The organism is Bradyrhizobium sp. STM 3557 (assembly GCF_045571465.1).
Lineage (GTDB): Bacteria > Pseudomonadota > Alphaproteobacteria > Rhizobiales > Xanthobacteraceae > Bradyrhizobium.
The window spans coordinates 2,269,640-2,729,739 of the sequence record NZ_CP120697.1 but is presented as its reverse complement, the minus strand read 5'-3'; the positions used below and the strand labels follow the sequence as shown (position 1 = coordinate 2,729,739).

Annotated in this window: 413 protein-coding genes, 3 tRNA genes and 7 pseudogenes (1 of these 423 cut by a window edge); 193 read left to right on the top strand and 230 right to left on the bottom strand. The window is 64.4% G+C overall.

All coding sequences use genetic code 11. From position 1 onward, the window contains the following. Positions 1-72: 72 nt before the first annotated feature. The 3 genes from P6U24_RS12375 to P6U24_RS12365 all read right to left on the bottom strand — a co-directional run bounded on the left by P6U24_RS12375 (position 73) and on the right by P6U24_RS12365 (position 2,588). The gene (locus tag P6U24_RS12375; RefSeq protein WP_407159396.1) at positions 73-531 is read right to left on the bottom strand and encodes a hypothetical protein; all 459 of its coding nucleotides are present in this window, start codon (positions 529-531) and stop codon (positions 73-75) included. A 61-nt stretch (positions 532-592) separates the two neighbouring features. Continuing rightward, a protein-coding gene (locus P6U24_RS12370) for an IS630 family transposase (protein WP_407159395.1) occupies positions 593-1,533 on the bottom strand; the annotation gives its coding sequence in 2 pieces (ribosomal slippage) (positions 593-1,195 and positions 1,198-1,533; 939 coding nt in all). 545 nt (positions 1,534-2,078) lie between these two features. Then, positions 2,079-2,588, bottom strand: coding sequence for a hypothetical protein (locus tag P6U24_RS12365; protein WP_407159394.1), 510 nt, complete (start codon positions 2,586-2,588; stop codon positions 2,079-2,081). Positions 2,589-2,737: 149 nt separating this feature from the next. Here P6U24_RS12365 and P6U24_RS12360 point away from each other — a divergent pair, with 149 nt between their 5' ends. Then, the gene (locus tag P6U24_RS12360) at positions 2,738-4,090 is read left to right on the top strand and encodes a transposase (protein ID WP_407154848.1); all 1,353 of its coding nucleotides are present in this window, start codon (positions 2,738-2,740) and stop codon (positions 4,088-4,090) included. Between the two features lie 78 nt (positions 4,091-4,168). On the opposite strand, the gene P6U24_RS12355 is transcribed toward P6U24_RS12360, so the two are convergent. The 3 genes from P6U24_RS12355 to P6U24_RS12345 all read right to left on the bottom strand — a co-directional run bounded on the left by P6U24_RS12355 (position 4,169) and on the right by P6U24_RS12345 (position 8,356). Then, positions 4,169-4,618: a GNAT family N-acetyltransferase gene (locus P6U24_RS12355; protein ID WP_407159393.1), complete on the bottom strand. Its 450-nt coding sequence runs from the start codon at positions 4,616-4,618 to the stop codon at positions 4,169-4,171. Between the two features lie 70 nt (positions 4,619-4,688). After that, the gene (locus P6U24_RS12350; RefSeq protein WP_407159392.1) at positions 4,689-4,946 is read right to left on the bottom strand and encodes a hypothetical protein; all 258 of its coding nucleotides are present in this window, start codon (positions 4,944-4,946) and stop codon (positions 4,689-4,691) included. 311 nt (positions 4,947-5,257) lie between these two features. Further along, positions 5,258-8,356: an AAA family ATPase gene (locus P6U24_RS12345; RefSeq protein ID WP_407159391.1), complete on the bottom strand. Its 3,099-nt coding sequence runs from the start codon at positions 8,354-8,356 to the stop codon at positions 5,258-5,260. Between the two features lie 694 nt (positions 8,357-9,050). On the opposite strand from P6U24_RS12345, the gene P6U24_RS12340 reads away from it, so the two are divergent. Next, positions 9,051-9,779, top strand: a complete 729-nt coding sequence (locus tag P6U24_RS12340; RefSeq protein WP_407159390.1) for a sulfite exporter TauE/SafE family protein — start codon at positions 9,051-9,053, stop codon at positions 9,777-9,779. 79 nt (positions 9,780-9,858) lie between these two features. Here P6U24_RS12340 and P6U24_RS12335 read toward each other — a convergent pair. Beyond that, positions 9,859-10,078: pseudogene (locus tag P6U24_RS12335) on the bottom strand (IS5/IS1182 family transposase); the annotation flags it as partial. A gap of 329 nt (positions 10,079-10,407) precedes the next feature. On the opposite strand from P6U24_RS12335, the gene P6U24_RS12330 reads away from it, so the two are divergent. Next, on the top strand, positions 10,408-10,650 hold the full coding sequence (locus P6U24_RS12330; RefSeq protein ID WP_407159389.1) for a hypothetical protein: 243 nt from the start codon (positions 10,408-10,410) through the stop codon (positions 10,648-10,650). 50 nt (positions 10,651-10,700) lie between these two features. Here P6U24_RS12330 and P6U24_RS12325 read toward each other — a convergent pair whose 3' ends face one another. After that, positions 10,701-12,044 (bottom strand): tyrosine-type recombinase/integrase, encoded by a 1,344-nt coding sequence (locus P6U24_RS12325; protein ID WP_407159388.1) that lies wholly within the window; start codon positions 12,042-12,044, stop codon positions 10,701-10,703. A gap of 223 nt (positions 12,045-12,267) precedes the next feature. Next, positions 12,268-12,342 (bottom strand) — tRNA-Gln (locus tag P6U24_RS12320). Between the two features lie 256 nt (positions 12,343-12,598). Between P6U24_RS12320 and P6U24_RS12315 the strand changes: the two genes are divergently transcribed. Together P6U24_RS12315 and P6U24_RS12310 are read left to right on the top strand one after the other, a co-directional pair. Next, positions 12,599-14,377, top strand: a complete 1,779-nt coding sequence (locus tag P6U24_RS12315) for an acyl-CoA dehydrogenase (RefSeq protein WP_407159387.1) — start codon at positions 12,599-12,601, stop codon at positions 14,375-14,377. 399 nt (positions 14,378-14,776) lie between these two features. Further along, a complete protein-coding gene (locus P6U24_RS12310) occupies positions 14,777-15,877 on the top strand; it encodes an IS4 family transposase (protein WP_407158154.1) in 1,101 nt (366 codons plus the stop codon). A gap of 834 nt (positions 15,878-16,711) precedes the next feature. Here P6U24_RS12310 and P6U24_RS12305 read toward each other — a convergent pair. Then, the gene (locus P6U24_RS12305) at positions 16,712-17,395 is read right to left on the bottom strand and encodes a hypothetical protein (RefSeq protein ID WP_407159386.1); all 684 of its coding nucleotides are present in this window, start codon (positions 17,393-17,395) and stop codon (positions 16,712-16,714) included. A gap of 464 nt (positions 17,396-17,859) precedes the next feature. Further along, the gene (locus tag P6U24_RS12300; RefSeq protein ID WP_407159385.1) at positions 17,860-18,081 is read right to left on the bottom strand and encodes a hypothetical protein; all 222 of its coding nucleotides are present in this window, start codon (positions 18,079-18,081) and stop codon (positions 17,860-17,862) included. On the opposite strand from P6U24_RS12300, the gene P6U24_RS12295 reads away from it, so the two are divergent. After that, entirely contained in the window at positions 18,059-18,256 is a 198-nt protein-coding gene (locus tag P6U24_RS12295) for a hypothetical protein (RefSeq protein WP_407159384.1), read from the top strand. The genes P6U24_RS12300 and P6U24_RS12295 overlap by 23 nt on opposite strands. Before the next feature lie 795 nt (positions 18,257-19,051). Here the strand turns inward: P6U24_RS12295 and P6U24_RS12290 are convergent. Then, on the bottom strand, positions 19,052-20,320 hold the full coding sequence (locus P6U24_RS12290) for a DUF892 family protein (protein WP_407159383.1): 1,269 nt from the start codon (positions 20,318-20,320) through the stop codon (positions 19,052-19,054). 127 nt (positions 20,321-20,447) lie between these two features. Continuing rightward, positions 20,448-21,221 (bottom strand): DUF899 domain-containing protein, encoded by a 774-nt coding sequence (locus tag P6U24_RS12285; RefSeq protein WP_407159382.1) that lies wholly within the window; start codon positions 21,219-21,221, stop codon positions 20,448-20,450. Between the two features lie 201 nt (positions 21,222-21,422). Between P6U24_RS12285 and P6U24_RS12280 the strand changes: the two genes are divergently transcribed. From P6U24_RS12280 to P6U24_RS12240, 9 genes are all read left to right on the top strand, one after another. After that, positions 21,423-21,890, top strand: a complete 468-nt coding sequence (locus P6U24_RS12280) for a hypothetical protein (protein ID WP_407159381.1) — start codon at positions 21,423-21,425, stop codon at positions 21,888-21,890. Between the two features lie 214 nt (positions 21,891-22,104). Continuing rightward, positions 22,105-22,866 (top strand): crotonase/enoyl-CoA hydratase family protein, encoded by a 762-nt coding sequence (locus tag P6U24_RS12275; RefSeq protein WP_407160436.1) that lies wholly within the window; start codon positions 22,105-22,107, stop codon positions 22,864-22,866. Positions 22,867-23,023: 157 nt separating this feature from the next. Beyond that, positions 23,024-23,956, top strand: coding sequence for a histone deacetylase family protein (locus P6U24_RS12270; protein ID WP_407159380.1), 933 nt, complete (start codon positions 23,024-23,026; stop codon positions 23,954-23,956). Between the two features lie 110 nt (positions 23,957-24,066). Beyond that, positions 24,067-24,318 carry an exodeoxyribonuclease VII small subunit gene (locus P6U24_RS12265; protein ID WP_407159379.1) on the top strand — a complete coding sequence of 84 codons (252 nt, stop codon included), beginning with the start codon at positions 24,067-24,069 and terminating at the stop codon, positions 24,316-24,318. 341 nt (positions 24,319-24,659) lie between these two features. Beyond that, positions 24,660-25,973 carry a hypothetical protein gene (locus tag P6U24_RS12260; RefSeq protein WP_407159378.1) on the top strand — a complete coding sequence of 438 codons (1,314 nt, stop codon included), beginning with the start codon at positions 24,660-24,662 and terminating at the stop codon, positions 25,971-25,973. A 393-nt stretch (positions 25,974-26,366) separates the two neighbouring features. Next, a complete protein-coding gene (gene dxs, locus P6U24_RS12255) occupies positions 26,367-28,292 on the top strand; it encodes a 1-deoxy-D-xylulose-5-phosphate synthase (RefSeq protein WP_407159377.1) in 1,926 nt (641 codons plus the stop codon). A 16-nt stretch (positions 28,293-28,308) separates the two neighbouring features. Beyond that, complete coding sequence (locus tag P6U24_RS12250; protein ID WP_407159376.1) at positions 28,309-28,866, top strand: nucleoside 2-deoxyribosyltransferase; 558 nt, start codon at positions 28,309-28,311, stop codon at positions 28,864-28,866. Between the two features lie 257 nt (positions 28,867-29,123). Continuing rightward, a complete protein-coding gene (locus tag P6U24_RS12245; RefSeq protein WP_407159375.1) occupies positions 29,124-29,861 on the top strand; it encodes a TlyA family RNA methyltransferase in 738 nt (245 codons plus the stop codon). Further along, positions 29,854-31,092 (top strand): class I SAM-dependent RNA methyltransferase, encoded by a 1,239-nt coding sequence (locus P6U24_RS12240; RefSeq protein ID WP_407160435.1) that lies wholly within the window; start codon positions 29,854-29,856, stop codon positions 31,090-31,092. Before P6U24_RS12245 ends, P6U24_RS12240 begins: the two co-directional genes overlap by 8 nt. Positions 31,093-31,260: 168 nt before the next feature. Here the strand turns inward: P6U24_RS12240 and P6U24_RS12235 are convergent, their stop codons facing one another. After that, on the bottom strand, positions 31,261-31,635 hold the full coding sequence (locus P6U24_RS12235) for a septal ring lytic transglycosylase RlpA family protein (protein WP_407159374.1): 375 nt from the start codon (positions 31,633-31,635) through the stop codon (positions 31,261-31,263). Between the two features lie 705 nt (positions 31,636-32,340). Then, a complete protein-coding gene (locus tag P6U24_RS12230) occupies positions 32,341-33,195 on the bottom strand; it encodes a DUF1194 domain-containing protein (protein WP_407159373.1) in 855 nt (284 codons plus the stop codon). A gap of 224 nt (positions 33,196-33,419) precedes the next feature. On the opposite strand from P6U24_RS12230, the gene clpS reads away from it, so the two are divergent. Next, a complete protein-coding gene (gene clpS, locus P6U24_RS12225; protein ID WP_407159372.1) occupies positions 33,420-33,737 on the top strand; it encodes an ATP-dependent Clp protease adapter ClpS in 318 nt (105 codons plus the stop codon). A 54-nt stretch (positions 33,738-33,791) separates the two neighbouring features. Here clpS and P6U24_RS12220 read toward each other — a convergent pair whose 3' ends face one another. The 4 genes from P6U24_RS12220 to fabI all read right to left on the bottom strand — a co-directional run bounded on the left by P6U24_RS12220 (position 33,792) and on the right by fabI (position 37,841). Then, on the bottom strand, positions 33,792-34,979 hold the full coding sequence (locus P6U24_RS12220) for an adenylate/guanylate cyclase domain-containing protein (RefSeq protein ID WP_407159371.1): 1,188 nt from the start codon (positions 34,977-34,979) through the stop codon (positions 33,792-33,794). Positions 34,980-35,154: 175 nt separating this feature from the next. Next, entirely contained in the window at positions 35,155-36,240 is a 1,086-nt protein-coding gene (gene aroC / locus P6U24_RS12215; RefSeq protein ID WP_407159370.1) for a chorismate synthase, read from the bottom strand. A gap of 157 nt (positions 36,241-36,397) precedes the next feature. Next, positions 36,398-36,997 (bottom strand): histidine phosphatase family protein, encoded by a 600-nt coding sequence (locus P6U24_RS12210; RefSeq protein WP_407159369.1) that lies wholly within the window; start codon positions 36,995-36,997, stop codon positions 36,398-36,400. Positions 36,998-37,010: 13 nt separating this feature from the next. After that, positions 37,011-37,841: an enoyl-ACP reductase FabI gene (gene fabI, locus P6U24_RS12205; RefSeq protein ID WP_407159368.1), complete on the bottom strand. Its 831-nt coding sequence runs from the start codon at positions 37,839-37,841 to the stop codon at positions 37,011-37,013. Between the two features lie 231 nt (positions 37,842-38,072). Between fabI and P6U24_RS12200 the strand changes: the two genes are divergently transcribed. Beyond that, the gene (locus P6U24_RS12200) at positions 38,073-38,561 is read left to right on the top strand and encodes a sigma-70 family RNA polymerase sigma factor (protein ID WP_407159367.1); all 489 of its coding nucleotides are present in this window, start codon (positions 38,073-38,075) and stop codon (positions 38,559-38,561) included. 94 nt (positions 38,562-38,655) lie between these two features. Next, positions 38,656-39,426 (top strand): anti-sigma factor family protein, encoded by a 771-nt coding sequence (locus tag P6U24_RS12195; RefSeq protein ID WP_407159366.1) that lies wholly within the window; start codon positions 38,656-38,658, stop codon positions 39,424-39,426. Between the two features lie 447 nt (positions 39,427-39,873). Here P6U24_RS12195 and P6U24_RS12190 read toward each other — a convergent pair whose 3' ends face one another. Both P6U24_RS12190 and P6U24_RS12185 read right to left on the bottom strand, forming a co-directional pair. Then, positions 39,874-40,830: a DnaJ C-terminal domain-containing protein gene (locus P6U24_RS12190; protein ID WP_407159365.1), complete on the bottom strand. Its 957-nt coding sequence runs from the start codon at positions 40,828-40,830 to the stop codon at positions 39,874-39,876. A 122-nt stretch (positions 40,831-40,952) separates the two neighbouring features. Continuing rightward, entirely contained in the window at positions 40,953-41,318 is a 366-nt protein-coding gene (locus tag P6U24_RS12185; RefSeq protein ID WP_407159364.1) for an RT0821/Lpp0805 family surface protein, read from the bottom strand. Positions 41,319-41,485: 167 nt separating this feature from the next. Between P6U24_RS12185 and pdxH the strand changes: the two genes are divergently transcribed. The 3 genes from pdxH to P6U24_RS12170 all read left to right on the top strand — a co-directional run bounded on the left by pdxH (position 41,486) and on the right by P6U24_RS12170 (position 43,682). Next, positions 41,486-42,136: a pyridoxamine 5'-phosphate oxidase gene (gene pdxH / locus P6U24_RS12180; RefSeq protein ID WP_407159363.1), complete on the top strand. Its 651-nt coding sequence runs from the start codon at positions 41,486-41,488 to the stop codon at positions 42,134-42,136. Between the two features lie 200 nt (positions 42,137-42,336). Then, positions 42,337-43,056: an SDR family NAD(P)-dependent oxidoreductase gene (locus P6U24_RS12175; protein ID WP_407160434.1), complete on the top strand. Its 720-nt coding sequence runs from the start codon at positions 42,337-42,339 to the stop codon at positions 43,054-43,056. An 89-nt stretch (positions 43,057-43,145) separates the two neighbouring features. Next, positions 43,146-43,682 (top strand): Uma2 family endonuclease, encoded by a 537-nt coding sequence (locus P6U24_RS12170; RefSeq protein ID WP_407159362.1) that lies wholly within the window; start codon positions 43,146-43,148, stop codon positions 43,680-43,682. 280 nt (positions 43,683-43,962) lie between these two features. Here the strand turns inward: P6U24_RS12170 and P6U24_RS12165 are convergent, their stop codons facing one another. From P6U24_RS12165 to P6U24_RS12155, 3 genes are all read right to left on the bottom strand, one after another. Next, a complete protein-coding gene (locus tag P6U24_RS12165) occupies positions 43,963-45,051 on the bottom strand; it encodes a helix-turn-helix transcriptional regulator (RefSeq protein WP_407159361.1) in 1,089 nt (362 codons plus the stop codon). 115 nt (positions 45,052-45,166) lie between these two features. Next, the gene (locus tag P6U24_RS12160; protein ID WP_407159360.1) at positions 45,167-46,132 is read right to left on the bottom strand and encodes a methyltransferase domain-containing protein; all 966 of its coding nucleotides are present in this window, start codon (positions 46,130-46,132) and stop codon (positions 45,167-45,169) included. 248 nt (positions 46,133-46,380) lie between these two features. After that, complete coding sequence (locus P6U24_RS12155; RefSeq protein WP_407159359.1) at positions 46,381-46,605, bottom strand: hypothetical protein; 225 nt, start codon at positions 46,603-46,605, stop codon at positions 46,381-46,383. Positions 46,606-46,663: 58 nt separating this feature from the next. Between P6U24_RS12155 and P6U24_RS12150 the strand changes: the two genes are divergently transcribed. Next, positions 46,664-46,813, top strand: a complete 150-nt coding sequence (locus P6U24_RS12150) for a hypothetical protein (protein WP_407159358.1) — start codon at positions 46,664-46,666, stop codon at positions 46,811-46,813. Positions 46,814-46,985: 172 nt separating this feature from the next. Here P6U24_RS12150 and P6U24_RS12145 read toward each other — a convergent pair whose 3' ends face one another. Beyond that, the gene (locus P6U24_RS12145; RefSeq protein WP_407159357.1) at positions 46,986-47,963 is read right to left on the bottom strand and encodes a magnesium transporter CorA family protein; all 978 of its coding nucleotides are present in this window, start codon (positions 47,961-47,963) and stop codon (positions 46,986-46,988) included. A gap of 361 nt (positions 47,964-48,324) precedes the next feature. Between P6U24_RS12145 and P6U24_RS12140 the strand changes: the two genes are divergently transcribed. Then, positions 48,325-49,008 carry a L,D-transpeptidase gene (locus P6U24_RS12140; protein WP_407159356.1) on the top strand — a complete coding sequence of 228 codons (684 nt, stop codon included), beginning with the start codon at positions 48,325-48,327 and terminating at the stop codon, positions 49,006-49,008. Between the two features lie 110 nt (positions 49,009-49,118). Here P6U24_RS12140 and P6U24_RS12135 read toward each other — a convergent pair whose 3' ends face one another. Then, positions 49,119-50,543, bottom strand: a complete 1,425-nt coding sequence (locus tag P6U24_RS12135) for an extensin family protein (protein ID WP_407159355.1) — start codon at positions 50,541-50,543, stop codon at positions 49,119-49,121. Positions 50,544-50,669: 126 nt separating this feature from the next. Here P6U24_RS12135 and P6U24_RS12130 point away from each other — a divergent pair, with 126 nt between their 5' ends. The 3 genes from P6U24_RS12130 (at position 50,670) to P6U24_RS12120 (ending at position 54,788) form a co-directional block, all read left to right on the top strand. After that, positions 50,670-52,298 carry a fatty-acid--CoA ligase gene (locus tag P6U24_RS12130; protein ID WP_407159354.1) on the top strand — a complete coding sequence of 543 codons (1,629 nt, stop codon included), beginning with the start codon at positions 50,670-50,672 and terminating at the stop codon, positions 52,296-52,298. A gap of 170 nt (positions 52,299-52,468) precedes the next feature. Continuing rightward, entirely contained in the window at positions 52,469-53,674 is a 1,206-nt protein-coding gene (locus P6U24_RS12125) for an ABC transporter substrate-binding protein (protein WP_407159353.1), read from the top strand. A 256-nt stretch (positions 53,675-53,930) separates the two neighbouring features. After that, positions 53,931-54,788: a DUF1499 domain-containing protein gene (locus tag P6U24_RS12120; RefSeq protein WP_407159352.1), complete on the top strand. Its 858-nt coding sequence runs from the start codon at positions 53,931-53,933 to the stop codon at positions 54,786-54,788. Between the two features lie 80 nt (positions 54,789-54,868). On the opposite strand, the gene P6U24_RS12115 is transcribed toward P6U24_RS12120, so the two are convergent. The 3 genes from P6U24_RS12115 to ribB all read right to left on the bottom strand — a co-directional run bounded on the left by P6U24_RS12115 (position 54,869) and on the right by ribB (position 58,341). Then, complete coding sequence (locus tag P6U24_RS12115; RefSeq protein WP_407159351.1) at positions 54,869-55,795, bottom strand: MBL fold metallo-hydrolase; 927 nt, start codon at positions 55,793-55,795, stop codon at positions 54,869-54,871. 198 nt (positions 55,796-55,993) lie between these two features. Beyond that, complete coding sequence (locus P6U24_RS12110; protein ID WP_407159350.1) at positions 55,994-57,208, bottom strand: acyl-CoA dehydrogenase; 1,215 nt, start codon at positions 57,206-57,208, stop codon at positions 55,994-55,996. A gap of 56 nt (positions 57,209-57,264) precedes the next feature. After that, a complete protein-coding gene (gene ribB / locus P6U24_RS12105) occupies positions 57,265-58,341 on the bottom strand; it encodes a 3,4-dihydroxy-2-butanone-4-phosphate synthase (protein WP_407159349.1) in 1,077 nt (358 codons plus the stop codon). Positions 58,342-58,505: 164 nt separating this feature from the next. Between ribB and P6U24_RS12100 the strand changes: the two genes are divergently transcribed. Together P6U24_RS12100 and P6U24_RS12095 are read left to right on the top strand one after the other, a co-directional pair. Continuing rightward, positions 58,506-59,744 (top strand): PLP-dependent aminotransferase family protein, encoded by a 1,239-nt coding sequence (locus P6U24_RS12100; RefSeq protein ID WP_407159348.1) that lies wholly within the window; start codon positions 58,506-58,508, stop codon positions 59,742-59,744. A 158-nt stretch (positions 59,745-59,902) separates the two neighbouring features. Continuing rightward, positions 59,903-60,106, top strand: a complete 204-nt coding sequence (locus tag P6U24_RS12095; protein ID WP_407159347.1) for a hypothetical protein — start codon at positions 59,903-59,905, stop codon at positions 60,104-60,106. A 119-nt stretch (positions 60,107-60,225) separates the two neighbouring features. Here the strand turns inward: P6U24_RS12095 and P6U24_RS12090 are convergent, their stop codons facing one another. From P6U24_RS12090 to P6U24_RS12055, 8 genes are all read right to left on the bottom strand, one after another. Beyond that, a complete protein-coding gene (locus P6U24_RS12090; protein ID WP_407159346.1) occupies positions 60,226-61,044 on the bottom strand; it encodes an aldo/keto reductase in 819 nt (272 codons plus the stop codon). Between the two features lie 196 nt (positions 61,045-61,240). Continuing rightward, positions 61,241-61,699 (bottom strand): hypothetical protein, encoded by a 459-nt coding sequence (locus P6U24_RS12085; RefSeq protein WP_407159345.1) that lies wholly within the window; start codon positions 61,697-61,699, stop codon positions 61,241-61,243. Between the two features lie 315 nt (positions 61,700-62,014). Further along, a complete protein-coding gene (locus tag P6U24_RS12080; protein WP_407159344.1) occupies positions 62,015-63,145 on the bottom strand; it encodes a mandelate racemase/muconate lactonizing enzyme family protein in 1,131 nt (376 codons plus the stop codon). Positions 63,146-63,153: 8 nt separating this feature from the next. Next, the gene (locus P6U24_RS12075; RefSeq protein ID WP_407159343.1) at positions 63,154-64,035 is read right to left on the bottom strand and encodes an aldose 1-epimerase family protein; all 882 of its coding nucleotides are present in this window, start codon (positions 64,033-64,035) and stop codon (positions 63,154-63,156) included. Further along, positions 64,032-64,823: a shikimate dehydrogenase family protein gene (locus P6U24_RS12070; protein WP_407159342.1), complete on the bottom strand. Its 792-nt coding sequence runs from the start codon at positions 64,821-64,823 to the stop codon at positions 64,032-64,034. The genes P6U24_RS12075 and P6U24_RS12070 overlap by 4 nt, the downstream gene beginning before the upstream one ends. Positions 64,824-64,827: 4 nt before the next feature. After that, a complete protein-coding gene (locus P6U24_RS12065) occupies positions 64,828-65,655 on the bottom strand; it encodes a carbohydrate ABC transporter permease (RefSeq protein ID WP_407159341.1) in 828 nt (275 codons plus the stop codon). Beyond that, entirely contained in the window at positions 65,652-66,551 is a 900-nt protein-coding gene (locus P6U24_RS12060; RefSeq protein ID WP_407159340.1) for a carbohydrate ABC transporter permease, read from the bottom strand. The genes P6U24_RS12065 and P6U24_RS12060 overlap by 4 nt, the downstream gene beginning before the upstream one ends. Next, entirely contained in the window at positions 66,548-67,912 is a 1,365-nt protein-coding gene (locus P6U24_RS12055; RefSeq protein WP_407159339.1) for an ABC transporter substrate-binding protein, read from the bottom strand. The genes P6U24_RS12060 and P6U24_RS12055 overlap by 4 nt, the downstream gene beginning before the upstream one ends. A 152-nt stretch (positions 67,913-68,064) precedes the next feature. Here P6U24_RS12055 and P6U24_RS12050 point away from each other — a divergent pair, with 152 nt between their 5' ends. From P6U24_RS12050 to P6U24_RS12035, 4 genes are all read left to right on the top strand, one after another. Further along, complete coding sequence (locus P6U24_RS12050; RefSeq protein WP_407159338.1) at positions 68,065-68,823, top strand: FadR/GntR family transcriptional regulator; 759 nt, start codon at positions 68,065-68,067, stop codon at positions 68,821-68,823. A 140-nt stretch (positions 68,824-68,963) separates the two neighbouring features. Beyond that, the gene (locus tag P6U24_RS12045) at positions 68,964-70,160 is read left to right on the top strand and encodes an amidohydrolase family protein (protein ID WP_407159337.1); all 1,197 of its coding nucleotides are present in this window, start codon (positions 68,964-68,966) and stop codon (positions 70,158-70,160) included. Between the two features lie 436 nt (positions 70,161-70,596). Further along, the gene (locus P6U24_RS12040; RefSeq protein ID WP_407159336.1) at positions 70,597-71,997 is read left to right on the top strand and encodes a selenium-binding protein SBP56-related protein; all 1,401 of its coding nucleotides are present in this window, start codon (positions 70,597-70,599) and stop codon (positions 71,995-71,997) included. Next, positions 71,997-72,659: a hypothetical protein gene (locus P6U24_RS12035; protein WP_407159335.1), complete on the top strand. Its 663-nt coding sequence runs from the start codon at positions 71,997-71,999 to the stop codon at positions 72,657-72,659. The genes P6U24_RS12040 and P6U24_RS12035 overlap by 1 nt, the downstream gene beginning before the upstream one ends. 101 nt (positions 72,660-72,760) lie before the next feature. On the opposite strand, the gene P6U24_RS12030 is transcribed toward P6U24_RS12035, so the two are convergent. The 8 genes from P6U24_RS12030 to P6U24_RS11995 form a co-directional block, all read right to left on the bottom strand. Continuing rightward, entirely contained in the window at positions 72,761-73,264 is a 504-nt protein-coding gene (locus P6U24_RS12030) for a MarR family winged helix-turn-helix transcriptional regulator (RefSeq protein ID WP_407159334.1), read from the bottom strand. A gap of 16 nt (positions 73,265-73,280) precedes the next feature. Further along, complete coding sequence (locus tag P6U24_RS12025; RefSeq protein WP_407159333.1) at positions 73,281-73,985, bottom strand: ABC transporter ATP-binding protein; 705 nt, start codon at positions 73,983-73,985, stop codon at positions 73,281-73,283. Continuing rightward, positions 73,982-74,773 carry an ABC transporter ATP-binding protein gene (locus tag P6U24_RS12020; RefSeq protein WP_407159332.1) on the bottom strand — a complete coding sequence of 264 codons (792 nt, stop codon included), beginning with the start codon at positions 74,771-74,773 and terminating at the stop codon, positions 73,982-73,984. The genes P6U24_RS12025 and P6U24_RS12020 overlap by 4 nt, the downstream gene beginning before the upstream one ends. Next, positions 74,770-76,659 (bottom strand): ABC transporter permease, encoded by a 1,890-nt coding sequence (locus P6U24_RS12015; protein WP_407159331.1) that lies wholly within the window; start codon positions 76,657-76,659, stop codon positions 74,770-74,772. The genes P6U24_RS12020 and P6U24_RS12015 overlap by 4 nt, the downstream gene beginning before the upstream one ends. Before the next feature lie 208 nt (positions 76,660-76,867). Then, a complete protein-coding gene (locus P6U24_RS12010) occupies positions 76,868-78,070 on the bottom strand; it encodes an ABC transporter substrate-binding protein (RefSeq protein WP_407159330.1) in 1,203 nt (400 codons plus the stop codon). A gap of 23 nt (positions 78,071-78,093) precedes the next feature. Beyond that, complete coding sequence (locus P6U24_RS12005; protein WP_407159329.1) at positions 78,094-78,678, bottom strand: amino acid synthesis family protein; 585 nt, start codon at positions 78,676-78,678, stop codon at positions 78,094-78,096. Between the two features lie 42 nt (positions 78,679-78,720). Further along, positions 78,721-79,608: a UPF0280 family protein gene (locus P6U24_RS12000; RefSeq protein WP_407159328.1), complete on the bottom strand. Its 888-nt coding sequence runs from the start codon at positions 79,606-79,608 to the stop codon at positions 78,721-78,723. Further along, positions 79,605-81,062, bottom strand: a complete 1,458-nt coding sequence (locus tag P6U24_RS11995) for a 6-hydroxynicotinate reductase (protein ID WP_407159327.1) — start codon at positions 81,060-81,062, stop codon at positions 79,605-79,607. The genes P6U24_RS12000 and P6U24_RS11995 overlap by 4 nt, the downstream gene beginning before the upstream one ends. A 266-nt stretch (positions 81,063-81,328) precedes the next feature. Here P6U24_RS11995 and P6U24_RS11990 point away from each other — a divergent pair, with 266 nt between their 5' ends. From P6U24_RS11990 to P6U24_RS11945, 10 genes are all read left to right on the top strand, one after another. Beyond that, entirely contained in the window at positions 81,329-81,814 is a 486-nt protein-coding gene (locus tag P6U24_RS11990; RefSeq protein ID WP_407159326.1) for a (2Fe-2S)-binding protein, read from the top strand. After that, on the top strand, positions 81,811-85,359 hold the full coding sequence (locus tag P6U24_RS11985) for a molybdopterin cofactor-binding domain-containing protein (RefSeq protein WP_407159325.1): 3,549 nt from the start codon (positions 81,811-81,813) through the stop codon (positions 85,357-85,359). Before P6U24_RS11990 ends, P6U24_RS11985 begins: the two co-directional genes overlap by 4 nt. Before the next feature lie 400 nt (positions 85,360-85,759). Beyond that, positions 85,760-86,539, top strand: coding sequence for an IclR family transcriptional regulator (locus P6U24_RS11980; RefSeq protein ID WP_407159324.1), 780 nt, complete (start codon positions 85,760-85,762; stop codon positions 86,537-86,539). Further along, a complete protein-coding gene (locus tag P6U24_RS11975) occupies positions 86,539-87,414 on the top strand; it encodes an ABC transporter permease (protein WP_407159323.1) in 876 nt (291 codons plus the stop codon). The genes P6U24_RS11980 and P6U24_RS11975 overlap by 1 nt, the downstream gene beginning before the upstream one ends. Before the next feature lie 10 nt (positions 87,415-87,424). Next, complete coding sequence (locus tag P6U24_RS11970) at positions 87,425-88,312, top strand: ABC transporter permease (protein WP_407159322.1); 888 nt, start codon at positions 87,425-87,427, stop codon at positions 88,310-88,312. 15 nt (positions 88,313-88,327) lie between these two features. Further along, positions 88,328-89,389, top strand: coding sequence for an extracellular solute-binding protein (locus P6U24_RS11965; RefSeq protein ID WP_407159321.1), 1,062 nt, complete (start codon positions 88,328-88,330; stop codon positions 89,387-89,389). After that, on the top strand, positions 89,386-90,474 hold the full coding sequence (locus P6U24_RS11960; protein WP_407159320.1) for an ABC transporter ATP-binding protein: 1,089 nt from the start codon (positions 89,386-89,388) through the stop codon (positions 90,472-90,474). The genes P6U24_RS11965 and P6U24_RS11960 overlap by 4 nt, the downstream gene beginning before the upstream one ends. Positions 90,475-90,481: 7 nt before the next feature. Continuing rightward, positions 90,482-91,168 carry an AroM family protein gene (locus P6U24_RS11955; RefSeq protein WP_407159319.1) on the top strand — a complete coding sequence of 229 codons (687 nt, stop codon included), beginning with the start codon at positions 90,482-90,484 and terminating at the stop codon, positions 91,166-91,168. Then, positions 91,165-92,259: a DUF917 domain-containing protein gene (locus P6U24_RS11950; protein WP_407159318.1), complete on the top strand. Its 1,095-nt coding sequence runs from the start codon at positions 91,165-91,167 to the stop codon at positions 92,257-92,259. The genes P6U24_RS11955 and P6U24_RS11950 overlap by 4 nt, the downstream gene beginning before the upstream one ends. 3 nt (positions 92,260-92,262) lie before the next feature. Beyond that, the gene (locus P6U24_RS11945; RefSeq protein WP_407159317.1) at positions 92,263-93,816 is read left to right on the top strand and encodes a hydantoinase/oxoprolinase N-terminal domain-containing protein; all 1,554 of its coding nucleotides are present in this window, start codon (positions 92,263-92,265) and stop codon (positions 93,814-93,816) included. A gap of 5 nt (positions 93,817-93,821) precedes the next feature. On the opposite strand, the gene pncA is transcribed toward P6U24_RS11945, so the two are convergent. Beyond that, entirely contained in the window at positions 93,822-94,448 is a 627-nt protein-coding gene (gene pncA / locus P6U24_RS11940) for a bifunctional nicotinamidase/pyrazinamidase (protein ID WP_407159316.1), read from the bottom strand. A gap of 185 nt (positions 94,449-94,633) precedes the next feature. Here pncA and P6U24_RS11935 point away from each other — a divergent pair, with 185 nt between their 5' ends. Both P6U24_RS11935 and P6U24_RS11930 read left to right on the top strand, forming a co-directional pair. Continuing rightward, on the top strand, positions 94,634-94,903 hold the full coding sequence (locus P6U24_RS11935; RefSeq protein WP_407159315.1) for a hypothetical protein: 270 nt from the start codon (positions 94,634-94,636) through the stop codon (positions 94,901-94,903). A 117-nt stretch (positions 94,904-95,020) separates the two neighbouring features. After that, positions 95,021-95,212 carry a hypothetical protein gene (locus tag P6U24_RS11930; protein ID WP_407159314.1) on the top strand — a complete coding sequence of 64 codons (192 nt, stop codon included), beginning with the start codon at positions 95,021-95,023 and terminating at the stop codon, positions 95,210-95,212. A 20-nt stretch (positions 95,213-95,232) separates the two neighbouring features. Here the strand turns inward: P6U24_RS11930 and P6U24_RS11925 are convergent, their stop codons facing one another. Together P6U24_RS11925 and P6U24_RS11920 are read right to left on the bottom strand one after the other, a co-directional pair. Continuing rightward, positions 95,233-95,430 carry a DUF3606 domain-containing protein gene (locus P6U24_RS11925; protein WP_407159313.1) on the bottom strand — a complete coding sequence of 66 codons (198 nt, stop codon included), beginning with the start codon at positions 95,428-95,430 and terminating at the stop codon, positions 95,233-95,235. 108 nt (positions 95,431-95,538) lie between these two features. Beyond that, positions 95,539-97,083, bottom strand: coding sequence for an aldehyde dehydrogenase family protein (locus P6U24_RS11920; protein ID WP_407159312.1), 1,545 nt, complete (start codon positions 97,081-97,083; stop codon positions 95,539-95,541). Between the two features lie 727 nt (positions 97,084-97,810). Here P6U24_RS11920 and P6U24_RS11915 point away from each other — a divergent pair. The 6 genes from P6U24_RS11915 (at position 97,811) to P6U24_RS11890 (ending at position 103,004) form a co-directional block, all read left to right on the top strand. Then, positions 97,811-98,281 carry a hypothetical protein gene (locus P6U24_RS11915; protein ID WP_407159311.1) on the top strand — a complete coding sequence of 157 codons (471 nt, stop codon included), beginning with the start codon at positions 97,811-97,813 and terminating at the stop codon, positions 98,279-98,281. 127 nt (positions 98,282-98,408) lie between these two features. Beyond that, on the top strand, positions 98,409-99,902 hold the full coding sequence (locus P6U24_RS11910; protein ID WP_407159310.1) for a helicase HerA domain-containing protein: 1,494 nt from the start codon (positions 98,409-98,411) through the stop codon (positions 99,900-99,902). A gap of 83 nt (positions 99,903-99,985) precedes the next feature. Then, positions 99,986-101,206, top strand: coding sequence for a helix-turn-helix domain-containing protein (locus P6U24_RS11905; protein ID WP_407159309.1), 1,221 nt, complete (start codon positions 99,986-99,988; stop codon positions 101,204-101,206). A gap of 243 nt (positions 101,207-101,449) precedes the next feature. Beyond that, complete coding sequence (locus tag P6U24_RS11900; RefSeq protein WP_407159308.1) at positions 101,450-102,082, top strand: PQQ-binding-like beta-propeller repeat protein; 633 nt, start codon at positions 101,450-101,452, stop codon at positions 102,080-102,082. 210 nt (positions 102,083-102,292) lie between these two features. After that, complete coding sequence (locus P6U24_RS11895) at positions 102,293-102,553, top strand: DUF3551 domain-containing protein (RefSeq protein ID WP_407159307.1); 261 nt, start codon at positions 102,293-102,295, stop codon at positions 102,551-102,553. Between the two features lie 205 nt (positions 102,554-102,758). Then, positions 102,759-103,004 (top strand): DUF3551 domain-containing protein, encoded by a 246-nt coding sequence (locus tag P6U24_RS11890; protein ID WP_407159306.1) that lies wholly within the window; start codon positions 102,759-102,761, stop codon positions 103,002-103,004. A 10-nt stretch (positions 103,005-103,014) separates the two neighbouring features. On the opposite strand, the gene P6U24_RS11885 is transcribed toward P6U24_RS11890, so the two are convergent. The 4 genes from P6U24_RS11885 to P6U24_RS11870 all read right to left on the bottom strand — a co-directional run bounded on the left by P6U24_RS11885 (position 103,015) and on the right by P6U24_RS11870 (position 107,847). Beyond that, positions 103,015-104,358 (bottom strand): c-type cytochrome, encoded by a 1,344-nt coding sequence (locus tag P6U24_RS11885; RefSeq protein WP_407159305.1) that lies wholly within the window; start codon positions 104,356-104,358, stop codon positions 103,015-103,017. Next, positions 104,355-106,559, bottom strand: coding sequence for a molybdopterin cofactor-binding domain-containing protein (locus tag P6U24_RS11880; RefSeq protein ID WP_407159304.1), 2,205 nt, complete (start codon positions 106,557-106,559; stop codon positions 104,355-104,357). Before P6U24_RS11880 ends, P6U24_RS11885 begins: the two co-directional genes overlap by 4 nt. A gap of 10 nt (positions 106,560-106,569) precedes the next feature. Continuing rightward, positions 106,570-107,034 (bottom strand): (2Fe-2S)-binding protein, encoded by a 465-nt coding sequence (locus P6U24_RS11875; protein ID WP_407159303.1) that lies wholly within the window; start codon positions 107,032-107,034, stop codon positions 106,570-106,572. 252 nt (positions 107,035-107,286) lie between these two features. Continuing rightward, the gene (locus tag P6U24_RS11870) at positions 107,287-107,847 is read right to left on the bottom strand and encodes a carboxymuconolactone decarboxylase family protein (protein ID WP_407159302.1); all 561 of its coding nucleotides are present in this window, start codon (positions 107,845-107,847) and stop codon (positions 107,287-107,289) included. A 338-nt stretch (positions 107,848-108,185) separates the two neighbouring features. Here P6U24_RS11870 and P6U24_RS11865 point away from each other — a divergent pair, with 338 nt between their 5' ends. From P6U24_RS11865 to P6U24_RS11840, 6 genes are all read left to right on the top strand, one after another. Next, complete coding sequence (locus P6U24_RS11865; RefSeq protein ID WP_407159301.1) at positions 108,186-110,519, top strand: TonB-dependent siderophore receptor; 2,334 nt, start codon at positions 108,186-108,188, stop codon at positions 110,517-110,519. A gap of 181 nt (positions 110,520-110,700) precedes the next feature. After that, complete coding sequence (locus tag P6U24_RS11860) at positions 110,701-111,909, top strand: PepSY-associated TM helix domain-containing protein (protein WP_407159300.1); 1,209 nt, start codon at positions 110,701-110,703, stop codon at positions 111,907-111,909. Between the two features lie 232 nt (positions 111,910-112,141). Next, entirely contained in the window at positions 112,142-113,032 is an 891-nt protein-coding gene (locus tag P6U24_RS11855; protein ID WP_407159299.1) for a hypothetical protein, read from the top strand. A 135-nt stretch (positions 113,033-113,167) separates the two neighbouring features. Beyond that, positions 113,168-113,362, top strand: coding sequence for a hypothetical protein (locus P6U24_RS11850; protein ID WP_407159298.1), 195 nt, complete (start codon positions 113,168-113,170; stop codon positions 113,360-113,362). Between the two features lie 325 nt (positions 113,363-113,687). Next, positions 113,688-115,085 (top strand): NfeD family protein, encoded by a 1,398-nt coding sequence (locus tag P6U24_RS11845; protein WP_407159297.1) that lies wholly within the window; start codon positions 113,688-113,690, stop codon positions 115,083-115,085. Beyond that, positions 115,085-115,846, top strand: a complete 762-nt coding sequence (locus P6U24_RS11840) for a slipin family protein (protein WP_407159296.1) — start codon at positions 115,085-115,087, stop codon at positions 115,844-115,846. Before P6U24_RS11845 ends, P6U24_RS11840 begins: the two co-directional genes overlap by 1 nt. Positions 115,847-115,853: 7 nt before the next feature. On the opposite strand, the gene P6U24_RS11835 is transcribed toward P6U24_RS11840, so the two are convergent. Together P6U24_RS11835 and P6U24_RS11830 are read right to left on the bottom strand one after the other, a co-directional pair. After that, positions 115,854-116,318, bottom strand: a complete 465-nt coding sequence (locus P6U24_RS11835) for a HEAT repeat domain-containing protein (protein WP_407159295.1) — start codon at positions 116,316-116,318, stop codon at positions 115,854-115,856. A gap of 13 nt (positions 116,319-116,331) precedes the next feature. After that, complete coding sequence (locus P6U24_RS11830; RefSeq protein WP_407159294.1) at positions 116,332-118,149, bottom strand: glycoside hydrolase family 15 protein; 1,818 nt, start codon at positions 118,147-118,149, stop codon at positions 116,332-116,334. A gap of 529 nt (positions 118,150-118,678) precedes the next feature. Here P6U24_RS11830 and P6U24_RS11825 point away from each other — a divergent pair. Further along, complete coding sequence (locus tag P6U24_RS11825) at positions 118,679-119,128, top strand: response regulator (protein ID WP_407159293.1); 450 nt, start codon at positions 118,679-118,681, stop codon at positions 119,126-119,128. 51 nt (positions 119,129-119,179) lie between these two features. Here the strand turns inward: P6U24_RS11825 and P6U24_RS11820 are convergent, their stop codons facing one another. Beyond that, the gene (locus P6U24_RS11820) at positions 119,180-119,482 is read right to left on the bottom strand and encodes a hypothetical protein (RefSeq protein WP_407159292.1); all 303 of its coding nucleotides are present in this window, start codon (positions 119,480-119,482) and stop codon (positions 119,180-119,182) included. Positions 119,483-119,487: 5 nt separating this feature from the next. Then, positions 119,488-119,667, bottom strand: a complete 180-nt coding sequence (locus P6U24_RS11815) for a hypothetical protein (RefSeq protein WP_407159291.1) — start codon at positions 119,665-119,667, stop codon at positions 119,488-119,490. 377 nt (positions 119,668-120,044) lie between these two features. On the opposite strand from P6U24_RS11815, the gene P6U24_RS11810 reads away from it, so the two are divergent. From P6U24_RS11810 to P6U24_RS11775, 8 genes and pseudogenes are all read left to right on the top strand, one after another. Then, positions 120,045-122,444 carry an EAL domain-containing protein gene (locus P6U24_RS11810; protein WP_407159290.1) on the top strand — a complete coding sequence of 800 codons (2,400 nt, stop codon included), beginning with the start codon at positions 120,045-120,047 and terminating at the stop codon, positions 122,442-122,444. 83 nt (positions 122,445-122,527) lie between these two features. Continuing rightward, a pseudogene (locus P6U24_RS11805) lies at positions 122,528-122,718 on the top strand (hypothetical protein); the annotation flags it as partial. Positions 122,719-124,674: 1,956 nt separating this feature from the next. Further along, positions 124,675-124,935 carry an MEDS domain-containing protein gene (locus tag P6U24_RS11800; RefSeq protein WP_407159289.1) on the top strand — a complete coding sequence of 87 codons (261 nt, stop codon included), beginning with the start codon at positions 124,675-124,677 and terminating at the stop codon, positions 124,933-124,935. Positions 124,936-125,097: 162 nt separating this feature from the next. Beyond that, entirely contained in the window at positions 125,098-125,304 is a 207-nt protein-coding gene (locus P6U24_RS11795) for an MEDS domain-containing protein (RefSeq protein ID WP_407159288.1), read from the top strand. Positions 125,305-126,156: 852 nt separating this feature from the next. Beyond that, a complete protein-coding gene (locus P6U24_RS11790) occupies positions 126,157-128,355 on the top strand; it encodes an ATP-binding protein (protein WP_407159287.1) in 2,199 nt (732 codons plus the stop codon). Between the two features lie 65 nt (positions 128,356-128,420). After that, positions 128,421-129,086: a PAS domain-containing protein gene (locus P6U24_RS11785; protein ID WP_407159286.1), complete on the top strand. Its 666-nt coding sequence runs from the start codon at positions 128,421-128,423 to the stop codon at positions 129,084-129,086. A 28-nt stretch (positions 129,087-129,114) separates the two neighbouring features. Further along, the gene (locus tag P6U24_RS11780) at positions 129,115-130,617 is read left to right on the top strand and encodes an ATPase domain-containing protein (protein WP_407159285.1); all 1,503 of its coding nucleotides are present in this window, start codon (positions 129,115-129,117) and stop codon (positions 130,615-130,617) included. Next, entirely contained in the window at positions 130,598-132,310 is a 1,713-nt protein-coding gene (locus P6U24_RS11775) for an ATP-binding protein (protein ID WP_407159284.1), read from the top strand. The genes P6U24_RS11780 and P6U24_RS11775 overlap by 20 nt, the downstream gene beginning before the upstream one ends. On the opposite strand, the gene P6U24_RS11770 is transcribed toward P6U24_RS11775, so the two are convergent. Beyond that, complete coding sequence (locus P6U24_RS11770) at positions 132,293-132,565, bottom strand: TonB-dependent receptor plug domain-containing protein (RefSeq protein WP_407159283.1); 273 nt, start codon at positions 132,563-132,565, stop codon at positions 132,293-132,295. The two genes, P6U24_RS11775 and P6U24_RS11770, sit on opposite strands and share 18 nt — an antisense overlap. 1,201 nt (positions 132,566-133,766) lie before the next feature. Here P6U24_RS11770 and P6U24_RS11765 point away from each other — a divergent pair. After that, complete coding sequence (locus tag P6U24_RS11765) at positions 133,767-134,666, top strand: alpha/beta fold hydrolase (protein ID WP_407159282.1); 900 nt, start codon at positions 133,767-133,769, stop codon at positions 134,664-134,666. A 179-nt stretch (positions 134,667-134,845) separates the two neighbouring features. Next, positions 134,846-135,256 carry a hypothetical protein gene (locus tag P6U24_RS11760; protein WP_407159281.1) on the top strand — a complete coding sequence of 137 codons (411 nt, stop codon included), beginning with the start codon at positions 134,846-134,848 and terminating at the stop codon, positions 135,254-135,256. Positions 135,257-135,381: 125 nt separating this feature from the next. Here P6U24_RS11760 and P6U24_RS11755 read toward each other — a convergent pair whose 3' ends face one another. Continuing rightward, the gene (locus tag P6U24_RS11755) at positions 135,382-135,693 is read right to left on the bottom strand and encodes a hypothetical protein (protein WP_407159280.1); all 312 of its coding nucleotides are present in this window, start codon (positions 135,691-135,693) and stop codon (positions 135,382-135,384) included. A gap of 623 nt (positions 135,694-136,316) precedes the next feature. Here P6U24_RS11755 and P6U24_RS11750 point away from each other — a divergent pair. The 4 genes from P6U24_RS11750 (at position 136,317) to P6U24_RS11735 (ending at position 140,644) form a co-directional block, all read left to right on the top strand. Further along, positions 136,317-136,868 (top strand): Cache 3/Cache 2 fusion domain-containing protein, encoded by a 552-nt coding sequence (locus P6U24_RS11750; protein WP_407159279.1) that lies wholly within the window; start codon positions 136,317-136,319, stop codon positions 136,866-136,868. A 291-nt stretch (positions 136,869-137,159) separates the two neighbouring features. After that, positions 137,160-138,512, top strand: a complete 1,353-nt coding sequence (locus P6U24_RS11745; protein WP_407154848.1) for a transposase — start codon at positions 137,160-137,162, stop codon at positions 138,510-138,512. 110 nt (positions 138,513-138,622) lie between these two features. Continuing rightward, positions 138,623-139,039, top strand: coding sequence for a hypothetical protein (locus P6U24_RS11740; RefSeq protein WP_407159278.1), 417 nt, complete (start codon positions 138,623-138,625; stop codon positions 139,037-139,039). 165 nt (positions 139,040-139,204) lie between these two features. Then, positions 139,205-140,644 (top strand): IS1182 family transposase, encoded by a 1,440-nt coding sequence (locus P6U24_RS11735; protein WP_407154639.1) that lies wholly within the window; start codon positions 139,205-139,207, stop codon positions 140,642-140,644. 354 nt (positions 140,645-140,998) lie between these two features. On the opposite strand, the gene P6U24_RS11730 is transcribed toward P6U24_RS11735, so the two are convergent. Both P6U24_RS11730 and P6U24_RS11725 read right to left on the bottom strand, forming a co-directional pair. Continuing rightward, on the bottom strand, positions 140,999-144,388 hold the full coding sequence (locus P6U24_RS11730) for an AAA family ATPase (RefSeq protein WP_407159277.1): 3,390 nt from the start codon (positions 144,386-144,388) through the stop codon (positions 140,999-141,001). Between the two features lie 1,002 nt (positions 144,389-145,390). Beyond that, positions 145,391-145,690 carry a hypothetical protein gene (locus P6U24_RS11725; protein ID WP_407159276.1) on the bottom strand — a complete coding sequence of 100 codons (300 nt, stop codon included), beginning with the start codon at positions 145,688-145,690 and terminating at the stop codon, positions 145,391-145,393. 15 nt (positions 145,691-145,705) lie between these two features. On the opposite strand from P6U24_RS11725, the pseudogene P6U24_RS11720 reads away from it, so the two are divergent. After that, positions 145,706-146,212: pseudogene (locus P6U24_RS11720) on the top strand (site-specific integrase); the annotation flags it as partial. A gap of 219 nt (positions 146,213-146,431) precedes the next feature. Here the strand turns inward: P6U24_RS11720 and P6U24_RS11715 are convergent. Further along, positions 146,432-146,508, bottom strand: a tRNA-Pro gene (locus P6U24_RS11715). A gap of 238 nt (positions 146,509-146,746) precedes the next feature. On the opposite strand from P6U24_RS11715, the gene P6U24_RS11710 reads away from it, so the two are divergent. From P6U24_RS11710 to P6U24_RS11695, 4 genes are all read left to right on the top strand, one after another. Further along, positions 146,747-147,751 carry an L-threonylcarbamoyladenylate synthase gene (locus P6U24_RS11710; RefSeq protein WP_407159275.1) on the top strand — a complete coding sequence of 335 codons (1,005 nt, stop codon included), beginning with the start codon at positions 146,747-146,749 and terminating at the stop codon, positions 147,749-147,751. A gap of 20 nt (positions 147,752-147,771) precedes the next feature. Continuing rightward, positions 147,772-149,199 (top strand): FAD-binding oxidoreductase, encoded by a 1,428-nt coding sequence (locus P6U24_RS11705; protein WP_407159274.1) that lies wholly within the window; start codon positions 147,772-147,774, stop codon positions 149,197-149,199. A gap of 85 nt (positions 149,200-149,284) precedes the next feature. After that, positions 149,285-149,731 (top strand): GNAT family acetyltransferase, encoded by a 447-nt coding sequence (locus P6U24_RS11700; protein ID WP_407159273.1) that lies wholly within the window; start codon positions 149,285-149,287, stop codon positions 149,729-149,731. Between the two features lie 16 nt (positions 149,732-149,747). Then, on the top strand, positions 149,748-150,356 hold the full coding sequence (locus tag P6U24_RS11695) for an NUDIX domain-containing protein (RefSeq protein ID WP_407159272.1): 609 nt from the start codon (positions 149,748-149,750) through the stop codon (positions 150,354-150,356). Between the two features lie 155 nt (positions 150,357-150,511). Here the strand turns inward: P6U24_RS11695 and P6U24_RS11690 are convergent, their stop codons facing one another. Then, positions 150,512-151,288, bottom strand: a complete 777-nt coding sequence (locus P6U24_RS11690) for an SOS response-associated peptidase (RefSeq protein WP_407159271.1) — start codon at positions 151,286-151,288, stop codon at positions 150,512-150,514. A gap of 87 nt (positions 151,289-151,375) precedes the next feature. Here P6U24_RS11690 and P6U24_RS11685 point away from each other — a divergent pair, with 87 nt between their 5' ends. From P6U24_RS11685 to P6U24_RS11670, 4 genes are all read left to right on the top strand, one after another. Next, positions 151,376-151,909, top strand: a complete 534-nt coding sequence (locus P6U24_RS11685; protein WP_407159270.1) for a hypothetical protein — start codon at positions 151,376-151,378, stop codon at positions 151,907-151,909. Positions 151,910-152,050: 141 nt separating this feature from the next. Further along, positions 152,051-152,479 (top strand): NUDIX hydrolase, encoded by a 429-nt coding sequence (locus P6U24_RS11680; protein ID WP_407159269.1) that lies wholly within the window; start codon positions 152,051-152,053, stop codon positions 152,477-152,479. Positions 152,480-152,536: 57 nt separating this feature from the next. After that, positions 152,537-152,914: a TIGR02301 family protein gene (locus tag P6U24_RS11675; protein WP_407159268.1), complete on the top strand. Its 378-nt coding sequence runs from the start codon at positions 152,537-152,539 to the stop codon at positions 152,912-152,914. Positions 152,915-153,074: 160 nt separating this feature from the next. Beyond that, a complete protein-coding gene (locus P6U24_RS11670) occupies positions 153,075-153,338 on the top strand; it encodes a hypothetical protein (RefSeq protein WP_407159267.1) in 264 nt (87 codons plus the stop codon). Positions 153,339-153,487: 149 nt separating this feature from the next. Here P6U24_RS11670 and bla read toward each other — a convergent pair whose 3' ends face one another. Together bla and P6U24_RS11660 are read right to left on the bottom strand one after the other, a co-directional pair. Beyond that, positions 153,488-154,369: a subclass B3 metallo-beta-lactamase gene (bla, locus tag P6U24_RS11665; protein WP_407159266.1), complete on the bottom strand. Its 882-nt coding sequence runs from the start codon at positions 154,367-154,369 to the stop codon at positions 153,488-153,490. Between the two features lie 265 nt (positions 154,370-154,634). Then, positions 154,635-155,969: a dihydroorotase gene (locus P6U24_RS11660; protein ID WP_407159265.1), complete on the bottom strand. Its 1,335-nt coding sequence runs from the start codon at positions 155,967-155,969 to the stop codon at positions 154,635-154,637. 95 nt (positions 155,970-156,064) lie between these two features. Here P6U24_RS11660 and P6U24_RS11655 point away from each other — a divergent pair, with 95 nt between their 5' ends. The 6 genes from P6U24_RS11655 (at position 156,065) to P6U24_RS11630 (ending at position 162,773) form a co-directional block, all read left to right on the top strand. Continuing rightward, the gene (locus P6U24_RS11655; RefSeq protein WP_407159264.1) at positions 156,065-156,952 is read left to right on the top strand and encodes a YgfZ/GcvT domain-containing protein; all 888 of its coding nucleotides are present in this window, start codon (positions 156,065-156,067) and stop codon (positions 156,950-156,952) included. Further along, complete coding sequence (locus P6U24_RS11650) at positions 156,949-157,590, top strand: DNA-3-methyladenine glycosylase I (RefSeq protein ID WP_407159263.1); 642 nt, start codon at positions 156,949-156,951, stop codon at positions 157,588-157,590. The genes P6U24_RS11655 and P6U24_RS11650 overlap by 4 nt, the downstream gene beginning before the upstream one ends. Then, positions 157,587-158,195: a YfbR-like 5'-deoxynucleotidase gene (locus P6U24_RS11645; protein ID WP_407159262.1), complete on the top strand. Its 609-nt coding sequence runs from the start codon at positions 157,587-157,589 to the stop codon at positions 158,193-158,195. Before P6U24_RS11650 ends, P6U24_RS11645 begins: the two co-directional genes overlap by 4 nt. Positions 158,196-158,486: 291 nt before the next feature. Next, positions 158,487-158,993, top strand: a complete 507-nt coding sequence (locus tag P6U24_RS11640) for a tyrosine phosphatase family protein (protein WP_407159261.1) — start codon at positions 158,487-158,489, stop codon at positions 158,991-158,993. Next, complete coding sequence (locus tag P6U24_RS11635; RefSeq protein WP_407159260.1) at positions 158,990-159,997, top strand: NUDIX hydrolase; 1,008 nt, start codon at positions 158,990-158,992, stop codon at positions 159,995-159,997. The genes P6U24_RS11640 and P6U24_RS11635 overlap by 4 nt, the downstream gene beginning before the upstream one ends. A 73-nt stretch (positions 159,998-160,070) precedes the next feature. Then, positions 160,071-162,773 (top strand): DUF2339 domain-containing protein, encoded by a 2,703-nt coding sequence (locus tag P6U24_RS11630; RefSeq protein ID WP_407159259.1) that lies wholly within the window; start codon positions 160,071-160,073, stop codon positions 162,771-162,773. A gap of 3 nt (positions 162,774-162,776) precedes the next feature. Here P6U24_RS11630 and P6U24_RS11625 read toward each other — a convergent pair whose 3' ends face one another. From P6U24_RS11625 to P6U24_RS11605, 5 genes are all read right to left on the bottom strand, one after another. Then, positions 162,777-164,465, bottom strand: a complete 1,689-nt coding sequence (locus tag P6U24_RS11625; RefSeq protein ID WP_407159258.1) for a methyl-accepting chemotaxis protein — start codon at positions 164,463-164,465, stop codon at positions 162,777-162,779. A 277-nt stretch (positions 164,466-164,742) separates the two neighbouring features. Then, on the bottom strand, positions 164,743-164,976 hold the full coding sequence (locus P6U24_RS11620) for a DUF6894 family protein (protein ID WP_407159257.1): 234 nt from the start codon (positions 164,974-164,976) through the stop codon (positions 164,743-164,745). 153 nt (positions 164,977-165,129) lie between these two features. Beyond that, positions 165,130-165,804 carry a hypothetical protein gene (locus P6U24_RS11615; RefSeq protein ID WP_407159256.1) on the bottom strand — a complete coding sequence of 225 codons (675 nt, stop codon included), beginning with the start codon at positions 165,802-165,804 and terminating at the stop codon, positions 165,130-165,132. Positions 165,805-165,920: 116 nt separating this feature from the next. Continuing rightward, a complete protein-coding gene (locus P6U24_RS11610) occupies positions 165,921-166,907 on the bottom strand; it encodes an MDR family oxidoreductase (RefSeq protein WP_407159255.1) in 987 nt (328 codons plus the stop codon). Between the two features lie 43 nt (positions 166,908-166,950). Continuing rightward, positions 166,951-168,204: an MFS transporter gene (locus P6U24_RS11605; protein WP_407159254.1), complete on the bottom strand. Its 1,254-nt coding sequence runs from the start codon at positions 168,202-168,204 to the stop codon at positions 166,951-166,953. A gap of 353 nt (positions 168,205-168,557) precedes the next feature. On the opposite strand from P6U24_RS11605, the gene nadA reads away from it, so the two are divergent. The 3 genes from nadA (at position 168,558) to nadC (ending at position 172,382) form a co-directional block, all read left to right on the top strand. After that, positions 168,558-169,667: a quinolinate synthase NadA gene (gene nadA / locus P6U24_RS11600; RefSeq protein ID WP_407159253.1), complete on the top strand. Its 1,110-nt coding sequence runs from the start codon at positions 168,558-168,560 to the stop codon at positions 169,665-169,667. Between the two features lie 200 nt (positions 169,668-169,867). Continuing rightward, complete coding sequence (locus tag P6U24_RS11595) at positions 169,868-171,469, top strand: L-aspartate oxidase (protein ID WP_407159252.1); 1,602 nt, start codon at positions 169,868-169,870, stop codon at positions 171,467-171,469. Positions 171,470-171,506: 37 nt separating this feature from the next. After that, positions 171,507-172,382: a carboxylating nicotinate-nucleotide diphosphorylase gene (gene nadC, locus P6U24_RS11590; protein ID WP_407159251.1), complete on the top strand. Its 876-nt coding sequence runs from the start codon at positions 171,507-171,509 to the stop codon at positions 172,380-172,382. A gap of 194 nt (positions 172,383-172,576) precedes the next feature. On the opposite strand, the gene P6U24_RS11585 is transcribed toward nadC, so the two are convergent. The 3 genes from P6U24_RS11585 to P6U24_RS11575 form a co-directional block, all read right to left on the bottom strand. After that, positions 172,577-174,082 (bottom strand): cell wall hydrolase, encoded by a 1,506-nt coding sequence (locus P6U24_RS11585; RefSeq protein ID WP_407159250.1) that lies wholly within the window; start codon positions 174,080-174,082, stop codon positions 172,577-172,579. Between the two features lie 374 nt (positions 174,083-174,456). Next, a complete protein-coding gene (gene ppdK / locus P6U24_RS11580) occupies positions 174,457-177,390 on the bottom strand; it encodes a pyruvate, phosphate dikinase (RefSeq protein WP_407159249.1) in 2,934 nt (977 codons plus the stop codon). A 116-nt stretch (positions 177,391-177,506) separates the two neighbouring features. Beyond that, entirely contained in the window at positions 177,507-177,662 is a 156-nt protein-coding gene (locus P6U24_RS11575) for a DUF3096 domain-containing protein (protein WP_407159248.1), read from the bottom strand. A 234-nt stretch (positions 177,663-177,896) separates the two neighbouring features. Between P6U24_RS11575 and P6U24_RS11570 the strand changes: the two genes are divergently transcribed. Beyond that, a complete protein-coding gene (locus tag P6U24_RS11570; protein WP_407159247.1) occupies positions 177,897-178,250 on the top strand; it encodes a DUF1236 domain-containing protein in 354 nt (117 codons plus the stop codon). 382 nt (positions 178,251-178,632) lie between these two features. On the opposite strand, the gene glyS is transcribed toward P6U24_RS11570, so the two are convergent. From glyS to P6U24_RS11535, 7 genes are all read right to left on the bottom strand, one after another. Then, the gene (gene glyS, locus P6U24_RS11565; RefSeq protein ID WP_407159246.1) at positions 178,633-180,738 is read right to left on the bottom strand and encodes a glycine--tRNA ligase subunit beta; all 2,106 of its coding nucleotides are present in this window, start codon (positions 180,736-180,738) and stop codon (positions 178,633-178,635) included. Between the two features lie 3 nt (positions 180,739-180,741). Further along, entirely contained in the window at positions 180,742-181,173 is a 432-nt protein-coding gene (locus P6U24_RS11560; protein WP_407159245.1) for an endonuclease domain-containing protein, read from the bottom strand. Positions 181,174-181,472: 299 nt separating this feature from the next. Continuing rightward, positions 181,473-182,402 (bottom strand): glycine--tRNA ligase subunit alpha, encoded by a 930-nt coding sequence (locus P6U24_RS11555; RefSeq protein WP_407159244.1) that lies wholly within the window; start codon positions 182,400-182,402, stop codon positions 181,473-181,475. Positions 182,403-182,569: 167 nt separating this feature from the next. Then, complete coding sequence (locus tag P6U24_RS11550) at positions 182,570-182,761, bottom strand: hypothetical protein (protein ID WP_407159243.1); 192 nt, start codon at positions 182,759-182,761, stop codon at positions 182,570-182,572. Between the two features lie 113 nt (positions 182,762-182,874). Further along, entirely contained in the window at positions 182,875-183,798 is a 924-nt protein-coding gene (locus P6U24_RS11545) for a S49 family peptidase (protein ID WP_407159242.1), read from the bottom strand. A 230-nt stretch (positions 183,799-184,028) separates the two neighbouring features. Beyond that, complete coding sequence (locus P6U24_RS11540) at positions 184,029-184,802, bottom strand: tRNA1(Val) (adenine(37)-N6)-methyltransferase (RefSeq protein WP_407159241.1); 774 nt, start codon at positions 184,800-184,802, stop codon at positions 184,029-184,031. After that, positions 184,795-185,022 carry a DUF2007 domain-containing protein gene (locus P6U24_RS11535; RefSeq protein ID WP_407159240.1) on the bottom strand — a complete coding sequence of 76 codons (228 nt, stop codon included), beginning with the start codon at positions 185,020-185,022 and terminating at the stop codon, positions 184,795-184,797. Before P6U24_RS11535 ends, P6U24_RS11540 begins: the two co-directional genes overlap by 8 nt. 130 nt (positions 185,023-185,152) lie before the next feature. On the opposite strand from P6U24_RS11535, the gene P6U24_RS11530 reads away from it, so the two are divergent. Then, positions 185,153-186,163, top strand: coding sequence for a polyprenyl synthetase family protein (locus tag P6U24_RS11530; RefSeq protein ID WP_407159239.1), 1,011 nt, complete (start codon positions 185,153-185,155; stop codon positions 186,161-186,163). Between the two features lie 133 nt (positions 186,164-186,296). Here P6U24_RS11530 and P6U24_RS11525 read toward each other — a convergent pair whose 3' ends face one another. The 3 genes from P6U24_RS11525 to P6U24_RS11515 form a co-directional block, all read right to left on the bottom strand. Then, positions 186,297-187,196 (bottom strand): 4-(cytidine 5'-diphospho)-2-C-methyl-D-erythritol kinase, encoded by a 900-nt coding sequence (locus P6U24_RS11525; RefSeq protein ID WP_407159238.1) that lies wholly within the window; start codon positions 187,194-187,196, stop codon positions 186,297-186,299. 30 nt (positions 187,197-187,226) lie between these two features. After that, a complete protein-coding gene (locus P6U24_RS11520; protein ID WP_407160433.1) occupies positions 187,227-189,053 on the bottom strand; it encodes a tetratricopeptide repeat protein in 1,827 nt (608 codons plus the stop codon). Positions 189,054-189,284: 231 nt separating this feature from the next. Further along, complete coding sequence (locus P6U24_RS11515; RefSeq protein ID WP_407159237.1) at positions 189,285-190,943, bottom strand: electron transfer flavoprotein-ubiquinone oxidoreductase; 1,659 nt, start codon at positions 190,941-190,943, stop codon at positions 189,285-189,287. Positions 190,944-191,078: 135 nt separating this feature from the next. Between P6U24_RS11515 and P6U24_RS11510 the strand changes: the two genes are divergently transcribed. Beyond that, positions 191,079-191,897, top strand: coding sequence for a uracil-DNA glycosylase family protein (locus P6U24_RS11510; RefSeq protein WP_407159236.1), 819 nt, complete (start codon positions 191,079-191,081; stop codon positions 191,895-191,897). Between the two features lie 146 nt (positions 191,898-192,043). Here P6U24_RS11510 and P6U24_RS11505 read toward each other — a convergent pair whose 3' ends face one another. From P6U24_RS11505 to P6U24_RS11490, 4 genes are all read right to left on the bottom strand, one after another. Then, positions 192,044-193,552, bottom strand: a complete 1,509-nt coding sequence (locus tag P6U24_RS11505) for a glycosyltransferase family 39 protein (protein WP_407159235.1) — start codon at positions 193,550-193,552, stop codon at positions 192,044-192,046. 191 nt (positions 193,553-193,743) lie between these two features. Then, positions 193,744-194,514 (bottom strand): ribonuclease HII, encoded by a 771-nt coding sequence (locus P6U24_RS11500; RefSeq protein WP_407159234.1) that lies wholly within the window; start codon positions 194,512-194,514, stop codon positions 193,744-193,746. Positions 194,515-194,685: 171 nt separating this feature from the next. Then, positions 194,686-195,135 (bottom strand): VOC family protein, encoded by a 450-nt coding sequence (locus P6U24_RS11495; RefSeq protein ID WP_407159233.1) that lies wholly within the window; start codon positions 195,133-195,135, stop codon positions 194,686-194,688. Positions 195,136-195,203: 68 nt separating this feature from the next. Next, the gene (locus P6U24_RS11490) at positions 195,204-196,376 is read right to left on the bottom strand and encodes a PA0069 family radical SAM protein (protein WP_407159232.1); all 1,173 of its coding nucleotides are present in this window, start codon (positions 196,374-196,376) and stop codon (positions 195,204-195,206) included. Positions 196,377-196,569: 193 nt separating this feature from the next. On the opposite strand from P6U24_RS11490, the gene P6U24_RS11485 reads away from it, so the two are divergent. The 3 genes from P6U24_RS11485 (at position 196,570) to P6U24_RS11475 (ending at position 200,700) form a co-directional block, all read left to right on the top strand. After that, positions 196,570-198,987: a phosphoketolase gene (locus tag P6U24_RS11485; protein WP_407159231.1), complete on the top strand. Its 2,418-nt coding sequence runs from the start codon at positions 196,570-196,572 to the stop codon at positions 198,985-198,987. Between the two features lie 134 nt (positions 198,988-199,121). Next, positions 199,122-199,691 (top strand): glycosyl transferase, encoded by a 570-nt coding sequence (locus tag P6U24_RS11480; RefSeq protein WP_407159230.1) that lies wholly within the window; start codon positions 199,122-199,124, stop codon positions 199,689-199,691. Between the two features lie 64 nt (positions 199,692-199,755). Then, positions 199,756-200,700: a GNAT family N-acetyltransferase gene (locus P6U24_RS11475; RefSeq protein ID WP_407159229.1), complete on the top strand. Its 945-nt coding sequence runs from the start codon at positions 199,756-199,758 to the stop codon at positions 200,698-200,700. Positions 200,701-200,824: 124 nt separating this feature from the next. Here the strand turns inward: P6U24_RS11475 and moaB are convergent, their stop codons facing one another. After that, positions 200,825-201,388, bottom strand: coding sequence for a molybdenum cofactor biosynthesis protein B (moaB, locus tag P6U24_RS11470; protein WP_407159228.1), 564 nt, complete (start codon positions 201,386-201,388; stop codon positions 200,825-200,827). A gap of 10 nt (positions 201,389-201,398) precedes the next feature. Then, positions 201,399-202,319, bottom strand: coding sequence for a neutral zinc metallopeptidase (locus tag P6U24_RS11465; RefSeq protein WP_407159227.1), 921 nt, complete (start codon positions 202,317-202,319; stop codon positions 201,399-201,401). A gap of 385 nt (positions 202,320-202,704) precedes the next feature. Between P6U24_RS11465 and P6U24_RS11460 the strand changes: the two genes are divergently transcribed. Further along, positions 202,705-203,838, top strand: coding sequence for a site-specific DNA-methyltransferase (locus tag P6U24_RS11460; RefSeq protein WP_407159226.1), 1,134 nt, complete (start codon positions 202,705-202,707; stop codon positions 203,836-203,838). A 17-nt stretch (positions 203,839-203,855) separates the two neighbouring features. Here P6U24_RS11460 and P6U24_RS11455 read toward each other — a convergent pair whose 3' ends face one another. After that, the gene (locus tag P6U24_RS11455; RefSeq protein WP_407159225.1) at positions 203,856-204,905 is read right to left on the bottom strand and encodes a hypothetical protein; all 1,050 of its coding nucleotides are present in this window, start codon (positions 204,903-204,905) and stop codon (positions 203,856-203,858) included. A 372-nt stretch (positions 204,906-205,277) separates the two neighbouring features. On the opposite strand from P6U24_RS11455, the gene P6U24_RS11450 reads away from it, so the two are divergent. After that, positions 205,278-205,970 (top strand): glutathione S-transferase family protein, encoded by a 693-nt coding sequence (locus P6U24_RS11450; RefSeq protein WP_407159224.1) that lies wholly within the window; start codon positions 205,278-205,280, stop codon positions 205,968-205,970. 99 nt (positions 205,971-206,069) lie between these two features. Here P6U24_RS11450 and P6U24_RS11445 read toward each other — a convergent pair whose 3' ends face one another. Both P6U24_RS11445 and P6U24_RS11440 read right to left on the bottom strand, forming a co-directional pair. Next, a complete protein-coding gene (locus tag P6U24_RS11445; RefSeq protein WP_407159223.1) occupies positions 206,070-206,504 on the bottom strand; it encodes a nuclear transport factor 2 family protein in 435 nt (144 codons plus the stop codon). Between the two features lie 16 nt (positions 206,505-206,520). Beyond that, positions 206,521-206,946 (bottom strand): nuclear transport factor 2 family protein, encoded by a 426-nt coding sequence (locus tag P6U24_RS11440; protein ID WP_407159222.1) that lies wholly within the window; start codon positions 206,944-206,946, stop codon positions 206,521-206,523. Between the two features lie 88 nt (positions 206,947-207,034). Here P6U24_RS11440 and P6U24_RS11435 point away from each other — a divergent pair, with 88 nt between their 5' ends. Then, positions 207,035-207,892 (top strand): LysR family transcriptional regulator, encoded by an 858-nt coding sequence (locus tag P6U24_RS11435; RefSeq protein ID WP_407159221.1) that lies wholly within the window; start codon positions 207,035-207,037, stop codon positions 207,890-207,892. 233 nt (positions 207,893-208,125) lie between these two features. Here the strand turns inward: P6U24_RS11435 and P6U24_RS11430 are convergent, their stop codons facing one another. The 3 genes from P6U24_RS11430 to mutY all read right to left on the bottom strand — a co-directional run bounded on the left by P6U24_RS11430 (position 208,126) and on the right by mutY (position 210,480). After that, a complete protein-coding gene (locus tag P6U24_RS11430; RefSeq protein ID WP_407159220.1) occupies positions 208,126-208,743 on the bottom strand; it encodes a glutathione S-transferase family protein in 618 nt (205 codons plus the stop codon). A 106-nt stretch (positions 208,744-208,849) separates the two neighbouring features. Further along, on the bottom strand, positions 208,850-209,269 hold the full coding sequence (locus P6U24_RS11425) for a PaaI family thioesterase (protein ID WP_407159219.1): 420 nt from the start codon (positions 209,267-209,269) through the stop codon (positions 208,850-208,852). A 104-nt stretch (positions 209,270-209,373) separates the two neighbouring features. Then, entirely contained in the window at positions 209,374-210,480 is a 1,107-nt protein-coding gene (mutY, locus tag P6U24_RS11420) for an A/G-specific adenine glycosylase (protein WP_407159218.1), read from the bottom strand. Between the two features lie 129 nt (positions 210,481-210,609). Between mutY and P6U24_RS11415 the strand changes: the two genes are divergently transcribed. From P6U24_RS11415 to P6U24_RS11375, 9 genes are all read left to right on the top strand, one after another. Further along, positions 210,610-211,089 carry a DUF721 domain-containing protein gene (locus P6U24_RS11415; protein WP_407159217.1) on the top strand — a complete coding sequence of 160 codons (480 nt, stop codon included), beginning with the start codon at positions 210,610-210,612 and terminating at the stop codon, positions 211,087-211,089. 116 nt (positions 211,090-211,205) lie between these two features. Continuing rightward, complete coding sequence (locus P6U24_RS11410; protein ID WP_407159216.1) at positions 211,206-211,862, top strand: DsbA family protein; 657 nt, start codon at positions 211,206-211,208, stop codon at positions 211,860-211,862. A 300-nt stretch (positions 211,863-212,162) separates the two neighbouring features. Beyond that, complete coding sequence (gene smc / locus P6U24_RS11405; RefSeq protein WP_407159215.1) at positions 212,163-215,627, top strand: chromosome segregation protein SMC; 3,465 nt, start codon at positions 212,163-212,165, stop codon at positions 215,625-215,627. Between the two features lie 71 nt (positions 215,628-215,698). Continuing rightward, complete coding sequence (locus P6U24_RS11400; protein ID WP_407159214.1) at positions 215,699-216,679, top strand: small ribosomal subunit Rsm22 family protein; 981 nt, start codon at positions 215,699-215,701, stop codon at positions 216,677-216,679. A gap of 177 nt (positions 216,680-216,856) precedes the next feature. Continuing rightward, positions 216,857-217,282 carry a hypothetical protein gene (locus tag P6U24_RS11395; RefSeq protein WP_407159213.1) on the top strand — a complete coding sequence of 142 codons (426 nt, stop codon included), beginning with the start codon at positions 216,857-216,859 and terminating at the stop codon, positions 217,280-217,282. A 177-nt stretch (positions 217,283-217,459) separates the two neighbouring features. Next, the gene (locus P6U24_RS11390) at positions 217,460-218,017 is read left to right on the top strand and encodes a LemA family protein (protein ID WP_407159212.1); all 558 of its coding nucleotides are present in this window, start codon (positions 217,460-217,462) and stop codon (positions 218,015-218,017) included. Between the two features lie 33 nt (positions 218,018-218,050). After that, positions 218,051-219,280 (top strand): M48 family metallopeptidase, encoded by a 1,230-nt coding sequence (locus P6U24_RS11385; protein ID WP_407159211.1) that lies wholly within the window; start codon positions 218,051-218,053, stop codon positions 219,278-219,280. Between the two features lie 237 nt (positions 219,281-219,517). Continuing rightward, positions 219,518-220,282, top strand: a complete 765-nt coding sequence (locus P6U24_RS11380) for a hypothetical protein (protein ID WP_407159210.1) — start codon at positions 219,518-219,520, stop codon at positions 220,280-220,282. A 56-nt stretch (positions 220,283-220,338) separates the two neighbouring features. Further along, positions 220,339-221,007 carry a hypothetical protein gene (locus P6U24_RS11375; protein ID WP_407159209.1) on the top strand — a complete coding sequence of 223 codons (669 nt, stop codon included), beginning with the start codon at positions 220,339-220,341 and terminating at the stop codon, positions 221,005-221,007. Between the two features lie 148 nt (positions 221,008-221,155). Here the strand turns inward: P6U24_RS11375 and P6U24_RS11370 are convergent, their stop codons facing one another. Continuing rightward, on the bottom strand, positions 221,156-221,695 hold the full coding sequence (locus P6U24_RS11370; RefSeq protein WP_407159208.1) for an adenine phosphoribosyltransferase: 540 nt from the start codon (positions 221,693-221,695) through the stop codon (positions 221,156-221,158). A 132-nt stretch (positions 221,696-221,827) separates the two neighbouring features. Next, positions 221,828-223,993 (bottom strand): anthranilate synthase component I, encoded by a 2,166-nt coding sequence (locus P6U24_RS11365; RefSeq protein ID WP_407159207.1) that lies wholly within the window; start codon positions 223,991-223,993, stop codon positions 221,828-221,830. Positions 223,994-225,220: 1,227 nt separating this feature from the next. Between P6U24_RS11365 and P6U24_RS11360 the strand changes: the two genes are divergently transcribed. Further along, entirely contained in the window at positions 225,221-226,465 is a 1,245-nt protein-coding gene (locus P6U24_RS11360; protein WP_407159206.1) for an MFS transporter, read from the top strand. A 700-nt stretch (positions 226,466-227,165) separates the two neighbouring features. On the opposite strand, the gene P6U24_RS11355 is transcribed toward P6U24_RS11360, so the two are convergent. The 4 genes from P6U24_RS11355 to petA form a co-directional block, all read right to left on the bottom strand. Further along, positions 227,166-227,840, bottom strand: a complete 675-nt coding sequence (locus P6U24_RS11355; RefSeq protein ID WP_407159205.1) for a dienelactone hydrolase family protein — start codon at positions 227,838-227,840, stop codon at positions 227,166-227,168. 249 nt (positions 227,841-228,089) lie between these two features. Further along, positions 228,090-230,291, bottom strand: coding sequence for a tetratricopeptide repeat protein (locus tag P6U24_RS11350; RefSeq protein ID WP_407159204.1), 2,202 nt, complete (start codon positions 230,289-230,291; stop codon positions 228,090-228,092). 251 nt (positions 230,292-230,542) lie between these two features. After that, entirely contained in the window at positions 230,543-232,612 is a 2,070-nt protein-coding gene (locus P6U24_RS11345) for a cytochrome c1 (protein ID WP_407159203.1), read from the bottom strand. Between the two features lie 67 nt (positions 232,613-232,679). Further along, complete coding sequence (petA, locus tag P6U24_RS11340) at positions 232,680-233,210, bottom strand: ubiquinol-cytochrome c reductase iron-sulfur subunit (RefSeq protein ID WP_407160432.1); 531 nt, start codon at positions 233,208-233,210, stop codon at positions 232,680-232,682. Between the two features lie 264 nt (positions 233,211-233,474). Between petA and P6U24_RS11335 the strand changes: the two genes are divergently transcribed. The 4 genes from P6U24_RS11335 (at position 233,475) to P6U24_RS11320 (ending at position 236,430) form a co-directional block, all read left to right on the top strand. After that, on the top strand, positions 233,475-233,945 hold the full coding sequence (locus tag P6U24_RS11335; RefSeq protein WP_407159202.1) for a tRNA (cytidine(34)-2'-O)-methyltransferase: 471 nt from the start codon (positions 233,475-233,477) through the stop codon (positions 233,943-233,945). A gap of 52 nt (positions 233,946-233,997) precedes the next feature. Next, positions 233,998-234,630 carry a 7-carboxy-7-deazaguanine synthase gene (queE, locus tag P6U24_RS11330; RefSeq protein ID WP_407159201.1) on the top strand — a complete coding sequence of 211 codons (633 nt, stop codon included), beginning with the start codon at positions 233,998-234,000 and terminating at the stop codon, positions 234,628-234,630. Positions 234,631-234,772: 142 nt separating this feature from the next. Beyond that, the gene (gene hemF / locus P6U24_RS11325) at positions 234,773-235,660 is read left to right on the top strand and encodes an oxygen-dependent coproporphyrinogen oxidase (RefSeq protein ID WP_407159200.1); all 888 of its coding nucleotides are present in this window, start codon (positions 234,773-234,775) and stop codon (positions 235,658-235,660) included. Between the two features lie 29 nt (positions 235,661-235,689). Further along, a complete protein-coding gene (locus tag P6U24_RS11320; protein WP_407160431.1) occupies positions 235,690-236,430 on the top strand; it encodes an HAD family hydrolase in 741 nt (246 codons plus the stop codon). A 57-nt stretch (positions 236,431-236,487) separates the two neighbouring features. Here the strand turns inward: P6U24_RS11320 and P6U24_RS11315 are convergent, their stop codons facing one another. Both P6U24_RS11315 and P6U24_RS11310 read right to left on the bottom strand, forming a co-directional pair. Beyond that, positions 236,488-237,435, bottom strand: a complete 948-nt coding sequence (locus tag P6U24_RS11315) for a nucleoside hydrolase (RefSeq protein WP_407159199.1) — start codon at positions 237,433-237,435, stop codon at positions 236,488-236,490. Further along, the gene (locus P6U24_RS11310) at positions 237,432-238,196 is read right to left on the bottom strand and encodes a hypothetical protein (protein WP_407159198.1); all 765 of its coding nucleotides are present in this window, start codon (positions 238,194-238,196) and stop codon (positions 237,432-237,434) included. Before P6U24_RS11310 ends, P6U24_RS11315 begins: the two co-directional genes overlap by 4 nt. 134 nt (positions 238,197-238,330) lie before the next feature. Between P6U24_RS11310 and P6U24_RS11305 the strand changes: the two genes are divergently transcribed. Together P6U24_RS11305 and P6U24_RS11300 are read left to right on the top strand one after the other, a co-directional pair. Beyond that, complete coding sequence (locus tag P6U24_RS11305; RefSeq protein ID WP_407159197.1) at positions 238,331-238,681, top strand: hypothetical protein; 351 nt, start codon at positions 238,331-238,333, stop codon at positions 238,679-238,681. Positions 238,682-238,804: 123 nt separating this feature from the next. Further along, a complete protein-coding gene (locus tag P6U24_RS11300) occupies positions 238,805-239,017 on the top strand; it encodes a hypothetical protein (protein ID WP_407159196.1) in 213 nt (70 codons plus the stop codon). A 136-nt stretch (positions 239,018-239,153) separates the two neighbouring features. On the opposite strand, the gene P6U24_RS11295 is transcribed toward P6U24_RS11300, so the two are convergent. Beyond that, a complete protein-coding gene (locus P6U24_RS11295) occupies positions 239,154-241,412 on the bottom strand; it encodes an alkaline phosphatase family protein (protein WP_407159195.1) in 2,259 nt (752 codons plus the stop codon). A gap of 474 nt (positions 241,413-241,886) precedes the next feature. Then, positions 241,887-242,696, bottom strand: a complete 810-nt coding sequence (locus P6U24_RS11290) for an alpha/beta fold hydrolase (protein ID WP_407159194.1) — start codon at positions 242,694-242,696, stop codon at positions 241,887-241,889. 128 nt (positions 242,697-242,824) lie between these two features. Here P6U24_RS11290 and P6U24_RS11285 point away from each other — a divergent pair, with 128 nt between their 5' ends. Continuing rightward, on the top strand, positions 242,825-243,763 hold the full coding sequence (locus P6U24_RS11285) for a LysR family transcriptional regulator (protein WP_407159193.1): 939 nt from the start codon (positions 242,825-242,827) through the stop codon (positions 243,761-243,763). Positions 243,764-243,864: 101 nt separating this feature from the next. Here the strand turns inward: P6U24_RS11285 and P6U24_RS11280 are convergent, their stop codons facing one another. The 3 genes from P6U24_RS11280 to P6U24_RS11270 all read right to left on the bottom strand — a co-directional run bounded on the left by P6U24_RS11280 (position 243,865) and on the right by P6U24_RS11270 (position 246,566). Then, positions 243,865-245,118, bottom strand: a complete 1,254-nt coding sequence (locus P6U24_RS11280; protein WP_407159192.1) for a CCA tRNA nucleotidyltransferase — start codon at positions 245,116-245,118, stop codon at positions 243,865-243,867. A gap of 168 nt (positions 245,119-245,286) precedes the next feature. After that, the gene (locus P6U24_RS11275) at positions 245,287-245,946 is read right to left on the bottom strand and encodes a CoA pyrophosphatase (RefSeq protein ID WP_407159191.1); all 660 of its coding nucleotides are present in this window, start codon (positions 245,944-245,946) and stop codon (positions 245,287-245,289) included. A gap of 23 nt (positions 245,947-245,969) precedes the next feature. Then, the gene (locus tag P6U24_RS11270; RefSeq protein WP_407159190.1) at positions 245,970-246,566 is read right to left on the bottom strand and encodes a DUF1285 domain-containing protein; all 597 of its coding nucleotides are present in this window, start codon (positions 246,564-246,566) and stop codon (positions 245,970-245,972) included. A gap of 349 nt (positions 246,567-246,915) precedes the next feature. Between P6U24_RS11270 and P6U24_RS11265 the strand changes: the two genes are divergently transcribed. Genes P6U24_RS11265 through P6U24_RS11250 form a run of 4 tightly spaced genes read left to right on the top strand, consistent with a single transcriptional unit; the run spans position 246,916 to position 253,751 of the window. Further along, positions 246,916-247,914, top strand: coding sequence for an AAA family ATPase (locus P6U24_RS11265; RefSeq protein ID WP_407159189.1), 999 nt, complete (start codon positions 246,916-246,918; stop codon positions 247,912-247,914). Then, positions 247,914-248,867 (top strand): DUF58 domain-containing protein, encoded by a 954-nt coding sequence (locus P6U24_RS11260; RefSeq protein ID WP_407159188.1) that lies wholly within the window; start codon positions 247,914-247,916, stop codon positions 248,865-248,867. The genes P6U24_RS11265 and P6U24_RS11260 overlap by 1 nt, the downstream gene beginning before the upstream one ends. Then, positions 248,864-251,677, top strand: a complete 2,814-nt coding sequence (locus P6U24_RS11255; protein ID WP_407159187.1) for a DUF4159 domain-containing protein — start codon at positions 248,864-248,866, stop codon at positions 251,675-251,677. The genes P6U24_RS11260 and P6U24_RS11255 overlap by 4 nt, the downstream gene beginning before the upstream one ends. 10 nt (positions 251,678-251,687) lie before the next feature. Then, a complete protein-coding gene (locus P6U24_RS11250; RefSeq protein ID WP_407159186.1) occupies positions 251,688-253,751 on the top strand; it encodes a hypothetical protein in 2,064 nt (687 codons plus the stop codon). Between the two features lie 236 nt (positions 253,752-253,987). Here the strand turns inward: P6U24_RS11250 and P6U24_RS11245 are convergent, their stop codons facing one another. The 3 genes from P6U24_RS11245 to P6U24_RS11235 form a co-directional block, all read right to left on the bottom strand. Then, complete coding sequence (locus P6U24_RS11245) at positions 253,988-254,500, bottom strand: GNAT family N-acetyltransferase (RefSeq protein ID WP_407159185.1); 513 nt, start codon at positions 254,498-254,500, stop codon at positions 253,988-253,990. Between the two features lie 83 nt (positions 254,501-254,583). Next, on the bottom strand, positions 254,584-255,516 hold the full coding sequence (locus tag P6U24_RS11240) for a glycosyltransferase family 2 protein (RefSeq protein ID WP_407159184.1): 933 nt from the start codon (positions 255,514-255,516) through the stop codon (positions 254,584-254,586). A gap of 71 nt (positions 255,517-255,587) precedes the next feature. Further along, positions 255,588-256,085 carry an NUDIX domain-containing protein gene (locus P6U24_RS11235; protein ID WP_407159183.1) on the bottom strand — a complete coding sequence of 166 codons (498 nt, stop codon included), beginning with the start codon at positions 256,083-256,085 and terminating at the stop codon, positions 255,588-255,590. A gap of 114 nt (positions 256,086-256,199) precedes the next feature. Here P6U24_RS11235 and P6U24_RS11230 point away from each other — a divergent pair, with 114 nt between their 5' ends. Further along, positions 256,200-257,090: a metallophosphoesterase family protein gene (locus tag P6U24_RS11230; protein ID WP_407159182.1), complete on the top strand. Its 891-nt coding sequence runs from the start codon at positions 256,200-256,202 to the stop codon at positions 257,088-257,090. 26 nt (positions 257,091-257,116) lie between these two features. On the opposite strand, the gene P6U24_RS11225 is transcribed toward P6U24_RS11230, so the two are convergent. The 3 genes from P6U24_RS11225 to P6U24_RS11215 form a co-directional block, all read right to left on the bottom strand. Beyond that, entirely contained in the window at positions 257,117-258,025 is a 909-nt protein-coding gene (locus P6U24_RS11225; RefSeq protein WP_407159181.1) for an alpha/beta fold hydrolase, read from the bottom strand. An 8-nt stretch (positions 258,026-258,033) separates the two neighbouring features. Continuing rightward, positions 258,034-258,966, bottom strand: coding sequence for an alpha/beta fold hydrolase (locus P6U24_RS11220; protein ID WP_407159180.1), 933 nt, complete (start codon positions 258,964-258,966; stop codon positions 258,034-258,036). A gap of 110 nt (positions 258,967-259,076) precedes the next feature. Then, entirely contained in the window at positions 259,077-259,226 is a 150-nt protein-coding gene (locus P6U24_RS11215) for a PHP-associated domain-containing protein (RefSeq protein ID WP_407159179.1), read from the bottom strand. On the opposite strand from P6U24_RS11215, the gene P6U24_RS11210 reads away from it, so the two are divergent. Continuing rightward, complete coding sequence (locus P6U24_RS11210) at positions 259,170-259,688, top strand: TetR/AcrR family transcriptional regulator (RefSeq protein WP_407159178.1); 519 nt, start codon at positions 259,170-259,172, stop codon at positions 259,686-259,688. The two genes, P6U24_RS11215 and P6U24_RS11210, sit on opposite strands and share 57 nt — an antisense overlap. Here the strand turns inward: P6U24_RS11210 and P6U24_RS11205 are convergent. The 3 genes from P6U24_RS11205 to P6U24_RS11195 form a co-directional block, all read right to left on the bottom strand. Then, on the bottom strand, positions 259,674-260,243 hold the full coding sequence (locus P6U24_RS11205; RefSeq protein ID WP_407159177.1) for a hypothetical protein: 570 nt from the start codon (positions 260,241-260,243) through the stop codon (positions 259,674-259,676). The two genes, P6U24_RS11210 and P6U24_RS11205, sit on opposite strands and share 15 nt — an antisense overlap. A gap of 215 nt (positions 260,244-260,458) precedes the next feature. Further along, the gene (locus P6U24_RS11200) at positions 260,459-260,671 is read right to left on the bottom strand and encodes a hypothetical protein (protein ID WP_407159176.1); all 213 of its coding nucleotides are present in this window, start codon (positions 260,669-260,671) and stop codon (positions 260,459-260,461) included. Between the two features lie 29 nt (positions 260,672-260,700). After that, positions 260,701-262,338: an isocitrate lyase gene (locus P6U24_RS11195; RefSeq protein ID WP_407159175.1), complete on the bottom strand. Its 1,638-nt coding sequence runs from the start codon at positions 262,336-262,338 to the stop codon at positions 260,701-260,703. A 214-nt stretch (positions 262,339-262,552) separates the two neighbouring features. Here P6U24_RS11195 and P6U24_RS11190 point away from each other — a divergent pair, with 214 nt between their 5' ends. Both P6U24_RS11190 and P6U24_RS11185 read left to right on the top strand, forming a co-directional pair. Next, positions 262,553-263,998, top strand: coding sequence for a short-chain fatty acyl-CoA regulator family protein (locus tag P6U24_RS11190; RefSeq protein ID WP_407159174.1), 1,446 nt, complete (start codon positions 262,553-262,555; stop codon positions 263,996-263,998). 1,204 nt (positions 263,999-265,202) lie between these two features. Beyond that, complete coding sequence (locus P6U24_RS11185) at positions 265,203-265,616, top strand: YybH family protein (RefSeq protein ID WP_407159173.1); 414 nt, start codon at positions 265,203-265,205, stop codon at positions 265,614-265,616. A 254-nt stretch (positions 265,617-265,870) separates the two neighbouring features. Here the strand turns inward: P6U24_RS11185 and P6U24_RS11180 are convergent, their stop codons facing one another. After that, complete coding sequence (locus tag P6U24_RS11180; protein WP_407159172.1) at positions 265,871-266,428, bottom strand: nuclear transport factor 2 family protein; 558 nt, start codon at positions 266,426-266,428, stop codon at positions 265,871-265,873. An 86-nt stretch (positions 266,429-266,514) separates the two neighbouring features. On the opposite strand from P6U24_RS11180, the pseudogene P6U24_RS11175 reads away from it, so the two are divergent. After that, positions 266,515-267,482: pseudogene (locus P6U24_RS11175) on the top strand (LysR family transcriptional regulator). A gap of 360 nt (positions 267,483-267,842) precedes the next feature. Here P6U24_RS11175 and P6U24_RS11170 read toward each other — a convergent pair. The 6 genes from P6U24_RS11170 to P6U24_RS11145 all read right to left on the bottom strand — a co-directional run bounded on the left by P6U24_RS11170 (position 267,843) and on the right by P6U24_RS11145 (position 273,511). Further along, positions 267,843-268,343, bottom strand: coding sequence for a YybH family protein (locus P6U24_RS11170; RefSeq protein WP_407159171.1), 501 nt, complete (start codon positions 268,341-268,343; stop codon positions 267,843-267,845). 466 nt (positions 268,344-268,809) lie between these two features. Continuing rightward, positions 268,810-269,226 (bottom strand): methyltransferase family protein, encoded by a 417-nt coding sequence (locus P6U24_RS11165; protein ID WP_407159170.1) that lies wholly within the window; start codon positions 269,224-269,226, stop codon positions 268,810-268,812. A 221-nt stretch (positions 269,227-269,447) separates the two neighbouring features. Continuing rightward, on the bottom strand, positions 269,448-271,214 hold the full coding sequence (locus tag P6U24_RS11160; protein WP_407159169.1) for an adenylate/guanylate cyclase domain-containing protein: 1,767 nt from the start codon (positions 271,212-271,214) through the stop codon (positions 269,448-269,450). 261 nt (positions 271,215-271,475) lie between these two features. Continuing rightward, complete coding sequence (locus P6U24_RS11155) at positions 271,476-271,868, bottom strand: DUF1330 domain-containing protein (protein ID WP_407159168.1); 393 nt, start codon at positions 271,866-271,868, stop codon at positions 271,476-271,478. A 100-nt stretch (positions 271,869-271,968) separates the two neighbouring features. Further along, positions 271,969-272,529 carry a hypothetical protein gene (locus tag P6U24_RS11150; protein WP_407159167.1) on the bottom strand — a complete coding sequence of 187 codons (561 nt, stop codon included), beginning with the start codon at positions 272,527-272,529 and terminating at the stop codon, positions 271,969-271,971. 250 nt (positions 272,530-272,779) lie between these two features. Next, entirely contained in the window at positions 272,780-273,511 is a 732-nt protein-coding gene (locus P6U24_RS11145) for a GntR family transcriptional regulator (protein WP_407159166.1), read from the bottom strand. A gap of 65 nt (positions 273,512-273,576) precedes the next feature. On the opposite strand from P6U24_RS11145, the gene P6U24_RS11140 reads away from it, so the two are divergent. After that, positions 273,577-274,917: an MFS transporter gene (locus P6U24_RS11140; RefSeq protein WP_407159165.1), complete on the top strand. Its 1,341-nt coding sequence runs from the start codon at positions 273,577-273,579 to the stop codon at positions 274,915-274,917. Between the two features lie 110 nt (positions 274,918-275,027). Next, positions 275,028-275,450, top strand: coding sequence for a hypothetical protein (locus P6U24_RS11135; RefSeq protein ID WP_407159164.1), 423 nt, complete (start codon positions 275,028-275,030; stop codon positions 275,448-275,450). Between the two features lie 26 nt (positions 275,451-275,476). Here P6U24_RS11135 and P6U24_RS11130 read toward each other — a convergent pair whose 3' ends face one another. Next, positions 275,477-276,307, bottom strand: coding sequence for a hypothetical protein (locus tag P6U24_RS11130; RefSeq protein WP_407159163.1), 831 nt, complete (start codon positions 276,305-276,307; stop codon positions 275,477-275,479). A gap of 309 nt (positions 276,308-276,616) precedes the next feature. Between P6U24_RS11130 and P6U24_RS11125 the strand changes: the two genes are divergently transcribed. Further along, entirely contained in the window at positions 276,617-277,105 is a 489-nt protein-coding gene (locus tag P6U24_RS11125) for a hypothetical protein (RefSeq protein ID WP_407159162.1), read from the top strand. A gap of 208 nt (positions 277,106-277,313) precedes the next feature. Further along, entirely contained in the window at positions 277,314-278,954 is a 1,641-nt protein-coding gene (pgm, locus tag P6U24_RS11120) for a phosphoglucomutase (alpha-D-glucose-1,6-bisphosphate-dependent) (protein ID WP_407159161.1), read from the top strand. A gap of 76 nt (positions 278,955-279,030) precedes the next feature. Here the strand turns inward: pgm and P6U24_RS11115 are convergent, their stop codons facing one another. Further along, positions 279,031-280,005 (bottom strand): calcium-binding protein, encoded by a 975-nt coding sequence (locus P6U24_RS11115; RefSeq protein WP_407159160.1) that lies wholly within the window; start codon positions 280,003-280,005, stop codon positions 279,031-279,033. A gap of 261 nt (positions 280,006-280,266) precedes the next feature. Continuing rightward, entirely contained in the window at positions 280,267-280,416 is a 150-nt protein-coding gene (locus P6U24_RS11110; protein WP_407159159.1) for a hypothetical protein, read from the bottom strand. Between the two features lie 210 nt (positions 280,417-280,626). On the opposite strand from P6U24_RS11110, the gene P6U24_RS11105 reads away from it, so the two are divergent. The 3 genes from P6U24_RS11105 (at position 280,627) to P6U24_RS11095 (ending at position 284,107) form a co-directional block, all read left to right on the top strand. Beyond that, positions 280,627-281,943 carry a lytic murein transglycosylase gene (locus tag P6U24_RS11105; protein WP_407159158.1) on the top strand — a complete coding sequence of 439 codons (1,317 nt, stop codon included), beginning with the start codon at positions 280,627-280,629 and terminating at the stop codon, positions 281,941-281,943. 289 nt (positions 281,944-282,232) lie between these two features. Next, positions 282,233-282,736 (top strand): DUF1993 family protein, encoded by a 504-nt coding sequence (locus tag P6U24_RS11100; RefSeq protein ID WP_407159157.1) that lies wholly within the window; start codon positions 282,233-282,235, stop codon positions 282,734-282,736. Positions 282,737-283,006: 270 nt separating this feature from the next. Further along, positions 283,007-284,107, top strand: a complete 1,101-nt coding sequence (locus P6U24_RS11095; RefSeq protein ID WP_407159156.1) for an alkene reductase — start codon at positions 283,007-283,009, stop codon at positions 284,105-284,107. A 272-nt stretch (positions 284,108-284,379) separates the two neighbouring features. On the opposite strand, the gene P6U24_RS11090 is transcribed toward P6U24_RS11095, so the two are convergent. The 18 genes from P6U24_RS11090 to P6U24_RS11005 form a co-directional block, all read right to left on the bottom strand. Beyond that, entirely contained in the window at positions 284,380-286,122 is a 1,743-nt protein-coding gene (locus P6U24_RS11090; protein WP_407160430.1) for an ABC transporter substrate-binding protein, read from the bottom strand. 124 nt (positions 286,123-286,246) lie between these two features. After that, the gene (locus tag P6U24_RS11085; RefSeq protein WP_407159155.1) at positions 286,247-286,576 is read right to left on the bottom strand and encodes a DUF2160 domain-containing protein; all 330 of its coding nucleotides are present in this window, start codon (positions 286,574-286,576) and stop codon (positions 286,247-286,249) included. 216 nt (positions 286,577-286,792) lie between these two features. Then, the gene (locus tag P6U24_RS11080; RefSeq protein ID WP_407159154.1) at positions 286,793-287,599 is read right to left on the bottom strand and encodes a carbohydrate ABC transporter permease; all 807 of its coding nucleotides are present in this window, start codon (positions 287,597-287,599) and stop codon (positions 286,793-286,795) included. Then, positions 287,599-288,519: a carbohydrate ABC transporter permease gene (locus P6U24_RS11075; RefSeq protein ID WP_407159153.1), complete on the bottom strand. Its 921-nt coding sequence runs from the start codon at positions 288,517-288,519 to the stop codon at positions 287,599-287,601. The genes P6U24_RS11080 and P6U24_RS11075 overlap by 1 nt, the downstream gene beginning before the upstream one ends. A 3-nt stretch (positions 288,520-288,522) precedes the next feature. Then, entirely contained in the window at positions 288,523-289,602 is a 1,080-nt protein-coding gene (locus P6U24_RS11070) for an ABC transporter ATP-binding protein (protein ID WP_407159152.1), read from the bottom strand. A 12-nt stretch (positions 289,603-289,614) separates the two neighbouring features. Further along, positions 289,615-290,700 (bottom strand): ABC transporter ATP-binding protein, encoded by a 1,086-nt coding sequence (locus tag P6U24_RS11065; RefSeq protein ID WP_407159151.1) that lies wholly within the window; start codon positions 290,698-290,700, stop codon positions 289,615-289,617. Beyond that, complete coding sequence (glpD, locus tag P6U24_RS11060) at positions 290,697-292,250, bottom strand: glycerol-3-phosphate dehydrogenase (RefSeq protein ID WP_407159150.1); 1,554 nt, start codon at positions 292,248-292,250, stop codon at positions 290,697-290,699. Before glpD ends, P6U24_RS11065 begins: the two co-directional genes overlap by 4 nt. Before the next feature lie 148 nt (positions 292,251-292,398). Next, positions 292,399-293,238, bottom strand: a complete 840-nt coding sequence (locus P6U24_RS11055; RefSeq protein ID WP_407159149.1) for a DeoR/GlpR family DNA-binding transcription regulator — start codon at positions 293,236-293,238, stop codon at positions 292,399-292,401. A gap of 196 nt (positions 293,239-293,434) precedes the next feature. After that, positions 293,435-293,626: a hypothetical protein gene (locus P6U24_RS11050; protein ID WP_407159148.1), complete on the bottom strand. Its 192-nt coding sequence runs from the start codon at positions 293,624-293,626 to the stop codon at positions 293,435-293,437. A gap of 132 nt (positions 293,627-293,758) precedes the next feature. Continuing rightward, a complete protein-coding gene (locus tag P6U24_RS11045; RefSeq protein ID WP_407159147.1) occupies positions 293,759-294,022 on the bottom strand; it encodes a hypothetical protein in 264 nt (87 codons plus the stop codon). Positions 294,023-294,251: 229 nt separating this feature from the next. Beyond that, positions 294,252-294,683: an acyl-CoA thioesterase gene (locus tag P6U24_RS11040; RefSeq protein ID WP_407159146.1), complete on the bottom strand. Its 432-nt coding sequence runs from the start codon at positions 294,681-294,683 to the stop codon at positions 294,252-294,254. Positions 294,684-294,692: 9 nt separating this feature from the next. Continuing rightward, entirely contained in the window at positions 294,693-295,316 is a 624-nt protein-coding gene (locus tag P6U24_RS11035; RefSeq protein ID WP_407159145.1) for a flavin reductase family protein, read from the bottom strand. A gap of 108 nt (positions 295,317-295,424) precedes the next feature. Continuing rightward, on the bottom strand, positions 295,425-296,033 hold the full coding sequence (locus P6U24_RS11030; protein WP_407159144.1) for a TetR/AcrR family transcriptional regulator: 609 nt from the start codon (positions 296,031-296,033) through the stop codon (positions 295,425-295,427). 16 nt (positions 296,034-296,049) lie between these two features. Beyond that, positions 296,050-299,187 (bottom strand): efflux RND transporter permease subunit, encoded by a 3,138-nt coding sequence (locus tag P6U24_RS11025; protein ID WP_407159143.1) that lies wholly within the window; start codon positions 299,185-299,187, stop codon positions 296,050-296,052. Positions 299,188-299,332: 145 nt separating this feature from the next. Then, a complete protein-coding gene (locus P6U24_RS11020) occupies positions 299,333-300,439 on the bottom strand; it encodes an efflux RND transporter periplasmic adaptor subunit (protein ID WP_407159142.1) in 1,107 nt (368 codons plus the stop codon). A gap of 368 nt (positions 300,440-300,807) precedes the next feature. Then, positions 300,808-302,142, bottom strand: coding sequence for an MFS transporter (locus P6U24_RS11015; protein WP_407159141.1), 1,335 nt, complete (start codon positions 302,140-302,142; stop codon positions 300,808-300,810). 342 nt (positions 302,143-302,484) lie between these two features. Continuing rightward, positions 302,485-303,660: a winged helix-turn-helix domain-containing protein gene (locus P6U24_RS11010; protein WP_407159140.1), complete on the bottom strand. Its 1,176-nt coding sequence runs from the start codon at positions 303,658-303,660 to the stop codon at positions 302,485-302,487. Between the two features lie 48 nt (positions 303,661-303,708). Next, on the bottom strand, positions 303,709-303,933 hold the full coding sequence (locus tag P6U24_RS11005) for a hypothetical protein (protein WP_407160429.1): 225 nt from the start codon (positions 303,931-303,933) through the stop codon (positions 303,709-303,711). Between the two features lie 381 nt (positions 303,934-304,314). On the opposite strand from P6U24_RS11005, the gene P6U24_RS11000 reads away from it, so the two are divergent. Further along, positions 304,315-304,962 (top strand): OmpA family protein, encoded by a 648-nt coding sequence (locus P6U24_RS11000; RefSeq protein ID WP_407159139.1) that lies wholly within the window; start codon positions 304,315-304,317, stop codon positions 304,960-304,962. 24 nt (positions 304,963-304,986) lie between these two features. Here the strand turns inward: P6U24_RS11000 and P6U24_RS10995 are convergent, their stop codons facing one another. Both P6U24_RS10995 and P6U24_RS10990 read right to left on the bottom strand, forming a co-directional pair. Further along, positions 304,987-306,282 carry a phospholipid carrier-dependent glycosyltransferase gene (locus P6U24_RS10995; protein WP_407159138.1) on the bottom strand — a complete coding sequence of 432 codons (1,296 nt, stop codon included), beginning with the start codon at positions 306,280-306,282 and terminating at the stop codon, positions 304,987-304,989. Then, on the bottom strand, positions 306,275-307,120 hold the full coding sequence (locus P6U24_RS10990; RefSeq protein ID WP_407160428.1) for a LysR family transcriptional regulator: 846 nt from the start codon (positions 307,118-307,120) through the stop codon (positions 306,275-306,277). The genes P6U24_RS10995 and P6U24_RS10990 overlap by 8 nt, the downstream gene beginning before the upstream one ends. Before the next feature lie 130 nt (positions 307,121-307,250). Between P6U24_RS10990 and P6U24_RS10985 the strand changes: the two genes are divergently transcribed. After that, on the top strand, positions 307,251-308,033 hold the full coding sequence (locus P6U24_RS10985; protein ID WP_407159137.1) for an MBL fold metallo-hydrolase: 783 nt from the start codon (positions 307,251-307,253) through the stop codon (positions 308,031-308,033). A gap of 183 nt (positions 308,034-308,216) precedes the next feature. Next, entirely contained in the window at positions 308,217-309,602 is a 1,386-nt protein-coding gene (locus P6U24_RS10980) for an MATE family efflux transporter (RefSeq protein ID WP_407160427.1), read from the top strand. A gap of 103 nt (positions 309,603-309,705) precedes the next feature. Here P6U24_RS10980 and P6U24_RS10975 read toward each other — a convergent pair whose 3' ends face one another. Both P6U24_RS10975 and P6U24_RS10970 read right to left on the bottom strand, forming a co-directional pair. Continuing rightward, positions 309,706-310,725 carry an alpha/beta hydrolase gene (locus tag P6U24_RS10975; protein ID WP_407159136.1) on the bottom strand — a complete coding sequence of 340 codons (1,020 nt, stop codon included), beginning with the start codon at positions 310,723-310,725 and terminating at the stop codon, positions 309,706-309,708. Positions 310,726-311,345: 620 nt separating this feature from the next. Further along, a complete protein-coding gene (locus P6U24_RS10970) occupies positions 311,346-311,858 on the bottom strand; it encodes a cupin domain-containing protein (RefSeq protein ID WP_407159135.1) in 513 nt (170 codons plus the stop codon). Positions 311,859-311,994: 136 nt separating this feature from the next. On the opposite strand from P6U24_RS10970, the gene P6U24_RS10965 reads away from it, so the two are divergent. Then, positions 311,995-312,210 carry a CsbD family protein gene (locus P6U24_RS10965; protein WP_407159134.1) on the top strand — a complete coding sequence of 72 codons (216 nt, stop codon included), beginning with the start codon at positions 311,995-311,997 and terminating at the stop codon, positions 312,208-312,210. 344 nt (positions 312,211-312,554) lie between these two features. Here P6U24_RS10965 and P6U24_RS10960 read toward each other — a convergent pair whose 3' ends face one another. The 5 genes from P6U24_RS10960 to P6U24_RS10940 all read right to left on the bottom strand — a co-directional run bounded on the left by P6U24_RS10960 (position 312,555) and on the right by P6U24_RS10940 (position 318,020). Then, positions 312,555-312,968 carry an FKBP-type peptidyl-prolyl cis-trans isomerase gene (locus P6U24_RS10960; RefSeq protein WP_407160426.1) on the bottom strand — a complete coding sequence of 138 codons (414 nt, stop codon included), beginning with the start codon at positions 312,966-312,968 and terminating at the stop codon, positions 312,555-312,557. Between the two features lie 133 nt (positions 312,969-313,101). Beyond that, entirely contained in the window at positions 313,102-315,393 is a 2,292-nt protein-coding gene (locus P6U24_RS10955; RefSeq protein WP_407159133.1) for a xanthine dehydrogenase family protein molybdopterin-binding subunit, read from the bottom strand. Between the two features lie 2 nt (positions 315,394-315,395). Then, positions 315,396-316,412, bottom strand: a complete 1,017-nt coding sequence (locus P6U24_RS10950; RefSeq protein WP_407159132.1) for an FAD binding domain-containing protein — start codon at positions 316,410-316,412, stop codon at positions 315,396-315,398. Between the two features lie 4 nt (positions 316,413-316,416). Then, positions 316,417-317,034 (bottom strand): (2Fe-2S)-binding protein, encoded by a 618-nt coding sequence (locus tag P6U24_RS10945; RefSeq protein WP_407159131.1) that lies wholly within the window; start codon positions 317,032-317,034, stop codon positions 316,417-316,419. Between the two features lie 149 nt (positions 317,035-317,183). Beyond that, positions 317,184-318,020, bottom strand: a complete 837-nt coding sequence (locus P6U24_RS10940; RefSeq protein WP_407159130.1) for an oxidoreductase — start codon at positions 318,018-318,020, stop codon at positions 317,184-317,186. A gap of 175 nt (positions 318,021-318,195) precedes the next feature. Between P6U24_RS10940 and P6U24_RS10935 the strand changes: the two genes are divergently transcribed. Further along, the gene (locus P6U24_RS10935) at positions 318,196-318,900 is read left to right on the top strand and encodes a TetR/AcrR family transcriptional regulator (protein WP_407159129.1); all 705 of its coding nucleotides are present in this window, start codon (positions 318,196-318,198) and stop codon (positions 318,898-318,900) included. A gap of 822 nt (positions 318,901-319,722) precedes the next feature. Here P6U24_RS10935 and ggt read toward each other — a convergent pair. Next, on the bottom strand, positions 319,723-321,309 hold the full coding sequence (gene ggt, locus P6U24_RS10930) for a gamma-glutamyltransferase (RefSeq protein WP_407159128.1): 1,587 nt from the start codon (positions 321,307-321,309) through the stop codon (positions 319,723-319,725). Positions 321,310-321,440: 131 nt separating this feature from the next. On the opposite strand from ggt, the gene P6U24_RS10925 reads away from it, so the two are divergent. Both P6U24_RS10925 and P6U24_RS10920 read left to right on the top strand, forming a co-directional pair. Beyond that, on the top strand, positions 321,441-322,205 hold the full coding sequence (locus P6U24_RS10925) for a rhodanese-related sulfurtransferase (protein ID WP_407159127.1): 765 nt from the start codon (positions 321,441-321,443) through the stop codon (positions 322,203-322,205). After that, positions 322,198-322,416, top strand: a complete 219-nt coding sequence (locus P6U24_RS10920; RefSeq protein WP_407159126.1) for a SlyX family protein — start codon at positions 322,198-322,200, stop codon at positions 322,414-322,416. The genes P6U24_RS10925 and P6U24_RS10920 overlap by 8 nt, the downstream gene beginning before the upstream one ends. 115 nt (positions 322,417-322,531) lie before the next feature. On the opposite strand, the gene P6U24_RS10915 is transcribed toward P6U24_RS10920, so the two are convergent. Beyond that, on the bottom strand, positions 322,532-322,783 hold the full coding sequence (locus P6U24_RS10915) for a hypothetical protein (RefSeq protein ID WP_407159125.1): 252 nt from the start codon (positions 322,781-322,783) through the stop codon (positions 322,532-322,534). A 217-nt stretch (positions 322,784-323,000) separates the two neighbouring features. Here P6U24_RS10915 and hemE point away from each other — a divergent pair, with 217 nt between their 5' ends. Continuing rightward, positions 323,001-324,032 (top strand): uroporphyrinogen decarboxylase, encoded by a 1,032-nt coding sequence (gene hemE / locus P6U24_RS10910; protein WP_407160425.1) that lies wholly within the window; start codon positions 323,001-323,003, stop codon positions 324,030-324,032. Positions 324,033-324,035: 3 nt separating this feature from the next. On the opposite strand, the gene hemC is transcribed toward hemE, so the two are convergent. From hemC to P6U24_RS10880, 6 genes are all read right to left on the bottom strand, one after another. Then, entirely contained in the window at positions 324,036-324,977 is a 942-nt protein-coding gene (gene hemC / locus P6U24_RS10905; RefSeq protein ID WP_407160424.1) for a hydroxymethylbilane synthase, read from the bottom strand. Between the two features lie 56 nt (positions 324,978-325,033). Further along, positions 325,034-326,662, bottom strand: coding sequence for a GMC family oxidoreductase (locus P6U24_RS10900; RefSeq protein ID WP_407160423.1), 1,629 nt, complete (start codon positions 326,660-326,662; stop codon positions 325,034-325,036). Between the two features lie 138 nt (positions 326,663-326,800). After that, entirely contained in the window at positions 326,801-327,985 is a 1,185-nt protein-coding gene (locus P6U24_RS10895) for an acetate/propionate family kinase (protein WP_407159124.1), read from the bottom strand. A 98-nt stretch (positions 327,986-328,083) separates the two neighbouring features. Beyond that, the gene (locus P6U24_RS10890) at positions 328,084-329,157 is read right to left on the bottom strand and encodes a DUF4340 domain-containing protein (protein WP_407159123.1); all 1,074 of its coding nucleotides are present in this window, start codon (positions 329,155-329,157) and stop codon (positions 328,084-328,086) included. Next, entirely contained in the window at positions 329,154-332,090 is a 2,937-nt protein-coding gene (locus P6U24_RS10885; protein ID WP_407159122.1) for a Gldg family protein, read from the bottom strand. Before P6U24_RS10885 ends, P6U24_RS10890 begins: the two co-directional genes overlap by 4 nt. Further along, on the bottom strand, positions 332,083-333,036 hold the full coding sequence (locus tag P6U24_RS10880) for an ABC transporter ATP-binding protein (RefSeq protein WP_407159121.1): 954 nt from the start codon (positions 333,034-333,036) through the stop codon (positions 332,083-332,085). The genes P6U24_RS10885 and P6U24_RS10880 overlap by 8 nt, the downstream gene beginning before the upstream one ends. Before the next feature lie 630 nt (positions 333,037-333,666). On the opposite strand from P6U24_RS10880, the gene P6U24_RS10875 reads away from it, so the two are divergent. From P6U24_RS10875 to P6U24_RS10840, 8 genes are read left to right on the top strand one after another with little or no spacing between them, the layout of a single operon-like run. Then, positions 333,667-334,392 (top strand): GntR family transcriptional regulator, encoded by a 726-nt coding sequence (locus tag P6U24_RS10875; RefSeq protein ID WP_407159120.1) that lies wholly within the window; start codon positions 333,667-333,669, stop codon positions 334,390-334,392. 49 nt (positions 334,393-334,441) lie between these two features. Beyond that, positions 334,442-335,410 carry an ABC transporter substrate-binding protein gene (locus P6U24_RS10870; protein WP_407159119.1) on the top strand — a complete coding sequence of 323 codons (969 nt, stop codon included), beginning with the start codon at positions 334,442-334,444 and terminating at the stop codon, positions 335,408-335,410. Next, complete coding sequence (locus tag P6U24_RS10865) at positions 335,407-336,174, top strand: ABC transporter permease (RefSeq protein ID WP_407159118.1); 768 nt, start codon at positions 335,407-335,409, stop codon at positions 336,172-336,174. The genes P6U24_RS10870 and P6U24_RS10865 overlap by 4 nt, the downstream gene beginning before the upstream one ends. After that, positions 336,153-336,959: an ABC transporter ATP-binding protein gene (locus P6U24_RS10860; RefSeq protein ID WP_407159117.1), complete on the top strand. Its 807-nt coding sequence runs from the start codon at positions 336,153-336,155 to the stop codon at positions 336,957-336,959. The genes P6U24_RS10865 and P6U24_RS10860 overlap by 22 nt, the downstream gene beginning before the upstream one ends. 7 nt (positions 336,960-336,966) lie before the next feature. After that, positions 336,967-337,758: an ABC transporter permease gene (locus P6U24_RS10855; RefSeq protein ID WP_407159116.1), complete on the top strand. Its 792-nt coding sequence runs from the start codon at positions 336,967-336,969 to the stop codon at positions 337,756-337,758. 12 nt (positions 337,759-337,770) lie between these two features. After that, positions 337,771-338,436 (top strand): polysaccharide deacetylase family protein, encoded by a 666-nt coding sequence (locus P6U24_RS10850; RefSeq protein WP_407159115.1) that lies wholly within the window; start codon positions 337,771-337,773, stop codon positions 338,434-338,436. After that, positions 338,433-339,284 (top strand): fumarylacetoacetate hydrolase family protein, encoded by an 852-nt coding sequence (locus P6U24_RS10845; RefSeq protein WP_407159114.1) that lies wholly within the window; start codon positions 338,433-338,435, stop codon positions 339,282-339,284. Before P6U24_RS10850 ends, P6U24_RS10845 begins: the two co-directional genes overlap by 4 nt. A gap of 24 nt (positions 339,285-339,308) precedes the next feature. After that, complete coding sequence (locus tag P6U24_RS10840) at positions 339,309-340,349, top strand: uroporphyrinogen decarboxylase family protein (protein ID WP_407159113.1); 1,041 nt, start codon at positions 339,309-339,311, stop codon at positions 340,347-340,349. Between the two features lie 26 nt (positions 340,350-340,375). On the opposite strand, the gene P6U24_RS10835 is transcribed toward P6U24_RS10840, so the two are convergent. Genes P6U24_RS10835 through P6U24_RS10820 form a run of 4 tightly spaced genes read right to left on the bottom strand, consistent with a single transcriptional unit; the run spans position 340,376 to position 343,836 of the window. Next, positions 340,376-341,668 carry an NAD(P)/FAD-dependent oxidoreductase gene (locus P6U24_RS10835; protein WP_407159112.1) on the bottom strand — a complete coding sequence of 431 codons (1,293 nt, stop codon included), beginning with the start codon at positions 341,666-341,668 and terminating at the stop codon, positions 340,376-340,378. Positions 341,669-341,687: 19 nt separating this feature from the next. Then, entirely contained in the window at positions 341,688-342,419 is a 732-nt protein-coding gene (locus P6U24_RS10830) for an amino acid ABC transporter ATP-binding protein (protein ID WP_407159111.1), read from the bottom strand. Continuing rightward, positions 342,416-343,069, bottom strand: coding sequence for an amino acid ABC transporter permease (locus P6U24_RS10825; RefSeq protein WP_407159110.1), 654 nt, complete (start codon positions 343,067-343,069; stop codon positions 342,416-342,418). Before P6U24_RS10825 ends, P6U24_RS10830 begins: the two co-directional genes overlap by 4 nt. Next, the gene (locus tag P6U24_RS10820; protein WP_407159109.1) at positions 343,069-343,836 is read right to left on the bottom strand and encodes an ABC transporter substrate-binding protein; all 768 of its coding nucleotides are present in this window, start codon (positions 343,834-343,836) and stop codon (positions 343,069-343,071) included. The genes P6U24_RS10825 and P6U24_RS10820 overlap by 1 nt, the downstream gene beginning before the upstream one ends. Before the next feature lie 147 nt (positions 343,837-343,983). On the opposite strand from P6U24_RS10820, the gene P6U24_RS10815 reads away from it, so the two are divergent. Then, entirely contained in the window at positions 343,984-344,604 is a 621-nt protein-coding gene (locus P6U24_RS10815; protein WP_407159108.1) for a cupin domain-containing protein, read from the top strand. 20 nt (positions 344,605-344,624) lie between these two features. Here P6U24_RS10815 and P6U24_RS10810 read toward each other — a convergent pair whose 3' ends face one another. The 6 genes from P6U24_RS10810 to P6U24_RS10785 all read right to left on the bottom strand — a co-directional run bounded on the left by P6U24_RS10810 (position 344,625) and on the right by P6U24_RS10785 (position 350,497). Then, complete coding sequence (locus P6U24_RS10810; RefSeq protein ID WP_407159107.1) at positions 344,625-345,605, bottom strand: PDR/VanB family oxidoreductase; 981 nt, start codon at positions 345,603-345,605, stop codon at positions 344,625-344,627. A 10-nt stretch (positions 345,606-345,615) separates the two neighbouring features. Continuing rightward, positions 345,616-346,371 (bottom strand): GntR family transcriptional regulator, encoded by a 756-nt coding sequence (locus P6U24_RS10805; RefSeq protein WP_407159106.1) that lies wholly within the window; start codon positions 346,369-346,371, stop codon positions 345,616-345,618. Positions 346,372-346,376: 5 nt separating this feature from the next. Next, positions 346,377-347,420 carry a Rieske 2Fe-2S domain-containing protein gene (locus P6U24_RS10800; protein ID WP_407159105.1) on the bottom strand — a complete coding sequence of 348 codons (1,044 nt, stop codon included), beginning with the start codon at positions 347,418-347,420 and terminating at the stop codon, positions 346,377-346,379. A 164-nt stretch (positions 347,421-347,584) separates the two neighbouring features. Then, positions 347,585-348,193 (bottom strand): nuclear transport factor 2 family protein, encoded by a 609-nt coding sequence (locus P6U24_RS10795; RefSeq protein WP_407159104.1) that lies wholly within the window; start codon positions 348,191-348,193, stop codon positions 347,585-347,587. Between the two features lie 864 nt (positions 348,194-349,057). Further along, positions 349,058-349,870, bottom strand: a complete 813-nt coding sequence (locus tag P6U24_RS10790) for a hypothetical protein (RefSeq protein ID WP_407159103.1) — start codon at positions 349,868-349,870, stop codon at positions 349,058-349,060. 60 nt (positions 349,871-349,930) lie between these two features. Further along, the gene (locus P6U24_RS10785; protein ID WP_407159102.1) at positions 349,931-350,497 is read right to left on the bottom strand and encodes a hypothetical protein; all 567 of its coding nucleotides are present in this window, start codon (positions 350,495-350,497) and stop codon (positions 349,931-349,933) included. A 496-nt stretch (positions 350,498-350,993) separates the two neighbouring features. Here P6U24_RS10785 and P6U24_RS10780 point away from each other — a divergent pair, with 496 nt between their 5' ends. From P6U24_RS10780 to P6U24_RS10745, 8 genes and pseudogenes are all read left to right on the top strand, one after another. Further along, a complete protein-coding gene (locus P6U24_RS10780) occupies positions 350,994-352,214 on the top strand; it encodes an NAD(P)/FAD-dependent oxidoreductase (RefSeq protein WP_407159101.1) in 1,221 nt (406 codons plus the stop codon). 151 nt (positions 352,215-352,365) lie between these two features. Beyond that, the gene (locus P6U24_RS10775; protein WP_407159100.1) at positions 352,366-352,533 is read left to right on the top strand and encodes a hypothetical protein; all 168 of its coding nucleotides are present in this window, start codon (positions 352,366-352,368) and stop codon (positions 352,531-352,533) included. A gap of 53 nt (positions 352,534-352,586) precedes the next feature. Further along, a pseudogene (locus P6U24_RS10770) lies at positions 352,587-352,790 on the top strand (hypothetical protein); the annotation flags it as partial. A gap of 301 nt (positions 352,791-353,091) precedes the next feature. Beyond that, entirely contained in the window at positions 353,092-353,319 is a 228-nt protein-coding gene (locus P6U24_RS10765; protein ID WP_407159099.1) for a hypothetical protein, read from the top strand. 55 nt (positions 353,320-353,374) lie between these two features. Beyond that, on the top strand, positions 353,375-353,563 hold the full coding sequence (locus P6U24_RS10760) for a hypothetical protein (RefSeq protein ID WP_407159098.1): 189 nt from the start codon (positions 353,375-353,377) through the stop codon (positions 353,561-353,563). 185 nt (positions 353,564-353,748) lie between these two features. Next, positions 353,749-354,159: a nuclear transport factor 2 family protein gene (locus tag P6U24_RS10755; protein WP_407159097.1), complete on the top strand. Its 411-nt coding sequence runs from the start codon at positions 353,749-353,751 to the stop codon at positions 354,157-354,159. 205 nt (positions 354,160-354,364) lie between these two features. Beyond that, on the top strand, positions 354,365-354,955 hold the full coding sequence (locus P6U24_RS10750) for a cysteine dioxygenase (protein ID WP_407159096.1): 591 nt from the start codon (positions 354,365-354,367) through the stop codon (positions 354,953-354,955). Beyond that, complete coding sequence (locus tag P6U24_RS10745; RefSeq protein ID WP_407159095.1) at positions 354,912-356,531, top strand: rhodanese-like domain-containing protein; 1,620 nt, start codon at positions 354,912-354,914, stop codon at positions 356,529-356,531. Before P6U24_RS10750 ends, P6U24_RS10745 begins: the two co-directional genes overlap by 44 nt. A gap of 202 nt (positions 356,532-356,733) precedes the next feature. Here the strand turns inward: P6U24_RS10745 and P6U24_RS10740 are convergent, their stop codons facing one another. The 17 genes from P6U24_RS10740 to P6U24_RS10660 all read right to left on the bottom strand — a co-directional run bounded on the left by P6U24_RS10740 (position 356,734) and on the right by P6U24_RS10660 (position 375,560). Beyond that, positions 356,734-356,886 carry a hypothetical protein gene (locus P6U24_RS10740; protein ID WP_407159094.1) on the bottom strand — a complete coding sequence of 51 codons (153 nt, stop codon included), beginning with the start codon at positions 356,884-356,886 and terminating at the stop codon, positions 356,734-356,736. Between the two features lie 116 nt (positions 356,887-357,002). Beyond that, positions 357,003-358,475 carry a putative sulfate exporter family transporter gene (locus P6U24_RS10735; RefSeq protein ID WP_407159093.1) on the bottom strand — a complete coding sequence of 491 codons (1,473 nt, stop codon included), beginning with the start codon at positions 358,473-358,475 and terminating at the stop codon, positions 357,003-357,005. Positions 358,476-358,863: 388 nt separating this feature from the next. Next, on the bottom strand, positions 358,864-360,054 hold the full coding sequence (mmsB, locus tag P6U24_RS10730) for a multiple monosaccharide ABC transporter permease (RefSeq protein ID WP_407159092.1): 1,191 nt from the start codon (positions 360,052-360,054) through the stop codon (positions 358,864-358,866). A gap of 2 nt (positions 360,055-360,056) precedes the next feature. After that, a complete protein-coding gene (gene mmsA / locus P6U24_RS10725) occupies positions 360,057-361,628 on the bottom strand; it encodes a multiple monosaccharide ABC transporter ATP-binding protein (protein ID WP_407159091.1) in 1,572 nt (523 codons plus the stop codon). 72 nt (positions 361,629-361,700) lie between these two features. Beyond that, positions 361,701-362,771, bottom strand: a complete 1,071-nt coding sequence (gene chvE, locus P6U24_RS10720; RefSeq protein ID WP_407159090.1) for a multiple monosaccharide ABC transporter substrate-binding protein — start codon at positions 362,769-362,771, stop codon at positions 361,701-361,703. A gap of 102 nt (positions 362,772-362,873) precedes the next feature. Beyond that, entirely contained in the window at positions 362,874-363,758 is an 885-nt protein-coding gene (locus tag P6U24_RS10715; RefSeq protein ID WP_407159089.1) for an SMP-30/gluconolactonase/LRE family protein, read from the bottom strand. Next, complete coding sequence (locus tag P6U24_RS10710) at positions 363,755-364,852, bottom strand: aldose epimerase family protein (RefSeq protein WP_407159088.1); 1,098 nt, start codon at positions 364,850-364,852, stop codon at positions 363,755-363,757. The genes P6U24_RS10715 and P6U24_RS10710 overlap by 4 nt, the downstream gene beginning before the upstream one ends. A gap of 3 nt (positions 364,853-364,855) precedes the next feature. After that, the gene (locus P6U24_RS10705; RefSeq protein WP_407159087.1) at positions 364,856-365,782 is read right to left on the bottom strand and encodes a Gfo/Idh/MocA family protein; all 927 of its coding nucleotides are present in this window, start codon (positions 365,780-365,782) and stop codon (positions 364,856-364,858) included. Between the two features lies 1 nt (position 365,783). After that, positions 365,784-366,725, bottom strand: a complete 942-nt coding sequence (locus P6U24_RS10700) for a dihydrodipicolinate synthase family protein (RefSeq protein WP_407159086.1) — start codon at positions 366,723-366,725, stop codon at positions 365,784-365,786. Positions 366,726-366,735: 10 nt separating this feature from the next. Beyond that, positions 366,736-368,472, bottom strand: a complete 1,737-nt coding sequence (locus tag P6U24_RS10695) for an IlvD/Edd family dehydratase (protein WP_407159085.1) — start codon at positions 368,470-368,472, stop codon at positions 366,736-366,738. Next, a complete protein-coding gene (locus P6U24_RS10690; RefSeq protein WP_407159084.1) occupies positions 368,469-369,209 on the bottom strand; it encodes a FadR/GntR family transcriptional regulator in 741 nt (246 codons plus the stop codon). The genes P6U24_RS10695 and P6U24_RS10690 overlap by 4 nt, the downstream gene beginning before the upstream one ends. Before the next feature lie 348 nt (positions 369,210-369,557). Then, a complete protein-coding gene (gene eda, locus P6U24_RS10685) occupies positions 369,558-370,205 on the bottom strand; it encodes a bifunctional 4-hydroxy-2-oxoglutarate aldolase/2-dehydro-3-deoxy-phosphogluconate aldolase (protein WP_407159083.1) in 648 nt (215 codons plus the stop codon). Further along, positions 370,205-371,131, bottom strand: coding sequence for a sugar kinase (locus P6U24_RS10680; protein WP_407159082.1), 927 nt, complete (start codon positions 371,129-371,131; stop codon positions 370,205-370,207). Before P6U24_RS10680 ends, eda begins: the two co-directional genes overlap by 1 nt. 8 nt (positions 371,132-371,139) lie before the next feature. Beyond that, positions 371,140-372,174, bottom strand: a complete 1,035-nt coding sequence (locus tag P6U24_RS10675; RefSeq protein WP_407159081.1) for an L-idonate 5-dehydrogenase — start codon at positions 372,172-372,174, stop codon at positions 371,140-371,142. A 23-nt stretch (positions 372,175-372,197) separates the two neighbouring features. Continuing rightward, positions 372,198-372,965, bottom strand: coding sequence for a glucose 1-dehydrogenase (locus P6U24_RS10670; RefSeq protein WP_407159080.1), 768 nt, complete (start codon positions 372,963-372,965; stop codon positions 372,198-372,200). Positions 372,966-373,050: 85 nt separating this feature from the next. Further along, positions 373,051-374,247, bottom strand: coding sequence for a mannonate dehydratase (uxuA, locus tag P6U24_RS10665; protein ID WP_407159079.1), 1,197 nt, complete (start codon positions 374,245-374,247; stop codon positions 373,051-373,053). 116 nt (positions 374,248-374,363) lie between these two features. Further along, positions 374,364-375,560, bottom strand: coding sequence for a mandelate racemase/muconate lactonizing enzyme family protein (locus P6U24_RS10660; RefSeq protein WP_407159078.1), 1,197 nt, complete (start codon positions 375,558-375,560; stop codon positions 374,364-374,366). A gap of 148 nt (positions 375,561-375,708) precedes the next feature. Here P6U24_RS10660 and P6U24_RS10655 point away from each other — a divergent pair, with 148 nt between their 5' ends. Together P6U24_RS10655 and P6U24_RS10650 are read left to right on the top strand one after the other, a co-directional pair. Then, a complete protein-coding gene (locus tag P6U24_RS10655; RefSeq protein ID WP_407159077.1) occupies positions 375,709-376,470 on the top strand; it encodes a GntR family transcriptional regulator in 762 nt (253 codons plus the stop codon). 29 nt (positions 376,471-376,499) lie between these two features. Beyond that, complete coding sequence (locus P6U24_RS10650) at positions 376,500-377,876, top strand: MFS transporter (RefSeq protein ID WP_407159076.1); 1,377 nt, start codon at positions 376,500-376,502, stop codon at positions 377,874-377,876. A 275-nt stretch (positions 377,877-378,151) separates the two neighbouring features. On the opposite strand, the gene hydA is transcribed toward P6U24_RS10650, so the two are convergent. Both hydA and P6U24_RS10640 read right to left on the bottom strand, forming a co-directional pair. Next, the gene (gene hydA / locus P6U24_RS10645) at positions 378,152-379,621 is read right to left on the bottom strand and encodes a dihydropyrimidinase (protein WP_407159075.1); all 1,470 of its coding nucleotides are present in this window, start codon (positions 379,619-379,621) and stop codon (positions 378,152-378,154) included. A gap of 249 nt (positions 379,622-379,870) precedes the next feature. Continuing rightward, positions 379,871-381,100, bottom strand: coding sequence for an amidohydrolase family protein (locus P6U24_RS10640; RefSeq protein ID WP_407159074.1), 1,230 nt, complete (start codon positions 381,098-381,100; stop codon positions 379,871-379,873). A gap of 339 nt (positions 381,101-381,439) precedes the next feature. Between P6U24_RS10640 and P6U24_RS10635 the strand changes: the two genes are divergently transcribed. The 3 genes from P6U24_RS10635 (at position 381,440) to upp (ending at position 384,697) form a co-directional block, all read left to right on the top strand. Then, positions 381,440-382,696, top strand: coding sequence for a GTP cyclohydrolase II (locus P6U24_RS10635; RefSeq protein WP_407159073.1), 1,257 nt, complete (start codon positions 381,440-381,442; stop codon positions 382,694-382,696). A 6-nt stretch (positions 382,697-382,702) separates the two neighbouring features. Continuing rightward, entirely contained in the window at positions 382,703-383,926 is a 1,224-nt protein-coding gene (locus tag P6U24_RS10630; protein ID WP_407159072.1) for a URC4/urg3 family protein, read from the top strand. A gap of 141 nt (positions 383,927-384,067) precedes the next feature. After that, on the top strand, positions 384,068-384,697 hold the full coding sequence (gene upp, locus P6U24_RS10625; protein WP_407160422.1) for a uracil phosphoribosyltransferase: 630 nt from the start codon (positions 384,068-384,070) through the stop codon (positions 384,695-384,697). Between the two features lie 32 nt (positions 384,698-384,729). Here the strand turns inward: upp and P6U24_RS10620 are convergent, their stop codons facing one another. Next, positions 384,730-385,353 carry a PadR family transcriptional regulator gene (locus P6U24_RS10620; protein ID WP_407159071.1) on the bottom strand — a complete coding sequence of 208 codons (624 nt, stop codon included), beginning with the start codon at positions 385,351-385,353 and terminating at the stop codon, positions 384,730-384,732. Positions 385,354-385,409: 56 nt separating this feature from the next. Here P6U24_RS10620 and P6U24_RS10615 point away from each other — a divergent pair, with 56 nt between their 5' ends. Then, a complete protein-coding gene (locus P6U24_RS10615; RefSeq protein WP_407159070.1) occupies positions 385,410-387,020 on the top strand; it encodes an AMP-binding protein in 1,611 nt (536 codons plus the stop codon). On the opposite strand, the gene P6U24_RS10610 is transcribed toward P6U24_RS10615, so the two are convergent. The 8 genes from P6U24_RS10610 to P6U24_RS10575 are packed head-to-tail and all read right to left on the bottom strand — an operon-like array spanning position 387,021 to position 395,080. Further along, positions 387,021-388,394: an amidohydrolase family protein gene (locus P6U24_RS10610; RefSeq protein WP_407159069.1), complete on the bottom strand. Its 1,374-nt coding sequence runs from the start codon at positions 388,392-388,394 to the stop codon at positions 387,021-387,023. It abuts the gene before it with no gap. Next, a complete protein-coding gene (locus P6U24_RS10605; protein WP_407159068.1) occupies positions 388,391-389,986 on the bottom strand; it encodes an ABC transporter substrate-binding protein in 1,596 nt (531 codons plus the stop codon). Before P6U24_RS10605 ends, P6U24_RS10610 begins: the two co-directional genes overlap by 4 nt. Positions 389,987-389,995: 9 nt before the next feature. Then, a complete protein-coding gene (locus P6U24_RS10600) occupies positions 389,996-390,883 on the bottom strand; it encodes a polysaccharide deacetylase family protein (protein WP_407159067.1) in 888 nt (295 codons plus the stop codon). After that, complete coding sequence (locus tag P6U24_RS10595) at positions 390,870-391,688, bottom strand: ABC transporter substrate-binding protein (protein ID WP_407159066.1); 819 nt, start codon at positions 391,686-391,688, stop codon at positions 390,870-390,872. The genes P6U24_RS10600 and P6U24_RS10595 overlap by 14 nt, the downstream gene beginning before the upstream one ends. A 10-nt stretch (positions 391,689-391,698) precedes the next feature. Then, on the bottom strand, positions 391,699-392,463 hold the full coding sequence (locus tag P6U24_RS10590; protein ID WP_407159065.1) for an amino acid ABC transporter ATP-binding protein: 765 nt from the start codon (positions 392,461-392,463) through the stop codon (positions 391,699-391,701). Continuing rightward, complete coding sequence (locus tag P6U24_RS10585) at positions 392,460-393,317, bottom strand: amino acid ABC transporter permease (protein ID WP_407159064.1); 858 nt, start codon at positions 393,315-393,317, stop codon at positions 392,460-392,462. The genes P6U24_RS10590 and P6U24_RS10585 overlap by 4 nt, the downstream gene beginning before the upstream one ends. Next, positions 393,314-394,138, bottom strand: a complete 825-nt coding sequence (locus P6U24_RS10580; protein WP_407159063.1) for an ABC transporter substrate-binding protein — start codon at positions 394,136-394,138, stop codon at positions 393,314-393,316. Before P6U24_RS10580 ends, P6U24_RS10585 begins: the two co-directional genes overlap by 4 nt. 24 nt (positions 394,139-394,162) lie before the next feature. After that, positions 394,163-395,080: an N-carbamoyl-D-amino-acid hydrolase gene (locus P6U24_RS10575; protein WP_407160421.1), complete on the bottom strand. Its 918-nt coding sequence runs from the start codon at positions 395,078-395,080 to the stop codon at positions 394,163-394,165. A gap of 212 nt (positions 395,081-395,292) precedes the next feature. Between P6U24_RS10575 and P6U24_RS10570 the strand changes: the two genes are divergently transcribed. After that, a complete protein-coding gene (locus tag P6U24_RS10570) occupies positions 395,293-396,225 on the top strand; it encodes a LysR family transcriptional regulator (RefSeq protein WP_407159062.1) in 933 nt (310 codons plus the stop codon). A gap of 251 nt (positions 396,226-396,476) precedes the next feature. Here P6U24_RS10570 and P6U24_RS10565 read toward each other — a convergent pair whose 3' ends face one another. Together P6U24_RS10565 and P6U24_RS10560 are read right to left on the bottom strand one after the other, a co-directional pair. Continuing rightward, the gene (locus tag P6U24_RS10565) at positions 396,477-396,689 is read right to left on the bottom strand and encodes a hypothetical protein (RefSeq protein WP_407159061.1); all 213 of its coding nucleotides are present in this window, start codon (positions 396,687-396,689) and stop codon (positions 396,477-396,479) included. A 250-nt stretch (positions 396,690-396,939) separates the two neighbouring features. Beyond that, complete coding sequence (locus P6U24_RS10560) at positions 396,940-397,716, bottom strand: creatininase family protein (protein WP_407159060.1); 777 nt, start codon at positions 397,714-397,716, stop codon at positions 396,940-396,942. 282 nt (positions 397,717-397,998) lie between these two features. Here P6U24_RS10560 and P6U24_RS10555 point away from each other — a divergent pair, with 282 nt between their 5' ends. The 5 genes from P6U24_RS10555 to P6U24_RS10535 all read left to right on the top strand — a co-directional run bounded on the left by P6U24_RS10555 (position 397,999) and on the right by P6U24_RS10535 (position 403,087). Beyond that, the gene (locus tag P6U24_RS10555) at positions 397,999-399,417 is read left to right on the top strand and encodes a M20 family metallopeptidase (protein WP_407159059.1); all 1,419 of its coding nucleotides are present in this window, start codon (positions 397,999-398,001) and stop codon (positions 399,415-399,417) included. Between the two features lie 296 nt (positions 399,418-399,713). Then, positions 399,714-400,481, top strand: a complete 768-nt coding sequence (gene modA, locus P6U24_RS10550) for a molybdate ABC transporter substrate-binding protein (protein WP_407159058.1) — start codon at positions 399,714-399,716, stop codon at positions 400,479-400,481. Positions 400,482-400,817: 336 nt separating this feature from the next. Beyond that, a complete protein-coding gene (modB, locus tag P6U24_RS10545) occupies positions 400,818-401,501 on the top strand; it encodes a molybdate ABC transporter permease subunit (protein WP_407159057.1) in 684 nt (227 codons plus the stop codon). After that, on the top strand, positions 401,498-402,598 hold the full coding sequence (modC, locus tag P6U24_RS10540; protein ID WP_407159056.1) for a molybdenum ABC transporter ATP-binding protein: 1,101 nt from the start codon (positions 401,498-401,500) through the stop codon (positions 402,596-402,598). The genes modB and modC overlap by 4 nt, the downstream gene beginning before the upstream one ends. 63 nt (positions 402,599-402,661) lie before the next feature. Then, complete coding sequence (locus P6U24_RS10535) at positions 402,662-403,087, top strand: winged helix-turn-helix domain-containing protein (protein ID WP_407159055.1); 426 nt, start codon at positions 402,662-402,664, stop codon at positions 403,085-403,087. Here P6U24_RS10535 and P6U24_RS10530 read toward each other — a convergent pair. After that, a complete protein-coding gene (locus P6U24_RS10530; RefSeq protein WP_407159054.1) occupies positions 402,996-403,475 on the bottom strand; it encodes a TOBE domain-containing protein in 480 nt (159 codons plus the stop codon). The two genes, P6U24_RS10535 and P6U24_RS10530, sit on opposite strands and share 92 nt — an antisense overlap. Before the next feature lie 81 nt (positions 403,476-403,556). Continuing rightward, positions 403,557-404,801, bottom strand: a complete 1,245-nt coding sequence (gene serA / locus P6U24_RS10525; RefSeq protein ID WP_407159053.1) for a phosphoglycerate dehydrogenase — start codon at positions 404,799-404,801, stop codon at positions 403,557-403,559. Positions 404,802-405,077: 276 nt separating this feature from the next. Here serA and P6U24_RS10520 point away from each other — a divergent pair, with 276 nt between their 5' ends. Beyond that, entirely contained in the window at positions 405,078-407,726 is a 2,649-nt protein-coding gene (locus P6U24_RS10520; protein WP_407159052.1) for a flavin-containing monooxygenase, read from the top strand. A 6-nt stretch (positions 407,727-407,732) separates the two neighbouring features. On the opposite strand, the gene P6U24_RS10515 is transcribed toward P6U24_RS10520, so the two are convergent. Together P6U24_RS10515 and P6U24_RS10510 are read right to left on the bottom strand one after the other, a co-directional pair. Further along, positions 407,733-408,377, bottom strand: a complete 645-nt coding sequence (locus tag P6U24_RS10515; RefSeq protein ID WP_407159051.1) for a 2-dehydro-3-deoxy-6-phosphogalactonate aldolase — start codon at positions 408,375-408,377, stop codon at positions 407,733-407,735. Next, positions 408,374-409,237, bottom strand: coding sequence for a 2-dehydro-3-deoxygalactonokinase (locus P6U24_RS10510; RefSeq protein ID WP_407160420.1), 864 nt, complete (start codon positions 409,235-409,237; stop codon positions 408,374-408,376). The genes P6U24_RS10515 and P6U24_RS10510 overlap by 4 nt, the downstream gene beginning before the upstream one ends. Before the next feature lie 387 nt (positions 409,238-409,624). Between P6U24_RS10510 and P6U24_RS10505 the strand changes: the two genes are divergently transcribed. Beyond that, complete coding sequence (locus P6U24_RS10505; protein ID WP_407159050.1) at positions 409,625-411,067, top strand: IS4 family transposase; 1,443 nt, start codon at positions 409,625-409,627, stop codon at positions 411,065-411,067. A gap of 1,211 nt (positions 411,068-412,278) precedes the next feature. Next, positions 412,279-413,424, top strand: coding sequence for a metallophosphoesterase family protein (locus P6U24_RS10500; protein WP_407159049.1), 1,146 nt, complete (start codon positions 412,279-412,281; stop codon positions 413,422-413,424). 200 nt (positions 413,425-413,624) lie between these two features. Here the strand turns inward: P6U24_RS10500 and P6U24_RS10495 are convergent, their stop codons facing one another. The 4 genes from P6U24_RS10495 to tcuA form a co-directional block, all read right to left on the bottom strand. After that, positions 413,625-416,783, bottom strand: coding sequence for an efflux RND transporter permease subunit (locus P6U24_RS10495; protein ID WP_407159048.1), 3,159 nt, complete (start codon positions 416,781-416,783; stop codon positions 413,625-413,627). After that, the gene (locus P6U24_RS10490) at positions 416,780-417,910 is read right to left on the bottom strand and encodes an efflux RND transporter periplasmic adaptor subunit (RefSeq protein WP_407160419.1); all 1,131 of its coding nucleotides are present in this window, start codon (positions 417,908-417,910) and stop codon (positions 416,780-416,782) included. Before P6U24_RS10490 ends, P6U24_RS10495 begins: the two co-directional genes overlap by 4 nt. 310 nt (positions 417,911-418,220) lie before the next feature. Then, entirely contained in the window at positions 418,221-419,420 is a 1,200-nt protein-coding gene (gene tcuB / locus P6U24_RS10485; RefSeq protein WP_407159047.1) for a tricarballylate utilization 4Fe-4S protein TcuB, read from the bottom strand. Then, on the bottom strand, positions 419,404-420,843 hold the full coding sequence (tcuA, locus tag P6U24_RS10480; RefSeq protein ID WP_407159046.1) for an FAD-dependent tricarballylate dehydrogenase TcuA: 1,440 nt from the start codon (positions 420,841-420,843) through the stop codon (positions 419,404-419,406). Before tcuA ends, tcuB begins: the two co-directional genes overlap by 17 nt. Positions 420,844-421,603: 760 nt before the next feature. Here tcuA and P6U24_RS10475 point away from each other — a divergent pair. Further along, positions 421,604-421,680: transfer RNA gene (locus P6U24_RS10475), tRNA-Met, on the top strand. A gap of 60 nt (positions 421,681-421,740) precedes the next feature. Here P6U24_RS10475 and P6U24_RS10470 read toward each other — a convergent pair. The 4 genes from P6U24_RS10470 to P6U24_RS10455 all read right to left on the bottom strand — a co-directional run bounded on the left by P6U24_RS10470 (position 421,741) and on the right by P6U24_RS10455 (position 424,607). Next, entirely contained in the window at positions 421,741-422,091 is a 351-nt protein-coding gene (locus P6U24_RS10470) for a hypothetical protein (RefSeq protein ID WP_407159045.1), read from the bottom strand. Between the two features lie 70 nt (positions 422,092-422,161). Continuing rightward, positions 422,162-422,797, bottom strand: coding sequence for a class I SAM-dependent methyltransferase (locus P6U24_RS10465; RefSeq protein WP_407159044.1), 636 nt, complete (start codon positions 422,795-422,797; stop codon positions 422,162-422,164). A gap of 21 nt (positions 422,798-422,818) precedes the next feature. Next, a complete protein-coding gene (mnmA, locus tag P6U24_RS10460) occupies positions 422,819-424,012 on the bottom strand; it encodes a tRNA 2-thiouridine(34) synthase MnmA (RefSeq protein WP_407159043.1) in 1,194 nt (397 codons plus the stop codon). A gap of 70 nt (positions 424,013-424,082) precedes the next feature. Further along, a complete protein-coding gene (locus P6U24_RS10455) occupies positions 424,083-424,607 on the bottom strand; it encodes a hypothetical protein (RefSeq protein ID WP_407159042.1) in 525 nt (174 codons plus the stop codon). On the opposite strand from P6U24_RS10455, the gene P6U24_RS10450 reads away from it, so the two are divergent. The 8 genes from P6U24_RS10450 to P6U24_RS10415 all read left to right on the top strand — a co-directional run bounded on the left by P6U24_RS10450 (position 424,567) and on the right by P6U24_RS10415 (position 432,739). Continuing rightward, entirely contained in the window at positions 424,567-425,949 is a 1,383-nt protein-coding gene (locus P6U24_RS10450) for a flagellar hook-length control protein FliK (RefSeq protein WP_407159041.1), read from the top strand. The two genes, P6U24_RS10455 and P6U24_RS10450, sit on opposite strands and share 41 nt — an antisense overlap. A 12-nt stretch (positions 425,950-425,961) precedes the next feature. Further along, the gene (locus P6U24_RS10445; protein ID WP_407159040.1) at positions 425,962-426,657 is read left to right on the top strand and encodes a flagellar hook assembly protein FlgD; all 696 of its coding nucleotides are present in this window, start codon (positions 425,962-425,964) and stop codon (positions 426,655-426,657) included. Positions 426,658-426,921: 264 nt separating this feature from the next. Beyond that, entirely contained in the window at positions 426,922-427,197 is a 276-nt protein-coding gene (locus P6U24_RS10440) for a DUF1153 domain-containing protein (RefSeq protein ID WP_002714638.1), read from the top strand. Positions 427,198-427,562: 365 nt separating this feature from the next. After that, positions 427,563-429,167: a flagellar basal-body MS-ring/collar protein FliF gene (gene fliF, locus P6U24_RS10435; protein ID WP_407159039.1), complete on the top strand. Its 1,605-nt coding sequence runs from the start codon at positions 427,563-427,565 to the stop codon at positions 429,165-429,167. A gap of 45 nt (positions 429,168-429,212) precedes the next feature. Then, entirely contained in the window at positions 429,213-430,301 is a 1,089-nt protein-coding gene (gene fliG / locus P6U24_RS10430; RefSeq protein ID WP_407159038.1) for a flagellar motor switch protein FliG, read from the top strand. Next, the gene (locus P6U24_RS10425; protein ID WP_407159037.1) at positions 430,301-430,942 is read left to right on the top strand and encodes a FliH/SctL family protein; all 642 of its coding nucleotides are present in this window, start codon (positions 430,301-430,303) and stop codon (positions 430,940-430,942) included. The genes fliG and P6U24_RS10425 overlap by 1 nt, the downstream gene beginning before the upstream one ends. Positions 430,943-430,945: 3 nt before the next feature. Continuing rightward, positions 430,946-431,296: a flagellar motor switch protein FliN gene (gene fliN, locus P6U24_RS10420; protein ID WP_407159036.1), complete on the top strand. Its 351-nt coding sequence runs from the start codon at positions 430,946-430,948 to the stop codon at positions 431,294-431,296. Between the two features lie 60 nt (positions 431,297-431,356). Beyond that, positions 431,357-432,739, top strand: a complete 1,383-nt coding sequence (locus P6U24_RS10415; RefSeq protein WP_407159035.1) for a sigma-54 interaction domain-containing protein — start codon at positions 431,357-431,359, stop codon at positions 432,737-432,739. Positions 432,740-432,868: 129 nt separating this feature from the next. On the opposite strand, the gene P6U24_RS10410 is transcribed toward P6U24_RS10415, so the two are convergent. From P6U24_RS10410 to P6U24_RS10385, 6 genes and pseudogenes are all read right to left on the bottom strand, one after another. Further along, the gene (locus tag P6U24_RS10410; RefSeq protein ID WP_407159034.1) at positions 432,869-433,036 is read right to left on the bottom strand and encodes a hypothetical protein; all 168 of its coding nucleotides are present in this window, start codon (positions 433,034-433,036) and stop codon (positions 432,869-432,871) included. 89 nt (positions 433,037-433,125) lie between these two features. Beyond that, positions 433,126-433,719: a flavin reductase family protein gene (locus P6U24_RS10405; RefSeq protein ID WP_407159033.1), complete on the bottom strand. Its 594-nt coding sequence runs from the start codon at positions 433,717-433,719 to the stop codon at positions 433,126-433,128. A gap of 15 nt (positions 433,720-433,734) precedes the next feature. Then, positions 433,735-434,370: pseudogene (locus P6U24_RS10400) on the bottom strand (ATP-binding cassette domain-containing protein); the annotation flags it as partial. A 260-nt stretch (positions 434,371-434,630) separates the two neighbouring features. Then, entirely contained in the window at positions 434,631-435,437 is an 807-nt protein-coding gene (locus tag P6U24_RS10395) for an ABC transporter permease subunit (RefSeq protein WP_407159032.1), read from the bottom strand. Continuing rightward, complete coding sequence (gene ssuD, locus P6U24_RS10390) at positions 435,434-436,603, bottom strand: FMNH2-dependent alkanesulfonate monooxygenase (RefSeq protein ID WP_407159031.1); 1,170 nt, start codon at positions 436,601-436,603, stop codon at positions 435,434-435,436. The genes P6U24_RS10395 and ssuD overlap by 4 nt, the downstream gene beginning before the upstream one ends. Positions 436,604-436,896: 293 nt before the next feature. Beyond that, a complete protein-coding gene (locus P6U24_RS10385; RefSeq protein ID WP_407159030.1) occupies positions 436,897-437,031 on the bottom strand; it encodes a hypothetical protein in 135 nt (44 codons plus the stop codon). A 136-nt stretch (positions 437,032-437,167) separates the two neighbouring features. Between P6U24_RS10385 and napE the strand changes: the two genes are divergently transcribed. From napE to P6U24_RS10355, 6 genes and pseudogenes are all read left to right on the top strand, one after another. Continuing rightward, complete coding sequence (gene napE / locus P6U24_RS10380) at positions 437,168-437,353, top strand: periplasmic nitrate reductase, NapE protein (protein WP_407159029.1); 186 nt, start codon at positions 437,168-437,170, stop codon at positions 437,351-437,353. Positions 437,354-437,383: 30 nt separating this feature from the next. Beyond that, positions 437,384-437,704, top strand: a complete 321-nt coding sequence (locus tag P6U24_RS10375) for a chaperone NapD (RefSeq protein ID WP_407159028.1) — start codon at positions 437,384-437,386, stop codon at positions 437,702-437,704. A gap of 25 nt (positions 437,705-437,729) precedes the next feature. Then, positions 437,730-440,230: pseudogene (napA, locus tag P6U24_RS10370) on the top strand (nitrate reductase catalytic subunit NapA). Between the two features lie 26 nt (positions 440,231-440,256). After that, entirely contained in the window at positions 440,257-440,706 is a 450-nt protein-coding gene (locus tag P6U24_RS10365) for a nitrate reductase cytochrome c-type subunit (protein ID WP_407159027.1), read from the top strand. Then, on the top strand, positions 440,703-441,359 hold the full coding sequence (locus P6U24_RS10360) for a NapC/NirT family cytochrome c (RefSeq protein ID WP_407159026.1): 657 nt from the start codon (positions 440,703-440,705) through the stop codon (positions 441,357-441,359). The genes P6U24_RS10365 and P6U24_RS10360 overlap by 4 nt, the downstream gene beginning before the upstream one ends. Before the next feature lie 271 nt (positions 441,360-441,630). Then, positions 441,631-442,740: an ATP-dependent RecD-like DNA helicase gene (locus tag P6U24_RS10355; protein WP_407159025.1), complete on the top strand. Its 1,110-nt coding sequence runs from the start codon at positions 441,631-441,633 to the stop codon at positions 442,738-442,740. A 3-nt stretch (positions 442,741-442,743) separates the two neighbouring features. Here the strand turns inward: P6U24_RS10355 and P6U24_RS10350 are convergent, their stop codons facing one another. The 3 genes from P6U24_RS10350 to P6U24_RS10340 form a co-directional block, all read right to left on the bottom strand. Next, positions 442,744-443,022, bottom strand: a complete 279-nt coding sequence (locus P6U24_RS10350; protein WP_407159024.1) for a hypothetical protein — start codon at positions 443,020-443,022, stop codon at positions 442,744-442,746. Positions 443,023-443,296: 274 nt separating this feature from the next. Further along, complete coding sequence (locus P6U24_RS10345; protein WP_407159023.1) at positions 443,297-443,557, bottom strand: hypothetical protein; 261 nt, start codon at positions 443,555-443,557, stop codon at positions 443,297-443,299. Between the two features lie 343 nt (positions 443,558-443,900). Then, positions 443,901-444,545: a glutathione S-transferase family protein gene (locus P6U24_RS10340; RefSeq protein WP_407159022.1), complete on the bottom strand. Its 645-nt coding sequence runs from the start codon at positions 444,543-444,545 to the stop codon at positions 443,901-443,903. A gap of 364 nt (positions 444,546-444,909) precedes the next feature. Here P6U24_RS10340 and msrA point away from each other — a divergent pair, with 364 nt between their 5' ends. From msrA to P6U24_RS10320, 4 genes are all read left to right on the top strand, one after another. Continuing rightward, complete coding sequence (msrA, locus tag P6U24_RS10335) at positions 444,910-445,590, top strand: peptide-methionine (S)-S-oxide reductase MsrA (protein WP_407160418.1); 681 nt, start codon at positions 444,910-444,912, stop codon at positions 445,588-445,590. Positions 445,591-445,832: 242 nt separating this feature from the next. Then, entirely contained in the window at positions 445,833-446,243 is a 411-nt protein-coding gene (msrB, locus tag P6U24_RS10330) for a peptide-methionine (R)-S-oxide reductase MsrB (protein WP_407159021.1), read from the top strand. Positions 446,244-446,353: 110 nt separating this feature from the next. Continuing rightward, complete coding sequence (locus tag P6U24_RS10325; protein ID WP_407160417.1) at positions 446,354-446,518, top strand: DUF3309 family protein; 165 nt, start codon at positions 446,354-446,356, stop codon at positions 446,516-446,518. Between the two features lie 263 nt (positions 446,519-446,781). Continuing rightward, complete coding sequence (locus P6U24_RS10320) at positions 446,782-447,069, top strand: hypothetical protein (RefSeq protein WP_407159020.1); 288 nt, start codon at positions 446,782-446,784, stop codon at positions 447,067-447,069. A gap of 85 nt (positions 447,070-447,154) precedes the next feature. On the opposite strand, the gene P6U24_RS10315 is transcribed toward P6U24_RS10320, so the two are convergent. From P6U24_RS10315 to P6U24_RS10300, 4 genes are all read right to left on the bottom strand, one after another. Then, on the bottom strand, positions 447,155-447,694 hold the full coding sequence (locus tag P6U24_RS10315) for a DUF4112 domain-containing protein (RefSeq protein ID WP_407159019.1): 540 nt from the start codon (positions 447,692-447,694) through the stop codon (positions 447,155-447,157). 113 nt (positions 447,695-447,807) lie between these two features. Beyond that, entirely contained in the window at positions 447,808-448,254 is a 447-nt protein-coding gene (locus P6U24_RS10310; RefSeq protein WP_407159018.1) for a DUF5413 family protein, read from the bottom strand. Positions 448,255-448,400: 146 nt separating this feature from the next. After that, positions 448,401-450,008: a hypothetical protein gene (locus P6U24_RS10305; protein WP_407159017.1), complete on the bottom strand. Its 1,608-nt coding sequence runs from the start codon at positions 450,006-450,008 to the stop codon at positions 448,401-448,403. A 37-nt stretch (positions 450,009-450,045) separates the two neighbouring features. Beyond that, a complete protein-coding gene (locus P6U24_RS10300) occupies positions 450,046-451,338 on the bottom strand; it encodes an adenylosuccinate synthase (protein WP_407159016.1) in 1,293 nt (430 codons plus the stop codon). A gap of 577 nt (positions 451,339-451,915) precedes the next feature. Here P6U24_RS10300 and P6U24_RS10295 point away from each other — a divergent pair. After that, complete coding sequence (locus P6U24_RS10295; protein WP_407159015.1) at positions 451,916-452,845, top strand: DMT family transporter; 930 nt, start codon at positions 451,916-451,918, stop codon at positions 452,843-452,845. Positions 452,846-452,857: 12 nt separating this feature from the next. Here P6U24_RS10295 and P6U24_RS10290 read toward each other — a convergent pair whose 3' ends face one another. Continuing rightward, complete coding sequence (locus tag P6U24_RS10290) at positions 452,858-453,652, bottom strand: sulfite exporter TauE/SafE family protein (protein WP_407159014.1); 795 nt, start codon at positions 453,650-453,652, stop codon at positions 452,858-452,860. Continuing rightward, a complete protein-coding gene (locus P6U24_RS10285) occupies positions 453,649-454,260 on the bottom strand; it encodes a TetR/AcrR family transcriptional regulator (RefSeq protein WP_407159013.1) in 612 nt (203 codons plus the stop codon). Before P6U24_RS10285 ends, P6U24_RS10290 begins: the two co-directional genes overlap by 4 nt. Before the next feature lie 321 nt (positions 454,261-454,581). Here P6U24_RS10285 and P6U24_RS10280 point away from each other — a divergent pair, with 321 nt between their 5' ends. After that, positions 454,582-455,511: a DMT family transporter gene (locus tag P6U24_RS10280; RefSeq protein WP_407159012.1), complete on the top strand. Its 930-nt coding sequence runs from the start codon at positions 454,582-454,584 to the stop codon at positions 455,509-455,511. Between the two features lie 40 nt (positions 455,512-455,551). Here P6U24_RS10280 and P6U24_RS10275 read toward each other — a convergent pair whose 3' ends face one another. After that, the gene (locus P6U24_RS10275; protein WP_407159011.1) at positions 455,552-457,246 is read right to left on the bottom strand and encodes a methyl-accepting chemotaxis protein; all 1,695 of its coding nucleotides are present in this window, start codon (positions 457,244-457,246) and stop codon (positions 455,552-455,554) included. A gap of 115 nt (positions 457,247-457,361) precedes the next feature. After that, a complete protein-coding gene (locus tag P6U24_RS10270) occupies positions 457,362-459,032 on the bottom strand; it encodes a methyl-accepting chemotaxis protein (protein WP_407160416.1) in 1,671 nt (556 codons plus the stop codon). A gap of 238 nt (positions 459,033-459,270) precedes the next feature. Here P6U24_RS10270 and P6U24_RS10265 point away from each other — a divergent pair, with 238 nt between their 5' ends. Then, positions 459,271-460,100: the 5' portion of a C-terminal binding protein gene (locus P6U24_RS10265; RefSeq protein ID WP_407159010.1), read on the top strand. The gene runs 214 nt beyond the window's last position; the window shows 830 of its 1,044 coding nt (coding positions 1-830); its start codon is at positions 459,271-459,273; its stop codon lies off the right edge, out of view.

Genomic DNA, 460,100 nt, shown 5'->3' with positions numbered 1-460,100 from the left:
AGCTGACCTCTAAGTGGCGAGTCGCCGTTTCGCTAATGGGCAAAACACTCAACGACAAACCACAGCTTGGTGTCATCCGACGATCTTCACGATGGCTATCGCCAGCATAAGCAGGACACCTGCCCCCAACAGAACCCGCCAGCGGCTCAATTTCACCCATTGATACTTTTTCTCGTTGTGCGGCTGGTTTGCCGTATCGACGTTCTGAAATTTTATCGCGAGCGGAATGAAGTAGATGAAGGACCAGACGCGGGTTGCGAAATGTACGACGAGCGCTGCGATGATCCATGGGCGTGCCTGTAATGCGGTCCAAGCCAGCCATAACGCGACCAAGAGCGTAACCTCGAAGAGCCCATGCACGGGACCCCAGAACATGCCGCGATTAATGCCGCCACGCTGCGGCTGAATCATTTCCGGCATTCGCGGCCATGAACGATCAATCAGAATCGTTTCATAAAGGCCGCCACCTAGCGCAATGGCGCCAACAATAAGAGCCCCAAGAAGAGCATAGAGCGGCGGTGCATCGATCATTGGAAATTCCCTGCCGTGGAAAATTGCGCTGATGACAAAGCCTCTTAAAAGCATGATGAGATTAGGTTCGATAGCCCGAGTTTTTGAGGTAATTGGCACATTCTTCAGAGGTGAAGGCATCGAGAACTGCGGCAATTGCGGCGCAAACAGTGTCGGCGGTTCGCGCTGCAGCCTTCCGGAGAACGTGCTTGAGCTTGGCGAAGACCTGCTCGATTGGGTTCAGGTCGGGCGAGTATTTTGGCAGGAAGAAGATCCTGGCTCCGACCGAGCGGATCAGTTGGCGGACGGCCTTGCTTTTGTGGCTACCGAGATTGTCGAGGATCACGATGTCGCCAGGACGAAGGGTCGGCAGAAGAACGTGCTCGACGTAGGTGCGAAAGCTTTCGCCGTTGATCGGCCCTTCGATGAACCATGGGGCATCAATGCGGTCGTGGCGTAATGCGGCCAGGAAGGTCATGGTTTTCCAGCACCCGTGAGGAACTTTGGCGATCAGTCGGCAGCCACGTGGGCTCCATCCTCTCAAGGGCGCCATATCTGTCCTGGTCCAGGTCTCGTCGATAAAGACAAGGCGCGCGGCGTCGACGCGATCTTGATACTTCGTCCATTGGCTTCGTCGCCGCGCCACGTCAGGACCATCGCGTTCGCCAGCCACCACGCTTTTTTTTTGAAGCTGAGCTTCTCGACGTGGACGAACTCCCACACCGAGCGGTAATCGATCTTCAACCCGCGCTCGACAAGCTCGGCCACCAGCCCTCTTAAGGTGAAGTCGCTCTCTCTGATGCGTTGTCGCAGCCAAACGGCATACTCACCCGAGATCGCCTTGGGCTTGTGGCCACCCATCTGGCCAGGTTCGACGCTGCCGGTCTCAGCCTCGAGTCTGGTCCAGTTGATCGCTGTGCTGATCGCCACCTTGAACTGTTTGGCGGCCTGATTGCGCGACATCCCACCCTTGACCGCCGCCACAACCCGCCTCCGAAGGTCCAGAGAATACGGTGCTCCCATCCATGCTGGCCTCCTTCCCAGCCAGCACGGTGAATCAGAAACATGCCGATTTGGGAATCCCAAATCGATTCAGCCTAATCTCATTCCGCTTTTAGTTAATACACCAAAGCCCTTCCGGGCTATCCCGGTTGGTATCTCCTGAACATGCACGCCGATGGTATCGAGAGTGTCGAGTGCTCGACTCGTGATGTGTTCGGGGGATGTGAACTGTTAAGCCGGCCAAACACTAAATTTTTATGGATGGGAAAAGGTCGGCGACGGCTGCGTGAAAACGCGACGTTGCTCAAAAGCAGGAGAAAAGCGTTTTCTTTGCCGCCCCTTTTGAGATTGCGGAGCGCATATTGAGCTTCAGTAACGCGGAACGTGAGAAGTACGTTCTCCACGCTTCGCCGATTTTCGTGTTTTCACACAACCAGGGTCACAAGCGGTAGCCCCTCCAGCGATCGCGCGACCTCCGCTCCGTCCCTGAAACCGGACATTCGCGGCTTCGAGGCGATCTTCGGCTATGGGCCCACAAGCCGACGAACGTCGCAAGAGGTGTTACATCAATGATCCGCGACGTCTCGGCTGATGAATCCCCAAAAATCAGCATTGGGCGGGCGAGGAAAAACGAGTTCCTTGTAGGTGATCTTCTTATGTCGATCACCCCAGATTTGCGTTTCGCTTCGCGTGATATAGCGACCGGTCAGTTGGACCGGGTTGGCATCCGTGTTTAGGAACTTGCATTTGGCGAATACAGAACCGTCCGCGGACAGCCTACCGCTGATTGCGATGTCGGGATGGTCCCCAGTTTCGGCCGCTGTGTTCTCGCCATCAGGTCTGTAGTAAGCAAGAATCTCGATTTGGCTTCCGCGAATTTGAACGTCCGCCCTACCCACCCGGGCATCCCATCTGGGCGCTGCCCTCAAATCTTTTCCGACGCGGATAAAGTCCCACAACTCGGCAGCCTGCACAGGCTCGAAATGCACCGTCGAGCCCACGGCAATGAGCAGGACTATCTGTACGCACTTTGTCACGAAACCGAACTGAGGGCGCAGTGCCAAGCCAATCGTCATCGACACGACCTTGAGGGGAATTGTCCGAAGAGAGGCCAGTACAGCCGCCGCAAGATGTCTGCAATGGGTCGATTCCGTTGAAAAAGTCGGCAGTTGCGACGCAGAGATATCGATGATTCAGTCTGTCTAATTGGGCAGGACTGAAGATCATGATGGGGCATCGGCAAGTCGAACAGGCTGCGTTGTTCTATGAGTTCTCGCTAGAAAGGCACATCCCAGCCGACCACCTCCTGCGGTCGATCGATAGGTTCGTCGACCTGGAGGACCTGCGACGGGAGTTGGCACCGTTCTACAGCAACATCGGGCGGCCCTCGATCGATCCGGAGCTGATGATCAGGATGCTCCTGATCGGCTATTGCTTCGGCATCCGATCGGAACGGCGGCTCTGTGACGAAGTCCACCTCAATCTGGCATACCGCTGGTTTTGCCGTCTGGGTCTGGACGGGACTGTCCCTGATCACTCGACGTTCTCGAAGAACAGGCACGGCCGCTTCCGTGAGAGCGATCTCTTCCGCCGCGTGTTCGAGGCCGTCTTGCGCCGGTGCATCCGGGAGCGCCTGGTCGGCGGCGAAGGATTCGCGGTCGACGCGAGCCTGATCAAGGCGGATGCCAATCGGCAGAAGGGCATCGAAGGCGACAAGGGGCTTCCACCGGAGGCTGCCAGCCGAGCGATCGATGAATATCTTGCTGTTCTTGATGATGCCGCGTTCGGCGCCGCGACGGAGGTCACGCCCAAGTTTGTGTCGCCCTCCGACCCAGCGGCACGCTGGACGGGAGCGCACGGCGGCCAAGCCTTCTTCGCCTACTCGACGAACTATCTGGTCGACGTCGAGAATGCGATCATCGTCGATGTCGAGGCGACCACGGCGATCCGCCAAGCAGAAGTGTTGGCCGCCAAGCGCATGATTGAGCGTTCACTCGAAAGGTTCGATCTTTATCCAAGCCGGCTTCTCGGCGACAGTGCCTATGGCTCCGCTGAGATGCTCGGGTGGTTGGTCTACCAGCAGGGGATCGAGCCGCACGTGACCGTCTTCGACAAGTCGGCCCGCACCGACGGGACTTTCTCGCGCGAGGCCTTCACCTACGACTATGCTGCGGACGTCTATCGCTGCCCCGATGGCAAAACCCTCACCACCACAGGGAGGCCGGTGAACGACCATAGGACGATCCTCTACCGCGCGAGCAAGCACGATTGTCAAGCATGCTCTCTGAAAAGCAGGTGTTGCCCCAACACCCCGGCCCGGAAAGTTCCACGCTCGATCTACGAGGGCGCTCGCGACATGGCGCGCGAGATCGCAAGCTCATGGGAAGGCCGCACTTCACGCCGGCTCCGCAAGAAGATCGAGATGCTGTTCGCGCATCTCAAGCGCATTCTCAAGCTGGATCGGTTGAGACTAAGAGGGCCGAACGGCGCACGTGACGAGTTCACCCTCGCGGCCACCGCTCAGAACCTTCGTAAGATGGCCAAGCTGATCCCGATGCCTGCACCGACGCCCGCGTGACCCCACCAAGCCAATTCGTCCGCGAACAGCGGACGTTCACGACGAAACTACTGCCGACTTTTTCAACGGAATCGGCCACTACCGGACTTCAGGACCTGCTAGTACCTGTGCTTCGTGCGACCATTCTTGATCTTCCACCGGTCTAAATCCTATCGCCTCCCAAAACCTGGCAGCCCCATCGTTTCCCGCGTGCACAGTCACGATGGAAACCTTACTTGTCGCTTCAAGCAGCAGCGCGCTCGCTATGGTGCGGGCAACTTCGCGCCGTCTGAATTGACGATGCACGTAAAGCCGCCGCATCCGCCACATGGTTTGCACGGTCATCGCAGGCTCGTCCGTAATTGCTCCAACCCCAGCCAATCGGCCATTCACACGACACGTGTACGTCGCGTGAAATATGGTCCGGTTAAGCGCGAACTCGGCGGCCAACCGGGTCATATGCCGATGACCATCCGCTGTTGCATCCGCCTCCAATTCGGGAAAGTCCGCAGGTAAGATAGCGGCGGTACGTTCAAGCGAAAGGGTCATCAGTTTCCCTTCACAGCAACAGCTTGAATTGTTGGCTGATATGTAGCCGGCGATTCCTTCGAAGTGAAGTCTATGAATCGCTCCGACCGCACGCCGAGCTCTGCAGCACTTCGACTGGACGGAAGCTCACCAAGTCCACCCGGTCGAGAAAGCCTGTGATTGGCTCCCACCTGGATAGAAGAGCCTTGAGAGCCGGGCCCGGGTCAGACAGGGCACCCGACAGCGTTACGTGAGGCACCCAAGCTCTCGGTCGATAATGCGCATGAACCTTAAGATCGGGAAGTGCAGTTTGGATGGCCTGATGCCGAGCAAGCAACTCAGCGGTCACGACGGGAACCGCCCATAGAACGGCGCCGTCCCGCCTTTCTCTGTCGCCTTCGGCTTCTTCGGTCGCATCGGCCCCTCCGACGCGGCCACTGAATCAGAGCTGACGATACGACGGAATCTCAATCGACAAATTGCAGGCTTCCGACCCACAGCCTTTCCAAAGCCCGCAAATCCCAAAACCGCAATTACGTGAGAAATCGCCTTCGGATCAGCGGCTTCTGCGTTCTTCATGGGCGACACTAGGGCGTTTACTTAGCGCCAGTTGGCTCCGCCTGCAGTCGATTCCCGTTTCCTCCGGTTAGCGACCAAAAGCTAACCAGCCCGCGACGGCAGGGAGGTCACCGCTTCCAGTTGCGCTGTTCGCGTTGCCAGCCCGGCGAGCAAGCTCTTGTACAGGCGATCGTCGGGTTCGAAATTTTGCGCGAGCCTTTGGATGGTCTCGACAAATCGCAAGCGGTACGTCGCGGCCCTGTCAAGGTCTCCGTACTTCGCGAAGATCTCGGCGGCGGTGCGGTACGCCCGCCAAGAAGCGATCGGGAAGTCGGCATTGTCGACGATCTCCAGCGCACGGGATACGTGCAACTGCGCCGCCGCTGAATCGCCCAAAGCAAGCGCGGTGCGCGCGAGCAGTCCGTGAGCCTGGGCCAGGTGATTGAGATCTGGCGCGGATGCCACATAGTCGTGGAGTTGGCGTGCACAGCTCTGAGCCTGCGTAAAGTCGTCAACCTGCAAGTAATATTCGCCGAGGCAATGATACACCTGGGTCGCGGCGGTAAACTCGATGTCGATGCCTTCTTCAAGCCTGCGGCGCTCAATATCGTCAAATTGCCTCCGAGCTCCCGACGGGTCGTTCAGGCCGACGCAGGCCTTCGCAAGGACGGCCCGCTTGTGGAAATACGTCGACTGATCGCCGACCAGCAGACTATCGTCGACGCTTTCGCAGAGCTCACGGGCTCCATCAAAATCCATTGCTTCGACGTGCAACCAGGCAAGCGTCAGTCGACACAATGCGCTGCTGGGGCCGTTGGCGTTCCTGACGGCCAGTTCGAGGCCGGCCGTGATTTCACGTCGCAATTCCCGCCATTTGCCCAGATGAATGAGCGCGATTGACTCAAGAACGTTGAACAGAACAAAAGTGTAAACGTCGCCAGCCAGACGCGCCAGCCGCTTTCCCTCCATGCCGGCGCGGCGGCACTCGTGGTACCGCGACCTCCAGCAATCAACGATACCGGATATTCCATAGCGCCTGATCAAGATGCCATAGTTCGTGGCACTGGCACTCAGTTCGATCGCCCTGTCGCAGAGCATGGCGTCCTGTTTGCGCCATCCGTTGAGGAATAGGTTGACGCTCGCGCTACTGCCCTGGACCAGGGCCTTGAATGTGTCGTCCGCAAGCGCCTGGCTTCGCGACAGAACATCTTCAGCGGCCTCAAGACAGGCGTGGCGATCCACGCGCAGGCAGAGACTGCTCACCGCCGTAAGGGCGTTGAGCTGTTGCTTGATTTCGCCGGCCTGTTCTGCGCAGGCAATCATTTCTCGCAGATCGCGGATCGAGCCGACGAGGTCACCGCACGAGCGAAGAGCCCAGCTTCGCTGCCGCAGAAGAGCGATGCGGGTTGATAATTTGTCGGCCGCATCGAAACGATCAAGTATGCTGAGCGCACGAGTGAGATAGCTTGCGGCTTCCGCATGGCCGAGGCGTTTCGTCGAGTTCTCTGCCGCTTCCTGGAGGTAGCGCAACGCGCTCGGAAAATCGCGACCCCGCTCAAAGTGGAGTGCGAGGACGGGTGCTATTTCACGGGTGCGGCCGGCATAGGCCTGCTCCAGCCTCTTGCCCAAGCGCTTGTGCGTCTGTGCCCGGTGCCCCGGCGGCAGATTCTGGTAAACGACGTTCTGATAGAGAATGTGACGAAAAGCGTAGGAGCCCGAATATGTTCCATCGGGCCATTCGGAAACGCCCGAACGAACGAGGATTTGATCCTTCCGGATCGACGCTTCGATATCCATTTCAACGTCGATCGCATCATCGGACAGGCCGGCTGCAACGAGAGCCGCAGAAAACTCTTCGCCGGCGACGCTGGCGACATCAAGCAGACGTCGTTCGTTATCGGTGAGGCGGTCGAGCTCATGGCCGATCATGTTCAAGAGGCTGTCCGGAATACGATCTTGAGCAAATGCCGCCTGTGAAGAGAGGTGCCATCTGCCGTCCATTTCGATGATCGACTTCTGGTCGATGTGGTGTTTGAGCAGCGAGGCAACGAACAGAGGATGCCCCAGGGTTCGCTCGAATACTGGCTTTGACAGAGCAGAAGCCAATTCCGCGTCATGGAAGCGCAGCGCGAGATAGCGCTCGAGCTCCGAGCGCGACAATCGATCGAGGCGCAACTCGCTGCAGCATCCATGAATCTCAAGATCACGATGCAGGCGACGGATCGGATGCGCGTCGGCGGCGCTGTCGGCTGGACGGTAGGAGCAAAGGGCCAGCACGCGCGCCCTACCATTCCCCCGTGCAAAACGAGACACCACGTCAATCGTAGCGAAGTCGCTCCAATGCAGATCTTCGAGAACGAGGACCCAGGGACGGCCGGCGCTCAGCGCCTCCAGCAGATCGCAGAACTCCCGCAACATCCGCTCGCGCGTCGCCCCGAATACTTCATCCTGGAAAACCGCGCGTTCCGATGCGTCGATGGCACCTGGCAAATGCAATATCCAGGCAGGCGCGTGCGCGCGAACGGCCGAAATCAGTTCCTGGCCGTTCGTCCGAAAGCGGTTCACCAGCGCATCGATGAGTGGCAGAAAGACCTCGTCCGTTCCAAACCGTTCGGTGCAGCGCCCATAGAGCAGGTCGAAGCCCTGTTCCGTCAATAGCTCGATCGCCTTGGCGATGAAGGCCGTCTTGCCAATCCCGGCTTCTCCCGTAACAAAGGCCATTTGCCGTTGACCGGACAATACGTGCCGCGTCATCTGGTCGATCCTCTCCAAGGGGGCTGTCCGGCCGACGACCAGGTTGGATACCTCGGCCTTCGGAGGTGCGGCCACGCTCTCGACCTCCCTGGCTGCTTCGCGCACCGTGCCGATAAAGCGGACGCCTTTGCGCGGCAAGGTCTTGATCAGCCGCTGCGTCTCGCCGGAATCGCCTATTCCCGTGCGGGCTGCATTGATGCGTGTGGTGAGCGCTGACTCCGAGACGATGCGACCGCCCCAAATTGCACCGATCAGATCGTCCTTGGTCACCACTCGGGCTCGGTGGCGGATCAGATATTCAAGGAGGTCGAAAACCTGAGGCTGCAAAGGAATCGGACATCCGTCGCGGCGCAACTCCCGCTGGTCGGTGTCCAGAATAAAATTTTCGAATAGGTACAGCAAAACAATGCCTTCGCAGAAGCGGCGAGGTGGATATTCAACCGGCACGCGGGCCCGAAATCAAGGACAGCCTTCAAAAATCAAGGAAACGATAAGGACAAATTGAGCTCGCGTTAAAGCGTGGGGCAGCGTCCGGTTCGATACTTCCAGCCGCATCCAGCCAATCACACACGGTGTTCCCGTAATGCAGATGGAAGAGAAGGCACGGCTTCTCACTCGCGTGTACTATGCGTTGATGTTTCACAAGATATTTCAGTCGATCGAGACATCCTTCGCACCACTATTTGACAGCAAAGCCTCACCGAGGAGTGATGCGTCGCTTTCAGCGAATTCGTTTGTCGCCTCCGAGAGTTCTTACCGAAAGGAAGGCTCGTTTGGGCGCCTCTTTCAAGCGCTGCGCGATTCGCGACGGCTGCAGGCGGAGCGCACTCTTCGCCGGTATCCTCACCTGATCGACAATAAGTGGCACCAGTTTGACTCTCAGTCAGATGTTGGAGGACGTGACAATGTCGCTCAGTGAAAAGGCGTCCGAACGCAGATTTCAGAGTTGGGCACCGAGCGAGAATAGGCTGCTGGCAACGATCGCCATCTGCTTTGTCATTCTGCACATCCTTGCGGCTATAATAATGACCTCCGCCCATCTGAGCGATACCAGGGCAGCGCCTGAGGTGCCCGGACTGTTGTCCGGGGACTAACCCCCAAATCGCTATTCCATGATTTTATCGGCCGAAAGGGTTAGCTCATGGGCGACATTGCGTCGTTTTGCCTGCTCAGTATCGCCGTGTTTTGCGGCGCCTTCGTCTCGGGCCTCGCGGGCTTTGCCTTTTCGGCGGTGGCCGGCGCGATTCTACTTCACGTTCTCCCGCCTCTCGAGGCCGTCCCGCTGATGATGGCCTGCAGCATCACAGTGCAGGCCACGAACCTTTGGGCGTTGAGAAAAAACATCCGCTGGAAGCAGAGCTCGGCACTGGTCTTCGGCGGATTGCTTGGCGTTCCGATCGCCGTGTGGTTGCTGCAGACTGCAGACGCGCGGATCTTCAGAGAGAGCTTTGGTCTCGCCATCGCCTGCTATGCAGGCTACACATTGTTCCGGCCGGTGCTTTCTCGTCGCCTGCAGATGAATGTGCGGCGCAATGCATTAATCGGCTTCGGCGGCGGCCTTTTCGGCGGGTTGACGGCAATGCCGGGCGCAATACCGACCATATGGTGTGACATCCACGGCGTGCCAAAAACTGAGCAGCGCGGGCTGGTTCAGCCTTTCATTGCTGCCATGCAGGTTTTCGCGCTCGTGCTGATGCTGTTGCAAAATGATTTGTCGTCGAAGGTCTTGGTTGAGTTCGTCGCCAGTATTCCGGCACTGCTTGCCGGCGCGGCGCTGGGCATTTTCGCTTTTCGCTGTGTCAATGAAGGATCATTCCGGCGGATCATCCTCACCATGTTGCTATTTTCTGGCGTGCTGCTGGCCTTGTAGTTATGCCAGTCTGACCGCGGTGTTCTCAACCAAATAAGGCGATGTCGCTGGGTCGCGACACGCTACGACAAATCGTCCGTTAAGAAGCCGGCTTGACGGCCGGATAGAGGACGGCTTGCCGCCAGAGAGCGATCAGGATTGAGGTCAGCAAAGCCCCCAGCCAGACGAGGACGCGGCGGAGGTTGTGTCTGACGGCGGTGAGGATGACGTTGATGGCCGCGGCTCTTGAGATGACAGCGGCCGATGTGCCCGTCGCTCTTCATGTGGCCGATGATGGGCTCGATGGTAGCTGGCGCGCCCGGAACGATTCGAACATCTGGCCCTCAGATTGGCGGCTCGCGCAGCCGGGGTTGGGCTAAACGACGTTCGGAACAATCCACCTATCTGCACGACTTAGCCGCCGATTCAACGACCTCAGCATTAACTTGTTCACCTCGGGTCAGCCCTCTGCGACCGTGATGGGTCGCCCGACCTCCGTGAGAGAGATTTTCGCTTCCAACAGGAACGGCGTTGGTTGTGGACGATGGACCCACATCGACGGGTTCAGCGAGAACGTTATCCGCTACATCTGGGAGATCGAAGCCCGCGAATGACGATAGCTGGAGCGCCGATAAAGAGGAGACGGGCCATGACGAGAATGCACAAGGTGCAACGAGAGGTGCCATCGCCAACGCAGCGGCTGTTCCTGACGCGCCGGGAGGCTGCCATCGAATTGCGGATGTCCCTGGCAAAACTGGACCGCGTGATCGCGCGCGGCGAACTGAAGGCCAAGAAGCACGGACACTCGGTGGTGGTGATGGCGAGCGAGATCACGCGCTATATCGAACAATGGCCCGACGTACAACCGCGCGCCGTTCGTGGCGCGCGGTGAAGACTAATTTTCAGCTACGAGCCTTCCATTGCGTCTCCAACGCCGCGTATTCAGGCGACCGTCTTGAGCTGCGGCCTCGGCCGCGCAAGGTGGCGCTCCCATGCGTTCATGATGCCCATGCGGGGCTTCCAGAGCCGATTGCGCCGGTAGGCGCGCCTGACCTTGTCGCCCGGATTGTGCGCCATGCAGTAGCCGATGGCATCGGGATTGAACTTCATGGTTTCGCCGTCGTCCTGCAGCTCATTTTCCGCCCACGTCTGGAAGGTGGCGCGCATGCCGTGCGGCGTCGCGTTCTTCTTCAGCGTATCCACAAGCAGATCGCGCATGGTGTTTTCCGAGATCGGCTGCTCGAACGGATTTTTGAGCTGACTGGCATCGCCCGGCCACAACAGCCCGACCGGCTGGCCAGGGAAGGTTTCTTGCAGGTACGCAATCTGCTCCTTGAGCACGGCGACGAGACGCGGCACCATCGGCAGGATGAACGGATGGCCGTCGTCATCGACCTTCATCAGGTCGTTCGGCACGGTCCATTTCGGTCCCGGCCGCAACGGATCGTCTGCATCGCCTTCCAGATCGAGATGGTCGATGTGCAGATAGCGCACCGCATTGGTGCGCAGGTTGGAGAGGATCAGCGCTTCAAGCGCGCGTGCCGACTGGCTCTTGATGGCGCGCAGCTCGACCATGAACTCAGGCATCTTCTCTGCGTTGAGCGCTTTCATGGGTCCGCGAATCCGCCCGCGCTTTTTGACGGGTTTGCCGAGCACCGCGACGATAGCCTCCACGCTTGCCGGATCGCCCATGGGACGCAGTTCTTCCCTCGCCGCCGCCTTCAGGACGCGGGCAACCAGCGCACGCACTTCCTCGGCCATCGCCGGCTTGGCGTCCCAGATCGGACGCATGACCTCGAGCACCTCGGGCGTGCCGATTTTCTCAATCGGCAGTTTGTTGATCGCCGCGCAATAGATCGGAATGATACGCTTCATCCCTGCGGCATCCTTGGCGTTCTTGCGCTTGTCAGCCCACCCTGCGACGACTTTCGTGCCATAGGTTTCGAAGGTCGGGCCGGTCTTCGGGCGGCCGACGCCTTTGGCCTCAGGATAGATGCCCTGCTTGATGTCATCCTGCAGTTTGAGATGCGCGGCCAGCGCGGCGGTGTAAGAAAAATCCTCGACGCTGCCGAGTGGCGTGAGCTTGGGCTGGCGCTTCTGGCTCTCCTTCAGCATGTGCTTGGGCTTCTCCCACTGCGAATAGAACAGACGCGAGTTGCCGGTCACGAGCAGTTTGAAGCTCCGATGGTGTTCATCGGTATAGAGCTTCTGCTTGCGCTTGCCTTTCTCGTCCAGCCCGCCGTCCGGCAGGGAGCGAAGATTATTGGCGTTGAAAAACTTGGTCATAATTTTGGGACCGAGCTCGATTGGGCGTATTGCCCACTCACCCTTCAAGGGACTATCTAATTTGATTCCGTTTTTAATTCAAGGCGCCCGAGGCGGGTGATGACAGCTGCGAATGCAAGACATGAATTGAAAACAAAAGTGCAGCACCAACAAGGTGTTGCCGTCAAACGCGCGATAGGAGGGATGAGACGGGACGAGGATTGAGGAGGCATGATAATACCGATGGCTGGGGCGGGAGGGATCGAACCTCCGAATGGCGGAATCAAAATCCGCTGCCTTACCGCTTGGCTACGCCCCATCAGGCGGACCGGATGGGCGCCCTGGCGGGCGCGCCGATTCCGGTCCGGCTGCCGTGGTCTACAGACCGCGGCCCCCCATTTCAACCGCCGCGAAGGCTGAATTTTGCTCTGCCCTTGCCTGCCTCCCACCCGGCCGGCCACCGCCAGCCGCTGCTGCGCCTTGCGGTCACGGCTGGACATGCGCGCAGCAGTTGAGGCCAGGTCGGTTTCATGGGAAGACGGCAGCCAAATCCCAGAGACTGCCGAGGAAGCGTCATGACCTATCGCGCGCCGATCAACGATATCCTGCTCGCCCTCAATCATGGCGCTGGCCTGAAGGCCGCGGTCGAGGCCGGGCATTACGGCGATTTCGATCCCGACATCACCGCCGCGGTGCTGGACGAAGCCGGCAAGATCGCCAGCGACGTGCTGGCCCCGCTCAACCGGATCGGCGACCAGAATGGCGTCAAGCTTGCGGACAGCAAGGTCACCACCGCGCCGGGCTGGCCGGAGGCCTACCGTCGCTGGATCGAGGGCGGCTGGAATGCGGTCTCCGGCCCGGAAGCGTTCGGCGGCCAGGGCCTGCCGCTCGCCATCAATGCCGCCTGCACCGAGATCTGGAGCGCGGCCAACATGGCCTTCGGCCTCTGCCCCCTGCTGACGCTTTCGGCGATCGAGGCGCTCGATGCCCATGGCAGTGACGAACTGAAGCGCATCTATCTCGCCAAGCTGATTTCCGGCGAATGGACCGGCACCATGCAGCTCACCGAGCCGCAGGCCGGCTCCGATGTCGGCGCGCTCCGCACCCGCGCCGAGCGCGCAGGAGACGGCAGCTATCGCATCAAGGGCTCCAAGATCTTCATCACCTATGGCGACCACGACATGACCGATAACATCGTGCATTTCGTGCTCGCGCGCCTGCCGGATGCGCCTCCCGGCACCAAGGGCATCTCGCTGTTCCTGATCCCCAAATTCCTGGTCAATGAAGACGGCTCGCTGGGCGCGCGCAACGACATCTATCCCTCCGGTGTCGAGCACAAGCTCGGCATCCACGCCTCCCCCACCTGCACCATGACGATGGGCGATCATGGCGGCGCGATCGGCTACCTGATCGGCGAGGAGAACGCCGGCATGCGCTGCATGTTCACGATGATGAACCAGGCGCGGCTCGGCGTCGGCCTCGAAGGCGTCGGGATCGCCGATCGCGCCTTCCAGCAGGCGCTCGCTTATGCACAAGAGCGCAAACAGGGCCGAGCGGTCGGGCGCACGAGCGGCGGACCTGATGCCATCATCAATCATCCCGACGTCAAGCGCATGCTGCTGCAGATGCGCGCGCTGACCGCGGCGTCGCGATCGATCTGCTACGCTACGGCCGTGGCGCTCGACGTCGCTGCGCGCGCCACGGATGAAAAAGTGCGCGCAGATGCCGCCGCGCGCGGCGCGCTGCTGACGCCGATCGCAAAGGCGTTCTCGACCGACATCGGCAATGAGGTCGCCTCTCTCGGCGTGCAGGTCCATGGCGGCATGGGCTTCATCGAGGAGACCGGCGCCGCGCAGCATGCGCGCGACGCCCGCATCACCGCGATCTATGAGGGCACCAACGGTATCCAGGCGATCGACCTCGTCACCCGCAAGCTGGCGGCGAGCGGCGGCGCCTCGGTGTTCAAGCTGCTCGACGAGCTCAATAATATCGTCCGCAGGGTCGAGGCCTCCAACGATCCGGCCTTCGGCACGACAGGACCCAAGCTGCGCGATGCGCTTCATAGCCTCGATCGCACCAGCCGCTGGCTGCTGGAGAAGCTCGCCTCCGCGCCGAACGATGCGCTGGCCGGCGCCACGCCCTATTTGCGGCTGTTCGGCTCCGCGCTCGGCGGCTGCATGCTTGCGAACGAGGCTCTCGCCGCGCGCGGCGAGAGCGAGGCAGATGGCGCGCGTCATGTCGCGCTCGCCAGATTTTTCGCCGAGAATTTTGCCGTGCAGGCGCTGTCTCTCGAAAAGACCATAACCGACGGCGCCGAGGCGGTGCTGGCGGCGGATGCGGTGTTGATCGGGTGAGGCAAGACGGCCGTCATCCACTCAGCCGTGATACTCCGCAAAAGCGGAGTATCCAGTACGCCGAGGCCTCTCGGTCGATCACCAACGTCTCGGCGTACTGGATCGTCCGCCTTCGCTGACGATGACCGCCGAGGGGAAGGCGCGCAGCCCACCAAATCCCCAGTCATTGCGAGCGAAAGCGAAGCAATCCAGAATCCCGCCTGGGCGACAGTCTGGATTGCTTCGTTGCGTTGCTCCTCGCAATGACGGTCTGGAGACACAGCACTACCCTCTCGCGGCGCGATCCGCACCCGAGCTTTGCGTTCACATCGCCCTTTCGAAGGTGGAGGGCGCAGGGAAGGCCGCATAGGCGTTAAGTTTAGTCTTGCGTGTTGGAATCGTTCGTGATTCGAACATGGGATGACACGAGATTCGCTTTTGAACGAAGACTGGGCGAGCGTCGTTACGCAGCTAGGTGGGGCTGCGCAGCTCGAGAGCAGCGCGCGCCAGACGAAAGCTTTCGTGCGGCAACGGCGGATCCCTGATGCGGTGGCGTTGCTTCGGCTGATGCTGGCTTATTGTCTGGGTGAAAGAGGGTTAAGATCGACGGCCGCGTGGGCTGCTTCTGTTGGCCTTGCCAATCTGAGTAGCGTGGCGCTGTTCTACCGCCTGCGTCAATGTGGCGATTGGTTTACCGTGCTTGTGGAGCGCTTGCTCGCGGCGGCGGCGCCAAAGGCGAGCCGAGGCCGTCTGATCCGTATCATCGATGCCACGACAGTGCCTCAGGCAGGGCCGGCTGCGCGCAAGAACAGCGAGCTTTGGCGCATTCATAGTGCATTTGATCTGCCATATGAGCGGTTTGGCCATTTCGAACTGACAGATCAGCAAGAGGGCGAGACGTTTGACCGCATACCAGTGGTCAAGGGTGAGATCCGTATTGCTGACCGCGCCTATCTACAACCTGATCGGATCTCGGCAGTGCTCGAAGCTGGTGCAGATGTTTTGATCCGAGCGGGCTGGAAGAACGCACGTTGGCTTGATGCCAAAGGCTGTCCGCTCGATCTGATAGCCGAATTACGGGCGGGGAACGCCCGCGGACTGATCGATCGGCCGATTTGGATCAAACGCAAGGCCGGCGCGCCTCTGGCTATGCGTCTGATCGCAGTCAAGAAGTCTGCCGATGCGGCTGCCGCGTCGCGTCGTAAAGCCCGGCGAGACGCCCAAGACGAAAACCGCACCATCTCTAAAGAAACTTTGGAAGCGGCGGATTGGGTCATCCTGGTCACCTCGCTAGCGCCGGACGAGTTCACCGTCGAAGATGTGCTTGCGCTTTACAGACTGCGATGGCGGATCGAACTCGGCTTCAAGCGATTGAAGAGTTTGATCGGCCTCAAGACACCGCCTGGAACCGATCCGCGCTCCGCCAAGCCCTACCTGCTGGCTCATCTCTTGATCATTTTGCTGCTCGAACCGCTTGTCCGCGAGTTCGAGGACTCTCCCCACTGGACGCAGGCCGCCTGACGACACCTGGCGCTTGGCGTGTCTTGCAGCAACTCATTGCGTCCTTGCTACAAGCAATCATTCCACAACCAACCATCCGCCGCCTCCATCACAGCAAACGGGTACTGGACCGGCACCTCTACGAGCCACCTCGAAAACGACGATATCAATCGATGCCCGCATTATCTTAACGCCTATGGGGAAGGCCGGGTGTTTGCCCACACCCATGGCCCGCCTGCAGAAAAAAAGCAGGCGGCAGTCACCACAGGTCCGGGCCGAACATCCGGCCTTCCCTGCGCGACGGTTTTAACGGCTTATACGCGCTCTCCCCGGGGACCGGCTCTCTTGCCCCCGTCACCGCGCGCACGTCGCTGCGCGGTTGCGACAACGCTAGCGCGTTGCGCATGGCATCAGCACCGGGATGCCAGGACCACACGATTTCGCCGTCCGCATCAGCCCGTTCGTCCGCGAAGTGATAGCTCCGCTGCGCGCTGCCGCGTCCATCGCATTCCGTTGCCCACGTCCGTGACGATCGCGATACGCCCCTCCGGCGGAACGGAACGGGCCCACCATAAATCTGATTTGGGCCAGGCGCAAAACGATTTATGTTTTTCAGAAGGAATTGACAGGGTTTTGCAGAAGCAAGGCGATTTGCCCGACGGGACGCGATCCACGTGAGCAAGTAGGGCGGCTTAGCGCAGGCGTAAGCCGCCATGCTCCTGTCAGCAACGAACAATGGCTGACTACGCTAACGCTAAATGCGCCCTACGACTCGTCCCGACACACGATCGGAAGTCCGCTGTTCAGCTCGACTATCTCATTCACACATTATGCCGCACGAAAGGGCCGCCGACCTTATCGCCAGGTACGCATGGCCGCGATGGTGCTCCACGGCTGCAGCGTCATGGGCTTGATGGCGGCGACTTTCAACATCGGACGGCCGAGCGAGTTCTCATGTGGGGAAAGCGGAGCCAGCAACATCGCATATGCCGATCCAGCATCGAAATAGCCCACGACCTGCGGAGGCCTTCCGAACTTTCCACCGATCTTCGCGGCGTGGTATTCCGATTCTACAAAGTAGTCGGACGCGTTGCCGCCTGTAACCAGGCTGACGCCCGTGAGCCCATTGACGTCGGGCTGCGTGACGAACCTTTTCCAGGCAGTCTTTGCCGCAATGGACTCCCTGCTGGTATCCGTGTTGGATGTCCCAATATGAGCAAGGTTCTGCTGGCCGAGACGCGTGTATTTGCAGAGATAGCACCCGCTCATCGGGCCCGTCAGAACGGGACCCGTCAACGGAGCAGTCGTCACAGCGCCCGCGACGTATCTCAGAAAGGTGAACGTCCATGGCGGGTTGTGAGTCACCATGGAAATGACCCCTTGCGGGTTCGGTGCCTGACCGATGTAGACCTGAACCGTTGCTGGAGTCGTCTCACGCGGCAGAAGGCCATCCACCAGGGCCCCGCCTCCGATCATCGTCCTGCCGGGATCGATCTGGTAATCAAGATACTTTTCCGCCAGATCTGCTGGATATGGCACCAAGGGTCTCCTCTTCGATTGGAAAGCCGGAGTCGTTCCGTTGTCTGACGAGACACGGTCCAACAGTTCGGCTCGGTTGGATGACTTGCGAATGCGGATGGAGACAGTTGCGAGGGACTTCAAAAGTGAGCTCGTGCGCTAGATACCTCGCTCCCCTGCCCAGTTCGTGGCGACGAAACGTCGACCGGGCCATTATTTGATTTCAGCTGAAATAGATGGCCTGAGGACACGGCATGATTTGGCCATCGTGCCCGCCTGATGCATGGCATCAGCGAGTCGGCGGTTTAGCTGAAGGCCTGGTGCGCAGCCTGCAGTCGTTGACGTAAGCGGCAGATGACGCCGACGCTAATCCGCCCCGCGACCACGATCCATCCCGACACCTCAGCCTGAAACGATCAGAAACACATCGCGGCGCCTGCTCCGACCGGCAGTCGCGTTGAAGGGGTGCGATAGCCAATCGGCGATCATCCAATTCTCAACGCGAGCCCTTCCATGTCGATCATCTCTGTCAGTTCGCTCCTCTCGCCCACAGCTGCCCAGTCGACCTCGGCCAGTTCGTCGACCTTGGCCGCCTCGCAGACCGACGCGACGTTGTCGACCTCCTCCTCGTCATCGTCCGCCGGCAGCAGCGCGAGCGGCAGCGGCTCCTCGTCGGCCAAGACCGTGGTCAGCGAGATCTCCTTCACGATCGACGGCATCACCACCACCACGATCACCTATTCCGACGGCACGACCGAAACGGAGACGAGCGGCAGCGCCAAGGGCGCGAGCGCATCGGGTAACACTCAGGGTCCGCAGACCTACAATGCGCAGGGCCTAACCAGCGGCGCGAGCAGCAGCACCAACGCGGCCTCGAGCTAATAAGCCGCAAGTTCCCAGATCGGAACCGACTTGCGCAACTATTAGTAGGTAAATACCAGTTGTCGTCGGGCAGTGGATGCCGGTGCGGCACGGATGAGCCGGGACCAACGAACTGCAAGGCGCTTGGCACGTCGCAGGTTGCTGCGCCTATTGGTGACACTGCGAAGCAACAGTGTCCTTAAGACTTCGCGGGAACAGCATTGTTAATTTGCACGAGCCGCCCGAGTCTGACCTGTTGTCCGATGCGTTTTGACGTAGCGGGGGAAGTCAATGTTGCGGAGTGTGGTTGGCGCGGGAATGCTGGTCCTGGCGATGGGCTCGGCGTTGCAGGCGAACGAGCCAGGGCCGGGAGACCGGATCTCCTGTTCGGAGGTTCGGTATTATGTGGAGAAATATACGGCGGCAGTCGCTGAAAGCTACGCGCGCAGTCAGGGTGCGACCGACGCCCAGATCAATCGGGCGCGCCGGTGCTTGATGGTCAACCATTTCCGGCGAGCCGACCGGTCGCGGATCTATAGCGAGTAACAGGCTGGGCTGTTGGAGGTCGGTCCGCGGACGCTCTAGGACGGGGCGGCTAGCGATCCCGGCGTCACCAAAGCAGGTTGCGCCGATCTTTTCTCCCCGATGATTCTGGGAGTATGGGTCCCGGGTCGGCGCCCGACCGCGCTGACGCGTTGTCGGGCTTGCCCGGGACGACCGCGGAGAATGCGGCTACGGATCGGCTCACAAAGCACGTCGATGGCCGCGCCTTCTGCGCGAAGTCGCGCTTCGCGTGGCAGCCATCACGGATGGAGCTTACGCCTGCTCGATCGCGGCGGGCATCTTGGCGACCGACATCAGCGAGCGGGCGACCTGGTTGAGCAACTGGTCGGCGTTCTCCTCCTCCGCCAGCGATTTCGACAGAAGCGCGACGATGGCGCTGTGGCGTAGCTGCTGGGCGAGATTGCGCGCTGTGGTGTAGCCCGCCATCTCGTAATGCTCGACGCGCTGCGCCGCGCCGATCAGCGCCAGATCCGCCGCGGCATCCTCCTTGTCCTCCCCCTCCTCCATGACCTCCTGGCCTTCCTCGACGAGACCCATCATGCCCTTGCAGGGCTTGGCGCGCGCGGTCTTGCCGAGCAGCTCGAAGCACTCGTTGATGCGCTCGATCTGGCTCTCGGTCTCCACCAGATGCTGCTCGAACAGCTCGCGCAGCTGATCGAAACGCGCGGCTTCCGCCATCTTCGGCAGCGCCTTGGTGAGCTGCTTCTCGGCATGAAGGAGATCGCGCAGCTCTTCGATCAAGAGATCGCTCAGGCCCGCTTCGTCTGCCGGCGGCGAGCTCTCGGCGACGATCGAGGGCGCAGCTCCGGGCTCACCGTCCTGCAGCGCCGGCGATTCGGTAAAGACCCAATCGCCGCCCTCGTTCCAGGGGCCGCGGGTGTCGATCTCGCCGTGATCGCCCGCCCCGGTGGAATCGTTGAAGAACTGGTCGACGAGGCCCGGCGTCGGCGCGATGCGGCCGATGCTGAAGGCCGGCTTCTTCATGCTTTCGAGCGCCAGCGTGAACGCCTTCATATGCGTGATCTCGCGCGTCATCAAAAACTGCAGCGCGTCCTTGGTGCCGGCATCGTCGGTGAAGTTGATCAGCCGCTCGTAAACGATCTTGGCCCGCGCCTCGGCCGCGATGTTGCTGCGCAGATCGACGTCGAGCTCGCCGGTGATCTTGAGGTAATCGGCGGTCCATGCATTGCCCTGCGAATTGAACAGGTTCACGCCGCCGCCACCGGCGATCGCGATCAGCGGATCGGCCTCGGCAGCCTCGCGGTCGAACTTCGCCGGCTTCAGGTGCATGCGCGCCAGCGTGCCGACGACCTCCAGATGGCTCAGCTCCTCGGTGCCGATGTCCATCAACAGGTCCTTGCGATCCGGGTCCTCGCAGTTGAGGCCCTGAATCGAATATTGCATCGCCGCGGCAAGCTCGCCATTCGCGCCGCCAAACTGTTCCAGCAGCATGTTGCCGAACCGCGGATCGGGTTCGTCGACGCGAACGGTGAACATCAGCTTCTTGACGTGGTGATACATGATGGCCTCGGGAGGTTGGCGGGGGTGGAGCTCGAGTCCGAACGGACGGGCCCGGGCTTTGTTCCTACCTCCGGCCGAGCAACATTCGCCTCCCCTTCAACCGAGGCCATCACGCCATCAGGCAGTACTACGAGCTCTGCTTCCGGAACGCCTTCTCGCCGGCGTCGGAGACCTCGACCCAGCGCTTGTCGGGCGCTGCCCCTTCGACATAGCTGTCGTGCCAGTTCCACCATTTGTAGGTCGGCGTCTGCGGATAGCCCGCCGGCGAATCCTCCCAGACCTCCTGACGGCCGAGCGGCGTGATATCGAGGTAGTTCCAGGTGCTGCCCATCTGCTCGTCGCCGCGGTTGTTGATGAAGTAGGTGCGGAAGATGCGGCCGCCATTGCGGAAGAACACGTTGGTGCCGTGCCACTGGTCGACGCCGAAGTCCACGTCGAACTCATCCGTGATGGTGAACCACGGCATGGTCCAGCCCATATTCGCCTTCAGCCTTGCAATGTCGGCCTGCGGTGCGCGCGAGACGAAGACGAGCGTGGTGTCACGCGCATTGAGGTGCGACAGATGCGCGACCTGGTCGGCCACCATGGAGCAGCCGCGGCAGGCATGCTCGGGCCAGCCGAACACGCCGGGCTCGAAGAAGGCGCGATAGACGATCAGCTGGCGGCGGCCGTCGAACAGATCAGCCAAGCTGGCCTTGCCCGCCGGCCCTTCAAACGCATAGGCCTTGTCCACCGCCATCCACGGCATGCGGCGGCGCTCCGCGGCAAGCGCATCGCGGGCGCGGGTATGAGCCTTTTCCTTGACGAGCAATTTCTGCCGCGCAGCTTCCCATTCTTCCGGCGAGACCACCGGCGGTGTCTGCATGGCGGCTCCACTGTTTTGCGCTGCTGATGTAGTCATGGCTCTCGAACCTCCTATGAGTGAGCTCCAGCACCACGGGCCGAGCCGCACTTGTCCGCGCCCTCGCCCTCTGCTGGCCGTGAGACAGGTTTTGGCACGCAGGCCGGAATCCGGGTGAGTAACAAGTGTGGCGCCATTCTGCCGTGTGCCGCAGGCGCATCAACTGAAGGGATTGCAGCGGTCACGGAACTTTGTTCCGCCATGGGGCTTCTCCCTTTCGCCATCACACGAGATATCAGCGGCATGACCTCATCGATGAACCCGGCGCAGCGGCAACGCGCGCGCCGCCGGACCATGATCACGCGCACAAGCCTCGCCGCCCTGCTGGTGCTGTCGCTCCCACTGCCGGCATTCGCGCAAGACACCGGCACCAGCGGCATTCCGCCTGGGCCGGCCAACGCCAACGGCCCGATCGGCTCGGTGCGCGATCCCTCGGGGATCGGCAACGCGGCACGCATGCCGCCGCTGCCGCAGCAGCCCGGCGTTCAGCGCGTGCCGGGCAACGTGCCGCTCACCTCCACCCAGCCGGCCTACACGCCGCGCGTCCGCTACCGCCACGGCTGGCGGCACCTGCCGAAGCGCGAGCGGGAGAAGCTCGAGCGCGCCGCGGTCAAGGAGAACGACCGCCTGCTGCGCCGCGGTGCCACCAGTATCTGTCGCGGCTGCTGAAGCAGCTTTCGCGCGTCGCTCAGGTGCGGCGTGCAAGCGCGCGGATCAAATTCGCAGGGATTATCAGGAGATCCCAACCGGGCCTCAACCACTGAGGTGCGTCTTGGCGACGCGCGTGGAGCGTGCTGTCGATTCCACCGCTTGGTCTTCCGCGCGGATGATGTACGCTAGGCGCGGCAGGACTCACATTGCAATGACGCGCAAGGGACTGGGCATGACCGACCACGTGATCGTCACCGAAGAGGGCGGGGCCCGCGTCATCAAGCTCCGCCGGCCGGAGAAGAAGAACGCGCTGACGCAGGCGATGTATCGCCGGATGAGCGATGCGATCGACACCGCGCAGAACAACCCGGACATCCGCTGCCTCATGATCACCGGCGGCTCCGGCGTGTTCACCTCCGGCAACGACCTCGAGGAATTCCTGCAGGCCGGCGCGCTGTCGAGCGAGGCCGCGCGCGCCTCCGACATGACCAAGTTCCTGTATTCGCTGGCGCATAACACCAAGCCGATCATCGCCGCGGTCGACGGCGTGGCGATCGGCATCGGCACCACGATGCTGTTCCATTGCGACTATGTGCTGGCCTCCACGACCGCGCTGTTCTCCACGCCCTTCATGCAGCTCGGCCTGGTGCCGGAGGGCGCCTCCAGCCTGCTGATGCCGGCCACGATGGGACACCAGCGGGCGTTCGCGATGCTGGTGATGGGCCGCACCATGACCGCCGACGAGGCGCATGTTGCCGGCTTCGTCAACGCCGTGGTGTCGCCGGGCCACACCGAGGTCGAGGCGCACAAGGTAGCGCGCGAGCTCTGCCGCCTGCCGGCGGAAGCGGTCGCGATCTCGCGCAAGCTGCTGCGGACACCGCCGGACGAGCTGACCCGCCGCATCGATCAGGAGGCGCATATCTTCGGCGAGCGCATGGGCTCGAAAGAGGCGATCGCCGCGTTCAAGGCCTTCGTCGACCGCAAGAAGCATTGAGGGCGTTCTCTCGGTCGCCGCGCGATCGCATCACGACACGCTAGCGATGCGCGAAGCGGTGGAGGAAACCCCTGATCCCGCCGTCATGGCCCTTTCCGAGCCTGTGCCGAGCGCTTAAGTTACGACCTCAACCGTAACGCGCGAGTGGCGGGCATCTATGTCAACGACGCTGTATCTCTCCCATCAGGCCTGCCTCGATCATGCGACCCCTTCCGGCCATCCCGAGCGTCCCGACCGCCTGCGCGCGGTCGAGGAGGCGATGACCGAGGAGCGCTTCGCCCTGCTCGATCGCGACGAGGCGCCGGAAGGCACGCTCGACCAGGTCCTGCTCTGCCACAACGAGCACTACGTCACCGAACTCAGGCATATCGCGCCGGACAGCGGCATCATCTATCTCGACGGCGACACCTCGATGTCGCCGGGCACCTGGGAGGCGGTGATGCGCGGCGTCGGCGGCGCGGTGAAGGCCACCGACGCCGTGATGTCGGGCAGCCACCGCAATGCCTTCGTCGCGGTGCGGCCGCCCGGCCATCACGCCGAGACCAACAAGCCGATGGGCTTCTGCTTCTTCGACAATGTCGCGATCGCCGCCCGCCACGCCCAGCGCAAATATGGCATCGCGCGCGCAGCGATCGTCGATTTCGACGTCCATCACGGCAACGGCACGCAGGACATCTTCTGGGCCGATAGAAGCGTGATGTACTGCTCGACGCACCAAATGCCGCTGTTTCCCGGCACCGGCGCGCGCGGCGAGCGCGGCGATCACGACACCATCGTCAACGCGCCGCTTTCGCCGGAGGACGGCAGCCTGGAATTCCGCTCGGCGTTCGAGAATCTGATCCTGCCGCAGCTGACGAAGTTCAGCCCCGAGCTCGTCATCATCTCGGCCGGGTTCGACGCGCATTACCGCGATCCCCTGGCGTCGCTGAATCTGCGTGCCGAGGATTTCGGCTGGGTCACGCGCAAGCTGATGGAGCTCGCCGAGAAGAGCGCGGGCGGCCGCGTGGTCTCGGTCCTGGAAGGCGGCTACGACCTGCAGGGCTTGAAGGAATCGGTGGCGGCCCATGTCGCGGCCCTGACCGGCGCCTGAGGTTCCTTAAGCTCCGGTTCCCCACCGCTGCGACGCTGCGGGGGCCTGACAGCGGCGGCCGCAATGTGTAAAAGCCGGCCGGAAGGTCGAGAGAGTCGCAGGAACATCGTATGGCGGACACCCCTGTAACCGACGTCAAGAAGCTGTCCTTCGAGCGCGCGATCGAGGAGCTGGAGACGATCGTGAAGCGACTCGAGGAAGGCAAAGTGCCGCTCGAGGAATCGGTGACCATCTACGAGCGCGGCGAGGCGCTGAAGCGTCGCTGCGAGGAGCTGTTGCGCCAAGCCGAGGCGCGGGTCGAGAAGATCACCACCGATGCCAGCGGCCAGGCCGCCGGCGTCGAGCCGCTCGACGTGCAGTAGGGCTGGAGGCGAGCTTAAGGCGCGTGGACGACAGCGCTCGCGCCTGGAAGGATGGCCCGACGACCGGGCGTCGCAACGCACGATAACGCGCAGATGCGCGATTCCTGACGTAACGCCTACGCCGATCGGCCGCAGCGCGGCGCCCGACCGTGCACAGCTGCTGAAATCTTTTGCAAATGCGGCTTGGCCTCCGCCCGCTCCTGCTATAGTCCGCATCGGGGGAGCCCGGGGTCAGAGGCTGTCACATTGTCAGGTTCTCACGAGCATCGGGCGATGGAACGGTTAAGTCTTCGCCCGCCTCGGTCTCACGGAACGCTTGGGGATCTCATAAGCGCGTGCGCGTGTCGAATCGACATATCATTTACGTGCAGGGCTACGACCCGCGAGGGCTTGCGCAATATTACCGCATGTTCCGCACCGAATTGCGCAAGTTCGCCCGGCTGTACCAGCTTTCCGCTACGATCAGCCGGCCGCACAGCAAGTCCGACGACGAGATCACATCCTGGTCGATCGAGACGAAGGCCCAGGCAAGCGGACAAGCTTGGCAGACCCGAACGACTTACGACTTTCTCCGCTTCGAGGACTTCATCCAGAACGACCTCGCCGCACCGATCTGGCGGACGGTAGCACAGGCGGTCTGGATCTATTGGCGGCTGATCTTCCGCGGCACCATCGGCCGGTTCTGGAGCGCCAATTGGCGGTTTGCGACCTTCATCACCTGGCCGCACATCATCCTCTTGCTGGAGGCGCTGGTCGCGGCCGGCGCGGGCTTCGTGTTCGGCAAGGGGCTCGACGCGCTCGGCGCGCCCCAACCTCTGAGCTGGCTCGCGGGATCGGCGATCTTCATGGTGCTGCTGTGGGGTGCGCTGCGCTATTTCGAGAACCAGACCTACGTTCTTTACCTGCTCTGCGACACCATCTGGACCTGGCAGTTCGCGCACCGCCAGCGGCCAGAATGGGACCAGCGCATCGACCGTTTCGCCCAATATCTGGCCGAGGTGGCACGCGTCAGCGATGCTGACGAGATCGTCATCGTCGGCCACAGCTCCGGCTCTTTCCTGGCCGCCGAGATGCTGGCGCGGGCCTTGAAACGCGATCCGTCGCTCGGCCGCCACGGGCCGCGCATCATGTTGCTGACGCTCGGCGGCAATTTCCCGATCGTCGGCTTCCACAGGGCGGCAGCCGACTTCCGCGATCATCTCGCCCAGCTTGCCGTCGAGCCCCAGATCGACTGGATCGACTGCCAGGCGCGCAAGGACGTGATGAACTTCTTCAAGCTCGATCCCGTGGCCTCGCATGGTATCGACGTCGGCAGCGCCAAGCGCAATCCAACCATCGTGCCGGTGCGCTTCCGGGAAATCATTCGTCCGGATCACTACAACCTGTTCCGCTGGCAGTTCTTCCGGGTGCATTTCCAGTTCGTGATGGCCAACGAACGGCCACACGCCTACGACTTCTTCATGATCGTCTGCGGACCCGTGGCCCTCCGCGAACGCATGGCTCACCCTGCCGCCGCACTCGCCGTCGTCACCACGCCCGACGGCGCGGAGCGCGAGCTGGCCTGGTCCGCACTCGCGGTATCCGGGCCCGCGCGGGTGTCCGCGGACCCCGATCTGGCCACCGCGAAGGAACAACCCGCGCGCCGCCGCGGTTGAAGCCGCGGCCTGCCGGCCGCGATCCCCGGGCTTGCCATATTCCGTTGGGTTGGCTTTAAGGCGCACTTTGGTGTAAAGCTTTCGGGAACTACGGGCTTTGGAGGCACGCGATCCGCGAGGACGCAACCGAGTTAACTGTCTGCAAAGGCTGACGAAATGACTTGGTACGTGATCCCTGCAAACAACTTGTCAAAACCCCTTGGCGAACGGCCTGGATGGGTGCCGCCAAGGGTGATTTACATCACATAGACAGACTTAAGCCGCAGTTGGCCTATCTTCTATGGCTTTGGTCCGAGCCGACGACACCTTAAATGATTAAGGTTTCGCCGCTCGTTACGATGAACCTCTCTGACGTCGGCCCTTGAACCCGACCTGCAAAATTGGAATATCGCCGTGACCACATTTAGTAAAACGCCGCTTCTCGACACCATCAAGACACCGGACGATCTGCGCCGGCTCAAGGTCGAGCAGATCCGGCAGGTCGCCGATGAGCTGCGCCAGGAGACCATCGACGCTGTCTCGGTGACGGGAGGCCATTTCGGTGCGGGTCTGGGGGTCGTGGAACTCACCACCGCCATCCATTACGTGTTCGATACCCCGCGCGACCGCCTGATCTGGGACGTCGGCCACCAGGCCTATCCGCACAAGATCCTCACTGGTCGGCGTGACCGCATCCGCACGCTGCGCACCGGCGGCGGTCTCTCCGGTTTCACCAAGCGCTCGGAGAGCGATTACGACCCGTTCGGCGCGGCACACTCCTCGACCTCGATCTCGGCCGCCCTCGGCATGGCGGTAGCTCGCGACCTCTCGGGCGGCAAGAACAATGTGATCGCCGTGATCGGCGACGGCGCAATGTCCGCCGGCATGGCCTATGAGGCCATGAACAATGCCGGCGCGATGAACTCGCGCCTGATCGTGATCCTCAACGACAACGACATGTCGATTGCGCCTCCGGTCGGCGCGATGTCGGCCTATCTGTCCCGTCTCTATTCCGGCAAGACCTACCGCACCCTGCGCGATGCGGCCAAGCAGCTCGGCCAGCATTTGCCGAAGGTGATCGCCAACCGCGCCAGCCGCGTCGAGGAATATTCCCGCGGCTTCATGATGGACGGCGGCACGCTTTTCGAGGAGCTCGGCTTCTATTACGTCGGCCCGATCGACGGTCACAACCTCGACCACCTGCTGCCGGTGCTCAAGAACGTCCGCGACATGGAGACCGGGCCGATCCTGGTCCATGTCGTCACCCAAAAGGGCAAGGGCTATCCGCCCGCGGAAGCCTCCGCCGACAAGTACCACGCCGTCGTCAAATTCGACGTCGCCACCGGCACCCAGGCCAAGGCCAAGCCGAATGCGCCTGCCTACCAGAACGTGTTCGGCCAGAGCCTGGTCAAGGAAGCCGAGAAGGACGACAAGATCGTCGGCATCACCGCCGCGATGCCATCCGGCACCGGCATCGACATCTTCAACAAGGCCTTCCCGGATCGCACCTTCGACGTCGGCATCGCCGAGCAGCACGCCGTGACCTTCGCAGCCGGCCTTGCGACCGAAGGCTACAAGCCGTTCTGCGCGATCTACTCGACCTTCCTGCAGCGCGGCTACGATCAGATCGTGCACGACGTCGCGATTCAGTCGCTGCCGGTGCGCTTCGCGATCGACCGCGCGGGCCTGGTCGGCGCCGACGGCGCCACCCATGCCGGCTCGTTCGACAATGCCTATCTCGGCTGTCTGCCCAACATGGTGATCATGGCGGCGTCCGACGAAGCCGAGCTCGTGCACATGGTGGCGACCCAGGTCGCGATCAACGATCGCCCGAGCGCGGTGCGCTATCCGCGCGGCGAAGGCCGCGGCGTCGAGATGCCGGAAGTCGGCATTCCCCTGGAGATCGGCAAGGGCCGCATGATCCGCCAAGGCAAGCAGATCGCCCTGCTCTCCTTCGGCACGCGTCTTGGCGAATGCGAGAAGGCGGCCGACGAGCTCGCCGCGCACGGCCTCTCCGCCTCGATCGCGGACGCCCGCTTCATGAAGCCGCTGGACGAGGAACTGATCCTGAAGCTGGCGCGCGATCATGAGATCCTGATCACGATCGAGGAAGGCTCGATCGGCGGTTTCGGCTCGCATGTGATGCAGTTCCTCGCCGATCAGGGCATGCTCGACGGCGGTCTCAAGATGCGCTCGATGGTCCTGCCCGACGAGTTCCTCGATCACGATACACCGGCGGCGATGTATGCGCGCGCCGGCCTGGACGCCAAGGGAATCGTCGCCAAGGTGTTCGAGACGCTCGGCAAGGATTACAAGGCCGAGGTCGTCAAGCTCGCCTGAGCCGCGGTCACGAACGATGAAGAAAGTGTATCTGGCAGGTCCTGACGTGTTCCTGCCGGATGCGCTTGAGATCGGCCGCCGCAAAGCCGCGATCTGCGCGCAATATGATCTGGGCGGGCTCTACCCGCTCGACAACACCGTCGACCTGACCTCGCGCACGGCATCGCTCGACATCTTCCGCGGCAACGAGGCGATGATGGACATGGCGGATGCGATTATCGCCAATCTGACGCCGTTCCGCGGCCCCGGCGCCGATGCCGGCACCGTTTACGAGCTCGGCTATATGGCGGGCCGCGGCAAGCTCTGCCTTGGCTATTCCAACGATCCCTCTACCTATGCCGATCGCACGCGCCGCTTCACCGCGGTACGCGCTGAGAACGGCCGGCTGATCGACGCAGAAGGCCTGACGGTGGAGGATTTCGGTCAATCCGACAATCTGATGATCATCCACGCGCTGGAGCTGCACGGCTGCCCACTGGTGACGCCGCGCGAGCCGCCGGCCGACATCTGGCATGATCTCACCGCGTTCGAGACCTGCGTGCGGTTGGCGGCGGAGAGGCTGCTGACGAAGTGAGAGGAAACTGTCGTAACCAGCGAGGCGCGTTTCCGACGCTCTGCCATTGAGCCAAACTCCGCTGTCGTCCCCGCGAAAGCGGGGACCCATAACCACAGGAAGTCGTTTGTGGCAGACGAGTGGTTAGACCTTTCGCATCAACAGCATCCTGTGGTTATGGATCCCGGGTCTGCGCCCCAACGCTCTGGGCGCGTCGGGGCTTGCCCGGGACGACATCCGGACCCAAACAAGTATGAAGAATAATTGTTGACCTGATCATGCCCCCTCCTCGCAAACGCGCCGATATCCTGCTGGTCGAACGCGGCCTGTTCGAAAGCCGCGCGCGGGCGCAGGCTGCGATCGAGGCCGGCCTCGTCATTGCCAATGACAAGCAGGTCACGAAAGCCTCCGAGACCATTCCCGTGGACGCGGTGCTGCAGGCCGAGCCGGCGCATCCCTTCGTCTCGCGCGGCGGCGTGAAGCTACAGGCCGCACTCGAGCAGTACCCGATCGACATCGAGGATCACGTCTGCCTCGACGTCGGCGCCTCGACCGGCGGCTTCACCGAGGTGCTGCTCGCGAATGGCGCGGCGCTGGTGTTCGCGGTCGATGTCGGCCGTGATCAGTTGCATCCGTCCCTGCATGGCCATCCCCGGATCGTTTCCATGGAGCAGACCGACATCCGCTCCTATGAGGGCAAGCGCCTGCCGCAGCGGCCCGACGTCGTCGTGATCGACGTCAGCTTCATCTCGCTAAAGGCCGTGCTGCCGGTCGCGCTGTCGCTCGCCGCCTCGCCGATGAGCCTGCTCGCGCTGATCAAGCCGCAATTCGAGGCGCAAGGTGCGCATGGCAAGGGCGGCATCATCAAGGACGCCGCCGTGCACAGCCAAGTCTGCGACGACATCGCAGCCTTCGCGGGCTCGCTCGGCTGCACCGAGATCAAAGTATTTCCGTCTGCAATCAAGGGCGGCGACGGCAATGCCGAGTTTTTCCTCGGAGCGCGCCGCCGTGGTTGAGCGCCTGCTGATCGATCATGTCGGCCATCGCGGCGACGGCGTCTCGTTCTCATCGGGCGAGGCGCGCTACGTGCCCTACACGCTCGGCGGCGAGACCGTCGAGGCGGCCGCGGTGCCGGGCCATCCCGATCGGCGCAAGCTGCTCGCGCTGGACGTAGCGAGCCCGGAGCGCATCGCGCCATTCTGTCCGCATTTCGGCGTCTGCGGCGGCTGCGCGATCCAGCACTGGCAGGCAGAGGGCTATCAGGACTGGAAGCGCAACATCGTGGTCGAGACGCTGCGCGCGGCCAAGATCGACTGCGAGGTGGCGCCGCTGATCGATGCGCATGGCGCCGGCCGCCGCCGCGCCACCTTTCATGCGCGCATGGGCACGCATGAGATCCTGAAAGTGGGGTTCAGCGCGGCGGCCAGCCACGACATCATTCCGATCGACCGCTGCCCGATCCTCGACCCTGGTCTCAAGGGGGCGCTTGAGGCCGCGTGGGCGCTGGCGGAAGCGCTGAAGCCGACCGGCAAGGCGCTCGACATCCAGGCGACCGCGGCCAACAACGGCCTCGATATCGACATCCGCGGCTCCGGTCCGCTGCCGCCGCAGCGCATCACCGCATTGTCCGTGATCGCCGAGCAGCACCGGTTGGCGCGGCTGACGCGCCATGGCGAGCTGGTGCTGATGCGCAGCGCGCCTGACGTCACCATCGGCGCCGCGCGCGTCGTCCTGCCGCCCGGCTCGTTCCTGCAGGCCACCGTCGCCGGAGAGGAAACGCTGGCTGCATTGGTGAACGAGCGCGTCGGTAAAGCCAAGCACGTCGCCGACCTGTTCTGCGGCGTCGGTCCCTTTGCCTTGCGCCTGGCATCGCGCGCGCGCGTCACCGCGCTCGACAGCGATGCCGGCGCCGTCGCAGCACTGCAGAAGGCGGTGGCGACCACATCGGGCCTGAAGCCGGTGAAGGCCGAAATGCGCGACCTGTTCCGCCGCCCGCTGATGCCGCAGGAAATGCGCGACTTCGACGCCATCGTGTTCGACCCGCCGCGGCAGGGCGCACAGGCGCAGGCGAAGCAGCTCGCGGCGAGCAAAGTGCCGGTCGTGATCGCGGTGTCCTGCAACGTCACCACCTTCGCGCGCGATATCAGGATGCTGATCGACGGCGGCTACAAGCTCGACGCGGTGGTGCCGGTCGACCAGTTCAGGCACACCCCGCATGTGGAGCTGGTGGCGAGGCTGGCGCGGTGAGTGCGCCTCAATCGTGATTGCCCGACGTGTGCTCATAGACGTCGTCATTGCGAGGAGCGTCAGCGACGAAGCAATCCAGACTCTCTGCTTGGCTCTGGATTGCTTCCGCCGTCGCCCTTCGGGCTATGGCGGACACGTCGTTTCGCTCGCAATGACGGACACCGCAAGCTACCGCACCACATCGACCTTCACGTCGGCGACGCCGGAATGCACCATGCCTAGCGCTTGCGCGGCCGAATACGACACGTCGACCACGCGGCCCTTCACGAACGGGCCGCGATCATTGACCCGGACCATGACCGACTTGCCGGTCGCGACATTGGTCACCTGCAGGCGCGTGCCGAAGGGCAGCGTCGGATGCGCCGCGGTCAGCTCATGCGGATCGAACCGCTCGCCACTCGCGGTCTCCTGTCCCTCGCTGTAGAAGCTGGCAACCCCGCGCGAGCCGCTTGTCGATGCAAGCGACACGCGCTTGGCCGGCTCGCCGCGCTCGGGCTCGCGCAGCCTGACCACGGAGACCGGCCTGCGCACAGGCCTAAGCACGTGCCGCGGTTCGAGCGCAGCCTCCCGGGTCGGCGCGATGTGGCTCGTGCGCTGTGAGACCACCGAGGTCTGTGCGCAGGCGCCCAGCGACGCCGCTATCAGGATAATCCCTGTCGTTCGAATGAAGGCACGACAGCCGTGTGCCGCGGCGTCCGGAGCGACACGAGCGGACTGATCCAGTCCGGTCGCGCGACGAGATGGACTAATACAGCCGATGGAACGCATGTTCTGTGCGCCTCCGCCCAAGCTGCAGCAAGCTCGCCGGGCAATGGCGGCAGAACCGTGGCACGAGCGAACTCACACGGGCCGCAACCGCTAGTTTTGCTTTGAGTGTTGTTTTGGCGCCACAGCGCTGGGCCTCGTTAACGACGTACCTGATCGTTTTCGCAGGTCTCGCGCGGTCTTCGTGATCGTGAGGCCGCGGCGTATGGGTCCCGGCTCAAGGCCAGGACGACACTGAATGTTGATCTCACAGACTGCAACATCGCGACGAGCAGATGGTCATTGAGAGCCGTCTACCGCCACGAGCTCTGCCGTCGTCCCGGCCTTGAGCCGGGACCCATAACCACCGTCGGTCATCGTTATAGCGAGATGGAGCGCCAGCTCGCTTCAACAAAGCTCAGTCGTGATGACCAGTCGTGGTCATAGGTCCCGGCAGTTCGCCGCGACGACGGTGTGCGTTATCCACTCCGATCGTGGTCGGCATCACCGTCCCCATCGGTCCTGCCAGATCTTCTCGCCCACCATGCAGGACACCCGGGGCTCCTTGGCTTCGTCCGCGACACGCACGATATGTCCCGGCGGCGTGCGGCCAGCCACCTCCATCAAGAGCTTGGTGCGAATGGCCTCCTTGAACTCATCGCGCCCCTTGATCGAGATGACAAAGGAGCCGGCGCCGCCGGTCACGCAATCCTCGTAGTACCAATCGAGATTTTCGATATCCATGGTCGAGTAGGAAGGCTCCTTCACCATGATCGGCAGGCCGTTGATGGTGATACCTTTCGAGAGCGCGGTGTCGCGCGCCATCGTGACGGGAGAGCCGCTGTTGTTGGGGCCGTCGCCGGAGATGTCGATCACGCGCCGCAGGCCGCGATAAGGATCCTCGTCGAACAGCGGCATCGCAAAGTAGATCGCGCCCGAGATCGACGTGCGCGAGGCGCGGCGGACCGGCGTCTTCATGATCTCGGCCGCGACCGCATCCGCAGTCTCCGGCCCGTCGATCAGACGCCAGGGAATGATGATCTTCTGATCGCCGGAGGCGGCCCATTCGAAATAGGTGATGGCAATGCGGCCGTTCGGGCCGTTCTTCAAAGCCTGCAGAAACTCCCTGGAGACGATCGCCTGCGCGTAGCCCTCGCGCTGGATCGCGAGCTCGTCCAGGTCCATCGAGTAGGACACGTCGACCGCGAGAATGAGCTCGACATCGACCGATGGCGAGGCTTCCTTATCGCTCATCTGTGCGGCTGTTCTGGCGGGCGGCGCGGCGGCCACACCAGCAACGTTGTCACCGGCAATCATACCGGCCAGGCACGCCGCTCCGATCGAGATCCACCAGCGCATGAGCTGCCCTCCCATCGTGTGACGTGATGGTGACATGCAATCCGGAGCAGGCAAAGCGGGAAGCGCCGCTCCCATTCACATTCAGGTTAGCCGGGCGCGAGCATCGCCCAGTGCCGCCGCGCTCCGGCTACAAAGCCGGCGACGATGCGGTTTCGCGATACGTCGCGACGCTGTATCCTGATATGGCTCCATTGCCATGGCAGGAACACGATCGGAGGAGCCGCATGAACGACTCCGTGACCAAGCCCGCGACGAAGACCAGATCCAAGGTGAAGACCCAGGTCCAGCGTCCGCGGCTGTACAAGGTGATCCTGGTCAATGACGACTACACGCCGCGCGAATTCGTCGTGATGATTTTGAAGGCGGAGTTCCGGATGACCGAGGACGAGGCCTACAAGGTGATGATCACGGCGCACCGGCGCGGCGTCTGCGTCGTCGCCGTGTTCACCCGGGATGTCGCCGAGACCAAGGCGACGCGGGCGACCGATGCCGGCCGCGCCAAGGGACATCCACTCTTGTTCACCACCGAGCCGGAGGAGTAGCGGCTTTGTTCCGACGCTTGGTCTTGAACGGTCTCCACGCCGCTTGAAAACGCTTTACCCCAATGCCGCCTCGTCGCGCAGCCCGAACACTCGCTGCTCTCCGGCAAAGCCCGCGATCGGAAACGCACCGAGATCGGCCCAGCCGCCGGCGCAGCCACGCGCGAACGCCTCGGATGCGACCACCGTGCGCTTCAGGCGGCCTGCGATCTTCTCCAGCCGCGCGGCGAGATTGACTGCCGGACCGATGCAGGTGAAGTCGAGCCGGTCGGCGCCGCCGATATTGCCGTAGAGCAACTGCCCGACATGCAGCGCCACGCCAAAGCGGAAGCGCTCGGTCTTTTCGCCGACGCGATATTCAAGCGCATCGACGCTGGCACGGGATTGCCGCGCCGCTTCCAGCGCGCGGCCGCAGATCTCGGCCGGGTCGCCCCCCTGCTCCGGGATCGGAAACACCGCGAGCAATCCGTCGCCCATGAACTTTAGCACCTCGCCGCCATGGCTTCGGATCGCTGCAACCTGGCAGTCGAAATAATGATTGAGGATCTCGACCACTATCTCGGCCGGCAGCCGATCCGACAATTGCGTGAAGCCGCGCAGATCCGACAACCAGATCGCCGCATGCATGGTGTCGGTGTGACCGCGCCGGATCTGGCCGCCGAGAATGCGCTCGCCGGCGCGATTGCCGACATAGGTGTCGAGCAGGATCGAGGCGGTGCGGCGCAGGCCGACGATCTCGGTGTAGCGAGACAATGCGGGGATCAATGACCGGATCGCCTGCAGATGGTCAGCCGTGAAGCCGCCGGGCGCCTTCGTGGTCCAGCTCGAGGCGTGCATCTGGCGGTCGAGAAAGGTGAGCGGCATCGCGACGTAATCGGTCGCTCCCTCCGCGCGTAGATCCATCAGAATCGGAAAGGGCTCGGAGGCGGCGCTGAGCGGATTGGCCCTCACCTCGACGCCATCGGTCACCACAGTCGCAAGCGGGCTCTGCGTGAACTGAGGCGAGTCCATGAAGTCGAATCCGACCGTACCCATCTCGACATCGCTGCCCGATCGCCAGACGAAACTGCGGCCGAAGATTTCCGGGTGCAGCGTGCGAACGAAAACGCCGACGCGCCAGAGCGGCACGCCCGCCTCGACCAGCCGCTCGCAGGCTTGCGCCATCATTTCAGCCGGAGTCGCCGCGGTTCGCGCACCGTCGACCAGCCATCCGGCGAGATCGCGTATTTTGGCAGTGTCCACCATGGTGCGTACTATGCCACCGGAGCGGCGGCGATCAAATCGCGAGTTTCATTTACCTGAATAGCGAAAGCGCGACCGAATTGCGGTCTCGTCATTGCGAGCGCAGCGAAGCAATCCAGAGTCCAAAAGGAAGTCTGGGTTGCTTCGGCGCTGACGCGCCTCGCAACGACGGCCTCGCCTAGCCAACCTGGCCGCGGTGGCGCAGCAGATGATCGGCCAGCACGCAGGCCATCATCGCCTCGCCGACCGGCACCGCGCGGATGCCGACACAGGGGTCGTGGCGTCCCTTGGTCAGGATCTCGGTCTCGTGTCCCTCGCGATCCACGGTCAGCCGTGGGGTGAGGATCGATGAGGTCGGCTTCACGGCGAAGCGCACCACCACCGGCTGGCCGGTGGCAATGCCGCCGAGAATGCCGCCGGCATTGTTGGACAGGAAGCGCGTGCCGTCATTGCCCGAGCGCATCTCGTCGGCATTCTCTTCGCCGGTCAGTTCGGCCGCCGCAAAGCCGGCGCCGATCTCCACGCCCTTCACCGCATTGATGCTCATCATCGCGGCCGCCAGATCGGCGTCCAGCTTGGCGTAGAGCGGCGCGCCGAGGCCGGCCGGCACGCCCTCGGCAACCACCTCGATCACGGCGCCGATCGACGAGCCGCTCTTGCGGATGCCGTCGAGATATTCCTCGAAGAACGCCGCCTTCGCCTTGTCGGGGCAGAAGAACGGATTGCTGCCGACCTCGTCCCAGTCCCAGTTGGCGCGATCGATCTTGTGCGGGCCCATCTGCACCAAGGCGCCGCGCACTTTGACGCCCGTCAGGATCTTGCGCGCGATGGCGCCGGCGGCGACGCGGGTCGCGGTCTCCCGCGCCGAGGAGCGGCCGCCGCCGCGATAGTCGCGCAGGCCGTATTTCGCCTCATAGGTGAAGTCGGCATGGCCGGGGCGAAACTTGTCCTTGATCTCGGAATAGTCCTTCGAGCGCTGGTCGGTGTTCTCGATCAGCAGCGCAATCGGCGTGCCGGTGGTGACCTGTGCGCCGCTGTCGGGATCGGCCATCACGCCGGACAGGATCTTCACCTGGTCCGGCTCCTGGCGCTGGGTCGTGAAGCGCGACTGCCCGGGGCGGCGGCGATCGAGATCGCGCTGGATGTCCTCCGCAAGCAGCGGAATCCGCGGCGGGCAGCCGTCGACCACGCAGCCGATCGCAACCCCATGGCTCTCGCCGAAGGTAGTGACGCGGAACATATGGCCGAAGGTGTTGAAGGACATGGTGCGTTTTCTACCAACCAGGAACTGTCATTTCGGGGCGCCTCGCAGCGGCGAACCTCAGATGCGCAATTGCGCATCGGGGAAATCTCAGGATTGTCGGACCCATATCGAGATTCCGGGTTCGATGCTGCGCCTCGCCCCGGAATGGCGGTGCGAATTAACTATACTTCTTCAGCCCATCCTCGCCGAACACGTAGACCGCGCCCTGCTGGATCGGCAGATCGACAGCGCTTTGCGGCGTCTCGAAGCCCAGCGCCACCATCAGCGCCCGCGCCGTGCCGCCATGGGCGACCGCAACGGTGTCTGTCGTGATCGTGTCATACCAGGCGCGGACGCGGCGCTCGACGTCAGCATAGGTCTCGCCACCTTCCGGCGCCAGCGTCCATTTCTCGGTCTGGCGGCGGGCGTAGAAGGCGGGATCGGCGGCCTGCATCTCCGGCAAGGTGGCGCCCTCCCACTTGCCGTAGCCGATCTCGCGCAGCCGGTCGTCGAGCGCGTAGCCGTCAGCGGACAGGCCCACCGTCTTGCGCACCAGCTCCATGGTCGCGCGCGCCCGCCCCAGCGGGCTCGCGACAAAGGGAAGCCGCTTGATGTCGCGACCGTCGCGCGCGACGAGCTGGCCCAGCACGCCGCCGGCATGGGTGGCCTGGACGCGGCCGAGATCATTGAGCGGAATGTCCTGCGCGCCCTGCAGGCGGCCCAGCGCGTTCCATTCCGTCTCGCCGTGGCGGATGTAGTAGATGGTCGGCGCGGGCATTGCAGTCGATGCGTCAGTCCTTGGAGGCCGAGCCGCCGAGCGCGATGTCCGGCGCGTCCGGCCGCTTCATGCCGACCACGTGATAGCCGGAATCAACATGGTGCACCTCGCCGGTGACGCCGCGCGACAGGTCGGAGAGCAGATACAGTGCGCTGTCGCCGACCTCCTCGATGGTCACGGTGCGGCGCATCGGCGCGTTGTACTCGTTCCATTTCAGAATGTAGCGGAAATCGCCGATGCCGGAGGCGGCCAGCGTCTTGATCGGTCCCGCCGAGATCGCATTGACGCGGATGTTCTTCTCGCCGAGATCGGCGGCGAGATAGCGCACGCTGGCCTCCAGCGCCGCCTTGGCGACGCCCATCACGTTGTAATGCGGCATCCACTTCTCGGCGCCGTAATAGGTCAGCGTGATGATCGAGCCGCCGTCCGTCATCAGCTTCTCGGCGCGCTGCGCGATCGCGGTCAGCGAGTAGCAGCTGATCAGCATGCTCTTGGTGAAGTTGTCCTGCGTGGTCTCGATGTAGCGGCCGTCGAGCTGGTCCTTGTCGGCAAAGGCGATGGCGTGCACGACGAAATCGATCTTGCCCCACTTCTCTTTCAGGACCTCGAACACCGCGTCGATGCTGGCGGGATCGGTGACGTCGCAATGGCCGAGCACGAGGCCGCCGAGCTCCGCGGCCAGCGGCTCGACGCGCTTCTTCAGCGCGTCGCCCTGATAGGTGAGTGCGATCTCGGCACCGGCCGCGCGCGCCGCTTTGGCAATGCCCCAGGCGATCGAGCGGTTATTGGCGACGCCGAGAACAACCCCGCGCTTGCCCTGCATCAAACCTGAATTCTGCGACATCCGCTTTCCCATCCAAGGTGTTGAGGAATGGACGTACACCACCGGTTCATTCCGGTACAGCCCCAAATGGTATGCGATTGTTCCACGCCCGCTGAACTGCCTTTGGCGGGCACGATGTTGCCCACTATGGCGCCGCGGAATAGCCCTGTACACCGTGGTGTTATGTTGGGCTCAAGGGGCGCTTCGCGCGATCGCGCCATCCGGACAAACCTGAGAGCCGAGAGGCGGCAGATGAGTGCGTTTCGCCAGAGCGTTGAAGCGATGATCCCGGCGCTGCGCCGCTATGCCCGCGCGCTCGCCCGCGACAGCGACGCTGCCGACGATCTGGTGCAGGACACGTTGGTGCGGGCGCTGCGCTCGGAGCGGCTGTTTCTGGGCGGCGATATCAGGAGCTGGCTCTACACGATCCTGACCAACCTCAACAAGAACCGCCGCCGGTCGCTGGCAAGGCGTCCGCAATTCGTGCCGCTTGCCGAGAACAATCCGGATGCCAGCGGCACCGAGGCGGAGGGACGCGACATCGAGCGGGCGCTGGCGACGCTGGTGGAGGAGCAGCGCGCGGTGCTGCTGCTGGTGATGCTGGAGGGACTGAGCTACCGCGAGGTCGCCGACATCCAGGGCGTGCCGATCGGCACCGTGATGTCCCGCCTCGCCCGCGCCCGCGCGCATGTCCGCGCCGCCCTCGAAGGCGCCCGCCCTGCACTGCGGAGAGTGAAATGAACGATGGCCAGCAACGTGATGACAATACCGCCGTGGCATGCTCGACCCGTCGCATGTCCATGCAGGGCGATCCCTGGGAAGTGAGACGACAGCAATGACACATCCGGAAATTCCCGTCACCGAGGACGAGCTGCACGCCTTTGTCGACAACGAGCTGCCGGCCGAGCGCCGCGGCGATGTCGAGGCTTGGCTGGCGGCGCATCCCGATGACGCTGCGCGCGTGCAGTCCTGGCGAGAGATGGCCGATGCCCTGCATGCGCGTTACGACGCCGTCGTCAACGAGCCGGTGCCGCAGCGGCTGGAGCTGGAGCGGCTGGTGCGGCAGCCGCGCCGCTGGATCTACGGCGCTGTCGCGGCCAGCCTCGTCGCTTTCATCGCCGGCGGCGCGGCCGGCTGGATCGCGCATGGCGTTGCTGCCGCACCGTCCCTGTTTCAGAACCTCACCAACGATGCGCTGGATGCGCATCGGCTCTATGTCGTCGAGGTGCGTCATCCCGTCGAGGTCCCCGGCGACGAGAAGACTCACCTGCAGCAATGGCTGACCCGCCGCTGCGGCCGAGCGGTGCATGCGCCCGAGCTGGAAGCTGCCGGGCTCAAGCTGGTCGGCGGCCGCCTGCTCCCCGGGCCGCGCGGCCCCGCCTCGTTCTTGATGTATGAGGGCTCATCCGGCGAGCGCTTCACCGTCTACGCAGCCAAGGCCGCCACTGACGCGACGCAGATGCGTTACACAACGGAGGGCGGTACCGGCGCACTGTTCTGGGCCGATCGCGGCGTGGGCTATGTCGTGAGCGGCGGCAATGACCGCGAGCGCCTAACACAGGTTGCGCGCCTTGTTTATGACCAGACCGAGAAGGTCGGTGGCTGACACGCGTGCGTTGCACATATCGCGCTGGGATGGCAGCCGAAGGACGCGGGCAAACCCATGATTCCAGTGCAGTTGCCGGCAAATTCATCGTCGGGGCAACTCACAGCCCCGCCGACGCGTGCTCTGCTGAGACAACACGCCGAGCGCGAATGTCCCAATTCCGTCATCGAAAATCTTCAATCAGGTCACCGGCGCGTCTCAATATCGCACCGAATGCTCACAAAAAAATGAGTAGCGTTCGATCCGCCGATCGACACGCACCGCGGCCTCGATTGGGGTTTGGTACCGCGCTGGTCCCCCTCTCGAGGCCGCACTTTTTTCATCGCTGCGCTCCCTCGTCGCTGCGTGGGAGGCGTTTCGATTGAAGCAGAGCGCATCCGCGATGTCGGTTCACCTCTCCCCGGTGGGAAGAGGTGAACCTCCGCTGCCGCCTGGGATCGGCCTCATCTACCCGAGATTGCTGCGCGGATTGTAGGGGTGGCGGTCGCGCCACTTCTGCATCAAGGCCTCGAGATCCGCGTCATTGCCATCCGGTAGAATGATGCGGGTGGTGACGAACAGATCGCCGGCACCGCCGGCCTTCGGCAGGCCCTTGCCCTTGAGGCGGAAGGTGCGGCCGCTCGAGGTGTTCTTCGGAATCGGAAATTCCACTGCACCGCTGAGCGTCGGCACCCGCACCTTGCCGCCCAGCACCGCCTCATACAGCGTGATCGGCAGATCGAGCTTGATGTCGCTGCCCTCGACCTTGAAGTAGGGATGCGGCGCGATCTGGATCGTGATCAGGACGTCCCCGGGCCGGTGGCCGGGCGCGCTCTCGCCCTGCCCTTTCAGACGGATCTGCTGGCCGGCGGTGATGCCCGCCGGGATCTTGACGTTGAGCTCCCTGCCGTTCGGCAGCCGCACCCGCTTCTCGCCGCCGGCGACCGCTTCCTCCAGCGTCACCGACATCGAGACGTTGAGATCGAGATCGAGCCCGATGCCGCCGGCATCGAAGTCGAACTGACTGCCGCCGCCCGGCCGGCCGCCGCGGGCAGCCCCGCCAAACATGCTGTTGAGGATGTCCTCGAAGCCGGTGCCGCCGAAACCTCCCGGCCCGCCGCCCGTGCGGAACGAATAGCTCTCGAAGCCGCCACCCGGCGAGGCACGGCCGCCACCGCCCCCCGGGAAGCCCTGGAAGCGCGGCTTGCCCTCGGCGTCGATCTCGCCGCGATCGAACTGCTTGCGCTTATCCTCGTCGCCGAGAATCTCGTTCGCCGAGTTGATCTCGGCGAACCTGGCCGCGGCCTTCGGGTCGTTCTTGTTGTTGTCGGGGTGGTGCTTCTTGGCAAGCTTGCGATAGGCGCTCTTGATGGCCGCAGCGCTTGCGCTCCGCGGCACCCCCAAGACCTCATAGGGGTCGCGCATCCGTCACGTCTCCTTACAGAAAGTCAGATACTAACCTAAGGGCTCCCCGCCCGCTTTGCATTTCATCTGGGGACGCCGTTGTATTTTTGCAACGGGTTCCAGACCCTCGAACGGAGCGGGATTCAGCCCTGCTTCCACGGCTTCATGATGTGAATCTCCCAATGGCCGCGGCGCGTGCGGCAGGCCGAGCCCTGGAGCCAGCGCTCGGTGCTGCCATTGACATAGGATGCCAGGAAATCGCGGCAGGAGCGGCCGCCGTCATCCGCATAGGAATTGGCGATCGGGGTCACCGAGCCATGCGCGCCGCTCTGCGGATTGTGCCAGGGCTGGCTGGAATCCTTGTCGCCGCGGGTCAGCACATCGGACGCCGCATTGCGGGCGAAGGCGAGATCAGCCTCGGTCGGCGTGGACACCGCCGGGTGCGGGGCGAGCGAGCCGGTCGCCTCGCCATCGAGCATGCTGGCAAACGAATTCTCCGAGCGGGACATGCTGCATCCCGCCCCCGACAGGGCGATCAGAATAAGTGTAAGCGCGGTGCCGGCGGGGCCGATCGCCGATAGGCCAATCCGACCCGATGCCTTATATAGGACCGGAACGGAACGGCACTGCAGCGCGCTCTTGGCCGCGGGTGAACGCAAAACCTGGACTCCCCTCCATGAACGACCCCACGACCATCAAACACCAGACAACCTTAACATCAGGTCACTCCGGCGATTTCACCGCGGCCGGGGAGCCCTTTGCACTTTTTGCCGAGTGGTTTGCGGAGGCGGCCAAGAGCGAGCCCAACGATCCCAATGCCATGGCGCTGTCGACGGTGGACGAGACCGGCCTGCCCGACGTCCGCATGGTGCTGATGAAGGGCTATGACGAGGCGGGCTTCGTGTTCTACAGCCACAAGGCCAGCCAGAAAGGCCGCGAGCTCGCCGCAAATCCCAAGGCGGCTCTACTCTTCCATTGGAAATCGCTGCGTCGGCAGGTGCGCATCCGCGGGCTGGTCGCACCGGTGACCGATGCCGAAGCCGACGCGTATTTCGCCACTCGGCCGAAACAGGCTCAGCTCGGCGCCTGGGCCAGCAAGCAATCCGAGCCGCTCGAGAGCCGGTTTGCGTTCGAGCAGGCGATCGCCAAGGTCGCTGCGCAATACATCATCGGCGAGGTGCCGCGCCCGCCGGGCTGGAGCGGCTGGCGCGTCGCGCCCTTGCGGATCGAGTTCTGGCACGACCGCCCGTTCCGCCTGCACGACCGCATCGAATTCCGCCGGGACGTGCCGGACGGCGCGTGGGAGAAAGTGCGGATGTATCCGTAAACCCGGTCATTCCGGGATGGTCCGAAGGACCGGACCACAGATGCGCAATTGCGCATCGGGAATCTCGATATTCCGGGCTCGACGCTAGCGGGTCGCCCCGGAATGAAGATGCAATCAATCAAGACGCGCTCCGGTCGGCCATGATGGAGACCGAGAGAACAAGAGAAAGTCCGATGCCCTCCAACCAGCCACGACGCACAATGATCCTGACCGGCGCCAGCCGCGGCATCGGCCACGCCACGGTGATCCGCTTCTCGTCCGCCGGCTGGCGCGTCATCACCTGCTCGCGGCACCCGTTTCCCGAGGAATGCCCCTGGGACGGCGGGCCCGAGGACCACATCCAGGTCGACCTCGCCGATCCCGACGACACGCTGCGCGCGATCGAGGAGATCAAGCGCAGGCTCGACGGCAACGCGCTGCACGCGCTGGTCAACAACGCGGCGATCTCGCCGAAGGGCCCGGGCGGCTCGCGGCTCGGCAGCGTCGATACCGATCTCGACACCTGGAATCACGTCTTCCGCGTCAACTTCTTTGCCCCGATCATGATGGCGCGCGGACTGATCGAGGAGCTGAAGGCGGTGAAAGGCTCCGTCGTCAATGTCACCTCGATCGCAGGATCGCGCGTTCACCCGTTCGCCGGTGCGGCCTACGCGACCTCCAAGGCGGCATTGGCGGCACTGACGCGGGAAATGGCATCCGATTTCGGCCGGATCGGCGTGCGCGTCAACTCGATCGCGCCCGGCGAGATCGACACCTCGATCCTCTCGCCCGGCACCGAGAAGATCGTCGCCGAGCAGATTCCGATGCACCGGCTCGGCACGCCTGACGAGGTCGCCAAGATCATCTACGTGCTGTGCACGGAGACCTCCTCTTACGTGAACGGCGCCGAGATCCACATCAATGGCGGCCAGCACGTGTGAGAGGTGAGGTGGCGGCTTGTCGATCGGGGAACCATATGTAAGGCTTCGAAGGTCGGATAAGCTCGCCTTCACGACCGCCGGAGAAGCCGATGGGCATCGAACTTGAACAGCCTGCCCAGGCCGGACGGATGTCCGGGAGGGATTTCCGTGCTTTTCAGGAAGGGCGTCCGGATCACGAGCGCTGGGAGCTGGTCGCAGGTGTCCCCATGATGATGACGCCGCCGACCCTCACGCACAATCGCATCGCGGGCAATCTAGAACGGCTGCTCAACGACGCATTGGCGGCGCAGGCGCCGGATCGCATTGCCCTGCAGCGTCCAGGCATTGAGCTCGGTTCCGGCGAATTCAGGCCTGAGCCGGACATAGCTGGAATCGATGCCGCGTTCGCGCCGGGCCAGCGATTCGTCGAGCAGGCCTACTTGCTCGCTGAGATCGTTTCGTCATCCGACGATATGCGCGTCCCCGAAACCGGCGCAAGATGGAGCGAAGTCAAGCGTTCGATCTATCTGGCGCATCCGGCATGCGAGGCGGTACTCATGATTGAGCAGGACCGGATGGAGGTCCGTGTCGATGTGAGAGCGGAGCCAGGCTGGACTACGCGGACGCTGGCCCTGCGGATGAATTGAACCTGCCGGGCTTTGGATTGCGCTGTGCGGTCGCTCGGATTTACGACGGTACGCCGTTGCAGCCGCGGCGGCATCAGTGACGGTCGACAAGACGGCTATGGTCTACAGTTTCTGCACCAACTCGATCCTGTAATTGTGGGTCCCGGATCGCGCTCGCGCGATTGATTTAGTTCTATTCAGTAGCAGACGGGAGCTTCGCCTGTCCGGGGACCACAACGGAGCTTGGTGCGAGCACCGACCGCGTCTCACCGATAAGCAAGCGGCCTATCGCGCCCTGCCCTCACAACATCCGTGACATCAGCAGCACCAGCTCGGCCTGGCGGTTGACGCCGGTCTTGCCGAAGATGCTCTTGAGCTGGTTGCGGCCGGTCTCCTTGGCGATGCCGAGACGGTCGCAGACATCGTTCAGCGCCTCGCCCGCCGCCATGCGCGCGGCGAGCCGCGCCTCGGCCTGGGTGAGCCGAAACGCTTGCCGCAGGCTGGCTTCCGGCGTCGTGACCTTTGCCCGTGAATCGACCAGCACGATCGCCGCCTGCGCCGGACCTAATGGATTTGCGCTGAGGCTCGGCAGCCTCAAGGGATAGGCCAGGATCGGCGGCTGCGCGGGGCGCGGCAGCGCGATCGCCGGCATCAGGCTTGCGCCGGTGCGAGCCCACAAGAGCTGATGCAGCGCGCGGTTCAGTGCGGTCGCCGCCGCCGGATCGACCGGAGTGAGATACCTGCCGACGATCCGGACGCCGTGCTCACGCACCAGCCGGTCCGCCGCGCGATTGGTTCTGATCACCTGCGTCTGGCGGTCGAGCAGCACGACCGCCGTGCCGCTGACGTCGAACGCCTCCAGCGTCGCGGTCGATGCCGCAAGGCCGAGCGCCCGCGCCAGCGCCGCGGCGCCGGCGAGCTTGCGCGACAGCTGCCCGAGTTGCCGCTTCTCGCCTGGCGAGAACGGCCCGCGTGCGATGCTGCGGTTGACCGAGACGCACCAGACATCATCGCCGGCCTGCATGTTGACGCCGGCGAACCAGCGCAGCCCGAGCGGTGCCAGGAACTCCTGATAGAACGGATGCCGCTCGATCTCGTCGGCCGGCACACAATCGCGGTCGTCGACGACGCCGACCTGGCGCATCTTCGGTACGCCATGGTACCGCTGGTCCTGCAGGTGCCAGCCATCGCGGAAATAGGTCTCGGTGGCCCGCGCGAGTCCTTCGGTGGCCGGGACGTTCGGCATATGACCACCGCTCACCGGCAGCAGCAGCGCGCCGGTCGAGTCGGTTTCTGCGGAAATGCAGCCGAGCGCATCGGTCCAGCGTGCCGGATCGAGGGCCGCGGCGGTGAAGGCCTCCTCGACCTTGTGCAAATTCCAATGTCTCATCAGGCGGCCGCGACCATCAAATCCGCCCATCGTCCGATGCGACGGAGGCGGCAATATCGTTTGGTCTCACACTACCGCGCGAGGTTCACCGCTTGGATATTCGACGTTAGTCGGCTCAAATCCGCTGCACCAACGCGTAGATCATGGCCTGGTTGGCGTCCGTGAACAGCCAGCGCACGGCAATCTCGTCCGTTGGCAGATCGGACCAGATCTTGGCCATCGCATCCTCGTTGCGATCGATCAACGGCCAGCCCATGAAGGTTTCCATGAAACCGTCGGTCTCGATCCCGCACACAATATTCGAGAACAGCAGCGTGCCTCCCGGTTTCAGCTTCCGGAACGCGGCCTCTGTCAGCCGCCGTGCAAAGGTCGCCTCGAGGTGGTCATAGAGCCCTGCAGCCGAGATCAGGTCGAACTGACCGAGCTTATGGTCATCCTCGATCAGGCCACAGGCGGTGCCGTCGCAGACCTCGACAACCGAACCGGCAAAACGCTTGCGAAGCAGCGCGAGGTTATCGGGATCATGGTCAAGCGCCACCCAGCGCGCGACACGATCGTTGGTCAGAGCTTGCGAGCAATCCGCCTCGCGCAGATGTCCCGCGGCCAACGACAGCACCGAGATTTTGCCGGCTGCCTTGCGCGCGACGCGATCGACGGTATCGGCAACGATATGCCGGCGCTCGCGCAGACCGACCGCGACCCTGGACCGGCTGGTGCAGGCGTAGATGGCGCGACCGAGCTCGGTCGCGGCCGCAATGTCGGCGGCAACGCACGGCCCGCCGTCGACGAAGTCGAGCAGCCTCGCGTCACCGGGGTAGCCGCGCGGCTTGCGGTAGGACCAGCTCGTCAGCGGATCTTGATGGACGATGCGGGCCAGCGGATGCTGCATCCAGTCGCTCTTCACCGCGCGCCACGCGCCCGCGCTCAGGGTCCGCCGCAATCCGTGCAGCCCCTGCACCAGCCGGGTCATCGCCTCGGACGCCGTCCGCTGCGAGAACAGATCCATCACCTCGTCGAACAACTCGGATGCATCATCGGCGCCATCGGGGCGCCCTAAAAACGGCAAAACCTGCGCGCTCATAATCCGCTTCCCCACTGCCGGTTCATGCCGTGCAGGGTAGCGATCATGCGCATCAGCGGCATGACCCAAACGGGTCAAAGCGCGCGGAAGACGCCACAATCACTTTGTAGTTGATCAGTGATCTCTCATCATCTTCACGGAGAGAGCCCGCGAGCCATCGCCTTGGAGCGGATCGCGATGATGAAGAGAAGATGAAGCGATGCAGGAAAATCAGGCGGGCGGCAACAATGGCCGCCCTGCCAGATCAATCACACCAGGCCGCGCAGGATCTGGGCGGCGCGCCAGCGCAGGCGCGCAGTGTCGACATTGAGCGCGCTGGAGCATTCCTCCTCACGCTCGTCGTCGCCGAGCTCGGCGCCGCAGTAACGGCAGGTTCGTGGCGACAACGCAAGCGCCGCAACGGCGACGCGACCGCGCTGATAGGCGGCGAGCTCGACCACGTTCTCCGATGCCGTTATGCGTTTTTCAACCATTGCTGCCTCTTGGCTAAGGCGCGGGTAGACGCGCCTTCCACTGTTGAAACGGCGACCGATGCATGAACATGGCATTGGGCCGCATTTCCTGGGCCTTATCGCAGAGAAGTTTCTTTCAAACGTTCAGCCCACCGCTCAAATTTTACTGGAGGAAATGGGGCAGCTTTGCAGCCGCATTGCATCGGAAATCATTGTTGACAAGGAATGATGGCGCAGAAGAGTCGCGTTTCGCGCACAAATAAAGCGAACATGAATCATCATCGTGAAAAACGTGACGATGAGGGGATCTACGGCGCACAAAATCGTGAATGCCGCAGAGAACCGAACGTCAGCTCAACTAACTATTCAGCTAGCCGGGACGAGGCCTGCACGCAGCCGCCTCACAACCACTTCTTCAGCTTGAAAAGATAATAGGGAACGATCGCCGCCGCGATCATCATCAACAGCGCCATCGGGTAGCCGTGGGTCCATTCGAGCTCCGGCATCACCTTGAAGTTCATGCCGTAGATCGAGGCGATCAGGGTCGGCGGCATCAGCACCACGGCCATGACCGAGAACAGCTTGATGATGTTGTTCTGCTCGAGATTGACGACGCCGAGCATCGCATCGAGCACGAAGGTGATCTTGTTGGACAGATAGGAGGCGTGATCGGTCAGCGAGGCGACGTCGCGCTGCATGGTCTTGAGCTGCTCGCGCATGTCCTTGGACCATTTCACGCCATCGACCGCGGCGGAGAGGAAGGTAACGAGCCGGCCGATCGAGACCAGGCTCTCGCGCACCTTCGAGGTCAAATCGCCCTTGCGGCCGATCGCGATCAGGATCTGGGAATATTGCTTGGCGTGGCCCTGGCGCTTGCTCTCCGGCTCGAAGATCTCATGGCTGACCTGGTCGACATCGGCACCGGCCCGCTCCAGGATGTCGGCGCAGCGGTCGATCACGGCGTCGAGCAGCTCGATCAGCACCATCTCGCCGGTGAGTCCGGCGGCACAGGCCCGCGCGAGCTTGGCCTCCACCACTGAAAACGGCTTGGGATGGTCGTAGCGCACCGTGACCAGCCGGTGCCCGGCCAGGATGAAGGTCACGGCCGTGGTCCGCGGCATGTCGGTGTCGGAGTGGCACATCAGGGTGGCCGTCATGTAGCGAGCGCCGTTCTCCAGGTAGAGCCGACTGGAGATCTCGATCTCCTGCATGTCCTCCCGGGTCGGCACCGCGATGCCGGCAAGGTTCTCGACCATCTTGTCCTCGGCCGAGGTCGGATTGAACAGGTCGATCCAGACCGCCTGATCCGGCAACCCAGCAGAGTCGCCCGGCGTGGTCTTCTTGAGCTGGGAGTCTGTAGGAACGAACACCGACAGCATGCGAAACTCCGGACGGAACGAGGCTCTTGCTGGATTTCAGCGGAGTCGAGACGCATCTTATCTGCCTCTCGCATTCGCCTTGTGACGCAGCTTTCAGGCCCGGTCCATCGGCTTTTGCCGTCCATGTCTCTGCTATGGGCATTTAGGACCGATGCGGGCGGCAGGAATGTCACAGATCACAGCGTTCTCGCTGAAAGCTTGCGGCAAAAAAGCCACAACCGCCGCGTCGCAGCACGCCGCCGGTCGGTCAGTGCTGGAATTGTGGCCGGTTTCCACGATAATGAAAGCCAACTGAATCGTAGCGCCAGGGCTGTGCTGACACGCTCCTGCAACGTAAAGCTTTCAACTGGAATTGGGTGCCATGTCGTCGCTGAAGGTGAAATTGGGACTGCTGGCCGCTGGCCTGATGTTGTCGGGCTGCATGCAGGGCACGCACTATGAGGCGACGAACGCTCAGGCCTTCAAGCCGAAGGACAAGGAACTGCTCGCCAAGATCCGCTATACCAACACGCCGGTTGCCGAGCCCTTCCGCCGCGCCATTGTCGACTACCATCGCAAGGAGGCGCCGGGCTCGATCGTGGTCGATTCCGACAACCACTACCTCTATTACGTGCTCGATAACGGCAAGGCGATCCGCTACGGCATTACCGTTGGCGAGGAAGCCATGGCTTGGTCGGGTGTAGCCAAGGTCGGCGCCATGACCGAATGGCCGGCTTGGCATCCGACCAAGGGCGAGATCGAACGGCTTGGCGTGCCGACCTATGTGGCGCCCGGTCCGGACAATCCGATGGGCTCGCGGGCGATGTATCTCTATGCCAATGGCAAGGACACGCTGTTCCGCATCCACGGCACCAACCAGCCGGAATATATCGGCGCCTCGATCTCCTCAGGCTGCATCCGCCTGACCAACGAGGACGCGATCGACCTCTACAACCGCGTCAAGATCGGCGCCATCGTCGTGGTGCTCGAGCCGCACAAGGGCGACTCGCCGTTCACGCCGCAGATGGCCCTGCAGGGCGGCGGCAACGTTGCGGCACTGCAATAATAGATACCTTCAGAGAAACGCGTCGGTCATCCTCGTCAAAGCGCCGGTCATGCCGGCGCTTTTTTGTTTGTTGGGCGCCACCTTGGCGATTCATGTTCGCGGCCTCGTCGTCAAAAGAACGCGGCGAACGGATTCCACATGCGCGTGCGGTGGCGGTGTCGCCGCGGCTTGTCGGCCGCGATTTTCTTGCGCGAGGCCTTCTCGGTCGCCTTATCGGATGTCACTCTCTCCGACGATGACTTCCCTGTCGCGGTCTTGTCTGCGGACGCTTGCGCGGCCGCGGGCTTATCGGTCGACGATTTGTCGGCAGCGGCCCGAGCCCCTGCCGTCTTGGAATCGGCAGCGGACCTGCTCTCCGGCTTGTCTTTGGCGGCGCTCTCCGAAGGCGTCTTGACCGCCGGCGCGGCACCAACTGCAGGACTTGGCGAAGTTGACGGCTCTGCGGTCGCCGCTTTGCCGCTCGGCGCTCGGGTATCCTGCCTGGCACCTCCCGGCGTCTTGTCGTTGCCAACCTTGCTCGTGGTGCCGGCGCCATCGGCCTTCGGCTCGCTGTTCGTGGCCTTGCCGTTCTTGATGGCGGCTGCTTTCGCGTCCCCGCTCTTGGCGTTCACCTGATCCCTCACCTTGTCGGCCGGGCCGGCCGCTTCGGCGACCTCGCGCGGCGGCGCTTCGCCGGGGCGCGCCTCCGGCAGCAGCGGCGCCACTTTCGGCAGGGGATCGAGCACGTCCCATTGGCAGATCCGGTAATTGCTGCGCCGCTCGATCAGGTCGAGATGGATGTGATCCTCATGATGCCAGTCGGAATCGGGACCGAGCACGGTCGGAAAGCGCGTGCAGGCCGAACGCAGCACGGCCTCGCGGAACTCGCGGGGCTGGGTGCGGTCGGTGAGTTCGATCATGCGGCCATCGGCGAGCTTGAAGCCGTGCACGTCGATCGCATTGGCCCGGCCATGTTCGGACAGGTGCGCGCTGGAGTCGCCATTGCGGCCACGGCATTCATAGGAATCGAAATTGTCCAGCGCCCTGATCTGGCTGCCGAGCTTGGCCACCTCGGGCGCGACGTCGTTGCGGATCCAGTTCACCACCGCAGTCGCCATCGTGCAGCGCATGATCCCGGCCGGCGTCAGCGCCACCCGCGACTTGTCCGGCAGCACCACCGCCTCGAGCCGCACCAAATCGTCACCGCCGCAGGCGCCCGGTCCATGGATCGATGGGATCGACGGCGCGATCGCGATCTCGTCGGTCAGCGCCAGCCGGCAGGCCGAAGGCGGCGGCGGCCCAGCCGCCTCATCCTTGGCGCTATCCTTGCCATCGCCTTTGCCCGGCGCGCTATTTGCCTCGACCAAGGAGCGTGACGGCGCCTCGGCCGGCCGCGGCTGCGGCAACGGCACCTGCGATGCGGCAGCGGCGCTCTTCGGCTTCGCAGCGGTCTTCTCGACGGGTGCCGTGTGGCTGCGATCGTGACGCGACCGGGCGGCGAGCGGCTCCGGCGCCATGATCCCGCTCAATGCAAGAACAGCCGCCGTGGTAACCATGGCCCGTGCCGCGGCATCAAGGCTTCCACAAGCCCATTTGCGCGCCGCGCGGCGCGCGCTAGAGTTATCGAAACTTTGCAAAATAGGTCGCTGCAACAAGCGATTACCGATCGGAGGAACGCCCCAATGCTGGGTTTGATGCAAGACTGGCCCCTGCTTTGTCACCGGATCATCGCGCACGCGGCGACAATCCACGGCGCGCAGGAAGTCGTGACGCGGTCGGTCGAAGGTCCGATTGTTCGCACCACTTACCGGCAAATCCACGACCGTGCCCTGCAAGTGTCACAGATGCTGACGCGCGACGGCATCCGGCTCGGCGACCGCGTCGCCACCATCGCCTGGAACACCGCGCGCCATTTCGAGGTCTGGTACGGCATCATGGGGATCGGCGCGATCTGCCACACCGTCAATCCGCGCCTGTTTCCGGAGCAGATCGCCTGGATCGTCAACCATGCGCAGGACCGCATCGTGATGACCGATCTGACCTTCGTACCGATCCTGGAGAAGATTGCCGACAAATTGCCGAGCGTCGAACGTTACGTCGTGCTCACCGATGCTGCGCATATGCCGCAGACCACGCTGAAGAACGCGGTTGCCTATGAGGAATGGATCGCGCAAGGCGACGGCGACTTCGCCTGGGGGACCTTCGACGAGAACACCGCCGCCGCCATGTGCTACACCTCGGGCACGACGGGTGATCCCAAGGGTGTGCTGTATTCGCATCGCTCCAACGTCCTGCATGCCCTGATGGCCAATTCGAGGGATTCGCTCGGTACCTCCGCCGCGGATACAATGCTGCCGGTGGTTCCGCTGTTCCACGCCAACAGCTGGGGCATCGCGTTTTCGGCGCCATCCATGGGCACCAAGCTGGTGATGCCGGGTCCGAAGCTCGACGGCGCTTCGGTCTATGAGCTCCTGAGCACCGAGAAGGTGACCTATACGGCCGGCGTGCCGACGGTGTGGCTGATGCTGCTGCAGCACATGGCGGCCAACAATCTGACGCTGCCGCACCTGAAGATGGTCGTATGCGGCGGCTCGGCGATGCCGCGCTCGATGATCAAAGCGTTCCTCGATATGGGCATCGGTGTGCGCCATGCCTGGGGCATGACCGAGATGAGCCCGATCGGCACGCTGTCCACCCTGAAGCCGCCGTTCCTCGGCGCAGAAGGCGATGCCAGGCTCGATGTGCTGCAGACGCAGGGCTATCCGCCATTCGGGGTCGAGATGAAGATCACCGATGATGCCGGCAAGGATCTGCCTTGGGACGGCAAGACCTTCGGTCGGCTCAAAGTGTCGGGTCCGGCAGTGGCAAGAGCCTATTATCGCGTCGACACTGACATTCTCGACGAGGAAGGTTTTTTCGATACCGGCGATGTCGCGACCGTCGATCCGCACGGCTACATGCGCATCACCGACCGCTCCAAGGACGTGATCAAGTCCGGCGGCGAATGGATCTCCTCGATCGATCTGGAGAATCTCGCGGTCGGCCACCCTGCCGTCGCCGAAGCCGCCGTGATCGGCGTGCATCATCCGAAATGGGACGAGCGCCCGCTCCTGATCGTGCAGCTCAAGCAGGGCCACGAGGCGAGCCGCGAGGACATCCTGAAATACATGGAAGGCAAGATCGCCAAATGGTGGATGCCCGACGACGTCGCCTTCGTCGATGGGATCCCGCACACCGCGACCGGCAAGATCCTCAAGACCGCCTTGCGCGAGCAGTTCAGCAGCTACCGGTTCCCGAACGCGGCCGCGTAAGGCGCGGGCGGGAGACCGGAGCGGCGTGCTGCCCATTGCTCAACGCGGCATCGTGATCGGATGCCGCGACCAAAGGCGTATTGGAAGTCCCTAGCCGGCTTTTTAAGGTCCGGCTGCATTCGAGAAGACGCATTCGAAAAGATGCATTCCAAGACGAGGAAACGTTCAAGATGACTCAATTGACCCGCATCCTGCCCTGGCTCGTGGGCGCCTCGCTCGCCGCAACCGCCGCGCATGCCGCCGGCAACAAGGTGGTGATCGGCGACATCGACGACATGTCAGGCCTTTATGCCGACGTCATTGGCCCGGGCGGCGTCGAGGCCGCCAAGATGGCGATCGAGGATTTCGGCGGCAGCGTGCTCGGCAACAAGATCGAGTTCATGGAGACCGACCATCAGAACAAGCCCGACGTCGGAGCGCAGAAGTTCCGCGAATGGGCCGACCGCGATGGCGTCACCATGATCCTTGGCGGCTCCAACACCGGCGTCAGCCTGGCCATGAGCAACGTGGCCAAGGAGAAGAAGGTCCCGTTCATCGCAATCGGCGCCGCCGGCGCCTCGCTGACCGGTAAGGACTGCACCCCCTACACCGTCCATTACGCCTATGACACCACCGCGCTCGCCAATGGCACCGCAAAGACCATGGTGAAGCAGGGCGGCAAGAGCTGGTTCTTCCTGACTGCCGACTACGCCTTCGGCTACCAGCTGAAGGAGGCCGCCTCCAAGGTGGTTGAGGCCGCCGGCGGCAAGGTCCTCGGCGAGGTACGCGTGCCGCTGTCGACCTCGGACTTCTCCAGCTATCTGCTGCAGGCGCAGAACTCCGGCGCGCAGGTGCTGGGTCTCGCCAACGCCGGCAACGACTTCACCAACTCGATCAAGGCGGCTGACGAGTTCGGCATCGCCAACACCATGAAGCCGGCGGCGCTGCTCGCCTTTATCTCGGACATCCACAGCCTGGGGCTCAAATCCTCTCAGGGCCTCTACCTCACCACGGGCTGGTATTGGGACCTCAACGACAAGACCCGGGCCTTCGCCAAGCGCTATTATGAAAAGACCAAGCGCGAGCCCACCATGAACCAGGCCGCCTATTACTCGGCAACGCTGACCTATCTCAACGCGGTGAAGGCGGCCGGCACCACCGAATCCGACAAGGTGATGGACGAGCTGCACAAGATGAAGATCGACGACATGTTCACCGACAATGGCAAGATCCGCGCCGACGGCCTGATGGAGCATGAGATGTACATCATGCAGGTGAAGAAGCCCGAGGAGTCCAAATATCCGTGGGACTACTACAAGCTGGTGCAGACCATGTCGGGCGAAGAGGCGTTCGGCAAGCTCTCCGACTCGGCCTGCCCGCTGGCGAAGGGGCACTGAACTCGCCCGGGCAAGCTCGCGCCTGCGACACTGATCGCGCTGCGCCACGGCCTCTCCCGCGCAAGCGGTGAGAGGCCGTGATGTTCTGGACTCCAGTTCCAGCCCAACCGCAATTGTCTCGCGACGACGCCGCGCAAGGTACGGCTGAACCGCCGCTTTCTCGCGTCGATGCCCCTTGAATTTACCGCATCGCCATGGTCAGACGGATCGAACCGGCCGCCCTCTTTCGCGGCCCAACCCGGTAGTTCCGCTCCCGATGGCCCGCAGGTTTCACGCTCCCTATCTGTCGGAGCCCGTCTCCAGCCTTGCAAGCTGGGCCCGCAATCTCGCCGTGTTCTCGGTGGTGGCGGTGCTCGTCTCGATCCTGGTGCTGCGCTTCGATTTCCTGGAGATGAAGCCGGCGCTGATGACCTTCTTCGGCGCGCTCAGCCTTTCGGTGCTGTCGATCCTGGTCGGGCTCGCCGCCTTCGTCGCGATCTGGCGCAATGGCAGCCGCGGCATGGGCCGCATCCTGCTCGCCTTCCTGATCGATGCGGCGGTGCTGGCCTATCCCGCCTATCTCGCCCTGCAATACCGCAAGCTGCCGAAGATCTACGACATCACCACAGATCCAATCGATCCGCCGCGCTTCGAGGCGCTGGCAGCGCTCCGTAACGGCGACGGCACCAACACGGCCGTCTACGCGGGGCTCTATTCGGCCGAGCAGCAGCAGAAGGCCTATCCCGATATCGAGCCGGTGCAGCTCGAGCTTCCGCCCGACCGCGCCTATGCGATCGCGCTCAAGCTGGTCAACCGGCGCAAATGGTTCATCGTCGACGAGCGCGCCCCGCAGCCGCCGCGCCGGATCGGCCGCATCGAGGCGATCGCGCGCACGCCGATCATGGGTTTCCGCGAGGACGTCTCGATCCGGGTGCAGCCCGACGGGGAGGATTCACGGGTCGATATCCGCTCCGCCTCGCGCTATTTCGATAGCGATATCGGCAGCAATGCCGCGCGCGTCAACAAATTCATCGACGATCTCAACGCCGCCGGCGAGGCTGAAGCGCAGAAGCCGGTGAAGAAGGTGGTGCCGCCGCCGCCCGCCAAGGCACAGGCCAAGACGGTGAAGAGGTAAAGGGGCGAATGGGGAGTGGCGAATAGCGAATAGCAAAGGTCGGGTCCGCGTCGTCGATAGCTCCCCCTATTCGCTACTCCCTATTCGCCATTCGCTAACCGATACCGCCCTTCGATGACCGGATCGCCGTCTGTAGCGACGATGCCGCGGGCGACAAGGTCCTCCAAATGGGCCAACACCGAATAGCCCGCGGCCCGCATCAGCCGCGGATCGATGCCGATATAGATCGCACGCACCATGGTCGGGATGTCGGCCTCGCCCTTGGCGAGGCGATGCAGGATCGAGGCCTCACGCGCCTGGCGATGGCGGATCAGGAAACGCACATAGCGCGGGCCCTCGGGGATCTCCGGACCGTGGCCGGAGAAGTACAAATCCTCGTCCCGGGCCGCCAGCCGCTCCAGCGAGGCCATGTAGTCGAGCATCGAGCCGTCCGGCGGCGCCACGATCGAGGTCGACCAGCCCATCACGTGATCGCCGACGAAGCTGAGCTTGCGCTCCGGCCAGGCGAAAGCGAGATGGTTGGCGGTGTGGCCCGGCGTCGCCACCGCCTCGAGCCGCCAGCCCTCACCTTCGATCACATCGCCATGGCCGATCCTGACGTCGGGCACGAAATTGCGGTCGGCGCCGGACTCGGGGCTATGCTTCTCGCTCTCGTAGCGCGGCCGCGAGGCGCGATGCGGCCCCTCGGCATACACGGGCGCGCCGGTCGCAGCCTTGATGCGGCCGGTGTTCGGCGAATGATCATTATGGGTATGGGTGACGAGAATATGTGTGACGGTCTCGCCGCGCACGGCGTCGAGCAGTGCTGCCGCGTGGGCCTCGTTGTCCGGGCCGGGGTCGATGATCGCGACCTTGCCGGTGCCGATGATGTAGCTCACTGTGCCCGTGAAGGTGAACGGGCTCGGATTACCGCAGAGCACGCGCCGCACGCCGGGGCGGACCTCCTCGACGACCCCCGTTTTCAGTGGAAAGTTTTTGTTAAACGGGATGTCGTCGTTCTCGGCCATCGGATGCCTCTTCTCAGCAATGGGCAAATCGGCGCCTCATTCTCCGTCGTCATCCCCCGCGAATGCGGGGGATCCAGCACGCCGTGGCGGTCGTGAGACTCGATATGCCGGTGTCTACTGGATCGTCCGCCTTCGCGGACGATGACAGCGAGGGTGGTAAGGCGCCCCCGCAATGGCCCCAAAAGAGCGGGGCAACAACTATCCGAACGCCTGGATGCCGGTGATGGCGCGGCCGAGGATCAGCGCGTGCACGTCGTGGGTGCCCTCATAGGTGTTGACGGTCTCGAGGTTCGCGGCGTGGCGCATCACCTGGTATTCGATCTGGATGCCGTTGCCACCGTGCATGTCGCGTGCGGTCCGCGCGATGTCGAGCGCCTTGCCGCAATTGTTGCGCTTGACGATCGAGATCATCTCGGGCGCCATCTTGCCCTCGTCCATTAATCGGCCGACGCGAAGCGAGGCCTGCAGGCCGAGCGCGATCTCGGTCTGCATGTCGGCGAGCTTCTTCTGCACCAGCTGGGTGGCGGCAAGCGGCTTGCCGAACTGCTTGCGGTCGAGCGTGTACTGCCGCGCGCGGTGCATGCAGTCCTCGGCCGCGCCGAGCACGCCCCAGGAGATGCCGTAGCGGGCGCGGTTGAGACAGCCGAACGGCCCCTTGAGGCCGGAGACATTGGGCAGCAGCGCGCTCTCCGGCACCACCACGCCGTCCATCACCACCTCGCCGGTGATCGAGGCGCGAAGCGAGAGCTTGCCGCCGATCTTGGGCGCCGACAGGCCCTTCATGCCCTTCTCGAGGATGAAGCCGCGGATCTGATTGTCATGCGCGGCCGACTTGGCCCAGACCACGAACACGTCGGCAATCGGCGCGTTCGAGATCCACATCTTGCTGCCGATCAGACGGTAGCCATCGGCCACCTTCTCGGCGCGGGTCTTCATGCCGGCCGGATCGGAGCCGGCGTCCGGCTCGGTCAGGCCGAAACAGCCGACCCATTCGCCGCTCGCCAGCTTGGGCAGGTATTTCTTGCGCTGGTTCTCGTCGCCATAGGCATAGATCGGATACATCACCAGCGACGATTGCACCGAGTTCATCGAGCGGTAGCCGGAATCGACCCGCTCGATCTCGCGCGCGACGAGGCCGTAGGCGACATAGCTGGCATTGGCGCAGCCATATTCCTCCGGCAAGGTGATGCCGATCAGCCCGAGTTCGCCCATCTCGTTGAAGATCTCGCGATCGGTCTTCTCTTCGAGATAGGCCTTGGTCACGCGCGGCAGCAGCTTGTCCTGCGCATAGGCGCGGGCGGTATCGCGCACCATGCGCTCATCCTCGGTGAGCTGCTCGTCGAGCATGAACGGATCGTCCCACTGGAAGCTCGCCTGGGACGGCTTGTCCTTGGCCTGAGGGCGCACGCTCATGAGAAATCCTTTCGCATCCCTAAAGTCCGCAGCGCGGCAAATTAAAACGTTGAAGATCAGCCTTCAAGGCGTTCATTGGCGACGATCTCGATGCCGAAACCGGACAGTCCCTTGTAGTCGTGCACCGACGAGGTGAGGTTTCGGATCGAGGTGATGCCAAGGTCGCGCAAGATCTGCGCGCCGACGCCGACCTCGCGCCACTGCCTGTTGCGATCGGCTTCCGCCGACCTGGCCTGCCCGACCGGCTCGACGGGAACACCCGCCGCGCCGTCGCGCAAATAGATCAGCACGCCGCGGCCCGCCTTCTTGAACTGCTGCAGCACGTCCTGCACCCGCTGCGGGCCGGTCAAAAGATCCTTGACGATGTTCGGCTTGTGCAGGCGCGTCAGCACGTTCTTGCCGTCGCCGACGCCGTTGTAGACGAAGGCCGCATGCGTGATCTCATCGAAAGGCGAGCGGTAGGCATAGCCCTGCAGCGGTCCGATCGGGCTGTCGGTTACGAATGTCGAGACGCGTTCGATCAGCTTCTCACGCGCCTGCCGATAGGCGATCAGATCGGCGATCGTGACATGCTTGAGCTTGTGCGCAGCGGCGAAGTCCGCGACCTGCTGCCCCTTCATCACGGTGCCGTCGTCGTTCATCAGCTCGGAGAGCACGCCGACCAGCGGCAGCCCCGCGAGCCGGCAGAGATCGATCGCTGCCTCGGTATGGCCGGAGCGCATGAGCACGCCGCCATCGCGGGCGATCAGCGGAAACACATGGCCTGGCCGGGAAAAATCGCTGGCGCCGGCATTGGGATTGGCCAGGGCCCGGCAGCAGGACGCGCGCTCATCGGCGGAGATGCCGGTGCCACCGTCCGGCTTGTAGTCGACCGAGACCGTGAAGGCCGTGGTGTGGCTGGAATCATTGTGCGCGACCATCGGATCGAGCCGCAGCCGCCGCGCATCCTCGGTCGTGACCGGTGCACAGACGATGCCCGAGGTATGCCGGATGATGAACGCCATCTGCTCGGAGGTGCAAAGCGAGGCGGCAACGATGAGATCACCTTCACCCTCGCGATCATCGTCGTCGGTCACGACAACGAGCTCTCCCTTGGAAAAGGCCTGCAGAACGTCCTGAATTGAATCGGCCATCAATGCTCTCGCTGGTTTTGCCGGGTGCTTTAGCCTTGTTCCGGGGCGGATGCCAATCCCCCTCGGGGCCCCTCCTTCCACGGGGCGGAACGTCAAATTCGCTGCACCAGGGCTTGGTATCTGTTTAAGATCGCCGGCAAACAAGAACAAGGGAGGCACCCATCATGGCCGCATTCGATTTCGCACCGCTCCTGCCAGCCGGATTACCGGCGCCTGCGGCCCGTTGGACCGGCCTTGCGAAATTCAGCTTCGTCGGCGGCAACAATGATGCTGATGCGGTGCCGGTGGAGGGCCTGACGGCTGCGGTGAACGCCGTGCTCAGGCGTGAAGGCAGGTCGCTCGCCACCTATGGCCTCGCCCATGGCCCGCAGGGCTACCGCCCCTTGCGCGATTTCCTCAGAACCAAGCTCGCGCGCGACGCCGGTATCACCGCTGATACCGACGACATCATGATCGTCTCCGGCTCCTTGCAGGCGCTCGACCTCGTCAACCAGGCACTACTTGCCCGCGGCGACACCGTCATCGTCGAGCAGGAAAGCTATCAGGGCGCGCTCACCCGGCTCTCCCGGCTCGGCGTCAACGTGGTCGGCATCCCGCTCGACCAGGAGGGCATGCGGATGGATGCGCTGGCCACCGCGCTCAGCGATCTCAAGGCGCGCGGCGTCAGGCCGAAATACATCTACACCATCCCGACCGTGCAAAACCCCACCGGCACCATCATGCCGGAGGCGCGCCGTGCCGAAATGCTGCGGCTCGCCGACGCCTATGGCGTGCCGATCTTCGAGGACGACTGCTATGCCGACCTGACCTGGGACGGCAAGCGGCCGCGGGCGATCCACGCCATGGCCGAGCATAGCAATGTGATCCATATCGGCTCGTTCTCGAAGTCGATCGCACCCGCGCTGCGCGTCGGCTTCGTCGTCGCGCCCTGGCAGATCATGGCGCAGATGCTGGCGCTGAAGACCGACGCCGGCTCCGGAGCGCTGGAGCAGATGGTGCTGGCGGAATATTGCCCGCCGCATTTCTCCACCCATGTGCCGGAGCTGACCCGCGGCCTGCATGCCAAGCTCGACACGCTGGTCGAGGCGCTCAACGCGCAGTTCGGCACCTCGGCCGAATTCGAGGCACCGAAGGGCGGCATCTTCTTGTGGGTGAAGCTGCCCGACAATGTCGATACGCTGAAGCTTTATCAGGCGGCGCTGAAGGACGGCGTCTCGATCAATCCGGGCCCTGAATGGTCAACCAACAAGGTCCATTCGAAAAGCCGACTGCGACTGTGCTTCGCAAGCCCGACGCATCAGCAGATCCGCGAGGGCATCGCGGTGCTTGCCGACGTCTGCCGCAAGGAATTCGGCGTGCCGCTGCGCTCGGCGAACGTGGCGAAGGCCGGCGCCGCAGAGTGATGCGTGCAACTACCACGTCCTCTTTCACGCGAACGCCGTTCGACACGCCAACGGATGCGCGAGTCTGAACATCGGTTCAGAATTCTCTTAGCTAACACTGCGGAACGTTCCTCCAGAATCCACGTTTGACTGTTACTGAGTGTCTGGAGGAGAACGACATGAAGAAGATTGGTTTTGCCCTTGCGGCGCTGAGCGCCATCGTCATTGCAGCTCCGTCGATCGCGAACGCCGAGACCGTCGTGATCAAGCGCGGTCACCACCACTGGGACGGCGCGCGTGCTGAGTACCGCATGCATCGCGACTGGCACCCCTTCCACCGTCACCACGATCGCGTGGTGATCGTGAAGCGCCACCGCTACTGATCAAGCGTGAAGAGTAATCAAGCGTGAAGAGCCGACACAGGAATGGCCCCGCAAGGGGCCATTCTCTTGTGCGTCAATCGGATGTGCGTCAATTGCGTCAATGCGACGCGGTGGCTTGATCAGTCCCAGGCCGGCGCAAAGGCGGGACTGACGAAGCGCTTGTCCTTGGGCAGGGCCGCGATCGCCTTGCGATCCTCGTCATCCAGTTGAAGTGTCAGCGCGTCCAGATTGGCCTGCTGGCTCTCTCGCCGCGATGCCTTCGGAATCGCTGCCACGTCCTTCTGATCCAGCAGCCATTTCAGCGCGACCTGCGCAGCGGTAGCGCCATGCTTGTTTGCGATCGCGATCAAGGTCTGGTCGGACGCGGCGCGGCCCTGGGCCAGCGGGCAATAGGCCACCAGCGGAATCGATTTCTCCGCCATGTAGCGCATGACCTTCGATTGATCGAGCATGACGTGATATTCGATCTGGTTGCAGGCGATCGGCGCCTTGATCTCCTCGACGGCCTGCTTGAGCAGCGCCACAGTGAAGTTGGCAACGCCGATGGCGCGGGCGCGCCCCTCCTCCTTCAGTTTCAGCATGGTTTCCAGCGCCGCCGGCAAATTCATGCCGCGGGCCGGCCAATGAATCAGATAGAGGTCGACGAAGTCGAGCTTGAGCTTCTTGATGCTGTTGTCGAACGCGCGGCGGATCGCGTCCGGTGCAAGGTTCTCCGGCCACACCTTTGAAGTGACATGCAATTCTCTGCGGGGCACGTTGGCCGCGCTCAGCGCGGCGCCGATCGCATCCTCATTGGCGTACATCTCGGCAGTATCGATGTGGCGATAGCCGAGCGCGAGCGCGCTCTCCACCGCCTCGCGGCAGATGTCGCCCTGCATGCGGAAGGTGCCGAGCCCGAGCCGCGGCAGGCTGATGCCCTGGGTTTGGAGAGGGTCCATGTAATCTCCTTAAGGAGACCTGTCTCGCCGCGCCGAGACCGATGCAGCTAGCAATGACGACAGGCTTGAAAATCAAAGGGTTGGCGGGACGAGCTTGCATCTGACTGCAGGCGCCTTGCGAGATCAAGTCAGGCGCCAGCATGCACTAACAATAAGCTTTGAGGCTGGTTCCACTCAGGGCCGCCCAGCGACTTTCTCACCGCCAGTTGCAGATACCGCCACTGCCCGGCCTGCATGGCCAGGTCTGGATCCTTGTATCCATCGCCTGTGCATCCAGCGGATTGCCATGGCGATGCGCGAGTTTCGTCCGCGCCGCGCCACGCGCGCTCTCGATCGGCCTGGCGACGTGGACGCGCGGCATCGCCATGCGGCGCGGCACATCCGGCCTGGCCTCGGGCCGGGTCGCAGCGATGGTCCGGTTAGGCTGCTTCTGATGAGCTCCGCGGTCGGCCTTCTGATCAGCCTTTTGATCGGCCTTGGCCTCGACCGGTACCGGCTCGAAATGCGAGACGGGTCCAATCGGCTTCGGTGACAGCACCGCCTTGGACAGATCGAGCGTGAAGAACTCGTCCGCGCGGTAATCCGCCGCGAGCGCCGAGGTGCCCCCTATCAGCGCCGCTCCCAGCGCGATCGGAGCAATGAACTTCCGGACCATGATAATCTCCCGACATCGCGTACCCAGCTACGCGACCCCGTCTCACGACGCCGCCCAGACGCCGTTTTCGTCCCTCAAGAAACGCCCAACAGATTCGATGGTTCGGCCATCCGCCGTCCCTTCGCTCAACGCGCAGATGTACTGTGAACGCCAACTATCCGGCGCCGGCTCAGATCACCACGCCCGACCGGCCCCTGCCCGCCATCTCATTACTAGATGGCGTCGACTACCCGCTTCATCCAGAGGCGAGACGGGCGTTGGTGCAAGTATAAATGTATGATCAGGAATGCCGTTGCTGCAGAGATCAGGCGCCGCTCACACCGTGCGATACGTCGCGATCGCGGCGAGGTCCGGCACCAGCCCGATGCCAGGCGTCTCGTCCAGCGTCACCGTGCCGTCCCTGACATCGGCAACCGCGCCTGCGAAACGGTCGCGCAGCGGGTTGTCATTGGCGTCGACCTCCAAGAGACCGCCGCCGCCGACGCCAGCCAAGAGATGTGCCGAGGCGAGCAGGCCGATGCCGCCGCCGAGATAATGCGGACAGAAGGTCTTGCCCGCCTTCAGGATATCGCGCGCGATTGCCGCGCATTGCGACAGCCCGCCCCATTTGGCAATGTCAGGCTGCACCACGCGGAGCACGTCGTCGGACATCGCCTGATCGAAGCTGGCACGGTTCGCCATGTTCTCGCCGGCGGCAAGCGGGACCTGGGCTACGCCCTTGCGCAGGGTCTTCCACTCCTCCCAGGGCCGGTCGGCGCGGATCGGCTCTTCCAGCCAGGCGAGATTAAACTCGGCGAGCTGTGGCGCGAGCTGCAGCGCCCGCTCCAGCGACCAACCCTGGTTGACGTCGGCGGCGAGCAGGCCGTTGCCGACAAGCTCGCGCAGCGCGGCGAGATTGGCGAAGTCGGACGCCGGCTCGAAGCCGATCTTCAGTTTCAGCGCACGATGGCCGCGGGCCAGCGCCGCCTCCGCGGTGTGCCGCGCGCCGGCCGGATTGATGCCGCTGGCGTAGACTTTGATGGTCGGCGCATCGCCGCCGAGCAGCCGCCACAGCGGGCTGCTTTGCCGCCGCGCGAACAGATCCCATACGGAAAGATCGATCCCGGCGATGGCTTGCGCGAACGGCCCCGCCTCACCGCTCTGCAGCGCCAGCACGCCGGTCGCCTGCGTCAGGAAATCGTAGATCTCACCTGGCAGGGTCGCAGCTCGCCCGACCAACGCCGGCGCCAGCACCTCGTTGATCAGCCGCGCCCGGTGCTCGGCGCCGGGCGCAGGGAAGTTGCACCAGACCTCGCCGAAGCCGACCAGGCCGTCCTCATCCTCTGCCCGCACGAATACCGCGGGCCGGTTCAGCATCCTGCCGAACGAGGTGACGACCGGCGTGGCCAGCGGGTAGCGATAACAGAACGCCTCAAGCTTGCGGATCTGGAAGGGAGATGCGGTCATCCCTGAGCTCACACGGCTTCGTGCACTTGGATGCGGAGTGTCAGGATCTCCGCACCACCCCGCGCGATGTGCATCAGCCCGGGCTTGTCGGTGAATTCGTCATCGAAGTGAAGCGGGCTGGCATAGCCGCGCCACGGCTCGATGCACAGGAACGGCGCCCCGCCCGGCTTCGACCAGATGCCGAGCTCGCGGAAGCCGTTCCAGCCGATCTCGATCGATGGCCCGCGCTCGCCTTCATAGCGCACCGATCGACTCTTGATGCTGTCAAGGATGACAGCATCGCCGGCAAACAAGTCTTCCGACAATGGCACCCTCGCGGCCTGAACCGGTGAGGGCTCCGGCTGCTCGCGCAGCAGCCCGCCGGAGAGGCGCCGGATCGGCGCAGGCTCGGCCTGCGGAAACACCAGGCGATACTGGCTCTTCGGTTCGCCGGGCATTAGAGGCCAGTTGAACGCCGGATGCGCGCCGAACGAGGCCGGCAACACTTCGGTGCCGGGATTAGCGATCTCGATGCTGGCCTCCAGCCTGTCCGCCGCGACGCGATAGGCGATGGTCAGGCGGAAAGCGAAGGGATAACGCGCCCGCGTGGCCTCGCCGTCGGTGAGTTGCAGCGAGCAGGACTGCGCCGTTCGCTCCAGCCATTCAAAGCGCAGATCGCGGGCAAAGCCGTGCTGCGTCATGGGATATGTCTTGCCCCGATGGCGCAGCTGATCGTCCTTAAGACGGCCGACGATCGGGAACAGCCAGGGCGCATGGCGCGGCCAGGCCGGGCCGGCCTGCCACAATAGCTCAAGTCCACCACCGGTCTTCAGCGAGCACAGCTCGGCGCCGTCGGCTTTGATGCTCGCCGTGAGGCCACCTGCGCTGAACGTATGGATATCGTTGGTCATGTCTCACCGCGCCAGAACGCCGTCTGCAGCGGTAGTTGATGGCGGATCATGGCGACGCCGTCCACCACCTGCAAGCCGCGTGCGGCCGCGGCCTGCATCAATTCGGTGCGACGCGCGGCGATGATGTCGAACACCGCGCAGTCTTCTGGCAGGAGCCTGGGGTCCATCGGCAGGGGCTGGCCTTCATGGAGGCCGAGTGAGGTGGCGTTGACGAGAAGGCCGGCATCGTCGAAGCGCGCCTCGAGGTCGATGTCGAGGTCCGGAAAGCCGTCAAGCAGCTGTCCGGCGAGCGAGGCCACCGGCTCCGGATGCTCGTTGAGAATGCGAAGCTGCGTCGCGCCGGCAGCCGCCAGAGCATGGCAGATCGCGCGGCCTGCCCCGCCAGCGCCGATGACGACGATACGCCGGCCGGGATCGAATACCCCGGCTTCGCGGGCCGCATTGAGAAAGCCACCGCCATCGAAGGATTCACCGATCAGCCGGCCATCAGGCGCGATGGCGATCGTGTTGACGACGCCCTCGAACCGGGCCGCCGGACCGACGTCGTCGCACAGTGCGAACGCGGCCGGCTTGTGCGGCATGGTAAGGTTGACGCCCGCGACGCTCCTGGATCGCGCCAGCGCCCGGATGGTGTCGGCGAGGTACGCGGGCGCGACATCGAGCGGCACCATGTGCCAGTCCAGGCCCTGAGCCTCGAAATACGGCGTGTAGTGCCGGGGCGCCCCGACATGGTCGGCCGGATGCGCCAGGATAAACACGACCTTGGACGCGCCGGTCGGAAGCTTCATCACCTTATCCCTTCACTGCGCCGGCGGTCAGCCCGCTGACGAGATAGCGGCGCACCGCCAGCGAGAAGACCAGCACCGGCGCCATCACCAGCGAGCCGCCGGCGGCGATCTTGCCCCATTCCCACCCCTCATAGTTCATGAAGTTGACGACCGCCACCGGCGCGGTGCGCGCGGCCGTGCGGGTCAGGATGAGGGCGAAAAAGAAATCGTTCCAGGCGTAGAGAAAGCAGAGGATCGCGGTTGCGGCGATGCCGGGCGCGACCATCGGCAGCATGATGCGGGTGAAGATGACGCGGGCGCTGGCGCCATCGACCAGCGCAGCCTCCTCCAGCGAGGCCGGCACCGTCTCGAAGAACGGCTGCATCATCCAGATCACCAGCGGCAGATTGAAGCTGGTGTAGACCAGCACGAGGCCGGTGACGGTATCGAGCAGCCCGATCCAGCGATAGAACAGGAAGAATGGAATGGTGAAGGCGATCGGCGGCGCCATGCGCGTCACCAGGATGGCAAAGCGCAAGCCGCCCTTGCCCCGGCCGGTCCAGCGCGACAGCGCATAGGCGCCGGGCACGCCGATCACGAGCGCGAACAAGGTCGAGAAGGACGCCGACAACAGGCTGTTGACGAAGGAGGCCGAAAAGGCGCTGTGCCAGAGCGCGCGGTAGTTCTCCAGCGTCGGCGTAAAGACCAGCGGCGGGGGGAACTGCAGGATCAGCTCGTTGGTCTTGAAGCTCATCTGCAGCAGCCACAGGAACGGCAGCAGCAGGATGAGCAGCACCAGCACGATCGCAATGCGCCGTCGCGTGCTCGCCTGCCCGCTTGGACGAATGCTCATGCCATCGCCTCGCGGCGGCGGCCCATCCAGAGGACGCCGAGGCTGACCACAGAGACCAGCAGCAGCATCACCACCGTGACCGCGCCGGAATAGCCGATCTCGTTGTTGTCGAAGGCGAGCAGATACGCGTAATAATTCGTCACCTCGGTGACGTCGCCGGGGCCGCCCTGGGTCAGCAGGAAGATCAGCGGGAATGCCTTGACGCTGTCGATCAGGCGGAACATCGCCGAGACGATCAGGATCGGCGCGATGAACGGCAGCGTGACGTAGAGGAAGATCTGCACGGGACTGGCGCCGTCGACTCTTGCCGCCTCAGCATATTCGTCCGGTATGGTCTGCAGCGCGGCCAGCACCATGAGGAAGGTGAACGGCAGCCATTCCCAGGTATCGGCGATGATGATCGACCACAGCGCGAAGCTGACGTCGGAGGTCAGCGCCGGCAGCGTCACATGCAGCAGGCTCGCCGCGTAATAGAGCGGGCTGATGTCCGGCGTATAGATCAGCTTCCAGATCACCGCGACCACGATCGGCGGCAGCACCATCGGGATCAGGAAGAAGGTGCGCGCGAACTCGACGATTCGCGATTTCACGTTCAGCAGCAGCGCCAGTCCCGTGCCCAGGATCACCTGCAGCAGCACACTCCAGAACGACAACTTGGCCTGCACCAGCAGCGAATTGACGAACCGCGGGTCGCCCGGCAGCAGCGCATAGTTACGCAGCGGCGCGCTGAAATCGCTCACCGAGCCGGGATTGGCGAGCTGGAACGGCGTCAGGCTGACGACGAGCAGATAGAGTGCCGGCAGGCCTGCGACCGCCGCCAGCACCACAAGGCTCGGTGCCAGTGCGGCGCGGTTGAAGCTGCGCCGCCCGTCCTCGATCACGTCCCCACTGCTCAAAGCGCGCTTCCGGCCCTGCGCAGGTTCGCGACCGCCTGGTCCTGCGCGGCCGTGAGCGCCGCGCTCGCGGTGAGCTGGCCCGTCACCGTCTGCTCGACTGCCTTGTTGATGACGTCGCCGACAACGGGGAATTCCTTCACCGTGCGATAGGCCATGTAGTTCTCGCCCTTGGCCGGCAGCTCCAGCACCTCGAGATACAGCGCGCCGAGATCCTGGCCGTTGACCGTGTTGAGCTTGCGATATTCCTCGCTCGTGATCACCGAACGGCGGCAGACCGAGGAATGACCGTGCTCCTTGACCAGCCGCAGCGAGATCTCGGGGCTCAGCGCCCATTTGATGAACTCCCACGCCGCCTTCTTGTTCTTGGCGTTCTTGGGAATGCCGAGGCCCTGGCTGTTGGAGGCCGGATAGTCGTGCACCGGGCCGGCCGGCATCCGCACCACGCGCGAGGTGTCCTTCACCTTGCTGTCGGGCGACAGCAGGATCGGCGTCACCCAGGCGCTGGAGTGGATGAAGATGTTGGAGCGGCCTGTGAGCAGCGCCTGCCGGGCCTGATCCTCCGTGTAGGTCAGCACGCCGCGCGGCGCGTAATTCTTCAGGAGATTGGCATAGTACTCCAGCCCCTGGATCGCCTGCGGCGTGTTCAGCGCCGGCATGATGTCCGCGGGCGGATTGCGGAAGACGTTGCCGCCAAAACCCTGGATGTACGGAGGCAGGCACCAATGATGCAGCTGGAACGAGACCAGGCCGCTGACATTGTCGGCGCCGTTGATCTCGGCACAGACCTGCTGCAGCTCGGCGAATGTGGTGGGGACCTTGAGGCCCTTCTTCTCCATCAGGTCCATCCGCGAGAGGCCCATCAGCATCGCGCCGCCTTCCCAGGAGTAACCGTAGGTACCGCCCTTCGCATCCCGGTACGGCACCTGCGCGCCATCGACGAAGTCTTTCGGATTCCACTCCGCGGGCGTCAGGTTCGGATCGGAAGTGAACTCTTCGAGATTGGCCAGCAGGCCGGCTGCGACCCAGCGTGCGGCGAGAATGAAGGTGACATTGACGACGTCGAAGGCCGAGCCGCCGGAGGACAGTTCGAGATTGGCCTGCTGGTTGTAGACCGGAAAGGCCGAGAGCTGCAGGTCGACCTTCATCCCCGCCCGTTCCTCAAACTCGGGAATGTAGCCCTGCAGCAGCGTGAAGAAGCGATGCTGGAACGAGGCAGCATGCAGGGTCACGCCCGCGAACGGCTTGGTCTGCGCGATCGCGGGCAGCGGAAAGGCCGCCATGCCGAGCGCCGCTGCGCTGCCCTTCAAGATCTTGCGGCGGCTCACCGCCGTCAGTGGATGATGCGAGCGCGCCCCTGGCATGATGTCCTCCCACGTCGTTTTGATGCGCAATATGACCGACATAAAATTGACTGTCAAAAGCCGGCACTTCCAAATAGCGCGGCCGGCTCGGGATATTTGACATCGCAGCGCAATAAAGCAGACAATATTCTTACACAGCCAAAGGATTGTGCGTGTCGTCGATCAGCCCGCCCCGCCCGTCACAGAACCACGTCGCGTGCGAGATCGCGCGCCTGATCGTGACCGGCGCCTGGCCGGAGGGACAGATCTTGCCGCGCGAGATTGAGCTTGCCGCGCATTTCGATGTCAGCCGCACCTCGATCCGAGAGTCGCTGTCGATCCTGAAAGCCAAGGGCCTGATTGCCGCCAAGCAGAAAGCCGGCACCCACGTGCGCGAGCGCGCCGACTGGAACATGCTCGACGCCGAGCTTCTGGAATGGACCTGGACACTGCGACCGGCGGCCGAATTCGCCCGCCAGCTGCTGCAGGTGCGCCGCATCATCGAGCCGGAGGCGTGCGCGATCTGCGCCGCGCGTGGGACCGACGCGGACCTCGCGCGGATCGAGCGCGCCTATCGCGAGATGGAGGCGGCCGGCAGCGATGCGCGCGCCTATACCGAGCCGGATCTGCGTTTCCATCGCGCCATCCTGACCGCGACGGCGAACGATTTCCTGGTGGCGTTCGGCGCCACCGTGCAAGCCGCACTGCGCGTGTCGTTTGCGCTTTCGACGCGCAATCCCGGGGCGCCGCGCAAGAGCCTGCCCTATCATCGCGCCGTGCTCGACGCGATCTGGGCGCGCCATCCCGAGCAAGCGCGCGCAGCGATGCACCGCTTGATGGACCTCACCGAGCGCAACATCACGACGGCGCTAGCACGGCGCAAGGACGGCGACATGCCGCGTTACATGCTAGGTGCCGACAACGCGGGCTGACGCAGCCCGTTCTTCGTGCAGCCCGCCTGCTTGCCCAAGCCTATCATTCGTGTACGAATGATCAATCCGGCTTGATGCTGCACTGCTCCTCGGCGCAGACTTCGGGCCAATCGCTTCGCGAAGACAGGAGGAACCGCCCGATGGCCCACGATGCGCCGCAAGCAACCGGCCCCAGCAAGCTGGTGATCCGCAACATCGGCTTGATGCTCTCAGGCGCGCTGGAGCGGCCCATTCTCGATGCCGATACCATCGTCGCCGAGAACGGCAAGATCACCGCGATCGGCCGCTTCAAGGACGTGGATACCTCGGACGCGACCACGATCATCGATGCGCACGGCACCACGGTGGCGCCCGGCCTGATCGACAGCCATGTGCATCCCGTCGCCGGCGACTGGACACCGCGCCAGAACCAGATCGGCTGGATCGACAGCTTCCTGCACGGCGGCGTCACCACCATGATCTCGGCCGGCGAAGTCCACATGCCCGGCCGCCCGCGCGATGTGGTGGGCTTAAAGGCGATGGCGATCTTCGCGCAGCGCGCGTTCTGGACCTTGCGTCCCGGCGGCGTGAAGGTGCATGCCGGCGCGCCCGTGATCGAATGCGAGATGGTCGAGGATGACTTCAAGGAGCTCGCCGCCGCCGGCGTCAAGCTGCTCGGCGAGGTCGGCCTCGGCGGCGTCAAGGATGGCCCGACCGCGCGCAAGATGGTCGGCTGGGCGCGCAAATACGGCATCCAGAGCACGATCCATACCGGCGGCCCGTCGATCCCCGGTTCCGGCCTGATCGACAAGGACGTGGTGCTAGAGGCCGACACCGATGTGGTCGGACACATCAATGGCGGTCACACCGCCCTGCCCGACGATCAGATCCGCTGCATCTGCGAGGGCTGCAAGCGTGGGCTCGAACTCGTGCACAACGGCAACGAGCGCTCGGCGCTGTTCACGCTGCGCACGGCCCGCGAGATGGGTGATCTCGGTCGCATCATCCTCGGCACCGACGCGCCGGCCGGCTCCGGCGTGCAACCGCTTGGCATCCTCAGAATGATCTCGATGCTGTCCTCGCTCGGCGAGGTGCCGGCCGAGATTGCGTTCTGTTTCGCCACCGGCAACACCGCGCGAATGCGCCAGCTTGATTGCGGCTTGATCGAGGTCGGCCGTTCCGCCGATTTCGTGCTCATGGACAAGGCCCAGCACTCGCCGGCCAAGACACTGCTCGACAGCGTGCAGCTCGGCGACCTGCCGGGCGTCGGCATGACCATCATCGATGGCATCGTCCGCACCCAGCGCAGCCGCAACACCCCGCCGGCAACACGGATTCCGGAGATCGTGGCGAAGTAGCTCTTCAACCGTACGCTCTGTCATTCCGGGGCGCCCGGAGGGCGAGCCACTATGCGCAATTGCGCATCGGGGAATCCATACTCACGGTCGTAGTTATGAATTCCGGGCCCATCGCTTCGCGATGTCCCGGAATGACGACGATGCGTGTAGCATCCGCGCAGTTCATCTTCGGCCACCGGAGCATCACCTCGTGCCTTTGCAACGGCCCGCATCCTCTGGCGAATTGGTGATGCCGCGTGTATCGGACGCACCCTTCTTGCGGTTTCGAGACCATGATTTACGTGATATTTTGCGACAGCCTTGATGGCGATATGACGCCGATCAAGCCCAAATGGCAGCGCCTGCAAGGGAGACGATAACACTCAAGTCAAGCCGGTTCTTCTTGCATGACGCTGAACCTCGTGCGTGCGGCTCAACAAAGCTGGGAGGCAGTTCGATGACGATCAGGCCAGATCCTACCTTTTACGCATCGCCAAAGCTGGCGATGGAAGCTCCGCCGGAGTCCTTCGCCTATACGCTGCTGCTCAGTCCCGATTTTTCAAAGCCCGATGCGCTGGCGGTGATCGACGTCAAGCCGGGCTCGCCGACCTTCAGCCAGATCGTCCACACCGTGACGATGCCCCACACCGGCGACGAGTTTCACCATTTTGGCTGGAATGCCTGCTCGTCTTCCCTCTCCCCGCTCGCCGGCCACGCCTTCCTCGAGCGACGCTACCTGATCATCCCAGGCATCCGGTCGTCCCGGATCTACATCATCGATACCAAGCCCGATCCGACCAAAGCGAAGATTCACAAGATCATCGAGCCGGAGGAGATCTTCAAAAAGACCGGCTACTCGCGGCCGCACACGGTGCATTGCGGGCCGGAAGGCATTTATGTCAGCACGCTTGGCGGCGGCGGCAAGGATGGCACCGAGGGACCACCCGGCGTGTTCATCATGGACTGCGAGACCTTCGACGTGCTCGGCCGCTGGGAGCTCGATCGCGGCCCGCAGACCCTGCACTATGATTTCTGGTGGAACCTGCCGCGCGACTACATGGTGACGAGCGAATGGGCGCTGCCGCCGCAGTTCGAGAATGGCATCGTGCCGGAGGATCTGCTCGCCAACAAATATGGCCATCGGGTTCATTTCTGGGATCTTCGCGCCCGGCGCAACGTGCAGACCATCGATCTCGGCGCCAACCACCAGATGGCGCTGGAGGTGCGTCCCGCCCATGACCCTATCAGAGAGCACGGCTTTCTCGGCGTGGTGGTCGATACCACCAACCTCGAAGGCTCGATCTGGACCTGGTGGCGCGAGGACGGCAAGTTCCACATCGAGAAGACCGCAACCATTCCGCCGGAGGGGGCGCCCAAGGAGAAATTGCCGCCGCTCCTGCAAGGCTTCGGCGCGGTGCCGCCGCTGGTGACCGACATCGACCTTTCGATGGACGACAGATATCTCTACGTCTCCTGCTGGGGCACCGGCGAGATGCGTCAATATGACGTCAGCGAGCCGCGCAAGCCCAAGCTCACCGGCTCGGTGCATATCGGCGGCATCGCTCGCCGGACGCCGCACCCGAACGGGAAGGCCTATACGGGCGGCCCGCAGATGGTGGAGATCAGCCGCGACGGCAAGCGGGTATATTGGACCAACTCGCTCTATTCGACCTGGGACGACCAGTTCTACCCGGAGGGTGTGCCGGGCGCCGAGGTCATGGCCAAGGTCGGGCCCAATGGCGGCCTTGAGCTCGAAAGGGATTATTGGGTCAGCTTCCCGGACGGCTATCGCGCGCATCAGATCCGGCTGGAGGGCGGTGACTGCTCGACGGATTCATTCTGCTATCCCTCGGTCTGATGTTCAGCGGAGCCGGCTCGACCACGGCCTGGCTCTGGCTCGCTGTGATCGCGAGCGGCGCCTATCACGGACTCAATCCGGGAATGGGATGGCCGCTCGCAGTGTCGGCCGGCCTGATGGAGAAGAGCCCGCGCGCGCTGTTTGCCGCGCTCGGGCCGCTCGCGGCCGGGCATCTGCTCGCGATGCTGCTTGTGATCCTGCCCTTCGCGCTCCTGATCCTTCTCGTTCAATGGCAGCGCGAGATTCAGGTCAGCGCCAGCCTGCTCGTGATCGGGTTCGGCCTTTTCCGCCTCATCAATCAACGTCATCCGCGCTTCATCGCGCGAATAAGACCGACGCAACTGGCGCTGTGGTCCTTCGTGGTCGCGATCGCGCATGGCGCAGGGTTGATGCTGGTGCCGATCTATCTCGGGCTCTGCGGCCCCGATCTCGACAGAGGCCACACGGCCGCGAGCATGCTGGTCAATGCCAATCTCGGCATGGCCGTCCTGGTCTCCACCGTCCATGCCGCTGCTATGATCACGGTCGGCGGATGCGCAGCGTGGCTGGTCTATCGCTATCTCGGCCTCACATTCGTCTCGCGAAGCTGGTTCAATCTGGAGACGCTCTGGGCCGTCAGTCTCGTTCTGGTGGGCGTGATCGCGTTGGTGCTGACCATCTAACGCCGGGGACCGTCATTGCGAGCGAAGCGAAGCAATCCAGAACCACGCGAGAAGTCTCGATTGCTTCGTCGCTTCGCTCCTTGCAATGACGAAGTGAAACGTCAACGCAGCTTGTTCAGCAGCATCAGCAGCGTCTCGCGTTCCTTCGCGTCGAGTGGCGCCAGTGTCTCCCTGGACACGGCGAGCGCATGCGGCGCGGTCTTCTCCGCGAGCTGCTGGCCGGCACGGGTGAGGCGGACCAGCAGCCGGCGACCGTCCTGCGGATCTTTGCTGGTCTCGGTGAGCCCGCGCGCCGTGAGACGATCGATCACGCCTTTGATGGTCGCGACATCCATCGCGGTCAGCCGCCCGAGCTGATTCTGCGAGCACGGGCCGGTTTCGACGAGCTTCGACATTGCCGCCCATTGCGTCGGTGTCAGGCCTGAGCCGATGTCGCGGGCGAAGATCATCGTGTGGCGCTGCCAGACCTGGCGCAGGATGAAGCCGATCTGATCGTCGAGAACATAGGCGCGCGGCTTGGCTGGGGCCTTCGCTTGCGTCGTCGCCGACCGCTTCAGTGTCGCGCTTCTGTTCAGCGATGCGCTCTTGGCTGCGCGTTTGGCCATCGTTCCCCTACCCGACTCAAATCGATAGATGCGCGTCGCGGATATCGGGCCGCGCGTCGAGCTCGGCCATGGTGCCTTCGAAGCAGATGCGGCCGCGCTCGATGATATAGGCGCGATCGGAGATCAGCCGCGCGAAATGCAGGTTCTGCTCGGAAACGATCATCGAGACGCCCTCCTTCTTCATGGTCAGGATGGCCTCGACCATCTGCTCGACGATCTTCGGCGACAGGCCTTCCGACGGTTCGTCGAGCAGCACCAGCGACGGATTGCCCATCAGCGTACGCGCGATCGTCAGCATCTGCTGCTCGCCGCCACTCATCCGGCCGCCGGCGCGATTTCTCATCTCGCCAAGATTGGGAAACAGCGTGAACAGCTTTTCTTGCGTCCAATGCGGCGCGCCGGCCCGCTTCGGCTGCCGGCCGACCTCGAGATTTTCCTCGACCGACAGCTCGGTGAAGATGCGCCGCTCCTCTGGCACATAGCCGAGCCCGGCGCGCACGATCTCATGGGTCGGCGCCGCCGAGATATCCCTGTCCTCGAACACGATCTGGCCTGTGCGCTGCGCGACCAGGCCGACGATCGAGCGGAACGTGGTCGACTTGCCGGCGCCGTTGCGCCCGAGCAGCGCCACCACGTCGCCCTCGCCGACCTCGAGGCCGATATCGAACAGGATATGCGCCGGCCCGTAATGACTGTTGAGATCGGACACCTTGAGCTTCATGCCGAGGCTCCCTCGCGATGACTGATGTCATAGACCAGGCCCTCGCCGAGATAGATCGCCTGCACCTCCTTGTTGGCCCGCACCTCGGCCGGAGGCCCTTGCGCGATCAGGCTGCCGCGATTGAGCACCAGGATGCGGTCGGCGTGCTCGAACACCACATCCATGTCGTGCTCAGTAAAGAGCACGCCGATCGACTGCTCGCGGGCGATCTTCGCGGTCAGCCGCATCAGCGCGATGCGCTCGCGCGGCGCCATGCCGGCGGTGGGCTCGTCCATCAAGAGCAGGCGCGGCTGGTTGGCGAGCGCGATCGCAAGCTCCAGCCGCTTCAGGTCGCCATAGGCAAGCTCGCCGCACGGACGCATCGCGAATGCGGCCATGCCGACGAGATCGAGCAGCCGGTCGGCCTCGGCGCGATCGAGCTTCGGCGTCGCCGACCAGAGGTTCGACAGCCGCCTATGATGCGACACCAGCGCCACCTGCACGTTCTCACGCACGGTCATGGTTGGAAAGGTCGCGGTGATCTGGAAGGTACGTCCGACGCCGAGCCGCCACACCTCGCGCGGCTTCCTGCCCGTGGTGTCCTCGCCGGCGACGCTGATGCGCCCGCTGTCCGGCCGGTTCTGACCGTTGAGCATGTCGAAGCAGGTGCTTTTGCCTGCACCGTTGGGGCCGATCAGCGCCAGGATCTCACCGGCCTGCAGGCTGAAGGAGACCCCGCGCACGGCATGGATGCCGCCATAGGATTTCGTCAGGCCTTCGACCGAAAGCAATGAGACCGCCATATTCATCGCGCGCTCTCCATCTCGGCCGACAGCACGGCAGGCTCGGCAGACGGCGGCCTCCTGCGGCGCGCCGTAAGCGTCTCGAACGTGCCGACGATACCCTTGGGAAACACCACGACGATCAGCACGATGAAGATGCCGAGCACGAGCTTGGACCAATCGGTCTGGCTGACCAGCCAAATGCTCAGCGCCTTGTAGACGATGGCGCCGATGATGGCGCCCGAAACGGTCTCGATACCGCCGAGCAGCACCATGACCAGCGCATCGACGGAGAGCGAAATGCCGAGACTGTCCGGAAACACGCTGCCCTTGAGATAAGCGAACAGCGCGCCGCCGATACCGGCCGCGGTGCCAGCGATCACGAAGGCCATCCACTGGATGCGCTTGCCGTCGATGCCGATCGCCTCCGAGCGCAGCGGCGAGTCGCGCATTGCCCGCAGCGCAAAGCCGAATGGCGAGAATGTGATGACGCGCAGGCTTGCAACGATGAGGGCCGTGATGCCGAGCGCCAGCCAATAGAAGTGTGCAGGCGAGCCGGCCCATTTCTCCGGCCAGACGCCGAGAATGCCGTTATCGCCGCCGGTCACACCAACCCATTGGAACGCGATCGACCAGACGATCTGCGCGAAGGCGAGCGTCAGCATCGCGAAATAGACGCCGGAGAGCTGGACCGCGAAGACGCCGAACACGATCGCGCCGATCGTGCCGAGCAGCGGCCCCAGCAAGAGGCAGGCGATCATCGGCAGCCCCGCCAGCTTGGCGAGGAAGGCGACGCCGTAGGCGCCGAGCCCGAAATAGGCCGCATGGCCGAACGAGGCGAGCCCGCCGACCGCCATCAGGAAATGCAGGCTGGCCGCGAAGATCACGAAGATCGCGATCTCGGCGCCGACCGTCAGTGCGTAATTGCCGCCGACGAAAGGCAGCAGCGCCGCAAGCGCGAGCACGACCGCCGCGCCGAGCCGCTCGAGGGACGTCAGCGCTCGCCAGGGAATGATGGTGAGACCCGGCGTGCGGCGCGCCGGCGCTTCCTTGCGCCCGAACAGTCCCCACGGCCGCACGATCAGCACCACCGCCATCACAGCGAATACCAGGATTATCGAGATGGTGGGGAAGATCAGGATGCCGAAGGCGTTGAGCTCGGAGACCAGCACCGCGGCGACGAAGGCGCCAAGGATGCTGCCAAGGCCGCCGATCACCACGACGACAAAGACGTCGACGATGATGCGCAGGTCAAGCGCATGGTGGACGGCATCGCGCGGAATCTGCAGCGCGCCGCCGAGGGCCGCCAAAAAGACGCCGAGAGCGAATACCGAAGTGAACAGCCATTTCTGATTGACGCCAAGGGCTGCCACCATGTCGCGGTCCTGCGTCGCGGCGCGCACCAGCACGCCCCAGCGCGTGCGCTGGAACAGCAGCCAAAGCGCGCCGAGCACCAGCGGCCCGAGGACGATCAGGAACAAGTCGTAGCTCGGGATCACCTGGCCGAAGAAATCCACAGCGCCCTTGAAGCCTGGCGCGCGGCGCCCGACCAGATCGCTCGGACCCCAGGTCAGCACGACAAGATCCTCGACCATCAGCGTCAGGCCGAAGGTCGCGAGCAGCTGGAACAGTTCGGGCGCGTGATAGATCCGCCGCAGCAGCACGATCTCGACGAGAACGCCGATCACCGCGACGACGAGCGAGGCCGCCACGATGCCACCCCAGAAGCCGAGCGCGCCGGACCATTGCTCGGTCAGCGTGAAGGCAATGTAGGCGCCCATCATGTAGAAGGCGCCATGCGCGAAATTCACGATCCGCGTCACGCCGAAGATGATCGACAGCCCCGAGGCGACCAGGAACAGCGATGCCGCGCTGGCAAGCCCGGTCAGGAACTGAACGATGTAGAAGGCCATGAAGCGGTCCAGTGAGATTCAAAGAAGTGCGCGCCACGAGGACGCTGTCGAGATTGTCGTCACCTCCCCCGCTTGCGGGGAGAGGTCGGAGCGCAAAGCGCTCCGGCTGAAGGGGGTACAGGTCCAACCGCTCGCACTGCCCGTGCGTCTGCCCCTCACCCCGTCCCTCTCCCCGTAAGAACGGGGCGAGGGAGCGAGGCAGCGTGCCTCAATCTTTCGGCCTGAGCTTCTCGACTTCGGCATCAGAAGGCAGATAGTCCGAGCCCTTGCGATAGGCCGCATCGACCATGATGCCCTTGCCGTCCTTCTGCGCGGTCTTGCCGACGAAGGCGCCCAGCGTCGACTGGTGGTCGATCTTGCGGAAGGTGATCTCACCGAATGGCGACGGCAGCGAAATGCCTTCGGCGGCCGCAATCATCTTCTCGACATCGGTCGAGCCGGCCTTGGCCAGGATCGCGGCTGCCGACTTGATGGTCTGGTAACCGACGATCGAGCCCAGCCGCGGATAGTCGTTGTATTTGGCCTGATAGGCCTTCAGGAACGCGTCATGCTCCGGTGTCTTGATCGAGTACCAGGGATAGCCGGTGACGATCCACCCCTCCGGCGTTTCATCCTTCAGCGGATCAAGATATTCCGGCTCGCCGGTGAGGAAACTCACCACCTGGCGTCCCTTGAACAGGCCGCGGGTGTTGCCTTCGCGCACGAGCTTGACGAGGTCGGGACCGAAGGTGACGTTGAGGATCGCCTCCGGGTTGGCGGCCGCGACCGCCTGCACCACCGGGCCCGCATCGATCTTGCCCTGCGGCGGCCATTGCTCGTCGACCCACTGGATGTCGGGACGCTTCTCGGACAAGAGCTTCTTGAACACGGCGACCGCGGACTGGCCATACTCGTAGTTCGGCGCGATCGTGGCCCAGCGCTTGGCTGGCAGCTTCGCCGCCTCTTCCACCAGCATCGCCGCCTGCATGTAGTTCGAGGGACGAAGGCGGAAGGTGTACTTGTTTCCCTTCGACCAGGTGACCGCGTCGGTCAGCGGCTCGGCGGCGAGAAAAAACACCTTCTTCTGGTTGGCGAAGTCGCTGACGGCCAGGCCGATGTTCGACAGGAAGGTGCCCGTGAGCATCGCCACGTTCTCACTCGACACCAGCTCATTGGCGGCGGTCTGCGCGTCGGCCGGCTTGCCGCCATCGTCCTTGGAGACGACGGCGATCTTCTTGCCATTGACACCGCCGGCGGCATTGATCTCCTCGACCGCGAGCTGCCAGCCCTTGCGATAGGGCTCGGTGAACGCCGGCAGCAGCGAGTAGCTGTTGATCTCGCCGATCTTGATGACGTCCTCGGCGAACGCCGTCCTTGTCATGCCGGCTGCGGCGATCGCCAAGCCCGCCGCAAGCAGATATCTCCGTCGCATCCCTTCAGCCTCCAATGAATAGATTATCGCAACCCGTCATCGCCCTTGATCTCCGCGACCGTGAGGCCGCCGACGCGCGGCAATGGCCGGCCGCTGTCAGTGACCGCGAGCGCGACCATGATCTCGCCCGCACGCGGCGCGTCATTGATCTGCACCTCCATGCCGTCGAAATGGCTGCGCACGAACGCTGCATCCTTGTGCCCGAGCGGAATGTCCAGCGTGCAGCCGACGCCGCCCCGCTTCTTGGACGACGGGATCAGAGCCGCGCCCTTGCCCAGCACTTTCCGCACCGGCGCGCCCATCTTCGGATGCAAGATCGCGGCCGCGTGCTCCAGTTCGCCATCCGCGCCCACCGCAGCCGCCTTGCCGTAGCTGTGCGCGGAAGGTCCCTCGATGCCGAGCGCGGCCACCGCCCGCTTGGCGAGCATCTCGCCAAGCTCCTCGCCGATCGCGATCAGCGGCGAGAGATCCTCGACGTAACGGCCTGCGAAGGGATTTTCGATCACCGCGACCGCCGCCGCCCGCCGCGTCGGCGGCGACACCGCCTTGCCCATCTCCGAATGGACTTCCTCGACCACAGTGACGATCTTGCGGATGTTGGCGCTCATCTCTCGCTGCCCTGCCTGTTCCCGTCCCACATGCATCAAACCCTACGCCGCTTCCGCCCGCAACAGCGGCGGCGTGGCCTTGTCGAGCTGTCGCGCGCCGACGATACGCAGAGCGCCGCGAAGCTGCAGCACGGCCCCCTCGATCAAACCCGCCGCGAGCAGCGCTTGCGCGTGCGCCTCGCCGGCCGAAAGCGCCTCCGCAATGTCAGCCTCGCAGAGCGCACCGACCTCGCGCGTAACGAGACGATCACCGAGATCGGAGTCCGGCTGGATATCGCAGGCCGGCTGGCGGATCACCGCTGGATGGCCCGGCAGGTCCACCGCGTTCGCGACGATGGTCGCGGCGGCATCGGCCTGCGCCGCCGTGCGCGCCAACACGGTGACCGCGTCGGCAATGCCGCGCGAGAAGCTGCGGCCATGGCGGCCCGAGGTGGCGACACCGCGGATCGCATCATCCGCGTGGATGGTTATCGTGCGCAGCACGCCCTGCGCATCCGGGCGATCCATCAGCCCTACGGAGAAGCTGGCGTCACTGGTCAGATGCAGCGCGATGTCGCCGCCATTGTTGACATAGGCGCGCCGCAGCGGCGCGGCCTCACGCATCGTGCCGAGAATCTCCTCCGCCACAGCGCCCGCCACCGCCGCCATTGGCGTGATAAACGTCTCGCGCGCATAAGGTGCGACGGCCCGATACATGCGCTGCGCGACGACGCCCTCCAACGCACTGGCCGCAGGATCGGCCGCCCTGCGCAGCTCCGTAAGCTCGCTGCAGAGCTCGTCCAGCAGGCCGGTGAAGCGCCGCGCTGCGGCCTGGTAGGCCGCGCGGACATGGGCCTCGGTGCCGTCTGCACCGATGATCAAATCGATCGGCCCGTCCTGCAGATGCAGCCGCCCGTCGTCGAACAACGCGATCTGCGGCGGTCGGATCATGCGCCCTGCCCCTTCAGCGGCCATGGCAGCTCGCGCATGTCGCGACTGACATCCTTGAGCGAGGACAGCGGCTGCACATAATCCATGTGGCCGCCGAGCGCCGCGTAATCCCTGAGCTTCATGGTGAACTCGATCGGCGCCACGATCGCCGGCGTCGGCACATAGCCGAAGGCGCCGGCCGGCATCTGCGTCACATCGACCATGAAGGTGATACCACCGCCGGGCCAGACATAGACCGGCGCGCCGCCGCTCGTGACCCGCGTCAGCGCGTCCTTCACCGAACGCGTCAACCGCACCGGATTGTCGGTGACCCCTGCGCGCAGAGAGCCACCGGCGCCAGCCATGAACAGCACCGTGCACAGCGCCGGCTCGCAATTCTCCTGAATGCGCTCGACCGAGAATTGCAGCTCGGCCGGCATCTCCTGGGCGATCGGCCTCAATGCCTCGTCGAGCACGTAATACCCCGCGTGCTCACCCGTCGTGGAGACCATCAACACGCTCATGCCGGGGCGCGCGGTCTTCGGGTCAAAGGGGCCAAGGATCGATAGCGGATCGGAGATGTCGGTGCCGCCCCACCCCGTTCCCGGCTGCGCCACCTGGAAATACCGGCCGGGCGTCGAACGCCGGCCCTTCATCTTGATCCCGGTAGATGGAATATCAAGCAGCTTGCCCGCCTGGTGCTCCGACAGCACGCCGGTGATGTGATCGTCGACCACGACCACCTCGTCGACCTTGCCCTGCCATTGCTTGGCAAACATGCCAATGGTGGCCGAGCCGCAGCCAACCCGCATGCGCTCTTCTTTGACGCCGTTGACGACTGGCGGCCGACCGGCCTGCACCACGACAGTGGCACCGCCCTCGATCGCAAGCTCCACCGGCTTGCAGTTGGAGAGGTCCATCAGCGCGTCGCAAGTGACGCGCCCCTCCTTCTTCGAGCCGCCGGTCAGATGATGCACGCCGCCGAGCGACAGCATCTGCGAGCCATATTCGCTGGTCGTGACGTGGCCGATCGCCTCGCCGTCGACGCGCACCGTGGCAGTCTCGGGCCCGAGATAACGATCGGTGTCGATCTTCACCTTGACGCCGCAATAGCTGAAGATGCCTTCGGTCACGACCGTGACCATGTCGACGCCATCGACATCGGAGGAGACGATGAACGGCGCGGGCTTGTAATCCGGGTAAGTGGTGCCGGCACCGATCGCGGTGACGAACAGATCGCCCTGCTGGACGATGCGGCCGTTCCAGTCGCCGCTGGCCTGGAACGGCACCAGCCTTCCGCCATGCGACACCGTGCGCTGCAGCACGATGTGCGGATCGACACGCACGAGCTGGCCGTCCTGGTTGGCATAGCGGTCGCAGGCGCCGGCCATGCCCGGCTTGATGTAGCACATCACCGGGCAGGCATCGCAGCGGATCTTGTCGCCTGCACTCTCGCTCGCGGTCTCATTCGTCATGTGCAAGCCCATGCTAGCTGATGTTGCCAGCGGATGATCGAACCGCCATGCACGGCGATATCGTTCGTATACGAATGATGAGGCTCCGCGCCCGCGACTGTCAAGCGGCGCTGCGCGAGAAACCTGCCTTTGCCGGATAAACGATCAGTTTGCCCTGCACAATGTCCAGAAATCGAGCATGCGCCGCAGCGCGAAACGTGGCACTTGCATGTTAGTATACAAACGATACGCTCCGCCTTAATGTTTGCATCACAAGCCGAGCTGGGATGACGCCGCCGACGATCCGCCTGACTGTGAACGGAGCGACGCACGAGGTCGACGCGGCGCCGGATACGCCGCTGCTTTACGTGCTGCGCAACGACTTGGCACTGAACGGACCGAAGTATGGCTGCGGCCTCGGTGAATGCGGCGCCTGCACCGTGCTGATCGATGGCAAGGCCGCGCGCTCCTGCGTCATTCCGATTCAAGGCTGCGTGGACCGCGAGATCACCACGCTCGAAGGCCTGGGCTCGCGCGCGGAACTGGACGCCGTGCAGCAGGCCTTCATCGCCGAGCAGGCCGCGCAATGCGGCTATTGCCTGAGCGGCATGATCATGACGACCAAGGCACTGCTCAACATCAACCCGCATCCATCGCTGGATGAGATCCGCGCGGCCTTGCGCTACAATTTCTGCCGCTGCGGTGCCCATATCGAGGTCCTGCGAGCGGCGATGCGCGCGGCCGGCCATTCGCTCGAGGCTGCCGGCAAATGACGGCCATGCCCTCGGAGCCCCGCCCTGTCCATCGCGGCTCGCTGTCGGTGGTGCGACCATCGGCATCGGCCGGCAACGACGGCTTCGAGACCTTCATCAGGATCACGGCCAGCGGCGAGATCACGGCGTTCAACGGCCATGTCGATCTCGGCACCGGCATCCGTACCGCGCTTGGACAAATCGTCGCGGAGGAGCTCGACGTCTCCTTTGCCCGCGTCGTCATCGTGCTCGGCGACACGGCCGTGGTTCCCAACCAGGGCGCGACCATCGCCAGTGAAACCATTCAGATCACGGCGGTGCCTCTGCGCAAGGCAGCCGCGCAGGCCCGACACCATCTGGTGGCACGGGCGGTCGAGCGACTGAGTGTCGACGCCGCCGATCTCGTCATCGAGGACGGGCTGATCCGCGGCCCCGGCAACCGCACGCTGAGTTACGGAGAGCTGATCGGCGACGACACGATCCGGCTCGTGCTCGCCGATGACGTCGCGGTCAAGGCCGTCGACAACTACAATATCGTTGGCAAATCGGTGCCACGCGTCGACCTGCCGGCCAAGGCGACCGGCGAGCTCACCTATGTGCACGACGTCCGCGTGCCCGGCATGCTGCATGGCCGCGTCATCCGCCCGCCCTATGCCGGCGTCGACGCCGGCCCCTTCGTTGGCACCAGCCTGCTCGGCGTCGACAGGGAATCGGTGCGCGACATTCCGGGACTGGTCGATGTGGTCGCGATCGGCGATTTCGTCGGCGTCATCGCCGAGCGCGAAGAGAATGCGATCAAAGCGGCCGAAAGGCTCAAGCTGATTTGGAAGCCAACGCCCGCGTTGCCCGATCTCGACGATCTCGAAACGGCCCTGCGCGCCAATCCGTCGCAGCCGCGCACGCTGCTGGAGAAAGGCAATACGGATGCTGCGATTGAGAGCGCAGCCAAGCCGATGCGGCGGACCTATACCTGGCCCTATCAGATGCACGGCTCGATCGGGCCGTCCTGCGCGGTCGCCGACTACAACGAAGGCCGCATCCGGGTCTGGTCGGGTACGCAGAACCCGCATCTCCTGCGTGCCGATCTGGCGCTGCTGATCGACCGTCCCGAGCACGAGATCGAACTGATCCGGTTGGAGGCCGCCGGCTGCTATGGTCGCAACTGCGCCGACGACGTCACTGCGGATGCGCTCCTGCTGTCGCGTGCGGTCGGCCGCCCCGTGCGCGTCCAGCTCACGCGCGCGCAGGAGCATGTCTGGGAGCCAAAGGGCGCCGCGCAGCTGATGGACGTTAATGGCGGGCTGAACGCGGACGGCTCGGTCGCCGCTTATGATTTCGCCACGCGCTATCCATCCAACGGCGCGCCAACGCTCGCATTGCTTCTCACCGGCCGCATCCCGCCTGATGCGGCCGTGTTCGAGATGGGCGATCGCACCGCGATCCCGCCCTATGACTACGACCACATGCGCGTGGTGGCGCACGACATGCCGCCGATCGTGCGCGCGTCCTGGTTTCGCGGCGTCTCCGCGCTCCCCAATACGTTCGCGCATGAATCCTATATCGACGAGATCGCGGCGGAGGCCGGCGTCGATCCCATCGAATACCGGCTGCGTTACCTGAAGGACGAGCGCGCGGTCGATCTGGTCAAGGCCGTCGCTGAGCGCGCCGGTTGGGTGCCGCGCCCGGTCAGGCAGGAGAAGACGCCCGAGAATGACGTCGTGCGCGGCCGCGGCTTCGCCTATGCGCTTTATGTGCACAGCAAGTTTCCCGGCTATGGCGCGGCGTGGTCTGCCTGGGTCGCGGATGTCGCGGTGAATACCGCCACGGGCGACGTCAGCGTCACGCGCGTGGTCGCGGGACAGGACTCTGGATTGATGATCAATCCGGATGGCGTGCGCCATCAGATCGAAGGCAACGTGATCCAATCCACCAGCCGGGCTCTGATGGAGGAAGTGCCATTCCAGCGCGGCAAGGTGGCGGCGCGTGAATGGGGCGCCTATCCGGTCATCACCTTTCCAGAGCTTCCCGAGATCGACCTGCTGATGCTGCCGCGGCCGGACCAGCCGCCGCTCGGCGTCGGGGAATCCGCCTCGGTGCCGAGCGCAGCTGCGATCGCCAATGCGATCTATGACGCCACGGGGGTCCGCTTCCGCGAGCCGCCATTCACGCCCGAACGTATTCTTGAGGGCTTGCGCGGCAAGCAGCCGCCGGCCCCCACTACCCTCGAGGCGCCGGCATCGATGCCGGGGCGCACCAAATGGATCAAGCCATTCGCGAAGCGGTCAGGACTCGTTGCGAGCGCCGTTGCGGCCTGCGCGGCGGCGATCGGCATCGCTGCCGCTGCCCTGCCCTGGCGGGCGATTGCGCCGATCTTACCGCCCGATCCATCGGTCTATTCCGCAGCGACGATCGCGCGCGGCGAGCAGCTTGCGGCGCTCGGCAATTGCGCGGTCTGCCACACGGCGGACGGCGGCCTCATCAATGCCGGCGGCCGCGCGCTGGAGACGCCGTTCGGCACCATCTACGCAACCAACATCACGCCCGACGTGACGACCGGCATCGGCGCCTGGTCGTACCCCGCCTTCGAGCGTGCGATGCGCGAGGGCGTGCATCGCAATGGGCGCCAGCTCTATCCCGCCTTTCCCTACACGCATTTTGCCAAAGTGGACGAGGCCGACCTGCAGGCGCTCTACGCCTGGCTGATGGCGCAGACGCCGGTGCGACAGGAGACGCCGGCGAACGCGTTGCGCTTCCCGTTCAACCTGCGGCCGCTGGTCGCCGGCTGGAATGCGCTGTTTCACGACGGCACCACGCTCAAGCCCGATCCTCTCAGGTCGGCGCAATGGAATCGCGGCGCCTATCTGGTGGAAGGACTCGGCCATTGCAGCGCTTGTCATTCGCCGCGCAACGCGCTCGGCGCCGAGCGCAAGGACGCCTATCTTGCCGGCGGCATCGCCGATGGCTGGGAGGCACCGGCGCTGACGTCGCTGTCGTCGGCGCCGATCCCATGGACCGAGGACGAGCTGTTCAGCTATCTGCGCTCCGGCCATTCGCGTTACCATGGCGTCGCGGCCGGTCCGATGGCGCCTGTGGTCAAGGATCTCGCCAAGCTACCGGACGCCGACATCCGCGCGATGGCGGTCTATCTCGCCTCCTTTCAGGAGACGCAGCCGGACGCCGCCACGCTGGATAAGCTGGCCGCCGCGCTGGAAACCAAGACGCAAGTCACGTCCGCAGCACCAAACGGCGCGCGCCTCTATCTCGGCGCCTGCGCCGTGTGCCATGAGGTCGGCGGCCTGCCGCTGTTCGGCAGCCGTCCGTCGCTGGCATTGAACAGCAATCTGCATAGCGTAACGCCCGACAACCTGATTCAGGTCATCCTGCACGGCATCGCCACACCCGCCACATCCGATCTCGGTTACATGCCGGCGTTCAAGGACCATTTCGGCGACGACCAGCTTGCCGAGTTGGTCGCGTATCTGCGCAAGCAGTTCGCGCCCGACAAGCCGGTATGGACGAATATCAGAGGCGCCATCGCTCGCATCCGACACGCCGGCCGCAACTAGCTAGACTGGCGTTTCCTTGAAATCGGCTGTCGGTGGATGGGTTGAGCTCTCGCCATCTCCAAGGTTGTCATGCTCCGCCACCCGGTCCGGCCTTCGGCCGGCCGGATGACAGGCTCCGGCGGAGTATCCAGTACCCCGCGGCAGAAGAGATCGAACCGAGAGGTCACGGCGTACTGGATCGTCCGCCTTCGCGGACGATGACAGCGGGGGGCCCATACATAGGCCGTGACTTTGGAAACGCTCGTTAGATCCCCTGATCTCCGAACGCATTCTGCAGGACGATATCCCAGCCTGCGCAACTCTGCGGCAGGCTGTGCCGGATATTTCCCCTTGCGGGGAGCTCTTCGCTGATCTTACAATTTGAAACTACGTTCCGTATTTTGGAACTCAAGAGGCCACCATGAGCGCGCTGAACAACGCCATCGACATCCTGCGCTGCTTTTCCAGTGCACGACCGGACCTCTCCTTCGCCGACGTGCAGGCGCTCACCGGCAAGCCGAAGAGCTCGACCTCGCGGCTGTTGCGCTCTTTGCGCGATTGCGGCCTGCTCGAGCAGGATCGGCACACGCGCCGCTACCGGCCGGGCCTGCTCACCTTCGAGCTCGGGCGCCTGCATCGCGCCCATGACGATCTGATCGCGCTGGTCGAGCGTGAGCTTCGGGAAGTGTGCGCACGGACCGGCCATACCGGCTACATCGCGGTGCTGGACGGCTATCAGCAGGTGGTGCTGCGCATCGTGCCGGGCTCGAACCCGTTGCGCGTCGTGAATCCGCCGGGGCAACGGACGCCGGCCATCATCACGTCGAACGGCCGTGCCATGCTGGCGCGCTTGTCGGATGAGGAGGTGCGCAAGCGCGTGCCGGTCGAATACCCCAAAGTGCCGCACAACTCGCCGCAGAACTTCGCCGAGCTGATCGCGCGGCTGAACGAGATCCGCCTCACTGGCGTCTCCGACGCCGCCGACGAGGCGATCGAAGGCGTCGCCTCGCAAGGCTTCGCGGTAGCGAGCGGCGAGACTGGCGAGCTGGTCGGCGTTGCCGTCTCCTATTCCGTGCACACGACGGAAGCCGAGCGCGCCCATGTCCGCCGCGAGCTCGCCGCGACGGCCGACAAGCTGCGGCGGATCACCGGTGATCCGCTTGCACAGGCAGCTGACCTGCGCACCGGGACCGCATCCTGATGAACAGCGCGACCGCGGCCCGCATCAACGGCCTGGCGCTGTTCATCCTGCCGAGTGTGCTGCTGTTCGTCCTGTTCTTCTTCCTGCCGATCGGGCTGATGGCGGTGATGAGCGTGCTGACCGGCAATCCGGTGGTGATGCCGCATGTCGCCTTCACCGGGCGCCACTATCAGCGCCTGATCGACGACAGCTATTATCTCGAGGTGATCTGGACCACGATCCGGATCGGGCTGTGGACCACGCTGATCGCGCTTCTGATCGGCTATCCGCTGGCGCATTGGATGGCGCGGATCAAGAGCCGCACCGGTCACGCGCTGCTGTTGATGGCCGTGCTGGCGCCGATGCTGACCGGCATCGTGGTGCGCACCTTCGCGTGGATGACGCTGCTCTCGGACAAGGGCGTCATCAACCAGATCCTGCTCTCGCTCGGCTTGGTCACCAAGCCGCTGCAGCTGATGTACAACGAGGCAGGCATCGTCGTCGGCCTCGTCCACATCTACGTGCCGTTCATGGTGCTGACCCTGACCGGCGTGATCGGCCGCATCGACGAGCGGCTGGAGCAGGCAGCGGAGAATCTCGGCGCCAGCCCGCTGCGCGCCTTCGTCGAGGTGACCCTGCCGCTCAGCCTGCCCGGCATCCTCGCCGGCTCGCTGCTGGTCTTCGCGCTCGCGATCAGCGCCTATGTCACGCCGATCCTGCTCGGCGGCTTCCAGATCATGACCTTGCCGATCCTGATCTATCAGCAGATCTCGGCGAACTTCAACATCGGCTTCGCTGCCGCGCTTGGGATGGTGCTGCTCGTCATTTCGTTCTCGCTCGTCATCGCCTATAATCACATGCTGGGTCTGGTCTCCGGCCAGCGCGAGCTGCAGTGAGTTCGGTGCGATGACGGTCACCTCCAGCTCCTCGTCGCAACATTTGGCCGAGACGGGCTCAGCGACGTCGCGTCCGAGCGCCGCGCGTGCTCACACGCCTCGGTCGCCGCGCCGCATCGGCCGATCGCTCTATCTGGCGGTGAACATCGCTACGCTGACCTTCATGCTGGCGCCGATCGCGATTGTGGTGGTGTTCGCTCTCAATCCCACACCGTTCATCCAGTTCCCGCCAGTCGGCATATCGCTGCGCTGGTTCGAGAAATTCTTCTCGGCGCGCGACTTCATGCATGCGCTGGCCTTCAGCCTCGAAGTCGCCGTGCTGACCACGGTCGCCGCGACCGTGCTCGGCGCGTCCGCCGCGCTGGCGATCGCCCGCGGCAATCTGCCGGGCAGCCGCCTCGTGCTCGCGACTATGCTCTCGCCCTTGATGCTGCCGGCGATCCTCACCGGCCTTGCACTGTTCCAGACCTACGTGCTGCTCGATGTCGGCCGCCCGCTCTGGGGCTTGGTTGCCGGCCACACGCTGGTGACGATTCCCTATGTGGTCCGCACCACGCTCGCGGTGCTGCACAATTTCGACCTGCGCCTGGAAGAGGCCGCACAGAATCTCGGCGCCAGCCCGACCCGCACCTTTTTCGAGGTCACGCTGCCCTTGGTGAAGCCGGGCGTGATGGCCGGCGGGATTTTCGCGTTCATCGTCTCCTTCGATCAGTTTCCAGTGTCGTTGTTCTTGGTCTCGCCAAACAGCGAGACGCTGCCGATTACGCTGTTCAACTATCTCAAATTCGATCTCGACGGCACCATCGGCGCCGCCTCCGTGGTCTCGATCCTGCTCGCCTTTCTCGTCGTCATCGCGCTCGACCGCACCGTCGGCCTGCGCACCACCGTCAAGCTGTAAACGGAGTCTCCGAATATGCCCCATTCGTCGCGCCTCCATCTCTCCCGCCGCCGCCTTCTCGCCGCCGGCGCCTCCCTCGGCGCGGGCCTGATCGCCGCGCCCTATGTTGCACGGGCCGATGAGCCGGTACTCAACGTCACCGGCTGGGGCGGCAAATGGGGCGACGTGATGAGCTCCGAGATCGGGCCGGCGTTCGAAAAGGAGTTCAAGTGCAAGCTCAACACCGACAGGGCGCTGCCATTCCTGCCGAAGCTTCAGGCGAGCTCGCGCTCGGCGCCGATCTACGACGTGCTGCACACCAATTCCAACGAGCAATGGGCCGCAGTCGAGATGGGCTTGGTCGAACCCAAGATCGATCCCAAGCTCGTGCCCAACATGGCTGACGTCTACCCCTACGCCGTCAGCGACAAGATCGTGGGCGTCTGCATCTTCACCAGTGCCATTGGGTTGGGCATGCGGACCGACAAGGGCTACAGCGGCATCAACTCGTGGAAGGAGCTGTGGGACGCAAAATATAACGGCGTGCGCGGCGGCTATGTGATCCCGGTCAACAGCCTGGGCCAAGCCTTCCTGATGATGTGCGGCACGCTTTACGGCAAGGGGCAGACCGATCTCGACGCCGCCTATGCGGCGCTGGAGAAGCTGAAGCCGATCAAGCTCGTCGATTTCACCGGCGCGATGGAGAAGATGTTCCTGTCGGGCGAAGTTTGTCTCGGTGTGATCCATGACTCCGGCATCTATCGCTATGACGGCCAGAACCAGCCGATCGATTTCATCACCCCTCACGAAGGCGTCCTGTCGCTCGAGCAGGTGCTGACCATCACACCCGGCAGCAAGGTGAAGGAACTCGCCAACGCCTACGTGAACTACATGCTGCGCCCCGACGTGCAGAAACGGCTGGCCGAGACGGTGTGGTATTCGCCGGCCAACAAGAATGTGAAGTTAGAGGCCAAATATGATGCCAAGCTGCTGACCACGCCGGAGAAGGTCGCCAAGCTGATCCAGGTCGACTGGAAGTGGTACAACGCGCAGAAGGATGCGATCGACAGCCGTGTCAACAGGATCTTCCGGGCATGAGCGCAGCGATCGAGATCGCCGAGGTCAGCAAGATCTATGACGGCGGGGTCCGCGCCGTTGATGCAGTCGCGATGGATATCAAACCGGGCGAGTTCTTCTCGCTGCTCGGCCCGTCCGGCTGCGGCAAGACCACGACCTTACGCATGATCGCCGGCTTTGACACGCCGAGCACCGGCGAGATCCGCATCGACGGCACCGACATCACCCATGTGCCCGCGCATAAGCGCGACATGGCAATGGTGTTCCAAAATTACGCGCTGTTTCCCCACCGCACCGTGGCAGAGAACGTCGCCTTCGGCCTGCGCATGCGCAAGATCGACAAGGCGACGATCGCCGCCAAGGTGAAGGCGGCGCTGGCGATGGTCGAACTGTCGGGTATGGACGAGCGTCGTCCGGCGCAACTCTCCGGTGGTCAGCAGCAGCGCGTCGCGCTCGCCCGTGCCATCGTGATCGAGCCGCGCGTCCTGCTCTGCGACGAGCCGCTCGGTGCACTCGACAAGAAACTGCGCCAGCAGATGCAGTTCGAGCTCAAGCAGTTGCAGAAGACGCTCGGCCTGACGCTCGTCTTCGTCACCCACGACCAGGAAGAGGCGCTGGCGATGTCCGACCGCATCGCCGTGATGAATGCCGGCCGCGTCGAGCAGGTCGGCACGCCGGTCGAGATCTACGACAAGCCGGAGACACGCTTCGTCGCCGACTTCATCGGCGACACCAATATCTTCCGCGGCCAGCGCGTCACGCTCGACAAGGGCGCCGGCATCGCCGTCGGCAATGGCCTGGTGCTGGCGCTGCCGCCTGGCTTCGGGATGTCCGACAACACCGCGCTCTCCGTCGCGCTGCGGCCCGAGAAGATCCGGCTGACGCCGGGCGCCGTTCGTTCCGCCATCACAGATGGCACGTCGGCCAAGGGCACGATCGAAAGCACCAACTTCCTCGGCGGCGCCGTGCTGTACCGCGTCGCCCTCGACAGCGGCCAGCACGTGCTGGCCCAGCAACCCAATGCCGGCGCAGACCGGCTCCAGGCGCCCGGCAGTACCGTGACACTCGGCTGGTCGCCATCGGACCTCGTTGTTCTGAAGGACTAAGCGTGCAATGAACAAGCCTCTACAAGTCAGGCGCATGGGCGTCGTCGTGATCGGGCAGAGCCCCCGCCCCGCGATGCAAGCCGAGATCGCGGCCGTGCTCTCGCCCGGCGTCAGCATAGAGCTGCGCGGCGCGCTCGACGGCATGAGCCGCGCCGAGATCGATGCCATCCCGCCGGTCGATGGTGCCGATGCCCTGTTCACGCTGCTCCCGAATGGCGACAACGTCCGCATCAGCAAGAAGGCGGTCGAGGGCCGCGCCAATGCGCAGCTCGCGCGCTTCAAGCAGGACGGCATCGATGTCGCGATGCTCGCCTGCACCGGCAAATTCCCCAATCTCACGCCCGATGGCTTGGTGATCCTGCCATCCGCCGTTCTGCACAAGATGGTCGAGGCCGTGCTGCCGAAGGGGCGGCTCGGGGTGTTCTCTCCGCTTGCCGAGCAGACCGCGCTGATCGCCAACAAGTGGCAGCGCGAGGGCGTCGAGGTGGTCGGCATCACGCTGCAGCCAGGCTCCGACGACACCTCGGTCGACGACGCCGCGCGCGCGATGGCGGACAAGCAGCCGGATCTCGTGGTGCTCGACTGCATGAGCTACACCAGCGCTAACAAAGCGCGCGTGCGCCAGCATTTTTCCGGCCCCGTGATCCTGTCGATCGCGGCTGCAGCCCGCGTCATCGAGGAGCTCGTATCGTGAGCGAGCTCAGGACCATCAGCCTCGACGACATCGAGGCGCTCGCGGTCGGCGCCTGGATTCTCGGCACCGGCGGCGGCGGCAGCCCCTATCTCGGCCTGCTCAACCTGCGCCGGCTTTATGCGGAAGGCCATCGCGTGCAGCTGATGTCGCCGCTCGACCTCGCCGACGACGACTGGGTCGCCGTCGTCTCCAACATGGGCGCGCCGCTGGTGGGTCAGGAGCGGCTCGCCGACAGCCGCAGCATCGCGCGCGCGGTGCGGATGCAGGAGGAAGTCAACAACATCACATTCCGCGCGGTGATGTCGGTCGAGATCGGCGGCGGCAACGGCGTGCAGGCGCTGATGGCGGCCGCGCATCTCGGCATTCCCGTCGTCGATGCCGACTGCATGGGCCGTGCCTTTCCCGAGGCGCAGATGACATCGGTCGCGATCGGCGACCTGCGTCCCTACCCCTGCACGCTGTACGATCCGCGCGGCATCGAAGCCGTCGTCACCAAGGTGCCGAGCTGGAAATGGATGGAGCGCGCCAGCCGCAAGATCTGCGTCGAGATGGGCTCGATCGCCTCGACCAGCAAGGCGCCGCGGACGGGGCGCGAGGTCAAGGACTGGGGCATCCACTTCACCACCACCAAGGCGATCGGCATCGGCCGCGCGGTGCAGGATGCCAATCGGCGCCACGAGGATCCGATCGCGGCGATCCTCAAATGCGAAGGCGGCCAAAAGCTCTTCACCGGCAAGATCGTCGATGTCGAGCGCCGCACCACCGAGGGCTTCCTGCGTGGCAGCGCCATCATCGAAGGCACCGATGGTGACCGCGGCACCCGGCTGAAGCTCTCGTTCCAGAACGAATGGATCGTGGCCTGGCGTGACGAGGAGGCGATCGCGATGTCGCCCGACCTGATCTGCGTATTGGATAGCGTCAATGGTCACGGCATCGGCACCGAGACCGTGCGCTATGGCCAGCGCGTCACCGTGGTGGCGCTGCCGGCGCCATCTGTCCTGACCAGCGAACGCGGCCTCGCTTTCGTCGGTCCCCGCGCCTTTGGCTATGACCTCGACTACCGGTCGCTGTTTGCGCCCGCAGGAGCCTGATTGATGAAGCGTATTGGTATTGATGTCGGTGGCACCAACACCGACGCCGTCCTCATTGCGGACGACAAGGTCATCCATTCCGTGAAATGCCCGACCACTGCGGACGTCACCTCCGGCATCCTCGATGCGCTGACGACGCTACGCGCTCATCCGGCGGCCGCGGTGCCGGTCGATGCGGTCGTGATCGGTACCACGCATTTCATCAATGCCGTCGTGCAGCGTCGTCACGTGCAGAAGATCGGCGCGATCCGCATCGGCATGCCGGCCTCCGCCTCGCTGCCGCCGTTCTGCGACTGGCCGGCCGATCTCGCCGCCCTCGTCAATGGCGAGATCTTCATGCTGGAAGGCGGCCATGACTATGACGGCCGCCCGTTCATGCCGCTCGACACGGATGGGCTGAGAGCCGCTGCGCGCACGATCAAGGCCAAGGGCCTGCGCTCGGTCGCAGTGAGCTCGTCGTTCTCGCCGCTCGATCCGAGCTGCGAGACCACGGCGCGGGAGATCCTCGCCGAGATCTGCCCGGATGTCGCGGTGACCCTGTCGCACGATCTGGGGCGCATTGGCCTGTTGGAGCGCGAGAATGCGGCGCTGCTGAACGCCGCGTTGCATGATCTCGCCGTCACCACGGTCGCCGCCTTCCGCAAGGCGATCGCCGATTCCGGCATCGACGCGCCGCTGTTCCTGACCCAGAACGACGGCACCGTGATGCAGGCAGAGATCGCGACCGCCTTCCCGGTCATGAGCTTCGCCTCCGGCGCCACCAATTCGATGCGGGGCGCCGCCTATCTGTCCGGCCTCGATGATGCGATGGTCGTCGATGTCGGCGGCACCACGTCCGACATCGGCCAGCTCCGCCACGGTTTTCCGCGCGAGGCCAATGCCGTGGTCGAGGTCGGCGGCGTGCGCACGCTGTTCCGCATGCCCGACCTGCTGTCGTTCGGACTCGGCGGCGGCAGCCATGTCGACAAAGGCCCGGTGCGTGTCGGACCGCTCAGCGTCGGCTATCGCCTGACCTCCGACGCCCTGGTGTTCGGCGGCAGTCGCCTGACCGCGACCGACATCGCGGTCGCGGCCGGCCTGGTCGACATCGGCGATAAGTCGCGCGTCGCTCATCTGCCCAAGAGCCTGATCGACGCGGCGCTGGCGGACGCGCACAGCCAGTTGGAGGAGGACATCGACCGCATGAAGACCGAGGCCGGCGATGTGCCGCTGCTCGCGGTCGGCGGCGGCGCTTTCCTGGTCCCCGACCGGCTGCCCGGGATCTCCGAGATCGTGCGCGTGCCGCATGGCGACTGCGCCAATGCCGTGGGCGCCGCGATCGCGCAGGTCTCCGGCGAGGCCGACCAGGTCTTCCGTGACCTTTCCCGCGACGAGGCGATCGCCGCCGCGCGTGGCATTGCCGAGGAGCGTGCGGTGCAGGCCGGCGCCGAGCGCGGCAGCCTCAAGACGGTCGACGTCGAGGACATGCCGATCGCCTATCTGCCCGGCAACGCGCTGCGCGTGCGCGTGCGGGTCGCGGGCGCGATCGCCGATCCGCAGGTCGACGCGGCGGCTTGACCCACTTACGCGAGGTCGGCGATGCGCTGCACGCCGGCTTCCGCCCACTGCGCATGCGCCGCCGCCAACGAGCCCGCAAGATCGATGGCGCGGCAGCCGGCATCGACCACGATCGCCTCGAAGCCGAGCCGCCGTGCGTCCATAGCCGAATAATGCACGCAGAAATCGGTGGCGAGGCCGACCAGGAACAGCCGCTCCAAGCCGCGCTCGCGCAAATAGCCGGCGAGCCCGGTCGGCGTTGTCAGGTCGTTCTCGAAGAACGCCGAATAGGAGTCGATCTCGCGGCGAAAGCCCTTGCGGATGATCAGCTCCGCGCGGTCGGCGACAAGCCCGGGGTGGAACGTCGCGCCCGGCGTGCCCTGCACGCAATGGTCCGGCCACAGCGTCTGCGGCCCATAGGGCATAGCGATGTTCTGGAATGGCGCGGCGGCCGGATGTTGCGAGGCGAACGAGCTGTGGCCGGCGGGATGCCAGTCCTGCGTCAGCACCAGATGGGCGAACTGCCGCGCCAGCCGATTGATCACCGGCACCACCGCGTCGCCATCGGCCACGGCCAGCGCGCCGCCCGGGCAGAAATCGTTCTGCACGTCGATGACCAGCAACACGTCTTCTTCGGCGCGCACCTGCATCATATCCCCCACACCGAGCCTGAAATCTCGATTCGAGCATGACGTCTCTGTGCGTCGACCTCAAGCCGGATCGCGGCCTTACCGTCGATCGTGCCAGCTCCCCCATTTCAGAATCCCTGACCTGTGCTAACAGCCGGGAACGGAAGGTACCCCGTGCGGATTCCCCGTGCTTGGCGGAGCAATTATTCATGCTGACCACCAGAGAGCGCCGCGATGCCATCCGCACCGTACGAGGCTGGGCCATCGCGGTGCTGATGGAGGCCGGCGCAATCCGCGAATGCGAGCACCATGGCTGGATGCAGGATCGCGCCGATCCCGATGCCCGCTCCCGGGCATTGCGCATCGGGCGCGACGATCCGCCGCCGGGCCTCTCCGCCGATGAGGCCGGCGCCGCGATCGCCGACGTGCTGGATGGAATTGGCGACACCTGTCCTGACTGCGCGGCGGAGACGGACTGAGCGATTCCGAGCCAGCGCATCCGCCACTCGGAATATTGAGCGGCGATTACTCACATAAGTGATTCCACAGTTCGGTCGCGCTCCCTTAGCCTCCAGAGCTGATGGGGAGACTTCGCCGTGACCAAACCAATCGAACCGCCGCAGCGGAAGCTCTGCCCGAGCTGCGGCAAACCGCTCATCGCCCACGAGGGGAAGGACACCCGGCCCGCTCTGTATTGCCCGGCCTGCGACGGGCCTGATCCGCTGCACTCGCCGAAGGCGATCGGCTGGACCAAGAGCTGGCTGCGCCCGCCGAAGCGGGCGCCATAGGCTTGCCGGACCCGGCAGGCTCAGCGGCCGAGCTTGCGCTCGACCTTCTTGCGGCTGTTGCCGACCTTCTTCACGGCCTTCTTGACCGCGCTGGCCGAACGGCCGCTCTTCTTTGCCTCGTAGCGCACCTCGTAGTCCTGTCCGCTTGCGACACGCGAACGATCCTGCTTCCGTCCGCGCGCGGTCTTTGCAATCGGTGCTTTCTTCTTGACTGCCATCATCGTCCTCCTTTGGCCCATGCTGATCGCGCAACGCGCGAATCAGCCGAGCAGTTCCGGCACGATGATCTTCGGCAATGAGCAAGCAGCGGGATGCCAAGTCTCGCCTCACCCGATATCGAAGGTGACGCCCTGCGCCAGCGGCAAGGTGCGGCCATGGTTCACGGTGTTAGTGGCGCGGCGCATATAGGCCTTCCACGCATCCGAGCCGGATTCGCGGCCGCCGCCGGTCTCCTTCTCGCCGCCGAACGCGCCGCCGATCTCGGCGCCGGACGGGCCGATATTGACATTGGCGATGCCGCAATCCGAGCCGCGCGCGGATAGAAACAGCTCGGCCTCGCGCAGATCGTTGGTGAAGATCGACGACGACAGGCCCTGCGGCACTGCGTTGTGCGCCTCCAGCACGGCATCAAGATCGCGATACGGCATCACGTAGAGGATCGGCGCAAAGGTCTCTTGCGCGACCACATCGCCCTGCGTGGCGATTTCCACCAGCGCCGGCCGCACGTAGTAGGCTTCGTCGTAACCGGCGACCCTGACGCGCTCGCCGCCCGAGACCTTGGCGCCCTGCTCTCGCACCGCCGCGAGCGCCTTCTGCATCGCCTCGTAGGCCTGGCCATCGATCAGCGGACCGATCAGCGTGCCGCTCTCCAGCGGATTGCCAATCGCGACCGACTGATAGGCCTGCTGCAGCCGCGGGACAAAACGGCCATAAACCTCCTCATGCACGAACAGGCGGCGCAGCGTGGTGCAGCGCTGGCCGGCAGTGCCCATGGCGGCAAACGCCACCGCGCGCAGCGTGAGATCGAGATCGGCCGACGGCGTCACGATCGCGGCATTGTTGCCGCCCAGCTCCAGGATGGCCCGCGCGAAACGCCCGGCGAGCCGGCTGCCGACCACGCGGCCCATTGCGGTCGAGCCGGTGGCGGATACCAGCGGCACCTTGGGATGATCGACCAGCACCTCGCCGACCTCGCGGCCGCCGATCAGCACCGCAGATAGTCCGTCCGGTGCGCTGCCGCCTTCGCTCCGATAGCGCTCGATCGCGCGCGCCAGGAGCGCCTGCGTCGCAAGTGCCGTCAGCGGCGTCTTCTCGGACGGCTTCCAGACGATGCTGTTGCCGCAGACCAGCGCCAGCGCCGCATTCCAGGCCCACACGGCAACGGGAAAGTTGAATGCCGAGATGATGCCGGTGACGCCCAGAGGATGCCATGTCTCCATCATCCGGTGCTCGGCCCGCTCGGTCGCGATGGTGAGCCCATAGAGCTGGCGCGACAGACCGACGGCGAAGTCGCAGATGTCGATCATCTCCTGCACCTCCCCCAGCCCTTCGGAGGTGATCTTGCCAGCCTCGATCGACACCAGGCGGCCAAGCGCCGCCTTGCTCGCGCGCAGCTCCTCGCCGAGCAGCCGGACCAGCTCGCCGCGCTTCGGTGCCGGCACCATGCGCCAGGCGAGGAATGCCGCATGCGCCTTCTCGATGTCGGCCTTCGCGGCCTCCGCGGTGCTGTCATGCAGATGCGCGATAACCTCGCCCGTGATCGGCGTGCGCGCCGCGCGCGTGCCGCCGGTGAGGCGCTCCGCGGCGACGCCGAGCGCGCTCAGCAGCTTCGTGGCTTCGGTGGGGAGATGAGACGTTGAGATCGCGGACATGGTGAAAGCTCCAGTGTCGATTCCGCCGCTGTTATCGATGCGGGCGGCAGCCTGTCGTGCGCGGTCATAGATCAAATTGGGTGTAAGCGCGACCATCACGCAGACAATTCGGCGGCCACAGGACCGCGGCCTCGCGGCGTTTCGCTCGCCCGAGCTTTGGCGATCGATGACCCTCTTCGCGAAGAGGGTGCAGGGAAGGCCGGGAGCTTGCCGCCCCATGGCCCCCGTGCGTGAAGAATGCACGGGGCAGGAACCACAGGTTCGGCCAAAACATCCCGGCCTTCCCTGCGCGATGGTTTTAACGCTTATACGCGATCTCCTCGGGGACCGGCTTGATTGCCCCCGTCGCCCACGCGCTCGTCAAAGCACGCAAGCTTGATCTCAGCACCGGGAGACCAGGACCACACGATTTCACGTCCGCGCTCGCCTGCGCTCGTCTGGCGCTGCGACCCGCGTCCACCGCTCCCCGCACTCCACGTATCGTGACGACGCGTACGCCCCTCTCGTTGAGGCGGGATGCGATAGACAAGCACGATTTCTGAAAAATAGAAGCAAGAATATTTTTCGCGCGAGGGCTGGACACGGAGATCGCATTGAAAACATGAGCGAACTTCGTGTTTTGGCGCAGGCGCTTTTTCAGCAGCTTGAGCCCGGATGAGCGCAGCGAGGTCCGGGACCGCATCCCCGCATCTCGCTTCGCTCATGCGGGCTGCTCGCTGCAATCCCGGTGATGCACATCAAGAGATTGCCGGCGCTGCGTCGCTATGCGAGTTTCGACATCATGCCCATCTTCCGTCCGCTCGACTGCGGCCTCGCCTTGAAGACCTCCTTGAGCACCTTGCAGCGTCTGGTGCTCGACGGCCGCGCGTTGCAAGCCGACTTCCTGATTCCTGAAGACACAGGCAGACGGCTGCGCGTCAGCTTCGCCGATGTCGAGATTATCAGGACGTTGGACGAGATGCCTCTCAGCACCGAGGAAACGGAGAAGTGGGTCGGTCTGCAATCCGAACATTTCGCCTATGAGGTTACCGACGCTCATTTCTGGCGCTCACAATCCGAGGCGCTGAAACTCACTATACCGGACCTGAAGCACTATTGTTTCATTACCGGATGGACCTGCCTTGACGTGATCTCGAAGCATCCGCCGATATTTTCTGTCATCCACGTCGACGAAGATTCGGATCACGGCGAATCGTGAGCGTTACGAGACGCCAAGAAGGATTCAGGAGCGCCTGTGGAACACGGGACAACCACCGCGGCGTGCTCGACGCGCCGCGCGCGGCTTGATAAGTCGCTCTCCCGCGAAGGAGCGTTCGAGCCGAGACATGACCGTTGCGATCGAGATGGGGCAGACGACCGCCGGCGCGCCTGCGGCGCTCGACCTCGAGGAACTCCTGGCGACGCGCCTGCTGGTGCAGGGCAATTCGGGTTCCGGCAAATCGCATCTGTTGCGGCGCCTGCTGGAACAGAGCGCACCCTGGGTGCAGCAGGCCATCATCGATCCCGAAGGCGACTTCGTGACCCTGGCCGAGCGATTCGGCCACCTTGTCATCGACGCCGAGGACCATACCGAGCGCGCCCTGCAGGTCGCGGGTGAGCGTGCGCGCATCCATCGCGTCTCGGCAGTGCTCAATCTCGAAGGGCTCGATGCCGAGAATCAGATGCGGCGCGCGGCCGCCTATTTGAACGGGCTGTTCGAGATCGGCCGGGATCACTGGTACCCGATGCTGGTGGTGGTCGACGAGGCGCAATTGTTCGCCCCCGCGATCGCGGGCGAGGTCTCCGACGAGGCGCGCAAGCTCTCGCTCGGCGCGATGACCAACCTGATGTGCCGCGGCCGCAAGCGCGGCCTCGCCGGCGTGATCGCCACTCAGCGGCTCGCGAAACTTGCCAAGAACGTCGCGGCCGAGGCCTCCAATTTCCTGATGGGCCGCACCTTCCTGGACATTGACATGGCGCGCGCCGCCGATCTGCTCGGCATGGAGCGGCGCCAGGCGGAGGCCTTCCGCGATCTGGAGCGTGGCCAGTTCATGGCGCTGGGCCCTGCACTGTCGCGCCGGCCGCTGGGTCTGCGCATCGGCCCGACCGAGACCAAGCCGCGCAATGCGACGCCGCGGCTGACGCCGCTGCCGGAAGCAAGCCTCGAAGACGCGCGCGCCATCATCCTGGCTGCACCGCCGCCGGAGACCACCACCCGCCCGCAGCGGCGGCCGGCACCTGATTTGCTCGAACAGCTGATGGCGGCGAAGTCCGCCGCGCTGGAGGTTCGTCCCGAAGCTGCCGAGCAGGCGCCGAGCGCCGAGGAACTCGCCGAGCGGCGCGCGCGCGTCGAGCGCGTGCTCGGCGCCCTGCTGGCGGAGCCCGATGCCGGATTCCGCGCCGTCGGCGTGCTCTATCAGGAATTCGTGGTCCGCTGCCGGATCGAGGGTCTCGGCGCCGCCGTGCCTGACCTGACCGAATTCCGCCGCATGCTGACGCGCGCCCGCGCCGGGCTCGGCTCCGACCTGGAGGACGAGGCCTGGCAAGATGTCACGCTTCGCGCCTCGCTGCTGCCCGAGGACATGCAGGGCGTGTTCATGATGATCGCACGCGCCGCCAAGGAAGGCTGGCCGTGCCCGAGCGATGCAGCGATCGCACGCGCCTATGGCTCGCATTCGCTGCGCCGAGCGCAGCGCCTGCTGACCTATATCGAGGATCAGGGCCTGATCGTCTCCCAGCTCGACGGCGCCGGCCGGCGGATCGTGACCTTGGTCGAGCTCGCTTGGGCGACTGCCCCCGGCGACCCCAACGCCGAGGAGATGCCGGCCGAGCAAGGCTGAGCGGCGATATCCTGGCCTGCCACCGCCGGATGGCGTAGGACGGCAGGTCGGCAGCAGAGAGTGACACGCGTGTCGGGAATGCCATGGATTCGTTGATCACGGCTGCGGCGCGTGCGCTTGCAGCGGGTGATCCGCTGGGCGCGCTGAACCGGATCGCCCTGCGCGACGATCCGCCGGCACTGGCGCTGCGCGGCACCGCGATGGCGCAGCTCGGCGATCTCGATCGGGCGAAGCTGCTGCTACGGCGGGCCGCGCGCGGCTTCGGTGCCGGCGAGGCGGTGGCCCGCGCGCGCTGCATCGTGGCCGACGCCGAGATCGCGCTCGCCGCCCGCGACCTCACCTGGCCTCCGGCCGCGCTCGACGCCGCGCAAGCGGTGCTCGCGCGGCACGGCGATGTGGTCAACGCCGCCTATGCACGCCACCTCGACATCCGCCGTCTGCTTTTGATCGGCCGCATCGAGGAGGCCGAGGGCAAGCTCGCCATGCTCGATCCGACGCCGTTCCCGCCGGCCACGCGCGCGCTGCACGAGCTGGTCGTGGCCGGGCTTGCCATCCGTCGTCTGCAGAGCAGGACGGCGCGGACGGCGCTCGCGCGCGCGGCGGAGGCCGCGCGTCAGGCGCGCATCCCGGCGCTGACAGTCGAGGTCGAGACCATGCGGCGGACGCTGGAGCAGCCTGCGGCGCGCCTGATCGCGCGCGGCGAGACCCGCCCGCTGCTGATCGAGGAGGTCGAAGCCCTGCAGGCGTCCAAGGCCATCGTCGTCGATGCCTGCCGCTCTGTCGTGCGCGATGCGCGCCATACGGTCGCGCTCGCCACCCGCCCGGTGCTGTTTGCGCTCGCGCGTGCGCTCGCCGAGGCCTGGCCGGGCGACGTGAGCCGGGCGACGCTGCTGGCACGCACCTTTCGTGCCAAGGCCGCGGACGAGACGCACCGGGCGCGGCTGCGCGTCGAGATCGGTCGGCTGCGCGCCAAGGTCGCGCCGCTCGCCGCAATCAACGCGACGCGCGATGGATTTGTGCTGGCGCCCCGGGGGAGGCGCGAGGTCGTGGTGCTGGCGCAGCCGCGCGACGAAGAACATGCCGAGATGCTGGCGCTGCTCGCCGATGGCGAGGCCTGGTCGAGCTCGGGCCTGGCATTGGCGCTCGATGTCAGCCAGCGCACGGTGCAGCGGGCGCTCGACGAGCTCGCAGCCGATGGCCGCGTGCAATCGTTCGGCCGCGGCCGCGCAAGGCGCTGGATGACGCCGGCGGCGCCGGGATTCACGACCGCCTTGTTACTCCCGGCGGCGCTCGCGAGCGACTAGAGTCCGAGAGTTGGATTGGCCTGGCGCATCGCAGCAGGTCCACCTCTCCCGTCCGGAGAGGTCGGATTGCATCACAAGATGCAATCCGGGTGAGGGGTTACGGTCCATCGAGAAAGCCGCGCCCCCTCACCCGCGCCTAGCGGCGCGACCTCTCCCCGATGGGGAGAGGTGGACCGAATTCGCTGCACCAGATCGCTCCAGCAGCAGCACGTTATTGCATCCAGCATCGGGCAAGATAACCACATGAAAAAGTCAGCAGCCGACATCATCAGGGAATACGGCCCGTTTCCAGGCGTCGACCAAGTCGGCGGGGTGACCTTTGACGGCGAGCAGATCTGGTTTGCTGCCGGCGGCAGCATCGAGGCGCTCGATCCCAGGACCGGCAAGCTGAACCGCCGAATCGAGACGCCAGCGCATGCCGGCACCGCATTCGATGGCCAGCACCTGTTTCAGATTGCAGAAAAGCAGATCCACAAGATCGACCCCGGCTCTGGGCGCGTGCTCGCCACCATCCCTGCGCCCGGCGACGGCGGCGATTCCGGGCTCGCCTGGGCCGAAGGCACGCTGTGGGTCGGCGTCTATCGCGAGCGCAAGATCCATCAGATCGATCCCGAGACCGGCAAGATCCTGCGCACCCTGCCCTGCAACCGCTTCGTCACCGGCGTCACCTGGGTCGATGGCGAACTATGGCACGGCACCTGGGAGAACGACGAGAGCGACTTGAGGCGCATCGATCCCGAGAGCGGCGAGGTGCTCGAGCGGCTGGAGATGCCACAAGGCATCGGCGTCTCGGGTCTGGAGTCCGACGGCAAGGACCGCTTCTTCTGCGGCGGCGGCAAGAGCGGCAAGGTGCGCGCGGTGCGCCGGCCGAGGTGAGCCCGGCCGAAGTAACAGCGTCGCCCCGTGAACGCGCGACTATGTTGAAGCGAGCCGGAGCTCCAGCCTTCACGCAACGAAGCGTGAGGGCTATGGATCCCGGCTCGCGCTCGCGCCGCTCGCTTGGCCGGGACGACAGCAGAGGGTGGATCGCAGGAACGTTCCGCATCGGGACCGCGTTCATTCGGCGACCCAACCTCGGAGCTCCCCATGCGCCATTTGATTCTCGCCGCCGCGTCTACCGCCTGCCTCCTCGCCGGCCTCAGTGCGTTTTCGCCGGCTGCAGCCGAAAGCCGCTACTGCCTGCAGGGCCGCATCTGGGGTTATCCCGGCAACTGCCAGTTCGCCACTTATGAGCAGTGCCAGGCCAGCGCGTCGGGCACCAACGCCTATTGCGGCATCAACCCACGATACGCTTACGGTCAGCAGCGCGGATATCGTCGCTACCCTGCGCCCTATCCGCGCTACTGACCCGGCGCTTTGTGCATGATCTCCGCGCAAACGCCTTTGACGTTTGTCGCGCGGGAACACCGGCCTCCACCGATCGGGATCATGCTCCGGTTGGACGCGTGCTCACGAACAATCGAACTGGCTCGCCGTCTGGTTGCGTGCGATGATCGGAACGTCTGTTGCGCGATTGCGTTCATGTCGCGTTCAATCGCTCGGGAGGTCCGCCATGCGCCATCTGATGTTCGCTGCCGCGTCCGCCGCCTGCATCCTGGCCGGCTTCGGCACGCTATCGCCGGCTGCCGGCGCAAGCCGCTACTGTCTGCAAGGCCGCCACTGGGGCTTCCCGGGCAACTGCCAGTTCGCCACCTTGGAGCAGTGCCGCGCCAGCGCCCGAGGCACCAACGCCACCTGCGGGATCAATCCGCGCTACGCGTTTGCACGGCAGCGCGGACATCGCGCTCCGCCGCGCTAATTGACGGCGCTCAGTCGGAGGCCTGTTTGCGCAGCTCCGCGACCTCCTGCGGCGTGATGCGGGAGGCGGAGGCACCGAAGCGACCGGTGACGTAGTTCGCCAGCGCCGCGATTTCGGTGTCCGAATAGGCATTGCCGAACGCGGGCATCGAGAGCGCGCCATCCGGCGTCGAGCGCCTGGTGCCTGAGATTACGATCTGCGCGACGTTGACCGCACTGGGATCGTTCACCGCGGCGGCGCCCGTGAGCGTCGCCAGCGGCGAGATCGCGCTTTCGCCGCTCCAGCCATGACAGGAGACGCAGGCGCCTTCGAACACCATCTTGCCGCGCGCATCCGCCATCACACCCTCGCGATGCGATGCGGGCGCCACCGGCGCCGGCGTCGCCGGCTGGTCGGGCGAGGCGATCGCCGGCACGCTGCGCAAGTATGCGACAATGGCCTTGATGTCCTCCGGCGCGAGATAGCGGAAGCTGTGATCGACCGCCTCCCCCATCGGACCCGATGCGGTGCCGTGACCCGGCGCATGGCCGATGGCGAGATAATCGGCGAGATCCTGATCACGCCAGCCGCCGATGCCGGTCGCCTTGTCCGAGGTGATGTTGAAGGCGCGCCAGCCCGCCGTCAGCCCGCCGGCAAACTTCTTGCGGCCATCGAGCGCGAAGGCGATGTTGCGCGGCGTGTGGCACTCGCCGCAATGCGCCAGCGCCTCTGCGAGGTACGCGCCTCTGTTCCATTCCGGCGATTGTGACGCGTTCGGCGCAAAGCGCGTGTCGCGGTTGAAGACCATCGCCCAGCCGACCATCGCCCAGCGCTGGTCGAACGGGAACGCCAGCGTGTTCGCCGGCACGGCCGCATGCACCGCAGGCTGGCTGAACAGATACGCCTTGATCGCCAGCACGTCTGCATCGCTGAGATAGCTGTAGGACGTATACGGCATCGCCGGATAGAGCCGCGCGCCGTCGCGGCGAATGCCCTGCCGAACGGCCGCGATGAACTCCGCATCGGTGTAGTTGCCGATGCCGGTGTCCTTGTCGGGCGTGATGTTGGTCGAATACAGCGTGCCGAACGGCAGCTTGAAGCCGAGTCCGCCGGCCAGCTCCTTGGCTCCGGGCGCGGTGTGGCAAGCGGTGCAGTCGGCAGCGCGCGCCAGATATTCGCCGCGCGTGACCTGGTCGGCCTGGGCGAGCGAGGCCGGCACGCCGGTCGGATTCGCACCATGATAGTCTGGTAGCGCGACGGTGCTGCCGGGTGCGAAAGCAAGGGGCGACGGGCCGCGGACGAACCACACGGCAGCCGCGACGGCGATGATGCCAACCACGACGATCGCAGCAACAATGCGCCAGAGGCTGCTCATGCCTTCCTCCCTGCGGCGATGAGACTGCGGTCGACGGGCATGCGGCGCAAGGCGACACCGGTCGCGGCATAGATCGCGTTGCGCAGCGCTGGCGTTCCTACGGTGACGGCCGCCTCGCCGATGCCGCCGGGCGCCTCGCCGCTCTTGATCAGGTGAACCTCAATCTTGGGCGCCTGGTCGATGCGCAAGATCCGGTAGTCGTTGAAGTTGGACTGCTGCACGCGGCCCTTCGCGATGGTGATCTCGCCATAGAGCGCCGCTGTCAGGCCGAAGATCAGCCCGCCCTCGATCTGCGCTATGACAGTATCCGGATTGACCGCGATGCCGGTATCGACCGTGGACACGATGCGGCGCAGATGCACCTCGCCGGCGTCATCGATCTCCGCCTCGACCACCGTGGCGATGAAGCTCGCAAAGGCCGGCGTCACGGCGACGCCGCGGCCGACGCGCGCCGGCAGCGGCTGACCCCAACCGGATTTTTCGGCGGCGAGATCCAGCGCAGCGCGCATCCGCGGATTTTTGCCGAGCATGGCGCGGCGGAACGCGACCGGGTCCTGGCCGGCCCTGCGGGCGAGCTCGTCCATGAAGCATTCGATCGCGAACACGTTGTTGTTCGGACCGACACCGCGCCAGAAGCCTGTGGTCACGCCGCGCGGCTCGGCCTGCACGAAGGCCACCTCGAGATTGGGAATGTCGTAAGGCTGGTCGACGGCGCAGTCGACGCCGTCGATGTCGATGCCCTTCTGGAAGGCGGGCGGAAACCAGCGCGCCATGACCGAGGAGCCGGCCACCTTGTACTTGAAGGCGGCGATCTTGCCGTCCGACAGTGTCGCCGCGATGGTGTCGCGATAGGCCGGGCGGTAGACGTCGTGGCGCATGTCCTCCTCGCGCGTCCACACCACCTTGAGCGGAACGCCCTGGAGTGGGCCATCGAGCTTCCCCGCGATCCTCACCGCCGCGACCGCCATATCGGGCTCGAGCTTGCGGCCGAAGCCGCCGCCGAGCAGATGATTGTTGACGATGATCTTGTCGATGGGCAGCCCGGCCGCTTGCGCGACCGCCGACTGCACGCGTGTCATCACTTGCGTGCCGGTCCAGATCTCGCAGCTGTCAGCCTTCAGATGCACCGTGCAGTTGATCGGCTCCATGGTCGCATGCGCGAGGAACGGCATCTCGTAGGACGCTTCGATCCGCTCGCCGGCCGCGAGCGCCTTGGTGACGTCGCCGGTGGACTTGGCGATAGCGCCGCCTTGCTCGCTCGCGGCGCGCAGCTCGCGCCAGATCTGCTCGGAGCTGACGGCCGCGTTGGCGCCTTCATCCCAGTCGATCTTGAGCGCATCGAGGCCCTTCTTGGCCGCCCACATGTGGTCGCCGACGACAGCGACGAGATCGTCGAGCACGACAATCTGGCGCACGCCCGCCAGCTTGCGCGCGGCCGTGTCATCGACCTTGGCGACCTTGCCGCCCTGCACCGGACAGGCGGCGAGCGTGGCGAACTTCATGCCCGGCAGCATCGCATCGATGCCATACACCGCCTTGCCATTGACCTTGTCGGGTGTATCGAGCCGCTTCAGCGGCTGGCCGATATAGACGAAGTCCTTTGGGTCCTTCAGCGCGACGTCCTTCGGCGGCGTCTCACTGCGTGCGGCATCGGCGAGCGCGCCATAGTCGATTCGCCGGCCGCTCGGCTGATGCGAGACCTCGCCTTTCGCCGTCGTGCAGCTTGCGGGCTCGACCTGCCATTGCCTGGCTGCGGCCTGCACCAGCATGGCGCGCGCGCTCGCCGCCGCCTTGCGCAGCGGCATCCACCAGGCGCGGATCGAGTTGGAATTGCCGGTCGCCTGAATGCCGAACGCCGGATTGCCGTACAGCCTGTCGCTCGGCGGCGCATGCTGAAGCGCAACCCGGGCCATATCGGCATCGAGCTCCTCGGCGAGGATCATCGCGATTGATGTGTAGACGCCCTGCCCCATCTCGACCTGCGGCATCACCAGCGTGGTGCGGCCGTGGGTGTCGATGCGGATGAAGGCGTTGGGCGCGAATTTGCCATCGGTCACATCAGGCGGCTGCACCGGCTCGTTGGCCGCGCGCACCGGCAGATGGAAGGCAAGCAGCACGCCGGCGGCAAGGCCGCCGCTGAGCAGGCTGCGGCGCGAGACGTCGGGACGCGCGAGGTCGGAAAAGGTGTCGAACAGATTCATCGCGCGCGCCTCACGATTGCCGGCCGGACGCGGCCTGCCTGATCGCGGCGCGAATCCGGACATAGGTGCCGCAGCGGCAGATGTTGCCCGCCATCGCCGCGTCGATATCGGAATCGTCGGGTGTCGGCGTCGTTGCCAGCAGCGCCGCGGCCGCCATGATCTGGCCCGACTGGCAATAGCCGCACTGGACCACCTCGAGATCGAGCCAGGCCTTCTGCACCCGGGCGCCCGCTTGGGTGGCGCCGATGCCCTCGATCGTGGTGATCGGCCGGTCGCGCGCCGCGGCGACCGGCAGCACGCAGGAGCGCACCGGCTTGCCGTCAACATGCACCGTGCAGGCGCCGCACTGCGCGATGCCGCAGCCGAACTTCGTGCCCGTGAGGCCGATGACGTCGCGCAGCACCCACAGAAGCGGCATGTCAGGCGGCGCATCGACCGAGATCTGCTCGCCATTGATCGTCAGTGTCGTCGCCATGCGTACCTCTCGAACCCCACCGCCCACAGCGTCACGCGCGATCATCCGCCATGCACGCGACCGCGCGGTCGCGCTTCATATGACATACGTCATTTCATGTCCATGACGGATGTCACCTCACGATCGGTTGATGATGGAGATAGGGTCCCGACGCGATCGATCTTCTTTCAACTTCGCACGATCTTTGCCGGAAACATATCGATGCGGGCTCGGGTGGGGCCTCCGCGAGCCCGCCGCATCACGGCATGCCGCCTATTCTGGCACCGGCACGTCGAAGGTGTTCAGCGTCACCGACACCATGCAATAGATGCCGATCAGATAGGACAATTCGGCCGCGCCATGCGCGCCGAATTGCGCGACCGCCGCCCTGTAGGTCAATTCCGGCAGCACGCCGCCACTGACCAACGCGGAAGCGAAATCATAGGCAACGGCCTCGTCCTTGGTCAGATCGACCGGCCGCTGGCCGGCGACGATGGTGGCGAGCTTCGCGTCCGAGAGGCCGCGCTGCTCGGCCACCAGGACGTGGGCGTAGAGCTCATAACCGGAGCGGAAATGCGCGCCGGTGACGAGGATCGCGACCTCGCGCACCGCCGCCGGCAGCAATGGATTGGAGGCGATCGCCTTCACCAGCTCCCAGACCGGCTTGCCGAAGCGCGGCTCGCGAATCCACGGATTCCATGGACCCAGCAACGCGCCGTCGTCGCGGATGTTGATGAAGCCCTTGAAGTGAGCCTCGATACCTTTCTTCATGTCGTCGTAGAGCGGCTTCTGCTCGTCGGTCAATTCCGTTGGGCTGACAATGGGCAGGCGCATGATCGATCTCCTGTTGCAACGAGCCGCAAGCTGGCAATCCCGGCGGGCGCGGACAAGTGAAGTTCACGTGACGGATGTACGACATTTGCCCGGCGCATCACGAACCATACTCATGTGCCAATTGACTTGGCCCGCGGCATCGCGCAGCCCGCCTGCGCGCATCGCAAGCGGCCGCATGCCTTGGCCGCAGAACTAATTCGCGCGATGATCGCGCAAGGCTCGCGCAAGCCAATCCCTTCTTAGAGGGATTCAAGTCCCATCATGTTCTCAGCATGGGCCATCGCTGATAGACGCACGGATGTGAATCTCTGCCTTCGTTTTTCTGAAAGTGCGCCGACGTGACGACCGATGCTTCCTGCCGACTCGCAACCCACACGCAACATCGAGCCGGCAGGGGTTACGCGCAGCTCTTGATCGGCGCGGCCGTGCTCCTCGGCAATACTTCTCTCTCCAGTACGATCACCTCTGCGCAATCCGCGGTCGACTTGCCGCCGGTGACGGTGGACGCGCCGGCACGCAGGAAGAAGCCGGTGCGCGCGGCAACAACTACAGCGACAAGTACACAAGCCGCCGCGCAACAGCGGTCTCGAATTGCCGCAGCATCCGTTGCTCCGACTCCGCCGGAACGCGCCGCCGCGGCAGCGGCGATCAATGAAGCCAAGCTCGCCTATCGTGCGATGCCGAGCGCCAACACCCTGCGCACCGGCGCCTCCCCGCTCGACACCTCGCAATCGGTCAACGTGGTGCCGGAGCAGGTGCTGAAGGACCAGTTGCCGCGCAATCTCGACGACGCGTTGGTCAATGTCAGCGGCATCACCCAGACCAACACGCTCGCCGGCACCCAGGACGCCATCATCCGCCGCGGCTTCGGCGACAACCGCGACGGCTCGATCATGCGGAACGGCATGCCGCTGGTGCAGGGCCGCAGCCTCGATGCCGCGGTCGAAAGCGTCGAGGTACTGAAGGGGCCAGCCTCTTTGCTCTACGGCATCATGGACCCCGGCGGCATCGTCAACACCATCAGCAAGCGCCCAGAGCTCGACCAGCACGGCTCGGTCACGCTGCTCGGCTCGACCTACGCTCATGGCAGAAGCGGCGCCGACGGCACCATCGACATCACCGGGCCGATCGGCGATGGCGGCCTCTCCTATCGGTTCATCGGCTACGGAGTCAGTGAGGACTACTGGCGCAATTTCGGCCGCCATCGCGAGATGCTGATCGCGCCGTCCCTGGCGTGGTATGGCGACACCACGACAGTCCAGCTCAATTACGAGCACCGCGAGTTCATCACCCCGTTCGACCGCGGCACGGCTTTTGTCAACGGCGCGCCGCTGGCCGTTCCACCGACCCGCCGGCTTGACGAGCCCTTCAACAATATGTGGGGCACCTCCGACCTGATGCAGGCCTCGGTCGAGCAGAAGCTGAGCGAGGACTGGAAGGTCACCGCGGCCTACAGCTATAACACCGAGAGCTACGACGCCTATCAGCTCCGCATCACCAAGATCGACACCAAGGGTAACGAGACGCGGAGCGATGACGGCACGCTCGGAGCGCTCAGCAATGTCAGCTATGGCACGTCCTATATCAATGGCAGCATCGAGCTCGGAGGAATGAAGAACGAGGTGCTGTTTGGCGGCGACGCGCAGTATCGCACCATCTACCGCCAATATCTGCTCCGTCAGCCGATCACCAGGCCGGTGTTCAATGTCTACAATCCTGTCTACGGGCTGGTGCAGCCCGGCACGACGATTGGCGACAGTGACAGCGCCCAGACCGACAAGCTCGGCACGAATGCGCTGTTCTTCCAGGACACGCTGCATCTGACCGACTGGCTAGCGCTGGTCGGCGGCGTGCGCTGGATGGAATATGAGCAACTTGCCGGCAAGGGACTGACCAATTTCGTCACCAACACCAATCTCTCCGGCAACAAGGCGCTGCCGCTCGGCGGCGTCATCTTTAAGCTCACCGACGAGGTCTCGCTCTACGCCAGCTACACGCAGTCGCTGAAGCCGACCTCAACCATAGCAGCGTTCGCCAGCGGCTTCGTCGTCGATTCCACCATCGCGCCCGAAGAAGGCACGCAATGGGAGACCGGGATCAAGTTCGACGTCAACAAGCGCCTGTCCGGCACGTTTGCTCTTTATGACATCGACAAGAAGAACGTCCTGGTGCTGCAGGACAATGGCAACGGCACCTCGACGGGGCGGGCGGCCGGCCGAGCCCGCTCGCGCGGCGTGGAATTGGACGTGACCGGCAAGCTGACCGACAATTGGAGCATGATCGGAAGTTATGGCTACACAGACGCGCGACTGGTCGACGATCCCATCGACGGCAATGCCAAGCTGCTGAACGCCGCGATGAACACCGCCTCGCTCTACCTCGTCTATGATTTCCGAGATGCCCTGCCCGGCCGTCTGCGGCTCGGCGGCGGCGCACGCTACATCGGCGACCGGCCAGGGGATGCGCACAACATGTTCTTCATGCCGGCCTACACCGTCGCCGATATCTTTGCGACTTACGAAACAAAGTACGACAAACTGCCGGTGGTCTATCAATTCAACGTCAAGAACCTGTTCGACAAGACCTATTACACATCCACCACCGGCAGCAGCCTGAACGTGGCGATCGGCGACCCCAGGCGCTTCTCGCTTTCGGCCACGGTGAAGTTCTGACGCGTGATGTTCCCCGCCAATGTAGAGCTATTACAAACTGCAGCCGCGCAGGTTGATTGGCAGAGCGTGGCGGACTTCGCTATGAGCAGCGGCAGTCAATGAACGCGTTGCGCTCCGGGCTTGAAGTGCGCGGCCGACATTGACGGGAAATTCAGTTCACCGCCCGAGATGCTCGCTTCGCATGCCCCTTCCATTCATGTTCAAGCCCGCGATCAAAGCCGCGCTGCTGCAGATCCATTCCATCATCGGCCTCGTGATCGCGCTGCTGCTGACCGTGGTCGCGCTCACCGGCGTGACCATGAGCTTCGAGGAAGAAATCCAGGCCGGCCTGAACGCCGGAATGAGCCATGTGGAGGCCCGGCAGGCGCCGCTGCTGACACCGGACGAGCTGATCGCGCGGCTACCGCCCAGCGATGGCCGGGTCGCCGCCATCATGCTGTCGAGCGACCCCACCTCTGCGGTCCGCATCCGCTTTGCTCCCAGCCATGGCGGATCGCGGCCGACCTCGGTCTTTGTCGATCCCTATGATGCGCATGTGCTGGGCACACCCCGCGGCGAGGAGTTCTTCGCCACCGTTCGCAGGCTGCATCGCTGGCTGCTGATACCGGGCGATGCCAAAGGCTATGGCCGGCAGATCACCGGGATCGCGACGATCAGCCTGCTCGTGCTGCTGATCTCGGGGCTGGTGCTGCGCTGGCCCCATCGCGCCGCCAGCGCGAAGATGTGGCTGAAGCCCAATTTCGGCCTACGCGGCCGCGGCCTGCACCGCTCGCTACATGCCGTCATCGGCACCTGGGTGCTGCCGATCTATCTGGTGATGACGCTGACCGGGCTTTGGTACTCGTTCGATTGGTACAAGAACGGTGCGGTCTGGCTGCTGTCGCGACCGCGGGCTGCCGATGCGGAGCTGGAGCCAAAAGCGCCGCGCGGTGCGCGCGCCGCCAAGAGCGATGTCCAAGCTGGCACCAAGCGGGAGAGCAGACCGCTGGCGCTCGATCGGGTCTGGGCCACGTTCCAGCAGTTGGAACGCAACCGCTTCAGGACCGTGCTGATGAACCTGCCTGCCGGCGACGCCACAATCGTGCGGGTCAGGGCATGGGCTGAGGACTCCACGGAAGGGCCTCGCGATGAATTCCGAATCGATGCGGCGAGCGGCGAACTCGTCTCCTCGGAACTTTACGCCGACAAGACCATTGGCGAGCGGATGCTGATGCGCGTCCTCGACATCCATCGCGGCAGCATATTCGGCTGGCCGGGCAAGCTGGTGTTCATGCTGGCAGCGGCGGCGATGCCGCTGTTCGCCGTCACTGGCCTGTTGCTCTATGTGTCGCGCCGACGTCACCGCCGCCTCGCGCACCAGGCCGAGATGCGTCTGGTTCCAGGCGAGTGAGACAATTTGGATAAGAGCGCTATCGGGGACTCGGACGGCACTGCAGCAAGCTGACCATGTCTATTCCCCCCGGACTGATAAGTTTGGGAACCATGAGGTCCGACGTCTCTTATCGAGGCACACAGTCTCGAGGAGGAGGAGGACAACATGGACGGACTGATTTATCTGATCGGACTCATCGTGGTCATCATGGCCATTCTCTCGTTCTTCGGCCTGCGGTGAGGCAAGGCCCATGAACATCGAAACACCTCCGGTGGAGGCAACGCCGGTGGTCAGGACGCACGCGCCTGACCCATGGACGTTGCGCTGGACACCGATCGTGGCGGGAGCCCTGACGGCCGCCGCCATTTCGTCAATCCTCATCACATTCGGCGCCACGATCGGACTCGGCGTGAGCTCGGCGGCGCCGACCTGGCGCGATGCCTCGGTGGCGCTGTGGCTGCTCTCCGGCATCTATCTCGTGCTGCAGGCGTTGATCAGCTTCGGTTGCGGCGGCTATGTCGCCGGACGCGTGCGCGCGCCCTACGGCGCCGCATCCGAGGACACCGAGCGGCGCGATGGCATGCACGGCATCGCCGCATGGGCGCTGGCGATCGTGCTCGGCATCGTGCTGTCGGCGATGATCGCATCCGCGGCCAGCCGTCAGACCGCGCTGTCGCCGCCGGCAACAACGACGGAGCCTTCGGTCCTGAGCTACGAGATCGACCATCTGTTCCGCGCCGCGCGCCGGGCGCCGACGACAGAGCTCGCGCCCGCGCGCGCCGAGGCCGGACGTATTCTGCTGACATCATCGAGCCACAGCGGCGTCAGCACGGACGACCGCGCCTATCTGGTCCAGCTGGTGACGGCCACCACGGGGCTTACAGGTGCGGACGCGGAGCGCCGTGTCGACACCGTGATCGGCGACGCCAGGACTGCGATCAAGCATGCCCGCGCCGGCACGGTCATCCTGGCGTTCTCGGTCGCAACCGCGCTGCTGCTCGGCGCCGTCGCCGCCTGGCTCGGTGCCGAGAGCGGCGGGCGACATCGCGATGGCGCGCCGCTGTCCGATTGGATGGAGCATGCGAACCGGTTCAGCCGCCGACGCGACATGTGGCGGCGATCGGCTCCATTGCCGGAATGAGAACAATGGTGATCCCTGCATTGCGCAGGGATCGCCGCGCCTGACCTTAATCGTTCCGCCATGCCGGCCGCCGGATCTCCTGCTTCTCCTGATCGCCTGCACACTCGCGGTTGGAATCACGGTTGGAAAGCGGCGATGCCCAGACCGAATGCCACGCCCTCGACGTCAACCCATGGCGGCTCCTCGCGCCGAAGCGATAAAGCACGCGAGCTGCAGCAAGCCATCGAAGATGCCGGCAAGAGCGACGGTCGCGATCGCGACCTCGAGCATGGCGAGGGCGGCACTCTGGGACTGCCGCGCAAGCCCGCCGATCTCAGCCATGACGACTGATGCTCTCGGTGCGGTTGGCGTGTCACTTCCCGATCATCGTTGCCGCCCTCGTGAGCGAGACCAACTCGCAAGATGACTGAGTATGGCCGCGACGCCGGAAGCGGTTCAGTAAACGGCGCCGCCTTTCAGAATTCTCGTCCATGGGTGCAAAGGGGCTGTCTGGTTGCTCTCCGCACGGGCGCAACTATCAAGACGCGCCGAGGCCGTCGTACGCCAGACGAGCCATCGCATTGCACAACGGTTTTCGGAACGCGCTGCCGTAATTGACGGGGGCATTGAGGTTCCGGAACGGGAACACCATGTTCTCGACAAGGGAGTTGTTGCCGTGCAGACCGTCAAGGCGGCCGTCGTTGCGGCGATCACCATCGTCGCTCTGATCGTCTCCCTCCTGCCCGGTTTGGCGGAGGAGAGCGGTCCTCTTGCGCTGACGATTTCCATCGATGGAGCGATCGGACCTGCCTCGGCCAGCTACGTGAAGGACGCCTTGGCCAAGGCAGGCGAACGACACGCCGGGATCGTCATTCTGCGTCTCAATACGCCGGGCGGCCTCAACTCCAGCATGCGCGAGATCATCGCGGATGTGCTCGCTTCGCCTGTCCCTGTCATCGGCTACGTCGCGCCCTCGGGCGCGCACGCGGCAAGCGCCGGCACCTACATCCTTTATGCGACTCATATCGCGGCGATGGCGCCGGGCACCAATATCGGCGCAGCGACGCCGGTGCAGATCGGCGGGCCGATACCGGGTCTGCCGAGCGGTGCCCCGGACAAGGACGGCAAGGACAACAAGAAGGATGGCGACCACCCAAGCGAGCCGAAGGATGCCATGACGGCGAAGGCGACAAACGATGCCGTCGCCTTCATCCGTAGCCTCGCCGAACTGCGTGGCCGTAATGCCGACTGGGCCGAGAAGGCGGTGCGTGAGGCCGCCACGCTCTCGGCCAACGGCGCGTTGCAGGCCGGTGTCATCGAGCTCATTGCACGCGATCCGGCCGAATTGCTGAGCCTGGTCGATGGGCGCACCGTCGAAGTTGCAGGTGGCAAGACGCAGCGCCTCGCGACGAAGGGCTCCGTCATCGAAGTCATCGACCCCGGATGGATCTCCCGATTCCTCGCGGTCATCACCGATCCCAACGTCGCATTCATTCTCCTGATGGTCGGCACCTACGGGCTGATCTTCGAATTCATGTCTCCCGGCGCGGTGGCCCCAGGTGTCGTCGGCACGATCTGCCTGCTGGTGGGTCTGTACGCACTCAATTTGCTGCCGATCAATTACGCCGGCCTTGCCTTGATGCTGGTCGGCATCGCGCTTCTCGCTATCGAGGCCTTCAACCCGACCGTGGTGATCGGCCTCGGAGGAGTCATCGCCTTCATCCTGGGAGCGGTGATGCTCTTCAGGGTCGAGGCGCCCGGCTACAGGCTGTCGTGGTCGGTTATCGCCATCGTCACGGCGATGTCGACCGGCTTTGTTGTTGTCGTTCTCGGCTCGATCTGGCGCGCTCGCAGCAGCCCGGCAAGAGTTGGCGCGCAAGCCATGCGCGGCCTGGCTGCAGAGGTCCTCGACTGGAACGAGAACGAAGGACACGTCTTTGCGCATGGCGAACGCTGGCAGGCGCGCAGTGTCGAAGCCTTCAAGCCCGGCGAGGTCGTCGAAGTGTCCAACATCGTCGATTTGACGCTGGTCGTACGGCGCGCACCAGCCGCCGGCAGCAAGGGAGAGAAATGATGATGATCGATTACCTGACCTATGCGGCGATTGCCCTGATCGTCATCATATTCTTCACCCAAGCTATTCGCATCCTGCGGGAATATGAGCGCGGTGTCGTCTTCACACTCGGACGCTTCACCGGTGTGAAGGGGCCGGGCCTCATCATCCTCGTTCCGGTCGTGCAGCAGCTCGTGAAGGTCGATCTCAGGGTGATGGTGCAGGTGGTGCCGCCCCAGGATGTGATTTCGCGCGACAACGTTTCGGTCAAGGTCAACGCTGTGCTCTACTTTCGGATCATCGATCCCGAACGCGCCATCATCAAGGTGAGCGATTACATGTCCGCCACCAGCCAGCTCGCGCAAACGACGCTGCGGTCCGTGCTCGGCAAGCACGAACTCGACGAGATGCTCGCGGAACGAGACAGGCTGAACGCCGACATCCAGGAGATCCTCGACAAGCAGACCGACGTCTGGGGGATCAAGGTGACCGCGATCGAAATCAAGGATGTCGACATCAACGAAACCATGGTGCGCGCGATTGCCAAGCAGGCCGAAGCGGAACGGCTGCGGCGTGCCAAGGTGATCAATGCGATGGGCGAGCAGCAGGCCGCCGAAAAGCTCGTCGAGGCCGGCCGCATCCTCGCCCAGGAGCCGCAGGCGATGCAGCTTCGCTATTTCGCGGCGCTGCATGACATCGCGGGCGAACGATCCTCGACCGTCGTGTTTCCGCTCCCGACGAATCTGCTCGACCATCTCGGCCTGCGGAGCGGATCGACGTGAGTTCAGCTCAAGGGCACAAGGATCTCAGCTCCGGCGGCGGAGCGCCCTTCCCCTCGAGCATCCCCAGTGCCAGTGCGGCCTCCACCCGCACGCTCGGATCCTCATCACGCGCCAGCTGTCGGAGCGGAAGGAGGGCTTGTTCGATCCCCGGAAAAGTCGGACCGAGGCGACCGAGGTGCCAGGCCGCCAAGCTGCGGACGAAGGCAAGCTCGTTGCCCAACTCCGCAATGAGAACGGCGACCGACTCCTCACCCGATGGCGCCACCCGGGCCAAGGCTGCCGCCGCCCAGACGCGCACGAATCCAACCGGGTCCTGGAGGGCAGCGGCGAGGTCGGACATTGCCGCACTTGCCGCGGGGCCGATCTCGCCCAGAGCATACGCACCGAGGCGGCGCTGCAGCGGATCGCTGCTCGAAAGCTCCCTCACCCAGTCTGGGACGGAAGTCCCTAGATAAGCGACCTGCACGCTCATGGCCTGATCCTGCTCAAGTCCCCACACCGAGGCGGCGGTCCAGGTTGAACGCGGCGCTTATCAACCCGATGTGAGTGAATGCCTGCGGGAAGTTGCCCAGGGCTTCGCCGCGTGGACCCGTCTCCTCGGCGTACAGGCCGAGGTGGTTGGCGTAGGTCAGCATCTTCTCGAAGATGAAGCGGGCCTCCTCCACCCGGCCGGCCCGGGCCAGCGCTTCCACCAGCCAGAACGTACACATATTGAACGTTCCCTCGCTCCCGGTGAGGCCGTCGCCGGCTCCTTTGCCGATCTCGTAGCGGTGCACAAGGCTGTCGGACACCAGCTCCGCCATGATCCGATCCAGCGTCCCGCGCATGCGGGGATCGGTCGGCGACAGGAAGAAGACGAGCGGCATGATCAGGTTGGACGCATCCACCGCGTCAGTGGCGAAGTGCTGCACGAAGGTCTGCCGCTCCGCGTCCCAGCCGCGCGTCATGATGGCCTCGTAGATACGGTCCCGCTCCGCGGCCAGGCGAGTGCGGTCCAGTGGCAGGCTCCGCTTGCGGGCAAGTCGGATGGCTCGGTCCAGCGCCACCCAGCACTGCACCTTGGAGTAGACGAACTGCTGCTGTCCACCGCGTACCTCCCAGATGCCATCGTCAGCTCGCTCCCAGTTGTTCGCCACCCAATCCAGGATCTTGCGCAGGTGGCTCCAGAAGTCATAGGCGGTCGGCGTCCCGTACTTGTCGTATAGATAGACGGCGTCCATCAGCTCGCCGTAAATGTCCAGCTGCAGCTGCTCTGCAGCAGCGTTGCCGACCCGCACGGGACGCGAGCCACGGTAGCCATCGAGGTGACCGAGAACTTCCTCGGGCAGCTCGTGCCCGCCGTCGATGCGATACATGGTCTGCAACGGGTCGCCCCGGGCGCCCTCGATGGCCCGCTGCTCCAACCAGGCCATGAACTGCTCTGCCTCCGACGTCAGCCCCAGGCGCAGAAAGGCGTAATTGGTGAAAGCGGCGTCGCGCACCCAAGTATAGCGATAATCCCAGTTGCGCACCCCGCCGATCTCTTCCGGCAAGCCGCAGGTCGGCGCCGCAACGATCGCGCCGGTCGGCGCGAACGTAAGCAGCTTCAACACCAGCGCCGAGCGGTGGACCATCTCGCGCCAGCGGCCTGAATAGTTGCATTTCCTCAGCCACTGCCGCCAAAAGGCCAGGGTCTGCGTCAGGGCCTCCGTGCCGACCAGCCGCGCCTCGAGCAGGGTGCCGTCACGAGCGCTGTCGCCATTCTCTTCCACCTGACGGAAGATGAACGTGGTCGTCTCGCCGGGGTTGAGGACGAACTCGGCAGCGACGCCGTCGCCCTGCCGGCCGAGCGGGAAGCGGCTGACCAGAGAGACTTTCATCCCTTGCGCCTCGAAGATCGCTCCCCGGCCCTCCAGGACGACCTGGTGGGGTCGGCGGGCAAAGTCGAAAGCCGGCCGACAATCGAGGCGGAAGCGGACCGACCCGCGCACCGCCCGCACCACCCGGACGATCTGGTGGATCTTTCTGACTTCGCGCGGGCCTTGAACCGGCATGAAGTCCACGACCTCACCGACGCCCTGGTCGCCGAGAAAGCGTGTGACCAGGACGTTGCTGTCAGGCAGATACATCTGCTTGTGCTGCGCCTCATAAAGACTGGCGATGCGGAATGAGCCTCCTTTCTGGTCGTCGAGGATCGCTGCGAAGACGCTCGGCGAGTCAAAGTGCGGCAGGCAACACCAGTCAATGGACCCGTCGATGCCGACGAGGGCAACGGTGTGCAGGTCGCCGATGACGCCGTAGGACTCGATCGGCTTGTAGCCCATGATCTCGTCTCCTCCGCTCGCTCGACTAGTTGGTCGAAAAACCATCGTTTGCACGAGATCAACTGGTCTGGACTTTCCATGGCTCAAATGGGCGACTGAGGTCGCCGGCCCGGATTGTGGCAGGCCCAGTGGCACGAACGTGCGAGTTTCGACGTCGATATACCACATCTTGCTTCCGTGATCGCGTCGAGGGTCTTGCGGGAGCCGGAGGCGGGCTGAGTTTCGCTGCGAGGGGCGCGCCTGGAGCGCCGCTTCAGGTCTCGGCGAGGACGGCAAAGCTCACGATGCACCACGGCAACAGCGCTCACCGTCCAAGGTCATCGTTCTCGGGGGTGGTCTTCTGCGGCTGGTGCGATGGCCCTTGTTTGCTCCGCGGCGCCAGAAGCCGATACGCGACGTTGTGTCAAGATCGGGAACCTTTTTCCCTGTGTGCACTTTGTACCGTCGTGCCAAAATTGGCTCGGGAGAAAATTGGTGGAACTTCCGACCATCCTGGTCATCGAAGACGACGACGCGGGAGGTTCAGCGGTTGGCCGATACCTGTAGGGCAAGCGACGTGAGCCAAGCATCCATACTCCTTATCGAAGACGAGGCCCTCATTCGGATGATGCTCGTCGAAATGGTCGAAGAACTCGGGCACAAGGTTGTTGCGGAGGCTGGGCGCGTCGATGACGGCTGCTCTCTTGCCGGGATCGAGCAGTACGACCTCGCAATCCTCGACATCAATTTGCAAGGCTTCAACGTGCAGCCCGTTGCCGAGATGGTTGCGGGTCGAGGGTTGCCCTTCTTTTTCCTAAGCGGCTATGGCTCGGACGGCGTTCCGAACTCATTTAAGAGCAGGCCCGTCCTCAGGAAGCCCTGCACGCCCGAAGAGCTCAAGCGCGTAATCGACTCAGTTCTGACCAGGTGCCTCCAGATCGGAGCATCTCACCAGGACGGCGCCTGTGCTGCGCCTCCAACTTTCCAATCCTCCCGCTAATACTGCGGCTCTGCATCTATGCCCCATGGCCGCTTGCAATCATCTTGGCCATCACTCCTCAGCTGTCGCGAAAAACATGCAGGAGAATGGCGCCTCCACGCGAGCCGCCTTTAGTTCGTCCAGCTCTGCATCCGTCTGGGGGTGGCTCACGCGCACCACGTAGGAAGACCGCGGAGCCCGGAATTGCTCCAGCTTGGAAACCCAGGCTTCAAGGCTCCCCTTCATCTCGCCCCCCATCTTTTCCAGGCCCTCGATGCGCGCCACAAGCTCGGACGCCTCGACAGCCTCGAAGTAGTTGTCAACGATCTTGCTAGCCTCACCTGCCTCGGTTGGCCTAAGATTCCCATCCGTCACTGCAGTCAGTACTGCGCAACCGTACTTGCCGCTTCAGCGGGAGAGGTGATCGCCGGCACCGCGAACGAAAGCGGCCGATCTTTTCGCGACGGGATGATTCGGTAAAAGCACAGCCGCAGCGCCGTCAAATCGCCAGCCTTCGCAAGATCGATTGCTTTTCGCGTGAGGGCTTCAGCCAGCGTCAAGAAGAGCCTTGGGCGGCGGAGTTGGTCGGCATGCTACCTGAGGACTCGATTTAAGGGCGCTGTGCTCCGCGAAGTCGCAGGCGAGAACCTCATGCGCGTACCATTCCGCCCGTTCTGCGGTCTTTCCACTCACCGAAGCGGCCAAATCCCGTTCAGAGCGTCGGCGAACGCACACCGATCGGTTACAGCTGCGGGACATCTTAAAGTCACCTTACCGAATAGTACGCTGTTCGGCTCCCTCTATTAAATGACGCAATTCGCAACCTTGACGCGCTCTCGGCTCGCACTAGCAGCGCGAGGGCTGCATTTACCGCATTTTACAGACTCACCCCTAAGGTTTTCGGTTAATCGCGGTAGATCCGCCTCACGGTAACAATATGCTCAAAGTCTATAGCTGCATTGCCGACGCCCACGACTTGAGACTGGTTGGTCTGGCAGCGCTCGTATGTCTGCTAGCATCATTTGCGGCGATCAATTTGCTCCACCACGCCCGCAAGTCCACCGGACGTATGCGAGCAGTTTGGCTTCTGGTATCTGCGATATCCACCGGGTTCGGTATCTGGGCGACGCATTTCATCGCAATGCTTGCGTTCACGCCGGGAATCCCCAGCGGTTATAATATTGCATTAAGCCTATTGTCGCTTGTCTTCGCCATTTTACTCACCGGCTTGGGCCTTGCAATATCACTAACCCCGGACTGGCGTTTCGGCCCGTGGACAGGTGGCGCTATCATCGCGGGTGGCATCGCCGCAATGCACTACACCGGAATGGCCGCGTTCGAGATCGCGGGCATCATTCTCTGGGATACCGCTCTCGTTGCTGCATCAATCATCCTCGGAGCGGTAGTCGGCGCCGTGGCGCTGCCTGTCGGTCTTGGCAAGGATGCAAAATGGAAGATTGGCGGTGCCGTGCTGCTGACGCTCGCGATCTGCAGCCACCACTTCACTGCAATGGGTGCCGTGTCGATCATCCCCGATCCCACCATAGAGATTTCGCAATCGGCGCTGCCGGCCGAATGGCTTGCGGCGGGGGTTGCAATCGCGAGCTGCGCCATCATCGGGCTGGCTCTCGCAGGTGTAGTGCTAGATATCCGCGACCATCGCCGTTCAGAGCTCGAGGTCGATCGGATGCGCGATCTTGCAAATGCCTCTGTTGAGGGGCTTGTTGTTTGTGACGGGGAGACTATCGTCTCTGTCAATACCAGCTTTGCTAACCTGAGCGGACTGCCGACGGCGACTCTCGTTGGCTCAAATCTCGCTGATTGCTTTCCGGACAATGTTGCGCGTGCCAAGCTGCTGTCTGAGCCAGATCATCCAGTAGAGACCAGCCTGCAACATGTTAATGATCTGATCACGCCGGTAGAGCTGATCCTGCGTCCGATCAATTTCGCCGGACGCCCACACCATGTCATCGCAGTTCGAGACCTCCGGGCGCGTAAGGAGGCCGAACGGCACATCCATTATCTCGCACATCACGATGCACTAACATCACTTCCCAATCGTAGTTACTTCAATGCGCGGATGGACCAGGAAATCGCCACCCTGGCTGAAGGCGAAAGTCTTGCGGTCCTCTGTCTGGATTTGGATAAGTTCAAGGAGGTGAACGATCTGTTCGGCCACGCAGCTGGCGACGAGGTGTTGCGAGCCGTCGCTTCGCGTGTAACTTCGGCACTGGGTGAACAGCAAATCATGGCGCGTCTTGGAGGCGACGAGTTCGCGATTCTAGTTCCTGGTTTGACTAGTCCAACCGCGGCAAGCCGCCTTGCGGAGAAAATCCTGGAAACCCTACGCATTGCAAGCGAAGCGCCGGAGGCCAGCGGTATCTCCACAAGCATTGGTATCGCGCTATGTCCAAATGATGGATTAGATCGTCAGACACTTTTGACCCACGCCGACACCGCCCTTTATCGCGCAAAGGCCGAAGGCCGTAATACCTATCGCTTCTTCGAGGCGGAGATGGGTGCTGCAGTTCGCGAACGCCGCATGCTTGAACACGATCTGCGCCTCGCGCTTCCGCGTGCCGAGCTACGACTGGAATTCCAACCTCAACGAGGCACTCAGTCTCAAGCTGTTACGGGCTTTGAGGCCTTACTGCGCTGGACGCATCCAACACGTGGCGCAATCTCACCGGCCGTGTTCATCCCCATCGCTGAGGAGACGGGCGCAATTCGGGAGATCGGTGACTGGGTGCTGAGGACAGCATGCCTCGAAGCCGCAGCATGGCCGCAGCCGCTGACCGTCGCTGTCAACGTCTCGGCCGTGCAGCTCTATAATGTCAATTTTGTACAGGAACTTCATCAAATTCTGCTGGAGACGGGTCTTGCGCCGCGCCGCCTCGAGATTGAGATCACCGAAACAGCGCTGGTCCGGGATTTCAACCGGGCACTAGCTACGCTTCGGCAGATAAAGGCCATGGGTGTTCGCATAGCAATGGACGACTTTGGGACAGGCTATTCCTCGCTCTCGAACTTACGCGCGTTTCCTTTCGACAAGATCAAGATCGACGGGTCGTTCGTCAAATCCGTTAACTCCAATGGCCAGGCCGCAACAATAGTCAAAGCGGTACTTGGGCTCGGTCGCGGGCTCGGACTTCCCGTCCTCGCCGAGGGTGTGGAGACCGAGGCCGAACTGCAATTCTTGCAGGCTGAACGCTGTGATGAGGTTCAAGGATATCTGCTCGGACGCCCCGCCGCGATCGACAGTTTCCGACAATTCACGCATGGCCAGCCCAGATCTGAGCCGACTGATATGTTTGCTGCGAAAGCGATCGGCGCCTAAGGGGAGCGGGCGAGAAAAGCGACCGTTATTTTTCGAAGCCTTGCGCAGCAGCTCATGTCAGGGACGCGCGGCGAAGCTCTGCCAACTTCCCGATGCCGCGCAACACGGCAGTGTTCGGACCGACGTTCGCGGAGAGAGCGTGATCCGATCTCCTGATATCCTCGCCGACCCGCGCTACGGCAAGATCGAACCTCATCGAGGAATGCCGCCCGGTAATGTACCGGTCCGCAGCTATCTGGCCGTTCCAGTCACCGCACGGGGTGGCGAACTGCTCGCGCTGTCGAATAGCCTTTCCGCGATTTGCTTTCTCTCCTCATGTCTGATCGCCGCCGTGGGGAAGCGATCGACACGCTTCTTCAAGCACAGCGCCAAGTTTGCCATCGTTTGGTGGTCGAGCTCTGTTTTGAATGCACAGTGCAGTAACGGGTTTATCGTCCCCATTGGGAAGCGGAGGACTTCTGCAATTCTGCCCAATTCGCCATCATAGATGCAGTCTCGGCCTGACGAACCTTCTTCAATGGTCGTCAACCGCTCGGGCCGGACGGGGAGGATGTTGCTTTACCACGCGCTTCGACCGCCAATGAAGCAAGATGGTCTCTAACGGTATTCTCTGCTTGGTATGCCGTCGTCTGTGCATGCAGCTAGTCCTCTTGCCGGAGAAACAAACCGACTCCCCCCTGCGGAACCAGGCAGAGTTTGCAATAGGGCCAGCTGCTCCCCTGCCTGGCCTGCTCGCGCAACAACTTTTGCGAAACAGCGCGTCAAAATGGGTCCATACTGAGCGATATCCGCGATCTTCTTTTCCGACATAGCCAATGATTGTCGGGTACTATTGTCCTACTATCGCCGAGTGCCGGAACCTAGAGCAGCGCCAGCTCTGTTGTCGCGGATCGAACACGAGCAACAGTTCTTGAAAGAGCTTAGAAATGGTTGTTCAAATAGTCTCGCGGCGTAGAGGGCTCTTAGTACATAGAGAAGCGACGAAGGCCTGCAGCAAAGCTGGCGGAAGTTCTAGCCCATAAGACAATACATCAATATTCCCAGGACGAACGATCGAAGGGGCCGTTGTGTGCTGAATCCTCCAGAAGATGACAAGATCGGTCGCCGTTTTTCTGAGTTCGAAGTCGTGCTGAAGAGATGCGGCCGCCACCGATGGAAGTGGTCGGTCTGTACGATCCAGGGCAAGGCCATGATGTGCGGCTTGGAGGCGAGGCGTGCCGAGGCACGCTACAAGGCCGAACGCGCTCTATTCCTGCTGCTGTGCGGTAGCGCTGCGGCCCGCCCGGACTTTGAGAAACGGTCCGATCTTTTGGATCGAACTGCGACGGCGATATCGCGAGCTCGCGCCCGTAGAAGGGAAAGCCAATCAACGATCGAAGGCATGAAAGGACCCAGGCAGGATCTTCGGGAAAATCTTGAGAGACTGCGCTCCGAGGTTGTGGCAGTCAATAACGCTGCGGTGAAGGCCAAACAGCTTTTGCGCCAAGCATCTGCGGCGTCCGCCAGAGCGGCGGCGTCCTACCAACACAGAACGCGGATCCGATCAGGCACCTCAAACCAGGCGAACTCTGACGCTCAGGGTCGATCGAACTGAAGGTGCACATCCTGGGAACGAGTTACCCTTAATACAAGTACTTCTTACCAAAGCTCCCGATATTGTCGGCTCCTGGCTTGCGCCGTAGCACTGCAGAGCGCCCAACCGTTGCAACAGCTCACGGCAGCATCTCGCCGGTCGAGTTCGATCCGCCTTGCGCCTCTCAATGATCGACGCCCTACTGGTTCGCTCTTGGCGGTCGCATTCGCTGATGTTCTCGTCGGCCGGCCATTGCAGACGTCTCTATCGTGATCGACAATCCGCGCTTGGCCCAAGCACTTGGCCAGCGATCCACGTCACAAACGAGTGGCATTATCGTCGCTGAGTTTGAGATGCTTTGCATCAAGCGCGGCTCCACGATGTGTGCAATCCGTCTATGGCCGATGACGACGTCCGACGATAAGATCGGTACGGCGGACCATGCTAAAGCGGCGATGTCGAATGTGACGAGGCACTACGAAACGCCACGGAGTAGCTTCAAGCATTGTTATGGTGATCCGATGAATCAACACGACCATTTTATCCCGGAACGCGTACGCGCTCCGCTTCTGGCACTGGGGATACCCCGCGGCAAAACATGGCGCCGATGGCCTAGCCAGCTTGTTTCCCAGTGAGTTCAACATCGGGGCGACAGGAATGAGCGCCGAAGATATAGCCAACGTTCTGATCTACCTGACCGACAAGAAGATCATCTCCGTTCCAGGAGCAACCGGGCCCACCGCCGTCAAGAAGGTGGAACCGGGCTGGCACTTCTGCCAGTTCTATCGGGACTTCGACCAGCTTCTCCGTATGGTCGCGCCCTACGTCACCGAAGGTCTGAAGAACGGTGAAGGTTGCCTATGGGTGATGCCGAAGGCGGTGACAAGAAAAGCGGCTTGCGTCGCGCTGACGCCTTAAGTGGAGGAGGACGTCGAACCTTACTTTGCCCGCGGACAGCTCGAGATGCTGTCGCATCCTGACTGGTATCTTGACACGTCGGGAGACCTCAAGTCGTTCGAGAAAATCAACGAAGCCTTGCTCGATAGGCAAGATCGAGCCTTGGCCTAAGGCTTCAAGTTCTTGCGTGCCGCCGGAGATACCGGCTGGGTTTCCGGAACGGAGCAGACCAAAAGCTTCATCGAATACGAATTGAAGATCAATGCAGCGCTGGGTGCGACAAAGGTAGCGGCGGTTTGTACCTATCTTGCTGATGTTACCGCAGATGAGTTCGTCGCTATCGTGATGGCTCACCAGGACGCCTTAGACAGACCGCACACCTGCAGTTGATCTCTGATTGCTCGTCGTTGCCGCTGGAAAGCCCATGGTCGGAAATGGGTCAAAAGCTCGATTTTGTACGCAAGTGAGTGACTTCCGCTCGGCCCTAAGCAGCAGACCATTTCGCAATCGAAACGAACTCTTTTATGGCGCCATAATTTCGAGTGCCCGTCCATTATTCTGCAAGTGTCGGCCCAGCTATCGGCATTGTGGATCGGCGCGGAGGTGAGCTTGTCATCAGGTTGTACTGAAAACGATGCAAGTTGCGGTGCTGTGCTGCTCCGCTTCGCAGGCACATCAATGCATCTCTCGGGCGGCACCGGATTTGTGAGCGCTCTCATCTGGAGCGGGAGCGCTGATCGTCGGCATAGGAGCCGATCGCGGCGCGTTGGTTTTCACGTCAATTTACTACTCGCTCATAGCGGGATAAGGTTTGCCCGCTTGTGGGGGTGGCAACGGCCAAACTGAAAGGACATGCCTATTACGTCCAGATGCCGGCCGAGATCGAGGCGGTCTACCGATGCGGCGTCGCAGTCTGCCGGCGGAGGCAGCGTTCGTCTCCGAAACGCAAAGGCTGTGGCCATCGAAGTTTCGGGCCTGAGGTGGGCGGAGGGTTCTCGTTAGCCTTGAGCGGCATCGGGGTCGCTTCGCTTATCGGAACCGAGCGGTGGGCAGCGGCGGGTGCGTTGGTCGCCTAAACGCAGCGCCAAGATCTTACGCGTTTTGCCATGGAACCTATCAAAATGGAACCAACGCCCGCTTGGAACGTTTATGCGGGATTCGCTTTGGGGGCCTTCCACCAGTGTCCAACAGGATTTCGCGCCGGACGCGTGCGCCGGGAGAGCATCCCCGGAACCTATCGACATGAACGACGCCAACTCGGAATTCAGGCCGGAGGCCATTAGCGCATCCGATTGGCGGCAGATCGTCCAGAGCGCAACCGACACGGCAATCATCACCACCAACCAGGCCGGGCTGGTGACGAGTTGGAACCAGGGCGCTTATCGGCTGCTCGGCTGGACCGAGGAACAAATGCTGGGCCGGACGCTCGACCGCTTGTTCGAAGATGCAAGCCAGATCAAGCGTGAATTCGAGGAAGCCCGCAACCAGGGCGTGGGTGGCGGTACTGAGGGTTGGCGACTCAAGAAAGGGGGCGGCCGGCTCTGGGCAGTCGGCGAAATGACGCCCATTCGCAATCCGGATGGCGAAATCAAGGGCTTCGTCAAGATCGTCCGCGACCGCACGCGGGCCAAGGCAGCCGAGGAAGAAGCCGCCGCAGAACGTCGGGCCCTCGAAATCCTCAATCGAGCAGGCTCCGCGCTCGCGGCCGAGACGGACCTCCACAAGCTGGTGCAGATTGTCACCGATGCCGGCGTCGAGCTGTCGGGCGCCGAGTTCGGTGCATTCTTCTACAATGTGCTCAATGAGCAGGGCGAGAGCTATATGCTCTACACCTTGTCCGGCGTGCCGATGGAGGCCTTCTCGAAATTCCCAATGCCCCGCAACACCGCGGTGTTCGCGCCCACCTTCAAAGGCGAGGGTATCGTCCGATCCGACGACATCACCAAAGACCCGCGCTACGGCAAGAACGCGCCTCGCACAGGGATGCCCGAGGGCCACCTCCCTGTGCGTAGCTATCTGGCCGTCCCGGTCGTCTCACGAACTGGAGAAGTGTTGGGCGGACTGTTTTTCGGCCATGCCACGCCGGGCGTATTCGACGAGCGCTCCGAGAGAGGACTTGCGGGTCTGGCGGCGGAAGCCGCGGTGGCGATCGACAACGCAAGGCTCTCTCAGGCGGCCCAACGGGAAATCACTGAGCGCCGTCGCGTGGAAGAAGCGTTGCGTGAGCTAAACGCTACTCTGGAGCATCAGGTCGCCGAACGGACGGCTCAGCTTAGGATGAATGAGGAGGCGCTGCGTCAATCGCAGAAGATGGAGGCGATCGGCCAACTAACCGGCGGTGTGGCCCACGATTTCAATAACCTGCTGCAAGTGATTATCGGCAACCTCGACACCATCCTGCGCAACGTTTCGGATGAAGCTCCTCGACTGAAGCGGGCCGCCAATCAAGCGCTCAATGGTGCGCGGCGCGCCGCCGCCCTCACCCAGCGTTTGCTGGCCTTCTCGCGGCGTCAGCCGCTCGATCCGAAGCCGCTGAACGTGAACGGATTGGTGACTAGCCTCTCAGAGATGGTACACCGGACGCTAGGTGAAACTGTCGCGGTCGAAACCGTATTGGCTGCCGGCCTGTGGCAGGTCGAAGCGGATGCCAACGAGCTCGAGGCAGCGATCCTCAATTTGGCGGTGAATGCCCGGGACGCCATGCCGGACGGTGGCCGCCTCACCATCGAGACCGCCAACGCGCACATCGACGAGGCGTACGCCGCGAACTATGCCGAGGTGACTCCCGGCCAGTATGTGTCCATCTCCATCTCGGACACTGGCAAGGGAATGGACGAGGAGATTTTGGGCCGAGCGTTCGAGCCCTTCTACACCACCAAGCCGGTCGGCAAAGGCACGGGTCTCGGCCTCAGCCAAGTCTATGGCTTTGTCAAACAATCCGCTGGTCATGTGAAAATCTATTCCGAGCTCGGCCAAGGAACGACGGTCAAAATCTACCTTCCGCGGCTTATCGCTGCCGCCGCCGACAGCGAGAGCGGGATCGATGAGACCATCCCCGATGGCGATGAAGAGGAGACTATCCTGGTCCTTGAAGACGACGACGACGTCAGGACCTATTCCGTTGAAATCCTGCGGGAGCTCGGCTATCGCGTGGTCGAAGCTCATGATGGACCGTCCGCGCTTCGTCTGCTGGAACGGCAAGGCCGCGTGGACCTGTTGTTCACGGACGTCGTGCTGCCGGGCGGCATGACAGGTGCCCAAGTGGCCGAGCAGGCCCGCGACTTGAAGCCTAATTTGAAGGTCTTGTTCACGACGGGCTACGCTCGCAACGCAATTATCCACCAGGGTCGGCTGGACAAGGGCGTGCGGTTGATCACCAAGCCATTCAGTTCCGCTGACCTGGCCGCCAGAATTCGGGATGTGCTCGATGATCAGCTCTAAGAATCGCGATATTTACGCTGCGAGCTCACCTTACCTGATAGGGTGATCATGAAAGTAGGTAAGCCATGTCAGACGCGATCGAGACTATGCTGGAGCGCGCGCTGAGCGCCGCGCTGGCGGGCGACCAAGCGCTGCGTGAGGCGCTCGACGAACTCCCTGCCGCCATCTACGTCACCGACGTCGATGGGGTGATCACCTATTTCAATCCCGCGTGCATCGATTTCACAGGGCGGCGGCCGGAAGTCGGGGCGGACCGCTGGTGCGTTACTTGGCGCCTCTACACCAACGCCGGCGAGTTTCTGCCCCATGCCGAATGCCCCATGGCGGTCGCGATCAACACCCAGCGGCCGATCCGCGGGGTGACAGCGGTGGCAGAGCGGCCCGATGGCACGCGCGTGGTCTTCCGGCCCTATCCAACTCCGATTTTCGACAAAGATGGCAAGTGCGCAGGCGCGGTGAACTTGCTCGAAGATGTGACAGACGAAGCACGCGCCGAGGATTTCCAGGCCCAGGCCCGTCGCTGCCGGCGACTGGCCAATGCAGTGGCGGACGATTTTGCGGCCGATGCACTGAGCCGCATGGCCGAGGAATATGAAACGAAAGCGGCCGAGCTGCTTGGCCATAAGCGCTTCGCAAATAGCGGCGCGGATGGGAACGGAATACGGCAGGCGCCCGCCCAGGATCCGGACATCGACGGCCCAGATACCGTTGGCCGCGGTCCTCGTTTTTAGCGCATTGATCAAGAGTTGGAAAACTGCGATGGCTGTTGAAGGCGCATCTAAACGACAGGCAAGTTCGGGCGTGCCGGGGCTGGACGACATCCTGATTGGCGGCCTCGAGCGAGAGAACCTCTACCTGATCGAGGGTACGCCAGGTTCTGGCAAAACCACCATGGCGATGCAGTTCCTCATCGAGGGTGCCCGCCATGGCGAACGCACACTCTACATCACGCTTTCAGAGAGCGAGCAGGAGCTTCGCAAAACCGCCGCAAGTCACGGATGGTCGCTGGACGGAGTCACCATTCTTCAGGTCACGCCGCTTGAAGCGGACCCCGACCAACAGCAGGGGCTACTCCATCCGTCGGAGGTGGAGCTCGGCCACACCATCAAACTGATAATGGACAAAATCGACCAGGAGAAGCCGGCGCGCCTAGTGATTGACGCGCTTACGGAGCTTCGGCTGCTTGCTGAGGACCCTTTTAACTACCGGCGCCAGATCCTGACTTTGAAGCGCTTCTTTTCGGAGCGCGATTGCACCGTGCTGGCGCTGGACGATCTCACCGAGACCGTTCCAGGGCTGCACCTGCACAGTGTTGTCCATGGCGTGTTTAGCCTGGAACAGCGGCGGATGGAGTACGGCGCGGTGCGCCGGCGGCTTTCGGTCATCAAGCTGCGCGGCGTCGATTTCCGCAGCGGCTATCATGATTACATCATACGAACGGGAGGCCTGCGGGTGTTTCCCAGCTTGCTCGCGGCCCAGCACAAGGCGAGCTTTCCCCACGAGCCGATCTCCAGCGAAAAGCCGGAACTGGATGCCCTGCTTGGTGATGCGCTTCGTCGCGGGACGAGCACGCTGCTGATTGGCCCGTCAGGCGTCGGGAAATCCACCCTCGCCATCCAGATCGCGCTGGCTGCGGCGAAACGCGGTGAGCGCGCCGCCCTGTTCGCGTTCGACGAAAGCTACCGCACCGCTGCGGACCGCGCACTGCGGCTTGGACTGGACCTTGACGCTGCCAGGGAAGCCGGCCGGCTATCCTGGACCGACCTCAGCCCAACCACATTGTCCCCCGGCGAGTTCGTTTCGGACGTCCAGCGCGAGGTCGCCGCGGGCGCTAGGGTCGTCGTGATCGACAGCCTGAACAGCTACATCGCCTCGATGCCCCAGGAACAAGCACTCATCTTGCACATGCACGAGTTGCTCACCTATCTGGGAAATCAGGGAATCGTGACGATCCTGATTCTCGCCCAGCACGGACTGGTCGGCGAGACGCACGTTCCGTTGGATCTCAGTTTCATGGCGGATACGCTTGTGCTGCTGCGCTATTTCGAAGCCGAAGGCCAAGTTCGAAAAGCGGTATCGGTCCTGAAGAGCAGGGCCGGCGAGCACGAAAGTACAATCCGGGAATATACTCTGTCATCGAAGACCGGCGTAACAGTGGGCGAGCCGCTGCGCGCTTTTCAAGGCGTCCTCACGGGGGCGCCCAGGTTTGTCGGACAGCGCGAAGCCCTTGCAGAGTCCAGTGATGATGAGCAGCGACGTTAAACGCTCTACGCTGCGCATCTTGATCTTGGCTCCCTCTGGCCGGGACGCGCCGACAGTGGCCGACGTCATTACCAAAGCCGGCATGCTCCCGCAGACGTGCCCGACGCTGGAATCGCTCTGCGTCCACATTGCCGATGGGGCCGGCGCCATCCTGGTAGCCGAGGAAGCTCTGAGGGAGCAACAGACCGTCGACCGGCTTCATAGCGCCCTAGCGGAGCAACCCGCTTGGTCTGAAATTCCCGTCCTGCTGATCGCCAAGGCCGCCGGGCGCGGCCCGACCCGGCCCGCGGCTGAACGGATCGGCGATTATCGCAACATTGTTATGCTGGAGCGGCCGCTGCGTTCGGCCTCACTCATCAGTGCCCTGCAATCGGCGCTGACGGCGCGCCGGCGTCAGTACGAGATCCGGGATCACTTGTTGGAGCGCGCCCGGCAGGAAGCGGAGCTTCGCCGCCTGAATGAGACCCTGGAGCAGCGCGTCGAGGTGCGCACGCGCGAACTGCAGCAGGCTTTGGAAGAGCTTCAGAAAGCCATGCATGAACGTGAGGAGGCTCAGCGCGCGCTCGCTCAGGCACAGAAGACGGAGGCGATCGGCCAGCTGACCGGCGGCGTTGCCCACGACTTCAACAACCTCCTGATGGTCATTAGCGGCGGCCTTGACATGATCGAGCGATCGGCGGATCCAGAGCGACGGCGAAAGCTGATCACAGCCATGCGCCAAGCAGCCAAGCGGGGCGAGGCGCTGACCCGTCAGTTGCTCGCATTTGCCCGGCGCATGACCTTGGCTCCTGAGCCGATCAACCTGCGAAGCTTGATCGACGGCATGCGCATCCTGGTGGGCGGTGCGCTTCGCGGCGATATCACAGTCGAGGTGGATCTGGAGCCTAAGCTCTGGCCGGTTCTGGCCGATCCCGGGCAGCTCGAACTTGCGCTGCTTAACTTGGCTGTGAACGCACGGGATGCGATGCCTTCCGGCGGCGTGCTCACCCTTGCCGCCCGCAATGAGCGGCTTGGAGAATCAGGCGCGAACGGCACAAAGGGCGAGTTCGTGCGGATCGAAGTCCGGGACACCGGCACAGGCATTCCGCCGGACATCATCGATCGCATATTCGACCCGTTTTTCACAACCAAGGCGGTCGGCAAGGGTACGGGCCTAGGCCTAAGCCAGGTTTACGGGTTCGCCAGCCAGTCGGGCGGGCACATCGAAGTCCAGAGTGATCTAGGACAGGGTGCAACCTTCATCCTGCGCCTCCCGCGGGCTACTACGACTTCCGCCGAGACCCTGCCGGAGCGGTCGCCGGCGGCAAGCGAGCGCCTCTCTCACGGCGGGCGCAAGGTGCTTGTCGTTGAGGACAACGACGATGTCGCCGAACTCGCGATGGAGATGATGACGACCCTCGGCTTCGTTGTCGCGCGTGCTGCCAACGCAAGAGAAGCTCTCGCTAAGCTTGCGACCAACCGGGGAGGCGTGGACCTCGTATTCTCCGACGTTGTGATGCCCGGGGGCATGAACGGTGTCGATCTCGCGCGCGAGCTGAAGCGGCTCCGGCCCGAACTACCGGTGCTGCTGACCTCTGGGTATTCAGACGCCTTTCGCGAATTGGATCCAGACGAGGGTCTGCGACTCATCGAGAAGCCCTATCGCCTAGAAACCCTGCAAAGCGCTTTGCGCGACTTAGCTGAGTTCGCGTAAGCAGGCGGGCGCAATCGCCTCCAGACTGGGCAGGTGGACGGCCATCGTCTCGATCCCGGTGATCGGCCGGCCCGACGACGGTCCCTTCAGGAATTCCACCCGATCAAGGTTGAACGTTTCCATGGTCAGGGCCGTAAAGCCGGTTGGGCCGATGCCGTCATAAGTCGCATTGATCTGGTTGCCCTGGAAACCACGCATGGCGAACGACACGTCGTTCGGCGCATCGCCAGCGCTAACGCCGGTTGCACCCTTCACCGTGTCGATCGTGGTGTGGTAGCCCTGCTCGCGGATTGTTTCCGCCCGACCGCCTCGACGGTTGCCGGGATTTCCCGCGGAGTCAGCCCCAGCCGGCTCGCGCTCGGCGTCACCACGTTCGTGTTCAGCGGCGTCGCCGGCGCCTGCCCTTGCCCCTGCGACTGCGGTGACGCTTCGGCTGTGTTTCAGGGTGGCGGAGCTTGGTCTGTCCGAGAGACGGGGCCCCTTTGCGAATTGGATGTTGCCGCCGATCCCGCCGTTCGTCGCCGCCGCGGCGCATCGACGGTAACAGGCGGCAGCGAGATCGCTGCCTGGCCGGGAGACGCCGAGGGCATCTGAGCTTGCGCTTCAGCGAGGATAGGAGGCAGGAGACGACCGAAAGCGAGAGATCGATAGAGAGACATAACGCACAACCACCCCCAACCGCCCGCCACGCATCCCACGTCGTCGCTTCACAGCGGCCTATTGCCCCACTCGGCCACTACCTTTCCGTGCCGAACGATCACAACCGCGCTCGAGCGAATCTGATCCGAAAAGGATCGCGCTTGGGCCAATTCGGTCTCTGAGCAGCCCAATTCTGCAGGGGTGACGCGCCCCCACTCCGCTGTTGGGAAGCCATCTTCAGCTGTCGCAGGCCCGAACCGAACCAAAGCGCCGAGCAGTACGACGGCGAAAACAATCTGGCGAATAGACATTGGATCCCACGCGCTGCGAGCTTGACCTGATCGCAGCACGACATTCGTTAACGGAGCTCGGCAGAACGCCTATCGAAGTATTTTCTTTGGATTCCCGACAACGTTCTCATAGCGACGTCTCTTGTTGGCCCGAAGCTGCCGATCGTAAGCGCCGTCCTGACGCCATCTTCCGCCAGGGATCATTGTCGGTGGTCGGAAAATGAGGAGCTTCGACACATGACGATGACCGTTTATCCAAGCCTGGAGCCGACGCCTTGCGGCGGATTGGTTCACTGGCGCAGGCCGACGACGCGAGTGGAGCGTGAACAGGAGGCTGCGATCTTGGCCGAGAGCTACGCAGCGACCAGCAACGCTTGCAACGCCGCCCGGCGGCATGGAGTGACGCCACGGAGTTTGTTCACATTTGACGGAGCGCGGCTCGGGGTCAGGCGGCAGCGGGACGAGGAGATGGACCCACATGCCCGCCCTGGCGTTGCTTCGCGATATCAGTTGCCTTGAGACCTATGATGTCCCAAAACCCCCCTCGACTGATTGATACCGAGTTCCTCCGCGTCGCCTATCTGGAAGACGGGCCGTCGGACGGCTGGCCAGTCGTCCTCGTTCACGGCTTTCCGTATGACGTGCACGCGTTCGAGGCCGACGCGCACCGCCTGGCCGCTATCGGCGCTAGGGTCATTCGACCGTATGTTCGCGGCTACGGCCCCACCCGCTTTCTGTCCGACAGAACGATAAGGAGCGGCCAGCAGGCCGCCCGCGGGCTGGATGTCGTCCAATTGATAACCGCCCTGCAGCTGACCCGCCCGATCCTTGGTGGCTTCGATTGGGGCGGCAATGCATGCTGCGTCGTCGCCGCGCTCTGGCCGGAGCAGGTCGGCGGTCTCGTTTCATACGCCAGCTACGACATTATCGATGTGGAGCAGCAGAGGTCGGCCTTCGCACCCTCGCTCGAGCGCGTCTGCTGGTATCAGCACCTCTTCCAATCAGAGCGGGGCCGAGCCTGCCTGCAAGAAAGCCGCGTGGAGATCAGTCGGCTGCTGTGGCGCGAATGGTCACCTGGCTGGACGTTCGATATGGCCACCTTCGACCGGACGGCCCGCGCATTCGACAACCCCGATTTCGTCGAAGTCGTGATCCACGCCTACCGCTGCATGCACGGCCACGCCGCAGGTGATCCCATGTTTGAGCCGCTTGAAAACCGACTTGCGGGACGTCCTCCAATCACGGTGCCTTCCGTGACGATCGATGGTGCCGCCGACCCTCTCAAGCCGGGCGGCACCCTGGATCACGCACGCCTGTTCACTGGCCCTCATGAGCATCGAACCCTGCCGGTCGGGCATAACGTTCCGCAGGAAGCGCCAGGCGCTTTCACCGAGGCGGTCCTGACGGTACGAACTTGGCAGACTTAGCTCGTAGCTGGATTAGCGGAGTGTAATCTGCCATCCGCGACTCTTGATGATCGGGTCGAGGAGTTGCCGGACGACGAGGCAGCATGGCGCGAAGGCACCAGCTTTGTTGGCGCGCTGTTCAAGGACACGGGCGGCAAGCTTCGCCCAGCGCCACGAGTCGAGCTTATGTCGGGAAGCGATTGGCCGAGGCGATGCGGACGCTGCGCCTGCTGGCGATGCGCACGATCGCTGGTTATAGCGCGGCCTGGCCGGCCTATTGTTGCGAATTCGTTGATTTGCTCGCGCAGCAGGAACGGGCGAGCTGGAGAAAACCATGCGCACGCAAAACCGGGCGCGGTGCGGCCGCTGCCAAGCTATTCCAACGTGACGCGGATGGAAGCGGCGATCTACTGGCAGGCGCGGTATCTCGCGCGATCGGACTGGCTGCTACGCGCGGTGAACGCGGTGGCGCTCGCTCATGCGATGACCGCGACGCGGGCTGGCTTGCCGTTAGACACGGCGGCTATGCCGATACCTGGCGCGCCGATCACGATCGCGGCTGCGAGATCATCGCGTGCGGATTGCGCGACAGCCTGGTGCCGGTGTTCTAGGACGTGGATACATTAAGAAGCGGCCAAATCCTGGGGCGTCTGCATTCACGGTCGCACAATTTCTGCAGCAGACGACGCCGTGGCAGACAACAAATCCAACGTTGCCACGAAGCCGCAATGTCGGCCTAACGTGCTTTCAGCAACATCGAAATGTGAGCCGTCACGAATATCACCCAGAACACAATAATCGAAATCTGAACGCCGAGATCAGCAGGTGGCGTGAAGATCGACCTAACCAGATCAAAAAACGCACGCCAATCATCAGGATCGGTCCGCCCCAAACTGCGAGCCAAGTCGGTACAGACCGACCTGGATTTGCCCGTCAAGCTCCAATCCATGTTGGTGCTTTCGCGCATTAGGCGCGTACCCAAAAAGGTGTTGCAGCCTACGACCAGTGCTAATGCACCAGCAAAAACGTAGTCTGACGGGTCTATCACGGCTTCCTCCACCGCGATTGGTAGCCAGCTTTTTCCGAGACTCCGCGGAGCGATCGGGAATTACGAATGTATAGAACCCCACGGGCATGCCATCTCTGGAGACGATTGGGGATATCCTCGAAGCGACAGATTGACGCAATCCGCTACTGGCCCATTAGCCGAGGCGGCGAGCCGCGCTTTCAGGTCTGCTCCCGGGAGGTCAGCGGACCGGAATTGCTCCGGTTGAGTGTTTCGGACTTTGGACCCTAATGCGACATGGATGCAGTGCCACCCAACATCAGGGCAGGCCGCACGGCATGCCGCGAGCGCCCTTCTAAAGGCAGAATTGCTGTCCCAGTTTTCAATGGCCGTGTTGTCGCTCCGTGATATAGATTAACTGTGCACGGTTGCTAAACCGCGCGCTGCATTCGTTGAAGAAGTTTAGACTACAACTCAGTTGATCCAAGCAAGCCACCGACCATGAGCATGCCGGACTGGTCGAGACACGTGTCGTCACGCCTACCACTGCGAGGTCGTCGCGTGACATTAAACCCAAACCGCCACAGCCTCATCCTCTGAGCCGTCACCGAAATCAGGTGAGGACCCCGACGTATACAGGCGTTTTTTCAAGGGGAGGAAAGCTCATGACCCCCAAGCAAACTGCTATCCATATATCGACAGTCGCGTGCCTCGTCGTGGCCGCGATGCTTCTGCCGAACGTTGGCCAAGCTCAGGAAACGAACGTGAAGAAGGCGATGGAGATCCTGGAGTCAATGGCGAACACACTAGGTCCGCCAAGGCTCGAGGGGACCGATGCCGTCGCAGGTAAGGAAGTGCCTGCCATCTATTTTGGTTCAACCAAGATCAACAACAATTTCGACTTGGTTGACGAGGTCGTAAAGCAAGCTCAGGGCACCGCTACGATCTTCGTGAAGAGCGGTGATGAGTATGTCCGCGTAGCCACCAACGTGAAAAGGGACGACGGTTCGCGAGCAACCGGAACAATTCTCGACCCCAAAGGCAAGGCGATTGAGTCCATCAGGAAAGATGAAGCGTTCTATGGGGAGGTGGACATCCTCGGCAAACCTTACATCACAGGGTACAAGCCGATACGTGATTCGTCGCAAAACGTTATTGGAATCTACTACGTAGGTTATCCGACGGAGACCGTCGGCCGCGCGACCGGTCGGGATTAATACCAGGGCGCCGAGAGGTAACTCGGGGCGATCAAGTGAAACCGCCATGGCGGCGTGAAGCGCGCAAATGGTTGGAGCGTGAGCGTGGCCGCATTGAGAGTCATGACCATTGCGGCCCCAGTCAGCCTCCTGCCAGGCCCCAAACGTGCACGAGCTCACATGAGGCCACCAGCGGCATGGGTAGTCGTCGCGACTAACGACCGCTCTTGGCCGATTCCGTTGAAAAAGTCGGCAGTTGCGACGCAGAGATATCGATGATTCAGTCTGTCTAATTGGGCAGGACTGAAGATCATGATGGGGCATCGGCAAGTCGAACAGGCTGCGTTGTTCTATGAGTTCTCGCTAGAAAGGCACATCCCAGCCGACCACCTCCTGCGGTCGATCGATAGGTTCGTCGACCTGGAGGACCTGCGACGGGAGTTGGCACCGTTCTACAGCAACATCGGGCGGCCCTCGATCGATCCGGAGCTGATGATCAGGATGCTCCTGATCGGCTATTGCTTCGGCATCCGATCGGAGCGGCGGCTCTGTGACGAAGTCCACCTCAATCTGGCATACCGCTGGTTTTGCCGTCTGGGTCTGGACGGGACTGTCCCTGATCACTCGACGTTCTCGAAGAACAGGCACGGCCGCTTCCGTGAGAGCGATCTCTTCCGCCGCGTGTTCGAGGCCGTCTTGCGCCGGTGCATCCGGGAGCGCCTGGTCGGCGGCGAAGGATTCGCGGTCGACGCGAGCCTGATCAAGGCGGATGCCAATCGGCAGAAGGGCATCGAAGGCGACAAGGGGCTTCCACCGGAGGCTGCCAGCCGAGCGATCGATGAATATCTTGCTGTTCTTGATGATGCCGCGTTCGGCGCCGCGACGGAGGTCACGCCCAAGTTTGTGTCGCCCTCCGACCCAGCGGCACGCTGGACGGGAGCGCACGGCGGCCAAGCCTTCTTCGCCTACTCGACGAACTATCTGGTCGACGTCGAGAATGCGATCATCGTCGATGTCGAGGCGACCACGGCGATCCGCCAAGCAGAAGTGTTGGCCGCCAAGCGCATGATTGAGCGTTCACTCGAAAGGTTCGATCTTTATCCAAGCCGGCTTCTCGGCGACAGTGCCTATGGCTCCGCTGAGATGCTCGGGTGGTTGGTCTACCAGCAGGGGATCGAGCCGCACGTGACCGTCTTCGACAAGTCGGCCCGCACCGACGGGACTTTCTCGCGCGAGGCCTTCACCTACGACTATGCTGCGGACGTCTATCGCTGCCCCGATGGCAAAACCCTCACCACCACAGGGAGGCCGGTGAACGACCATAGGACGATCCTCTACCGCGCGAGCAAGCACGATTGTCAAGCATGCTCTCTGAAAAGCAGGTGTTGCCCCAACACCCCGGCCCGGAAAGTTCCACGCTCGATCTACGAGGGCGCTCGCGACATGGCGCGCGAGATCGCAAGCTCATGGGAAGGCCGCACTTCACGCCGGCTCCGCAAGAAGATCGAGATGCTGTTCGCGCATCTCAAGCGCATTCTCAAGCTGGATCGGCTGCGCCTAAGAGGACCGAACGGCGCACGCGACGAGTTCACCCTCGCGGCCACCGCTCAGAACCTTCGTAAGATGGCCAAGCTGATCCCGATGCCTGCACCGACGCCCGCGTGAACCCCACCAAGCCAAATTCGTTCGTGGAACAGCGGTCTTTCGCGACGAAACTACTGCCGACTTTTTCAACGGAATCGACCCTTAGCAGAAATTAACTTTGTGCGATCAACATGTCGCACATGCAATCCGAATGGCTTCGCCAGCTGGCCTATTTGGTTCACACCAACAGAGAACTTGGCCTGATGCTGAGGGGCATCAAGCCCCTCTCATATTTCATGGACATCATTGGGCAAGAGCCAGACATCTGCATTCGATATTGGCGGATGTTCGATAGACACGTTGCCTTGGGTCGCCTGGTAAGACGCGAAGTGATTGAAGTATGTCCTGGCGCACCGCAGCTTGAATATCGGATGCTCTTCTACGCCTTACCGGGCCACGAGTGGCAGGTTGACGCCATGCTTGCACTTTTGAATGAGCCCGGGGCTTGGTCCGACCGTCGCGAACGGCGCTTTGGCGAATTGCTCGGCTACGAAGCGTGGCAGATCGACTATTGGCTGGCGCACCGTCGTTCGCCAGCGGGCGCGTAGTCTGCTGTTAGCCCATCGCGAACCTTCCGGTCATCCGCAGTGATGTCCGCTTCTTGGGCGCAACCGGAAGCGAGCGCTCGAATGACTATAGGGCAGCTCTTGACCCTGGCTGTGTGAAAACGCTGTGCTTCTGTTAAGATTCTCCTGTGATTCTTGGGGGAGTCGATGAAGCGCTTCGTTGAAGAGGCGGATCGTGGGCAATGGATGCTATTGCCCGAATGCCTCGATGATTTCATTGACGAGAGTAACCCCGTTCGCGTGATCGACGTGTTTGTCGACGCACTCGATCTGGCCGAGATTGGGTTCGACGGGGTTGAGCCAGCGGCAACGGGACGGCCCTCGTATCACCCCTCGGTTCTCCTGAAGCTGTACATTTACGGCTACCTGAACCGAGTGCAGTCGAGCCGTCGGCTCGAACGGGAAGCCGGACGTAATGTTGAGGTCATGTGGCTGCTGGGTCGACTCGCTCCTGATCACAAGACGATCGCGGATTTCCGCAAGGACAATGGCCTGGCGCTTCGCAGGGTCTGTGCGCGCTTTGTCGAACTCTGTCGTGAGATGGGTCTTCTCGCAACGGCGAGTGTTGCCATTGATGGCAGCAAGTTCAAGGCCGTGAACAACCGGGACAAGAACTTCACGCGGGCGAAGGTGCAACGACGCCGTGATCAGCTGGAGGAGAGTGTCGCGCGTTATCTAAGCCAACTTGATACGGCGGACCGGCAGGAGCCGACGGAGGCGCTGGCGACGAAGGTGACGAGACTTAGCGAGAAGCTGACAAAGCTGAAGGAGGAAATGGGCAAGCTCGCTGTCTACGAGACACGAATGCTTGCTTCGCCCGACCAGCAAATCTCGCTGACCGATCCTGACAGCCGCTCGATGGCGACGAGCGGCCGTGGCTCCGGCGTTGTCGGCTATAACGTGCAGGTCGCCGTCGATACCGAGCATCATCTGATTGTGGCGCACGAGGTGACGAACAGCGGCTCGGATCGGGCGCAACTTGCCAGCATGGCCAAGCAGGCGAAGGCTGTTCTAAAGGCCGATGCGCTCACCGCCGTTGCCGATCGCGGTTACTTCAACAGCCCCGAGATCCTCGCCTGCCACGAGGCCGGCATCACGGTAACTCTGCCCAAGCCGCAGACGTCGGGAGCCAAATCAGATGGCCGCTTCGGCAAGCAGGACTTTGTCTATCTACCAGAGGCGGACGCCTATCGCTGTCCAGCTGGAGAGCAACTGCCATATCGCTTTACGGGCGAAGAAGACGGTAAGCGGATTAGGCGCTATTGGACCACTGCCTGCCAGAATTGTTCACTCAAATCCCAGTGCACGACGGGGCCAGAGCGGCGGATTCCGCGATGGGAGCATGAGCATCTGCTCGAAGCTGTGCAGCAGCGCCTCGATGCGAATCCACAAGCCATGCGCCTGCGCCGAGAGACAGTCGAGCATCCGTTCGGCACGATGAAGGCCCGCATGGGGGCGACGCATTTCCTGACCAAAACGCTTCCGAAAGTAGCCGCCGAAATGGCACTCTCTGTCCTGGCCTACAATCTGACGCGGGTCATGAACATCATGGGGATCAAGCCGCTGATCGCGGCGATCGTAGCCTGAGAAACGCCCGCGTGCTCGTGGTCAGGACGGACACCCATAAGGCCGTTTTTACACGCCCAAGACCCAAAGGGGACATCCCTCCGAAAGGGCATTGTGCACACTTGGCTTCGGCACCTAACCTTGTTCAGCAGGAACGATCTGGCGAAAGCTGCCTCGACGCCATTTCCGCGATGGCTGCGGCTTCATTAGCTCCGCTTGCGCCGATCTCGATGACCTTCCGCGCAACGATCTCAATTATCGAAATCATTAGATGAGCTCCGTTCGCTGCACCGGGGGCGTTGGCCTTGGTCTCGCCGCCAGCCTAATCATCGCGAGGGCGGGCCGCGCAAAGCTGCCGACGCCGACACCCCGGCTTTATGCGTCGTACCTCCACCGCTCAACCAACGTCCGAGCCCTGTCGATTTCAGGCATTTCCGCCGTTGGCGCAAAGCCATGGAGGGCGTGCGAGAGAATGGCGCAGGCTTCAGCCGTCCGGCCGGTCGATTGGTAGAGCTTGGCGAGTGAAAGCGCGGCGACCAACTCATAACTACGAGCGCCTTGCTGCTTTGCGACTGCGATCGACGTCTGGAAAGCCTCTTCGGCCGGCGGGAAGTTCTCAGGTTCACTCTTCAGAAGACACTCGCCGCGGAGCCGATGAAGATAAGGATCTGTAAAATGCTCCTCTGTCTCCTCCGCCAATGCCAACCCATGGTCGAGCTGCGTTAGTGCCCTGCCGTAGTCGCCGATCATGGTCTCAAGTTCTGCAAGCATTCCGTAGAAAGATGGAGCGCCGCTCTTGTTGCCTAGGCCTACATAGGATTCGAGCGCCAGCCTCAGCCCAACCGCCCCCGACTCAGGATCAACTTGTCGGCCACGAATCCAATAGGCCAATACCCGACCCACGTCCGCATAAGTTCTCAAGTGGTGCTCTTCCGTCAGTGCGAGCAAAGGCTCCACGGCGAGGCGAGTGGACAAGACGTCGTCGCGCCGGCTTTCGAGAACGGCCTTAAAGAAAAGCGCGCTGGCTATCGCTGCGACGTGCCCCAATTCGGAGGCGCGCTGGGTCGAGCTGTCAATCAGCTGCCGGGCGTGCTCGAGCTCGCCTAAATGCCATTCCGTCAATGCGAGGAAGTTCGTCGCGCTCACTTGAGTGTCATTGCCGAAACGAAACAGCGTTTTCCCGTCTCGTTCATAATTGTAATCGCCCAAGGCTTGCTCGAGGACAGATCGCGCGTCTTGCAAGTCGCCGAGCTTGAGCAAGACAAATCCGAGAACGCGGCGGGCCACCCCCGCTTCTGTGGGGCGGCTTTCTGTTTCGGCTTCCCGAAGGAAGGCCTCAGCTGTTTCACGGGCTTGGCAATTTTGGCCACGCATGAATTCCGTCAAACTCCGCGCGTAATAAGCGACGAAGCGCGCATCACCTCCGTGCTCCGAACTCGCGATTTCGTTGGCGCGCGCGTAGGCGGCGCTCATTTCGTCTGCGGCGAAGCCTTTCAACCACATCGCTGCATGGCCATAGTCGGTGTGCAATTTCAGAAGTCGGCTGGCATCACCGGCGTCTCCGACACCTCCTCGAGTAACACCTCGCTCCGCTTTTTCGGCGATCGCTATTGCCGTGCCGAGGTGAGCGATGGCCTCTTTATAGGCCGAGCGGCGCAGCGCATCTTCACCCGCCCTGCTCCACCAGTCGATGGCGAGACTGTCCAGCCCGGCCTCAGTAAAGTGACGAGCGATAGCCTCGGGTTCTTCGTTATTCTCAATAAGAGCTTCCGCTGCACGACGGTGGAGTGTCTGGCGGCGGCTCTTCAAGAGGCTGTCGTATGCCGAGTCCTGAATAAGTGCATGCTTGAAACGGTAGACCGCCTCCGGCGGGACGCCCTCGACCAAGAGAAGGTCCGCGTCCAGAAGACGACTTAAAGCGATCTGGAGTAAATCTTCATCGAAAATCTGCTCGCTGGATTCGCCAAGTCCGGCATGGCCAGGATCGAGGGTGACCGCATGAGCAGCGACCTTCCGCAGAACGCCATACGAAAAGCTCCGCCCCAACACTGACCCGAACTGGGCAACTTCGCGCCCTGATCCTAAGCGGTCCAGGCGGGCCGTAAGCGACTGTCGCAAAGTCGGCGGGATCGCCTTCGGGCCTCCTTGCATCCCGCGCTCGAGAAGCAGGCGGGTCACCTCCTCGACGAATAACGGCACGCCGCCCGCCCGCTCGCTCACCTCCTTGATGACCTCCGTTGAGAGTGAGCGTTGATACGCGAGTTCGAGAACCATGCGCTCAACTTGCGCGTCCTCAAGCGGCGCCAGCGAAATAACCGTGTGGTGCGGCCGCAGGCTCCAAGGAGGCCGGAATTCAGGCCGCGCCGTCGCTAGAATCAGGAGGGGCGCCTGCGCGCCACGATCGCTTAGCGCACTCAAGAGATCGAGCGAGCTCGGGTCGAACCATTGCAAGTCCTCAAACACGAGAATAAGCGGTTGCGCTCGCGCGCCGGCTATCGCCCAAGTGACCATTGCGGCCAACTGCCTGCTGCGGACCTCATCAGGCGGAAGGCCCGGCAAGCGCTCAGGTGGAACCGGAATATCGAGGAGCGGCGCGAGGAGCGGCGAGTGCTCCGCGGGATCGAGTTTGACTTGGGCAAGGACGGCTTCGAGCTCAGCAAACCGGCGCTCCGGCGCAACTTCCGGACCTCCAAACCGAGCCCGTCCCCAACCCAGAAGCGGATGCAGCGGCGTATTCTGCAAGAGCTGTGACGAGCTCCACTCGATCCATGAGTGCGGCGTCTCGCCCAGCTGCCCTCGAAATTGTTCAACCAGCCGGGATTTGCCGATGCCGGGCTCGCCGACGATCAAGACAAACTGTCCCTCGCCCGCCCGGACCCGTTCCCAACGGCGCGCCAGGACTCCGATATCCTCATCCCGGCCGATAAAGGGCGTGAGAAGCCGGGCGCTCTTCCTCCGGCGTCCGCCGCTTACGCGCAAGATCCGATAGAGCATCAGCGGCGCCGGCACGCCCTTGAACTCGTGCGCGCCCTTCTCCTCGACGATAAAGAGGCCGGCGATCTGCCGCTGGACCGTGGACGTCACAAGCACGGTTCCCGGCTCGGCTGCAGCCTGAACTCTCGCGGCAATATTGGGTGCTTCACCGAACACCTCGCCTCCCGCGTCGACGATGACGGGACCGCTCTCCAACCCGACGCGCGCGGCCAGTTCTGGAAGGCCGGCGGCCGCGTTGCGCAAGTTGAGTTCCTCAAGCCCGCGCTGTATCGCCAACCCAGCACGTACAGCTCGTTCCGCGTCGTTTTCCTCGGCTTGAGGATAGCCAAACAAGGCCATCAGGCCGTCGCCGAGTTTCTTCAGCACGTGGCCGCCGAGCCCAGTCACTGCATTCGACGCCTCGTCGAGATAGGCCTTGACAATATTGCGCCAGTCCTCCGGGTCGAGCCGTGAGGCAAGACTGGTCGAGCCGACCAAATCGCAAAACATCACGGTGATCGGACGGCGTTCGGCGGCACCAGCTTGAGCAAAGGACTGCGCCGGTGAAATGGTAGCGGCCGCCGCCAGCCGCCCTTGGCCTGGAAGCGCTTCTCGGGGCGCAAGCTCCGCTATCGCCTTCAATAGTCGCTTGCGGTCACCGAGCGGGATACCAAGCTTTTCGAGGTCGCCATCACTGAGGTCGGCGAGCACATCCAGATCAATCTTATTATCCCGAAACTGCTCCTCGTATTGACCCAGGCCGCGACCGCGAAGCCATTCGCGGACGTTCATAGTCACGCTCCACATGGGATCAGCAAGATATTCGCCCACCCGTCGGGCGCTGTCCAGCGGGTGAGTTCTGCTCAAGCCCAAATTGGCGTCGTCCAAAGAAGACAGCTAGCGCCCGCCGTTAGGAAGGGTTGTCGCTGATGGGTGCCTGAGCAATGACGCGCCGCTTGCCGGCGTCCGATAGTCTTCCGGCTGCTATCGCAACAATGAGCTCTCTGAACTGGCCTTGAGACTGGCTATTGAGCTGCGATCAATCCTTACCGAGCTTCGGCCGGCAACTTGATGAGCCGCATGGTGGTCGCGAAAAAATCGACTCGCACGGCTAGCGTGCAGTTGAATTGCGCAGTCAGTTGGAGTCTTTGGGCCAAGACGAGCTGTGTCGAGATCAGCTGCTAGTGTCGCGCCTCTGTGCGCGTGGGGCAAAAAAATGCTTCTCCCCTCGGGCCCTTAATCAAAATTGCCAGTCCTTTGCACACGAAAATCTGCGACAAGCTTCGACCCCGCAAGTTCGTCTCTAATTCGGGAAGTGTGACGATGATAGATGTCAGTCGCCCGTTCCCGGACGAGCCGACGCTCTGCGCGCCGCATCCATACGACTGCCACGACTTGTCGAGGTTGAGGCTGTTGATGTCAAAACAAGTCAGGCAGCCTACCGCTGACACGATCGATCCGTCAGCGCCGCTGCGTTTAGATGTTGCTGCTAAGATCGCCTTTCCAGATGGATCCATGACCGCTTCGGGCCTGCGAAGAGAAGGAGCGAGAGGTCGACTGACTCTCGAACGGATCGCGAACAAGGACTATACTACCCTTGAGGCGATCAGGGCCATGAGGGAGTTATGCCGCGTCCAAGCAAAGGGGTCAGACTCTATAAGAGAAAAGCCCGATACCGAAACAGAAAGCTCGTTCACCAGGCGGTCTGGATCATTAAACGGAGACCGCCATATCGCCACAGGATGCGTTGCGAGCCCGACTGAAACGAAACCGTCTCGCGAGGCAGAGCAGGCCCTAGCGGATTACATCGCCAAAAAGTATCAGCCCGAACGCCGCCGGCAGGATATCGAGGACATCGACTGCGCTGACGTATTGTCGATCTATCTGACCGATATCGGCGAGCCGAACGATCAGTTCGAGATTGGCGCCAGGATTGAACGCCTCAACGAATTCTGGGGCGGCAAGAAACTGTCCGCGGTCAATGCCCAGACCTGCGCCGCATATGTCAGGCGTCGCGGCAACCGCGGCGGTGCACGCCGCGACCTGGAGACATTTCGCGCCGCCATCAACCATCATGCGAAAGAAGGCTTTCACCGTGGCTTAGTACGCGTGTCGCTTCCGAAGGGAGCTCCGCGCGACCGATGGCTTACGCGATGGGAAGCCGCGGCGCTTATTTGGCATTGCTGGCCGCATCGAGAGAAGCAGACGATCCATTCAGGAGCGTCCAAAGGTGATCCGGTCAGCACGAACCGCCGGCCGCTGAGGCATGTGGCCAGATTTATTCTGATCGGCCTTTATACCGGCACTCGGGCTGGGGCCATTGCGTCGGCCTCGCCCTATGCTGAGCCTGGCCGCTCTTACGTCGACCTTGAGCGCGGGATGTTTTACCGAAAGCCGATTGGCAAGCGTGCGACCAAGAAGCGCCAAACTCCAGCGCCCATCCCTCCGCGGCTGCTCGCCCACTTGCGCCGGTGGAAAGACCGCAAGCTGATCGCCACGTGCTTCGTCGAGTTCAACGGGAAGCCAGTCGTATCGGTGAAGAAGGGGTTCAGCAGAGCCGTCGGGCTGGCTGGCCTAGCCGGCAAGGTGACCCCGCATACCTTGCGCCATACCGCCGCGACCTGGCTGATGCAGCGGGGCGTATCGATCTGGGAAGCGGCCGGGTTCCTTGGAATGTCCCCGGAGGTCTTGCAAGACACCTATGGCCACCACCACCCCGACTACCTACAGGGCGCCGCGGCTGCAATCGGTCAAAAAGGTTTCTATGTTTCGATGGCCAAAACGGTGGCCAGCCTCACGGAGGATCGAACGCAGGAGAAAAACTCTAAGGAAATCTGGTCGGAGCGGCAGGATTCGAACCTGCGACCCCTGCGTCCCGAACGCAGTGCTCTACCGGGCTGAGCCACGCTCCGACTTGGGAAGCCGGCTTATAGCGTCGGGTTTCGCCCTCTGCAAGGGCGCCGGGACCACGAAATCGCAAGGAAATGCCGTCTCCGGCTTTTTCTTCGGAAAACGAGCCAAGCCCTTGCCGCATCGAAGCTTTGCCGCCAGCTTATTGGATCGGCCGGCGTTACGGGCTACGGTCCCGCCAACCAGCCCCCTTTCACCCCAACGGACAGCGCCGGCGCGCCGGCCCGATCGCAGCCGATCATGCCCATCTCCGAGACCATGGCCTGCCAGACCAGGCAGCTTGAGGCATCTGACGCCGCGATTGCCGCGGCTGCGGCCTGCCTGCGGGACGGCGGACTGGTCGCGTTCCCCACCGAGACCGTCTATGGCCTGGGCGCCGATGCCACCTGTACCGGCGCGATCGCGCGGCTTTATGCGGCCAAGGGACGCCCAAGCTTTAATCCGCTGATTGCGCATGTCGCTGGCGTTACGGAGGCGCGGCTGATCGGTCGGTTCGATGCCACCGCCGAACGGCTGGCAGCCGCGTTCTGGCCGGGACCGCTGACCCTGGTGCTGCCGAAAACCGCCGACTGCCGGGTCGCCGATCTCGCCACCGCGGGCCTCGACACGGTGGCGATCCGCGTGCCCGCCCATCCGATCACGCAGGCGCTGCTGCGCGCCGTCGGCAGGCCCGTGGTCGCGCCATCGGCCAACATCTCGGGCCATGTGTCGCCGACCACGGCCGCCCACGTTCACGCCGACCTCAATGGTCGCATCGACCTGATCGTCGATGGCGGTCCGGTCGAGGTCGGCGTCGAATCGACGATTCTCGGCTGCTTCGGGACCCCGGTCCTGTTGCGGCCCGGCGGCGTGCCGTCGGAGGCGATCGAGGCCGTGCTGGGGACGCCGCTCGCGCGGCGGGCACCCGAGCCCGCCGCTGGCGACGACCAGCCGCTGGCACCGGGCATGCTCGCCTCGCATTATGCGCCGCGCGCCGCGGTGCGGCTCGAGGCGACCTCCGTGCGCCCCGACGAGGCGCTGCTCGCCTTCGGTCCAGACGCGCTGCCCGGCGCCGAGCATGCGACTGCCGTGATGAATCTCTCCGCGCGCGGCGATCTCACTGAGGCGGCCACGCATCTCTTCGGCTATCTTCGCGCGCTCGACGCCAAGGCTGCGCGCACCATCGCGGTGATGCCGATTCCTCATGACGGCCTCGGCGAGGCCATCAACGACCGACTGCGCCGTGCCGCCGCGCCGAAAGACTGAAGACCGGGACAGAGACGACAATGAACATCAACCAGCCCGCCGTGCCACCGCTATCGCCGGACCTGATCGCGAAATTCCGCGCCGTCGTCGGCGAACGCCAGGCGCTGACCGCGGCCGAGGACGTCGCGCCCTACGTCACCGAGGAGCGCAACCTGTTCCACGGCCGCACGCCGCTGGTGCTGCGCCCGGGCTCCACCGCCGAGGTCGCTGCCATCTGCAAGCTCGCCAGCGCGCACGGAATCGCGCTGGTGCCGCAAGGCGGCAACACCGGCCTCGTCGGCGGCCAGACGCCGCATAATGGCGAGGTGGTGGTGTCGTTGAAGCGGCTGGACAGGATTCGCGAGGTCGATACAGCCTCCAACACCATGACCTGCGAGGCGGGCGTGGTGCTGCAGGTGGCGCAACAGAAGGCGGCCGAGGTCGACCGGCTTTTCCCATTGTCGCTCGGCGCCGAAGGCAGCTGCACCATCGGCGGCAATCTCTCGACCAATGCCGGCGGCACCGCGGCGCTGGCCTATGGCGTCGCGCGCGAGATGGCGCTCGGGCTCGAGGTCGTGCTCGCCGACGGACGCGTGCTCAACGCGCTGTCGAAGCTGAAGAAGGACAACACCGGCTACGACCTGCGCAACCTTTTCATCGGCGCCGAGGGCACGCTCGGCATCATCACCGCGGCGACGCTTAAATTGTTTCCGAAGCCGCGCGCGATCGAGACCGCCTTTGTCGGGCTGCAGTCGCCGGCACAGGCGCTCAAGCTGCTCTCGATTGCGCAAGCCGAGGCCGCAGGCAGCCTGACCAGCTTCGAGCTGATGGCCGAAATCGCGCTCGATTTCTCGGTCAAGCACGGCATCGGCGTGCGCGATCCCTTGAGTGAACGGCATCCCTGGTACGTGCTGATGGAATTGTCGTCGCCGCGCGAGGATGCACGCGCGACGCTGGAAGCGATCCTGGAAAAAGGCCTGGAAGACGGCATCGTCGACGATGCTGTTCTGGCGGACTCCCTGAGCCAGCGCCAGGCCTTCTGGAAGCTGCGCGACGAGATGTCGGCGGCGCAGAAGCCCGAAGGCGGCTCGATCAAGCACGATATCTCGGTGCCGGTTGCCGCCGTGCCCGAGTTTATCGCTGAGGCCAATGCGGCGGTGGTGAAGCTGATCGCGGGTGCGCGCCCCGTCCCGTTCGGCCATCTCGGCGACGGCAACCTGCACTACAATGTCAGCCAGCCGGTCGGCGGCGACACTGCCGACTTCATGGCGCGCTGGCACGAGGTCAATGCGGTGGTATTCGAAATCGTGCTGCGCATGGGCGGCTCGATCTCGGCCGAGCACGGCATCGGCGTGCTGAAGCGCGACGAACTGCCCGAGGTGAAGGACAAGACCGCGATCGAACTGATGCGCGCATTCAAGGCGCTGCTGGATCCCCTGGGTATCATGAATCCGGGCAAGGTGCTGTAAACCGGCCGACTCTCTGCGACAGCAGGCCGTCATAAAACCGCGCTACGCAGGCGGGCCGAATCCGAGAAAACGCATGAGTTCCCAAATGGACAGTACCCCGAGTCTCGTCATCGCAGAGATCACCGACGACGATATTCAAGCCGTGATCGCGCTGTGGCAGCGCTGCGACCTGACGCGGCCGTGGAACGATCCTGCCGGCGACATCGCGTTCGCGCGGCGCGGCGACAACGCGGCCGTCCTGGTCGGCCGCCATAGTGACAGCATCGTCGCCTCCGTCATGGTCGGCCATGACGGGCATCGCGGCTGGGTCTATTACGTCGCCGTCGATCCCGACCATCGCGGCAAGGATTATGGCCGCACCATCATGGCGGCAGCGGAGGACTGGCTGCGCCAGCGCAGCGTCGTCAAGGTGATGCTGCTGGTGCGCTCGGACAATACCAAGGTGCAGGCCTTCTACGAGACGCTCGATTATGTCGAGCAGGACCGCGTCATCTACGCCAAATGGCTCGATGGCCGCGAGCCGACACCCTAACGTGAGTGAGAGCCGCATGAGCATCTCCGACCGCATCCGCGTCCAGGACGTTCGCCTGCTCTCCGACAACTACGGCACGCTGAAAGCCACCACGCTGCAGTGGCGCCGTGATGACGGCACGTGGCAGACGCAGCATCGCGAGACCTATGATCGCGGCCACGCGGCGGCGCTCTTGCCCTACAATCGCGAGCGGCGCACGGTGATCCTGGTCCGGCAGTTTCGCTACCCAGCCTTCGTTGCCGGCCACGATGATCTCTTGGTCGAGGCCGCCGCCGGCCTGCTCGACAATGCCTCGCCCGAGGAGCGCATCCGCCTCGAGGCCGAGGAGGAGACCGGCTACCGCCTGCACGACGTGCACAAGGTGTTCGAGGCTTTCATGAGCCCGGGCGCGGTGACGGAGAAGATCCACTTCTTCATCGCCGAATACGAACCCGAGATGCGCATCAGCGCCGGCGGCGGGCTCGCCGACGAGGGCGAGGAAATCGAGGTGCTGGAGCTTGAGATCGACGAGGCGCTTGCGATGATCTCGGACGGCCGCATCGTCGATGCCAAGACGATCATGCTGCTGCAGCACGCAGCGCTGAAGATATTTGTTTGGTCAACATGTGCCGACCCCTCGGTCTAGCCGAACACTCCGCTGTCATCGCCCGGCTCGACCGGGCGATCCAGTATTCCGAGACGGCTGCGGTTGACCGAGAGGCCGCGGCGTACTGGATCCCGCGCATGCGCGGGGGATGACGATCTTTGTTGTTGCGCCATCCACCCAACACAATTCGAGACTTAAAACAAGCTGCCCTGCCCGTCATCCGGCGGTGGTGAGGCCTTGCGCGGCGCGGCTGGCTTCGCGGCCTTCTTCGCTGACAGACCCGCCTCCTCCGCCGCGCGCTCTTCATCGGTGATCGCAAGCACAAGTTGCGCATCGTCGTTGGCGACGGCATTGACCCGCCGCGACACCTCGTGCCAGACGAAGACGCCCTCTTCCGGTCTGCCGAGCAGATCCATCACCTCGTCGGCATCGTCCGCGCTGCAGTCGAGCCAGCGCGCAAACTCACCAGGCGCGATCGTCACCGGCACGCGGTGATGCAGGTGCGCCAGATCAGGACTCGCGGTCGTGGTGACGATCGCGACCGTGTCGACCTCCTCGCCGTTCGGACCGGCCCAGGTCTCGGCAACCCCTGCAAAACCGAGCGGCGCGCCATCGCGGCGATGGATGAAGAACGGCCGCTTCTTTCCCTCCGCTTGCTGCCACTCGTAGTAGCCATCAGCAGGAATCAGCACGCGCCGCCGCCTGATCGCATTCTTGAACGCCGGCTTCTCGCGCACGGTCTCGGCGCGCGCATTGATGAGCAGCGTGAAATTACGGGGATCCTTGACCCAGGCCGGAACAAGGCCCCAGCGCATCAGACGGAAATGTCGCCTGCCATAGTCGAGAATGACGACAGGAATCGGTTGTGTCGGCGCGATGTTATGGCGTGGCGGGAAATTCGGCTGCTCCTCATAGCCGAATATCTGTCGCAAAGCTTCCGGTGGTGAAGTGATGACGAAACGACCACACATAATCTTGCTCAAATCCTGCTGACGTTCAGCCCCTTTTAACCCCAAATGCCAACACTGCAGCCGATGACCGCAGCGGCTTCACAACTTGTGCAATCCGATCGTACGCTCTCGCGACCGAATGGTGCCGTTGATCCGGCCCGTGCCGCGCTGCTGCGTGCGGCCAACATCAATCCGCGCACCGGGCTCGCCACCGACTATCTGAATCATTTCAACGAAGCCGTCATGCTGCTCGAGATGATTCCCGATATTCCGGAATGCGCCGAGGATTTCCTGGCCTGGAAACCCTTGTCCTATGCTGAGCATTTCACGGCCACCAATTTCAAGGCCCGCGATCTCGTCATCGAGGCCTACGGACAGGCCGATCCGGACATCCGCGTCCGGTTCGACCATCTCACCAAGACCATGACCGACATCCTGCTCGCGGTGGGCGCCGCGATGCAGGAAGCCACCCAGGACAAGACCCGCGCCAGGCTCGCCGAGCAGGCCGCCGGCTGGGTGAAGCCGCTGGTTGCACAGGTCGGCGGGATCATCAATGGCGATATTGAAATCGATCCGATTCCCGACCAGGCTGAGGTCGATCCGGTCGACGCCGTCGACGTCATCATGTCGGGCGGGCTGTAGATCATGATCCGATCTGACCGATCGGACCATGATCTCGTCTCCTGTTTGAGCATGATCTGTTCGGAAAACCGGCTCCCGCTTGTCCGGATCATGCTCCGAGCTGCTACTGTTCCGGCATCCATTTGCTACCGGAGCATCGTCATGACCGAAGCCGCGCCCACTCGTCCCCAGCTCGCGGTCAGCGCCTCCATCTTCCGTGACGGAAAGATCCTGCTGGTGCGGCGCGCGCGCGCTCCGGCCAAAGGTATCTATTCGCTGCCGGGCGGGCGGGTCGAATTCGGCGAGACGCTGCATGCGGCGCTGGCGCGGGAGGTGGACGAAGAGACCGGCCTTGCGGTCGACATCATCGGCCTCGCGGGCTGGCGCGAGGTGCTGCCCGCCGCCAGCGACGGTTCCGGCCGCGGTGGCCATTACGTGATCCTGTCGTTTGCGGCGCGCTGGCGGGCCGGCGAGATCCGGCTCAATGACGAGCTCGATGATTTCCAGTGGCGTGCGCCCGATGCGCTTGATGGCCTCGCGCTGACCGATGGGCTGCCCGAAATCGTTGCCGCCGCCCGCAGGCTGATATAGCTCTCCGCCTTGCATCCTGCACGCGGGAAGCGCATACGACGGGTTGTGGTTCCCCTCATGTTCAAACGCCTTCCGGCTGTCGTTCTGCTCGTTGCGGCCTGCGCGCTGGTTCCGGCGCGGGCGGAGGACGCGGCCGCCCCGTTCGACGGCGACCTGCAGCGCCTCGCCGAGATTCTCGGAACCCTCCATTACCTCCGCGGCATCTGCGGCAACAACGAAGGCAGCAAGTGGCGTAACGAGATGCAGGCGCTGATCGATGCCGAGACGCCCTCGGGCGAGCGCCGCGCCCGCATGATCGCCGGCTTCAACCGCGGCTATAACGGCTTCCAGCAGACCTACCGCACCTGCACGCCGGCGGCGCTGGTGGCGATCCGCCGCTACGTCGACGAGGGCGCGAAGATCTCGCGCGACCTCACCGCGCGCTACGCCAATTGACGATCGCGATGGCAGACATCCACAGCCCGCTGGTGTTTGTGCGATCTCGTTAACCTTTCCTAAAGAACTGCCTAGTCGCCGCCGTTCCGCGTGGTAAACCTTGCACAAATCCGGTGCGCCGCTCCGGATTCTGCGCATCACTGGTCCCTCGCCCGTATTCATGAGCCATCACGTGACCCATTTCGTCCGCGACGCCCTGCCCGATCACGAGCAGAAGCAGGCCGCGCTCAGCTATCTCAACGAGGCCTGGGCCGAGGCGCGTCACGACGGCGTCGATGGTGATTGCCTGGCACAGGCCAGCCTGTTCGCGGCGCTGGCCGAGCTGGTCGGTACTTACGGCGAGGATGCCGTCGGCAAGTTCGTCGAAGGCCTGCCGACGCGCGTGCGCAATGGCGAATTCTCGCTGACGCGCTCGACGCAGTAGTGGCTTCAAACTCCGCCGTCATGCCCCGCTTCAGGCGGGGCATCCAGTACGCCGCGGTTTCTCCATTCAATCTCTGACGTCTCTCGAATACTGGATCGCCCTGTTGAACCGGGCGATGACAGCGGAGCGCGTGGCGAACGCGCGGCGAACTACTTCTTCAGCGCCGCAGTCTGCTTGGCGAGCTGCTTGTCGAAATCCTGCTCGAGGCTGGCGATATAGGTGGCGAACTCGCCGGGCTTGACGAAGGGGTTCGGCGCGCCGTCCTTCATCTGCGCGCGCTTGTTCTGCATGCCATACACGTCCGGATGCGGGCCGAGCAGCACATCGGGTTTCATCGCCTTGGCCTTGACATAGGTCGCGCGGTAGTCGTCGACGATGCCCGGATAGGTCGGCTCGCCGACCAGCCGGTTCAGCGCCACCGTGCCTGAACAGAAGAACAGCACGTCGCGATCTTGATCGCCGTCCTTCACCGTCATCTCCCAGCTGGTGCAGCCGGGCGTGTGGCCAGGCATAGAGTGCGCAATGAGCGTGGTGTCGCCGAGCGTGACCTTGTCGCCCTCCTTGACCGAGCGGTCGACCTTCACAGGCGTGAAGCTGAGGTCGGCATCGTTCTCGTCCCCCGGATAGGTGCCGCTTTCGAGCAGCGGCTTGTCGCGCTCGCCGGCGACGAGCTGGGCGCCGGTTTCCTTCTTCAACTCGGCAAAGCCGCCGGTGTGGTCGAAATGCGCGTGACTGTTCAGGATGAGCTTGATATCGGAGAGCTTGAATCCGAGCTTAGCGATGCTGTCCTTGATCATGCCGGTCGATTGCGGGACCAGCGTATCCATCAGGATCAGCCCGTCCGAGGTCTTGATGACGTAGACCGCGATGCCGTCGGTGCCGACATAATAGATGTTGCCGATCAGTTGGAACGGCGCGAACGGCGTGGTCCATTTCGGCATGACCGCTGCCAGGAAATCCTTCACCGTCTGCGCTTGCACGGCGGTGGCGACCAGCGCCATCGCGCACAACCCGGCTGCGAGCTTCTTCATTGCAGACCTCCCTGTCGATTCTTCTTTTGTTTGGGCACGCACGACGCCTGCGTGCTTGTCCCAGAGAGAGCAAGCTACGTTGCCATCAATGCGGCAGGCAATCGTCCGAACGGGAATATTTTTGAATGGTTCAGGGGAATAGCGGCTGTCATTGCGAGCAGCCGAAGGCGACGAAGCAATCCGGATTTCGTTGTCGTCCTGGATTGCTTCGCTTCGCTCGCAATGACGGTTACGAAAGCGTGCGTATGGCTGCCAGCACTCCTGACTACGCCTTCAGCGTCTCCAGAAACCGCACCGGCTCGCCGGTCGAGGCCGTCAGCAGCTCGCCGTGCCACATCACGCGCTTGCCGCGCACGAAGGTGCCGACCGGCCAGCCGGTCACGCGCATCCCATCATAGGGCGTCCAGCCGGCACGCGAGGCGACCCATTTGTTGGTGATGGTCTCGCTGCGCTTGAGGTCGACCACCGTGAAATCGGCGTCATAGCCGGCGGCGATGCGGCCCTTGCAGGCGATGTTGTAGAGCCGCGCCGGGCCGGCGCTGGTGAGATCGATGAACCGCGCAAGCGACAGCCGGCCGGCATTGACGTGATCGAGCATGACCGGCACCAGCGTCTGCACGCCGGTCATGCCCGAGGGCGAACCGGGATAGGCCTTGGCCTTCTCTTCCAGCGTGTGCGGCGCATGGTCGGAGCCAATGATATCGACGATGCCCTGCTCGATGCCACGCCAGATCGCCTCGCGGTGATCGACCGAGCGCACCGGCGGATTCATCTGCGCATAAGTGCCGAGCCGCTCGTAGCATTCGGGCGCAGCCAATGTCAGGTGATGCGGTGTGGCTTCGACGGAGGCCACGTCCTTGTGGTCGCGCAGGAACGCGATCTCCTGCTTGGTCGAAATGTGCAGCACATGGATGCGCTTGCCGGTCTCGTGCGCGAGCTTGACGAGGCGCTCGGTCGCCATCAGCGCGGCAGCCTCGTCGCGCCACACCGGGTGCGAGCGCGGGTCGTTCTCGATCCGCATCCCCTTGCGCTCGTTGAGGCGGTACTCGTCTTCGGCGTGGAAGGCGGCGCGCCGGCGGATCACGTTGAAGATGCGGCGCAGGCTATCGTCATCCTCCACCAGCAGCGAGCCGGTCGAGGAGCCGACGAACACCTTGACGCCGGCACAGCCTTCGGCGCGCTCGAGCACCGGGAGCTGATCGACATTCTCGCGCGTACCGCCGATGAAGAAGGCAAAGTCGCAGTGCATGCGGTGACGGCCGGCCGCGACCTTCGCGGTAAAGGCCTCCTCCGTCACCGTCAGCGGATTGGTGTTCGGCATCTCGAACACGGCCGTGACGCCGCCCATCACGGCACTGCGCGAGCCGGTTTCCAGGTCCTCCTTATGGGTGAGGCCCGGCTCGCGGAAATGCACCTGGGTGTCGATCACGCCGGGCAGGACGTGCAGACCCTTGCAGTCGATCACCTCGGCGGCCGACGCCTCACCGAGATTGCCGATCTCGGCGATCCGGCCGTCGGTCACGCCGATGTCCCGGACCCCTTCGCCGTCCTGGTTGACCACAGTGCCGGATTTCAGAAGGACGTCGAAGCGCTGGCTCATGTCGTGTTCCGTACCCCGCGGGCCCGCGGACCTTGTCGTTTCTGCCCAGGCGGCTTACGTTCGGTGAGAACGTGTCGCAAGAGGTTTTTTCGCAAATGAAAGCGGCGTTTCTGCCCGACCGCGGCGTGGTCGAGGTCAGCGGCGAGGATGCACGCAAGTTCCTGAACGGGCTGCTGACTACCGATGTCGCGCAGCTCACCCCGGGGCGGGCCCGATTCGGCGCGCTGCTGACGCCGCAGGGCAAAATCATCGCCGATTTCCTGATTCTGCAGGCGCCAGCAGATGCTGTCGCGCCCGAGCGGTTCCTGCTCGACTGCCCGCGCACGCTGGCACAGCCGCTCGCCGACAAGCTCAAGCTCTACAAGCTGCGCGCCAAGGTCGCGATCAACAATCTCTCGGATCGGATCGGTGTGCTCGCGGCCTGGGATGGCGAGATCGTCAATCCGCCGGAGCTTGCGTTTGCCGATCCGCGGCAGGCCGCGCTGGGCTGGCGCATCCTCACACCGGAGGCGGATGCATCGAAGATCGCGGCGGCGATCGGCGCCGAGCTGGTCGATGCCAACGCCTATGACGCGCAGCGCATCGCGCATACCATCCCGCGCGGTGGAGTCGATTTCGCCTATGGCGATGCCTTTCCGCACGAGACCAACATGGACCTGCTGCACGGCATCGATATCGGCAAGGGCTGCTATGTCGGCCAGGAAGTGGTGAGCCGGATGCATCATCGCGGCACCGCCCGCACCCGCGCAGCGCGCGTGCTGCTGGACGGCCCGCCCCCCGCGCCCGGCACGCCAATCACAACCGGCGACAAAAGTGTTGGCACCATGGGCGCGGCGGTGGGCGAGACCGGCATCGCGCTGATCCGGATCGATCGCGTCGCGGATGCGCTGGCGGCAGGTCAGGTGCTGACCACAGGCGGCCGTACCTTGCGCATCGCCGATCCCGCCATCCTGCAGCCTCTGGCAAAGCAGACCGTCGCATGAGCCGTTCCGCACGTCTCCATGCCGACGGGCTGACGCGCTGTCCCTGGCCCGGCGAGGACCCGCTCTATGTCGCCTATCACGACACCGAATGGGGCGTCCCTGAATATGACGACCGCGCACTCTATGAGAAGCTGATCCTCGACGGATTCCAGGCTGGCTTGTCGTGGATCACCATCTTACGCAAGCGCGACAATTTCCGCCGCGCCTTCGATGATTTCCAGCCCGAGAAGATCGCGCGCTACACGGACAAGAAGATCCACGCGCTGATGAACGATGTCGGCATCGTCCGCAACCGCGCCAAGATCGAGGGCACGATCCTCAGCGCCAAGAGCTGGCTGAAGATCCAGGAGGAAGGGCCGGGCTTCTCAAAGTTCCTGTGGGATTTCGTTGGCGGCAAGCCTGTGGTCAATCAGTTCAAGACCACGGCCAGCGTGCCGGCCTCGACGCCGCTGTCGATCAAGATCTCCAAGGAGCTTTCGGCGCGCGGCTTCAAATTTGTCGGCCCGACGATCGTCTACGCCTTCATGCAGGCGACCGGCATGGTCAACGACCATCTCGTCACTTGCTTCTGCCATGAGACCTGCAGCGGCAAGCGCCGGGCGCCAAGGCTTAAGACTACCGGCCTCACGACCAAATGACCGTGCGCAAAGCTTCAGGCCAAAATCGTGTCTGGCAGCGCATGCTGTCGGGCCGCAGGCTCGATCTGCTCGATCCCTCGCCACTTGACGTCGAGATCGCCGACATCGCCCATGGGCTGGCGCGTGTGGCGCGCTGGAACGGCCAGACAAGCGGCGCGCACATCTTCTCGGTGGCGCAGCACACGCTGCTGGTCGAGACGATCATGCGCGCGCAGGATCATGAGGTCGACGACCGCTTGCGACTCGCCGCGCTGCTGCATGACGCGCCGGAATACGTCATCGGCGACATGATCTCGCCGTTCAAGGCCGCACTCGGCGACGGCTACAAGTCCATCGAGAAGCGGCTGCTGGCCGCGATCCATATCCGCTTCTCGCTGCCGCCGGTGCTCGCACCCGAGATCGAGAAGCAGATCAAGGCTGCCGATCGGGGCGCCGCCTATCTCGAAGCAACGCTGCTCGCCGGCTTTTCGGAAAGCGAGGCCAAGCGGCTGTTCGGCCGCGATCCCGGCCTGCCGGACGAAGTGCGCGAGGACTACCTGACGCCCTGGACCGCGGCGAAAGCAGAGAAACGGTTTCTCGACCGCTTCAACGCGCTGCAGGTGTGAGGACTGTTAGATAGGGATCGAATTATCGCGCAGAACGCGGTGTACCCTCTCCCCTTCTTGTGGGAGAGGGTGGATCGCCGGCGCGGATGCGACGGCGAGCCGGGTGAGGGGTCTGTCTCCGCGGATGCAGACCCCTCATCCGGCGCTTCGCGCCACCTTCTCCCACAAGGGGAGAAGGGCCACTATCCGTGCCGAGCCAGAGCGGTGCCTTCTCATCGAAGATGGAGAACACCAACCCGCTTTCACCGCCCTGCCCGCGGGCCTATAATCGCCGCGCTTAAGGGATATCAGATGATTCACGTCTGCTCGCTCGCTGCTCTGCCAGAGACCGTCCGCCGCACCGCGGCCAGCCACGTGCTGACCGTGATGGCCAATGTCGAGCAGGTCGCGCGGCCCGAGACCATCCTGCCCGAGAACCATCTTAAGGTCTCGATGGACGACATCACCGAGGAGCTGGAGGGCTTTGTCGCGCCGTCCGAGCATCACGTCGCGCAGGTGCTGGCATTCGTGCGCAGCTGGGACCGCGGCGCGCCGCTGGTGGTGCACTGCTATGCCGGCATCAGCCGCTCCACCGCGAGCGCGTTCGCTGCGGCCTGCGCGCTCAATCCGCACCGCGATGAGCTCATGATCGCGAAAGCCATCCGTGCAGCCTCGCCGATCGCATCCCCGAACCGCCTGATCGTCAGCCTCGCCGACAAGGCGCTCGGACGCGAGGGGCGCATGCTGCGTGCGCTCGATGCCATCGGTCCCGGCAACATGCTGACCGAGGGCCAGCCTTTCCGCATCGACCTGGAATGAGCAACCAGCCGCTGACGCCGATCGAGATCGGCCTGACTGCGGCGATCGTCGCGGTGAGCGGGCAAGTCAACGGCTGCGCGAACGGCCAGATCAGCAGCAACGAGCCGCTGATCCTCACCGCGGCAGGCGATGACGGCCTGACCGGCCTGCCGTTCGGCCCGTTCGATGCGCTGCGCCACCGCACCTTCGAGATCGGCCTGCGCGCCTGGGTCGCGGAGCAGACGGGATTGCGGCTGGGTTATGTCGAGCAGCTCTACACCTTCGGCGACCGCGGCCGTCATGCTCAGCCCGGCGATACCGACGTGCATGTTGCCTCGATCGGCTATCTGGCGCTCACGCGCGTGACCGACGAGGCGATCCGCGCGCCCGGCGCGACCTTCGCGCCTTGGTACCGCTTCTTTCCCTGGGAAGACTGGCGCAAGGACCCGCCCGAAATCATCGCACGCGACATCCTGCCGGAGCTGACCGCGTGGGCCGCCCAAAGCGAGACCGATGCGCCGCCGCGTGCGCTGTCGCGGAGGGATCGCGTGCGGCTGTATTTCGGCACCGACGGCGCGCCCTGGGATGAGGAGCGCGTGCTCGACCGCTACGAGCTGATGTACGAGGCCGGATTGGTCGAGGAAGCCCGCCGCGACGGCCGGCCCGCGGCGCTGGCGCGCCGGACGCTGCCGCCGCTCGGCGTCTCCATGCGCTTCGACCACCGGCGCATTCTTGCCACGGGAATCGCGCGACTTCGCGCCAAGCTGAAATACCGCCCCGTGGTGTTCGAGCTTTTGCCGGGCGAATTCACGCTCACCGAGCTGCAGCACACCGTGGAAGCAATCTCGGGTCGGCATTTGCACAAGCAGAATTTCCGCCGCCTGGTGGAAAACAATGCGCTGGTCGAACCGACAGGGCTGACATCGACACAAACCGGAGGGCGGCCGGCCGCGCTGTTCCGCTTCCGCCGCGAGGTGCTCCAGGAACGGCCGGCGCCAGGCCTGCGCGTGCGCGCGCGCCATTGAACCAACACATCTGACGCGGCCTCCCCGGCTGCTCCCCGACGCCCCATCGGGTCGATTTCGAAAGCAGGCCTTCATGTTCGACTCGCCGCTCGATCTGCTTGCGCTGGTGATCGCCATCGCCGCGCTGATCTTCGCGCGCAAGAGCTCCGAGCAGACGGCGCAGTTGCGCGCGCGGCTCGACAGGCTGGAGGCCGCACGCAGGAGCGAGGCGGACCTCAGCGATGCCGCAGGGCCCATTGCGGCGCCGCCGCCGCTGCCGATCGAAACTCACCTGGCGCCGGAGATGACGGCGCCATCGACGCCGGATCAGAGCGGAAGCACGCCGGCAGCACCGGACGCGCCTCCTGTTGCTGCGGCTGCCGATACCACCGAGGCAGCGGCTGCCCCGCCGCTGCCGCCGCCGGCCGCACCGGGATTCGAGGAGCGAATCGGCACCCGCTGGGTGGTCTGGATCGGCGGGCTGACGCTCGCGCTTGGAGGCTTCTTCCTGGTGCGCTACTCGATCGAAGCCGGCCTGATCGGACCCGAGGTGCGCGTGGCGCTGGGCGCGCTGTTTGCAGCCAGCCTGCTCGTGGTCGGCGAATGGACCCGGCGCCGTGAAAGCATCGCGCAAATCGCAGCTCTCCCGATCGCCAACATTCCGGCGATGCTGACCGCAGCCGGCACAGCGGTCGCCTTTGCCACCGTCTACGCGGCCTACGCCCTCTACGAATTCCTGCCGCCGCCGGCAGCGTTCATGCTGCTCGGCCTCGTCGCACTCGGCACGCTTGCAGCAAGCCTGCTGCACGGGCCGGCCCTCGCCGGCCTTGGTATCGCCGCCGCCTTCGTCACGCCGGTGCTGGTCTCGTCGAACGAGCCGAACTACTGGGCGCTCTATATCTATCTCACCGTCGTCACAGGCGCCGCCTTCACGCTGGCGCGGGTGCGGCTGTGGCGCTGGCTTGCGATCACCACCATCGTGCTGGCGTTCCTGTGGACGCTGCCCTGCCTCGATTGCGGTCTGTCGATGGTGGCGCCACACGCCTTCCATGTGCTCGCGGGCTTCGTGCTGGCGGCCATGATCGTTGTTTGCGGCTTCCTGTTCGGACCCGACGCCGCTGACGACGGCATCGAGCCGGTCTCCTCGGCCGCGCTCTCGGCCTATCTGCTCGGCGCGATGCTGATCGTGCTCGCGAGCGTCCATGACGATATCGCGCTGATCGCGTTCACCGTGCTGGTCGCCGCAAGCCTCGTGGTGTCCTGGCGTGCGCCGGCGGCCACCGGCAGCGTCGGCGCCGCGGCGGCGATGGTGTTCGCCGTGTTCGTCGAATGGGCGATGCGCGCCAATCCCGACATGCTGGTGCTGCCGGGCCCGCTGCCCGGCATCGGTCCCAGTCCAACCGGAGAATCCGAGGCCTCGCATCTCATCGCTGCGGGCGTTTTTGCGGCCGGCTTCGGCGGTGCCGGCTTCCTCGCGCAAGGACGATCGCACAATCCCGTCGTTCCCGTGGTGTGGTCGGCCGCCGGCGTGTTCACACCTTTGGCGCTGCTGGTCGCGCTCTATGCGCGCATTGCCCATCTCGACCGCTCGATCCCCTTCGCCATTCTCGCGGTCCTGCTCGCCGCAGCTTTCGCGGCCGCGACCGAGGCGCTGACGCGGCGCGAGGACCGTCCCGGCGTTGCGATTGCGGTCGCGCTGTTCGCGACCGGCACGCTGGCCGCGCTGGCGCTCGCTTTAACGTTTGCGCTGGAGAAGGGCTGGCTGACCATCGCGCTCGCCCTCACCTCACTCGGCACCGCCTGGATCTCCGAGCGGCGACCGATCCCGTTCCTGCGCACGCTCGCGGCACTCCTCGCCGGCATCGTGGCGGCGCGGATCGGCTACGACCCGCGCATCGTCGGCAACGATGTCGGCACCACGCCGATCTTCAATTGGCTGCTGTGGGGCTATGGCGTGCCCGCCGCATCGTTCTGGGGCGCGAGTTATCTGATGCGCCGGCGCGGCGACGATGCTCCCTTGCGCGCGGTCGAGGCCGCCGCGATCCTGTTCACGGTACTACTCGCGGCCCTCGAGATCCGCCACTCGGTGAATGGCGGCGACATGCTCGCGGTGCCGTCACTGGCTGAGGCCGGGCTTGATGTCTGCGTCTGGCTGGCGATGGCGATCGGTCTGGAGCGGCTGCGCCTGCGCAGCGGGAGCCTCGTGCACGATATCGGCGCGGTGGTGCTGACCGTGCTCGCCGGCCTGGGCGCCGTCGGCGTACTGCTGGTGCTGGAGAACCCGATGCTCTCCTATGTCGAGGTCGGCGGCAGCGTCATCAACCTGCTGGTGCTCGCCTATGCATTCCCGGCCGTGCTGATGCTGCTGCTGTCCTACGCGGTCGCCGGCCGGCGCAGCGTCCTTAATGCCAACAGCCTCGCGGCGGGCGCGCTCGTCTTGGCGCTATCCTATGTGACGTTGGAGATCCGTAGGCTGTATCACGGACCGGTCCTGACCGAAGGACCGACGACGGGCGCCGAGCAATACACCTACTCGATCGCCTGGCTTGCCTCCGGCGTGATCCTGCTCGGAGTCGGCGTGCTGGTGCAGTCGCAGCGCGCGCGCCTCGCCTCTGCGGTAGTGATTGCGCTCACCATCCTGAAGGCGTTCGTGGTCGACATGTCGACGCTGGAGGGCGTCTACCGCGCGCTGTCCTTCATCTGCCTCGGCCTGGTGCTGGTGGCGATCGGCTGGCTGTACCAGAAGATCCTGTTCCGCAGGCGCCCGCCACCGGCGACCGCCACCCCGACGCCGTGACGATCAGGCGGCGCGCACCGACTCCAGGAAGTGGGCCACCTCGCGCTTCAGACGATCGCTGTCCTTCGCGAGCGACTTCGCAGCGGTCAGGACCTGCGAGGAGGCGCTGCCGGTCTCGGTCGCGCCGCGCTGCACGTCGACGACGCTCGACGACACCTGCTCCGCGCCGGCTGCCGCGTGCTGGACGTTGCGCGAGATCTCCTGCGTCGCGGCGCCCTGCTGCTCGACCGCGGCAGCGATCGCTGCGGAGATTTCCGACAGCATTCCGATGGTGCCCGAAATCGCCTTGATGGCGTTGACCGAGTCCTGGGTCGCAGTCTGGATGCCGGACACCTGCTGGCCGATCTCGTCGGTTGCTTTCGCGGTCTGCTCCGCGAGCGCCTTCACTTCGGTCGCGACGACCGCAAAACCCTTGCCGGCCTCGCCCGCCCGCGCCGCCTCGATGGTCGCGTTCAATGCCAACAGGTTGGTCTGCCCCGCGATCGTGTTGATCAGCTCGACCACATCGCCGATCCGCGCGGCGGCCTTGCTCAGCTCGCCGACGCGATCATTGGTGGTGCGCGCCTGTTCGACCGCCTCACTGGCCACGCGCGCGGATTCCTGAACCTGACGGCTGATCTCTGTGATCGACGACGACAGCTCTTCGGTTGCCGACGCCACCGACTGGACGTTGGTGGAGGCCTCCTCGGATGCGCCTGCCACGACGGTGGAGATCTCCTGCGAGCGGGTCGCCGTCGACGACAGCGAGCCCGCGGAATGCTCGAGCTCGACCGAGGCCGACGACACGGTATGGATGATGTCGCCGATGACGGCTTCGAACTGCCGGGTGATAGTATCGACGCGTCGGCCGCGCTCGAGCTTGGCTTCTGCGTCACGCGCCGCGGCATCGTCGGCCGCCTTCTTGGCGATCAGCGCCTCCTTGAACACCTGCAGCGTGTCGGCCATCATGCCGATCTCGGTGGGCTCGCCGCGATGCATGACCTCGGCCGACAGATCGCCATCGGCGAGCTCTTGCATCGGCTTAACGATTGCCGCAATGCCGTGCGAGACGTTTCGCACCAGGGAGACCCCGATCGCCATGCCCATCGTCATGGCGACTCCGATGATCGCCAGCACAAGCCAGAATGCCCTGTCGTAACCCTCTCTGGCCTGGCGCGTCGCCTCTTTTGCACCTCTGTCGTTCAGCTCGGTATCCTGGACGAAATATTTGTCCGCGTCGCGCGCGATCACGGCGACCGACTTGTCCAGAAGCTCGTTGGCTTCATGAGGAATCCGGCCGATGCTCTTGTGCGACTCGTCCATGACCTGCCGGACACCGACAATGTAGGAGTCCCAGGCCTGCGCCCATTTGTCGTAGACGGCGCGCTCCTCGGGCGAGGTGATCATGGGCTCGTAGGTCTTGCGATCCTTGGCGATCGCATCGAGGACGCCGGCGATCCGCTTGTCGGCAGCCTGCTTCGCCTCCACGGTCTCAGCCGCCACATGGGCGCGCAGCGCGACGCGCAGCAGATTGATGTCGGCCCGCAGATCGCCGATGGCGCGGACACTCGGCAACCAGCTATCTGCGATCTCTACGGTGTGGGCGTTGATCGAACGCATGTTGTAGATAGCGAGAACGCCGAGGCCCGACATCATCGCGAGCATGAGGACGATGACGGCAATGATCTTGGTGCGAATGGAGAGCGTGGCCACTGGCTAATCTCCGTAAGTCGGCCCCTCAAGCGGAGTCCCGCGGCGGGACGGTGCGGTCGAAGGCGACGACCGCATTCAATGATTGGATGGCGCGAGAAGAATTTTCGATTGGAACCATGGTATGGAACAAGCAAACCCATGGTTAAGCGTGCGGCCCGTATGAGTACGGGGCCGTCATGGCAAAGACTGAAGTGCCAGCTCGCCGACGCGCACGAGCGCGCGGCCGGTCAGGAGTCTCCCGACCGTCCGCCGCGCGCCGTGCTGGATGGAAAGCAAGCTATCCGACGGACTCGGCGACGAGGCGGATGCGGAAAACCGGCTGCTTGGCCTCGTCCAGCAGCTCCATCCGCCACTCGGCATCCTTCTGCAGGCTGCGCGAGATGCCTCCGATCAGATCGGCGCAGACCGCCGTCAATTCGCTCCAGGCCGACTCGCGGCTGGCGCATTCATACGGCTGATCAGCGGCGCCAGAGTAACGGCCCTGGCTGATGCGAAAAAAGTAAAGCGACATGGTTGACCCTCTCGATGGGCCACCCCTCCCTCGCTCAGACTGCAATGGGAGTCGCTACCGATGCCTTAAATCCAGGCGACCGTAGGATTACGGCGCAACGGCACCACCGCGCGATCGTGAGATTTGCTTACTGCTATGTATGATGAAGTGCGTTTAGTCCGTCGAGCGGCGCAGCTCCGGCGCGCTTTGCTCGGCCGGCTTGCTCTCGGCCTTCGCAGTTTCGGCTTTCGCAGCTTCGGCCCGTGCAGCTTCGGTCTTGGCCGCTTCGGTCTTGATCGATCCGGTCTTGTCGGGCTCGGACTTGATCGGCTCGATCTTTGCGCTGTCGACGCGCGGCGTCTCCACGCGGTTCGCAATCTCAGTGTGCGAAGTCTCGGCAGCCGCCCGAGGTCCGCGCGACCCATGCGGCCTTGCGACGGCGCGGGCCATCAGCATGGTCACGCCGCCCTGATGCTGGAAATCGCAATAGGCGAAGCCGAGGCCTGAGACGGAGCCGCGGAAGCTGCGGTCGTCCTTCTTGTCGATGTTGAAGCACGGCTCGAACGGCAGCCCCTTGAGCGAGGCGCAGACATTTTCACCGCGGATCTGCAGCGTGTTGCCGGGCAGCCGGACGTGGCGGATCGGGCCCGAGCCAGAGAACTGCACGGCACCGGCCGCGCCCATATCGTCGAGGATGCGGCCCGCGCCGCGGGTGCCATCGAAGCAGGTGAAGGCGAACACCTTGCCCGCCACGAACTTGCGCGCCTCCTCGGCTGTCATCGACCCTGCAAGCGCTGGGGCGATCATTGCGCCGGCGGTGACGGTCCCCAACAGAAAACGCGCAAGCATGCTGTTACTCCAACCCCAAACCCAGCAATCGCCAAGCCAATAGGCCTTTTACCCGATGCTTACCATACCAACCATGGCAAGATTGGAGCAGGTTGGTTGGGAAAGTCTGAACGTCCTCAGGATATTTTTACCACCAGCCGGCCGCGAATCCGGCCGGCCAGGATCTGCGGAGCCATCTCCATCACCTGCTCGAATCCGATTTCGTGAGTGATTTCAGATAGTTTTGGCCGGTCCAGGTCCTGTGCCAGCCGCGCCCAGGCCGCCTTGCGGGCGGTGAGCGGGCACATCACCGAGTCAATGCCGAGCAGCGACACGCCGCGCAGAATGAAAGGTGCCACCGAGCCCGGCAGGTCCATGCCGGCGGCGAGCCCGCAGGCTGCGATCGCCCCGCCATACTTCGTCATGGACAGCACATTGGCGAGCGTGGTCGAGCCGACGCTGTCCACCCCGCCCGCCCAGCGCTCCTTGGCGAGCGGCTTGGCCGCTCCGGACAGCTCGTTGCGGTCGATCACCTCGGCCGCACCGAGATGTCTTAGATAGTCCGCTTCCGCCGCACGGCCGGTCGAAGCGATGACGTGATAGCCGAGCTTGGCGAGCACCGATGTCGCGACCGAGCCGACGCCACCTGCGGCGCCGGTGACGACCACCGGGCCACTCTGCGGCGTCACGCCCTGCTTCTCCAGCGCCAGCACCGACAACATCGCGGTGAAGCCGGCGGTGCCGATCGCCATCGCCTCGCGCGCGGAAAGGCCGTCCGGCAGTCCGACCAGCCAGTCGCCCTTGACGCGCGCCTTCTCGGCATAGCCGCCGAGATGGGTCTCGCCCATGCCCCAGCCAGTGCAGATCACCTGATCGCCGCTCTTCCAGGCCGGATGGCTGGACTGCTCGACGGTGCCGGCGAAATCGATGCCGGCAATCATCGGGAAGCGGCGCACCACCGGCGCCTTGCCGGTCAGCGCCAGTCCATCCTTGTAGTTCAGGGTCGACCACGCGACGCGCACGGTGACGTCGCCGTCCATCAGCTCGGCCTCGTCGAACTGCGTCAGCGCGGCTGTCGTGCCCTTGTCCGCCTTGTCGATCCTGATCGCCTTGAATGTCGCCACGACAACCTCCCTGAACTCTTAGGCTTGCAGGGGTTTTATCGCATCAGGCCGGCTGCGCAACGGCCCGTTCGACCGGCTTCTCGACGATCGGCAGATTGATCAATGCCGACAGTACGCCGAACAGGATCGAGAGCCACCAGATCGGCGTGTAGGAGCCATAGCGCTCGAACACGATGCCGCCGAGCCAGACGCCGAGGAAACCGCCGACCTGATGGCTGACGAAGGCAAAGCCATACAACGTCGCCATCCAGCGCGTTCCGAACATCAGCGCGACCAGTGACGAGGTCGGCGGCACCGTCGACAGCCAGGCGAGGCCGGAGATCGCGCCGAAAGCGATGGCGGATGCTGCCGTGACCGGAAACGAGATGAAGGCCAGCGTCGCCAGCGCGCGGGTGAAATAGATGAAGGACAGGATGTAGCGTTTCGGCAACCGGCCCTGCACCCAGCCGACGCTGAGCGAGCCGATAATGTTGAACAGGCCTATCGCCGCGATCACCCAGCCGCCGACCTGTGCGGTGAGGCCGCGATCGACCAGGAAGGCCGGCAGATGCACGGTGATGAAGGCGAGCTGGAAGCCGCAGGTGAAGAAGCCGAGCACCAGGAGCACGTAGGAGCGATGGCCGAACGCCTCCATCAGCGCGGTCGTGAACGACTGATGCTCGGCATCGGTCAGCTTCGATGGCGCCGCCGCCGGCGTTGCAATCGCAAGCGACAGCGGCACGATGAACAGCATCAAGGCGGCGAACACCATCAAGGCGCTCTGCCAGCCGAAATTGTCGATCAGCGCCACGCCGAAGGGAGCGAACAGAAACTGGCCGAGCGAGCCCGCCGCCGTGCCGGCGCCGAGCGCCAGCCCGCGCCGTTCTGCCGGCAGCAGCTTGCTGAAGGCCGACAGCACCAGGTTGAACGAGCAGCCCGACAGGCCGAAGCCGACCAGCACGCCGGCACCGATATTGAGCGACAGCGGCGTTGCCGAATAGCGCATCATCAGGAGGCCCGCGGCATAGAGCAGCGCACCGACGCAGACCACGCGCAGCACGCCGAAGCGGTCGGCGATCGCCCCCGCCAGCGGCTGGCCCAGGCCCCACAGCAGATTCTGAACCGCGATTGCGAGGCCGAACACGTCACGGCCCCAGGCAAACTCCCGGCTCATCGGTTGCACGAAGAAGCCGATCGTGGACCGCGGCCCGAAGCTCAGGAGCGCAATGGCGCAGCCGCAGATGATGATGACGGCCGGCGTGCGCCAGTTCACGAGGACGGATGACGACGCGCCCGGTTGCGTTGCTTGTATCGACATGCGTCCTCTCCCGTGCTGCACAGCTTCTCGCCAGTGGCTGAATTTCATGACCGTTTAATGCGTTTGCATGAAAAGCCCAAACAGGCGAATTAAAAAAATCGATGGCTCCTGATGCGCGGTGGCGCGAAAGCGGCCGTGCGATTTGACGATTTGTTGACATGAGTCCCCTGGCGACTTTGGCGCGACGATGCTATATTCGATTTGCTCTTATTGAGAATAAGAGACGGCGGTTCGGCGGCGAGTCGCCAGCATCTGAGCTTCAAATCCCCGAGAATGCGGATGAATCCGATCCAGGCGTTCTCTGCGACCCACATATACTCATTTTGAGTATATTAACCGAGCCGGGAGGTCACATGCCGATCACAGCGCTCTATGGTCCCGAAGACATCGCATCAGGTGGTTTGCGCCCCTCTGCAGTTCAGGAACGGCCAGCTAGTGGGCGTGCCGCTACGTCTTCCCCGCCCCGGCCATCATTGCAATGGACGCCCGAGGTCAGGCGGGCGACGGCGCATCTTTATGATCGGGTGAGCACGGTGATTCCGCCCGTCGAATGGCCAGTCATGGCGCCCGTCATCGCGGCCATCAACGAGCTGAAAGCCGCGCGCAATGCGGTGATCCTTGCGCACAACTACCAGACACCGGAGATCTTTCACTGCGTCGCAGACATCAAGGGCGACTCGCTGCAGCTCGCGATCGAGGCGACGCGCGTCGAGGCCGATATCATCGTTCAGTGCGGCGTGCACTTCATGGCCGAGACCGCAAAGCTGCTCAATCCCGACAAGCGGGTGCTGATCCCGGATTCCCGGGCCGGCTGCTCGCTCGCCACCTCCATCACCGGCGCCGATGTGCGGCTGCTGCGCGAACGCTTCCCGGGTGTTCCCGTCGTCGCCTATGTCAACACCTCGGCCGAGGTGAAGGCGGAGGTCGACATCTGCTGCACCTCGTCCAATGCTGTGCAGGTGGTGGAGAGCCTCGGCGCGAAGGAAGTGATCTTCCTGCCCGATCAGTATCTGGCCCGCTACGTCGCCTCGAAGACCGACGTGAAGATCATTGCCTGGAAAGGCGCCTGCGAGGTGCATGAGCGCTTTACCGGGGATGAGCTGCGCGCTTTCCGCGAGGCCGATCCCTCGGTGCAGATCATCGCGCATCCGGAATGCCCTCCTGACGTGCTGGCGGAAGCGGATTTTACCGGCTCGACTGCGCACATGATCGACTGGGTCCGGCGGCAACATCCGCGGCGCGTGATGATGATCACTGAATGCTCGATGGCCGACAATGTGCGGGCCGAGCTGCCCGACATCGAGATGGTGCAGCCTTGCAACCTGTGCCCACACATGAAGCGGATCACGCTCGCCGGCATCCTCGATAGCCTGCTGGAACTTCGTGAGGAGGTCATCATCGATCCCGCCATCGCAGCGCGCGCGCGACAACCGATCGAGCGGATGATCAACTTACGGAACTAATCACAACTCGTTAGGCATAGGCCGCGCGAACAGGACACGAGACACAGCCATGGCGAGAGCGACCGCGAAGACAGCGGCGATTTATCGCCAAAGACAGATAAACAACGATCTATGTCTCTGAAGAAAGACTAACCCGCGCCTGCTTAATCTGACGAACGGCATCTTGCCAAACGACCGGGAACAACGAGACGGATACAGCCATGGATCAGGACCCTCATGATCTGATCGACACCCGCGGAAATGTCGTGATCGTCGGCGCCGGTCTGGCGGGACTGTTCTGCGCACTGAAGCTGGCTCCGCAGCCGGTTACCTTGATCTCGGCCGCGCCGCTCGGCCAGGGCGCCTCCAGTGCCTGGGCGCAAGGCGGCATCGCCGCCGCGGTCGCCGAGGGCGACAGTGCTGAGGCGCATGCGGCCGACACGGTAGCGGTCGGCGGCGGCCTGGTCGATGCGGATATCGCACTCGGCATCGCGCGCGAGGCGGCTGCGCGGATCGAAGACCTGCTCGACTACGGCGTCCCGTTCGACCGCGACGGAAAAGGCCAGCTTGCCGTCTCCCGCGAGGCCGCACACTCCGCCCGCCGCATCGTGCGCGTGCGCGGCGACATGGCCGGACAGGCGATCGTCGCCGCTCTGACAGAAGCGGTGCGCAACACGCCCTCGATCCAGGTCATCGAAGGTCACGCGGTGGAAGCGCTGCTGACCGATAGCGGCGCGGTCATCGGATTGCAGCTTCGCAAGGCCGGCGAACCTGATGCCAAGCCCGTCGTGATCGCCTCGCGCGCGGTGGTGCTGGCAACCGGCGGCATCGGCCATCTCTACGCGGTCACGACCAATCCGCAGGAAGCTAATGGCATCGGGCTTGCGATCGCCGCCCGCGCCGGCGCCATCATCGCCGATCCGGAATTCGTGCAGTTCCACCCAACCGCGATGATGGTCGGCCGCGATCCGGCGCCGCTCGTCACCGAGGCGCTACGCGGCGAAGGCGCCATCCTGGTCAGCCGGCGCGGCCAGCGCTTCATGCTGGCGCGGCACACGCTGGCCGAGCTTGCGCCGCGCGACATCGTCGCGCGCGGCGTGGCGGCCGAGATCGCTGCCGGCCGCGGCGCCTTCCTCGATGCGCGCGAGGCGCTCGGCGACGATTTCGCGGAGAAATTCCCCACCGTGTACGAATCCTGCATCGCTGCCGGCATCGATCCGACGCGACAGCCGATCCCGATCGCGCCGGCCGCGCACTACCATATGGGCGGCATCGCGGTGGATGCGCGTGGACGCGCCTCGCTGCAGGGCCTGTGGGCGGCCGGCGAAGTGTCGTCGACCGGCGCCCACGGTGCCAACCGCCTCGCTTCGAACTCGCTGCTGGAAGCGGTGGTCTATGCGGCGCGGATTGCCGAGGACATTGCGGGCCAGACGATCGCAGCCGCGACGCCCGTTCCCGCCGGCCTCGTCACGGAGCCCGGCGGCGCCGTGCCGCCCTTTGCGCAAAAGGCGGTGCGCGATCTCATGAGCGCGCAGGTCGGCGTCGTTCGCGACGAAGAAAGACTCGCGGAGGCCGTGATCGCGCTGGCGAAACTGGAGCGCGAGAGCACCAGCCTTGCCTTGCGCAACATGGCCACCGCGGCGCTGCTCGTTGCCACCGCCGCCCTCGGACGGCGCGAGAGCCGTGGCGCGCATTGTCGGGCGGACTATCCCGCCGAGAACCCTGCGCTTGCCCATCGCACCATGACGACGCTCGATGCCGCACGACAGGTCGCGGACGAGCTCGCGGCGCGCCCGCGCCCGCAGCGGTCCATGACCGCCTGAGGCGGTGGATGACCGCCCGAGATGATCGAGGTTCACGATGACGCCAAGCTCGCTGTTGCATCCGGATGCGTTCCTGTCGCCGCTCGCGGTCGATGAGGCGGTGCGGCGGGCGCTGGACGAGGATCTCGGCCGCGCCGGCGACGTCACTTCGATCGCGACGATACCGGAATCTCTGCGCGCGCAAGCCCTCATGGTGGCGCGCCAAGGCGGTGTGATCGCCGGCCTGCCGCTCGCAATCGCGACCTTGCAGATGCTCTCACCCGGCATCGAGATCACGGCGCATGCCCGCGACGGCGCGACCGTTGCTGCCGGCCAGCAATTGCTGACGATCCTCGGACCCGCGCGGGCCCTGCTCACGGCCGAGCGCACCGCGCTCAATTTCGTCGGCCGCCTCTCCGGCGTCGCGACCCTCACCGCCGATTATGTCGGCCGCATATCGGGCACCAAAGCTCGCATCTGCTGCACCCGCAAGACCACGCCAGGCCTGCGCGCGCTGGAGAAATATGCCGTGCGTTGCGGCGGCGGTTTCAATCACCGCTTCGGGCTCGACGATGCGATCCTGATCAAGGACAACCACATCGCGGTTGCCGGTGGCATCCGCCCGGTGCTCGAGCGCGCGCGCAGTTTTGCCGGCCATCTGGTCAAGATCGAGATCGAGGTCGATACGCTGGCCCAGCTCGATGAGGTGCTCGACAGCGGCCTTGCTGATGCCGCGCTGCTCGACAACATGGACGTCGCGAGCTTGCGAACGGCCGTGGAGCGCACGCAAGGCCGTCTCGTGCTGGAGGCTTCAGGTGGCATCACGCGGAACACGATCGCCGCGATCGCCGCCACCGGCGTCGACTACATCTCGTCCGGCGCACTGACCCACTCGGCACCCAACTTCGATGTCGCGATAGATATTGAGGCGTAACAGTTGGCGCCGAATCGAGTTCGGACTAAGATCGGCGCCACGCGCACGGCTGTCGTCCTCGCGAACGCGAGGACCCATAACCACCGCTGCCGATGATTTGAACACTCTGGAGCCACAGCACCTGCGAATTACTCCCGCCGGTGGTTATGGGTCCCGGCTCAAGGCCGGGACGACGGAGGAGTTCGTGGTGCGATCTACCGTCTCACCGAGTTCGAGTTGAGCTCGGCCGAGCTCCTGGCTTCCTCAACAAGCTCTGCCGAAAGCGCCGCGGTCTGCGCCGGCGAGCCCCAGCTCGGCGCGTCGCTGCCATCACCCCAGGCCTTCGGGCGATAGAAGGTGTGGACGCCGAACTTATACATCCGCTTCATCTCGGACACCCAGGACGGCCGCACCCAATAAGCGTGGTAGTGCGTCGACTTGCCGACTTCCGGCAGCCAGATCTGGCCGTCGAGCATGGCCTTGGCGATCTTCTTGGCCCGATCCCACATGTCGGGCTCGCGGATCACGTCCGGCGTATTGTCGCAGGCGAAGGTGAACTGACAGGCGAAGTGCCGGTACTTGTTCTGATAGACGACGCCGCACACCGTGGTCGGATAATAGCCCGAGAAGGCGCGGTTGAGCACGACCTGCGCGACCGCGATCTGGCCGCGCACGGCCTCGCCGCGCGCCTCGAAATACACCGCTTCTGCGAGACATTTCTCGGACTTCGCCCGCGTCTTCGCCTCGGTGAGGCCGAGCCGCTCGGCCGGCGTCATCGCACGCTGATTGTCGGCATTGACTTCGCCCTTCGGCGCGATGCTCGAACCGCCCTCGCCCGCCTTTGCGACATCGTCAGAAGCCGATGGCGTCACTCGCACCGGCTTCAGATCCGGATCAGGCAGCACGATCAGCGGCGCCTCGCCGGGCTGCCAGCTTTCCATGCTGCCGGCGACGCCGCCGAGCGACGAGGTGCCGAAATAGAGGGTGGCGGTCTTCACATCGAGGCCGTCATACGACACCGGACCATCGCCGCCAGTTGCAGCATCCTTGACGTCATCAGGCTTGCCGTCATCTGCCTTGGCACTATCGGACGGCGCCGCGTTGGACTGATATTGCGGTAGCGGCGGCGACCGCAACGCCTCGCTCAATTCCGGATCGAGCGCGGTGGCCTGCGCTGATGGCGCGCTCGCCGGCGCATCGCTCGGCGTTGCAGCCGGAATCTCGGCGGAAATATCCGCGGTCTTGGCGCCGAACACGGAGATATTGGAGTTCGCAGGCGCTTGCGCCGGCGTCTCCTCGGCCGGCGCTGTCGGCTCGCCAGTCGCGGCCGGCGCAGGCGGCGTGATCACCAGACGATCACCCTTCAGGGTGCGATCGACCGTGGGAAAGTCGGACGGCTGATACCGCGGCGGCGCCTGCAGCACGGGATTGCGGGGGACGGTGACGTCGGAGCGCGTGACGTTGAAGCTTGCGAGCTGATAGTTCGCGCTCTGCGGCGCCGACGTTCCGATCGGAAGAGCGAAGCTGTAGGTCGCGAGCTGGACGGAGGCCGCGGCCGAGAACACGCGCTTCTGCCAGCGTTCGGCAACCCCGGGCTGGCGGGCAAGCAGCGAAGCGATATCTTGATATCCGGTCTCTGTCGGCATCAATGCGAAGACGCAGAGACCGAATCCGAAGGACGCGAACCGCGCGCCCTTCGGACCGGGACGCATAACTAACATCGATACGCTCAACGCAACGCTTACTTCGGAACAATCGAACGCAGTGCATCCGTGCAATTCGATCGGCTCCCTTGGTAATCTGTTTAGGTTGCCGGGGAGTTAACCCTCGTTGCAGGCGTGAGACAGGCAAGTCGCCAGGTCGTAGCGGAAGCCGCTATCAAAAGGCTTGGTAAACAGGGGCGCGACGAAAACGGTAAACATCCGGTCAATGAGGATGCCGAAGAAAGTTTTTGTGGCTTGCCGAATTCGTGCGCTCGCACCTCGTACACGCTAGGTCGAATTGGCCGACCTCTGAGAAATGAGTTCCTCACTCGATAATGAAAAAGGCCGGCAACACCTGCCGGCCTTTCGTCTCTCGATCGATGCGCGATGCATCATGCCTGGCTTGCGATCTCCTTGCCGAGCGCCGCCTGGGCCGCGGCGAGCCGCGCGATTGGCACGCGATAGGGCGAGCACGACACGTAGTTCATGCCGATCTGGTGGCAGAACGCGACCGAGGCCGGATCGCCGCCGTGCTCACCGCAGATGCCGACCTTGATGCCGGCCCGCGTCTTGCGGCCGCGCTCGACGCCGATCCTGACGAGCTCGCCCACGCCGGTGCGATCGAGCGAGATGAACGGATCGATCTCGAGGATGCCCTTGGAGATGTAGGTGCCAAGGAAGCTCGCGGCGTCGTCGCGGCTGATGCCGAACGTGGTCTGGGTCAGGTCATTGGTGCCGAACGAGAAGAACTCGGCCGTCTCTGCGATCTCGCCGGCCAGCAGCGCAGCGCGCGGCAGCTCGATCATGGTGCCGACCTGATAGTCGAGCTCGACGCCGGTTTCGCGCCTCACCTCCTGCGCCGTCGCATCGATGCGCGCCTTGACTAGGTCGAACTCGGCCTTGGTCGCGATCAGCGGCACCATCACCTCGAGTCCGACCGCCTCGCCGGTGCGCTTCTCCGCTTCGACCGCGGCCTCGAAGATCGCGCGCGCCTGCATCTCGGCGATCTCCGGATAGGCGATCGCCAGCCGACAGCCGCGGAAGCCGAGCATCGGGTTGAACTCCGAGAGCTCGCGGGCGCGGTCGGCCAGCCGGCGCGGATCGGTGTTCATCGCGCGCGCGACCTCCTCCACTTCAGCCTGCGTATGCGGCAGGAACTCGTGCAGCGGCGGATCGAGCAGCCGGATCGTGACCGGCAGCCCCTTCATGATCTCAAACAGCTCGACGAAGTCGGCGCGCTGCATCGGCAGCAGCTTGGCGAGCGCCGCGCGGCGTTCCTGCTCCTGCTCGGCGAGGATCATCTCCCGCACGGTGCGGATGCGGGTCTCCTCGAAGAACATGTGCTCGGTGCGGCAGAGGCCGATGCCCTCGGCGCCGAACTTGATGGCGGTGCGCGCATCTTCCGGCGTGTCGGCATTGACGCGCACGCCGGTCTTACGCACGTCGTCGGCCCAGCCCATCAACGTGCCGAACTCGCCGGACAGCTTCGGCTCGATCATCGGCATCCGGCCGGCAAGCACCTGGCCGACCGAGCCGTCGATCGTAATGACGTCGCCGGTCTTGAAGGTGCGATGGCCGATACTCATGGTGCCGCGGCCATAGTCGACGCGGATGCTGCCGCAGCCCGAGACGCAGGGCTTGCCCATGCCGCGCGCGACCACCGCCGCATGCGAGGTCATGCCGCCGCGCGTTGTGAGAATGCCCTCGGCAGCGTGCATGCCGTGGATGTCCTCCGGCGAGGTCTCGATGCGGACCAGGATCACCTTGCGGCCATCCGCCTGCAGCTTGGCAGCTTCGTCCGACGAGAACACGATCTCGCCCGATGCGGCGCCCGGCGAAGCCGGCAGGCCGGTCGCGATCACGTCGCGCTTGGCGGAGGGATCGATGGTCGGATGCAGCAGCTGATCGAGCGAGGCCGGCTCGACGCGCAGCACAGCATCCTGCTCCGAGATCAGGCCCTCATTGGCGAGCTCGACTGCGATGCGCAGCGCGGCCTTCGCGGTGCGCTTGCCATTGCGGGTCTGCAGCATCCATAACTTGCCGCGCTCGACCGTGAACTCCATGTCCTGCATGTCGCGGTAGTGCTTCTCGAGCAGCGTGTAGATCCGCGTCAGCTCCTTGAACGCTTCCGGCATCGCCGTTTCCATCGACGGCTTGTCGGAGCCGGATTCCTGGCGCGCTTCCTCGGTGATCTCCTGCGGAGTGCGGATGCCGGCGACGACATCCTCGCCCTGCGCGTTGATCAGGAACTCGCCATAGAGCTTGCTCTCGCCGGTCGAGGGATTGCGGGTAAAGGCGACGCCGGTCGCAGAGGTGTCGCCCATGTTGCCGAACACCATGGCCTGCACGTTGACGGCGGTGCCCCAGGATTCCGGAATGTCGTGCAGCTTGCGATAGGTCACTGCGCGCGCATTCATCCAGGATGAGAACACCGCGCCGATTGCGCCCCAGAGCTGGTCGTGCGGATTCTGCGGGAAATCCTTGCCGGTCTCGTTGGCGACCGCTTCCTTGTACTTGCCGACCAACTGCTCCCAGTCCTCGGCGGTAAGGTCGGTGTCGAGCGTGTAGCCCTGGCTGTCTTTGAAAGTATCGAGGATGTCCTCGAAATGATGATGCTCGAAGCCGAGCACCACGTCCGAATACATCGTGATGAAGCGGCGATAGCTGTCATAGGCGAAGCGGCGATCGCCGGAGAGATTTGCCAGCGCCTCCACCGTCTCGTCATTGAGGCCGAGGTTGAGCACGGTGTCCATCATGCCCGGCATCGAGGCGCGCGCGCCCGAGCGCACCGAAACGAGCAACGGATTCGTCGAATCGCCGAAGGTTTTCCCAGTCAGCTTGCCGACATGAGCGAGCGCCTTCTCGACCTGGCTCTCGAGATCCTTCGGATAAGTCTTTCCGTGCGCGTAGAAATAGGTGCAGACCGAGGTCGGGATCGTGAAGCCCGGAGGCACCGGCAGCCCGAGATTCGCCATCTCGGCCAGGTTGGCACCCTTGCCCCCAAGCAGGTCGCGCAGGCCGGCTTTGCCCTCGGCCTTGCCGTCGCCGAAAGTATAGACCCACTTGCCCGGCTTGATCGCAGCCGCCGCGCTCTTAACGGGACTCTTGGCGGGCGCCGGCTTGGCCCTTGCTGCGGTCTTCGCGGCAGCTTTCTTGGGAGACGCCTTAGCCGGCTTCGGGGCGGCTTTTGCAGCGGATTTCGCGGCCGGCCGCGCCGGCGTCTTCAGCGCCTTGCGCGCGGAAGCCGGCGGCGCAGCCTTCTTGGCCTGCTTCGACGGCTTTGATTTCGCTGCAACTTTCTTCGACTTCGCTACCGCTTTGGCCATGAGGTGCTTCGATCCGCGAGTGGGGAGGAGAAATCGCGCGCCTTACACCATTTCGGTGCGGGCGGCGCAAGCAAAACGGTTCCCGATCCAAGGCTTTGGGACGAAATCCAGGCTCTCTAGATGTGAAGCCACCTCAACAGGCCGAGGCCGATCAGACCGTTCAGGATCAAGAAGATCGCAACAATGAAATTAAGCAGGCGGGGCATGATCAGGATCAGGACTCCGGCGATCAGCGACATGATCGGCGACACATGGGCGATGGTGAGGTGCATCGAGGACTCGCTTGGACTTTCTGTCTCGGGAGTTGGAGGGCGGGATGCGCAGGGGTGGAACTCGCCGAGCGACATAGGAGACGCCTATGGCGGGATTGGGTTCCCGCTTCCACCACAATTGCCTAAAATTGTCACGCTTGCGACCGCGGTTTTTGCGGAACGATGGAGAGTGCGGCGCATTGGGGACCGTGTGCCGGCGCGAGCCGGCTTGCAGGAATGAAGGAGTTCGGTCCCATGCGAAACCATCTCATCGTCGCGGCCCTGATGGCTGCGGTCGTGACGCCGGTGGCGGCGCAAGCGCAAGGCTACACGACGGGCGTGTCGCGTGGTGCAGTTGTTGTCGATGAGGACGCAGGCATCGCGGTGGAACAGCGCCCGGCATTCCGCGAATATGTGATCCGCGAGCGCGTGCCGAATTATGCGATCCCGGATCGTGTGGTCGTCGGTACCGTGCTGCCGGAGACCGGTGTCACCTATTACGACGTGCCCCAGACCTTCGGCGCGACACCCTACCGCTATACGGTGGTGAACGGCGAGACCGTGCTGGTCGAGCCGCGCACACGGCGGATTGTTCAGGTGATCGAGTAGGTATCGATGGCAAGTTCCGGGTGTGATGGCATCACAACGATTTGTGGAATTGTCATCCCGCTCCGGCTGATTGATTTGGCATGATCTACCTGCGGGCGCTTCCCCCGACGCCCGCAGGTGAAAAGCGGTCCCCCATTGGATCATGCTTTGCGCTGCATTCGGTCGCCGACGCCCCCGCTAGCGGCCGAGTGTGAAGGCCCTGCCCGGTCCCCCCCGCCGGGCGGGGCTCTTTCTTTTTGGCGGCTCCTTCAGCCCGGATCTTCCCGTCATTGCGAGCGAAGCGACGTGTCCGCCATAGCCCGCAGGGCGACGGCGGAAGCAATCCAGAATCTTGCTGTGGCCTTCTGGATTGCTTCGGCGCTTCGCGCCTCGCAATGACAGCTCAGCCCTCGATCTTGGAGAAATCCGCGACCGCGCGCGTGGCGCTGCGGATCTCGTTCAAGAGCTTCAGCCGGTTCTCGCGAATCTTCGCGTCGTCGTCGTTGACCTTGACCTTGTCGAAGAACGCGTCGACCGCAGGCCGCAGCTTGGCCATCGCTCGCATCGCGGCAGCAAAGTCCTCCTTCGCCACGGCCGCACTCGCCTCCGCCTTCACCTCGCCAATTGCCTTGGCCAGCGCCTTCTCCTCATCGAGCGTGTAGAGGTCCGCATCCGGCGTACCGTCGAAGCTGCGCTTGTCCCTCTTCTCCTCGATCGACAGGATGTTATTGGCGCGCTTGGTCCCGGCGAGCAAGTTCTTGCCGTCGTCAGAGTCGAGGAATTTGCCGAGCGCCTCGACGCGGCGGACCACCATCAGCAGGTCATCCTGACCGCCAAGCGAGAATACGGCGTCGACGAGGTCATGCCGCGCACCCTGCTCGCGCAATTGCACCTTGAGGCGATCGGCGAAGAAGGAGAGGAGATCGGCTGCGAGCTTGTCCGGATCGTCAGCACCTTTGCCTTGCAAACCCGTAAGAGCCGACTTCGCTACCTGCCGCAGCGACATCCTTAGCGCGTTGTCGGTAATAAGCCTGATCACGCCCAGCGCGGCGCGCCTGAGCGCGTAGGGATCCTTGCTGCCGGTCGGCTTCTCATCGATTGCCCAGAAGCCCACCAGAGTATCAAGCTTGTCGGCAAGCGCGACGGCGACCGACACCGGATCGGTCGGCACGCGATCGTTCGGCCCCTGCGGCTTGTAGTGATCTTCGCAGGCTGCGGCGACGGAGGCGTCCTCGCCCTGCGCCAGGGCGTAGTACTTGCCCATCAGGCCCTGCACCTCCGGAAACTCGCCGACGACTTCCGTCAGGAGGTCAGCTTTCGCGAGCTTCGCGGCGCGCGTGGTCTTCTCGACGTCGGCACCCACCAGCGGCGCGATCTCGGCCGCGAGGCGTTCGATGCGCTTGATGCGTTCGGCCTGTGTGCCGAGCTTCTCGTGAAACACGATCTGCTCGAACTTCGGCAGGCGTTCCTCGAGCTTCGTCTTCAGATCAGTCTCATAGAAGAATTTCGCATCCGACAGCCGGGCGCGGATCACGCGCTCGTTGCCTGCTATGATGGTCTTGCCGCCGTCGCTCGCCTCGATGTTCGCGGTGAGAATGAACTTCGGCGCCAGGCCGCCGGTCTTCGGGTCGCGCACCACGAAGCATTTCTGGTTGTTGCGGATGGTGGCGCGGATCACCTCGGCCGGCGTCTTGAGGAACTCCTCCTCGAACGAGCCCATCAGCACCACAGGCCATTCGACGAGGCCTGCGACTTCGTCGAGCAAAGCCTGGTCCTCGACCAGCTCATAGCCTTGCGCGAAGGCGAGCTGCTTGGCGTCGGTGACGATCGAGTCCTTGCGGCGCTGCGGGTCGAGCACGACCTTGGCATCGAGCAGCTTGGCCTCATAATCCTCGAAGCGGCGCACCGAGATCGCCGCGGGCGACATGAAGCGGTGGCCGTAGGTGGTCTGACCGGCCTCGATGCCATCGACCGAGAAGCTGACGACGTCGGGCTCCTCGGTCTCAAGACCGAAGGTTGCAGTGATGGCGTGCAGTGGCCGCACCCAGTTCAGCGCGCCAGGCTTCTCCGAGCGCTTGCCCCAGCGCATCGATTTCGGCCAGGGGAAGGTCCTGATGATGACGGGCAGCATCTCGGCCAGCACGTCAATGGTGGCACGGCCCGGCTTCTCGATCAGGGCGACGTAGAAATCGCCCTTCTTCGGGTCGCGCTGGATCGTGGCCTCCTCGATCGAGGATAGCCCCGTGGCTTTGAGAAAGCCCTGGATCGCAGCCTCAGGCCCGCCGACGCGCGGCCCCTTGCGCTCGTCCTTCAGGTCGGCCTGGCGCGTCGGGATCCCGTGCACGGTGAGCGCAAGCCGCCGGGGCGTCGCGAAGGCCTTGGCGCCTTCATAGACGAGGCCTTCAGCCACCAACTTGTCGGTGACCATGCGGCGCAGATCCTCCGCCGCCCTCGCCTGCATGCGCGCGGGGATTTCTTCGGAGAACAGTTCGAGAAGGAGGTCGGGCATATCTCAAGTCTCTCTGCACGAAGAACCACCCTCCCCTGGAGGGGGAGGGTCGCCTGCAGAAGGCAGGCGGGGTGGGGTGACCGCGATCTCCGTGTGAATGGCTTCGAGCACCGCCTCAGTCCTGGTCATAACGTCGTTGTTCCAAAATCGCAAAACGCGATAGCCTTCCGAATTGAGCCAACGCGTCCGGATTTCGTCGCGCTGGATGTTCGCATCGTCTCCGTGCTGCGACCCATCGACTTCGATAATGAGACGTCGGGCCAGGCAGGCGAAATCCGCAACGTAGGGACCGATGATCACCTGTCGTCTGAAGTGAGTCCCGTCGATCTCGAGCCGCCGCAGTCGGCGCCATAAGATGTCTTCGGCCGCCGTCGCGTTTTCACGCAGTCGTTTCGCGGTTCGGCGTTTGAAATCGCTGATCGGCCGTTTGCCCACCTGGCACCCGCACCCCACCCCGCTCGCCCGCTTCGCGTGCGAGCGACCCTCCCCCTCCAGGGGAGGGTGATCATCTCTTCCATCCACAAGCGCAGAGCCCACCCTCCCCTTAAGGGGGAGGGTCGATTGCTCGTGCGAACGCATGAGCAATCGGGGTGGGGTGACAGTCTATCCATCATAAACAGTATTCCAGCCGAGAGATCACCCCCACCCCGGCACGCATCTCGCTTCGCTCGATCGCGTGCCGACCCTCCCCCTCCAGGGGAGGGTGAAGAGTCAGCCTTTGCGCTCATACCGGCTCACGCCCCGCCTGCTTCGGTGTGCAGCCAGGCCTCGCCGCAGGCCTTGGCGAGCTCGCGCACGCGCAGGATGTAGCTCTGCCGTTCGGTGACGGAGATGACGCCGCGCGCGTCCAGCAGGTTGAAGACGTGGCTCGCCTTGATGCACTGGTCATAGGCCGGCAGCGCCATCAGGTGCTGCTCGCGCTTGCCATCGCGCCAGCCGGCGTCGAGATATTTTTTGCATGCGTCCTCGGCCATGCGAAACTGCTCAAACAGCATCGTGGTGTCGGCGACCTCGAAATTGTGCCGCGAATATTCCCGCTCGGCCTGCAGGAACACATCGCCATAGGTCACCTTCTCGGCGCCCTCGCGGCCGTTGAAGTTGAGGTCGTAGACGCGGTCGACGCCTTGCACATACATCGCGAGCCGTTCGAGCCCGTAGGTGAGCTCGCCCGCAACCGGCGCGCATTCGAATCCGGCGACCTGCTGGAAATAGGTGAACTGCGAGACTTCCATGCCGTCGCACCAGCACTCCCATCCCAGCCCCCAGGCCCCGAGCGTCGGGCTCTCCCAATCGTCCTCGACGAAGCGGATGTCGTGCACGGCGGCATCGATGCCGATGGCGCCGAGCGACTTCAGGTACAATTCCTGAAGGTTCGGCGGCGATGGCTTCATGATCACCTGGAACTGGTAGTAGTGCTGCATCCGGTTCGGGTTCTCACCATAGCGCCCGTCCTTCGGACGGCGCGAGGGCTGCACATAGGCCGCGTTCCACGGCTTCGGTCCGAGCGCGCGCAAGGTCGTGGCCGGATGGAAGGTGCCGGCGCCCATCTCCATGTCGTAGGGCTGCAGGATGACGCAGCCCTGCTCGGCCCAGAATCGTTGCAGGGCCAGGATGAAGCCCTGGAACGAGCGTTCCGGGCGCATATGCAGAGGCAGCGAATCCATCGTCGAGATCGGTCCGGTGGCTGGGAAGCGAAAAAGCGCGCGGACCGTATCGGCGGCAGGGCCGGGAATCAAGGCGACGGGTAGCTTAAATCCTTAGGCGCGATAGACCTTGCCGCCGTCTCGCGAGACGCAGCCAATCGCCCGCGGATCGAGACGAGGGCCGGGTTTCAGCCCGGCCGGTAAGCGCCGGTGACGGGATCGCGGCGGAGCGTCGGGATGTCGCCGGCGCGCACCGCATCGGCCACGCGCGACAGCCGCGCCTCTTCGAGCTCCTGGTTGATCCGCTGCGCGGTCTTATACGCCCAGCGGACCGCAGCAAGCCCGCCCAGAACACCCGCGAATGCGATAAACGGCGGCATCGATCGATCCTCGTTCTCCGTCCGGAAGCGCCACCCCGAGAAAGCATTTTCGCCGATTGCCCGCCGCGGGGCAATCGGCTTTGTTGTGGCGAAATAACGCGCTTCAAACGCGATCAGAATCCGTATCTCGACCATATTGCACGGGTCTCCAGCGCCGAGATCAGCTCCTCCGGCAAGCCGGAGAGGCCACCCAGCGTACCGGCCAGCGAACCTGCCCCGGGCGCCCGCCGTCCGAACAGGCCGCCGAGCAAGCCGCTCGGCGCCGTCACCACCGGCATGGCGACCTTGTCGCCGAAACGGGTGCGCAGGGTGGAGCGGAGATCGCCGATCGCGTCCGCAAGACCTAGCGAGATCGCGCTCTCGCCGGCCCAATATTCGCCGGAGAACAGCACGTCGTCGGTGCCTGCCAGCCGCGCGCCGCGGCTCTCCTTGACCAGCGAGATGAACAGCGCGTGGATCTCGCGCTGGATCTTCTTCAGCCGCGCCACGTCGTTCGGGTCCTCTGGGAGGAACGGATCGAGCATGGCCTTGTGCTCCCCGGCCGTATAGAGCCGCCGCTCGACGCCAATCTTCTTGATCAGCTCGTGCATCCCGAAGGAGCCGCCGACCACGCCGATCGATCCCAGGATCGAGGAGGGATCGCAGAAGATCTCGTCGCCGGCGCAGGCGATCATGTAGCCGCCGGACGCCGCAACGTCCTCGACGAAGATCAGCACCGGCAGCTTCTTCTCCGCGGCGAGCTGGCGAATCCGCAAATAGATCTGGCGTGACTGCACCGGCGAGCCGCCCGGCGAGTTGATCACGATCGCCACCGCCTTGGCGTGGCGCATCGAGAACGCCCGCTCCAGCATCCTGGCAACGCCGGCGAGCGTCAGCCCCGGCCGCAGCGGCGTTACCGCCCCGATCACGCCGGACAGGCGGACCACGGGCACCACCGGCACGCCGCGCAGTCGCGCAGGCAGCATCGCCTTCCACCGCTCGATCAGTCCCGGCTCACTCATTGGCTCGCCGCCGGGTTGTGTCAAATTGTCCGCCATTCCCTTACCTCGAATTAACCACTTTTTATCCTGCCACTGCCATTCAAAGGCTTGGAACGGTCATTGCATTTAGCTCGTTACCAAAATTGGAAGGGCGGCGGAGGAGTCCCATGAAGATCTACCTGCTGATGTTGCTGATCGGTGCTCTCTTCACCGCGATCCATCTCACCGCTGTACCGGAGCGTCGCTCGGAAACACAGCCTCAGTAACGCACAGCCCCGATCAAGCGTTCAGGAGCGCGCATCGGCCAACGCCAACGCCCCCTGCCCGGCCAGCACGGCCGTCACCTCGCGGTCCGGCGCTCCGCTCGCATCAGCCAGCATCACCCCGGCGAGGATCTGGGTCGGCGCCCGGCCGCCCTTCACGGCCCGCACCAGGATGCGGATCGCGGGCCTAGCCGGCCCGCCGTGAACCGGCTGTATAATCAAGCTCCCGAAGCCGCGCGACAACGCCGCCAGTACCTCGGCGAGTCCATCGGACCGCCAGATCATCGTAAGCCCCCCGCCTGACCGGAGAATGCGCCGTGCTGCATGCACCCAGACCTCCAAGGTCGCCGGCGTGGCCATATGCGCGCTGGCGCGGGCGGCATCGGGCGAAGCGCGATGACGCCCGCCGTCGTTGAAGGGCGGATTGGTCAGCACGACGTCGACGCTGTCAGGACCGAGGCCGGCCGCGGCAAAGGCCGCCGCGCCCGCGGCCACGTCGAGTACGGCAACGTCGGCAGGTATCGCGTTGGCAGCAGCATTGCGGCGCGCCAGTTCGGCAAGGCCGGAATCGCGCTCGACCAGGGTGAGCGCGATTCCTTCGACACGCCGTGCCAGTGCAAGGCCGGCGGCGCCAACCCCGGCGCCGAGATCGGCGACCCGGTCGCCCGGGCGGGCAGCGGTCGCGGCCGCCAGCAGCATTGCGTCGTGGCCGGCGCGGTGGCCCGATCGCGGCTGGCGCAGAAGCAACCGCCCGCCGAGAAACGCGTCCTCGGAAATGGCGGCCGCCGCATCACACATCGGGACGCAACTCATGAGCAAGACCGGCATCGGCGAGCAACTGGCGCGCCTGACGATTGTCGTCCTCGTGCACCAGGATCCGTCGCGGCAGGATGCCAAGTGAGCCCTCGATGATGCTCATGTTCTGGTCGAGCACGAGATGGTGAATGTTGGCGCCGTCGAGCAAGGCCTCGATCGCCGAGACCAGCACCATGTCGTTGGTTCGGACCAATTCCCGCAAACGTGAGTTCTCCGTGTTGGCCTGTCGCGCAAGGCCAATGTCAAGGTCCTGTCGAGCCTTGTTCAACCCTTGCCGCATTGCGCCACAGTTTCTATTGTCCGGCCGGACCATAGCAAAAGCGGAGACCAGCGTGGCGGTTATTGTACCTTTCGAGAGCCCATCGGGCGCTTCGATCGATGGGCTGGTCGTGCTGGTTGCAGCCGACATGGAACGGGTCAATGCCACCATTCTGTCGCGGACCGGCTCTGAAGTGACGATGATCCCGGAGGTCGCCAATCATTTGATCTCCTCCGGCGGCAAGCGGCTGCGCCCGATGCTGACGCTGGCGATGGCGGGTCTCACCGGCTACACCGGCGATGGTCATGTCAAGCTCGCCGCCGCGGTCGAGTTCATGCACACCGCGACGCTGCTGCATGACGACGTGGTCGACGAGAGCGAGATGCGCCGCGGCAAATTGTCCGCCCGCATGCTCTGGGGCAATGAGGCCAGCGTCCTGGTCGGCGACTTCCTGCTCGGCCAGGCTTTCCGGATGATGGTCGAAGTCGGCTCGCTGCGCGCGCTCGACATCCTCTCCGCAGCGGCCGCCACCATTGCCGAGGGCGAGGTGATGCAGCTCGCCGCCGCCAAGAACACCGCGACCACCGAGGATGAATATCTCGCCGTGATCCGCGGCAAGACCGCCGAGCTGTTCGCCGCCGCTTGCGAGGTCGGACCGGTGCTGGCCAATCGGCCGAAGGCGGAGCAGACCGCCTGCCGCTCGGTCGGCATGAATCTCGGCATCGCCTTCCAGCTGGTCGACGACGTGCTCGACTATGGCGGCAAGTCCGCCAAGCTCGGCAAGAACATCGGCGATGATTTCCGCGAGGGCAAGATCACGCTGCCGGTGGTGCTGGCATTCCGGCGCGGCAGCGACAGCGAGCGCGCGTTCTGGGTCAAGGCGCTGGAGCGCGGCGAGATTGCCGATGCCGATCTCGATCACGCGATCGGGCTGATGAACAAGCACCGCGCGCTGGAGGACACGATCAGCCGCGCCCATCACTACGGCGCAATGGCTGTCGATGCGCTGGCGCTGTTTCCAGCCTCGCCGATGAAGACCGCGCTGGAGCAGGTCGTCGCGTTCTGTCTGGCGCGGTCGCATTAGCAGTTTCTGTCGTTGCGAGCGAAGCGACGTGTCCGCCATAGCCCGAAGGGCGACGGCGGAAGCAATCCAGAGTCGCGACGGCAGCCTGGATTGCTTCGCCGCTGACGCTCCTCGCAATGACGAATGAATTAGCTCAACTCAGCGTCCCAGCGTGCACCCACCATTCGGGGTGATCGGCCGCGATTTGGCGCCCGGCGGCCTGGGCTTCCGCATCGCTGCCGAAGATCGCAAAGCATGTCGCGCCCGAGCCGGACATCCGCGCAAGCAGCGCGCCGGCGCAGGTGCCGAGCACAGCCAGCACGTCGCCGATGACCGGCTGCACTTTCAGCGCCGGCGGCTCGAGATCGTTCGGCACCCGTTCGAGCACCCTGATCCAGTCGCCAATCGAGGCGCCGGCATCCGGCCAGGCCGGAGCCCGCAGCACGTCGGTGACGCCGACCCGCAGCTCGCCGGGCCGCAGGCCGAGCGCATGGAATACGTCCTTGGTCGCGACCGCCACGCGCGGATTGACCATCACGCTAGGAAGCTGCGGCAGATTCAGCGGCAACAGCTTCTCGCCGACGCCGGTCATGTCGCAGGCCTGCGAGGCGAGGCAGACAGGCACGTCCGCGCCGGTCTTCAGTGCCACCGCGATCAGGGCGGGATCATCAAGCGCGATCTCGTTCAACCGCGCAAGCAACCGCAGCGCGGCCGCGGCGTCGGCCGAGCCCCCGCCAATTCCGGCGGCGACGGGCAGCACCTTCTCCAGCGTGAACGCGCCGACCTGAAGGTCAGGAACGACCTCGGCGAGCAGCCGCGCCGCCTTGAGCACCAGATTGTCCGAGGTCTCGCCACAGGCGTCCGCCAGCGGACCTATCGTGCGCAGGCTGAGCTCGCCGCCCGGCACGAGCGTCAGGCGGTCGGCACAGTCCGCAAAGGCGACGATGCTTTCGAGATCATGGTAGCCGTCGGCGCGGCGGCCAACGACCCGCAAGGTCAGATTGACTTTCGCACGCCCGATCTCGTCGCGCGTGCTCGTATTGGACGTCAACATCGACGTCGCGCCCCCCGACGCCGTTGTCGATCAGCCGCCCTTGCCTTCCTCTTTGCCACCGTTGTCCTTCACATCGTCCTTCTTCTTGTCGGGAGACGAATCGCGGTCGGCGGAGGCTGCGGCAGCGCCGGCCGGATCGTCCGGCAGGCCGCTCTGGATCTTGGCCTCGATCTTCGGCAACTCCTCCGGCTCCGGCTTCAGGTCGCGGGCATGCGCCCACTGGAACTTGGCTTCCAGCTTGCGCCCGATGCGCCAATAGGCATCGCCGAGATGGTCGTTGATGGTCGGATCCTCGGGCTTCAGATCGATCGCGCGTTCCAGATTCTTCACCGCCTCTTCGTAATTGCCGATGCGATAGTAAGCCCAGCCAAGCGAATCCACGATGTAGCCGTCGTCGGGACGCTGCTCGACGGCGCGCTTGATCATCTTCATGCCTTCGTCGAGATTGGTGCCCTGGTCGATCCAGGAATAGCCGAGATAGTTCAGCACATGCGGTTGCTCGGGCTGCAGCTCCAGCGCCTTGCGCATGTCGGCCTCTGCCTTGGGCCATTGCTTCGACCGCTCCTCGCAGATGCCGCGATAATAATAATAGACGCTATTGGCCTTGTCGTTGTTCGGCGGCAGCGACTCGATGCCCTGCGAATAGGTTACTGCGCAATCGGCGAACTTCTTGCGGCCGCGCTCGATGTTGCCGAGCGCCATGATGGCCTCGAGGTCCTTCGGATCCTGCGCGATCACGTCTTTCAGGATCTTGATCGCCTCGTCGCTGCGGTCGGCGCTGTCGAGGTCGGTCGCGAGCTGAATCTGCGCGTTGCGCTTCAGCGGCGAACTCGCCGGCACCCGCTCATAGATCTTGATCGCCATCTGCGGCTTCTTCACCGTCTCGTAGAGATCGGCGAGAGAAAGCAGCGCCAGCGGATGGTTCGGCTGCAGATAGAGCGCGAGCTGCAGATAGACCAGCGCGAGATCCTCGCCGCCGCGGCGGGTCAGGGTGGCGCCGATGCCGTAGAGCGCCTCGGCCGCGCCGGCCTGCGCCGAATCGACCAGCGGCGGCAGCTTCTTGCCTTCCCTGGTCTCGCGCAGACCCTCCTGCACCAGCGGATGGCGGGCGAGCTTCTTGTCGAACGCCTCATAGATCGCGGTTGCCGCGGCCGCATCCTTGTTCCGCGACAGCCAGTGCGCATAGGCTTCCGTGATGCGCAGCATCGAATCGTCGAGCTTGTAGGCGCGCTCGAAGCGGACGCCGGCGTCCTTCTCCTTGCCCGCCAGCTCATAGATCATGCCGGCATGCAGGTCCTTGAAGATCGGATACCATTCCGGGCCGGCGAGCTTGTCGATGCTCGCGACCGCGGCCTTGGAATCGCCGGCGCCATAGGCCGCCCAGGCCGACAGCAGCGTCGCGACCAGATCGGTGATCGGGCCGCGCACCGACTGGTTGATGTTGCTCTGCGCCGCTGCGTATTTCTTCAGCTTGATGTTCTGCACGCCGACGACGAGACGGGCGATGCGGTTGGACTTGTCGACGGTCAGGATGCGCTCGGCGAGCTTGACCGCCTCGTCGACGTCGCCGTCCGCGACCGAGGAGATGAAGGCGCGGTCTAGCAGCTCGCTGTTCTTCGGATCGGTGCGCAGCGCCGAGCGGTAGAACGCGGCCGCGGAGGCGGCGTCGCGCTCCACACTGGCATGACGGGCGGCGAGGTAGCTGCCTGAGGTCGTCAGCGCCTTGAGGTCGTGGATGGTCGGAAATTGAACAGCGGTGTCAGCCGGATGATCGGGCGTTTGCGCGAGGACCGTGCCGGGCAGCAGCATTGCGGCGAAAGCGACGGCGGTCCAACGGTTGCAACGGATTGAGAACATCACGGTTCGCTCTGGTTGTTGGAAATGGCGGAAATCGTCTCGAACACGAACCATTCGGCAGCGTCAAGGCGCCGACAATGCCGTTTTTGGCGGCCAATCGCAAGGATGGCAGGCGATTCGGTCAGACGGGGACCCTTTCGGTCATCTAACCCGCCTGTAAGCGATTTACTATGGCCTTATCGTGGCCGGTCATCCTTCTCGGTTCAACCGGCTCACGCAATCGTGCGTACATCACATCGCTTCGTAATTCGGGCCGCCACCGCCCTCCGGCGGAACCCAGGTGATGTTGCCGTTCGGGTCCTTCACGTCGCAGGTCTTGCAGTGGACGCAGTTCTGCGCGTTGATGACGAAGCGCGGACCCGTCCCCTCCTCGACCCATTCATAGACCCCTGCCGGACAATAGCGAGCCGAGGGGCCGGCAAAGACATCGTGCTCGGAACTCTTCTGCAGCGCCATGTCGGCGACCTTGAGGTGCACCGGCTGGTCTTCCTCGTGATTGGTATTGGAGAGGAAGACCGAGGACAGCCGGTCGAAAGTCAGCTTGCCGTCGGGCTTCACCGCCGGGACCGGCTTGTGCGCCTTGGCAGGATCGAGCGTGGCGCGGTCGGGCTTGGCGTGCGACTGGGTCCCAAACAGCGAAAAGCCGAGCGTGTTGCACCACATGTCGAAGCCGCCAAGGACCACGCCGAGCACGGTGCCGAATTTCGACCAGAGCGGCTTGACGTTGCGGACCTTGTAGAGGTCCTGGCCGACCGGCGAGGCGCGCCAGGCGCTCTCATATTCGGCGAGTTCGTCATTGGCGCGTCCGGCCGCCAGCGCGGCATGAACGTGATCGGCCGCGAGCATGGCGCTGCCCATCGCGTTGTGCACGCCCTTGATGCGCGGCACGTTGACGAAGCCCGCCGCGCAGCCGATCAGCGCGCCGCCGGCGAAGGACAGCCGCGGCACCGACTGATAGCCGCCCTCAGTGATGGCGCGCGCGCCATAAGCGAGCCGCTTGCCGCCTTCGAACACGCCGCGGATCGACGGATGAGTCTTGAAGCGCTGGAACTCGTCGAACGGCGAGAGATAGGGATCGCTGTAGTTGAGGTGGACGACGAAGCCGACCGCGACCAGATTGTCGTCGTAGTGATAGAGGAACGAGCCGCCGCCGGTCTTGTTGTCGAGCGGCCAGCCGAACGAGTGCTGGATCAGGCCCTTCTGGTGCTTGGCTGGATCGATCTGCCAGACCTCCTTCAGGCCGATGCCGAATTTCGGCGGCTCGCGGTCCGCGTCGAGCGAGAATTTGGCGATCAGCTGCTTCGACAGGCTGCCGCGCGCGCCTTCCGCAAACAGCGTGTACTTGCCGAGCAGCTCCATGCCGCGGGTGAAAGAGGATTTGTGCGAGCCGTCCTTGGCGATGCCCATGTCGCCAGTGGCGATGCCGCGCACCGCACCCTGCTCGTCATAGAGCACCTCGGTCGCCGCAAAGCCGGGATAGATCTCGACCCCGAGCGCCTCGGCCTTGCGCGCCAACCAGCGGCAGACATTGCCGAGCGAGCCGACATAGCAATGATGATTGTCCATCAGCGGCGGCATCATGAAGGTCGGCAGCGAGATCGCGCTGCTCTCGCTCATCCAGTAGAATTTGTCGCTCTTGACCTGCGTCTTCAGCGGACAGTCGTCATCGGCGCGCCAGTCCGGAATCAGCCTGTCGAGCGCGCTCGGATCGATCACCGCACCGGAGAGAATATGCGCGCCGACCTCGGACCCCTTCTCGACGACGACGATATTGAGGTCGGCATCGAGCTGTTTCAGCCGGATCGCCGCAGTCAAGCCCGAGGGGCCTGCACCGACGATGACGACATCGAACTCCATGGATTCGCGCGGGGGTAATTCTTCGGTGCTCATGTTTTCGATCTCGGCCCGGTTTCGAGCTTTTCTTGCTTAGAACCCTGTTACGTCCTCTTGTTTCCGATTTTTCCGGACAGGACAACCACGGAAATGCATTCCGTCATGAGGCAATGCAGCGTAAACTGGCCCTGCATGATCCCCGAGCCTCTCCCCAACATCCGGCAATTGCTCGCCTTCTATCTGGAGGCCGGTGTGGACTGCGCGCTCTCGGACGAGCCAGTGAACCGGCTCATCGAGCCCGAAATCGCGCCTGCGGCGGCGTCTGCTGTAGCGCGCGAGACACAGCCGCCGCAACCCGTTCGTGGCGCGCCTGCGATTATTCCGCCCCGCGGCGAACCCCCGCCGCCGCCGGATGCCGCGATCGCCTCGGCGCGTGAGGCCGCGCGCAGCGCGCCCAGCTTGGAGGCGCTGCGCGCGCTGCTCGAGACCTTCGACGGTTGTGCGCTGAGGCAGACCGCGACGCGACTGGTGTTCGCCGATGGCAATCCGCAGGCGCGGGTGATGTTCGTCGGAGAGGCACCTGGCCGCGACGAGGACATCGAGGGCCTGCCCTTCGTCGGCCGCTCCGGCAAGCTGCTCGACCGGATGATCGGCGCGATCGGGCTCGACCGGACCAAGGCCTACATTGCCAATGTCATTCCGTGGCGGCCGCCGGGCAACCGCACGCCGACGCCCCAGGAGACGCAGATCTGCCTGCCCTTCATTCAACGCCAGATCGAGCTGGTCGACCCCGACGTGCTGGTCACGCTCGGCAATCCCTCGACGCAGGCGATCCTTGGCACCCGCGAGGGCATTATGCGCACACGCGGACGCTGGCTCGACTACGACACCGGCAAGCGCACCATCCGCGCCATCGCCACCTTCCACCCGGCCTATCTGTTGCGCTCGCCCTCCTACAAGCGGCTGTCGTGGCAGGATCTGCGGGCGATCGCGAAGGTGCTGGCGAGTTGAGGAAGCGCTGAACACTCCTTGCCGTCATTGCGAGCGCAGCGACGTGTCCGCCATAGCCCGAAGGGCGACGGCGGAAGCAATCCAGAACTGCACGAGAATTCCGGATTGCTTCGTCGCTGCGCGCCTCGCAATGACGGCGGCTTGGATTACGGCCCCTTCGGCCGGACGATGGCCCAGCCGATCCGCAGCACGGGCTGGCGGCCATTGATCATCCAATCGAAGCTGCGCGGCACCTCCGGCACCAGGCCCGGAAAGCGCTGCGCGATGTCGGGCGGCGGCGCGCCCACCGTGTCGTTGGCGCGCCAGATCACGACCCCGCCACTCTCGGCGAATTGGGCTGGAGTCTGCCACGGCGTTCGCTGCGGCGTCGCGTCGAGGAACAGATGCGGACGGCCTCGTCCCAACGCGACCAGTTCGGCAAGCTGCGGATCACCGGCAACGATACGCAGCTTCTGATTGGCGCGACGCTCGAAGCTGTCGATGAAGAACTGCGCGATGTTGCGCGCCGGCATCGCGGTTGCGACCTCGCCGTTCGCAGTCCAGGGCAGCACGATGGACGCGCCGACCACGATGACGGCAGGGATCGCGACGGTGGCGGCCCATACCGCGCGCAACACCCGCTGATGCCGCAGCTGGATCACGTCCCCGCTCGCCACCACCATGGCGAGCCCAACCATCAGGAGCGCGATGCCGGGGCCGCCGAGCACCGTGTCGAGATTGAACAGCGCGGAGATCAGGCTTCCGGCGATCGCCGGCGCCATTGCGAAGCAATAGACGAAATCGCGCGCCAGCGGGCTGACCGGCGGCCGGTAGATGATTGGCGCGTCCCGCTCTCCGCGGCTGAGCCAGCTCGAATTGAGCACGACCAGCACGATCATCCCGGCCATGGCCAGCAGCAATCCGCCGACCAGGCCAAGCCAATGCCTCGCCCGCGCACCGAGCCCGGCCAGATCAGGCAATGGCGGCAGGGCGACGCTGTCGGCGCGCAGCACGAAGATCAGATAGGGCAGCGCCAGCACCAGCACGACCAACAGCGCGAGCAAGGGATCGAACGATCTCATGATCCGCCTGCCCTGCGGAGCCGAGAGCGCAAAGCCGATCAGGAGCAGCAACAGCCCGACCGCCGATGGCGTCGTCAGCAGCAGAAGCCCCGCCTCGATCGACCAGGCGAACCAGGCATTGCGCCTGGCCTGGCCAAGCAGTTGCCAACTATGTAAGAGCAGCGCCGCCCAAAGCGGCCTGGCCAGCACCTCGGGACCGAATTCGAGCGTCGGCGCTCCGAAGGCGGTGATCGTCGTGGTCAGCAGCACGGCGAGCACCGCCTGCTGGCCGCCGACGATCATGCGCGCCAGCAGATAGACGAGCCACAGGGTCGCGGACGACGCCAGCACCGCCAGCAGATAGACACCGAAGATGTGATTGCCGCTCAGGCGATAGGCGATATCGGCGAGCCAGAACGACAGCGGTGGTCCGAGATCGGTGCCGACCTGGTATTCCCTGCCGAATGCAAGCGCGGTGGCGAGATCAGGCGGCGGGCTGCGATAGAACAGCAGCGCTGTTCCCAGCCAGAGCGCGGCCTGGCACAGCAGCACGATGATCACGACCAGCCGCGGCCGGGCGCGGATCAGTTCGACAACCAGGGACGTGAAACGCATGAATGGTGATGCTCGACAGGACTGGCAAAACGGTCGCTCATCCGCCAGAGGCCGGTCGTCCACGCGCCTTGGATCAAAACTGCAAAATCAAGACGCCTGCAGGACCGCGCCTCCAGCGCCCCAAGGAGTGACGCTTCGTGCTGGTTGACTGTAGAAGCCATAAGGCGGTGTCGTGACCGAGGCAACCGGCATCACAGCTCGGCGGCGATTTCCGCCGAGCTGATCACTGTCGTCTCGGCGAACAGGTCGGGCTCAGGCAGGACCAGCTCCGGATGATGCTTGGCGCGGGCCGCGACCACAGGCGCAAACAGGCTGCGGTGATGCACCGACGGGCCGAGCCGGTCGAGCGCGGCGAGATGCTCCGGCACGGCATAGCCCTTGTGCTGCTCGAAGCCGTAGCCGGGGCAATCCTGCGCCAGCGCGCACATCAGCCGGTCGCGCGTGACCTTGGCGACGATCGAGGCCGCTGCGATCGACATCACCAGACCGTCGCCGCCGATCACGGCATCGCAGTTGCATGGCACGTCGATGCGGTCGCGGCCGTCGACGAAGACATGCTTCGGGGCCTCGGGAAGCGCGTGCACGGCACGCGCGAGCGCCCACAGCGAGGCGCGCAGGATGTTGTCGCGATCGATGCGCGCAGGCGAGGCAAAGGCAACCGCAAATGCGGAGGTTCTGCAGATCTTTTCGAACAGCTCCTCGCGTTGTTCCGGCGTCAGCCGCTTGGAATCGCCGAGGCCCTTGGGAATGCGCTTGGGATCGAGCACCACGGCGGCGGCGACGACGGGGCCGGCGAGCGGCCCGCGCCCGGCTTCGTCGCAGCCGGCGACCGGCCAGATGCCCTGCTTCAAGAGCGCCCGTTCGCGGCGGAAGCTCGGCGGCGCGACCGCAATCACGCCCTTCCCCAGCTTCGCCATGGCTTTTGCGACGGTATCCTTCTCTGCGGAGACCTTCTCTGCCATGGCTTTCGCGGCCTTAGCAGGCGCCTTCGTAGACTTCGCCGGCTTTTTAGCCTCCCGAATCATGGCCGGGATCGTGCGCAACCGATCCCGCTGGCGCAACCAGGAACCGTGCGCAATTCCCCGTTATTCCCAGCCCAAAGTTATTCCCAGCCCAAATTCCCAGCGCAAGGCTTAATCCGGCAGATGCACCCGCCCATTGTCCCCGACGTCGATCCCCGGGGCGACCACGATCTCCCAGACATGGCCGTCAGGATCGGCGAAATAGCCGGCATAGCCACCATAGTCTGTGGCCTCCGCCGGCTTGACGAGCCTGGCCCCCTTCGACAGCGCAAAGGCCAGCGCGGCATCGACCTCTTCCATCGCGTGACAATTCCAGGCGAGTGTCACGCCCCGAAAGCCATCTGGAGGCGGCGTATCGGGCAGCGCCGCATCACGCGCGAGCTCCGTCCAGGGATACAGCGCGATCACCGTGCCGCCGGTATCGAAGAACGCCACGGCCTCGCCCGTCGCGTGGAATTTCCTGGCGAAGCCGAGCGACGTATAGAACGCGATGCTCCGCCGCATCTCGCTGACGCCGAGCGTGATCACAGTGAAACGCGGTATAATGGCTTGCTCGTTCATTTGCACACCCCACGCTGCCAATATCGATCATCGAAGCTTCGACTCCACGCCGAGCGAGCCGGGATCACCTAAAACAGGCTGAGCTGCTGACCGCCGCCCTTTGGCCGCACGAAATGATCCGTCGTCAGCTTCGAGCGCCGCTTGTTCAAGCCGAGCTTCTCGCAGGCGATCTCGAAACGGCGGCCGATCATCCAGGCCATCGGCCCGGTGCCCTTCATCCGCGTGCCCCATTGCGAGTCGTAGTCGCGCCCACCACGCATGTCGCGGATCAGCGTAAACACGTGGCGATAGCGATCCGGGTAATGCTCCAGCAGCCATTCCCGGAACAGGTCGCGCACCTCGAGCGGCAGCCGCAGCAGCACATAGGAGGCTTCCTTGACGCCGGCATGGGCCGCTGCATCGAGAATGCGCTCGATCTCGCTGTCGTTCAGCGCCGGGATCACGGGCGCCACCATGATGGTGGTCGGAATACCCGACTCGGCCAGCGCCTTCAGCGCCTCCAGCCGCTTCGGCGGGGTCGTGGCGCGCGGCTCCATGGCCCGTGCCAGCTTCGGGTCCAGCGTCGTCACCGAGATCGCCACCTTGGCGAGGTTCTTCTTGGCCATCCGCGCCAGGATGTCGGCGTCACGCACAACCAGAGCCGACTTGGTGACGATCCCGACGGGATGACCAACCCGTTCCAGCACCTCGAGGATGCGGCGCATGATCTTCCGCTCGCGCTCGATCGGCTGATAGGGATCGGTGTTGGTGCCGATCGCGATCATGCGCGGCTCGTAGCCCGCCGCCGAAAGCTCCTTTTCTAAGAGCGCCGGAGCGTCCGGCTTGACGAACAGCTTGGATTCGAAATCGAGCCCGGGCGACAGGCCGAGAAAGGCGTGGGTCGGTCGCGCAAAGCAGTAGACGCAGCCGTGCTCGCAGCCCCGATACGGATTGATCGAGCGATCGAAGCCGATGTCGGGCGAATCGTTGCGGGTGATCACCTTGCGCGAGGTATCGGTCGCGACCGTGGTCTTGAACGGCGGCAGATCGTCCAGGCTCTGCCACCCGTCGTCGAATGCAATGCGTGCCTCCGCCTCAAAGCGGCCGCTCGTGTTGGATTGTGCGCCCCGGCCGCGTCGCCGGCCCCGTTCGATGGCGACCGCTAGCTCAGGGAAATCCTTTGCAGGATCGGGCGCGCCCGCCGGCTCGGAGGGCACCTGGACCGGCGGGCGCTTGAGGGCATGTGAAGATGCTCGGCTCATGCCGAAAGCGATATCATACCCTTTGAACAAAGCAAGAACAAAAACAGAAAACCGGAACGCAATGCGACCTCTGATCCAGCGCAACAGGGACCATCACAATCCCGTTCTATGATCGCGCGCGGTGGAACGGAGGGGGCGGCTCCACTCTACTCTCCCATGTGAACGGACGTCTCAGCTTTCAAAGCGAGGTCTCATGAACGTCAACGCCCCCCCACAGAACAGGACTGCCGACGATCTCGAATTGCTCGACCGCTACTGGCGCGCGGCCAACTATCTGTCGGTCGGCCAGATCTACCTGCTCGACAATCCGCTGCTCTCTGAGCCGCTCAAGCCCGAGCACATCAAGCCGCGCCTGCTCGGCCATTGGGGCACGACGCCGGGACTGAACTTCATCTATGCCCATCTCAACCGGGCAATCCGCGCGCACGACCTCAACGTCATCTATATCTGCGGCCCCGGCCATGGCGGGCCCGGCATGGTGGCGAATACCTATCTCGAAGGCACCTATAGCGAGATCTATCCGGATGTCAGTCGCGACACCGACGGTCTGCGCAAGCTGTTCCGGCAGTTCTCCTTCCCTGGCGGCATCCCGAGCCACGCCGCGCCGGAAACGCCGGGTTCGATCCATGAAGGCGGCGAGCTCGGTTACGCGCTTGTGCACGCCTATGGCGCGGCATTCGACAACCCAGATCTGATCGTCGCCTGTGTCGTCGGCGATGGCGAGGCCGAGACCGGCCCGCTCGCGGCATCCTGGCACTCCAACAAATTCCTCAACCCGGTCCATGACGGCGCGGTGCTGCCGATCCTGCACCTCAACGGCTACAAGATCGCCAATCCGACCGTGCTCGGCCGCATGGGCGACGAGGAGATCAAGCAGCTCTTCCAGGGCTACGGCTATGAGCCGCTGTTCGTCGAAGGCGACGACCCGAAAACGATGCACCGCGTCATGGCCGATGCGCTCGACGTTGCGCTCGCCAGCATCCGCGCGATCCAGCAGGATGCACGGCAACCGGGCGCCAGGCTACATCGGCCAAGATGGCCCATGATCGTGCTACGCTCGCCAAAGGGCTGGACCGGGCCGAAGGAGGTCGACGGGCTGAAGGTCGAAGGCTTCTGGCGCGCGCATCAAGTGCCGATTTCAGATCCTCGTGGCAAGCCCGAGCATCTGAAGCTGCTCGAGTCCTGGATGAAGAGCTATCAGCCCGAGACGCTGTTCGACGGCAACGGTCGCCTGATCCCGGAACTGCAGGCGCTGGCGCCGCAGGGCCCGCGTCGCATGGGCGCCAATCCGCACGCCAATGGCGGGCTCTTGAACCGCGAATTGAAGCTGCCGGACTATCACGCCTATGCGGTCGAGGTGCCCTCACCCGGCGCCGTGATCGCCGAAGCCACGCGCGAGCTCGGCAAGTTCCTGCGCGACCTCGTCAAGCTCAACGCTGAGACGAAGAACTTCCGCATCATGGGGCCGGACGAGACCGCCTCCAACCGGCTCGATGCGGTGTTCGAGGCCACCGATCGGATCTGGATGGAGGATATCGAGCCTTACGACGTGCATCTCGCCCATGAAGGCCGGGTGATGGAGGTGCTCAGCGAGCATCTCTGTCAGGGCTGGCTCGAAGGCTATCTGCTGACCGGGCGGCACGGCTTCTTCTCCTGTTACGAGGCCTTCATCCACATCGTGGATTCCATGTTCAACCAGCACGCCAAATGGCTGAAAGTGTCGCGCGCGCTATCCTGGCGCCGGCCGATCGCGTCGCTGAATTATCTCTTGACCTCGCATGTCTGGCGCCAGGACCATAACGGCTTCAGCCACCAGGACCCCGGCTTCGTCGATCTCGTCGCCAACAAGAAGGCCGACATCGTTCGCATCTATCTGCCGCCGGATGCCAACACGCTGCTGTGGGTCGCCGATCATTGCCTGCGCACCTATGACCGCATCAACGTCATCGTGGCCGGCAAGCAGCCCTCGCCGCAATGGCTCACGATGGAGGAGGCCGCGACACATTGCGATGCCGGCATCGGCATCTGGACCTGGGCCGGCACCGAGCCGGCCCAGAGCGAGCCCGACGTGGTGATGGCCTGCGCCGGCGACATCCCGACCCTTGAGACGCTGGCCGCGGTCGACCTGCTGCGGCAATCGCTGCCGGACCTGAAGATCCGGGTCGTCAATGTCGTCGACCTCATGACCTTGCAGCCGAAGGAGGAGCATCCGCACGGCCTTGATGACCGCGACTTCGACAGCATCTTCACCAAGGACAAGCCGGTGATCTTCGCCTATCACGGCTATCCCTACCTTATTCACCGCCTGACCTACAGCCGCCACAACCATTCCGGCATGCATGTGCGCGGCTTCATCGAGGAAGGTACCACGACAACGCCGTTCGACATGGTGGTGCTGAACGAGCTCGACCGTTTCCATCTCGCGATCGAGGCGATCGAGCGTGTGCCCGGCCTTGCCGTGTCGGCCGCGCATGTGAAGCAGCAATTCCGCGACCGCCTGATCGCGCATACGCGCTACGTGCGTGCACATGGCGAGGACATGCCGGAGATCCGCGACTGGGTCTGGCCCAATAGCGCGGGCGGCACGACGCCTCGAGAACCGGGAGACTGACCGCCAGCGCTGCGGCGAGAGTCAGCTGCCGCAAAATTCCGCAGCGCAGCGGGGTGCGTTGATTGTGACAAAGTGGTAACAGTGGCCCGCGCTGAAACCCCGAATTGGGCGCCTGAACCGACGATGTCGATTGCATGTTGAGCGTGATCATTCCGACCGAAGGCGCCGAGCAGCCTGCGGTCGCCACATTGTCCGCCTTGGTGCCGGGCGCGGCCGCAGGCGTGATCACTGAGGTGCTGCTTGTCGATCGCGCCACGGATACCAGCGCGATCGAGCGCGTCGCCGACGTTGCCGGCTGCGGCTTCCTTCGTTTCGCCGGCTCGCAGGCGGCTGCGCTCGCGGCCGGCGCCGCGCAGGCGCGTGCGCCATGGCTGATGTTCTTGCCCGCGGGAGCCGTGCTCGATCCCGGCTGGATCGACGAGACCACGCAATTCATCCAGAGCGTCTCAGCGAGCGGACGGCCGCGTGCCGGCGTCTTTCGCTATGCGCGCTCGCCTTATGCTGAAGTGAGCATCCGCGACCGGCTGCGGTCGGTCGTGCGCATGCTGACCGGTCCGCTCGGGGACCAAGGCCTGTTGATCGCGCGCGATCACTACCGGCAGGTCGGCGGCTACAAGCCGAACGCCCGCCGCGCCGAGACGCAACTGCTGCGCCAGCTCGGCCGCTCCCGCACGCTGCTGCGCAGCCGCATCGTGATGATCTGAGCGCTCACAAGATACTTGCCATGGTCAACCAATTAATTGACAATGGCAAAGATCGAGGTGTGCCATGCTCAATCGTCCCCAGACCGTTTCCCAAGCCGACAGTCCCGTTGCCGCCGTTCGTGCCTTCAACCGCTTCTATACGAAGAAGCTGGGCGTGCTCGACCAGCATCTGCTGCAAAGCCCATTCTCTCTTTCCGAGGCGCGCGTGCTCTACGAACTGGCACAGCGTGACACCGTCGCGGCAAAGGAGATCGGTGCCGTGCTCGGGCTCGATCCCGGCTATCTCAGCCGGATCGTCCAGGGCTTCGAGGACAAGGGCCTCATCACCCGCACGCCGCTCGCCGCCGACCGGCGGCAACAGCAGCTTGGTCTCACCGCCAGGGGTCGCCAGGCTTTCGCCAAGCTTGACCGCAGCTCGGACAGCGAGGTCGCAGCGATGCTCCAAGTTCTGGACGATGGCGCGCGCAACCGCCTGGTCGGCGCTATGGGAGCGATCGAGCAGATCCTGGCGCCGGCGAACGCGACGCGGCCGGCCTTCCTTCTGCGCAGCCATCGTCCCGGCGATATCGGCTGGGTGATTTCGCGGCACGGCGCCGTCTACGCACAGGAATACGGCTGGGACATCTCGTTCGAGGCGCTGGTCGCGGAGATCGCGGCGCAATTCCTTCGTGCCTTCGATCCCGACCGCGAGCATTGCTGGATAGCCGAGATCGATGGCGAACCGGTGGGATCGATCTTTCTTGTCAAGAGCACCGATGAGGTGGCGAAGCTGCGCTTGCTGCTGGTCGACAAAAAGGCCCGCGGACTCGGTGTCGGCCGCGCACTGGTGGAGCAGTGCGTCCGCTTCGCGCGCGAGAAGAACTACAAGACGATCGTGCTGTGGACGCAGAGCATCCTCATTGCCGCGCGCGGCATCTATCGACGCGCGGGCTTCCGTCTCACCGCGGAAGAGCCGCACCGCTCGTTCGGTGTCGATCTCGTCGGCGAGACCTGGGAGCTGAAGCTGTGACCACCGTGCTGTCAGTCCGTGGCACCCGAACGGGCGAGCCCGGAATCCATTCATCGTCTGAGCAAGCGGACAGATCGATTCCGGGGCGCTAACGCGCGCCCCGGAATGACAGCCATGGAAATCGCTAAATCGTCGCGCCCTGCGCCTTCGGCCGGCGCAGATGCTCGTCCAGACGCGGCATGATCTCGACGAAATTGCAAGGCCGCGTGCGATAATCGAGCTGCGCGGCCAGAATGCCATCCCAGGCATCGCGGCAGGCGCCGGGCGATCCCGGCAGGCAGAAGATATAGGTCGCGCCGGCAACACCGGCGGTGGCCCGGCTCTGGATCGTCGACGTTCCGATCTTGGCGTGGCTCAGCATGTGAAAGGCGATCGAGAAGCCGTCCATCCGTTTCTCGAACAGCGGCTCGATCGCTTCCGGCGTCACGTCGCGGCCGGTGAAGCCGGTGCCGCCGGTCGTGATCACGACATCGATGCCGGCATCCGCGATCCATGTCCTCACCACGTCCCGGATCGCCTCGATGTCGTCGGTGACGATCTGGCGCGCCGCAAGCTTGTGCCCGGCGGCCGTCAGCCGATCGCTCAGCGTGGTCCCCGACTTGTCGTCGGCCAGCGAACGCGTGTCGGAAATCGTCAGTACCGCGATGTTGAGCGGGATGAAGCTCTTGGACTCGTCAATCGACGCCATCGCGCGCTCCTTACAGCTGATCCGCACCGAACGTATTGCAGGCCTGCACCGTGCCCTGCTGATAGCCCACCATGAACCAGTGCTTGCGCTGCGCCGCGGAGCCATGTGTGAACGAATCCGGCACCACGCGCCCGGTCGCCTGGCGCTGCAGCGTGTCGTCGCCGATCGCCGACGCTGTCGTCAGCGCCGCATCGATATCGCCTTCCTCGAGGAAGCCCGGCCGCTTCTTCGCCTCGCGATTGACCCAGACGCCCGACAGGCAGTCCGCCTGCAGCTCGACCTTCACCTGCAGCGCGTTGGATTCGGCCTTGCTGCCCGCCTGCTGCTGCAGCCGGGTCACGCGCGGCAGGATGCCGAGCAGGTTCTGGACGTGATGGCCGGCTTCATGCGCGATGATATAGGCCGCAGTGAATTTGCAGGCGTTGCCCGAGCAGCCATGGAAGCGGGTCTCGACCTGACGGAAGAAGTTCGTATCGAGAAAGATCTGACGGTCTGGTGGGCAATAGAACGGGCCCATCGCGGATTGCGCCATGCCGCAGCGACCGCCATTCGTGCTGTTGCGGAACAGCACGATCTTCGGGCCGGTGTAGCGCTGTCCGTTGGCCTGGAAGATCTCGCTCCAGCGGTCGTCGATCTCACCGAGAACGCCCGAGATCATGTCGCCCATCTCGTCCTTGGGGGCGCCGGTCTTGCCGGGCGTGCGCCGGTCGGCCTGGTAGGAGGGCGCGCCGCCATGGCTCACCATTTCTGCGCCGCCGATCAGGATCCGCGGATCGATGCCGAGGGCATAACCGATCAGGCCGAGCACGATGATGGTGCCGATGCCAAGGCCGCCGCCGCCGATCGGCAGACCCATGCCACCGCCTCCCATTCCGCCTTCGTCGCGACGGTCTTCGATGTCGTCGCTGCGACGGAAATCATCGTAACGCATGGCGGCCTTCCTCAATCGATCTTGCACGAACAAAGCGCGAATTGCCTAACACGGCAGACACGTAAAATTTCCAGCGCATTAATCAATAACCCGGCCGGCAAAAAATGCCTAGTGCGCCGAATTGACGTGCAATGCGAGCTGCGTCTGTGGACTTTCCGCGCCGCGCATCAGCGGCAAAACAGCATGAAAATCGACGGCATGACCAAACATGCTGCGTCGTTCGATCGCGGCCGCGCGAGATCACCTGGCGTGATCAAACTGCGCGCAGCGATGCGAAAGATTTTCCCGGTTAAGTCGATTTTTACTTTGCCCGTTCATGGTGTGGGCAGTCGGTTGTTAGGTCCCGCGTCGCCGACAGCGTCGCCTGAGTCAGAGTTCTTGAGTCATGGTTGTGTCGCGTCGCGGGGCGTCTGCAAGGGCGCCCCGCACTAAATTTGAGACACTCGAATCATCCCGCATCATCGTCGGCGACTGCGTCGCCGAGATGTCGAAACTCCCGGCCGCATCGGTCGACCTGGTGTTTGCGGATCCGCCGTACAATCTCCAGCTCAAGGGCGAGCTGAAGCGCCCCGACGAATCGCAGGTCGATGCGGTCAACGACGATTGGGACAAGTTCTCATCGTTCGCGGCCTACGACGATTTCACGCGCGCCTGGCTGCTCGCCGCGCGCCGGCTGATGAAGCCGTCCGCAACGCTGTGGGTGATCGGCTCCTATCACAACATCTTCCGCGTCGGCGCGATCATGCAGGATCTCGGCTTCTGGATCCTCAACGACATCGTCTGGCGCAAGTCCAACCCGATGCCGAATTTCCGCGGCCGTCGTTTCACCAATGCGCACGAGACCATGATCTGGGCCGCGCGCGACGAAAAGGCGAAGGGTTACACGTTCAACTACGAAGCGCTGAAGGCTGCCAACGAGGATGTGCAGGCGCGATCGGACTGGCTGATCCCGCTATGCACCGGCGAGGAGCGGCTGAAGGACGAGGACGGCAAGAAGGTCCATCCGACCCAGAAGCCGGAAGGCCTGCTCGCGCGCGTGCTGCTGTCGTCGTCAAAGCCGGGCGATCTCGTGATCGATCCGTTCAACGGCACGGGCACGACGGGTGCTGTGGCAAAACGTCTCGGCCGGCGCTACGTCGGCTTCGAGCGCGAACGCAGCTATGCCAAGGCGGCGGAGCAGCGGATCGCCGCGATCGAACCGCTGCCGGAGGCCACGCTGGCGCCGTTCATGACGGCGCGCGAAGCGCCGCGCGTCGCCTTCTCCGAGCTGATCGAACGCGGCATGATCGCGCCCGGCGCCAAGCTGGTCGACTCCAAGCGGCGATATGGCGCGCTGGTGCGTGCCGACGGCGCCATCATGCTCGGGGACAAGGTCGGCTCGATCCACCGCATCGGCGCGGTGGCGCAAGGGCTGCCGGCCTGCAACGGCTGGACCTTCTGGCACATCGAGACCAAAGGCGGCTTGAAGCTGATCGACGAGCTGCGTGCCGAAATCCGCTCCGAGCTGGCGGCCGGCTAGGCGCCAGCCCCACTTAATTAGCGCGTGGAGCGGCCCTGGCCGCCATAACGCGCCAGCAGGTCCTCGACCTCATACTGCTCGTCATAGCGAACGTCGTCGTGCGGCACGACCGACAAACGGGCCGTGCGCGGCGGCGCAGGCTCGTTGCGCGAAGCGAAGGCCGGACGCTCATTCCCGACATCGGGCAGTTGCATGTCGTCGATCTCGGCATCGGCCGGCCAGATCTGCCGACGCCGTCCTCCCACGGGCTCGAGGCGGATCCGGCGCCGCGCACGCGCGCGCGCCAGCAACACGCTGGTCGAAAAGCCGGCGAGCGCCACCGCACCGAGGAATGCGGCGAGCCGGGTCCGCGACGAATCGATCGTCGATGCGACCGAGGACGTGCTCGCGTTTTCACTCTCGGTCACGGAAGGCTCTGCCGCGGCCACAGCCGTACTCGAATCGACGCTCGCGGCGGGCGCCGAGGCCGGTGCCGGATCTGCCGCGGCCACGGCGAAGGTCGAGGAATTGCGCGACGGCGCCGCAATCGGCTGTGTCGCGTCGCTCGCGTCTGGCCAGCGCGACGCGACGGCCGACTGATCGGCCGCCGCAGCGCCGCCGTCCGACGGGCGCTGCGTCACTGCACTGCTGTCCGCAGCCAAAGCGGGCATCGTCGCGGCCGAAGCTGTGGTCATTGGTGCCGGCTCGACCGGCGTCGGCGCGACAGCTGCAACGATGGCGTTCTTCGCATCCGTCGCCGGTGCGGCGGGCGATGCAAATTCGGCATGCGCGTCGGCAGCCGCTGGCGACAGCTCTTGATGACGCCGATGCGCGGCCACGGCTGCCGACTTGCGTTCGTTGAGCGAAGCGCCGTGCGACGCCTCATCGCCCAGGTACCAGCACTGGCGCTTGGTGGCCCGATCGCTGCGATAGTACCAGTGCTGGCCGGCCGGTGCCGTTGCCTTCGGCTTGGTCAGGCAGTCGTCGGCAGCGCTGGCTGGGTGGACATGCAACGTTGCCGCAGCAGCACCCGCAACTACGCCAGCCAGAAGAATGCGCGGCGCAATCGCCATCGCCCGATGCGTCATGAAAACCTCCGACGATTCACCCGGCCCCCAAAACGCCGTTTCGACGATGACTTGGTTCGGAATAAGGCTACGCCGGTTCCATTTTTGCCAATCGCGCCGATATCGCGCCTGATTTGATCGGTTCTAATCCGCTTCGCGCCATGTTCCCCTGCTTTCAACAGCGATAGCGTTGTATCGACTGAGACTGCAGAGCTGATGCGCGAGCGACGCATCGTCGCATCCCTGTATCTCCGCATCGCGTGCGAGGCCGATCGACGAACGCGGCAATTGAAATTCCATCGGGTTCCGCTAACGATGCGCGCCTTCGGCGAAAGGTGCGGCCAACCTTCGCCGCCCCCGCGAATGCAACACCGTGATTCGGGAAACGCTGCCATGCTCACGTTTTATTTCAACGGTTCGCCCAATCCGACCAAAGTGGCCTTGTTCCTGGAGGAGTCCGGCATCGCCTATCAGGCGGTCGCGATCGATACCCGCAAGGGCGATCAGTTCAAGCCGCAATTTCTGCAGATCAATCCAAACGGCAAGGTGCCGGTGATCGACGACGATGGCACGATCGTGTTCGACAGCAATGCCATCCTGCTCTATCTCGCCGAGAAGACCGGCCAATTCCTGCCGCCGGACTCGGCGAAGAACCGCGCGCAGCTGCTGTCATGGCTGATGTTCGTCGCGACCGGCGTCGGTCCCTATATGGGCCAGGCCGTGCACTTCAAGCATTTCGCGCCGAAGGACCAGGACCACGACTACGCCCACAATCGCTATCAGTACGAAGGCCATCGCCATCTCAAGATCCTCGACGCGCAGTTGGCGATGCACCACTACATGGTCGGCGACACCTACACCATCGTCGACATGGCCCTGTGGGGCTGGACGCGCCTGGCGCCGTTCGCGCTCGGCGATGACGCGCTCACGAGGTACCCGAATCTCAAGCGTCTCGTCGACGAGATCTCGGCGCGGCCGGCCGCGGCCCGCGCGCTCGCGCTGAAGGAGAAGTTCACCTTCAAGGCCGAGCTGGACGAGGAAGCGCGCGGTTTCATGTTCGGTCATCAGAAGATGAAGGTGGCGTGAGCGCGATCCGCTCCACGCATGAGATGTCGTCGCCCGGCCTTGACCGGGCGACCCAGCACTCCGCGACGCCGATCGTTGATCGCGATGCCGCAGCGGTTGTTAGTTCGTTCGAACGGCAGGTGGAGGACCGAGCGCGGTCTCGATCAGCAAGGTGTCGCAATATTCGATCCATTCCGCGATCCGCCCGGCTTCGAGCCGGAGCACATTACAATAAGTATTGTTGTAGGCCTTGCCGTCACTGGTCGTGTTGCGACCGCGTGCCTCTACCACGACGAGATCGCCTTCCGCGATCAGGCGCACCGGAATGGTGGTGATCCGGCCTGCGATCCGTTCCCTGAGCGGGGCGAACAACTCGGCAAAAACGACCGCCTTGCCATCATAGCTGCGCGACCACGCCCCCGTGCCCATGATGACGAAGCGGAAATCCTCCGCGAGATGGTCCAGCAGCGGTTGCGAATTGCTCTTTGCCAGTTCGTCGAAGACGTGCTGGACTAGTCTCTTGTTCTCGATGGTGTTCTCGGTCGGGCCCATCATGTGTCTCCTCTTTGGCTCAATTCGGCTGCGTCCGCGATGCCGGAAACGGCCCGAGCACCCTCTCGGTCAGCACCGAGTCGCAATATTCTCTGATCTCGACGATCCGCCCCTCGCGCAGCCGATAGATCAGGCAGTAGTCGTTGTCGTACTGCACGCCTGTCTTGGTGCGCATGTCGCCCTTGCCCTCGACCACGACGAGGTCGTCGTCAGCAATGAAGCGCAGCGGGATGGTCCGCCGGCCCTCCGCGAGGAGCGTTGCGAGGTGGCCGTAGAGATCGCGCAGCAATGCCTCCTTGCCTCTGAAGGTCTGCGACCAGGAATATTGCCCTGTCACGGTCATCGTGACGTCTTCGGCGATCGCAGCCAGGTAAGGGGCGCGGTCGCCGGCGGCGGCCCGGCCCAGAAGATCCTGCATCAGTTGCTTGTTGGCGGCGGCGGTCATGGTGTCTCTCCTCCTTAAGGCCTAGACGATCCTGACGCCGCCAGCATCATTCTTCTAATCAATAAAGAATATGATATCTATTCGGCCGATGAATTTAGCCGCGCTCGATCTCAATCTGCTGGTGGCGCTCGACGCCTTGCTGCGCGAGACCAATGTCAGCCGCGCCGCAATGCGGATCGGGCTGTCGCAGCCCGCGACCAGCCATGCGCTTCAACGCCTGCGCGACCTGATCGGGGATCCGCTTCTGGTGCGCACCGGGGCACGCATGGAGCTGACGCCGCGGGCGCTGGCGCTGCGCGCGCCGCTGGCGGAGGCGCTCGACCAGGTGCGCGGGCTGTTCGTGCCCGATGCCTTCGATGCGTCCAACAGCGAGCGGCAATTCCGCCTGATGATGCCCGACCTCACCGTCGAGCTGTTGATGCCTCCCCTGATGGCGAAGGTGACGCAGGCCGCACCCAACATCCGCATCGACGTGGTACCCTGGCGCGGGCCCGCGATCTTTCACGCCGAATTCGCTCGCACCATCGACATGGTGATCTCGATCGGCAACGCGTTTAAAGGCTTTCACCGGCAACTGCTCTACACCGACAGCGATGCGCTCGCGATCCGGCGCGGTCATCCTCTGCGCGGCCAGGCCGAGGACCTGATCGACACCTGGCTGCGCGGCAAGGGACTAGAGCGGCGGATCGCGCTGGTGGTGCCGAGCTATATCGAAGCGCTGCATGTAGCGGCGCGCACCGATCTCGTCGCCTTCGTGCCGCGCCGGTTGATTGCAGCCCTGGCGCGGCAACTGTCGCTTGCAACCGTCACCCCGCCGCTCGATCCCGGAATCGATGAGCAGTACATGTTCTATCCGACCCGCGCGCAGATGGACCCAGGCTCTATCTGGCTACGGACCTTGATGCTGCAGACCGGCCGCGAGCTTGATCGCGGCAGGCGAAACTAGACGGGCGTTTCCTTGAGATCGGCTGTCGATGGCTGGGTTGAGCTCTCGCCATCTCCAACGCCATCGTGCTCCGCGCAGGCGGAGCACCCAGCAGTCCGCGACAGACGAGATGGAACCGAACGTTACGGCGCACCAGATCGTCCGCATTCGCGGACGATGGCAGCGGGAGCCTATATAGCGGGAGCCTATATAGCGGGAGCCTATATATGGACCGTGACTCTGGAAACGGTCGTCTAGGTCTGCTCCGCGAGCGCCTTCTTCACCGCCGCACGCTCTGCCATGCGCCGGTGATGATCGGCCAGCTTCGGAAACTTGGCGATCTGGACGCCGTCACCTTCGAGCCAGGTCGCGATCGTGTAGAGATAGGGATCGCAGATCGTATACTGCTCGCCCATCACCCATGGGCCCTTGAACATCTTATTCTCGATCAGCGTGAAGCAGGCGCCCATCGTCTCCGGCACCTTGCGCTTCATGTCAGCAAACGAACTCTCCTCGCTGGCCCAGCGGCTGCCGCGCACTCTGTGCGCATGGGCGACATGGACCGTGGAGCAGAGATAACTGTTGAACGACTGCACCTGCGCAAACGCGAACGCATCATCCACCGGCGCGAGCCTCGCCTTCGGGAAGCTCTGCGCGATGAAGGCGAGGATCGCCGGCGTCTCGGTCAGGATACCGCCGTCGGCCGCGAGCGCGGGCACCCTGCCCTTCGGATTGATCGCGAGATAATCCGGACTGTTCTGCTGGTTGGTCTTGAAGTCGATCCGCTCGACCGTGTAGTCGGCGCCGGCCTCGGCCAACGCGATGTGCGATGCGAGCGCGCAGGTCCCTGGCGCGAAATAGAGCTTGAGCATGGCGGCGATCCTTACGAGAACGCCGTCAAACTAGCGACGCTCCGTGCCGCCGTCCATAGCGCACTGCTGAGGAGCAGCCCTTTGCGACTGCGAAGTGTATCACTGCTCAGCGCAGCGCCCGTGCACTCTCGAGCAGCCGCGCATTGGCGGTTGCGGTTGCGATCGGTTGACCGTCGGCGCGGTCGAGCCGTCCTTCCATGAACGCGATGGTCCGGCCGAGCTGGATCACCCGCGCCTCGCCGATGATCGGACCAGGTTCGGCGGGGGAGATAAAGTTCACGGTCATGCTGATGGTCGCTGTGTAAAGTCGCCCGTCCGTCATCGCGAACACGGCGGGCCCCATCGTGTCGTCGAGCATAGCCGAGAGGATGCCGCCCTGGATAAATCCAGCCGGGTTGCAGAACGCCGCGCTGCCGTCGAATCCAACGCAAATCCAGCCTTCCGCGGGTTTCACATCCAGCACACGCCAGCCGAGCAGCTTGGCGCTTGGCGGAGCTTCGATGCCGTCGAGTGCCGTCTTGATCATGGACGTCCTCCCTATCCGTCCTTGATACTAATTCCCTGCTGCTGCCAACGTGATGTCAGTAGCGCTCGCCAAGCCGCGCCAACCGACGCCGCATTATCCGGGCTTCAATCCACCATCAGCCCGTGCGCGACCACCTTACGCATCACGTTCGGCAGCGCTTCTTCCGCGAGGGTTGCGACGGGCACGAAACGCATGCCCGAAGGCGCTTTGGTTCGCGCGGGCACCTGCGCCGTGTAGACCACGAGCTCCAACGGAAAATGTGTGAAGACGTGGGTGACGACGCCCGCTTTACGATGCCAACGTGTCATGGCTGGCAGCCTGGGCGCCTGCGCCAACGCCGCATCATCTTCCTGCGCGGCCAGCCAGTCCGAGCCCGGCACCTCGGTCATGCCCCCGAGCAAGCCCTTCTCCGGGCGTGAGCGCACCAGCAGCTCATCGCCGCGGGTGACGACGAAGGCGGCACCGCGCCGGAGCGCACCGGTTTTCTTCGGGGCCTTGCGCGGAAAGGTTTCCTGATCCCCCCGCGCCCGCGCCGCGCAATCCTCAGCAAATGGACAGAGTGCGCAGGCCGGCTTCTTCGGCGAGCAGATCGAGGCGCCCAGGTCCATCAGCGCTTGCGCGCTGTCGCCCGCCCGGGTCGGCCCGAGCAGCGTGGGCGCCAGCTCCTGGATGCGCGGCTTGGCCCGCGGCAGCGTCTCCTCGACCGCGAACATCCGCGACACAACGCGCTCGATATTGCCGTCTACGGGCATCGTGCGGCGGTCGAACGCGATCGCCGCGATCGCAGCCGCCGTATAGGGACCGATCCCCGGCAGCGCCCGTAGCCCCTCCTCGGTGTCCGGAAATCTGCCGCCGTGATCGCGCAGCACCGCGACGGCGCAGGCATGCAGGTTGCGCGCCCGCGAATAATAGCCGAGCCCGGCCCACATCCGCAGCACATCGTCCAGCGCAGCGCGGCCGAGCGCCGCGACATCCGGCCAACGCGTGATGAACTTTTCGAAATACGGCCCGACCGCTTTGACCGTGGTCTGCTGCAGCATGATCTCCGACAGCCAGACCCGGTATGGGTCCGACCGTTCGCCCGCCGCCGCGCGCCACGGCAGCCGGCGGCGATGCCGATCGTACCAGGCGAGCAGCCGTGCGGGGCGGTCAGCGCTCGCCGTGTCATTCTCGGGAGATTTGCGTTTCGTACGAAGGGCGGGTGACACCATTCTTGCAATTTAGTACGTCAAGCCGAACATGATCACCGTCTTGCCCGCGTCTGGCGTGGGCATCCACGGCTTTCTTCGGCGCGCGCCGACCAAGTTCCGGCGCGTCCGGAGATGCAACAAGGGTTGACGATGTCCAAGCCCGGCCCGATCAGCGCCAAGCCCCTCTCGGTAATGATGGGCGACGTGCTCACGGCCGCCTATGCCAAGCAGGGATTCGCGTCCCGCGAGCTCGTCACGCGCTGGTCAGAGATCGCAGGTCCGCAGATCGCGGCGCATGCCGAGCCCCTGAAGATCCAATGGCCCCGTCCGGTCGACGGGCAGCCACAAGACCCGGCCACCCTGGTGCTGCGGGTCGAAGGGCCGATGGCGCTGGAGATCCAGCATTCCTCGGACGTTATCCTGGAGCGGGTCAATCGCTTCTTCGGCTGGCATGCGGTGGGCCGGCTCGCCTTGCGACAGGGTCCGTTGTCGCGCCGGCCGAAGCCGAAACGGCCGACGCCGCCCGATCCGGCAGCGGTGGCGAAGGTCGCCAAAACTCTCTCGGCGGTCGAGGATGACGCGCTGCGCGACGCGCTCGCCCGACTCGGTGCCTCCATCAAGCGAAATTGACGGCCCATACGGTCCTTGTTGCGGGCCGGCATTGCCACATCTTCGGTTTCAAGCTAGCCAAATGCCCGCCTTTTGAGTGTTTTGCGCGCGAAAAGCGCCAATCCGGGAGAGAACCCTTGATCATCACCCGCCGCGCCTTCACTGCTGCCCTGTCCCTGACTGGTCTTGCCGCTTTGGCCGGCCTGTCGCCGCTGCGGCTGATCACGGAAGCAATGGCGCAGAGTGCCGCCGACGTTGCCAAGCCGGTGTCGCTGCCGGACATGGCGCTCGGCCCGGCAGACGCAGCCGTGACCATCACGGAATATGCCTCGATGACCTGCCCGCACTGCGCGGCCTTCAACAAGGAGGTCTTCCCGAAGCTGAAGTCCGAATACATCGACACCGGGAAGATCCGTTACATCTTCCGCGAGTTCCCGCTCGACATCAAAGCCGCGGCCGGTTCGATGCTGACGCGCTGCATCGCCAATGGCGACCCGCAGAAATATTTCGCAGTCACCGACATGTTGTTCCGCTCGCAGAACGACTGGGTGGTCAAGAACACCACCGAGACGTTGACGCGAATCGGCAAGCAGGCCGGTCTCAGCCAGCAGCAGGTCGAGGCTTGCCTGAAGGATCAGGCCCTGCTCGACAAGATCGCCGCCGACCAGAAATACGCCAGCGACGTTCTTAAAGTGGATTCGACGCCGACCTTCTTCATCAATGGTGAGAAGATCAAGGGCGAGACCTCGATCGAAGAGTTCGAGAAGAAGATCAACCCGCTTCTGAAGAGCTGATGCGCCGATCGCGCGGTTAGCACGTTGCACGGCATAAGGCCTTGATAAAAATGCCAAAGCAAAGCGGCTCGAACAGCGATGTTGCGGGCCGTTTACTTGATTCGGGTTCCGCGCGACTCGCGGGCCACAGTTCCCGATAAAGCCTTGGAAAAGCAGTTCCGGCGGGTTGCCCTGAAGCGCCGCCGTCGCCATTGTCGCGGCCAGATGAGGCGCCCGAAAGCGACTCGGCCACTTTGACATCACCATCCATGGTATTGTCACGGCAGGGAGATTCGTTTCCCGCCAACAGAGAATCTGTGCATGAAACTCACGCGTCTTCGTCTCCACGGTTTCAAGACGTTCGTCGAACCGACTGATTTCGTGATCGAACCGGGCCTCACCGGCGTGGTCGGTCCGAACGGCTGCGGCAAGTCGAATCTAGTCGAAGCGCTGCGCTGGGCGATGGGCGAGACCTCGCACAAATCGCTGCGCGCCGCCGACATGGACGCGGTGATCTTCTCCGGTTCCAACACCCGTCCCGCGCGCAACCACGCCGAAGTGGTGATGACGATCGACAATGCTGATCGGACCGCGCCGGCCGCCGTCAACGACAAGGACATTCTGGAGATCTCGCGCCGGATCGAGCGCGAGGCGGGTTCGGTCTATCGCATTAACGGCCGCGACGTGCGTGCGCGTGACGTGCAGATCCTGTTCGCGGACGCGGCAACCGGCGCGCGCTCGCCGGCCCTCGTCCACCAGGGCAAGATCGGCGAGATCATCCAGGCCAAGCCGGAGCAGCGCCGCCGCGTGCTGGAAGACGCGGCCGGTGTCGCCGGCCTGCATGCGCGCCGCCACGAGGCCGAGCTGCGCCTGAAGGCAGCCGAGACGAATCTCACCCGCGTCGAGGACGTCATCGGCCAGCTCTCCGGTCAGATGGAAGGGCTGAAGAAGCAGGCCCGGCAGGCAATCCGCTATCGCGAGGTTGCCGCCAAGGTGCGCAAGGCCGAAGCGACACTCTATCACTTGCGCTGGATCGGCGCCCATGCCGACCTCAACGAGACCGCCCACGCACACGATGTCAGCGTCCGCGAGATGGCGGAGCGAACCCGCGAGCAGGCTGAATCCGCACGTATCCAGGCGATCCGCTCCGCGCATCTTCCCGCCCTGCGCGATGCCGAAGCCCGCGCAGCGGCGACCCTGCAGCGGCTGAAGAGCGCGCGCGACATCCTCGACCGCGAGGAGCAGCGCGCCAAGGAGCGCACCGGCGAGCTCGACCGCCGCCTGATGCAGCTGACCGCTGACGTCGCGCGCGAGCAGCAGCAGACCCAGGATGCCCAGGTCGCGCTGCAGCGGCTGGAGAGCGAAGACGCGGAGCTGAAGGAGGAGATCAAGGCGCGCGTCGAGATGCGCAGCGGCGTCGACGAGCGCGTCGCCGAGGCCGAAGCCAGCCTGGCTGAGACCGAGCGCCGGTTCACCGAGCTGACCACGCAACTCGCCGACCTCACCGCCAAGCGCAACCAGCTCGAAGCCAATGTGCGCGGCCATCGCGACCGGCTGGCGCGGCTCGACCAGGAGATCGCCTCCGTTCAGGCCGACGAACAGCGACTGGTGCAGGAGACCGCGCATCTCGGCGACCTTGATGCGCTCGCCGCCGCGCTTGAGGCCGCCGAGGAAGCCGTGGCCGTGTCCGAAGGGGCGGCGCAAGCGAGCGAAGCCGCGCAGGTGGCCGCCCGGCAAAAGCTTGAGGCCTCGCGCGCGCCGCTGGCGGAAGCCGACAAGCGCGTGCAGCGGCTCGAGACCGAAGCGCGGACCATCTCCAAGATGGTCAACAGCGAGACCAAGAATCTGTGGCCGCCGATCATCGACGGCGTCACCGTCGCCAAGGGTTATGAGAAGGCGTTCGGCGCCGTGCTCGGCGACGATCTCGACGCGCCGGTCGATCCGTCGGCGCCGATGCGGTGGACCATCGCCGGCGCGGAGGGGACCGATCCCGCGCTCCCCGAGGGCGTCGAGCCGCTCGCTGCGCATGTGCAGGCACCGCCGGAGCTGGCGCGACGGCTGGCGCAAATCGGCGTGGTGCCGCGCGAGCGCGGCGCGCAGCTGGTATCGCAGCTCAAGACCGGACAGCGGCTGGTGTCGCCCGAGGGCGACGTCTGGCGTTGGGACGGCTTCATCGCCGCCGCGCATGCCCCGACCGGCGCAGCGCGGCGCCTTGCCGAGCGTGCGCGCCTGATCGACATCGAGGCCGATCTGGAGCAGGCTCGCATCGATGCAGCGAACCGCCGTCAGGAATTGGAGACCGCCGAGCGGGACGTCCAGGCCGCCAGTGCCGCCGAAAGCGCCGCGCGCGAGGCCTGGCGCGCTGCGCAGCGCGAGGTCAACGCCGCGCGCGAGCGCCACGCCAATGCCGAGCGCGAGATCAACCGCCATGCGGCGCGCAAGTCGGCACTGACCGAGGCGCACAGCCGCCTCGCGCTCGACCGCGAGGAAGTCGCAGAGGCGCATCAGAGCGCAATCGAGGCGATCGAGGAATTGCCGCCGACAACCGAGGCCGAGGGCCAGCTCTCGGCGGTGCGCGCCGAGATCGAGGCCAAGCGCCGCGCCGCCGCCCAGGTGCGTGCCGAGGCGCAGGCGCTGGCCCGCGAGGCCGAGCTCGCCGATCGCCGCGTGCAGGCGATCATCAAGGAGCGCAACGACTGGCTGGGGCGCATTCACGGCGCCGGCTCGCAGATCTCGACCATCGAGGAGCGCATCGCCGAGGTGCGCGAGGAGCGCGCGGAGCTGGAGAACGCGCCGCAAGTGTTTGCGGAGAAGCGCAGCGCGCTGATCGATGAGATCGGCATCGCCGAGGGCGAGCGCCAGGTCGCGGCCGATGCGCTGGCCGCGGCCGAAACCGAGATGGGCGACACCGATCGGGCCGCCAAGGCCTCGCTGGAGGCGCTGTCGCGTGCGCGCGAGGCCGCGGCCCGCGCGGAGGAACGGCTGGAAGGCGCCAAGCGCCGGCTTGCTGATGTCGAGCGCGAGATCCACGACATGCTCGAGGTCGAGCCGCAGGCCGTGGCGGCCATGGCCGAGATCGGGCCGGACACGCAATTGCCGCCGCTGCACGAGATCGAGGACAGCCTCGACAAGCTGCGCCGCGACCGCGAGCGGCTGGGCGCGGTCAACCTGCGCGCCGAGGAGGAGCTAACCGAGGTCGAGGGCCAGCACACCGCGCTGACCACCGAGCGTGACGACCTGGTCGAGGCTATCAAGCGGCTGCGCCAGGGTATCCAGAGCCTCAACAAGGAGGCGCGCGAGCGCCTCCAGGCCTCGTTCGAGAGCGTCAACAACCACTTCAAACGCCTGTTCACCGAGCTGTTCGGCGGCGGCGAGGCCGCGCTGCACCTGATCGAGAGCGACGATCCCCTGGAGGCCGGCCTCGAGATCATCGCCAAGCCGCCGGGCAAGAAGCCGCAATCGCTGTCGCTGCTCTCGGGCGGCGAGCAGGCGCTGACGGCGATGGCGCTGATCTTCGCGGTGTTCTTGACCAACCCCTCGCCCATTTGCGTGCTGGACGAGGTCGACGCGCCGCTCGACGACCACAACGTCGAACGCTTCTGCAACCTGCTGCACGAGATGAAGGCCTCGACCGAGACCCGCTTCATCATCATCACGCACAACCCGATCACGATGGCGCGGATGAACCGCTTGTTCGGCGTCACCATGGCCGAGCGCGGCGTGTCGCAACTGGTGTCGGTGGCACTCGACGAGGCCGTGAAGATCCTCGACCAGCAGGTCGCGTAATTGCAGGCCGTCATTCCGGGGCGACGCGTCAGCGTCGAACCCGGGATGGTGACGCGGGAGGATGGTAAGCCGTGATCCCTCCCGATCTTCCCGCTGCGCTGAAGGCGATGCTCGAAGCCAAGCTCCATGGCCTGCCGCGCCAGGACGCTGCGCAACGGGCGGCGCGCATTTCGCAGGCCTATCGCGGCGGTGGGACCTCGGGCACCATCACGACTGAGGCTGACGCGCTGGCCTATGCCGTGGTGCGGATGCCCGCGACCTATGCTGCGGTCGCGGCCTGCCTGAATGCGCTCACCGAACTGCGGCCGGACCTTGCGCCGACGGCGCTGCTCGATGTCGGCGCCGGGCCGGGCACGGCGGGCTTTGCTGCAGCGGAAGCTTTTCCCTTGCTCGCATCCGTCGCCGCAGTCGACGCCAATCCGGTATTGCGAACGCTCGCCTTGGAGCTGGCTGACAGCACAAGCCGGCTCGGCCATCTGACCTACACGCTCGGTCCGGCACATCAGCAGATCGCGCGCACCGATCCCGCGGATCTCGTGATCGCGAGCTACATGATTGGCGAGCTTCCCGATGCTGAGCGAGCCGCCCTTGTCGATGCGTTGTGGGCGAAGACGGCCGACACACTCCTGCTCATCGAGCCTGGCACGCCGGCGGGTTATGCCCGCATCATCGCTGCGCGCACGCAACTGATCGCAGCGGGCGCGCATGTCGCGGCACCCTGCCCGCATGACCAGCCCTGTCCGCTCATCGCGCCCGACTGGTGCCATTTCGCGCAGCGCCTGGCCCGCTCGCGCGCGCATAAGCAGGTGAAGGAAGTGGACGTCCCGTTCGAAGACGAGAAATTCATCTATGTCGCGCTGACACGAGCCCCTATCGATCGACCGGCGGCCCGGGTGCTGGCGCCGACTGTCATCACCAAGGTGGCCGCGACGGCCAAGCTTTGTTGTGCCGATGGCACGTTGCAGATCGCCAGCGTGCCTCGCCGCGACAAGCAGGCCTTTGCCGCCGCTCGCCGCTGGGATTGGGGTGATGGCGTGGTTACCAAAGGGTAGATCGGCTTCGGTTTTGCGATACCGATTCACGTTCGGATCGGTACCGGCCTGCAGCAGATTCCCGCGCCTGGTTAACGCCGGTGCGCAATTTTCCGCATTTTGCGGCCCGGATCTGCAACCTGAAGCTAAGTCCTCTTCGCCATTGTGCGTCGCATTAGATGCAGGTTGGGGAACAGGATGTTCAGGATCGCGATCATTGCAGCCGCCGTGCTGCTCTCGGCCGGAAGTGCGCTGGCCAATGGGCATGAGTCGTCGGCGCCGCCGCCAGCGCCCAAACAGGAAGGTCCGCCGGCCAAGGCTATCGTCGGGAAGCACGGCCCGGTGCTGGTCGATCCCAAGGGCATGACGCTGTATTATTTCGAACGCGACGACAGCGGCAACAAATCGGCCTGCAATGACGCCTGCGCAGAGAAGCGCCCGCCGCTCGCCGCCGCGGATAATGCCATCGCCACCGGCGACTTCACGGTGATCACCCGCAACGATGGCAAGAAGATGTGGGCCTATCGCTATCGCCCGCTCTACACGTCGCAAAAGGACACCGCGCCAGGCGACACCAACGGCGATGATCCCACCCAGCTCTGGCACATCGCCCGGCCCTATTGAGGAAGGCGCCTGCCGCTTTCCGCGCCGATACCCGGGGTCCGGACGATCAGGGGCCATTGAACGCGTCAGCCCGCTGCGGCGACCAACGGGCGCGGCCGGCGCGTGATTGAAGCTGGCTGGCGGCGCCGATAACCTCCTGCCGCGTCCCGTCCCTCCCGCATCTCTTCGGAGCCCTCCATGTCCGGCTGGATCATCCTCGGCATCATCGTTGTCGTCGTGCTGTTCGCCATCGGCGCTTACAACCGGCTGGTCACGCTCAGCCAGCGGGTCAACCAAGCCTTTGCCGACATCGACGTGCAGCTCAAGCAGCGTCACGATCTGATCCCGAACCTGGTCGAGACCGTGAAAGGCTATGCCGCGCATGAGCGCGGCACGTTGGACGACGTCATCAAGGCTCGGAACGCCGCGATGTCGGCGCAAGGACCGGCGCAGGTCTCGGCCACGGAGGCCCAGCTGTCCGGCGCGCTCGGCCGACTGATCGCGCTGTCCGAGGCCTATCCCGACCTCAAGGCCAACGCCAATTTCCAGCAGCTCGCCAACGAGCTCTCCGACCTCGAGAACAAGATTGCGGCCAGCCGCCGCTTCTTCAACAATGCCGTGCAGGAGTACAACACTGGCATCCAGCAGATGCCGGCGGTGCTGTTCGCCGGCATGTTCGGCTTCACCCGCAAGGATTTCTTCGATCTCGGCACCAGCCGCACCGAGGTCGAGGCCGCGCCCAGCGTGAGATTCTAAGCTTAGGTCCTCCACGGTCACGGGCAGCGTTGCATGGCCGCCTACGGTCTCTACACGCACATTGCATCGAACAAGACCCGTTCGACGCTGCTGCTCGGCGGCCTGTTCGTGCTGATTTACGTGCTGGTCTATGCCGGCGCGCTGATCGCGGAGGTGATGATCCGCTCCGATGCGACCGTTGGCTATTATCTGCGCGCCGCGCTCAACGATCTGATCAAGGCCCTGCCCTGGGCCACGCTCGGCACTGCTGCCTGGATCGTGATCGCCTATTATTTCCACCAGTCGATCATCGATGCCGTGACCGGCGGCGAAGCGGTGACCCGGCAGCAGCAGCCGCGGCTCTACAATCTCCTGGAAAACCTCTGCATCTCGCGCGGCATCCCGATGCCGAAGCTGAAGATCATGGACAGTCCGGCGCTGAACGCCTTCGCGACCGGACTGAACCAGCGGCAATATGCGGTCACCGTGACCACCGGCCTGCTCGCGGCGCTGAACGATCAGGAGATCGAGGCCGTGCTCGGCCACGAGCTCACCCATATCCGCAATGGCGACGTCCAGATGATGGTGGTTGCGGTGATCATCGCCGGCGTGGTCGGCTTTTTCGGCGAATTGTTCTTCCGCCTGTTGACCAACATGTCTTGGGGTGGTGGCTGGGGCGGCGGCTGGTCCGGAGGTTCGTCCCGGCGCTCGTCCTCCTCGGACTCCGACCGCAAGGGCTCCGGTGGCGGCGCGCTCGTGGCCGTCATCATCGCGGTGGTGCTGATCGTGCTGGCCTGGCTGCTGTCGCAGGTGGTCAAGCTCGCGCTGTCGCGCACCCGCGAATATCTCGCCGATGCCGGATCCGTGGAATTGACCAAGAACCCGGACGCCATGATCTCGGCGCTGCGCAAGATCGAGGGCCGCGGCGAACTGCCGGGCGCCACCTCGGCCGTGATGGAATTGTGCGTCGATAATCCGCGCGAGGGCTTTGCCGACCTGTTCGCGACCCACCCGTCGGTCGAGCAGCGCATCCAGGCGCTGGTGAAGTTCGCCGGTGGTCGCGATCCGGGTCCGCTGGCCCTGCCCGAACCGGACGCGCCCACCGGAACGCAGAGCGAGCCAACGCCGGACACCGATTCGCCGCCGCCGCTGCCGTCCGGGCCGTGGGGCGGTTCCCAGCCAACTGCGGCGGATCCGCCGCGCCAGGGTCCGTGGTCTGATCCTGCGCGCGACTCGCCAGGCCCTCCTTCGGGTCGGTCCTCGGGTCCTTGGGGTCAGCGCTGAAGTTCCTTTTCCGGCTGCACGGCTGATTCGGCTGCAGCCGCGGTCGGTCCCGCTCGTGTCGCACCCAGATGTGGCGCGAAAAGCGGTGAAATCCCCGGCATTCGGCGGCACCGCCTTAAAATTTCCCGGGTGCAGTGCGCCAATGAATTTCAATTCTCCCCTGTTTCTGCCATGTTCGCGCCGACTGCAGCATGCAATTCGCCGGCTTCCGGCCGGCCACTCTTTCAGGGACATTCCATGGCGAAACCGGCAGTGGTTGTGGTGGGCGCAGACAAGGGCGGGGTCGGCAAGACGACGGTCTCGCGCACGCTGCTCGATTATTTCAGCGCCAACAACGTGCCGACCCGGGCGTTCGACACCGAGCATCCGCGCGGCACGTTGAAGCGCTTCCATCCCGAGATCACCGAGATCGTCGACATGAACTCGACGCCGGACCAGATGAAGATCTTCGACACCCTGAGCGCGGTGGCGCCCTCGGTGACCGTGATCGACGTCCGCGCCGGGCTGATGTCGCCGACGCTTGCCGCGCTGCGCGACATCGGCTTCCTCGACGCCGCCCGCTCCGGCCAGATCACCTTTGCGGTCTTCCACATTCTGGGTTCGTCGATCGCCTCGCTCGACGAAATCGCCGAGACCGCGAGCTACATGGTCGGCGCCAAGTACTTCCTGGTGAAGAACTTCATCAACAACACCAGCTTTTTCGAGTGGGACCAGTCGACCTACGCCTCCTATTTCAACCGCATCAAGGACGCCACCGAGCTCACCATCCCCAAGCTCAACGAGATGGCCTATGAGCAGGTCGAGGTCGCCTCGGTTCCGTTCCTGAAATTCGTTGCCAACAAGGGCCCCCATGACGAGGCCGCCAACTACTCCTTCGTGCTGCGCGGCTATGTCCGGCACTGGCTGGCCAATGTCTGGAGCGAGTACGACCGCATCAAGCTGACCGACATCGTCGGCTCCGCTGCCAAGGCGGCGGCGCCGCGGCAGGCAGGGGAAAAATAAGATCTCCGGGAATTTGGGGGCTTTATCGGCGGGGCATTTGACCTGATATAGGTCTGATGCCCGCGACTCCCGTCTACATCGTCTGCTCGCCGCGACCGCAGGTCGGGAAGACGTTGCTCGCGCGCCTTTTGAGCGAGTTCCTGCTCCTGAAGAACGGGGAGGTGCTGGCGTTCGACATCGCCATTCGCGAGCCGTCGCTGATCGACTACCTGCCTGACCTGACCGAGACGGCTGAGATCGACGACACCTACGGCAAGATCCAGCTGATGGACCGGGTGATCATCGATGACGGCGTCGCCAAGGTCATCGACCTCGGCTACTATTCCTACGACGAGTTCTTCAAGATGTCGGAGGAGATCGGCTTCTTGAAGGAGGCCGCGCGGCGGAATGTCGCCCCGGTCGTGCTGTTCTGCGCCGACACCGACCGCGTCTCGCTGCGCGCCTATGACGCGCTTCAGCGCCAGGTTCCGCGCTCGCAGCTGATCACCGTCGAGAACGAGCACGTGCTGCGCGACGACCTGCCCGACTGGATCAAGCAAGGGCGGCTGCTGCGCATCCCGGCCCTGCCGCTGTTTCTCAAGACCTATATCGACCGTCTCTCGTTCTCCTTCACCGGCTATCTCCGGCGCGAAAAGGACACCTCGACCGAGCTGCACCAGTGGATCCGGCACAACTACTACACGCTGCGGGAGCTGGAGCTCGGTCTGATTCCGCAGCGGTCGTGAATCGCGTCTGCACGCCCTAGCTCTGCCCACTTGCGTCACATCTGCAACCACAAGCCCCGCTCCCCCTCTCCCCTTGTGGGAGAGGGTACAGCGGAGATCGCCGTGCGATCTCACGCTACGTCACATTGCGATCAGCAATCGCACTTGATCAATGCCCCTCGAAGGCCATGAGCGTGCGGACCGGCACGTCGAGCTCGCGCAGCTTGGCGGCGCCGCCGAGCTCCGGCAGGTCGATGATGAAGCAGGCGGCGGCGATGGTGGCGCCGATGCCGCGCAAAAGCTTCACCGCCCCTTCCGCGGTGCCGCCGGTCGCGATGAGATCGTCGACCAGGATCACCTTCTCGCCCGCCTGCACCGCGTCGACATGCATTTCCATCTCGTCGGTGCCGTATTCCAGCGAGTAGGACATGCTGACGGTCTTGTGCGGCAGCTTGCCCTTCTTGCGGATCGGCACGAAGCCGGCCGACAATTGATGCGCCACGGCGCCGCCCAGGATGAAGCCGCGCGCCTCGATGCCCGCGACCTTGTCGATCTTGGACCCGGCCCAGGGATGCACCAGCTCGTCCACCGCGCGGCGGAAAGCCCGCGCATCGGCGAGCAAGGTGGTGATGTCACGAAACAGGATGCCCGGCTTCGGATAGTCCGGGATGGTGCGGACGGTTGACTTGATGTCTACCTCGAACGTCATCGTACTCTCATTGCCTCTGTTGGCCGCCATTCGAGGTTTTCGTCATTGCGAGCGAAGCGAAGCAATCCAGGACATTCAAAAAGCAAGGCTGGATCGCTTCGTCGCTCGCGCTCCTCGCGATGACGAGTTTGCTCAATTCCCCGGCACGCCGAGCCGGAACGCATTCTCCACGATCTTCAAGCCGACCTCGTCGCCGAGCGACATCAGCGACTCCGGATGAAACTGCACGCCGCCGACCGGCAGCGTCTTGTGCTCGAGCGCCATCGCCACGCCATCCTCGGTCGCCGCGGTGACGTCGAGCACATCGGGCATGCCGTCGCGCTCGACATAGAGCGAATGGTAGCGGCCGATCACGATCTCGTTCGGCAGGCCCTGCATCAGCCGCCCGCCGCGCACGGCGACCCGCGACGGCCGGCCATGCGCAGGCTGACTGAGCTGGCCCAGCCTGCCGCCGAAATACTCGCCCATCGCCTGTACCCCGAGGCAGACGCCGAAGATGGGCAGCTTCTTCGTAAGCGCGGCGTCGATGGTGGTGGCGATCTTGAAATCCTCCGGCCGGCCCGGCCCTGGCGACAGCACCAGGAGATCCCAGCGCCGTGCCTCCAGCATCTTCAGCGCATGCACGTAGCGGACCACGGTGACGTTGGCGCCGACCTGGCGGAAATAGTCCGCCAGCATGTGTACGAAGGAGTCGTCGTGATCGATCAAGAGCACGTCCTTGCCCGAGCCGGTGGCGTCCGGCGCAGTCGAGGACAGCGGCTTCGGCGGATCGCCGCGCAAAGCCTGAAACAGGGCGGCCGCCTTGACCTGGCATTCGCGGTCCTCGGCAGCGGGATCGGAGTCAAACAGGCAGGTAGCGCCGACGCGGACCTCGGCGAGCCCATCCTTCATCCTGATGGTGCGGATGGTCAGACCGGTGTTGATCGAACCGTCGAAATTGACCGCTCCGATCGCGCCGGCATACCAGCGCCGCGGCGAGCGTTCGTGATCCTCGACGAACTGCATCGCCCACAATTTGGGCGCGCCGGTCACCGTCACCGCCCAGGCGTGGGTGAGGAACGCGTCGAGTGCGTCGAAGCCCGGGCGCAGCATCCCCTCGACGTGATCGACGGTGTGGAACAGTTTCGAATAGGTCTCGATCTGCCGCCGCGCCAGCACCTTGATGGTGCCGGGCACGCAGATCCGCGCCTTGTCGTTGCGGTCGACGTCGGTGCACATGTTGAGCTCGAACTCGTCTTTCTCCGAGTTCAAGAGCTGGCGGATCTGCTCGGCGTCGCCGATCGCGTCGCGGCCGCGCGCGATGGTGCCCGAGATCGGGCAGGTCTCGACCCGGCGCCCATCCGAGCGCACGAACATCTCCGGCGAGGCGGAGACCAGGAATTCGCCCTCGCCGAGATTCATCAGCGCACCATAGGGCGACGGATTGATGCGGCACAGACGCTGAAACACTTCCGCCGGCGAGCGCTCGCAGGGCTCGCCGAACAACTGCCCCGGCACCGCCTCGAACAGGTCGCCGCGCGCAAACGCCGCGCGCGCCAGCTCCACCGTTGCCTGATATTCGCCGGGTGCGTGATCGGCAAAGCCCTGCCGCGGCTCCTTGAGATAGGTGCTCTCGCTGGTCGCCCGCGGCCGGCCCGAAGTCGACTGGCCGTTCCAACTGAAGTCATAAGAGAGGATCACGCCGCGGCCGGTGGCGCGGTCATAGGCGAGCAGCCGGTCCGGCACGTAGAGCACGATATCGCGCTGGTCGGCGGCGCGCGCTCGCTTCTGCTTCAGGTCCTCGAACTGGAACACCAGGTCATAGGCAAAGGCGCCGAACAGGCCGAGCAACGGATCGTCATTGGCCGAGAAGGTCGCGATCAGCGCGCGTACCAGCGAGATCACGCTGGCGCGGCGGGTGCGCTGGTCCTCCTCGACCGGCGCCTCGCCCCGGATGATGTGGCCGGCAAGCCGCGCGGGCGTGTGCTCGGTGACGACCACGGCCGGGTCGCGCAGCGTCGCACCGAGAAAGGCGATCAACACCTCGCCGCGCTTGTTCAGCGCCTGCAGGGCGAAATCGGTGCCCCTCGTTTCCAGCACCAGCGGCGGGTCGGCAAAACCGAGATCGAAACTCTCGTAGCGGCCGGGCACCGTCGTGCCGGAGGACAGCACGACACCCCGGCGGCGGTCCAAAAGATCGATCAGATCGTCCAGCCTTTTAGCGCCGCCGGTGAACTGCTCGACCGCGCGCGCGATCGCAAGCCCGCCCCGGGTGCGGTATTCGCTGTGCGCCGGGAGTGCGAAAACTGTCCTGTTCATGTGGCCCCTCTTACGAAACTTGCCGAGGAAACGCCACACAGGACACAAGACGGCCGCCGCTGCGTGGCGGCCTCTGGCGATTGAATGAATGAAAATCGCGCCGGCCACCCGTTACCAGGTGGGCCACCAGAGCTGTGCTGGGCGGTTCGCGGTGCGCATGGGCGGTTAAAGACCATGGCGGGGCCGCCGGGTCAAGGGCGGGATGGTTACGCGGGTAGCTCCCACCATCATCATGCCCCGCGCAGGCGGGGCATCCAGTACGCCGAGACGTCTCGTTTCGATCATAACCGCCTCGGACTACTGGATCGTCCGCCTTCGCGGACGATGACATCAGAATGTGCATCGACGTTCTCGCGACACGACCTGTCCGAGCTTTGCTGTTCAAACCCGCCCTCATCAAAAGGGCGCAGGGAAGGCCGGGAGCTCGCCGCCCCCATGGCCCGCCTGCAGAAAAAAAGCAGGCGGCAGTCACCACAGGTTCGGCCGAGACATCCCGGCCCTCCCTGCACGAATGGCTTTACGGCTTATACGTGCTCTCCCCAGGGACCGGCTGTCTTGCCCCTGTCGATCGCGGAATCATCAGCCCCGCAATCTTGGCGTCAGCACCGGGACGCCAGGACCACACGATTTCGCCGTCCGCGCCATGCCGTTCGTCCACATGTGAAGCACATGCTGCGACATGTCGCGGCCATCGCATCCCACCTCGCGTCTCGTGACGATCGCGATACGCCCCTTTTGCCGAGGCGGGACGCGCGAAGAAAAGCACGATTTCCGAAAAAGCGAAAGTGAAATTTTTGCGCAGGATGAGGAGAAGGCCGCCATCAGATTGAAGATGCGCATGAAGTGAGTTTTTCGGCGCAGGCGGTTTTTGCCGCCAGCCGCGGCTTCGAGCGGGCCCCATCGCGTGTCAGGTGAACATTGATTTGCCTGACGGGTCGCCACTTAGCGATCGCTTTTCCGCGCCTGCCCTCACGTGACGATCCGGTGACAGCAAGGGTATCATCCAGAACCGTCGTCGGCGCATAGCAGAGTCCGCCATTCGGGGCTCCCAAGAGCGGTATCTCCCTCCTACTATTGCAATGCAGCATCAGCGGTGCGGAGCGATGCTGCTTCATACCTCTCGCCGGAAGGATCCCGGATGCCCTGTTCCCGACCGACGCGTCCGGCCACTCCGCCGTGCGTGGACCCCACAACGCTTCCCCTCCGTCCTGACCGGCGCGCCTGACCATGAACGAGATCGCTGATCCCGCGGCCTTCGAGGCTGCTGCCCGCCCCACGCCTCATCACCCCGGCCTCGTGCTGCTCGCTTTGGCGATCGGCGGTTTTGCCATCGGCACCACCGAGTTTGCGGCGATGAGCCTGGTGCCCTATTTCGCGCCCGATCTCGGCATCGGCGCAACGACCGCCGGCCACGTCATCAGTGCCTACGCGCTTGGCGTGGTCGTGGGTGCACCCGTCATTGCGGTGCTGGCGGCACGAATGGCGCGCCGGACCCTGCTCGTGGTCCTGATGCTGCTGTTTGCCCTCGGTAACGGGCTTTCGGCGCTCGCGCCGACCTATGGCTTTCTGGTCGGGTTCCGCTTCGTGGCCGGCCTGCCGCACGGCGCTTATTTCGGCGTCGCCGCGCTGGTGGCCGCCTCGCTTGTGCCGCGCGAGCGCCGCAGCCAGGCAGTCTCACGTGTTCTCGCCGGACTGACGGTTGCGACCATGGTCGGCGTGCCCCTCGCCAATCTGATCGGCCAATATATCGGCTGGCGCTGGAGCTTCGGCTTTGCCGCGCTGCTGGCCGTGCTGACCGCGACGCTCGTGCGACTGTTTGCGCCCTATGGCGCGCCGCTGCAGGGCGCCAGCCCCTTGCGCGAGCTCGGTGCGCTCAGGCGCGGCCAGGTGTGGCTGACCTTGGCGACCGGCGCGATCGGCTTTGGCGGCATGTTCGCGGTCTACACCTATCTTGCCTCGACCCTCCTCGAGGTGACGCACGCCGGCGCAGCGAGCATTCCCGTGATGCTGACGATCTTCGGCGCCGGCCTGACGATCGGCAATCTCGTCTGCGCCTGGGCTGCCGATCGCGGCGTGATGCGGGCGGCCGGCGCAACGTTGGTGTGGAGCATCGTCGCGCTCGCGCTCTATCCGTTCGCCACGGGCAGCGTCTGGACGCTGGCACCGGTCGTGTTCCTGATCGGTTGCACGGGTGGGCTCGGCACCGTGTTGCAGACCCGCCTGATGGATGTCGCCGAGGATGCACAGACCCTGGCGGCTGCGCTCAATCACTCCGCCTTCAATACCGCCAATGCACTCGGACCCTGGCTTGCGGGGCTTGTTCTTTCCGCCGGGTTCGGTTTCCCGGCGACCGGCTGGGTCGGCGTCGCGCTGGCGCTTTGCGGGCTCGTCATCTGGGGCGTGTCGCTCGCGACGGATCGGCCGAGGCGCGCCGAGCAGCCCGCCGAAGACAGAATTTCGCGCGCAGCATGAATTTCGACGGCGTGGCAAGTGCACGCTCTTCGTGAACTCGAGAGCCGGACCCGGCTAGGGCACGGGTCGGCCGGGAGGTGATGGCATGGTTGGCGGGAAGACACGAGAATTGCGGCAGGCGCCGCACCGAGCAATAAATTCTTAACCGTAATTTGATACCGAATTTCCATCATGGCTCGCGGCAAACAGCCTCCTGTGTCGCATGCGCTCCCGAAGCAGCAGAGCCTTCTCGATTGCTTCTTTGAAGCCCAGGCCAAGCGGCTCGGCCGGCGGCCGCCAGGAGCCGAAATGGCCTGTCGGCAAACATCGCCCAGCCAAGAAACGGCGGAGCCCAACATGGCTGACGAGGAACCTGCCGAGTGAATGATTGGCCGGCGCGGTCTGCTGTCGGTCCGCGCGACTGAGAGCTTGATCGGGAAAGGTGAGAACCGGCTTTCGGAGAAGATCGTGACCGACTGGGGCGCGCGGAGGCCCGCGGAGAAACTTTCGCGCGCAGCGTGACGCAGTGAAGTGTCCCGCACGAACGAATCGACATGCGGGACCTCATCTTCGCGGACCCGGATGTCGCTACACTCATAAGGGCTTCGAACTCGGCGCGGCGGAGACTGTCGCGCCGGCGGGGGATCTTATCCCGCATGAGCGCAGCGATATGCGGGCCCAAGCCCCGGATGTCGCTTCGCTCATCCGGGCTCCGCCACAATCATCCCAGATGCTTATGGAAGAACTCCGTCGCGCGGCTCCAGGCGAGCTCGGCCGCGGCGCGGTCGTGCACGGTCATGCGCTGCTCGTTCACGAAGGCATGCTCGGCGTCATAGCGATAGAGCTCGAGTGACTTGCCGGCGTCCTTCATCGCCTTTTCGAAACCGCTCACGAGCTCGGGCGTGCACCAATCATCCTTGTTCGCGAAATGCGCCTGCAGCGGGATCTTCACGTCAGCGGGCCTCGCCGCCTGCTCCGGCGGAATGCCGTAGAACACGACGCCGGCGGTGAGCTCCGGAATCTTGGTGGCGCCGATGATGGTCACCGCGCCCCCGAGGCAGAAGCCGGTCAGTCCCACTTTCGCGCCGTTGCGCGCCAGATATTGCGCGGCACCGCGCACGGTCTGTGTGGTCGCATCCATGAAGTCGAGCGAGTTCATCTCGCGGCCGGCGGCCTCCGTGTCGTGATAGGGCACCACGGTGCCCTTGTAGAGATCGGGCGCCAGCGCATCGAAGCCGGCGCGCGCAAAGCGCTCGCACATCCCCTTGATCTGATCCTGCAGTCCCCACCATTCCTGGATCACGACCACGCCCGGTGCGTTGCCGCCGGCGGCGTTGGCGAGATAGCCGGTCGCGTCCTTGCCATCCGGACGCTTGAAGGTGATGAGGGTGCCCATGGATGTCCTCCGGTTATTTCGAGGGTACGGTTTGACGGCCATTGTGGCCGCTGTCCGTGACCGAGGCAACCGCACGCACGGTCACGTCCTCGCGCGGATTACCCTTCCCGGACGACAGGCCGAAAACAGCGCCTGGTCCAGTAGCCCGGATGAGCGGAGCGACATCTGGGATCAGCATCCCCGCATATCGCTGCGCTTCCGCCTTCGCCCGTTGGGCTTCGGCGGACAGGCACGCGGGCTACACCCTCGTCAGGCGACGGCCTTCTCAGCCGCCGCTCCGCCGAGTTCGCACAGCGCCGCGTACACGCGGGCCACCACGTCGCTCCAGTCGCGGTTCTCGCTCTGCCGGAGCAGGCGCACGGTCGGATACCAGGGGCTGTCGTCGCGGTCGAGCAGCCAGCGCCAGTCCGGCGCGTGCGTCATCATGATCCAGACCGGCTTGCCCAGCGCGCCCGCCAGATGCGCCACACTGGTGTCGACCGTGACGACGAGATCGAGCGCCGCGATCAGCGCCGCCGTGTCGGTGAAATCATGCAAGTCCGCGCTGACGTCGCGGACGCCGGCCTGTGCGAGCTGCTCGACGTCGCCGGCCCGATATTGCTTCTGCAGGCTGACGAAGGTCGCATCCACATCCAGCAGCGGTTCGAGTTGTGCAAGCTGCATCGAGCGCTCGCGATCACGGACATGGTTGGGATTGCCGGACCAGGCCAGCCCGATCTTCAAGGCGCTGACATCGCCGAGCCGCTGCTTCCACCGCAGAACGGCGCTATCAGGCGCATGCAGATAGGGCATATCGGCCGGAATGGTCTCCAACCGAGTCGCGAACGCCAGCGGCAGGCTCGGCAGCGGGCAATGCAGATCGTAGTCCGGCAACGCATCGCCCTTGGCGATGATCTGCGCCTGACCGGCCAGCGTCGCCATCAAGCCGCAGAGCGGCGCGTCCATCTCCAGCAGCACGCGCGCACCGCGGGCGGCGACGAGGGGCACGTATCGGCAGAACTGGATGGAATCGCCAAAGCCCTGCTCGCTGTGCAGCAGGATGGTTCGGCCCGCGATGTCCTCATCGCCGCGCCAGCGTGGTCGCGGCCGCTCCAGCGGCTTGAGGCGCGCGACCGGCGCCCGGTGGCGCCACTCGTAGCCAAGCCAGCCTTGCGCGAAATCGCCGGTGACGAGACTCGTCAGGCTCTTCAGGAAGTGCGCGTCGGCGTAGTCGGGGCGCAGCGCGATGGCGGAATCGTAGCTCGCCAGCGCCTCATCGAAGCGGTGCAGATCGCAGAGCGTGACGCCGCGGTTCGAGAACGCCGGGGCATAATCCGGGCGCGCCGCGATGGCCTGATCGAGGCATGCCAGCGCCTCCTCGAGCCGCTGCAGCTTGTGCAGCGTCACGGCGCGGTTGTCGAGCGCCACGGCATCATCCGGCCGCACCGCGATGGCCTGCTCATGGCTCGCCAGCGCCTCGCCATAGCGCGCGAGATCGTGCAGGACCGTGCCGCGATTGGTGAGGGCCTCGACGTTGTCGGGCTGCTCGCGCAGCACGCGCTCGAAAGTCGCCATGGCATCGTCGAGCCGCCCGAGCGCATGCAGCACCGCGCCGCGATTGACATGCGCCTTGACGTGGTTCCCCTCCAGCGCCAGCGCGCGATCATAGCTCGCCAACGCCTCGTCCAGCCGGTCCAGCTCGTGCAGCGTGAGGCCGCGGCTGACCAGGGCGTGGGGATCAGCGGGTCGCAGCTTCAATGCGGCATCGTGGCTCGCAAGCGAGTCTTCCAGCCGGCCGAGCCCGCGCAGCGTGATGCCACGATTGTTGAGCGCATCGACATGGTCGGGCTGCAGGGCCAACGCGCGGTCGTAGCTCGCGAGCGCCTCCTCATGACGCCCGAGCTTGCCGAGCGCGTTGCCGCGATTGCTGAACGCGGCGGCGTAGTCCGGCCGCAATGCGATGGCGCGGTCATAATCCGCAACGGCCTGCTCGAGGCGGCCGAGCTCGTAGGCCGCGATGCCGCGATTGTTCAGCGCCTCAGGATAGTCCGGCTGCAGGGCCAGCGCGCGATCATAATCGGCCAGTGCGTCCTGATATCGGCCCTCCTCCTGCAGCAGCGCCGCGCGGTTGTTGAGCAGGCCGACATGATCCGGCTGCAGCGCCAAGGCACGGTCGAAGCTCTCGAGCGCTTCGGCGCGGCGTCCCAGCGTCTTCAGCAGCATGCCGCGATTGCTCCAGGCCTCGGCAAAGTCCGGCCGCAGCCTCACGGCGCGGTCGTAATTCGACAGCGCCAGGGTCTTGCGGCCGCGCGCCATGTGGATCACCGCGAGGAGATTGAGCGTGACGGCGGAGACGGGATCGGCCGACAGGATCTTCTGGCAGGTTTTCTCGGCCTGGCCGAGCTTGCCATCCGAATATTGCTTGAGCGCGATCTCGAAAACCTGCGCAACGGTGAGGGAGACGGTCTTCATGCCGATCCGAACGATCCAAGGCGGTGCTGGATTACATCTTGCTATCTGACTCGGCCTTCTCCACCAAATGCGTCACGTGACGAGCGCTGCAAGAGCACCCGGCAGAAATGTCGTAGCCCGCATGAGCGACAGCGACATGCGGGGCTCCCCCGGAAATCGCTTCGCTCATTCGGGCCACCCGGCGGACTCGGGGTCCAACAAAAAAGCCCCCGCACAGGGGGGCTTTTCGTATTCACATCACCGATGAAGGATCAGTGCGCGGCGGCCCAGACCTTCTTCTTGGTGAAGTACATCAAGCCGGCGAAGATGATCAGGAACACGAACACCTGGAAGCCGAGGCGCTTGCGCTCCTCCATGTGCGGCTCCGCGGTCCACATCAGGAAGGTCGCGACGTCGTGGGCATATTGCGCCACCGTCGCCGGCGAGCCGTCATCATAGGTCACCTGCCCGTCCGAGAGCGGCGGCGGCATCTTGATGGCATGGCCCGGGAAATACTTGTTGTAGTACGAGCCTTCCGGAATGCTGACGCCGGCCGGCACGTCCTTTTCGAAGCCCTGCAGGATCGCGTCGACGTAGTTCGGGCCCTGCTCCTGGAACTGGGTGAAGAAGTCGAAGATGAACTTCGGGAAGCCGCGCTCGTAGGAGCGGGCCTTGGCGATCAGCGACAGGTCCGGCGGAGCTGCGCCGCCGTTGGACGCGCGCGCCGCCTGCTCGTTCGGGAACGGCGCTGGGAAGTAGTCGGCCGGGCGGCCTGGCCGCTCGAACATCTCGCCCTGGTCGTTCGGGCCGTCCTTGATCTTGTATTCGGCGGCGAACGCAGCGGCCTGCGCGGTCGAATAGCCGGGACCGCCGGGATCGGCGAGATTGCGGAACGCCACGAAGTTCAGCGAATGGCAGTTCGCGCAGACCTCCTTGTAGACCTTGAGGCCGCGCTGCAGCGCGCCGCGGTCGAACTTGCCGAACGGGCCGGCGAACGACCATTTCTGCGACGGCGGCGTCGCGCTCTCCTCGGCACGGGCGTCCTGGATGCCGGCGGCGAGCAGGCTGCCGGCGAGCGCCAGCGCGATCATCGTGGACACCATCGGCGCGCGCTTGCTACCGGTCTTGGCCAACACGTCGTCGGCGATCGAGTTCGGCAGCGGACGCGGCGTCTCGATGCGAGCGAGCAGCGGCAGCACGATCAGGAAATAAGCGAAATAGCAGACCGTCAGGATGCGGCCGAGCACCACATAGACGCCCTCCGGCGGCTGCGCGCCGAGATAGCCGAGGCCGATTGCGACCACGACGAACATCCAGAAGAACTGCTTGGCCAGCGGCCGGTACTTGCTGGAGCGGGTCTTGGCCGAGTCGAGCCAGGGCAGGAACACCAGCACGATGATCGCCGAGAACATCGCGATGACGCCCGCGAGCTTGTTCGGGATCGAGCGCAGGATCGCGTAGAACGGCAGGTAGTACCATTCGGGCACGATGTGCGCCGGCGTCACGCCCGGATTGGCCGGGATGTAGTTGTCGGCATCGCCGAGATAGTTCGGCATGTAGAAAATGAACCAGGAATAGAAGATCAGGAAACAGGCGACGCCGAAGAAGTCCTTGATCGTCGCGTAGGGCGTGAACGGCACCGTGTCCTTCTCGGTCTTCGGCTCGACGCCCGCCGGGTTGTTCTGGCCGACGACGTGCAGCGCCCAGACGTGCAGCACGACCACGCCGGCGATCAGGAACGGCAGCAGATAATGCAGCGAGAAGAACCGGTTCAGGGTCGGGTTGCCGACCGAATAGCCGCCCCACAGCAAGGTGACGATGCTCTCGCCGAAATAGGGCACGGCCGAGAACAGATTGGTGATGACGGTGGCGCCCCAGAAGCTCATCTGGCCCCACGGCAGCACGTAGCCCATGAAGCCGGTCGCCATCATCAACAGGTAGATGATGACGCCAAGGATCCAGAGCACCTCGCGCGGCGCCTTGTAGGAGCCGTAGTAGAGGCCGCGCAGCATGTGGATGTAGACGGCGAAGAAGAACATCGAGGCGCCGGCGGCGTGCATGTTGCGCAGCAGCCAGCCGTAGTTCACGTCGCGCACGATGAGCTCGACCGACTTGAAGGCGAGATCGGCATGCGGCGTGTAGTGCATCGCCAGGATGACGCCTGTCAGGATCTGCACGCCCAGCATCAAGGACAGGATGGCGCCGAAGGTCCACCAGTAGTTCAGGTTGCGCGGGGTCGGATAGGCAACGAAAGACGAGTGGACCAGGCCGATGATGGGGAGTCGTTCTTCGAGCCACTTCAGCGCTGGATGGCTCGGTTGATAGGCGGAAGGTCCACTCATGATGCGTTCCTGAAGCAATATTTATGGCGTGCCAGTCGTGAGGCAGGCCCCCAACGGGGGCCCGATCTCAACCGATCTGAATCTTGGTGTCGGAAACGAACTGATAGGGCGGGACGGCGAGGTTCAGCGGCGCCGGCCCCTGGCGGATGCGGCCCGAAGCGTCGTATTGCGAACCGTGACACGGGCAGAAGAAGCCGTCGTAATTGCCCTCATGTGCGATCGGGATGCAGCCGAGGTGGGTGCAGATGCCGATCACGACCAGCCACTGCTCGTGGCCATCCTTGGTGCGGGCCTGATCGGTCTGCGGATCGGGCAGGCTCGACAGCGGAACCTGGCGCACCTCATCGACCTGCTTCTTGGTGCGATGGCTGATATAGATCGGCTTGCCGCGCCAGAACACCTTGATGTCCTGCCCTTCGGCGACGGGGCTCAGATCGACCTCGATCGGCGCGCCGGCCGCGATTGTCGAGGCATCCGGATTCATCTGGGACACGAACGGCCAGAGGGTGGCCAGTCCGCCGACCGCCGCAGCCGCGCCCGTGGCGACAAAGAGAAAGTCCCGACGTGTCGGTTGATCCGCAGTAGACGCTGTCACGATTCCAACCCTTTCATAGTTGCAGCCGGAGGAACCGCCCCGCTCGACGCTTGAAATCACGTGACCGAGAGATGCCCTGCCGGCGCCCGCGTCCCCCGCGGCGGCAGAAAACCGCCCATTCCACCGCCCCTGGCGGAATAAGCAGTCCAGAATCGTTCTATTGGCACCCTTGCGGAACGAGCGCAAGCCCGCTATCGGCCCGCGCGGGTGCCATGCACCAATTCCGCAGGAGGCGCGGATTTTCGGCACCATGTTTCGAGCAATGCCATGCAGATCGCGCTGTATCAGCCCGATATTCCCCAGAACACCGGCACCATCCTGCGGCTCTGCGGCTGCCTCGACGTGACCGCCCACATCATCGAGCCGGCGGGATTTGCGGTCTCCGACCGGCTGTTCCGGCGCGCCGGGATGGACTATCTGAGCCGCGTGCGCTGGCAGCGGCACGATTCCTGGACGGCCTTTGAGGCATGGCGGGCGCAAGGCGGCCACCGGCTGCTGCTGTTCACGACAAAAGGCGCCAGATCCTATCTGGATTTCGCCTATGCAGAGACCGATATCCTGCTGTTCGGGCGGGAGAGCGCGGGCGTGCCCGAGGCCGTGGCAGAAGCGGCCGATGCACGGCTGCTGATCCCGTTGCAGCCGGGGATGCGCTCGCTCAATGTCGCCATGGCGGCTGCGATGGCGGCAGGCGAGGCGCTGCGCCAGACCCGGCATGCGGCTCCGCGCACCGAGACGTGATCAGGATGTTCCGAGATCGCTGTGATGACGCAGCTCAAGAAAAGGATGGACGGTGAGCTACGCGGTGAAAGAGATTTTCATGACCCTGCAGGGCGAAGGCGCCCATGCGGGCCGTGCCGCCGTGTTCTGCCGCTTCTCGGGATGCAATCTGTGGACCGGCCGCGAGCAGGATCGCTCCACCGCGATATGTCAGTTCTGTGATACCGATTTCGTCGGTCTCGACGGCACGCTAGGCGGCCGCTACGCGAGCGCCGACGCGCTGGCCGAGACGATCGCCGCGCAATGGACAGGCGGCGCCAGCAGCCGCTATACCATCCTGACCGGCGGCGAGCCGCTGCTGCAGGTGGATAATGACCTGGTCGCGGCGCTGCATAAGCGCAGCTTCGAGATCGGCATCGAAACCAACGGCACGCTTATCCCGCCCCCGGGCATCGACTGGATCTGCGTCAGCCCGAAGGCGGGCGCCGGACTCGTGCTGCGGCACGGCCACGAGCTGAAGCTGATCTACCCGCAAGAGGGCGCGCAGCCTGCCGATTTCGAAGGCCTTGCCTTCGAGCGCTTCTCGCTGCAGCCGATGGACGGTCCGGACGTGGTCGCCAACACCGCGCGCGCCATCGAATACTGCCTGACGCATCCGCAATGGCGGCTCAGCCTGCAGACGCACAAGATGATCGGAATTCGATAAGGACGAGACGTTTCAAGGATGTGGGAATTGACCCGATCGTTCACCTTCGAGGCGGCATATGACTCCTGCCGCGAGAGCTGCACCTATTTTGGGCCACAGGGGTAGGCTCTAAGTCGGGGCCGAACGAGCGCAGGGGAAATCCATGGACACAGGCTCAATCGAAGATCGCAAGGCCCGCGCGCGTGCCTGGTTCGAACGCTTGCGCGACGACATCTGCGCAAGTTTCGAGCGGCTCGAGCACGAGGCGCCGGCCGAGCTCTATGGCGGCGCGGCCGGCCGCTTCGTGCGCACGCCCTGGGACCGCACCGATCACACCGGTGCGCCGGGCGGCGGCGGCGTGATGGGGATGATGCACGGCCGGCTGTTCGAGAAGGTCGGCGTACACTGCTCGACCGTGCATGGCGAGTTCGCGCCGGCCTTCCGCGGCCAGATCGCCGGCTCCGACGAAGACCCGCGCTTCTGGGCCTCCGGCATCTCGCTGATCGCCCACATGCGCAATCCGCATGTGCCGGCCGTGCACATGAACACGCGCTTCGTCGTCACCACCAAAGCCTGGTTCGGCGGCGGCGCCGACCTGACCCCGGTGCTGGACCGGCGGCGCACGCAGGACGACCCGGACACGATCGCCTTCCATGCCGCGATGAAGGAAGCCTGCGGCGGCGCCAATGGCGTCGCCGATTATGAGCGCTACAAGAAATGGTGCGACGAATATTTCTTCCTGCCTCATCGCAACGAAGCACGCGGCATCGGCGGCATCTTCTATGACCATCATGATAGCGGCGACTGGGACGCCGACTTCACCTTCACGCAGGATGTCGGCCGCGCATTTCTCAAGATCTATCCCGAGCTCGTGCGGCGCAATTTCGCGACGCCCTGGACAGCAGAGGATCGCGACGAGCAGTTGATCCGCCGCGGCCGCTATGTCGAGTTCAATCTGCTCTACGACCGCGGTACCACGTTCGGCCTGAAGACCGGCGGCAATGTCGAGGCGATCCTGTCGTCGATGCCGCCCGAGGTGAAATGGCCGTGACCCGACGACATGTCGAGAACAAGGACACGATGACCACGACCCCTGCCCTGCCCCGCGCCATGCTGATCGACATGGATGACACCATCCTGTCGGCCTACAGCAAGCCGGAGCTCGCTTGGACCATCATCGCCACCGAATTCGCGGGTGAGCTCGCGCCGTACGAGCCGCAGGTGGTCGCCGCGGCGATCACCGGGGCGGCGCGCGAATTCTGGTCCAAAGCCGGCGCGGAATGGCGGATCAAGCTGATCGAGGCACGCCAGCTCGTCGTGAAGGGCGGCTTTGCGGCGCTCGCGGCAGCAGGCGGCCGCGCGCTGCCAGACGAACTCGCGGTGCGGATCGGCGACCGCTTCACCGCCTATCGCGAGGAGCAGATCTTCGTCTTCCCCGGCGCGCATGAAGCGATCGACGAATTGAAGGCACGGGGCGTGAAGCTCGCGCTGGTCACCAACGGCGCCGCCGAGATGCAGCGCGCCAAGATCGAGCGCTTCGCGCTCACCCATCGCTTCGACCACATCCAGATCGAGGGCGAGCACGGCTTCGGCAAGCCGGAGGAGAAGGCCTATCGCCACGCCATGGCGGCGCTCGGCGTCGGGCCTGAAGACACCTGGATGGTCGGCGACAATCTGGAATGGGAGATCGTGGCGCCGCAGAAGCTCGGCATCTATGCCATCTGGATCGACGTCCATGGCGACGGACTGCCGCCGGGCTCGACCGTGAGGCCCGACCGCATCATCCGCTCACTGACCGAGCTGGTGCCGGGCGCACGCTGATACATCTTCCCGCTGGGGAAGGCACCACCGCTCATCGCCACCAGAACCGATCGCGCATTACGAAAGCAAGGTCTTTATCGTCTCCCGCACCCATTTGAGATTTCCTCCGGTAAAAATCTCGACATGTGAATTTTCATCGCGCTCAAATGTGGTGCGTCCCGTCCTATCGATCGTAACGACGCCTCGGAGAGAGAAAAAGTGCTCCGGATGAACGGTCGCCAAGACGGTCACCGTGTCATGAGGGAAACACCCATCAATACCTTCCCAATCCTGATAAAAATCCATGTACGTCATGTGCGCATCTGTGAGCAACTTGGCAATTGCTGCCTTGGACTTGCGGCCGTAATCCTGCATTGCGGTCCGACTAAGCTGAACCTTGCGGCAAACATCCAACGGGACCATGGTCACTGGCACGCCGATCTCAAGCGTTTCCTTTAAGCCGTCGGGATCGGCCAGAGCATTGAACTCGGCATCAGGCGTAATGTTGCCAATGTCGAAGAACGAGCCAGCCATCAAAACTATTTTCACGACATTGGTGCTGCCATAAAGCGCGACAAGCTTTGGAATGTTCGTGGCGGGACCAAGCCCTATGATGGTGACAGCCTGCTTCGGCTTTCCGTCGGCGCTGTCAAACCTTGCATCTTCAAGGTTGGCGATCTTTGCATGTGAAATCCTTTCCAGGATGGCTGGATCGACATTCCTGGTCGCGCCTCCGAGACCGTCATCTCCATGGACATGGCGAACATTCAGCTGCTCGCGATTGGCAACCCCATCAGCGCCACCGAGCACGCGCCAGCGGCTGCTTCTGCCCAGCAACTCGCGAACCAGAAGGACGTTGCGTATCGCGATTGCCGCGGGCACATTGCCAAACACACATGAGATGGCCGAGATATCAGGCAATAAAGCGTCGGCGACCATCAGTGCCAGGCTGTCATCCACGCCCATGTCGGTATCGATATGGTAGGTCACAGCAGTCATTCGGCCATGCGCTATCGTATTGTTCACGCGAACTGAACTCCGGAGTCACTGAGTATCTCTTTCACTTTGGCTGGCGCCAACTCCAGCAGGGTGTCGAGATCGGAGAATGCACCTCTATGCTTTTCAGGTACCGAGAACAGAGTGATCCTGAACGGTCCGCGCGTTGAGCCGACGTCAAAATCCGCGACGACGCCTGCCAGCTTCTTGACATCCGTGCTCTTCGTCTTGATGGGCAGACGCAAAATAGGCGTCACCGATCCCTGACCTCCGGTTCGAGGGAAATCACCCATTTTCGTATCATAAGTACGTAGCCAAGCCGAGCCGCCGAAGATCCACTCATGTCTTAGATCGTCGTAAAATAGGCTATGGGTTTGCCACTCCGCAGCCGGCTTGCAATCTTTGTCGAAGCCGATGCCAAAATACTCCCAGCGACCGTTGGTAACGGAAAAGCTTATGAAGCTCAGACTATACGGCCGCTCTTCGATGGAACTTCTCTGGGCCCATGCTCCCTCAAACATCTTGAGGTGAGATCGATTTCGTCCCATCTTCGCCGCCTTGCGCTGCAGGACCATCTCCAATAGGCCAAGCAGGACCACGACGAATACGATCACAAAGATCCGAAATGCTATTTTTATGTATTCTGGTTCAAAGCCATGAGCTGCCGCGAACTCGTCAACAAACGAGGCGCCTTTCGCCTGCTCGTTGATGAACTCCAGGAATAACAGCGCCAAAACAACTCTTACACCTCTCCAGACTTCCTTCCGCTCTTCTTGAAAAAGCTGCCTCATAGCGAGCTCCAAAATCTAAAAAAAATTCCTAGCTGCGCTCCCTCGGGAGCACGTTTGCTTGAAAAGACTTGTCCCTCAGTCAAAAGCTCCTCAATCGTTGAGGGCTGGACCAATCCCGGGCTTCCTCGGCACAGATGCCCACGCTCCGGAAGCGCAGCAGCTCCTCAAAGAGCCTACAGGGCCTGCTCCGAAACGATCTCCGGGTTCAACAATATCTCGATGTCCGTGTTGCCCTGCTCGGCCAGAAACGGCTCATTCTACTACTGATCAGGCACTTCGGCCAGCACAACCGTGCGACCGAGCGCATCACGCCGGATCGCGCCCGTCGGGCGGCCATCATTCGATGTCCAGTTTCTCAAAGATTGGCTTCCACCGACATCAATGCCAAACGGCGTGTCGCAAGGCTCGACGGTCTGGCCCACCGCATCATCCGCTCGCTGACCGGGCTGGTGCCGAATGTACAACAGCGGGATCAATTCCATTGAGACCGCCGCGACTTCTATTCAACCGCAGGGAGCGATGATGATACAGTCCTGGAATTATTTCAGGGCGTCGTACCAAGGGAAACGTGAGGCGTCCAATAGAGATAGCCAGGCCAGGAGGGGGCAATGCGCCGCCTGCTGACGGTATTTGAGACGATCGCTACTATTATCCTGTTCAATTGCGTGATTTCGCCCGCCTTCGCCGAAACGCGCGTCGCCCTGGTGATCGGGAACGGCGCATACCAAAATATCGCTCGCTTACCTAACCCATTGCTGCAGATCCGCGATGACGCCATCCACCCTTGTCATCCGGCCCAAGTCGGATTCGTCCGTCAGTAGGAAAAAACACCTGCCAAGATGACCAGCTAAGCCCCAAGCAAGGTTTCGGATAAGGGCTGATCCACACAGACGAGCCGAAACCGATGGACGCTCGTCGGCGTCCATCGGTCGAGCCTTCGGGATGGAGCGCCGATTCTCAGCGCAAAATTTCGCGCAGCACCTGGCCATCGACATGGTGCGGCCGGACGCCGAGGAGCTGCATGATGGTCGGCGCCACATCGACATTGCGCATGCGCGGAATGATGGTGCGCTCGCGGATCTGCGGGCCGGCGCCGATGAAGGTCGCGCTCATCACCGGCAGCTCGGGATCGTGGCCATGGGCGCCGTAGAAGTTCGGCATCGACAGCGCTGACGTCGCCGCATTGAACGGTGCATCGCCGGACCGGGCGACGCCGGGATTTTGGATGCCGTCGAAGTTATAGCCTGGCGCCATCAGCGCGAACACATCGCCGAAATCCTGGCCGATGGTCTTGCTGGTGCACTGTCCGGTGCCGGCGTCACATTGCAGCGGGCGGCTCTCGACCACGGTGAAGATACGCCCGCCCGCGAGCGAGTAGTTGAACTTCGGGTTCGGATCGACCGCGTTCTTCACCGCATTGGCGATCTGCGTGACCAGCGCGTTGTAGATCGCCGGATCGACGGTGCCGCCGGATTCGCGGTTCTGCAGGTTGACGTAGATGTTGGCGGCCGGACCCGAGGTGCGGATCGCCAGCTTGCTGGTGTCGATGCCGGCATTGCGCAGGATGTTGGTCATGCTGACCGAGGTGTGGAACGGCGCGAAACCGTGGTCGGACACCACGATGATGTTGCTGTCCTTGCCCGCAGCGTCGGCGATCCGCTTCACCGCCCTATCGGCGGCCTGATAGGCGAAGCGGATATAGTACGCGTAGCGCGCGACCTTGGCGGGATCCTGGTTGGCACCGATCGAGTTCGGGTCGGTCGGGTTGGTGCCCTGTCGGCGGTCGGTGAGCAGGAACTGATGCTCCGAGCCGTCGGGCTGCTCGATATAGGCCATCACCAGGTCGGCGTCGGGATGATTCCTGATCGCGCGCACGGCGACATCGGCCTGATAGCGAACAAAGGTCTTCACCATGTCCTCGAACATCGTCTCGATCTCGATATCGGGGAAGTTGGTGAAGCCTGCGCTCAGCCGCTCGGTGATGCGGAAGTCGGCCTGCGGACGCCAGAAGCCGATATTGTCGTTGATGTCGTCGACGTCGGCCAGCACCGGCGTGTTGCGCGGAATGAAGTTGGCGCCATAGCGGGCGAAGCGCACCACGGAGAGATCGGGCGTCAGCGCCGACACGAAATACGCCGCGCCGACCTTACCTCCGCTGCCTTCGAAGAAGAACGGCGCGTTCTCACCGCCGAGCTTGGCGTAGGCCGGCCCGGTCGACGGCGCGGAGAAGGGTCCCGCGGTGATGCCACGCGTCGCATCGAAGAACACCAGCGTGTCGTAGTTCACCTTGTTGTCGTTGGTGGTGTCGAGCGCCGCCACGCGGATCGCATATTTGACGTCGAACGTCGCGGCGTTGCTCGAGCAGGTCGCTGTCTGCGCCGAAGAGCAGGAGAATGTCTCGATCGGAGCCGTGGTCGCCAGCACCGGGCTGAACGAATGACGGCCGGCCTGTTGCAGTGCCGCCACGACAGCCGCATCCGGCGCGAAGTTCGCTTGAGACAGCGAGAAGCCCTGGGCCGAGAGGCCGCCGAACGCGCCGAACGGCACGGTGTAGTCCGTGGTGCGGATCGGCTGGGCCGGCTGCACCACCGCGCCGTTGATTGAGATGTCGGCACCGTCGCCACCCGGCCAGGTCGCGGTGACCACCTTCTTGCCCTGCTGGCGCAACTGGACCCACAGGGGCAGCGCTGTCGGCTGCTGCGAGGGCCCGAGCGGGCTCTCGCGATAGCCGCCGATCGGTGCCGCAAAGCCGCTGAGGCTCGATGAGATCGGCCCAACGACCGCCTGGAAGGTATTCGACGGTATGTCGTTGTGAACCGAGGTCGAGCCAGTCGCGATCGCGATATGCGACACCGCGGTCAGCGACGGCGACGCGGTCACGTTCTGCACCGCGATCGCGCCGTGGCGGCTCAGCCGCGCCAGGCCACCATCACGCGGCAGCACGCCTTCGGCGATGAACTTCTGGATGAAATCGGGCTTGGCGCCGTCGAGCGAGATCAGCACCACCCGCGGCGACTTGCGGCCATGATGGCTGCCATCATGGTCTCCGTCATGATGATGATCGTGATCGCGAACATCATTGAAGACTTGTTCGCGGTCATCGCCATCCGCACGCGCCGGCGTCGCAACTCCGGCCAGAGAGACAGCAAGCGACATCGCCGAGACCACGGCGAAAAAACCCTTCGCATTCATATGGACGCCCCCAAATGCTCGCATCACAGTTTCTGCGAGTCTTATCAAGCCGGGCCGCCAACTATCAGGCTTGCCTAACGTGCATATGACGCGGCTGCGACATGCATGAGATCGTCGCGACAACGCCCGGCGGGGGCCCTGCTCGCGATCTTGCGTTGCGCAACGGTCGCGCCTTCGGAATGCAATGCGAATATCGGCCTCACCCGCGCCGCCGACTCGATCGTCAACCTGCATTATCCAATCGAAGGAAACCGACGTAGCGGATGTGCCGCAGCCTGCTTACTCCGCGTACACGGGCGCCGTGCGGGTGCGGCGGAATGAAGGCAGACGCTGTGTGAAGGCCAATGCGCGAGGTGACGGACACGACGATACATGGTTCGACGGCGAAGTAATATGCCGCAAACGTCGGACGTGCATGCAATTCCTGCAGACATCGCCCATGCGGAACACCTCGGTCGCGCTGCATGCTCGGCAGACACAACGGCCGCTCGATGCGCTTTACCGCCGACCGGTCAAATTCATGCGACTGTCGCTCAACGAGACGCAGAATTTTTCGATCAGCAACGTCAACGCATCGGGCGCCTCCAACATCGGCAGGTGCCCGATGCCTAGCATGACATGCAGAACGGCTTGCGGAATACGTGGCAGGAGTTCGTTCCTGAGCACCTCGACGGTATCGACCTTATCGAACTCGCCGACAATGACGGCGGTGGGGACGCTGATGGAGCCAGCCTGCCTGCCAATGTCTTCCAGGCTGGTGACTCGCGGCCACGCGCGTTTTGCCGGCGGCGCTCCGCGCAAGCTGTCCGTGATGACCTGCTCGCGGTCGCCTGCGGACAGCGGCCTGGCGGTCAACACGTTATCGATGGTCGCCTCCACAGTTTCGCGGCTGGCATAGGCGCCCGCCATCATTTCTCGCGCCTGCGCCGGCATCGCCATCGGCGTTGGCGGCGAAGGCGCGACAAGAACCAGGCCAACCAGACCGGGCGGCCGACGCGATGCCATGAGTTGAGCGACCTTGCCGCCCATGGAATGCCCGACCAGCACATAGCGCTGCAAGTTCAGCGCCTGGATCACACCTTCCGCATCCGCCGCAAGATCCGCCAAGCCGTAGCCATCCGCTGGCGCGTCGGACTGGCCCCAGCCGCGATGATCGATGGCGATGGTATGAAAAGCGGGCACCAGCTTGGACGTGACATGCCTCCAGGTCCCGGACGAGCCTCCCCAATAGTGCAGAAAGACGAGCGACAAATCGCCGTCGCCGTGCTCCTCGACGTGGATACCCAAGCCATTCGACGCGACTTTCATCGCAACCTCCCTCTTCTGGCGCCAGCCTGGATCGGCTGGACACGCATCGGAGATAGATCCGATCATATTGCTCGATAATCGCATTTCTCTTATCAAGACCTAATAACGGCGCTATCAGGCGGAGGGATATGGACCGGTTGATCAGCATGGCGGTGTTCGTCGCCGCGATCGAGGAAGGTAGCCTCGTGCGTGCCGCCCGGCGGTTCGGCCTCTCGCCTTCGATGGCGGGCAAGCACGTGTCTGCGATCGAAGAGCAACTGAACGTGCGGTTGCTTCAACGCAGCACACGCACGCTGAAGCTGACCGAGATCGGGCAGGCCTACTACGCGCGATGCAAGCATATTCTGGAAGACTACGAAGACGCGAACAGGGAGGCGCAGGACGCTCAGCAGGCGGTGCGTGGCACATTGCGGGTCGCTGCACCCACGACTTTCGGCGCCATGCATCTAGGCGGCGTGATCGCGAGCTATCTTGCTGCCTGTCCAGAAGTCACGGTCGAGACCACACTCAGCGATCGCTATGTCGACTTGCTGGCAGACGGAATCGATATCGCCATTCGCATCGGACAGTTGAACGATTCAGATCTGGTGGCCCGACGACTTGCTCCGTGCCGCATGGTGTTCTGCGCAGCGCCATCTTTTCTGACGCAACACGGCGAGCCGAAAACCGTGCAGCATCTCCGCAAGGCACCGCGGCTCGCTTTCAGCGAGGCGGTTTCTGCCGGCGACTGGACGCTCACGGCTCCCGATGGCACCACACACGTCATCGATGGTGGCGTTCGGCTCGCGGCCAACAACATGCAAATGCTGCTGGCTGGCGCGTTGGCCGGAGCAGGCGTAGCTTACGGACCAAGCTTCGTGTTCGGGCAGTCGATCGCCGATGGCAAGCTGCGTCTTCTGCTGCCCGATCATAAGACCTCCGAGCTGGCGATCCATGCCGTTTATCCGACGAAACGATATGTGTCGTTGAAGCTGCGCCGGTTCATTGCGCATCTGAGCGCGAGCTTCGGCGACATGCCGAACTGGGACCGCATGCTCACGAGCGGCGGATCGGAGGCGAGCGGATAATCGCGCCTATCCGATGATCTCGGCTTCGCCGCGCGCCGACAGATCGCCCAGTGCTCGTCGCTCGAGCTCTTTCTTCGTATGAGCCGCTGCAGCCTCGACACTTACGACCGCCCGTTCTGAAGGATGCGTGCCGCGGCCTGGTCGGCGATCGCATCGAGCGCGGACTGGTCGAGCGGAAAATCCGCCGCGAGCCAGGCGTCTTCGGCGAGCGTTAGGACATGCCCTAGCAACGGCCCTTCTGCGACGCCGCGGGCGATGAAGTCGGCCGCCTTCAGCGGAAATTTCGGCGGCGTGAACCGTTCGGGCAGTTGCGCCAGCTCGCACCAGCGCGGCGCGTCGCGCTCATGTCCGGCGCGCGCCCAGGCGAGCAGCAGGCGATCGCGATAGTTGGTCTCGCCGAGGCGATAGAGCAGCCGCCGCGCCCGCGCCTCGTCGGCGGAGGCGAGGCGCCACCAGCGATGCCCCATCGCATCCAGCGCCTTGGCCTCCGCATTGGATAGCTTCAGCCGCGTCGCGAGTCGCCGCGCATCCTCAGTGACTGCAACCGCCAGCGCGGCGAGCCGGCGGATCGGATTGGGCGTCAGGCCAATCTCGCGTTCGGCCGTGACCATGGCCGTGAACGGACCGAGATAGGCGACGCCGCCCAGGATCGAAATCATCAGGCCGGCATCCATCATCGCCTCGACTGCGCCGACCGCGCCCTGGGTGACGAGCAGCTTCAGCATCTCTATCCGCACTCGCTCGGCCGAGAGCGTCGCCAGCCCTGCCCGGCCGGCGATGCACGCGAGATAACCCTCGCGCTCGGGCGCGCCGACGCCGAAGGCGGAATGGAAGCGGAAGAACCTGAGGATGCGCAGATAGTCTTCGGCAATGCGCTGGGCGGCATCGCCGATGAAGCGCACGCGCCGGATCGCGATGTCCTCCAGCCCGCCGACATAATCGGACACGATGCCGTCGAGACTGACCGACAGCGCGTTGATGGTGAAGTCGCGCCGCTGCGCATCCGCCACCCAATCGCGGCCGAAGGCGACCTTGGCCTTGCGACCGAAGGTCTCGGTGTCCTCGCGCAAGGTGGTGACCTCGATCGGGTGACCGTCCAGCACCAGCGTCACGGTGCCATGCTCGATGCCGGTCGGCACGCTCTTGATCGCGGCGACCTTGGCGCGGCGGATCACCTCGGTTGGGACTGCCGTGGTCGCGACGTCGATGTCGCCGATCGGGATGCCGAGCAGCGCATTGCGGACGGCGCCGCCGACCACGCGCGCCTCTTCGCCATCACCATTGAGCAGCGCCAGCACGCGCGCGGCCGGACCGGACGAAAGCCAGGGCGCGTCGAGACGGCGCGCATCAGTCATGTCCTGCTCCGGAAACGGGCTTGCGGCCTTCCACAGGCCTATGTGCGGGATCGAAAATGGATCGAGATGGGACGCTCAACAACTCGGCAAACATGGCCATCAGGGACAACGCGTCGACGGCGTAAGGAATGGGAGAAATTCCGCTTCCCGTCAACACGCGCTGGCGGCTCATGGCAGATAGATCCGCTCATAGAGCAGGCGCAGGATGCCTGCGGTCGCGCCCCAGATGTAGCGCTCGGCAAACGGCATCGCGTAATACGATCGGGCGATGCCGCGAAATTCCTTGGCGTGGATTTGATGATTGGCTGGATTCATCAGGAAGGACAGCGGCACCTCGAAGGCGTCGTCGACCTCGTCATGATTGATCGTCAGTTGAAAGCCCGGCTTCACCCGCGCCAGCGTCGGCAGAATGCGAAAGCCGAACGCTGTCCCGTAGACGTCGAGATAGCCGATCGGATCGACGAAGCTGCGTTTAAGCCCGACCTCCTCCTCGGCCTCGCGCAGCGCCGCGTCGAGCGGCGAGGCGTCGGTGGCGTCGATCTTACCGCCGGGAAAGGAGATCTGCCCGGCATGATTGGACAAATGCGGCGAGCGCTGCGTGAGCAGCACGGTCGGCTCGGAATGATCGACCACCGGGATCAGCACGGCGGCGGGCCGCACCGGCTGCTCGCGGGCGACGATCTCGAGCATGCGGTCGGTGCCGGAATCGCCGCTCGCGGGAATGATGTTGGGATCGATCAGCGCAGGCGGGACGTCGAAGCCGAGGCGCGCTCGGCCGCGCCGAAAGAACTCCGCCGCGCCGAGCGCGGCAACGCCAGTCTTCATCATCGGCTTGTTCAAAATGGGCTCGTTCAAAGCGCCGCCCTCACCTCGTCCGCATCCGCCATTGCAAAAAACTCGCCGCCCGATTCCACCCCGAACATCGTTCGCCCATCGACCATCCGCTCCTCGCCGATGTCAACCAGCTCATAGTAGAGCGGGCGCGTCACCTTGGCCCAGAGGTCGGCACGGACATGCAGATAGGGCGTCAGCCCGCCGGCCTCGCCGCGCTCGAATCGCAGCCGATGCGCGGCATCGCAATCCACCCAGTCGTCGACATTGGTGCGAAATTGCAGTAGCGGGCCATGCGCGGCGGAGGACCTCCGCATTTCTACGGCCATGAACGGCGCGTCATCGACGCGGATGCCGACCTTCTCGACCGGCGTGACCAGAAAATATTTGCCATCCTCGCGTTTCAGGATGGTCGAGAACAGCCGGACCAGCGCGGGCCTGCCGATCGGAGTACCCATGTAGTACCAGCTTCCATCGCCCGCGATTCGCATGTCCAGATCGCCGCAGAACGGCGGATTCCAGAGATGCACGGGCGGCAGGCCCTTGGTTGCCGCATCTTTTGCTGCGGCCGTGAGCCGATCGAGGCCCTGATTGGTGCTTTGCCCTTGCTTCGCCATTGTTTACCCCGAGTCTCAGCTTGGCACGTTTGGTGCACGCCCTCATCGCCGGGAGCCTGTCAAAGTTCCGCGACATCATTGCGCGGGAATTGGATGGTCGCCACATCGTGAATGGCGCCGACAGCCCGGAATGCCGATAAGATGGGGATAGTTTAATTCAACGAATACAAGTGCTTCGGCCCGGGTCTAGCATCGGCGTCAAGGTAAGTTGGAGCGAATTCTCCTGCGCGGCGTCTATATAGGGCGCAGGACCCGTATGCAGCAGAGCCGGTAGGCGGCGACGGCTCGACGGTTCAACCTATGTGTGCACGTTGCCCAGCAAAGCACGAGGGCAGAAGGAGTGACAGGAATGGCTGACAGTGCCGAAAAGCTGGAAGATGCGATCGTCCGCTCGGCCGAGCAGGTCTCGGGCCAGATCCGCAGCGCGCGCGACGCGATCTCCGCGGTCATTTTCGGCCAGGAGCGCGTGGTCGAAAATACCCTGGTAACGATCCTCTCCGGCGGCCACGCGCTTCTGATCGGCGTCCCCGGCCTCGCCAAGACCAAGCTGGTCGAGACGCTCGGCGTCACGCTCGGGCTCGACGCCAAGCGGGTCCAGTTCACGCCGGACTTGATGCCGTCAGATATTCTGGGCGCCGAGGTGCTCGATGAGAGCACGGCGGGCAAGCGATCGTTTCGCTTCATCGCAGGTCCTGTGTTCGCGCAGCTTCTGATGGCCGACGAGATCAACCGCGCCAGCCCGCGCACGCAGTCGGCGCTGCTGCAGGCGATGCAGGAGCAGCACATCACGGTCGCCGGCGCGCGCCACGATCTGCCGAAGCCCTTCCATGTGCTCGCCACGCAAAACCCGCTGGAGCAGGAAGGCACCTATCCGCTGCCGGAAGCGCAGCTCGACCGCTTCCTGATGGAGATCGATGTCGACTATCCCAATCGCGATGCCGAGCGGCGCATCCTGTTCGAGACCACCGGCGCTGAGGAAAACACGGCCAAGGCGGCGATGAGCGCGGACGCACTGATCGCGGCCCAGCGGCTGGTGCGGCGATTGCCGGTCGGCGATTCCGTCGTCGAAGCAATCCTGTCGCTGGTGCGCTCGGCCCGTCCTGGCGAGGAAGCCGGCGACACCGGCAAGCTGATCGCGTGGGGCCCTGGCCCGCGCGCCAGCCAATCCCTGATGCTCGCGGTGCGCGCCCGCGCGCTGCTCGATGGCCGCCTCGCGCCGTCGATCGACGACGTGCTCGACCTCGCCGAGCCCGTGCTCAAGCACCGCATGGCGCTGACCTTCCCGGCCCGCGCCGAGGGCCGCACCGTTCCGGACGTGATCCGGCAATTGAAGAGTCGGATCGGTTGATGGCTGCAACGCACGCGCACGCCGACAAGGAGATCATCGCAATCCGGCGTGCCGACGGCGAGAGCCGAACGCTCGCCGCATCGTTGCCGCGCCTGGTGTTGGAAGCACGCCAGATCGCCGCGAACGTCATCCACGGCCTGCACGGCCGCAGGCGCGCCGGCGCCGGCGAAAGCTTTTGGCAATATCGCCGCTTCGTCTCCGGCGAGCCGTCGCAGCGCGTCGACTGGCGGCGCTCGGCGCGCGATGATCATCTCTATGTGCGCGAGCAGGAATGGGAGGCCGCGCATACGGTGTGGCTGTGGCCGGATCGCTCGCAATCAATGGCGTTCGCCTCGAAGGGTGCACGCGACAGCAAGCTCGAGCGCGCGCTGATCGTGACCTTTGCACTCGCCGAGCTCCTGGTCGCCGGCGGTGAGCGCGTCGGTATTCCCGGCCTGCTCAATCCGACTGCGAGCCGCAGCGTGATCGATAAGATCGCGCAGGCGATGCTGCATGATGATGCTGCGCGGCCGAGCCTGCCGCCCTCCTTCGTGCCGTCGGCGCTGGCCGAGATCGTGGTGCTGTCCGATTTCTGGTCGCCGATTACAGAGATCCGCACCATGCTGGCGGGCCTCTCGGCCTCGGGCGCGCATGGCGAACTGGTGCAGGTTGTCGATCCGGCGGAAGAGAGCTTCCCCTATGCCGGCCGCGTCGAGTTCGTCGAGCCCGAGGGTGGCGAGATGATCACGGCCGGGCGCGCCGAGAGCTGGGCCACGGACTACGTCGCCCGCGTGGCGCTGCATAGGGACCAGATCCGCGCCGAGACCGGCAAGCTCGACTGGCTGTTCACGACACATACGACCAGCCGCTCGGCCGCCGAGCTCTTGCTGTTCCTGCATGCCGGCATGACCACCAGCAGGGGCACGCACAGCAATGTCAAAGCGGGGCTTGGTAGATCGGGAATTGGCGCATGATGGGTCTGCCGCTGTCCTTTGCCGAGCCGCTGCTGCTGATCGGACTGGTCAGCCTTCCGGTGCTGTGGTGGCTGCTGCGGGTGATGCCGCCGCGGCCGCGGCGCATCGAGTTTCCACCAACCAAGCTGCTGTTCGACATCGCGCCGAGGGAAGAGACACCATCGCGCTCGCCCTGGTGGCTGACTTTGCTGCGACTGATCGCGGCAGCCCTGATCATCTTCGCCGCCGCCGGTCCGATCTGGAATCCGCGCAGCCAGGCGGCCGGCAGCAAGGCGCCTCTGGTGCTGCTGCTCGACGACAGCTGGAGCGCGGCCGCGAGCTGGGACGAGCGGATCAAGACCGCCGACGAGATGATCGCCAATGCCGACGCGGACCGCCGCGGCGTCGCGCTCGTGCCGCTGTTGGAGCCGAACCGCGACATCACCCTGATGCCGGCGGGTGCGGCGCGCGTCGCGCTGCGCCAACTCGCGCCCAAACCGTTCACGACCGACCGGACCGAGGCGCTGGCGCTGCTCGAGCGCTTCCTCAAGGCGACCGGCGATGCCGAGATCGTCTGGCTGTCGGATGGCGTCGATCCTGGCCACGGCAATGAGTTCGTCACCGGTCTCGCCAAGACCATCGGCGATCGCAGCCTGACGATCTATGACGGCGGCACGCTGTCGCCGCTGGCGCTTGCCGGCGCCGAGAACGCCGCGGCCAAGATGACGGTCAAGGTGCTGCGCGCGGACCTGTCGGTGCCGGGCGGCGTCGTCCGTGCGCTGGACGCCAAGGGCTCGCCGATCGCCGAGGCGCGCTTTGCCTTTGGTGCCGGCGCGCACGACACCGAGGCGAGCTTCGATCTGCCGGTCGAGCTGCGGAACGATATCAGCCGGCTCGAGATCGCGAACCAGCGCTCCGCCGGCGCGGTGCAATTGCTCGACAAACGCTGGCGGCGCCGCGCGGTCGGCATCGTCACCGGTGCGACCAGCGACACCGCGCAGCCGCTGCTAGCGCCGACCTTCTATCTGACCCGCGCATTACAGCCCTTCGCCGACCTGCGCCTCGGCGACCGCGGGGCGCCGCAGCAGGTGATCGCCCAGTTCCTGGATCAGAAGCTGCCGATGATCGTGATGGCCGACGTCGGCACGCTGTCGCCGGAGATCCGCGAGCGGCTCAACGCCTGGATCGAGAATGGCGGCGTGCTGGTGCGCTTCGCCGGACCGCGCCTGGCGCAGGGCGATGATGATCTCGTGCCGGTGAAGCTGCGTCGCGGCGGCCGCACGCTCGGCGGCAGCCTGACCTGGGAAAAGCCGCAGCATCTCGCCGCCTTCACCGCCGACGGACCGTTCGCAGGCCTCGCCGTGCCGAAGGATGTCACCGTCAGCCGCCAGGTGCTGGCCGAGCCTGACGCCGTGCTCGCGACCAAGAGCTGGGCCTCGCTGGAGGACGGCACGCCGCTCGTCACCGGCGAGCGTCGCGGCAAGGGCGTGATCAGCCTGTTCCACGTCAGCGCCGACATGCGCTGGTCGGACCTGCCGATGTCGGGCGCGATGGTCGAGATGCTCCGCCGCCTCGTCGATATGTCCGGCTATACCTCGACCCCCGGTGCCGGACCTGCCGGCCAGAGCGCAAAGGCCACCGTCGCGCCGCTGCACATCCTCGATGGTTTCGGCGCCTTTGGCCCGCCACCCTCCACCGCCAAGCCGCTGCCCGCCGACTTCAACGACCGCGCCTCGCTCGATCATCCACCCGGATTTTACGGCCCCGCCGACGGACCCATCGCAGTGAACACGCTTGCTCCCACCGATCGCATTGCTGCACTCGACACCTCCAGCCTGCGCGCCAATCGTGCCAGCTACAGCAATGCCGAGCCGCGCGATCTCCGGGGCATCCTGCTCTCCACCGCGCTGCTGCTGTTCCTAATCGATGCCGTCATCGTCGCCCTGCTCGGCGGCACCTTGGCCGCCTTGGTGCGGCGGCGCGCGGCAACGGCGGCGCTCGTCGCCCTTGCGATCCTTGGCGGCATGACGCTGTGGGCGCCCGCCCCCGTTCGAGCTGACCAGGCTAGTGATGAATTCGCCATGCGCGCGGTGTCGCAGACCCGGCTCGCTTATGTCGTCACCGGCAATGCCGACGTGGATTCGATCGTCAAGGCGGGCATGACCGGGCTCACGCTCTATCTCGCCCAGCGCACTGCGCTCGAGGCCGGCGATCCCGTCGGCGTCGATCCGGCCCATGACGAGCTCGCTTTCTTCCCGCTGATCTATTGGCCGATCGTGCCCGGCGCGCCGAAGCCGCCGCAGGACGCGATCAATAAGATCGACGCCTACATGAAGCAAGGCGGCACCGTGATCTTCGACACCCGCGACGCGATCGAAGCCGGGCCGGGCGACAATGGCGCGCAGCAGACACCGGGCATGCAGTCGCTGCGCGAGATCCTTTCCGCGCTCGACGTGCCGGAACTGGAGCCGGTGCCGCGCGAGCACGTGCTGACCAAGACGTTCTATCTGCTCCGCGACTTCCCCGGCCGCTTCACCTCGGGCCAGACCTGGGTCGAGGCGCTGCCGAAGGAGGACGAGGATGAGAGCGCCTCGCGGCCGGCCCGCGGCGGTGACGGCGTCTCGCCGATCATCATCACCTCCAACGACCTCGCCGGCGCCTGGGCGATCCGTCCCGACGGCCAGGCCATGCTGCCGCTGGTGCCCGGCGAGCCGCGGCAACGTGACTTCGCGTTCCGCGCCGGCGTCAACATCGTGATGTACACGCTGACCGGCAACTACAAGGCCGACCAGGTGCACGCGCCGGCGCTGATCGAGCGGCTCGGGCAATAGGTTTCAAACCATGAACTACGGCATCGCGTTCACGCCTCTCGTCCCGCCGCTCGTGCTGTGGCTCGCGCTCGGCGCCATCATCGTGATCGCAGCGGTTCTGCTGCTCGGCCGCTCGCGCGGGGCTGCTGTCCGCGTCGCGGCGCTGGCGCTGATCGCGCTGGCGCTCGCCAATCCCTCCTTCACGCGCGAGGACCGTGAGCCGCTGACCTCGGTCGCGGCCGTCGTGGTCGACAGGAGCCCCAGCCAGAATTTCGGCGACCGCAACAAGCAGACCGCGCAGGCGCAGGAGGCGTTGGTCGGCGAGCTCAAGAAGATCAAGGGCCTCGAGGTGCGCGTGGTCGAAGCCGGTCAGGCCGATGGCGAGACCGACGGCACGCATCTGTTCGGCGCGGTATCGTCGGCGCTGTCTGACGTGCCGGTCGATCGGGTCGCCGGCGCCTTCCTGATCACCGACGGTCGTGTGCATGACATTCCGGCCAATACGGCCGCGCTCGGCTTCCAGGCGCCGCTGCAGGCGCTGGTTACCGGTCAGCCGAATGAGCGCGACCGCCGCATCGCGATCACCGCGGCGCCGCGCTTCGGCATTGTCGGCCAGCCGCAGACCGTGACCTTCCGGCTCGACGACCAGGGCGTCAGCGGCGAGCATGCCAAGGTGGTGATCCGCAGGGACGGCGAGGTGATCAGCGAGCGCGATCTGACCAGCGGCCAGATTTCGAAGGTCGATGTCGACATCAAGCATGAGGGGCCGAACATCGTCGAGATCGAGGCCGCACCGCTCGCGGGCGAGCTGACGCCGGTCAACAACCGCGCCGTGGTGTCAATCGACGGCGTGCGCGACAAGCTGCGTGTGCTGCTCGTCTCGGGCGAGCCGCATTCGGGCGAGCGGACCTGGCGCAATCTGCTCAAGTCGGACGCCAGCGTCGACCTCGTGCACTTCACGATTCTGCGGCCGCCGGAGAAGCAGGACGGCACGCCGATCAACGAATTGTCGCTGATCGCCTTCCCGACCCGCGAGCTGTTCCAGCAGAAGATCAACGAATTCCAGCTGATCATCTTCGACCGTTACGCCCGCCAGGGCGTGCTGCCGATCGCCTATTTCGACAACATCGCGCGTTACGTGCGCAATGGCGGCGCGGTGCTGGTCTCCGCGGGACCGGACTATGCGTCGAACACCAGCATCTGGCGCACGCCGCTCGATTCGGTGCTGCCGGCCGAGCCGGTCGGCGTCACCGAGAAGCCGTTCTATGCGCATCTGTCGGATGCTGGCAAACGTCATCCGGTCACACGCGGGCTCGATGGCGCCGAGGCCGAGCCGCCGCATTGGAGCCGCTTCTTCCGCACAGTCGACACGCGCAATGCGACCAGCCCGCCGGTCATGACCGGCGCCGACGGCAAGCCGCTGCTCCTGCTCTCGCGATTCGGCGAAGGCCGCGTGGCGCTGCTGCTGACCGATCACATCTGGCTCTGGGCGCGCGGCTATGAGGGCGGCGGTCCGCATCTCGATCTGCTCCGGCGGATGTCGCATTGGCTGATGAAGCAGCCCGACCTCGATGAAGAGGCGCTGCGGCTGCAGGTGCAGGGCCACGATCTCGTCGTGATCAGGCAGACCATGGCCGACACCGTTCCGCCGGTGACGGTGACGTCGCCATCGGGTGCGACGCGCGAGCTGACGCTGACGCAAAGCGAGCCCGGCGAATGGCGCGCGAGCCTGCCGGCCAACGAGCTCGGCCTGTGGCAGGCCTCCGACGGCACACTGAAAGCCTTGATCAATGTCGGACCGACCAATCCGAAGGAGTTTTCCGAGGTCACCTCGACCACGGACACCTTGAAGCCGCTGGCACAGGCCACCGGCGGCGATGCGCGCCGCGTGGCGGACGGATCGAGCGTGGAGATCCCGCGCATCGTGCCGGTGCATTCCTCCTCGGTGTTCCGCGGCGATGGCTGGATGGGCGTGCGGATGCGCGATGCAAGCGTCGTGAAAGGCGTCGGCGTGCTGCCGATGTTCGCCGGCATCATCGGCCTCTTGCTCCTGCTCGGCGCCTTCGCCGCGACATGGCTGCGCGAGGGACGGTAATTGTCCGGTGCACATATTATGAGGCGCAGAAGCGCCGCTACAGATTCGGTGTCGTCCCGGCCTTGAGCCGGGACCCATAATCCCTAGTGGTAATCGGTTTGCGAGCTGGAGCTCCAGCCTTCGCAACAATCGATTGCGGTGTTTATGGGTCCCGGGTCGGCGCCCCTCCGGCGCTATGCGCCGTCGAGGCTGGCCCGGGACGCAACTGATAAAACTAGACCTCCGAGTGCCCAGCCCTACCGCGCGTAATCCCAATCCGGCCGAATTGCGCCCGAAACACCGTCGAAAGCGCCATCGACGAGTTCGGCGACTAGGATGCGATTGGTATCGACCGGGCCGGGCATGATCGCCCTGCCCTTCTCGACCTTCTTGAAGCCGACGCGGCTGTAATAGTCGAGATCGCCGACCAGCAGGATCAGGCGATGGCCCTTGTCCTTGGCACCAGTGATGGAGCGCTCCAGCAATGTGCGGCCGATGCCGTGCTTGCGGAACGGCGGCTCGACCGTCAGCGGTCCGAGCAGCAGCGCCTTGGTGTCACCGACGCAGATCGGCAATTGCCGCACCGAGCCGACCAGCAGCGTGCCGATATGGGCGGTGAAGGAGAGGTCGAGCAGATGGTCGACATGCTCGCGCACGCGATAGGCGCTGAGCACAAAGCGACCGGGCCCGAACGTGCGTTCGTGCAGCCGTTCGATCGCTATCGCATCGGACGGCTTTTCGGGTGCAATGGTGATGGAGAGATCGCTCATGACTGAGGCGCGGATTAGCATTTGCGGGCGGCGCGGTCCATCGCGCAGTCAAGCCCTCGCGCCGTCATCCGGGCAAAACCGGATCAGCCGCCGAGGCGCGGCTGCGAGAGGTAGGCGAGCAGCTTCATCTCGCGCCGGCCGCGCGTCACGGTGTCCAGCACCAGCCCTGATGAGGCGGACAGCAGCGCAACGATCATCAGGCCCATCGACAGCACCGCGGTCGGCAGCCGCGGAACCAGCCCGGTCTCGATGAAGGTGACGAAGATCGGGACCGCGAAGCCGATCGAGAGCAGGGCCAGGAAGATTCCGATCGCGGTGAAGAAGCGCAGCGGCTTCTCCGACCGGTAGAGCTTCAGGATGGTACCCAGAATGCGAAAGCCGTCGCGCCAGGTGTTGAGCTTGGACACCGAGCCTTCGGGACGCGCGTAATAGGGCGTCGCGACCTCGGCAACGGGAAGCGCGAGCTCCAGCGCATGCACGCTGAGCTCGGTCTCGATCTCGAAACCATCCGACAGCACGGGAAAGGATTTGACGAAGCGGCGCGAGAACACCCGGTAGCCGGAGAGAATGTCCTTGAAGGCCTGTCCGAACACCTCGGCCAAGAACCGCGTCAGCATCCAGTTGCCGGTGCGGTGCCCCATGCGGTAGGCGGCCTGCTCCTGGTCGACCCTCAGGCCCACGACCATGTCGAGATGCTCGTCCACCAGCCGCTCGATCATGCGCGGCGCGCTCGGCGCATCATAGGTGGCATCGCCATCGACCAGCACATAGACGTCGGCGTCGATGTCGGCAAACATGCGGCGAACCACGTGACCCTTGCCCTGTCGCCGCTCGCTGCGCACCTCGGCACCGGCCTCGCGCGCGACCGCAATGGTCCGATCCTTCGAATTGTTGTCGTAAACGTAAACGGTCGCGGTCGGCAGCGCCTGCTTGAATCCCTTCACGACGGCGGCAACGGCCGCCTCCTCATTGTAGCAGGGCACCAGAACGGCAATGCGCAGCGACGACGGTATCATGACCCGATTCCCCCGTCAGAACCTGCACTCATTCGGTGCAAAAAGTCATAACGCGTACCGGCGAGCGGCTGTTATGGCGACCGCCAGGTCGGGATGGGCTTAACGCCGCGTAACACCTCCGCGATCCGCAAGCGGGTGCCGAGCGTGGTGTCGTCCGGCAGCGCATTGGCAGCGAAGAAACCGGTCGCGATGATCTCGTGGTTGGGCTCGGGCGGCCGGTCCTGCGTAAACGCCTTGATAACGAACACAGCGACGTGGTCGCGCCGTGAGACGTGGCTGTTGAGGAAGATGCCGTGCAACACCGGCTCGCCGGCGAGTTCGATGCGTCCCTCCTCGGCCAGCTCGCGCCTCAACGCCTCGGCAAAGGTCTCGCCGACCTCGACCCCGCCGCCCGGCAGATGCCAGCCGGCGACATAGCTATGCTTGACAAGGAACACGCGATTCTCGGCATCGAGCACGACGCCGCGCACGCCGAGGGTCATACCGCGCGCAAAGCGCCAATAGAGGTGGAAGACGTGGCGCAACCAGGGCTCGAGCCTCGATCGCCAACCGTCCTGAACTGCCGTCATGCGTCCTGCTCTCGTTAACCTTGCGCTCGCGCGCCTGCCTTGCCAATACAGGATCGAACCCGGAAGGACAGCCCTGATGGCAACGCTGCGGATCGTAAGCGACGGGAACGAATGATGGCGGCGTTCACCCTCGCCCATCTCTCCGACCCGCATCTGCCGCCACTACCGAGGCCCAGCTTGCGCGAACTCGCCAGCAAGCGTGCGCTCGGCTATCTGAACTGGACGCGCAACCGGCACAAATATCACCGCCGCGAGGTGCTCGACCTCTTGGTCTCCGACCTGCGGGCCCAAGTGCCGGACCAGATCGCCGTGACTGGCGATCTCGTAAATCTGGCGCTTGAAGCGGAGTTCGCGGAGGTCGCGGCCTGGCTCGAGGGTGTTGGTCCGCCGGATCAGGTCACCGCGATTCCCGGCAATCACGACGCCTATGTGCGCGCGACCAGCCATCTGTTTGCCGAGAGCTTTGCGAGCTACATCGACGGCGACGGCAGCCTGCCCGGCCTGCCGGTCTTCCCTGCCGTGCGCCGCCGCGGCCCGCTGGCACTGATCAGCCTGTCCTCGGCGGTGCCGACGTTGCCTTTGATGGCGACGGGCACGCTGGGGGCGGACCAGCTTGCGGCACTGGAACGGCTGCTGATCGAACTCGCCGCCGGCGACGCTTTCCGTGTGCTGCTGGTGCATCATCCGCTGCGCTCGACGTCGCACATGAAGCGGCTCACCGACGCAGCGGATCTGATCGCACTGCTCAAGCGCTATGGCGTCGAGCTCGTGCTGCACGGCCACGACCATGTCCATTCGACGATCTGGATCGACGGCCCGGAGCGGCAGATTCCCGTGATCGGCGTGCCGTCGGCCTCCGCAGTGGCGCATGGCCATCATCCGGCAGCCGCCTACAACCTGTTTGCCATTCGCCGCGAAGGCAACGGCTGGCGTTGCGAGCAGACCGTGCGCGCGGTCAACGAGGCGCTGCGAATGCGCGAGATCCGGCAAGTCCAACTGTTCTGACCGACCCCATCGCTAATGCACAGCGGTCAGCGGCTTTTCGTACCGGCAGGTGCATCGTCCGAGAAGAACGGAACAAGCGCCGCGATCACCTCATCAGGACAATCCTCGGCTTGAAGATGGCCGCCGCTCGTGGCGCGGCCCGTCACGTTGTCGGCCCAAGAGTCCCAGATCGCCATGCGATCGGCAAGGTTCTGGGAGCCTGAGCAGATGACGAGAATCGGGCAATCAAGCTTGCGGCCGGCCGCACGATCGGCTTGATCACAAGCAAGATCTTCATCCAGCGCGGCCCGATAGTCCTCGCAGATCGCGTGTTGCACCGATGGATTGCGAAAAGCGAGGCGGTAAGCCTCTCGGGCCGGCGGCTCGATCACGCTGTCACTGCCTGCCTCCATGAGCGTGAGGGCATGATCGAGCACAGCGTCAGGTGCCGCAGCGAGCAGGCGCTCCGGCAGATCTGCCTGCTGCGCCAGCCAGAACCAGTGATAGGCCTGATGCGCAAAGTTGTAGTCGACCGCCGCCATCGCATCGAGCGTTGGAACGACCGTCAACGAGGCAAACCGGCTGACCACGCCGGGATGATCGAGCGCAAGACGATAGCCGGCGCGCGCGCCGCGATCGTGCCCCGCGAGAGCGAAGCGGTCATGGCCAAGCGCCCGCATCAAAGCAACCAGAGCCTTGCCGACTCGCCGCTTGGTCCAGCGTGGCAGCATCGTCTCCGGCCGGCTTGCGCCATAGCCCGGCAGATCGGGAATGATGAGCGTGTGATCGCGGGCGAGCGCCGGCGCCACCTTGCGCCAGGCGATATGCGTTTGCGGATAGCCGTGAAGCAGCAGCAGCGGCGGACCGGCGCCGCCGGTCACGCCAGCGAAGCGCACCCCGCCGGCATCGATGTCGAGACGTTCAAAGCCTGGAAAGAATGCGGGCGCTTCTGCCATCTTGATCCTCAGCCCCGCGCCACTTCTGTCACGAACGCGGCGAGCTCACGGTTGAAGCGCGCCGGCTCCTCATAGAACGGACTATGTCCGCTCTCGGCAAAGATGGACAGACGACTGCCGGGATGCAGCGCCTTGATCCGCTCGGACATGGCCACGCGCACCAGCCGGTCATGACGTCCATGCGTCAGCAGGATCGGGCCGGCGTAGGCCTTAAAGACGGGCTCGAGATCCGGCGTTGCCGTCTTCACGAAGCCCTCGCCGACCGCACGCGCCGTCATGCCGTTGACGACCAGCATGCGCTGAAGCTCGGGACCGGTCGGCGCTTGATGAAAGCAGGCCGCAAGAAACTTCGCTGTCTCGGCCGTCCTCTCGGCCAGGTCATGCGATGTGGTGGTTCGCGCAAAGGTGCCCGCGAGCGGAGTCAGCAGCTCGGGCGCAAGCTTGGTCACAGCATCAACGAGATTGAGGCCTGCGACTTGCGCCCCGCCGTGGGATTTCAGGTAGCCGCCGGCCACGAAACCACCAAGCGACCAGCCCACGAGCACGGGACGGCGAAGCTTCGCCGCTGTGACCACCGCAGCGACGTCGTCGCCCCAACGGTCCGCGTCGGCATAGGCTTCTGGCGCTGCCGGCTTGTCCGAGTCGCCATGGCCGCGCAAATCGAACCGGACCAGGCGGAAGCCCGCCAGCGTTTCGTCGGCAAACTGCTTGTCCCAGCTCAGCCGGCTCTGCCTGAGGCCATGGATGAACAGGATCTCCGGCGCCTGTGGATCGCCCTTCGCCTCGCCCACCAGCATCGTGCCGTCCGTCGAGCGGACGGAGAAAGTCTCGCGTCCGCTCCGCGGCTCGGCAGCCCTTAGCGGGGCGCCGGCAGCGGCCAGAGCGGTGGCTCCTGCGCCGAGCAGCAGGCGTCGTCGATCGATCGAATTCCGCGAGCTCATCTTGTCATTCCATTTGTTTAGCGATCGATAAACATTAAGCGCTTGCGGTTGGAGGTCAACTGCCTAATCTGACGAACATGGCTGCATCCCCGAGCAAACGTGGCGAACCATCATGCCGGTCCCGCGGCCGGCAACCGACATTCGATCGCTACGAGGCGCTGGATACAGCGCTCGATCTGTTCTGGCGCCACGGATATGACGGCGTGAGCATTGCCGATCTGACGGGCGCGATGGGCATCGCTGCCGCCAGTCTCTATCACGCGTTCGGCAGCAAGGCCGACCTCTACCGCGAGGTGCTGCGCCGCTATGGCTCCGGCGGCAGCATCAGCCTGGAGGAGATTGCGAGCGCGCCATCCAGCTTTGAGGCCGTCCGCCGGATGCTCGACGGCGGCATCGCAGCCGTGACCGCGTCGGGCAAGCCGCTGGGGTGCATGGTGTCGAGCGGCATGCTCATGACATCGGCCGAGAACGCAGGCCTCGCGGCAGAGCTCAAGGCGATCCGGACGGCATCGCGCAAGGCGCTGGAGCGGCGCATCGCGCGCGATGTCAAAGCGGGCGTTCTGCCGGCAGCGACGGATGCAGCTGCGCTGGCGCGGTTTTTCGCAACAATCCTGCAGGGCCTGTCTGTTCAGGCCTTGGATGGCGCGACAGCCACTGAGCTTCGCGCCGTGGCGGCCGCGGCTTTGCGGGCCTGGCCGAGCGCACCGTCAGGCCTGCTGTAGCGCCGCGTAGAGCGCAGCGCCGAACAGCGTTAGCGCGCCGAGCAGGAAGCCGAGCAGGAACAGCCACAGGCCGCGGCCGCGCCGGCGTTTCGGAGGTTCGGCGATCGGCGCTGCAACGGCCTCGCGCGGCGGGCTGAAAGCACGCTCACGCTCGACCATGCGCCGCGCGACATAGTCGGTCACCGCCTGCACGATGGCGCCGACATCGTGCGATTCCGCGATCACGATGCGGCCGTTGCGGGTGTCCTGCACAAAGCGGTACTGCCGCTTGTCGCGGCCCATCGCGACATGGGCCACCACGTCGAGCCACAGCCGCGGCGTCTCGCCCTGGCTGATGCCGCGGTCGAACAGATCGATCTGATCCGGGATCTCGCGAAACAAAGGATCGAGCGCCTCGTTCAGGATCTCCAGCCGCGCCACTTCGGCATCGCGCAGGTCGACCACGACGCCGGTGCGGTCGGCGGCCTCGATCCGCGCCTGCCGCAAAGCCTCGCGCAACCGCATCGGTCGGGGCTCATTGGTAGGATCGATCGGGCCGTTGGACGCCTCGGACATGGATCGGCCTTCATTTCGACGGACTTTCGCCCCGGCAGCCTATCAGCTCGGCTATTTTCCGCAAATCCCCCATTTTCCAATTGGTTACCGGCCAAAGACGTAAGCGGCCCCACCCGGTGCAACCGGATGAGACCGCCTCGTCCTTGGGCTTATTCTTGCACGTGGTCCGACCGGAACTACCGAGACGGACCAAATGAGATACCCGGCAACGCTTTTTAAGTGGCTGGCGCGCGCTGCGGCTCCTCGACGATCGAGAAGCGCACGCCGGCCTTGTGGCGGCTCTCCTCCGACACCTCGCGCCAGCAGTCCTCGGCCTCCTTGCGGGTCTTGAACGGACCCTTCACCTGGGCCGAGCCTTCCACCAGCTTGTGGAAGTTCATCGAGCCGAACTCGCCGCCGATCACCCAGAAATTGCTGCCTGTCGTCATCGTCAGTCTCCTGTTAGCCAAGGGGATTGCTAGCCGAACTGGTTCATCGTGTTGTGGACGCCGCCCGCCTTCAGCGCGGCCTCGCCTGCGAAATACTCTTTGTGGTCGTCGCCGATATCCGAGCCGGCCATGTTCTGATGCTTGACGCAGGCGATGCCCTGACGGATCTCCGCGCGCTGCACGTTTTTCACATAGCCCAGCATGCCCTGCTCGCCGAAATATTCCCTCGCGAGATTGTCGGTCGACAGCGCGGCCGTGTGATAGGTCGGCAGCGTGATCAGGTGGTGGAAGATGCCGGCGCGCTTGGCCGAATCCGCCTGGAAAGTGCGGATGCGCTCGTCGGCCTCGATCGCCAGCGGCGTGTTGTCATACTCGGCCTTCATCAGCTCGGCACGATTGTACTGGCTGACGTCCTTGCCGGCTTCCTTCATCGCGTCGTAGACCTGCTGGCGGAAGTTGAGGGTCCAGTTGAACGATGGCGAGTTGTTGTAGGCGAGCTTCGCGTTCGGGATCACCTCGCGAATGCGATCGACCATCTTGGCGATCTGCTCGATATGCGGCTTCTCGGTCTCAATCCAGAGCAGGTCAGCGCCGTTCTGCAGCGAGGTGATGCAGTCGAGCACGCAGCGGTCCTCACCGGTGCCGGGTCGGAACTGATAGAGGTTGGAGGGCAGCCGCTTCGGACGCATCATCTTGCCGTTCCGGTTGATGATGACATCGCCGTTGCGGGCATTGGCGGCCGTCACTTCCTCGCAGTCCAGGAAGCTGTTGTACTGATCGCCGATATCGCCGGGCTTGTGGCTGACCGCGATCTGCTGCGTGAGCCCGGCGCCGAGCGAGTCGGTGCGGGTCACGATGATGCCGTCCTCGACGCCGAGCTCCAGGAAGGCATGGCGGCAGGCGCGGATCTTCGCCAGGAACACCTCGTGCGGCACCGTGACCTTGCCGTCCTGATGACCACACTGCTTCTCGTCGGAGACTTGGTTCTCGATCTGCAGGGCGCAGGCGCCCGCCTCGATCATCTTCTTGGCGAGCAGATAGGTCGCCTCGGCATTGCCGAAGCCGGCATCGATGTCGGCGATGACGGGCACGACGTGGGTCTGGAAGTTGTCGATCTTCTCGATCAGCTCCTTCTCCCTAGTCTTGTCGCCTTCCTTGCGCGCCTTGTCGAGCGCACGGAAAATATCGTTCAGCTCGCGGGAATCGGCCTGGCGCAGGAAGGTATAGAGCTCCTCGATCAGCGCCGGCACCGCGGTCTTTTCGTGCATCGACTGGTCGGGAAGCGGCCCGAATTCCGAACGGAGTGCTGCGATCATCCAGCCCGAGAGATACAGATAGCGGCGATCGGTGGTGCCGAAGTGCTTCTTGACCGAGATCAGCTTCTGCTGCGCGATGAAGCCGTGCCAGCAGCCGAGCGACTGGGTGTACTTGGTGGGATCGGCATCATAGGCTGCCATGTCGGCGCGCATCAGCGCCGCGGTGTAACGGGCGACGTCGAGGCCGGTCTTGAATCGGTTCTGCAGACGCATGCGCGCCACGGCCTCGGCGGTGACGCCGTTCCAGGTCGGGTTGGCTTTGAGTAGCGCTTCGGCGGCCGCGACCTCGCTCGAATAAGAAGCCGGCCCCTGGACAGCCTTCTCACTGATCCCGCGTGGCTGGTAATTCATGTGCTTGATCCTTTCGACAATCGGTTCGCAATGTCGACAATTTTGACAGTGCATTGCGAAATGCGTGTCGGAAGCTAAACGCGAATCTCAGCCGTTCGGATAGATGCCTTGATTTCAAATGGTGATGCGATGTAACATATGCACTTGTCATAAATGTAACTTTGTAAATTTTGTCAACATAAAGGTCAGCATGACTGACCTTCGGAGAGAGGTCATGGCGAGCGATCAGGGGAAGAAACTCTTCGTCGGTCCGCGCTTCCGGCGTATCCGCCAGCAGCTCGGCCTGTCGCAGACCCAGATCGCCGAGGGGCTCGGCATCTCGCCGAGCTATGTCAACCTGATCGAGCGCAACCAGCGCCCGGTGACGGCACAGATCCTGCTGCGACTTGCGGAGAGCTACGACCTTGATCTGCGCGACCTCGCCACCGCCGATGAGGACCGCTTCTTCGCCGAATTGAACGAGATCTTTGCCGACCCCTTGTTCCGGCAGATCGACATTCCAAAGCAGGAGCTGCGCGACCTCGCCGAACTCTGCCCCGGCGTCACCCATGCGCTGCAGCGGCTCTATGCCGCCTACACCGAGGCGCGGCGCGGCGAGACGCTTGTCGCGGCGCAGATGGCCGACCGCAATGAGGGCGCGCGCTTCGAGGCCAACCCGATCGAGCGGGTGCGCGACCTGATCGAGGCCAACCGCAACTATTTCGCCGAGCTCGAGCAGGCCGCAGAGACCCTGCGCGACGAGCTCAACGTGCCGGCCGAGGAGCTGTATGCTGCGCTCGCCGCGCGGCTGCGGGAGAAGCACGCGATCGTCAGTCGCATCATGCCGGTCGACGTGATGCGCGAGACGCTGCGGCGCTTCGACCGCCATCGCCGGCAGCTTCTCATCTCCGAATTGATCGACGCGCCCGGCCGGACCTTCCAGCTCGCCTTCCAGCTCGGCATGGCCGAGTGCGGCCCGCACTTCGAGAGTATCCTGGCTCGCGCCGGCGCGCTCGACGACACCGCACGCAGGCTCTATCGCATCACGCTGGCGAACTACTTCGCGGCAGCCGTGATGATGCCCTACCCGGTTTTCCTCGCTGCGGCGGAGGCCCTCAACTACGACATCCACGTGCTGGCGCAGCGCTTCCAGGCTGGCTACGAGCAGGTCTGCCACCGCCTCACCACGCTGTCGCGGCCCAATGCGCGCGGCATCCCGTTCTTCATGCTGCGCGTCGACAATGCCGGCAACGTCTCCAAGCGCTTCTCCTCGGGCACCTTCCCGTTCTCGAAGTTCGGCGGCACCTGCCCGCTGTGGAACGTGCACTCGACTTTCGACACGCCGGACCGGCTGCTTCGCCAAGTGATCGAGCTGCCCGACGGCACGCGCTATTTCTCGATCGCGCAGGCGGTGCGGCGGCCGGTGGCTTTGCATCCCTATCCGCAGCCGCGCTTTGCGATCGCGCTGGGCTGCGAGATCCGCCATGCGAGCCGGCTCGCTTATGCCGCCGGCATGAATCTGGAGACGACCGAGGGCACGCCGATCGGCGTCAACTGCCGGCTCTGCGAGCGCGAGAACTGCGCCCAGCGGGCCGAGCCGCCGATCACACGCAGCCTGATATTGGACGAGACGACAAGACGGGTCAGCTCGTTCGCGTTCAGCAATGCAAGGGAGCTGTGAGCGCACGCCCTCTCCGCCGTCATTGCGAGGAGCAACGCGACGAAGCAATTCAGAGGCATGCATTCGACTCTGGATTGCTTCCGCCGTCGCCCTTCGGGCTATGGCGAACAAGTCGCTTCGCTCGCAATGACGCGGGGACATGCGCGATCGCCTTCTCGCGGCGCATTCGCGCCCGAGCTATTCAATTCGTTTCACCCTCTTATCAAGCAGAGGGCACAGGGAAGGCCGGGAGCTCGCCGCCCCCATGGCCCCCGTGCGTAAGAAATGCACGGGGCAGGAACCACAGGTTCGGCCAAGACATCCCGGCCTTCCCTGCGCGATGGCTTTACGGCTTATACGTACTCTCCCCGGGGACCGGCTTGATTGCCCCCGTCGGTCACAGCGCTCGTCGAATGCCGCGACCTTGACCTCAGCACCGGGAGGTCAGGACTACACGATTTCGCCGTGCGTATCGTGCTGCTCGTCCGCGCAAACTCTATTCTATTAAGCATGATCTTATCGGAAAACCGCTATGCACTTTTCCGGATCATGCTGTCACGCTGCAGCCCGACACGCCCACCGCATCCCGCACCCAACGTTCGTGACGACCCGCGAAGCGCCCCTCTTGATCAGGGCGGGATGTGCGAAAAGATGCGACTGATTTGCCCGACATGCCAAGCGGAATATTTGAGGCAGAGATCTAGACACGGACGATCAGATTGAAAACATGAAGAAACTTAGTTTTTAGGCGCAAAGCGAAGAGGACTGCCCGCCTCCCGACAGCAACGGTGGCTACCCGAGTTCAGCAGCAACAGCTCGTTCTCAAACTGATCCTCAACGCCGTCGAAGCGATGAGCAGCCTCGACGGGGGGCCGCGGGAGCTGCACATCACCACGTCCGCGAATGCCTCAGGCGGGATTCTCGTCGCAGTACGCGACGATGGTCCGGGGTTAGCGCTGACGTCCAGCTAGGTACACCATCCGCATCCGAGTTCGGGGCGAAGCACGGGACCTTGCCCGACGCATCAATGTCTGCCGCGGGTCAAAAGCGCCAGTTTGGCCGGACCATTGATTTCGACGGCGCTCACCCTCCATGTTGATCTCCGTCATCACAAGCCTGGAGATGCCCGTGGTCAAAGCTTACGACTGGAGAAAAAAATCTAACAGACGATGTCGGATCGCCTGACCTCCATGCGTCCTCAGGTTCGCAACAAGGAGACCAACTCATGCCAGAACAGGCGAAAGCCGAAGAAACCCTGATCAGAGCCCTGCTTGAGGGCTGGGCAGACGCCGTCCGCCGTCACGATCTTCCTGCGATCCTCGCACATCATGATCGCGACATGGTGATGTTCGATGTGCCGCCGCCGCTTCAATGCAGAGGCGTCGAAGCGTACGCCCAGACGTGGGACCTGTTTTTTCGCTATCACAAACCCGGCGCAGCCTTTGACTTCAGAGAACTCGCCATTACTGCGGGCGCCGAGGTCGCGTTCGTAGTTGCCATCATGTGGTGTGGACCCGATTCGTCAAGCAACCCCATGGACAAGGACGGTTTTCTTTTCAGGCTCACTGTGGGGTTGCGCAAAGTCGATGGCAATTGGCGCATTACGCACGAGCATCACTCAGTGCCCGCTCCAGAGTGATTCCGCCGGCCAGTCAGCCGGCACGTCGGCTGTGGCAAAAGCGGAAGTTGCTGAGGCGATATGTCGCCTCTTGTTAAGGGTTTCGGATGCCGGCCGCAGGCGTGACAGTGCAGCATATCGGGCGGCCGGCGTCCGAAGCCCTTCACATATGCAGATCCCAACCCTTCTTGATAGTGCGCAGCGACCTGCTGGCACCATAGCGATCTCTCCGAGCAGTCTCGCCTGAAGACAATTCGCCGTTGGCGCTGTCACCATCATTCGTTTACGCGACCGCCGCGGGCAAGTGTCGCCGCCTGCTGCAAAGCAATGCGACGGACGAGCGGGTCGGCATGACGATGCACCAGCTGCCAATCGGAGCCGTCATTGTGATAAACCTCGGTGACGCGGAGCGACCAGTCTTGATTGGGTAAGCCGCCAACCTCTGCTTGTTGCCGCTCGACCATGACGAGAATGATGAACCTATCCGACGCGTAGGTTTGCGCGACTTCCAGGCTGGTTTCGCCGTTCTTGAAAAACCGCGCTAGCTCCGCCAAGCGGTGAGGGCTGGCATCGAACCCGTGGCTGGCCGGTCCACCGAAAGGCTGCATCAGCGTGAAGTCCGGCGCAATATGGACGAGACTGAACCACCGATCCATGTCGCCGCGCATGAAAGCCGCGTTCTTCTCGGCGGCACGCTTGATAAGTTGGGTAACCTCGTCGCCTGCGGCCGCAAGGCCGACCGAAGTCCGGGCTGACAGCGGCACCGCAGCGACCGCCGTGATTGCCGCCCGCCGCGATAATGTGCTTGGCGTATAGCTGTTTTGCTCAGGCATTTCCGAGTCTCCGGGTTCAGCAACTTTCGCAACGACCAACCATGGAGCCTTGTGGTACGTGAAGCCAGTGATATGATTTCACGAATATGCTGAACCAGGTTTCTCTATCGAGGATTGATCTGAATCTGCTCGTGCTCTTCCAGACTGTCCTGGAGGAGGGGCATGTGGGGCGCGCGGCCGGCCGGCTGAACCTTACGCCATCCGCCGTGAGCCACTCGCTCGGACGGCTGCGATCTCTTCTGAATGACCCGCTGTTCCTGCGGACGCCGAAGGGCGTCGTACCGACAGCGCGCGCCGTGGAGCTTGGCGAGCCCGTGGCGGACATCCTGGCGCGCGTCGGACGCGTGATCGCCTCGGCTATCCCCTTCGACGCGGCAACGAGCAGCCGCCGTTTTGTGATTGGCGCCCCCGATGCCATCATGGCGTCGGCGATGGTCCCGCTGTTGGAGCGCCTCAGCAGGAAGGCACCGCGCGTCGACATCAGCCTAATCCACTTGATGCCCGTGCGGCACGCCGGCTCGGAGGAGCACCCCTGGCAGGCGAGCCTGCAGAAGCTGGAAAAGCGCGAGATCGACGTCGCCATACTGCCCATGCGCACAGTGCCGGCCCGCTTCGAGGCGCAAAAGCTCTATGAGGAGGATTTCGTGGTCGCGATCGCAAGGGCCACGTGTTCGCCCGCACACCGACGCTCGCCGCATTCTGCAGCGCTCAACATCTCCTCGTATCACTCGACGGTAATCCACACGGCTTCGTCGATGAACTGTTGGCGAAGCGCGGACTACAGCGCCGCATTGTCCTGACCGTGCCGACGTTCATGACGGCACTTGCCCATCTTTCAAGCTCCGATCTGATTGCGGCGTTGCCGCGCCGGCTGGTCGAGCAACACGCGGCCCGCTTCGCCCTCGCTGTGGTCGAACTTCCCCTCAAGCGCAAGTCCGATCCGATCCAGGCCGTCGCGACCAAGGCCGCAATGATGGATGCCGCCATTACGTGGCTGATGGAACTGATCGGCGAAGGGGGCGGTCCGAGACGGAACGCCCGGTTTTCGATCTAACGAACACCTCTCTTGACCTCACGCGCAATCAGCTCTGCTCTGGGTCACACGCGGCCTATCGGTCCTCGGGTTGCTGACTTCCGGCCAGGCCGCGGACCTCTTCGGCTCCGGCCCGAAGGTGCTAGAAGGGCCAGACTCGGTCCTGCAGGGCTGTCCTTGCTGCAGTCCGGTCTTCACTAGAAGCTGATGTTCGGTCCGATCAAGGAGCCGCGCCATCCTATCATTTTTGAGAGGCGAGGCCCCTTGATCTCACGCAGCGGAAGCGAGTCAACTTCCGTGGCCGAAAGACCTAAGTTTCAGTTGTTGCCTCCGCCCGTTTGGGTGCGAAAGCCGGTCACCACGAACCACTCCCGGGAGGGGCTATTTCCCACTCGGCGCGCTCCCCGTCGTAGTGGCCGTGGTCCCCGCTTGTTGCGGCTGCGGCGGCGGTGCTTTAGGAGCCGACGTCAGCATACGAATCTTCCATTGCCCATTCTCACGAACATCAAGAGCAGTCCAAATAGCATCGATATCCAGAGGATCGCCTTTCTCATTCTTTCCAGTAATGTGCGCTTCGCCAGTTGATAGAGCCATGTTTTCTGACAATGGCTGAACTTCGGTCACCTTGACCTCGAGGCGATTCAGTCCAGATTTGAAACCGTCCTCGTAAAACTTGGTATTATCTGGCTCAATTCCATTCTGAGTAACACGCAGGTAGTTCTTGGTATAAAGTGACGTAATCCCGGCAGCATCTTGTTTGTCGAAGTGCTGCTCGTATGCTGAAGCTATCTTCCCAATTTCCTCCTTGAGATTTTGATCTGCCGCAGTCGCAGGAACTGCTGACAGTAATAGCGAGAAACATACAGCTCCAAATGCGCGCATGATGTTACCTCCCTGCTGTTGATGCTTCCTGGAATAGAGGATGGAGGCAAGGCTTACTTCCGTCCCCCTAAGTAACGTCGATCGCGCGGTCGCCCGGTTTCGAGGAATAGGTCCTGTCAGTATTACTTTTGGTAGAATTCGGGCGCACTAGCGCCGACCTGCCTCCGTCCTTGCTGACTCATCTGGTGAATCGCGAAGCGACGTTGGCTCCTGCGCCAATATAGCTCAACACAGCGATGTCGGCCATGGGTCAAGACGCGAAACACTCGACCTGAGCAATTCCGGTCCGCTGACCGCCCCAGAGCGGACCTCCAAGCGGCGGATCGCCGCTTCGCTAATGGGCCAAAGGTGGCCTTGATGTCTTCGGCTAGCCCACCTCCGGTTGAATCCGGGAGCGGACATCGTTCGCGCCGCCGGAAGGTCCGAGATCGGGCCAATAACCGACAAAGGCGCCGATGCCGCCTTCTCATACCCAGCGCCGCACCCGCGCTACATACTCCTCATAAGCCGCGCCGAACTGGCGGCGCATCTTGGCTTCCTCGAAGGGGATGTGGCCCCAATTGACAGTGGCAAAGACGGCGAGAGGCGCCATGAACATCGGCCAGGTGCCGATCCATACCGCAATGCCCAGCGCGAGAGTAACCAGTCCCAGATACATCGGGTTACGGGTGAATTGGTAAGGACCAAGAGTGACGAGTTTGCGATTGGCTGGCGACGTCGGGTTGATTTCGGTGTCCTCGCGCCGGAACAGGACGAAAGCCCAGACGGGCAGGATGAACGCAAACGCCACCAAGACTATTCCCAGCAGCGGAAGCGGCAGGCCGGGCATCGTTGGCCAGCCCAGCCACCAGCTCAGCGTCACGCAAAGCAGTATATAGAACAACGTCCAAATTGGCGGAGGAAGCCTAAGCAGGGTCGAACCAACCGAAGTAGACCAGGATCTCATTTGCCAGCGCAGAGCCGGTATCGCAACCCGAACCGTTCCACTCCGCTGACCTGCCTCGAGCAGACACAAAGCGGGCCGTCGCCACTTTGCTCATCGGCCGATATCCAACGTGGGCGCTCCAATATGACCAAAATTTCGGCCTCCAGGGCCGTTTCAAGTCAGGCCGGCAAGCCTGCCTTGAGGAGGCCTGCCTCGTAACGCCGGCGGTCGACGTCGTGCTTGTAGTGCTGGGTGGCCAGGTGCGCGGCCACAGAGAACTTCGGTTCGCGCTTCAATACCTCTGCGGCATGCGCCTCGGCCGCGACCGCATTGCCCATTTGAGCGAATGTACCTGCCAGGAAAGCATGATGCGTGTGGTCCGGCCGCGTGATCCGCGAAAAGGCCTCGGCGGCTTCGGCGTATCTTTCGGCGCAGTAGCAGGCGCGTCCGAGGTGGCTCCAGAAGCGCTCCGGATGATATGGGTTGAGGCGCATCGCCTTCTTGATCCAGTCGATGCCTTCCTCCGGCCGCCCGAGCCAGGTCAGAAGCTCGCCCTGCTGCACAACAACGAGATCGTAGTTGGGGTTCAGCGCCAATGCCCGTTCCTGATGGTACGCGGCCTTGTCATGATCGTCACGATTGAGGTTCAGCGCGGCGAGAATTCGGTGCACGTCGCTATCATTATCATCCAGCCCCAACGTGATCTCCAGCTCGGCCGCGACCTGCTGGAACGTCGCATCGCGATCCTCGCACCAATCGTAAACCCATGTCTGGCCAAGCACGCACGCCTTCCAGGCGTGCGCATGAGCATAGTTGGGATCGAGCGCGAGAGCCCGGTCGAGCAGGCGCTGCGCTTCCGCATTGTCGGCGCGACTGGAGCGGTGATGCAGCACCTTGGCGGCGAGCACGCATTCATAGGCCACCATGTTGTCGGTCGGCTTGCGCTTCGCGCGGTCGTGGGTTGCAGCCTCGACGCGGCCGGGCAGCGTCGCGACGATCGCACGGGTCATCTCGTCCTGAATAGCGAAGATGTCCTTGAGCTCCCGGTCGTAACGTTCAGCCCAGATGTGCCGGTCCGTTTCTGCGTCGATCAATTGCACGGTGACCCGGATGCGGTCACCGATTTTTCGCACGCTTCCCTCGAGCACATAGTCGACGCCGAACTCGCGCGCGACGTCCTGTACCTTGACCGCCTTGCCCTTGTACACGAAGGTGGAATTGCGCGAGATGACGAGCAGATCGTGGAAGCGCGACAGCTCGGTGATGATGTCCTCGGTGAGACCGTCGGCGAAGAACTCCTGCTCGGGATCGCCGCTCATGTTGGCAAGCGGCAGCACGGCAATCGACGGCTTCTTCGCGATGGCCGTCGCGGCTGTAGAGTCCCTGCCGGCGTCCGGCATTTTTTTAGGATTTTGGTCAAGCCGGATCCGAAAGGTGCGTATCGGCCTTGCGATGTTCTTGACGCTCTGCTCGCCGAGATCCTCGAATTGGACGTCCTCCAGGCGCTGGCCCAGTTGCTCCCGCACTGCCGCTGAGACACAGATGCCGCCCGGCTCGGCAAGCGTTTGCAGGCGTGCCGCGATGTTGACGCCATCGCCAAAGATGTCGTTCTCTTCGATGATGACGTCCCCGAGATTGATACCGATGCGGAACTCGATCCAGCGTGCCGGGGGAACGTCGGCGTTGCGCCGAGCCATCCGGCGCTGAACCTCGGCAGCGCACAACACAGCATCGAAAACGCTGCGGAATTCCACCAGCATACCGTCGCCGGTCGTCTTGATGATGCGCCCGCGATTTCTGGCAATGGCCGGATCTATGAGCTCGATCCGATGGGTCTTGAGGCGCGCGAGCGTCCCCGTCTCGTCGAGCTCCATGAGCCGACTGAAGCCGACCATGTCAGCGGAAAGGACCGCCGCGAGCCTGCGCTCTTGTCCGGGCATGTCCATCTCTTTGGTTGCTTCAGAGATTTTAGCAGAGGACAGATCATTGCCCAAGCTTTCAATCCGCGCAGGTTCGGCCCCGCCAGGGACCAGCGTTGAGGTGAAGCCGCGCCGGCTTGGCGGATCCGAGCGAGCCGCCTCTCAACACCTTAAAAGGAAGCCGCCAGGCTGCGGCGGCGTCCGGGTCCCCCGTTTCAGCCGGCCTCCAGGGGCAAGGGCGCAGCTGACATCGTTGTTTCGTCGCCCCTCCTGCATCTTCAAGCGTTCTCACTGCTTCTCGACTTCGACGGCATATCTTCTGATGACCCTGACCGCCTTCTCACGCTGCGGAGCAAGGTCCATCCAGGCTTTCGATTTGTAGAATGCGACAGCATCATCTACGCTGTCCCATTCAGTGAGCGCTGCGCTTTTTGGAGGTGCGCCGCCCTCTATTGGAACCACCCGACCAGCTGCCGTGCGCAAGGCACGACCATGTGCCTCCTCTATCAGCTTGCGAGCTACAGGCAGGTAAGCGGCCTGAGCTGAAGCATCGAGGATTTCATTCTCGCTGACGACATACGCTTTCAGCTTGGCGCCTTGAGCGTGAATTCCCTCGGCCGCAAGAGCGCCAAGCGCGGCGCCGGCGAGCATGACCATTGCAGTTCGAAATCTGGATTTCATGGCAAGGTCCCTCCGTTGGGTCTGCAGTCGGCTATGATCTGACGAGGGCAGAACCGGCCCTCGCGCCGGTCGCGATCGCAAACCGTCGAGAAGCGCGAGATCATCGAACCGGCAGCATCAAGTGCTCGTACTGTGTGCCAGGCCACATCACATAGGGCCTCGTTGGATCGGCCTTCGCCTCGCGCGGATAACCATCCAACATCTTGGCGCCCGAACCGACGATCATGACGTGGGCGCCGGTCTTGATCCAGTTGTTGCCAGGCTCTTCTTTTGTTGCATACGGGTCGGTGTTGCTCGCACCGCCGTCCCCGCGGAGCATGTACATGAAACCGACCTTGTTCGCTGGGGGCTCCTTGTGCTCCATCCAGGCCGCGGCCCATTCCATCGCATTTTTATCCCCGCACATCGGGTCGGGGTTGGCCGGATCGGCGTGACCTGGCATGCACGTCCACTGCCCCGTTCCTTGGCGCAATGTCCTCATCTTGCCGCCGTGATCCATGGCGACGACCGTAGCGTCTTTGGCGATGGCCTCGGGCGCAGCCGACAGCGACAGCTTGATCAGCTCCTCATCGCTCATCTTGTGGCCGCTTCGCTCCTGAGCGAAGCCGTAGCTCGGGGCAAGGGCGAGTGCAAATAGAGTTACATAGGCCAGCGATTTCATCGCGAAATCCTCCCATGATTTGTTTGTTAGTGCCTGCCGCGACGTAGCCGAAGGCGGGCGTCTGCACTGAGGCGCTTGCACCTCGCGTGCGTCATCAGCCGCCGTCATCTGAACAGTATGCGACACATCGGGTTTACGTTGGTGACGGCGCAGGAAGCGCAATCAAGCTGCTATCTTCCGCGATTTCGATCAAGCAGCAGTCCTCACCCATTCATGGGCTGGCACACCGCGATCGCTTTGGGCGAACGCCCTACCTGATTTCCGCATGATAGCGGAAGCGGTCGGCCGGGCCGCGGGAGCGGCGCCACTCGATCGGCCGGCGTTCGGGATCGAAGGCGAGACGCTCGATCACGATCACCGGCTCGCCCGGCTCACGGCCGAGCAGCCGTGCCTGCATCGCACCCGCGATCTCCACCGTCAGCGTCTCGTCGGCGGAGGCCACGATCTGGCCGCAGCGCGCCTCATAGAGCGGATAGAGCAAATCGCCGAAGTCGCCGGGATCGAGGTCGAGGATGGCGGCGAAGCGCGACCGCTGAAGCCAGATCTCTTCCGAGAGCAGCGGCACGCCATCGATCAGGCGCAGCCGCGACAGGTTGATGACCGGCTCGCGTTCGGCCAGCCGCAGCGCGGAGGCCACCGCGGACGGCGCCGGAAGCACCTTGCGCTGCAGGATGCGGCTCTCCGGCACCTTGCGCTCGCCGCTCTCGGACTGAAAACGGAAGAAGCGGAACAGCGAGGAGTTGAAGCGGGCACGCCGCACATAGGTGCCGCGGCCCTGCTGGCGGTCCAATAGCCCCTCGGCCACCAGGCAATCGATCGCCTTGCGCACCGTGCCGATCGACACGCCATGGGCGTCGGCGAGCTCGGTTTCCGACGGAATCGGATCACCCGCCTTCCAGTCCTGGGCCGCGATCCTGCCCGCGAGATGGTCGCGCAGGCGCTGGTACAGCGGCAGCCTTGCATCGGAGGATAGGGTTGTCATGCAGTCATTTATATGACTACAACGGCCCTGAAAGCAACGACATCAATTAAGGGGGACGCGTCCGCATGGCCCAATCCATCAGCCAGCCACAGGCCACGAGCAGTGCCGATCCGGCCGCGCTGACCAGGATCATGAGCAGGATCACTTGGCGGATCGTGCCATTCCTGATGGTTTCCTACTTCATCGCCTTCGTCGACCGCGTCAATGCGGGCTTCGCGGCGCTGCAGATGAACCACGACATCGGGCTGACGCAGGCCGCGTTCGGGCTCGGCGGCGGCCTGTTCTACGTCACCTATGTGCTGTTCGAGATCCCGAGTAATCTCGCCATGAAGAAGGTCGGCCCGCGGCTGTGGATCGCGCGCATCATGGTGAGCTGGGGGCTTGTCTCCGCGGCGATGGCGTTCGTGACCGGACCGAACTCGTTCTACGCGGTGCGGCTGCTGCTCGGCGCGGCGGAGGCCGGCTTCTTCCCGGGCGTGATCCTGTATCTGACCTACTGGTTCCCGCGGGCCTATCGCGCCCGCATCGTCGCCATCTTCATGGTGGCCATTCCGGTGTCGAGCTTCCTGGGCTCGCCGATCTCGGCCGCGCTGCTGCAGACCGACGGCCTACTCGGCCTGCGCGGCTGGCAATGGATGTTCATCCTCGAAGCGGTGCCGGCGGTGCTGCTCGGCTTCGCCACCATTTTCGTGCTGCCGGACCGCCCCTCCTCCGCGCGCTTCCTCTCGCCACAAGAACGCGATCTGGTCGAGCGCGAGTTGGCGGCCGAGGCAGAGAACGACACCACGACGACGCGTCATGCCTCGCTATGGGCGATCATGCGCGACAAATACGTGCTCGCGGCTTCCTTCATCTATGCCGGCGCGTCCGGCGCCAGCCAGTGCCTGTCGCTGTGGCAGCCGCAGATCATCAAGTCGTTCGGCCTCACCAACATGCAGACCGGCCTCTTGAACTCGATCCCGTTCGGCATCGCCTCGGTGCTGATGATCATCTGGGGCCGCACCTCGGACCGCTCGGGCGAGCGCATTTGGCACACCGCGATTCCGCTGGCGCTGCTCGCAGCGAGCCTCGCCGCGTCGGTTGCGACGAACAGCCTCGCGCCGACCATCCTGATCCTCTGCGTCGCCGTCACCGCGACCTACATCGTCAAGGGGCCGTTCTGGGCGCTCTCGACCGAATGGCTGTCGGCGGGCTCGGCCGCCGCCGGGATCGCGCAGATCAACGCGATCGGCAATATCGGCGGCTTCATCGGCACCTGGCTGCTCGGCGTCATCAAGGATGCGACCGGCAGCTATCCGCTCGGGCTCTTGCCGCTGGCCGCGATCTCCGCGGTCGGCTGCCTCCTGGTGCTGACGATCGGCCGCGGCCGCAGGCGAACCGTAGCGAACGACAGCGCGGCGACGTAAACCTTTTTCAAAGGTGCAGCATCGTAAGAGCCACGATTGCCAAGCAAGGCGCGCGACTGCATAGTCGCGCGCCTTTTTCAAACGCTGATGACGATTCTTTAGGGGTGACCATGGCTGACGCCGACCTGGATGCCGTGATCCGGCAACTGGCCAAACAGCAGAACAAGACCATCCTGGCGGCGGCGAAGAAGCGGCGCGATCGCTTCAACGGCATGGCGGTCAAGGCCAAGGACAAGGACGCCAAGGAGCGCTTCAAGATGCTGGCGCGGGAAGCGTTCGAGCAGGCTGGCGCCGCCGCGCGCCGCCTGCTGCTCTCGGCCGACAATGCCGCCGACAGCTACGCGCGCGCCATGCGCCAGGCGGCTGCCGCCGAGTTGCCGAAGAAGGTCGAGAAGAAAGCCGAGAAGCCGGCCGACAAGGCACCGGCAGAGGCGGCCTCGCCGAAGGCCTCAAGGGCCAAAGCGGGCAAGGCCAATTCGGGCAAGAGCAGCTCGAAAGCCAAAAAGAAGCCGGCCAAGAAGGCCGGCTCCTGAGCTGAATTGCCCTGTTGTCCTGCGAGCTACATCGTCGGCAGCGGGACGCGGAAGGTCTTGTAGCCCGCAATCTCCGGGAACGCTTCCGCGGCTTCCGGCACCACCAGCGCCACGATGGCAGCCGTCACCTCGCCGTTGGTCAGGCGGTTGATTGCGGTGCCCTGCCCCTGCATCAGCTGGACCTCGGAAGCACCCGCGGCCGCCATTGCGGCCGTGACCTTGTTATGGGCCCCCGCATAGCGTTCGTCGATCGCGACGGTTCGGCCACGCAGGTCGGAGATCGCCCGCACGCTGGGCCGGACCATCAGCACCGCGACGAGCCGCGAGGCCGCCGCAGCGGCAACGGCCTCACTGCGCGGGGCCGCGTCGGGCTTGGCATTCGGCGCCGGCAGCGCGGATAGTGCGGTGATGCGCTCGGCAAGCGCGGTGGCGACCGCGACCTGCTCCTGAACCGATGCGCCGGAGGGACTCGATGAACTTGGCGGCGCAGCGGCCGGACGCGTTTCGGGCTGTTCGGCCGGTGCGGCCGTTGCTGCTTTCCATTTGGCGAGCGGAATCGCCGGATCTGCCGGAATTCGCGTCGCTTCCGACAGCTGCGGCGGAGGCGCTGCCACCTTGTGGTGCTCCGCGACATGGTGGTGGCGTCGCTTGTGTCGCACCGCCGATCTGTGCCGGCGGATGCCCGCCTCCCGGCCAGACAATGACGGCCCGGGATGAGCGACCTCCGGCCTGACGGCACAAGGCGCGCCGGTCAGGTCGACGCAAGGTGCGACGGCCTGCACGGGTGGCTGACGGCTGCAGCCGCCGAGCGCGAGCGCCGCGACCAGGGCCAGTGCGCTGAAGTGAAGCGCTCTCACGATATTGCTCCTGCAAGGTTGGGGCGCGCAAAGTCCGGTTTGCAGCGCCGGTCTGCTGGCCACCATTTCCGCGGACAACCGTTAAACTCAGACTTAAATGTCAGGCATTGCAGGACGCAGAGGCTGGCGATGGTTAATGCCGCACCGACAAAACGGCCGCTTGAGCAGGACTAACTGCCGATCGCCGCTCGCAAGGCCTGGACGCTGCTACTGCAAGATGAGAAAACAGCCGGCGCACGTGGCAAGACGACGCAAACCCGCGGACTCTCGCGAGGCACCAAGTGCCCGAGCTGGTTGGGGGAGAGGCGCATGAGGAAAGCCGCCATCGTCATGGCTCTTGGTGCGGCTGCCAGCCTGACGGCCGTGGCCGGCCCTGCTCACGCCGAGCTGATCGGGCGCTACGAATGCAACGTAGTGGGCACATTGGGTCAGGAGCCGATCGGCGACCGGCCAGGGCACATGCTCGTCAGCTTTCAATATTCCTGTTACGGCGTCGATGGCCGGCTCAAGGGGGCGCTCTACACCGCGTCAGTTGCCAGCGAATGGGAGAACCAGAAGGGCATCTATCTTTATGGCTCCGGCATTCACCGGATGACCGACGGCCTGGCCGTGATCCAGCTTGTGGAGGGGACAGGCACAGTCAGCATGCAGGATGGGACACCCGCCATCTCGCAGGCGAGCGGCAAGGTCACGTTCAAGCTGGCCTCGGGCAGCCTGGCCTCGCTCGCCGGCAGGACCGCCAGCTTCACGGCCCGCCTGACCGGCCCTGGGCACTTCATCTATGAGATGAACGATTGAGCCGATGCGCTGCTGACGCAGCCGCGCGCGCAGGGCCGCTCGGCGCGGGCGGCTGATCTCCCATGATGCGTTTCTCCGTTGATCGCCCCTGCCGTGCCGGGGCATGGTAACCATCTGCGATCGCCGCTTGGAAGCGAGCGGCATTCGATCTCTGCCGGCGGGGAACGAAGTGCCGCCCGCAATGTTGGAATGAGCTTGAGGACGTCCCATGGCCACGATTGACCCCGCCGCCGGCAAGCCGGTCGCTGACGCTGCGCTTGCCAATATTCCACGGCTGATCACGGACTATTACGCACTCAAGCCCAATCCGGCCGAGCCGACCCAGCGGGTCGCATTCGGCACCTCGGGCCATCGCGGCACGTCGCTCAAGACCAGCTTCAACGAGAACCACATTCTCGCCACCACGCAGGCGATCTGCGACTATCGCCGGCAGCAGGGCCTCGATGGGCCGCTGTTCATCGGCATCGACACGCACGCGCTGGCGGAGCCGGCGCTGGTGAGCGCGCTGGAGGTGTTCGCCGCCAATGGCGTTCAGGTGATGGTCGACCAGCACCGCGGCTATACGCCGACGCCGGCGATCTCGCACGCGATCATCTCCTATAACAAGGGGCGCAAGGATCATCTCGCCGACGGCGTCGTCGTCACGCCGTCGCACAATCCGCCGGAGGACGGCGGCTACAAATACAATCCGCCGCATGGCGGCCCGGCCGACACCGACGCGACGGCTGAGATCGAGCGGCAGGCCAACGTCTATCTCGCCAATGAACTCGCCGGTGTTGCGCGCGTCACCTATGAGCAGGCGCGCAAACTGGGCACGGTGCATCCCTATGACTACGTCACGCCCTATGTCGAAGACCTCGGCCGCGTGGTCGATCTCGATGCGATCAAATCGGCCGGCGTCAAAATCGGCATCGATCCGCTCGGTGGCGCCGCCGTGCATTATTGGCAGCCGATCATCGAGCGCTACGGCATCCATGCGACCGTGGTGAACGAGCGCGTCGATCCGACCTTCCGTTTCATGACCGTCGACTGGGACGGCAAGATCCGGATGGACTGCTCCTCGCCTTATGCAATGGCGAGCCTGATCGGCATGCGCGAGCGCTTCGACGTCGCCTTCGCCAACGACACCGACGCCGACCGCCACGGCATCGTCACCCGCTCCGGCGGGCTGATGAACCCGAACCACTTCCTCGCCAGCTCGATCGCCTATCTGTTTGCACATCGCCCGGACTGGCGCGCAGATGCTGCGATCGGCAAGACCATCGTCTCGAGCTCGATCATCGACCGCGTCGCGCGCAAGCTGAACCGCAAGCTGGTGGAGACGCCGGTCGGCTTCAAATGGTTCGTCGAGGGGCTCGGCTCCGGCGGCTTCGGCTTTGCCGGCGAGGAAAGCGCCGGCGCCTCGTTCCTGAAGCGCGACGGCACCGTGTGGACCACCGATAAGGACGGACTCATTTTGGGCCTGCTCGCGGCCGAGATCATGGCGAAGCGCGGCCGCGATCCGAGCGAGCTCTATCGCGAGCTCACCGCCGAGCTCGGCGCCCCGGTCTATGCGCGCATCGACGTGCCGGCGAGCCCGCCACAGAAGGCCGCGCTGAAGGGGCTCACGCCGGAAAAACTCGGGCTCAAGGAGCTTGCCGGCGATCCCGTGCGCGCCGTGCACACCACGGCGCCCGGCAACGGCCAATCGTTCGGCGGCGTCAAGGTCGAGACCGAGCATGGCTGGTTCGCCGCGCGTCCTTCCGGCACCGAGGACGTCAACAAGCTCTACGCGGAAAGCTTCCGCGACGAGGCGCATCTAAAGCGGATCCAGAGCGAGGCGCAGGCAGCGCTGGCGAAGGTGGGATAGGGAATGGCGAATGGTTGAGAATTGATTCTTTCCCCATTCGCCACTCGCTATTCGCTATTCGCTATTCGCTATTCGCCTACATATGATTCGCCATGGCGACATTCATCGCCATCGCAGCTTCGTCGTGATGGCCGCCGTCGGTGGCGCCGTTGGGCAGCACGCCGTCATCCTCGATCTGGAAGTGGGTGCCGGCCGGCAGCTGGCCGACCTTCTCGTATGCGCCGTAGACCGCCATGTTATCGACCTTGATGTCGCTCTGCTTCACGAGGTCGCCATGCACGGTGATGGTGCCCAAGAGGTCCTCGTCATGCGCGCCGGCATTGCCCTGCTGGCTGATGACGGTGATCACGCTGGTGTCGTTCTTGCCGTCGTGATTGGTATCGAGATATTCGATCGACTTGACCTCGGCGGTGTGCGCCGCGATCTCGATCTTGTCGCCCTGGGCGCGATTGAAATCGGTGATGGTGTCGTTGCCGAAACCGTCGACCCAGTGGTCATGCACATTGTTGTTCTCGCCGGTGACGCCGTGCCAGTCGATGGTGCCGTCGGCGTTGACGTGCTTGGCCACGATCTCATCCTTGGCGTTGACGAGGCCTTCGAAACGGAAGGTGTCGGCCCCCTTGCCGCCGGTGAGCACGTCATCGTGGGACGTGAACGCAGCGGTCTCGTCGGCAAAGATCTGCGTGGTGCCGTCCTGCGCCGCGACCATTTCGCCGGCATCAGAGCGGCTTAGCAGCACGTCATTGCCAGTACCGCCGTTCAGGTGGTCGGCGCCAAAGCCGCCGGTCAGCATGTCATTGCCACTGCCGCCCGACAGGCGGTCGTTGCCAGAGCCGCCCCACATCATGTCGTTGCCGTTGCCGCCGTCGAGCATGTCGTTTCCGGCCATACCGGTGACGTCGTCGTCGCCGCGGCCGGCAAACAGCATATTGCTGCTCTCTGTCCCGTTCAGATGATCATGGCCTGATGTGCCGCCGGTCAGCGAGGCGAAGAAATCCTGGAATTCGCGATTGTGAGACAGCAGGTGATCCAGCATGTGAAATCTCGGCATTCGTACTCTCCCAACTAAGAGCCTCCCTGTGAACGCGCCATCCGCCGTTGCTCGCAAGTAACAAACGCAGCGCAGGAGAAGAGCGAGGCAAAAACCCTTCCCTTGCGCGCGAAGTGAATGCTGGAAGGCGGTCACAGAGCGACTGATTAGTGGCGCTGCTTGCGGTGCGTCGTCGCAGCCCGACTTTGGAGATGTTCTAACTGCGATTGATCCAGCGCGAAGCACCCATCAGGTGGCTCGCCCATAGTCGAGCGCGACATGTTAAGCGTCAGAAACATCGGCCATTTGGCGGCCGCGCCGGAAACAGATTGAAACAGCCAAGGCGCGGTCGCGCGCACGGGAATGCGGCACAAATACGAAGCGAATGTGCATGCGAGCGACGATCTGTCGCACGATATCGACGGCGGTCATCGATTCCATGCCCGCACGGCGCGAAAGCGGCGAGGCTGCCGTCCTCATCGAGCCGGAGCGTGACGCATCCCGATCACGATCGCGCCGCGCGAAGGCCCATTCGCGGGCGCGCCCTGCCCCGATCTTGACCGAACGGCGGCTGATTTGCTTTTCGCAGCGCTTCGGATATCCATGATTCCTCGAGCACAAACCGCTGATTGGTGAGACCGAATGCGAAGCTCCTTGCCTGCCTTACGAGCGACGTTGGCGGCCATTGCCGCAACCTTCAGCTTCGCATCCCTCGCGAAGGCGCAGTTCGCCCCCGCTCCCGCGCCGATCACCCGGGCACCCCACGTCGCGACAGTGCCCTCGCCGCGCGCGGGATCCTGCCACAACGGCCAAAGCTTCGAGCGCTTCCTTGCCGATCTGAAGCAGAAAGCCGCCGCAGAGGGCGTGTCGCAGCGCGCGATCGCAGAGGCCTCGCCCTACCTGGTTTACGACCAGGGCATCGTCAACCGCGACCGCGGCCAGCGCGTGTTCGGCCAGCTCTTCACCGAGTTTGCTGGCCGCATGGCCGCGACCTACCGGATGCAGAACGGCCAGCAGCACATCCGCACCTATGCGGCGGCGTTCGCTCGCGCCGAGAAGGAGTATGGCGTGCCGCCGGCGGTGATCGCGGCGTTCTGGGGTCTGGAGAGCGATTTCGGCGCCAACATGGGCAACCTGCCGACCCTGCGCTCGCTGGTGTCGCTGGCCTATGACTGCCGCCGCAGCGAGCGGTTCCAGGGCGAGACCATTGCCGCGCTGAAGATCATCGATCGCGGCGACCTATCGCCATCGGAGATGATCGGCTCCTGGGCCGGCGAGCTCGGCCAGACGCAATTCCTGCCGACGCATTACGTGAACTACGCGGTCGACTATGACGGCGACGGCCGCCGCAATCTTTTGCGCAGTGGCCCGGACGTGATCGGTTCGACCGCGAACTACATCGCGAGCGGCTTGAAATGGCGGCGCGGCGAGCCCTGGCTGGAAGAGATCCGGCTGCCGCAGGACTTCCCCTGGGAGCAGGCTGACCTCACCATCAAGGCGCCGCGCAGCAAATGGACCAGCCTCGGCGTCATTTATCCGGACGGGCGGCAGCTGCCGAGCGACAATCTCCAAGCCTCCGTGCTGCTGCCGATGGGCCGCAACGGTCCGGCGTTTCTCGCCTACGCCAATTTCGCCGCTTACACCGAATGGAATAACTCGCTGATCTATTCGACCACCGCCGGCTATCTGGCGAGCCGCATCGCCGGCGCGCCGCCGATGCGGCGGCCGGCAGGTCCAGTGGCGCAGTTGCCATTCAACGAGATCAAGGAATTGCAACAGCTCCTGGTGCGCGCCGGCTTCGATGTCGGCAAGGTCGACGGCGTGCTCGGCCAGCAGAGCCGCACCGCGATCAAGGCGATGCAGCTGAAATATGGACTGCCGGCCGATTCCTGGCCGACCGCGGACTTGCTGGCGCGGATGCGCGGAGGCGCACGCGCGCAGGCGGGACCGGTGCAATGACCGCGCGAGCCGTCATTGCGAGCGAAGCGAAGCAATCCAGCGCCAAAGAGAAAAGTCTGGATTGCTTTGTCGCCTGCGGCTCCTCGCAATGACGACCTTCGGACGGGATATGGTGGTGGGCACAGGACGCCTGATGGCAGCCGCTTGCCCACCCTCCAGATTGAAGCGATAGGCAAGACGGCCGAGCGCAAAAAATCCATAGAAAGATGCAGTTGCATTCTCTTGGGCGCCGCCCTACGTGCGGCGTGGAGCGCTTCATTGCGGCGCCCCCAGCCAACGAGAGCATCCCATGTCCTTTTATGACGCAACCGTCTCCGCTTATCTCCAGATCCTCACCAGCCTTTCCGGCCTGCTCGCCAAGGCTGAGGCCCATTGCGAGGCCAAGAAAATCCAGCCGGAAGTGCTGCTGAATGCGCGGCTCTACCCGGATATGTACCCATTCACCCGCCAGATCCAGCTCGCCTGCGATTTCGCAGCCAAGGGCGCTGCGCGGCTCTCCCATAGCGAGGTGCCGAGCACGCCGGATACCGAAACGAGCTTCGCCGAGTTGCGCCAGCGTGTCGCCAAGACCATCGACTACCTGAAGACCTTCAAGCCCGAGCAGTTCGAGGGCGGCGATGCCAAGGACGTCACCTTCCCAAGCGGACCAAACGCCACCACGACGCTGAAAGGCCAGGACTTCGTCAATCGCGTCTCATTCCCGAACTTCTATTTCCACGCCGCGATCGCCCACGGCCTGCTGCGCCATAATGGAGTCGAGATCGGCAAGCGCGACTTCCTGGGGATCGCATAGGGTTCAGACCGGACGGCGCGCGAGCGCCGTTCCGGTCCATGCGCATCCCTTCTCGCTTCACGATAACGCTCGAACGGCGGCGGCGCCGCCGGGTCACAAATTTGCACGCGTCGCCGCGGTCGGCGGCCGTTTCGCCCATTTATCAGTCATTTCGCAGAATTCTTTTTTCGACGCTGGGCTCATCTGCGCAATTCGAATGGCAGCCGACATTGTTGCATCGGTAACAATCGCCATCTGCTCTGGGCTGTCCTCTTTTTGGAAAACCAGAGCATGAATAGACCGACCAGATTGTTCGAGCCCTACCAGCTTGGCCCGATCACGCTCGCCAACCGCATCGCGATGGCGCCGCTGACCCGTAACCGCGCCGTCGCAGGGCTGGTGCCGAGCCCGCTGGCGATCGAGTATTATGGCCAACGCGCCTCGGCCGGCCTTTTGATCTCCGAGGCGACCCAGATCTCGCAGCAGGGCCAGGGCTACCAGGACACTCCCGGCATCTATTCCAAGGAGCAGGTCGCCGGCTGGCGCAAGGTCACCGACCGCGTGCATGAGAACGGCGGGCGGATCTTCCTCCAGCTCTGGCATGTCGGCCGCATCTCGCATGTCTCGCTGCAGCCGAGCGGCGGCGCGCCGGTCGCGCCATCGGCGATTCCCGCCAAGACCAAGACCTTCGTCGGTGGTGCCTTCACCGAAGTCTCGCCGCCCCGCGCGCTGGAGCTGTCGGAGATTCCGGGCATCATCGATGGCTTCCGCAAGGGTGCTGCGAACGCAATCGAGGCTGGCTTCGACGGCGTCGAGATCCACGGCGCCAACGGCTATCTGCTCGACCAGTTTGCCAAGGACGGCACCAACAAGCGGACGGACGCCTATGGCGGCTCGATCGAAAATCGCGCCAGGCTGATGCTCGAAGTCTCCAAGGCGGTCACGGCAGAGATCGGCGCGGAGCGGACCGGCATCCGCATCTCGCCGGTGACACCTGCCAATGATGTCTCCGATTCCAACCCGCAGCCGCTGTTCGACTACATCGTCGATGGGCTGAACGCGCTCAACCTCGTCTATATCCATGTGATCGAGGGTGCGACCGGCGGCCCGCGCGACATCGCGCCCTTCGACTACGCCTCCTTGCGCAAGCGCTTCAAGGGCGCCTACATGGCCAATAACGGCTATGACCTCGCGCTCGCCAACCAGACGATCGATTCCGGTGCCGCGGACCTGATCGCGTTCGGCAAGCCGTTCATCTCCAACCCGGACCTCGTCGAGCGGCTGAAGGCCGGCGCACCGCTGAACGAATGGGACAAGAACACGTTCTATGGTGGCGGCGCCAAGGGCTACACCGACTATCCGACACTGAAGCAAGCGCAGGCGGCGGAATAGTCCCGAGGCCCTCTCCGCGTCATTGCGAGGAGCAACGCGACGAAGCAATCCAGACTCCCTCGGCGGCAGGACTGGATTGCTTCGCTTCGTTCGCAATGACGGCGGCAATAGCAAAAAGGCCGGGATTGCTCCCGGCCTTTCGTTTTTTACCCGGCCCGTCATGCCCAGCGCAGGCGGGGCCTCCAGTACTCCGAGAATTCAGTGGTCCTCACGACCGCGGCGGAGTACTGGATCGTCCGCCTTCCCGGACGATGACAGCGAAGTGCATTAGCTCACTTCGCCTCGGCGCGCTTCGGGGGCGAAGCCGGCCACGACTTGATCAGCGTGTCGTAGTCGACGGTCTCACCCTTCGGCTTCTCGTTGGCGAGCTTGCGCTGCGGCGCGATGTGGCCTTCCTTCTCGGCCTTGGCGAACCAATACTCGGCCGTTTCCTTCTTGTTCAGCTTCGGACCGCAGTCGCCCTGCACCTTGGACTTCTCCAGGCGTTCGAGCACCGAGTCCTGGGCCGAGGCAAGAGCGTCCATCGCCTGCTGCGGCGACTTCGCACCCGACGACGCGTCGCCGATGTTCTGCCACCACAGCTGCGCGAGCTTCGGATAGTCGGGCACGTTGTTGCCGGTCGGGGTCCACTGCACGCGGGCGGGCGAGCGGTAGAACTCGATCAGGCCGCCGAGCTTCGGCGCACGTTCGGTGAACGACTTGTCCCAGATGTCGGACTCGCGGATGAACGTCAGACCGACATGGCTCTTCTTCAAGGACACCGACTTGGAGACGATGAACTGCAGGTAGAGCCAGGCAGCCTTGCGGCGATCCGGCGGGGTGGACTTCAGGAGCGTCAGCGAGCCGGCGTCCTGATAGCCGAGCTTCATCCCATCCTTCCAATAGGCGCCATGCGGCGACGGGGCCATGCGCCATTTCGGCGTGCCGTCGTCGTTCATGACGGGAAGACCGGGCTTCACCATGTCGGCGGTGAAGGCGGTGTACCAGAAGATCTGCTGAGCGATATTGCCCTGCGCCGGCACCGGGCCTGCCTCCGAGAAGGTCATGCCTTGCGCCTGCGGTGGTGCGTACTTCTTCAGCCAATCGAGATATTTGACGATCGAGTAGACCGCAGCCGGACCGTTGGTGTCGCCGCCGCGCTCGATCGAGGAGCCCACCGGACGGCAGCCTTCCATGCGGATGCCCCATTCGTCGACCGGCAGGCCGTTCGGGATGCCCTTGTCGCCGTTACCGGCCATCGACAGCCAGGCGTCGGTGAAGCGCCAGCCCAGCGATGGGTCCTTCTTGCCATAGTCCATATGGCCGTAGACCTTGACGCCGTTGATCTCCTTGATGTCGTTGGTGAAGAACTCGGCGATGTCCTCGTAGGCCGACCAGTTCACCGGCACGCCGAGTTCGTAGCCGTACTTGGCCTTGAACTTGGCCTTATAGTCGGGGTTGGTGAACCAGTCGTAGCGGAACCAATAGAGGTTGGCGAACTGCTGGTCGGGCAGCTGGTACAGTTTGCCGTCCGGAGCGGTCGTGAACGACTTGCCGATGAAGTCGTTGACGTCGAGATAGGGATCGGTGACGTCCTTGCCTTCGCCGGTCATATAGTCCGACAGCGCGATCGTCTGACCGTAGCGGAAGTGCGTGCCGATCAGGTCGGAGTCGTTGATCCAGCCGTCATAGACGTTCTTGCCGGACTGCATCTGGGTCTGCAGCTTCTCGACGACGTCACCTTCCTGGATGATGTCGTGCTTGATCTTGATGCCGGTGATCTCGGTGAAGGCCTTGGCCAGCGTCTTCGACTCGTACTCGTGCGTCGTGATGGTTTCGGAGACGACGTTGATGTCCATGCCCTTGAATGGCTCGGCAGCCTTGGCGAACCACTCCAGCTCCTTCTTCTGATCGTCTTTCGACAAGGTCGAAGGCTGGAATTCGGTGTCGATCCACTTCTGGATCGCGGCGTCGTCGGCGCGCGCGGGCACCGACAGCGTCATCGTTGCGGCGAACAGCGCGGCGGCGCTGGTCATCGCGAGATAGCGGGCCTTGGTCAGGTGATGCTTCCTATGTTTCACTTGTCGCATGATTTCCTCCTTGCAGCGACAGACGTGTCCAGGCCCGGGTTGACCCCGGATCTGCTCTGTTTCGCGCGCTTCAGACGTTGCGAAAGATCGCAACGGCTGAAGCGAGCGAAATCATGGTTGCGAGCCACAGGCTCGAAATCTCAAATCCCTCTTCCCCAATCGGCAAAGTCGCGATGCTATCGGTGCCGACGAGGCCAATCCACGCGAGATGGATGACGGCGGCCAGGATCAGCGAAATGAACAGGCGGTCGCCGCGCGTAGTCGGAATGCGCAAGATGCCGACCCGCTCGGCCTCGGGATAGGCGGCGGCGAGCCAGGTCATGACCGCGAGCGTGCAGGCGAGCGCGACAAAGAAAATCGCGGTCGGCAAGGTCCAAGCCATCCATGCGAGGTTTTCCATGGCGCTAGTGCCTCCAGACGCGAAACATTGGAGATGGCTTGCGAGCCCTCGCACCGACGACAGTCTGCTCCCTCTCCCATGGGGAGAGGGCTGGGATGAGGGGGTACGGTCTCACGAGAGAGCAAAGCCCCCTCACCCGGCTGCTGACGCAGCCGACCTCTCCCCGCTGGGGAGAGGTGAAACCGAGATCGCTGCTACAGCTGTGCTCACTCATCATCACACCCGCCCCAGCGCGAAGCCGCGCGCGATGTAGTTGCGGACGAACCAGATCACCAGCGCGCCGGGGATGATGGTGAGCACGCCGGCCGCCGCGAGCAGGCCCCAATCCATGCCGGCTGCGGACACCGTGCGGGTCATGATGGCCGAGATCGGCTTGGCCTCCGTCGCCGTCAACGTGCGCGCCAGCAAAAGCTCGACCCAGGAGAACATGAAGCAGAAGAAGGCCGCGACGCCGATGCCGCTGGCGATCAACGGCACCAGGATCTTGATGAAGAAGCGCGGGAACGAGTAGCCGTCGAGGAAGGCGGTCTCGTCGATCTCGCGCGGCACGGAGGAGACGAAGCCTTCGAGGATCCAGACCGCCAGAGGCACGTTGAAGATGCAATGCGCCAGCGCCACTGCCCAGGGCGTATCGAACAGCCCGATCGCCGAATAGAGGTTGAAGAACGGCAGTGCATAGACCGCGGCCGGCGCCATGCGGTTCGACAGCAGCCAGAAGAACAGATGCTTGTCGCCGAGGAAGCGATAGCGCGCGAACGCATAGGCCGCGGGCAGCGCCACCGCGATCGAGATCACGGTGTTGATGATCACGTATTTCAGCGAGTTGATATAGCCGGAATACCAGCTCTCGTCGGTGAAAATGCGCATGTAGTTCGCGGCTGTCGGCTGGTGCGGCCACAGCGTCATGGTCGAGACGATCTCGGTGTTGGTCTTGAAGCTCATGTTGACGAGCCAGTAGATCGGCAACAGCAGGAAGACCAGGAACAGCGACATGATGAGCCGGCGGCCCGGGATAGTATGCATCACGCGCCTCCTTTGGCCGGTTTCGCCGGTTTGCTCGGCCGGCGCTCGGCACCGGCATTGGTCATGATGGTGTAGAACACCCAGCAGACGATCAGGATGATCAGGTTGTAGACCAGCGACAGCGCCGCGGCCTTGCCGAGATCGAACTGGCCGAGCGCGATCTTCACCAGCTCGATGGAGATGAAGGTGGTGGAATTGCCGGGCCCGCCGCCGGTGACCACGAACGGCTCGGTATAGATCATGAAGCTGTCCATGAAGCGGAGCAGCACCGCGATCAACAGCACCCGGTGCATCTTCGGCAGCTGGATCGCGGTGAACACCGCCCAGCGCGAGGCGCCGTCGATCTGGGCGGCCTGGTAGTAGGCGTCCGGGATCGATTTGAGGCCGGCGTAGCACAAGAGCGCCACCAGGCTGGTCCAGTGCCAGACGTCCATGATGATCACGGTGAACCAGGCATCGACCTCGTTGGAGACGTAGTTGTAGTCGAAGCCGATGTGATTGAGCACATAGCCGAGCAGCCCGATGTCCGGACGGCCGAAGATCTGCCAGATTGTGCCGACCACGTTCCACGGTATCAGCAGTGGCAGCGCCAGCACGACCAGGCAGAACGCCACCCGCCAGCCTTCGCGCGGCATCGACAGCGCGATCACGATGCCGAGCGGCACCTCGATCACCAGGATCGCGCCGGAGAAGATCAGGTTGCGCCACAGCGAGGCCAGGAAGCGGCTCCCGAGATCGGTCGAGGGATCGAGCAGCTCCTTGAACCAGCCGACGCCGTTCCAGAAGAACTGGTTGTTGCCGAAGGTGTCCTGCATCGAATAGTTCACGACCGTCATCAGCGGCAGGATGGCGGAGAACGCCACCACCAGGAACACCGGCAGCACCAGGAACCAAGCCTTCTGGTTGATGGTCTTCTCCATCACTTAAGCTCCCTCGACCAGATGGCTGTCGGCATAGACATGCACATGCGACGGCTGGAACTTCAGGCCGACCTGCGAGGTGGAGGGCGCGAAGCCGGCCGGCACGCGCGCGGCGAACTTGACGTCGCCGACCTTGACCCGCGCGAAGCGGATGCGGCCGAGATCGTCGATCCGCTCGATATTCGCCGACAGCAAGTCCGGTGCCGGCTCGGCGATGTCGACGAATTCCGGGCGGACGCCGATCTCGACCTTCGCATTGGAAGGCAGCGCCGCATAGGCGCGGGTGAGCGCAATGGTGCGGCCCTCGATCCGAGCCTGCCGTCCGCTCACTTCGGCTGCGATGATGTTCATGCCGGGCGAGCCAATGAAATAGCCGACGAAGGTGTGTGCAGGCTTGTCGAACAGCTCGGCCGGCGTGCCGCTCTGCACCACCCGGCCGTCATGCATAACCACCACGGTGTCTGCGAAGGTCAGCGCCTCGGTCTGGTCGTGAGTAACGTAGATCATCGTCAGATCGAGCTCGCGATGCAGCGCCTTCAGCTTCGAGCGCAGCTGCCATTTCAGCTCGGGATCGATCACCGTCAGCGGCTCGTCGAACAGCACCGCGGCCACGTCGGAGCGCACCAGGCCGCGGCCGAGCGAGATCTTCTGCTTGGCGTCGGCCGTGAGCCGGGTCGCCTTGCGACTGAGGTCCGGCGTCAGATCGAGCAGCCGCGCGATCTCGGCGACGCGCTTGTCGATCTCGGCCTTCGGCACGCCGCGATTGCGCAAGGGAAAGGCGAGGTTCTGGCCGACCGTCATGGTGTCGTAGATCACCGGGAACTGGAACACCTGCGCGATGTTGCGCGCGCGCGTCGAGGCCTGCGTGATGTCCTTGCCGTCGAACAGGATTTTCCCGCGCGAGGGCGTCAGGATGCCGGAGATCAAATTGAGCAGCGTGGTCTTGCCGCAGCCGCTTGGGCCGAGCAGCGCATAGGCGCCGCCCTGCCGCCAAGTCATCGTCACCGGCTTCAGCGCATAATTTTCGACGCCGCCATTGCCGCCGTAGGAATGAGCGAGATCGACAAGGTCAATGCGGGCCATGCGCCACCTCCCTCACGCGGCCGGCGCCGCGACCAGGCGGTCGTCGGCATCGAACACGAAGACATTGCCGGGATCGAGCATGGCGTCGAGCCCATCGCCCGGCTCGTATTCGTGAACGCCGTGCAGCACCGCCACCCAGTTCGTCGTCCCGTCGCGTGTCAAATGCACGAAGCTCTCGGAGCCGGTGATCTCGGTCACCGTGACAGTCGCCGGGAAGGCATGACGTCCCCGCCCGCTGCCACTCTTTGCCAATCCCAATTGATGCGGACGGAAGCCGACGCGATAGGTGCCGTCGGCAAGCCCGGCGAAAAGACCATCCGCGGGCGCCGTCACCCCGCCCGCATATTGCACCCGGTCGCCTTGCTTCTCGATGGCGACAATGTTCATCGGCGGATCAGAGAACACCTGCGCGACGCGCAGCGTATCGGGCCGTCGATACACCTGCGGGGTCTCGCCGACCTGCAGCGCCTTTCCTTCCCACATGCAGATGGTGCGGCCGCCGAGCAGCAGGGCTTCCGACGGCTCGGTGGTCGCATAGACGAAGATTGCGCCGGAGGCTTCGAAGATGCGCGGCAGCTCGGCACGCAGCTCCTCGCGCAGCTTGTAGTCGAGGTTCGCCAGGGGCTCGTCGAGCAGCACGAGATCAGCGCCCTTGACCAGCGCGCGGGCGATCGCGGTGCGCTGCTGCTGGCCGCCGGAGAGCTGCAGCGGCGTGCGTTTCAGATAGGGCTCGAGCCGCAACAGCCGCGCGGCCTCCGCGACGCGCTTCTCGATCTCATCGCGCGGCTTGCCCTGCACCCGCAGCGGCGAGGCGATATTCTCATAGACGGAGAGCGACGGATAATTGATGAACTGCTGATAGACCATGGCGACCGAACGCTTGCGCACGTCGATGCCAGTGACGTCACGGCCATCGACCAGCACGCGGCCCGTGGTCGGCTTGTCGAGCCCGGCGAGCAGTCGCATGATCGAGGTCTTGCCCGACAGCGTCGGCCCGAGCAACACGCTGAGCGTGCCGCGCTGCAGGGTCAGCGACACGTTGCGGATGGTCGGAACACCGTCGACAATTCGGGTGACATGCTCGAGGGTGACGCTCATGCGCGGCCCCCCGCCTCACGCGTTGCAATGTCGGTCGCAGCGCCGCTCTCCGCGATCCAGTCGTCGAGCGCGGCGATCTCCGCGGCAGACAGCCGCAAACCAAGCTTGGATCGACGCCACACAATGTCCTCGGCTGTCACCGCCCACTCTTCCGCCATCAGGTACCGGACCTCGCGCTCCGTCAAGGTGGCGCCGAAGGATTGGCCGAGATCGGCCAAGGAAGCCGCATTACCGAGCATTTTGGCCGCACGCGTTCCATAGGCATGAGCGAGCCGATCGGCATGCGTGTCGCTGAGAAACGGATAGGTGCGTCGCAGGCTCACGCTCAGCGCCGGCAGCGCGGAGACGGCCATGTCGCCGCCGGGCAGCGACGCCTTGCCGGTCCATCCCTCCTTGGCCTTGCCGCCGTTCAAATAAGGCGCGAGACGCTCCAGCGCCTCCTCCGACAGCCGGCGATAGGTCGTGATCTTGCCGCCATAGATCGACAGCAACGGCAGGCCGCCGGGCGTGTCGAGCTCAAACACATAGTCGCGCGTCGCCGCCTTGGCCTCGGACGCGCCGTCGTCGTAGAGCGGCCGCACCCCAGAATAGGTCCAGACCACGTCCGCAGGCGTCACAGGCTTGCTGAGATATTCGCCGACCGCGGAGCAGAGATAGCGGATCTCCTCCTCGGTCGCCGTCACCTTGGCCGGATCGCCCTGATAGTCGCGATCGGTGGTGCCGATCAGCGTGAAGTCGCCCTGATAGGGAATGGCGAAGACGATGCGGCCATCGGCGTTCTGGAAGATGTAGGCGCGGTCGTGATCGTAGAGCTTGCGCACCACGATGTGCGAGCCCTGCACCAGCCGCACCTTGGCTTTCGCATTCACGCCGGCGCCCGACGCCAGCACCTGCTCCACCCATGGGCCGCCGGCATTGACCAGCGCCTTGGCGCGAACGGTCTCGCGCGCGCCGCTCGGCGTATGCACGACCGTGACTTGCCAGACGCCGTCGGCCTGACGGATCTCGACCGCGCGGGTGCGGGTGCGGATATCGGCGCCGCGATCGGCCGCGTCGCGCGCGGTCAGCACCACGAGCCGCGCGTCGTCGACGAAGCAATCGGAATATTCGAACGCCTTGCTGTAGCGGTTCGGGAGCAGCGGCTTGCCGACCGCGTCGGTCGCCAGGTTCACCGAGCGCGTCGCCGGCAGCAGCTTGCGGCCGCCGAGATGGTCATAGAGGAACAAGCCAAGCCGCAGCAGCCACGCGGGGCGCAGGCCGGCATGATGTGGCAGTACGAAACGCAGCGGACGGATGATATGGGGCGCGATCCGCCAGAGGATCTCGCGCTCGATCAGCGCCTCGCGCACCAAGCGAAACTCATAATATTCGAGATAACGCAGGCCGCCATGCACGAGCTTGGTCGACCAGGACGATGTCCCGCTCGCCAAATCGTTCATCTCACATAGGAAAACAGAATTTCCGCGTCCGGCCGCATCGCGCGCGATGCCGCAGCCATTGACGCCGCCTCCGACGATCGCGAGGTCGTAAATCCGCTCCAACAGACGCATCCCCCGGCACCGCCGGTTTCATACCGGCGATTTCACTTTCGTTTTCGAGTTAAACACAAACGAAACCGAAAGCAAATCGAAAATCCACAGCTTTGCCCCGGATGGGGCACCCATTGCCTGCGTTTGGATCAGGATATCGGGATGCGCCTCAGGCGCGGCGGAGCGCGGTGGCCGTGGTCGGCTCGGCGGCATCGGTGCCGTTGCCGTCATCGAGATCGGCCGCCGGCATCGCCGCGATCACCTCAATGCCGCGGCTATGGCAGATGCTCGCAAGGCCATCCGGCAGCGCGCGATCGGTGACGAAGGTCTGGATCTGGCTCAAATGGGCGATCCGCACCGGCGCACTGCGATGGAGCTTGGTGGAGTCGGCGACCAGCATGACGCTCCGCGCGTTGGCGATGATCGCCTGCGCCACCTGCACCTCGCGATAGTCGAAATCGAGCAGCGCGCCCTCCTCATCGATCGCCGATGCGCCGATGATCGCGTAGTCGACCTTGAACTGGCCAATCAGCTGCGTCGCAGTCGAGCCGACCACGCCGCCATCGGAATGGCGCACGCTGCCGCCGGCCACGATCACCTCGATGCGCGGATGGCGATACAGCAGCATCGCGACGTTGAGGTTGTTGGTGATGACGAGCATGTCCTCGTGCGAGGTGAGCGCGCTTGCTACCTCCTCCGTGGTGGTGCCGATGTTGATGAACAGCGACGAGCCATTGGGAATGCGCGCTGCCGCCGCCGCGCCGATCGCCTTCTTCTCGTCGGCGGCGACGAAGCGCCGCGCCTCATAGGCGAGGTTCTCGACGCCTGAGGCGATGATGGCGCCGCCATGAATGCGGGTCAGCGAGCGCTGCTCGCAGAGATCGTTGAGATCCTTGCGGATGGTCTGGGCTGAAACTTCGAAGCGGCGGGACAGCTCGTCCACCATCACCCGCCCCGAGGCGCGGGCGATGTTGAGGATCTCGGTCTGACGCTGGGAGAGGACGGCCATGGCGACACGCTGTGATTGGCCGGGCCATGGTGCTGCGGTTTGCGGCAGCGGTCAATGTGGGAGATGAGGGGAGCGTCGATCGATGCCTATCCGTCATCGCGAGCGAAGCGAAGCAATCCAGCAATCGTTCCGCAGGAAACAGTCTGGATTGCTTCGTCGCCTTCGGCTCCTCGCAATGACGTCTGAGAGCGCGGCCTTAAGCCGCCGCGCTCAAATCGCTCTCGGCCAGGCGCCTGGCGGCGCGCTCGGCCTCGCGGGCACTACGGAAAACCTGACCCTCAAGGGCATTGAAACGTGGCGTCGCCGCGAAGAATCGAAAGCCGCCGCGGTCGCGCACGACGATGCCCGCGGCTTGCGAGCTGACCTCGATGATATAGGTATCCGACATAACCCTGTCCTTACATACAGTTCGGGGGCATTAACCGGATCGGATGTTGAAAGTTCCTGCGACACAGGTCCGCATTGCGGCACGGCTGGCGGGCCGGCGCTCCTTCCTTTCTGGGCTTCGTCGCAGATCCGTTCAGCCCAGGGAGGCGTCCTCGCGCCTCGCGGATGCGCGAAACAGACCGAGCTGGATGTGGTGACGGGCCACCAGGCCATAGAGGTTGCGGAGATCCTTGAGCATCGCGAGCTGGCAGCTGCGGACCGCCTGCAGTTCGATCTCACGACGGCGAACGGCGCCCAGCTCGGCCTCGAAGCCGTCGATCCTCTGCTCGATATGCTTGAGCTGCTGCTGCAGCTTCCTCAGGACCTCGAATGTCAGCGTTTCATTGATCTCGGACATGACGATCCTCCGAGGTTTGATCCCGCCGTCCGGCCAGCCGCGAGAGCCGACATGACGCCGACGGCCTGCGCGGCAGGCCGCCCCAGGACGATGAACGAACATCACTCAACCTGAGATATAGGCTGCGTGTGCCGGACAATCGATCGCACGACTTCGCGAGCCCGGAAGCATGGTTAATCAACCATTGCCGAGCAGCGTAGGCGCTTGGCTTTCGCGGCGGCTTCATGCTTCAGGTCGAGAGCGTCGCGCCGTCCCGCCTGATCTCCTGGGGCCGGCCGTCGTCATCGATCGAGACGTAGGTGAAGTTGCCGTCCGTGACCAGGATCGGCTGCTCCGCCTTGCGGCGGAGCACCCAGGCCTCCAGATGCACGGTCATCGAGGTGCGGCCGATGCGCACGAGGTTGGCGTGCACCGAGACGAGATCGCCGACATACACTGCCTTGCGGAAGTTCATCGCCTCGATCGCGACGGTGACGGTGCGCGATTTCGCCAGCTTGGAGGCGAACACGCCGCCGCCGACGTCCATCTGGCTCAAGAGCCAGCCGCCGAAGATGTCGCCATTGGCGTTGGTGTCGGCCGGCATCGCAAGCGTGCGGATGCAGAGATCGCCGCGCGGTTCTGACGGCGCCGACAGAGCGGCGTGCACGGTGGCTTCAGTCACGTTGGCACCTCAATCCGGCCGGATCATCTCGAACATGTTGTCTTGCGTGATCTCGAAATAGTCGCCACGGCGCCCTGCCCGCACGATCGGACGTCCGAGTGCGGTCTGGTAGACGCCATCCTTGATCAGCGCCTTGTCGATATGAACCGCGACGACCTCGCCGAACGTTACCCAGGCGTTCGCCTTCTTGCCGTCGGCGCCCTGCAACTGCACGATCTGAGTCAGCTTGCATTCAAAGGACACCGGGCTTTCGCCGACGCGGGGCACGTTGACCAGCTTGCCAGGCACCGGGGTCAAACCAGCGAGCTTGAACTCGTCGACCTCGCGCGCGACATGCGCCGCGGTCGCGTTCATGTGCGTGGCCAGATCGCGGGTGGCGAGATTCCAGACGAACTCGCCGGTCTCCTGGATGTTGGCGACCGAGTCCTTCCAGTTGGTCGAGGAGAAGCCGATGATCGGCGGGGTGTAGCAGAAGCCGTTGAAGAAGCTGTAGGGCGCCAGATTGACGTGACCTTCCTTGTCGCGCGAGGAGATCCAGCCGATCGGCCGCGGCGCGATGATGGCATTGAAGGGGTCGTGCTTGAGGCCGTGGCCGTTCTTCGGTTCGTAGAAATGCAGGTCGCGTTCGGTCACGCCGGTTTTCCTCAGTTGCTGTCATTGCGAGGAGCGCAGCGGACGAAGCAATCCAGACCTGCTTCGCGGCCCTGGATTGCTTCGCTTACGCTCGCAATGACGGAGAAACTACCCTGTGGCGCCCTTCCAACCAAGTCCGGCCAGCACGAAATCGATCATCTGATCGATCGAGGGGCCCGGCTTGGTGGCGCATTGGGCGATCATCTGCGGGTGGAAGAAGCGCATCATCGCCGTGGTGGCGCACATTGCCGTGAGCTGCAGGTCGGCCTTGCGAAACTCACCCGTCTCGATGCCCTGCGCGATCACCCGGCCGATGATCTCGGTGATCAGGAGCATGTGGGCCTCGCAGACGTCCCAGTTCTCCTCCATCGCCACCGCGACCATCTCATGCAGCTTGGAGTCGCCGACATAGCGCTCGGTGTTCATGCGATGAATGGTGGCGAGCAGCTCACGCAGCCGCGGCGCCGCCGGTCCCGGCCGAGCCGCAATGGCTGCGGCCGCTCCCTCGACGCCGCCCATCAGGGTTCGCGCCACGCCGGTATGGATCGCCTTCTTCGAATCGAAGAAGCGGTAGACATTCGCCGGGCTCATGTGGAGCTCCTTGGCGATGTCGGCCACGGTGGTCTTCTGATAGCCGATCTGGCGGAACAGGCGCTCGGCCACGACCAAAATCCGCTCGCGCGTATCCGGCTCGATATGTTCTGAAACGAGTGTCATGTCAGTCAATGTTCAACTATTCGGCAGCCTCGGCAAGCGGAATTGCGGCATGGGGATGACCATGGTGCGGCGCGGCAGCTACGTGCTCACCGACGCCCCGCTCACCCAGGCTCTTGCGGAACCAGAGGGCGTAGAGGCCCGGCAGGTACAGCAGGGTCAGGAAGGTTGCAACGAACAACCCGCCCATGATGGTGATCGCCATCGGGCCCCAGAATGCCGAGCGGGACAGCGGGATCATGGCCAGGATCGCGGCCAGCGCGGTGAGCACCACCGGGCGAGCGCGCCGCACCGTGGCTTCGATGATCGCCTCCTTGCGGGTCAGGCCATGGGACACGTCGGTCTCGATCTGATCGACGAGGATCACGGTGTTGCGCATGATCATGCCGGCCAGCGCGATCAGGCCGAGCAACGCCACGAAGCCGAACGGCGCGTTGGCGACGTTGAGGCCAAGCGAGGCGCCGACGATGCCGAGCGGCGCGGTCAGGAACACCAGCACGAGCCGGGAGAAGCTCTGCAGCTGGATCATCAGCAGCGTCAGCATCACCACGACCATCAGCGGAAACAGCACGAAGATCGAGGCATTGCCCTTCTGCGATTCCTCGATCGCGCCGCCCATCTCGATCCGGTAGGCCGGCTCGAGGTGATTGCGGATGTCGGCAAGCTTCGGCCAGATCTGGTTGGTCACGTCGGGGGCCTGTACGCCATCCGCCACGTCGGCCCGCACCGTGATCGCCATGTCACGGTTGCGCCGCCACAGGATCGGCTCCTCATGGGCATACTCGATCTTGGCGATCTGCTGCAGGGGTACGGCGACACCATTGCGTGAGGTGACCGTGAGGTCGCCGACATGGGCGAGGTCGAGCCGCTCGGAGGGCACGGCACGGGCAACCACGCCGACCTTTTCGATGCCGTCGCGGATGGTCGTCACCTGCACGCCCGAGATCAGCATCGCCAGGGCCTGCGAGACGTCCTGCGGCGTCAGGCCGAGCGCACGGGCGCGGTCCTGGTCGACGACCAGCTTCAGGTAAGGCGACTGCTCATTCCAGTCGAGCTGCGGATCGCGCACGTTCGGATTTTCCCGGACGATGTCACGCACCTGGTAGGCGATCTCGCGCACCTTGACGGTGTCGGGGCCGATGACGCGGAATTGCACGGGGAAGCCGACCGGGGGACCGAAATTGAAACGGTCGACGCGGACGCGGGCTTCGTTGATGGCACCGTTGGCGGCTGCATTCTCGATCTTCGCCTTGATGCGCTCACGCGCGGCGACGTCCTTGGCGACGATCACGATCTCGGCGAAGGCCTCGTTCGGCAGTTGCGGATTGAGGCCGAGCCAGAAGCGCGGCGAGCCCTGCCCGACATAGGCGGTATAGGTCGCAATGTCCTTGTCATCCTTGAGCAGCGCCTCTGCCTTCTTCGCCGCCGCTTCCGTGACGCCAAAGGCGGTGCCTTCCGGCAGGCGAAGCTGCAGGAACAGCTCGGGCCGTTCGGACAGCGGGAAGAACTGCTGCTGGACATGGCCGAATGCCACGATCGCGGCCACGAACACGCCGACGGTGGCGGCCACCGTGGTGATGCGGTGCTCGACGCACCAGCGCACGATCGCACGCAAGCCCCGATACATGCGGGTGTCGTAGATCGCATGCTCGTCATGGCCGGCATGGGCCTTGATGTCGGGCAAGAGCTTGACGCCGATATAGGGCGTGAAGATCACCGCGACGAACCAGGACGCGACCAGCGCGATCGCGACGATCCAGAAGATGCTGCCGGTGTATTCGCCGACCGCCGAATTGGCAAAGCCGATGGGGAGGAAACCCGCGGCGGTGACCAGCGTGCCTGTCAGCATCGGGAAGGCGGTCGACTCCCAGGCAAAGGACGCCGCGCGGATGCGGTCCCAGCCCTGCTCCATCTTCACCACCATCATCTCGACGGCAATGATGGCGTCGTCGACCAAGAGGCCGAGCGCGATGATCAGCGCGCCGAGGGAGATGCGGTGCAGATCGATGCCGATCGCGTTCATCACGATGAAGACGATGCCCAGCACCAGCGGCACCGACAGCGCCACCACGATGCCGGTGCGCCAGCCGAGCGCCAGGAACGAGACGAACAGCACAATCACCAGCGCCTCGATGAAGGAGTGCACGAACTCGCCGACGGCATGCTCGACCACGTTGGGCTGATCGGCGATCTCCTTGAGCTCGATGCCCTGCGGCACCGCCTTCATGAAATCGTCGGCGGCGGCATGCACGTCCTTGCCGAGTTCGAGGATGTTGGCGCCTTTCGCGGTGACGACGCCGACGCCGAGCGCGGGCTTGCCTTCCTGCCGCACCTTGAAACTCGGCGGATCGACATAGCCATGGGTGACGGTGGCGATGTCGCCGAGCCGGAACACGCGGCCGTTGCTCTCGACCGGCGTCTCAGCCACCGCTTGCGCGCCATCGAGCGCGCCGGTGACACGCAGCGGCACGCGCTGCGCGCTGGTCTCGACCGTGCCGGCCGGCGTCACATTGTTCTGCTTGGCGAGCGAGTCGAACAGCGCCTGCGGCGTGATGCCGAGCGTCGCCAGCTTGGCGTGGCTGAACTCAACGAAGATGCGCTCGTCCTGGACGCCGTAGAGATCGACCTTGGTGACGCCGCCCACCTTGAGCAGCCGCTGCCGCAGGCCTTCGGCGGCCTTCTTCAGCTGCGCATAGTCGGCGCCGTCGCCGGTCAGCATGAACAGGATGGCATCGACGTCGGAGAACTCGTCGTTGACGACCGGACCGAGAATGCCCGATGGCAGCTGGCCCGCCACGTCATCGAGCTTCTTGCGGATCAGATAGAACAGGTGCGGCACGTCCTTCGGCGGCGTCGAATCGCGGAAGGTGACCTGCATCGCCGAGAAGCCCGGCTTCGAATAGGTCTGCACCTTCTCGAAATAGGGCAGCTCCTGCAGCTTCTTCTCGATGGGATCGGCGACCTGGGTCTGCATCTCCTGCGCGGTGGCGCCCGGCCACATCACGGAGACGTTGACGACCTTGACGGTGAAGAATGGATCCTCGGCGCGGCCGAGCTTCTGGTAGGAGAGGAAGCCGGCAATGCCGAGCGCCAGGATCAAGAACAGCACCAGCGGCGGATGGCTGACCGCCCAGGCCGAGAGATTGAACCGCTTCATGGCAGGCTCCGATGATCTATCTGATCGTCACGCTGGTTGTTGATTTTCATTGCGAGCGAAAGCGAAGCAATCCAGGATCTTTCCTCGGAGATAGTCTGGATTGCTTCGTCGCCTTCTCCTCGCAATGACGGCGGATGTCATTTCGTCAGAACGTCAGCGCCGACACCACGCGCACCTTCTGGCTCGGGTCGAGCTTCTGCACGCCGAGCGCGACCACCTTCTCGCCTTCCTTGACGCCGCCGGTGATCAGCACGTCCTTGCTGTCGTACCCCTTCACCGTCACCGGTTTCAGGCTGACCTCGCCGGCATCGCTCACGACATAGAGCGAGGGCTCGCGTCCCTCGTTGAACAGCGCCGAGAGCGGCAGCCGGGCGACCTTCGCGCTCGCGAGGTCGCACAGCGTCAGCGTCGCGGTCATGCCGAGCGACACCGCATCATCCGCATCCGGCAGCGAGAATTTTGCGAGATAGGTGCGCGTGGCGGGATCGGCGGCGGGCGCGATCTCGCGCAGCTTTGCCGTGTATTTCTTGTCGGGGTCCGACCACAGTGTCACCGAGGCCGTCCCGGTCCGGGCGCGCTCGAGCAGAGTTTCAGGGATCGCGACCACCGCCTCCTTCTCGGCGAAGCGCGCGACGCGGATCGCAGCCTGGCCGGCGGCCACCACGACGCCGGGCTCGATCATGGTCGCGGTAACGACGCCGCGCGCATCGGCTTCGAGCGTGGCGTAGGACAGCGAATTCCTGGTCAACTCGACGGAACGTTCGGCGCGGTTGAGCCGGGCGCGCGCTTCATCGGCAGCGGCGCGCGCGCTGTCCATCTGGGCATCGGTCGCCCAGCCCTTGGCGCGCAGCTCTTTGGCCCGATTCTCGGCGGCGCCGGCCTGCGCCAGCACGCCGGTGGCGGCGGACAGCTCGGCAGCCGCCTGCTCGGCCTGCAGCTTGAGGTCGACCTCGTCGAGTGTGGCGAGCGGTTGGCCGACCTCGACGGTCTGCCCGACTTCGACCAGGCGCTTGGCGACCTTGCCGGCGACGCGGAAGCCGATATCGGCCTCGACGCGGGGACGGATGGTGCCGACGAAGCTGCGCTCCGGAGTCTCGGCCTCGTAATGGGTCGTGGCGACCAGGACCGGGCGCGTTGGCTCGACCTTCTGGGCGACTCCATCATTGCAGCCAGCCAGCGCGATCGCCATCGCAGCCAGCGAAATCCCGGTCAACAGCTTGGAATAGCTTGCAAAAATTGCACGGGCCAACATCGGACATCCCTCGTGTAAGTTCCCCGGGAATGTCGAATATGAACTGACGAATGTCAATATTCGTCATAGATCATGACTTCGTGAACATTAAGACATGTTGCCGCAGGGCGCGGGCGTCGTCGTTCGGTGGAGTTTCGTTATGAGACGGCACACTGCGCAAGACACAACAGCCGTCATCCCCGCGAACGCGGGGATCCATAACCACCGTTCGTTGTGTCGATCGGGATTGCCACTCCAGCCGTCGCGCTTGATCAAGACCGGCGGCTATGGATCCCGGATCTGCGCCCAACGGCGCGAAGCGCGCCGCTGGGCTTGTCCGGGATGACAGCAAAGAAGGCCGTCACGTCTCTGGACTTAATCAGATCCCGTTACTCCGCCGGCGCTTCGCCCGCGAATTCCACCTTGCTCTCGTGTCCGCCAGCGAACACGAGCACGGTGGCGATCAGCGGCAGCACGGCGAGTGCGAGCAGGCCGTTGGCGGTCGAGCCGGTGGAATCCTTGATCCAGCCGATCAGGTACGGCCCGCCGAAACCGGCGAGATTGCCGATCGAGTTGATCAGCGCGATCGCGCCGGCAGCCGCAGTGCCCGACAGCCAGGCGGTCGGCAAGGTCCAGAACACGCCGAACACGCAGAACACGCCGATTGCGGCGAAGGTCAGCACCACCATGGTGACGGTCGGATCGGTGATGTAGCTGGAGAGCGCGAGCGCGATGCTGATCAGGAACATCGGCAGGCCGACATGATAGACCCGCTCGCGCGTGGTGTCGGAGTGGCGTGCCCATAGGATCATCGCGATGGTACCGAACAGATACGGAATAGCGGTGACGAATCCGGTCTGCGCGTTGGTAAGGCCGAAGGCCTTGACGATCTGCGGCAGCCAGAACTGCATGCCGTAGAGCGCGCCGACGAAGCCGAAATAGATCAGGCTCAGCATGATCACCTTGGGCGAGGACAGCGCCTGGCCGAGCGTCATCTGGTGCGTTGCCTGCTTGGCGGCGGTTTCGGCCTCGAGCTTCGAGGCCAGCCATGCCTTCTGCTCCGCCGAGAGCCAGCTGGCATGCTCCGGTTTGTCGGTCAGATAGAACCAGGTGACGATACCGAGCAGCACCGAAGGGATGCCCTCGAGGATGAACAGCCATTGCCAGCCCCGTAGCCCCATGACGCCGTCCAGCCCGAGCAGCAGGCCCGAGATCGGCGCGCCGATCACGGTCGAGACCGGCACGGCAATGGCAAAGGCCGCGAGGAAGCGGGCGCGATACTGCGCCGGATACCAATAGGTGAGATAGAGGATGATGCCGGGGAAAAAGCCAGCCTCCGCCACGCCGAGCAGGAAGCGCAGGATGTAAAAGCTCCAGACGCCGGAGACGGTCGCCATCAGCGCGGAAATGATGCCCCAGGTCACCATGATGCGGGCGATCCAGCGGCTCGCACCAAACCTCTCCAGCGCCAGGTTGCTCGGCACCTCGAAGATGAAATAGCCGATGAAGAAGATGCCGGCGCCCCAGGCGAAGATCAGCGGCGTGAACTTCAGCTCCGCGTTCATGGTCAGCGCGGCGAAGCCGAGATTGACGCGGTCCAGATAGGAGAAGAAGTAGGCAAGCACCAGGAACGGAATCAGCCGCCAGGAGATGGCGCGGATGGTCGAGGTCTCGATATCGCTTGCGCGCGCGCTGGCGGCGGCTGCGGTGGCGGACAGGCTCATTGGGGCTGCTCCCGAAGTATTCTTGTTGCTGGATTGTGTCCGGGTTTTTAGCATCGGCAGGGCTGAGTCAATTGGAAACATGCAGGAAACGACGGGCTGTCCCCACGGTTGGCGGGCGTTGTGGTTGATTGGGAGATGGAGGGCGCTTCGGGCTGCGAAGTAATCGCGAGAGGCGATGGCCTGACCACAAGGCAGCTGTCGTCCTCGCGCACGCGAGGCCCATACCGCGGGATATCTCGTTGGCCCATGTGGCCGAGGCCGAACGCTACAGTAGAAGCCGGTGGTTATGGGTCCCGGCTCGCGCTTCGCTTGGCCGGGACGACATCGGAATACTGGGCGGACTTAATCCCCAAGCTGAAACGCCTCGAACCGGTCCAGTTCCTCCTCGATGCGGCGCTTGAGCTCCTTGCGCGCATCACCGCGTGCCGACTTGCCTTTCCCCACCCAGCTCCACTTCTGCATCAACAGCTTGCGCTTCTCGCGGTCGGTCTTGATGTCCAGCGCCGCCACGATCTCCTCACCGACCAGCACCGGCAGCGCGAAATAGCCGAATAGCCGTTTCTCCTTCGGCACATAGGCCTCGAAGCGGTGGTTGTAGTCGAAGATCAGCTGCGTCCGCTTGCGCTGGATGATCAGGGGATCGAACGGCGACAAGATATGGACGCGCTCGGCCGAGACCTCACCGCCGCCCTCCTCCAGGTCGGCGGGCCGCGCCCAATGCCCCTGCTTGCCGGCGCCCTCGAGATCCACAGCGACCAGATCGCCGCGGCGCACGCGGCTCTCGATCAGCCGGGCGACCTTGCCCTTGCGGGGCGCGTCGAGATGGCAGACCGAATCGAGACTGACCACCCCTTGCGCGCGCAGGCCGCGGTCGAGCAGATAGGCCGTCACCTCGGCCTCGCTCGCCGGCTTGGGCAGCTTGTCCCAACCGAAGTGCCGATTGATCAGGTCATAGGTCTTGAGCATGCCGTCCCGGCCGGCGATCGTGATCTCGCCGCGATAGAAGCCGAGCTGCAGCGCCCGTTTCGACGGCTTGCGGCTGGCCCATAGATGCTCCTTCTCGGTCAACACGTCGTCCTCGATGTCGCGGATGGTGAGCGGCCCGTTCTGCCGCAGCAGCCGCATCACCTTGCGCGAATCTTCCGGCTTCACCGAGGTGAGCCAACGGTGGCCGTCGCGGCGATGGCGCCGCATCGCGGGGAGGAAGAACCGGAAGTCCTGCGTCGGCACGTAGGACAGCGCGTGGGTCCAGTATTCGAACACGCTCTTGTCGACGCTCTGCGCCTGCTTCAGATCGGCACGGCGGTAGGCCGGGATCCGCGTGAACAGGATGTGATGGTGGCTGCGCTCGATCACATTGATGGTGTCGATCTGCACATAGCCGAGATGGGCGACCGCAGCAGCCACGGCCCGTGCGCCATCGCCGAATGGCGCCGGCGCATCGAGGCGCTGGGCGCGCAGCCAGATGCGCCTGGCCTGGAGCTTGGTCAGCGGGAACTGTCGTTTGAGAGCCAGCATGGCCCGCGACTGTAGCGGGATCGACGATCGCCGTCAGCGGTTCCCTGTCTATCGCTTTTGCGAGATGCTGCCGGTCGCAACATCGGCGGTGCAGGAGGCGCGGCCCCGATCGGGCGCCTGGCACTTGTAGACCTGTCCGGTGAGGCGGTCGACCAGCCAAGCGGTGTCCTCCGACGGGCTTTCCAGCCCGACATAACGGCCGCCGACCGCTGTGATCAGGGTCGACAGCAAGATCGCGGCGGCGATGATGCAGGCTCCTACCAGGATCGGCATGGTGCCGTTCGAATCGGTCTGGTCCGCCTTGCCGCCACGATATCCCTGATAGTCGCCGTGCCTGCGCGGAGAGTTGAACACAGTTTGCTTTCGCCTATCGGTTTCTTGCTCTTGGACCGCAACTGAATGGCATTGCGACCTGATCTTGCAATCTCTTTAATAAGCTCAGTCGCGTAAAGCCGCATCTGGCCGTTTTGGTGTCGACAGCTCGCCGATCCCACGACGGCTTTACGGCGCGCGTGCAGCCGTGAAACATCGCCGCGAGGCTGCGCCATGAGGGTTCCGCGTTCCCTGTGATATGGTCACATTCCGGTTTGAACCCGCCCTGTCCTGGGCGCGTCCAACTGCCATTCAGCCTTGCTGCTTTCGGGGATGACGACAATGCGTTTTCTTAACGATTTCGGACGCCGGGCGATGGCCGCGACCGCCGTGCTATCGATCACGGCAGGACTGGCGCTGGCGGGCGACCCTACGATTTCGGCCGACCAGATCGTGAATGCCCTGAAGCCAAAGCCGGTGATGCGCGGCATCACCGTCGTCCCGAACACTCCTCAATTCGATCCGACCGTCCAGGCCAAGGAAAGCGCCCTGCTCGACAGCGTACGGAACCGTGCTCCGCGTTCACTGTCGCTCGACGAGCGCGAGCAGATTGCCGAGATCGCAGCGACCAAACCGAAGATCGATCTGGAGATCCAGTTCGACTACAACTCGGCCGAGATCAGCCGGACCGCAATGCCGGCCGTGCAGGAGCTCGGCAAGGCGCTGACCGACCCGAGCCTGAAAGGCGCGACCTTGGTGGTCGCCGGCCATACCGACGGGGTCGGCGGCAACAGCTTCAACCAGGATCTTTCCGAGCGCCGTGCCGAGACCATCAAGCGCTATCTTGTCGACAAATACGGCCTCGCCGGCAAGAACCTGATCGCCGTCGGCTACGGCAAGACCAAGTTGAAGAACACGGCCAACCCGACTGACGCGATCAACCGCCGCGTCCAGGTCGTCAACATGGACGTCAAGACCGCCGCGAAATAGCGACGCCGCTTCGCCGGCGCCGTCTCAGATCCAGCTCTGGAACAGCATCAGGCGGTTGAACGTCGCCATCGAGGTGCCGACAAAGGCGGCCGAGATCGGCAGCATTGCGACAAAACCCACGGCTGCGACCATGACAAAGGCCCACAGCACCCAGGGCGGCAGGTGCCATCGTAGCCACGCACAAGGCAGCGCCAGGCTCAGCAGCATCGCCGACGGCAGGTAGTAGTAGAGAAAGCTCAGGGCGCGCGGCAGCAGCGCCCAGGGCAGATAGCAGCCGACATAGAAGGCTGCGATCAGGAAGGCGGCGCGGCGGCGCATGGCGATGAAATCGTGGACGCAAACAAGGAGCGCAAGCAGGCCCGGCCACAGCACCAGGGGATTGCCGAGCAGCACCACTGCCGCGATGTGCTGATCATCGGTCTTGTCGAACAGGAACCAGACCGGCCGCACCAGGAAGGGCCAACTCGGCCACGCGCTCATATAGGTGTGGCCAGCGATCGCCATGGTGACGCTGTCGTCAAAGATCCGCCGCTGCGCCTCGGCGATCGCGACTGGCGACCAGCCCTCGAGCACGATGAAGGTCGCGACATAGCACACGACCGGGATCACACCGAGACAGAGGACAACTTGCATGGCAGATAGCTCGGGCCACAGCTCCGGACTGTACCAGTCGTCCTCCTCCGGATCGGCAAACGAGGTCTGCCAATGCTGCAGCATGCGGATGATGCCGGCAATGCCGAGCGCAGTCACCCAAGGAAACACGCCGCACCATTTGCAGGCGATCGCCAGCCCGAAGCAGATCCCGGCCATTGCAAACAAAAGCTGCGGTCGCTGCCGCCGAAAGCCATGCATGAAGGCGGCGATCGCAAGCAGACTGAAGCCAGTTGCGAAAACGTCCAGCATCGCGACGCGCGCCTGGACGAACAGCATCTGATTGAAGAGAGCGATCGCCGCCGCCGCGATCGCCGGCCCCTGCGCCGCGAACAGCGCGAGCCCGCAGAGATAGATCGCCATGACCGCCAGGGCGCCGAACACCGTGCTCGCGTAGCGCCAGCCGAACGCGTTGTCGCCGAAGCTGCGGATCGAGAGCGCGATCAGCTGTTTCCCCAGTGGCGGATGCATCGGATTGAGCTGCGAGGACGACGGCGCCGGCAGCAGAATCTGCCGCGCCGCCGGCACGTAATGCACCTCGTCGAAGACGAATTTCTCGGGGGTCGAGAGCCTGACCAGCAGCGCGGCATGCGCAACGATGAAGATGAAAAGCGCGATGAGCGTGCTGTGCCAGGCCGAGAGCGGCCGGAGGTCCGACGCGTCAGCCATGGGCGGTCTCGAACAATGCCCGCTCGTCGCGGAACATGGTGGTCAAGGCATCGACGACCGTCCTGATCGGCATCTCCTTGCGGTCCTGGCGCCGCGTCAGCAGCCAGATCTCGCGTGGCTGAGGCACGGGCGTCAATCGGCACAAGCTCAACCGCTTGTCAGTACGGCCGACGAAATGCGGCAGCAGCGCGAGCCCGGCCTCAGCCCTCGCAGCCGCGGCCTGGGCAAACTGATTGCCGGCGCGGAACGCCACCCGCGCCCGCGGGAAATGGCGAGCCAGCCAGACCGCTTCAGGTAGATGGGCGTTCACCTCGTCGAAGCCGACGAACACCGGATCGGCGCCCTCCTCGACACGCCGGCAGATCTTGGCCGCACCGTAGAAGCCATAGCCCATCGTCACCAGCGGCCGCGCCAGTACATCCCCATCCTGCGGCCGCCCCAGACGCACGGCGATATCGGTCTCGTGACGCTCCAGGCTGACGACGCGCAGATCGGCCGCAAGATCGATGTCGAGGCCTGGATAGCGCGGCGGGATCGCGGCGAGGCGACCGACCAGGAAGCCCTGCGCGAGCGCGGGAGGCGCATTCACGCGCACCTTGCCGCGCGGACCGTCGTCGCCATCGCGCCGCCCCAGCGTCGCAACCGCCGCTTCCATGTCGCCGGCCGCCGCCAGGGTGCGCGTACCGGCAGGCGTCAGGATGTAGCCATCCGGCCGCCGCTCGACCAGCTTCTCGCCTAGCGCGGTCTCCAACGCATGCAGCCGGCGCGCGATCGTCGCATGGTTGACCGACAATGCGCGCGCCGCCGCAGATAGGCTTCCATGCCGGCCAAGCGCCAGGAAGACGCGGATGTCCTGCCAATCCGGCTATGTGCATTTTTGAACAGCCATTGCGCAACTCTAGCGAATTTTCGACAGATGTGAACCGGCCTATGTCGGCTTTGCGATTGCAAACCGAAACGGAGCCAACATGTCCCCATGCCCTTTGACGCTGACCCTGATCGGCGGACCGACCGTGCTGATCGAGTTCGGCGGCCTGCGGCTGCTCACCGATCCGACCTTCGATCCGCCCGGCCTCTACCGCGAGACACCGGTCCGGTTCGAAAAGACTTCAGGCCCGGCGCTGTCGCCGGAGCAGATCGGCCGGCTCGATGCCGTGCTGCTCAGCCACGACCACCATCTCGACAATCTCGATAGTTCCGGCCGCGCAATGCTGCCGCGCGTTGGCAGGACCTACACGACGCAGGCCGGCGTGCAGCGGCTCGGCGGCAACGCACTGGGGCTGGCGCCGTTCGAGACTGTGACATTGGAAGGGCACGGCGGCGACAGGCTGTTGGTTACGGCGACACCGGCGCGGCATGGACCTGTCGGCATCGAGCCGATCTCCGGCGACGTGGTCGGCTTTGCACTCGGCCGAGACAAGCCCGGCGACCTGCTCTACGTGACTGGCGACACCGTCTGGTATGATGGCACGGCCGAGGTCGCCAGGCTGTTCTCGCCCAAGGTCGTGGTGCTGTTCACGGGCGCCGCCGAGCCGCGCGGACGCTTCCACATGACGATGGGCAGCGAGGATGCGCTCGAGGCGGCGCATGCCTTTCCGGAGGCCACGCTGGTTGCGGCCCACAATGAAGGCTGGGTGCATTTTCGCGAGAGCGCCGATCAGCTCGCGCAGGTCTTCGCGCAATTCGGTCTTGCGCACCGCCTCGCACCGTTCGAGAAGGGCAAGCCGCTGGCGATCGACATCATGCCTTGAGAGCACTACCGGGTGGAGGCAGCGACAGCGACGCTTTCCAAGATGTGATCGGCGCAGCCGTCCCCCACCGGCCGCGATGCGCAAGTCCATATTGCATTATGATGATAATATTGCATTATGATCATAATTCAATAATCCAGGGTATCACAGATGGAAACCGGCGAGGCGACGCTTGCACGCCCCATGATGGACCGGCCCGCAAGGCCGGCGCAGGCGAAGGCCGAGGCGACCCGTTCGGCCCTTCTGACCGCACCGGTGCTGCCGACATTGTTTCGGCTGGCGCTGCCGACCATGACCGTGCTGCTGGCGCAGACCGCGGTCAACGTGGCGGAGGCCTATTATGTCGGGCTGCTCGGCACCGATGCGCTCGCCGGCGCGGCAATGGTGTTTCCGATCTTCATGCTGATGACGATGATGTCGAATGGCGGCATCGGCAGTGGCGTATCCTCCTCCGTCGCGCGCGCAATTGGCGCGCAGCGCAAGGCGGATGCCGATGCCATCGTCTTCCATGGCATCGTGCTCGCGGTGATCGGCGGCGCGCTGTTCACCTTCGGTACGGCTTTGCTCGGGCCAGTGCTGTATCATGCGCTGGGCGGCCGCGAGGGCGCGCTCGATGCCGCGCTGACTTATTCGATTTCGTTGTTCGCCGGCGCGATCCCGGTGTGGATCGTCAATCTGCAAGCTGCCGCGCTGCGCGGCGCCGGCAATGTGCGCGTGCCCGCCATCGTCACCCTGATCGGTGCGGTTGTGATGATCCCGCTATCGCCGCTTCTGATCTTCGGTCTCGGGCCTGTTCCGGGGCTCGGCATCGGCGGAGCCGGCCTCGCATTCGGTCTCTATTATTGCGGAGCAATGCTGGTGCTGTCGCGCTACATGGCCTCGGGCCGCACCAGCCTGCATATGCGAATCGTGCGTTTGCAGGGCCGGTTGTTCGCGGACATCCTGAAAGTCGGCCTGCCGACCGCCGTCAACGCCGTGCTGGTGAACCTGACCGTGATCCTGGTGACCTCGGTGGTCGGCCGCTTCGGCACATCGGAGCTCGCCGCCTACGGCATCGCCTCGCGGCTCGACTACATCATGGTGCCGATCCTGTTCGGCCTGTGCACGGCGACGCTGACCATGGTCGGCGTGAATGTCGGCGCCGGCTTGGCCGCGCGGGCGCGCAGCATCGCCCTGGTCTCGGCGCTGACGGGCGCGGCCTTCGTTGGCAGCATCGGCTGCATCATCGCAGCTTATCCATCGCTGTGGCTCAGCCTGTTCAGCCGCGAGCCGGACGTGCTACGCGAAGGCGCGGTTTATTTGCGCTTCGTCGCGCCGGCCTACACCGCGCTCGGCTTCGGCTTCGTGCTCGCCTTTGCCGCCCAGGGCGCCGGCCATGTGCTGTGGCCGTTCGTCGCCTCCGTCGTGCGCATCCTGCTCGCCGCCGGCGGGGGGATGCTGGTTGTCAGCTATTTCGGCGGCGGCATGGCATCGCTCGCGGCCATGGTGATGGCCTCGCTGATCGCCTATGCGTTGGTGTGCAGCTTCGTCATGCTGACGCCCGCGGTCTGGCGCGCCAAGAAGCGGTGAATGCCTGAAGCCAGCAAAGTTGGGCAGATCTCGTGCGGCAGCGGAGGTCCCGCCTCTCACATCGAGAGACGTCGGATTGGCTCGCAACAAGGATGGAAATGCGTCACGTCGCGATCGGCGGCGGCATCTCCAGGAAAGCGCTCGCGACGTGCCAGAACAGTTGCCGGTTGGTCGCCAGCGTCACCGAATGCGCGGTGCCTGGCAGGATGATGAACTGGCGGTCGCCGTTCGGCAGCCTGTTGAAGAACTCCTCGAGATCAGGAACGGTGGCGATGCCGTCATATTCGCCGCGCACCAAGAGCACCGGCGCGAGCACCTTGTCCGGATGCACGACCGGCAAATTGGCCGTCATGTCGAGATAGGTGCCGGTCGGGATCTGGTCGCCGAACTGCATCTCGACATCGGCCAGCGCCTCGACCGCCGCCGGGTCGCTGGTGCCCGGCTTGTCGCGGGTCGCGATCGAGCGGATCATGTCGCGGTCGCGCTTGCGCATGTTGTGGCTGCGATAATAGTCGAGCTGCTCGGCGCGCTTGGTCAGCGTCGGCGAGCCCTCGCCCTTATAGGTGAAGGCGGCGAACACCAGCCGGTCGATCCGCTCGGGTGCAGCCATCGCATAGGCGCCGGCGCGCAGCGCGCCGGAGGATTCGCCGATGAAGTGAAACTTGGCGCGCCCGGTCTCCCGCGCCACCACTTCGATGGCGGCCTTGAGATCCTCCACGCCGCTCGCAATGTCCGAATTGCCGCTGGTGCGCCCGGACTTGCCGTAGTTCTCGTGGTCCATGGTCCAGCAATCGAAGCCGAAGCGGGCGAACGCGTTCATCACGGAATATTCACCCTTGCCGGGCACATCGAGATCGAACGCGCGCGAGGTGACGGATGAGCCGTGCACAAAGAACACCACCGGCCGCGACGGCTCGCCGGCCCTGGGCGCCCCTAACCGCTTGCGCCACATCCAGAGCGGCACGTCGCCTTTCCTCGCCCAATATTCGCTGCTCCAGATAGTCTCATCGGCGGCATAGGCCCGCCCGACCTGCGTGGCACCTGCGATTGCTCCCGCAACCAGACCGAGGCCCGCACCTTTGATGACAGCCCGACGACCGGGCGAACGCGCGGCGTCAGTCATGGTCGTCTCCTCACATCTGATGATTTAGGCTCTTGATGGCTGGTGAAGTCTAGCAGTGCGCGCGATTGCTTCAAGCGCCGGTGCGCTGCAGCTTCAAAACACCTTCTCGCGAGCGTCCAGCTGCTCGCGGACCGGTGAAGAGCGCGATCTTCTGCAACAACAACGCGCGGCTTTACGGCATCCAACCGAAGCATGCGATGCTGGAGCTCAAGGGCGACCGTTTCGCAGCGATGAAGGCCTAGTATGAGAAGCTCGGGCCGGAGCCGTCGAACACGCGCTACGGCTATGCGGTACCGGCCACGCCAATCGACCACACCGTGTTTGTGTAGGTTCTTTCCGTCATTGCGAGCGAAGCGAAGCAATCCAGAAATGTTGCCGCGGAGACAAACTGGATTGCTTCGTCGCTTCCGCTCCTCGCAATGACGTGGAGAGAGTTACGGCTTCAGCGTCGTTCCAGGTACTTGCGTCACTCTTCACTGTCGTCCCGGGCAAGCGCGCAGCGCGCTGACCCGGGACCCATACCCACCGGCCGTCGTGCTGGAGGTAGGTATCAGCCATCTCGCGCTCCAGAGACATCACGCGGTATGGGTCCCGGCGTTCACCGGGACGACAATGTTTACTTACTTCTTCTCCGCCGGATCGCGGTGCACCGGGTCGATCCACAGCACCGTCTCGGGCTTCTCGACCGGCTCGATATCGATGTTGATCGCGACCGCCTCGCCGTCCGATCGCACCAGCACGCATTCCAGCACTTCGTCGGGGCTGGCGTTGATCTCCTGATGCGGCACGTAGGGCGGCACGAAAATGAAATCGCCGGGACCGGCCTCGGCGGTGAACTGCAGCTTCTCGCCCCAGCGCATCCGCGCCTTGCCCTTCACCACGTAGATGATGCTTTCGAGATGGCCATGGTGATGCGCGCCGGTCTTGGCGTCGGGCCTGATCGTCACGGTGCCGGCCCAGAGCTTCTGCGCGCCGACTCGCGCGAAGTTGATGGCGGCCTTGCGATCCATGCCCGGCGTCGACGGCACGTTAGGATCGAGCTGATTGCCGGGGATGACGCGCACACCATCATGTTTCCACCGATCGTGATCGTGGTCGTGCGAATCGTCGTGATGATCGTGGGAACCGGTCATGTCCTGCTTTTCTCGATCTCGAGGGAACCGGTTCACTCTAGCGAAAATGCCGCAGCAACGCCACATGCGGGTTCCTAGAACCATTTCGCATCGCGTGCGTTGTCCAACCAGAGCGTAACACGGACGGAGAGACACGATGGGTGCCACAACCGACAAGATCAAGGGCACGAGCAACGAGGCCATCGGCAAGGCCAAGCAGGGCCTTGGTGAAGCCACCGGCTCGGATCGTCTGCAGGGCGAAGGCGTGATGCAGGAGGTCAAGGGCAAGGGCCAGAAGGCCATGGGTGATGCCAAGCAGGCCACCAAGGATGCCGTGAACAGCACGGCCGCTGCGACCAACAAGAACCTCTGAACGATGTTCCCTGCCGACGCCTGTTGTTAGCGCGCGCGAGCGTCGGAGAGACCGGTCCCTTCGGGGGCCGGTCTTTTTTGTGTTTTGATGCGATTACTGATCGATACGGCTGAATTGAATCGTGCTTCCACGAACTCGGTGCACCCTCTCCCCTTGTGGGAGAGGGTGCCGAAGATGCGCAGCATCGAACGCGGGTGAGGGGTCTCTCTCCGCGTACACGACTCGTGGAGAGAGACCCCTCACCCGGCTCAATCTCGCTTCGCGAGATCGATCCACCCTCTCCCACAAGAGGGGAGAGGGTATACCGAGCAAGCCGCTTCAATTCAGTAACGCGGGCGACCGAACTACTTCACCGCAAGCAATTCGACATCGAACATCAAGGTCGCGTTCGGCGGGATCACGCCACCGGCGCCGCGTGCGCCGTAGCCGAGCTGCGGCGGAATGATCAGCGTGCGCTTGCCGCCGACCTTCATGGTGGCGACGCCCTCGTCCCAGCCGGCGATCACGCGCTTCATGCCGATCGGAAATTCGAACGGCTCGTTGCGGTCGACGGAGGAGTCGAATTTCTTGCCCTTCTGGCCATTCTCATAGAGCCAGCCGGTGTAGTGCATCACGCAGGTCTGACCAGGCTTCGGCGACGGACCGCTGCCTTCCTTGGTGTCGATGATCTGCAGTCCTGATGGCGTCGTCATGGTCTTTCCTGTGGTTTGCGCCGAGGCCGGCGCAGCTACGGCAATGAACATCGCCGCCGCCAGCATGAGCGCCAACGCCGGCACGATCGCAATTGTTCTCAGTCTCGAGTGCCGCATCCTAAAGAGCCGCCTTTGCTGTTCAAACGGGAGCGCTGTTTAGCGCAAGGCGGTCCGTCTTTCCAGTCGGAGATGCCTGCGCTCAGATCTCGAGGTTTTCCAGGCGGACAGGCAACTTGCGGATACGCTGGCCGGTGGCATGGAAGATGGCGTTGCAGACGGCGGCATTGGTGCCGACATTGCCGAGTTCCCCGAGCCCCTTCACGCCGGCCGGATTGACATGGTCGTCCTGCTCCGACAGCAGGATCACCTCGACGCTCGGCACATCGGCATTCACCGGCACCAGATAGTCGGCGAGATTGTCATTGACATAGCGTGCGTTGCGCGGGTCGATCTCAGTCGCCTCCAGAAGCGCCGAGGACATGCCCCAGATCAGCCCGCCCATCAGTTGGCTGCGCGCGGTGCGCGGGTTTATGATGTGGCCGCAGGCGAAGGCGCCGACCAGGCGCGGCACGCGGATCTCGCGGGTGATGCGGTGGATGCGCACCTCGACGAATTCGGCGCCGAACGCATAGGCGATCTTGTCGCCAAGCTCGGGCCCGCCGATCAGCCGGGCATGACCGGCATACATCGCGTGGAAGGAATCGAGTGGCGCACCGTCTGGTTTCCACTCGCCATATTCCTCGACCACGCTGACGCCGAGCGCGTCGAACGCCTTCTCGCGATCGAGCGGCTGATCGCTATGCGCCGCATCGGTCACCGGCGTCCGGCCAACGCCGACCGTCTCCTTGGCCTTGTTGATCACGCCCTCGTCCGGCATGACGGCCTTGAGCAGCCGCTGCCGCACCTGGTCGCAGACCTTCATTACGGCCGAGCAGGTGCTGGCGGTGGAGTTGGAGCCGCCTGCCACCGGCGCCGGCGGCAGGTCGCTGTCGCCGATCATGACGCTGACGTTCTCGATCGGCACTTTGAGCCGCTCGGCCGCGGCTTGTGCGATGACAGTGTAGGCGCCGTTGCCGATCTCGTGGCCGGCGATCTGAACGCGCACCCGGCCGTCGCGCTGCAGCCGCACCCGCGCCGCGGCCGGCGCCATCTGGGTCGGATAGCAGGTGGTGGCGCAGCCATAGCCGATCAGCCAGTCGCCATCGCTCATCGAGCGTGGCGCAGGATTGCGCTTCGACCACTCGAAGGCTTTGCCCGCCTCGTCGAAACAGGCCATCAGCGAGCGCGACGTATAGGGCTTGCCCTTGATCGGCTCCGTCGTGGTGTCGTTGATCCGGCGCAGCTCGATCGGGTCCATGTTGAGCTCGACGGCGAGCTCGTCCATCGCACTCTCGAGCGCGAACAGATATGGCACCTCCGGCGGCGAGCGCATGAAGCCAGGCGTGTTGCGATCAGCCCGCACAATCGAGACCATGCTGGCGACGTTCGGGCAGGCGTAGAGCCGCGTCGTGGTCTTGGTGCCGCCCACCGCATAGGCGTCCGGCCGCGAGGAGATCTCGTGACCGTCATGGCGCAGCGCGACCAATTTGCCGTCGCGGCCGGCTCCGAGCTTGACCTGATGCCGCGTCTCGGCGCGATAAGTTGCGATCGTAAAGCCCTGGTCGCGCGTCGCTACCAGCTTGACCGGCCGGTTCAGCCGCCGCGCGATCGCGGCGATGATCGCCGTGCGCGGCGTCACCGAGCCCTTGGACCCGAAGGCACCGCCGACATAGGCATTGATCACGCGCACCTTGTCGGCGTCGATGCCAAGCTGTTCGGCGACGCCGTTCTTCAGGCCATAGACATATTGGCTGGGCTCGTAGATCGTGAGCTGGTCGCCGCTCCAGGCGCAGCTGGTGGCGAACAGCTCCATTGGATTGTGGTGCTGCGTCGGTGTCTCGTACTCGGCCGACACTTTCACCTCGGCGCTGTCGAACGCCTTGGCGAAATCACCGACTTCAGGATCTTCCTTGAATTGCGCGAGTTGCCACTTGGCGCCGGCTGCGCTGGTGCCCTCGGAATCGAAGCTCGCGGTCGGCTTCATGGCAGTGTAGTTCACCTTGACGCGATGCGCGGCCTCGCGCGCCGCCTCATAGCTCTCGGCGAGCACCACGGCGATGAGCTGGCCGTCATGGGCAATGTCGGCCGATTTCAACGGCTGTACGGTGGTCGACATGTAGCCGCCGTTCGAAAACAGCTTCGCGTCCTTCAGCTTCTCGGCATTCTCGTGAGTGATAATGTCGATCACGCCGCGCACGCGCCTGGCTTCGCCGAGATCGAAGCCGTCGACACGGCCCCTGGCGATGGCGCTGGTGACCAGATAGGCATAGGCGGGATTTGCGAGCGGCACGTCGGCGGCGTATTCGGCGCGGCCGGTCACCTTCGCGATGGCATCGTAGCGCGGGATCGGCTGGCCCATATTGGCCTTCGGCTCGGGAGCGGCGGTCGACATGATCAGATCTCCATCGCTACTGCCTTTTTCAAGGCGTGCGCTACGACGCGCCGGCCGAGCGCGATCTTGAAGGCGTTGTGCTGGCGGCCGCGCGCATCCGCGAACGCAGCGTCAGCGGCGTGCTGCGCCAGCGTGTCGTCGAGTTTCTGTCCCTTCAGGAACGCCTCGGCCTCGCGCGCCCGCCACGGCACGGTGGCGACGCCGCCCAGCGCGACACGCGCATCATTGATGACGCCGTCCTGCAGGTCGAGCGCGACGGCTGCGGACGCCAGCGCGAATTCGTACGACTGCCGGTCGCGCACTTTCACATACACAGAGCGCGGCCAGCGGCCGTTGATGGCGAAGCCGGAGATCAGCTCGCCGGGCGCGAGCACGGTTTCGATCGCCGGCGTGTCGCCCGGCGCCTTGTGAAATTCCGCGAATGACATGGTGCGCGGCCCCGACTTGCCGGTGATCTCGATGGCTGCATCGAGCGCGATCAGCGCCTGGGCGAAATCGCCGGGATAGGTGGCGATGCATTGATCGGAGGTGCCGAGCACCGCATGCATGCGGTTGAAGCCGTCCATCGCGGCACAGCCCGAGCCCGGATTGCGCTTGTTGCATTCGGCGTAGGAGACGTCGCGGAAATAGCTGCATCGCGTCCGCTGCAGCACGTTGCCGCCGAGGGTGGCCATGTTGCGGAGCTGCGGGCTCGCCGCAAGCTTGAGGCTGTCTGCGATCACGGGATAGTGCTGTTGCACCTCGGCATGCCCGGCGACTTGCGACATATGCGCGAGCGCGCCGAGCTTGAGATTGCCGCCATCCAGATCGACCTGCGACCAGTTCGCGGCGAGCGGATTGATGTCGACCAGCCGCTCCGGACGCATCACGTCGAGCTTCATCAGGTCGATCAGCGTCGTCCCGCCGGCAAGCGGCTGGGTGGAGGCCTCGGTCAGTGGCGTGGTCGCGGCGGCGGCGAGGGCCAGCGCCTGGAGCGCGGCCTGCGGGTCGGATGCCCGCTGATAGCTGAAGCTGCGCATGCGACTATCCTTTCAGGATTTCGGGTGCGGCCTGCTTCACCGCGGCGACGATGTTCGGATAGGCGGCGCAGCGACAGATATTGCCACTCATGTATTCGCGGATGTTGTCGTCGCTGTCGGCATGCCCTTCGTGCACGCAGGCAATCGCCGACATGATCTGGCCCGGCGTGCAATAGCCGCACTGGAAGGCGTCCTGATCGATGAAAGCCTGCTGCATCGGATGCAGCTTGCCGCCCGCGGCGAGGCCTTCGATCGTGGTGATCTCGCGCCCTTCGGCGGCCAACGCCAGCGTCAGACACGAGAGGACGCGCTGGCCATCGAGCAGCACGGTGCAGGCGCCGCACTGACCATGGTCGCAACCTTTCTTGGACCCGGTGAGACCCGCATGTTCTCGCAAGGCATCGAGCACGGTGGTGCGGGCATCGAGCGCCAGCGTCCGGCTCTCGCCATTGATGCGCAGCGTGACCTGCACCGGCGCTGCCGGATCCTGCGCCACCGCGGCCTGCGAGGGCTCATTCGCGGCACGCGCCGTGAGTGGGATGGCGACCGCGGTTCCCGCGGCGCCCGTCAGGAACGCGCGGCGATCGAATCCGGGTCGAGGAGAATTGATCTTGTCCGACATGCACGGCCTCCGCCGTTTCGATGGAAAGCGGTGCACGTCTGCCCCGCTTCCGTTGTCGGCTAACACCTCCGGCTAGGCGTTGTTCCGTTGATTGTAAGCGGCGCCCCGTCATCCGTTGGAACAACGGCGCTGCCTTGTTCACGGCTGGTTTAAGCGAAATCGGTCGAACGCGAGACGTCATCCCAGGCAGCCATCTCCGCCCGCATGGCTTCCAGCTTGGCCGCGACGAGGTGAAGCGCGTCGGCGCCGAGATAGAGCCTGGTCGGCGGCTGCTCGGCTTCGACGAGCATCAGCAGGGCCTGCGCGGCCTTGGCCGGATCTCCCGGCTGATTTCCGCTTTTCGCCTGTCGCGCGGCGCGGATCGGATTCATCACCTCATCATAGTCGCCGATGCTGCGCTCCGTCCGCACCATCGAACGTCCCGCCCACTCGGTGCGAAACTGGCCGGGCGCGAGCGCCGTCACATGGATACCGAGATGCTTCACCTCCTTGCCCAGCGCCTCCGAGATTCCCTCCAGCGCAAACTTGCTGCCGCAATAGGCGGCGATGCCGGGCATGGTGATGAAGCCGCCCATCGAGGTCACGTTGACGATATGGCCCGAGCGCCGCTCCCGCATGCCGGGCAACACCGCCTTGATCAGCGCGACCGCGCCGAACACATTGGCATCGAATTGCCGCCTAATCTGATCCAGCGATGTCTCCTCCAGAATGCCCTCATGTCCATAGCCGGCGTTGTTGACCAGGACATCGATCGGCCCGGCGGCACGCTCAGCCGCAGCAACCACGTCCGGGATGTGATCGAAATCGGTGACGTCGAGGACGGCGGCAAAGGCGCGGTCCGGCACAAGGCTCGCAAATTCGTCTATCGCGGCCGGGCTGCGCACCGTGCCGATCACCCGGTGGCCGGCCTCCAGCGCGCCTTCAGCAAACGCACGACCGAGACCGGAACTCACGCCGGTGATGAAGAAGGTTTTAGGGACACTCATCAATTTCTCCTTTCGACGCCGCGTTGGTCGACATCGCTGCCTTTTTGCAGAAGGCTATTTATATCGCGATATTAATTCTATATCATGATATAAATCCTGAGTGTCAAGGAGTCGGAAAATGGCAGATGAGCCGCCGCCGCTGAGAGAACGGAACAGGCTGCAGGCGCGCGACCTCGTGCTCGATGCCGCCGAACGGTTGCTGCGCAAAAGCGCAACGGCGGAATTCTCCATGCGCGAGCTGGCGTCGGAAGCCGGCGTCGGGTTCGCCACGCCCTTCAATCATTTCGGCAGCAAGATCGCGATCATGCAGGCGCTGTCCTCGCGCCTGATCGAACGGATGGCGAGACGCTTTCGCGAAGATGTGCCGCGTGGCGATGCCATCGACCGTGTTCTCGCGATGGGGCGCATCGCAGTCGCGGCATTGCTTGAACAACCCGACGTCAACAAGGCCGTCGTCGGCTCGTTGGGGTTGGCGGGCCCTGCTCCGAGTTCGGTACGTCCGCAATCGGAAGCGATCTGGTCGTTGGCGCTGGGTGACTTCACCGGGATCGACGGCGAGACACGCGCGCGTGCAGAGGCAATCCTGCCGCAGCAGCTCGCCTTCTTGTTCCGGGGCTGTGTGTCGTTCTGGATCGCCGGCGAACTCTCCGATGACCAACTGCCCCGCGCCTTCGAAGCTGGTGCGTCCACGCTGCTGCTGGCCTTTGCGGACGACAAACGTCGCGCGCATCTTCTCAAGCGGATCATCCGGCTTCCGGCGACCGTCCAGACGTCACCGACCGGCCCGAGATCCAATCCAACCGTGTCGCCGGTGAAGGGCGGCGCTAAATCCCGTGAGCAGCAGAAGGCATCTGGACGCCCCCCTCCTCGGATCCGATAGCATCGCGATAGGCTCGGACGTTGCCCTGCACCGTCGGGCAAATCACTTGTACGATTTTCACTTCAAAGCTCGCGTCGCGGGGCCTTTTTGCCGCAAAAAGCGCTCGTTGCCGCAAAAAGCGCTCGCGCCGAAAAACGAAGTTTGCAAGCGCTTTCAATGAGAACGCCTTTGGCTGGCCTCTCTGCAAAAATATTCTTGTTTCGTTTTTGCCGAAATCATGATTGTCTATGCGCATCCCGCCTCATCGAACAGGGGCGTACGCGTCGTCACGATACGTAGAGGCGGGTTGCGATGGACGCATCGGTGCCGTTGGACGAACGGCAGGGATGCGGACGGCGAAATCGTGTGGTCCTGGCCTCCCGGTGCTGAGGTCAAGCTCGCGCTGCTTTGATGAGCGCGCGAGCGACAGGGGCAAGAAAGCCGGTCCCTGGGGAGATCACGTATAAGCCGTAAAACCGTTGCGCAGGGAAGGTCGGTGTTGCGGCCATACCTGTGGTAACTGCCGCCTGCTTTCTTTGTTGCAGGCGGGCCATGGGTGTTGGTCAAACATCCGGCCTTCCCTGCGCCCTCTGTCTTTCGGAGAGCGACATACACCAAATAGCTCGGACGCAACGCGCCGCGAGAACGTGGAAGCCTGTCTTGTGGTGAGCGTGTCCTATGGGAAACGGCGGCGATGCCCCCGCACATTCATCGTCATCGCCCACGAAGGCCGGCGATCCAGTACGCCGAGATTTCTCGGTTGATCACAACCGTCTCTGACTACTGGGTCGCCCGGTCAAGCCGGGCGACGACATCGGTATATCGGCAATGACGACGCTCCTATCAATACCCCAGCGCGCAGCCGTCCTTGCGCGGGTCGGAGCCACCGGTCAGCGTGCCCTTGTCCCAATCGATCCAGATGGCCTGGCCGCCGCCGAGCGGCGCCACAAGCTTGGTTGTCTTGTGGCCGATCTTTTGCAGCCCTTCGACCACCGCGGCAGGCACGCCATCCTCGAGCTGATAGACGCCCTCGTAATGCAGGCCGCGCGGCATATCGATCGCCTCCTGCACGTCGCAGCCATAGTCGAGCATGTTGGTCAGCACATGGGTCTGGCCGGTCGGCTGATACTGGCCGCCCATCACGCCGTAGGACATCTGCGCGCGGCCATTCCTGGTGACCAGCGCCGGGATGATGGTGTGCAGCGGCCGTTTGCTCGGGCCGATGCAGTTCGGATGGCCCGGCTGGATGCGGAAGCCGCCGGCGCGGTTCTGCAGCAGCACGCCGGTTCTGTTCGAGACGATCGCCGAGCCGAAGGAATGCGCGATCGAATTGATGAAGGAGCAGACGTTGCGGTCGCGGTCGATCACCGTGATGTAGACCGTGTCAGGGTTCATCGGCGGCGCGACGTTCGGCAAGTCAAGCACGCGGTCCATGCTGATCTTGTTGATGTACTCGTCCGCAAATTCTTTCGCCAGAATGCTCGCCACGTCGATCGTCATGTGGGCGGGATCGGCGACATGCTGTTCGCGGATCATGTAGGCGATGCGCGCTGCCTCGGCCTCGAGATGGAAGCGCTCGACCGACACCGGCGCAAACTTCTTCAGGTCGAAGCGTTCGAGGATGTTGAGCATCACCAGCATGGTCAGGCCCGGGCCGTTCGGCGGGCATTGCCAGACGTCGAGGTCCTTGTACATGGTGCCGATCGGGCTCGTCACCTCGGTCGTATGATCAGCGAAATCCTCCAGCGTGTGCAGGCCGCCGATGCCGCGCAGCGTCTCGACCATGTCTTCCGCGACCGGGCCGCGATAAAATGCAGCCGGGCCGTCCTTGGCGATGGCACGCAGGGTCTGCGCCAGCTCCGGCTGGCGGATCACGTCGCCGGCGACCGGCGGCTTGCCGCCCGGCAGCAGATAGCGTTCGGTGTTGGTGCCACCCTTCAGCTTCTCGAACTGGTTCTTCCAGTCGAAGGCGATGCGCGAGGCCACCACATAGCCCTCCTCCGCCGCCCGGATCGCCGGCTGCAGCAGTCGATCGAGACCGAGCCGGCCGTGATCGCGCAGGATCCGCTCCCAGGCGTCGACCGCGCCTGGCACCGAGACCGCATGCGCGGAGGTCAGCGGCACCGAGTGGATCTTCCGCTCCAGATACCACTCCACATTGGCCGCGGCAGGCGCGCGGCCCGAGCCGTTATAGGCGACGATCTTGCCCTCACCCTTGGGCTGCACCAGCGCGAAACAGTCGCCGCCGATGCCGGTCGATTGCGGCTCGATCACACCGAGCAGCGCGCAGGCCGCAACGGCCGCGTCCACCGCGGTGCCGCCGGCGCGCATCACCTCGACCGCGGCGAGCGCAGCCTGCGGGTGCGAGGTCGCCACCATGGCGTTCTGGGCGTGGACCGTGGACCGGCCGGGGAAGTGGAAGCTTCTCATTCTTGCTCGCTTTGTCGTGATTTTGGGGTCAGAAGGCCCGCGGTTGGCGGTTTCATGACACATTCTTTCCCGGCTCGGCAATGGCTGGGATACCAGCTTTTCTGCTGGCAGATCTGCTGGTAAACGGCCGCATGGCTCTCAAGGTCGCCGCTTTCTATCAATTCGTCGCGCTGCCGGATTTCCGGACCCTCCGCGCCCCACTGCATGCGCTTTGCACCCGGCTCGGGTTGAAAGGCAGCGTGCTGCTCGCGCATGAAGGCGTCAACGGCACGCTGGCAGGTCCTGCCGAGGGCATCGACGCGCTGATCGAGGAATTCCGGCGCGGCGCGTTGTTCGGCGGCCGGCTCGACAATCTCGAATTGAAATATTCCGCGGCCGCGCAGATGCCGTTCGGCCGGCTCAAGGTCCGGCTCAAGAAGGAGATCGTGACGCTCGGCGATCCCACGGCCGACCCGTCCCGACAGGTCGGCATCTATGTCGACCCAACCGACTGGAACGCGTTGATAGCCTTGGACGACGTGCTGCTGCTGGACACGCGCAACGCATTCGAGGTCGCGATGGGGACCTTCGAGGGCGCACGCGATCCCGGCATCGCAAGCTTCGGCCAGTTCAACGAGTTCGCGGCACGCGAGCTCGATCCCGGAACGCACAAGCGGATCGCGATGTTCTGCACCGGCGGCATCCGCTGCGAGAAGGCGAGCGCACATCTGCTCGCGCAGGGCTTTGCCGAGGTCTACCACCTCAAGGGCGGCATCCTCAAATATCTCGAGCAGATTCCGCAGCGCGAGAGCCGCTGGCGCGGCGAGTGCTTCTTGTTCGACGAGCGCGTTGCGCTCGGCCATGGCTTGCGCGAGCGTTCGGAAAGAGCCGGTACGGAGGTCGCTGGCGATGAGTGACGGCAAGGAGTTGAGCGAGCGGATGGACGCGCTGGAAGCGCGCGTCATGTATCAGGACGACACGATCGAGGTCTTGAACCAGACCATCACAGCGCAGTGGCGCGAGATCGACGCGTTGAAGCGGCAGATCGCCCTGTTGTACGAGCGGCTGGAAGAGGCGCAGCCCGCCGGCCCGCCAGCCCCTGTCGATGAGCCGCCACCGCATTATTGAGGAGCGGCGCACCCGTCACATGTTCGCTGCAGCGGCCGCGAGCACATTCTCGTATGCCCGATACGAGACGCAACTGCGCGGCAGAACTGCAGCCGACCGTCGGGACCTATGACAATCATCGTGTAAAAACGGAGCGCACCTTCTCCCATAGCGACGGCTCATCCACGCGGCGCGGTTGGCGAAGCTCCTCGACATTGCTGGCGCGCGGACGACTCGTCGGCTGCGCCACGCTGACCGGGTCGGATGCGGGGAAGGTATCCATCAATCCGGTGTCGAGCTTTGCCTTGGTCTCATGGTCGAGGCGCGATGCCTCGCGCGGATCCTCGGCATGCTTGTCGTGCGGCGCGGGATTGAATTTCTCAGCCATGATCAATCTCCCTTGAGCGGAGATAACGCGGCCCCCGAAGGCGCGTTCCCCGGGTTGTTCCGGGGCTGGCGTCCGGTACCGTTCAGTGGCGCTCCGAGCCGATCACGGCAGCACGTCAGCATTGTCACCGGATATGCCTTGGCCGGACGGACCCCGCCATGTATCAGGAACGGCGTATCGTTCCCGTAGCGGAGTGTCTCGCTTGGCCCAGCCTGTGATCAACAAGCCTTTCATCGACGTGCTCGCTGGCCGGCGACAGGCGGTGCCGCCGCTCTGGATGATGCGGCAGGCCGGCCGTTATCTGCCGGAATATCGGGACGTACGCAGCCGCGCGGGCAGCTTCCTCGATCTCTGCTTCGCGCCGGAGCTCGCTGCGGAGGTGACTTTGCAGCCGATCCGACGCTTCGGCTTTGATGCTGCGATCATCTTCTCCGACATCCTGGTCGTGCCCTACGCGCTCGGCCGTGGCGTCCGCTTCGAGGCCGGCGAGGGCCCGCGGCTCGACCCGCTGGACACGCCCGACAAGATCGCCACGCTCACGCGCGAGGCTGACTTCACCAGGCTCGAGCCGGTCTATGAGGCGCTCAGCCGCGTGCGGACAGCGCTGCCGCAGACGACCGCGCTGATCGGCTTCTGCGGCGCGCCTTGGACGGTTGCGACCTATATGGTCGCTGGGCAAGGCACGCCCGACCAGGCCCCGGCGCGGCTGCTGGCCTATCGGCATCCGGACGCCTTCGCCACCATCATCGATGCGCTGGTCGATACCTCGATCGCATATCTCATCAGGCAGCTCGAGGCCGGCGCCGATGCGCTGCAGATCTTCGACACCTGGGCCGGCGTGCTGTCGCCGCGCGAATTCGCGCGCTGGTCGATCGAGCCGACCCGGCGCATCGTCGATGGCGTGCGCCAAGCGCGGCCGGACGCGAAGATCATCGGCTTTCCCCGCGGCGCCGGCGCGCTGCTGCCGGACTATGTCGCCGCGACCGGTGTCGATGCCGTCAGCATCGACTGGACCGCTGCGCCTGCGCTGATCCGCGAGCGCGTGCAGAGCAAGGTCGCGGTGCAAGGAAATCTCGATCCGCTGGCGCTGATCGCCGGCGGCACGGCGCTCGACCAGGCGGTCGACGACGTGCTGGTCAACTACGCGTCAGGCCGGCTGATCTTCAATCTCGGCCACGGCATTCAGCCGGAGACGCCGATCGCGCATGTCGAGCAGATGATCGCGCGGGTGCGGGCGCACAAGGGCTAGAGGCTAGCGCGGCCGGCTGCTCTCGATCAGCTCAGCCGCGCCCTTTGCCAAGAGGTCGAGCCCGACCGCGCGACCGAGTTCGCGCGGCCGATCGGCGGGACCGGAGTGCTGGGCCTCGATGAAGCGCCCCCCTGCCTCGTCGAGCACGGATGCCGTCAGCGTCATCGCGTTGCCGTCGATCGCCGCGAAGCCCGCGATCGGCGAGTTGCAATGGCCGTTCAGCACCCACAGCACCTCGCGCTCGGCATCGGCGCAGGCGCGCGCCGCCGCATCGTCGATCGAGGCCAGAATGCGCCGCGTCTCCCAGTCGGACGCCACGCACTCCACGGCGACGATGCCCTGGCCCACCGCAGGCAGCATGTCGGCAACCGGAAACTCGTACGCCGCGCGCTCGATCAGCCCGACGCGCTCCAGCCCCGAGCGCGCCATGATCAGCGCGTCCGCAGGGCCGACCGTGCCGCCGTTCGGGAGTCGCTGCAACTCGCCCTTGTCGAGCTTGCGGATGCGGGTGTCGGCCGCGCCTCGGAAATGGATGATCTCCACATTCGGAAACAGCCGCCGCGCATAGGCGGCGCGGCGTACCGCATTGGTGCCGATCTTGAAGCCCCTGCCCCCGTCCTTGCGAAATTCGTCCAGCGACAGCCCCGGCCGCAACACCAGCACGTCGCCGGGCGGATCGCGCGACAGCAGCGCAGCGACGACGAGGCCCGGCGTCTCCTCATTGCCCGGCATGTCCTTCAGCGAATGCATCGCCGCATGCAGCTTGCCCTCGCGCATGGCGCGGCGGATCTCGGCGACGAAAGCGCCGCCCTTGCCGCCATGGGTCAGGAGCTTGCTGGTCTGATCGGCATCACCGGTGGTCTCGAACTTGACGATCTCCACCTCGAGCGTAGGGATCGCGGCCGTCAGGCGGCGGGCGATCTCCTCGGTCTGCACCAGGGCCATGGTGCTCTTGCGCGTGCCGATCCGGAAATGGTGGGCCAACAGCAAAACTCCTCAAATCAGCTTGCGTCCTGCAGGATCATGTCGGACGCCTTCTCCGCGATCATAATGACCGGCGCATTGGTGTTGCCCGACACGAGGTCCGGCATGATCGAGGCGTCGACCACGCGCAGGCCTTCGATGCCGTGCACGCGCAGCCGCTCGTCGACCACCGCCAGCGCATCATGGCCCATCCGGCAGGTCGAGGTCGGATGATAGACGGTGCTGCCGGTCTGGCGGCAGAACGCCAAGAGGTCCTCGTCGCTCACCAGCTTCGCGCCCGGATAGACTTCGTCGACCACATACGGCTTCAGCGCCGGCGCCGCCAGGATTTTCCGCAAGATCCTGAGACCATCGATGTTGGCGCGGCGGTCGGTCTCGGTGGCCAGATAGTTGATGCGGATTTCCGGCGGCGCGGCCGGATCGGCGCTCCTGATCCGCAGCGAGCCGCGGCTCTCGGGCCGCAGCTGGCAGACCGAGGCCGAGAAGCCGGAAAAGGTATGTAGCTGCTCTCCCATTTTGTCGGTCGAGAACGGGATGAAATGGATCTGGATGTCCGGCGTGGCAAGCCGCGGATCGGTCTTGAAGAAGGCGCCGGAGGTGCCAGCCGCAATGGTCAGCGGCCCCTTGCGGAACGCGGCGTAGCGTGCACCGGCCGCCACCCGGCGCAGCGGATGGTTGATGATGTCATTGAGCGTGATGCGCTGGCTGCAGCGCGTGACGATCCGCACCTGCAGATGATCCTGCAGATCATTGCCGACGCCGGGCGCATCCAATACGACGTCAATACCGTGTTGCTTCAGAAGCTCCGCAGGTCCCACGCCGGAGAGCTGCAGCAGCTGCGGCGAGTTGTAGGCGCCGCCGGAGACCAGAATCTCCCGGCGTGCCCGCGCGGTGCGCACGGCTCCGCGCTGACGGAATTCGACCGCCCTTGCCCGCCGGCCCTCGAAGACAAGGCGCTGCGCCAGCGCATCGGTCTCGATGCACAGATTGCCGCGGCCCTTGGCCGGACGCAGATAGGAGAACGCACTCGAGGCGCGACGGCCGCGGCGCGTCGTGGTCTGGAAGAAGCCGGCGCCCTCCTGCGTGGCACCGTTGAAATCCGGGTTGTAGGGAATGCCGGTCTCGACCGCGGCCTTCACGAAGGCTTCCGAAAGCGGGTCATCGTGGCGCCAGTCCGAAACCGAGAGCGGACCGCCGGCGCCGTGATACTCGTTGGCGCCGCGCTGCTGATTCTCCGCCTTCTTGAAATAGGGCAGCACATCCTCATAGCCCCAGCCGACATTGCCGCGCTGGCGCCAGCGGTCGTAATCCTCGTGCTGGCCGCGCACATAGAGCAGGCCGTTGATCGAAGAGGAGCCGCCGAGCACCTTGCCGCGCGGCTGGAACACGGAGCGGCCGTCGAGGCCGGGCTCCGGCTCGGTCTGATACATCCAGTTGACGGTCTTTTCCTTGAACAGCTTGCCGTAGCCAAGCGGGATGTGGATCCAGATGTGGCGATCCTTCGGGCCGGCCTCGAGCAGCAGCACCGAGTGCCGGCCGCTTTCGCTTAAGCGACTCGCCAACACGCAGCCGGCGGAGCCCGCGCCGACGACGATATAGTCGAATTCCAAATCCGCCTCCGGCGACGCTGCGCCATTGCCAACCATCATTTCCCCCGGAACCGCTCGTTTCTTCTTATGCCTGCAGATACCATAAAGGCCGGTCATGCAAGCGGCAATTCGGCGCGGCTACAGGGGCAGACGCGCGCGGTGTCACGAGGCGCATTCCAAGCCGCGCTCGGCGTTTTACGGCGATCGCGGCTGCGCAAGGAGTCGCGCGGCGTGTCGCGCGATCATGGTCTCCTCGTCAGTCCTGATGACGAAGACCCGCGCGCGTGACCGATCGGTCGAGATCACGGTCTCGCCGGCCTGGTTGCGGGCGTCATCCAGCTCGATGCCGAGCCACTCGAAACCGTGGCATACGCGCGCGCGCACGCGCCAGGCGTTCTCGCCGATGCCGCCGCAGAACACGACGGCGTCGAAACCCGAGAGGATCGCCGCCATCGCGCCGAGCTCGCGGCGGATGCGGAACGCGAAATAATCGATGGCCTGCGCCGCCTCCGGCGTGCCGGCGGCCTCCAGCTCGCGCATATCTTGCGACAGGCCGGACAGCCCCTTCAGCCCGGAGCGCTTGTAGAGCAGATCGGTGATCTCCTCCGCGCTCATGCGCTTCTCCTGCAGCAAATAGAGCACCACGCCAGGGTCGAGCTCGCCGCAGCGGGTGCCCATCGGCAGGCCATCAAGCGCGGTGAACCCCATCGTCGAGCCGACGCTGCGGCCGCCCTGGATCGCGCACATCGAGGCGCCGTTGCCGAGGTGCATGATCACCGCCCGCTCAATCGATGGTGCGATCTGCTTCAGCCGGCTGGCAACGTACTCATAGGACAGGCCGTGAAAGCCGTAGCGGCGAATGCCTTGATCATAGAACTGGCGTGGCAGCGCATAGGTGTCGTTGACCCAGGGATGCACACGGTGGAAGGCGGTATCGAAGCAGGCGACCTGCAGCGCATCGGGAAAGGCGCGTTGCGCGGCACGAATGCCGGCGAGATTGTGCGGCTGGTGGAGCGGCGCCAGCGGCGTCAGCTTCTCCAGCTTGTCGAAGCTCGCCGCATCGAGCGCGATCGGCTGCGTGAAATCGGTGCCGCCATGGACGACACGGTGGCCGACGGCTTCAACCGCGGCGTGCCCGATACTCTTCCGCAGAAGCTCCAGCACCGCATCGAGCGCGGTCTCGTGGTCGGCCGCCTTTGCTGGATCGAGCCGCTCGTCGGCGATCGCCTGGTTGCCCTGCTTGGCCTGGAGATGAGGCGCATGCGTTCCGAGTCCATCGACCTCGCCGCGCAGGCGCTCGACCGGTTCGGCACCATGCTCGAACAGCGCGAACTTGATCGAGGACGAGCCGGCATTGAGCGTGAGGATATGCTGAACCATTCCGCGATCCGCGATCAATGCCCCCGGGGCCAATGTCAGCCAGGGATCATCGAAAGTCTATCGCGATTGTCGCAAGCCCATGCCTGGCCGCTTGCGTCTCATCCACCAGGTCCTTTCGAGGAATCCGCGCCATGCGACGCCTGGGCGCCGTTCTTGGGTTCGTCGGGCGCCACGTGCGGCTCGGCCTTGGTCTCCGGCGCCTGATCTCCGTGGGTCTGAGGTGCCGCTTCCGGCTTCGCCTCCGGCGCCGGCTTCGGCGCTTCGATCAGTGCCGTCGGCTTGGCCTGGACGATCGGCGCGACCTCCGCCTCGGCGACGCGGAACAAATAGTCCTGCGCCGAGCTGGCAAACAGATAGGCGCCGCCGCCGGGATCCTTCTTGTAACGATAGGTAACAGTGCTTCCGTCCGTCCGCTTCACCACCGCCTCGACATCCGGATTGTCGGCTTGCGCGAGGGCCTCCTTGCCTTTGCCCTGCACGGTATCGAACAGCGGATGCGCGATGGCGCTGGCCAGCGCGTCGATCTTGTCGGCAAGCGGCTTCTCATCCTTGGTCAGGCCGGCGAGCGTGAACTTGCCGTCCTTGCCCTCGACCGTAATGTCGCCGAGCGTGATGCTGGCGATCTTGTCGCGTGGCGTATCGAGCAGATCGCGATTCATCCATGTGTCGGCGCCAGAGCCGGCATCATAGGCCGCAAGCTCCACGGTGTAGATGCCGGCCGCATCGCCGGCACGGACATGAACCTGGCGATAGGATGGCGAAGTGCCGATCAGCAGCTCGCCGACCTTGCTGCCGCCACTGCTCAGCACCACGCGGCGATCGTGAGTCTTCTCCGTCACCTTGAAGCGCTCAGCGGCCGCCGATGTCTCCGCAACGGGCCAGCCCTTCTTCAGCGCCGCCAGCTTGTTCAGGAAACTCTCCACCCTGGCCTGATCCGCCGGAAAGCCCGCGGAGGATGGGATGACCCATTTGCCGTCCTGCTTCCGCAGCTCGATCGCCTTGCCGGCATCGTCATCGATCGCGATCTGGTCGATCTTTGCGGGCTGGAATGCGAGCAGCGGCTCCTTGGCATCGAAGGCGGCATGGTCCGAACGGGTGAACGCGACGGCCAGCGCGAGCGCAAGCTGGGCGCCCAACAGGGCTGTCAGAACGAGAACGATCGGCCGCCTCATGTCGTGGCTCCCTCTGTGCCGAGCATGGTGAGATATCTTTTGCGGGCGCCGAGCCGCAGCGAGCGACGCACGATGAAGACGATGCCCAGCCCCAGCAGCGCCAGCGCGTAGTTGAGATATTCCCAGAACATCTGGCTGCCGCTCTTCATCGGGGCCAGCGTGCGCGAGAACTGTCCGCCGCGATTGCGCAGCGCCAGCAGCCCGCGATCTTCCAGCGACCAGTCCACCAGATTCTGGGCGAAGTTGACCGGCGCGAGATATTGCGTGCGGTCGACGCTGGAGGCGAGACCCAGCACCTCGTCCGAGAGGAACGTGCCGGAGCCGATCAGGATCAGCCGGCCGCTCTCGGGCGAACGGCCGATCACGCCAGTGATGCTGGGCTTGGCATCCTTGTCTGCCGCAGCGCCTTTCGAACCATTATCTGCGGTGGCCTTCTGCTCCGGCGTGTCCTTGGCCGGCGCATCTTTGGCAAGTGGCGACGGCTTGCCGGCGAAGAACGAGGTGAACTCGCCTTCGATCATCGCGCCGAGCAGCTGCCGCCCCTCCTTGCTGCCGGCGGGGAAGCCGATGTCTGGATGGGCCTCGAAGTCCGGCACGACGTTCGTCGTCTTGGCGGCCCATGAATGCGGCGAACTCTCGATCAGCCGCACCACCTTGCGCTTGCTGTTCTTGTCGGGCGCGATCGAGAGCGGCGAGGCCCAGGACAATGTGAGCTGCTGCGTGCCCGCCGTAGGTGCCGCGCCCTGCGCCAGCCCGTCGCGGCGGATATCGGCGAAGAACGGGTAATCCATCAGCTGGATCTGGCGCACCTTGATGCCGCCGCCGACGTCACGCTCGGCCGGAATCGGAAACGGCGCGTTCTGCCGGTCGAGCACCAGGCTGTCATCGACATGCAGGCCCTGGAACTCCAGCCATTGCTCCAGCCCGGACGGCATCGTTGCGACGTTGAGCTCGCCACGCAGGCTCGGCTGATAGGGCGAGGTCGCCATGATGACCGTGCCCCCCTTCATTAGGAACTGATCGATCGCGAACACCTGCTTCTCCTCAAGCTGTTGCGGCGAAGCGACAAACAATATGTCCGCATTTTCCGGTACCCGGCCGTCCCTGAGATCCGTTGCGTCGACCGAGGCGTTTTCCTCGAGCTTCTGCTTGAGAAGATCGAAGGAAGGACCGCCACCGCCGGGAATGCCGAGCTGCGGCATGCCCTGCTGACGCGGCGGCGTGTAGAGCGCCACGGTGCGCAGAGCGCCGGGTGTGAAGCGCTTCAGCTCGGCGTCGATGTTGCGTTTGAGGCCGTCCTTATCGAGCGAGTCGGGCAGCGGAATCTGCTCGGTCTTGTCACCGCTCTTCAGGATCAAATGGAACCAGAAGCGCCGCGGACTGAGCAGGCCGGCGGACAGCGGCTCCAAGCCGTAATCATCCTGCAGCATCTTCGCGGTCTTGCCGCCGTCCGCGTCGGGATCAACGATCTCGGCATTCAGCTTGCCCGGCGCCTTGGCCTGGTAGTCCTTGATCAGCTCCTCGAGCCCGCTTTTCAGCGCGGGCAGCGGATCCGGCAGCTTCTCCGCCGAAATATAGGCCTGCAGCATCACGGGCTGCGGCAGGTCGGCCAGCACGTCACCGGAGCCGCGATAGCCACTCAGCACCTTCTTGATGGCGCGCGTGATCGTGTATTCCGGGTCGCGCAGATTGACATTGAGATTGCCTTCACCCTCGCCACGCTCCTTGACCTCGATCAGATCACGAAAGCCGAGCGCGCTGTATTCGTCACCATATTTGACGAGAATGTTGAAATAGGAGTTCGTCACCGAGGCCTGGTATTTGCTCGAGGTCTGGAACGGCACCGGCTGGATACCGTATTGCTTGTTGGCCTCGGCTTCGAGCGCGGGGTTCTGCTGGGGATCGACGAACTCGACCCGCACCTTGCCCTGCCCGGCGATCTCATATTCCTTCAGGAGATCGCGCAGGCGCGGCACCAGCGGTGCCAGCAGCGGATGGGTCTGGGCGCTGAAATAGCCGCGGATCAGAAGTGGCTCCTGCAGCTGGCGCAGATAGGAGCGCGTCTCGTCCGAGATCGAGTAGATATGACCTGACGTGAGATCGGCACGCGCTTGCGTAAGCTGACCGAGCCATAGATTGACGGCGATCAGATTGGCGATCGTGAGCCCGGCGATCAGGCGCCAGCGCCGGTGCTGCGGCGCCCGTCCCTGCGCGGACCAGCGCACGCTCTCCAGCACATAGAGGTTGAGCACCAGGAACACGCCGAAGATGCTGAGATAGTAATAAAGGTCGCGCAGATCGATGACGCCGCGCGCGATCGATTCGAAGCGCGAGCCCGCGCCGAGCAGCCGCAGCAGCTCGCCCCCCTCATTGCCCAAGAGCGACGTCAGCGTGCTAGAGCCGAGCAGATAGAACACGCCGCAGATCAGGGTCGACACGATCAGGCTGATCACCTGGTTGTCAGTGCGAGCACTGACGAACAGGCCGATCGAGATGTAGGCCGACGCGAGCGCCAGCGCCGCGAGATATCCGCCCAGGACCGGGCCCCAATCGAGCTGGCCGATCAGCGACACCGTGAGCGGGAGCGGGAGGGTCAGCGCCAGCGCGATAGCAACCAAGGCGAGGCAGGCCAGGAATTTGCCGAGCACCAGCTGCAACGGCGCCACCGGCGTCGTCAGCAGGAACTCCAGCGTTCCCGCCCGCCGCTCCTCGCTCCACATCCGCATGGTCACGGCGGAGACGAAGAAGATCATCAACACCGGCATCCACTCGAACAGCGGCCGGACATCGGCGATGTTGCGGGCGAAGAAGCGATCGACCCAGAAGAACAGGAACAAGGTGATCGCGAGGAACGCGGCCATGAAGATGAAGGCAGCCGGCGAGGCGAAGAAGGCGGCCAGCTCCTTGCGGGCGATACGAAGCAAATTACGCATTGTGGGCCTCTTCGTGAGCTGCGCCGACCGCTGTGATCTCGGCGAAAAGGGCTTCGAGATCGCGCTGTTCGGGATGCAGCGCGTAGAGGTCGAGACCGCCTGCCGTGATCGCGCGCGCCACGGCCGGCGCGACGATGTCCGGGCCATGCCCGTTGAGCCCGAGCGCATAGGCATGCGCGGCGCCCTGATCGGCCAGGCGATCCACGCGCTTCACCAGCCCGAGTCCGGCGATCAGCGGCTCCACTGTCTCGGGCGGCCCGCTGGTGACGAGCCGCAGCCGGGCGGCGCCGCCCAGCTCATCCATCCTGGCATCGAGCGCCAATTTGCCGCGGTTGATGACGAGCACTCGTTCGCAGACCGCACGCACCTCCTGAAGAATGTGAGTGGAGAGAATGACGGTCGCTGTCTCAGCGAGTGTCTTGATGAGGCCGCGCATCTGCGCAATCTGCGCGGGATCGAGCCCGTTGGTGGGCTCGTCCAGGATCACGATCTTGGGCTTGTGCAGAATGGCCTGCGCGACGCCGGTGCGCTGACGATAACCGCGCGACAGGCTCGCGATGGGAGCCGTGGCCTTCTCACCCAGGTCCGTTGCCGCGATGGCATCGCGCAGCGCCTGCGGCCGCTCGCTCGGAGGAATCCCCTTCAGCTCCGCAGCATAGTCAAGAAACTCGACGACCGTCATCTCCGGATAAAGCGGGCAGTTCTCGGGCAGGTAGCCGATCAGCGCCTGCGCCTGGCGCCGCTGCTCGCCGATATCGTAGCCATTGATCGAGGCCGTCCCGGAGGTCGGCTCCAGATAGCCGGTCAGCATTTTCATGATGGTGGTCTTGCCGGCGCCGTTATGGCCGAGCAGCCCGACGATCTCGCCATCTCCGACACGAAAGCTGACGTCATCGACGGCGATGAAGGACCCGTATTGACGAGTCAGATTCTGTGCGGAGATCATGGTCGGCGGTCCTCGTGAACTTTATCTCGTTGGCAGCCTCTTCGGGCTCTTGCGCGCAAAGCATTCGGGGCATCGGCAACCCGCGACGCGTCGAACGGATCGATTCGGTCTTGATCATCGTGATGCGGGGAGATGAATGGCGTGCCGAAGGTGCTGCCGGTCTACGCTCGGCTCAGCGAACCTCTCATGATCATCCAGTCGAAGAGCACATTGCGGGATAAGCCTGCGCTACAAAAGCTCCGCCGGTTGGTCCGGCGAGACTACTGACGACCTTGTAGTGGCTGATCTGTAATCAAAGCGCGGCCCGCGTATCAATGGTCACCGCGCTCTCCAACTCTTCACATGCGCTCAATTGCGTGTGAGCACGAAGGACGATCATTGAAGATGGGCTCGGATCGGCAATGGCGATCGTAGAAGCACGCGCGGAGACCGACGGCTCATTGCTGGCGATGGGGTGACGCGGATTGCCGCCTTCCCCTTGCGTTGGTCCGCTGCTGGTCCGCCAAGGATGCTCATCGAAGGAGACCTCCACGCGCGAGACATGCTGCAAAGCAGCAAAGTACAAGAGGCATTTGCCCAAAAAATCGATTTTCGATTGACGATCAAAATTCGGATTGCCATGGTGTGCGCATGAGCAGTGTAGGCGACGTGGATCTAAGTTTCGGGGCCGACACGGAGCGGCCGAGAAGCCTGACATCGGCAGTGCAGGAGCGGCTGCGCGCCGACATCCTGGCGACGCGCCTGCTGCCAGGGCAGAAGCTGCACATCGCCGGCCTTGCCAAACAGTTTTCCGTCAGTCTCGCCGCGGTGCGCGAGGCACTGTCGCGCCTGGTCGCCGATGGCCTCGTGCTGGCCTCGGATCAACGCGGCTTCCGCGTCAGCCCGGTCTCGCTGGCGGATCTCGCCGACGTCACGCAAAGTCGGATCGACATCGAGGGGCTCGCATTGCGACGCTCGATCGAGCGTGGCGACTCGGCATGGCTGTCGTCCGTCGAGACGGCCTGGGAGGCGCTGCGGGCCGTTCCCTATCGGTATCCGGACGATCCCAGCGTCCATTACGAGCTCTGGGTCGTCCGCCACCGCGTGTTTCATCGGACGCTCGTCAGCGCCTGCGGCTCGCAATGGCTGCTCGGCTTTCGCGATGTCCTGCATGAGCAGAGCGAGCGCTATCGTCGGCTGTCGATCCGGCGCGAGGTGGGCCAGCCGCGTGATGTCGATGCCGAGCATGCCGCGATTGTTTGCGCCGTGCGTCGGCGCGATGCGGATGCAGCCGTGGCCGCGCTCTCCAGCCACTTCGCGACAACCATGCAGTTCGTCCAGCTTGCGGCGCCCAAGATTCCGGAGGTGATCCGCTAGTCTTTCACCGTCGACGAACAAGCAAAAACAGATCGGGAGGACATCATACATGACCATTGCTCGCCGCCTCGCCTTGAGCCTGCTCGGCGCCGCAGCGCTTGCGGTCACATCCTATGCTGCGCAAGCTGAGACCATCCGGGTCGGGCTGCCGACCAAGACCTATTGGCCGACGACGATCGCCGAGACGGCGGTGCGGCAGAAGCTGTTCGAAAAGGAAGGCATCAGCGCCGAGCTCACGATCTATCGGGGCGGCGCCGAGACTTTTGAGGCGATGGCGGCGGGAGCGGCCGACATCATCCTTGATCCACCGTCGCTGGTATCAGCCGGCCGCAAGAAGGGCGTGATGTCGAAGCTCGTCGCCAACGCCGCGATGGGCAATTTCGGCTGGCAATTGATGGTGCCAGCCAAGTCGGCGCTCGAGGTGAAGGACCTCAACGGCAAGAAGGTCGGCATCACCTCCGCGGGCTCGGGCTCCGACCTGCTGGCGCTGTGGACCATTCAGGACAAGAAGATCAATTTTACCCGCGTGCCGGTCGGCGGCGGCGGCCTGGTGCCGAATCTGCTCTCCGGCAATGTCGATGCCGCCGTGGTGTATTCGCCGCTCAGCTTCCAGATCGGGAAATCGGGCGAAGCGAAGGCCATTCTGGACTACGCGACATCAGTGCCGCCGAACCTCACCGCCGGCTGGATCGTGCCCGACAAGCTTGCGCAGGACAAGCCAGCACTGGTGCAAAAGGCGCTGAACGCGCTCTACGGCGCCGTCGCCTTCATGCGCGCCAACCGCGACGTCACGGTGAAGCTGATCGCCGAGCTCTATGAGATGCCGGCCGATATCGCCGCGCTCGAATACGACAACACCATCACGAAGGTGGAGACCAGCGGCGACATGTCCGCCGCCAACGTCAAGGACGCCGTGCAGCTATCGCTCGATCTCGCCAAGCTCGGCGGGTTGAAGGACATCGTACCAACCGAAGACGTGATCTCGACCCAGTTCAAGCCGGTGCCGACCAAGCCATGAGGCTCGTCACGGTCCATAGTCTTGCGCTCAAGCTCGCGCGCCTGGCGGTGATCCTCGTGATCATCGCCGGTTGGGAGATGGCCTCGCGCACCGGCCTCATCAACCCGCGGCTATTGCCCTCCGCCTCCGAGACGCTGTCGATGCTGCTCAATCTGCTGGGGCGCGCGGCCGTGCGCAAAGATCTCAGCGTCACGGCGATGGAGGTGCTCAGCGCATTCGCGCTCGCCGTCCCCTTCGGCGGCCTGATCGGATTTCTGATCGCTGAGAACCGCTATTTCGCCGACGTGGTGAAGCCGCTTTTGTTCTTCGCCTTCAGCATCCCGAAATCGATCTTCCTGCCGATGTTCATCCTGGTGTTCGGCGTCGGCTTCGCCCAGAAGGTCGGCTTCGGCTTCTTCTCGACCATCTTCATCGTGATCATGTCGACCACGACCGCGGTCGAGTCCGTCAGGGTCGAATATCTCACCGTGGCCCGCTCCTATGCGGCGACCCCAGCGCAGACCGCGTTCCGGGTGTATCTGCCGGCGATGCTGCCGGTGCTGCTGGAAGCGCTGCGGATCGCCATGATCTTCAATCTCACCGGCGTCATCCTTGCTGAAATGTACGCCTCGCGGGACGGTATCGGCCATCAGATCGCGACCTGGGGCGAGAACTTCCAGATGCCGCAGCTGCTCGCCGGCGTGGTCATCATCGCGGTGATCGCGATCAGCTTCAACGAACTGATCAGATGGGTGGAAACGCGATGCAGCCATTGGCGAACGTAACCCCGCTAAAGCCCTCGCCTCGCGCGGGCGCCATCGAGGTCCGGAGCGTCAGCCAGGTCTTCAAGACCGCGACCCAGGAGGTCGTCGCGCTGTCGGATGTGTCCCTCGAGATCAAACCGGGTCGCTTCGTCGTTCTGGTCGGACCCAGCGGCTGCGGCAAGTCGACCCTGCTCATGATGATGGCCGGGCTGCAGCGGCCGGGCTCGGGCACGATCCGGATCAACGGTGCGCCGATCGAGAAACCCGATCCCAACCGGGTCGGCGTGGTGTTCCAGGAAGCGAGCCTGTTTCCCTGGCTGACGGCCGAGGACAACGTGGAATTTCCCCTCGCCTTGCGCGGCATCCCGAAGGCCGAGCGGCGCGCCAAGGCCGAAGAGGCCTTGAAGCTGGTCGGGCTCGAAGGCTTTGGCAAGCGCCATCCGCATGAGCTGTCCGGCGGCATGAAGCAGCGCGTTTCGATCGCGCGCGGGCTGGTGCAGGACCCGCCGGTGCTGCTGATGGACGAGCCGTTCGCCGCGCTCGACGAGCAGACCCGCATGACCATGGGCGACGAGCTGCTGCGGATCTGGGCCGCGACCGGGAAGACGGTGGTGTTCGTGACTCATAGTCTCACCGAAGCCGTCTATCTTGCCGACGAGGTGGTGGTGATGTCGGCGCGGCCCGGCCGCATCGTCGATACGTTGCAGGTGCCGCTGCCGCGGCCGCGCACCTATGACATGCTGTCCGGCGACACCTTCGGGAGCTTGCGCGACCGGATCTGGCGCCACATCCGCAAGTCGGCGTGAGGTTGCCATGAAGGCGCAGAGCCTCCGCACCCTGATCGTCATCGCGCTGATCGTGCTCTGGGAGGCGCTGCCGCGCAGCGGCCTCGTGCCCGAGCTGTTCCTGCCGTCGCTGTCCTCGACGCTGGCCGCGGGCTGGACCGACGCCGGCGAATATGGCCATGCGCTGCTGACGACACTCTATGAGGTCGCGATCGCGATGCTGTTCGCCTGCGGCGGAGGCATCCTGCTCGGCGCCATCGTCGGCAGCCTGCCGCGCCCGCGCATCCTGATCATGCCGATCGTCTCCAGCCTCTACGCCGTGCCGCTGGTGATTCTCTATCCGGTCTTCACCGTGTGGTTCGGCATCGGTGCCGAATCCAAGATCGCCTTCGCCGCGATCTACGGTTTCCTGCCGACCATGCTCGCGACCGCCGCCGGCATCCAGACCATCGATCCGCAGCTGCTGCTCGCTGCGCGCAGCATGGGCGCGACCATGAGCCAGCGGCTGGTGCGCGTCGTGCTTCCCGCGGCGATCCCCACCGTGCTGTCCGGCCTGCGGGTCGGCGGGGCGCTCGTCATCGTCGGCGTCGTGGTCTCGGAGATGCTGATCTCCTCGGCCGGCATCGGCTATCTGATCTCGCGCTACCGCACCGTGCTCGACAGCCCGCATGTGTTTGCCGGCGTGCTGCTGGTGCTGGCGCTCGCGATCGTCTTCAACGCCGCGATCCGCCTGCTCGAGCGCAAGGCCGCGATCTGGCAGACCGGCACCCGCGGCGCAGCGCGCGATGTCGCATCCCCCGCCCTGCAGCCGGCCACCTGACGGACGCCGCTTATGTTCGACCTGACGCTGAGCTTCGACAACGGCCCCGAACCCGGGGTGACGCCCCGCGTGCTCGATATCCTCGCTGAACGCGATCTCAAGACGACATTCTTCGTGATCGGCGAGAAGCTCACCGAGCCGGCGCGGTGGACGCTCGCCCAGCGGGCTCACGACGAAGGCCACTGGATCGGCAATCACACCTTCACCCACAGTGTGCCACTCGGCGAACAGCGTGATCCGGAGGCCGCGGAAAAAGAGATCGGTCGCACGCAAGCGCTGATCGGCGACCTCGCTCATCCCGCGCGCTGGTTTCGCCCGTTCGGCGGCGGCGGCAATCTCGATCATCGCCTGCTCAAGCCGTCGGTGGTCGATCATCTCGTCATCCACGGACATAGCTGCGTGCTGTGGAATGCGATCCCGCGCGACTGGGACGATCCCGATGGCTGGGTCGACCGCGCACTCGACCAATGCCGTGCGCAAGCCTGGAGCTTGATGGTGCTGCACGATCTGCCGACCGGCGCGATGGTCCATCTAGAAGAATTTCTCGATCGCGCCGGCGCCGCCGGCGTCCGCTTCCGCCAGGACTTCCCACCCGATTGCCTGCCGATCCGCGACGGAAAAATCGTGCGGCCGATCGACAGCTTCGTTTCATCCATCGAGGAAAGTACGACATCATGAAGATCGCGAGTTTCAAGGCAGCCGGCCGCGCGAGCTATGGCGTGGTCACGGATGGCGGCGTCATCGACGCCGGCCGAAGACTGCCGGAGTTTCCGACGCTGAAGCAGCTGCTGGCGAAGGGCTCGCTCGAGACGCTGCGCAAGCTGCAAGGCGAAACGGCCGACCACGCACTCGACGACGTCGAGCTGCTGCCCACCATTCCGGATCCCGACAAGATCTTCTGCATCGGTGTCAACTACGCGACGCATCTGGCCGAAAGCGGCCATCCCACGCCGCCGCATCCGATGATCTTCACCCGCTTCGCCAACAGCCAGGTCGGCGCCGGCCAGCCGATGATCCGGCCGCTGGAGAGCGAACGCTTCGATTTCGAGGGCGAGATGGCCGTCATCATCGGCAAAGCCGGCCGCCGCATCTCGCGCGAGGCTGCATTCCGCCACGTTGCGGGCTATGCCTGCTACAATGACGGCAGCATCCGCGACTGGCAGCGCCACACCTCGCAATTCGCGCCGGGCAAGAATTTCGTCGGTACCGGCGGCTTCGGCCCGTGGATGGTCACCACCGACGAGCTGACCGATATCGCCGCGCAGACGCTGATCACGCGACTCAACGGCCAGGAGGTGCAGAAGGCGCCGATCTCCGATCTCGTGTTCGATGTGCCCGTGCTGATCGCCTACTGCTCGACCTTCACCGAGCTCGCGCCGGGCGACGTCATCGTCACCGGCACCACCGGGGGCGTCGGCGCCTATCGCAACCCGCCGCTCTGGATGAAGGACGGCGATACCGTCGAGGTCGAGGTTACCGGCATCGGCGTGCTGCGCAATCCCGTCAAGAACGAAGTCGCGCGCTGAGGCGATCGCATCAAGGAGAGCAGCATGAACCTGCCCAAGCATCTGTTGCCGACCACCGTGGTCGGCAGCTACCCGCAGCCGGACTGGCTGCTCGACCGTGCGATGCTGTCGAAATCGGTGCCGCGCGTCCGCATGCAAAGCATGTGGCGCATTCCGGACGCGCAGCTCGAAGAGGCGCAGGATGACGCCACCATCGTCGCGATTCGCGACATGGAGCGGGCCGGCATCGACATCGTCACCGACGGCGAGATCCGCCGCGAGAGCTATTCCAACCGCTTTGCGACCGCGCTCGACGGCATCGACAGCGACAATCCCGCGATCATTACCTCGCAATCGGGACTACAGACGCCGGTGCCGCGCGTGGTCGGCCCGATCAAGCGCACGAGGCCGATCGAGCTGCGCGACATGGAGTTCCTGCGCCGCAACACCGACCGCGCCGCCAAGATCACCCTGCCCGGCCCATTCACCATGAGCCAGCAGGCGAAGAACGAGCACTACGAGGATGACGAGGAGATGGCGATGGCGTTCGCCGCGGCCGTCAACGCCGAGGCGCGCGACCTGCAGAAGGCCGGCGCCGACGTGATCCAGCTCGACGAGCCCTGGGTGCGCAACAATCCGGAGCTCGCGCGCCGCTACGCCGTCAAGGCCATCAATCGCGCGCTCGAAGGCATCACGGTGACGACCGTGGTCCATATCTGCTTCGGCTACGCCGCCGTGGTGCCCGGCTCGACCAAGCCTTCAGGCTACTCCTTTCTCTCCGAGCTCGCCGATAGCAATGCACAGCAGATCTCGATCGAGGCGGCGCAGCCGCGGCTCGATCTCGGCGTGCTGAAGGACCTCTCCAACAAGAGCATCCTGGTCGGCGTGCTCGATCTCGGCGATCCCGAGATCGAGCCGGTCAGCGTGGTCGCAGACCGCATCCGCAACGCGCTCAAGCATGTCGCGCCGGAGCGGCTCGTCGTGGCGCCGGATTGCGGCATGAAATACATGCCGCGCGCCACCGCGTTCGGCAAGCTGAAGGCGATGTGCGACGCCGCCGCGAAAGTGCGCGCGGAGATCGGCTGATGTGCCGGCGACCATCGGCTCGGCCGTTAGATCCCGAGCCGATCGCGCACGCGGCCGGCCAGCACCGTCGCCGTCACCGCCACCGGCCACAGCGCGTGCAGCGGCATCGGCTTGATGCCGCTGATCGGCATGTCGATCTCGGCCTTCGCGCCGCCGATCAGGCGACGGGCGAGCTGCGCGCCCATTGCGGTCGAGAGCGCCACGCCGCGGCCGTTGCAGCCGAGCGAGACCAGCACATCATCCGCAGGTTCATGCACGTGCGGATAGTGATCCGCAGTGATCGCGAGCCGGCTGTTCCAGCCATGGGTCCAGGCCGTGCCTCTCAGCCGCGGCCATAGCCGCTCGGCATAGCGGATCAGATAGGCGATGTCGGCCGGACTGTTGATCCAGCGCATCGGCCCGCGGCCGCCCATCAGCAGGCGATTGTGCTGGTCGATCCGATAATAGACGGTGATGTGACCGCTCTCATAAAGCACCGAGCGCGTCGGCATGATTTCGCGCGCCACATCGTCCGGCAGCGGCGCGGTCGCCGCAATCGAAGAGAATACCGGCACGATGGTTCGGCGCAGATCGGGCCATAGATCGTCGGTGAAGCCGTTGGTGGCGAGCAGCACCTTGTCGGCGCGCACCGTCGCGCGCGGCGTCGTGATGCGCCAGCCGCTGCCCTCGCGTGACAACGACAGCGCTGGTGTTTCGCCATGCAAGGCGGCGCCGGCCGCCATCGCCGCGCGCGCCAGCCCGCGCGCGTAGCTGAGCGGATGCAAATCGCCGCCGCGCGAGTCGAACATGGCACAGACGTAGCGGTCGGTGCCGGTGATGGCGCGCAGCTCATCGCGTTCGAGCAGCCTCACCGGCATGCCGCGGCGGATACATTGCTCTGCCGTGGTCCGAACGCCGCCGGCCGCCGCCTCACTATAAGCCGCCCGCAAGGTGCCGTTCTGCCGCGCCTCGCAAGGAATCTGGTAGCGGCGGATCAAATCGAACGTGAAATTGGTGGTGCCGTAAGCGAAGTCGATCATGCGCCGGCCGAGCTCGGGACCGAAATCGGCCTCGATCTTGTCGGGGTCATGCTTCAGGCCCGGATTGACGTGGCCGCCATTGTTGCCTGAGGCACCCCAGCCGGGCTCCTGCGCCTCCAACACTATCGCCTGCACGCCCTGCTCTGCGAGGTGCAGCGCGGTCGACAGACCCGTGAAGCCGCCGCCGATGATCGCAACCGGCACACGCTTGTCGACGTCCAGCGGCGGCGTGTCGACGCGCTCGACCGCCGTATCGGCATAGAGGCTCGGTGGCAGTGGCTGGCGGGCAGATGTCGTCATGGTCTATCTCGAAATCGTCTCACAACGGATGCAGCACGCGGCGCAGGAAGTCCTGCGTACGCGGGTGCTGCGGCTGGTTGAGCAGGCTCTTTGCCGGCCCCTGCTCGACGATGATTCCGCCATCGATGAACAGCACGCGATCGGCGACCTCACGGGCAAAGCCCATCTCGTGGGTGACGACGACCATGGTCATGCCATCATCGGCGAGCTTGCGCATCACCGCGAGCACCTCGCCGACCAGCTCCGGATCGAGCGCCGAGGTCGGCTCGTCGAACAGGATCGCCTTCGGTTGCATCGCGAGCGCGCGCGCGATCGCCACCCGCTGCTGCTGGCCGCCGGAGAGTTGCGGCGGATGCGCATCGGCCTTGTCGGCGAGCCCGACCTGCGCCAGCAAAGCACGGCCGCGCTCCACCACCTGCGCGCGCGGCTCCTTCTTCACGAACACCGGGCCCTCGATCACGTTCTCCAGCGCCGTGCGATGCGGAAACAGGTTGAAGCGCTGGAATACCATCGAGACCTGAGTGCGGATCGCAGTGATCGACGCACCGTCGCGCGCGACTCGCGTGCCCTCGACGCGGATGTCGCCGCGGTCATAGCCCTCCAGCCCGTTGATGCAGCGCAGAATGGTCGACTTGCCCGAGCCGGAGGGTCCGATGATACAGACCACCTCGCCCTTCTCGACCGAGGCGGAGATGCCTTTCAGCACCTCGTTGCGGCCAAAGCTCTTGTGGACGTCGTTGAGCTCGATCATCGGCGGCTCGCGCGCTTTTCGAAATGGCGCACCAGGAGGATCAGCGGGATGCTCATGGTCAGATACATCAGCGCCACCAGCGTGAACACGCTGGTGTTCTTGAAGGTTGAGGACGCGATCAGCTTGCCCTGCAGAGCCAGCTCGGCCACCGTGATGGTGGAGGCCTGCGAGGAATCCTTCAGCATCATGATCATGATGTTGCCGTAGGGCGGCAGCACGATCCGCACCGCCTGCGGCAGGATCACGCGGCGCATGGTCAGCCACCAGCCCATGCCGATTGAATGCGCCGCCTCGATCTGGCCCTTGTCGATCGCCTCGATGCCGGCGCGGAAGTTCTCCGCCTGATAGGCCGAATAGGCGACGCCGAGCCCGATGATCGCCGCCTGCAGCGCCGTCATCGAGACGCCGAGGTCCGGCATTACGAAATACAGATAGAACAGCAGCACGATGATCGGGATGCCGCGGATCAGATTGATGAGGGCGGCGCTGAGCCACGACAGCGCCGCGACGCCCGACACCCGCATCATCGCCCAGACCAGGCCCAGCAAAGTCGAGAGCAGAAGCGAGCCGAGCGTGACGATGATGGTCAGCGCGACGCCGTTCAACAGGATTGGCAGGAACTCGGCGGCGTCGCGCGCAAACTTCTCCATCAGGACGCCTGCGCCTTGAGGCCCCATTTGTCGAGGATCTTCGCTACCGTGCCGTTGGCTTTAAGCTTCGCAAGCGAAGCATTGATCTTGCCGAGCAGCTCCTGGTCGGCCTTGCGCACGCCGATGCCGACCGATCCGATGATGGTCGGCTTGTAGCTCTCGACGATGCGCACCTCGGGGAAGCCGCCTTGCTTCAGATTGTAGGCGAGGATCGGATAGTCGGCGAAGCCGGCCTTGAGTCGTCCGGCATTCACGTCGCGCAGGATGTCGGGAATGGTGTCATAGGCCCTGACCTCGCTGAACTGGCCGGTCTTCTTCAGCGCGTCGACGAAGGCGGTGCCGACCTGCGCACCGACCACCTGCCCCTTGAAGTCATCATAGCCGGCGTGCTCGGCAGCATCGCTCTTCGGCACGATCAGGCCTTCACCATAAGTGTAGATCGGATCGGAAAAATCGATCACCTCTTTCCGCGCCGGCGTGATGAACATCGCCGCCGCGATGATGTCGACCTTGTTGGCGTTGAGCGCCGCGATCAAAGCCGAGAACTGCATCGGCTCGATCTGCACCGTGAAACCGGCATCCTTGCCGATCTCGGTGATCAGGTCGACCATCAGGCCCTGGATGGTCTGGGTCTTGGTATCGAGGAAGGTGAAGGGAATGCCGGTCGGCGTGCTGCCGACCTTCAGCACCTGCTCGGCCGAGGCCGGGGCGGCTGCGGCCAGCAGCAGAGCCGCAAGTAGGAATTGGGCCAGACGCTTGACGAGCATGACGCGACCTCTTCAGCCGACCCTTTGCGGATTTAACTCCGTGGGCCTATTTTCACCTATATGAAATTCTGGACTCATATCGTCTGGCTTGGCAAGCGGTTTTCATGCAAATGAAAGCGGCGGATTGAACCCGACGGCGGCGCAACAATGGGCAAGCAGGCATCGCAGGCCATTTCCAGACCGAGGCCGAGGCCGGCCGAGCCGGCGATGGACGTCGCGGTCGGGCAGCGGCTGCGCGAGCTTCGCCGCAAAGCCAATCTCTCGCTGGAAATTGTGGCGGCGCGCAGCGCGCTCTCGGTCGGCTTCCTGAGCCAGATCGAGCGCGGCCTGTCCTCGCCGTCGCTGCGGGTATTGGCGACGCTCGCCGACGTGCTCGGCGTTGGCATCGCCGCATTGTTCGGACCCGCGAACGGCAGCGGCGATGCGCCGCACGGCGTGGTGACGCGCGCGGGCGAGCGTGCCGAGCTGAAGCTGTGGCGCACCGGCATCTCGAAGCAATTGCTGCATCCCGCCGATGCGGACGGCCGACTCAATCTGTTCCTGGTGCATCTGGCGCCCGGCGGTAGCACCGGCGAGGCGCTCTACAGCCATGACGGCGAGGAAGCCGGGCTCGTGCTCGAAGGCATGATGACGCTGACGGTCGATGGTGAGACCTGGACGCTGAAGGCCGGCGACAGCTTCCGCTTCGCCAGCCGCCGCCCGCACCGTTTCGGCAATCCGGCGAAGCGGGCAAAGACCGTGGTGCTGTGGGTCAACGCGATGGCGTGAGCTTGCTCTATCCACCACGTTCAGATCGCATCGCTCCGTTCCAGCGTGTCGATCGTCACCACGCCATGGGCGCGCGATACGCACGGGCACAGTTTGCGATTTTCCTCTTTCTGCGCCGCGCTGAAGAATACGTCGCGATGGTCGATCTGGCCGTCGACCTCGACCACGTCGACCGCGCAGATGCCGCATTCGCCGCGGCGGCAGTCGGAGATGATCTCATGCCCTGCGGCATTAAGCACATCCAGCATGGTGCGATCACGCGGCACGACGAACTCCTCGCCGCTGCCTTGCAGCCGCACGCGGAACGGCTCCGCGGCGAAACGTCCCGACGAGCCGAAGGTCTCGTAGCTGAGATCGGTCGGCACACGCCCGTCGGCGGCCCAGGCGCGGCGCGCCTCCTCCAGCATCCGCATCGGGCCGCAGAACAAGACCACCGCCTCGCGCGGCAGGTCGGCGAACAGCATGGGAATGTCGAGGCGCCGTCCTTCGTCGGAGGCGTGGATGGTCAGGCGGTCGCCGAGCAGCGCAGCCAACTCATCGGCATAGGCGGCGTCGCGGCGCGAGCGCACCGCATAATGCAGGGCGACACTCGGCGTCTTACGCACCAGCGCCTGCGCCGCACCAACGAGCGGCGTGATGCCGATGCCGCCGGCCACCAGGCAATAATGCTCGCGCTGCCAATCGAGCTGCAGCAGCGAGGCGGGCGCGGCCATGCTCAGGCGCGCGCCCGGCGCCAGCGACCAGAGATAGCGCGAGCCGCCGCGGGAGTCGTCGGCCAAGCGCACGGCAATACGATAGCCGTCCGGCCTGGCCTCACCAATCAACGAGTAGGAGCGGATGTCCGGCTGGCCGTCGATCAGCACGCCGACCTTGATGTGGCTGCCGACCGCATAGGGCGCTTGAGCAAACTGATCCGGCCGCAAGGTGAATTCGCGGATGGTCGGCGTCAGGTCGCGAATGCCGATGAGCGTCGCAGTCGTCCAATGATCTTCGAAGCGCATGCTTGTGCCCTCACGTCGTGCCAGGTGTCTTGATCAGCGCCGAGGCAGGAACAAGATTGAAATGGCTGCGGGTCCGGAGTGCAGCCCGCAAATTGCGCGCCGCGAGCCTTGCGTGCTCGCGCATGATGCTTTCGGCGCGCGCCCCCTCGCGGTTCTCGATGGCATCGACCACGATGCGATGATGATCCTGCGCGATCAGCAGGATCTGATGCGCTTCCGGCAGCGCCGATTGCACCATCACGAAGCCACTCGGCGAGGCGAAGGGCAATGCCGAGGCGCGGTCGACCTGGCGAATGACCGGCGCGCTGCGCGACAGTTCGGCGAGCAGCGCGTGGAAGCGCGCATTCAGCGTGACGTAGGCGGAGAATGCCTCGATCGAGATCGGATCCTCCGCGATCAGCTCATCGATCTGGCCTAAGCATTCGCGCAACGGCTCGAGTTCGCGCACCGATGCGCCGCGCTCGGCGGCGAGCCGCGCAGCCAGCCCCTCCAGCGTGCCGCGCAGCTCGATGGAGTCGAGAATGTCGCGCTCGGAGAAGGACTTCACCATGAAGCCGCCGGAGGGGATCATCTCCAAGAGCCCCTCCTCCTCCAGCCGCACCAGCGCCATCCGCACCGGCGTGCGCGACGCTCCGATGGCGTCCACCGCCTGCAGCTCGGAGATGCGCTCACCCGGACGCAAGCCGCCGGACAGGATCAGATCGCGCAGCGCAAGCTGCGCCCGCACGGTCTGCGACACGGAGCGATCGGCGTCGCGCTCGGCCATGCCACCTACTCCGCGGCCTGGCGCGCCGGCGTCTCGCGCGCGATCATGCGATCGATGATCCGCCGTGCCCACATCGCGCCGGCATCGATGTTGAGGTTATAGAACAGGCGGTCCGGGTTGTCCTCGATCGCGCGCTGCTGCGCCTCCAGGATCAGCTCATCTTCGTGGAAGATGCCGGAGACGCCCTCGCGGAGTTCCGTGGTCAGCCGCTGCTCGCCGAGCCGGTAGTTGCGGACGAAAGCCCAGAAATAATGGCAGGTCCGCTCGGTCTCGGGCGTGATCGTGTTGAGCACGAAGCCGTTGACGCCCCGCGAGCGGTCGCCCTCCGGCGCGCCGGTGCCGGCCGGCGCCACGCCGACATCGATCGCCACCGTGCACGGCGCCTCGAAGCGGATGATCTGCCAGCGATCGACCAGACCCGGCTTGCCGAGTTGCTTGGCCCAGAACGGCGGCGGCTCGATGCCGCGCATCCAGCGCGTCACGGTCGCGGTGCGCTCGCCATGGGTGACGTCGAACGGCGCCTCGGTCACGGCCTCGTTGCCGATCGAGGAGCCGTGCACGAAGGTCTCATGCGTCAGGTCCATCAGGTTGTCGACGACGAGGCGGTAGTCGCATTTGACGTGAATGGTCTTGCCATCGCCGGCCCAGGCCGGATCGTGATTCCAGTGCATGTCCGGAATGGTGGCGGGATCGGCCAGCGCCGGATCGCCCATCCAGAGCCAGATGAAGCGATGCCGCTCGACCGCGGGATAGGAGCGCACGCAAGCGGACGGGTTGATGGTCTCCTGCGCCGGCATGTAGGTGCAGCGGCCCTGCGGGTTGAACTTGAGGCCGTGATAGCCGCAGACGACGGTGTCGCCCTCCAGCCGCCCTTTCGAGAGCGGGACCAGCCGGTGCCAGCAGGCATCTTCCAGCGCGGCGATGCTGCCATCAGCCTTGCGATACATCACGACATGCTTGCCGCAGATCGTGCGCGGCAGCAGCGCATGCTTGACCTCGGCGTCCCAGGCGGCGGCGTACCAGGCGTTCATCGGGAAGGAAGCAGCCATGGAAGTTTCCTCGGATTTCTTATGAATACTCCATGTATACAATAATTCTCGCTACCACGCAATTTGTCCGTCTGAAGCCCTGCTAGATGGTTCTATTGTACCATCACTGTACACAGCTCAATCGGGAACGGCATCCAACCGCCTCCAATGGGCCATCCTTCCCATCAGACCGCCGCGCCCTTGAGCCAGGCGGCGCCACGGGCATAGAGCGCCTCTACCTCCGGCCCCTTCAGACCGGGCATGTCGCGCTTCACGGTGTAGCCGATGCGGGTCTGCAAATAGGCGAGATGACGGTAACCCGCCGGAAACTGCGCAAGCAGCGCGTGATCGAGCACCGGCACCGCGCCCGGTGTCACCGGGTCCATGCGATCCTTCTCATAGATCGGCTGGCGCAGCACGATGCCCCAGCGGCCGTCGCGCTTCTCGAGGAAATCATAAAAACGTCCGGTGCAGAGCACGTCGCACAGCACGCCCTCGACCTCGGCTCGCTGCGAGATCGTCATCTTGGTCTGCGCGACCGCGCGCGGACCGGCGAGATCGACCGAGATGCCGCCGAGAAAGTGCAGGATGCTGACGCCCTTGGCCCACGCCTGTTTGCTGATCTCAATGAACTCGTCGCCGGTGCCTTGCGTCCAGGTCGCCATCATGCGTCCGTCCGGATGCCAGACGGTGCGAAAGCGCTCCCATTCTCCGGCATCGCGCCAGATCGCCCAGTTCTGTAAGAGTTCGCGGATCTGGCGGTCGTCTTCGAGGTCGGCGGCAGACTTGGTCATAGCGGCGTTTCCTGGTGTTGGTGTTTGGCACGGAGAGATACACGCGTGATGCGACGGCCGCAAAGCCTGATCGCTAAACTCCGCCATCAGTCCTTGCCTGAGTGGGTCATGACACTGGGTAACGTCGTGCTCGGTCATTGCGAGCGAAGCGAAGCAATCCAGGGTCTTGCTCCGGGTTCTGGATTGCTTCGTCGCTGGCGCTCCTCGCAATGACGGAACATGAGCACTCCTTCCCGCGGCGCATCTGCGTCCGAGTCTTGCCTGTTAGCTCGCTCCTCTTGAATTCAGGGGGCGCAGGGAAGGCCGGGCATCGGCTGACGCCCATGGTCCGCGTGCAGCAAAAAAGCACGCGGCAGAACCACAGGTGCAGCCAGACAACCGGCCTTCCCTGCGCGATAGTTTTAACGCTTATACGCGCTCTCCTCGGGGACCGGCTCGTTTGCCCCCGTGTCGCGACAACGCGCTGCGCGCGTTGCGCTGGGCATCAGCACCGGGATGCCAGGACCACACGATTTCACGTACGCGACGATGAGCGCTCGTCCGGCGCCATTGTTCGCGTCCATCGCAGCCCGCCTCTACGTATCGTGACGACGCGTACGCCCCTCTGCACGAGGCGGGATGGCGACATTCAATCATGATTTCTGGAAAATAGAAACAGATATTTTTTTCGCCGAGGGGCTGGACAGCCCAATTCGCCTTGAAATCGCTGGCGAACTTCGGCGGTTGGCGCAACCGAACCGGTGCTACTTGTCTCGCATATCGCCTATAGCCTGAAATTCAGGAGCCGCATCGTTCGAGAAGAGCGACCCTCCCCAGCAAGAGGCCCAAGTGTTTCGCGGCCATCCATCGGCGTCCCGCCACGCTTCAGCCCTGCGCCCAGTCAGCGGCTTCGACGATGCGAGGCGGCTGCCGCGACACCGTGTTGCTGACAGGCAGCGTGAGATCATACTCCTTGCCGAAGAATTTCGGATCGCGCGGGTTGCCGCTGTGCACGGGATGCTGGACGTTCTGCTGCAGGCGGACCGCCCGGTCGAGCACGACATTGCCGGCGCCGTTGCGCCTGAACGTATGCTCCCAAATGACGTTCCAGTAGACGTGCTTGAGCATCGTGAACGTCCCCGCCGGATCCTGTGCGACCAACATGGTGCAGAACAGCAGTTCGACCACCGCGTAGTGCAGGTAATTGTTGGGGCGGCCCGCGACGAGCGTGTTGGTGTGGACGGGAGGCCACGCGCGGGACGGCTGGTCGAACAGATGAGCGCGGACGTCCAGGAATTCGGCCGCCGGGAGCAAGGTGCCCGCTGCGAGCTTGTTGGTGCCCGTCGGGCCTCGCGTGCCGCCCGAGTTGAGGCTGTCATACCAGACTTCGGCGGAGCCGATATCGGTGTCGCGGCAGACGATCTGGTTGCTGTGCGTGACCAGCGCGCTGCCGTCGCGAACAGTGGCGCCGCGATAGCGCGCGTGATTGGTGCCGATATGTTTGAGCTGGATGAAGCCAAGCGTCCAGTTGCCGACATCCTCGCCGGCCACCCCCTTGAGCCGGATCGAAGCGTCGATGTCGATGGTCGGCGAATGGAAATCGAAGCGCGCCGGCGGGCCGGCGTTGGCCGTGATGGTGGGCCGCGCACCGGGAACGCGGACGTTGAAGATCGTATGGCGTGCATCGATGGTAGCCACGGCAAGTCTCCTTTGATCGCACCCAGGTGCACAGCAACGCCGCCGGTGACGGCGGCGGCCTCAAGGCAGCTTGAATATCGGGCCTTCGAATCTGGTCCCGCCGTCACATGACATCACCACGAAACGGAAGCGGCCATGGAGCCGCACGTTCTTGTCGCAATTTCCGTTGCATTGTGACGAACAGGACATGCCGCTCCACGGCACCGGCCGCAGGCCGCGTTCGTCGATCTTCACGCAGGCATTTGGATGTTGATCGCACGCCGCCACCAGCTTCATGGAATCGAGATCGAGGTGGAGGAGCGGTTCGAAGGAGCCGTCATCGCGTTGCTGCTCCACCATCAGGTCGGGAGAGAGTTCGACCGCGCCACGGGCGCGAAGCTCGAGCGCCCCGGGCACAGGTCCGTTCCGGATCTGCACGGCAGCCGGGTCCGGGGGCACCGACGAGACGGAGCTGCGCGAGGCGGACTCCGCGGCGGCGCTCGTCACCGGCTGCCACGCCGCGAGCAGGAGCGCGTAGACCATGAACCGGAACGCAGAGCACAGCGATCGTACCCGGCTTCGCCGGTCACTTGCGCCACGATGCGCCGCGCAGCCGTTCGCGACGCTCGCGCCCAGATCCACCATCATCGTCACTTCCAAACCATCGGTTCAGGGTCGTTCATGCCTGCGATTGCGATCGGCCTGAAGCCGTCCGCAAGTCTATTGGACGCCGCGCAAGGCCGCCGGGTTCAAACATTCAGTCGCCCCCGGCGGGGCATTGCCTGCCGGGTCCCTCCTGCCAGCCGAGGCACGCGGCTGGAATCATCACACGGCTAGCTCCGCCCCTCATCGAAAGCCCGCTCCGGGGAGACATCGAGATGGTCCGCAGGGAATGATAAGCTGCGATCTTCCAGACCGGCTTGTGTGCCGGAACATGACGATGGATTTCGATTTCGAAGGGCATCCAAGCCGACCTGCCATCCATCGTGGCGATCGAGCGCATGGACGGATACAGTGTCCTGGTCGGCCGGTGGGATGAGGCGCGGCACCTGGCAGCCATCGACGACGACGGCTACGCCTATTCGCTTTGATGCGGCTCTCGGGCGAGGCGCGATCCGCCTGTCGAGAAGATCAGGAGAGACGAATGGCTCGCATACTGATCCTGGGCGCCGGCTTTGCAGGCCTTTGGGCCGCGATCGGCGCTGCACGCAAGCTCGACGAGCTTCAGATGCCACATGCGGCGGAAATCCTCGTTGTCGACCGCAATCCCTATCATAACATCCGGGTTCGCAACTACGAGATCGACCTCAGCGAGGTCGCACTCCCGCTCGCCCACCTGCTCGATCCCATCGGTGTCCAGCATCGGGTCGCCGAGGTTATTGCCATCGATCCGATCAGGCAGGAGGCGATTGTGGAGATGGAGCACGGCCGGGAGCGACTGAACTATGATCGGCTCGTCCTGACATTGGGCAGCGAGTTGATGCGCCCTGCGATCCCTGGCCTGGCATCGCACGGCTTCGACGTGGACAGCTATGCAGCCGCGATTCGCCTCCATGACCATCTCAGCGCGCTCGGCCGCCTCGATCCGTCACCGGGACGCTCGACGGTGGTGGTGGCCGGCGCTGGCTTGACCGGCATCGAAGTGGCAACCGAGATGCCGCGCAGGCTCGCCCAGGCAGGGATCGACGATCCCCACATCATTCTCCTCGATCGAAATCCCGTCATCGGGGCGGCGATGGGGGATGCCGCGCGTCCCGTCATCGACGAGGCGCTTGCGGCGCTTGATGTCGAGACGCGGCCCGGCGTCGAGATCGCGGCCGTCGACTCAAACGGCATTACGCTCAGATCCGGCGAGTTCATCCCTGCGCTGACGTTGGTGTGGTGCGCCGGCATGGCGGCCAGTCCATTGACCGCGGCAACGGGTGGAGAGCGTGACCGGCTTGGCCGGCTGGTCGTCAACGAATTCATGCAGGCAGTCGGCCTGAAGAATGTCTTTGCTGCCGGCGATGCGGCCGTCTGCAAGCCCGATGGCGTGCACCCGACCGTGATGTCTTGTCAGTTCGCGCGCCCGATGGGCCGCTTCGCCGGTCACAATGTGATAGCAGACCTGTTCGGTCAGCCGATGCTTCCGCTTCACATCGATTGGTACGTCACGGTGCTCGACCTCGGCGCCTGGGGCGCACTCTACACCACAGGATGGGACCGCCAGGTCTCCACGACGGGATCGGCCGCCAAGGCGACCAAGCTGGCGATCAATCACGAGCGCATCTATCCGCCACTCACCGGCAGCCGCGCCGATCTGTTCGCCGCGGCTGCGCCCATCGTTCAGGCTCCTCCGCCGCTGCGCAAGCAGCCGCCGGCCTGACGTTTCTGTTGCCGCTGAATCCGCACACAACCATTGGCGAGCCGCCGCGCGCTGGGATGCCGCTTGATTTGGCGCAACACCGGCATCGGCCGACACTGCTAATCCTCGCCGGAGTGCTATGCCAGGTGCGCTGGCGCCGGGAGAGACGGCAATGAGCGTGCTTTTACGTGTCCTCTTTGTGATGGCTGGCTTCATCACAGCGCTATTCGTCGCGCGTGATGCCATGCACTTTGACCTCGTTCAGACCTGGGTAGCCATTCTGCTGGCGATCATCGTCCTTGCGGTTGGAGGCGTGTGGGCGATGCGGCGGAAAACGTGACCGCGGCCACCTCGCCGGCGGGGCTGACCGGGCCGGAGGCCGACTCACGGCTACTGCGCGATCTGACCAGCCCACGCGCGCTGGTGGTTCGCGATGGCATTCGCAGACGCATTGCCGGTCGGGAGGTCGTGCGCGGAGATCTCGTCGTCCTGAGCGAGGGCGATCGCCTCCCTGCGGATGCGACGCTGGTCGACGATCGCGATCTTCACGTCAATGAATCGCTGCTGACAGGCGAGTCAGTCCCTGTTCGCAAGCGCAGGGTCGAGGCTGGCCATCAAACATCTTTGGCGGCGCCGTTCACCAAGTGCTGATGCAGGTGATCAGCTTCGGTCGCCACGATCCAGCCGTTATGTCGCGATCAGACATATCTCGCCCAAATTCCCATGCAGGGCAGACTTACGTCGCTTCCTGACTCGCTGTTCACAGTTGCGTGCAGCCGTTCAGATTGGAACGCAGGCGGCGCGGCTGGATTGACTCGTCAGCTTGAGGCGACGGCGAACGGACCAGTTGGGCAGAGACGGAGACGACGTTGTGCGCGGGGGCGGTGGATCGAGAGCGATGCAAGAACCGGCCCCTGACAATGATCGCAACGAGTGCCTGAAAAAAGCCGAGTCATGTCTGGAACGGGCAGGACAGGATATTGCCCGCCGTACCTACTGGATCGGGCAGGCCGCCGAATGGATTCGCCGGGCCCGCAGCACGGAGACGGAGGCAAGCTCCAAAAGCCGTGACATGACCCACGAAATCAGCGGCGGCCGACTGATCCCAAAATCGACGGCGAAGTGACGCGGCCTCGCCGCCGTTGCCGGCACAGGTGATTTTCGAAGTTCAGGAGTATGCGATGAGCAGCAATGATCGCACGAAACGGCGCGACCCGAACGGTGTCGAGCCGCCATTCTCGGAGGACGATCTGCAGAGAGAACAGCTTGGGCCGCGCGGCATTCCGGGACAGCCCGATCCGACGAAGATGACGCCCCAGCGCGAGAAGAAGACGCCGCCGCATTCCGATTTCGACGGACACACCGCGTGATCTGAAGAAGCGACCAGGCGCTCTGGTGAGCTTGGCATCGATCCCGCTCGCCCCCTTGGCCCACTGGAAGGGATGAAAACCGGTGGGCCGCGCGCACGCGCTGCGCCGCATCGCAGCTGAACCGGTCACTGACCGTGTCCAATTGCTGCTTGATTTCCCTGCGAGCTTGGCTCACCTGATCAGCCATGAGCGACGTCGACACCATCATTGCCGCCAACGCGGCCTTTTATGCGGCTTTCGCGGCCGGCGATTTTGCCGCGCTCGCCGAGTTGTGGGCGGATGAGGAGACGATCTCCTGCATCCATCCGGGCTGGCCCGCGATCATCGGCCGCACCGCCGTGCTCGGCAGCTGGCGCGACATCCTGAAAAATCCGGCGCGGCCACAGATCGTCTGCGCCGAGCCGCAGGCCATCGTCGCGGCCGACCAGGCGCGCGTGCTGTGCATCGAGCTGGTCGAGGGCACGCCGCTCGCCACCACCAATTATTTCAAGCGCATCGACGGCCACTGGCGGCTGGTGCATCACCAGTCGAGCCCGATCGCGCAATTCCTCGGAGAGACCGACGACCCGGCCAATCCGGGCCGCAGCGTGCACTGAATCATTATCAGCCAGGCAGCGGCGGGTGCCTTTCGCGCAGACGCGGCCAATTTGCGCACATGTTTTGCGCAAAATGAATCCGATCGCGATGGCGTCTGGCAAGCATGATCGCGCCGGACACGGAAGCTTTGCAAATTCGGCTATGTTCCTGCCGTGATCGGCCGTGGTATCGAGCTATGCTTTGCCAGGACCAAACGAGCATTTCATGAGCGACATTGCGCGGCTGAGATCCTTCATCACCGACACTGCGAAGATTGTCGAAACCGAGACCCGCGAGGCCGCGATCCTGGCGCAACTCGCGCCGAAGCTGACGGCACTGATCGCGCAGGACGACTGGTTGCCCGAGGCCTATGCGGTCACGGGCGGCGCGCGCTACCGGCAATATCTGCTCTACGCCGATCCGCTCGACCGCTTCTCGGTGGTGAGCTTCGTCTGGGGCCCCAACCAGGGCACGCCGATCCATGATCACGGCGTCTGGGGGCTGATCGGAGTGCTGCGCGGCGAGGAGGTTTCGATCGGTTACGAGCGCCGCGCCGACGGATCGCTGCAGGCCAGGCCGCCCGAGCGGCTCGCCGCGGGCCAGATCGCCCAGGTGTCGCCCGAGAGCGGCGACATCCATGCCATTGCGAACGGCCTTGCCGACGCATCCTCGGTCAGCATTCACGTCTATGGCGCCAATATCGGCCGGGTGCGCCGCTCGGTGTTCGATCCTGACACCGGCACCGCGCACGACTTCATTTCCGGATATTCGAATGACACCGTCCCCAACCTCTGGCCCGACCACACCCAATCCTGAGCACCAGCGCCTGACATCGCCGGCCGAGCTGCGCCGCCGCTGGCGCGCCGGCGAGGAGATCGCCCTGCTCGACGTGCGCGAGGAAGGCCCCTACTCGCTGGCGCATCCGTTCTTCGCGGTGTCGCTGCCGCTCTCGCAGATCGAGCTCAGGATTTTCGATTTGGTGCCGCGGCGCAGTGCACCGGTCGTGGTCTATGACGATGGCGAGGGCTACGCCCCGCGCGCATTGCAGCGCATCGCAGCGCTCGGCTACAACGACGTCTCGATCCTCGATGGTGGCCTCTCCGCTTACGCGCGGGTGGGCGAGGTCTTTCGCGACGTCAACGTGCCGAGCAAGGCGTTCGGCGAGCTGGTCGAGGCGATCAGGCACACGCCGTCGCTGTCGGCGGGTGAGGCCAAGGCGCTGATCGAGCGCGAGCAGAATCTGGTCGTGCTCGATGCCCGGCGCTTCGAGGAATACCGCACCATGAGCATCCCCCGCGGCATCAGCGTGCCCGGCGGCGAGCTCGCCTTTCGCGCACGCGAGATCGCGCCCTCGGCCGACACCACGATCATCGTCAACTGCGCCGGCCGCACCCGCTCGATCATCGGCACGCAGTCGCTGATCAATGCCGGACTGCCGAACAAGGTCTACGCGCTGCGCAACGGCACGATCGGCTGGACGCTCGCCGGTCACCAGGTCGAACGCGGCCGGACCGAACGTTTCCTGGAACGGCCGCAGGCGAGCCATGCCGCCGCATTACGTGATGCGAAAGCCTGGGCCGAACGCACCGGCGTGGTGGAGCTCGATCGCGCGAGCTATGAGCGGCTGCGCAGCGAGGCTGATCGGCATACGCTCTACTGCCTCGATGTGCGCACGCCGGAGGAATATGCCGTGGGCCACCCGGCCGGCTTCGCCTCGGCGCCCGGCGGGCAACTGGTGCAGGCCACTGACGAATGGGTCGGGGTACGCGGCGCGCGGCTGGTGCTGTTCGATGACGACGGGGTGCGCGCGCGCATGACCGCGTCATGGCTGAAGCAGATGGGCTGGGATGCGGCGATCGTCGGCCCTGAGGTCGTCGCACTGAGCGAAAAGGACATTCCAGCGCCGCGCCGTCCGGCGCTGCCCGACGCCGGCGCAGCCGCCATCGGCGTAAACGAGCTCGCAAGCAATCCTGCAGCGTGGACGGTGGTCGATCTCAGCCGCAGCCCGACCTATGCAGCCGGCCATATCCCCGGCGCGCATTTCGTGCTCGCCTCGCGCTTCAGCGAGGATCTCGCCAAGCTGCCGGGCGACGGTCCGATCGTGCTGACCAGCGACGATGGCGCCGAAGCGCATTTTGCCTTTGCCGATGCGCGCGCGGCAACGCCTCGCACTGTGCGCGTCCTGAGCGGCGGCACGCGGGCGTGGACCGCATCAGGCCGCCCCCTCGAGCGCGACCGCAGCTCCTTCATCTCGACGCCTGACGATGTCTACAAGCGTCCCTATGAGGGCACCGACAACGCGGCCGAGGCCATGCAGGCCTATATCGATTGGGAGCTGCAACTTGTCGCCCAGCTCGCCAATGATTCAGTGTCGAATTTTCACGTGGTGTGAATTCGTAAGCGAGTGAAGCGAAACGTGACCATCATCAAGAGCGCATCCGGCGACGGTGGCTACGGGGCAATCGCGCCTTTGTCTGCGCTACACACCGCTTCGTCATTGCGAGGAGCGTAAGCGACGAAGCAATCCAGACTTCCTGCTTGACTCTGGATTGCTTCGCTTCGCTCCAATGACGAACTTGCTGCAGTTGTGCTTCCTACAGCTTCACCGGAAACAAGTGATTGATCGTCACCAGGACCAGCAGCAGCACGATGCCGAGGCCGAGGCTGTAGCCGATCAGCTTCTTCTCGATCGGCAGCAGCGGCTCGACCACGTTCTCCGCCCTGGGGCGCACATCGTTCAGCGACATCGAAGTCTCCTTCTTTAGAGCGTTTTCAAGCGAAGTGGACACCGGTTCGCGTCAAGAAAACGCGTCAAAACAAAAAGCTAAAGCCCCGTTCCGATTCAATCGGAACGAAAAAGGCTCTAGCTGGCGAGCGGCGGCTTGAAGCCGCTGAAGAACAGCCAGGAAATCAACAGGCCCACCCAGATCACGAAGCCGAACAGGCTGACCAGATAGACCGCGGCGAGCTTGGCAAAACCGTCCTGCCAAAGCTTGCGGAAATCGGAGAGCACGCCGATCGAGAAGAAGGTGAGGATGAAGAAGATCACCCGGAACACATTGGCCTCATTGGCCGCACCGGGCAGCGCCTTCGCGATCTCGGGCGTGGTGCCGAGGGCGAGCCACAGCGAGATCGCGAACACCGCGACGAAGCCAAGGATGAATTTCGGGAAGCGCTCCCAGATCTCGGACGCCTTCGCCTTGTCGGCGCGCGGCGTGATGTGGTTGGTCCAGATGTAGCCAAGGATGAAGGCCCAGATGCCGATGAAGATGTCGATGAACACCTTCACCGTCGCAGTGGTCGCGAGAATCCAGCCCGGCTGATACTTGACGCCTTCGGCGGCCGCCTTGGCCATGATCAGGGATTCCGTGATGCCGCCGCCGGCGACTGCCGCACCGTCGGTCTTGATCGCAAGGCCCATCCAGGCGCCCGCCACCAGCGGTTCCTGCCAGAGGAAGGTCTGCGCCAGGAAGGGCAGGATCAGGATCTCGACCACCGCGAACACCACGACCAGCGACGACACGAGCACCGGCACCGAGGGGCGCGCACGGATGGCGCCGCCGGTCGCGATCGCCGCCGCAACACCGCAGATCGAGATGCCGGAGGCCAGCGGCACCGACCATTCGCGGCTGAAGCCGAACCATTTGCGGGCGACGAAATAGACCACCGACCAGTAGATCAGATAGGCCTCGACGATCGCCGCGATGCCGCGCAGCAGGATCGCGGATGCGAGGTTGAGTCGGCCGGCGGCGGTCACCGCGATGGTGGCACCAAGGATCACGATCGCGATCTTGATGTAGAGCTCGGGGCGGATCGCTTCGCGCAGCCACGCAGCAAAGCGCGGAAAGATGTTGGCGATGACGAGCCCGGCGAGCAGCGCCACGATGTAACCGCCCTCGTTCGTCAGCTTCAGCGACCAGGCGATGCCGAATTTCTGCTGCTCGGCCGGCGTCACAGCGGCGACATAGGCATAGCTGCCGACCACCCAGCTCGCGTAGGCGATCGCAAACACAACGGTAAAGGCGAGCACGAAACGACTGATGTCACCGCCGAGCGCGGCGATGCCAACGGTCAGCACCGCCAGCAACGCCGCAAAGGTGGCGAGCAGCGCGCCGACGCCGCCGAGCGCGGCATAGCCCTTGGCAACCGGCGCCAGCGCGGTCGTGATGTCGGTGTAGACCGAGGTCGTCACCGCCCAGCCGAGCAGGTCGATGCCGCCAAGGCTGAACAGGGCCAGCGCAAACACCACAACGCCGATGACGAGCGCGAGCCAGTCCTCGCTCAAGCTTCCCTTGGAAACGGCCTCTGTGGCCGACCTGACTGCGATATCCGACATCGAACGTCCCCTGCGCGCGGCGAGAACGGCCGCAGCACTGCCGCGCGCATCAAAGCATTTCGCGCAAGACTGGCAATCTCACAGGATTTCTTTCTTCGGCCATGGCAGAGCATGAACACGCCGTCAGCACCCGCCCGAGTAGCAAAGGTTTTTCTTTGCTGATTTTCCGTAAGGCCTGGCGTCCCCCACCCCCTTGTTGGGCAAGTCGGTCGATCTCGATCGTGGCGATGGCACACCAAAGGGAAGTCGCTCCCGGAGGATGTGCGGTAGTGCGATCTCCAACTCGCATTGTCGAAGCGGATAGCCGGTCGCACTGAAAAAAAGAACGCCCCTGCTCCGACCGAGTCGAACCAGGGGCGTTTGCTTCTGTTTTTGGCTGGCGCCGGACTCAGCGACGCTGGTTGTAGACGTCGATGCAGACGGCCCCGAGCAGCACAAGGCCCTTGATGACCTGCTGATAGTCGATGCCGATGCCAAGGATCGACATGCCGTTGTTCATCACGCCCATGATCATGGCGCCGACCACAGCGCCGCCGACGCGCCCGACGCCGCCATAGGCCGAGGCGCCGCCGATGAAGCAGGCGGCGATGACGTCGAGCTCGAAGCCGAGACCCGCCTTCGGCGTCGCCGTGTTGAGCCGCGCTGCAAAAACGAGGCCGGCAAGCGCCGCCAGCACGCCCATGTTGACGAAGGTCAGGAACACCAGCCGCTCGGCCTTGATGCCCGACAGCTTCGCCGCCTTGGCGTTGCCGCCGACCGCATAGATCTGCCGCCCGATCACGGTGCGGCGGGTCATGAAGCCGTAGAGCGCGATCAGCGCGGTCATGATCACGAGCACGTTGGGCAGGCCGCGATGCGAGGCGATCAGATAGGTGAAGTAGAGAATGACGCCGGCGAGGATGAGGTTCTTGGCGACGAACACCGGATAGGGCTCGACCTCGATGCCATGCGCCTGCTCGCGCGAGCGGCCCTTGACGCTGGCATAGACCAGCGCCAGCGTCAGCACCGCGCCGATCGCAAGCGAGGTCGGATAAAGCGTGCCGGCGCTCGGGAACAGCTCAGGAATGAAGCCCGACGACAGCTTCTGGAAGGTGGCCGGGAACGGTCCGACCGACTGTCCCTGCAACAGCGCCAGCGCCAGTCCCTTGAAAACGAGCATGCCGGCCAGCGTCACGATGAAGGAGGGAATGCCGAAATAGGCCACCCAATAGCCCTGCGCCGCGCCGATCACCGCGCCCACCACGAGGCAGGCAATGATCGCCATGGGGAAGTCGAGATGATAGTGCACCATCAGCACCGCCGCGACCGCGCCGACGAAGCCTGCGACCGAGCCGACCGACAGGTCGATATGGCCGGTGACGATGACGAGCAGCATGCCGAGCGCCATGATCACGATGTAGCTGTTCTGCAGCACCAGATTGGTCAGATTGAGCGGCTGCAGCAGCGTGCCGTCGGTCATGAACTGGAAGAACAGCATGATGACGAAGAGCGACACCAGCATGCCGTAGCTACGCAGATTGTTCTTGATGAAGCTGCCGTGCGCCTTCTGCTCCGGGAGCGAAACCGTCTTGTCGGTCATGATCAAACTCCTCCCACCCGCATCAAGCGGTCGTCTTGTTGATTGATGATGGCTTCGTTGCGCATGATGGCGCGCATGATCTTTTCCTGCGTGGCTTCGCTAGCTGTGAACTCGCCGACGAAAGCGCCGGCGTTCATGACGCAGATCCGGTCGCAGATGCCGAGCAGCTCCGGCATCTCCGACGAGATCACCACGACGCCTCTGCCGGCTTCCGCGAGCTCATGAATGATGACGTAGATCTCGTATTTGGCGCCGACATCGATGCCGCGTGTCGGCTCGTCCAGGATCAGCACTTTGGGATCGGTCATCAGCCATTTCGACAGCACGACCTTCTGCTGATTGCCGCCGGAGAGCTGGCCGACCTCCTGGTAGACGTCGGAGGAGCGGATGCGCATCCGGGTGCGATAACCGGACGCGGCCTTCAGCTCCGCAATGTCGTCGATCACGCCGTTTGGCGCGACCTGCCTGAGGCTCGCCAGCGTGATGTTCTTGCGGACGTCGTCGGCGAGGATGAGCCCGAGCTGCTTGCGATCCTCGGTGACATAAGCAAGCCCCGCATCGATCGCCGCCGGCACGCTGGAGAGGTCGACGTCGCGGCCCTCGAGGCGCGCGCGGCCGGTGATTCGGGTACCCCAGGCATGTCCGAACAGGCTCATGGCGAATTCGGTACGGCCGGCGCCCATCAGGCCGGCGATGCCGACGACCTCGCCGCGACGGACCGTGAAGTCGACGTTCTTGATCACCTGACGATCGGTATGCAGCGGATGGTAGACCGACCAGTTCTCGACCGTCAGCACGGGCTCGCCGATCTTGGCATGACGCTCGGGGAAGCGATGCGCCATGTCGCGGTTGACCATGCTCTTGATGATCCTGTCCTCCAGCACCGGCTCGGCATGGCAGTCGATGCTGTCGACGGAACGGCCGTCGCGCAGGACCGTGATGCGATCGGCAACGCGGGCCACCTCGTTCAGCTTGTGGGTGATCAGGATGGAGGAGATGCCCTGATCGCGGAAAGTCACAAGCCGGTCGAGCAGCGCCTGGCTGTCGGCCTCGTTCAGGCTCGCGGTCGGCTCGTCCAGGATCAGGAGCTTGACCCGCTTGGACAGCGCCTTGGCGATTTCGACCAGCTGCTGCTTGCCGACGCCGAGATCGGTGATCAGCGTGTCCGGCGATTCCTTGAGGCCCACCTGGGCCAGCAGCTCCTGGGTGCGGCGATACACGGCATCGCGGTCGATGACGCCGAGACGCGACGGCGCATGCGATAGAAAGATGTTCTCCGCGATCGACATCAGCGGGATCAGCGCCAGTTCCTGATGGATGATGATGATGCCGAGCGCCTCGGAATCATTGATGTCGCGGAAACGCCGCTCCTCGCCTTCGAAGATGATCTGGCCCTCATAGCGACCGTGCGGATACACCCCGCTCAGCACCTTCATCAGAGTCGACTTGCCGGCGCCGTTCTCGCCGACGAGGGCGTGGATCTCGCCCGCCTGGACGGTGAAGCTGACGTCGCGCAAGGCCTGCACACTGCCAAAGCTCTTGCTGACGCCGTGCATTTCCAAAATTGCCGTCATCGCATCATGTCCCACACTGATACCCCTGGAAGGGGCTGCCGGCGGTTCAGGCAACCGCCGGCAGCATCGAGCTTACTCGAACTGCGACTTCTTATAGTAGCCGGAGTCGATCAGGGTCTTCTCCCAGTTGCTCTTGTCCACCACCACGGGCTTGAGCAGATAGGCCGGGACCACCTTGACACCATTGTTGTAGGTCTTGGTGTCGTTGACCTTGACCTCCTTGCCGGTGAGCACGGCATCGACCATATCCGCGGTCACCTTGGCGAGGTCGCGGGTGTCCTTGAAGATGGTCGAGTACTGGTCGCCGCGCAGCATCGCCTTGATCGACGGCACCTCGGCATCCTGGCCGCTGATGACGGGCATCGGCTGATTGCCGCTGCCATAGCCCACACCCTTCAGCGATGAGATGATGCCGATGGAGAGGCCGTCATAGGGCGACAGCACCGCATCGACCCGCTTGTTGCCGTAATAGGCGCTCAGCAGGTTATCCATGCGGGCCTGGGCCGTGGCACCGTCCCAGCGCAGGGTCGCGACCTTGTCCATGCCCTTCTGGCCGGAGGCCACGACGAGCTTGCCAGAATCGAGATAGGGCTGCAGCACCGACATCGCGCCGTTATAGAAGAAGTAGGCGTTGTTGTCGTCCGGCGAGCCGCCGAACAGCTCGATGTTGAACGGCCCCTTGCCTTCCTTCAGGCCGAGCTTGTCAACGATCGACTGCGCCTGCAGCACGCCGACCTGGAAGTTGTCGAAGGTCGCGTAGTAGTCAACGTTCGGCGTGTCGCGGATCAGTCGGTCATAGGCGATCACGGTGATGCCGGCCGCCTTGGCCTGCTTCAGCACGTCTGACAGCGTGGTGCCGTCGATCGCCGCGATCACCAGCACCTTGGCGCCCTTCGTCACCATGTTCTCGACCTGCGAGAGCTGGTTCGGAATGTCATCCTCGGCATATTGCAGGTCGGTGTTGTAGCCGCGCTCCTTCAGCACCTTGACCATGTTGTTGCCGTCGTCGATCCAGCGCGCCGACGATTTGGTCGGCATCGCGATGCCGATGGTCGCCTTGCTCTGGGCCAAGGCGCCGCTGCTGAGCGCCATCATGCCGAGGCCGGCCAAGGCCGCCGCAGCGATCGTCTTCAGTCCTGACATCGTTTACTCCCTGCTTTTCAATTAGAGATTGAACAACGGAACACATCATCACGGTTCCGACAACTCATTTGGCGATACAGCCTTAGCTCTTTGTCCCTCCTTTTAGCTTGCGAGCCTGACATCGGGCTCGGCGCGACCGCGCGCGCCGACCTCGAGCAGGAAGGTCTGGCCGTGTCCCGGATCGGCAGCCCGCGCCGCCTCGTCCATGTCCTGCCAGGCCGACGTGACCAACAGGCGCGACAGGTCTGCTCCGACGAAGGCCGGACAGCTCGCCTGCCGCGCCGGCACTGCGATGCTGCGCAGATGCGCGCCTTGCGGGCTATAGACATCGACACAGCCGCCGCCCCAGCAGGCATTCCAGATCAGCCCATCGGCATCGACCACCGCGCCGTCAATGTCGCCCGTGCCGCGCTGCCGCAGCAGCACCTCGGGCGCGCCGGACGGCAGTCCCGTCGCAGGATCGAGTGCGACGCGATACAGCACGTTCTCGGCGGAGTCAGCGAAGTAGCCCATACCACCATCGGGTGAGAAGCAAATCGCGTTCGGAATCGTAACATTCGGAAACAGTCGGACGATCTCGCCGCGATGCAGCGCATAGATCGCGCCCGCCCCGCGCTCGGCGCGGCGCCCCATGGTGCCGATCCAGAACGTGCCGGATTGATGCACGCGCGAGTCGTTGGAGCGGGTGGCCGGATTGTCGGCTTCCAGGGGGCGATAGAGCGACAGCGTGCCGTCGGCGAGATTGCGGATGTAGAGCCCGTCCTCGGCGACGATCAGTTGCCGTTCGGCATCGATGCGCCCAAGCGCGCTCGCCATCCGGCCGAGCGGATGCACCCGAACCTTCCCGCTGCCGAGCTGCGCCTCGTACAGCCTGCCTTCGCGGATGTCGAACCACCAGGCGGTGCCCGTCGTGACATCATAGGTCGGGCCTTCACCGAGATGACAATGCGCTTCGCAGAGAATGGAGGTCGGCACTTGCTCAATCATGCCGCGGCTCCCTGGGTCGCTGCTGCTCCCGAGGTCGAGAAACGGTAGACGCTGTGATGACGATAGACCTCCTCCGGCGCCAGCCGGGCGCTTGGGAAATCAGGCCGGTTCGGGGTATCCGGCCAGACTTGCGGCTCCAGACAGAATGCGTCCGATTGGCGATAAAGCCGTCCCTTGCCGCTGCTGCTGCCGTTGAGATAGTTGCCCGAATAGAATTGCAGGCCCGGCTGGTCGGTCGACAGCTCCAGCACCCGGCCGGAGCGCGGCGCCACCACGCGCGCCGCAAGCCGCACGCCCTGGCCGCCCCGCAGGCAGTAATTGTGATCATAGCCAAGGCTGCCGCGGAGCTGCCGCTCATCGGCGCGGATGCGGGCACCGATCGCGGTCGCGCTCCGGAAATCGAAGGGCGTGCCATCAACCGCGCGCGGCGGCTCCGGCAGCGGAATCGCGGTGTCGTCGATGGCGAGAAACGCATCGGCATCGATCGTCAGTTCATGGCCGAGAATGTCCGTCATCGCCGACAGACCTTCGAGATTGAAGAAGCTGTGATTGGTGAGGTTGACGATGGTCGGGCGGTCGGTGCGCGCGTCGAACGAAATCGACAGCTCGGTCGGACCGGTGAGCCGATAGGTCAGGCGCACGTCGAGCCGGCCAGGATAATTCTCCTCGCCCGTAGGGCTGACATAGCGCAACGTCACCGCCGGCTGCCCGCCCTCGTCGATGTCGAGAATCTGCCAGAGCTTGCGGTCGAAACCATCCGGGCCACCGTGCAAGGCATGCGGGCCGTCATTGGTATTGAGCTGAACGGTCTCGCCGTCGAGCACGAAGCGGCCATGCGCGATGCGGTTGGCATAGCGGCCGACGCTGGCGCCGAAGAATTGCCGCTTGTCGACATAGCCGTCCAGATTGTCATGGCCGAGCACGACGTCGTCGCAGACCCCGCCGCGGTCCGGCGCGATCAACGCCTGGAGTGCAGCGCCAAAGGTGATGATCCGTGCCTCGAAACCGCCAGCGCCATGCAGCGCAATGCGCTCGACCGCGCGGCCGTCGGGCAGCGTGCCGAAGACATCCCGGGTGATATGCGCGTTCGCCATGCGTCAATCCTCGAAGGGTTCGACGATGTGCCGGCTGCCGAGCAGGAACGCATCCGCAACCAGCTGCAGGGGTAAGAGATCAACATCGCTGGAGCCGTCAGTCGCAAGCTCCACGAAACGGCGATAGAGGCCGGGATATTCCTCGTCCGGCGCTTCGACCAGCGTCTGGCCGCCGGCGGCCATGCGCGCGCCGCCGCGCGACAGCACGAGCTGCTCGCTTTCGGTGTCGACGATGATGTCCCAGCTTTGCGGACCGGTCTGGCGGAAGTCGAAGGCGGCCGCGATCGGCAGCCCACTCGTATCGGTGAGCGTGAGGTCGGCCGCGATCGGCGCCGCGCGGTTGGACGGGAATGACAGCTCGGCCGCGGTGACGAACACCCGGGCAGGCAGGATGCGGGTCAGGATCGATAGCGCATTGATGCCGGGATCGAACACGCCGAGCCCGCCCGGCTCCCAGATCCAGCTCTGGCCAGGATGCCAGACGCGCACGTCCTCTTTCCAGTTGATCTGCACCCTGGTGATGCGGCGCTCCGCAAGCCAGGCGCGCGCCGGCTCGACTGCCGGCGCGTAACGCGAATGCCAGGTCGCAAATAGGGTGCGGCGCTGTTCGGCGGCAAGCGCGATCAAGGGATCGAGCTCGGTCACCGCAGCGCCCGGCGGTTTTTCAAGCATCACATGCTTGCCCGCCTTCAGCGCCGCCACGGCCTGCTGACGCCGCACCTGCGGCGGCGTGCACAGCGCGACCGCGTCGATCTCGGGGCCGTCCTGCAGCAGCTCCTCGATGGTGGCAAAATGCGGCAGCCCCGGCAGCGAGGCATTGCGGCTTGCGACCGCCGCAAGCGTGACGCCCGGCGTCGCCGCGATCGCCGGCACGTGCTGGTCGCGCGCGATCTTGCCAAAGCCGACGATGGCGACACGAAGCTCGCCCATCTCAGCGCCCCCAGCGCAGCACGACCGGATCAAGCCGGCGCGCGATCTCGATCAGCCCGGCGCGGGTCGCCGGATGGATGGCAGGCTGCGGCGCGCGCAACGTGTCGTGCCGGATCACGCCGCCCTCCTTCATCAATATCTTGCAGGCGGCCAGGCCGCACTGCCGGTTCTCGTAATTGATCAGCGGCAGCCAGCGCTGATAGGCGTCCGCGGCCTTGTCGCGCTCGCCGGCGAAATAGGGATCGATGATCTGACGGATGCCGTCGGGATAACCGCCGCCTGTCATCGCGCCGGTCGCGCCGGCATCGAGATCGGCCATCAAGGTGATCGCCTCTTCGCCGTCCCACGGACCTTCGATCGCGGCGCCGCCGGCCTCGATCAGCGCCCGCAGCTTCTCGGCCGCGCGCGGCACCTCGACCTTGAAGTAAGCAAGGTTCTCGATCTCCTTGGCCATGCGGGCGAGGAACGGCACAGACAGAGGCGTACCCGCGACCGGCGCATCCTGCACCATGATCGGAATCGAGATCGCATCCGAAACGCCGCGATAGAAGTCGTAGATCGCACTCTCCGGCACGCGGAAGGTGGCGCCGTGATAGGGCGGCATCACCATGACCATCGCTGCGCCCTTCTCCTCCGCGCGGCGCGAACGCTCGGCGCAGACGAAGGTCGAGAAATGCGTCGTCGTGACGATCACGGGCACGCGCCCGGCGACATGCTCCAGCACCGTGGTCATGACGAGGTCGCGCTCGTCGTCGGTCAGCACGAACTGCTCGGAGAAATTGGCGAGGATGCAGACGCCATGCGAGCCGGCGTCGATCATGAAATCGATCGCGCGCTTCTGGCCTTCGAGGTCGAGGCGGCCTTCGGCATCGAACACGGTCGGCGCCACCGGGAAGACGCCCTTGTAGAGTTGCCTGTCGGGTTTCTTGGCGGATGTCGTCATCGGCACCTCGTTAGTGATTGTCGCGCGGCACGGGCGAGCCGCTGCGGCCGACCAGGAAATCGAAATCGACGCCGCGATCGGCCTGCAGCACGTGGTCGACATAGAGCTTCTGGTAGCCGCGCGCGGCGTGCGGCTTCGGCGGCGTCCATGCGGCGCGGCGCGCGGCCAGCTCCTCGTCGCTGACATGCAGGTGCAGCGAGCGGGCGTCGACGTCGAGCGTGATCATGTCGCCGTTCTTCACCAGCGCCAAGGGCCCGCCGACGGTCGCCTCGGGCGCGACATGCAGCACCACCGTGCCATAGGCCGTGCCGGACATGCGGGCATCCGAGATGCGGATCATGTCGCGCACGCCCTGGCGCAACAGCTTGGCCGGCAGCGGCATGTTGCCGACCTCGGCCATGCCCGGATAGCCCTTCGGGCCGCAATGCTTCAGCACCATGATGCAGGAGGCATCGATGTCGAGGCTCTCATCATCAACCGCGTCGTGCATCTCCTCGACGCTCTCGAACACCACGGCGCGGCCGGTGTGCTTCATCAACTCAGGCGATGCGGCCGACGGCTTGATGACGGCGCCGTTCGGCGCGAGGTTGCCCTTGAGGATCGCGATCCCCGCCTCCGTCTTGAACGGCGTCTCGAATGGGGTGATGACCTCAGCATTCCAGTTCGGGGCCGCGGCGACGTTCTCCCACAGCGTCTTGCCGTTGACGGTGCGCGCCTCCTTGTGCAGGAGGCCGCGCTCGCCGAGCGCGCGCAGCACCGCCGGCAGGCCGCCGGCATAGTAGAAGTCCTCCATGAGGAAGCGCCCCGACGGCATCAGGTCGACCAGGCAGTGCACGTCCCGGCACAGCCGATCGAAATCAGCGAGGTTCAGCTCGACGCCGACGCGGCCGGCGATTGCGAGCAGATGCACCACGGCATTGGTCGAGCCGCCGATCGCAGCCAGCGTGCGGATCGCATTCTCGAATGCGTCGCGCGTCAGGATGTCGGAGGGCTTGAGGTCTTCGCCGACCATCTCGACAATGCGCCGGCCGGCCATGCGTGCCAACAGATTGCGGCGCGCGTCGGCGGCGGGAATCGCGGCATTCTCCGGCAGGCCGAGCCCGAGCGCTTCCACCATCGAGGCCATGGTGGAAGCCGTTCCCATCGTCATGCAGCTACCCGCCGAGCGGTTCATCGCCGCCTCGGCCTCGTGAAATTCGGCGAGCGTTATCTCGCCGGCGCGCAGCTGCTCGCTCATCGAGATGATGTTGGTGCCGGAGCCGATGATCTGGCCGCGATAGACGCCGCGGAGCTGCGGGCCACCGGAGACGCCGATCGCAGGAAGATCGGCGGACGCCGCGCCCATCAGCAGAGCGGGCGTGGTCTTGTCGCAGCCCATCAGCAGCACGACGCCGTCGAGCGGGTGGGCGCGAATCGCCTCCTCGACATCCATCGAGGCGAGATTGCGGAACAGCATCGCGGTCGGGCGCATCGTCACCTCGCCGAGCGAGGAGACCGGAAACTCCAGCGGATAGCCGCCGGCATCGAGCACGCCCTGACGGACATGCTCGGCGATGACGCGGAAATGCGCGTTGCAGGGCGTCAGCTCGGACCAGGTGTTGCAGATGCCGATGACCGGCCGGCCCTCGAAACGGTCCTGCGGCGTGCCGCTGTTCTTCAGGAACGAGCGATAATAGAAGCCCATCTTGTCCTGGCGGCCGAACCAGGCCTGGCTGCGCAGCGGTTTCTTCTGGTCTTCGTTGCTCATTTCCGGGCCGTCCGTTCGACTGCCAGGGCATGGCGCCGGCGGCCGTTGTAAATGACTTCGATCATCGCAGCCGAAGCAGCCTCCGCATCATGCGCCGCGATCGCGTCGATGATGCGCTGATGCCATGACAGCACCGTCTCGCGATCGGCCGTCTCGACCGGCGCGCTGAGCACGAAGGAGGCGCGCAGCGCCGCCTCGATCACGGCGCCGATCGAGCGCATGAAGGGATTGCCGGAGGCATTGGCCAGCGCGACATGCAGGCTGAGATCGGCCTCGGCGAAGGCGATCGAGGTCGACGGCTCCTGCGTCATCCGCTCCATCGCCGCGCGCATCGCGGCAAGATCATCGTCGCTGCGCCGCTCGGCGGCGAGCGCAGCCGCGCGCGGCTCGACCGCAAGGCGAATCTCTGCGAGGTCGGCAAGAAACCGTTTGTCGATCCCAGCGTCGAGATGCCAGGCGAGCACGTCGGCATCGAACATGTTCCAGTCCGAGCGCTCGCGCACGACGGTGCCGACCCGCGCCTTGGTCGACAGCAGGCCCTTGGCGACCAGCGTCTTGACGCTCTCGCGCAGCACCGGGCGCGACACGCCGAACATCGCTGTCAGTTCGGCATCACCTGGCAACCGCGCACCCTCGGGGTAGCGGCCAGCGATGATGTCGATGCCGATGCTGCGCGCCACTTCTGCGTGGTTGGAATGCGCGCGCCGCGTGGGAATGACGACGATATGCGAGCTCATGGCAGCCTTGAAAAGCTCTGGGATCAGGAGGTGAACGGCGCGATCAGAGCGATCCCCGCTGCGCTGGGCACGCCGATGCCTCCACCGATGCGCGGTCGGAGTCGAGACGGCATGGTCTGCCGGCGATCTCGACCGAGGCCGCACGAAGAGCAAGGAGGATCATTGGCGCCTTCTCCCAAACTTACCCGGAGCCCACGCGACCGATATTCTGGTGCGAGAACACCTCTTGGGCTAGCCTTCGTGGCCAGCGGCGCCGTTATTTCACGGAAAATCAGCTCTGACTAGTCATATTATTTGACTATTTTGCCGCGCCCGGTGTCAGCGATAATTCGACGCGCGTCCACGCCGTCAGGCCGGCCGTAGCGCTGCGGCCTCGCGGGCGCGTTGTTCGATGAGGGTCCAATTGCCGGCCTTGATGTCAGCCGCCGGCGCGACCCAGGAGCCGCCAATCGCAAGCACCTTCTTGTGCGCAAGCCACTGCGCCGCGTTGCCGGCGTTGATACCGCCGGTCGGGCAGAAGCGCGCATTCGGGAACGGCCCTGCCAGCGCATCGATCGCAGCGAGGCCGCCGGCCGGCACCGCAGGGAAGAACTTCACCAGCTCGAAGCCGCGCGTCACGCACGCCATCAGATCGGACGCCGTCTGGATGCCCGGCGCGAAGGGCAGCGCGCCGGCCTTCGCGGCATCCAACAGTTCGACCGACATGCCCGGGCTGATCGCGAAGGCAGCACCAAGCTCCGCGGCACGCTCGTAGTCAGCAGGAGTCAGCACGGTGCCGATGCCAACCACGGCCTCCGGCACCTCGGCCATGATGGCGCGCGCCGCATCCAGGCCGGCCTGCGTGCGCAGGGTGATCTCGACCACGCGCAGGCCGCCCTTCACCAGTGCGCGCGCCAGCGGCACCGCCTGCCCCGCGTCCTCGATCGTGATCACCGGAATCACCGGCGCCAATGCGAACACGTCGCGCAGCCGCGCGGCTGTCTGTTGCGAGCTCATCAGCTCTCTCCTTGTCCAAAGATATCCAGCGGCATGGCGTCGTTCGGGATCACGGCGCCGGGCGCCATGATCACCGCCCCCGCCAGACGATGGCCGACGGCGGCGGCCGCGCGCGGCGCAATGCCCTTGATGCGCGCCGCGAGATAGCCGGCATTGAAGGAATCCCCCGCTGCCGTGGTGTCGACCGGCTGCAGCGCCCGCGGTGGCGGCACATCGAAGATCCCGCCCTTAGCATCGATCAGACAGCCGAGCGCACCGCGCTTGATCACGATCTCAGCGATGCCGAAGGTCTTCAGCCGTGCGAGGCAGACTTGCGCATTGGCGTCGCCGAACAGCATCTGCTCGTCCTCGAGCGTGGGCAATGCGAGATCGACCAGCGGCAGGATGGCGCTGAACGCCCGCTGCGCGCTCTCTTTGTCCGCCCAGCCGCGCGGACGGTAGTTGCCATCGAAGGCGACGCGCCCGCCGCGCTGACGCGCGGCAGCCAGCAGCTCGCCCAGCTTCGCCCTGCCCGTCTCGCCGTACAAAGAAAGACTGATGCCGGAGAAATACAACCAGTCGAACCCGGCGAGTCGTTCGAACGTCGCATCGTCGGCGCGATCGAAGAATTCGCGCGCCGGCGCGCGGTCGCGCCAGTAGAGGAAGCTGCGCTCACCTTTGGCGTCGCGCTCGATCATGTAAAGGCCGGGCACGCGGCCCTGCACGCGCAGCACGTGATCGGTCGCGATGCTTTCCGAACGCCACGCCGCCAGCATCGCCTCGCTCAAGGGATCATCGCCAAGCGCGGTGACGTAGGACGTGTCGATGCCGAGCCGCGCCAGATAGAGCGCGGTGTTCAGCGTGTCGCCGCCGAAGCCGCGCCGGAACAGGCCGGCGGACTCTTGCGCGAACTCGACCATGCACTCGCCGATGCAGGCGACTTTCATCGCGGCCCTCATGCGAAGGTGAGCTGGACCTTCATCGACCGCGCGCGGTCGGTGGCGAGCTCGAAGGCCTCGACCGCGCTGTCGAACGGCAGCGAGGCCGAGATCAGCGGCTTGACGTCCAAGAGCCCCTCGCCCATCAGCCGGACCGCAAGCTCGAATTCGCGGTCGAAGCGGAAGGTGCCGCGGATCTGCAGCTCCTTGGCGACAACCGTGTTCAGCGGCAACGTCATCTCGCCGCCGATCCCGACCTGCACGATAATGCCGCCGGGCCGCAGCACGTCGAGCGCGCTGCGCAGCGCCGCCTGATTGCCGGATGCCTCGAACAGCACGTCGAAGCTGCCTTTATCCGCCTTGTAACCATCGAGCGCTCCGGCATCTCTGGCGACGTTGACGACGCGGCTGGCGCCAATTTTGGTTGCGACCGCCAGCGGCGCGTCGGCGACATCGGTGACCACGATCTCGGCCGCGCCGCCGTAGCGCGCGACCACCACCATCAGCGCGCAGATCGGGCCGCAGCCGGTCACCAGCACGCGCTTGCCGAGCAAGGGACCTGCCTGATGCGCGGCGTGCAGGCACACCGACAGCGGCTCGGCCATCGCGGCTTCGGCAAGCGAGAGCGAGGTTGAGATCGGCACAGCCTGCGAGGCATCGACGGTGATGTATTCGCGGAAGCCGCCATGGACATGCGGATTGCGCATCGCGCTGCCGAGAAAGCGCATGTCGAGGCACTGGTTACGCAGGCCCTCGCGGCAATAACGGCAATGGCCGCACGGCAGGCTGGGATTGACCGCAACACGCGTCCCCTCGGTCACATCCGTCACGCCCTCTCCGACTGCGGCAACGATGCCGGAGATCTCGTGGCCCAGCGCCATCGGGTGCTGGATGCGCACGGTGCCGAAGCCGCCGTGATGGTAGTAATGCAAATCGGAGCCGCAGATGCCGCCATTGGCGATGCGGACGCGGACCTGGCCGGCCGCAGGCGGCGTGTCCGGAAAGCTGTCGATCCGCAAATCCTTGGGCGCGTGAATGACGACGGCGCGCATGGCTGATTCCTTCTGCTCAGTCGTTACATCGCGGCGAGCATGCCGCCATCGACATAGATCGTCTGGCCGTTGACGTAAGCCGACGCGTCGGAGGCCAGGAAGATCGCGGCGCCCACCAGCTCGTCCGGATTCCCCCAGCGTTTGGCTGGAACACGCGACATCAGCCAGCTCTGAAACTCGGGATTGCTCATCAGCGCCTGGTTCATGTCCGTCAGCATGTAGCCGGGGCCGATGGCGTTGGCCTGGATGCCGTGCTGCGCCCATTCCACCGCCATCGCGCGGGTCAGGTTGCGGATGCCGCCTTTGGCCGTGGTATAGGGCGCAATCGTGGGCCGCGCCAGCTCGCTGCCGAGCGAGCCGATATTGATGAGCTTGCCGCGGCCGCGCGGGATCATCCGCTTGGCGGCCTCACGGCCGATCACGAAGGCGCTGGTCAGATTGGTCTCGATCACCTTGCGCCATTCGGCCGTGGTGAACTCGACCAGCGGCTTGCGGTGCTGAATGCCGGCGTTGTTGACGAGAATATCGATTGCCACGCCATCGGCATCGAAGCGCTCGAACGCCCGCACGATGGCAGGCTCATCCGTGACGTCGAAGGCGCACGCCTGCGCCTGGTATCCGGCCTCGCGAAACTCGCCGGCGGCAGCCTCGGCGCGCGCCGGATCGGTGCCGTTGATGATGAGCCGCGCGCCGGCCTTGGCAAAACCTTCCGCAATGGCGCGGCCCAGCCCGCGGGACGAGCCGGTCACCAAGGCGGTCTTGCCGGAGAGATCGAAAAGCGAGGTCGACATCGGTTCAACTCACGTCAGGGAATCCGAAACAGGGCTCACCGGTCGCACACTGAGACGCGCATTGTCCAGGGGAGCTGCGCTCTCGTCAGACCGGCAGCCGGTTGATGGCCGCGACCGCGGTCATGACCCCGCGGATCTCGGCGAGGCCCTTGAGACGGCCGACCAGCGGATAGCCGGGATGCGTGCCGCGGCCGACGTCGTCGGCGAGCTCGTGGCCATGGTCGGGGCGGAACGGAATCCGCCAGTCCGGCTCGCCCGCAGCCTTGCGGCGGGCCTGCTCCTTGAGCAGCGTCGTCACGACCGAAACCATGTCGACATCGCCGCGCAGATGCTCCGCCTCCATGAAGGAGCCGTCCAGCATCTTGCTGACGTTGCGCAAATGCACGAAGCGGATATGCGGCGCAAACCGCTCCGCCAACGCCGGAACGTTGTTCTGGCCGCCGGCCCCGAGCGAGCCGGTGCAGAAGGTGATGCCGTTGGCCTCGGACGGATAGGCATCCATGATGAATTGCAGGTCGTCCGCGTTCGAGACCACGCGCGGCAGGCCGAACAGATCGCGCGGCGGATCGTCGGGATGGACGCACAGGCTGACGCCGCACTCCTCCGCCGTCGGCACCACCTCGCGAAGGAAACGCGCATAATTGGAGCGCAGCTCGGCATGGCCGATGCCGTGATATTTTTCCAGCATGCGGCGCAGCCCAGGCACGTCGTAGCGGTCATATGCTCCGGGCAGCCCGGCCATGATCGTGGCGAGCAGACGGTCCTTGTCGGATTCGGACGCCTGCGCCATCCAGGCCTTGGCGCGATCGAGCACGTCGGAGGAGAACTCCGCCTCGGCGCCCGGCCGCTCCAGAATGTAGCAGTCGAACGCGGCGAGCCGGTCGGCATCGAAGCGCAGCGCGGTAGCGCCGCCCGGAAGGCGGAAGGCGAGCTCGGTGCGGGTCCAGTCCAGCACCGGCATGAAATTGTAGCAGACAGTGGTGATGCCGCAGGCGGCGAGATTGCGCAGCGACTGCCGGTAATTCTCGAATAGCGGCGCGAGATCGCCCTCGCCGAGCTTGATCGCCTCCGACACGGGAAGGCTCTCCACCACGCTCCAGCGCAGCCGCAGCGATGAATCCCCTTCGATCATCGCGATGCGCTTGAGGATCTCGTCCTCGCTCCATACCACGCTATAGGGAATGTGATGCAGCGCCGTCACGATGCCGGTTGCGCCGGTCTGACGGACCTGCGGCAAGGTGATGGGATCATCGGGTCCGAACCATCGCCAGGTCTGTTCCATGTCGTCCACCTTCCAATGAGCTGCGTGTCGCCCGCCGCGCGAGCAACGCGCTATGCGTGATCAGCGTCGCCGCCGCGCCCGCCGCGCAAACCCGCCGGACAGCGCGCTGACCGGCTTCATGCCTCGCTGCGGCGGACGGTCAGATCGGAGCGGTCGAATACGGCCGGCAGCAGATCGACGCCGAGCCCCGGCCCTTCCATGGGATAGACGTAACCGTCCTTGATCTCAGGCATCGTCGTGACAAGCTCGTTGTACCAGCCCTTGTAGAAGGCGCGCACCGATTCCTGGATCAGCGTGTTGGGCTGGCTGAATGACATATGCACGGCGGCAATGAAGCCGACCGGACCGATGCAGTCATGCGGCGCAAACGGGCGGTGATAGGTCTCGGCCATCGCCGCGATCTTGCGCCCTTCGGTGAGGCCGCCGGTCCAGCACAGATCGGCCATGACGACGTGCGCCGCATCGCGGTCGAGCATGTCCTTGTACGGATAGCGCGAGCCGAGCGTTTCGCTCGCGGTGACCCAGACATCCGTCGAGCGCGCATATTCGGCCAGCGCCTGCGGCGAGTTCATCCTGATCGGGTCCTCGTACCAGGTCGGCTTGTAGTCCTCGAGCACGCGGGCGATCTGCTTGGCGGTCGGCAGATTCCATAAGCTATGGAATTCGACCATGATCTCCATCCGGTCGCCGACCGTCTTCCTGATCTTCTCGAACGGCTCGACCGCCTTCTTCATCTGCGCTGATGTGATGTAGAGACCGTGGTTCTCCTGCGCTGGCGGATCGAACGGCCAGATCTTCATCGCCGTGATGCCGCTTTCGAGCAGGCTTTCGGCGAGCTGGTCGGCGCGGTTCATGAAACCGTCGAGGTCCTCATAGGGGCTGTCCGTCTCCAGGCTCCAGTTCGACACCGGGCTGATATTGGTCGAGCGCACATAGCGCGTGCCGGCGCAGGTGTTGTAGATGCGCTGCTTGTCGCGACAGAGCCCGCCGAGCATCTGGTGCACCGGCTGGCCGCAGACCTTGCCGAACAAGTCCCACAGCGCGATGTCGATCGCGGAGGCCGCGCGATACTCGACGCCGGTCGAGGACTGCGCCATCGGCAGATTGAGCATGTCGCGATGGATCGCCTCGATCCTTAAGGGGTCGCGCCCGAGCAGGCGGCCGGCGAAGGTGTCGTGAATCTGCGCCTCGACCGCGCCGGCGCCGTAGAACGTCTCGCCCAGCCCGATCAGGCCGCTGTCGGTGTGGATGCGAACCCAGATGACGTTGGCGAACTCCTCCGTGCGCAAGGTCTCGATCGCGGTGATCTTCACGGGACATTCCTCCATTGGCGCGACTTTAAACGCCTGTGTAACAGGCTTTTCGCAGCCATACGCCCTCTTGTAATATATCACAATATGTTTATTGCTGACCAGCGGGCCGCGCGATAGACGCGACCCCGAGGAACCCCAGGGACGCCACATGGCAGCGCGCCGCAAAAGCGCTCTCAAGCTCACGAAGCAGGATGCCGACGACGCACCGCAACATCGGAGCGCCGGCAATCTGTTCGAGGCAGCCTACCTCAAGATCGAGGAGCTGCTGGTCAATTGCAGCCTGAAGCCGGGCCGCTTCCTCACCGTACAGGAGCTGCAGGACCTCACCGGCTTCGGCCGCACGCCGGTGCACAGCGCCGTCAACCGGCTTGCGACCGACACGCTGATCATCATTCGACCGCGCCACGGCCTGCAGATCGCGCCGATCGATCTCGCGCGCGAGCGCCTGCTGCTCGGCTTGCGCCGCGACATGGAGCGCTTCGTCGTCCGTCTCGCCGCCGAGCGCGCCAGCCTCTCGCACCGCAACCAGATGCAGCAGATCGAGCGCGTGCTGCGCGAACGTCGGAACGCGGTGTCGATCGACGAGTTCAACCAGTTCGACCGAAGGATCGATGCGCTGGTGCTCGCCGCCTCCGGCGAGCCGTTCCTGGTGCATACGATGCGACCGCTGCACACGATCTATCGCCGCATCGGCTACATCTATCACCGCCTGCTGCCGGATCACGATCTCACCGGCACGATCGACCGTCACGTCGCCATTCTCAACGCCGTCGCCGGGCAGCGCGCATCCGCCGCGGTCAAGGCCAGCGACACGCTGATGGACTTCATGGACCAGATGTTCGCGGATATGGCCAGCGGCATCGATCCCGGCCTGCTCGACTGCAACATCGAGCCGCTGCCGCTGAGCTGAGCTATCAAGTCAACTTGGAAGGACCCCTCATGAGTACCATCACCGCCAATGATCCGCTGCCGCAGCAGGCGGCTATCAACAGCGCCGTGCGTCATCTGGTGCAGAACTACAGCCCGAAGGGCAATCGTGTCGGCTGGCTGATGATGGCCTCGATCCTGGTCGAGGCCTGGGACCTTTATTCGATCGCTTTCGTGCTGATCTTCGTGCGCGAGCAGTATAATCCGGGACCGCTCGAGCTCGGTCTTGCCGCCGCCGGCACGCAGGGCGGCGCACTGATCGGCGCCCTGCTCGGCGGTTGGATGTCGGACAAGATCGGCCGCCGCTGGATGTTTCTGGGCACCATGACCCTGTTCGTCGTGCTGGCGCTGGCGCAGGCCTTTGTCAGCAACATGACCTGGCTGATCATCATCCGTTTCCTGCTCGGCATTCCGCTCGGCAGCGACATCTCCACCGGCTACACCTACATCATGGAGTCGATGGCGAAGGGCCAGCGCGAGGTGATGGGCAACCGCTGGCAGTTCATGTTCGCGGTCGGCGAAGTCCTGACGCTCGGTGTGATCGCGCTGTTCCTGGTGTTCGACGTCGACCACGAGATCGTGTGGCGCGTCGTGCTCGGCCTCGGCGCGTTGCCGGCGCTGATCATCCTGGTCCTGCGCCATGACGTGCCGGAGACGGCCGTGTGGCTGGTGCAGAAGGGCCGCTTCAAGGAAGCCAAGGCGGTCGCGCAGCAGATGTACAACGACAATCTGGCGATGCTGCCGGATCACGACGTCGTGCTGCCGAAGCCGAACCCGACGGCGTTCATTGCCGATCTGCGCAAGGATCCGGTCCGCTGGCGCGCCACGCTCTACGGCTGGATCGCCTGCTTCGCCCAGGGCAGCGAGTTCTCCACCTTCGGCTTCTATCTGCCGGTGCTGTTCACCATGGTCGGCGTGTCCTCCACGCTCGGCAACAACCTCGTCACCATGGCGCTGTTCTGCCTTGCCGCTGTGTCGGGCTGGGTCGGGCCGATGCTGACGCCCAGAATTGGCCATCGCGGCATCGGCATCGCCGGCTTCGCCATCGTCCTGGTCTCGCTGCTCGTCGCGGCGGCCGCGCTCTACACCGATCACAAATACATCCTGCCGTTCGCCGCAGCCGGCATGCTCTGGGGCCATTACTGGGACGCCTCGAACTGCATGACGATCCCGACCATGGTCGCCAAGCCGGAATATCGCGGCACCGCCAGCGGCTTTGCCTACATGTTCGTGAAGCTGCCGTCGTTCCTGGCGATCTTCCTGTTCCCGTCGCTATTCACCGCGATCGGCCAGGCCAATGCGACGCTGTTCGTGGCGATCTTCCCGCTGATCGGGCTCTTGGCCGCGATCTTCATCCTGCCGGAGGTCTACGGCTACGAGCACGACTAATTGGCCGCACAACAATGGTCATCGCCCGCGAAGGCGGGCGATGACGGAAAGTATATCTCGTCATTGCGAGCGAAGCGACGCGTCGGCCTTAGCGAGTGCGACGGCAGAAGCAATCCAAACTCGTAGCCCGGATGAGCGAAGCGATATCCGGGGCAACTTTAATCACGATACCCGCATATCGCTACGCTCATGCGGGCTACGTCCCGGCGCGGGATCTACTATGCCGGGCCAAAACCGCCCAAGATCAGGGCATGCATCGTGCGGCAGCCCGACTGCTACAGCAGCTTCGCGCCAAAATTCTGTTCCGGGTCCATGTCGGCGACAAGCCGCCCCGTCGGCTTTGCGGCCTCGCCGCCGCTGCGTGCCAGGAATTGTCCGGAGCCGGGCTGCACCGACAGCTTGCCATCATCGACGATGACGCGGCCGCGCGAGAGCACCGTGGTCGGCCAGCCCTGCAACGAACGGCCGGCGAACGGCGTATAGCCGACGCGGTCATGCATCATCTCGTCGGTGATGGTGACGCGTCTCAATGGATCCCAGACCGCGATGTCGGCATCCGCGCCGACCGCGACCGAGCCCTTCTTCGGATGCAGATTGTAGATCTTGGCTGGCGCCGTCGAGGTCAGCTCGACGAACTTGTTGAGGCCCAGCCTTCCCTTCGACACCATCGCATCGAACAGCAGCGGTAGCCGTAGCTCCAGCCCCGGCAGGCCGTTGGCGATCTGCTTGAAGTTCGGATTGGGGCCGGCGCGCAGCTTGCCGGTCTCGTCGAAGCGATAAGGTGCGTGGTCGGAGGAGATGGTCTGGAGATCGCCCAGCGACAGCGCCGTCCACAACGCCTCCTGGTCAGCGGCGCGCCGCGGTGGCGGGCTGCACATCCATTTCGCGCCTTCGACGCCTACCTTGTCGAGATCGTCCGCGGTCAGAAACAGATATTGCGGGCAGGTCTCGGCGAACACTTTGTGGCCCTGCCCGCGCGCATCGCGGATCACCTTGGCACCTTCCGCAGTCGAGACATGGAAAATCATGATCGGCTGGTCGATCAGCGCGGCCATGCCGATCAGCCGGTTGAAGGCCTCCGCCTCGGAGAAGCGCGCGTGGCTGATGGCGTGGTATTTCGGATGGGCGTAGCCGCGCGCGAGCAGCCGCTTCACCATCCAGGAGATGATGCCGTGGTTCTCGGCATGCGCGCACAGCATCGCGCCGCCCTCGCGCGCAGCAAGAAGGATGTCGAGCAACGGCTCGTCGTCGATCTTGAGCAGATCATAGGTCATGAAGATCTTGATCGAGCCATGGCCCCGCTTCATCAGCGCAGGGAGGTCCTGCTCCAGCGTCTCCTTGGTCGGATCGGCGATGATCATGTGGAAGGCGTAATCGATCACGGCGCCCTTGCGCGCGAGCGCGTGATAATCCTCCACCACCTGCGGCAGCTTCATTCCGACGTGCTGGGCGGCAAAGGAGATCACCGAGGTGGTGCCGCCGAACGCCGCCGAGGTCGTCGCGCTCTCGAAGGTATCCGCATTGACAATGCCGGCTGCCGACAGTTGCTCGATGTGGCAATGGCTGTCGACGCCGCCGGGCAGCACCAGCCTGCCACGCGCATCGATCTCGCGCTTGGCGGGCCCGAGCCCGCGACCGATCGCGGCGATGGTCTCGCCTGCGATGGCAACATCGGCTTCGAACACATCGGTCGTGGTGGCGACACGCCCTCCCCGGATGATCAGATCGTAAGCGGGGTCGGTCATGATGGTCTCCTGAAGTTCAGTTGTATGGAACGTCGGCGCGGCGCACGCAATGCAACCTCGCCCGCTTGCGGGGAGAGGTCGGATTGCATCGCCAGATGCAATCCGGGTGAGGGGGTACAGGTCTCACTACTCGCACCATTCGTGCGTCTGCCCCTCACCCCAACCCTCTCCCCGTGAAGGACGGGGAGAGGGAGCTCACCGCCAACGTCGTTACAGTTGTGGTTCATGTTTAGATTCTCTAACCGCTCATCAACGCGGCGCATGGAGCACCGGCCGTGGCCGCGTGAACGAGGGCCGGCCGCGCTTGAGACCCCAGAGCGGATGCGCGAGGGTCGAGACAGCCTCGGCCGGATCATGCGCATCGAGACAGACGAGATCGGCAACACCACCGATCCTCATGCCGTAGTCATCCAGGCGCATCAGCCGCGCCGCATCGCTCGTGATCATGTCGAGGCAACCGGCGAGATGATCCGGGCGGGAGACGTGACAAACATTGGCATAGAGATTGGCCATGCGGACCAGCGAGCCGTCGCCATAGGGCGTGAACGGGTTCAGCACATTGTTGGTCGAGATCGAGCAGGTCACGCCCGCCGCGCGCAAGGGCTCGAGCGGCACCACGCCCCGCGGGATCGCATGATCCTGCCGCCGGCCCATCAGATGCAGATCGGTCGAGGGCAGCACGGTGACGGCCACGCCGGCATTGGCAAGCTGCTTCGCGATCGCGTTGAAACGCTCAGGAGGCAACAACGACATTTGCGTGACATGGCCGACGGCGACCCGTCCGCCCCAGCCATATTCCTCGGTCTTGCGGCAGACATATTCGATCTGCATGTTGTCGAGCGTCTCGGCGAGGTCGAGATGCATGTCGATCTCGGCGTCGAAATCGCGCGCGATCGCAAAGATGCGGTCGATCTGCGCCTGCGGATCGGCATCGAAATAAGGTGCGGCGCCGATCGTGCGTGCGCCCCTGCGCAGGCCCTCGATCAGAAGCTCTTCGGTGCCGGGATAGTTGGTAAGCCCTTCCTGTGGAAACACGCAGAGCTCGAGATCGACGGCCCAGGCATAGTCGCGCTTCAACTGCTCGATCGCATCATAGCCGATCATGCCGATGCCGGGATCAAGCTCGACATGGGTGCGCATGCGCATCGTGCCGTGGCTGATGCAGCGCTCGATCGTCCGCTTCGCCCGCGCATAGACGTCATCCACCGCGAAGTTGCGCTTGGCCGCCGCCGTCTCGCGTACCGCTTCCGCGACGGTGCCTTCCGCGATGCGGCAGCGATCGAGAATGCAGGTTTTGTCGAGATGGATATGGGTTTCGATCAGGCCAGGCACGACAAGACAGCCTCCAACATCGCGTGCGGGCGCATCCGCCTGCAACGACGCTTCGATCGCCACGATAGTGCCGTTGGCGATGCCGATATCGGCATGGCGAAGCTCGCCCCGCTCGGACAGGCTGGCGTCGCGAATGATCAGATCCATCGGTCGAAACCCATCGAAGCATGAACGGGCGTAGGCGGCCCGCTCACGAAGCCACGAGAAAAAGCAAATGCTATGCCATCGGCGTCACCGGAGTACTACGCAATCGTCATCACTTTGTTCAGGAAATTGAAAGGCTGCGCGGCCGCCGCGGGCCAACCATTTGCCTGCGAACGAAGTTGTTTTCGCACCTGCGTGACCGCCGCAGCGTGGCCCGATACCCTTGTTTTCCACAAGAATGCTGCTATATTGCTGTATGGAAACTATTTGCTCTTCCCGATCAGGCCCGTCGTTTCGGCGGGCCGTTGCTGTTTTGGGGGAAGCTCTTCTAGGGGCTCTGCAATGACGCGCTCCAACCGTACAGATCACATCCGGCTGACGTCGCATCCGGTGCCGGGAGCCAAGCATAATTTCCCGCTGCAATGGGGCGCTGCAACGGCGCGCGAGCGTGGGCCGATCATCGGCACCGTGTCACGGCCGCAGGACCGCAACGTGATCGGCAGCCATGGCGGCTCCTATACCGTCTACCGTGCCCTCGCCGTCTCTTCCGGCGCGCTCGACCCGATCCGCCGTCCCGACCTCACCAACACCCACCCGGCCGCGACCATCGGCCCCTTCCCGCAATGGACCGACCCGGCCAAGATCGTCGCGCTCGATCCGTGGGGCCATCTGGTCGCCGAGAATTTCCGCACCGAGATCGCGGAAGGCATCGACATCCGGCCGACGATCGCCGTCACCAAAGCGCGGCTCGACCTGCCCGAGCTTCACGCAGCGCTGGCCGCCAAGCGCATCTCAGCCGATGGCGACGTGGTCCATGCCAATGGCAGCGTCTCGGTGACGAAGATCGCGATCGACCCGGTCTGGTATCTGCCCGGTGTCGCGCAGCGCTTCGGCACCAGCGAGACCAATCTGCGCCGCGGCTTGTTCGAGCAGACCGGCGGCATGTACCCGGAGCTGGTGACGCGGCCGGACCTGCAGGTATTCCTGCCGCCGATCGGCGGCACCACAGTCTATCTGTTCGGCGACGTCGACAACTTGCCTGACCCGCGCACGAAGATCACCTGCCGCGTGCATGACGAATGCAACGGCTCCGACGTGTTCGGCTCCGACATCTGCACCTGCCGGCCCTATCTGATCCATGGCATCGAAGAATGCGTGCGCGCAGGGCAGACCGGCGGTCTCGGCATCATCGTCTACAACCGCAAAGAGGGCCGCGCACTCGGCGAGGTCACTAAATTCCTGGTCTACAATGCGCGCAAGCGGCAGGAGGACGGCGACGCTGCGGCCGCCTATTTCGAGCGCACCGAATGCGTCGCCGGCGTGCAGGATGCCCGCTTCCAGCAATTGATGCCGGACGTGATCCACTGGCTCGGCATCACCAGGATCGACCGCTTCATCTCGATGAGCGACATGAAGCACGACGCTCTGGTCGGCCAGGGCGTCGAGATCGTCGAGCGCGTGCCGATCCCGGATGAGCTGATCCCGGCCGATGCGCATGTCGAGATCGCCGCCAAGAAAGCCGCCGGCTATTTCTCGCTGGAGCCGCAGAAGCCCGACGCGCTCGGCGACACCGTCGGGCGCTCCCTGGAAAAATACTGACGCGAGATGGTCGGGGTAGTTTCGCTTCTGTCGGCAAAGGCGGTGCGCGAGCGGGCGCACAAATTGCTTGCGCTCGGCCTCGAGGACAGGCTGCCGCAATTTCGCGTTGATCTGGCAAGACTGGGTGCTGTCGCTGATCTCGTGCTCGAGGTGACACAACAGGCCTATCCGACTGGGGACATTCCCTTCCATTCGCGCTGGCGTCACTTCGTCATTGGCGGCGCCGATCGTTGGGCTGCAATCGCCGATCGCGTGACATGGCCTGACGCGGCAGCGCGCGCCCGCGCCGAATTCGATCTTGCGATCGTAAGCGTGCTGCTCGATGCCGGCGCCGGGCCGGCGTGGCGCTATCACGATGTGGCCACCGGCACGCGCATCGGCCGCTCCGAGGGGCTGGCGCTCGCCAGCCTCGATATGTTTGCGCACGGTGCGTTTTCCAGCCACGTCGGCGAGCAGCTGCGCGTCGATGCGGAGAAGCTGGCGCGGTTGTCGGTCGGCGATCTCGAACGAGCCTTTCAGGTCAGCGCGGATAATCCCTTGGTCGGTCTTGAAGGCCGAGTCGCGCTGTTGCGCCAGCTTGGTGAACTGATTGTGCGCAAGCCTGGTGTGTTCGCGACCAAGGATGCAGCCCGCCCCGCCGGTCTGTTCGATCATCTCCTCGCGCGCACGGAGAAGAGCCGCATCGCAGCCGCAACGATCCTGTCCGAGCTCCTGATCCAGCTCGGGCCGATCTGGCCCTCGCGCATCACGCTCGGCGGCGTCGCGCTCGGCGATTGCTGGCGACATCCGGCGCTGGTGACCGAAGACGAAACAAGCGGGCTGGTGCCGCTGCACAAGCTGTCGCAATGGATGACCTATTCGCTGATCGAGCCGCTGCAGCGCGCCGGCGTCGCGGTCGTCGATATCGACGGGCTCACAGGCTTGGCCGAATATCGCAATGGCGGGCTGTTCGTCGACGGCGGCGTGCTGAGCTTGCGCGATGCCGGCGATGCCGCGCGCGCGCATGCGGTGGATTCGCCGCTGGTGGTGGAATGGCGCGCGCTGACGGTGGCCCTGCTCGATCGCCTCGCTGGTGTGATCCGGCAGCGGCTCGGCCGGGATGCCGAGAGCCTGCCGCTGGCCAAAATTCTTGAAGGCGGCACCTGGGCAGCGGGGCGCCAGCTCGCCTTCGAGCGGCGCCCTGACGGCTCGCCGCCGCTGAAGGTGATCAGCGATGGCACGGTGTTTTAGCCATGGTCACCAAGCGTTGAGCTGGATCTCAGGGACCGTCATTGCGAGCGAAGCGAAGCAATCCGGAATCAGGAAGGAAGTCTGGATAGCTTCGTCGCTATCGCTCCTCGCAATGACGAACGAGCATAGGGGACAAGAATGATGGAAGGCGTCACGGTTGTCGATCATCCGCTGGTCCAGCACAAGCTGACGCTGCTCCGCGACAAGTCGATCTCGACCAAATCGTTCCGGGAGCTCTTGAAGGAGATCGGCATGCTCCTGTGCTACGAGGTCACGCGCGACCTGCCGCTGACCGAGGTTCAAATCGAGACCCCGCTCGCGCACATGCAGTCGGCCAGGATCGCCGGCAAGAAACTCGTCTTCGTGCCGGTGCTGCGCGCCGGTGTCACCTTTGTCGACGGCATGCTCGATCTGGTGCCGACCGCGCGCGTCGCCCATATCGGGCTGTATCGCGAGCCGCAGAGCTTCGCCGCCGTGGAATATTTCTTCAAGGCGCCCTCCGACCTCGGCGAGCGGCTTGCGGTCGTCGTCTCGCCGGTGCTGGCGACCGGCAACACCGCGGTGGCTGCGATCGATCGCCTGAAGGAGCGCGGCGCCAAGGACATCCGCATGGTCAACATGATCGCTGCGCCTGAAGGCGTCGAGCGCGTCCGCGGCCTGCATCCGGACGTGCCGATCTGGACCGCCGCGATCGACGAGGGACTCGACGCCAACGCCTTCATCGTGCCCGGCCTCGGCGACGCCGGCGACCGCGCCTACGGCACGCGCTGATAGATCACGCGCTGATAGATCACGAAAGCGCGTCATCGCGGGCGGCGCGATGAGAGCCGCGGCGTCTTGACGTCCTCTGCGATGGCCTCGGCCGGCGGCGGATTCTTGGCAATGTCCTCCCAGAAATCGAGGTAGAGCTTCGTCATCCGGATGCCAAGGAACAGTGGCGCCATGCGCCGGTTCCGTCCCATCCGCGGCAGATTTTTTTGCTCGATCTGCGCATAGGTCGAAAGCCGCTCCCGCGCCAGCCGCGCTTGGTGTCGTGCGAGCTTCACCAGATCCTGCTCGCTCATGAACTCGCTGAAGAAGAGCTGCAGCACCGCCGTGTCACGCAGTTCGTATAGCTCGTCTGGCGACGTCTTCAGCCAGCGCTTCAGCGCGGCATCACCTTTGCGCGTCAGCCTGTAGAGCTTGCGGCGCCGCCCGCCTTCCTCGGTCTTGCGCGACAGCAAGCCCGCTTCGACCAACCGGTCCGGCTCGCCATAGAGCTGCGAGTGCGGAAACGGCCAGAAATAGCTGACAGAGCGGCTGATCGCCTTCTTGAGATCATAGGGCGTCGACGGGCCGCGCAACCCGATCAGGCCGAGCACGAGACATGAGACCGGGGTGAGGCGGACGGCGTCGTGAGCGTCGACGGTAAAATCGTGATTGGACATAGTCCGATTCATACCATACGTTTTAGACTGTCAGCCATGTGAATTCGAGGTGCGTGATGCCCGATCTGATGAGCTTTTCGGATCCGTTGTCGTATCAGGCTGCCGACCGATCCGAGCCGATCCTGGATCTTGCGATCGGCGATGTCCTGCGGAACGCAGCCGCCAGCTGGCCGGACCGGACAGCACTCGCGGATGGCAGCGCGGACGGCCCGCGCCGTCGCTGGACCTTCACGGAGCTGCTTCGCGATGCCGAGGCCGTAGCCCGCGCGCTGCTCGCCAGGTTCGCGCCGGGCGAGCACGTCGCCATCTGGGCGGCCAACCAGCCGGAGTGGGTCTTGATCGAGTTCGGCGCGGCACTCGCCGGGCTCACGCTCGTCACCGTGAATCCTGCCTACTTGCGCGATGAGCTCACCTTCGTGTTGAAGCAGTCGCAGGCATGTGGCGTCATCGTTCAGGACAGCTATCGCGGCCGCGATCTCGTCGCGGTCGTCGATGAGGCCAGCGGTGGCCTGCCGCAGCTCCGTGAGATCATCCCGCTCTCGACCTGGCCGGCCTTCGTCGCAAGCGCTGCGGCGCCTCCTGCACTTCCCGCCGTGTCGTGCAACGAGGTCGCGCAGATCCAATACACGTCCGGCACGACCGGTGCGCCGAAAGGCGCGCGCCTCACCCATCGCAACCTCGCGAACAATGCGCGGTTCTTTGCAGGGATGATCGGCGCAGGCGACCACGATGTCTGGATCAATCCAATGCCGATGTTTCACACCGCCGGCTGCAGCCTCATCACGCTGGGGGCGCTACAGACCGGTGGCACCCACGTGCTGCCCCCCGGCTTCGACGCCGATCTGATGCTGCGCCTGATCGCGCAGGAGCGTGGAACAATCTCGGGCGGCGTTCCAACCATGCTCAGTCGCATGCTGGATTCGCCGGCGATCGCCGAACACGATTTGTCAACTTGGCGCCTGGTCATGATCGGCGGCGCGCCGGTTGCGCCGGAGCTCGTGCGCCGCGCGCAAGCACGCGGCCTCAAGGTGACGATCGGCTTCGGCCAGACCGAGGCCTCGCCCTATGTCACTCACACGCTGCCCGATGATCCCCATCCCGACTGGATCTCCACCGTGGGCCGGCCGATGCCGCAGACCGAGATCAAGATCGCCGATCCCGACAGTGGCGAGACCATGCCGCGCGGCCAGATCGGCGAGATCTGCGCCCGCGGTTATTCCGTCATGAAGGACTATTTCAACGACCCGCAAGGCACTGCGTCGGCCATCGATGCCGAGGGCTGGCTGCACACAGGCGATCTCGGCAGTCTCGATGAATACGGATATTGCCGTGTCCAGGGTCGCCGACGAGATATGATCATCCGCGGCGGCGAAAACATCTATCCGCGCGAGATCGAAGATGCGCTGCACACCCATCCGGCGATCCTCGACGCAGCGGTGGTCGGCATCCCCGATGCCGATTGGGGCGAGGTGCCGGTTGGCTTCGTCATCTTGAAGCCCGGCCAGCGCGAGGATGCTGATGAGCTGACGCAGTACTGCCGGGCGCGGCTTGCTTCCTACAAGGTGCCGCGAACCTGGCGCTTCGTTGCGCAGTTCCCGCAGACGGCATCGGGCAAAATCCAGAAATTCAAGCTGCGCGATGATTATCTCCGTGGCGACGCCGCTTGATCAGCCCGCGAACGCCGCCTGCGCCTCCGGCAGCGCCCAGATCTTCTCGATTGCCGCAGTGCCGGCGGTCATGATCGCGGCCTCGTCGCCGTGCAGATAGCGGCCGCCATGAACCAACAGGCGACCGTCGACCATCACCTGGTCGATGTTGGCGCGGTTGGCGAGCGCGATCAGCGCACGACGCGGATCGAACAGCGGCTGCAGATGCGGATGCGTCATGTCCACCACGGTGAGGTCGGCGGTGGCGTCAGGCACCAGTGCGCCGAGATCGGACCGGTTGATCAGCTCGGCCGCGGTCGCGGTCACCGCCTCGATCAGCTCCGGTGCCGATGCCACCTCCGCATTGCCCGAAGCGATCTTCGAGATCAAGGAGGCTGCGTTGAGCTCGCCGAGCAGATCCATGTTGTAGCCGTCGGTGCCGACCGCGGTGCGCACACCATGGGAGGCGAAGCGGCCAAACGCGGCGGTGACGCCGGCGCGGGCGAACACGCGCGGGCAGTTCAGCACCGCAGCCCTGCGCGCCGCCATCAGCTTCAGATCGGCATCGGTCGAAGCATGGCAGTGCGCGGCCAGGAGGTCGGGGCCGAGCACGCCGAGCCAATCGAGATATTCCGCCGGCGTCCGGCCGTCGTAACGCTGCGCGATGGTCGCCAGCTCGCCTTGGCTCTGCGCCATGTGGATCGTGATCGGCACGCCAAGCTCGCGGGCGCGCACGGTCGCTGCGCGCAACAGATCAGGACCGCAGGTGTCCGTGGCATGCGGGCTCATCGCAAGCGAGATGCGGCCATCGCCCCGCCCGTTCCAGCGCTGATACAGCGCATTCCAGGTGTTCATGTCGGACTGGCCGTCATCGCCGGCGTAGTGCACCACGCCGTGGCTATCGGCCCTGGCATCTGAGGTCGAGAACAGATAAGGCGCGCCGTAGAAGCGCATCCCCATCTCTTCGGCCGCATCGAACATCTCGGGAATGGTGTTGCGGAACGGCTCCATCACTGTCGTGGCGCCACCCTTCATCAGCTGCAGCATGCCCATGCGCGCGACAGCCAGCCGTTCCGCAGGCGACAGGATCTCGGCGCCGCGCTTGGTCAGTGGCAGCAGCACCGTATAGACGATGCTCTTGTTGCTGCGGCGGCCATTGCCGTCCTCGGTCAGGCTGCGCGCGATCGCCTCGCTGAAGACGTGATTGTGCAGATTGAGGAGTCCCGGAAGAATGAAACGGCCGGGGCGGTCGAACACCTCGTCGGCCGAGGGCTTGTGAGGCGTGATCGCGGCGATGCGCTTGCCCTCGACCAGCACCCAATGATCGCGCAACACGTGCTGCGCGCCGTCCTTGCGGGTCAGCACATAGCTGCCGAAGATCGCAATCGTGGTCATGCGGGCCTCACATTCCAGAACACGGCGGTGCCGTCGAGGATTCCCGTGATGCTCTTGCGGTACGCCGTCGGCTGCTTGTACTGGCCGATCGGGTAATAGGGAACTTCCTCGAAGGCCAGCGCCTGGATCTCGCGGCAGATGCGCTGCTGCTCGGCAAGCGTAGGCGCCGCCAGCCATTGCGCACGCAGCGCGCCCATCTTCTCGCTTTTGTACCAGCCGGCGACCGCACCCTCGCCGCGAAGGTTGGTATTAGCAGCCGGATTGAGCCAGTCGATGCCCTGCCAATTGCCGACCGCCGCGCTCCAGCCACCCTGCTCGACAGGCTCCTTCTTGAGCTGCCGCTGCAGCACGGCCGCGAAGTCGAGCGCCGTATATGCCACGTTCATGCCGGCCCGCCGCAGCATGTCGGCCGCGACCTCGCCAAGCGGCTTCTGCGCCGCCGAGTTGGCGGGCACCAGCAGCACGACTTTCTCGCCGTTGTAGCCGGCAGCCTTGAGGTCGGCCTGCACCTTCGCCATGTCACGGGGACCGCGGAACACATCCAGCCCGACATCGCTCGCCATCGGCGTGTCGGGTGCGAAGAAGCCGATCGGCGCATATTGATAGGCCGGATCGCTGCCGGCCACAGCAGTCATGAAGGCAACCTGATCGATCGCCCCAAATAGCGCGCGGCGGATCGCGGGATTGTCGAACGGCGGCTGCAGATGGTTGACGCGCATCATGCAGGTGTAGCCGCGCGGATCGAGCACACGGATCGCGATGTCGTCTTCGGTCTTCAATATAGGCAAGAGATCGTGCGGCGTGGTCTCCTGCCAGTCCTGCTCGTCGGTGCGCAGCGCCGCCGCCGCGGTGCCGGCATCCGGCATCGTGGTCCAGACCACGCGGTCGTAGTGCACGACCTTTGGACCGGCGGTCCAATCAGGCTTGCCACCGTCCTTACCCCCTTGGCGCGGCTGGTATTGCTCGAACCGCGCATAGACGTTGCGGACGCCCTGCACGCGCTCATCCTTCATGAAGCGGAAGGGGCCGCTGCCGATCACCTCGTTCAGCGGCTTCATGGCATCCTGGTTTGCCAGCCGCTCGGGCATCATGAAGGCCGGCTGCACCGCGGCCTTGCCGAGGGCCTGCCGCAGCAGCGGAAACGGCCGCTTCAGGCGAAAGCGGATGGTCCTGTCGTCGGGCGCGACGAGCTCGTCGGTCGCCGCCATCAGCTCGGCGCCAAAGCCGTCGCGGCCGGCCCAGCGCTTGATGCTGGCAACACAGTCGCGCGCCAGCACCTGCTCGCCGTCGTGCCAGAACAGCCCGTTGCGCAGAGTCAGATCCCATTGCTTGCCGTCATTGGAGACGGCATCGCCGGCGACCATTTGCGGCGAGACGTCGAGCGCGGCATTCATGCCGTAGAGCGTGTCATAGACCATGAAGCCATGGTTGCGCGACACCTGCGCCGTCGAGAAGATCGGATCGACGAAGGCGAGATCGATCACCGGGATGAAGCGCAATGTCGTCTGCGCCTCGGCCCGGACAAGGCTCGGCATCGACAGCGTAGAAAGACCTGCAGCGGCACCGAGAAACGAGCGGCGCGAAATCGGCATCGAAACTCCTTAGCGCTTGGCTTCCGTCTCGTGGCGCTGATAGTTCGCCGCGATCTCGGCACCCGTGGCGATCCAGACGTCGGAGCAGGACTTGGCGTAGTTGAGGAACTCGCGCAGCAGGCGGAAGCGCATCGGCCGGCCCGAGACTTGCGGATGCAGCACGGTCGTGACCATCGCGCCCCAATCCCTGGTCTCGTCGAGCTCGTCCTTCCATAGCGAGAGCACATGCTCTTTGGGGAAGATCGAGCGTGGCGAGAAGCGCGCCGATAGGCCATGCATCCAGTCGTCATAGCTCGCCGTGACCGGCAGCTCGATCGTGCCCGGCTTGCCATCGGCAAGGCGATGGCGATAGGGTCGCACGTCGTCGCGGAACGACGAGGTGTAGACGATGCCGTGACTGACCAGCGAGACCCGCAGCTCCTCGGTGAACTCACCGAACGGCGCGCGATAGCCGATCGGCTTGATGCCGAGGTGGCGCTTGATGGCGTCAAAGCCGCGCTCCAGCTCCTCCTCGATATGTGGATCGCCGGGATCGGGCAGCAGATGGTGATAGCCGTGATGGCCGATCTCATGGCCGGCCTTCACGACCGCCTCCGCCATCGCCGGATGCGCATCGACCGCCCAGCCGGTGATGAAGAACGTTGCCTTCAGATCGAGGTCGGCGAGCAGCTCCAAGAGCTTCGGCATGCCGACGCGCGCCTCGAACCCGCCATAGCTCATCGTGATCAGCCGCGCCGCATGCGCCGGGTCCTTGGAGGTCCAGGCACTCTCGGCATCGATGTCGAACGACAGGAACATCGCGGCCTTGTACGGCGCTGGCCACGGATACACGGGCGCCGGCGGCGCGGTGTTGGCAGGGATCAGCGGAATGCGAGCGAGCGCCTTACTGTCCGGCATTGATCGTCACCTTCTCGATTCCGTTCTCGGAGAGCTTCCACTTCCCCAGCAGCGTCTTGTAGGTGCCATCGGCGATCAGCGCCTCCAGCGCCTCTCGCAGAGCCTGCTGCAGTTCGGTCGCCTTCACGGGCACCGCAAGTCCCGTATATTGTGTCGCGAGCATCTCGCCGATCGGCGTATAGGCGTTCGGCTCCTGATCCATGATGTAGGGCAGCGTCTCGTTGCCCTGCACGGCGGCATCGATACGGCCCTGCTTCAGCTGCGTGCGGGCATCGGCCGAGCCTTCGGTGCCGACGAACTGGATCGGGCTGCCGCCGCAATGCGCTTCGCTCCAGGCCGCGATGTCCTTCGGGAACATGGTGCGCCGGGAGGCGCCGACGCGTCTGCCGCACAGCGCCATCGGCTCCTTGAACTCGGCCGCGCGCGAGGTCTGCACGAAGAACCGCGGGCCGCTGCGCAAATAATCGACGAAGGTCGCGGCGTCCTGCCGGCTCTTGATGTCGGTCATGCCGGACAGGGCCGCATCGAAACGCTGCGTCGTGAGTCCCGGCATCAGCTGGTCGAAGCTCGTCTCCTGCCAGGTGATCTTGATGCCGAGCTTCTTGCCCAAGGCCTCGCCGAGATCGATATCGAAGCCGGTCAGCGTGCTGGTCGCGGGATCCTTGAACTCCATCGGCGGATAGTTCGGCACGACAGCGATCTTAAGGCCGTTCTGCTTGATCTCGGTCGGCAGCTCCACTGAGAGAGCCGGACCGGTGAGCGCGGTGACGAGCAGCGCGGCTAGTGCAAACATGTTCGATCGCATCGATCCTCCTTCAAACTTCCGCAGCCAGAAAGGCGCGGGTGCGCGCCTCGCGTGGCGCAGTCAGCACGTCCTTGGCCGGGCCCGCCTCGACGATCGCACCCTGGTCCATGTAAACGACGCGGTCCGCGACTTCGCGCGCAAAGCCAAGCTCATGCGTCACCACCAGCATGGTCATACCGCTCGTCGCGAGCTCTTTCATGACGGTGAGCACTTCGCCGACCAGCTCCGGATCGAGCGCCGAGGTCGGCTCGTCGAACAGCACCAGCTCCGGCTTCATGGCGAGCGCCCGCGCGATCGCGACGCGCTGCTGCTGGCCGCCGGAGAGCTGCGAGGGATAGGAATGGGCCTTCTCCGCAAGCCCGACCCGGCGCAGCAGCTCCATCGCCTCGAACCTCGCCTCGGATGCCTTGCGCTTCTGCACCTGCACCGGGCCTTCGATGACGTTTTCCAATGCTGTCATGTGCGGGAACAGATTGAAGCGCTGGAACACCATTCCGCATTTCAGCCGCTGCCGCGCGATCTCGACCTCGCTTAGTCGATGCAGCTTGCCGCCCTGCTTGCGCATTCCCAAGAGCTCGCCGTCGAGCCAGATGCCGCCGCTATCGATGGAAGTGAGTTGGTTGACGCAGCGGAGCAGCGTGGTCTTGCCGGAGCCGGATTGGCCGATCAGGCAGACCACCTCGCCCGGCCAGATGTCGAGCGAGACCTGCTTCAGCGCGTGGAACTCGCCAAAGCTCTTGCTGACCTTTCGGATCGCGACCAGCGGTGTCTTCATCGACCGCCCCGCGCGATGCCGCGTGCAAAGCGGCGTTCGAGCAGCATCTGCAGGGGCGTGAGGATCGAGACCACCAGCAGATACCAGAGGCCGGCGACGATCAGGAGCTCGATGACGCGCGAATTGGCGTAGTAGATGTTCTCGGCCGAGTGCAGCACCTCGGGATATTGGATCACGCTGGCGAGCGAGGTCGCCTTGACCAGCCCGATGAACTCGTTGCCGAGCGGCGGCAGCACCACGCGCATCGCCTGTGGCAAAATGATCCGACGGAGCGCCTGCAGGCGGCCCATGCCGATCGCCTGCGCCGCCTCGTATTGCCCGATGTCGACCGACAACAACCCGGCGCGCATCACCTCCGATGTATAGGCGCCCTGGTTGATGCCGAGCCCCAGCAGCGCCGCGAAGAACGGAGTCATCAGGTCGACGGCGCGCGCGGTCCAGACGCCGGGAATGCCGATGGTCGGAAACACCAGCGCGAGGTTGAACCACAGCAGCAGCTGCAGGATCAGCGGCGTGCCGCGAAACAGCCAGGTGTAGCCGCTCGCGACCGACTTCAGCACCGGATTGGGCGAGAGCCGCATGATCGCAACGATGATGCCGAGCACGATGCCAAGCGCCATTGCCAGCACCGCCATCACCATGGTGTTGACGATGCCCCGCATGATGACGGGCGCGGTCAGGAAGCGGCCGACATAGCTCCACTCGATCTGGCCCTGCGCGAAGGCGCGGCCGATCGCCAGCAACACGAGGACAAGGACGGCCGCGGTGAGCCAGCGCCCCCAATGCGGCTCGCGCGCGACTCTCAGCGAGGAAAGATCGGGAAAGCCCTCGGCCACGGCCGGCGCGTCACTCATTGCGGCGCCGCGTTCAAGAGCGGCTCGCGCACCGCGTTGGCGCCCAGCCCCCATTTATCGAGGATCGCCTTGTAGCTGCCGTCGGCGATCATCGCCTTCAGTTCGGAAGTTACCACCTCGCGAAAAGCGGCATCATCCTTGCGAAACATGATTCCCTGGTAGCCGATCGAGATCGACTCGCCGACGATGCGATACTTGCCGGCCTCCTGCGCTTGCGCGTAGGGCAAGGTCTCGCTGCCCTGGACCGCTGCATCAATGCGGCCCTGCTTCAGCTGGTTGCGCACGTCGATCGAGTTCTCGCCCGGAACATATTGCGCGGCCGGTTTGCCGGCTCCCTCGCAGGCATGCCTGCTCCACTTCTCGATTTCGGCCGGGAAGCTGGTTGAGCGCGTGGTGCCGATCTTCTTGCCGCACAGATCGGTCGCGATCTTGGCCTCGTTCCCCGCCAGCACGAAGAATTGCGGACCAGTGACCAGATAGTCGACGAAATCGGCGGTCTCGCGCCGCGACGCGCGGTCGGAAATGCCCGAGATGATGAAATCCGCGCGCTTGGTCTGCAGCGCCGGGATCAGCTCGGCGAACGCCGTCTCGCTCCAGACGATCTTGAGATTGAGGCGCTTGGCGAGCTCGCTCGCAAGATCGATGTCCAGACCAACCAGCTGGTTGGACGCGGGATCGCGATACTCCATCGGCGCATAGGTCGAGTTGACGGTGAGGTGCAGGGCACCGGCCTGCTTGATCGCATCCGGCAGCTCGGCCGCCTGCGCGGACGCAAGCGAAGCAAGCACGAGTAGTCCCGTGGACAATGAGAGGCGCGCCATGTCAGTCCCCCACATCAAGCGATGCTACACGAGTTCGGGCGGCTCGACCACGCCGGCCCGCTCGGTGATGAGCCTGTACTGCTCCGGCCGCCGATGCGCGGCGAAGTTGAACATTTTCTCCTTGCCCTGGCGACAGAGGTCGAGATCGATATCGGCCACGATCACCTCATCGGCGAGCGAGGTTGCCTTAGCCACGATACGACCATTGGGATCGACAATGCAGGAGCCGCCGATCAGGCCGCTCCCGTCCTCGTCGCCGGCCTTGGCGACCGTGATCGCCCAGGTCGCGTTCATATAGGCGTTGGCCTGCGCGACCAGCGTCGAATGGAAGGTGCGGAGCGAGGCGTCCTCGGTGTTGCCGCCGTTCGGATCATAGGCCGCCGAATTGTAACCGATGCAGACCAATTCGACGCCCTGCAGCCCCAGCACGCGCCAGGATTCCGGCCAGCGGCGATCGTTGCAGATCATCATGCCCATGATGGCGTTCTGCCAGTCGGAACCGGCGCGCACGGCGGGAAAGCCGAGATCGCCATATTCAAAGTAGCGCTTCTCGAGCTGCTGGTATTTTGCACCCGGGCGCGGCGCCACCGAGCCCGGCAAGTGCACCTTGCGATATTTGCTGATGATGCGGCCCGTGCCATCGACCAGGACCGCACTGTTGAAACGCTGGCCCTCTGCCGTTAGCTCGGCATAGCCGACATAGAACCCCACGCCGAGTGCGCGGGCGCGGTCGAACAGCGGCGCCACTTGCGGGTTCGGCATGCTGCGGTCGAAATAATTGTCGAGCGCCTCGCCTTCGAGCAGCCAGCGCGGAAAGAAGGTCGTGAACGCAAGCTCGGGAAATACCACCAGCCGCGCGCCCTTCGAAGCCGCCTCTTCCAAAAGCCTGATCATGCGCACCAGCGTATGCGCGCGGGAATCGGCTCTTTGCGTCGGCCCCATCTGGGCAGCGGCGGCACGAAGAATACGACTCAAAACCTGCCTCCGATCGATGCGCTCTGCCGTTTGCGTGAGCGCTTGCGGTGCGACATTTCTGCACCGAAACGAAGCGGGAATTACGCGAAAGCGGCGCAAGAATTGCAATCCTTCGGCCGAGGATCGCACTATGATGTTTTGGCTGCGACCATAACTGGGGCTTATAGGGCGTTAACCACATGAACCTGCGCCAGCTGGAAATCCTGCGAGCGGTCATTCGCCACCGCACCACCGTAGCCGCCGCCGACGAGCTGGCGCTGTCGCAGCCCGCGGTCAGCAACGCGCTGAAGGCGATGGAGGCGCAGGCCGGTTTCACCCTGTTCGAGCGCGTCAACAACCGGCTGTTCCCGACTGCGGAAGCGATGGCGCTCTATGAGGAGAGCGAGGCGATCTTTGCCCTGCATGCGCGGCTGGAGAACCGCGTGCGGGATTTGCGGGAGTCACGCTCCGGCCATCTGTCGATCGTCTCGACGCCGCCGCTCGCCTACAGCATCATCCCGCCGACCTTGTCAGGCTTCCTGCGGCGCCGGCCGCAGACGCGGGTCTTCTTCGATGTTCGCCGCTATGAGGGCATCATCGAGGGCGTGCTCGGCAATGCCGCGGAGCTCGGCTTCGCGCTCGGCCTGTCGAACCATCCAGGGATTGCGCATGAGGTCGTGCATACCGGACGGATGGTGTGCGTGATGCCGCCGCAGCATCCGCTGGCGGCGCGCGCTGAAATCTCGGCAGATGATCTCACCGGCTTCCCGCTGATCGGGCTGGAGCGCGGCACGCGGCTCGGCGAAGCCGTGCGCGAGAGCTTTGCCAAGGCCGGCGCGCCATTCCAGCCGACCGTCGAGGTGCGCTATTGCAACACCGCCTGCGTGCTCGCCGCAACTGGCGTCGGCGTCGCCGTCGTCGACCCGTTCTCGCCGCGCCAGGGCGGCCATGATCTCGTCGTACGCCCGTTCACGCCGAGCACGCCGGCAATCGCCTACATGCTGTGGTCCGAAGGAAAGCCGCTGTCAAATCTCGCCAAGACCTTCCGCGCCGAGGTGCGGAATGCGAGCCGGATGCTGGATGAAGGGATGGCCTGCGACAGCGGCTCTGTCTCGTGTGAGGAAATCAGTTAGCGCGAACGGCGTGCTACTTCTCTTGACCTCTCCCCGCTTGCGGGGAGAGGTCGGATTGCATCGAAAGATGCAATCCGGGTGCGGGGGTACAGGTCTAACAACTCACACCGCTCGTGCGTCTGCCCCTCACCCCCAACCCTCCCAGCGCGAGCGAAGCTCGTCGTGGCCCCGTAAGAACGGGGAGAGGGAGCACACCGGTGCTCCGGCTAACTACTCGCGAGCAATTTCTCGATAGCGGACGCTGTTCCGCCTCAAGCCCTTGCCAGCTCGATGTCCTGGATCTGCTTGGTCTCGGCGTCATAGACCCTGATCTGCAGCATCGGAAAGCGCCGCTTCAGATCTCGCGCACCGTTCTGAGCGCCTTCCTTGGTCTTGAACTCGGTCTTGATCTGGCCGTCGACAACGACGGCATAGCCGCTCTGCGGCAGGTCCTTGGCAGGTTTCTCTTGGGCAGGCTTGAGCATTTCGTGCAGATGTCGGCTGTGAGTGGAGACGATGAGTGGGACTCGGCGCGATGACCACGCCCGAACAGTCGCGATCTAAGGTGAGTCTCACGGCGCGTGCAAGTGGAGACGATTTTCTGCACAAGCGGGCCAGCATCTCAGTGAGCGAATATCCGTACAACGCCGGCATTGACAGCGCATCTGCCGATTCTCGGCGGCATTCAGGTTGCTGCTTCGATCACTGCGTCGACGCGCTGAACGCGAGCGAAAGTCAGCTCGCAGCTTGTGGTGTCGCCCACGGCTCCCCTGCCCGCAGCCGCGCCGCCAACGCCGACGCGCAGGCCGCGAGCAGCTTCTCGCCTTTCTCGGCGGACGCCTTGCGCGCATCGCCGGCGACGCCCGACGCAGTCAGCTCGGCAAAGGAATGGAAACGTTTCAGCGATGGTACAAGCGAGCCCAATATGTTGAAGCTAGGCCCGTGCGCTTCAGCGAGCCGGTCGGCATTCACGAGATCCGGATGAATGGCCATCATCATCGAGGTCTCGGCTTCGCAGGCATGCATCACGCCCTGCTGGTCCTCGAGGATCTCGGCCATTGCCGGGTGCCCCTCCATGAAATAGGTCGTGGCGGCGATCGGCGCACCGAGCTCACGCGTCAATTCGCCAACGAACGTGCCGAGCGCCTGGATGTTGCCGCCATGGCCGTTGACGAGGACGATGCGCTTGAAGCCGGCCTTGAGGACGGAGCGGCACAGATCCTTCAGCACGGCGTAGTAGGTCGCAAGACCGAGCGTGAACGTGCCGCCGAACGCGACATGATGATCGGCCAGGCCGCACCACACCGTTGGCGCGACCACAACGGGATAGTCGGGCGCCAGCTCGGCGGCGGTGCGCCGGCACACTTCGCTGCAGAGGAAATCGTCGACGCCGGTCGGCAGATGCGGCCCATGCTGCTCGGTGGACGCGACCGGCAACAGCACGATCGCATCTTGCGCGGCGAGCGCCCGCAAGGCTTCTGCGGACAATCTGTTCCAGGCGGTCTCGGTCATCGGCGTACTCCCTCAGCAGAACGAACGTCGCCCGCTGTTAGCATATCGACAGGGCCGGATAGCGTGCATTCGCAGAGCACCCTGTGTTTACGCGCCCCCGCGAACGCCCCAGGAAGAGGCAACCTGCACATTGCACTGCACACAATGCGTTCAAGTCCACCGGCCGAACGGCGTGCCGCCATCGGTCCGCATGGCTGTTGCGAGCGCTGATCGCTAGGCGTCATAAAATGAAGCTGGTAACGGTGGCGCCATCTGCAAGGCATCACAATTCAAGGACCTGAGATGGACAACCGCAGCGACATCTGGCGTGGCGTCGACGAGATCAAGACGCGCTTCATCGACCTCAGCGACAGGGTCTGGGCGATGCCCGAGGTCTGCTACACCGAGGCGCGCTCGTCCGCCGAGCACCTTGCCGAGCTGCGCCATCAGGGGTTCCGCATCACCGAGAACGTCGCCGGTATTCCGACCGCGCTGATGGGCGAATGGGGCGAAGGCGGTCCGGTCATCGCCTTTCTCGGCGAGTATGACGCCCTGCCCGGCCTGAGCCAGGAAGCCGGCATCGCCGAGCATCGCCCGATCGAGGTCGGCGGCCATGGCCATGGCTGCGGCCATAACCTGCTCGGCTCGGCGGCGCTGCTTGCCGCCACTGCGGTGAAGGACTGGCTCAAGGCGAACAAGGTGCCGGGACGCGTGCGCTATTACGGCTGCCCGGCCGAGGAAGGCGGCGCGGCCAAGGCCTTCATGGTGCGCTCCGGCGCTTTTGAAGACGCCGACATCGCCATCACCTGGCATCCCTCCAGCTTCTGGGAGGTGGTGATGACGCCCTCGCTCGCCAACACCCGCGCCGATTTCATCTTCACCGGCCGCACCTCGCATGCGGCCGCCTCGCCGCATCTCGGCCGCAGCGCGCTCGACGCGGTCGAGCTAATGAATGTCGGCGTCAACTACATGCGCGAGCACATGCCGAGCGACGCGCGCGTGCATTACGCGCTGCTCGACACCGGCGGCATCGCGCCCAACGTCGTGCAGGCCCATGCCCGCGTGCGCTATTCGATCCGCGCGCGCGACCTGCCCGGCATGAACGAGCTGGTCGGGCGCGTGAAGAAGATCGCGGAAGGCGCCGCGCTGATGACCGAGACCAAGGTCGAAATGAAGATCATCTCCGCGGTCTCCAACATCCTGCCGAACACGCCGCTGGAGCAGGCGCTGTACAAGATCATGGAGGAGCTCGGGCCGCCCCATTTCGACGAGGCCGACAAGACTTTCGCCGGCCAGATCCAGGCGACCTTGACCGACAAGGACATCTCCTCGGTCTACTACTCGATCGGCATGGAGCCGACGGAGCGGCCGCTGGCCGACTTCCTGGTGCCGCTCGATGCCAAGCGCAATCCGCAAGTGGGCTCGACCGATGTCGGCGATGTCAGCTGGGTGGTGCCGACCGTGCAGGTGCACGCCCCGACGGTCGCGATCGGCACGCCGTTCCACACCTGGCAGGTGGTGGCGCAGGGCAAGACGCCGGCCGCGCACAAGGCCATGGTGCAGGCCGCCAAAGCGATGGCCGGGCTCGGCATCAAGGCGCTGAACGAGCCGGAGCTGATCGAGGCCGCGCAAGCGGACCTGAAGAAGCGCGTCGCGCGGACGCCCTATGTCAGCCCGCTGCCGGACCACGTGCTGCCGCCGCTCGACATGTCCGGGGCGTGACACGGAGCCTCCCAGCACCCATGGCAACGTTATATTGATGGCATCATAACGTCCTCCCGCGGCCAAAAGCCCCGGGAGGTTGACGGCAGTGTCCGTCCACGTCTAGTTTCATGTATACTGAGCGATATAGCTGCTGCATTCGGCGCCAATCGCAGCGTGAACGAGTTGCAACTGACCTCTGGCGACCCTCGGATGCGTGGTCTGTCCGCGTCCCGAGCTGAGGGCGCGACGACGACAGCCGAAGCGCACACGCATCGAAGCTGCCCGTCGCAACGGAATGAACGAGGACCTATCGCATGAAGCCCGATCGCCTCCTGGTCGCCGCCCTATTTGCCGTCGTCTCGCTGCTCGCGAGCCCGCAGGCCTTTGCCGGCAGCGTCAATGTCGCCGTCGCCGCCAATTTCACCGAGCCGGCCAAGGAGATCGCGGCGGCGTTCAAGGCCAAGACCGGCCATGATGCCGTCCTGAGCTTCGGCGCCTCCGGCCAGTTCTACACCCAGATCAAGGAGAACGCGCCGTTCGGCATCATGCTCTCGGCCGACGACGAGCGGCCGAAGAAGCTGGTCGACGACGGCCTCGGCGTCGCGTCGAGCCGCTTCACCTATGCGATCGGCAAGCTCGTGCTGTGGAGCAAGGATCCGAGCACTGTGAAAGGCGAGGAGACGCTGAGGGCAAACGCCTTCAACAAGCTCTCGATTGCCAACCCGACCGCCGCCCCTTACGGCGCCGCCGCGGTGGAGACGCTGAAGGCGCTCAAGCTCTACGACACGCTCGAGCCCAAGATCGTCAAGGGCAACTCCATCGGACAGGCCTTCCAGTTCGTCGACACTGGCAATGCTGAGCTCGGCTTTGTGGCGCTGTCGCAGCTGATGCCGAATGCCGGCGGCTCGCGCTGGATGGTGCCGCAGAACCTCTACACCGAAATCCGCCAGGATGCCGTGCTGCTGAAATCGGCTGAGAGCAATGAAGCGGCCGCAGCCTTCCTCATCTTCCTGAAAAGTCCGGAGGCACGCACGGTAATCGAGAAGTTCGGCTACGCGCTCGACCCGAAGTCGGCGAGCTGAAGGTTCGATGTCGCGTTGTCGGACGACAAGTAGCCCGCATGAGCGGAGCGACATGCGGGGATGCAATTCCCGGATATCGCTGCGCTCATCCGGGCAACGCCTGCTGATGGCGCGTTGTCGGATAGCGGCGCGGCGGGCTCGCTCTAACCTCTCCCCGCTTGCGGGGAGAGGTCGGATTGCATCGCCAGATGCAACCTGGGTGAGGGGGTACCGGTCTAACAACTATCACCTCTCGTGCGTCTGCCCCTCACCCTTGCTCTCCCAGCGCGAGCCAAGCTCGTCGCGACCCCGTAAGAAGAGGGAGTGTACCGCCGACTGCGCCGGCAGGTTCGCTCCATGACTCTCTCCGCCGACATCTGGCAACCAGTGCGGCTGACGCTGGAGCTCGCCGCCACCACCACGATCATCCTGCTGATCGTCGGCACGCCGATCGCTTGGTGGCTGGCGCGCTCCAAGCAGTGGTGGAAGGAGGCCGTCGCGGCGCTGGTTGCGATTCCGCTGGTGCTGCCGCCCACCGTGCTCGGCTTCTATCTCCTGGTCGCGCTCGGCCCCAGCGGACCCGGCGGCATGCTGGCGCCGCTGTGGGGTGCGCGCACCCTCGCCTTCACCTTTCCCGGCCTCGTCATCGGTTCGGTGCTGTTCTCGATGCCGTTCGTGGTGCAGCCGATCCGCAATGCGTTCGAGGCGATGGGCGAGAAGCCGATGGAAGCCGCCGCCACCTTGCGCGCCTCGCCCTGGCGCGCGTTCTGGACTGTCGCCGTGCCGCTGGCGAGCCCCGGTTTTCTCACCGGCGCGATTCTTGGCTTCGCGCATACGGTCGGCGAGTTCGGCGTCGTGCTGATGATCGGCGGCAATATTCCCGGAAAGACCCAGGTGCTGTCAGTCGCAATCTATGACTATGTCGAGAACTCCCAATGGACCGAAGCTTCGGTACTCGCGCTCGGCATGGTTGCGTTCGCCTTCTGCGTGATCTTGGCGATGATGCTGATCGAGAAGAAGATGGTCCGCGCCGCTTCATGACCCCCTATATGGTCAAGGTCGATTTTCGTGGGCGGCTCGGGCGCTTCGAGCTGAATGCCCAATTCGAGGTGCCGGCGCGCGGCGTGACCGCGCTGTTCGGCCCGTCCGGCTGCGGCAAGACCACCGTCATGCGGTGCATCGCCGGGCTGAACCAGATGGACGGTTCCTGTTCGGTGGCGGGCGACGTCTGGCAGGATGACGGACATTTCCGCCCCACGCATCGGCGGCCGATCGGCTATGTGTTCCAGGAAGCCAATCTGTTTCCGCATCTCTCGGTGCGCCGGAATTTGATGTATGGCCATCCCCGCACGTCCGAGCCGAGCGCCATCGGCTTCGGCGAGGTGGTTACCTTCCTCAGCCTCGAGAAGCTGCTCGAGCGATCGCCGCACAACCTCTCTGGCGGCGAGCGGCAGCGGGTGGCGATCGGCCGCGCTTTGCTCTCTCAGCCGAAGCTGCTGTTGATGGACGAGCCGCTGTCGGCGCTCGACCAGATGACCAAGGACGAAATCCTGCCCTATCTGGAGCGGCTGCACGGCACGCTCGAGCTGCCGATCCTCTACATCAGCCACGACATGGCCGAGGTCGAGCGGCTCGCCGATCAGCTGGTGCTGATGCGTGCGGGCCGCGTCATTGCCGCCGGCCCCTTGCATGAGCTGCAGGCCGACTTGTCGCTGCCGCTGGCGCTGTCGCGCGACGCCGCGGTCAGCCTCGATGCGACCGTGATCGCGCAGGACACGGCCGACGGCATGGCGAGGCTTGAAGTGCCCGGTGGCAGCTTCCTGCTGCCGGCCGAGCCGCTGCGGATCGGCGATCGCCGCCGCCTGCGCGTGGAGGCCGACGATGTGAGTCTCGCCCGCGAGCGGCCCAGCAGGAGCACCATCGTCAACGTGCTGCCGGCGAGAATCCTCAGCATCCGCAGCCAGTCCGATCATCGCGTCACCGCCCTGCTCGGCCTTGGCCCTGACGGCGCCGGCGCGAAGCTGCTGTCGCGGGTCACCGAACGCTCCTGGAAAGAGCTCGCGCTCGAACCGGGACTCGATGTCTTTGCCCAGGTCAAGGGCGTGGCGCTGGTCCGGCGCGAGGAACCGCGTACGTGAACACGACAGCGATGGGCCGCGTGAGATGACGCAATATTCATTCGGGCGACAGGACATGATCGCATGAGGCACGCCACTACGAAGATCGAGCTTGCGATCCAGTTCAACAATGGCGGGCGGCTCAAGCCCGAGGACTTGCAACTGATCGAGACCATCCGCAAGGAACGCTCGATCCTCGGCGCGGCGCGCGCCAGCGGCATCTCCTATCGCAAATGCTGGCTGATGGTCGACGCGCTCAACCGCACTTTCGAGAGCCCGGTGTTCGAAACCCACCCGGGGCGGCGCGGCGGCGGCGCCGAGATCACGCCGTTCGGCGAACGGCTGATCGCGCTCTATCGCTCGATGGAGCGCCGCACCCGCGCTGCGACGACAGCCGCGCTGGCCGAGCTCGAACACGCTACCGATCCAGAGTATCGGAAGCGGGCCAGCGGCGCGGCCGAGGCAGCTCCGAAGCCCGAACCGCGCCAGGGCCGATCGCGACGGACTTGATCATCGCCCAGGCGGACAGGCCCGTCTCCAAAGCAAGCCGCTCGACCGATTCCAGCGTCACCAGCGCATGCAGCCGCGTTGATCCCAGATCGAGGCTGACGCGCACATAGGGCGGCTCCAGCGGAAGGATCTCATCGATCTTTCCAGGCAGGCGGTTGGTGATCGAGACGTCCATCGGCCGCGACAGCGCGATGGAGACGTCGCGCGCCTCGATGGTGACGGAGACGCCGGCATCGACCGGAACATCCACCATCGGCACCCGCAATTCGCCATCGGCGAAGAACAGGGTCGACAGCGCGTAATGCGGATCGTGGCGCAGCACGCGCGCCGGCACAATCGTGCTGAGAATAGCCGGCGTTGTTGTGGTCTGTGACGGATCGCCGGCCATCTTCGTCTCATCTCTTTGATTGAGCATGATCCTTCGGAAAACCGGTTTCCACTTTTCCGGATCATGCTCTAGCCGCTCCGCTTAGCTGGCGTGATCGTACAGCACGCGGACGCGAACGGTGCCTTCGACCGCGCGCAGCTCGGCCAGCAGCTCCTCGCCCTCGCCGCGGATCACGTCCGTCTCGAGCACCACATAGCCGACCTCGGGATCGGTCTGCAGATATTGCGCGAGAATATTGATGTTGTGTCGCGAGACGGCATTATTCACTTGCCGCAGCACACCCGGCACGTTGCGGTGGACGTGGATGAAGCGCGTGCCGGTGGGCCGCGCCGGCAGCTGCACCTGCGGGAAATTCACCGCACCGAAGGTCGAGCCGACATCGGAATAGTCGATCAGCTTGCGCGCGACCTCGCCGCCGATGCGGTCCTGCGCCTCCTCGGTCGAGCCGCCGATATGCGGCGTCAGGATTACGTTGGGCAGGTTCTGCAGCGGCGACTTGAACGGGTCGGCGTTCGAGGCCGGCTCGACCGGGAACACGTCGACCGCGGCGCCCGCAAGCTTGCCGTCACGCAGCGCTGTTGCCAGGGCATCGAGATCGACCACCGTGCCGCGTGAATTGTTGATCAGATAGGCGCCGTCCTTCATCTGCCGGATCTGGCGCTCGCCAATCATGTTGGCGGTCGCCGGCGTCTCCGGCACATGCAGCGAGACCACGTCGCTCGACGCCAGGAGTTCGTCCAGGCTTTCTACCGGCTCGGTATTGCCGTGGCGCAGCTTGTCGGTCTGGTCGAAATAGATCACGCGCATGCCCATAGCTTCGGCGAGGTTGGACAATTGCGAGCCGATATTGCCATAGCCGACGATGCCGAGCGTCTTGCCGCGCACCTCGCGGCTGCCGTTGGCCGACTTGTCCCAGCCGCCGGCATGCGCCGAGACCGAGCGCGGAAAGATCCTGCGAAACAGCATCACCACTTCGGCGATGGTGAGCTCGGCAACGCTGCGCGTGTTCGAGTACGGCGCGTTGAAGACGGGAATGCCGAGGCGCCGCGCGGCATCGAGATCGACCTGGTTGGTGCCGACCGAGAAGCAGCCGACCACCATCAGCCGATCGGCGGCTTCCATGATCTCGGCCGTCAGATGGGTACGCGAGCGGATGCCGAGCATATGCACGCCCGACAGCATACGCTTGAGATCTGCCGAGCCCAACGCCTTGGGCAGGCGCTCGACCTCGGTGTAGCCGTTGGCCTCGAACATGCGCACGGCCGAATCGTTCACGCCCTCCAGGAGCAGAACGCGAATCTTGTGCTTGGGTAGCGATAGGGGCATGGGCCAGCCTTAATCAGTCAGTCGACGAGCGACAAATGTAGCGGTCTTTCGGCCGCTCGCGTTGAAACTTAGTGAACGGCGCCGCGGCAAAGCGCTTTCTGTCGCCTTCTCAGGGTCTTGTCCACACTGCCCCGCAGTTTCATCGGCGGCGCAAGATGGCGTGAACTGCTCTGGGGACCGCGCCGCAGCAACCGGAGATCGCCTCCCTGGCCTGATGACAAATTTGACGAGCAGGACTAGCCTCCCTGCAAACAAAAATGATCGGGAGGAAGTCACATGTCCGAGACGACGAGCGCGGAACAAACAACCGGCGCCGGATTGCAGCAGGTCGACGTTGCCGTGGTCGGCGCCGGCTTTGCCGGCCTTTATTGTCTGCACCGGCTGCGCAAGGCCGGCTTTTCGGCGGTCGCGCTCGAATCGGGCGGAGACGTTGGGGGCACCTGGTATTGGAACCGCTATCCCGGCGCGCGCTGCGACATCCAGACCGTCGATTACAGCTACACCTTCGATCCGGAACTGGAGACCGCCTGGCAATGGTCTGAGAAATACGCCACTCAGCCCGAGATCCTGCGCTATCTCGGCTTCGTCGCCGATCGCTATGATCTGCGCCGCGACATCCGCTTCGGCACCAAGGTCACCTCGGCCACCTGGGATGAGACCAGCGAGCGCTGGCTGCTCACGACCGACAATGGACCGGCCGTATCGGCGCGCGATTACATCATGGCGACCGGTTGCCTGTCGCAACCGAAGCCGCCGGAGATCGATGGCGTCCAGGACTTCAAAGGCGAGATCTATTTCACCGGCCGCTGGCCGCATGACGAGGTGACATTCGCCGGCAAGCGCGTCGCCGTGATCGGCACCGGCTCGTCCGGCATCCAGTCGATCCCTGTGATCGCCGAGCAGGCCGATCACCTCACGGTGTTTCAGCGCACGCCCAACTTCGCCATGCCCGCGCATAATGGTCCAGTGCCATCCGAGCGCGCCGCTTTGCTGAAGAGTGACCGCGCCGGATATCGCGAGCAGGCGCGCGCCTCCATGGCGGGCGTGCCGTACCCGCACCAGATGGATGTCAGCTGGCAGCTCAGCGACACCGAGCGGCGCGCGCGCTTTGAGAAAGCCTGGGCGACCGGCGACCTCGTCTACATCCTGACCCAGCTCTGGGCTGACCAGGCCGTCGACCCCGATGGCAACGCACTGGTCGCCGACCTGCTGCGCGAAAAGGTCCGTTCGATCGTCAAGGATCCGGAGACCGCGGAAGCGCTGTGCCCGGACGACCATCCGTTCGGCGCCAAGCGCCCCTGCCTCGAGACCAACTACTACGCCACTTTCAATCGTCCCAACGTCACGCTGGTGAACCTGCGCAAAGAGCCGATTACCGCGATCACCGCAACCGGCATCAAGACCGACAAGCGCGCCTTCGACGTGGACATGATCGTGTTCGCGACCGGCTTCGATGCGATGACTGGCGCGATCCGCGCCGTCCATCCGATCACGGGACGCGGCGGCAAGTCGCTGTCCGACGTCTGGGCCAATGGTCCGGAGACCTATCTTGGCCTCACGGTCGCGGGCTTTCCCAACCTGTTCCTGATCACCGGTCCCGGCAGCCCGTCGGTGCTGTCGAATATGGCGGTATCGATCGAGCAGCATATCGACTTCGTGGTCGACCGTCTGGTCGCGATGCGTGAGGCCGGCTTCACCACGATCGAACCGACCGAGACGGCGCAGGCCGGCTGGGCGCGGCACATGGCCGACTGCTCCATGATCACCCTGCACCGGCTCGCCAACACCTGGTACACGGGCGCCAACGTGCCCGGCAAGCCGCGCGGCGTGATGCCCTACACCGGCGGCGTCGGCCCCTATCGCGGCATCTGCAACGAGATCGTCGAACGCGGCATGCTCGGCTTCCGCCTCACCGGACCGGGGCGCGCCGAGCAATGCAATGACGGCGAGATCGTGCGGCTGCAGCCGGATGTGCGGCTGGTGTTGAACATGCTCGCCGCGATGAACCTGCCGCCGATCGAATCGATGGGCGCGCAGGGCGCCCGCGATTTCGTCGCGCAGTTCAATGCCACCCGCCCTGCCGGCCGGCCCGTCGGCGAGGTGCTGGATGGCGCGCTGCCCGCGGGCGAGGATCTGTTGAAATACCGGCTGTATCGTCCGGCGACGCCGGGATTGCATCCGATCGTGGTCTATTTCCATGGCGGCGGCTGGGTGCTCGGCGACGAGCAGTCGGACGATCCGTTCTGCCGTGACATGTGCCGGCGCACCAATATGATCTTCATCAGCGTCGGCTATCGTCATGCGCCCGAGCATCGCTTCCCGACGGCCGCCGAGGACGGCTACGCCGCAGCGAAATGGATTGCCGAGCATGCGCTCGAGCTCGGCGGCCGGCCGGGACCGATTCTGGTCGCAGGCTGGAGCGCCGGCGGCAACATCGCGGCTGTCACCTGCCAGCTCGCGCGCGATCGCGGCGGCCCTGAGATCGGCGGCCAGCTCCTGGTCAATCCGGTGACCGACTGCAGCTTCGATCGCCCGTCCTACATCGAGAATGCGACCGGCTATTTCCTGACGCGCTCGCTGATGTACTGGTTCTGGGACATCTACTGCTCGCCTGCCGACCGCACCGATCCGCGCGTCTCGCCGCTGCGCGGCAAGCTCGCCGGCCTGCCGCCGGCCTTCGTGGTGACATCGGAGTTCGATCCGCTGCGCGACGAAGGTATCGCCTATGCCGAGGCGCTCGCTGCACATGGCGTGCCGGTCAGCCAGCTCAAGGCGCGCGGCCACTTCCACTCCTCGTTCACGATGGTCGACGTGATCATTACAGGCGTCAGCGGGCGCGAGCAGATGGCCGAGGCTCTGCGCGTCTTCGCAAGGCAGCCCGAGGAGGAGAGCACGGCGCCGAAGATCGAGGCGGCGGCGAGCTGAGATCATTCAGCCGGCCGAGCCTGCCACGGCCTCATCATAGGCGCGGACCGAGGCCCGCGCCGTGGCACGCACCTCGTCCGCGGTCATGCCGGGACGATAAAGGCTCGAGCCGAGCCCGAATGCACGCACGCCGGCCTTGACGTAGTCCGCAAGGTTCTTGTCCGAGACGCCGCCGACCGCGCCGACCACCACGCGTTTCGGCAGCACTGCCATCTGCGCGGCAATGCCCGACGGTCCCAGCACCGAGGCCGGAAAGAATTTCAGCGCGGAGGCACCGCAGCGCAGCGCCAGAAAAGCCTCCGTCGGCGTGAACACGCCGGGCATGGTTACCATGCCGCGCGCGACCGCCGTCGCCAGCACGTCGGCATCGACATTCGGGCTGACCATCAGCCGGCCGCCAACATCGGCAACCCGCGCGCAATCGGCTGGTGTCAGCACCGTGCCGGCACCGATCAGCGCCTCCTTGCCGAAGCGCGTCGCGACCTTCTCGATCGAGACGAACGGCTCGGGCGAATTGAGCGGCACTTCGATCAGCTCGAAACCGTTCTCGATTAAGGTGCCGACGATGCTCTCGGCCTCGTCGGGCTTGACGCCGCGCAGGATGGCGACCAGCGCGCGTTTCGGGTTCGGCCAGGCGATCGGCTGCGTCATGATGTGAACTGCGCTCCCCAGAGATTGATGGCGGCCTTGGCAAGGCCGCGGCGCGACGCCTGCTCGGCATCGATGACGGTGACGTCGAAGCCGGATGCTTCGAGCGCCGCATGATACAGCGTCCCCAAGCTGCCCGACGCCATCAGCCGCAGCTGACGGGGACCGCCAAAGCGCTGCGCGGCGTCAGCGATCTCGCTGCCGATCAGAAGTCCCGAGAGTCGCGCCGCGCCATCGGCCCGCTGCTCGAAGCCAAGCAGTTGCGCGGCGCGCAGGCGAAACAGCGATGCGGTCAATCCGCTGGGCGTCTGTTGCGCGGCCGCGAGGCCTTCCCGGAACGGCGCGCCATCCTGCGTCAGCGGCCCTCCGGCTTCGACGGCATGCATCAGGATGCTGTGCTGCGCTATGACCGAGAACAGCTCGCCGGTCATGTAGGTCGTGAACGCCGCGATGACGCCGTTCTCGATCAGCACCCATTTGCTGTGGGTGCCGGGAATGCAGACCAGCCCGGTGAAATCAACCTCGGTGACGCCGAGCAGTTGCGTCTCCTCGCCGCGCATCACGTCCGGCTGCTCGGCCTGCGCCTGCGCGACGCCCGGCAGGATGCGGACATCGCCAGATGTATCGACCCGGATCGCGCCGTCGTGCAGCGCGTCCAATCGGGTTGGCGTTGTCAGATAAGGCGCCTCGACCCAGCCCTGCTTGGCCCCCGCCATGCCGCAGATCAGCACCGGCAGATCCGCATCTGCGCCAAGCCTCGTGAGATGATCACGCAGCACCGGTGCGAAGCCGCCGCTGCCGGCACAATGCAGCATGCCCTCGGCGCCGCGGCTTTCCGCCAGCACGGTTCCGTCCGCCGCCATCAGCCAGCCGCGGAAGCTAGAGGTTCCCCAATCGACCGCCACGAAGGCGCTTCTGTCCCGATCTGCCGAATTCAATTCTGCGCTCCTCCGCCGCTCGCGGTGCAGGTGCCTGCCTGGGTTTATGCATGTTATCCGACCACCGACAAGCGCGATACGCACTCTCACTGTTCCGGCCGCGATGCTGGGCGCCGTGCGCAGATCGCGTGACTGCTAAGGGCGCCTATTGCTCCTCGCAATGACGGCGACATGGCTTATTGTCCTCGCGGCGTGTTCGGCGTCCGAGCTATTCAGGTCGATTCACCCTCATCGGAAAGAGGGCGCAGGGAAGACCGCATAGGCGTTAAGTTTAGTCTTGCGTGTTGGAATCGTTCGTGATTCGAACATGGGATGACACGAGATTCGCTTTTGAACGAAGACTGGGCGAGCGTCGTTACGCAGCTAGGTGGGGCTGCGCAGCTCGAGAGCAGCGCGCGCCAGACGAAAGCTTTCGTGCGGCAACGGCGGATCCCTGATGCGGTGGCGTTGCTTCGGCTGATGCTGGCTTATTGTCTGGGTGAAAGAGGGTTAAGATCGACGGCCGCGTGGGCTGCTTCTGTTGGCCTTGCCAATCTGAGTAGCGTGGCGCTGTTCTACCGCCTGCGTCAATGTGGCGATTGGTTTACCGTGCTTGTGGAGCGCTTGCTCGCGGCGGCGGCGCCAAAGGCGAGCCGAGGCCGTCTGATCCGTATCATCGATGCCACGACAGTGCCTCAGGCAGGGCCGGCTGCGCGCAAGAACAGCGAGCTTTGGCGCATTCATAGTGCATTTGATCTGCCATATGAGCGGTTTGGCCATTTCGAACTGACAGATCAGCAAGAGGGCGAGACGTTTGACCGCATACCAGTGGTCAAGGGTGAGATCCGTATTGCTGACCGCGCCTATCTACAACCTGATCGCATCTCGGCAGTGCTCGAAGCTGGTGCAGATGTTTTGATCCGAGCGGGCTGGAAGAACGCACGTTGGCTTGATGCCAAAGGCTATCCGCTCGATCTGATAGCCGAATTACGGGCGGGGAACGCCCGCGGACTGATCGATCGGCCGATTTGGATCAAACGCAAGGCCGGCGCGCCTCTGGCTATGCGTCTGATCGCAGTCAAGAAGTCTGCCGATGCGGCTGCCGCGTCGCGTCGTAAAGCCCGGCGAGACGCCCAAGACGAAAACCGCACCATCTCTAAAGAAACTTTGGAAGCGGCGGATTGGGTCATCCTGGTCACCTCGCTAGCGCCGGACGAGTTCACCGTCGAAGATGTGCTTGCGCTTTACAGACTGCGATGGCGGATCGAACTCGGCTTCAAGCGATTGAAGAGTTTGATCGGCCTCAAGACACCGCCTGGAACCGATCCGCGCTCCGCCAAGCCCTACCTGCTGGCTCATCTCTTGATCATTTTGCTGCTCGAACCGCTTGTCCGCGAGTTCGAGGACTCTCCCACTGGACGCAGGCCGCCTGACGACACCTGGCGCCTGGCGTGTCTTGCAGCAACTCATTGCGTCCTTGCTACAAGCAATCATTCCACAACCAACCATCCGCCGCCTCCATCACAGCAAACGGGTACTGGACCGGCACCTCTACGAGCCACCTCGAAAACGACGATATCAATCGATGCCCGCATTATCTTAACGCCTATGGGGAAGACCGGGCGTTGGCCTCGCCCATGGCCCGCCTGCAGAAAAGAAAGCAGGCGGCAGTCACCACAGGTCTGGCCGAAACTCCCGGCCTTCCCTGCGCGATGGCTTTACGGCTTATACGAGGTCTCCCCGGGGACCGGCTTTCTTGCCCCCGTCTGCGCGTGATGCGAAGCATCACCGCGCATTAGCGCTAGCACCGGAGCGCCAGGACCCCACGATTTCGCCGTCCGCGATCTGGCGCGATCGTCTTCGCGCTTCCTGCGGCCACCGCTCCCCGCCTCGCGTATCGCGACGATCGGCCGAAACGCCCTCTCATCGAGGCGGGATGACAGCAGGTAATCACGATTTCTGAAAAATAGAAAGACAAATATTTTTGTCGCAGGGGCTTGATCGCTGCGATCAGATTGACGCGCCTTATGAAATTGGTGTTTTGCGCAACGGCTATTGGTGATCTGAAAGCGGCCCCACGGCTTCCGACAACGCCGACCCATGAGCACATCGGCAGTCCCGACCTTGCTTCGAACTCAGTGCGATTGACTTACCGTCCCTATCGGCATCAGCGGCTCTGAATTGCCGCTCGACCAAAATGAGACTTCCTTATCTACGGTGCCGCCTTCGACAATTTACGTCGGATCGCCGGCTGAGACTTGATACAATGCCGCTCGTGTACCGGCCCGCGAGCGGCTGCGGTCCTTGCCGAGGAAGAGCCGGCTAGCCTCCTGATGCAAGCGCGGGCATTCGTCATGACGAGATCGACTCGAGGCGGCAGGTCAGATGACACTTCGCTGGTTGGACTGGTCGATCCGCGTTCAGGCGATCTTGAGGACGACGTTGCCAGTCCCGGCCAACGCTCGCTGCTCGCAATCGCCGGCAGTCTGCTGGTTGAGATCAGTCCCGCAAAACTGCTGTTCGCCTGGACCGTATCTCTGCTGCTTCCTGCGGTGCTGCTTGGTGTGGCGCCACTTGCGGCAGCCGCCTGGGCCTCCGCTGTTTCGCAACATGTCTTGGTGCTATCCGAGCTGGCCGGTGCCGCGATGCTCATCGCGACGATCGCAATTGGCTGGCTCGGATGGCGCCCGCTGCTTCGGACTGCCGAGATCAGCTTCTGGTCACTCAACGCACTCACGGTCCAGCCCGGATACGCGATCGGCCGCGAAGCACTCCGCCATCTGGCAGAGCTGCTAAACCCTGCAACCGCGACCAAACGAGCGCGGCTGCGCGCCGCGACGTCCTTGGCAGCGGGCATCGTGCTGTCCGCCTTCACGAGCTTGGTATCGATTGCGGTTTGGCCTGCAACCCGCTGGATAGGAAGCGTCAACGACCTGGCTGCGCCGCATCATTTGATCCTGCCGACGGCGGCCAATGCGATCGTGCTGGTGTCCGGCTATCTCGCCCTTGCTTCGCTGGTCTGGGCTCTCGCGGACGCCACCATGGAACAGCCGCTCGACCTCGCCAACTTCGATTCACCTCCGCCCGTTGGCCAGAGCTGGCGAATTGCACATCTCTCGGATCTTCATGTGGTCGGCGAGCGATATGGCTTCCGGATAGAATGCGGGCGAATGGGTCCGCGTGGCAATGATATGGTAGAGCGGGTCCTGGCGCGGCTTGCCGAAGCTCATGCGGCCCAGCCGATCGATCAGATCCTCATCACCGGTGACATGACCGACGCCGGCAGCGCCACGGAATGGGCCGAGTTTCTCGACGCGGTGTCGCGCTATCCGGACCTCGCCGCCCGCACGGTCGTCCTTCCCGGCAATCATGATCTCAACATCGTGGATCGGTCCAATCCAGCCAGGCTGGACCTGCCGTTCAGCGCCGGCAAGCTGATGCGGCAGCTGCGCACCCTGTCCGCCATGGCCGCCGTGCAGGGCGAGCGCGTGCATGTTGTCGGTGACATGGGAAGCATCACCAATACGCTCGCGGGCTCGCTCGCGCCGCACCGCGAACGTATCGTGACCTTCGCGAACTCCGGCGGGCTGCGCAATTCGCTGCGGCTGCGCAAACTGTTCGACGAGCAGTTTCCGATGATCGTGCCGCCCCAGCAGGACGACGGACTCGGCATCGCGATTCTGAATTCCAACGCGGAAACGCATTTCTCATTCACCAACGCCCTTGGCTTGATTTCCTATGAACAGGCGCAGCGGCTCGCGGCCGTCATCGGCCGGTTTCCAAGAGCCCGATGGATCATCGCCTTGCATCATCATTTGGTGGAGTATCCGAAGCCCCCCAAATCGTTTTCCGAACGCATCGGTACCGCGCTGATCAACGGCAGCTGGTTCGTCAGGAAGCTCGGCCAATTCGCTGATCGTACCGTCATCATGCACGGTCATCGCCATGTCGACTGGATCGGCGCGTGCGGCCCATTGAAGATCATCTCGGCGCCATCGCCGGTCATGGACGCCGTGGAGGACACTCCGGCGCACTTCTATATCCACACGCTGGCCGCAGGCCCAGGAGGACGCCTCGACCTGCTCCCACCGGAGATCGTGGAATTTGCACCCGGCGCCCAAGCCAGCTCGTAGGGCGGATTAGCGGAGCGCAATCCGCCGCGCCCCAACGGGATCGGGCATCTGCTGGAAGACTGAACTCCATCCACACTGCCAGCGGCACACCGCGATGAATGTCTATTGGTGGCGGATTACGCTGCGCTAATCCGCCCTACGGGCCACGGCGCTCTGCAACATTTACTACGTGAAGCAGAGCGCGGTGCGCGATGTCAGGCTTAAGCCTCGGCCTCCCGCTTCTTCGGATATCGTCCTTCCGCGAGATTGCGCACCACGATGTAGAAGATCGGGGTGAAGACGAGGCCGAACAGCGTGACCCCCAGCATGCCGAAGAACACGGCGACGCCGACGGCCTGGCGCATCTCCGAGCCGGAGCCGGTGGAGATCACCAGCGGCAACACGCCAAGGATGAATGCGAACGAGGTCATCAGGATCGGCCGCAACCTCAAGCGGCAGGCCTCGATGACGGCATCGAGCCGGTCTCGGCCCTCGTTCTCGATGTCGCGGGCGAATTCCACGATCAGGATGGCGTTCTTTGCAGCGAGGCCAACCAGCACCACGAAGCCGATCTGGGTCAGGATGTTGATATCCTGCCCCATGATGCGCACGCCGATGCTGGCCGCCAAGAGGCACATCGGCACGATCAGGATGACGGCGAATGGCAGGGTCCAGCTGCCATACTGTGCCGCCAGCACGAGATAGACGAACAGCACGCAGATCGGAAACACGTAAAGGCCGGCGTTGCCGCCATTGACCTGCTGATAAGACAGGTCGGTCCATTCGTAGGAAAAGCCGCTCGGCAGCGTCTGGTCCGCGAGCTGCTTCATGATGTTGATCGCGGTCGCGGAGCTGACACCGGGCAAGGTATCGCCCTGCAGCTCGGCCGCCGGATAAAGATTGTAGCGCGCGACGCGGTCCGGCGCGGCGACATCCTTGAAGTCGACCACGCTGCCGAGCATCACCATGTCGCCCGCCGCATTGCGGGTGCGCAGCCGCGCCAGATCAGCCGTCTCTTTCCGGAACGGCAGATCGGCCTGCGCCGTCACATGATAGGTCCGGCCGAACAGGTTGAAATCGTTGACATAGGCCGAGCCGAAATAGGTCTCGATCGCCTCGGTCACGTTCTGGATCGGCACGCCGAGCTTCTGCGCTCTGATCCGGTCGATATCGACGAAGACCTGCGGCGTGTTGGCGGTGAAGGTCGAGAACACCGAGGTGAGGCCGGGCTGTTTGCGCGCCGCCGCGGTCAGCTCATCGGTGGCCGCAGAGAGCATCGCCGGACCGCGCCCCTGCCGGTCCTGGATGCGCATCGCAAAGCCGCCGCCGGTGCCGATGCCCGGCACGGCAGGCGGCGGGATCACGATCACGAAGGCACCTTCGATCGCCGCCAGCCGCTTGCGCAGCTCCGCCGTGATCGACGTCGCGGTCAGCCCCTTCTTGACCCGTTGTTCCGGTTCGTCGAAGACCGGGAACAGGGCCGCGGCGTTGCTCGCCTGGGTCCGTGTCGCGCCGGAAAAGCCGGCGAAGGATGGCACGCGCACGATACCCGGGACCTCGAGCGCGATCCGCTCGATCTGCCTCACCACCTCGGTGGTGCGGGCCAAGGAGGCGGCGCCCGGCAGTTGCACGGAGACGATGACATAGCCACGGTCCTGCGCCGGAATGAAGCCCTGCGGGGTGGTGACCAACAGCCAGCCGGCGCTGCCGATCAGCACCAGATAGACCAATAGCATCACGACAGCATGGCGGATCACGAAGCCGGCCGCGCGCGCGTAACCATGCGACAGCCGATCGAATAGCCGGTTGAAGGCGCCCGCGAACGCGTCCCAGCCGCGCGCCAGCACATTCCAGCGGGCGGGAGCGCGATGGGCGTCGTGAGGCCGAAGGATCTGGGAGGCCAGCGCCGGCGACAGGGTCAGCGAGCAGAAACAGGAGATCGCGGTCGCAACCGCGATGGTGACGGCGAACTGCTGGAAGAACTGCCCGGAAATGCCGCCGAGAAAGGCGGTCGGCACGAACACGGCGCACAGCACGAGCGCGATCGAAACCAGCGCGCCGCCCACCTCCTCCATGGTCTTGAGCGCCGCGTCGCGCCGGCTCAGGCCACGTGCGAGATGGCGCTCGACGTTCTCGACCACCACGATCGCATCGTCCACCACGATGCCGACGGCGAGCACCAGGCCGAACAGCGTCAGATTGTTGATGCCGAAGCCGAGCGCGGCCATCACGGCAAAGGTGCCGACCAGCGAGACCGGGATCGCCGCGATCGGGATGATCGCGGGCCGCCAGCCCTGCAAGAACAGCAGCACGACGAGCACGACCAGGACGACGGCCTCATAGATGGTCTTGATCAGCTCGTGGATGGACTGCGCGATGAACTCGGTGGGATTGTAGCCGATGTTGTAGTCGAGTCCCCTCGGGAAGCTCTCCTTCAGCTTCGCCATCGTGGTCTCGATGCCCTTCGCCGTCGCCAGCGCGTTGGAGCCCGGGCGCTGCGTCACCAGCATGGCAACGGCAGACTTCTTCAGCAGGAAACTGTTGGTCGCATAGGCCAGCGCGCCGAGCTCGACACGTGCGACGTCGCGCAGCCGCACCGTGCGGCCATCGCTCCCGGATTTGACAACGATGTCCTCGAATTGCGCAACGTCCTTGAGACGACCGGTAAAGGTCAGATTTGGCGAGAAGGCGCGATCGGCGATCGGTGGCTCGGCAATCTGGCCGCCGGCGATCTGCAGGTTCTGCGCCCGGATCGCCGCCAGCACGTCGCCGGCCGTCATGCCCAGATTGGCGATCTTGTCGGGATCGAGCCACAGCCGCATCGAATAGTCGCGGGCGCCGAAGATCGTGATGTCGCCGATGCCATCCAGCCGAAGCAGCTGGTCGCGCACCTGCAGCAGCGCGTAGTTGGAAATATAGAGCTGATCGAACGTGTCGTCGGGCGACAGCATGAACACGACGAGCAGGATGTCCGGGCTGTTCTTGCGCGTGACCACGCCGTTGCGCTGCACCTCCTCGGGCAGCCGCGGCTGCGCGATCGCGACGCGGTTCTGCACCAGCACCTGGGCCTTGTCGAGGTCGGTGCCGAGCTTGAAGGTGACGGTGATCGTCAACTGGCCGTTCGAGGTCGCCTGGCTGTACAGATACAGCATGTCCTCGACGCCATTGATCTCCTGCTCGATCGGCGCGGCCACGGTGTCGGATACGGTCTGTGCCGAGGCGCCGGGATATTGCGTCGTGACCGTGACCGTCGGCGGCACCACTTGCGGATATTCCGAAACCGGCAGCGTCGGATAGGCGATCGCACCCACGATCAGCAGCACGATCGACAGCACCATCGCCAGGATGGGCTGATTGACTGAGAGACGGCCGAGATTCATGACTTGCTGTCCCCTGCCGCCGCCGGATGGGGGCTGACCTTGGCACCGACGCGGGCGCGCTGGATGCCGTCGACGATGACGCGGTCGTCCGCCTTCAGGCCCTCGCGGATCACGCGCAGGCCGTCGTCCAGCGGACCGAGCACGACCGCGCGCGCCTCCACGGTGTCGTCAGGCTTGACCACGAACACGATCTTGCGCGACTGGTCGGTCGCCACAGCCGCATCCGGGATCAGCAGCGCCTCGTAGGGCGAGCTGCCGATCAGCCTGACCCGGCCGAACTGTCCGGGCAGGATCGACAGATCGGTGTTCTTGATCAAGGCGCGGCTGCGCAGCGTGCCGGTCGAGACATCGAGGCGATTGTCGAGGAAGTTGACGGTGCCCTCATGCGAGGGCTTGGTCTCGCCGGTCAGCGTCACCTGCACTGGATTTGGCGTGTCGCGCGAGCTCGGACGCTTGCCTTCGAACCAGAGGCGCGAGTTCTTCTGGTAGGTCGCCTCGTCCATGTCGAAATAGATGTAGATCGGATCGAGCGTGACGATCGAGGTCAGAAGCGTCGAGGCGCCGGTGTCGCTGCCCTGCACGAGATTGCCGGCGCTGACCAGATGCCGGCTGACGCGGCCGGTGATCGGCGCCAGCACATGGGTGAACTCGACGTTGAGCTTGGCCGCTTTCTGGATGCCCTCGGCCTGGATGGCCGCAGCCTCTGCCGATTGCAGCGCCTGACGGCGCTGATCGACAATCGAATCGGACACCGCCTCGGTCTTGTTCAGGGTGGCCGCGCGATCAAACTCGCGCTTGGCGAGCTCGATCTTGGCCTTGGCGTCCGCAAGCTGCCCCTCCGCCTGGGCCGCCACGGCCTCGAACGGCCTGGGATCGATGACATAGAGCAGATCGCCCTGATGCACGATCGCACCGTCCTGGAACTCGACCGAGGTGACATAGCCGCCGACGCGGGCGCGCACCTGCACCTCCTCGACGGCCTCGAAGCGGCCGGTGAACTCGTCCCAATCGGTCACGGTGCGCTTGACGGGCTGCGCCACCGTCACCGGCGGCGCCGGGGTGGCGGCCGCAGCCTGCGGCGGCTTCTGCTCGCTGCAGGCAGCAAGCGCAGCCGCGAGCGCGAGCATCACGACATGAGAGGTCAGAAAAAACGGTCCCCTCCCATACACCTTTTCCACGATACCGGCCCCCCTGAAAACGTCGTCGATCATCTCGAGCGCATCCCTTACGGCGCGCACTCGAACCCATGGACGATTTGGGTTCGATCGCTTCGGATCACAATAGGATTTTGCGCGGCATTTCTACGACGGGCGAGGCGCCGCCATGCACGTCCAGGGGAAAACCGCGAACGAGATCGTGCGAATCTGGAAAACGAAGCGCAATCGGAACAGGCGTCGCGGCCGTCCTGTCGGCAGGTCGCAGTGTCACCCTGCCCTGCTAGTCCCCACTGATACCGATCCGGTTCGGCAGCCGCTTCTCGAGCGTGTGCTTGAACAGGGCTGCCGTGCGATACACGGCATGGGCAAACTTTCCATACGGCAGTGTCAGGAACAGCGCCATGACGCACCCGAGATGGATCGCGAGCCACAGCGCCATGAAGCTCGTGTCACGCAGCACGAGCAGAGCAAGACCCGTGATGCTGATGATGAACAGCAGCGCGATGAAGCCGAGATCCATCGGCCGCTGCGCGATGTCGCTGCGCTCGGCGTGGCGCTGCAGGTTGAGCCACAACAGCCCGGCAGGGCCGATCAACAGGCCGATGCCGCCGACCGTGCCCAGCATGACGGGCCAGCTCAGCCCGGGGTACGGCGCCTCATCGGCGAACAGATAATGGTAGAGCGTCGCCACGCTGGTCGCGGCGAAGCAGAGCAGGAAGCCGTACATCGTGATCTGGTGAAACCAGCGACGCACCAGCGTGAAGCGGTCATCATCCTCGTTGCAGCCGACGCCATGGCCGCCGCCAAGATAGCGCAGCACCGCGATGTCATAGGCTGTCTCCGCCGCAGCGGATCTTCGCGCCTTGGGGAGGTCGAGAGGTGCCTGCGGCACGTCCTCACGCGCGGGCGCGATGTCGCGCCAGAAGCGGCCGATGCCGATCGCAAAGGCTGCGATCGCGTACAGGAACACGGCGCCGAAAACGAGCGCCAGGAAATTATGCGGGAAGATCGCATAGAAATTGCCGGCGAGCGGCGGGTGAACGAGATGGCCCGCCATCGCCAGCGCCAGCACGAGAAACAGCGCCAGGCTGGCTGCGAGCGCCAGCGACACGGTGAGGCCTTGGCGGCGATAGAGTTCGCCCAGCGCGCGTGGCCAAGCATAGGCCTGGTAGGTATTAGGGCGGACCTTGGCCATGGCCTGCGGCACGTTGACCCCGAATTCGTGCGGCGGCGCGTATTGACAGGCGTAGAGGCAGGCTCCGCAATTGTGACAGAGGTTGGCGAGGTAATGCGTGTCGGCTGCGGTGAATTCGAGCCGGCGCGTCATCGCCGGAAACACCGCGCAGAAGCCTTCGCAGTAACGGCACGCGTTGCAGATCTGCATGACGCGCGCGACCTCCGCCTCCTCGGCGCCGAGCAGCGCAGTCAAGTCCTCAGGCGTGCCAGCCGGAGCCGCGATGGTCTCAGTGAGCGGCGGCATAGGCCAGCTCCTCCTTGAATTCGGGATGCGTGAAGCCCGCGCTCGCGGCGGCATTGACGCCGGCGATGCGGCCGAAGGCGGTGCCGATGCTCATGCCGACGCCCGCAGTGTAGCCCTTGCCGAGCACATTGCCGGCCATCATCTCGCCGGCGGCGAACAGATTCTCGCTCGGCACGTCGTTGAAGCGCGCCGCCGCCGTGTGATCGGTCTTCAGGCCGAGATAGGTGAAGGTAATGCCGGGCCTCAGCGGATAAGCGAAGAACGGCGGCGCATCGATCGGCTGCGCCCAATGGGTCTTGGCCGGCATCAGCCCTTCCGTGCGGCAATCGTCGAGCACGGTGTGATCGAAGGTGCCGGGACGGCACGCCGTGTTGTAGGCATCGAGCGTGGCGGTGAAGGTCGCGACGTCCAAGCCGATCTTTTGCGCGAGCTCCTCGAGCGTCTCGGCGCGCGTGCCCGGAAACACCGGCGGCATGAAGCGCCCGACCGCCTTGCGGTCGATGATCGACCACGCGGTCTGGCCCGGCTGCTGCGCCACAAGGCGGCCCCAGATCGCATAGCGCTTGGGCCAGAAATCCTCGCCCTCGTCGTAGAAGCGCCTGGCCTCGCGGTTCACCACCACGCCGAGCGAAACGCAATCGATGCGGGTGCAGATGCCGCCGTCATAGAGCGGCGCACGGGCATCGATCGCGACGCAATGCGCCTGGGTCGGATCGCCGATCGCATCGACGCCGGCATCGAGCATGAATTTGAGCAGCACGCCCTGATTGAAGCGGGTACCGCGGATCAGGAAGTTTTCCGCGGGCCATTCGCCCCGCTCGTTCTGCCCCCATGCCTCGCGCTGCCATTCGAGGTTAGATTCGAAGCCGCCGCAGGCCAGCACGCAAGCCCTTGCCGTGATGCGCTCGCCGCTCTCCGTGATCGCGGCGATGAAGCGGCCGTCTTTCAACTCCAGGCTCTTCACCGGCGTCTCATATCGGATCGAAACGCCGAGCTCGCCGGCGCTGCGGTAATAGGCATTGACCAGCGCCTTGCCGCCGCCCATGAAGAAGGCGTTGGTGCGCGCCACGTGCAGCGCGCCCGACAGCGGCGGCTGAAAATGCACGCCATGCCTGCGCATCCACGGCCGGCAGCGCGACGAGTGCCGGATCACCAGCCGCGCCAGCGCCTCGTTGGTGAGCCCGCCGGTGACCTTGAGCAGGTCCTGCCAATATTCCTCTTCGGGATAAGCCTCGACCAGCACGTCCTGCGGCGCGTCGTGCATGCAGCGCAGGTTCCGCACATGCATCGAATTGCCGCCGCGCCAGCTCCGCGGCGCCGATTCCAGCATCAGCACGGATGCGCCCGCCTCGCGCGCCATCAGCGCCGCGCACAGCGCAGCGTTGCCGCCACCGATGACGAGAACGTCAGGCACCTCCTGCATCCGGCCGTCTCTCCCGCTTCAGTCCGTTCGTTCCATGCACGCAGGGCTTAGCCTTGCCGGCCCGATATTGCCACCGGATTTGCCTGCAGATCAGCCACGCGCCAGCGCGGTGCGATGCGCAGCCTCACTCATCCTCGGGCTGCCGACCCATCGAAGACGCGATGATCAACGACGCGCAAAAGAAAAGCCGCTTGCACCAACGAGGTGCGAGCGGCCAAGTCTAGGGAGGAAACGCCCAAAATGGGCTGGACTCAACCTACGCGATTGCCGGTGTGGGCGAAATCCGGACATTTCCGGAGCTGAGCCAATAGCGTTGCTGGAAGATAAACGTCGCCAGCCCCATTCATACGACATTCATCATGCTCATGGCGCGTGCTGCATGCAGATGCGAGAGAGTGGTCTCCTCTAGTTGTCGTCTGCGCGTCGGATCACAACTTCGGGGCGCGATCGAGCGCACAATGGATCTGCTTCCAGCAGCGCTGACGGGGCGTGCCTCAAGCTATCGACATTCGATGCTTGCCACCGCCAGACGCCGATCTCTTCGATATGTCCGATATGAGTCGATGTCGGTTCAACCTCTCACCCGTTCGTGTTGAGGGGAGGCCGGGCGTGTCTCACTGTTGAGAACGCGACCTCGAGACATGCGGGACCTCGGCAAGCCCCGCAGATGCCTGCGACGTTTGCTTGACAGGCAGGGACGCCCCTCCTTATATGCCGCGCGTTCGCAGCCAATCGTCGACACCGACCGGCCGAACGCCGTGGCGGGGTAGCTCAGCTGGTTAGAGCACGGGAATCATAATCCTGGGGTCGGGGGTTCGAGTCCCTCCCCCGCTACCAAGTTGATTCCATTCCGCTTTTCTCTCGCTCCGCACGGATTCATCGGAGTCCAACCGCGCGCTATTTCGGCACCACGTTGGGATTGCCGCCAGGGCTGCCGGGCGGCGGGATCACGGGCGTGTTGCCGCCTTCCGGCGTCGGCGCATGGATCTCCGAATCCGCCGTCGAGGGCGGGCACAGCACGCCGCCGGATTTGGCGAGCTTGTCGCCGAGCGGCTCGCTTGCCTGGCCGGTGGTGACGCCATCGGGCGGCGGTGTGCCGCGGGTGGTTGGCGCGCAAGCCTCATTCTGATTGGGCGCGGGCGCAGTCGCCTGTGGCGGTGTGGCCGGCGATGGCGGCGCCTGAGCGCCGGCCGTGGTCGCGGCCGCCGCCAGCAGGAACGACAGAGTGAGTGTTTGCCTGGTGCTCATGGCCCGGCAACGCGGAACGAGGTCCCGTCGTTCCCTCACGCCCGCGTGGGCCTCTTGCGGAACTCGGAACTCAGCCCTTGCGGTAGCGGATCAGCGAGAAATGCCCGAGCGGCGGCATCGGGCGGCGTTCGGCGAGCGTGACGCCGCCATGGCGGGCCGCCCATTTGACCAGACGCTCCCAGGGAAATTCCGGCCGCCAGCCGAGCCGCCGCGCCACCGGCGCGAAGGCGAGCTCGAACAGGCGGCGCGGCCCGCTCTCGGCGCCGATATGGTTCACCAGGATCAACTCGCCGCCCGGCTTCAGCACGCGGATGAAATCGTCCAGCGTGGCCTCCGGATCCGGCACCGCGGTGATGACATATTGCGCCACCACCGCATCGAAGAAATTGTCGGCGAAGGCGAGATGCTTGGCGTCCATCACCGCGAGCGTCTCGACGTTGTCGAGCTTCTGCTCGCGCACGCGCTGCTGCGCCCGCCGTAGCATCGGCTCGGAAATATCGACGCCGCAGATCTTCGTGGTCGGCGAATAGTCCGACAGCGATAGCCCGGTGCCGACGCCGACATCGAGCACGCGGCCGCCGACGCGATCGGCTTCCGCGATGGTCGATTGCCGTCCGTGATCGAAGACTTTTCCAAACACCAGGTCGTAGACCGGCGCCCAGCGCTCATAGGCCTTTTCGACCCCAGCGCGGTCGATGTCCCCCATGCCCCTCTTGCCCTGACTTGATTAGCCGCGGATCGCTTCGGCCAGCCGCCGCGGCTTCGCGACGCCGCCGACTGATGCCCCCTTCGCTTCGGCGCTCTGGATGAAGCCGCCGCCGAGCACACGTGCCCGGCCGCTTGGCGCGTCGTAGAACACGCAGGCCTGCCCGGGCGAGACGCCCTCCTCGCCGCCGGCCAGCTCGACCTCGTAATGACCGTGGCTGCCGCGGAGCCAGGCGGGCTGCGGCGGCCGGGTCGAGCGCACCCGCACGAACAGTTCGAGGCCGTCGTGCACGGCCGCGTCGAGCGCGCCGTCACCGATCCAGTTGACCTCGCGCAGCACGATGCGATGCGTGCGCAGGGCCTCGCGCGGACCGACCACGACGCGGCGCGCACCCACATCGAGCTTCACCACGTAGAGCGGCGAACCCGAGGCAACGCCGAGCCCCTTGCGCTGGCCGATGGTGAAATTGGCGATGCCGTGATGGGCGCCGAGCACTCGGCCATCGAGATCGACGATCTCGCCCGGCTCCATCGCGTTCGGGCGCAGCCGTCCGATGATGTCGGTGTAGCGTCCGGTCGGCACGAAGCAGATGTCCTGGCTGTCGTGCTTGTCGGCGACCTCGAGGCCGAAGCGGCGCGCCAGATCGCGCACCTCCGGCTTGGTCATGTCGCCGAGCGGGAAACGCAAGTAGTCGAGCTGCTCGCGAGTGGTCGCGAACAGGAAGTAGCTCTGGTCGCGATCGCTATCCGCCGCACAGATCAACGCGCGCGATCCGGAGGCCAGCCGGCGCGAGGCGACGTAATGGCCGGTGGCCAGCGCTGAGGCGCCGAGCTCGCGCGCCGTCTTCAGGAGATCGCCGAACTTGATGGCGCGGTTGCACTCGATGCACGGCACTGGCGTCTCGCCCGAGGCATAGCTCGCGGCGAAATTGTCGATCACCTGCTCGCGGAACCGATCCTCGTAGTCCAGCACGTAATGCGGAATGCCGAGCCGCTCGGCGACGTTGCGCGCGTCGTGAATATCCTGGCCGGCGCAGCAGGCGCCCTTCCGATGGGTCGCCGCGCCATGATCGTAGAGCTGCAGCGTGATGCCGACGACGTCGTAGCCTTCCGACTTCAACAGCGCAGCCGTCACCGACGAGTCGACGCCGCCCGACATGGCAACGACGACCCTGATATCCTCCGGACGGCCTTCGAGATCGAGACTGTTGAGCATGTTTCAGGTCACTGCGATCGCGGCCTCGAGGGAACAGGCTCCGTCGCGGAGACCTCTTCGCCCGGCGCCATCATGCGTTGGCAAACCCCTTCGCGCGATTCCAGACCAAGGGGATTGCGGCCGATGCGGAAACGACTGGAAAGCGCTCCTTTAATATAGGCGCGCTGCCTGCGAAGCAATCACGCTTCCCGCAGGCCAGAGCGGCAAATCTTGCCGGCCGGGCAGAAATGGCGGGGCCCCCTGCGTCCGGAAAATTGCGGGCACGAGCGCGCAACGTATTGATTTTACACGATAAAATTGCACAGAGCTGCTTGGCCCGCTCCTTGCTGAACGGGGACGATGGTTCAATCGCGAAAGGTTCCAAGGTGTTCAGCGTCTCCACGGACATCCAGGCCAGCACGGCCTTCCAGAGCACCGCGCCGAAATCCACCCGGCCCGATCCCTCGCAGTACACCAGCAGCTTCTCGGCGCTGGTCGATGCCGCCACGGCCGATCCGTCGGCCGGCTCGCCGCCGCCGCGCGCCAGCAGCAGCTCGTCAGCCAACAGCTCCAGCTTGCGCAGCAGCACCAGCCAGTCGAGCGCGCCCGCCGACACCGGCGCTCCAACCAGCACGGCTCCCGACAAGTCCGACGGCAAGACCGACAAGACCTCATCGAGCGATAGCAAGGCAGATACCAAGTCCGACACCACCGGCACAGCGAAGTCCGCCGACGGCACCTCGACCGGCAAGCCGGACCAGGACAAGAGCAGCAAGGACGACGGCACCGACACGACAGCGGCGGCCGATCCAACCGCTGTTCCGGCGACGGCCGTCGCGGCGGCGATCCAGTCGAACGCCGCGCCGTCCGACACACCGATCACCACGACGACCGACGCGACGGCTCCCGTCGGCGCCGTAACCGCCGCCGCCAATGCCCAGGCGGCCGGCGCCGTGATATCGGCCACGCCGGCGACGACCGGCGGACCGGTCGTAGCTGCGGCCAATTCCGCCAACGGCAGTGCCAAGGCGGCCGATCCTTCCGCGAAGGACGCGGCCACAACGGCAGCCGCGACCACGACCACCGCAACGACGGATGAGCCGCCGACCACCAACCCGGCCTTCGCGGCCCTCGTCGATGGCGCAGCCCAGGCCGGCGCCAAGACGAAGACCCCGGCGCAGGGCAAAGCCGCGTCTGTCCCGGCAGCCGACACCAACGCGAAAACTGATCAAGCCGCCCCGACCACAGCGACCACGCAGCCCACTCACGCCGATGCCGCGCAGCAGGCGGCCGCAACGGACAAGACCGACGCCCCCCTGGTCGTCACCGATCCCGGCAAAGGTAGCGTCAACGCAGAACCAGTGCCGGCCGTGCGCGAGCGCTCCGGCAACTCCGCCAATGCGCAGGGTTCGGCGACAGTCTCCGATTCCAGTCTCCAGGCGGCGACTGCCCTGCAGCCGCAGCTTGCGACCCAGCCGACCGCGGCTCCCGTGGCAGCGGCGAACCTGACCGCCACAGTCCCCAGCTCGGCCGCGGTGCCGCTCAGCGGGCTGGCGGTCGAAATCGCGGGCTCCGCACTGAACGGCAAGAGCCGCTTCGAGATCCGGCTCGATCCGGCCGAGCTCGGCCGCATCGATGTCCGCATCGATGTCGACCGCAGCGGCCAGGTCACCTCGCATCTGCGGGTCGAGAAGCCCGAAACCTTATCGATGCTGCAGCAGACCGCACCGCAGCTCCAGCAGGCGCTCAACGACGCCGGCCTGAAGACCGGCAGCGGCGGCCTCCAGTTCAGCCTTCGCGATCAATCCACGTCCGGCCAGAACGGCAGCAACGACCAGCCTGGCGGCAACGCCCACCGCCTCGTCATCAGCGACGAGGATGCGACGCCTGCCGCGGCTGCGGGACGGTCCTATGGCCGCATGTTCAGTTCGAACGGCGGCATCGATATCCGGGTCTAAAGGAAACCAATCATGGCCACTGGCGACGCAATCACCGCGAGCCCGATCGTTTCGGGGACTACGAAAACGTCGACCACGGCGTCATCCAGCAGCACGTCGTCGACCGCGAACAACTCGATCGCAGGCAACTTCCAGACCTTCCTGACGCTGCTGACAACCCAGCTGCAGAACCAGAACCCGCTCGATCCGCTGGACACCAACCAGTTCACCCAACAGCTCGTCCAATTCGCCTCGGTCGAGCAGCAGCTCAAGACCAACGACCAGCTTGCGTCGCTGGTGTCGATCCAGCAGACCACGCAAGCGACCCAGGCGCTGAACTTCGTCGGCAAGACCGCTGTCGTCGAGAGTTCGACCGCGAGCCTCTCGAGCTCGAAGGCGACATGGGACCTCAGCATCCCCTCCGCCTGCGATATGACCGTGACCATCACCAACTCGAGCGGCGCAACCGTCTATAGCGGCAAGCTCTCGGTCAATGCCGGTGACAACCAGCCGTTTCAGTGGAACGGTCAGGGCTCCGACGGCTCGCAATTGCCCGACGGGCAGTACAAGCTGACCGCGACCGCAACCGACAGCTCCGGCAACCCCGTCGCGATCAAGACCCAAGTTCAAGGTGTCGTGTCCTCCGTCGACCTCACCCAGCAGCCGCCGCTGCTGTCGATCGCGGGCCAGAGCTTCACGGTCAACCAGATTCAGCGCATCGTGAGTTAGCCGCGGCCGCTTTTCCAAACCGATCGGCGTCATTCATCCCCGAGCTTTCCGATCAAGCTCGCACGGCACGCCTGGATTGCAGCCCATGGCCCGGGCGAGATTAACAAATCATTTACCCTGTTTCAGGTCCTGGCGACGTTTGGCTCCGGGACAACCAGCATTTGCAGCTCACGTCTGATTGCAGGCTTTGGCTTAGGCAAATTTTAAGCGGACCAGCGTAGGTTGGTACCGTGAGTTCAGTGGTTAAGAGTTTGTGAGTACACCATGACAGAACCCCATCGCCCGAGGGTGAAATACGTCATCGGGCCCGACGGCAGTCCACTCACCATCGCGGATCTGCCTGCACCGGGCACCAAGAGGTGGGTCATTCGCCGCAAGGCCGAGGTCGTGGCCGCTGTCCGCGGCGGATTATTGTCCCTCGAGGAAGCCTGCAGCCGCTACACGCTGACCGTCGACGAATTTCTGTCCTGGCAGTTCTCGATCGATCAGCACGGCCTCGCCGGACTGCGGACCACCCGGATCCAGCAATACCGGCAGTAAGCCCTTATCGACATCATTTTTCATGAAATCGGCTTGGCCCCGCCAAGCCGATTTTTTGTAGCTCGTGCACGGATCGCGACGTTCGCAAGGATCCGCGGCGTCCCGCACCCGCTCTGCAACTGCCCTTTAACCTCCGTTAACCATATCGAAACCTTCCCATAGGCAATAATTGCCCAGTGGCCCGATTCAGACTTCGCCCCTTCTCTACGGGGCGCGCGGTCAGAATCGAGGGCCATTTGGAATGCAGGGGGTCGGGGCAACGGAAGGGTCGAGTTTCGTGCTTGGTTGCAAGCGGCCGTAAAGGCCGGCGAAGCTCAAATCCTCCCAGCGGCCACCTGTGAAATGCCGAACTGTGGGGCAGTTGCTTGCAAAGTCTCGTGGACTTCCTGAAGGGTTTGGGCGCGGCCCGGCTGATGGCGATGATTGCCGTCACGGCTGCGCTGATCGGCTTCTTCGCTTTCGTCATCATGCGGGTGACCACGCCGCAGATGACGACGCTCTTCACCGATCTCAGCATGGAGGACTCCTCCAGCATCATCAAAGACCTTGAACGGCAGGGCATCCCCTTCGAGATCCGCAACGAAGGCAGCGTCATCCTGGTGCCGAAGGACAAGGTCACACGGCTGCGCATGAAACTCGCCGAAGGCGGCCTGCCCAAGGGCGGCGGCGTCGGCTACGAGATCTTCGACAAGTCGGACGCGCTGGGCACCACGAGCTTCGTCCAGAACATCAACCATTTGCGTGCGCTGGAGGGCGAGCTCGCCCGCACCATCCGCAGCATTGACCGTGTCCAGGCGGCGCGGGTCCATCTCGTGCTCCCCGAACGGCCGCTGTTCGCGCGCGAGACGCCGGAGCCGTCGGCCTCGATCGTTGTGCGCGTGCGCGGCTCGCTCGAGGCGGCGCAGATCCGGGCCATCCGTCACCTCGTCGCCTCCGCCGTCAACGGGCTCAAGCCGCAACGGGTGTCGATCGTCGACGAGGCTGGGCAGCTGCTCGCCGACGGCTCGCTGTCCGACATCGACCAGGCGGTCGGCGACGAGCGCCGCACCGCCTTCGAGAAGCGGATGCGCAAGCAAGTCGAGGACATCGTCTCCTCGGTGGTCGGACAGGGCCGCGCCCGTGTCCAGCTCTCCGCCGATTTCGACTTCAACCGGATCACCCAGACCTCGGACAAATACGATCCGGAAGGCCGGGTGCTGCGCTCCAGCCAGACCCGGGAAGAATCGTCGGCCACCGCCGAGAACAACGGCCAGGTCACCGTCAACAACGACCTACCGGGCGCCCAACAGAACAACGGCAACCAGCAGGCCGCGCGCGACCAGAGTAAGAAGACCGAAGAGACCAACAATTACGAGATCTCCCGGACCACCAAGACCGAGGTCACCGAGGCCGGCCGCGTCAACCGCATCTCGGTCGCGGTTCTAGTCGACGGCAGCTACGTCAAGAACGACAAGGGCGACCTGGTCTACAAGGAGCGCGGCAAGGACGAGCTCGAGCAGATCGCGGCCCTGGTGCGCTCGGCGATCGGCTTCGACCAGAAGCGCGGCGATCAGGTCGAGGTGGTCAACCTGAAATTCGCGGATGCCCCGGCGGTACCGCAGCTTTCAGAACCCTCCGGCTTCCTTGGCATGATCCAGTTCACCAAGGACGACGTCATGTACATCATCGAGCTCGGCGTGATGATGCTGCTCGGCCTCGTCGTGATGTTCATGGTGATCCGCCCGCTGGTGAAGAAGATCCTCGCCTCCGAAGAGGTGTCCGCGCTGACCGGTGCGACGCCGGCCATCACCGACGAGACCCCGCAGGTCCCGGCCGTGACCGCCCACCAGACCGCACATCTGATCGACGTCGCCCAGGTCCAGGGCCAGGTGCACGCCCAATCGGTGCACCGGGTCGGCGAACTGGCCGACCGCAACCCCGGCGAAGCCGCCGGCATCATCCGCCAGTGGCTTGCCGAACCGCAGACCTGATCCGCCAGAATTGAAGCTTTCAGACCCGGACAGTCGAAAAATCCCATGTCGCTCCCGCAAACGCAGAACGCAAACGCCAACGACATCTCCACCGTCATCGCCACCCTGGCGAGCCGCCAGGCCGGCCGTGAGAAGACCGCGCCCCTCAGCGGACCGAAGCGCGCCGCCGTCATGATGCTGGCGCTCGGCGAGCAGTATGGCGGCAAGATCTGGCAGCAGCTCGACGACGACGAGGTGCGTGAACTATCGCTGGCGATGTCCACCCTCGGCACGGTCGAGGCCGACGTCGTCGAGGACCTGATGCTGGAATTCGTCTCGCGCATGTCGGCCTCGGGCGCGCTGATGGGCAATTTCGACGCGACCGAGCGGCTGTTGCAGCAATATCTGCCGCCGGAGCGCGTCAACGGCATCATGGACGAGATCCGCGGCCCCGCGGGCCGCAACATGTGGGAGAAGCTCTCCAACGTCCAGGAAGAGGTCCTCGCCAACTACCTGAAGAACGAATATCCGCAGACCATCGCGGTGGTGCTGTCGAAGCTGAAGCCGGAGCATGCGGCGCGCGTGCTTGCCATTCTGCCCGAGGACATGGCGCTCGACGTGATCGGCCGTATGCTGCGGATGGAGGCCGTTCAGAAGGAGGTGATCGAGCGCGTCGAGCAGACGCTGCGCACCGAGTTCATGTCGAACCTCTCGCAAACCCGCCGCCGCGACGCTCACGAGGTGATGGCCGAGATCTTCAACAATTTCGACCGCCAGACCGAGACCCGCTTCATCACCTCGCTCGAGGAAGAGAACCGAGAATCTGCCGAGCGCATCAAGGCGCTGATGTTCACCTTCGACGACCTGATCAAGCTCGACTCCGCCTCGGCTCAGACGTTGATGCGCAATGTCGACAAGGACAAGCTCGGGATTGCGCTGAAAAGCGCCAACGAGGAGGTCCGCAACTTCTTCTTCACAAACATGTCCTCCCGCGCGGCCAAGATGCTGCAGGACGACATGGCCGCGATGGGACCGGTCCGCCTGCGCGACGTCGACGAGGCGCAGGCGCTGCTGGTCAACCTCGCCAAGGACCTCGCCGCCAGGGGCGAGATCATGCTGACCAAGAATCGTGCCGACGACGAACTGGTGTATTGATGGCTCAGCCCGCGAAATTCCTGTTCGATACGGATTTCTCCGCTCCCGAGCGGCAGCGCGAGCGGCCGGCGACCACGGCCGAGATCGCGCAGAAGATCGCCGTCGCCGAGGCGCAAGCCTACCGCAACGGCTACGAGGCGGCGCAGCGTGAGGCTCGGGTCGAAGCCGACCGCCGCATGGCGAGCGCGCTGGAGGAGATCAAGATCCATCTGCAGGGCATCGCTTCGCGCGTCTCCGGCGTCGAGGCGAGAATGGAGACCGAGGCGGTCGAGGTGGCGATAGCGGTCGCGCGCAAGCTCTGCAGCGCGCTGGTTGCCGCCGAGCCGCTCGGCGAGATCACCGGCCTCGTCAAGGACTGCTTCGCCCATCTGGTGGCGACGCCGCATCTGGTCGTCCGCATCAACGATTCCCTCTACGAAAGCGCACACGAACGGATCGAGAAGCTCGCCAAGCAGAGCGGCTTCGAAGGCCGCCTGGTGATCCTGGCCGAGCCCGACATTCCGACCGGCGACTGCCGGATCGAATGGGCCGACGGCGGCGTCGTGCTGGAGCGCGGCGCGATCGATACCAAGATCAACGAGCTCGTCGGGCGCTATATGGCGTCCAGGAATCAGGCTGCCGGCGCGGCCAAGGGGGTTTAAGTCATGAGCGACACCGATTCTCACATCCCGCTGCCCGATCTCAACAGCGCCGATGCGCCACCGCTGGACGATGTCGGCTACAATGAGGACGACCAGGCCGCGCGCATCGCCGCCGACCTCGAGGCCGTCTTCGACGTGCCGGTCCAGGTCTCCGCCGTGCTCGGCCGCTCCAAGATGGACGTCGGCGAGCTGCTGAAGCTCGGACCTGGCACCGTGCTCGAGCTGGACCGCCGCGTCGGCGAGGCCATCGATATCTACGTCAACAACCGCCTGGTGGCGCGCGGCGAGGTGGTGCTCGTCGAGGACAAGCTCGGCGTGACCATGACGGAAATCATCAAGTCAGATCGCAACTAACACGCAGCATCATCGCGCGCTTGGGAGCGAGCCGCGCGGACCAGTCAATAGGAGATCGACATGCGGCTTCTCATCGTCGGCACGCTGAAGGGTCAGCTCACCGCCGCCACCAAGATTGCCATGCAGAACGGCGCGACCGTCACGCACGCCGAGGACAACGAGCAGGCGATGCGCGTGCTCCGCGGCGGCAAAGGCGCCGACCTGCTGCTGGTCGACGTTGCCATCGACATCCGCGACCTCGTGATGCGGCTCGACGCCGAGCACATTCATGTGCCGATCGTCGCCTGCGGCATCACCACCGATGCCCGCGCGGCGGTCGCCGCGATCCATGCCGGCGCCAAGGAATATATTCCGCTGCCGCCCGATCCGGAGCTGATCGCCGCCGTGCTGGCCGCGGTCGCCAACGATTCCCGCGATCTCGTCTATCGCGACGATGCCATGGCCAAGGTGATCAAGCTGGCGCAGCAGATCGCGGGCTCGGACGCTTCGGTGATGATCACCGGCGAGTCCGGCACCGGCAAGGAGGTGCTGGCGCGCTATGTGCACAGCCGCTCGGCGCGCGCCAAGCGCCCCTTCATTTCGATCAACTGCGCCGCGATCCCCGAGCATCTCCTGGAATCCGAGCTGTTCGGCCATGAGAAGGGCGCTTTCACCGGCGCCATCGCCCGCCGCATCGGCAAGTTCGAGGAGGCCACCGGCGGCACGCTGCTGCTTGACGAAATCTCCGAGATGGACGTGCGGCTGCAATCGAAGCTGCTGCGCGCCATCCAGGAGCGCGTCATCGACCGCGTCGGCGGCACCCGCCCCGTTCCGGTCGACATCCGCATCATCGCGACCTCGAACCGCAACCTTGCGGAGGCCGTGCGCGAGGGCACGTTCCGCGAGGACCTGCTGTTCCGCCTCAACGTCGTCAACCTGAAGATCCCGCCGCTGCGCGAGCGCCCGGCCGACATTCTCGAGCTCGCTCATCATTTCGCGCGCAAATATTCCGATGCCAACGGCGTGGCGCTGCGCCCGATTTCGGCGGAGGCCAAGCGCGTGCTCTCGACCAATCGCTGGCAGGGCAATGTCCGTGAACTCGAGAACACGATGCACCGCGCGGTGCTGATGGCTGTTGGCGACGAGATCGGGCCGGATGCGATCCTCACGCCCGACGGCGACCGGCTCGATATCGTCAAGACCCAGCCGGCGGTGGCGCATGCGACCATGGCCGCCGAGCAGGTGACGCGCGCTTTGGTCGGCCGCACCGTGGCCGATGTCGAGCGCGACTTGATCCTGGAGACCCTGAAGCATTGTCTCGGCAACCGCACCCATGCGGCCAACATCCTTGGCATCTCGATCCGCACCTTGCGCAACAAGCTGAACGAATATGCCGACGGTGGCCTGCCGATCCCGCCCCCGGGCGCCGGCGACGCCGCGCGCATGCCGACAGTGGCCGGCTAGTGTTAGTTCGGCCGCACCATCCTAGCGTCATTGCGAGCGCAGCGAAGCAATCCAGGGCCAAGAAGAAAGGTCTGGATTGCTTCGTCGCGTTCGTCTCCTCGCAATGACGATCATCATGACCGCCCAAGCTCACGCCGCCGTCGGGGCCTCGGGATTGCGGAAGATGTGGATGGGATCGCCGGGCACGAATTCCTGCCGGGTGAAGACGGCATAGGCATAGAGCGCGAGATAAAGAATCGCGAGCGTGCCGATCACGTAGATGGCCCAGGTTCCGATGCGAGTGAGAACGCGCTTCATTGGCTCTGCCGAGAGAGAATGAAGCGGTTCTAAGCGGTCTCACGCCTGAAAGCCAGCCCAACGCGGCAGGCTGGCGCGGTGGCGCCGCATCAGAACTTCCGGGTCGATTGCGGGTTCGGCACGCTCATGGTGGCGAGCTTGAGCATGTCCTCGTCGCGGTCCACGGTGAGATAGTCGCCCTGCCAATAGGCCAGCGCGGCGGCCGGAGCGGTCGCATCGACATGCAGCACGCGGCCGATCACGATGCCGTGCGAGTGCCGCTCGATAATGTCCTCGACCTCGCAATCGAACGCCGCCAGCGCGCCGACCAGGAGCGGCACGCCGGTCGCACGCTTGCGCCATTCGGCGCCGGCAAAGCGCTCGGCACCCTTGGCGCCGCCCTTGCCGGCAAAGCGGTCCGCGACCTCGAGCTGATCCGCCGCGAGGATGTTCACGCCGAACACGCGCTCGCGCTGCAGGATCGGCCACGACGACGCATTGCGGTTGACGCTGACGATCAGCGACGCCGGCTCGACGGACAGCGAGGAGACCGAGGTCACGGTCATGCCCGACGTCTCACTGCCGCGACCCACGGTGATGACGCTGACACCACCGACGAGGTGCCGCATGGCGGAGCGGAAATCGAACGCAAGCGGCTCACTACGAAGCTTGGGATCGGGCATGATACGGACAATGGAGTTCATGACGTTAACATCCTCCTACTCGGGTACGCCCTCGCCCAGCAGCTCACGCAGAATCGCGCCTTCCAATGCGGCGAGATCGGCTGCGCCGCGCTCGCGCGGCCGCGCAATCTCGACCTTGATGTCCTCGGCGATGCGTCCCTCCTCGATCACCAGCACGCGATCAGCCAGTGCGACGGCTTCCGAGACGTCGTGGGTGACCAGGATCGCGGTAAAGCCCTGGTCGGCCCAGACCCGCTCCAAAAGCCGCTGCATGGCGATGCGCGTCAGCGCGTCGAGCGCGCCAAGCGGCTCGTCGAAAGCGAGCAGGCGCGGTCCTGAGACCAGCGCGCGGGCCAGCGCGACGCGCTGCTTCTGTCCGCCCGACAGGACCGACGGCCATTCTCCGCGCTTGTCGGCAAGACCGACCTCGGCCAGCGCATGCTCGGCACGAGCTTGGGCACCGGCCGCTTGGCGATCGCGGCCAAGACCGACCTCGACATTGGAGAGCACGCGCGCCCAGGGCAGCAGCCGCGGCTCCTGGAACATCACGCGGACATCCTCCGGCCGCGCCGCCTCGCCGAAGCTGATGCTGCCGCCACTCGGCTTGTCGAGGCCCGCGATCAGTCGCAGCAGCGTGCTCTTGCCGCAGCCGGAGCGACCGACGATCGCGACGAACTGGCCTGCCGGAATGTGCAGGTCGATGCCGCGCAGCACCTCATTGTCACCGAACGATTTGCGCAAATCGCGAATAGTCAGCGGAAGCCCGCGCACCTGCGGATGTCTGTCACGCAAGCCGCGCGTATCGTGCAAAACGTCCGGTTCGCGCAAGACTTCGGTGTCGCGCACGGCTTCTGCCTGCGTCACGAATTCGGAACGCGCAAGAGCCTCGGCGTCGGAAAGGGAGAAGCGAAGCGTCTGCTGCATGCGAGTCCTCAAGCCTTGCTGAATGCGGGATGCCACGACAAAGTGAGCCGCTCCAGCGCGCGCGAGGCGCTGTCGGCGAGCTTGCCCAAAAGCGCGTAGATCAGGATCGACAGCACGACGACGTCGATCTGCATGAACTCCCTCGCCTGCATCGCCATGTAGCCCAGGCCGGACGACGCCGCGATGGTCTCGGCGACGATCAAGGTGAGCCACATGATGCCGAGTGCGAAGCGCAGGCCGACGAAGATCGACGGCAGCGCGCCGGGGAAGATGACGCGGCGAAACAGCTCGCCTTCTGTCATGCCGTAGACGCGGCCCATCTCGATCAGTTGCGGATCGACGGTGCGGATGCCGTGGAGCGTGTTGAGATAGATCGGGAAGAACACGCCGAGCGCAACCAGGAACAGTTTTGCGCTCTCGTCGATGCCGAACCAGAGGATGACGAGTGGGATCAATGCCAGATGCGGGATGTTGCGCACCATCTGCAGGGTGGTGTCGGTCAGCTTCGCCGAGAGCTGCGAGAGGCCGTTGGCAAGGCCGAAGGCGAAGCCGATGCCGCCGCCGATCAAAAAGCCGATGCCGGCGCGCCAGAAGCTGACCCAGATGTTCTGCACGAGCTCACCCGACAACGCGAGCCGCCAGCCGGCGCGCGCGACGTCACTCGGCGCCGGCAGCACGCGCACCGGCACCAGGCCGGCGACGCTGGCCGCCTGCCAGATCAAGAGGATGGCGAGCGGCACGAGCCACGGCACAAATCCCTCGGCGCCGGGAAGACGCACGCGGCGTAGGCGCGGCAGAGTCTCGATCACGCTCATGATTGCGCTGCCTTCTGCAGTAGCACGCGTTCGTTGGCGATAGTCTCGCCGAACGGACCAGTGTTCACGCGCAGCCTGGTCACGTTGTCAGGCCGGTCCAGCGCGAGAAGCGGGAAGACAAGCTCGGCAAAGCGATAGGCTTCTTCGAGATGAGGGTATCCTGATAGGATAAAAGTGTCGATGCCGAGATCCTGATATTCCCTGATCCGTGCCGCGACCGTGATGGGATCTCCGACCAGAGCGGTGCCGGCGCCACCGCGCACGAGACCGACACCGGCCCAGAGATTCGGGCTGATTTCGAGCTTGTCGCGACGGCCACCATGGAGTTGCGACATGCGCTGCTGGCCGACCGAATCCATCCGCGCGAAGATCTTCTGCGCCGACGCGATGGTTTCATCCGTAACATGCTTGATCAGATCGTCGGCTGCGGCCCACGCCTCCGCGCTGGTCTCGCGAACGATCACATGCAGGCGAATACCGAAGGAGAGCTTGCGTCCGCGCTGCTCGGCGACGGCCCTGACCTTGGCGATCTTGCCTGCGACATCGGCCGGCGGCTCGCCCCAGGTGAGATACTTATCGACGGTGTCGACGGCGACATCGATGCCGGCATCCGACGAGCCGCCGAAATAGAGCTTTGGCCGTGGCGACTGCACCGGCGGAAACAGCAGCCGGCCATCCTCGATCCTGATGTGCTTGCCATTGAAGTTCACGGTCTTGCCGGCGAGCAGATCGCTGTAGACGGCGAGGAATTCGCGCGTCACCTCATAACGCTCATTGTGCGGCAGATAGACGCCGTCGCCCTTGTTCTCGATCGGATCGCCGCCGGTGACGACATTGATCAGAAGCCGGCCGTTAGTGACACGATCGAGCGTCGCGGTCATCCGCGCCGCCACGCTCGGCGACTGCAGGCCTGGACGCACCGCGACCAGATAGTTCAGTCTCTCAGTGAACGGCGCCACTGCAGATGCGACGACCCAAGAATCCTCGCAGCTCCGTCCCGTCGGCAGCAGCACGCCATAATAGCCGAGCTGATCGGCGGCCTGCGCCACCTGCCGCAGATAGTTGAAGTTGACCTCGCGCGCGCCCGTGGACGTGCCGAGATAACGGCCGTCGCCGTGGGTCGGCAGGAACCAGAGGACGTTGGCTGGGGAGCTCGCTTGACTCATCATCTCTCTCGCGGATCGAACGTCAGAACAGCGCCGGCGCCAGATGGACCCGCGTCCATTCCAACAGACCTCACGCGGTGCAACGCAAAGGATGATGGTGGTCAGAGAAACGCCTGTCGAGCGGTCCTGGAAAATAGCGATAACGCTACTCCCGGGACACCACGGCACGGGACGTTTGTTTCGGTGCCAGACCGAGGCGAAGTGAAAATTTTCGCGGTCTCGGCGGCGTGATCACGCGATCTCTCGAGATAGTCACCCGCGGACGCCTTGCAGATCGCCTTGCAGATTCAGGCTTAACGCCGCCTTGTCGTAACGATCGGTAAGGCGGCCGTATCGATCTCGCCCAGCCCGATCTCGGGATTCAACGCGCCCTGCTTCCAAGCGTCGTGCTCGAAATCCGGCAGCACCTCGCGCGCGAACAAGTCCAAGGACCGCGCGATTGGGAACAAGGTCCGTCGAACTCATTGACGCAAATCAAGGAACATCTGCCGCGGATTCGTATGCTGCAATGAGGCAGCGGCCCGGATGCCGCCTTCATCTTCCCCATCAGAACGAGTCCCGATCATGTCGGCCACGGGCCGCGACGCGACCACACGTCCGCGTCGCAAGCGCATGGAAATCTTCGCCTTCCTCTTTCTCACCGCAGTGCTGATGCCGGCCCTGGCGGTCGCAACCGTCGGCTCCTACGGGCTGACGGTCTGGGTCTACCAGATGATCGCCGGCCCGCCCGGGCCGCCGGCCGCGCACTGAACCGCCGCATCTCGCGCCAAGGATGATCCTGTGCTCAAGACCCATACCGCTCTCGACCGCCGCGCCCTGATCACCGGCCGTGTGCTGGCAGCCGACCCCGTGATCTCTCCGCCCTCAGGTGAGATCGCCAGCATCGTGGTGCAGGCGAGCCCCGCGCGTCTCGATACGGTGGAAGCCAGCATCCTCGGGCTCGATGGCTGTGAGATCCACGGCCGAGATGCGCGCGGCAAGCTGATCGTCGTGGTCGACGCGCCCAACGCCGGCGCGCTCGGCACCACCATGAACACCATCTCGTCGCTGCCGCACGTCCATTCCGCCTGTCTCGTCTTCCACGCCATCGATGTCGGCTGACGCACGGCCTGCCAAGAGAACGCACATGACCGAATACAAGATCGATCGCCGCCAGATGCTGAAGCTCGAAGCGGCGGCTGTTGCCGCGGCCGCCGCCGGCATCCCGACGGCATCGCTCGCCGCCAATCTCGTCACCGAGCGCGATGCGAGCGAATTGAAATGGGACAAGGCGGCCTGCCGCTTCTGCGGCACCGGCTGCAGCGTGATGGTCGCCACCAAGGACAATCGCGTGGTCGCCACCCATGGCGACATCAAGGCCGAGGTCAATCGCGGGCTGAACTGCGTCAAGGGCTACTTCCTCTCCAAGATCATGTACGGCCATGATCGCCTGACGCATCCGATGCTGCGCAAGACAAACGGCAAGTACGACAAGAACGGCGAGTTCACGCCGGTGTCCTGGGACGAGGCCTTCGACATCATGGCGACCAAGTACAAGGACGCGCTGAAGAAGCGTGGTCCCTCCGGCGTCGGCATGTTCGGCTCGGGCCAGTGGACCATCTTCGAGGGCTATGCCGCAGTGAAGCTGTTCAAGGCCGGCTTCCGCTCCAACAACATCGATCCCAATGCGCGCCACTGCATGGCGTCCGCCGTGGCCGGCATGATGCGCACCTTCGGCATCGACGAGCCTGCCGGCTGCTATGACGATATCGAGGCTGCCGACGCCTTCGTGCTGTGGGGCTCGAACATGGCCGAGATGCATCCGATCCTGTGGACGCGAGTCACCGACCGCAGGCTGTCGGCGCCGCATGTCCGCGTCGCCGTGCTCTCGACCTTCGAGCACCGCTCGTTCGATCTTGCCGACATCGGCATGGTGTTCAAGCCGCAGACGGACCTTTACATCCTCAACGCGATCGCCAACCACATCATCAAGACCGGCCGCGTCAACAAGGACTTCGTCAGCGCGCATACGGTGTTCAAGCGCGGCCAGACCGATATCGGCTACGGCCTGCGTCCCGAGCATCCGCTGGAGAAGGCCGCGACCGGCCGCGCCAAGGCCAATGACGCCGTCGACATCAGCTTCGATGAATATGCGAAGTTCGTCTCCGACTACACGCTGGAGAAAGCCACCGAAATGTCCGGCGTGCCGCTCAATCGCTTGGAGGCGCTGGCCGAGCTCTATGCCGATCCGAAGACCAAGGTGGTCTCGTTCTGGACCATGGGCTTCAACCAGCACACCCGCGGCGTCTGGTGCAACAACCTCGTCTACAACATCCATCTGCTCACCGGAAAGATCGCGGAGGCCGGCAACAGCCCGTTCTCCCTCACCGGGCAACCTTCGGCCTGCGGCACCGCGCGCGAGGTCGGCACTTTCTCGCATCGGCTGCCGGCCGACATGGTGGTGACAAGGAGCATCGCGCGAAAGCCGAACACATCTGGCAGCTGCCCGAGGGCACCATTCCCGACAAACCGGGCTACCATGCCGTGCAGCAGAGCCGGATGCTGAAGGACGGCCTGCTCAACGCCTACTGGGTGCAGGTCAATAACAATCTGCAGGCGGGCCCGAACGCCAACCAGGAGACCTATCCCGGCTTCCGCAACCCCGATAATTTCGTCGTGGTCTCCGATGCCTACCCTTCCGTCACCGCGCTTGCCGCCGACCTCATCCTGCCGACCGCCATGTGGGTCGAGAAGGAAGGCGCCTATGGCAATGCCGAGCGGCGCACCCAATTCTGGCACCAGCTCGTGACGGCGCCGGGTGAGGCGCGCTCCGATCTCTGGCAGCTGATGGAATTCTCCAAGCGCTTCAAGGTCGAGGAGGTGTGGCCGGAGGAGCTGATCGCGAAGAAGCCGGAGGTTCGCGGCAAGACGCTGTTCGAGGTGCTCTATCGCAACGGCCAGGTCGACAAGTTCGGCACCGATCAGATCGAGAGCGGCTACCTCAACGACGAGTCGAAGGCGTTCGGCTTCTATGTGCACAAAGGCCTGTTCGAGGAATATGCCTCGTTCGGCCGTGGCCATGGCCACGACCTTGCGCCGTTCGAGGCCTATCACCGCGAGCGCGGTCTGCGCTGGCCTGTCGTGAACGGCCAGGAGACGCGCTGGCGCTTCCGCGAAGGCTCGGACCCCTACGTCAAGAAGGGCGCCGGCGTGCAGTTCTATGGCTTCCCCGATGGGAAAGCGCGCATCTTCGCCCTCCCCTACGAGCCGCCGGCGGAATCGCCCGACAAGGACTATCCGTTCTGGCTGTCGACCGGACGCGTCGTCGAGCACTGGCACTCCGGCACCATGACGCGGCGCGTGCCCGAGCTCTACAAGGCGTTCCCCGAAGCCGTCTGCTTCATGCACCCCGATGATGCGCAGGAAGCGAACCTGCGCCGCGGTGACGAGGTCAAGGTCGCTTCCCGCCGTGGCTTCATCCGCGCCCGTGTCGAGACCCGCGGCCGTGACAAGCCGCCGCGCGGGCTCGTCTTCGTGCCCTGGTTCGACGAATCCAAGCTGATCAACAAGGTGACGCTCGACGCCACCGATCCGATCTCGCTGCAGGCCGATTTCAAGAAATGCGCTGTGCGCATCGAGCGCGTGTGACCATCATGTTCAGGAAGCTTACGATCATGTTGCTGTCGGCCATGCTCGCGGCCGGCTCGTCCGCGCTGCTGGCGCAAACCGTCAGTTCATCCTTGCGCGGTCCTGCGCCGCTCAATGAAGAGGGCCCGGCGCCGCCGATGCTGCCGAACAAGAACACGTCGGAGAAGGAGGTGCGCAACTATCCGGAGCAGCCGCCTGTCATCCCGCATACGATCGACAACTATCAGATCGATCTGAACAGCAACAAGTGCCTGTCCTGCCACGCCCGCGCCCGTACCGCGGAGTCGCAGGCGCCGATGATCTCGGTCACGCATTTCATGGACCGCGAGGGCCAGTTCCTGGCCTCGGTGTCGCCGCGCCGCTACTTCTGCACGCAGTGTCATGTGCCGCAGAACGCAGCCAATCCGCCCGTGAGCAACGACTTCGTCGACGTCGACACCATGCTCTCGCGCGAAAAGCCGGGTGGCCGCCGATGAGCACGTCTGACACCGGCGCCCCGGCGCCCATCCCCGACAAGCGGCCCGGCCTGTTCCGGCGGGCCTGGAACTTCCTGCTCGAGTTGATCGACGTCTTGATGCGTCCGAGCTCGGTGTTCGGGCTCGGCGTGCTGGTGCTCGCCGGCTTCATCGCCGGCGTCGTCTTCTGGGGCGGCTTCAACACCGCGCTCGAGCTGACCAACAGCGAGAAGTTCTGCACCTCCTGTCACGAGATGCGTGACAACGTGTTCGCTGAGCTGAAGCCGACGATCCATTTCAGCAACCGCTCGGGCGTGCGCGCAAGCTGCCCGGACTGCCATGTGCCGCACAATTGGACCGACAAGATCGCGCGCAAGATGCAGGCCTCGAAGGAGGTCTGGGGTCACCTGTTCGGATCGATCGACACACGGGAGAAATTCACCAACCGCCGCATCGAGCTGGCGGCGCATGAGTGGGCTCGCTTCAAGGCCAATGATTCGCTGGAATGCCGCAACTGTCACAGCGCGCAGTCGATGGACATCACCAAGCAGTCACCGCGCGCCGCTGTGGCGCATCAGCGCTTCCTGTTCACGGGCGAAAAGACCTGCATCGATTGCCACAAGGGCATCGCCCACCACCTGCCCGACATGCGCGGCGTCCCGGGGTGGCAGTAGAGACGCCCATCTTCTGAGTGAGCCCGAGCAGTCCCCGCAAGCACAGTGGGCCCCCTCCCCCGCTTGCGGGGGAGGGCTGGGGTGGGGGCGCCACACGGGCAGTCCCGCTGGAGCATTCCCCCACCCGCATCGCATCTTCCGATGCGATGCGGCCTCCCCCGCAAGCGGGGGAGGCTTGGACCCATTTGCATCCAGAGCTTGATCTCTCACCGCCAGCCCTTAGGTTCACCGGGTCGCGACTCGCCCTCCGGCGGTCTCCCCCAAGAACCCGATGCCCACCTTCACGCCTCACCAGGATTCCGCGCTCAAGGCCGTCGGCGACTGGCTGAAAGCCAAGCCTGGCCGCAATGGCACGCCGCAGATCTTCCGCCTGTTCGGCTATGCCGGAACCGGGAAGACCACGCTGGCCCGCCACATTGCGGAAGGCGTCGACGGCGACGTCAAGTTCGCGGCCTTCACCGGCAAGGCGGCGCTGGTGATGCGCAACAAGGGCTGCGACAACGCCTCCACCATCCACTCGCTGATCTATCGAGCCCGCGAGAGCGGAGAAGAGCAGCCGAATTTCGAATTATGGGACGATGCCCCCGCGTCCAAGGCCAAGCTGATCATCGTTGACGAATGCTCGATGGTCGACGCCGATCTCGGCCGCGACCTGCTCTCCTTCGACTGCCCGCTGCTGGTGCTCGGCGATCCCGCGCAACTGCCGCCGATCCAGGGCGGCGGCTTCTTCACCGAGTCCGAGCCCGACGCGATGCTGACCGAGGTACATCGCCAGGCGCAGGACGATCCCATCGTACGGATGTCGATGGACGTGCGCGAGGGCAACGCCCTCGAGCCCGGCCGCTATGGCGAGAGCGAGGTGGTGTCGCGCCACGATCTCGATCCGATGCGGGTGATGCACGCCGACCAGGTGCTGGTCGGACGCAACAACACACGTCGCGCTTACAACACGCGATTCCGGCAGCGCATGGATATCGACGATCCCTACCCTGTCGCGGACGACAAGCTGGTCTGCCTGCGCAACAACCGCAAGAAGGGCCTGTTCAATGGCGGCCTGTGGCGGGTGAAATCGCGCGCAGCATCGAAATCGAAGATCATCACGATGCGCCTGATGCCTGACGAGGATCTCGGCCGCAAGGTGACAAAGGTTTCGGTGCGCGGCGAGTGCTTCGGCGGCCGCATCGAGGACATTCCGTGGGAGCAGCGCAAACCCTATGATGAGTTCGATTACGGCTATGTGCTGACCGTGCACAAGTCGCAGGGCTCGCAATGGGATGACGTGGTGCTGTTCGACGAGAGCTTTGCCTTCCAGGACAGCCGCGCCCGCTGGCTCTACACCGGCATCACCCGTGCTGCGAAGCGGCTGTCGATCGTGGTCTAGTAATCAGAACCGGGCATGGTGCCGGCGGCGATGCGTGGCGGCACGGTTCATCTCGAGTTCGTCACCACGTGGCGCCGCATAGGCATTCGGATAGGCCGGCGCGGCACCGAGCGTGCCGGCAGCCCGCATCCGGGCCTCCGGCGTCGGCGCGCCGCCGTTGAGCACGTCGCGATCGGGATGCTGCGCTTGATACGCCGCGGGCTCCGAGAACTGCGCCAAGGCCGACGTCACGGTCGCAATTGAGAGCGTCATCGCCACGGCCAATGTCTTGAACAGACTCATGTGACTTCCCCTCCCGCCCAAATGATCCGGACCGGACCGGCCGGCGACCGTGCTGATCTGATCTAAATTGGGAAGCCCGCCTGCAAAACCACGACTGCTCATCATCACGACTGCGCGACCATGGCCTCACCGCCGCCGTCACTGCGAGACGCGCGAGCACCGAAGCAATCCGGGCCGCCTTGTGGGGGTTCTGATTGCTTCCGCCCACATCTTTTGTGCTTCGGTCGACACGTCGCATCGCTCGCGATGCCATCGCTCGCTCGGCCTAACACGATCAACGGCGATACAGCCGGCGACCATACGGATCGACATGGCCCGGCATCGGATAGACCGGTGCCGCACCATACGCACGCACCAGCCCCATGCGCCCCGCTGGCGTCAGGGCGCCGCCGTTCAGCACGTCGCGATTGGGATACATCGCCTGAAACGCTGCGGGCTCCTGCTGCCCGAAGAACCAGCCCTGCGCAGAGGCCGGTGCCGTCGCGCCGACCGATAACAGCAGAGCCAGTGCCAGCGATTGATGGGAATTTTTCATGATCGTTCTCCGTCTGGTTTGGTGCGGAGAACGCGTTCACCTCACTGCTGCTCTGATAGAGGACGTTTCCTGCAATGCATTTCGTTGATGATAGTAAGGTAGGAAGCAGCAAACCGGTTTCTACATTTCACAAATCAACTCCGCGAGAAGGCGCAGATACGATCACGAGGTGGTCCAATGACCTAACTGTAACTATTAAGCCGAGCGCCGCAATCGTGAGAGGCATGACGTCAATTCCGTCATTGCGAGCGAAGCGAAGCAATCCAGCATCGCAAGGAAGAATCTGGATTGCTTCGTCGCCTTCGCGCCTCGCAATGACGATGGAGAGAGATTACGCAAACCTTCACACATAGCGCTTCAGCCGCTGGCCGGGCAGCAGGTCATAAGGCGACTTCCAACCAGGCAATGCTGCGATCCGCTGCAGCCAGGCATGGACGGCTGGAAAGCGCGCGGCGAGATCATAGCCGCTCTCCTCGACCGGAAAGCTGAGGTAACCGCACAATGAGAGATCAGCGACCGTCGGACGATCGCCAATGATGAAAGGCCGCTGCGCGACCTCGCCGGCAAGGATGCCGAGAAAATCGTCGACGCGGGCACGCAGAAAGGATTGCACCTTCTCGTCAGGTGACGGCGTAAAGGCGCGGCGATAGCGGTAGGTCGCCATGAAGCCGGAGAGTTTTTGATTATCCCAGAACAGCCAGCGCAGGATCTCGAAGCGCTCGCGCTCATCGGCACCACCAAACTTTCCATAGCGCTCGGCGAGCTTGAGCAGGATCGGGCCGGTCTGGGTCAGGCGCACGCCGTCCTCCTCCAGCACCGGAATCTCGCCCATCGGGTTCACGCTTGCGCGCCATTCGGCGGTTCGGGTCACTCCGCCGCCGAAATCGGTCCACACCGGCTCGAACGTCTCGCCGCAGAGCGTGAGCATCAATGCAAGCTTGTAGCTGTTGCCGGATTCAGGAAAGTAATGCAGTCGGTAGCCGGGCATTGCGGATACGTGTCCTTGTCTGTTCGATCGGCGAAGCTAGGCGGTTTTGCACCGCGCGGCCAGTTCGCTGCACTTCGAAATCGCTGTATGGGCGAGAAATCCGGTGCTGAGCGAGAACGAATTGACGGCTGGGACACATCGCACGGCGAGAATGCTGTTGCCCTCCTCGACCTTCCCTGCCGGTCTCCCGCCGCCCATTCACGCAGTCGTGTGCAGCGGGCTGTAATAGCGCCGGGACTTCTGCGTATCTTGTGACGAGCCGCGTGCCGCCGGCCCGGCCGGCCCCGCAAAACACGAACATTCCACACGCCAAGGAGCTCCCATGCGCCGCAATCCATTTCGCCCCTTCCTCGCCAAGGTCGCAATGATCGGCGCGCTGGCCGGCGCCGCCCTGCTGGCCTACGCACCGGTGCGCGCCACCGAGGACGCAGTCGTCATTCCGCCTCCCGCAATGGACGAGCCGCCCGCGGACGGGCTGGAGACGATCGTGGTCGCCGGAGGTTGCTTCTGGGGCGTGCAGGGCGTGTTCCAGCATACGGCCGGGGTTGCCAGCGCGGTATCGGGCTATGCCGGCGGCACCAAGGCGACCGCCAGCTACGAGACCGTCTCGACCGGCTCGACGGGGCATGCGGAATCCGTGCAGATCAGGTTCGACCCGAAGAAGATCTCCTATGGCAAGATCCTGCAGATCTTTTTCTCGGTCGTGCACGATCCGACCCAGCTCAACCGCCAGGGCCCGGATAGCGGCACGCAATATCGGTCGGCGATCTTCACGACGTCGGAGGCGCAGAAGAAGGTCGCAGACGCCTATATCGCCCAGCTCGATCAGGCCAAGGTCTTCAAGAAGCCGATCGTGACCAAGGTCGGCAAGCTCGAAGGGTTCTATCCGGCGGAAGCCTACCACCAGGACTATCTGACGCTGCACCCGAACCAACCCTATATTGCCTACAACGATCTGCCGAAGGTCGCGAACCTCAAGAAGATCTTCGCGGAGAACTATCTGGAGAAGCCGACGCTGGTCAGCGACGCCAAGGCGACGAATTGAGCTGATCGACGAAAGTGGAATGAACCGACTCCGCGGGCCCACTGTTTCACCTCTCCCATCGGGAGAGGTCGGCTTGCATCGCCAGATGCAATCCGGGTTGAGGGATTACGCTCCATCGAGTGACCTGCGCCCCCTCCCCGATTGCTTCGCAATTGGGGAGAGGTGAAAACGGGGTTCGTGGCCGGCATCTCGAAGCCGATACGAAACAAGGGCGGCCGCTGGAAGCCGCCGGAGGAGAACGAATGACTGATACCAAGACGAGCGGCAAGATCGAGAAGAGCGAGGCGGAGTGGCGCAAGGAATTGACGCCGATGCAGTATGCCGTGCTCCGCGAGAAGGCGACCGAGCGTCCCTTCACCGGGGAGTATGAGCACGAGCATCGCGCCGGTACCTATGTCTGCGCCGGCTGCGGCCAGACGCTGTTCGAATCCGACGCCAAGTTCGATTCAGGTTGCGGCTGGCCGAGCTTCACCCAGCCCGCAGCGGAGAGCCATATCGACGAGGAGACCGATACCAGCCACGGCATGGTCCGCACCGAAGTGCTGTGCTCGAAATGCTCCGGTCATCTCGGCCACGTCTTTCCGGACGGTCCCGGTCCGACCGGCCTGCGCTACTGTATCAATTCGGCGGCGCTGAAGCTGAAACCGCGATAAGGTGCAAGAAGGCCGGCTTCGCCCCTTAGGCGGAGCCGACGCAATCCCAACGGTATCTTGCTGCCGGATATGTTCTGCTGGGCGAGATGTCGCGGTGACGAGGGATGGCCATGTCGCTGGGAATGATCCTGATCCTGATCGTGGTCATTTACCTCATCGGCGGATTGTCCGGCCGGATTGGCGGCTACGGGTACGGGATGGGCCATTCCGGAATGGGCATCGGGGTGGTCATTTTGGTTGTGCTGATCGTCCTGCTTTCGCTTCACAAGTTGTAAAAAGCAAGCAACATATTGAAAACAAAAAACAAATCTTGAGTTCCGCCACATTTTAGCGATTCACGATGTGAGGCGGCGGGATTCGCATTTCTGTCAAATCGGCCTATATTAGGGGCGTGAAAGACAAGCAGGGCGTGGCTGCCTGGAGCGGCCGGTGTGGCCCTCGACATCCCCATCGCTGGCGGAAGCCGCAACGTCGAACAGAAAAGCTTCGAACGAAAGTTCGCGTCAGCGCTTAGCCGAATAAGAAGAGGTCTTCGACCATGCGTCCTATGCGTCCGTTCAACTTCAACACGTCTGCCGAGCTGTTTCCCGCCGCGATCCGCAAGAAGAAACGTGCGGGCTTTGCCTATCGGCGTTTCGGCACCGCGGCTGAGGCCGTCCGGTTCGCGATGGAGGAGTTGCCGGCGGATTCGCTGAACGGCGCCTATCTGCAGGTCGAGGAAGCCCGCTTCGACCAGAACGGCATCCGCTCGCTCTATGAGAGCGAGGCGTTTCCGTTGCCGCGCCGGGCGCCCGCGCCAAAAGCGCAGGATGCAGACGCGGCGTAACGATCGCCCGACCACCGGCGTCATCAAACCTGCCCCGCCGAACCGCGGGGCAGTTTCTTTTTCAGGATGCTGTGCGGCGGCGGTCTCAGTGCGGCTGCGTCTCCAGCCATCGCCGCAAGATACGGGCGTTGCGCATGTTGGCGCGATAGAGCACGTCGAAGGCGTCGCCCGCCAGCGGCACCGTGCCGATCGTCCCCTGGATCGCCACATTGCCGAGCATCCGCGCGGTGACGTACCACGGCGCGCCGAGCGCACGTGCCTCGCGCACCAGCCATAGCGACAGCGCGGTCGCGATGATGTCGCCAACGACCGGGATCAGGCCGATGATGCCATCAATGCCGTAGCGAACCTTGGTGCCGGGCAGGATGAAGGCGACATCGAGCAGCTTGGCCAGCGCTTCCAGGCGCGCCACGCGCTGCTCGCGCGTCAGATTGCCGAAGGGATTGGCCGTCGCGAAATCGAACTGGAAGCCGCGGAAATCCCGCGTTCCCTGAAAGGGACCTTGCGGAATCTCCCGTCCCTCCTGATCGATGATCGGCCCGCGCGCCTCAGCCGCGCTGAAATGGGCCTGCGAGGTGCGTCCCGAGGCGCGGCGGCGGGACATCTGGTCGTTTTGCATGTCCATGAGATAGAAACGCGCAATCGCGGCGCAAGTTGCGTCAGCGTGCCGCGCCTGGCGTCCTTGCTAAGCGCCCACGGGTGTTGCGCGTCAGGCAATAGCAATCCGCGCGCGACAGCTCATCCATGGGATTCCGTCGCGCTCTGGGCCGGAGCCGGCGGCAGCGGCTCGTCGACAAATTTGTGCACCAGCCAGGACGAAATGGTGGCCGGAATGAAGCCGACCAGCCCGTACAGCACGAACTGCAGCACGCCGTAATCGGCGCCGTGCGATGAATAGTTGAACGCAGCCAGGAAGAAGGCGATCGCGCCGACCAGCAGCATGCGCAAGGTCGGTCCGATGCGGCGAACGTGGCACAGGATGTCGTCGATCGCGCAGATCATCAGCGCCGGCAGGAAGCCGAACAGATAGCTGTATTGCAGCGAGACGACGAACACCTTGAGCACCTTCGCGATCTCATCGGCATTGGTCTCGGTCCAGTAGCCCGACTGGTAGGTGGTCACCATGAGCAGCACAAAACCGCCGAGTGCCGGCCCGACCGCAACGAAGATCAGATAGCGTTTCATGCCTCAACCCTCAGCCCGTCGCGGCGGGCCCTCGCGGCTTGCGCCCGGCGCCAGAGCTTCGTTCCGATTGAATCGGAACAAAGCGCTGGCTCTTTGTCTTGACGCGTTCTTGACGCGAACCGGTATCCACTTCGCGTGAAAACGCTCTAGTCTCCCCACTGCGCGAAGGCATCGTTGAAGGCGCGTTCGCCTGGCGCGCCCTTCTCGATCGCGATGATCGCGCGGTGCTGGTTGCTATAGACCAGCGGCACGTCGAACCAGGACCGCTCCTTGAGGAGCTGGACGTTGCGGGCGCGGTCGGAGTCGACGTTCGACAGGCCGACGAGGAAGAAGCCGTCGGTGACCTTCACAGCAAGTCCGGCGAGCGGCGTACCGCGGGTCTGCTCGTTGGACTTCATCAGAATGCCGGGCACGTTGCCGACTCCGCCGCCGTCGAAGTCGGGCGGCAGGATGAAGGTCAGTTCCACCGTATGGCTCGCCGGCAGCGAGGTATCGGTGTTGCGGCGGAATGACATCGTCATCTTGAACTTGCGATCCGGAATCTCGATGTCGGCCCGCACCGCGATATCGGCCTTCTGCTGACCGGAGGCCTTGATCTGCTCGGTCCGCCAGACCACCGAGCCGATATACTGCTTGCCCTTGGGATCGTTGGGATCCTCGTCATAGAGCACGACCTTCTGCGCGACTGGAGCGACCTCCTCGGACGCCTGGCCGACGCGATCCGGAATCTTCGGCTTGGCGAGCGGCGTACCGCCCTCCTTTGGAGCCTGCACGACCGGAGACGAGGACTTGAACAGGCCGCTCACGTTGCTGACGATGGTCCTGCCCCACAACAGGCCAGCGCCGACCAGGATCAGGACAATGCCGATCGCGATCGCAGTCTTGAACGGAAATGTCGCGCCGCGGGCATGCTTCTTCGAGTCACGATCGACGCCCACGCGCGAACGGGCCGCCGGCTGCGACGGCAGCCCGTAGCGCTCGGCCTCCTCGATCGACTCGTCGTAGGGGTAAGGCGCCTCGGTGTCGCCGCCGCGCTCATCCGCGCCTGGCTCCTGCCGATCGGGATCCGGCGAAGGCACATTGGCGTAGGTCTTGCGCGCGGCGCGGTTGGCCTGGGCGGTGGCCTTGCCGAGATCATCGACGTCGGCGGTGATGTCGCGGAAGCCGCGCATGCCCGGGGCTTGCGGTCCGCCATTGCCCTCGGCACCGCGGCGCTGCGCGGTCGCACGCTCGCGCACCGGTGGGAGCGGCGGATCCTGCATGCCGACCTGCGGCTGTGGCGGCTGGGAACGCAGCGGCGGTGCATCACCGCGTGGACCGCGCGAACGCGGTGCATCGGGCGCCTCGCCACCGAGCGGCGGCCGGTCATTGCGGGGCGCAGCGGGCCGCGCGCGCGGCGCCTGGCCTGCGCCCTGATCCGGCCCAGGCTGGCCCTGCGGCGGCACGCCGGTTTCGGCCGTCCGGGTGCCGGCGCGGCGGAGCGCGTCGCCCGCGCGTGGACTTCCAGCTGTGCCAGTCCCGCGCGAAGCTTCCCTGGCGCGCTGGGCAGCCTCGGACTCGACCTTGCGGACGGCTTCCTCGAGCGCCAGCCGCTCCCTTGTGATCTCGGATTCGCTGAGCGGCGGCTGCACACCGCGAAGCTGCGCGATCAGCGCGGCCCGAGCCCGCTCGTAGAGCGCGCGGCGGCTCTCGCCCGGAGCGTTGGGGTCCAGGCCGGCAATGGCACGGGCGATCAGCGGGTAGTAGTCGGCCATGTCAACTCAACTTGCGCGCTTCGCTGTCATCTCCCCGTCACGCTTCGAACGGGTTCTGCACCAGAATAGTATCCTCGCGTTCGGGGCTGGTGGAAAGCAGGGCGATGGGACAACCCACGAGTTCCTCGACCCGTCTGACATATTTGATCGCCTGCGCCGGCAGGTCGGCCCACGAACGCGCATTGGCGGTGGGCTGCTTCCAGCCTTCGATCGTCTCGTAGATCGGCTCGACCCGGGCCTGCGCGCCCTCGCCGGCTGGCAGGTGATCGATCTCCTTGCCGTCGAGCTTGTAGCCGATGCAGACCTCGATGGTGTCGAAGCCGTCAAGAATGTCGAGCTTGGTCAGCGCAAGGCCGTTGATGCCGCAGGTCCGCACGGTCTGCCGGACCAGCACGGCATCGAACCAGCCGGTGCGCCGCTTGCGCCCGGTATTGACGCCGAATTCCTTGCCGCGGCGGCCGATCTCCTCGCCGATCTCATTGGTGAGCTCGGTCGGGAACGGCCCCTGGCCGACGCGCGTCGTGTAGGCCTTGCAGATGCCGAGCACGTAGCCGACCCCGCCGGGGCCCATGCCGGTGCCGGTTGCAGCCTGCGCCGCCACGGTGTTGGACGAGGTGACGTAAGGATAGGTGCCGTGATCGACGTCGAGCAGCGCGCCCTGGGCGCCCTCGAACAGGATGCGTTTGCCTTCGCGGCGCTTATGGTCGAGCAGGCGCCACACGGTCTCGGCATAGGGCAGAAGCTGCGGCGCCATCGCGGTCAGCTCGCGCAGGATCTCCTTGCCGTCGATCTCCTCCAGGCGCAGGCCGCGACGCAGCGCATTGTGATGCGCCAGCAGCCGGTCGATCTTGTGCGGCAGCGTGTCGAGATCGGCGAGGTCCATCAGGCGGATGGCGCGGCGGCCGACCTTGTCCTCATAGGCCGGTCCGATGCCGCGACGGGTGGTGCCGATCGCGGTCGCGGTGTTGACGGATTCCCGCAAAGCATCGAGCTCGCGATGCAGCGGCAGGATCAGCGTGACATTCTCGGCGATGCGCAGATTCTCGGGACTGATCGCAACGCCCTGCCCTCGCAGCTTGGCAACCTCGTCGAGAAAGGCCTGCGGATCGAACACCACGCCATTGCCGATCACGGCGAGCTTCGCCGGACGCAGCACACCGGACGGCAGCAGCGCCAGCTTGTAGGTCTCGCCATTGATGACGAGGGTGTGGCCGGCATTATGGCCGCCCTGGAAGCGCACAACGATATCGGCCTGCTCCGACAGCCAATCGACGATCTTGCCCTTCCCCTCGTCGCCCCATTGGGCGCCGACGACGACCACGTTAGCCATTCGCAGCTCTTTCCTCTGCCATCATCCAAAACAACACGATCTGCCCGGAAAATGTCGGTTCCGATCAAAGGCCCGCCGTGCCCGATCATGCGCCCAGCCCAAATTGCGGCCGGAACCGCTCGCATGCGAGGCGCCCCACCGGATAAAGGAAGCGGCCGGTCTAGGCAAGCAAGAACGGGCGGAAAGCGGCACGTAACGTAGCCACCAAGCCTTTGATATACCCGAAAAATTCATGCCGTTCCGGCGGCGCCGGCCGCCTGCGGGAGTGCGGTCCGCGCCGGCGCGCCCCTCATTGGCCATGGAACGACGGCAAATCTTGGATCGTTTGGGCTGCCGGGCAGATTTGTGGCGGGCCGCGGCGCCACGCCGTGGTCAAATTTGCGGCATCGCTTGCAAGGCTCGGATCGAAGTTCGAGCGCCGAGCCAACCGGCCAGCGCCCGCTGCATCGTCGCGATGCATCCCGCCCCCTTGTTGGGCAGCGGCAATTGGTGTCTGTGACCTGACGCCGGGTGAACGCCGGCCTGGTATCGACCGGGCCGGCGCCGCGGCGCATCGAATCGGGACCAACACCGCCGCATGTCCGCCGCCGATCCCACCGCCAGTGCCGCGCCCGTGCGCGGCTGGATCGCCAACCAGCCCTACGTCTTGCTCAGCATCACTGCGCTGTGCTGGGCGGGCAATGCCATCGTCGGCCGGCTTGCCGCCGGTCATATCCCGCCGGTGACGCTGTCGTTTCTGCGCTGGGGACTGGCGTTCCTGCTGATCCTTCCCTTCACATGGAAGCAGTTCAAGCAAGACTGGCCCGCGATCCGCGCCCAGCTCCCGCTCATGATCCTGATCTCGATCGCGGGCATCGGCGCCTTCAACACGCTGCAATATTGGGCGCTCGAATATACTCAGGCGCTGAACACGCTGGTGCTGCAATCGTCCGGGCCGCTAATCGTGGCGATCTGGTCGTTTCTGCTGCTGCGCGTTCGCCTGACGCTGGCGCAGGCCCTCGGCGTCCTGCTGTCGCTGTGCGGCGTGCTGATCATCATCTCGCAGGGCGAGCTCAGCACGCTGTCGCGCATCACCTTCAACAAGGGCGACCTGATCTTCCTGATCGCGATGGCGGTGTTCGGCCTTTACTCCGTGCTGACATTGAAGCGCCCGCCGATCCACGGGCTGTCATTCGTCACCTTCACCTTCGGCTGCGGCGCGGCCAGCCTGATCCCGCTGCTGATCTGGGAGCTGCATGCGCGTCCGGTGATGGCGCTCGATGCCAAGAACCTGCTGTCGCTGCTCTACGTCGCGGTATTTCCCTCCACCATCGCCTATCTCTGCTTCAATCGCGGCGTGCTGCTGATCGGCGCCAATCGCGCCGCGCCGTTCCTTCACGTGGTGCCGGTGTTCGGCTCGGTGATGGCCTTCGTCTTTCTCGGCGAGCGGCCGCAGCTATTTCACTTGATCGGATTCATACTGGTGCTGGCCGGCGTCTTTGTCGCGTCGCGCAAGCAGGCGACCTGAACACGAGCGACGTTACATCAGCGCTTTCAGCGCCATACCGACGATCATTAAAGAAAGAAATAGGATCAACGCCCGCTGCAGCGTCGCAGCCGCGACGCGGGTGGCGAGCCGCGCGCCGAGATCAGTACCAATGACGAGGCCGAGAACGACTCCGGCGAGCGTGGGCCATGAAGCCATGGCGCCGCTTTGCCAATAGACCCAGGAGGAGGGAATGGTCGTCGGCACCAGCGACAGCACGAGGCCGATCATCTGCGCCCGATGCTGCGGAACGCCGAGCACGACACTCAAGCCGATCACGGTCGCAAGCCCGCCGCCGATGCCCAGAAAGCCCGACGACATGCCTGCAACGAGTCCGACCGCTGACAAGGTGGGCCAATGCAGTCCACGCGTGGTGCCTGCGCTATCACGCTCATCCTTGGATGGCTTTCTGGTCCGTCGCGCGCGCAGGATCAGCATCGCGTCGAGCGCGGCGAGATAGCCGACGTAGCACCATTGCAGCACCCTGGCCGTCACGACATTCGCAGCCCACGCCCCGAAAACGCCACCCGCGACAAATCCAATCGCGAGGAGGATCAGCCAGCGTAGCGGCGTTCGTTCCCCCGCCAACCAATACTGCCTGATGCCCGATGCGCTGGTCGGCGGAATCTGCGCGACCAGCGAGATGCCCTGTGCGACGTGCTGCTCGGCACCGAGCAGCAGCACCGAAAAAACGACGAGCCCGCCGCCCGGGCTGACACCGAACAGGCCGGAGGTGAAGCCGCCCGCAAGCCCCGTGATGATGCCGCCGAGCAAGTCAGGCAGGTTCATCTCGGGCTCTTTACCGCAAGGCTCTTCAAGAACAGCTCGAAGGCAGCCATCGCCTCGGCATTCGAGAACGGCTCACCCCACAGGCGCTGCAGAAGAAATCCCTGAAACATCGCCACCATGCTGCGCGCGATGCTGCGCGCGTTGAGCGCGGGATCGATGGCACCGTTGCGTTGGCCACACCGCAGCAGTTCGACGATCAGCGCCACCGGCCGGTGAACGCCGTCGATCACCTGTCGCCGAATGGGCTCATCGCGCAGCGCTTCCGCCCAGAGCTGCAGCGCGATCCGCCGGCTGCGCAGCCCCTCTTCCTTGTGCAGATCGGCGAGCGAGGCCCGTGCAATCGCGCGCAGGCCTTCGAACGGATCCGTGATCCCCCGTCCGCTCTCGAGCAGCGCGCTGTCGCGCGCATGCCGCCGCTCCCCGATCGCCTGGATCAATTCGTCCTTGCCGGCGAAATGCCCATAAATGCAGCCGGCGCTAAGCCCGGACTCCTTGATGACGTCCTGCATCGTCGTCTGATGAAACCCCTGCCGCGCAAAGCACACCTCCGCAGCAACGAGAATCTCGTCGCGCCGCGCCGCCAGCACCTCGGGCTTCACCTTCGGCATCCGTCCTCCGCTCGGGTCTCTGGCCCCGCTCCCGCGGTTATAAAGAACGAATGTTCGTTTTGTAAAGAGACATAAAAGCCCTCTCCCGGAGATCAAAGCCCTCTCCCAGAACATGGCTTTCCGGAAGCGATTGTTGATTTGCTTCGGGCTCACCGAGCATGTCGACGCAGGAGGATTTGGGCGCCCCGCGTGCGCCGAACGTGACGATCCGGGCGCGGCCCTGCAGGGATGTCCACGCATGGCACCAATCCCTCCCGCCGGGTTGTCGGGTGATGCAATTCAGCCCAATTTCAGCCGGCTCCTTTCAACCTTGCCGCGCCAGTGCCCGCCCTCCTCCAGCATCAATCGCCGTCGCGCTGGCTCAGCAATCAGCCCTATCTGCTGCTCGCACTGGCCTCGCTGTTCTGGGCCGGCAACATCGTGCTCGCCCGTCATGTCGCCGGCCACGTGCCGCCGCTGACCCTCTCCTGCCTGCGCTGGATCGGCACCTCTCTGATGCTGTGGCCGTTCGCGCGGCCGCACCTGATAAAGGACTGGCCGGTGCTGCGCGCGCGCTGGCCACTGCTCTTGCTGCTCGCGCTGACCGGCTTTGCGGCCAACAACGCACTGTCCTACTGGGCCATGCAATATACCCAGGCGCTGAACGGGCTACTGATCCAGTCCTCGACACCGCTATTCGTCGCGCTGTGGTCGCTGCTGTTGTTCGGCGTGCGGCTGACCGCCGGACAGTTCATCGGAATCGTGATCTCGCTGATCGGCGTCCTCGTCATCCTCTTGCGCGGCGATCTCGGCGCGCTCGCGGCCATCCAGTTCAACCGTGGCGATCTGATGTTTGCCGGCGCGCTGCTCGTGTTCGGCCTCTATTCGGCGCTGATGTCGCGCCGGCCGACGGTGCACCAACTGTCGTTGATCTCGTTCTGCACCGCAGCCGGCGCACTGCTATTGGCACCGCTTGCCGTATGGGAATATGCGACCGGATCGGTGCTCAGGCCCGATCTGGAGACGCTGCTGACGCTCGGCTACGTGATCGTCTTCGCCTCGACGTTCGCTTATCTGTTCTTCAACCGCGGCATCAGCCTGATCGGCCCGAACCGTGCCGCGCCGTTCCTGCATCTGGTGCCGGTGTTCGGCTCGGTGCTCGCCATCGTCCTGCTCGGCGAGGAGTTGAAGCCGTTTCACCTGATCGGTTATGCGCTCGTGCTGGCCGGCGTCCTCACCGCCTCGCGGCCGGGACGCGGATCCGGCAAGTGACGGCGAGACGGCGCAGGCCGTCTCACCATCATCGTCATGCTCAGGCGGCGCGGACCTTGGCAAGGAAGCCGTCGACCGCCTGGCGCAGCAGGCCGGACTGATTATCGAGCTCGCGAGCGTTCGACAGCACCTCGGAAGCCGCCGTACCGGTCGCTGCCGCCGCCTGGGTCACGCCACCGATATGGGCGCTGATCTCGTTCGAGCCGGCCGCGACCGACTGGATGTTGCGGGCGATCTCCCGTGTCGCATCGCCCTGCTGCGCGATCGAGGTCGAAATCGAGCTGGTGATCTCGCTCATCTGCGCGATCGTCTCGGTGATGCCGTTGATGGCTGCGACCGCATCGCTGGTCGAAGTCTGCATGGCCGCGACCTGCGCCGAGATCTCCTCGGTGGCCTTCGCGGTCTGGTTGGCGAGTGCCTTCACCTCGGAGGCGACCACCGCAAAGCCCTTGCCGGACTCGCCTGCGCGGGCCGCCTCGATCGTCGCGTTCAACGCCAGCAGGTTGGTCTGCGCCGCGATCGAATGGATCAGCTTGACCACCTCGCCGATCTTCTCCGCGCCAGTCGAGAGGACCTGCACTGTGGCATTGGTGCGTTCGGCATCGCTCACCGCCTTGCCGGCGATCTCGCTGGAACGCGCGACCTGGCGCGAGATCTCGGCGACCGAGCCGGACAGCTCCTCCGCCGCAGCCGCGACCGTGCTGACATTGCTCGACGCGCTCTGCGAGGCCGTGCTCACGGTGGAGGCCCGTGCGCTGGCGTCGCTCGCCGTCGCCGTCATCGACTGCGCCGTCGACTGCATGCCCTCGGCGGCGGACGCCACCGAGCGCACGATGCCATTGACGCTGCGCTCGAAATCGGCCGCGAGATTTTCCATGGCCGACCGCCGCTCGGCGGCCGCACGCTGCTGGCTCGCGGCATCGGCCTGCTCCAGCTCGCGCATGCGCAGCGCATTGTCCTTGAAGATCTGCACTGTCGCGGCCATCGCGCCGACCTCGTCGCCGCGGCCGATGCCGGGGATCTCGCCGTCGAGCTTGCCCTCGGCGAGCTCCTGCATTCGCCTGCCGAGCTGATTGAGCGGACCGCTGATCGAGCGGCTGATCAGCCAGGCAATGCCGCCCGCGATCACGGCGATGCCAAGGATGGAGAGTCCGAGCATCCATTTCAGCGGCTGCATCCTGGCATCGATATCGTTGATGTAGACGCCGGTGCCGAGATACATGTTCCAGAACGGCAGCCAGACCGAGTAGCCGATCTTCGGAATCGGCTCGACGCTGCCATTGCTGCCCGGCTTCATGTAGTCGAAGAACATGGTGTGCTCGCCCTTTGCCGAGGCGTTCTCGCGCCATTCCTTGGCGAGGATCCGGCCGTTGGTCGGCGTGTCCGGGCGAACCTGATTGATTGCCTTGGGGTCCGGCCCGAGGATGGTGACCCTGTCCATGGTCGAGCCGAACAGATAGCCGGCGCCATTGTCGTAGCGCATGGAGTTGGCCCGCGCCTGGAACTCCGCCAGCGCAGCTTCCTTGGTCATCTTGCCGGCCTCGACCTCCTTCATCAGGCCGAGCGCCATGTTGCGCGTCGCCTCGACGATGGAGCGGATCTGCTCCACCTTCGCGTTCATCATCTCCTGCTGCATCAGGTAGCTGGCAAACGCTCCGGAGACGCAGAGGCCGATCAAGGCCACCCCGACGACAATGGCGAGCTTGGGCGCGATCTTCAGGTTGTTCAGCTTCACAGGCGCAGTCTCCGGACGAATGAACGCAAGAGGGCACGATCCACGGGGATCGTGCCCTCTCAAAGTTACCTCCAACCCTTTAGCGTCCGGTTACGGACGGGCCGTTACCGGCAAATCAAGCAGCGCGCACCTTGGCGAGGAAACCCTCGACGGCCTGGCGCAGCATGTCCGACTGGTTGTCGAGCTCACGAGCGTTCGACAGCACCTCGGAAGCCGCCGTACCGGTTGCTTCCGCCGCCTGGGTCACGCCGCCGATATGGGCGCTGATCTCGTTCGAGCCGGCCGCGACCGACTGGATGTTGCGGGCGATCTCCCGTGTCGCATCGCCCTGCTGCGCGATCGAGGTCGAGATCGAGCTGGTGATCTCGCTCATCTGGGCGATGGTCTGGGTGATGCCGTTGATGGCCGCGACCGCATCGCTGGTCGAGGTCTGCATCGCCGCGACCTGGGCGGAGATCTCCTCGGTGGCCTTGGCGGTCTGGTTGGCGAGTGCCTTCACCTCGGAGGCGACCACCGCAAAGCCCTTGCCGGATTCACCGGCGCGGGCCGCCTCGATGGTCGCATTCAGCGCCAGCAGGTTGGTCTGCGCCGCGATCGAGTGGATCAGCTTGACCACCTCGCCGATCTTCTCGGCGCCGGTCGAGAGCACCTGGACCGTGGCGTTGGTGCGCTCGGCATCGCTCACCGCCTTTTCGGCGATCTCGCTCGAGCGGCTCACCTGCCGGGCGATTTCCGCAACCGAGCTCGACAATTCCTCCGCCGCAGCCGCGACCGTGCCGACATTGTCGTTCGCGCTCTGCGTTGCCGCGCTCACCGTCGAGGCCCGTGCGCTAGCGTCGCTCGCGGTCGCCGTCATCGACTGCGCCGTCGACTGCATGCCACCCGCGGCGGATGCCACCGAGTGTACGATGCCGTTGACGCTGCGCTCGAAATCATTGGCGAGATTTTCCATCATCGATCGCCGCTCGGCGGCCGCTCGCTGCTGGCTTGCGGCATCCGCCTGCTCCATTTCGCGCATGCGCAGCGCATTATCCTTGAAGATCTGCACGGTCGCCGCCATCGCTCCGACCTCGTCGCCACGGCCGACGCCCGGGATATCATCATCGAGCCGACCGTCGGCAATCTCCTGCATGCGCGTGCCGAGCTGCTTCAGCGGACCACTGATCGAGCGGCTGATCAGCCAGGCGATACCGCCCGCGACGACCGCGATACCGAGGCTGGCGAGCCCGATCATCCATTTCAGCGGCCGCATCTTGGTGTCGATGTCGTCGATATAGGCGCCGGTGCCAAGATACATGTCGAAGCCTGGCACGGCGACGGCGTAGCTGATCTTGCGGCTCAGCACCTCCTGGCCGGGACGCATATATTCGTAGGTCAGCAGGATCTCGCCTTTGCTTTTCGCACCATCCATCAGTTCCTGGGAAAGCTTGCGGCCGTTGGTCACCACGTCCATCCGGTTCTGCCCGACCTGCTTGGGATCCGGTGACAGCACTGTGATGCCACTGTAGTTGGTGCCGAACAGATAACCGTTGCCATTGTCGTAGCGCATCGCGCTGGCGCGCGCCTGGAATTCGGCCAGCGCAGCCTCCTTGGTCATCTTGCCGGCCTCGACCTCCTTCACCAGAGCAGCCGCCATGTTGCGAGCCGTCTCGACGATCGCCTTGCACTGTTCGATGCGCGCGCTCAGCATTTCTGCCTGCATCAGATAGCCAGCGAACGTCCCCGCGACTGCGAGGCCCAGCATGGCGACGCCAACGACGACGGCGAGCTTCGGAGCGATCCTCATGTTGTTCAGCACGACGAAAATCTCTCCTTGAAGGATTGCTAAGGGAACGAGGCGAAATTCCCTCAAACTAGGCGTTTGATCCTTAGCGGTTCCTTGCCGGCGCGATCCGTAGAAACGCGGTACCCGGCGAGCACGCAGGCGCCGCCGAGCCGCACTCAGGGATAGTCGAAGCCCATGACAGCGTGCTTTGATTGAGCAAGCAGGATGCTCCCGCAAATGGGAGAACAGGGAGGAACAGATGTCGGTGTTCAAGATCGTGACGCCCCAAGGCGCGAGCTTCACAGTGGCCGGCGGCGGCTATGCCTATGAGATGGAGGCGCTGGCGCCGATCGGCGCGGAAATCGTGGAGGCACCGAACGACGAGGGCGCGTTCATCGCTGCCGCGCGTCATGCGGATGCGATCTATGCCAAGGGCATCCCGATCACCAAGACCATCATCGATGCGCTGGAGAACTGCAAGGTCATCACGCTCGGCAGCGTCGGTGTCGACAGCGTCGACGTCAAGGCGGCGACCGCGCGCGGCATTCCCGTCACTAACGTGCCGGACACCTTCATCGAGGAGGTTGCCGACCACGCGATGATGCTGCTGCTTGCAGGCTTCCGCCGCCTGGTGCAGCAGGACAAGATGGTACGTGAGGGGCGCTGGGCCGAGGGCCGGCCGGCGCTCTCGACGATTCCGCGGCTGATGGGCCAGACGCTCGGTTTCGTCTCGTTCGGGCGCGTCGCGCGTGCAGTCGCCAAACGCGCCGCACCGTTCGGCCTGCGCATGCTGGCCTATGATCCCTTCATCCAGGAGACGCTGATATCAGAGCATGGCGTCGTGCCGGCGACACTGTCCGAAGTGCTGTCGCAATCGGATTTCGTCTCGATGCACGCGCCGGCGCGGCCCGAGCTGCAGCACATGCTCACCGAACAGCATTTCCGGCAGATGAAGCGCGGCGCGATCTTCATCAACACCGGCCGCGGCGCCACCGTGCAGGAGGAAGCGCTGATCAAGGCGCTGCAGGAAGGCTGGATCGCCCACGCCGCGCTCGACGTGCTGGAGACCGAACCGCCATCGCACAACAA

Bases quoted from the DNA above. Each gene is read 5' to 3' on its own strand.
- P6U24_RS11960 (WP_407159320.1), top strand. From the start codon at position 89,386: ATGAGCGCAGCGATCGAGATCGCCGAGGTCAGCAAGATCTATGACGGC.
- P6U24_RS11860 (WP_407159300.1), top strand. From the start codon at position 110,701: ATGCCCCTTCCATTCATGTTCAAGCCCGCGATCAAAGCCGCGCTGCTG.
- P6U24_RS11425 (WP_407159219.1), bottom strand. From the start codon at position 209,269: ATGATCAAGACGGCACTCGACGGCATCGAAGCTCCGCCAAGCGCCAAG.
- P6U24_RS10760 (WP_407159098.1), top strand. From the start codon at position 353,375: ATGAGCAGCAATGATCGCACGAAACGGCGCGACCCGAACGGTGTCGAG.
- P6U24_RS11300 (WP_407159196.1), top strand. From the start codon at position 238,805: ATGCGCCGCCTGCTGACGGTATTTGAGACGATCGCTACTATTATCCTG.
- P6U24_RS11235 (WP_407159183.1), bottom strand. From the start codon at position 256,085: ATGACGGCAGTTCAGGACGGTTGGCGATCGAGGCTCGAGCCCTGGTTG.
- P6U24_RS10805 (WP_407159106.1), bottom strand. From the start codon at position 346,371: ATGGCCGAGCGCGACGCCGATCGCTCCGTGTCGCAGACCGTGCGGGCG.
- P6U24_RS10520 (WP_407159052.1), top strand. From the start codon at position 405,078: ATGTCCGAGACGACGAGCGCGGAACAAACAACCGGCGCCGGATTGCAG.
- P6U24_RS10740 (WP_407159094.1), bottom strand. From the start codon at position 356,886: ATGTCGCTGAACGATGTGCGCCCCAGGGCGGAGAACGTGGTCGAGCCG.
- P6U24_RS12355 (WP_407159393.1), bottom strand. From the start codon at position 4,618: ATGACCCTTTCGCTTGAACGTACCGCCGCTATCTTACCTGCGGACTTT.
- P6U24_RS12265 (WP_407159379.1), top strand. From the start codon at position 24,067: ATGGCGGACACCCCTGTAACCGACGTCAAGAAGCTGTCCTTCGAGCGC.
- P6U24_RS10600 (WP_407159067.1), bottom strand. From the start codon at position 390,883: ATGCCGGACAGTAAGGCGCTCGCTCGCATTCCGCTGATCCCTGCCAAC.
- P6U24_RS11240 (WP_407159184.1), bottom strand. From the start codon at position 255,516: ATGATACCGTCGTCGCTGCGCATTGCCGTTCTGGTGCCCTGCTACAAT.
- tcuB (WP_407159047.1), bottom strand. From the start codon at position 419,420: ATGCCGCCGCTCACTGAGACCATCGCGGCTCCGGCTGGCACGCCTGAG.
- P6U24_RS11835 (WP_407159295.1), bottom strand. From the start codon at position 116,318: ATGAGCGTGCAGGTCGCTTATCTAGGGACTTCCGTCCCAGACTGGGTG.
- P6U24_RS10675 (WP_407159081.1), bottom strand. From the start codon at position 372,174: ATGCGCGCCGTCGTCATTCACGCGCCCAAGGATTTGCGGATCGACAGC.
- P6U24_RS11870 (WP_407159302.1), bottom strand. From the start codon at position 107,847: ATGCGCCTGCCCATTGTCAGCCCAACGGAATTGACCGACGAGCAGAAG.
- modA (WP_407159058.1), top strand. From the start codon at position 399,714: ATGAAGCCCGATCGCCTCCTGGTCGCCGCCCTATTTGCCGTCGTCTCG.
- P6U24_RS11455 (WP_407159225.1), bottom strand. From the start codon at position 204,905: ATGACGCATCGGGCGATGGCGATTGCGCCGCGCATTCTTCTGGCTGGC.
- P6U24_RS11740 (WP_407159278.1), top strand. From the start codon at position 138,623: ATGTCGCACATGCAATCCGAATGGCTTCGCCAGCTGGCCTATTTGGTT.
- hemF (WP_407159200.1), top strand. From the start codon at position 234,773: ATGGACACAGGCTCAATCGAAGATCGCAAGGCCCGCGCGCGTGCCTGG.
- P6U24_RS10590 (WP_407159065.1), bottom strand. From the start codon at position 392,463: ATGAAGACACCGCTGGTCGCGATCCGAAAGGTCAGCAAGAGCTTTGGC.
- P6U24_RS10735 (WP_407159093.1), bottom strand. From the start codon at position 358,475: ATGTCGGATATCGCAGTCAGGTCGGCCACAGAGGCCGTTTCCAAGGGA.
- P6U24_RS10345 (WP_407159023.1), bottom strand. From the start codon at position 443,557: ATGAAAAATTCCCATCAATCGCTGGCACTGGCTCTGCTGTTATCGGTC.
- P6U24_RS12055 (WP_407159339.1), bottom strand. From the start codon at position 67,912: ATGCCAGGGGCGCGCTCGCATCATCCACTGACGGCGGTGAGCCGCCGC.
- P6U24_RS12130 (WP_407159354.1), top strand. From the start codon at position 50,670: ATGCTGGGTTTGATGCAAGACTGGCCCCTGCTTTGTCACCGGATCATC.
- P6U24_RS11075 (WP_407159153.1), bottom strand. From the start codon at position 288,519: ATGGAGAAGACCATCAACCAGAAGGCTTGGTTCCTGGTGCTGCCGGTG.
- P6U24_RS11570 (WP_407159247.1), top strand. From the start codon at position 177,897: ATGCGAAACCATCTCATCGTCGCGGCCCTGATGGCTGCGGTCGTGACG.
- P6U24_RS12025 (WP_407159333.1), bottom strand. From the start codon at position 73,985: ATGAAGCTCAAGGTGTCCGATCTCAACAGTCATTACGGGCCGGCGCAT.
- P6U24_RS11245 (WP_407159185.1), bottom strand. From the start codon at position 254,500: ATGAGCGATCTCTCCATCACCATTGCACCCGAAAAGCCGTCCGATGCG.
- P6U24_RS11070 (WP_407159152.1), bottom strand. From the start codon at position 289,602: ATGGCCCGCATTGACCTTGTCGATCTCGCTCATTCCTACGGCGGCAAT.
- P6U24_RS11270 (WP_407159190.1), bottom strand. From the start codon at position 246,566: ATGGCGAAGCAAGGGCAAAGCACCAATCAGGGCCTCGATCGGCTCACG.
- P6U24_RS11945 (WP_407159317.1), top strand. From the start codon at position 92,263: ATGAAGCGTATTGGTATTGATGTCGGTGGCACCAACACCGACGCCGTC.
- P6U24_RS11185 (WP_407159173.1), top strand. From the start codon at position 265,203: ATGCCAGAACAGGCGAAAGCCGAAGAAACCCTGATCAGAGCCCTGCTT.
- P6U24_RS11260 (WP_407159188.1), top strand. From the start codon at position 247,914: ATGGCTGCAACGCACGCGCACGCCGACAAGGAGATCATCGCAATCCGG.
- P6U24_RS11125 (WP_407159162.1), top strand. From the start codon at position 276,617: ATGAGGAAAGCCGCCATCGTCATGGCTCTTGGTGCGGCTGCCAGCCTG.
- P6U24_RS11225 (WP_407159181.1), bottom strand. From the start codon at position 258,025: ATGGCAGAAGCGCCCGCATTCTTTCCAGGCTTTGAACGTCTCGACATC.
- P6U24_RS12200 (WP_407159367.1), top strand. From the start codon at position 38,073: ATGAGTGCGTTTCGCCAGAGCGTTGAAGCGATGATCCCGGCGCTGCGC.
- P6U24_RS10425 (WP_407159037.1), top strand. From the start codon at position 430,301: ATGGCTCAGCCCGCGAAATTCCTGTTCGATACGGATTTCTCCGCTCCC.
- P6U24_RS10440 (WP_002714638.1), top strand. From the start codon at position 426,922: ATGACAGAACCCCATCGCCCGAGGGTGAAATACGTCATCGGGCCCGAC.
- P6U24_RS11885 (WP_407159305.1), bottom strand. From the start codon at position 104,358: ATGAGCAGCCTCTGGCGCATTGTTGCTGCGATCGTCGTGGTTGGCATC.
- P6U24_RS11745 (WP_407154848.1), top strand. From the start codon at position 137,160: ATGATGGGGCATCGGCAAGTCGAACAGGCTGCGTTGTTCTATGAGTTC.
- P6U24_RS11295 (WP_407159195.1), bottom strand. From the start codon at position 241,412: ATGCGAGCATTTGGGGGCGTCCATATGAATGCGAAGGGTTTTTTCGCC.
- P6U24_RS11810 (WP_407159290.1), top strand. From the start codon at position 120,045: ATGCTCAAAGTCTATAGCTGCATTGCCGACGCCCACGACTTGAGACTG.
- modB (WP_407159057.1), top strand. From the start codon at position 400,818: ATGACTCTCTCCGCCGACATCTGGCAACCAGTGCGGCTGACGCTGGAG.
- P6U24_RS10510 (WP_407160420.1), bottom strand. From the start codon at position 409,237: ATGGCGGCGGACGGAACCGTGCTGGCGGAAAGCCGCGGCGCCGAGGGC.
- P6U24_RS11005 (WP_407160429.1), bottom strand. From the start codon at position 303,933: ATGCCGATCCTGGTAGGAGCCTGCATCATCGCCGCCGCGATCTTGCTG.
- P6U24_RS11045 (WP_407159147.1), bottom strand. From the start codon at position 294,022: ATGTCCGAGATCAATGAAACGCTGACATTCGAGGTCCTGAGGAAGCTG.
- P6U24_RS10895 (WP_407159124.1), bottom strand. From the start codon at position 327,985: ATGGTTCAGCATATCCTCACGCTCAATGCCGGCTCGTCCTCGATCAAG.
- P6U24_RS11065 (WP_407159151.1), bottom strand. From the start codon at position 290,700: ATGAGCGTCACCCTCGAGCATGTCACCCGAATTGTCGACGGTGTTCCG.
- P6U24_RS12375 (WP_407159396.1), bottom strand. From the start codon at position 531: ATGATCGATGCACCGCCGCTCTATGCTCTTCTTGGGGCTCTTATTGTT.
- P6U24_RS12125 (WP_407159353.1), top strand. From the start codon at position 52,469: ATGACTCAATTGACCCGCATCCTGCCCTGGCTCGTGGGCGCCTCGCTC.
- P6U24_RS10715 (WP_407159089.1), bottom strand. From the start codon at position 363,758: ATGATTGAGCAAGTGCCGACCTCCATTCTCTGCGAAGCGCATTGTCAT.
- P6U24_RS10940 (WP_407159130.1), bottom strand. From the start codon at position 318,020: ATGAGTGTCCCTAAAACCTTCTTCATCACCGGCGTGAGTTCCGGTCTC.
- mutY (WP_407159218.1), bottom strand. From the start codon at position 210,480: ATGGTGTCACCCGCCCTTCGTACGAAACGCAAATCTCCCGAGAATGAC.
- P6U24_RS11335 (WP_407159202.1), top strand. From the start codon at position 233,475: ATGCAGATCGCGCTGTATCAGCCCGATATTCCCCAGAACACCGGCACC.
- P6U24_RS11515 (WP_407159237.1), bottom strand. From the start codon at position 190,943: ATGAGCACCGAAGAATTACCCCCGCGCGAATCCATGGAGTTCGATGTC.
- P6U24_RS12120 (WP_407159352.1), top strand. From the start codon at position 53,931: ATGGCCCGCAGGTTTCACGCTCCCTATCTGTCGGAGCCCGTCTCCAGC.
- P6U24_RS12135 (WP_407159355.1), bottom strand. From the start codon at position 50,543: ATGGTTACCACGGCGGCTGTTCTTGCATTGAGCGGGATCATGGCGCCG.
- msrA (WP_407160418.1), top strand. From the start codon at position 444,910: ATGATCGGCGCGCTGGCCGGCGCCGCCCTGCTGGCCTACGCACCGGTG.
- P6U24_RS11855 (WP_407159299.1), top strand. From the start codon at position 112,142: ATGAACATCGAAACACCTCCGGTGGAGGCAACGCCGGTGGTCAGGACG.
- P6U24_RS10415 (WP_407159035.1), top strand. From the start codon at position 431,357: ATGCGGCTTCTCATCGTCGGCACGCTGAAGGGTCAGCTCACCGCCGCC.
- P6U24_RS10270 (WP_407160416.1), bottom strand. From the start codon at position 459,032: ATGAGGATCGCTCCGAAGCTCGCCGTCGTCGTTGGCGTCGCCATGCTG.
- P6U24_RS11705 (WP_407159274.1), top strand. From the start codon at position 147,772: ATGAACATCAACCAGCCCGCCGTGCCACCGCTATCGCCGGACCTGATC.
- P6U24_RS11200 (WP_407159176.1), bottom strand. From the start codon at position 260,671: ATGACGACAGGCAGCAATTTCTGGGTGATCGGCGGCGAGTTCGGCTCG.
- P6U24_RS10765 (WP_407159099.1), top strand. From the start codon at position 353,092: ATGCAAGAACCGGCCCCTGACAATGATCGCAACGAGTGCCTGAAAAAA.
- P6U24_RS12140 (WP_407159356.1), top strand. From the start codon at position 48,325: ATGTCGTCGCTGAAGGTGAAATTGGGACTGCTGGCCGCTGGCCTGATG.
- P6U24_RS10700 (WP_407159086.1), bottom strand. From the start codon at position 366,725: ATGACGACATCCGCCAAGAAACCCGACAGGCAACTCTACAAGGGCGTC.
- P6U24_RS11875 (WP_407159303.1), bottom strand. From the start codon at position 107,034: ATGGCGACGACACTGACGATCAATGGCGAGCAGATCTCGGTCGATGCG.
- eda (WP_407159083.1), bottom strand. From the start codon at position 370,205: ATGAGCTCGCAACAGACAGCCGCGCGGCTGCGCGACGTGTTCGCATTG.
- P6U24_RS11375 (WP_407159209.1), top strand. From the start codon at position 220,339: ATGCCCGCGACTCCCGTCTACATCGTCTGCTCGCCGCGACCGCAGGTC.
- P6U24_RS11655 (WP_407159264.1), top strand. From the start codon at position 156,065: ATGAAAGCGGCGTTTCTGCCCGACCGCGGCGTGGTCGAGGTCAGCGGC.
- P6U24_RS12190 (WP_407159365.1), bottom strand. From the start codon at position 40,830: ATGCGCGACCCCTATGAGGTCTTGGGGGTGCCGCGGAGCGCAAGCGCT.
- P6U24_RS10890 (WP_407159123.1), bottom strand. From the start codon at position 329,157: ATGAGGCGGCCGATCGTTCTCGTTCTGACAGCCCTGTTGGGCGCCCAG.
- P6U24_RS12115 (WP_407159351.1), bottom strand. From the start codon at position 55,795: ATGGCCGAGAACGACGACATCCCGTTTAACAAAAACTTTCCACTGAAA.
- P6U24_RS11390 (WP_407159212.1), top strand. From the start codon at position 217,460: ATGTCCGGCTGGATCATCCTCGGCATCATCGTTGTCGTCGTGCTGTTC.
- P6U24_RS10570 (WP_407159062.1), top strand. From the start codon at position 395,293: ATGAACCTGCGCCAGCTGGAAATCCTGCGAGCGGTCATTCGCCACCGC.
- P6U24_RS10815 (WP_407159108.1), top strand. From the start codon at position 343,984: ATGGGCAAGCAGGCATCGCAGGCCATTTCCAGACCGAGGCCGAGGCCG.
- P6U24_RS10445 (WP_407159040.1), top strand. From the start codon at position 425,962: ATGGCCACTGGCGACGCAATCACCGCGAGCCCGATCGTTTCGGGGACT.
- P6U24_RS11445 (WP_407159223.1), bottom strand. From the start codon at position 206,504: ATGATGGGCCCGACCGAGAACACCATCGAGAACAAGAGACTAGTCCAG.
- P6U24_RS11030 (WP_407159144.1), bottom strand. From the start codon at position 296,033: ATGACACTCGTTTCAGAACATATCGAGCCGGATACGCGCGAGCGGATT.
- P6U24_RS11220 (WP_407159180.1), bottom strand. From the start codon at position 258,966: ATGAGCTCGCGGAATTCGATCGATCGACGACGCCTGCTGCTCGGCGCA.
- P6U24_RS12220 (WP_407159371.1), bottom strand. From the start codon at position 34,979: ATGGTGGACACTGCCAAAATACGCGATCTCGCCGGATGGCTGGTCGAC.
- mmsA (WP_407159091.1), bottom strand. From the start codon at position 361,628: ATGACGGCAATTTTGGAAATGCACGGCGTCAGCAAGAGCTTTGGCAGT.
- P6U24_RS11730 (WP_407159277.1), bottom strand. From the start codon at position 144,388: ATGAACGTCCGCGAATGGCTTCGCGGTCGCGGCCTGGGTCAATACGAG.
- mnmA (WP_407159043.1), bottom strand. From the start codon at position 424,012: ATGCTCAACAGTCTCGATCTCGAAGGCCGTCCGGAGGATATCAGGGTC.
- P6U24_RS11145 (WP_407159166.1), bottom strand. From the start codon at position 273,511: ATGACAACCCTATCCTCCGATGCAAGGCTGCCGCTGTACCAGCGCCTG.
- P6U24_RS12250 (WP_407159376.1), top strand. From the start codon at position 28,309: ATGAAGAAAGTGTATCTGGCAGGTCCTGACGTGTTCCTGCCGGATGCG.
- P6U24_RS11980 (WP_407159324.1), top strand. From the start codon at position 85,760: ATGAGCGCGCTGAACAACGCCATCGACATCCTGCGCTGCTTTTCCAGT.
- P6U24_RS11110 (WP_407159159.1), bottom strand. From the start codon at position 280,416: ATGACCGCCGTCGATATCGTGCGACAGATCGTCGCTCGCATGCACATT.
- P6U24_RS12070 (WP_407159342.1), bottom strand. From the start codon at position 64,823: ATGAAGCTTCCGACCGGCGCGTCCAAGGTCGTGTTTATCCTGGCGCAT.
- P6U24_RS10860 (WP_407159117.1), top strand. From the start codon at position 336,153: ATGCAGCCATTGGCGAACGTAACCCCGCTAAAGCCCTCGCCTCGCGCG.
- P6U24_RS12195 (WP_407159366.1), top strand. From the start codon at position 38,656: ATGACACATCCGGAAATTCCCGTCACCGAGGACGAGCTGCACGCCTTT.
- P6U24_RS12160 (WP_407159360.1), bottom strand. From the start codon at position 46,132: ATGAGCGCGCAGGTTTTGCCGTTTTTAGGGCGCCCCGATGGCGCCGAT.
- P6U24_RS11550 (WP_407159243.1), bottom strand. From the start codon at position 182,761: ATGCCGCCGTTTATCGCATTCGCGGGTGTTCTGGGCGGGCTTGCTGCG.
- P6U24_RS10650 (WP_407159076.1), top strand. From the start codon at position 376,500: ATGAGTACCATCACCGCCAATGATCCGCTGCCGCAGCAGGCGGCTATC.
- P6U24_RS11450 (WP_407159224.1), top strand. From the start codon at position 205,278: ATGCTCACGTTTTATTTCAACGGTTCGCCCAATCCGACCAAAGTGGCC.
- P6U24_RS11475 (WP_407159229.1), top strand. From the start codon at position 199,756: ATGCTCAATCGTCCCCAGACCGTTTCCCAAGCCGACAGTCCCGTTGCC.
- P6U24_RS12015 (WP_407159331.1), bottom strand. From the start codon at position 76,659: ATGGCCTTCTACATCGTTCAGTTCCTGACCGGGCTTGCCAGCGCGGCA.
- P6U24_RS12245 (WP_407159375.1), top strand. From the start codon at position 29,124: ATGCCCCCTCCTCGCAAACGCGCCGATATCCTGCTGGTCGAACGCGGC.
- P6U24_RS10530 (WP_407159054.1), bottom strand. From the start codon at position 403,475: ATGGCCGGCGATCCGTCACAGACCACAACAACGCCGGCTATTCTCAGC.
- P6U24_RS10305 (WP_407159017.1), bottom strand. From the start codon at position 450,008: ATGGCCGACTACTACCCGCTGATCGCCCGTGCCATTGCCGGCCTGGAC.
- P6U24_RS11440 (WP_407159222.1), bottom strand. From the start codon at position 206,946: ATGACCGCCGCCGCCAACAAGCAACTGATGCAGGATCTTCTGGGCCGG.
- P6U24_RS11520 (WP_407160433.1), bottom strand. From the start codon at position 189,053: ATGTTCTCAATCCGTTGCAACCGTTGGACCGCCGTCGCTTTCGCCGCA.
- P6U24_RS10915 (WP_407159125.1), bottom strand. From the start codon at position 322,783: ATGGCTGAGAAATTCAATCCCGCGCCGCACGACAAGCATGCCGAGGAT.
- P6U24_RS10900 (WP_407160423.1), bottom strand. From the start codon at position 326,662: ATGGTTGGCAATGGCGCAGCGTCGCCGGAGGCGGATTTGGAATTCGAC.
- P6U24_RS11630 (WP_407159259.1), top strand. From the start codon at position 160,071: ATGTTCGACTCGCCGCTCGATCTGCTTGCGCTGGTGATCGCCATCGCC.
- P6U24_RS11500 (WP_407159234.1), bottom strand. From the start codon at position 194,514: ATGGCAGAGAAGGTCTCCGCAGAGAAGGATACCGTCGCAAAAGCCATG.
- P6U24_RS10850 (WP_407159115.1), top strand. From the start codon at position 337,771: ATGTTCGACCTGACGCTGAGCTTCGACAACGGCCCCGAACCCGGGGTG.
- P6U24_RS10395 (WP_407159032.1), bottom strand. From the start codon at position 435,437: ATGAGCGTGATCGAGACTCTGCCGCGCCTACGCCGCGTGCGTCTTCCC.
- mmsB (WP_407159092.1), bottom strand. From the start codon at position 360,054: ATGACCGACAAGACGGTTTCGCTCCCGGAGCAGAAGGCGCACGGCAGC.
- P6U24_RS11995 (WP_407159327.1), bottom strand. From the start codon at position 81,062: ATGACGAATGAGACCGCGAGCGAGAGTGCAGGCGACAAGATCCGCTGC.
- P6U24_RS10655 (WP_407159077.1), top strand. From the start codon at position 375,709: ATGGCAGCGCGCCGCAAAAGCGCTCTCAAGCTCACGAAGCAGGATGCC.
- P6U24_RS11890 (WP_407159306.1), top strand. From the start codon at position 102,759: ATGCGCCATCTGATGTTCGCTGCCGCGTCCGCCGCCTGCATCCTGGCC.
- P6U24_RS12030 (WP_407159334.1), bottom strand. From the start codon at position 73,264: ATGGCCAAACGCGCAGCCAAGAGCGCATCGCTGAACAGAAGCGCGACA.
- P6U24_RS11925 (WP_407159313.1), bottom strand. From the start codon at position 95,430: ATGGCAGTCAAGAAGAAAGCACCGATTGCAAAGACCGCGCGCGGACGG.
- P6U24_RS10980 (WP_407160427.1), top strand. From the start codon at position 308,217: ATGATGGACCGGCCCGCAAGGCCGGCGCAGGCGAAGGCCGAGGCGACC.
- P6U24_RS11360 (WP_407159206.1), top strand. From the start codon at position 225,221: ATGAACGAGATCGCTGATCCCGCGGCCTTCGAGGCTGCTGCCCGCCCC.
- P6U24_RS11385 (WP_407159211.1), top strand. From the start codon at position 218,051: ATGGCCGCCTACGGTCTCTACACGCACATTGCATCGAACAAGACCCGT.
- P6U24_RS12270 (WP_407159380.1), top strand. From the start codon at position 23,024: ATGTCAACGACGCTGTATCTCTCCCATCAGGCCTGCCTCGATCATGCG.
- P6U24_RS11900 (WP_407159308.1), top strand. From the start codon at position 101,450: ATGAAAAAGTCAGCAGCCGACATCATCAGGGAATACGGCCCGTTTCCA.
- P6U24_RS11180 (WP_407159172.1), bottom strand. From the start codon at position 266,428: ATGCCTGAGCAAAACAGCTATACGCCAAGCACATTATCGCGGCGGGCG.
- P6U24_RS12005 (WP_407159329.1), bottom strand. From the start codon at position 78,678: ATGAGCGCCAACATCCGCAAGATCGTCACTGTGGTCGAGGAAGTCCAT.
- P6U24_RS11190 (WP_407159174.1), top strand. From the start codon at position 262,553: ATGGCGAGCGATCAGGGGAAGAAACTCTTCGTCGGTCCGCGCTTCCGG.
- P6U24_RS11985 (WP_407159325.1), top strand. From the start codon at position 81,811: ATGACGGCCATGCCCTCGGAGCCCCGCCCTGTCCATCGCGGCTCGCTG.
- P6U24_RS11250 (WP_407159186.1), top strand. From the start codon at position 251,688: ATGAACTACGGCATCGCGTTCACGCCTCTCGTCCCGCCGCTCGTGCTG.
- nadA (WP_407159253.1), top strand. From the start codon at position 168,558: ATGCCGATCACAGCGCTCTATGGTCCCGAAGACATCGCATCAGGTGGT.
- ribB (WP_407159349.1), bottom strand. From the start codon at position 58,341: ATGGCCGATTCAATTCAGGACGTTCTGCAGGCCTTTTCCAAGGGAGAG.
- P6U24_RS11395 (WP_407159213.1), top strand. From the start codon at position 216,857: ATGTTCAGGATCGCGATCATTGCAGCCGCCGTGCTGCTCTCGGCCGGA.
- pncA (WP_407159316.1), bottom strand. From the start codon at position 94,448: ATGATGCAGGTGCGCGCCGAAGAAGACGTGTTGCTGGTCATCGACGTG.
- P6U24_RS10820 (WP_407159109.1), bottom strand. From the start codon at position 343,836: ATGCTCGTCAAGCGTCTGGCCCAATTCCTACTTGCGGCTCTGCTGCTG.
- P6U24_RS11585 (WP_407159250.1), bottom strand. From the start codon at position 174,082: ATGTTAGTTATGCGTCCCGGTCCGAAGGGCGCGCGGTTCGCGTCCTTC.
- P6U24_RS11670 (WP_407159267.1), top strand. From the start codon at position 153,075: ATGAGCCATCACGTGACCCATTTCGTCCGCGACGCCCTGCCCGATCAC.
- P6U24_RS10350 (WP_407159024.1), bottom strand. From the start codon at position 443,022: ATGAGTCTGTTCAAGACATTGGCCGTGGCGATGACGCTCTCAATTGCG.
- P6U24_RS11135 (WP_407159164.1), top strand. From the start codon at position 275,028: ATGGCTGACGCCGACCTGGATGCCGTGATCCGGCAACTGGCCAAACAG.
- P6U24_RS11880 (WP_407159304.1), bottom strand. From the start codon at position 106,559: ATGAATCTGTTCGACACCTTTTCCGACCTCGCGCGTCCCGACGTCTCG.
- P6U24_RS11800 (WP_407159289.1), top strand. From the start codon at position 124,675: ATGAGCGCCGAAGATATAGCCAACGTTCTGATCTACCTGACCGACAAG.
- P6U24_RS11115 (WP_407159160.1), bottom strand. From the start codon at position 280,005: ATGCCGAGATTTCACATGCTGGATCACCTGCTGTCTCACAATCGCGAA.
- P6U24_RS12285 (WP_407159382.1), bottom strand. From the start codon at position 21,221: ATGACTACATCAGCAGCGCAAAACAGTGGAGCCGCCATGCAGACACCG.
- P6U24_RS11205 (WP_407159177.1), bottom strand. From the start codon at position 260,243: ATGTCCGAGGCGTCCAACGGCCCGATCGATCCTACCAATGAGCCCCGA.
- moaB (WP_407159228.1), bottom strand. From the start codon at position 201,388: ATGGCGTCGATTGACGAGTCCAAGAGCTTCATCCCGCTCAACATCGCG.
- smc (WP_407159215.1), top strand. From the start codon at position 212,163: ATGAAACTCACGCGTCTTCGTCTCCACGGTTTCAAGACGTTCGTCGAA.
- P6U24_RS11025 (WP_407159143.1), bottom strand. From the start codon at position 299,187: ATGAAGCGGTTCAATCTCTCGGCCTGGGCGGTCAGCCATCCGCCGCTG.
- hemC (WP_407160424.1), bottom strand. From the start codon at position 324,977: ATGGCCCTGGTGCAGACCGAGGAGATCGCCCGCCGCCTGACGGCCGCG.
- P6U24_RS11790 (WP_407159287.1), top strand. From the start codon at position 126,157: ATGAACGACGCCAACTCGGAATTCAGGCCGGAGGCCATTAGCGCATCC.
- P6U24_RS11750 (WP_407159279.1), top strand. From the start codon at position 136,317: ATGACCCCCAAGCAAACTGCTATCCATATATCGACAGTCGCGTGCCTC.
- P6U24_RS10285 (WP_407159013.1), bottom strand. From the start codon at position 454,260: ATGCCGAAGGTGAAGCCCGAGGTGCTGGCGGCGCGGCGCGACGAGATT.
- P6U24_RS10405 (WP_407159033.1), bottom strand. From the start codon at position 433,719: ATGAACTCCATTGTCCGTATCATGCCCGATCCCAAGCTTCGTAGTGAG.
- P6U24_RS11840 (WP_407159296.1), top strand. From the start codon at position 115,085: ATGATGATCGATTACCTGACCTATGCGGCGATTGCCCTGATCGTCATC.
- P6U24_RS10995 (WP_407159138.1), bottom strand. From the start codon at position 306,282: ATGGCTGACGCGTCGGACCTCCGGCCGCTCTCGGCCTGGCACAGCACG.
- P6U24_RS10945 (WP_407159131.1), bottom strand. From the start codon at position 317,034: ATGTCGGACAAGATCAATTCTCCTCGACCCGGATTCGATCGCCGCGCG.
- P6U24_RS11460 (WP_407159226.1), top strand. From the start codon at position 202,705: ATGGTTGTGTCGCGTCGCGGGGCGTCTGCAAGGGCGCCCCGCACTAAA.
- P6U24_RS11350 (WP_407159204.1), bottom strand. From the start codon at position 230,291: ATGAAGACCGTCTCCCTCACCGTTGCGCAGGTTTTCGAGATCGCGCTC.
- P6U24_RS10300 (WP_407159016.1), bottom strand. From the start codon at position 451,338: ATGGCTAACGTGGTCGTCGTCGGCGCCCAATGGGGCGACGAGGGGAAG.
- P6U24_RS11485 (WP_407159231.1), top strand. From the start codon at position 196,570: ATGAACGTCAACGCCCCCCCACAGAACAGGACTGCCGACGATCTCGAA.
- P6U24_RS12020 (WP_407159332.1), bottom strand. From the start codon at position 74,773: ATGAATATGGCGGTCTCATTGCTTTCGGTCGAAGGCCTGACGAAATCC.
- P6U24_RS10680 (WP_407159082.1), bottom strand. From the start codon at position 371,131: ATGAAAGTCGCCTGCATCGGCGAGTGCATGGTCGAGTTCGCGCAAGAG.
- P6U24_RS10970 (WP_407159135.1), bottom strand. From the start codon at position 311,858: ATGACCGGTTCCCACGATCATCACGACGATTCGCACGACCACGATCAC.
- P6U24_RS12280 (WP_407159381.1), top strand. From the start codon at position 21,423: ATGGGGCTTCTCCCTTTCGCCATCACACGAGATATCAGCGGCATGACC.
- P6U24_RS10320 (WP_407159020.1), top strand. From the start codon at position 446,782: ATGCGTCCTATGCGTCCGTTCAACTTCAACACGTCTGCCGAGCTGTTT.
- P6U24_RS12310 (WP_407158154.1), top strand. From the start codon at position 14,777: ATGACACGAGATTCGCTTTTGAACGAAGACTGGGCGAGCGTCGTTACG.
- P6U24_RS11015 (WP_407159141.1), bottom strand. From the start codon at position 302,142: ATGAGCCTGTCCGCCACCGCAGCCGCCGCCAGCGCGCGCGCAAGCGAT.
- P6U24_RS11095 (WP_407159156.1), top strand. From the start codon at position 283,007: ATGAATAGACCGACCAGATTGTTCGAGCCCTACCAGCTTGGCCCGATC.
- P6U24_RS11275 (WP_407159191.1), bottom strand. From the start codon at position 245,946: ATGATGAAGACTGGCGTTGCCGCGCTCGGCGCGGCGGAGTTCTTTCGG.
- P6U24_RS11765 (WP_407159282.1), top strand. From the start codon at position 133,767: ATGTCCCAAAACCCCCCTCGACTGATTGATACCGAGTTCCTCCGCGTC.
- P6U24_RS10825 (WP_407159110.1), bottom strand. From the start codon at position 343,069: ATGGAGAAGTTTGCGCGCGACGCCGCCGAGTTCCTGCCAATCCTGTTG.
- P6U24_RS11735 (WP_407154639.1), top strand. From the start codon at position 139,205: ATGAAGCGCTTCGTTGAAGAGGCGGATCGTGGGCAATGGATGCTATTG.
- P6U24_RS11660 (WP_407159265.1), bottom strand. From the start codon at position 155,969: ATGAGCCAGCGCTTCGACGTCCTTCTGAAATCCGGCACTGTGGTCAAC.
- P6U24_RS11775 (WP_407159284.1), top strand. From the start codon at position 130,598: ATGATGAGCAGCGACGTTAAACGCTCTACGCTGCGCATCTTGATCTTG.
- P6U24_RS11195 (WP_407159175.1), bottom strand. From the start codon at position 262,338: ATGAATTACCAGCCACGCGGGATCAGTGAGAAGGCTGTCCAGGGGCCG.
- P6U24_RS12040 (WP_407159336.1), top strand. From the start codon at position 70,597: ATGACGATCAGGCCAGATCCTACCTTTTACGCATCGCCAAAGCTGGCG.
- bla (WP_407159266.1), bottom strand. From the start codon at position 154,369: ATGAAGAAGCTCGCAGCCGGGTTGTGCGCGATGGCGCTGGTCGCCACC.
- tcuA (WP_407159046.1), bottom strand. From the start codon at position 420,843: ATGCAGGAGGTGCCTGACGTTCTCGTCATCGGTGGCGGCAACGCTGCG.
- ppdK (WP_407159249.1), bottom strand. From the start codon at position 177,390: ATGGCCAAAGCGGTAGCGAAGTCGAAGAAAGTTGCAGCGAAATCAAAG.
- P6U24_RS12150 (WP_407159358.1), top strand. From the start codon at position 46,664: ATGCATGAACATGGCATTGGGCCGCATTTCCTGGGCCTTATCGCAGAG.
- P6U24_RS10695 (WP_407159085.1), bottom strand. From the start codon at position 368,472: ATGAGCAACGAAGACCAGAAGAAACCGCTGCGCAGCCAGGCCTGGTTC.
- P6U24_RS11055 (WP_407159149.1), bottom strand. From the start codon at position 293,238: ATGGCCGTCCTCTCCCAGCGTCAGACCGAGATCCTCAACATCGCCCGC.
- P6U24_RS10750 (WP_407159096.1), top strand. From the start codon at position 354,365: ATGAGCGACATTGCGCGGCTGAGATCCTTCATCACCGACACTGCGAAG.
- glpD (WP_407159150.1), bottom strand. From the start codon at position 292,250: ATGCGTCTGTTGGAGCGGATTTACGACCTCGCGATCGTCGGAGGCGGC.
- P6U24_RS11495 (WP_407159233.1), bottom strand. From the start codon at position 195,135: ATGAACGAGCAAGCCATTATACCGCGTTTCACTGTGATCACGCTCGGC.
- P6U24_RS10985 (WP_407159137.1), top strand. From the start codon at position 307,251: ATGTCCCCATGCCCTTTGACGCTGACCCTGATCGGCGGACCGACCGTG.
- P6U24_RS10355 (WP_407159025.1), top strand. From the start codon at position 441,631: ATGCCCACCTTCACGCCTCACCAGGATTCCGCGCTCAAGGCCGTCGGC.
- fliG (WP_407159038.1), top strand. From the start codon at position 429,213: ATGTCGCTCCCGCAAACGCAGAACGCAAACGCCAACGACATCTCCACC.
- napE (WP_407159029.1), top strand. From the start codon at position 437,168: ATGTCGGCCACGGGCCGCGACGCGACCACACGTCCGCGTCGCAAGCGC.
- P6U24_RS10560 (WP_407159060.1), bottom strand. From the start codon at position 397,716: ATGACCGAGACCGCCTGGAACAGATTGTCCGCAGAAGCCTTGCGGGCG.
- P6U24_RS11380 (WP_407159210.1), top strand. From the start codon at position 219,518: ATGGCGAAACCGGCAGTGGTTGTGGTGGGCGCAGACAAGGGCGGGGTC.
- P6U24_RS12315 (WP_407159387.1), top strand. From the start codon at position 12,599: ATGACCTATCGCGCGCCGATCAACGATATCCTGCTCGCCCTCAATCAT.
- P6U24_RS12090 (WP_407159346.1), bottom strand. From the start codon at position 61,044: ATGGACCCTCTCCAAACCCAGGGCATCAGCCTGCCGCGGCTCGGGCTC.
- P6U24_RS10775 (WP_407159100.1), top strand. From the start codon at position 352,366: ATGAGCGTGCTTTTACGTGTCCTCTTTGTGATGGCTGGCTTCATCACA.
- P6U24_RS10565 (WP_407159061.1), bottom strand. From the start codon at position 396,689: ATGCTCAAGCCTGCCCAAGAGAAACCTGCCAAGGACCTGCCGCAGAGC.
- P6U24_RS10315 (WP_407159019.1), bottom strand. From the start codon at position 447,694: ATGGACATGCAAAACGACCAGATGTCCCGCCGCCGCGCCTCGGGACGC.
- P6U24_RS11140 (WP_407159165.1), top strand. From the start codon at position 273,577: ATGGCCCAATCCATCAGCCAGCCACAGGCCACGAGCAGTGCCGATCCG.
- P6U24_RS11645 (WP_407159262.1), top strand. From the start codon at position 157,587: ATGACCGTGCGCAAAGCTTCAGGCCAAAATCGTGTCTGGCAGCGCATG.
- P6U24_RS10840 (WP_407159113.1), top strand. From the start codon at position 339,309: ATGAACCTGCCCAAGCATCTGTTGCCGACCACCGTGGTCGGCAGCTAC.
- modC (WP_407159056.1), top strand. From the start codon at position 401,498: ATGACCCCCTATATGGTCAAGGTCGATTTTCGTGGGCGGCTCGGGCGC.
- P6U24_RS11435 (WP_407159221.1), top strand. From the start codon at position 207,035: ATGAATTTAGCCGCGCTCGATCTCAATCTGCTGGTGGCGCTCGACGCC.
- P6U24_RS10955 (WP_407159133.1), bottom strand. From the start codon at position 315,393: ATGTCGACCGCCGCTCCCGAGCCGAAGGCCAATATGGGCCAGCCGATC.
- P6U24_RS10975 (WP_407159136.1), bottom strand. From the start codon at position 310,725: ATGACTGACGCCGCGCGTTCGCCCGGTCGTCGGGCTGTCATCAAAGGT.
- P6U24_RS12290 (WP_407159383.1), bottom strand. From the start codon at position 20,320: ATGTATCACCACGTCAAGAAGCTGATGTTCACCGTTCGCGTCGACGAA.
- P6U24_RS12080 (WP_407159344.1), bottom strand. From the start codon at position 63,145: ATGACCGCATCTCCCTTCCAGATCCGCAAGCTTGAGGCGTTCTGTTAT.
- P6U24_RS11830 (WP_407159294.1), bottom strand. From the start codon at position 118,149: ATGGGCTACAAGCCGATCGAGTCCTACGGCGTCATCGGCGACCTGCAC.
- P6U24_RS11620 (WP_407159257.1), bottom strand. From the start codon at position 164,976: ATGTCGCTTTACTTTTTTCGCATCAGCCAGGGCCGTTACTCTGGCGCC.
- P6U24_RS11635 (WP_407159260.1), top strand. From the start codon at position 158,990: ATGAGCAACCAGCCGCTGACGCCGATCGAGATCGGCCTGACTGCGGCG.
- P6U24_RS11975 (WP_407159323.1), top strand. From the start codon at position 86,539: ATGAACAGCGCGACCGCGGCCCGCATCAACGGCCTGGCGCTGTTCATC.
- fliN (WP_407159036.1), top strand. From the start codon at position 430,946: ATGAGCGACACCGATTCTCACATCCCGCTGCCCGATCTCAACAGCGCC.
- P6U24_RS10865 (WP_407159118.1), top strand. From the start codon at position 335,407: ATGAGGCTCGTCACGGTCCATAGTCTTGCGCTCAAGCTCGCGCGCCTG.
- P6U24_RS12095 (WP_407159347.1), top strand. From the start codon at position 59,903: ATGAAGAAGATTGGTTTTGCCCTTGCGGCGCTGAGCGCCATCGTCATT.
- msrB (WP_407159021.1), top strand. From the start codon at position 445,833: ATGACTGATACCAAGACGAGCGGCAAGATCGAGAAGAGCGAGGCGGAG.
- P6U24_RS11990 (WP_407159326.1), top strand. From the start codon at position 81,329: ATGACGCCGCCGACGATCCGCCTGACTGTGAACGGAGCGACGCACGAG.
- clpS (WP_407159372.1), top strand. From the start codon at position 33,420: ATGAACGACTCCGTGACCAAGCCCGCGACGAAGACCAGATCCAAGGTG.
- P6U24_RS11170 (WP_407159171.1), bottom strand. From the start codon at position 268,343: ATGCGCGCATTTGGAGCTGTATGTTTCTCGCTATTACTGTCAGCAGTT.
- P6U24_RS11345 (WP_407159203.1), bottom strand. From the start codon at position 232,612: ATGAGTGGACCTTCCGCCTATCAACCGAGCCATCCAGCGCTGAAGTGG.
- P6U24_RS10880 (WP_407159121.1), bottom strand. From the start codon at position 333,036: ATGATCTCCGCACAGAATCTGACTCGTCAATACGGGTCCTTCATCGCC.
- P6U24_RS11010 (WP_407159140.1), bottom strand. From the start codon at position 303,660: ATGCTGGCTCTCAAACGACAGTTCCCGCTGACCAAGCTCCAGGCCAGG.
- P6U24_RS10555 (WP_407159059.1), top strand. From the start codon at position 397,999: ATGGACAACCGCAGCGACATCTGGCGTGGCGTCGACGAGATCAAGACG.
- P6U24_RS11640 (WP_407159261.1), top strand. From the start codon at position 158,487: ATGATTCACGTCTGCTCGCTCGCTGCTCTGCCAGAGACCGTCCGCCGC.
- P6U24_RS10295 (WP_407159015.1), top strand. From the start codon at position 451,916: ATGTCCGCCGCCGATCCCACCGCCAGTGCCGCGCCCGTGCGCGGCTGG.
- P6U24_RS11615 (WP_407159256.1), bottom strand. From the start codon at position 165,804: ATGCTTGCGCGTTTTCTGTTGGGGACCGTCACCGCCGGCGCAATGATC.
- P6U24_RS10705 (WP_407159087.1), bottom strand. From the start codon at position 365,782: ATGGGCGAGCTTCGTGTCGCCATCGTCGGCTTTGGCAAGATCGCGCGC.
- P6U24_RS12340 (WP_407159390.1), top strand. From the start codon at position 9,051: ATGGGCGACATTGCGTCGTTTTGCCTGCTCAGTATCGCCGTGTTTTGC.
- P6U24_RS11265 (WP_407159189.1), top strand. From the start codon at position 246,916: ATGGCTGACAGTGCCGAAAAGCTGGAAGATGCGATCGTCCGCTCGGCC.
- P6U24_RS12110 (WP_407159350.1), bottom strand. From the start codon at position 57,208: ATGAGCGTGCGCCCTCAGGCCAAGGACAAGCCGTCCCAGGCGAGCTTC.
- P6U24_RS10620 (WP_407159071.1), bottom strand. From the start codon at position 385,353: ATGTCCAATCACGATTTTACCGTCGACGCTCACGACGCCGTCCGCCTC.
- P6U24_RS10810 (WP_407159107.1), bottom strand. From the start codon at position 345,605: ATGCGCTTCGAAGATCATTGGACGACTGCGACGCTCATCGGCATTCGC.
- serA (WP_407159053.1), bottom strand. From the start codon at position 404,801: ATGCCCCTATCGCTACCCAAGCACAAGATTCGCGTTCTGCTCCTGGAG.
- P6U24_RS11305 (WP_407159197.1), top strand. From the start codon at position 238,331: ATGCCCACGCTCCGGAAGCGCAGCAGCTCCTCAAAGAGCCTACAGGGC.
- P6U24_RS12085 (WP_407159345.1), bottom strand. From the start codon at position 61,699: ATGGTCCGGAAGTTCATTGCTCCGATCGCGCTGGGAGCGGCGCTGATA.
- P6U24_RS11905 (WP_407159309.1), top strand. From the start codon at position 99,986: ATGGATTCGTTGATCACGGCTGCGGCGCGTGCGCTTGCAGCGGGTGAT.
- ssuD (WP_407159031.1), bottom strand. From the start codon at position 436,603: ATGAGTCAAGCGAGCTCCCCAGCCAACGTCCTCTGGTTCCTGCCGACC.
- P6U24_RS12170 (WP_407159362.1), top strand. From the start codon at position 43,146: ATGGGCATCGAACTTGAACAGCCTGCCCAGGCCGGACGGATGTCCGGG.
- P6U24_RS10710 (WP_407159088.1), bottom strand. From the start codon at position 364,852: ATGGCGAACGCGCATATCACCCGGGATGTCTTCGGCACGCTGCCCGAC.
- P6U24_RS10785 (WP_407159102.1), bottom strand. From the start codon at position 350,497: ATGATGGTGGATCTGGGCGCGAGCGTCGCGAACGGCTGCGCGGCGCAT.
- P6U24_RS10535 (WP_407159055.1), top strand. From the start codon at position 402,662: ATGAGGCACGCCACTACGAAGATCGAGCTTGCGATCCAGTTCAACAAT.
- P6U24_RS10490 (WP_407160419.1), bottom strand. From the start codon at position 417,910: ATGCTCGCGCTCGCGGCTGCGCTTGCTGCCTGCAGCGAGCAGAAGCCG.
- glyS (WP_407159246.1), bottom strand. From the start codon at position 180,738: ATGCCCGACCTCCTTCTCGAACTGTTCTCCGAAGAAATCCCCGCGCGC.
- P6U24_RS11050 (WP_407159148.1), bottom strand. From the start codon at position 293,626: ATGTCGGATACCTATATCATCGAGGTCAGCTCGCAAGCCGCGGGCATC.
- P6U24_RS10495 (WP_407159048.1), bottom strand. From the start codon at position 416,783: ATGAATCTCGGCCGTCTCTCAGTCAATCAGCCCATCCTGGCGATGGTG.
- P6U24_RS11850 (WP_407159298.1), top strand. From the start codon at position 113,168: ATGCCCAGACCGAATGCCACGCCCTCGACGTCAACCCATGGCGGCTCC.
- P6U24_RS10830 (WP_407159111.1), bottom strand. From the start codon at position 342,419: ATGATCGAGCTCAACGACGTCCACAAGAGCTTTGGCCGCAACGAGGTG.
- P6U24_RS11465 (WP_407159227.1), bottom strand. From the start codon at position 202,319: ATGCGTTACGATGATTTCCGTCGCAGCGACGACATCGAAGACCGTCGC.
- P6U24_RS12185 (WP_407159364.1), bottom strand. From the start codon at position 41,318: ATGTCCCGCTCGGAGAATTCGTTTGCCAGCATGCTCGATGGCGAGGCG.
- P6U24_RS11320 (WP_407160431.1), top strand. From the start codon at position 235,690: ATGACCACGACCCCTGCCCTGCCCCGCGCCATGCTGATCGACATGGAT.
- P6U24_RS10925 (WP_407159127.1), top strand. From the start codon at position 321,441: ATGGCTCTCAAGGTCGCCGCTTTCTATCAATTCGTCGCGCTGCCGGAT.
- P6U24_RS11355 (WP_407159205.1), bottom strand. From the start codon at position 227,840: ATGGGCACCCTCATCACCTTCAAGCGTCCGGATGGCAAGGACGCGACC.
- P6U24_RS12075 (WP_407159343.1), bottom strand. From the start codon at position 64,035: ATGACCAACGATATCCATACGTTCAGCGCAGGTGGCCTCACGGCGAGC.
- P6U24_RS11695 (WP_407159272.1), top strand. From the start codon at position 149,748: ATGAGCATCTCCGACCGCATCCGCGTCCAGGACGTTCGCCTGCTCTCC.
- P6U24_RS10885 (WP_407159122.1), bottom strand. From the start codon at position 332,090: ATGCGTAATTTGCTTCGTATCGCCCGCAAGGAGCTGGCCGCCTTCTTC.
- P6U24_RS11605 (WP_407159254.1), bottom strand. From the start codon at position 168,204: ATGTCGATACAAGCAACGCAACCGGGCGCGTCGTCATCCGTCCTCGTG.
- P6U24_RS11675 (WP_407159268.1), top strand. From the start codon at position 152,537: ATGTTCAAACGCCTTCCGGCTGTCGTTCTGCTCGTTGCGGCCTGCGCG.
- P6U24_RS12275 (WP_407160436.1), top strand. From the start codon at position 22,105: ATGACCGACCACGTGATCGTCACCGAAGAGGGCGGGGCCCGCGTCATC.
- P6U24_RS12035 (WP_407159335.1), top strand. From the start codon at position 71,997: ATGTTCAGCGGAGCCGGCTCGACCACGGCCTGGCTCTGGCTCGCTGTG.
- P6U24_RS12010 (WP_407159330.1), bottom strand. From the start codon at position 78,070: ATGCGACGGAGATATCTGCTTGCGGCGGGCTTGGCGATCGCCGCAGCC.
- P6U24_RS10310 (WP_407159018.1), bottom strand. From the start codon at position 448,254: ATGAAACGCTATCTGATCTTCGTTGCGGTCGGGCCGGCACTCGGCGGT.
- P6U24_RS10515 (WP_407159051.1), bottom strand. From the start codon at position 408,377: ATGACGCAGCCGATCGCCTGGCCGAACCCGAAACGCGCGCTGGTCGCC.
- P6U24_RS10870 (WP_407159119.1), top strand. From the start codon at position 334,442: ATGACCATTGCTCGCCGCCTCGCCTTGAGCCTGCTCGGCGCCGCAGCG.
- P6U24_RS11555 (WP_407159244.1), bottom strand. From the start codon at position 182,402: ATGGATTCGCTGCCTCTGCATATGCGCCCGGAACGCTCGTTCCAGGGC.
- P6U24_RS12045 (WP_407159337.1), top strand. From the start codon at position 68,964: ATGGCCCACGATGCGCCGCAAGCAACCGGCCCCAGCAAGCTGGTGATC.
- P6U24_RS10465 (WP_407159044.1), bottom strand. From the start codon at position 422,797: ATGGGGGACATCGACCGCGCTGGGGTCGAAAAGGCCTATGAGCGCTGG.
- P6U24_RS10365 (WP_407159027.1), top strand. From the start codon at position 440,257: ATGTTGCTGTCGGCCATGCTCGCGGCCGGCTCGTCCGCGCTGCTGGCG.
- P6U24_RS11965 (WP_407159321.1), top strand. From the start codon at position 88,328: ATGCCCCATTCGTCGCGCCTCCATCTCTCCCGCCGCCGCCTTCTCGCC.
- P6U24_RS12155 (WP_407159359.1), bottom strand. From the start codon at position 46,605: ATGGTTGAAAAACGCATAACGGCATCGGAGAACGTGGTCGAGCTCGCC.
- P6U24_RS11100 (WP_407159157.1), top strand. From the start codon at position 282,233: ATGTCCTTTTATGACGCAACCGTCTCCGCTTATCTCCAGATCCTCACC.
- P6U24_RS10595 (WP_407159066.1), bottom strand. From the start codon at position 391,688: ATGCGATCGAACATGTTTGCACTAGCCGCGCTGCTCGTCACCGCGCTC.
- P6U24_RS11910 (WP_407159310.1), top strand. From the start codon at position 98,409: ATGACCGTTGCGATCGAGATGGGGCAGACGACCGCCGGCGCGCCTGCG.
- nadC (WP_407159251.1), top strand. From the start codon at position 171,507: ATGACGCCAAGCTCGCTGTTGCATCCGGATGCGTTCCTGTCGCCGCTC.
- P6U24_RS11510 (WP_407159236.1), top strand. From the start codon at position 191,079: ATGATCCCCGAGCCTCTCCCCAACATCCGGCAATTGCTCGCCTTCTAT.
- fabI (WP_407159368.1), bottom strand. From the start codon at position 37,841: ATGTCGCAGAATTCAGGTTTGATGCAGGGCAAGCGCGGGGTTGTTCTC.
- P6U24_RS11545 (WP_407159242.1), bottom strand. From the start codon at position 183,798: ATGGCGGACAATTTGACACAACCCGGCGGCGAGCCAATGAGTGAGCCG.
- P6U24_RS12145 (WP_407159357.1), bottom strand. From the start codon at position 47,963: ATGCTGTCGGTGTTCGTTCCTACAGACTCCCAGCTCAAGAAGACCACG.
- P6U24_RS10605 (WP_407159068.1), bottom strand. From the start codon at position 389,986: ATGCCGATTTCGCGCCGCTCGTTTCTCGGTGCCGCTGCAGGTCTTTCT.
- P6U24_RS11020 (WP_407159142.1), bottom strand. From the start codon at position 300,439: ATGTTGGCCCGTGCAATTTTTGCAAGCTATTCCAAGCTGTTGACCGGG.
- chvE (WP_407159090.1), bottom strand. From the start codon at position 362,771: ATGTCAGGACTGAAGACGATCGCTGCGGCGGCCTTGGCCGGCCTCGGC.
- P6U24_RS11160 (WP_407159169.1), bottom strand. From the start codon at position 271,214: ATGGACATGCCCGGACAAGAGCGCAGGCTCGCGGCGGTCCTTTCCGCT.
- P6U24_RS10640 (WP_407159074.1), bottom strand. From the start codon at position 381,100: ATGGATCTGATCATTCGCGACGCCAGCCTGTCCGAGCGGGGCGAGCTT.
- P6U24_RS10340 (WP_407159022.1), bottom strand. From the start codon at position 444,545: ATGCCCGGCTACCGACTGCATTACTTTCCTGAATCCGGCAACAGCTAC.
- hydA (WP_407159075.1), bottom strand. From the start codon at position 379,621: ATGACCGACCCCGCTTACGATCTGATCATCCGGGGAGGGCGTGTCGCC.
- P6U24_RS11700 (WP_407159273.1), top strand. From the start codon at position 149,285: ATGGACAGTACCCCGAGTCTCGTCATCGCAGAGATCACCGACGACGAT.
- P6U24_RS11595 (WP_407159252.1), top strand. From the start codon at position 169,868: ATGGATCAGGACCCTCATGATCTGATCGACACCCGCGGAAATGTCGTG.
- P6U24_RS10410 (WP_407159034.1), bottom strand. From the start codon at position 433,036: ATGAAGCGCGTTCTCACTCGCATCGGAACCTGGGCCATCTACGTGATC.
- P6U24_RS10635 (WP_407159073.1), top strand. From the start codon at position 381,440: ATGACGCGCTCCAACCGTACAGATCACATCCGGCTGACGTCGCATCCG.
- P6U24_RS11105 (WP_407159158.1), top strand. From the start codon at position 280,627: ATGCGAAGCTCCTTGCCTGCCTTACGAGCGACGTTGGCGGCCATTGCC.
- aroC (WP_407159370.1), bottom strand. From the start codon at position 36,240: ATGTCCTTCAACACCTTCGGCCATATGTTCCGCGTCACTACCTTCGGC.
- P6U24_RS12365 (WP_407159394.1), bottom strand. From the start codon at position 2,588: ATGACGATTGGCTTGGCACTGCGCCCTCAGTTCGGTTTCGTGACAAAG.
- P6U24_RS10360 (WP_407159026.1), top strand. From the start codon at position 440,703: ATGAGCACGTCTGACACCGGCGCCCCGGCGCCCATCCCCGACAAGCGG.
- P6U24_RS11780 (WP_407159285.1), top strand. From the start codon at position 129,115: ATGGCTGTTGAAGGCGCATCTAAACGACAGGCAAGTTCGGGCGTGCCG.
- P6U24_RS11310 (WP_407159198.1), bottom strand. From the start codon at position 238,196: ATGAGGCAGCTTTTTCAAGAAGAGCGGAAGGAAGTCTGGAGAGGTGTA.
- P6U24_RS10795 (WP_407159104.1), bottom strand. From the start codon at position 348,193: ATGACCAAGTCTGCCGCCGACCTCGAAGACGACCGCCAGATCCGCGAA.
- P6U24_RS11490 (WP_407159232.1), bottom strand. From the start codon at position 196,376: ATGAGCCGAGCATCTTCACATGCCCTCAAGCGCCCGCCGGTCCAGGTG.
- P6U24_RS12325 (WP_407159388.1), bottom strand. From the start codon at position 12,044: ATGACCAAGTTTTTCAACGCCAATAATCTTCGCTCCCTGCCGGACGGC.
- P6U24_RS10670 (WP_407159080.1), bottom strand. From the start codon at position 372,965: ATGTCGACCTCGCTTTTCGATCTCTCCGGCAAGACCGCCTTGGTGACC.
- P6U24_RS10950 (WP_407159132.1), bottom strand. From the start codon at position 316,412: ATGCGCAGCTTCAGCTATCAGCGGGCATCCGACCCGCAGGCCGCGCTC.
- P6U24_RS10800 (WP_407159105.1), bottom strand. From the start codon at position 347,420: ATGGCTGCTTCCTTCCCGATGAACGCCTGGTACGCCGCCGCCTGGGAC.
- P6U24_RS10325 (WP_407160417.1), top strand. From the start codon at position 446,354: ATGTCGCTGGGAATGATCCTGATCCTGATCGTGGTCATTTACCTCATC.
- P6U24_RS12330 (WP_407159389.1), top strand. From the start codon at position 10,408: ATGACGAGAATGCACAAGGTGCAACGAGAGGTGCCATCGCCAACGCAG.
- P6U24_RS12210 (WP_407159369.1), bottom strand. From the start codon at position 36,997: ATGCCCGCGCCGACCATCTACTACATCCGCCACGGCGAGACGGAATGG.
- uxuA (WP_407159079.1), bottom strand. From the start codon at position 374,247: ATGGAACAGACCTGGCGATGGTTCGGACCCGATGATCCCATCACCTTG.
- P6U24_RS12065 (WP_407159341.1), bottom strand. From the start codon at position 65,655: ATGAGCATTCGTCCAAGCGGGCAGGCGAGCACGCGACGGCGCATTGCG.
- P6U24_RS11080 (WP_407159154.1), bottom strand. From the start codon at position 287,599: ATGCATACTATCCCGGGCCGCCGGCTCATCATGTCGCTGTTCCTGGTC.
- P6U24_RS10290 (WP_407159014.1), bottom strand. From the start codon at position 453,652: ATGAACCTGCCTGACTTGCTCGGCGGCATCATCACGGGGCTTGCGGGC.
- P6U24_RS11935 (WP_407159315.1), top strand. From the start codon at position 94,634: ATGCTGACCACCAGAGAGCGCCGCGATGCCATCCGCACCGTACGAGGC.
- P6U24_RS11415 (WP_407159217.1), top strand. From the start codon at position 210,610: ATGTCCAAGCCCGGCCCGATCAGCGCCAAGCCCCTCTCGGTAATGATG.
- P6U24_RS10875 (WP_407159120.1), top strand. From the start codon at position 333,667: ATGAGCAGTGTAGGCGACGTGGATCTAAGTTTCGGGGCCGACACGGAG.
- P6U24_RS10690 (WP_407159084.1), bottom strand. From the start codon at position 369,209: ATGAGCTCGCATATCGTCGTCATTCCCACGCGGCGCGCGCATTCCAAC.
- P6U24_RS11525 (WP_407159238.1), bottom strand. From the start codon at position 187,196: ATGTTGACGTCCAATACGAGCACGCGCGACGAGATCGGGCGTGCGAAA.
- P6U24_RS10960 (WP_407160426.1), bottom strand. From the start codon at position 312,968: ATGCTGGCGGCGGCGATGTTCATTGCCGTAGCTGCGCCGGCCTCGGCG.
- P6U24_RS10965 (WP_407159134.1), top strand. From the start codon at position 311,995: ATGGGTGCCACAACCGACAAGATCAAGGGCACGAGCAACGAGGCCATC.
- P6U24_RS11785 (WP_407159286.1), top strand. From the start codon at position 128,421: ATGTCAGACGCGATCGAGACTATGCTGGAGCGCGCGCTGAGCGCCGCG.
- P6U24_RS11365 (WP_407159207.1), bottom strand. From the start codon at position 223,993: ATGAACAGGACAGTTTTCGCACTCCCGGCGCACAGCGAATACCGCACC.
- P6U24_RS11230 (WP_407159182.1), top strand. From the start codon at position 256,200: ATGGCGGCGTTCACCCTCGCCCATCTCTCCGACCCGCATCTGCCGCCA.
- pdxH (WP_407159363.1), top strand. From the start codon at position 41,486: ATGAACGACCCCACGACCATCAAACACCAGACAACCTTAACATCAGGT.
- P6U24_RS11680 (WP_407159269.1), top strand. From the start codon at position 152,051: ATGACCGAAGCCGCGCCCACTCGTCCCCAGCTCGCGGTCAGCGCCTCC.
- P6U24_RS10845 (WP_407159114.1), top strand. From the start codon at position 338,433: ATGAAGATCGCGAGTTTCAAGGCAGCCGGCCGCGCGAGCTATGGCGTG.
- upp (WP_407160422.1), top strand. From the start codon at position 384,068: ATGGAAGGCGTCACGGTTGTCGATCATCCGCTGGTCCAGCACAAGCTG.
- P6U24_RS10835 (WP_407159112.1), bottom strand. From the start codon at position 341,668: ATGACGACATCTGCCCGCCAGCCACTGCCACCGAGCCTCTATGCCGAT.
- P6U24_RS10745 (WP_407159095.1), top strand. From the start codon at position 354,912: ATGACACCGTCCCCAACCTCTGGCCCGACCACACCCAATCCTGAGCAC.
- P6U24_RS11710 (WP_407159275.1), top strand. From the start codon at position 146,747: ATGCCCATCTCCGAGACCATGGCCTGCCAGACCAGGCAGCTTGAGGCA.
- P6U24_RS10585 (WP_407159064.1), bottom strand. From the start codon at position 393,317: ATGAGTGACGCGCCGGCCGTGGCCGAGGGCTTTCCCGATCTTTCCTCG.
- P6U24_RS10615 (WP_407159070.1), top strand. From the start codon at position 385,410: ATGCCCGATCTGATGAGCTTTTCGGATCCGTTGTCGTATCAGGCTGCC.
- P6U24_RS10610 (WP_407159069.1), bottom strand. From the start codon at position 388,394: ATGACCACGATTGCGATCTTCGGCAGCTATGTGCTGACCCGCAAGGAC.
- P6U24_RS10855 (WP_407159116.1), top strand. From the start codon at position 336,967: ATGAAGGCGCAGAGCCTCCGCACCCTGATCGTCATCGCGCTGATCGTG.
- P6U24_RS10470 (WP_407159045.1), bottom strand. From the start codon at position 422,091: ATGAGCACCAGGCAAACACTCACTCTGTCGTTCCTGCTGGCGGCGGCC.
- P6U24_RS11920 (WP_407159312.1), bottom strand. From the start codon at position 97,083: ATGTCCGCGATCTCAACGTCTCATCTCCCCACCGAAGCCACGAAGCTG.
- pgm (WP_407159161.1), top strand. From the start codon at position 277,314: ATGGCCACGATTGACCCCGCCGCCGGCAAGCCGGTCGCTGACGCTGCG.
- P6U24_RS12360 (WP_407154848.1), top strand. From the start codon at position 2,738: ATGATGGGGCATCGGCAAGTCGAACAGGCTGCGTTGTTCTATGAGTTC.
- P6U24_RS11690 (WP_407159271.1), bottom strand. From the start codon at position 151,288: ATGTGTGGTCGTTTCGTCATCACTTCACCACCGGAAGCTTTGCGACAG.
- P6U24_RS11155 (WP_407159168.1), bottom strand. From the start codon at position 271,868: ATGAAATCCAGATTTCGAACTGCAATGGTCATGCTCGCCGGCGCCGCG.
- P6U24_RS10505 (WP_407159050.1), top strand. From the start codon at position 409,625: ATGACACGAGATTCGCTTTTGAACGAAGACTGGGCGAGCGTCGTTACG.
- P6U24_RS11970 (WP_407159322.1), top strand. From the start codon at position 87,425: ATGACGGTCACCTCCAGCTCCTCGTCGCAACATTTGGCCGAGACGGGC.
- P6U24_RS10920 (WP_407159126.1), top strand. From the start codon at position 322,198: ATGAGTGACGGCAAGGAGTTGAGCGAGCGGATGGACGCGCTGGAAGCG.
- P6U24_RS11480 (WP_407159230.1), top strand. From the start codon at position 199,122: ATGTTGAGCGTGATCATTCCGACCGAAGGCGCCGAGCAGCCTGCGGTC.
- P6U24_RS11290 (WP_407159194.1), bottom strand. From the start codon at position 242,696: ATGAAAGTCGCGTCGAATGGCTTGGGTATCCACGTCGAGGAGCACGGC.
- P6U24_RS11090 (WP_407160430.1), bottom strand. From the start codon at position 286,122: ATGACCAGCGCCGCCGCGCTGTTCGCCGCAACGATGACGCTGTCGGTG.
- P6U24_RS11000 (WP_407159139.1), top strand. From the start codon at position 304,315: ATGCGTTTTCTTAACGATTTCGGACGCCGGGCGATGGCCGCGACCGCC.
- P6U24_RS10780 (WP_407159101.1), top strand. From the start codon at position 350,994: ATGGCTCGCATACTGATCCTGGGCGCCGGCTTTGCAGGCCTTTGGGCC.
- P6U24_RS11575 (WP_407159248.1), bottom strand. From the start codon at position 177,662: ATGCACCTCACCATCGCCCATGTGTCGCCGATCATGTCGCTGATCGCC.
- P6U24_RS11150 (WP_407159167.1), bottom strand. From the start codon at position 272,529: ATGAAATCGCTGGCCTATGTAACTCTATTTGCACTCGCCCTTGCCCCG.
- P6U24_RS10755 (WP_407159097.1), top strand. From the start codon at position 353,749: ATGAGCGACGTCGACACCATCATTGCCGCCAACGCGGCCTTTTATGCG.
- P6U24_RS11085 (WP_407159155.1), bottom strand. From the start codon at position 286,576: ATGGAAAACCTCGCATGGATGGCTTGGACCTTGCCGACCGCGATTTTC.
- P6U24_RS11895 (WP_407159307.1), top strand. From the start codon at position 102,293: ATGCGCCATTTGATTCTCGCCGCCGCGTCTACCGCCTGCCTCCTCGCC.
- P6U24_RS12230 (WP_407159373.1), bottom strand. From the start codon at position 33,195: ATGCGCTGGTGGATCTCGATCGGAGCGGCGTGCCTGGCCGGTATGATT.
- P6U24_RS11285 (WP_407159193.1), top strand. From the start codon at position 242,825: ATGGACCGGTTGATCAGCATGGCGGTGTTCGTCGCCGCGATCGAGGAA.
- P6U24_RS10580 (WP_407159063.1), bottom strand. From the start codon at position 394,138: ATGGCGCGCCTCTCATTGTCCACGGGACTACTCGTGCTTGCTTCGCTT.
- P6U24_RS12175 (WP_407160434.1), top strand. From the start codon at position 42,337: ATGATCCTGACCGGCGCCAGCCGCGGCATCGGCCACGCCACGGTGATC.
- P6U24_RS12100 (WP_407159348.1), top strand. From the start codon at position 58,506: ATGGCCGCATTCGATTTCGCACCGCTCCTGCCAGCCGGATTACCGGCG.
- P6U24_RS11650 (WP_407159263.1), top strand. From the start codon at position 156,949: ATGAGCCGTTCCGCACGTCTCCATGCCGACGGGCTGACGCGCTGTCCC.
- P6U24_RS11370 (WP_407159208.1), bottom strand. From the start codon at position 221,695: ATGACGTTCGAGGTAGACATCAAGTCAACCGTCCGCACCATCCCGGAC.
- P6U24_RS11280 (WP_407159192.1), bottom strand. From the start codon at position 245,118: ATGACTGATGCGCGCCGTCTCGACGCGCCCTGGCTTTCGTCCGGTCCG.
- P6U24_RS11505 (WP_407159235.1), bottom strand. From the start codon at position 193,552: ATGCGTTTCACGTCCCTGGTTGTCGAACTGATCCGCGCCCGGCCGCGG.
- P6U24_RS11955 (WP_407159319.1), top strand. From the start codon at position 90,482: ATGAACAAGCCTCTACAAGTCAGGCGCATGGGCGTCGTCGTGATCGGG.
- P6U24_RS11255 (WP_407159187.1), top strand. From the start codon at position 248,864: ATGATGGGTCTGCCGCTGTCCTTTGCCGAGCCGCTGCTGCTGATCGGA.
- ggt (WP_407159128.1), bottom strand. From the start codon at position 321,309: ATGAGAAGCTTCCACTTCCCCGGCCGGTCCACGGTCCACGCCCAGAAC.
- P6U24_RS11430 (WP_407159220.1), bottom strand. From the start codon at position 208,743: ATGCTCAAGCTCTATTTCGCGCCAGGGACCTGCGCGCTCGCATCGCAC.
- P6U24_RS10630 (WP_407159072.1), top strand. From the start codon at position 382,703: ATGGTCGGGGTAGTTTCGCTTCTGTCGGCAAAGGCGGTGCGCGAGCGG.
- P6U24_RS10575 (WP_407160421.1), bottom strand. From the start codon at position 395,080: ATGGGGCCGACGCAAAGAGCCGATTCCCGCGCGCATACGCTGGTGCGC.
- P6U24_RS11540 (WP_407159241.1), bottom strand. From the start codon at position 184,802: ATGTGTGATGCGGCGGCCGCCATTTCCGAGGACGCGTTTCTCGGCGGG.
- P6U24_RS12165 (WP_407159361.1), bottom strand. From the start codon at position 45,051: ATGAGACATTGGAATTTGCACAAGGTCGAGGAGGCCTTCACCGCCGCG.
- P6U24_RS12000 (WP_407159328.1), bottom strand. From the start codon at position 79,608: ATGATCCGACCGCCGCAGATCGCGTTGTTCGACGACGGGCGGCTGCAT.